This is a genomic window from Streptomyces sp. DF42, assembly GCF_058267695.1.
In genome coordinates this window covers 6376619-6837991 of the sequence record NZ_CM177859.1, presented here as the reverse complement: position 1 = coordinate 6837991, position 461373 = coordinate 6376619, and the positions used below count along the sequence as shown (strand labels likewise).

Genomic DNA, 461373 nt, shown 5'->3' with positions numbered 1-461373 from the left:
GTACGCGAAGGTCGTCTCGTCGGGGGCGATCATGCCCGCGCGGGCGCCGGCCTCGATCGACATGTTGCAGATGGTCATCCGGGCCTCCATCGAGAGCTTCTCGATGGCGGAGCCGCGGTATTCCAGGATGTAGCCCTGGCCGCCGCCCGTACCGATCTTGGCGATGATCGCCAGGATCAGGTCCTTGGCCGTGACGCCCTCGGGCAGCTCGCCGTCGACCGTGATCGCCATGGTCTTGGGGCGGGCCAGCGGCAGCGTCTGGGTGGCCAGCACGTGCTCGACCTGCGAGGTGCCGATGCCGAACGCCAGCGCGCCGAAGGCGCCGTGCGTGGAGGTGTGGGAGTCACCGCACACGACCGTCGTACCGGGCTGGGTCAGACCCAGCTGCGGGCCCACGACGTGCACGACGCCCTGCTCGACATCGCCGAGCGAGTGCAGGCGCACACCGAACTCGGCGGCGTTCTTGCGCAGCGTCTCCAGCTGGACCCGGGAGACCGGGTCCGCGATCGGCTTGTCGATGTCGAGGGTCGGGGTGTTGTGGTCCTCGGTCGCGATGGTGAGGTCGAGACGGCGCACCGGGCGACCGCTCTTGCGCAGACCGTCGAAGGCCTGCGGGCTGGTCACCTCGTGCAGGAGGTGCAGATCGATGAAGAGGAGGTCGGGCTCGCCCTCGGCGCGCCGGACGACGTGGTCGTCCCAGACCTTCTCCGCGAGTGTCCTACCCATCGCTTTCCCTCCGGCCGGCAAACGTCCACCGGCCCAACTAGAGATCTTGAGGAGACGGCACCCGGCCCCTGTTCACGGGCATCCGTCATCCGGCCCGTTCGGTCTGCGGGCCGCCGTGCATACAAGGGTTGCGCGTCTCACGGAAAAAGGAACTTGCGTTTCACAGAGTGAGACGTGAGTATCGTTTCATGGACAACAGCAGCGGCGTGGGCGTTCTGGACAAGGCAGCCCTTGTCCTCAGCGCCCTGGAGTCCGGGCCGGCCACCCTCGCGGGACTGGTGGCGGCCACCGGACTGGCACGACCCACGGCCCACAGACTGGCCGTGGCCCTGGAGCACCACCGTATGGTGGCACGTGACATGCAGGGCCGTTTCATCCTCGGCCCCCGGCTGGCGGAGCTGGCCGCGGCGGCGGGCGAGGACCGCCTCCTCGCGACCGCGGGCCCGGTGCTGACCCACCTCCGGGACATCACGGGCGAGAGCGCGCAGCTCTACCGCCGCCAGGGCGACATGCGCATCTGCGTCGCCGCGGCGGAGCGCCTGTCCGGCCTTCGGGACACCGTCCCGGTCGGTTCGACGCTCACGATGAAGGCCGGTTCCTCGGCGCAGATCCTGATGGCCTGGGAAGAGCCGGAGCGCCTGCACCGGGGCCTGCAGGGCGCCCGCTTCACCGCCACCGCACTCTCGGGCGTACGACGCCGCGGCTGGGCCCAGTCCATCGGCGAGCGGGAGCCGGGTGTCGCCTCCGTCTCCGCGCCCGTCCGGGGCCCCTCCAACCGCGTGGTGGCCGCCGTCTCGGTCTCCGGCCCCATCGAGCGCCTGACGCGCCACCCGGGCCGCATGCACGCCCAGGCTGTCATCGACGCCGCCGCGCGCCTCTCCGAGGCCCTGCGCCGCACCGGCTGACCGGCGCCAAAACCCTTCGGGCACATCCGAGGAGGGCCCGCCCCAACGCCGCGGCAGACCCTCCCCGATCCCCCGATCCCCCCTGGTCAGCCAGCCTTCCGGCCCGCCCCCGCCGACCGGTGCGCGAACCGGTCCCGGGCATACCGCCCGCGCTTCTCCACCGGCACCTGCCCGTGCGCGCCCGCGAGACCGACGGCCGGCATGTCGAAGTAGATCGACTCGTACGACCCCTCGGGCACCACGTACGCCTCGTGCCACAGCCCCACGTGCCCGCGCACCTTCCCCGCCCGCTCCTTGCGGTTGACGATTCCCCACGCGCGGTGGTGGAACATGTCCGGTGAGGCGGCGTACGCGTAGAGCTTCTCCTTGCTCTCCCAGTACTGGACGACGTAGTACGTCCGCGGCGAGGCCGTCAGCACGACGCGCCCCAGCAGCCCCCGGTCAGCGTCCCGCGCAAGCTCCCCAAGCATGCGGAACATCGACAGCATGACCGGCAGCCACTGGTGCACCGCCCAGAAGTGGTTGACCCGCATCCCGATGAGCAGGACCACCACATCGCCTTCGGCATCCGCGGTCGTACGGCCAGGCACCGGTTTCGCGAACATGGCGACCCCTCCCCCGTATGGGATAGCGGCACTATCCTCCTGCGGTGCTTGGATAGTGGCACTTCCCAAGGAGAGGCGCAAGAGATGCGGCTGGCCGAGCTCAGCGAGCGCAGTGGGGTGTCCACCGCGACGATCAAGTACTACCTGCGTGAAGGGCTGTTGGCGCCCGGCCGGCAGATCAACGCGAGGACCGCCGAGTACGACGGGGAGCACCTGCGCCGGCTTCGACTGGTGCGGGCGATGATCCAGGTGGGCGGGGTACCGGTGGCGAAGGTGCGCGAGGTGCTCGGGCACGTGGACGACGACTCCCTGGGCCGGGCGATCCGCCTCGGCGCGGCCCTGTGGGCCCTGCCGCAGGTGCCGGAGCCGGACGAGGACGACGAGTACGTCCGGTCCGCACACGAGGAGGTCAGCACCCTCCTGGACCGGCTCGGCTGGGTGAACGCCAAGCGGCTCACGACCATCTCCCCCGCATACCGCTCACTGGTGGTGGCGGTGGCCGCCTTCCGCAGACTCGGCTACGAATGGGGCGCCGAACTCCTCATGTCGTACGGGACGTTGATGCACGAGACCGCGAAACTCGACCTGGACTTCGTGGAGACACATCCGTCCGAGGCGGAGAAGGTGGAGACGGCCGTACTCGGTGCCGTGCTGACGGAGCCGATGCTGCAGGCACTGCGGCGGCTGGCCCAGGAGGAGGAGACGACGCGGCGGTACGGCTTCGGGTAGCCGCCGCCGGACACGAAGAAGGCCCCCCGCCGAAGCGAAGGGCCTTCCTGTTGTACCCCCGACCGGATTCGAACCGGCGCTACCGCCTTGAGAGGGCGGCGTGCTAGGCCGCTACACAACGGGGGCGAGGATCTAACGTTTCCGCAGATCCGAGCTGGTCTACCTGGACTCGAACCAAGAATGACGGTACCAGAAACCGTAGTGTTGCCAATTACACCATAGACCAATATGGTTTTGAGCTTTGCGTACCCCCGACCGGATTCGAACCGGCGCTACCGCCTTGAGAGGGCGGCGTGCTAGGCCGCTACACAACGGGGGCCCTAGCGATCCCGAGTTGATCGAGATCAGTACCCCCGACCGGATTCGAACCGGCGCTACTGCCTTGAGAGGGCAGCGTGCTAGGCCGCTACACAACGGGGGCTTCGCGGAGTTGATCTCCGCCTTTGCAGATGAGCTCTGCGAGCTGGCCTACCTGGACTCGAACCAAGACTAACTGAACCAGAATCAGTCGTGCTGCCAATTACACCATAGGCCACTGGAACGCAAGCCCCTGTGGGGATCTTGTTCTAGTTTGCTCCTCCGGTCTCCGGCCTTTCGGCCCGCTCTCCGGCGGCGCAGGAAGAACATTACCTGAAGGTGGACGGGGCTCCAAAACGGGTATCGGCGCCGAGGATCGCGGGGAGTTCGGCGAGGGAGGCGATCCGGTGCGGGCCCGTGCGGGCGCCACCGGCGGTATGCCTGCCCCCGCCGGTGTGCGCGCCGTCGCGGTCGATCCAGACCGACAGCAGCCCGGCGTCGGCGGCACCGCGCCCGTCGATCTCCGGGTGGTCGCCGACGTACGCCACATGGTGCGGGGCGAGTTCCAGGGCCTCGCAGACGGCCAGGAAGGCGCCGGCCTCGGGCTTGGAGACGCCGAGTTCGGCGGCGCACAGGACGACCTCGAAGCGGTGGTGCACGCCGAGCGAGCGCAGCTTGTGGTCCTGGACGTGGATGCTGGAGTTGGACAGGACGGCGTGGCGGTGGCTGACCGCGAGGGCGTCCAGAGCGGGCAGGACGTCCGGGAAGAGGGCCCAGGCGGACTCGTAGTGCGTCCGGTAGCGCGCGAACCACGCGTCGGCCTCGTCGTCGCCCAGCTGCTCGCCGAGGAACACCCGTACACGGTCGCGGCGCTGGCCGTCGAAGGTCACCTCGCCCGCCGAGAACCGTGCCCACTGCCGGTCGGTGATCGCCCGCCACCGCGCGAGGGCCTGCTCGACGGTGTCGTAACCGTCGAGCAGGCCCTCGGCGGCGAGATGGCCCCGCATGCCCACGCGGTCCGCGGTCGTGTAGTCGAACAGGGTGTCGTCGACGTCCCAAACGACAGCTGCGATCGCCATGACACCGACAGTACCCCCGGACCGGCTGGGGGTTCGGGGGTCATCCCCCGATGAACGCAGCGTCGAACAGGGTGTCGTCGACGTCCCAGACCACGGCGCGAGTGCTCATGATCCGACCGTAGGTGTCAGGCCGTGAGCTTCGCCAGTGCCCCGTCGATGCGGGACAGGGTCTTCTCCCTGCCCAGGATCTCCAGGGACTCGAAGAGGGGCAGGCCGACCGTGCGGCCGGTGACGGCGACACGGACCGGGGCCTGGGCCTTGCCGAGCTTGAGGCCGTGGGCCTCGCCGGCGGCCAGGACGGCCTCCTTCAGCGACTCGGCGGAGGTCCAGTCGGCCGACTCGAGCTTCTCGCGGGCCGTACGGAGCAGGGCGTCCGAGCCCTCCTTCATCGCCTTCTGCCAGCTCGCCTCGTCCTCGACCGGCTCCGGCAGGAACAGGAAGTCGACGTTGTCCGTGATCTCCGACAGGACCTTCAGACGGGTCTGGGCGTGCGGGGCGACCGCCTGCCACTTGGCCTCGTCGAAGTCCTGCGGCGCCCACGGGGCGAACGGCGCCCGCAGCCACGGTGCGCAGCGCTCGGTGAAGTCCTTCACATCCAGCAGACGGATGTGGTCGGCGTTGATCGCCTCGCACTTCTTGAGGTCGAAGCGGGCCGGGTTGGGGTTGACGTCCGCGATGTCGAAGGCCGCCACCATCTCGTCGATCGCGAAGATGTCCTGGTCCGCCGAGAGCGACCAGCCAAGCAGCGAGAGGTAGTTGAGCAGGCCCTCAGGGAGGAAGCCGCGCTCGCGGTAGAGGTTCAGCGACGACTGCGGGTCGCGCTTGGAGAGCTTCTTGTTGCCCTCACCCATCACGTACGGCAGGTGGCCGAAGTGAGGGGTGCCCTTGGCGATTCCCAGCTCGGTCAGCGCCTTGTACAGCGCGATCTGGCGCGGGGTGGAGGAGAGCAGGTCCTCGCCGCGCAGGACGTGGGTGATCTCCATCAGTGCGTCGTCGACCGGGTTGACGAGGGTGTACAGCGGGGCGCCGTTCGCGCGGACGATGCCGTAGTCCGGCACGTTCTCCGGGGTGAACGTCAGCTCGCCGCGGACCAGGTCCGTGAAGGTGATCGTCTCGTCGGGCATGCGGAAGCGGACGATCGGGGTACGGCCCTGGGCCTTGTACTCCTCGACCTGCCCGGCGCTCAGGTCACGGCAGTGGCCGTCGTAGCCGGACGGCTTGCCGGCGGCGCGGGCGGCCTCGCGGCGGGTGTCCAGCTCCTCCTGGGAGCAGTAGCAGTGGTACGCGTGACCCGCGTCCAGGAGCTTGCCCGCGATGTCCTTGTACAGATCCATGCGCTGCGACTGGCGGTACGGCGCGTGCGGGCCGCCCACCTCGGGGCCCTCGTCCCAGTCGAAGCCCAGCCAGCGCATCGCGTCGAGCAGTTGGTTGTACGACTCCTCGGAGTCGCGGGCCGCGTCGGTGTCCTCGATGCGGAAGACGAGCGTGCCCTGGTGGTGCCGGGCGAACGCCCAGTTGAACAGGGCGGTGCGCACCAGGCCCACATGGGGGTTACCGGTGGGCGACGGACAGAAACGGACGCGAACTGGGGAGCCGGGTGCGCTAGCCACGCTTGACAACCTTGTTGGTGAGAGTGCCGATGCCTTCGATGGTGACGGCGACCTCGTCGCCGACGGTGAGCGGTCCGACGCCTGCCGGGGTGCCCGTGAGGATCACGTCGCCGGGGAGCAGCGTCATGGCCTCGGAGATGTTGACGATCAGATCCTCGATCGAGTGGATCATCTCGCTGGTGCGGCCGAGCTGGCGTTGCTCGCCGTTGACCGTGAGCTGGATGGTCAGGTCGCTCGCGGCAGCGATGTCGAGGCCTGTCTCCACCCACGGGCCCAGCGGGCAGGAGGTGTCGAAGCCCTTGGCCCGCGCCCACTGCTTCTCGCGCTTCTGGACGTCGCGAGCGGTGATGTCGTTGGCGCAGGTGTAGCCGAGGACGACGTCCTTGACGCGCTCGCGTGGGACCTCGCGGCACATACGGCCGATGACCACGGCCAGCTCGGCCTCGTGGTGCAGGTCCTCGGTGAAGGACGGGTACTGGATCTCGTCGCCCGGGCCGATCACCGAGGTGGAGGGCTTGAAGAAGGCGAACGGGGCGTCGGGCACCTCGTGGCCCAGCTCGCGCGCGTGCTCCGCGTAGTTGCGGCCGAAGGCCACGACCTTGTTGGGGAGCACCGGCGGCAGCAGCCGGACCTTGCTCAGCGGAACCTTCGTACCGGAGAGCTCGAAGTCCGCGAACGGGATGCCCTTGATGATGTCGAGGACGAGCTCGTCCGGCTTGTCGCCCTCGACCGCGCCGAAGGCGACGTTCCCGTCGATGGAGAATCTGGCGATGCGCACGGGATCCTGCGCCCCTCACTGAGAACCGGCGTACTGACGCCCCAGGTTAACCGGTCGGGCCGTGTGCCGTTCGGCTGGCCCGGCGCACCGCGCAGCGCCTTTCCGGCCGGAAAGCCACTGTCTTTCGGCCATGGAATCCGCCGCGCCCTGCGCGGGGCTCCCCCAGAGCCATCCCTCAGAGGTATCCCAGAGGCGTTTGGAATCATGAAGCGTTCGGCGATCCCCGCCCTGTCCCTCGCCCTCCCCCTCTGCCTTGCGCTGCTGACGGGCTGCGCCTCCCACGATTCCTCGGGACGGGGCCCGGTCACCACCTACGGGGCACCGGAGCCGTCCACCGGCGGCACGACGCCCGGCAGGGCCGACTACACCTGCCGGTTGCCGATCGCGGCGTACAGCTACAGCGACGCCGAATACGAGGTCATCGAAAGCGCCCAGCAGGTGATGGCGCGGGACTGCATGACGAACTTCGGACTTCCCTACCGGCCGCCCGGGAAACCGGCACCGGCAGCCACCTCCGACCGGCGGTACGGACTGTCGAGCATGGACGACGCGAACCGCTACGGATACCGGCTTCCACCGCAGCCGCCCGAGCCGGAGCCGAAACTCACCGCGGACCAGAAGAAAGTCCTCTACGGATCGCGAAGCAGGGAATCTCAGGAGAGAAGAACGGCGATTTGGAGCACCGGGGAAAGGCGGTGCCGGACACGGGCTGCCTGGGCTCGTCCATCAAGAAGTTCGCCGAGCCCTACGCGTACCCGGCGGGAGTGACCGCGGCCAGCAATATCTCCACCGACAGCTACAAGGATTCCCTGCGGGACCCCGAAATGAAGTCCCTCTTCACCCGCTGGTCCGCCTGCATGAAGGAGAAGGGGTACGACTACGCCTCTCCGATGGACCCCTTCCGCACGCCCGCGTTCACTCAGGGGGAAGTGACTCAGAAGGAGAGGAGGACGGCGGCTGCCGATGTGACGTGCAAGCGGAGTACGAATCTCCTGGAGTCCTGGCTGGATACCGAGACGCGGATCCAGAAGGGAATGATCCGGAAGAACACCAAGGTGCTGCAGCGGCTGAAGGAGCTGCACCGGGAAAAGGTGGCCGCGGCCAGGAAGTTGACAGGCGGGGCGTGACCGTCCGGCCGCGCTACTCGGCTGCGGAGGCCACCGGCATACCCGCCGGCACGTCCATCAGAATGGTGCGTCGCGGGTTGGCCGTCTGGGCCGGGAGGTCGACGGAGTGCTCCGGCTGCTGCGGGGCCTGCAGCGCGTCGGCGTCCTCGAGGTGAGCCAGCGTCGTGCGCCGCGGGTTGGCTATGTTGCGGAACATCATCGTCGTCTTCACTGTTGTACGTGACCTTGTCGTCTAGGGGCGCCCGGCCAGGCCGAAGGGTCTCCTGTGCGAGCGCGGTTGTCAAAACGTTACGTCTTGTAAAGCGCCAGACTAAACATGCAATTCCCGTCCGGAGACGGGGAGGCCCCTTGATCGGCGTGTGAGTTTGCTCACGGAGTGGCGGGCAAACCGGTCAATTCAGGCCCACAACCCGCCCCAACGAAACGGACATTGACCCCCTGAACCCATCATTCCGCTCCTGATCATGGCGACTGGGACACCGTCCGATCCCGTGCAACTCGCGGGCATACGTCCGTTATGCGGGCGATCCCCGTCTACGGCTGGTGACCTGACACTCACGTGCTGTCACGTAGGTCACGGCATGACCCGCGAGCCTTGTTGGAGATCCTGCTCTGTGCTGGAATGCCACGGACCGCCGCGGGATCGAGCCGGCGCACAGGGGGCGCAACGAGCGCCGCGTGACGGCGAGAAGGGGGAGCCAGCTCCGGTCACTCACGACCAACAGGGGGGCGCGTTCAGGGCGCTCTCCAATACGCCGACACCGTGTCCTTCCGTTCACGCGGAGGGGCGCCTGGTCCAGAGGTTGCGACGCTAGTGCAGGGACGTTTCAAGAGGGATGGCAGTGCTTCGGCGGAGCCGGAGCCGCACGGCGGGACTGGCCCCAATGCCGGCAGTTCCTCGCCCCAGCACGCCCAGAACCAGGGCCTGGCGTCCGGCGACGGCGGTGAGCGCTCCGGGCGCCCCGGTGCGTCCGGACCTTCCGGGTCCTCCGGCACCACTCCCCCGCCGGTCAAGCCGCCGAAGGGCTCGGGCGGCCCCGGATCGCGCGTCGCGCTGCGCAACTGGCGAATCTCCACGCGCCTGGTGTCGCTGCTCGCGCTCCCCGTGGTGGCGGCGACCTCGCTGGGCGCCCTGCGCATCAGCGACAACATGGACGACATCCAGCAGCTCGACAACATGAAGCTGCTGACGGACATGACCAAGCAGGCCACCGAGCTGGCCGCCGCGCTCCAGGAGGAGCGCGACCAGTCCGCCGGCCCGCTGGCGCACGGCTCGAACGGCAGCGCCTACACGGTCAAGGGCTACCGCGACAAGACGGACCGGGCCGAGCAGAACTTCAAGGACGCCGCCGAACAGATCGACGTCTCCGGCGAGGACAACCACCTCCAGGGTGTCCGCGAGAGCCTCGTCAGCGTCGTCAGCGACCTGGGCTCGCTGCAGAAGGTCCGGGCCGGGGCCTACGAGACCAAGCTCAACTCGTCCCAGACCGTCGAGTCCTACCATCGCCTCATCACGCACCTGCTGGACCTCTCGCAGGACATGGCCGAGGCCACCAGCAACCCCGAGATGATCCAGCGCACACGTTCGCTGGCCGCGTTCTCCTCCGCCAAGGAGTACGCGTCCGTGCAGCGCGCGGTCCTCGCGGCGGCGCTTCCCGCGAACAACACGAACGTCGGCAAGCTCTCGGAGAACGACCGGCTGTACGCCGAGTCGGCGCTGCAGAGCCAGGGCTCCGAACTGCGCACCTTCAAGAGCATCTACGGCACGGACTCGGCGGTCGCCCTCCTCAAGCCCATCGAGGAGAACAACGCGACGATCACGGCCACCGACAAGTACGCCGGCCGTGCCCTCGCCTCCACGGACGGCCTGTCCGACCTGCCGAAGCGGTCGTACCAGGACTGGGTGGACGACAGCTCGACCAAGATCGAGCAGATGAAGAAGATCGAGCACACGCTGCTCGAGGACATGGAGCAGAAGGCCCGCGAGCTGCGCTCCGCCTCCGAGCGCGAGGCGATCATCTCCGGTGCGCTGATCCTGCTCGTCCTCGGTGTCTCGCTCGTCGGCGCCTTCGTGGTGGCCCGGTCCATGATCCGCTCGCTGCGCCGGCTGCAGGAGACCGCCACCAAGGTCGCCCAGGACCGGCTGCCCGAGCTGGTCAAGCAGCTGTCCGAGTCGGACCCGCAGGACGTCGACACCTCCGTCGAGTCGGTCGGTGTGCACTCCAAGGACGAGATCGGCCAGGTGGCCGCGGCCTTCGACGACGTGCACCGCGAGGCGGTCCGCCTCGCCGCCGAGCAGGCCCTGCTGCGGGGCAACGTCAACGCGATGTTCACCAACCTCTCGCGCCGCTCCCAGGGTCTTATCCAGCGCCAGCTGTCGCTGATCTCCGAACTGGAGTCCCGCGAGGCCGACCCGGACCAGCTGTCCTCGCTGTTCAAGCTCGACCACCTCGCGACCCGCATGCGCCGTAACGGTGAGAACCTCCTCGTCCTCGCGGGTGAGGAGCCCGGCCGCCGCTGGACCCGACCGGTCCCGCTGGTCGACGTGCTCCGCGCCGCCGCGTCCGAGGTGGAGCAGTACGAGCGCATCGAGCTGTCCTCCGTGCCGACCACCGAAGTGGCCGGCCGGGTCGTCAACGACCTCGTGCACCTGCTCGCCGAGCTGCTGGAGAACGCCACCTCGTTCTCCTCGCCGCAGACCAAGGTCAAGGTCACCGGTCACGCGCTGCCCGACGGCCGCGTCCTGATCGAGATCCACGACACCGGCATCGGCCTCTCCCCCGAGGACCTCGGCGCGATCAACGAGCGGCTCGCCTCGCCGCCCACCGTGGACGTCTCCGTCTCCCGCCGCATGGGTCTGTTCGTGGTCGGTCGTCTGTCGCAGCGCCACGGCATCCGCATCCAGCTGCGCCCCTCCGACTCCGGTGGTACGACCGCGCTGGTCATGCTGCCCGTCGATGTCGCCCAGGGCGGCAGGAAGCCGCAGCCCAAGTCGGGTCAGGGCGCCGCAGTGAGCGGCGGTCCGGCCGCCGCGCAGGCCGCCGCCGGTGCGGCCGCGGCACGACGCCAGGCCGGTGCCGGCGCCCCCGGTGGCCCCCTCGGCGCGGGTGCGCCGGGCGGTGGCGCTCCGGGCGGTGCGCTCGGTGCCGGTGCCCCCTCCGGTGGCGGTCTGCTGGGTGCCGCTCCGGGTCCGCGTGCCGCGCTGCCGGGTGCCGGTGGCAACGGCGGCGGCCGTCCGGGAGCGCCGGGCGGGCAGCGTGGACCACAGTCCCCGGCAGCCCCTCAGCAGGGCCGGCCGTCTCCCGCGGGTGCGGGCGCCGGCTTCGGTCAGGCGCCGGGCGCGCCGCAGGGCCTGCAGGCCGCGGGCACGGGCCAGGACAGCTTCGGCGGCGCTCGTGGCGCCGTACCGCCGCAGTCCCCGGCTCCGGGCAACGCCGGCAACGAGCAGGGCGGGCGTGGTGGCGGCCGGCGTGGCCGTCAGCCGCAGCTGCCGGGCCGCGGTGGTCCGCGGGCCGAGCTGCCGGGCGGCAACCCGCAGCCCCGTACGCCGAGTTGGAGCGACGAGAACGCGCAGCCGCCGGTGCCGCGCGCCTCGCTCGACACCCCGCGCGGTCACGACGAGACCTCCCGGATGCCGCGTATCGACGACCGTCAGGGTCCCGGCTCGACGTCGGAGATGCCGGCGATCCCGCGGACCGACGGCCGTCAGGGTCCCGGCTCCCCGACCGAGTTCTCCCAGGGCCCCGCCTCGGACTTCCCCCGCCCCGACTTCGGTGTTCCGGCGCCGGGCAACCCGCAGCACACGGGCCAGTACGGCCGTCCCGGCGCGGACTCGCCGCAGAACACCGGCCAGTACGCCCAGCAGGACTTCGGTACGCCGCAGTCGGGCACGAACGGTTCGCAGAACACGGGCCAGTTCGTCCGCTCGGACGTGTTCGGCACTCCGGACGGGCAGAACGGCCAGGGCAGCCCGAACGGCCAGAACAACCCGAGCAACCCGGCCAACACAGGCCAGTTCGCGAGCCCCCAGGCATACGGGTACGACGGCAGCTCCACGGGCCAGTTCCCCGCGCCGGGCTACGACAGCGGCTCCACCGGCCAGCACTCGCTGCCGGGTCGCGCGAACCCCGGTGGCACCGGGCAGTTCGAGCGGCCGCAGGCAGGCGGCAACCAGGGCGGCTTCGGTGCCCCGCGGCCGCCGGCCCCGTCGCGTCCGCAGCAGCGGCCCGCCCGCCAGGAGCCCGAGGCGCTGCCTCCGGCGAGCGGCCCGGGCGACGGTCGTACACCGCTGTACGACACGCTGGAGACCAACTGGTTCCACGGCAGCGAGCAGAGCGACGGCTCCGGGCAGCAGGGCAACGGCTCCGCGGCGCAGCAGCCGTCGGCTCCGGCCTCCGCCCCCGCACCGGAGCACTCCACCTCCGCACAGCGTCCCGTCACCTCTTCCTGGCGCGCCTCACCGAACGACGACCTCGTCCGGCAGGCGGAACGCGTCAGGCAGCCGGCGGCGGGCGGCGTCACCACCTCCGGCCTGCCGCGCCGGGTGCCGCGGGCGAACCTCGTCCCGGGCACGGCTCAGCAGCAACAGCACCAATCCGGTCCGGCTGTCTCGCGTTCGCCTGACGACGTACGCGGCCGGCTGACCAATCTTCGTCGGGGCATCGCGCAGGGTCGCCAGGCCGGTACCGGCCAGACCGGCAGCTTCCCGAGCCCCACTCACCAGCAGGAGCGTTAGTTGAGCCAGATGAGCCAGGCGGCACAGAACCTCAACTGGTTGATCACCAACTTCGTGGACAACACCCCCGGGGTGTCCCACACCGTCGTCGTGTCGGCGGACGGTCTCCTTCTGGCGATGTCGGAAGGCTTCCCCCGTGACCGTGCCGATCAACTGGCGGCCGTCGCGTCCGGTCTCACCTCGTTGACGGCCGGGGCCTCCCGGATCTTCGAGGGGGGCAGCGTGGCGCAGACGGTCGTCGAGATGGAACGCGGTTTTCTCTTCCTGATGTCCGTCTCGGACGGCTCGTCCCTCGCCGTACTCGCGCACCCCGAGTGCGACATCGGCCTGGTGGGCTACGAGATGGCGCTGCTGGTCGACCGGGCGGGCGCGGTACTCACACCCGACCTCCGCGCCGAACTGCAAGGCAGTCTGCTCCACTGACTCTTACAGCACCACCCGTCTCACCACATCACCGTCCGGCCGCCGCAATCCCCCCATCGGCCTTTCTGACGGCACGAATGACCGACATGCTGTCCCGCCCGGAGGATTCATGACCCCGCCCACCGCCTCTCATGATCCGTACGCGGAGCCGTACGAGGATGAGGGCGACCAGCCGCTGGTACGTCCTTACGCGATGACCGGCGGCCGGACGCGGCCGCGCTATCAGCTCGCCATCGAGGCGCTGATCAGCACGACGGCCGACCCGGCAGCGCTCATGGGGCTGCTCCCGGAGCACCAGCGCATCTGCCACCTGTGCCGTGAGGTGAAGTCGGTCGCCGAGGTGTCGGCGCTCCTGGCCATGCCACTGGGCGTAGCCCGGATTCTTGTCGCGGACCTGGCCGAGGCCGGGCTCGTCGCCATCCACCAGCCTGGTGGCGACGAGACGACCGGTGCGCCGGACGTGACCCTGCTCGAAAGGGTGCTCAGTGGACTTCGCAAGCTCTGACGGAGGGCGGGCGACCACCTCCGCGAAGATCGTGGTGGCGGGTGGCTTCGGCGTGGGCAAGACCACGTTCGTCGGCGCCGTCTCGGAGATCAACCCGCTGCGCACCGAGGCCGTCATGACGTCTGCTTCGGCGGGCATCGACGACCTCACGCACACCGGTGGCAAGACGACCACCACGGTCGCCATGGACTTCGGACGCATCACCCTGGACCAGGACCTGATCCTGTACCTCTTCGGTACGCCCGGCCAGGACCGCTTCTGGTTCATGTGGGACGACCTGGTCCGGGGCGCGATCGGCGCGATCGTGCTCGTGGACACCCGGCGCCTGGCCGACTGCTTCCCCGCGGTCGACTACTTCGAGAACTCGGGTCTCCCGTTCGTCGTCGCGCTCAACGGCTTCGAGGGGCACCAGCCGTACGCTCCCGAGGAGGTGCGCGAGGCCCTGCAGATAGGCCCCGACACCCCGATCATCACGACCGACGCCCGTCACCGGGCCGATGCCAAGAGTGCGCTGATCACGCTGGTCGAACACGCTCTCATGGCGCGGCTGCGGTAGATCGTCTTCAAGTCGGCAATGCCGTACGGCAGTTGTCGTAGGAGCACCGGAGTCGGCTGTGGCCTTTGACACGGTCGGCCCCGGTGTTCATAACGTTTTGACAGTGGAATCGCGTGGTACGGCCACGGGTGGTTGCCAATCGGTGCCGCTGCGCACACAAAAGCCCCGTCATTTGACGGGGCTCGTTCTTTATGACCGTTTTATCTGGGGCTTACATCACACGGAATCCTCGCTTTCCACTGTTTGGAAGAGCGCAGGCCGTCGTGCTGGAATGCGTGAACTGCCCAATAGTCAAAGACGTACTCAGTAGTACTGCGTACTCAGTGGCGTACTGGGCTCTGAGACACTGCGGCACAACGTTGGTGCCCGCCGCCGAGAGGTTGTTGGTCGAGTGAGGCGAAGCAAGAACGGTCCCGAGCCGTCGGCCCGGGGCAACTTCACCCCGCCGCCGCGCGGTGCGGCGCCCGCCCCTGTGCCCGGTTCGGAGCCGACGGCCGTCCCCGCTCCGAGCGGCGGCCGATTCTCCCCCCGCAACTGGCGGGTGCCGACCCGGCTGAACGCGATCCTGCTCATACCCGTGACGGTCGGCCTGGTCATGGGCGGCTTCCAGGTGAAGAGCTCGATCGACACCTGGCAGGAGGCGCAGGACGCCGAGAGCACCGCGCGTCTGGTGCGGGCCTCCCTGACCTACGCCAACGCGGTCAACAACGAGCGTGACATCACCGCCGCACCGCTGCTCAAGGGCAAGAGCGAGACCGCCGAGGACAAGAAGACGGTCGCCGCGGCCCGCAAGGCGACCGACGACGCAGCAGACGCCTTCGACGAGGCGGCGCAGAACATGCCGAAGAAGGCCGGCCTGCTGCGCCGCCTCAAGCTTTTCCGGCAGGCCGAGCCGCAGCTGGCCACGCTGCGTACCATCGCCTACTCCTCCAAGGTCTCCGGAGTGCAGACCGAAGAGGGCTACGTCGCCGTCGCCCACCCCCTGATGGAGTTCGCCAACGAGCTCGGTCTGGGCACCGGCAACATCACCAGCTACGGCCGTACCGTCTACGCGATCTCGCTGACCCAGGCCGCTCTGTCCCTGGAGCGGTCGATCGGCATGCACGTGCTGGTCAGCCCCGGCCCCAAGAAGGACGACCTCGCCAAGCAGCGCGTCGCCCTGTCGTCCTACGCCTACCTCGAGGGCATAGCCATCGAGGAGTACAAGGCCGGCGGTACCGAGGCGGACGCGAAGAAGCTCGTCGACCTGGAGGCCAAGGCGAAGGCCGAGGGCACGGCCCAGGCCAAGCAGGCCGCCGCGAAGGCCGCGGCCGCCAACCAGGTCTACGTGCCGCCGCCGTCCGACCCGACGGAGATGGTCACGGCGCTCTCGGCGCTGCAGACCACCGACCCGAGCGCCCGTGCCCTGCTCGCGCAGAAGGGCACCACCGCCGAGAACTGGTGGGGGGTCACCACCCTCCGGGCCGACGTCTACCGCCAGATCCAGGCGGACATGGCCGACAAGGCCGTGAACGAGGCCTCGAACATCGCCGACAACGCCAAGCGCGACGCCCTGATCACGGGTGCCGCAGTCGTCGTCGCCCTGCTCCTGGCGTTCATCCTGGCCGGTGCCGTCGCCCGCCAGATGTCCCGCTCGATGCGCCAGCTGCGCAACGCCGCCTTCGGTATCGCCGAGCAGCGCCTGCCGATGCTGGTCGACCAGCTCTCGCGCACCGACCCCGGCCGGGTCGACACCCGGGTCGCCCCGATCCCGATCAACACCAAGGACGAGATCGGCGAGGTCGCCCGCGCCTTCGACCAGGTCCACCGCGAGGCCGTACGACTCGCCTCCGAGCAGGCCCTGCTCCGTGGCAACATCAACGCGATCTTCACCAACCTGTCCCGGCGCAACCAGTCGCTGATCGAGGGCCAGCTGACCCTGATCACCGACCTGGAGAACAACGAGGCCGACCCGGACCAGCTGGAGAACCTTTTCCGCCTGGACCACCTCGCGACCCGTATGCGCCGCAACGGCGAGAACCTCCTGGTCCTCGCCGGCGAGGAGCCCGGCCGCCGCTGGGACCAGCCGGTCCCGCTGGTCGACGTCCTGCGCGCCGCCTCCTCCGAGGTGGAGCAGTACGAGCGCGTCGAGCTGTCGGGCGTCCCGGAGGCCGAGATCCACGGCCGCGCGGTCACCGACCTCGTGCACCTGCTCGCCGAGCTCCTGGAGAACGCGACGACGTTCTCCTCCCCGCAGACCAAGGTCCGCGTCACCGCGACCCGTCTGCCCGACGGCCGCATCATGATCGAGATCCACGACAAGGGCATCGGCCTCACCGCCGAGGACTTCGCGGACATCAACCACAAGCTGGCCAACCCGCCGACCGTGGACGCCGCGATCTCCCAGCGCATGGGCCTGTTCGTGGTCGGCCGGCTGTCCGACCGGCACGGCATCCGCGTCCAGCTGCGCCCCTCGGGCGAGCAGGCCGGTACGACCTCGCTGGTCATGCTGCCCGACGCGATCACCCACGGCGGTGGCGGCGGCGAGCAGCAGCCGCGCGACGAGTTCACGGTCTCGCAGATCATCCCGGAGCAGGGCTACCAGGGCGAGGACTTCAACAACGGCCTGCCGATGCGCACGGCCGCGGAGCTCGGCTTCGACGACAGCCGCTACACCGAGGTCCCGGACGACATCCGGGAGCTGGACCCCGTCGGCCGCTCGCTGATGCGCGAGGAGCGCCGCGCGGCCCTGGAGGCCCAGTCGCACGGTGACCAGCCGGGCCAGGAGTCCGCCGAGTCGTCCTACGCCGACCCCTACGGCAGGCAGTCGTCCTACGACAACGGTCCCGCCGGATTCCAGGAGCAGCAGCCGGGCGGCTACGACCAGCGCCCCGCCTACGAGGAGCCGCAGCAGACTCCGTACGAGGAGCCGCAGCGCCCCGCGTATGACGAGCCGGCTCCCCGCCCGTCGTACGAAGAGCCGTACTTCGCGCAGAACGGCGGCCTGCCGCAGAACGACACGTTCTCGTCCAACGGCGGCTACCCCGAGCCGTCGTATGCGGAGCCGGTCCGCGAGGAGCCCGCCGCCGCCCCCGCCCCCGCCCCGGAGCCCTTCGCGGCCTTCGAGGAGCGGCGCTACCAGGACGACTGGCCGCAGCAGGACGGCTACCGGAACGGATACTCGTCCGAGTACGCTCCGGAAACGGAATCCGCGCAGGCCGCTGACGTGAGTGAGCACGACCGCGTAGGCTTCGACCAGCCGGGACCGGCCCCTTCCGCCGGCCACTCACTGACCGACGCCGGACTTCCCCGCCGCGGAGCCTTCGGGGCCGCTGCGAACGGTTCGAACGGCGCCCGGCAGGTGAACCAGGAAGCGCCGGCCCCCACACCGGAGAGCAACGGCACTGGTACCGGCACCGGCGACTGGCGTTCCACGAACGACGACCGCTGGCAGCAGGCCTCGCAGCTCAGGAAGCCCAAGGCGGGCGGGGTCACCGCCTCCGGCCTGCCGCGGCGGGTGCCCAAGGCCAACCTGGTCGAGGGAGCCGCCGAGACCACCCCCCAGGGCGGCCCCCAGGTCTCCCGCGCCCCGGAGGACGTCCGGGGCAGGCTGAGCAACCTGCGTCGGGGCGTCCAGCGCGGACGCAACGCCGGCGCAGGCAGTGAAACGAACGGCCAGGCCACCAGGAATCACCACAGTGGTCCTGACAGCACCTACAACCAGGAGCGTTAGTGTGAGCCCGATGAGCCAGGCGGCACAGAACCTGAACTGGTTGATCACCAACTTCGTGGACAACACCCCGGGGGTGTCCCACACCGTGGTGGTCTCCGCCGACGGACTCCTTCTGGCGATGTCCGAAGGGTTCCCGCGCGACCGCGCCGACCAGCTGGCGGCCGTCGCGTCGGGTCTGACCTCACTGACCGCCGGTGCCTCGCGCATCTTCGAGGGCGGCAGCGTGAACCAGACGGTTGTGGAGATGGAGCGGGGATTCCTCTTCATCATGTCCGTATCCGACGGTTCCTCGCTCGCGGTCCTGGCGCACCCGGAGGCGGACATCGGCCTCATTGGGTACGAGATGGCTCTTCTGGTGGACCGTGCCGGTTCGGTCCTGACGCCGGATCTCCGTGCGGAGCTCCAGGGCAGCCTGCTCAACTGACAGACAGACGGTGCGTTTTGGCGTCCCGGGGCCGTAAGGTTTCGGGACGCGGCTCCACAGTGATTGGGTGCCCCGGCACGGTCGGAGGAGGAGAAAGTGGCAACACCCCCAGGCGGTTCGTCCTCGGGCAACTGGTCGTACGGCCCTGCCCAGGGCCAGGGCGACGGTTCCCAGAACCCGAACCGTTACAACTTCCCCTCCACCCCGAGCCACCGGCGTCAGCAGCCGTACGCGCCCCAGGGTCCGCAGGGCCCCGGGCCGTCGCCGTACGACCAGCCGCCGGCGCCGCGCATCCAGCCCGTGCAGCCGCATCGACGTGCCCCTGAGCCGGCGCCCGCAGGGTCGTCGAGCAACCCCCTGGTGCGCCCGTACGCCATGACGGGCGGCCGCACCAGGCCCCGCTACCAGCTCGCCATCGAGGCGCTGGTGCACACCACCGCGCAGCCGCACCAGATGCAGGGCCAGCTGCCCGAGCATCAGCGCATCTGCAACCTCTGCCGGGAGATCAAGTCGGTTGCCGAGATCTCGGCACTCCTGACGATCCCTCTCGGCGTGGCCAGGATCCTCGTCGCCGACTTGGCGGAAGCGGGACTGGTCGCGATCCATCAGCCCGGCGGCGACGAGAACGCCGGCGGCCAGCCAGACGTGACACTGCTCGAAAGGGTGCTCAGTGGACTTCGCAAGCTCTAGCGGCGGTCCTTCCCGCTCCACCACCTCAGCGAAGATCGTGGTGGCGGGTGGCTTCGGCGTGGGCAAGACCACGTTCGTAGGGGCCGTCTCGGAGATCAACCCGCTGCGTACCGAGGCCGTCATGACGTCCGCCAGCGCGGGCATCGACGACCTCACGCACACCGGAGACAAGACGACCACCACGGTCGCCATGGACTTCGGACGCATCACCCTGGACCAGGACCTGATCCTGTACCTCTTCGGTACGCCCGGCCAGGACCGCTTCTGGTTCATGTGGGACGACCTGGTCCGCGGCGCGATCGGCGCGATCGTGCTCGTGGACACCCGGCGTCTCGCGGACTGCTTCCCCGCGGTCGACTACTTCGAGAACTCGGGTCTCCCGTTCGTGATCGCCCTCAACGGCTTCGACGGCAGCCAGCCGTACAACCCGGACGAGGTGCGGGAGGCCCTGCAGATCGGGCCCGACACGCCGATCATCACGACCGACGCGCGGCATCGTGCCGACGCCAAGTCCGCGTTGATCACTCTCGTGGAGCACGCGTTGATGGCCCGCCTTCGGTAACAGGTGGTTTCTTGCGGCTACTGGGCTGCCACGGATGGCTGTACGCCGTCTGCGGCAGCCCAGTGGCTTGTCGGCCTCCCACTCGCCCGCAGCCAGCCGCCGCGATACAGGGACCCGCCGAGCCCGCAGGCGCTCTCACGACGACGGCCCCGCCCTCCCCGCAAGGGGGAGAACGGGGCCGTTCAAGCGGCGCAGGCGTCAGTGCCAGCTGTGCGGGGCGCGGAAGCCGCCCTCGCGCTCCAGGCGGCGCCAGCCGGCTTTTGCGCGGCCTCGGTGGGTCTGGACGTCCGACGGGGCGGCCGCGGCGCGAGCCAGGAGGATGGCCGTGATGGCGGCGACTTCCTCGGGCTCGGCGTGGCCCTTCTCGACGCGAATGTCAGGGGTGCTCATAGGTCTCAGTCTCCGTGAGAGAGGTTTCCGCGAGGGTGTCGCGGAGGGTCCGCTGGGTTACTGCGGGGGGTTGCCGTGCTTGCGCGACGGCAGGTCGGCGTGCTTGGTCTGCAGCATCGCCAGGGAGCGGATGAGGATCTCGCGGGTCTCGGTCGGGTCGATGACGTCGTCGACCAGGCCGCGCTCGGCCGCGTAGTACGGATGCATGAGCTCGGACTTGTACTCCTTGACCATGCGGGCCCGCATGGCCTCGGGGTCCTCGGCGTCGGCGATCTGCCGGCGGAAGATGACGTTGGCGGCACCTTCGGCGCCCATCACGGCGATCTCGTTCGTCGGCCAGGCATACGTCAGGTCCGCACCGATGGACTGGCTGTCCATGACGATGTACGCACCTCCGTACGCCTTGCGCAGGATCAGCGAGATCCGCGGCACGGTCGCGTTGCAGTAGGCGTAGAGGAGCTTCGCGCCGTGGCGGATGATGCCGCCGTGCTCCTGGTCGACCCCGGGGAGGAAGCCTGGGACATCCAGGAAAGTGACGATCGGGATATTAAAAGCGTCACACATCTGGACAAAGCGCGCAGCTTTTTCGCTGGCCTCGATGTCCAGGACACCCGCGAGCGACTGCGGCTGGTTGGCGACGATGCCCACGACCTGGCCGTCCAGGCGGCCCAGCGCGCAGATGATGTTGCGGGCCCAGCGCTCGTGGACCTCGAGGTACTCGCCGTCGTCGACGATCTCCTCGATCACCTTCGTCATGTCGTACGGCCGGTTGCCGTCCGCCGGGACCAGGTCCAGGAGCACCTCGCTGCGGCGGTCCGCCGCGTCCGTGGACTCCACCCGCGGCGGGTTCTCACGGTTGTTCTGCGGCAGCAGCGAGAGCAGGTAGCGGACCTCGGCGATGCAGGTCTCTTCGTCGTCGTAGGCGAAGTGGCAGACGCCGGAGGTCTCCGCGTGGACGTCGGCGCCGCCGAGGCCGTTCTGCGTGATCTCCTCGCCGGTGACCGCCTTCACCACGTCCGGCCCGGTGATGAACATCTGCGAGGTCTCGCGGACCATGAAGACGAAGTCCGTCAGCGCGGGGCTGTAGGCCGCGCCGCCGGCGCACGGGCCGAGCATCACGCTGATCTGCGGGATGACCCCGGAGGCCTTGGTGTTGCGCTGGAAGATGCCGCCGTAGCCGGCGAGCGCGGACACGCCCTCCTGGATGCGGGCGCCGGCGCCGTCGTTCAGCGAGACCAGAGGCGCACCGGCCGCGATGGCCATGTCCATGATCTTGTGGATCTTCGTGGCGTGGGCCTCGCCCAGCGCGCCGCCGAAGATGCGGAAGTCATGGGCGTAGACGAAGACCGTACGGCCCTCCACCGTGCCCCAGCCGGTGATCACACCGTCCGTGTACGGCTTCTTGGACTCCAGGCCGAACCCGACCGCCCGGTGCCGGCGCAGCTGCTCGACCTCCTGGAAGGAACCCGCGTCCAGGAGCAGCTCGATGCGCTCCCGGCCGGTCAGCTTGCCCTTGGCGTGCTGCGCCTCGGTCGCCTTCTCGCTCGGCCCGGCCAGCGCCTGCGCACGGATCTCGTGCAGCTCGGCCACCCGGCCGCGCGCGTCCGTCGGCTCAGTCGACTCACCCGGCGCCTCATCCAAAACGGTCATGTAGTGACCTTACGAAGCCCAGCAAGGAATGCGAGCCGTCGACTCCGTACAGTCTCCGGCCCGTTTTCCTGGTGCCCCTGAACAGAACCTCGACGGCATGCAGGCGTTCCGACTGCTCAGGGGGCGTCCGGCTTGTAGGGGTCGCACAAAGCGGTCAGCTGAGAGTCAGCTCACATCGGTGAGTCGAACATGACACACCTGGGGTAACCCGGACGGTGAGGCGGCGGCCCGTGGAGAGGACTTCGACCGTGTCGTCCACACGGCTCACCCCGCGCACGGGACGGTCCCAGGTGATCTCGATCGGTTCGCCCGTTCGGGGAGGTTCGCTCACGCAGAGGGTAGCGGTACGGCCGTGGCGGCGTAGCAGAACGCTCGCGGGCGCCGAGGTGGTCAGCGGGCCCGCCGTTCCCGGCTGCCAGAAGTTGGCGGCCGTGAGACCCCGGGAGGGGACCAGGACGGCCTGGCAGGCGCTGTCGTTGGCGAGCAGCGACAGCCAGTGGCGGTCGGCGGCGCGCGAGGCGACGGCCCGGCGGGAGGCGCCGGGCATGAGGACGTGGACGTATGCGGCGTCCGTCGGGTCCGTGCCGTGGTCGAGCCAGAGGGTCTGCCAGCGCCGGGTGGCCCGCTCCGTCGTACTGGAGGTGTTGATGTCGGACCAGGCGCCGGTGCGGTCCTCGCGCAGGGCGTGCGGGTCGCCGTCGGGCAGGAGCCAGCCGCCGTGGCCCTCCAGGTGGGCCCAGCCCCGGCCCCGTACGAACTCCTGGGTACCGCCCTCCCCCAGGTTGCGGTTGTCGACGACCGTCTCGACGGGGACCCCGTCGGTGCAGGTGATCCCGGCGCCCAGGCAGATCACCGCGTCCGCGACGCAGAACCACGACTTGCGGGCCCGGAGCGTCGAGCCGAGGCCCTTGAGGTGCTGGCCGACGGCCGCGCACTCGCCGTCCGTCGTGCCGCCGACCCAGCGCACGTCCGGCTTCGGCGCGCCCCACTCGCCGCCCGCGTTGTCGGGGAGGCGGAGGGTGGAGACGGTGGTGCCGGGCAGGCGGTACCAGTCGACGGTGGGCCAGAACCAGTCCGTGTACTGAGCGCCTCGCTCACCGGCCCACCAGGAGACCATTCCGGCGCCGGTGTGCCACCCGCGCGGGTTCTCGCCGTTGCCGCACTCGTAGTACGTGATGCGGTCGCTGCACATCGCGATGTGTGCGGTGAAGCCGGAGCCGCGGTGGACGGCACGGTCCATGGCCGGGAAGAGCCGGTGCCCGGCGGGTTCCGGGGCTGCCGCGACCGGCGATCCGGCGATGGCGTGCAGCCGGGCCAGGTCGGCGACACCGAACTGAGGAGCCGTCAGAACCGGTGTCACCGTGTCCCGTTCGATCCAGCCCTTGACGGCCGCGTACCAGCGCTCGCGCTCCGCCGCACTCGCGCCGCCGGCCAGCAGGGCGATGGCCGCGATGATGCCCTGCCCGTGGAAGTGGTCGCTGCGCATGACGTGGAGGTCGTCGCTGCTGAGGTAACCCCGGCTGATGGCACGGCCGTTGACGCCGTCCATCACCAACCCGTCGTGGACCAGGGGCGCGTAGGCGTGCTCGACGCTGTCCAGGACGATCTGGCGGTTGGGGTCTCTCACCTCCCAGGCCGACCCCGCGAGGAGCGTGAAGAGGCGGCCGAGACCGTCGAGCATCACCTGTCCGTACGTCCCCGAGTACGCGACCTGGGTGTGCTGGACGAACGAGCCGTCCGCGTACAGGCCGTCCCCCTTCGTGACGTAGGGGAAGACCGGCGAGAGCGCGTCGCGGGCGAGGGCGATCCTGTCGTCCGCGCGCCCCAGGATGCCGCGCAGAACCACCGAACGGCACAGGTCGACGCGGTTGGCGCCGGTGGAGGTGCCGGAGTAGTCGGTCAGCATCGAGTCGGGGATGAAGTGGTCCACGGCGGCGCAGGCCGCGGCGGTCTGCGCCTCGCCGAGGTGGCCGTGGAGCGCGGCCACGATGTCCATGAGGAGGCGGGGGCTGCCGATCTGCCATTCCCACCAGTTGCCGTAGCGGGTGGTGGAGGGGTTGTAGATCGTGGCGGAGAGGTGGTCGAGGCCGCGCAGGACGTCCGCGAGGAGCGCCGGGTCGCCGGTGGAGCCGGTGCCCTGCAGGGCGTGGGCCTGGGTCATCGTCCACAGGCGGCTGTAGCTCTGGGTGATGCCGGCCGGTGGGTCGTAGGGGTAGCCGGGCCAGAGGGACGTGGGGGCCGGGGCCATGGTGTCCCGGGCGGTGCGGGCCAGTGCGCCGGTTTCGGCGAGGCGGGAGGCGTAGGGCTCCGCCGCGGGGTCGTAGTCGGTGCCGAGGGCGATGTCGAGCCAGCGACGGCGCAGGGCCTCGTAGGGGTCGGGGCCGGCGGCCCGGGCGGGGGGCGCGGCCGCGGCCAGGAGTGACGCCGCGAGCAGGACCGCGCGACGGGTGGGTCTCATGGAGCCCCTGCGGTGTGGGTTCATGCCCTGGGCGTCTACCACCTCAGGGGCAGCACGCCAACACTCCACGGATGGTGTTGATGCCTGAGCGGAATAGGTCTACGGTCGTCCGTGTTGAGTAGTTCAACATTCAACATCACTCCTGAGGAGCATGTCATGGGCAACCCCGACCTGACCGCGCTGACCGGCGACTACACGATCGACGCGGCGCACTCCACGATCGGCTTCACCGTCCGGCACGCCATGGTCACCAACGTCAAGGGCAAGTTCCTCGACTTCAGTGGATCACTGCACCTGGACGGGAGCACCCCGTCCGCGTCCACGGCGTCCCTCGACATCAAGATGGAGAGCATCGACACCGGGTCCGCGGACCGCGACGGCCACCTCAAGAGCGCGGACTTCTTCAAGACGGAGGAGTTCCCGACGATGACCTTCCGCTCCACCTCGGCCGAGTCCCTCGGTGGCGACGACTACCGCATCACCGGTGACCTGGAGATCCTCGGCACCACCAAGCCGATCACGATCGACCTCGAGTTCAACGGCGCCGCGAAGGACCCCTTCGGCAACGAGCGCGTCGGCTTCGAGGGCAAGGCGGAGATCCTGCGTTCCGAGTGGGGTCTGACGTGGAACGCGGCGCTGGAGACGGGCGGCGTCCTGGTCTCCGACAAGATCAAGCTCAACTTCGACATCTCGGCGATCAAGAACGCGTGACCGAGCGCGAGCGCGCCCGCCCCCCGGCACAGGGAGGGCGGGCGCTCCGTGTGCCGGACGGGGCAGCCGTCAGCCCTCAGCCGCCGGCCCGTCGGACCGAGGCCGAACCCCCCGACCCGAGCCGCGCCACCTCCGCCGCCAACCGGGCCGCCCGGCCTCTCTCCGTGCGCGTCCTGAGCAGCCCGAGGATCACCTGGTACCGGTCGGATCGCCCGAGGGCGTCGAAGGCCGCCCTCGCCTCGGGAGTGCGCTCCAGCGCCGCCGCCAGGTCCTCGGGCACCTCGGCCTCCGTCTGGGGCGCGTACGCGGCCGACCAGCGTCCGTCCGCCTGCGCGGCGGCCACCTCCGCGAGGCCCGCGGGGCGCATCCGGCCGGCCGCGGTCAGTTCCGCCACGCGGCGGACGTTGACCATCGACCAGAGGCTGCCCGGCCGCCGCGGGGTGATCTTCTGCAGGTAGTGCGCGGCGTCAAGTGCCTTGCGCTGACCCGTGATCCAGCCGTGGCAGAGGGCGACGTCATTGACCTCGTCACAGGTGACGGAGACCAGACCCGAGCCCTTCTTGGCGATCTTCACCCACAGGCCGGCGTGCGGGGCGGGGTGGGCGGTGAGCCAGGCGTCCAGGTCGTCGGCGGCGGCGAAGGACCGCGGGTCTTGGGTCATGAGCGGACCGTAGTCCGCGAGTAGGTCGGTTTCTGTCCTCGTTCGGCTCCGGGCTGTTCACCTCTCCCGAACGCCCGCTGCTCGTCCGCCGGTTCATGTGCGGGCCGGTCACGATCAACTCGCGCAGGCCTGCCGTGTGGCGCGGCGGATGCTGTCGAGCCGGCCGGATTCACGCCATCATGTGGCCGTACGCCGACGTGGCACCGGCAGCAGCCACCACGCCGACGCCACCGCCAGCGCCGCGCCGAGCGCGATGCCCTCCAGCCGGGTCGGCAGCAGGTGCTGGGCGTCCTGGCCGAAGTAGCCAAGGAGGAGCGAGAGGGCGCAGGTCATGCCGGCGGCCCAGTAGGCGTAGTTGAGGGGGCGCAGCCACAGGGCCACCGCGAGGACGGCGAACATCAGCGCCACGGCGGTATGCCCGCTGATGCCGGCCGCCGCCACGCCCACCGCCAGCAGCGTGCCCGCACAGGCTCCCGCCAGGCGCTCGACTCCCTTGCGCAGTACGTCCGTTCGGCCGCGGTTGCCGCTCGCGGCGACGTACGCGGTGAGGACCGCCCACGGCCAGTGGTCGTCGAACAGCAGATGACCGAGGGTGAAGGCGGCGGCGACGCCGGCCGCCATCTGCAGGGCCATGCGGGTGCTGGGGCGGGGGTGGAGGCGGGAGCGGCACAGCGGTTGCTCGGGGGCCGGCTCCGCCCGCCAGGGCCCGTAACGGTTCCCCGCCCCCTGCACCAGCCAGACCGAGCAGCACGCCAGCGCCCCGATGAGCGCCGCCCAGAACCAGGTCACCAGCCCGCTCTGCGCCTCGGGCGGCAGGGCGGGTCCGGGGACGACGAGAAGGGCGATCAGCGGGAGGGTCATCAGCGTGCCGGCCTTGGCGGCGGCGGGACCGTAGCGGCGGATCCAGATGGCCAGCGCCAGCCCGGCCGTGAAGACGGCGGCACCGATCGCGTAGTGCGAGGCGATCAGCCGGCCCAGGAAGATCGAGGCGCCGGCCGTCACGGGCAGCACCCCCAGCGAGGTGAGCCGCCGCCGGGTGTCGGCGGTGCGCTGGAAGGAGGCGAGGGTGAGGGCGAGGGCGACCGCGAGGACGAGCACATCGGTGTGCAGTCCTTGGGTGCTCTCCAGCGCCAGGGCGGCGGCCCAGCAGAGCAGCACGGCGGTCATCGTCAGCGCCGCTTCGTACGCATTGCGTATTAGTTTGGCGGTCACGCGACGAGAATACGAGTAATTGCGCGTGCAGGACAGGTGTGGATAGTAAGCGGGGCTTAGGATATGCGTCATGGATCACCTTCCCGAGGCCGCACGCATCCGTCGCGGTGTCGTCCGTCTCAACCGCCGTCTGCGCCAGGAGCGCGGCGCCGGGAACCTCAGTCCCAACCAGCTGTCGGTGCTCGGTCATCTGCACCGGAACGGGCCGTCCACACCCGGTGAGGTGGCGGCGGCCGAGCGGCAGCGACCGCAGTCGCTGACCCGGGTCTTCGCCGAGCTGGCGGACGAGGGGCTGATCGCGCGCGAACCGAGCACGCTCGACCGGCGTCGGACCGTGCTGTCGCTCACCGAGGAGGGACGCCGGGAGCTGGTGGGGGACATGGCCGACCGCGACGTCTGGCTGGCCGGCGCGCTGGCCTCACTGAGCCCGACGGAGCGAGGTGTCCTGGAGCTGGCGGGACCGCTGCTGGAGCGGCTCGCCGACCTGCGGGAACCGTGAACCCACCGTTCCCAGTGGATCAGAAGCCCCCGCCGAAGTCCCCGCCGCCCCCGAAGTCCCCTCCCCCGCCGTCGCCGAAGCCGCCGCTGAAGTCGCCGGGGTCGAAGTCCGCGCCGGACATGTCGCCGCCGTCGTAACCGCCGCCGAAGTCGCCGTATCCGGAGCCGTAGTCGGCCGCGTAGGACGGGGTGGCCATCATGCTGCCGAGGAGGGTGCCGACGAGGAGGCCGGGGAGGAGGCCGCCGCCGAAGTAGCCGCCCGCCCAGGGGCCGTAGGCGGGACCCGCGTCCCAGTACGGGCGGCGGCCCTGGTCGGTGTCGACCTCACGGACGACGGGGTCGCGGCCGTCGGCGAGACGGGTGGCGTCGGCCGCGCAGACGGGAACCTCGCGGGGGGCGCCGGCCGGGGGCGTCCAGGTGGCGTCGGCGACGGAGGGGCCGTGGCGCGGGTCGAAGAAGCAGGGCGGCCGACGCTCGGGCAGCGGGCGGCCCTCACGCCGGGCGGCGAGCTGGGCGAGGGAGAAGCGGCCGTCCTCCAGGGCCTGGGTGACCGCGCGGACGTCCTCGGGCTTCGCGGCGGCACCCATGAGGGACTTCGCCTGCTCGTAGGCGTCCAGCGCGCGTTCGTAGTCGGCGCGCATGGCGTCGTCGGCGCCCGCTTCCGCCGGGTGGAAGTCGAGGCGGTCCAGTTCCTCGCCGAAGGCGGTGATGTCCTCGTCGACCACCACCCTCAGCCGCTCCAGAGCGGCCCGCTGCTCCTCGGCCCTGCGCCGCCGGCTGCGTCGTACGAGTGTGAAGGCGCCCGCTCCGCCGGCCACCAGCACCGCGCCGGCGGTGATCAGCGCGGTGGCCGACACCCCGCCGCCGGAGGAGGACCCCCAGCTCGACGGGGCCGAACCGCCCATGTTGGTGAGCGCGCTGTTCGTGAAGTCGGTCAGCTGGGTCCCGGCGTCCTTCTCGCCCTGGACCCCCGTGACGAGGTTCTGCACGGCGGTGCGCGGCAGGACGGAGGAGTCGGCGCGGGCGTCGAAGCGGTCGCCGAGGCGGATCGCGTAGAGGCCGGTGACGCCGGTGGCGGTGCGGAGGTTCCGGAAGAGGTTCGCCGTCGGGTAACCGGCGGGGAGGACCGCCACGAACAGTGGCTTGTCGGCGCCCTTGATCTGCTTGGCCAGGGCGTGGGCGTCGGCGGACGACAGCTGGGCCCCCGCCGCCGGGTCCACGTAGACCGGGCTCTTGCGCAGGGCCTGGGCGATCGTGGAGACGCTCGTGGCGGCGGAGGCCTGCGGGGCGCCCGCCGACAGTACGGTCAGGGCGGCGAGCAGCAGGGCCAGGAGCAGCCCCGGGAGACTTCGGGTCCGTACGACGGCCTTCATGGTTCGAAGCTACCCGAAGCCTCCCAAAACTGGTCATCCTCGCAGGTGGCGGATATCCCTCAGGAGGCCCGCCAGGCCTCCGCCAGCTTCTGCACGGCCGCTGTGTAGTGCCGCGTGAGGGTGAGGTGGTCCGCGTCGGCGAAGGGCTTCGCGACCGCCGCGGTGATCCTCCCGCCCGCCTTCTGCTGGACGATCAGCCGGGCTTTCGTCACGAGCGCGCGCCCCGCGTCGTCGGCCCCGGCCTTCTCGGCGACCCCGGCGGCTACCGCGAGCGCCTTCAGCGTCGCCGCACCGCCCGCCGGCACCGTGGTCAGCGTGGTCAGGCCCCAGCCGTACGGGAACTGCGGATCGTACGCCGAGTCACCGACGTTGATCGGCAGCTGGGCCTCGGACCTCGGCCAGGTGACCGGGAGTTGGCCGGTGAAGGCGCGTTTGCCGTAGAGCACGTCGGCCACTCCGTCGCCCTCGGTGCCCGGCAGCCAGGACGCGACCAGGCCGTCGATCTCGCCGAGCCGGTCGCCGATCAGCTGGGGGCGCCCGGAGACGATCAGCACCGCGCACCTCATGGCCGCGCACACCTTGTCGACGGCGGCCTTGTCGGCGGCGGTCAGCTCCAGGTCGTTGCCGTTGCCGACGTCGCCGACGCCCTCGGCGTACGGGGTCTCGCCGACGACGACCACGCCGACGTCGTAGCCGGCCATGGGCGCCGAAGCGTCCTTGGAGTAGGTGACGTCACCGTCCTTCCGCATCCCGTCGAGAACGGTGGTGCCCCGGGTGTGGGTGCCGGACTCGCCCTGCCAGGTGACGGTCCAGCCACCGGTCTGGTTGCCGAGGTCGTCGGCGTTGGACCCTGCGACGTACACCTTCTGCGACTTCTTCAGGGGCAGGACCCCGTTGGCGTTCTTCAGCAGGACCTGTGACTCGGCGGCCGCCTGCCGGGCGACGGCCCGGTGTGCCGCGGAACCGATCCGCGAGGCGTTGCCCGTGTCCGCGTACGGGTGCTCGAACAGCCCCAGCCGGAACTTCTGCGTGAGGATGCGCGATACGGCGTCGTCGATCCGCTTCTCGCTGACGCGGCCCGCCTTCACCTCGGCGGTCAGGGTCGAGCCGAAGTCCTTGTAGCCGTACGGCACCATCATCATGTCGACGCCCGCATCGACCGCCGTGTCGACGCGGGACGCGTAGTCGCCGGGGAGCTGGTCGATGGCGTTCCAGTCACTGATGACGAAGCCGTCGAAGCCCATCCGGCCCTTGAGCACGCCGTTGATCATGTCGGCGCGGGCGTGCATCCTCACCGGGCCCTGCCCGTCGCCGAGGACGTCGAGCGAGGAGTACGACGGCATGACGGTGCCGATGCCGCGGTCCACGGCCGTCCGGTAGGGCGCGAGGTGGACGGCCTCCAGTTGCTGCCGGGTGACCTTGGTGACGCCCTGGTCGATGGTGTAGGTGCCGGTGGTGGAGGAGCCGTACTCGGTGCCGCCGTCGCCGACGAAGTGCTTGGCGGTGGCGAGGACCTTGTCGTCGTCCTTCAGGTCCTTGCCGTTCGCGGCGCCCTGGAGGCCCTGGATGACCGTCTCCATGGACTGGACGAGGGCCGGGTCCTCGCCGAAGGACTCGTAGGAACGACCCCAGCGTTCGTCGCGGGTGACACAGAGGCAGGGGGCGAAGTCCCAGGGGACGCCGGTGGCGCGGACCTCGGACGCGGTCACCGCGCCTGCCTTCTCGGCGAGTCGGGGATCCCTGGCGGCCCCGATGCCGATGTTGTGCGGCATGATCGTCGCGCCGACCAGGTTGTTGTGGCCGTGGACGGCGTCGACGCCGTAGATCAGCGGGATCTGGAACCGGGTTGCCTGCGCCCGGAGCTGGAAGCCGTCGATCATCCTGGCCCAGGCCGCCGGGGTGTTGGGCGTGGGCGTGGAGCCACCGCCGGAGAGCAGCGAGCCGAGGGCGTACGTCGCGACATCGCCCCCGTCCGCGACGGCCCCGCGCTCGGCCTGGGTCATCTGGCCGGCCTTCTCCGCGAGGCTCATACGGGACAGCAGGTCGGCGACGCGCTTGCGCACGGGCAACTTGCGGTCCAGGTACGGCAGTCCGTGCGCGTCGATGACGACCTGCGGGGTCTCGGCCGGGGCCTTGGCGCCGGTGACGGAGAGCTTGAGGGGGATGGTCTCGGCGTTCTCGGCCGACCTGTCCTGGAGGGTGGGGACCTTGACGGTCTGCGTGGCGCCGGACGCGGTGCCCGCCGGGAAGGTGAGGGTGCCGGAGACCGGGGTGTAGTCCTTTCCGGGCTCGGCGGTGCCGGTCGCGGCCGTCTCGTAGGCGACGGTCACCGGGTCGCCCAGGGGCGCGGAGCCGGTGGTGGCGACGGTGACCTCGACGGTGGCCGTTTCGCCCTCCCTGACCGGGTGGACGGCGGAGCCGGTGGTGACGGAGGCGCGCAGCGATTGGTCGGCCCTGCCGTACAACTCGACGTCGTCCATGGCGAGTTGACCCTTGGCACCGGCCGGGAGGGTGACGGCGTACCCCCACATCTGTGTCAGCCCGAGGACGTGGTCGATGCCGCCGACGGGCTGGTAGTCGGTGCGGTACACGAAGTCGGTGAAGGGGATCTCGACCTGTTTCCAGCCGGTCCAGTCGTCGGTGAAGGAGGTCGTCCAGAGTTCGGAGGCCTCGCCGTTCGCGCCGCCGTCCTTGATCTCGAAGGCGATCTTCCCGCCGTTGCCCTGACCGTCCCACCACAGGCGGATGCCCTTGTGGGCGGACCAGTCGTGGGCGGGTTCGTTCGCGGCGAAGTCGTGGGTGAAGCCGCCGTAGCCGCTGATGTCGTAGGTGCCGGTGAGGACCTTCGCGCCCTCGGGGGCGTCGGCGCGGGCGGTCAGCCCGAGGGCGGGCGGGTCGTCGCTGTCGCCGCCCCAGGTGAAGATGCCCTCGGCGGGCTGGGAGGCGAAGGGGACCTCTCCCTCGAAGCGGTCGACCGGGACGGGGGCGGGGTCGTCGGCCGCCCGGGCCACGGCGAAGGGCAGTAACGCGGTGAGCAGGGCGGTGGAGACGAGCAGGGCGGTTCTTCGCATGACCTTCCCTCACCTCTCGTGTTTCGCAAATGACTTAGTTCACCTCGTGAGTTAACTGGTGGCCCGTGAGCCCGTCAAGATGCCCGCCGCCCCGGGCCCCGCACACACCCGCGGGGCACCGCTTGAGCGCGGCGCCCCGGGTCCGAGCGGCATACGTCGGCGGTTACTCCGCGGGCTCGACGCCCGCCCGCAGCAGACCGTACGTGTACGCGTCCTCCAGCGCTTGCCATGACGCCGCGATGACGTTCTCCGCGACGCCCACCGTGGACCACTCGCCCGCGCCGTCGGAGGTGGAGATCAGGACGCGGGTGGTGGACTGGGTGCCGTGGACGCCCTCAAGGATGCGGACCTTGTAGTCGACGAGGTCGAGCTGGGCGAGCTGGGGGTAGATCTTCTCGAGTGCCACGCGCAGGGTGCGGTCGAGGGCGTTGACCGGGCCGTTGCCCTCGGCCGTGGCGACGATGCGCTCACCCTTGGCGAAGAGCTTGACCGTGGCCTCGTTGGCGTGGATGCCGTCGGGGCGGTCCTCGACGATGGCGCGCCAGGACTCGACCTCGAAGTACTTCAGGGGCTTGCCCTCGACCTCGCCGCGCAGCAGCAGCTCGAAGCTCGCGTCCGCCGCCTCGTATGTGTAGCCCTTGAGCTCGCGCTCCTTGACCCGGTCGACGACCCGGCCGACCAGCTCGCGGTCGTCGCCCAGGTCGACGCCGAGTTCCTTGCCCTTGAGCTCGATGGAGGCGCGGCCCGCCATGTCGGAGACCAGCATCCGCATGGTGTTGCCGACCAGTTCGGGGTCGATGTGCTGGTACAGGTCCGGGTCGACCTTGATCGCGGAGGCGTGCAGGCCGGCCTTGTGCGCGAAGGCGGAGACGCCGACGTACGGCTGGTGGGTGGAGGGCGTGAGGTTCACGACCTCGGCGATGGCGTGCGAGATACGGGTCATCTCGCGCAGCGCGCCCTCGGGCAGGACCTTCTTGCCGTACTTGAGCTCCAGGGCCGCGACGACCGGGAAGAGGTTGGCGTTGCCGACGCGCTCGCCGTAGCCGTTCGCCGTGCACTGGACGTGGGTCGCGCCCGCGTCCACCGCGGCGAGCGTGTTGGCGACCGCGCAGCCCGTGTCGTCCTGGGCGTGGATGCCGAGCCGGGCGCCGGTGTCGGCGAGGACCGTCGCGACGACGGCCTGGATCTGCGCGGGGAGCATGCCCCCGTTGGTGTCGCAGAGGATCACGACGGAGGCGCCGGCCTCCGCGGCGGCCCGCACGACGGCCTTCGCGTACTCCGGGTTGGCGCGGTAGCCGTCGAAGAAGTGCTCGCAGTCGACGAAGACGCGCCGGCCCTGCTCGCGCAGGTGGGAGACGGTGTCGCGGACCATCTCCAGGTTCTCGTCCAGGGTGGTGCGCAGGGCGAGTTCGACATGCCGGTCATGGGACTTGGCGACCAGCGTGATGACCTCGGCGCCCGAGTCCAGGAGCGCCTTGACCTGCGGGTCCTCGCTCGCCTTGGCGTTCGCGCGGCGGGTCGAGCCGAAGGCGACGAGCTGGGCGTGCTTGAAGTCGATCTCCTGCTGGGCGCGGGCGAAGAACTCGGTGTCCCGCGGGTTGGCGCCGGGCCAGCCGCCCTCGATGAAGCCCACGCCGAAGTCGTCCAGGTGCCGTGCGATGGCCAACTTGTCCGCGACGGTGAGGTTGATGCCCTCGCGCTGCGCGCCGTCGCGCAGGGTGGTGTCGAAGACGTGGAACGAATCGTCGAGCTCGCTGGTTTCGGTCATGGTGTCAAGGCTCCTGTGTTGGATCCCAGTGGATGTGGCTGTACCGGAATGACCGGCTCCACCGTCCCCCAATGGTCCCTCGCGCTTTACTCCCGGCTGAAGGTGGGCCAGAAAAGCGAAAAACCCCTCGCGGGTGCGAGAGGTCTGCGCGCGGGTCGAGGACGACGGTGTCCGCCCGTACCTGGTCGTACGTGGCGGTCACTGCGGACCGGCGCGCCTGTTGCCAATAATCATGGCGAACGAGAGCACGGAGGAAGTCTGGCACAGACCGCCCCCGCGCTCACCGTCCGTCTCACGATGCGAGCACTGTGCTGTTCATCGCAGGTGGCGTACGAATCCGTCGGTCACGCCGTTGGTGTCACCGGGGACCAGCTGGGCGGAGCCGGAGCCGAGGCCGAGCAGCCGGTCACCGCCGAACGAGGTGACATACACATCGCCGTCGGTGACCGGGTCGCCGCTGGTCGACTCGCTGGCCAGGGTGGAGGTGCCGGTGCGCAGGTCCCGGACGTAGACGTTGTCCGGGCCCTGCGGTGTCCGGAACGAGTAGGCGACGTACCTGCCGCTGCGGCTGAGCACGGATCCGTAGAAGACGCCGGCTCCGCCGGGACCGGCGTGCTCGACGGCGCGGGTGGTGTCCGTGCGCAGGTCGCGCACGTAGATATCGGTGTCGGCGGCGCCGCCCGGCACCAGGTCGTCACCGGTGTAGGTGAAGGAGACGAGGCGCCCGTCCGCGGAGAGCGAGGGGTCCAGGCCGTAGCGCTCGCCGGGCCTGCCCTCGGGGGTGACGTTGGCCGCTTCCTCGGTGCCGGTGCGGCGGTCGTGCACCATCAGCGGGCCGGGCGCACCGCGCGGGCCGTTCTGCACGTACGCGACATGGCGGCCCGTCGCGTCCATGTCCAGGAAGTACGAGCCGAGGTCGGGGTGATCGCCGTTGGTGATGCGCTCGACCTCGCCGGTGCGGCGGTCGGTGACGTACACGGCGGGCAGAATGATGCCCGGCCGGCTGGTCTCCATGCGGCTCGGCCGGGCGTTGAAGGCGACGTACCGCCCGTCGTCGGAGATCGCGGCGTCGCCGTGGGCGTAGGAGGACCCGCCGTCCGGTGTCGTGCTGACCCGCTGGGTGCGGCCGGTGACGCGGTCGTGCACATAGACGTCCTGGGCCCAGTACTCCTTCGGCGCGGGCCAGTCGGTGAGGTTGTCCGCGGTCGAGACGAGCACCACGTACCGCCCGTTCGCACTGATGGCCACGGGCGAGGTCCCGCGGTCGGCCTGCACGCCGTCGGATGTGACGCTGACCCGCTCCACCCGCCCGGTGCGCAGGTCGCGGACGAAACCGTCCTGCACGCCGTTGGTGTCACCCGGCACGAGGTTCGGTGCGTAGGAGGCGAAGGCGGCATAGCGGCCGTCGGCGCTGAGATACGGTCCGCCGGCGTGGTCGGTGCCCTGCTCGCCGGTGCCCGCCACCGTGACCCGTTCGGTGCGCGGCTCCGGTGCCGGCGCGGCCGCCGCGGGCAGGGCGGCGACGCCACCGAGCGCGACGGCGAGGACGGCGGCCGTCAGGGCGGCGCGCGGCTTGTTCCTGTACATGGCTGTTCCCCCGTGGTGATCGCTGGTGATCGCTGCTTGTCACTGCACTGTCCGCAGGAAGACGTCCGACACCCCGTTGGTGTCCCCCTCCACCAGATCGGGTGATGCCGACTCGAACGCGACGACCGTGCCGTCGGCGTTGACACAGGGGTGCCCGGCCGGGAGGTCGTTGCGGCCGCCCCAGCGGTCGACGCTGATCAACTGCCGCTTTCCGGTGGCGAGTTCGAACAGGTATACGGCACCGCCCGAGGTGTACGCGACATGCGTACCGTCCGGGCTGATCGACTCGATGTGGCCCAGCTCGTTGAAACCGGGCGGGTTCTCGGGCCACAGCCGCTCCGAGCGGCCGGTGGCGCGGTCGTACAGGTACGGGGCCAGGAACCGGGTGCCCGCGGAGTAGCCGATACGGCTCCCGTCGGCGCTCGGTGTCGGCGAGCCGTAGATGTAGCCACTGCCGAGGTCGATCCTGGCGACCCCGCCGTCAGCCAGGTCCTTCACGAGCAGGCACGGGGTGACGTGCGCGCAGCCGAAGCTCGGCGCGGCGGACGTGAACGCGACGTGGCGGCCGTCGGCGCTGATCGCGGCGTCGTCCGACGGTCCGTCCGCCTGGGTGCCGTCGGCGGCCGTGCTGACGCGCCCGGTACCCGAGGCCGCGCCCACGTGCCCGGTATCCGACTGCCCGGGGCCGGCCTTGCCGCGGCCGTGGACGTCCAGGCGAGGGCGACGGCAACTGCCGTGCCCAGCACGGCTCTTGATGCGCGGGACATCAGCATGCCCTGCACGCAGTCGTTCCGGTGCGGGCGAGCGGCAGGGCCGCGCCCGACGGTCGTAAGGCGGCTCTGGACATGTATCCCCCTGTGATCCCGAGGCCCCCGATGGCGCACTTCCCCCGGCCCCGTGCCGAGGGCTCCCTTCGAGACAAACGCACCAGCGACCACAGGGTCAATCGGCCTTATTGCGTACAACGCGGGCGCGAGGTCACGCGTCCGCGAGGAGTCCCTCCTCCACGAACTCCCGTACGTGGCCGAGAACTTGCACCCGGTCCCAGCCCCGCAGCCCGACGGCCACGTGCAGGGAGAAGCCGTCCAGCAGGGCACGCAGACGGGTCGCGCACCGGTCGGGGTCGACGCGGCGGAACTCCCCCCGCGACACCCCCTCGGCGATCAGGGCCACCAGGTCCCGGTGCCAGGCGCCCTCGATCGCGGCCTGGCGGTCGCGGGCGTCGTCGTCGGCGTTCTGCGAGCGGTTCCAGACCTCCAGCCAGAGCGTCCAGTGCGGGTCCCGGTGACCGTCGGGGACATAGAGGTCGATGTACGCGTCGAGTCGCTCGCGGGCCGTGCCCGGGCGGCCCAGCAGCCATCCGCGCTCGGCGCCCAGCCGGCCCTCGCTCCACTCCAGGGTCTGCAGCAGCAGTTCGTCCTTGGAGTGGAAGTAGTAGAGCAGGTGGCCGCTGCTCATGCCGACCTCGCGGCCGAGCGCCGCCATGGTGAGCTTCTCCAGACCGCGCTCGGCGATCATCTCCATGGCCGCGGAGAGCACGTCCTCGCGGGGCGGGGCGGGGGTGCGGCGGCGGGAGGGCGTCGGGCTCATGCCGCGGCCACCCGTACCGCGTCGGGCAGGAAGTGCGTCTCGTACGGGCCCGTGCAGTCGGCGAACCGCGTCGCAGCCACCGCGCCGCAGCCCGCGCACACCTCGTTGGGCCCCTCGCGCCCGGGCACACCGCAGCACCCGATCTCCTCCAGGGCGGGGTGGGCGGACAGCCGGCCGCGCGTGTCCTCGGGGTGGACCACCAGGGTGTCGCGCGGCCCGGCGGACATCAGGCACCCCTGCCCGTCGGGGTCCCCCATGCAGATGTCACCCGGGTGGGCGGCGCCGCACCATTCGGGATCGGGATGCGGCACGTACGGCGCCCCGCACGGCTCCGGGTCCACCGCGTACGCGCCTCGCGGCACGGTCGACGGGGCGCGTCGGGACCCGTCGGGGCTCTTCCGCCCGTCGTACTCCGGGCGGGGCGGTACCTCGGGCAGGAGGCGCAACGGCTCGGTCAGCCGTGTTCCGCAGGTGGCGCACATCAGCACATTCACCCGTACGTTCTACCTGACCGTCACCCTCGGCTGCCGCTGGGCCGTTCAGGCCGACAGCGGAGTCCCGGGGGCGGCAGCCCCCAGCAGGCCCGCACAACCGCCGGGCACAGATCAGCCCCCTCCGGCCCCGGCGGGAACTCGCCGGCCCCGAACGCCGGCTTCAGGGCCGTGAACCACGTCGCGCCCTCGTCGTACGCCGCGAAGAACGGGTGGTCCGACGAGGTCAGGGTGCGGGCCCGGCTCAGGTGGAGGACGAAGAGCTTCTCGCCGGCCACCTCGGCGACGCCGTCCACGCGGACCTTGCCGGGCATCGCCGACATCACCGGGCCGCGTACGGTACGCGCGGGGCCGGAGACACGGGCGTGGGCGTCGCGGTGGGCGAGCACCGGGAGGCTCTGGGGACGGCGCGGGATGCGTAGCGTACGGAGCCACCAACCCGGCCTCGTCATCGGCGTCCGCCCGCTCACCCGTGCTCCCTCCCCCGGCCGAATCCGCGCACCGCAGAGCACGCTCCCCCCGCGGAATCAGTGGATACCCGCGAGGGGAGGCGCTACGCGTCGAACGAACTACCGGCCGCGGTAGGGAGGTTGGGCTCATCCGAGGGGGTGCATCCAGCCGTGCTCGTCCTGCGCCGTGCCCCGCTGGATGTCCAGCAGTGCCTCGCGCAGCCTGACGGTGACCTCGCCCGGCTCGCCGCCGGACTGCTGCCACTCGGTGTTCTCGCGCTTGACCGTGCCGACGGGAGTGATGACCGCCGCCGTGCCGCAGGCGAAGACCTCGGTGAGGGTGCCGTTCTCGGCGTCGCGCTGCCACTGCTCGATGGAGACGCGGCCCTCCTCGGAGGCGTAGCCGAGGTCGCGGGCGACGGTGAGGAGGCTGTCGCGGGTGACGCCTTCCAGGATGGAGCCGGTCAGGCTCGGCGTGATGATCACCGGCTTCTCATTGGACGCAGCGCCGTACACGAAGTACAGGTTCATGCCGCCGAGCTCCTCGACCCACTTGTGCTCGACCGCGTCGAGGTAGCAGACCTGGTCGCAGCCCTTGGCGGCGGCCTCGGCCTGGGCGAGGAGGGAGGCGGCGTAGTTGCCGCCGGTCTTGGCGTCGCCCATGCCGCCGGGGACGGCGCGGACGCGGTCCTCGGAGAGCCAGATGGAGACCGGCTTGACCCCACCGGGGAAGTAGGCGCCGGCAGGGGACGCGATGACGAGGAAGAGGTACTCGTTGGCGGGCTTCACGCCCAGGCCGACCTCGGTCGCGATCATGAAGGGGCGGAGGTAGAGGGACTCCTCGCCGCCGTGCGCCGGGACCCAGGCCCTGTCCTGCTGGACCAGGACGTCGCAGGCCTCGATGAACGTCTCGACCGGCAGCTCGGGCATGCCCAGGCGGTGCGCGGAGCGCTGGAAGCGCTCGGCGTTCTTCTCCGGGCGGAAGCTGGCGACGGTGCCGTCGGGCTGACGGTAGGCCTTGAGACCCTCGAAGATCTCCTGCGCGTAGTGCAGGACCATCGTGGCGGGGTCGAGGGAGATCGGGGCGTACGGGACGAGCTGGCCGTCGTGCCAGCCGCGGCCCTCGGTCCACTTGATCGTCACCATGTGGTCGGTGAAGTGGCGGCCGAACCCGGGGTTCGCCAGGATCGCCTCGCGCTCCGCGTCGGAGAGTGGCGAGGCCGAGGGCTTGAGCTCGATCGTGGGCGTCGTCATGAGTGGTTGTCCTTCACCGGTTGTGTAGTGACGGGCCGCGCTCACGCCTCGCTACTGTCAGTGGCCAGTGCTGGGACGTCCGAGCTTTCCCTCATTCCGCGGCTCCGCGTTCGATTATCGCAAGCCGGGGTCCGTTGGGGGTACCACCCACGTCCTTGAGGCTGTGGGGGAGAAATGGCGTGAATGCGGCCCTGGGGATGATGGTGGCACCCGGCGGGGACATAGCGAAAGCCGCCGGGTGCGGTGTGACCCGGCGGCTTCGAAAGGTTCGAGGGGCGCGGCGGGTCAGCCGGCTACTCGTACGGCCAGCGCGTCGCCGATCTCGGCGGTGCTGCGGGCCGGCTTGCCGGTGCGCTCCGCGAGGTCGGCGGAGACCGCCTCGTCGATGCGGGCGGCCTCGGCCTCGTAGCCGAGGTGGCGCAGGAGCAGGGCGACGGACAGGACGGTGGCGGAGGGGTCGGCCTTGCCCTGACCGGCGATGTCGGGGGCCGAGCCGTGCACGGGCTCGAACATCGACGGGAACTCGCCGGACGGGTTGATGTTCCCGCTCGCGGCGACGCCGATGCCGCCGGAGACGGCCGCGGCGAGGTCGGTGATGATGTCGCCGAAGAGGTTGTCGGTGACGATCACGTCGAACCGCTCGGGCTGCGTGACCAGGTAGATGGTCGCCGCGTCCACGTGCATGTACTCGGTGGTGACCTCCGGGAACTCCGCGGCCACCTTGTTGAAGATGTTGGTCCACAGGTGACCCGCGAAGGTCAGCACGTTGTTCTTGTGGATCAGGGCGAGCTTCTTGCGCGGGCGGGCCTGGGCACGGGCGAAGGCGTCACGGACCACGCGCTCCACTCCGAAGGCCGTGTTCACCGAGACCTCGGTGGCGACCTCGTGCTCGGTGCCCTTGCGGATGGTGCCGCCGTTGCCCGTGTACGGGCCCTCGGTGCCCTCGCGGACCACGACGAAGTCGATGCTCGGCTCACCGGCGAGCGGGGTGGCCACGCCGGGGAGCAGCTTCGACGGACGCAGGTTGACGTGGTGGTCGAAGGCGAAACGGAGCTTGAGCAGGAAGCCGCGCTCCAGGACGCCGGACGGAACCGACGGGTCGCCGATCGCGCCGAGCAGAATGGCGTCGTGCTTCTTCAGGGCGTCGAGGTCGGCCTCGGTGAGGGTCTCACCGGTGGCGTGGTAGCGCTGGGCGCCGAAGTCGTACTCCTTGGTCTCCAGCTTCACATCCTGCGGGAGGACGGCGGAGAGGACCTTGAGACCCTCGGCCACGACCTCCTGGCCGATGCCGTCACCGGGAATCACTGCGAGATTGAGGGTGCGAGAGCTTGCCGACATGCGCAGCACCCTACTCCGCGTCCCATGGGATGACACGAGGTGTCCGCGATTCGGACACTCCGGCGGGTGGCGAAGTCAATAAGTTGCCACCCGTTCACCCCTGTGTATGGCGGGCGTTGGGATTCGCTGGGAACTTCCCTTCCATGGACCTCCCCGACTTCGGAATCCCCCCGCAGCTCGCACGCCGGATGAGCATGGCCGAGCAGCACGAGTACCTGCGCACGAAGCTGCCCCGGCGCCGCACGCTGGTGACGGCGGGCGCGATGGCGGCGGGCGGGCTGCTGACGGGGTGCGGCGGCGGCTCGGGATCGTCGAGCAGGACGACCCCCTCCCCCGCGGCCTCGGAGGTCCACGGTTCGGTTCTCTCCCCCTTCGGGCGCCATCTCTCCTTCGGCGCCGACCCGAAGACGCAGATGCGCGTCTCCTGGCAGGTGCCGCTCGCGGTGCGGAAGCCGTACGTCCGGATCGGCACGAAGCCCGACGAGCTGAGCCGGAAGATCGAGGCCGAGGTCCGTGACCTGCACACGCCGGGTGTGACGGGTGTGCGCTCGGCGCTGGAGCAGTACTACCTGCACGCGGCCCTGGACGGGCTGCACCCCGGCACGACGTACTACTACGGCGTCGGCCACGAGGGCTTCGACCCGGCGGCCCCGGCCCACCGCTCGACCATCAGCTCCTTCCGCACGGCCCCCGCGACCCCGCGCTCCTTCGTGTTCACGGCCTTCGGCGACCAGGGCGTCAGCCAGGCCGCGGCCGCCAACGACCATGTGATCCTGCGCCAGAATCCCGCCTTCCACCTGCACGCGGGCGACATCTGCTACGCCGACACCAACGGCCAGGGCAAGAAGTCGGACGGCTACGACCCGGCGTTCTGGGACCTGTTCCTCAAGCAGAACGAGCCGGTGGCGAGGTCGGTGCCGTGGATGGTGACGACCGGCAACCACGACATGGAGGCCTGGTACTCGCCGGAGGGCTACGGCGGCCAGCTGGCCCGCTGGTCCCTCCCGGACAGCGGCTTCGACGCACGGGCGGCGCCGGGCGTGTACGCGTTCACGTACGGCAACGTCGGCTTCGTGGCGCTGGACGCGAACGACGTGTCGTACGAGATCCCCGCCAACTTCGGCTACTCGGGCGGGCAGCAGACGAAGTGGCTGGACCGGAAGCTGGCCCAGCTGCGAGCGGCGAAGGACGTCGACTTCGTCGTCGTCTTCTTCCACCACTGCGCCTACTCGACCTCCGCGCACGCCTCCGACGGCGGGGTGCGCGCCGAGTGGCTGCCGCTGTTCGCCAAGCACCAGGTGGACCTGGTGATCAACGGCCACAACCATGTCTACGAGCGGACCGACGCCGTCAAGGACGGCGGGGTCGGCAGGCCCGTACCCATCGGCGCGTCGACCGATCCGACGCGCGACGGAACCGTGTACGTCACGGCGGGCGGCGGCGGCCGTGACCTGTACGGCTTCCCGGCGGGCGTGAAGGAGAGCTACGAGGGACACGTCACGCACCACGACTCCGTCGCCACCTTCCAGTGGACGAAGGCGAAGGCCTCCGAGACGGAGACCGTGGAGTGGTCGCGGGTGCGCTACCGGGGTTTCTCGCTGCTCTCGGTGGAGGCGCACAGCGGCCCCCGGCCGGCGCTCAAAGTGTCGGCGCTGACGGACGACGGCAGGCGCATCGACCACTTCGAGGTGCGGCGCGGAGCGTGAGCTCGCGCCGCACCTCGGGCGGGTGCGGCTCCCGGCCCATGGGTTCCCGGTCTGTGGGTGGTTCCCGGCTCAGTGGCCGGTCGAACCGCCGTTGTCCCTGCGGTCCAGGGCGCGCTGGAGGGCGGCTGCGGCGTTCTTTCGGTCGGACTCGCTCGTGCGGGAAATGTGACGGACTCGGCGGCGGGCGGTCGTCTCGGCCATGGGAAATCGACTCCTTCGACATCCTGGAGTGCGGAAAGGGGTTACGAGACGCCGGATGGGGCGGGAGAGCGGTGCCGCAGGGGTTGCCTGCACGGGGCCCGGCTCACGACCGCCATTCGCTTGGTCGAGCGAGACGTTCGGCTCCTACAAAAGTAAGGGAGCGACCCGAGTCTGTCTCCACAATTACTCGGACTTCCTACTATCTGAGACGGCGAATGGATCACACCGCTCTGACCTGGGGTGACTTCCTCGGCCGGCAGCTTCCCGTCCGGCGCTGACCAGGCGCACGACCGCGTTCGCAGGGGGTGTCGATGGTCCCGGTGAGGCTGTCGTGGCCGCTCCGCGACCGCCGCAGGTCAGCCTCGCGGCCTGCGGGGTCGCTGGGTGAGGAGCGGAAAGCCGAACGTCCCGACGAACTCGAACCCCGCCCCCTCCAGAACCTCCCGGTCGGGCACCAGCCTTCGCACCTGTCCGGCGTCCGCGGGGATACGGTCGTGCCCGCCCACCCGGTCCATCCGGCGTGCGACCACGTGGTCCGCGGCGTTCACAGTGCCTCCCCCACCGCGTCGCGGAAGCCCTCGGGGTCCTCGGCCCACGGCAGGTGGCCGGCCCGGGGAAGCACCACTCGCCGCACCCGCGGCAGCGCCCGCTCCAGCGAGTCCACCGCCGAGCGCGGGCGGATGTCCCGGGCGCCGTCGACGATCAGGACGGGCACGTCGAGGGCCGCGCAGGCCGCGTACAACTCGGGTGTGCCCCACGTGCGTTCGGTCTCGTCGTTGAGGGCCCTGTTGCATGCGTGGTTGATCCCGAACCAGGGGTCGGCCAGGCGTCCGGCCGGCTCCAGCGCCCCCTCCCGGTCCTCGAACTCGACCGACCACTGAAGCACCGCCCGCTCGCGCTCCGCGTCCTCCGAGCGTTGCGTACGGTCCGTCAACTCCCGCCAGCGGGCGAGTCGTTCGGGGTGATCGCCGAGCCGGGCGAGGAAATTCCTCCGGTAGGCGTCGTGCCAGTCGGTGGTGGGGCCTATGCCGGTACCGGCCACATACACCAGCGCCCGCACCCGCTCCGGATGCGCCAACGCGTAGCTCAACGCCAGTTGCGCGCCCCAGGAGTGACCGAGCAGCGCCATCCGCTCCAGCCCGAAGTGGCGTCGTACGGCGTCCAGATCGGCCACGAAACGGTCGGTCGTCCACGGTCCGGCGCACCGCTGCGACCGCCCCGACCCGCGCTGGTCCCAGCGGACGACCGGGGTCACGCCGGCCAGCAGCCCGGCCACGTCCCCGAACATGTCCCACAGCCCCGGCCCGCCGTGGCACAGCACCAACGGCTCGCCCTGCCCCGACCGCACGGCCCACAGCCGTACGCCGTCGTCGGCCGTGACGGTCGCCATGTCGTCCATGTCGTCCATGAGGCCAGTGTGATGCGTGCGGACAGGCCGACGGGCCGGGAAACCGAAGATCGGCTTCCCGGCCCGTCACCGCAGGAGCAGGACGACCGGACGTCAGCCCATGTGCGGGTACGTGTAGTCGGTCGGCGGGACCAGCGTCTCCTTGATGGCGCGGGTCAGGGTCCAGCGCTGCAGGTTCTGCGGGGCGCCGGCCTTGTCGTTGGTGCCGGAGGCGCGGCCGCCGCCGAAGGGCTGCTGGCCGACGACGGCGCCGGTGGACTTGTCGTTGATGTAGAAGTTGCCGGCCGCGTAGCGCAGCTTCTCCATCGTGTACGCGGCGGCGGCACGGTCGCCCGAGACCACCGAGCCCGTCAGCGCGTAGTCGGACACCGACTCCATCTGGGTCAGCATCTCCTCGTACTTGTCGTCCTCGTAGACGTGCACGGCGAGGAAGGGGCCGAAGTACTCCGTGCGGAAGACCTCGTTGGCCGGGTCGCTGCACTCGACGACGGTCGGGCGGACGAAGTAGCCGACCGAGTCGTCGTAGGAGCCGCCCGCGACGATCGTGCAGGACGGGTCCTGCTCGGCCCGGTCGATCGCGGCCTTGTTCTTGGCGAAGGAGCGGTCGTCGATGACGGCGCCCATGAAGTTGGCGAGGTCGGTCACGTCGCCCATGGTCAGGTGGTCGACCTCGGCGGCGAACTCCTCCTTGAAGCCGGAGTTCCAGATGGACGCCGGGATGTAGGCGCGGGAGGTCGCGCTGCACTTCTGGCCCTGGTACTCGAAGGCACCGCGGGTCAGGGCGGTCTTGAGGACCGCGCGGTCGGCGCTCGGGTGGGCGACCAGGAAGTCCTTGCCGCCGGTCTCGCCGACCATCCGCGGGTAGGTGCGGTACTTCTCGATGTTGTTGCCGACCGTCTTCCACAGGTACTGGAAGGTCTTGGTCGAGCCGGTGAAGTGGATGCCGGCGAGGTCCCTGTGCTCCAGGGCCACCTTGGAGACCTCGATGCCGTCGCCGGTGACGAGGTTGATGACGCCCTTGGGCAGACCCGCCTCCTCCAGCAGCTGCATCAGCAGGACGGCCGCGTGGGTCTGGGTCGGGGACGGCTTCCAGACCACGACGTTGCCCATGAGCGCGGGGGCGGTGGGCAGATTGCCGGCGATCGCGCTGAAGTTGAACGGCGTGATCGCGTAGACGAAGCCCTCCAGCGGGCGGTGGTCCAGACGGTTCCAGACGCCCGTGGAGTTGGCCGGGGGCTGCTCGGCCAGGATCTCGCGGGCGTAGGCGACGTTGAAGCGCCAGAAGTCGATCAGCTCGCAGGGACAGTCGATCTCGGCCTGCTGGGCGGTCTTCGACTGGCCGAGCATGGTGGAGGCGGCGAGGGTCTCGCGCCACGGGCCGGACAGCAGCTCGGCCGCGCGCAGGATGATCGCGGCGCGGTCGTCGAAGGCCATCGCACGCCAGGCGGGCGCGGCGGCGAGGGCCGCGTCGACGGCGTCCTGGGCGTCCTGCTGGGTCGCGTTGGCGTACGTGCCCAGACGGGCCTTGTGGTGGTGCGGCTGCACGACGTCGAAGCGCTCGCCGCCGCCCATCCGCTTCTCGCCGCCGATCGTCATCGGCAGGTCGACCGGGTTCTCGGCCAGCTCCTTCAGCCTGGCCTCGAGCCGGGCGCGCTCGGGCGAGCCGGGGGCATAGCCGTGCACCGGCTCGTTGACGGGGGTGGGGACCTGGGTCACAGCGTCCATCGGTTACCTCTTCCGAGTGATTCCCGGGCTCCAGCCCGAGGGAGCTGAAGCGCTTGCGTATGGTGAGCAGCGGTCAGGGCTTGACCGTCGCGGACTCGCTGTAGCGAGCCCGCGAGACGCCCCCTCGGGGGCGGAGTCACGGGATCCGTAACTCCTTTCCACGGATCTGGGTCCGGCTCAGCCGGCCGCGGGGCGGCGGCTGTTGGTCTCCGAATCGCCTTGGGGACCAACAGTCGCGGCTCATCCGGCGCATCACCCCTTGCTGATCATCGAGCGGACGAAAAATCGCAGGTTGGCGGGCTTCTCCGCCAGGCGCCGCATGAAGTAGCCGTACCAGTCGGTGCCGTAGGCGGTGTAGACGCGCATGCGGTGACCCTCGGCGGCCAGCCGCAGGTGCTCGTCGCTCCTGATCCCGTACAGCATCTGGAACTCGTACTCGTCGAGCTTGCGCCCGGCCTTGCGGGCGAGTTCCTGCGCGATGGAGATGAGACGCGGGTCGTGGGACCCGATCATCGGATACCCCTCGCCCTCCATCAGAGTCCTCATGACCCGGACGTACGCCTTGTCGATCTCGTGCTTCTGCTGGTAGGCGACCTCGGCGGGCTCCTTGTACGCGCCCTTCACGAGCCGTACCCGGCTGCCGCTCGCGGCGAGGCGGCGGGCGTCGGACTCGGTGCGGAACAGATACGCCTGGATGACGCAGCCGGTCTGCGGGAAGTCCTTCCGCAGCTCCTCGTGGATGGCGAACATCGAGTCGAGGGTGGTGTGGTCCTCGGCGTCGAGCGTGACCGTCGTACCGATGGCGGCTGCGGCCTCGACGACGGGCCGGACGTTGGCGAGGGCCAGCTCGTGGCCACCGTCCAGCGCCTGGCCGAACATGGACAGCTTGACGGACATCTCGACCCGCTCGCCCAGGCCGAGGTCGCGCAGCCGCCCGGTCAGCGCCAGATACGCGTCACGGGCCACGGCCGCCTGCTCGGGGGTGGTGATGTCCTCACCGACGACGTCCATCGTCAGCTCCAGACCCCGGCCGGTGAGGTCCTCGATGATCGGCACGACGGTGTCCGCGGTCTCACCGGGGATGAAGCGGTCGACGACCTGCTTGGTCACCGGGGCCGCCGAGATCAGACGTCGCATCCGGTCGCTGCGCGACGCGGCAAGAATCATGGGACCCAGCACGGGGCACCTCCACAGACCAGCAGATAGAACCACCGTGAAACTTAGGGATCCCTTCGATCGTCGACCATCGACAGCTGTCACGCATCCGTGCCGCAGATCTCAGACAGATGTATGAAGGGACGTGGAAATGCGAGAGAATGCCCGAGTGACGGGCGATGCTGCATCTTCCCACCGCGCAGGTGACTACCAGGAGCTGGTCGACGAGATCTCGGAGTTCCTGGGCGCCCCCGCGACCCTGGAGAACCGGGACTTCGAGCTGATCGCCTTCGGTGCGTACGACAGTGAGGGCGACCTCGACGCCTCGGCCCTGGACCCGGTCCGCACCCGCTCGATCCTGACGCGGCGCTCGACGTCCACCGTCCGCTCCTGGTTCGAGGGTTTCGGCATCACCCGGGCGACGGGCCCGGTCCGCATCCCGCCGACGCCCGAGGCGGGCGTGTACCGGGGACGCGTCTGCCTGCCCGTTCGCCATCGGGGGGTCGTCCTGGGCTATGTCTGGCTGCTGGACTTCGACCCCGGCCCCACCGAACGGCAGTTGACCGCGGCCATGGACGTGACGGTCCGCATCGGCGCCCTGCTCGCGGACGAGGCGCAGCACGGCGCCGACCTCACCCGGGAGCTGCGGGCGGTGCTCACCGCCGAACGCGGCTGGCCGCAGGACATGGCGGTGGCGGAGCTGCGCACGGCGCTCGGGTCGCGGGCGGACGGCCCGCACACGGTGGTCTGCGTGACCCCCTGGCCGTCGGCCGACCCCGACGACGCACCTTCGGTCCGTACGGTGCCGGGTGCGACGGCGTGGTGCACGGTGCCGTGGGGCGGTGGGGGTACCTCCCACGCCCTTGAGGCAGGGGGGGAGTCCCAGTCGCTCGCCCTGCTGGTGCGGCTGCGCTCGGCGGACGTGCTGGCACCGGCGACCTCGGCGGCGGGGCGGCTGCTGGAGCGGGCGCGGCAACTGGAGGGCGGCGCCGCCGCGGCGTCCGGGATCGCCGCCGCGCGCGCCGGTCTCGGGGAACTCGCTGCGGCCTGGCGGGAGGCCTCCGCGGCGGCGCGGGCCGCGCTGGCGGAGCCCCGGCTCGGTCCCGTCGCCGAGTGGGCGCGCATCGGCCCGTTCCGCCTGCTGACCTCGCTGCCGCCGGAGGTGGCCCACGATCCGGTGGTCGGCGCCCTCCTCTCCCCCGCCCACCACGAACTGGCCCGCACCGCCGAGATCTACCTCGACTGCGCGGGCCAGGCCGGCCGCACCGCGGCCGAGCTGGGCATCCACCGCCAGACCCTCTACTACCGCCTCTCCCGGGTGGAACAGCTGACGGGCCTCGACCTGGACGACGGCGAGGACCGGCTGCTGCTGCACATGGCGTTGAAGGGGGCGCGGTTGTAGAGGCTGTCCGCGATCCGGCACTGAACGCGGCGGGTCGCGCCCCGACCGCTACGCGCCGGGCGGTGAGCAGTCGATGTCGGTGGCCGCCGTGGCCGTCGAAGGCGCCTGGTCGGGCGCGGGGGCGGCGCCCTCGTCGAGCCCACGGGCGGCGTGGACCCGCAGCAGTCCGTCGATGCCGCGCAGCAGGGTCGCTCCGGCCAGGACGGGGTCACCGAGGTAGCCGGCGCTCATCGCGCCGTCGCGGAGCATGACGAAGTGCCGCCCGGCGTACTCGGCGGACGCGTCCGTGATCTCGGCGAACAGTCCGGTGATCGTCTGCAGGAACCACTCGCGGTGCTGCACGACGGCCCGGTGGACCGGGTGGTCGGGAGCGGGGAATTCCGCTGCCGCGTTGAGGAAGGCGCATCCGCGGTAGCCGGGCGAGCGGATCTGCTCGACCAGGGACGCACCGATGCCCCGCAGGACGCCGTCGGTCGGCGCGTCCGCGGCCATCAGGGAGCCGATCCGGGTGCGGACCACCTGGTCGACGCTTCCGATGTAGGCGACCGCCAGGTCTTCCTTGCTACGGAAGTGGCGGTAGAAGGTGGCGTTGGTGACCTTCGCCTCGGCGACCAGTCGGTCGACGCCCACCGTATGGATGCCCTCGGCGTAGAAGAGCTGCCCGGCGGTCCTCAGGAGCCGCTCTCGGGCCTCGGAAACTCTCCTGCCGGTACCGGCTTCCGTCTGCGTCATATCGCCCACCGTAACAGATAGAACGATCTCTCTATTGCCAATGTAGAACGTTCCCTCTTGTTCAATGGGCATCGAGTGTGCCAAGCTGCGGACAAGAAAGCAGAGAGATCGTTCTCTCTACTTCGAGGCCGAACCCGTCCCGCACCCGGCCCGAACCCGTCCCGTAGCCCTCCCCCGTACTCACTGGAGAACCCCATGGCATCCGTCGCCTCCGCCGAGCACGTCGGCGCCACACCCGCCCTGCGCCGGCTGTACGTCATCCGCTTCGCCTTCGCCGCCGCGTGGGCGGCGCTCCTGCTGGTGTCCGGTTCCGACCTCACCACCGGGGCCAAGCTGCTGCTGTTCCTCTATCCCGCCTTCGACGTGGCCGCGGCGGTCGTCGACGTCAGGTCGGCGCGCGCCGCCGGGCCGGTCAAGGGCCTGTACGCGAACATGGCCGTCAGCACGCTCGCCGCCCTCGGCGTCGCGGTCGCCAGTACCTCGGGTGTCGCCGACGTGCTGCGCGTCTGGGGCGCGTGGGCGGTCGTCTCCGGCCTGGTCCAGCTCCTCGTAGGCCTCGCCCGCCGACCGATGGGCGGCCAGTGGGCCATGATCGTCAGCGGCGGCATCTCGGTACTGGCCGGAGCGTCCTTCATCCGAAGCGCCTCACAGGACGACCCCTCGCTGAGCGCCCTCGCCGGCTACGCGGCGCTCGGAGGGATCTTCTTCCTCGTCTCGGCGATCCGCCTGTCCCGCTCGCCCTCCAGGGGCTGAACCGTGTCCACCGAGGTCGCGGAGACCGGACGCGGCGCGTGAGTCGGGCGTGCCCGACAGGGTCCGGCCCGGCGACAGGCCGGTGCGGCGGATGGCGTTCGGCGCCATGAGGCCGGCCGGGCCAGGGATCCGGAGGCCGCCGAAGGGCTGGGACCACTCGATCCGGCCGGCCCGGCGGACGGTGGGGCTCGGCGTCGATCGCATTGACACGGCCGGCACCCATGGCTTCGGCGTCGCCGAGGGCATCTCCACCGACCCGGTCCGGCTGCTCGCGCTGGTCGCGAGCGGCTGCGCCTCCCCCGGGGGAGGCGGCCCGGGCCATGACCGGCCGCTACGGCACCGGCGTCCCCTGCCCCGCGATCCGCACCCTCCTCGACAACGGCGCCGCCGACCGCGTCACCTGCCGGAGACCACCCGCCGTGCTCTCGCCTCAGCCGTCGCGGCAGGCCGGACCTGCACCGCCGTCACGGACGGCCAGGTCACCCCCCTCGCCCACGGCGCCGCGGCGGAGCCTCAGTCACGACCGCCGAGGACGTCCGCGACGGCCGCCACGCCCTCCGCGATCGCCCGCTCCGTCGCATCACCGAATCCCATGATGAGCTGGGCCGGGGACGTGGCCCCCGACGCCCGGCACGCGCTCATGCCGTACAGGCCCACCCCACGGTCGCGGGCCTCGGCCACGACGGCCCTTTCCTCGACGCCGGACGGCAGATGCGCCACCGCGTGGAATCCCGCCGCCAGGCCCGACAGCCGTACGGACGGCGCGTGCCGGGCCAGGGACTCCACCAGGGCGGTGCGACGGGCCTCGTACGTCGTGCGCATGCGGCGCAGATGGCGGTCGTAGCGGCCGGACTCGATCAGGCGGGCGAGGGCGAGCTGGTCGAGGGAGGGCGAGCCGCGGTCGGCGATGCGTTTGAGGTCGGTGAGCGACTCGGTGAGCGCCTGCGGGCACAGCAGCCAGCCCAGGCGCAGGGTGGGCGCGAGGGACTTGCTGACCGTGCCGACGGAGATCACGCGGTCGGCGGCGAGGCCCTGGAGTGCCCCGACGGGTTCACGGTCGTAGCGGAACTCGGCGTCGTAGTCGTCCTCGATGACGTACGCGTCCCGGCGCTCGGCCCACTCGATCAGCGCGTGGCGACGGGCGGCCGCCCGTACGACACCGGTCGGCCACTGGTGGGCCGGTGTGACGATCACGGCCCGGGCGCCGGTGGCGTCCAACGCCCGTACGTCGACGCCGTCCTCGTCGACCGGTACCGGGACGGCCGTCAGCCCCGCCGCCTCGGCGGCCGCCGTCGCGGTGGCCGGCCCGCCCGGATCCTCGTAGGCCACGACCCGCGCTCCCGCACGGGCGAGGGCACGCAGGGCGAGGCCCACGGTCCTCGGCGAACTGATCACTCCCCGGCTCGTCGCGCGTCACGGATACCGGGCGACCCTGATGGCCGGGCTGTTCCTGCTCGGCGCCCCTGCGATGGTGCTGACGGTCTCCGGGAGCATGGCGTGGATGGTGGCGGTGTGCCTGGTGCGCGGCCTGGGCTTCGCGCTCACGATCGTCGCGGGCGGCGCCCTGACCGCGTCGCTGATCCCGGCCGAGCGGCGGGGCGAGGGCCTGGCGGTGGTGGGAGTGGTCTCCGCGGTTCCGTCGCTGATCGCGCTGCCTCTGGGGCTGTGGCTGGTCGGGCGGGTGGGGTACGGGCCCGTCGCCGTGGCCGCGGGCGTGGCGGCGCTGGCCGCGATCCTCTCGGTGCTCGGACTGCCTGACCGTCAGGCGCGGTCGGAGGAGTCGGTGGGCGTGCTCCGCGGACTGCGCACGGGCGCCCTGCTGCGGCCCGTCGTCGTGTTCGCAGCCACCGCGACGGCCGCGGGCATCCTCGTCACCTTCCTGCCTCTGGCCGTGCCTTCGGCGTCGGCGGGAGTGGTCACCGTGGCCCTGTTCGTGCAGACGGCCGCCGCGACCGTGTCCCGCTGGGTGGCCGGGCGGTACGGCGACCGGCACGGCAGCGCCCGGCTCGTCCTCCCCGGCCTGCTGCTGTCCGCGGCGGGCGTGCCGGTCATCGCCGCGACCGGGAGCGCGCTCGCCGTCGTGGCGGGAACCGCCCTGTTCGGGGCCGGTTTCGGCATCGCCCAGAACGCCACCCTGACGCTGATGTACGCACGGGTCTCCGCCTCCTCCTACGGCACGGTCAGCGCCCTGTGGAACCTCGCCTACGACGGCGGAATGGGCGTCGGCGCCGCAGGATTCGGCGTCCTCGCGGGGCTGACCGGCTACCCCTGGGCCTTCGCGGTGACGGCGGTACTGATGCTGGGCGCCCTGGCACCGGCCCTGCGCGACCTCCGCCACCCGGGTCACTGAAACGACTGAAACCACTGCCATCACGCTGCGGTCGCCCGCGTAGCCGAACGAACTCCCCCACAAGATGCCGGACGGGCGTATCAGCCCGTCTCCCCCTCCGCGAGCTCGACGCCCGCGAGCACCCGCCGCAGCCCCTCGGTGAGCTGTTCGGCGCCGGTCGCCGAGTCCGGGTCGAAGAGCCACTGGACCATGAGGCCGTTGAGGAGGGTCTGGTAGAAACGGCCCTCGGTGTCGACCGTCTCCTTGTCGAGCTGGTCCTCGGGGATGCCGTTGAACATGGGCACGATCCCCGACCGGCCCTGCTCCTGCGCCTCGGCGAGCAGCTTGCGCACGTCCTGCAGGCGGTCGCCGTTGACGATGATCTCCAGGCTCAGCATCCAGACCGAACGGGACTCGGGCAGCGAGCGGATGATGTTCGCCCACACCTCCTGGAAGCGCTCCAGTGACCTGGCGGGCGTCGTCACGTCGCCGGCACCCCAGCCGGGGTCGAATGTCTCACCGAGGCCCTCGATCAACGAGACGTACGCCTTCACCAGCAGCGCGTCCTTCGACCCGTAGTGGTAGCCGATCGACGCCAGGTTCGTCCCCGACTCCCTGACGATGTCGCGCGCGGTCGTGCGCACGAACCCCTTCCCCAGCAGGCAGCGCTTGGCGCCTTCGAGCAGATCCTCACGATGTCCCATGGCCGCAACCCTACCCCCGATCCATACAACCGTCCTAGACGAATGACTTATACATTCGTTCTAGACAAGCGTTTAAGACGCCCGTACAGTTCCTGGCATGACGAACTCGACGTGCACCACCACCGCGGCCGGCTCTCTCGCCGGCCGCCGCGAATGGACCGCACTGGGCGTGCTGATGCTCCCGCTGCTGCTGGTCTCGATGGACGTCTCGGTCCTCTACTTCGCCATCCCCGCGATCAGCGCGGACCTGGAGCCGAGCGGCACCCAGCAGCTGTGGATCTTCGACATCTACGCCTTCGTCCTGGCCGGCCTGCTGATGACGATGGGTTCCCTGGGCGACCGCATAGGCCGCCGCAAGCTCCTCCTGATCGGCGCCGCGGCGTTCGGCACCGCCTCCCTGATCGCGGCCTACGCGAACAGCGCCGAGACCCTCATCGCGGCCCGCGCGGTGCTCGGCATCGGCGGCGCGACCCTGATGCCGTCGACGATGGCGCTGATCCGCACGATGTTCACCGACCCGGGGCAGCGCGCGAAGGCGATCGGCATGTGGTCCGGCGTGATGACGGCCGGCATCGCCCTCGGCTCCGTGATGAGCGGTGTCCTGGTCCAGTACTTCTGGTGGGGCTCGGTCTTCCTGGTCAACCTGCCCGCCATGGCACTGCTGCTGGTCCTCGGCCCGGTCCTGCTGCCGGAGTCGCGCGACCCCGCCCCCGGCCGCTTCGACTGGCTGAGCGTCCCGCTGTCGATGGCCGCTGTACTCCCCGTCATCTACGGCCTGAAGGAGATCACGTCCGAGGGCTGGCACGCCCAGTACGTCGTCTCGATCACCGTCGGCCTGCTCTTCGCGGCGCTCTTCGTCCACCGCCAGCGCACCGCGGCCTCACCGATGATCGACCCGGCCCTGTTCCGCAACCGCGGCTTCGCCCCCTCGGTCGCCCTGAACCTCGTCGCCTCGTTCGGAATGCTGGGCTCGGCGTTCTTCACCACGCAGTACCTGCAGTCGGTGCTCGACAAGAGCGCGATGGAGGCGGCCCTGTGGGCGCTGCTCCCCTCGGTGCCGATCGGCATGGCGGCCCCGCTGGCGACCGCCCTGGTCCAGAAGGGCGTCAACCGCGCCTACGTGGTCACCGCCGGCTTCGCCATCGGCGCCTGCGGCTACGCGCTGCTGGCCCTCGCCGACACGGACTCACTGTGGCTGGTACTGACGGCGTGCGGCGTCCTCGCCTCCGGCATCGTCATGGTCATCTCGCAGATCATGGACCTCGCGATGAGCAGCGCCCCGCTGGAGCGGGCGGGCTCGGCATCCGCCCTGATGGAGACCGGCGCGGAGTTCGGCGGTGCGCTGGGGATGGCCGTGCTCGGCTCCATCGGTACGGCGGTCTACCGCCACGACATCCCGGCCTCGGCCCCGGCCGCGGCCCACGAGACCCTGGGCGGCGCGCTGGCGGTCGCCTCTCAGCTCCCCGGGCGCACGGGAGACGCCCTGGCGACGGCGGCCCGCGAGGCGTTCACGAGCGGGATGCAGGGGGCGGCGATCGCGGGAACAGTGCTCCTGATCGGCGCGGCGGCGCTGGCGGCGAGGGCGCTGAAGGGGATCCGCGTCGACGCCGGGTAACGCGGACATACGAACGCCGGCCGGGCTGGATTTCTCAGCCCGGCCGGCGCTTCAGCAACAAGCCCGCTCAGCCGTCTCAGCCCGTCCGGCGTCAGAGGACGAGCCCGTTCAGGGCGAACGGGGGTCCGGGGGCAGAGCCCCCAGAGTCAACGGCAACCTCAGACCAGGTTCACCGAGCGGGCGAACGTCGCCCCGATCTCCTCGGCGACCTCGCTCAGCACGCCGGAGGCCACCGTGTCGTCGACGGTCAGCACGGCCAGCGCCTCCCCGCCCGCCGCCGCACGAGCGACCTGCATACCGGCGATGTTGATCCCGGCCTCGCCGAAGATCCGGCCCACCGTGCCGACGACACCGGGACGGTCCTCGTACCGCAGCACCACCATGTGGTCGGCGAGCGCGAGGTCGACGTCGTACTCGCCGACGGCCACGATCTTCTGCAGGTGCTTCGGGCCGGCCAGCGTGCCGGAGACCGACACCTCCTCGCCGTCCGTGAGCGTGCCGCGCACGGTGACGACGTTGCGGTGGTCGGCGGACTCCGAGCTGGTCGTCAGCCGCACCTCGACGCCGCGTTCCTGGGCGAACAGCGGGGCGTTCACGTACGAGACCGTCTCGTCGACGACGTCCTCGAAGACACCCTTGAGGGCGCTGAGCTCCAGCACCTTCACATCGTGCTGGGTGATCTCGCCGTACACCTCGACGTCGAGGCGGACCGCGACCTCGCCCGCGAGCGCGGTGAAGATGCGGCCGAGGCGCTCCGCGAGGGGCAGGCCCGGCTTGACGTCCTCGGCGATGACCCCGCCCTGGACGTTCACCGCGTCGGGCACGAGCTCACCCGCGAGGGCGAGCCGCACCGAGCGGGCGACGGCGATACCGGCCTTCTCCTGCGCCTCGTCGGTGGAGGCACCGAGGTGCGGGGTGGCGACGACCTGGTCGAACTCGAACAGCGGGGAGTCCGTGCAGGGCTCCTTCGCGTACACGTCGAGACCGGCGCCCGCGACGCGCCCCTCCTTCAGCGCCGAGTACAGCGCCTCCTCGTCGACGATCCCGCCGCGCGCGGCGTTGACGATCCGCACGCTCGGCTTGACCTTGCGCAGCGCCTCGTCGCCGATGAGGCCGACGGTCTCGGGCGTCTTGGGCAGGTGGACGGTGATGAAGTCGGAGACCTCGAGCAGCTCGTCCAGCGACAGCACCTTGACGCCCATCTGCGCGGCCCGCGCGGGCTGGATGTAGGGGTCGTAGGCGACGACCTTCATCCCGAAGCCGGACATGCGCTGGGCGACCAGCGCGCCGATGCGGCCGAGACCCACGACACCCAGGGTCTTCTCGGCGAGCTCCACACCCGTGTACTTGCTGCGCTTCCACTCGCCGTTCTTCAGCGCGGCGTTGGCCTGCGGGATGTGTCGGGCGGTGGCGACGAGGAGACCGCACGCCAGCTCGGCGGCGGTCACGATGTTCGAGGTGGGGGCGTTGACGACCATCACGCCGGCCTTGGTGGCGGCGGAGACGTCGACGTTGTCCAGGCCGACGCCGGCTCGTGCGACGACCTTCAGCTTCTTCGCGGCGGCGACTGCCTCGGCGTCGACCTTGGTCGCGGACCGGATCAGGATCGCGTCGACGTCGGCGATGGCCGGGAGCAGTTCGGCTCGGTCCGCTCCGTTGCAGTGCCGGATCTCGAAGTCCGGGCCGAGTGCGTCCACGGTCGCGGGCGACAGTTCTTCAGCGATGAGTACGACGGGTTTCGAGCTCACGTGAGTCCTCACAAGTCCAATGCGGACGGCCGTCCCGACGGCCGCAGGCGGTGGAGGGTACGGGCCGCGTGGAAGACGCACGACGCTGTGGGCCTGACGCGTTTGTTGTGCGCCAGTGTAGTGGCGCGGGGGAGGCCGTCCTGCGCCTCCGCGGAAGGATCACCCGGACGTGAGACTCCATTGTGTACGGGTCCGGGGCAAAGCCCCGTGGCGGCGCCCCCGGCAGAGGGCGCCGCCACGGGACACGGAGGTCACGCCTCCTCGTCCACCCACGACATGAGCTTGCGCAGCTGCTTGCCGGTGGTCTCCAGCAGGTGCTCGGAGTCGGCCGTCTTGTACTCGTTGTACTTCTTCAGACCGCCGTGGTACTCGGCCATCCACTCACGGGCGAAGGTGCCGTCCTGGATCTCGGCGAGGACCTTCTTCATCTCGGCCTTGGTGGCGTCCGTGATGATGCGCGGGCCGGTGACGTAGTCGCCCCACTCCGCGGTCTCGGAGATCGACCAGCGCATCTTCTCCAGGCCGCCCTCGTACATGAGGTCGACGATCAGCTTCAGCTCGTGCAGGCACTCGAAGTACGCGATCTCCGGCTGGTAGCCGGCCTCGGTCAGCGTCTCGAAGCCCGCCTTGACCAGCGCGGCGGTACCACCGCAGAGAACGGCCTGCTCACCGAACAGGTCGGTCTCGGTCTCCTCGGTGAAGGTCGTCTTGATGACGCCGGCACGGGTGCCGCCGATGCCCTTGGCGTACGACAGCGCGAGCGCGAAGCCGTTGCCGGTCGCGTCCTGCTCGACCGCCACGATGCAGGGAACGCCGCGGCCCTCCTCGTACTGGCGGCGGACCAGGTGGCCCGGGCCCTTGGGGGCGACCATGCAGACGTCGACGTTCGCCGGGGGCTTGATGAAGTCGAAGCGGATGTTCAGGCCGTGCCCGAAGAACAGCGCGTCGCCGTCCTTGAGGTTGTCCTTGATGGACTCCTCGTAGACCTGGGCCTGGATCGGGTCCGGCACCAGGATCATGATGACGTCGGCCTCGGCGGCGGCCTCCGACGGCGTGACCACGCGCAGCCCCTGCTCCTCGGCCTTGGCCTTGGACTTGGAGCCCTCGTGCAGACCGACACGGACGTCGACACCCGAGTCACGGAGCGACAGCGCGTGGGCGTGGCCCTGGCTGCCGTAACCGATGACCGCGACCTTGCGGCCCTGGATGATGGACAGGTCGGCGTCGGCGTCGTAGAACAGCTCGGCCACTTTGGGTTCTCTCCTTGTGTGCAGGTGTTGCGTCCCACCGTATGACGGCGGGCGGAAGGGAAGTTTCGGGGTCTCGGTATACGGGCGGCCGAGTCACCCGGCCGCCCGATTCCGCCGTTATGCCGACCGGTCGAGCGCGCGCAGCGAGCGGTCCGTGATCGAGCGGGCGCCGCGGCCGATCGCGATCGTGCCGGACTGCACCAGTTCCTTGATGCCGTACGGCTCGAGCATCTTGAGCATGGCCGACAGCTTCTCACTGCTGCCGGTGGCCTCGATCGTGACGGCCTCCGGGGAGACGTCGACGGTCTTGGCGCGGAACAGCTGGACGATCTCGACGATCTGGGAGCGCGTCTCGTTGTCGGCGCGCACCTTCACCAGAACGAGTTCGCGCTGAACGGCCTGCCCCGGCTCCAGCTCGACGATCTTCAGCACGTTGACCAGCTTGTTGAGCTGCTTGGTCACCTGCTCCAGCGGCAGTTCCTCCACGCCCACGACGATGGTGATGCGGGAGATGTCGGGGTGCTCGGTGACGCCGACCGCGAGCGAGTCGATGTTGAAGCCTCGGCGGGAGAACAGGGCAGCGATCCGGGCCAGGATGCCCGGGGTGTTCTCCACCAGGACGGAGAGCGTGTGCTTGGACATTTCTCTTTCGTCTCTCTCGCTCAGTCGTCTTCGTTGTCGCCGAAGTCGGGGCGGACGTCCCGGGCGAACATGACCTCGTCGTTCGAGGTGCCTGCGGCGACCATCGGCCACACCATGGCGTCCTCGTGGACGACGAAGTCGACGACGACCGGGCGGTCGTTGATGGAGTTCGCCTCTTCGATGACCTTGTCGAGGTCCTCCGGGGACTCGCAGCGGATCGCGTAGCAGCCCATGGCCTCCGACAGCTTCACGAAGTCGGGGACGCGGGTGCCGCGGGCGTCGGGGTTGACGTCGTTGGGGCCGCTGTGGAGCACGGTGTTGGAGTACCGCTGGTTGTAGAAGAGGGTCTGCCACTGGCGGACCATCCCGAGGGCGCCGTTGTTGATGACGGCGACCTTGATCGGGATGTTGTTCAGGGCGCAGGTGGTGAGTTCCTGGTTGGTCATCTGGAAGCAGCCGTCGCCGTCGATCGCCCAGACCGTCTGGTCGGGCGCGCCGGCCTTGGCGCCCATCGCGGCCGGGACCGCGTAGCCCATCGTTCCGGCGCCGCCGGAGTTCAGCCAGGTCGCGGGCTTCTCGTACTGGACGAAGTGCGCGGCCCACATCTGGTGCTGGCCGACGCCCGCCGCGAAGATCGTGCCCTCCGGGGCGAGTTGGCCGATGCGCTCGATGACATGCTGCGGGGACAGCGAGCCGTCCTCGGGCTGGTCGTAGCCGAGCGGGTAGGTGTCGCGCCAGCGGCTCAGGTCCTTCCACCAGGCGGCGTACTTCGACCTGGCGGCCTCGCCCTGCTGGCCCTCGCTGTGCTCCTTCTGCACGGCCTGGACCAGGTCGGCGATGACCTCGCGCGCGTCACCGACGATCGGCACGTCCGCGGCACGGTTCTTGCCGATCTCGGCCGGGTCGATGTCGGCGTGGACGATCTTGGCGTACGGGGCGAAGCTGTCCAGCTTGCCGGTGACGCGGTCGTCGAAGCGGGCTCCGAGGGCGACGATCAGGTCGGCCTTCTGCAGCGCGGTGACGGCGGTGACCGCACCGTGCATGCCCGGCATTCCCACGTGCAGCGGGTGGCTGTCGGGGAATGCGCCGAGCGCCATCAGGGTGGTGGTGACGGGCGCTCCGGTGAGCTCGGCGAGGACCTTGAGCTCGGCGGTGGCGTGTGCCTTGATGACACCGCCGCCGACGTAGAGGACGGGCCGCTTGGCGGCGGTGATCAGCTTGGCGGCCTCGCGGATCTGCTTGGCGTGCGGCTTGGTCACCGGGCGGTAGCCGGGCAGGTCCATGACCGGCGGCCAGGAGAAGGTCGTCTGCGCCTGCAGCGCGTCCTTCGCGATGTCGACCAGGACCGGGCCGGGGCGGCCGGTGGAGGCGATGTGGAAGGCCTGCGCGATCACGCGCGGGATGTCCTCGGCCTTGGTGACCAGGAAGTTGTGCTTGGTGATCGGCATGGTGATGCCGACGATGTCCGCCTCCTGGAAGGCGTCCGTGCCGATCGCCTTGGAGGCGACCTGGCCGGTGATCGCCACGAGCGGCACCGAGTCCATGTGCGCGTCCGCGATCGGGGTGACCAGGTTGGTGGCGCCGGGGCCGGAGGTCGCCATGCAGACGCCGACCTTGCCGGTGGCCTGCGCGTAGCCCGTGGCCGCGTGGCCGGCACCCTGTTCGTGGCGGACCAGGACGTGGCGCACCCGGGTGGAGTCCATCATCGGGTCGTACGCGGGAAGGATCGCACCGCCGGGAATGCCGAATACGGTGTCGGCCCCGACCTCCTCGAGAGAGCGGATGAGGGACTTCGCACCCGTGACGTGCTCGGGTGCGGACTGCTGTCCTCCGGATCGGGGCCGCGGCTGCGGATGGGCCCCGGTGGCCTGCTCGGTCATCGTCAGTCTCTTCTCGATGCTGAGGGTTTTTGCGAGGTTTCTGCGGTGTTCAAGCGCTGCACGACTGGTGCCTGTGCAACAAAAAACCCCTCGTGCCATAAGGCAAGCGAGGGGAGCGCGCCGGGTGCGGTCGCTGGGAGTTCCGGTTCCGTCCGGACATCACCAGCTCAGCCGACGCGCTTTCCAAGTACGAGAATTCGGGTGCGCATGGCACAGACCTTCCCCCCGGCACGCACCATGTGTCAAGTAGGTGGGACGGGAGTCTCATTATGTGAGCGCAGACCACTTCCGCCTCCCAGAACGGCCGGCACACTCCCTGTGTACACCCCCGCGCCGCCGCCCGCGAACGCCGGCTCGATCGGCCCGTGCGGCACCGGATAATGGCCGGAAGCGAGCGCCCGGCGCAGCCGGTACTCGTCCAGCGGACCGGAGAACGCCATGCCCTGCCCGTGGGTGCAGCCCATCGCGCGCAGCGCGACCACCTGCTCGGGCAGGTCCACACCGTCGGCCACGGACTGCAGCCCGAGGTCTCCGGCGATCCGGAGGAGCCCACTGGTGATCTTGTGCAGCCGTGCGGACTCTACGACGCCCTCGACCAGGCTGCGGTCGAGTTTCAGCACGTCGACGGGGAGTCTGCGCAGTGCCGTGATCGCCGCGAAGCCGCTGCCGAAACCGTCCAGGGCGATCCGGACGCCGAGCCGGCGCAGTGCGCCCAGTCTCCGCTCCAGCTCGTCCAGGGAGACCCGGGGGTCGGTGTCGGACAGCTCGATCACCAGCGATCCGGACGGCAGACCGTGACGGGTCAGCAGGGCCTCGATCGAGCCGAGCGGCATCGACCGGTCCAGCAGCCGGCGGGCGCCGACCCGGACGGCCACGGGCACGGCGAGCCCCGTAGCGGTGCGCTCGGCGGCCTGCTCCACTGCCTCCTCCAGCATCCAGCGGCCCAGCTCGGCGGTCCGGTCACTGTCCTCCGTGACGCGCAGGAACTCGGCCGGGGTGAACAGCACGCCCTGTGAGGACCGCCAGCGCGCCTGCGCCTCGACCGAGGTGATCCGGCCGTCCTCGAGGCAGACGACGGGCTGGTGCAGCAGCGAGAACTCGCCGTCGTGCAGCGCGGCACGCAGGCGCGTGGCGAGCTCCGCCTTCCGTACGACGTCCTGCTGCATCTGGGGGGCGTACAGCTCGACGCGGCCCTTGCCGCGTGCCTTGGCGCGGTACATGGCGAGGTCGGCGTTGCGCAGCAACTCGCCTGCACCGAGGCCGGGTTCGGCGAAGGCGACACCGATGGACGCGGCCACCCGAACATCGTTGCCGTCGATGAGATACGGCTGCGAGAGCGTAAGCCTGAGGCGGTCGGCGAGCTCCATGATGTGACGTTCGCGCGCGGAGCTGTCACGGGTGCCGTCCCCCACGATCAATGCCGCGAACTCGTCGCCGCCGAGCCGGGAGGCGGTGTCCCCGTGCCGGACCGCTTCCTGGAGTCTGCGCGCGGCCTGGACGAGCAGTTCGTCCCCGGCCTGGTGCCCGATCGTGTCGTTGACGGCCTTGAAACCGTCGAGGTCGATGAAGAGGACCGCCGTCTGGCACAGGGCAGCGCCCCGGTCCGTGGAGCGGCGCCCCGACAGGGCCTGCTGGACGCGCCTGGTGAACAGGGCGCGGTTGGGCAGGTCGGTGAGCGGGTCGTGCTCTGCGTTGTGCTGCAACTGTGCCTGGAGGCGCACCCTTTCGGTCACGTCCCGGCTGTTGAAGATGAGGCCGCCTTGGTGGCGGTTGACGGTCGACTCGACGTTCAGCCAGCCGCCGTCGCCGGACCGGAAGCGGCACTCGATGCGCGTAGTGGATTCCTCCAGCGGGCTGGCGGCGAGGAAGCGGCGCGCCTCGTGCACCACGCAGCCCAGGTCCTCCGGGTGGATGAGATTGGCCAGTTCTGTTCCCACCAGGTCCTCCGCGGGGCGTCCGTAGACCCCGGCCGCGGCCGGGGAGACGTACCGGAGGATGCCGTTGGGTGCGGCGATCATGATGACGTCGCTGGAGCCCAGGACCAGGGAGCGGAAGTGGTTCTCCTTCTGCGCCAGTTCCTGGGTGAGGGTGATGTTGTCGAGCAGCATGATGCCCTGGCGCACCACGAGGGCGAGCACGACCGTGCCGCCGGTCAGGAGCACCACGCGGTCGACGCTGCGGCCGTTGAGGACGTTGTAGAGGATCCCCAGCGTGCAGACGGCGGCGGCGAGGTAGGGCGTGAGGGCGGCCAGGGAGCCGGCGATGGGCCGGGCGGCCGGATACCGGCTGTGATCACCTCCCTGTGGGGCTGGATGGTGCTGGTGGGCGCCGCCCCGCTGGCCCGGCAGGTGTTCGTGCACCACGCGCGTATACCCGTCGGGCTCGCGGCCGTCGACGTCCGCCTGTCCGCTCGGGCGCGCGGCCCAGGGCGCGTACGCGAGGAGCAGGGAGCCGGCGAACCAGCCCGCGTCGAGCAACTGGCCCGAGTGGTAGTTGTTGTGGAGCAGCGGTGAGGTGAACAGGGCGTCACACATCACGGTGAGTGCCAGCCCGCCGATGGCGGTGTTGACCGCGGTGCGGTTCACCGCCGAGCGCCTGAAGTGCAGCGCGAGCACCATGCTGACCAGGACGATGTCCATCAGCGGGTACGCGAGCGACAGCGCGGTGTGCGCGACGCTCGGCCCGTCGAACTTGGCCGCCTGGGCGAGCGCGAGGCTCCACGACAGCGTGAGCAGCGAGCCGCCGATCAGCCAGGCGTCCAGCGCGAGGCAGACCCAGCCGGCCTTGGTGACCGGCCTTTTGGCGAGCACCAGGAGCCCCACGATCGCGGGCGGCGCGAAGCACAGGAAGAACAGGTCGGCGTAGCTGGGAGTGGGCACAGGCTCCCCCAGCACGACCTCGTACCACCCCCAGACCGCGTTGCCGAGGGCGGCCATCACCGAGGAGAGGGCGAACAGCAGCCAGGCGGGCCGGAAGCGGATACGGCGACTGCGGGCGTACAGGAAGAGCGACACGGCGGCGGTGGCCGCGGCGGCGCTGAGCCCGAAATCACCCATGATCAGCGCGACACGGTCGCAACCCCAGTCGAGCGCGGAACCGACGGCGTATCCCGCGCAGACCAGGGCCAGGACGAGTTGGCGGACCAGGCAGGGCCGACCGCCGGAGACTGGCGGACGGGGCCGCAGCGCCCCGGACGAGGGCTGCGGCCGCAGCGCTCCGTCGAGGGTGGTCGTGGGAGGCGGGGGCGAGCTCACCGGGCCCTCCAGGTCCGCGTCGCTCCCGGGTCCCGGTGCGCTGGGTGCGCATGCCTGCGGCGGCTGCTGTGACTTCGGTGGTGATGGCCGTGACGGCAGCCATGATTGCCGTGGTGACCGCGTCTGCACGCGGCCGTACGCCAGAGTCGCCGTCGGCGGCTCCGTCGCGTCGGATCGCTCGTCCATAGGCCGTGCATCGTCCGTCGCCCCCCTCACAGTCTGAAATGTCCATCCCCCACGCCGTAGGTACGCGGCGCGGCCCCTGCTCGGACGATACACCAGTCTCGTCACTCAGGGACATAGTTCCTCTACGCTCCGTGACGACCAGCGGGAATGCGAGCACGGACCGCATCCGCAAGGTTGCGGAGGGTACCGGAAACGGATTACGCGCCTGTTGCGCCCTGCGCGCGGGTCACGTGCGGGACGCACGAGTCGTCGGGGTCACGCGCCGGTTGCGCCTGTCGTAAGGATCACGTTGCGCAGCGGCTCCCGGTTCACGAATCGGGTCAACTGGTCGACGAGCAGCCGCTTGGCGCGGGGCAGGAACGCGGATGTGGGCCCACCGACGTGGGGGCTGATGAGAACGCCGGGCGCGCGCCACAGGGGGTGTTCACGCGGCAGCGGTTCGGGGTCGGTGACGTCGAGGGCGGCCGTGATACGGCCGGTCTCCACTTCCGCGAGCAGGGCCTTGGTGTCGACCACGGGGCCGCGGGAGACGTTCACGAGGAGCGCGCCGTCCCTCATGCGCGCGAGGAAGTCGGCGCCGGCCAGGCCGCGCGTGGACTCGTTGAGGGGCGTGACGAGGACGACGACGTCCGCCTCGGGGAGCAGGGCGGGCAGGTCGGTGAGCGGATGCACCGGACCGCGCGCCGTGGTGCGCGCAGAGCGCGCGACGCGCGCCACCCGCGCGACCTCGAAGGGAACGAGCCGGTCCTCGATCGCGGATCCGATCGATCCGTATCCCACGATGAGGACGTTCCGGTCGGCCAGCGCGGGCCGGAACCCGCCGAGCCACTCCCCGCGGCCCTGTGCGCGCACGAAGTCGGGGACGCCGCGCAGCGAGGAGAGGATCAGGGTGAGCGCGAGCTCTGCGGTGCTCGCCTCGTGCACCCCGCGCGCGTTGCACACCTGCACGCCGGGACGCAGGTGCTTCAGGCCCGGCACGAGGTTGTCGATGCCGGCCGACAGCGTCTGCACGACCTGCACACCGCTCAACTCGGGCAGGGGGCGTACGGCCACCTCACTGGGCTTCATGTAGGGAACGACGTAGTAGACGCAGTCGGCCGGGTCGGCGGGGAACTCGTCGGCGCCGTCCCAGAAGCGGTAGTTGGGGCCCTCGGGAAGCGCCTCGATGGTGTCCGGCGGGAGGGGAAGCCACACGTCAGGGGTCATGTCAGGAGGCTATGTCAGGCCCGTAGAAGTGCAGAGGTTAGGTTGGGGGGCCTGGAGAGGGGGGCACGAACAGGTGGAGCGCAGGACGATCGGCGCGGGGGCACTCGAGGTGGGGGCCGTCGGCCTTGGGTGCATGCCGATGAGCTGGGCGTACAGCGGGTCGCGGCAGCGGGGCGACGAGTCGGTCAGGGCCGTGCGGCGCGCGCTGGACGCGGGCTCGACGCTCCTGGACACGGCCGACATGTACGGCCCCTTCACCAATGAGCTGCTGGTGGGGCGGGTGTTGAAGGAGCGGCGCGAGGACGCCTTCGTGTCGACGAAGGTGGGGCTGCTCGTCGGTGAGCAGCACATCGTGGCCAATGGCCGCCCCGGATATGTGAAGCGCGCCTGCGACGCGTCCCTGCGGCGCCTGCAGACGGACGTCATCGACCTCTACCAGCTGCATCGCGAGGACCCCGAGGTGCCCGTCGAGGAGACGTGGGGTGCGATGGCGGAGCTCGTCCGGGCGGGCAAGGTAAGGGCGTTGGGACTGTGCGCGGTCGGTGCGCGGGGCGGCCGCAGGTCCGGCGGGCGGCTACACGACGCGACGATCAGGCAGCTGCAGCGGGTGCAGCAGGTGTTCCCGGTGAGCGCGGTGGAGGCCGAGTTGTCGGTGTGGTCGCCGGAGGCGCTGGAGTCGCTCCTGCCGTGGTGCGAGGCGCGTGGCGTCGGCTTCCTGGCCGCGATGCCGCTCGGCAACGGCTTCCTGACCGGCACGCTCACACCCGGTGAGGGATTCGAACCGGACGACGTCCGCGCCCGCCACCCCCGTTTCACCGCGGAGATGATGGCCGCGAACCAGCCGATCGTGGCGGGCCTGCGCCGCGTCGCAGCCCGCCACGGCGACGAGGTCACGCCCGCCCAGGTGGCCCTGGCCTGGGTGCTCACGCAGGGGCGGCACGTGATCCCGGTCCCGGGCACCAAACAGGAACGCTGGGCGACCGAGAACACGGCATCCACGGCACTGAGCCTGACACCCCAGGACCTCACCGAGGTCGCGGAGCTTCCGGCCGCACGAGGCTCCTGGGACTGACAGCGGCAGCCACATCCCCGGAGCCGCCGGGAGTGCGGAGATCCTGACCGAGCCGGAATCCTGGCCCGCGGGCATCCTGGGAAGTGAAGACAGCGGTCGCGAGACCGGAAACGGACGGGGTGGCCGCGGCGCCGGAGAATCCGGATCGGTTGATCGGGAACCTGCGGGGCGCGAGCGGTGTAAGACAAGTAGAACCTGCCGCTGGACCGCCGCCCGAAGGGACCAAGATCGTGCTACGACGAGCTGTGCCGGCCGTGCTGGCCGCGACCGCGCTCCTGCTGACGGCCGGCTGCTCCTCCGGCGGAGGAGGGGGTGGAGCGTCCGCCGGGGCCGGTGACGGCAAGTCGCCGGGGAGTACGACAGCGAACTCGTCCCCGTCGGAACACTCAGCCGAGCAGGCCCCGCCCGCCAAGGGCTCGGTCGAGGTGCTGCGGACGGTCGCCACGGGTCTGAACACGCCCTGGGGCCTCGCCCCGCTGCCCGACGGAGGCCTGCTGGTCGCATCCCGCGACAAGGGGACGATCACGAAGGTCGACGAGAAGACGGGCAGGAAGACCGAACTCGGCACCGTGTCCGGCGTCTCCCCGGCCGGCGAGGGCGGCCTGCTCGGTATCGCCCTCTCCCCGGACTACGCCTCGGACCACATGGTCTACGCGTACTTCACCTCGGCCTCGGACAACCGCATCGTCCGCATGCTGTACGACGTCAAGAAGCCCCCCGGCGAACAGCTGGGCGCGCCCGACACGATCTTCAAGGGCATACCCAAGGGCTACATCCACAACGGCGGCCGCATCGCCTTCGGCCCGGACAGGATGCTGTACGCGGGCACCGGCGAGAGCGGTGACCGTGGCCTGGCCCAGGACAAGAAGTCCCTGGGCGGCAAGATCCTGCGTCTGACCCCGGAGGGCGAACCGGCTCCCGGCAACCCGTTCCCGGACTCCCCCGTCTACACCTACGGCCACCGCAATGTGCAGGGCCTCGCCTGGGATTCCAAACAGCGCCTGTTCGCCTCGGAGTTCGGCCAGGACACCTGGGACGAGCTGAACGCGATCAAGCCGGGTGACGACTACGGCTGGCCGGACGCGGAGGGCCGGTCGTCCGACTCCAAGTTCCACAACCCCATAGCCCAGTGGCACACGGACGACGCCTCCCCCAGCGGCATCGCCTACGCCGAGGGTTCCCTCTGGATGGCGGGACTGAAGGGTCAGCGTCTGTGGCGGATACCCCTGAAGGGCACAAAGGCCTCGGCCGACCCGCAGGCCTTCCTCATCGGCACGTACGGCCGACTGCGCACGGTGATGTCGGCGGGCGGCGACAAGCTGTGGCTGACGACCAGCAACACGGACGGCCGGGGGAACCCGAAGAGCGGGGACGACCGGATTCTGGAACTGCAGGTGAAGTAGGCGGCTGCCGCTCCTTGGCGCACGGCGACTACTCGGTGGGCTTCGGCTCGTCCGGCTCGTCCGGCTCCTCCGGCTCCTCCGGCTCCTCAGAGTCGTTCGATTCCTTCGAGTCCTCCGGCGTCTGTGATGTCTCAGTGTTCGGCCGTCGTACGACGACCTTGCCGGACGAGAGATCTATCGGGCCGCGCCCGGGGTCCGCGTCCCCCACGTCCTCCCGGGTCAGCTCCAGCCGCTTCTCCTCGTCCTGGGTGTGCTTGCGGCCCGGGGCGAACAGTTCTTCGAAGGCGTTGAACACGGTGTCCCCTCTCTCATCCGGCGACCAACCGGTCTCCGTCCTCCGTCGCGAACAGCTCCAGCCGGTGGGCCACTGCGGCGGCCTCTCCTCTTCCTGAGACGCCGAGCTTGGCCAGAATGTTCGAGACGTGGACGCTGGCCGTCTTCGGGGAAATGAAGAGTTCCTCGGCTATCCGGCGGTTGGTGCGGCCGGCGGCCACCAGGCGCAGGACGTCGCGTTCCCGGCTGGTGAGGCCGAGGGCCTCGGCGGGGTCCGCGGGTCGCCGGGCCGGGACGCGGCCCAGGCCCAGGCGGGCGCGCTGCGCGAGCAGCGCCACAGCGTCGGCGAGCGGGCGGGCACCGAGATGGTCGGCGACGGCGTGGGCCAGTCGGAGCAGCTCGGCGGCACGGTCGCGCTCGTCCTCGCCGCCGGCCGCGAGAAGGGCCTCGGCCAGGCGATGGCGGACACGGGCGAGGTCGTAGGGGCGATCCAGGCGTTCGAAGGCGGTGACCACCTCCGACCAGATGTCGGTGCTGTCGTGGCCCTCGGCCCGGGCGAGTTCGGCGCGCACCCACCGCTCGTGGCCGAGCCAGACGGGGGCGTCGGTGGTGGTCTTCCTGGCGGCCTGGCGGAGCCGTTCGACAACCTCGGCGCGGCCCGCCGCCGCGACAGGCAGGGTACGGGCGTCTGCCTCGGCGGTTGCGGCGGCGAGGAGCAGGGGCCAGCCGTAGCGCTGGGTGCCGGGCGGGATGTCGGGGACCAGGACGCGGTCGAGTTCGGCCCGGGCGTCGAGGAGACGGCCCTCGCCGGCGGCCACGCCGATCTCGATGCGGGACAGGAGGAAGGTGTGCTGAGGCATGGGGTCGTGCGTGCCCAAGTAGGCGCGGGCGGAGGCCAGTTGGCGGGCCGCCTCGGGCAGGTCGCCGCGGCCTAGGGCGACGTGTGCCAGACACACGGCGCCGCCGCCCTGGGGCTTGGCGCTGAGCCCCACGCGCAGGGCGCCCGCAGCGGCGTCGGCGGCCTCGTCCCAGCGGCCCAGGGAGTACAGCGCCTCCGAGAGGTTGGCCCACACCCAGGCCTCGGAGTCCAGCTGGCCGTACTTGCGGGTGTAGGCGAGGCCTTCCTCCAGGAGGGGCACGGCTTCCCGGGTGCGGCCGACCGCGTCGAGTTCGGAGGGCAGATTGACGTAGGCCCGCCCGGCGACGTACGAGACGCCTTCGGCGAGAGCGCGGTCCCTGACCTCGTACATCTCCGCGAGGCCCTGCTCGGCGGAGCCCGCGTCGACCATGAGGCCGCCGAGGGTGAGGCGGGCGTTGAGTTCGATCTCGCGGGCGCCGACCATGCGCGCGTACTCGACAGCGCGCTCGGCGGCCAAGAGGGCGTCGGGGCCGGGTTCGTGGAGCATCGACCAGTTGGCGGCGGTGGCCAGCACCTCGGCGTGCACCTCGGAGGGCGGCAGGCCGCGCATGAGCTGCTGGGCGGTGCCGAGTTCATGCCGGCCGTCGCCGCGGGCCAGGGCCTGCACCAGCCGGGAGCGCTGGACCCAGAACCAGGCGGCGCGCTTGGGGTCTCCCCGGCTCGAACGCAGTTGAGAGCCAGGGTGAGGGTCGCCCTCGTCCTCCAGCAGATGCAGTGCGCGCTTGGTGATCTTCAGGGCGCGTTCCCGTTGCCCGGAGAGCCGGCCGGCGACCGCGGCCTCGGCCATGAGGTCGAGGTAGCGCAGGGGGGTGGTGGCGGGGTCGCAGCCGCAGGGAGGGTAGGCCTCGGTGTAGTCGATGGGGCGCAGCTGGTCCCGTATCTCCTCGGGGGCGGTGTCCCACAGCTCCATCGCCCGCTCCAGGAGCCGCAGTTGTTCGCTGTAGGCATGGCGGCAGCGGGCCACGACGGAGGCGTCCAGGACGGCGGGGAGGGCCTCGTCGACGTGGTGGGCGTGGTACCAGTAGCTGGCCAGGCGCATCACGCGCTCGTCGGCGGGGACGAGCGTGGGGTCGGCCTCCAGGGCCTCGGCGTAGCGGCGGTTGAGGCGGGAGCGCTCGCCGGGCAGCAGATCGTCGCTGACGGCCTCGCGGACCAGGGAGTGGCGGAAGCGGTAGCCGTCGCCGGCGGACGTGGCCAGCAGGATGTTGGCGTTCACCGCGGCCCGCAGCGCGTCGATGAGGTCGTCCTCGGTGAGCCGGGCGACGGCTGCGAGCAGCCGGTACTCCACGGTGGAGCCGCCTTCGGCAACGATCCTGGCGACCCGCTGGGCGCTCTCCGGGAGGCCTTCGACGCGGACCAGGAGCAGGTCGCGGAGGGAGTCGGTGAGGCCGGCGCGGCAGCCCTCGTGGGCGCAGACGGCGAGTTCCTCGACGAAGAAGGCGTTGCCGTCGGAGCGTTCGAAGATCTCGTCGACCTGAGTCGGGTCGGGTTCGGCGGCGAGGATACCGGCGATCTGGCGGCCGACTTCTTCCCGGTTGAAGCGGCTCAGCTCGATGCGGCGGACGGTGCGCAGCCGGTCGAGTTCGGCGAGCAGGGGGCGCAGCGGGTGGCGGCGGTGGATGTCGTCGGCGCGGTAGGTGGCGAGGACGACGAGGCGGCCGGTGCGCAGGGTGCGGAAGAGATAGGCGAGGAGGTGGCGGGTGGAGGCGTCGGCCCAGTGGAGGTCCTCCAGGGCGACGACGACGGTGCGGTCGGCGGCGACAAGCTCCAGGAGGCGGGCGGTGAGTTCGAAGAGGCGGGCCATGCCCTCCTCGTCGTGGCGGCCTCCGCTGGACTCGCCCAACTCGGGCAGCAGGCGGGTCAGTTCCTCCTCCTGCCCGGCGGCCGCGGCGGCGAGCTGGTCGGGCAGTTCGCGGCGCAGGGCGCGCAGTGCCGTGGAGAACGGGGCGAACGGCAGTCCGTCGGCGCCGATCTCCACGCAGCCGCCGAGTGCGACGACGGCGCCCTCCCGGCAGGCGGCGGTGGCGAACTCCTCGACCAGCCGGGTCTTGCCGACCCCGGCCTCGCCGCCGATCAGCAACGCCTGCGGCTCGCCCGCGGCGGCGCGGGCGAGCGCATCGTTCAGCGTGTCCAGTTCTTGGGTGCGACCGACGAACACCGGACTGACGGACCTGGTCTCCACGAGCCCGAGCATCGCACGAGGGTCTGATGACGCGGCACCGGTTTTCAGTGAGCCTTCGTTCTGCCCGTTGCTCCGCGTGGCTGGTGCCGCCCCCTGAGGGCGGCCGCCCACGGACCCCCGCCGAGGACGGCCGTCCCCCGTGCGGCCGTCCTCCCGGAGCCCCGCGCTCACGCCGCGCGGGCGGACCGGAGCCGGCGAAGGCCGCGGCTATGGCTCTCGTCCTCGTCGGCGCGCCGTGCGGCTTCGCGGTGGGCGGCGCGGCGTACTCGCACGGCCTCGTGGGCCAGGCGCTCCCGCTCGGCCCGACGGATCAGTTCGGCGGAGCGGAGCTGCGAGATCTCGTACTCGTACATGTCGTGTCCCTTGTGAGAGGCGGTGCGTCGGCTTCGCTTTCTGCGATGCCCCAACCTTCGTCTCCAAGGGGGGTGCGCCACATCGGGAGAGTTCCGCATCTTCGGCGGCACCCGGGGCCTTAGACGTGCCTGAGGGGCCTCAGGCGCATCCGTAAGGTGCTTGCGGATGCCCTAAGACCCCTCAGGACCTGCGGTGATTCAGCCTGCGGAGGGCAGCCCGAGCAGGATGTCGGTGTACTTGAGGACGGCCAGGAGCAGGCCGATGACGCCGAGGGCGACACCGCCCCAGGCGACCGACTTGATCCAGGCCGGCTGCGGCCTGCCGGGGGCACCGAACGCGGGCCGCGCGAGCACCACGACGCCGACGACCAGCGCGAGCAGCGCGAAGACGCCGCCCCACAGCGCGGTTGCCTGCCACGCGTCGCCGTAGCCCTCCTTGAGGAGCTTGGCGACGCCGGAGGCCGACGAGGTCTGTGCGTGCATCTGCCCGATGAGCGACTGGCGCGCGGACGCCACGGTCCCGACCCAGCTACCGGTCAGCGAGACAAAGCCGAGCGCGGCGGAAACGACAGCTCCCGCGCCCTGGCCGACGCCGGCCGGGGCCGTCGCTTCGTCCTCGACCACGTCCTCGGCGGCCTCGACATCGGCGTCGCCCGCCTCGGTCGCGGCCTCGGTCTCGGTCACCTCGTCGGCCTTGGTGACGTCCACCTTCTCCTCGTCGGTCGTGGTCTCGGCGCCCGTTTCGGCTCCGGTCTCGTCAACTGTCTTGGTTCCCATGTCCGGCACCGTACGGATCCTGTCTGAGAGACTTCTTAATGATCGTTGTGCGCGGCACGCGCGCGTGCTTCACGCCATTCCGGGGCGAGGATCGACCACACCTCCAGGTCGTGCCGTACGCCACGATAGGGGTGCGCCTCCCGGCGCACTCCATCGCGGGTCATGCCCAGACGGCGGGCGACGTTCAGGCTGGGCTCGTTGCCCGAGGCGGCGACCCATTCCACGCGATGGATGCCGCGCTGCTCGACCGCGAAGTCGATCAGCACCCCCATCGCGCGCGTGACAAGGCCGCGTCCGGTGCCGGCGGGCTCCAGCCAGCAGCCGACCTCGCAGTTGCCGGTGTCCGCCTCGAAATTGAGGAAGAGCACGCCGCCCACGAGCTTTCCGTCCAGCCAGATGCCGTGCAGGGACGCGGTGTCGGCGGCGCGCATGTCGGCGTAGCGCTGGAGCGCCGCGCGCGCGGAGGGCACGTCGACGGCCTTGGAGCCGAACGGGACGAACCGCCCGATGAACTCCCGCCCGCGCTCCAGGTGCGCCAGGAACTCCTCGGCGTGCCAGGGCTCCAGCGGCCGGAGTTCGGCATCGTCACCCAGAGATATCGCGTACATCCTCTTCCCGCCCCTTCGCCAGTACGTCCGCCACCTCGGCGTCCGTCGCGGCGGCCAGCCTTTCATGGGCGGCGCGGCACTCCGGCGGTTCGATGCTGATGCGGGGCAGGCGCTGGTCGAGCCAGCGGGGCAGCCACCAGTTGGCGCCGCCGAGCAGGTGCATGAGGGCGGGCACCAGCAGGGTCCGCAGCACGAAGGCGTCGAGGGCGACGGCCGAGGCGAGCGCGATGCCGAACATGGCGATCACACGCTCGCCGCTGAGGACGAAGGCGAGGAAGACCGAGATCATGATGACCGCCGCGGAGTTGATCACCCGGCTGGTCTCGGCGAGCCCGACGCGGACGGCGCGCCGGTTGTCGCCGGTCTCCAGCCACTCCTCGTACATCCGGCTGACCAGGAAGACCTGGTAGTCCATGGAGAGTCCGAAGAGGACGGACACCATGATCACGGGCAGGAAGGGCTCGATCGGGCCCGCGCGGCCGAGGCCCAGCAGCTCGCTGCCCCAGCCCCACTGGAAGATCACGACGACGACGCCGAAGGCGGCGGCGACCGCGGCGACGTTCATCGCGGCGGCCTTCGCGGGGATGCCGATCGAGCGGAAGGCGAGCAGCAGCAGGAGGCAGCCGAGGCCGATGACGACGCCCACGAACAGCGGCAGCTTGCCGACGATGACGTCGGCGAAGTCGTCGTAGCTGGCCGTCACGCCGCCGACATGCAGGTCGAGCGAGGTGCCGGTCTCGGCGCGCGGCAGCACCTCGGTGCGCAGCCGGTCCACGAGGTCGCTGGTCTTCTGCGACTGGGGTGCGGAACTCGGGACGATCGTGAAGTACGCGCTGTTGCCGCCGGTGTTGTACGTCACCGGTGTCACCGAGGCGACACCCTCGGTGGTGCGGATGGTGGCGTCGAGGTTGTCGAGGGCGAGCTTGTCCTCGGCGCCGTTGACGTGCGTCGCCACTGTCAGCGGACCGTTGACGCCGGGCCCGAAGCCGTCTCCGAGGAGGTCGTAGGCCTGGCGTGTGGTGGACGACCCGGGGTCGTTGCCCTGGTCGGAGGTGCCCAGGTGGAGGGAGAACGTGGGCAGCGCGAGGACGGCCATGACGGCCAGCGCGACGATGCCGAGGACCTTGGGGTGGCGCTCCACGAACGCCGACCAGCGGGCGGCGAGCCCGGTCGGCAGCTCCGGCTGGGGCCCGTGCTCCTCCAGATGGCGCCGCTCGCGTCGGCTCAGGGCGCGCGGGCCGATGAAGCAGAGCAGGGCGGGCAGCAGGGTGACGGAGGCCGCGACCGTCAGGACGACGGTCAGGGAGGCGGCGATCGCGACGCCGTTGAGGAAGCTCAGCCTGAGGATCAGCATTCCCAGCAGGGCTATGCAAACGGTGGCACCTGCGAAGACCACCGCGCGTCCCGTGGTCGCCACGGCACTCGTGACCGCCTCGGTGACGGACAGCCCGCGTTTCAGTCCGCGCCGGTGTCTGGTCACGATGAACAGCGCGTAGTCGATGCCCACGCCGAGCCCGATCAGCATGCCGAGCATGGGCGCGAAGTCGGCGACGGTCATGGCGTGCCCGAGCAGCACGATCGCGGCGTACGCGGTGCCGACGCTCACCAGCGCGGTCGCGATGGGCAGCACCGACGCGGCGAGCGAGCCGAAGGCGAGGAAGAGCACGACGGCGGCGACGGCGACGCCGACGATCTCGGCGACGTGCCCGCCCGACGACTCGGTGAGCGCGATGGCGCTGCCGCCGAGCTCCACCTGGAGCCCGTCGGCCTCGGCGTCCTTGGCGGTGTGCACGACAGCCTCGGCCTCGGACTTCTTGATGTCCTCGGCCCGGTCGTCGAAGGTGACGGTGGCGTACGCGGTGTGCTCGTCGAAGCTGATCCGGCCGGTTCCCTGGCCGTCGTAGGGGCTGCTCACCGAGGCCACCCCGGGCAGGTCCGCGATCTTGTCCAGGGACTCGGTCATCGTCTGCTCGACGTCGGCGGCCCGGACGGAGCCGGACGTGGTGTGCCAGACGACGGTGTCGCTGTCGCCGCCGAACCCCGGGAATCCCTCCTGAAGCAGCTGCATGGCCCGGCCCGACTCGGTGCCCGGGGCCTCGTAGTCGTTCGAGTACGCCGAACCTGTGACGGCGGCGGCGGCGCTCACCCCGCCGAAGGCGAGGAGCCACAGGAGGACCGTGACAAGGCGGTGCCGAACACACCAACGTGCAAGGGCTGCCACGAACGTGCTCCCAGGGGACGATTTGTTGATCTTTGGCCGGGAACATTCCGTTCACACCATGAACAACCCGCAAAGAACGCATGAGCAATGCGAGGACCACTCTTGCAGGCAGAAGTGATCCTTCATGCCATTCGTGGCTTTATTCACAGGAATGGGAGGCAGATCACAAGACAGTAACGGTGACTCTGTCACCTCAGTCGAACTGGTCTCCCAGAGCCATCACCATCGCCCCGACGATCAGCAGCCACAGCGCCCGCCGGGTGCGCCCGCGCGACCCGAGGAACGCGGCCAGCGCGCAGACCGCGGCGCCGAGGGCATAGGCGGCCGGTACCAGCGTCGGCGCGGTCCCGTGGGCGCGAAGCACCGCGGCGGCCAGCCCGGCGAGAGCCAGCAGCACCCCGGTCCCGGCCGCCGCCCAGCGGGCCCGCCGCGCGTCCTCGCCCGGATCCCCGACATCGCCATCGTCACCGGCGTCGTCCACGTCCTGGATCTCGGCCGGGTCGGAATCACCGCGTCCGCTCATGGCGGGCGAGCGTAGCGCGTACCGCTGGGAAACCAGGTGCGGGGCGTCCACGAAAGCTGCTAGCTTCCGCCCGTCGACCGTCCCCGGCTCCTCGCCGACGACCGAAGCGGGTGCATTGTTTGAAGGTCCGACCGAGCTCCTACGCATCGCCTTCCACTACGAAGACCTCAAGGAGCCCGTTCACCGATGTCCGACACCAGGACCACGAACGACGACCTGACTGACCGCATCACCCACCCCCGCTACCCCCGAAGCAGCCGCTACGACGCCCGCTGGTGCGTCGAGAACCAGATGGGTCCGCACGCGCTGTGGCTGCTGGAGTGGCTGGCCCCCGCGCTCGGCCTGGAGCACCTGCGCCCCGGCGCCCGCGTCCTCGACCTGGGCTGCGGCCGCGCCATGACGTCCGTCTTCCTCGCCAAGGAGTACGACGTCCAGGTCACCGCGGCCGACCTGTGGGTGAAGCCCGACGACAACGCCGTACGCATCGCCGAGGCGGGCGTGGGCCACAAAGTGCTGCCCCTGTACGCCGAGGCGCACGACCTGCCCTTCGGCGAGGGCACCTTCGACGCGATCGTGTCCATCGACGCGTACCACTACTTCGGCACCAACGATCTCTATCTGCCCACGCTGACCCGGCTGTTGAAGCCGGGCGGGCGGATCGGGATCGTCGTACCGGCCCTGCGGGAGGAACCGGAGGGCGACGAGCCTCCGGAGCACCTGAAGGAGTACTGGGAGAAGGACCCGGGTTTCTGGGCGTTCCACACCCCGGCGTGGTGGCGCCGCCTGTGGACCCGCAGCAGGGCTGTGGAGGTCGAGACGGCCGAATGGCTCGAGGACGGCTGGTGCGACTGGCTGCGGTGGAGCGAGGTGTGCGCCGAGGAGAGCTCCAGCGAGGTCATGGCGGACATGGCGCGCTGGTCGGTGGACCTCATGCACGCCGACGTCGAGCATGTGCTCGGCTTCACGCGGATCGTGGGACGCCGTCTGTGAGTTGACATGACTCGGGGGCTGCGCCGGTACGCCGGTGCAGCCCCCGAGTCGCGTGCTCAGCCCTCGCTGACGCCCAGCTTCTGAAGGATCAGCTCCTTGACGCGGGCCGCGTCGGCCTGACCGCGGGTCGCCTTCATGACCGCGCCGACCAGGGCGCCGGCCGCGGCCACCTTGCCGCCGCGGATCTTGTCGGCGATGCCCGGGTTGCCTGCGATGGCCTCGTCGACGGCGGTGCCCAGGGCGCCCTCGTCGGAGACGACCTTCAGGCCGCGCTTCTCGACGACCTCGTCCGGGGCGCCTTCGCCCGCGAGAACGCCTTCGATGACCTGGCGGGCCAGCTTGTCGTTCAGCTCACCGGAGTTGACCAGTGCGGTGACCCGGGCGACCTGCTCCGGCGTGATCGCCAGCTCGTCGAGCGGGAGGCCCGACTCGTTGGCGCTGCGGGCCAGTTCGCCCATCCACCACTTGCGGGCGGAGGCGGCGTCGGCACCGGCGTCGATCGTGGCGACGATCGGGTCCAGCGCACCGGCGTTGAGGATCGCCTGCATGTCGAGGGCCGTGATGCCCCATTCGGCGACGAGCCGGTTGCGGCGGGCCAGCGGCATCTCGGGCAGCCCCGCCCGGATCTCCTCGACCCACTCGCGCGAGGGGGCCACCGGCACCAGGTCGGGCTCGGGGAAGTACCGGTAGTCCTCGGCCTCCTCCTTCACCCGGCCCGAGGTCGTCGACCCCGTGTCCTCGTGGAAGTGGCGGGTCTCCTGAATGATCGTGCCGCCGCTGTTCAGCACGGCCGCGTGCCGCTGGATCTCGAAACGGGCCGCACGCTCCACGGAGCGAAGGGAGTTGACGTTCTTGGTCTCACTCCGCGTGCCGAACTTCTCCCGGCCGTGCGGGCGCAGCGACAGGTTCACGTCGCAGCGCATCTGCCCCATCTCCATGCGGGCTTCCGACACACCGAGCGCCTTGATGACCTCGCGCAGCTCACGCACGTACGCCCGGGCGACCTCGGGGGCGCGCTCGCCCGCACCCTCGATCGGCTTGGTGACGATCTCGATGAGCGGGATGCCGGCGCGGTTGTAGTCCAGCAGTGAGTGCGAGGCGCCATGGATACGGCCGGTGGCGCCGCCCACGTGGGTCGACTTGCCGGTGTCCTCCTCCATGTGGGCGCGCTCGATCTCCACGCGGAAGGTCTCGCCGTCCTCCAGCTGTACGTCGAGGTAGCCGTTGAAGGCGATCGGCTCGTCGTACTGGGAGGTCTGGAAGTTCTTCGGCATGTCCGGATAGAAGTAGTTCTTCCGGGCGAAGCGGCACCACTCGGCGATCTCGCAGTTCAGCGCGAGACCGATCCTGATCGCCGACTCGATGCCGATCGCGTTGACGACCGGGAGCGCGCCGGGCAGGCCGAGGCAGGTGGGGCAGGTCTGCGTGTTGGCGTCCTGGCCGAGTTCGGTCGAACAGCCGCAGAACATCTTGGTCTTGGTGCCGAGTTCGACATGGACCTCAAGGCCCATGACGGGGTCGTACGACGCCAGCGCGTCCTCGTACGACTCCAGGTCGGTCGTGGTGGTCACGGTGAAACTTCCCTCTCAGCCCAGCAGGACGTCGTCGTCGCCCAGCCGCTTCAGCTCGCGGTACAGGACGGCGAGGCCCGTGACGATTCCGACGGCGGCCACCGTCGCGTCGAGCAGTCGCAGCGTGTCCTGTTCGGAACGTGCCTTCCTGATCCGCTTGGCGACACCGAACGCGCCGAAGGCGGTGGTGGCGATGGACACGTACATACCGGACTTGGACTTCTTGAAGTCCTGAGCCTTGGTGAGTGTCTTGGTCACAGCGACGGAGCCTCCTCCAGGAGCGGGTGGCCCCACCTTTCCACGAAGGCGGCCTCGACGGCGGCGCCGACCTTGTACAGACGGTCGTCCTTCAGCGCCGGGGCGATGATCTGCAGGCCGACCGGGAGGTTGTCCTCCGGGGCGAGGCCGCAGGGCAGCGACATGGCCGCGTTGCCCGCGAGGTTCGTGGGGATGGTGCAGAGGTCGGCCAGGTACATCGCCATCGGGTCGTCGGCGCGCTCGCCGATCGCGAAGGCGGTGGTCGGGGTCGTCGGCGAGACGATCACATCGACGCCGGTGCCCTGCTCGAAGGCCTTCTCGAAGTCGCGCGTGATGAGCGTGCGGACCTTCTGTGCGGAGCCGTAGTAGGCGTCGTAGTAGCCGCTCGACAGGGCGTACGTGCCGAGCATGATGCGGCGCTTGACCTCGGGCCCGAAGCCCGCCTCACGGGTGAGGGAGGTGACCTCCTCGGCCGAGTGGCTGCCGTCGTCGCCGGTCCGCAGGCCGTAGCGCAGGCCGTCGAAGCGGGCGAGGTTGGACGAGCACTCGGAGGGGGCGATCAGGTAGTACGCCGACAGCGCAAGGTCGAAGGACGGGCAGTCCAGCTCGACGATCTCGGCGCCCAGCTCCTTGAGCAGGGCCACGGCCTCGTCGAACCGCTGGATGACGCCGGCCTGGTAGCCCTCGCCGCGGAACTGCTTGACGACGCCGATGCGCATGCCCTCGACGCTGCCGTTGCGGGCGGCCTCGACGACGGGCGGGACGGGTGCGTCGATGGAGGTCGAGTCGAGCGGGTCGTGCCCGGCGATGACCTCGTGGAGCAGCGCCGCGTCCAGGACCGTACGGGCGCACGGGCCGCCCTGGTCGAGGGAGCTGGAGAAGGCGACCATGCCGAAGCGCGAGACGGCGCCGTACGTCGGCTTCACGCCCACCGTGCCGGTGACGGCGGCCGGCTGGCGGATGGAACCGCCGGTGTCGGTGCCGATGGCGAGGGGGGCCTGGAAGGAGGCGAGCGCCGCGGAGGAGCCGCCGCCGGAACCGCCGGGGATCTTGGTGAGGTCCCAGGGGTTGCCGGTCGGGCCGTAGGCGCTGTTCTCGGTGGAGGACCCCATGGCGAACTCGTCCATGTTGGTCTTGCCGAGGATGACGACGTCGGCGGCCTTCAGCCGCTTGGTGAGCGTCGCGTCGTACGGCGGGATCCAGCCCTCGAGGATCTTCGAACCGACGGTTGTCGGGATGCCCTCGGTGGTGAAGATGTCCTTGAGCGCGAGCGGGACGCCGGCGAGAGGGCCGAGCGTCTCGCCCCTCTCCCGCTTCTCGTCGACGGCGCGGGCCTGGGCCAGAGCGCCCTCCCGGTCGACGTGCAGGAAGGCGTGCACCTTCTCGTCGACGGCCTCGATCCGGGCCAGGTGGGCCTCGGTGACCTGGACGGCCGTGAGTTCGCGGGAGGCGATCCTCGCGGCGGTCTCGGCGGCCGTGAGCTTGATGATGGTGACGTTGTCCGTCATGGCGGTTAGTCCTCCCCCAGGATCTGCGGCACCTTGAAACGCTGCTGCTCCTGGGCCGGGGCGCCGGAGAGCGCCTGCTCGGGGGTGAGCGACGGACGGACCTCGTCCGGCCGCATGACGTTCGTCAGCGGGAGCGGGTGCGAGGTCGGCGGTACGTCTTGGTCGGCGACCTCGCTGACGCGGGCGACCGCGCCGATGATGTCGTCCAGCTGGCCCGCGAAGTGTTCGAGCTCTTCGGGTTTCAGCTCCAGACGCGCCAGCCGGGCGAGGTGGGCGACCTCCTCGCGCGTGATGCCAGGCATGCAGCGTTCCTCTGGGGTGAGTGTGTGTGGTTTGGGGCCAATCCTATGGGGCGAGGGCCGGTCGCCGTTAAACGGTTTGCCGGCCGCGCGCTCGTCACCCGCGCCGCCCCTCCCAGGCATGGCTCTTCATGAAGTGGTTGTCGTACAGCTCCTGCACCTCCAGCAGGCTCTCCGGGGTGACTTCGCCGAGGGCGATCCGCTGGAGGTGGCGGAAGTACTCGAAGCGTTCGATGCCCGGGGTGAGGACGATGAGCAGGTCGGCGTCGGCGCCCGGTACGGCGGAGAAGGCGTGCGGTCTGCCGGGCGGGACGACCACGAGGTCGCCCGGGCCCGCGGTGACGACGTCCTCGCCGGACAGGATCTCGGCGGCGCCGTCGAGCAGGAAGAACATCTCGGCGGAGTTGTCGTGCCAGTGCGGTTTCGCGCCGTCGGCGCCGTCCGTGAGGGTGACGCGCTGGGTGGACAGCGCACCGCCGGTCCGGCTGCTGTCGGCCAGCAGGCGGATGGTGGTGGGCGCGCGGCCGACGACTTCGGCCTCCGCCTCGCGGACGATCACGGACTCGTCGAACTTCGGAACGAACAGCGACATCTTCGAACCCCCGGTGCCGGTGTTGACGTACTCAGACGAGGAACAGCAGGACGGCACTGATCAGTACAACGACCGCCGTGGCGAAGTGGATCCCGAACGCCACGGCTTTCGTGCCGCCGTTGCGCAGGACTATCAGTGTGTCGCCGAGCGGCACGACTGCCACGCAGAGCATCATCCAGGCCTCGGCGTGCGCCCCGGCGAAGGCCAGCAGCGCGAGGCCGACCAGGCCGAGGGTGCCGTCCCTGAGGCCCTTGATCGTGAGGTAGGCGCCGGCGTCGCCCGCGGGGTCGGCGGGCGCGCCGTATCCGGCGGCGGCGGCGGCCGGCTGGAACAGGAACCGGTAGCCGAGGAACAGGCAGAACAGGTTGAGCACGACGGCCAGGGTGTAGGCGGTGACGGTCACGACTCTTCTCCCTATCTGTTTCGCTAGCGGCGCTAGCAATGAGAGCGAAGCTACCAGAACGTCGACAGGTTGGCTAGCGCTGCTAGAATTTCTGGCATGTCGATCCAGACGCGCCGGGAGCGCGAACGAGCGGACCGCGAGCGGCTGATCGTCACGGCCGCGCGGGAACTGGCGGAGGCCGAGGGCTGGGACGCGGTGACGACCCGCCGGCTGGCGGCGGAGATCGAGTACAGCCAGCCGGTTCTCTACAGCCACTTCAAGGGCAAGGACGCGATCATGGCCGCGGTCGCGGTGCAAGGCTGCGTGGAGCTGGCGGAGGAACTGCGCACGGCGCGCACGGCGGCCAAGGGCACGCGCGAGGCGCTGGCGGCGGTGGGTGAGGCGTACGCGGCCTTCGGACGACGGCGGCCCGCGCTCTACGACGCGGTGTTCACGCACGCCGTGGACCTGCCGTTCGCCACGGACGAGGCTCCGGAGCCCTTGAAGCAGGCCTTCGGAGAGCTGGCCCAGGCGGTCGAGCCGATCGCGGCCGAGGGCGAGGACGTGGGTCTCCTGACGGAGACGTACTGGGCGGGACTGCACGGCCTGGTCACCCTGATGCGCAGCGGCCGCCTGCCCGAGAGAGCACACGAGGACCGACTGGCCCTGCTGATCGGGCATTTCACGGCGGGGGTCGGGTGAGCGCCTGAACCGGGGTGGAAGGGTGAGCGGGTGGGCGGACTACTCGTCGGTCGCCGCGGCCGGCAGCGCTGCCCGGGGCCGCTGCCACCCCCGTGATCCGCGCGCCAGCAGCCACGCCGTCGTCTCCTCGGGCGGCATCGCCGCGGCCACCAGCCATCCCTGTACGGCGTCGCAGCCCATGTCGCGCAGGCGCTCCCAGGTCTCGTCGTCCTCGACTCCCTCGGCGACGACGAGCAGGCCGAGGGAATGGGCGAGGTCGACCGTGCAGCGGACGATCTCTGCGTCCTCCGTGTCGACGGCCAGCCGGGCGACGAAGGAACGGTCGATCTTCAGCTCGCTCACCGGGAGCCGCCGCAGATGCACCAGGGACGAGTAGCCCGTGCCGAAGTCGTCCAGCGACATCTTCACGCCGTGCCCGGTCAGGCCGGCCAGCGTGTCCGCGGCCCGCTGCGGGTCCTCCAGCAGGACGTGTTCCGTTATCTCCAGTTGGAGCGCTCCCGCCGGGACACCGTGCCGGGCCAGCCGCGCGGCGACGGAGCCCGCGAAACCGGGGGTGTGGACGTCACGCGGGGAGACGTTGACCGCGACGGGCACGAACAGCCCCTGCGCCCGCCACCGGGCCACCTGGCCGAGCGCCGTCTCCAGCACGTACTCCGTGAGATGGGGCATCAGCCCCGACGACTCGGCGATCGCTATGAACTCGTCCGGCGGCACCTTCCCGCGCTCGGGATGCACCCAGCGGACGAGGGCCTCCAGGCCGGCCACCTGTCCGTCGAAGCGGACCTTGGGCTGGTAGTGCAACTGCACCTCGTGCGCGTCCAGCGCCCGGCGCAGATCGCCCAGCAGGCCCAGCCGGTCCGGGGTGTTGGAGTCCCGCTTGGACTCGTACACCTCCACGCCCGTGCGGTCCCGCTTCGCCTGGTACATCGCCACGTCCGCGCGCCGCAGCAGCCCCTCGGCGTCCAGCGCGTGGTCCGGGAAGACGGCGACGCCCGCGCTGGCCTCCAGCACGAGGGTGAGCCCGTCGAGGTCGAGCGGGGAGCTGAGTTCGGCCACCAGCCCGCGGGCCACCCGGGTCGCGGACGTCGTGGAGTCGGCGACCGGCAGTAAAACGGCGAACTCGTCACCCCCGAGCCGTGCGGCCTCCGCTCCGCGCGGCAGCGCGACGCGCAGCCGGTCGGCTATCTGCAACAGCAGCCGGTCACCGGCGAGATGCCCCAGCGTGTCGTTGACCGAGCGGAAGCGGTCGAGGTCGATGAGCATCAGGGCGGACCGGGCACCGATCCGCTCGGCGTCGTCCAGCGCGGTCCAGATGCGCTCCAGCAGCCACTGCCGGTTGGGCAGCCCGGTCAGCGGATCGCGCAGCTGCTCCTCGGCGCGGGCGCGGGCGATCCACAGGGTGGAGTCGAGGGCGATCAGCGGGATGGAGAACAGCGGCAGCAGCACCGGCTGGGCGACGGCGACCACGCAGACCAGCGGGGCGATGCCGAGCAGCGCGACCGCGACCAGACCGTGTCTGACCAGGGCGGTACGGGTGACGGTGGGCACACCGCCGCGCGGCGCGTGCAGATACCAGAGCAGGATGCGGGTGACCAGGAGGTACGCGGAGGCGACCAGCACCGCCTCGGGGGCGGTGTAGAGGGTCCAGGTATCGGGGTTCCAGGGCGTCTCCACTGACGGCACGCGCCCGAAGGCGCCCAGCACCAGGGCCCCGGCGCCGATGCCGAGGATGTCCACCGAGCCGTGCAGCACGCCCTGGCGCCAGCGGTTGCGGCGGGCCACGCCGACCAGCACGACGACGGTGAGGCTGACCATTCCGGCGGGCACCCAGCCGTACAGCATCAGGACGGCGAGGGTGAGGGCCGCGCCGGAGCCGGTGCCGCCCCACCAGCGGGAGCGGCCGAGCATCACCAGGTGGCCGACGATGATGCCGGTCAGCACGGCCAGCGACCAGCCGACGGCGCCGGCCGGAAAGAGCGCGTGGGTCCCGGTGAACGCCCGGTAGAAACCGGCGCCGAGGACGAAGGCCGCCGACCCGACGACCGCCGGCGGCAGCGCGGGCCGGGACAGGTGCCGGTCGTGTTCGGCGCCCGGCAGAGCTGAGGACGCGTCGGCTGTGAGGTGCGGGGCGCGCCCGTCGGTCACGGTGTACTGTCCGGTGGCGCGCCCCTCCGCGCCCGGACGCTCCGACGGCCGCCCGGCCCCCCGGCTCGCCCGCCATGCGCCGGTGACCCGGCGCAGCCATGAGTCAGGGGCGGCGCTCTCGGTCGGTTCCATTCCCGTCCCTCTCACAGCCGGCGGTGCCCACGCCACGCGGCCCGATGCCCGACAACCCTCAACGGCACCGCGTTGGAAAACCCTTCCCCTTGCTCATCAAGAGCAAGGGGATGCCCCGACCGCAGCTGGGCACGGCAGGTGCACACCTCAACAGTAGGCCGCAGAAGGCTTCTACGGGCAGCGGTCGTGGACGGTTGCCCGAATGCACCTCAGCCACCCTTATGCATCTGGTATGCGCCGATCGGGTGGCCTTCAACCGCTACTCCTCCGTGGGGAGTGCCACTTCGGCCGCCGCGTCCGGTCCCTGTTCCAGCAGGACGGTGAAGCCCTCCTCGTTCAGAACAGGCACCTTGAGCTGCATCGCCTTGTCAAATTTCGAACCTGGATTGTCACCTGCGACCACGAAAGATGTCTTTTTCGAAACGGAACCGGTCACTTTCGCTCCGCGACTCTGCAGGGCCTCCTTGGCGCCGTCGCGGGTGAAGTGCTCAAGGGTGCCGGTGACCACGACGGTCAGTCCTTCGAGCGGCCGCGGCCCCTCGTCCTCGCCCGAACCCTCCTCCTCCATGCGGACGCCGGCGGTCCGCCACTTGCGGAGGATCTCCTGGTGCCACTCCTCGGCGAACCATTCCTTGAGGGAGGCGGCGATGATCCCGCCCACGCCGTCCGTGCTCGACAGCTCCTCCTCGGTGGCCTGCTCGATGCGCTCGATCGAACGGAACTCGCGGGCGAGCGCCTCGGCGGCGACCGGGCCGACGTGACGGATCGACAGACCGGTGAGGACGCGGGCGAGCGGGCGCTCCTTGGCCGCGGCGATGTTCTCCAGCATGGCAACCGCGTTCTTCTTCGGCTCGCCCTGCTGGTTCGCGAAGACCGTGGCGATCTTCTCCTCGCCGGTCTTCGGGTCGCGCTTGGGCAGCCCGCTGTCCTGGTCGAGGACGTACGCCCTGATGGGCAGCAACTGCTCGATGGTGAGGTCGAAGAGGTCGCCCTCGTCGTGCAGCGGCGGGTCGGCCGGCTCCAGCGGCTTGGTCAGGGCGGCCGCGGCGACGTATCCGAAGTGCTCGATGTCCAGTGCCTTGCGGCCCGCGAGGTAGAACAGGCGCTCGCGCAACTGGGCCGGGCAGGCGCGGGCGTTCGGGCAGCGCAGGTCGACGTCGGCCTCCTTCATCGGCCTGAGCGCCGTACCGCACTCGGGGCATTCGGCCGGCATCACGAACGCGCGCTCGCTGCCGTCGCGCAGGTCGACGACCGGACCGAGGATCTCCGGGATGACCTCACCGGCCTTGCGCAGCACCACCGTGTCGCCGATGAGGACGCCCTTCGCCTTGACGACGTCCTGGTTGTGCAGGGTGGCGAACTCGACCTCCGAACCGGCCACCGTGACCGGCTCGACCTGGGCGTACGGGGTGACCCGGCCCGTGCGGCCCACGCCGACGCGGATGTTGATGAGCTTGGTGTTGACCTCTTCGGGCGCGTACTTGTACGCGATCGCCCAGCGCGGTGCGCGGGAGGTGGAACCGAGGCGTCCCTGGAGGGGGATCTCGTCGAGCTTGACGACGACCCCGTCGATCTCGTGCTCCACGGAGTGGCGGTTCTCGCCGTAGTAGGTGATGAACTCCCGTACGCCGTCGAGGCCGTCGACCACCTTGTTGTGCCGGGAGGTGGGCAGGCCCCAGGACTTCAGCAGGTCGTAGCCCTGGGACAGGCGGGTGAGCCCCTCGAAGCCCTCCAGGACGCCGATGCCGTGGACGACCATGTGCAGCGGGCGGGTGGCGGTGACGCGGGGGTCCTTCTGGCGCAGTGAACCGGCCGCCGCGTTGCGCGGGTTGGCGAAGGGCTTGTCTCCGGCCTCCACCAGCCGGGCGTTCAGCTCCTCGAACTTCTCCATCGGGAAGTAGACCTCGCCGCGGATCTCGACGAGGTCGGGAACCCTGTCACCCTTCAGCCGGTCCGGAATCTCCGCGATCGTCCGGACATTGGGCGTGATGTCCTCACCGGTGCGGCCGTCGCCGCGGGTCGCCGCGCGCGTGAGGCGGCCGTGCTCATAGGTGAGGTTGACGGCGAGGCCGTCGACCTTGAGCTCGCACAGCAGGTGGTAGCCGGGTCCGCCGACGTCCCTGGCGACGCGCTCGCCCCAGGCGGCCAGCTCCTCGTCGCTGAAGGCGTTGTCGAGGGAGAGCATCCGGGAGCGGTGCTCGACGGAGGTGAACTCCGTCTCGTAGGCCCCCGCGACCTTCTGGGTCGGTGAGTCCGGCGTGCGCAGCTCCGGGTACTCCTCCTCCAGCGCCTCCAGGGAGCGCAGGAGTGTGTCGAAGTCCGCGTCGCTGACGACCGGGGCGTCGTTCACGTAGTACCGGAAGCGGTGCTCCTCGATCTGCTCAGCGAGCTTGGCGTGCTTCTCCCGTGCCTCGGCGGGCACCGTCGTCTCCGCTTGGTTGTCGCCGGCCACCGTTGTGTCCTCCCGTTACTCTGGGTTGTCCGCGAGGGATCTCGCCGCCCGGACGCAGTGGGCGAGTGCCCTGCGTGCGTAATCCGGGGAGGCCCCCGCGAGCCCGCACGACGGCGTGATCGTGACCGCCTCCGCGAGAAGCCCCGGTTGCAGCCCCAGCCTGCGCCACAGCGTCCTGACACCCATGACGCTACCGGCAGGGTCTGACAACGGGCCGTCCGTCCCCGGCACCACACCGGCGAAGAGCCGGGTCCCCCCTTCCACCGCCTCGCCGATCGTGTCGTCGTCACGCTCGGTGAGAAGCGAGAAGTCGAAGGAGATCGCCGTCGCGCCCGCCCGGCGCAGCAGGGCGAACGGGACATCCGGTGCGCAGGAGTGGACCACGGCCGGGCCGTCCCCGTGAACCCCGATGACGTCGCGGAGCGTGGCCTCGACGAGCTGGCGGTCGACAGCGCGGTGGGTGCGGTAGCCGCTGGCGGTCTTCACATGGCCGCGGAGTACGGAGGTGAGGGAGGGTTCGTCGAGCTGGAGGACGAGTCGAGCACCCGGGACGCGTCGCCGCATCTCCTCCAGGTGCAGGCGCAGGCCCTCGGCGAGGGAGCCGGCGAGGTCGCGGCAGGCGCCGGTGTCGGACAGTGCCGACTCGCCGTTCCTCAGCTCCAGTGCGGCGGCCAGCGTCCAGGGCCCCACGGCCTGCACCTTCAGCGGACCCTCGTACCCCTGCGTGAACTCCTCCAGCGCGTCGAGGTCCTCGCCGAGCCAGGACCTGGCGCGCTTGGTGTCCCGCCCCGGCCGGTCCCCGATCCGCCAGCCGCTGGGCTCCACGCGCGCGTACAGCTCGACGAGCAGGCCGGCGGTCCGTCCGATCATGTCGGCGCCGGGGCCACGGGCGGGCAGTTCGGGCAGGAACGGGAAGTCCTCGAAGCTGCCGGTGACCGTCTTGGCGGCCTCGCGGGCGTCGCCCCCGGGCATGGAGCCCACACCGGTGGCGGCACCGAAACTGAACCCGGTCACCGTCCCGGCCTCACCGTCAGGTCGTTGACCTCGGCGTCCCTCGGCAGGTCGAGGGACATCACGATCGTCGTCGCCACCGACTCGGGGTCGATCCACTCCGAGGCGTCGTACTCCTTGCCCTCCTGCTGGTGGACCTTGGCCTGCATGGGGCTCGCCGTGCGGCCCGGGTAGACCGAGGTGACGCGGACGCCGCTGTCGTGCTCCTCGCCCCGCAGGGAGTCCGCGAGCGCCTTCAGGCCGTGCTTCGACGCCGCGTACGCCGACCAGTCGGCGCTCGCCCGCAGGCCCGCTCCCGAGTTCACGAACACCACATGCCCGCGCGCCGCCCGCAGTTGGGGCAGGAGGTGACGGGTCAGCTCGGCCGGCGCGATGAGGTTGACGTTGAGCTGGTGACGCCAGGACTTGGGGGTCAGTTCGCCCACCGGGCCCAGGTCGACCACCCCAGCGATGTGCAGCAACGAGTCCACGCGGTCGGGCAGGGACTGGTGGGAGAAGGCCCAGCTCAGCCTGTCCGGGTCGGCCAGATCGCCCACCAGCGTCCTCGCCCCGGGGAACTCGGCGGCCAGCTCCTTCGCGCGGCCCGCGTCGCGCGCGTGCAGCACGAGTTCGTCCCCGCGCGCGTGGAGGCGGCGGGCGACGGCCGCGCCGATGCCGGAGCCCGCTCCGGTGATCACATGTGTAGCCATGTCCGCCATGCTCGCATCACGCCGGGGTCAGGCGACGCCCTGGCTCTCCTCCAGGTAGGCCAGCGCGCCCACCGGCTCCTCCGCGAAGAACACCAGGTCGGTGAGCGGGCGGGGCAGGAACCCCTCGTCGTCCATGCGCCGGAACTGCTCCTTGAGGCCGTCGTAGAAGCCCGCGGTGTTGAGCAGGACGACCGGCTTGTCGGTGTGCCCGTGCTTCTTCAGTTCGAGGATCTCGGTGGCCTCGTCGAGTGTTCCCGTGCCGCCCACCATGATCACCACGGCCTCGGCCTTCTCCAGGAGAAGCCTTTTGCGCTCGGCGAGGTCACGAGCGATCACCATCTCGTCCGCGCCCTGCCGCGCCTTGGCCGCCAGGAAGTCCACGGAGACCCCGCACAGCCGCCCTCCCGCCTCCTGCACGCCGTCGGCGACCACTTTCATCAGACCGACGTCCGAACCGCCCCAGACGAGCGTGTGCCCGCCCTTGCCCAGCAGTTTCGCGAAGTCACGCGCGGGGCGTGTGTACCGGTCGTCGAGGTCGGCGGCGGAGAGAAACACGCAGATTCGCATGAGGTCACCGTACGCGGGAAGAACCGGGCGACCGCGAGCGCTTTGCGGGTATGGCCGAAGGACACACGATCACCATCGAGCAAGACGACCAGCACGTGCGCGTGGTGCACGGCGACCAGGTTCTGGCGGAGAGCGACCGGGCTCTCCTCCTGCGCGAGACGGGCTGTCCGGTGCGGTACTACATCCCGGCCGAGGACGTCCGCCTCGACCTGCTGACGCCCTCCGACACGCACACGTACTGCCCGTTCAAGGGCACCGCCTCCTACTGGTCGACGCCCGACGCGGCGGACCTCGTCTGGGGCTACCCCGATCCCAAGCCCGACGTCGCCGGGATCAAGGACCACTTCTGCTTCTACGAAGTGGAAGTGTCGTGAGCGATTGAGCGCGATTAATCCTCTGTGGTGGGGCAGTCTCCACAGGCATGGACAAGAAGACCACTTCACGCGACGGCACGTCCGTCGCGTATGAACGGACCGGACAGGGCCCGGCGGTCATCCTGGTGAGCGGAGCGATGTCGACGGGCGCCACGGTGGCGCCCCTCGCCGGGCCGCTCTCGGACCGCTTCAGCGTCATCGCCTACGACCGCCGCGGCCGCGGTGGCAGCGGCGACACGGCGCCCTACTCGGTGGCCCGCGAGGTCGAGGACCTGGCCGCGCTCATCGACGTGGCGGGAGGTGAGGCGTCGCTCTACGGCATCTCGTCGGGCGGCGCGCTCGTCCTGGAGGCGGCGGCGAGCGGGCTGCCGGTCCGTCAGGTCGCGGTGTACGAGGTGCCGTTCGTCGTCTACGAAGGTGGCGCGGAGCAACTCGCCGAGTACACCGAGCACCTCACCGAGGCACTCGGGGACGGTCGGCGCGGGGACGCGGTCGAGCTGTTCCTCCGGCTGACGGGCCTGGCCGAGGAGATGATCCAGGGCGCCCGCCGGTCCCCCATGTGGGCGGGCATGGAGGCCATCGCGCCGAGTCTCGCGTACGACAACGCCGTGATGGGCGACGGTCTGGTGCCGCGGGCGCGGCTGGCCTCGATCGGTGTGCCCGTCCTGTCGGCCGCCGGCTCCGTGAGCCCCGCCTGGATGCGCGAGGCCGCCCGGGCCGTGGCGGAAACGGCACCCCGGGGGACGTACCGGACCCTGGAGGGCCAGACCCACATGGTCGATCCGAACGTACTCGCGCCCGTGCTGGCGGAGTTCTTCTCGTCGGCGCCCTAGCCGACGGCCGCCGTCGCGCGCGTGGTCGAGGCGATCGTCGCCGAACCCACCACGCGCGTGCCGTCGTACAGCACGATCGCCTGTCCGGGGGCGACGCCGCGGACCGGCTCCGTGAACGACACCTCCAGGGTGGCGTCGACCAGTTCGGCGGTGACCTCGGTCTCGCCGCCGTGGGCGCGCAGCTGGGCCGTGTAGGTGCCGGAGCCGGACGGGGCGGTGCCGCACCAGCGGGGCTTGATCGCGGTCAGCCCGGTCACGTCCAGGGCGGCGGCCGGGCCGACCGTCACCGTGTTGTTCACCGGCGAGATGTCGAGGACGTAGCGGGGCTTGCCGTCGGGTGCCGGGGTGCCGATGCGCAGGCCCTTGCGCTGGCCGATGGTGAAGCCGTACGCGCCCTCGTGCGTGCCCAGCTTGGCACCGGACTCGTCGACGATGTCGCCCTCGTGCGTGCCCAGCCGGTTAGCGAGGAAGCCCTGGGTGTCGCCGTCGGCGATGAAGCAGATGTCGTGCGAGTCGGGCTTCTTGGCGACCGCGAGACCGCGGCGCTCGGCCTCCGCGCGGATCTCGCCCTTGGTGGTCACCGTGTCGCCCAGCGGGAAGAGCGCGTGCGCCAGCTGCTTCTCGTCCAGGACGCCGAGGACGTACGACTGGTCCTTGGCCATGTCGGAGGCACGGTGCAGTTCGCGCGTGCCGTCCGGGTTCACGACGACCTGGGCGTAGTGGCCGGTGCAGACGGCGTCGAAGCCGAGGGCCAGGGCCTTGTCGAGCAGCGCGGCGAACTTGATCTTCTCGTTGCAGCGCAGGCAGGGGTTCGGGGTGCGCCCGGCCTCGTACTCGGCGACGAAGTCCTCGACCACGTCCTCGCGGAAGCGGTCGGCGAGGTCCCAGACGTAGAACGGGATGCCGATGACGTCCGCGGCGCGGCGGGCGTCACGCGAGTCCTCGATGGTGCAACAGCCACGCGCGCCCGTGCGGAACGACTGCGGGTTCGCGGACAGCGCCAGGTGGACACCGGTCACGTCGTGGCCGGCTTCCGCCGCCCGGGCGGCGGCGACGGCGGAATCCACTCCGCCGGACATGGCGGCGAGTACGCGAAGAGGGCGGAAGGGCTGCGGGGTGTCAGTCATAGCCCTTCAAGAGTACGGGGGCACGGGAACCGAAGCCCACGAGTATCCGTTGGTGATCACATGGGGGCGAAGAAGAGCGACTCGGACCGGCGCATCGGGCGCCGTGCGCTGCTGCTGGGCGGGGCGGCGGCCGCCGTCGGCACCGCCGTGCTGGCGCGCGAGGAGCTGTCGCACCTGTGGTGGCGGCTGCCGGGGGTGGAGAAGCCGCGGGTGCCGGGTGCGGTCGACTTCCGGGACGCCCGCTGGGTGGCGGCCTCCTCGGCGAACTACCGGCGGGCCGACCGGCCCGACGACTACTCGATAGACCGGGTGGTCATCCATGTCACCCAGGGCAGCTTCGCGAGCGCGGTCAAGGTCTTCCAGGATCCGGGCCACCGGGCCGCGGCCCACTACATCGTCCGCGGGGACGGGCACATCACGCAGATGATCCGTGAGCTGGACGTGGCGTTCCACACGGGCAACCGGGAGTACAACGAACGCAGTGTCGGCATCGAGCACGAGGGCTTCGTGGAGCGCGCGTCGTCGTTCACGGACGCGATGTACACGGCTTCCGCGCGGCTGACGGCCGGGATATGCGGGCGCTACGGCATACCCGTGGACCGGGAGCACATCATCGGGCATGTGGAGGTGCCGGGCACGGACCACACCGACCCGGGGCCGCACTGGAACTGGGACCGGTACATGAAGCTCGTCCACGGGGCTTCATCGACGAAGTCGTAAACCGCGCCTCAGGTCAGCCCCGCGGCGCGGGCACGCTCGACCGCGGGGCCGATCGCCTTCGCCAGGGCCTCGATGTCCGCCTCCGTGGAGGTGTGGCCGAGGGAGAAGCGCAGGGTGCCGCGCGCCAGGTCGGGGTCGGTGCCGGTGGCCAGCAGCACGTGGCTGGGCTGAGCGACGCCCGCGGTGCAGGCGGAGCCGGTGGAGCACTCGATGCCCTGGGCGTCCAGGAGCAGCAGCAGGGAGTCGCCCTCGCAGCCGGGGAACGTGAAGTGGGCGTTGGCCGGGAGGCGGTCCACCGGGTCGCCGCCGAGGATCGCGTCGGGGACGGCCGTACGGACCGCCTCGACCAGGCCGTCGCGCAGGGCGCCGATCTCCCGCTCGAACCACTCGCGCTGCTCCGCGGCCAGCCGGCCGGCCACCGCGAAGGAGGCGACGGCGGGGACGTCGAGGGTGCCGGAGCGGACATGACGCTCCTGGCCGCCGCCGTGCAGGACGGGTACGGGGGTGTGCTCGCGGCCGAGGAGCAGCGCTCCGATGCCGTACGGGCCGCCGATCTTGTGGCCCGAGACCGTCATCGCGGCGAGGCCGGAGGCGGCGAAGTCGACGGGGACCTGGCCGAAGGCCTGGACGGCGTCGGCATGCAGCGGGACGCCGAACTCCCCTGCCACGTCGGCGAGTTCGCGCACCGGCGTGATGGTGCCGATCTCGTTGTTCGCCCACATCACGGTCGCGAGGGCCACGTCGTCGGGGTTGCGGGCGACAGCCTCGCGCAACGCTTCGGGGTGGACGCGTCCGTACGCGTCGACCGGAAGGTACTCGACGGTGGCGCCCTCGTGTTCGCCGAGCCAGTGGACGGCGTCGAGGACGGCGTGGTGCTCGACGGGGCTGGCGAGAACGCGGGTGCGGGCCGGGTCGGCGTCACGGCGGGACCAGTACAGGCCCTTCACCGCGAGGTTGTCGGCCTCGGTGCCGCCGGAGGTGAGAACGACCTCGCTGGGGCGGGCGCCGAGCGCTTCGGCGAGGGTCTCGCGGGCCTCCTCGACGGTGCGGCGGGCCTGCCGGCCGGAGGCGTGGAGGGAGGATGCATTGCCCGTGGCGCTCAGCTGGGCGGTCATCGCCTCGACTGCCTCGGGGAGCATCGGGGTGGTCGCGGCGTGGTCGAGGTAAGCCATGGTGGGGCCGATTCTACGGGGCCGCCGCCACCGGCAGTGCGCCGAGGCCGGGCGGCTCGGCGGCCGAACCCCGTCGTCCTCGGGGAGGCCGGCCGTCGTTCATGGCGTGCGCCCCGGGCTCACAGGTTCCAGGAGACCGTGTTGGCCATCTGCATGGAGATCACCAGGACCACCAGGTCGGCCACGCCCAGCCCCATGCCCAGGAACGCGCGGCCGCGACGGGTGGTGCCGCGCCACAGGGCGACGGAGGCCAGGATGATCGCGACGGGGCCGAGGAAGACGTTCAGCACGAGGAGGCCGAGGAGGCCGAGGATGAAGGACGCGACGGCCATGCCGTCGGCGTCGCGGGCGGGAGTGCGGGTGGTGCCGGTGCGGCTCGTGGCCGGGGCGGTGAGTTGCATCGTGGTCAGCTCCAGGGTGTCGGGTCGGGCGGTCGGTGGCGGTGCGCGGTGGGTCAGTTGGCCGAGGTGCGGCGGCCGTGGCGCTCACGGGCGGCGAAGATGCCGAGCCAGACGGCGATGCCGACGGCGACGAGGGCGGTGACGGTCAGCGGCGCGTGGGCCACGGTGCCCAGGACTACGCCGAGCAGCATGAGTGCGGCGACGAGGAACAGCATGGGATTCGATCCCCCTCCGGCGTCCGGCAGGACGCCTCTCGTGACATTTCGGTGAACGCTTGTAGTAACACTTGTTCACTGACTTAGGAGTCTAGCGCGTCTGAGGACTTTTCAATTCCGGAGAACAGTTGTTAACTGGATGACATGAGTCACACCCTCGGTATCCGGCAGGTCCAGAAGCAGAAGACCCGACAGGCGCTCCTGGACGCCGCGTTGGGCCTGCTGGAGGAGCAGAGCCTGAGCAGTCTGGGCCTGCGCGAGGTCACCCGCGCCGTCGGCGTCGCCCCGACCGCCTTCTACCGCCATTTCCGCTCCACGGCGGACCTGGGCGTGGCCCTGGTCGAGGAGGCGCTGGGCAGCCTGCACCCCATGATCCGGACGACGGTGACCACGGCCGACTCCAGCGAGGAACGCATCGTGCGCGCCGTCGAGTTGATCGCCGGCCATGTGGACGCGTACCCCGCTCACGTCCGTTTCATCGCGCGTGAGCGGCACGGAGGGGTCCAGCCGGTGCGGGAGGCCATCCGGGATCAACTGGCCCGGTTCGCCGAGGAGGTGAGGGCCGAGCTGGCCAAGGACGCCGAGTCCGCGGGCTGGGACGACGACGACCTGCTCATGCTGGCTCATCTGTACGTGGACCAGATGCTGATCACGGCGTCCCTGTTCCTGGAGGCACTGGAGGGTCCGGAGGAGGAACGCTCGCGGGTCGCACAGGTCGCGACCCGGCAGATGCGGCTGATCAGCATCGGGCGGCACCACTGGACCGGCTGAGCCCGACACCCGTGCGACCGGACGACCCGGCAACACGCAGGGGCGGCACCCCCGTTCACGGGAGTGCCGCCGCTGTCGTACGAACTCAGAGGTCAGTTCTTGGCCGCCTGCGCGGCCGGAGCGCCGCCGGGTTCGGCACCGCCCCCGCGGGGACCACCCTGACCGGCGCCGCAGCCGCCGCCCTGGCCGGCTCCGCCGGTGCCGCCCCCGCCGCCGCCCGCCGCGGCACCCGCGCCGGGCGCACCGCCGGGCGCACCGCTGGGCGCACCGCTGGGCGCACCGCCGGGCATGCCCGAGGGAGCGCCGGACGGCCTGGCGGTCGCGTTACCGGTGGAGGCGCCCGAAGGGGCACCCGAGGGGGCGCCGCTCGGGCGTCCCGAGGGTTTGCCGGTCGGTGCCTGGCAGGCCTGCTGCCGCCCGGAGTTGCCGCTGTTCGAGGACGACGAGTCGCCCGAGCCGCAGGCCGCCAGGACCAGGGGCGAGAGCGCCAGGAGGGCGGCTGCGGCGACGAGACGCACACGCTTCATGAGAGACAACTCCACGGAAGGTGAGGAAACCTTGAGGCGGGCACTCGACCAACGGCGCCTGGGGCTTCCTTGGGGCCGCCCTGTCCCCGGCCTGTGAACCGGGTCAAGCGAATCTCAAGGCACCGCGCCGACCTGCGACTTCACACAGGCCTGTCGTCCTCTCGCTGGTACAACTCCGTGACACGAGCGGCCGCCGCGGCCAGTTCCTCGCGCACCTCGGGCGGCGAGAGGACCTCGACCCGGTCGGAGAACGCGAGCAGTTGGCGGGCCTCGCGGGCGAAGCCGTACGACAGCCGCGTGGTCACCCACTCGCTCGCGCCGTCGTCGTCGGGGAGTCCGGCGAGCTGCGAGGCGTTCAGGCGCAGGAACATGTCGAGGCGGTCGCGCCGGACGCGGACGGTGACGTCGAGCCCGCCGGGGCGCTCCTCCACCTGGCGGCGCAACACCTCCCAGACGTCGGCGAGTTCGACGCCGGTCCGCCGCTTCACCCGGTCGTCCAGGACGGCGGCGGACCGCACCCGGTCGGCGCGGAAGAGCTGCGGTTTCGTGCGGCGGTCGGCGATGAGGTACCAGACGCCCGCCTTCGACACGAGGCCGTACGGATCGACGGTGTACGTCCGCGCCTCCTGCTGCCCGCTGTGCCGGTAGCGCAGCCGCAGCCGGCGGTCGGTGAAGACGGCGTCCTGGAGGGTGTCCAGGTCGGCGGCGGGCTGCGGGCCGCCCTTCCAGCGCGTGGCGTCGACGAGGATGCGGCGGGAGGTCACCTCGGCGGCGGGGCGGTACGGCGCCGGCAGCGCGGCCATCACCTTGCGCAGCGCCGAGCCGAGAGCCGTGTCCAGGCCGAGCGCGGCGTGCGCGCCCTGTGCGGCCAGGATGAACAGGGCCCGGGACTCGTCGGCGGTCAGTCCCGTGACATCCGTACGGAACCCGGCGAGCAGCTCGATGCCGCCGTGCCGCCCGCGTTCGGCGTAGACCGGGACGCCGGCGGCCGACAGAGCCTCGACGTCGCGGTAGATGGTGCGCACGGACACCTCCAGCCGCCCGGCGAGTTCGTGCGCGGGGACGCGTCCGCGGGTCTGCAGGAGCAGCAGGATCGAGAGCAGGCGGTCGGACTTCACGGCACCAGAGTCCCGCCGGTCGAAGCTCGCCGCAAATGTTGACGGAAACTGTCAGGTTATGTGGCGACTCTCTCCTCACAGCCCACGACAGAGAGGCCCCTCGTGAACGCCATCGACCCCCGCCCCGTGTACGCCCGCGCCACCGAGCAGGCGGCGGCGCTCATCGCGACCGTACGCCCCGAGCACCTGACCGGCCGGACCCCCTGCACCGAGTTCGACGTCCGCACGCTGCTCAGCCATGTGGTCGGCGGCACCCTGCGCATCGCGGTCGTCGGCGAGGGCGGCGACGGCCTCGCCGTGCACCCCTTCGCCGACGGCGTGGCGGACGACGGCTGGGCGGCGGCGTACGACGAGGTCCGCACGCGGGTGCTCAAGGCCTGGTCGGGCGAGGACCGCCTGGCGGCCCCGGTCCGCGTGCCCTGGGGCGAGGTCCCGGGCCGCGCGGCTCTGTCGGGCTACGTGATGGAACTGGTCACGCACACCTGGGACCTCTCCGAGTCCCTCGGCCACCCGCTCGAACTCGACCCGGAACTGGCCGACTTCGCCCTCACCACGGCCCGCCGCGTGCTGCCCGCCCCGGACCGCGACGAACGCACCCCGTTCGCCCCGGTCCGGCCGGCTCCCGAAGGGGCGGATGTCTATGGGCAGTTGGCGGCCTGGCTGGGGCGGGAACGGCTCACCCGAGTCTGACCCGTGCCAGCTGGCGGGACTGCGCGACCAGGCGGTCGTCGCTGTCCCAGACCTCCGCGTCCTCCTCCAGGAAGCCGCCGGCGAGGTTGCGGGTGGTGATCGAGACGCGCAGGGGGCCCGGGGCCGGGCGGCAGCGGACGTGGACCGTGAGCTCCACCGTGGGCACCCAGCCCTTCAGGCCGATCTCGAAGGCGGTGGGCGGAAGCGCGTCCACCGCCAGGAGGAGCGAGAGGGGGTCGGCGTCGCGGCCGTCGGCGAGGCCGAACCAGGCACGCATCTCGCCCTTGCCCGACGGCGCTCCGAGCGCCCAGCCCAGTGTCGACGGGTCGATCTTGATCATCAGGCGGTCGGCGATCGCCGAGCTGCCGGACACCGGCGCCGGCCCGTCCTGGGGACCGAAGCACTGGTCCGGCGGCGGGATCGCGGGCGGCTGCGCCGTCGTACGGACGTCGTCGGGCAGGGAGTCCAGGTCGCCGTAGGAGGCGAGGACGCGGATGCGTTCCACCTCGTGGCCCTGCTCGTCGTACTGGAAGAGCGAGGCCTGGCCGGTGGACAGGGTGCGGCCGGTGCGGACGACGTCGGTGCGGACGACCGCCGGGCCCGGCTGGGACGCGGTGAGGTAGTGCGCCGAGATCGTGAAGGGGTCGGAGTGCGGCAGGGCGTCCGCGAGCGCACGGCCCAGGACGGCCAGCAGATAGCCGCCGTTCACGGCGTTGATGATGGTCCAGCCGACGGACAGGTCGATGTCGTACACACCGGGGGCGCGCGGGGTGAGCGCGGTGTCCCGGTCGAACTCGCTGTCGCCGATGGCGGCCCGGACGGCCGGTGCGGAAGCTGCTTCTGGCATGCCTGAACAGTACAATGGGAAATTACTAAGCGGTAGCTTTCACGGTTGCGGCCGTGTGCCACATGACCGTCCCGCCCGCCCTCCCGGGTGAGGTTCCGGCAATTTCTTGGTAAGTGTCCGCACTCGTCCTCAACCCGGGCGCACCCGTCCCCCTCTATGGGGACATGAGCCTCACCAGGACTCCGTTCCTCTACACGCTGATCGTGCTCTTCGCGATCGCACTGATACTGCCGCTCGTCCTGTGGTCACGGATCCAGGGGCCGAAAGCCCTGCGTGCGGCGGGCCGGATGCTGATGCTGCTGTTCGCCCAGGGGACGGCGGTCGCGTTGGTCTTCGTGCTCGTCAACAACGCCAACAGCCTGTACGACAACTGGGCCGACCTGCTCGGCACGGGCAACCATGTGCAGCAGGCGGCCAATCTGGGTGCCGACGGTACCGGCGGAATAGCTCTCAAGCGCCTGCCCAGGGTCAAGCAGGACTTCGCGCCGGCGACCGGGCCGGGAATGAACGGCGTGCGCGAGACCCAGCTCAAGGGCCGCGTCTCCGGCGTGAACGCCGAGGTCTACGTCTGGCTGCCGCCCCAGTACGACCAGCCCGCCTACCGTCACCACACGTTCCCCGTGGTCGAGCTGCTGCCGGGCTACCCGGGCTCGGCGAAGGCGTGGTTCGGTTCGATGAAGGCGACCCGGCAGCTGGCGCCGCTGATGCGGAGCGGTCAGGTCGCGCCGTTCATCCTGGTCGCCCCGCGCACCAACCTGCTGGCCGGGGTCGACACGGGCTGCGCGAACATCCCGGGCCAGGTCAACGCGGACAGCTGGCTGAGCATAGACGTACCGAAGATGGTCATGGACAACTTCCGCGCGCAACCCGCCCCCAGGGGCTGGGCGGTCGCCGGGTACTCGGCCGGGGCGCACTGCGCGGTCAAGCTGGCGGTGGCGCACCCGAACCGCTACATGGCCGCGATCAGCATGTCCGGCTACAACGACCCGATCGGCGAACGCAACTCGCTCGCCGCGCAGAACCCGACGGTCAGGGCCGAGAACAACCCCTACCTGCTGATGAAGAAGTCCCCCACCCCGCCCCGTATCGCGCTGTACGTCTCCGGACAGCCGCACGACGGCTACGAGGCCGGTGTCGCCCTCGAACAGAGCGCGAAGGCGCCGACGACCGTGCACGTCATCTTCATCCCGAAGAGCGTGGGCGGGCACAACATGGCGCTGTGGCGGCCGCAGGTGGTCCCGTCGTTCCGATGGCTCTCCGTGGAGATGGGCCAGCATCACGCCCGGGCCCACAGCCCTACTCCTCGCGTACCGTCGAGCGCCGATTCCACGCACGCGGCGCTCGCCAGTGGTACTTCATCGCGAGCAGGCGCAGGACGAAGGCGGTGAGGGCGGCGAGTCCGCCCGTGAGCGGGGTGAGGGCGTCGTAGCGGATGCACAGGACGGCCATGGTGGCGCCGACGATCGCCGGGACCGCGTACAGGTCACGGTCCCAACGCAGTAGCGAGGGCACCTCGTTGGCGAGCACGTCGCGCAGGACACCGCCGCCGACGGCGGTGGCGAGGCCGAGGGTCGCCGACTGGGTGAGGCCGAGCCCGAATTCGTACGCCTTCGTCGTCCCGGCGACGCAGAACAGGCCGAGGCCGGCCGCGTCGAAGACGTTCACCCCGACCTGGATGCGCTCCACGTGCGGGTGGAGGAAGAAGACCAGCAGGGCGGCGAACAGCGGGGTGACGAAGTAGCCGAAGTCCGTGAAGGCGGCAGGCGGTACGGCGCCGATGATCAAGTCACGGAACAGCCCTCCGCCCAGCGCGGTGACCTCGGCGAGCACGGCTATGCCGAAGACGTCGAAGTTCTTGCGGACGGCCAGCAGCGCGCCGGAGATGGCGAACACGAAGATGCCGACGAGGTCGAGCGTGTGCTGGACGGAGGGGCTGAACAGTTGCTGAAGCACCCCACATTCTTACTCGGGGGTCACTACAGGGCCGGCCTGCCCTTCGTGAAGAGCCACTTCTGGAACAGGTCGTCGAGCTTCTGCCCGGAGACCTTCTCGGCGAGCTTGATGAACTCGGCTGTGTTGGCGTTGCCGTAGCGGTGGAGCTTGGTCCAGGTCGGCAGCAGCTTGAAGAACGCCTTGTCCCCGATGCGCTCGCGCAGCGCCTGCAGGGTCATCGCGCCGCGCTGGTAGACCGCGGACGCGAACATGGTGTCGCGCTGCGGGTCGGCGACGACGGTCTGCCAGAAGGCGTTGTCGGCCGGGCGGGAGTTGTAGCCGGCCAGGAACGAGTCGTGGGCGCTGCGGGCGCCCTGGTGCTCGGCCCAGAGCCACTGCGCGTAGGTGGCGAAGCCCTCGTTGAGCCAGATGTCCTTCCAGTGCTCGACCGAGACCGAGTCGCCGAACCACTGGTGGGCCAGCTCGTGCACGATCGTCGTCTCGTTGCGCACGGCCGAGTAGGCGGGCTTGCTCTGCACCTCCAGCGAGAACCCGGCCTGCGGCATGTCGTCGACGATCGCGCCGGTCTCCTCGAAGGGGTACGGCCCGAAGACCTGCGACCAGTAGTCGGTCGCCGCGGCGGTCACGGCGTACACGTCGACGCTGTTGCTGTTCGCGAGGACGGGGTCGATGGCGACGTAGATCGGGATACCGGAGGGCGTCCTGCCGGTCTTCACGTCGAACTTCCCGATGGTGGCGGTCGCGAGGTAGGTCGCCATGGGCCGGCTCTCGCGCCAGTGGGCGTACGTCGAACCGCCCCTGTCGTACGTCGAGACCAGCCGTCCGTTGGAGACACCGGTCAGGCCCTTGGGGGCCTTGATGCGTATGTCGTACGTGGCCTTGTCGGAGGGGTGGTCGCTGGCGGGGAACCAGGTGGAGGCGGCATTGGGTTCGCAGGCGACGAAGACGCCGTCGGCGGTCTTCATCCATCCGTAGTCGGAGCCGAAGACGATGGGGCCGTTGAGGGGTTCGGGGACGCCGCCGTAGGTGACGGTGACCGTGAAGTCGTGGCCCTTGTGGAGGGAGCCGCGCGGGGTGATGTGCAGTTCGTCGCCGTCACGGGTGAACTGGGCGCGTCTGCCGTTCACTTCGACTCTGGTGACCTCGAGCTTCTGCAGGTCGAGGTCGAAGGAGGAGAGGTTCTGGGTCGCGCGCGCGGTGAGGGTCGTACGGCCGTCGAGGCGGTCGGTGTCCGGGTTGTACGCCACGTCGAGGGCGTAGTGCCGGGCGTCGAAGCCGCCGTTGCCCAGGTTCGGGAAGTAGGTGTCACCGATTCCGGGGGCGCCCGGGGCGGGGGCCGCGGAGGCGGCGATGGCGAAGAAGGAAGCCGCCGCGGTCGCGACGGCTCCTAAGCGTGTCGAACGGGAGAGTTTCACGAGTCGTCCTATCCGAGCGTGCGCCGATAAGTCGGACACGGACGACTCTGAACTCTCCCGTTCGGTCATGTGCATGACTTTGCCAACTTGTCATGCGCTACTTGTCGGTTGACTCCTGGCTCTCGGCCTCCGAGGTCACGGCGGACTCGGTGGAGTCGGCGTCGGTGGCCTCGGTGGCCTTCGCAGCAGCGGTGGTCTCGGTCGCGTTCGGGGCATCGGTGGTCTCCGCGACCTTCGCCGCCACGGCAGCCGACGTCTCCGCCGACTCCGCGAGCACCTCCTCGGCGACCAGCTCGGCCGCCTCCTTGGCCATGGTCAGCAGCACCGTCTCCTGCGGGGCCTGGTCCGCGAAGTTCTCCGGGTGGTGGCAGGCGACCTGCTGGCCGGGCTTGAGCTCCACGAGCTTCGGCTCGGTCGTCTTGCAGATCTCCGTCGCCTTCCAGCACCGGGTGTGGAAGCGGCAGCCGCTCGGCGGGGAGATCGGCGAGGGCACGTCCCCCTTGAGCAGGATGCGCTCGCTCTTGGCGTTCCTGCGCCGCGGGTCCGGGATCGGCACCGCCGACATCAGCGCCTTGGTGTACGGGTGCATCGGCGCCCGGTACAGCGACTCGCGGTCGGCCAGCTCCACGATCTTGCCGAGGTACATCACCGCGATCCGGTCCGAGACGTGCCGGACGACGGAGAGGTCGTGCGCGATGATCACGTACGTCAGGCCCAGCTCCTGCTGGAGGTCGTCGAGCAGGTTGACGACCTGGGCCTGGATCGACACGTCCAGCGCGGAGACCGGCTCGTCCGCCACGACCAGCTTCGGGTTGAGGGCGAGCGCGCGGGCGATGCCGATGCGCTGGCGCTGACCGCCGGAGAACTCGTGCGGATAGCGGTTGTAGTGCTCGGGGTTGAGGCCGACCACCGACAGCAGCCGCTGGACCTCCTTCTTGATGCCGCCCTGGGGCTCGACACCCTGCAGCTTGAAGGGGGCGCCCACGATCGTGCCGATGGTGTGGCGCGGGTTCAGCGAGGAGTACGGGTCCTGGAAGATCATCTGTACGTCGCGGCGCAGCGGACGCATGCCGCTCACCCCGAGGTGCGTGATGTCCTTGCCCTGGAACTCGACCTTGCCGCCGGTCGGTTCCAGCAGCCGGGTGATCAGCCGGCCCATCGTCGACTTGCCGCAGCCCGACTCGCCCACGACGCCCAGCGTCTCGCCGGACCTGACCTCGAAGTCGATGCCGTCGACCGCGTGCACGGCGCCGACCTGCCGCTGGAGCAGGCCCTTCTTGATCGGGAAGTGTTTCTGGAGCCCGGTCACCTTCAGCAGGGTCTCGCCGGGGGCGGCCCCGTCCCTGGTGTCCACGCTGCCTTCGCTCTGCGCAGGGATGCCCACTGCCGCGTCCTTAGGGTTCTCGCTCACAGCTTCGGCGCAATCTCTTCGATCCAGACACGCTCCCGCTGCTCCTGCGTCATGTGGCAGGCGGCCCAGTGGTGACTGCCGACCTCGGTCAGCTCGGGGCGGACCGTGCGGGTGACGTTGTCCTTCGGGATGTCGGCGTACGGGCAGCGCGGGTTGAAGGCACAGCCGGACGGGATGTTGATCAGCGAGGGCGGGGACCCCTTGACCGGGATGAGGCGCTCCTGCTGCTCGCGGTCGAGGCGCGGCATCGAGCCGAGCAGACCCCAGGTGTAGGGGTGGCGGGGCTCGTAGAACACCTTGTCCGCGGGACCGCGCTCGACGCAGCGGCCGCCGTACATCACCAGGATGTCGTCGGCCAGCTCGGCGACGACGCCCAGGTCGTGGGTGATGATGATGACCGCGGAGCCGAACTCCTTCTGCAGATCCCGGATCAGGTCGAGGATCTGCGCCTGGACCGTCACGTCCAGGGCGGTGGTCGGCTCGTCCGCGATGAGCAGTTCGGGGTTGTTGACCAGCGACATCGCGATCATCGCGCGCTGGCGCATACCGCCGGAGAACTCGTGCGGATAGCTGTCCACCCGCTTGTCCGGCTGCGGGATGCCCACCCGGTCGAGCATCTCGACCGCGCGCCGCTTGGCGGTCTTCTTGTCGACGTTGTGGTGGATGCGGTACGCCTCCACGATCTGCTGGCCGATCGTGTAGTACGGGTGCAGCGCCGACAGCGGGTCCTGGAAGATCATCGCCATCTGACGGCCGCGCAGCTTGCGTACGTCGTCCGGGTCGGCGGACAGCAGCTCGGTGCCGTCCAGCCAGATCTCCCCGGAGATCTGCGCCTTGCGCTTGCCGTACTGGCCGGCGGTGTGCAGGCCCATGATGCCGAGCGAGGTCACCGACTTGCCGGATCCCGACTCGCCCACGATGCCGAGGGTCTTGCCCTTCTCCAGCTTGAAGGAGAGCCCGTCGACGGACTTGACCAGCCCGTCGTCGGTCGGGAAGTGCACCTTCAGGTCGCGCACTTCCAGGAAGGAGGTCGGGGCCGGCGAGGCCGAGGTGGGTTCGCCCACGGCTGCTCCGGTCTTGCTGAGTTCGGTCATGCGAGCCTCACTCGGGGGTCGATCACGGCGTACAGGACGTCCACCACGAGGTTGGCGATGAGCACGGCGAGGGAGGTGATCAGGGTGACGCCCAGAATGATGGGCAGGTCCTGGTTCTTGATGCCGTTCAGGACCGCCTGGCCGAGGCCGGGCAGGCTGAACGTGGTCTCGGTGAGGATCGCGCCGCCGATGAGGGCACCGAGGTCCATGCCGAGCATGGTCAGGATGGGCGTCATCGTGGAGCGCATGGCGTGCTTGCCGATGACGACCGGTTCACGCAGGCCCTTCGCGCGAGCGGTTCTGATGTAGTCCTCGCCGAGGATCTCCAGCATGTTGGCGCGGGTGATCCGGGCGTACATCGCCGCGTAGAGGAAGGCGAGGGTGATCCAGGGCAGGAGCATGCTCTCGAACCAGCGGCCGGGGTCCTGGCTGAAGGGCACGTACTGCGCGTCGATCCAGCCCAGCCCGATGTCGAAGATCGCAACGCTGAGCAGACCGGTGAAGTAGATGGGCAGCGAGACACCGCTGAGGGCGATGACCATCGCGCTGCGGTCCCAGAGGCTGCCCCGCTTGAGCGCGGCGAGCACACCGGCGGCGACACCGAAGACCAGCCACAGCACGGCGGCACCGAGCGCCAGACCCAGGGTCACCGGGAAGCGGTCGGTGAGCACCGGCCAGACGGCCTGCTCGCTGCGGAAGGAGTAGCCGAAGCACGGCGCGGAGCAGTGGGTGATGTCGCCGCCGGCCGCGTACGTGCGGCCCACGAAGATGCCCTTGAAGAAGTGCCAGACCTGGATGAAGATCGGGTCGCTCAGACCCAGCTTCGTCCGCACGGCTTCGACCGCCGCAGGGTCGGCCTGCTTGCCCACGAAGCTCGTGGCGATGTCCACGCCCGCCCACTTGGGGACGAGGAAGAAGATGCTGAAGACCACCAGGATGATGACCACGAGCATCACTGCGGCGGCGAACAGCCGCCTGAGGAGGTAAGCGAGCACAGCTTACGGCCCGCTGCGGACCGCGGGCCCCCGGAGATTGTCCGGTGGCCCGCGGTCACGCCGCGCCGGCCTTCACCTGCCTTTCGTGCCGTACGGCGGGTGTGCCGGGTTTACTTCGTGGACTTCAGGCCGAGGTTGACGAAGTCGTAGTAACCGCTGTACGCGTTCGTCGTGTACACGTTGGCCAGGTTCGAGCCGCGGAAGTTGAGCAGCCGCTCGAAGGTGAAGGGCAGGTAGTACGCGCCGTCGCTGACCTTGTGGTTGATCTGCGTGGCGATCTCGGTCTTCTTCGCCTCGTCCGTCGCCTTCGTGGCGTTGTACTGGTCGAACAGACCGTCGATGGTCTTGTCCTTGATCATGGCGAAGTTGTTGTTGCCGCTCTGGAGGATGTACTTGCTGCTCCACAGCGGGATGCCGTAGCCCTGGACCGACGGGAAGTCCGGACCCCAGCCCATGATGATGATGCCGAGCTTCTTCTTCTCGACGTTCGCCGGGGCGCCGATGATGCCGGCACTCTGCGAACCGTCGTACTGGTAGATGTCGGCCTGGATGCCGACCTTCTTCAGCGCCGCCTGCAGGGACGTGGCCGTGGCCACCTCCTGCTGCTTGTTGTTGCGGACCGCGATGGTGGTCTTGAAGCCGTTCGGCTGACCGCAGGCCTTCAGCGCCTGCTTGGCCAGGGCGTCGTTGCCGTTCTTGTTCTCACCGGCGATCTTGTACGGGTCGTACTTCTGGCCCTCGGCACCCGGGACCGACGGCGGGAGCATGTTGGTGCCGATGAGGCCACCGGCGACGGGGCCGCCACGCGCGGTCTGCAGGGAGACGTGGTCGGCGGCGTAGATGACGGCCTTGCGGCACTCGACGTTGTCGAACGGCTTGACCGTCTGCGGGAAGACCGCGTAGCGGATGAAGCCGGACACCGGGTTGTCCAGGTTGGCCTTGTGCTGCTTCAGGGCGATGGTGCGGCCCTGCGGGCCAAGACCCGTCTGGCTGGCGTCGATGTCGTAGTCGCCGTTGATCAGACGCTGGTCGGAGTCGCTCTGGTTGGACGAGATGGTGAGCGAGATCTTGTCCGGGTAGGCCTTGCGGACCGGGTCCGAGGAGGCCTTCCAGCTGGTGTTGCGGACCAGCACGAGCGACTTGCCCGGGCTGTACGACTGGAACTTGTACGGGCCGGAGGAGAACGGCTTGAGACCGTACTTGGACTTGGTGTCCTTGTCCTGGCGGACCGGCGAGGCCGAGGTCATGGCCAGCACCTGCTTGAAGTCGGAGTTCGCCGACGGCAGGTGGAAGACGATCGTCTTGGCGTCGGGCGTGTCGATCGCCTTCAGGCCGAGCTTGTCCTTGGACGTGTCCTTGTACGGACCCTTGTAGGTCTTGTTGGGGTCGAGCATCTGCTGCAGGTAGACCGGACCGCCGGACAGGACGTCCTGGGCCCAGGAGCGCTCGATGCCGTACTTGATGTCCTGGGACGTGATCGCCTTGCCGTCCTCCCACGTGATTCCGTCACGCAGGTGGAAGGTGTAGGTCTTGCCGTCGGTCGAGACCTGGCCTTCGTCCGTGGCGAGGTCCGGCGTGACCTCGGCGCCCTTGGCGCCCGGCTCGGTCTTGTAGGTGAGCAGCTGACGGCTGTAGTAGCGCGAGAAGTCCCACATGAAGCCGTAGTAACCGCGTGTGGTGTCCCACGAGTCGGCGTCCTGGGTGGTGACGAACTTCAGCTCGCCGCCCTTCTTGACCTGCGACGCCTGGGCGACCTTGTTGTTCGCCGCGTCGAAGCCGGCCGCTCCGTTCTTCGAACCGCCGTCGTCGTTGCCGCCGCCGCACGCCGCCATGGTCAGCATGCCGGCGACCGCGGCGGCAGCGGCCAAAGCCTGCTTACGCCGCCCTGAGGTGCGTTGGGTAGTCACGATCTCGGATCCTCCGGATTTGATGAGAGACCCCGTGGAGGTGCTCACGGGACGCTTGGGGTACGGCAGTTCAGCGCGAACCCTTCGGGTCGAGCGCGTCCCGCACGCCGTCGCCGAAGAGGTTGAAGGCCAGAACGGTGATGAAGATCGCCACGCCGGGCACCACCATGAACATGGGGTCCGAGTCGTAGTAGTCGATCGCGGTCGAGAGCATCTGCCCCCACGAGGACGTGGGCGGCTTGACGCCGACGCCCAGGAAGCTGAGTGCCGCCTCGGTCAGGATGTTGGTGGGGATCATCATCGTCGTGTACACGATGATGGGGGCGACGAGGTTGGGCAGCAGTTCCTTGAACAGGATGTAGAAGCGCCCGCCGCCCAGCGATCGGGCGGCCTCGACGTACTCGCGCTCACGCAGCGAGAGCGTCTGGCCGCGAACCACGCGTCCGATGTAGGGCCAGCCGAAGAATCCGATGACCAGGATCATCACGAACACGCGCACGCTGGATCCGGTCAGACCGAGCATCTCGTTCGGCATGACGGAGACCAGGGCGATGATGAAGAGCAGCTGCGGGAAGGCGAGCAGACCGTCCATGACGCGGCTGATGACCGAGTCGACCCAGCCGCCGAAGAAACCGGCCAGGACGCCCAGGACCGTGCCGAGCACGACGGCGACGATCGCGGACAGGAAGCCGACCAGCAGCGAGATCCGGGCGCCGTAGAGGACACGGGCGAAGATGTCGCGGCCGTTGACCGGCTCGACCCCCAGCAGGTGATCGGCGCTGATGCCGCCCAGGGACCCCTTGGGCGTACCGAAGAGCGGGTCGATCAGGCTCTCGTGGTAGGCGTCGGGGTCCTGTCCGATCAGGTCCGTGAGCAGTGGAGCGAGCAGGGAGATCACGATGAGGGCGAGCACGACGATGCCGCCCGCGAGGGCGAGCTTGTCCCGCTTGAGGCGCTCCCAGGCGATCCGGCCCAGGGAACGCCCCTGAACTGCCTTTTCACCGGCAGTGGCGACCGCCGCTTCTTCGGCCGCGCTCGGGGCCGCTTCCGCGGTCGGCTCGTGCAATGGTGCCGTCATCTGGCAGGGACCCCTCTCAACCGGCGGTAGCCGGCCCACACTTGCCGCTGTAGCGGCGTGATCAGTCCGTAATACACGGGGGCGAACCCCCCTGGAGCGGGAGTCTTCAACGCTTTGGCGATCTGTTGCCAGACTTGGCGGGGAAAGGATGCGTAAACGTGATGCAGGCTGGTGTGTTCCGTTATCCGGACAGCGGGTAACGGCCGCCGGACGGGAGGCATTGCGGACATTCAGGACATAGAAGGATCTTCTGGCGCTATCTACGCGCGCAGATCAGTCCTGACGCGGTACGGACCAAGCCTGCCGTCTCAGTATCCGCCGTGCACCGGCGGGTAGCCGTACCCGGACACCGGAGCCTGGGCCGGGGCCTGCACCGGGGCCGCCGCGTGGGCCTCGCGGTCGTAGAAGGGGCGGGCGCTCGCGCGCATCCACAGGGCGACCGGGTCGTACTCGTCGGACATCGCCACCGTCGACACCGGCAGTCCGTCCGGGACGGCGCCGATGGACTGCTGCATCATCGCCCGCACCGAGTCCACCGCGGGCGGGCTCGTGTCGTACACGTCCAGGCCGATGGCGAGATACGGCGCCCCCAGCGCCGGCTGCACCCAGGCCCGGCGCAGCGAGCGGACGGACGGGGTGCGGTGGGCGTTCTGCGCGAGCAGGGCATAGAACTGCGGGATCTCGATCGCGGGATCCGACAGGCGCAGCGGGCCGGCGGCCTGGCGCTCCAGGCCGGTGGCGATACGGCGGAGGTCGAGCCAGGGGATGCCCACCCCACCGCCCGGGGCGTGCGGGTTGAGCCAGAGGCCGAAGTGGTCGGGGTACAGGGTCCGGGCCACGTCCAGGCCGTCGACCACCTCGTACGACCTGTTCCAGCCGCTGGCCGAGAGCTCCTGGGCGGAGGTGACGCACGGGGCATAGCCGTAGCCCTCGACCTCCATGTTTCCGTACTGGGCGTCCGGGGAGCCCGCCTGGCCGTGCCACAGGAGCATCCAGATCTGGCCGGCGCCGGGGGCGGCCAGTGCGCGGAGGAGTGCCTCGTAGGCGTCGTAGCGCCCCGGCGTCACCTGGCGCAGCATGTGCTCGACCGTCCCGGTCGTGGTGCCGCTGGCGCTCACGTGTACCGCCCCTTCTGGAAGTTGCCCCACTCCTGCCAACAGCTTAAGCGCCCGGGAGCTCCGGACTCGTTGCGCCTTCGACCCTGGCCGCACTCACAGGTGATCGCCCGTATAGAACGGGCGCACCTGTTCCCGCATCCAGTTCGCAACGGGGTCGTCCGTCACGTCCAGGAGGACCAGGTTGACCGGCCACGGAGTGGCGACCACGGTCGCCGCCCGCTCCAGGGCGGCCAGCGGAAGCGCCCGCAGGTCGCCCTCCCGCTGCGAGAGTTCGACGCCCACGAACATCACCGGGTCGGCCGTCTCGACGACGGCGAGGCAGCGGCGGGCCGTGACGACCACGCCCGTCTGCGCGAACTCGGCACAGGCCGCGGCCAGGAAGTCGACCGGGTCGTCCTGCCAGTCCGGTTCGAAGAGCTTGACGCGGGCTCCGGAGGCCGGGCCGTCCAGCGGGGTGCGGCCCGCCCGGCACAGCTCGGCGACCGCGGCCGGCGGGAGGGGGACGCCGACCACGCCGTCGGGGTTGATCGCGAGGCCCACCTGCGGGGGCAGCCCGCGGGCGAACTCGACGGCCGGGGCGATCGTGTACGACATGTGGGAGCCGACGACCTGGCGGAACTGCTCCTCTGAGCTGAAGACCGGGACATAGGCCTGGCCCTCGATCTCCAGCGTCGGCAGGTCGAGGGGGCCGCTGTGCGGGCCGCCGCCGCCGGGCAGCGGGACCCAGACGAAGCTGCGTCCGAGCACCTCGATGATCCGGCCGCCCGCCGAGGGCATGCCGAGGGAGGCCGACAGCACCTCCTCCAGTTCGTTGCCTGGCCATCCGCCGTGCGGATGGGGGTGCGCCTGTACGGGAAAGTCCGCGGGGAGATCCGCTGGAGGGAAGTCCATCTGTGTCCGACCGCCTGCTGAGAACCACTGCCTGCTGATGACCACTGCTGTGACCGGAAAGGCTAGCGGGTGGGACGGACAAAGGGGTCAGCCCGTGAAGCCGATCCTGCGCAGTACGTCCGCCGCGTCCCGGTCCAGCAGCACCGCCGAGCCGACGCCCTCGGGCAGATCGCCCCGCTCCACCGCGCGGATCAGCCGGCCCGCCGCCGTGCGGTGACGCAGGAACGCGTAGCGGGAGACGCCGCGGCCGCGGTCGCGCTGCCCCCGAAGCGCCGCGCCGGGCGTGACGTCGAGCAGCACCAGATGCAGGAGGCCGCCGCGGCGCCGGGCCTCGCGGGCCAGCCAGCCGCGCACCCAGGCCTGCGTGCCGCAGTCGTGCACGACGACGCCCTCGCCGCCGCGCAGGGCGCGGTGCAGTCCGGCGTAGTGGGCGAGCCGGACGAGGGGGCGGTAGACCGCGTACGGCAGGAAGCGGGAGGCGCGGGCGTCCCAGCGGTCGCGGGCGTCCTGGGAGTCGATACGGACGCCGCGCACCGCGCGCTCCATCAGCGTGGACTTGCCGCTGCCGGGCAGGCCGGTGATCACGACGAGGTCGCGGGGGCCGAAGAGCAGGGCGTGCGGGCTGCGCCCCGAGCGGTCGCGCAGATCGCGGACCACGGGTTCCGGCCGGATGCCGCACGCCTCCCGGGCCGGGGCCGCGGGCTGCTCGGGCAGCGCGACGGCCGTGCTCGTGGCGTACGCCGTGGTCCTGTCCACCGTGATCGTCCTCCCCTGGGGCCGGGTACGGAGTCCCCTGCCCTTCGAGTGTAAAGAGAAGGTAATGCGCGGTGTCTCGTGTTTTCGTGATCGCCTTGCCACAAGCCAGTTACAAAGGGAGGAGCAGATCCGGCCTGCCACCCGCGGACCCGGCGTGCGATGATGTGCGCGCCAACTGCATACCGGCCGTTTGAATCCGCGCGGGAGAGTCCCCAGCACCAAGTCGCTGGGGCGCCGAAGGAGCAAGTCCCTCCCTTGAATCTCTCAGGCCCCGTTACCGCGCGGGCGAGGCACATCTGAAAAGCGGGCCGCCGTTTCCCGGTGGCCCCACCCACGGTGCAAGCCATGCCGCGAGCGGTCATGGCGAACCTCTCAGGTTCCGATGACAGATGGGGAGGAATGCCCTCGCCTGTCCCGCTATGCCCTGGGAGACGACCGTCCGATGAGCAGTACCCACATCCGTCGTACCGCGCTCGACGCCCTGCATCGTTCCCTCGGTGCGACGATGACCGACTTCGCCGGCTGGGACATGCCCCTGCGCTACGGCTCCGAGCGCGACGAGCATCTCGCCGTACGCACGAAGGCCGGACTCTTCGACCTCTCCCACATGGGTGAGATCGCCGTGACCGGCCCGCAGGCCGCCCAGCTCCTGAACTTCGCCCTGGTCGGCAACATCGCCTCCGTCGGCGTCGGCCGCGCCCGCTACACCATGATCTGCCGGGCCGACGGCGGCATCCTCGACGACCTGATCGTCTACCGGCTCGGCGAGAGTGAATACCTGGTCGTCGCCAACGCCTCCAACGCCCAGGTGGTGCTGGACGCGCTCGTCGAGCGGGCCGCCGGCTTCGACGCCGAGGTGCGCGACGACCGTGACGCGTACGCGCTCATCGCCGTGCAGGGCCCCGAGGCCGCGGGCATCCTCTCGTCCCTCACCGACGCCGACCTCGACGCCCTGAAGTACTACGCCGGCCTGCCCGGCACCGTCGCCGGCGTCCCGGCCCTCGTCGCGCGCACCGGCTACACCGGCGAGGACGGCTTCGAGCTGTTCGTCGCCCCCGGTGACGCGGAGAAGCTGTGGCAGGCGCTCACGGAGGCCGGAGCGCCCGTCGGCCTTGTCCCCTGCGGGCTGTCCTGCCGGGACACCCTGCGCCTGGAGGCGGGCATGCCGCTGTACGGGCACGAGCTGTCCACCTCGCTCACGCCCTTCGACGCCGGGCTCGGACGGGTGGTGAAGTTCGAGAAGGAGGGCGACTTCGTGGGCCGCGAGGCCCTGCGGGAGGCCGCCGCACGCGCCGAGTCGAACCCGCCGCGCGTCCTGGTCGGCCTGGTCGCCGAGGGCCGCCGGGTCCCGCGCGCCGGGTACCCGGTCGTGGCCGGCGGTGAAGTGATCGGCGAGGTCACCTCCGGTGCGCCCTCCCCCACGCTGGGCCGGCCGATCGCGATGGCGTACGTCGACGCGGCGCACGCGGCCCCTGGCGCGCCCGGGGTGGGCGTGGACATCCGGGGCAGTCACGAACCGTACGAGGTCGTGGCGCTGCCGTTCTACAAGCGCCAGAAGTAGAAACTGGGCGGTGGGCGGCCCGTCCACGGACGTGACCCCGCGCACATCCTCCCTGCTCACACGCGTATCCAGCAGTCACCCATTCATCAGCACTCCCTCGCGTACAGGAGAATTCAGGCCATGAGCAACCCCCAGCAACTGCGCTACAGCAAGGAGCACGAGTGGCTGTCGGTCGCCGAGGACGGCGTCTCGACGGTCGGCATCACGGAGTTCGCGGCCAACGCGCTCGGCGATGTCGTCTACGCCCAGCTTCCCGAGGTGGGCTCCGCCGTGACCGCGGGCGAGACCTGCGGCGAACTGGAGTCGACCAAGTCGGTCAGCGACCTGTACTCCCCCGTCACCGGTGAGATCACCGAGATCAACGAGGACGTGGTGAACGACCCGTCCCTGGTGAACTCGGCCCCGTTCGAAGGCGGTTGGCTCTTCAAGGTCCGCGTCACGGACGAGCCGGGCGACCTGCTCTCCGCCGACGAGTACACCGCCCAGAACGCCGGCTGAGGAGCCGTAGACGCATGTCCGTACTGAACACTTCCCTGCACGAGCTCGACCCGGAGATCGCCGCCGCGGTCGACGCCGAGCTGCACCGGCAGCAGTCCACCCTCGAGATGATCGCGTCCGAGAACTTCGCGCCGGCCGCCGTCATGGAGGCCCAGGGCTCGGTCCTCACCAACAAGTACGCGGAGGGCTACCCCGGCCGCCGCTACTACGGCGGCTGCGAGCACGTCGACGTCGCCGAGCAGATCGCCATCGACCGGGTCAAGGAGCTGTTCGGCGCCGAGTACGCCAACGTCCAGCCCCACTCCGGTGCCTCCGCCAACCAGGCTGCCCTGTTCGCGCTGGCCCAGCCCGGCGACACCATCCTCGGCCTGGACCTGGCGCACGGCGGGCATCTGACCCACGGGATGCGGCTGAACTTCTCCGGCAAGCAGTTCAACGTCGTCGCCTACCACGTCGACGACGCCGGTCTCGTCGACATGGCGGAGCTGGAGCGGCTGGCCAAGGAGCACCGGCCGAAGGTGATCATCGCCGGGTGGTCGGCGTACCCGCGGCAGCTGGACTTCGCGGAGTTCCGCCGGATCGCCGACGAGGTCGAGGCGTACCTGTGGGTCGACATGGCGCACTTCGCGGGCCTGGTGGCCGCGGGCCTGCACCCGAACCCCGTCGAGCACGCGGACGTGGTCACCTCCACCACCCACAAGACGCTGGGCGGTCCGCGCGGCGGGATCATCCTCGCGAAGAAGGAGTTCGCGAAGAAGCTGAACTCCTCCGTCTTCCCGGGCTTCCAGGGCGGTCCCCTGGAGCACGTGATCGCGGCGAAGGCCGTCTCCTTCAAGGTCGCTGCGGGCGAGGAGTTCAAGGAGCGCCAGCGGCGTACGGTGGAGGGTGCGCGCATCCTCGCCGAGCGTCTGACGGCCGACGACGCCCGGGAGGCCGGGGTCAACGTGCTCTCCGGCGGCACCGACGTCCACCTCATCCTCGTCGACCTGCGCGAGTCCGAACTGGACGGGCAGCAGGCCGAGGACCGTCTCCACGAGGTCGGCATCACGGTCAACCGCAACGCCGTCCCGAACGACCCGCGCCCGCCGATGGTGACGTCGGGGCTGCGGGTGGGCACGCCCGCCCTCGCCACCCGCGGCTTCACGGCCGAGGACTTCGCCGAGGTCGCGGACGTGATCGCCGAGACGCTCAAGGCGGCTTCTCCCTTCGGTGAGGCCGACGTGGAATCGCTGAAGGCTCGGGTCAAGGCCCTTGCCGACAAGCACCCGCTGTACCCCGGCCTGACCAAGTAGTTCCCGGCGGGGGTGCCTCCAGGGGCACCCCCGCCACCCCAGAGTGAGGAGTCCCCGTGGCCATCTCGGTCTTCGACCTGTTCTCGATCGGCATCGGCCCGTCCAGCTCCCACACGGTCGGCCCGATGCGCGCGGCCCGCATCTTCGCCCGCCGGCTGCGCAACGAGCGGGTGCTGGACTCCGTCGCGTCGGTACGGGCGGAGCTGTACGGCTCGCTCGGCGCGACCGGCTACGGCCACGGAACGCCCAAGGCGGTACTGCTCGGCCTGGAGGGCGCCTCGCCGCGGACGGTGGACGTGGAGGGTGCCGACGACCGGGTGGAGCAGATCAAACAGGCGGGCCGGATCCGGCTGCTGGGCGAGCACGAGATCCCGTTCTCCTTCGACGACGACCTGAAGCTGCACCGCCGCAAGGCCCTCAAGTACCACGCGAACGGCATGACGCTGTGGGCACACGACGCGGCCGGTACGGAGCTGCTGTCGAAGACGTACTACTCGGTGGGCGGCGGCTTCGTCGTCGACGAGGACGCGGTCGGCGCGGACCGCATCAAGCTGGACGACACCGTCCTGAAGTACCCCTTCCGCACCGGCGACGAACTGCTGCGCCTGACCAAGGAGACGGGTCTGTCGATCTCCGCCCTGATGCTGGAGAACGAGCGGGCCTGGCGCACCGAGGGGGAGATCCGCACCGGGCTGCTGGAGATCTGGCGGGTCATGCAGGCGTGCGTGGCGCGCGGCATGTCCCGCGAGGGCATCCTCCCCGGCGGTCTGAATGTACGCCGCCGGGCCGCCGTGTCCGCCCGCCAACTCCGCGCCGAGGGCGACGCGTTGGCGCACGCGATGGAGTGGATCACGCTCTACGCGATGGCGGTGAACGAGGAGAACGCCGCGGGCGGGCGCGTGGTCACCGCACCGACCAACGGCGCCGCGGGCATCATCCCGGCCGTCCTGCACTACTACATCAACTTCGTCCCGGGCGCCGACGAGGACGGAGTGGTCCGCTTCATGCTCGCGGCCGGCGCGATCGGCATGCTCTTCAAGGAGAACGCGTCCATCTCCGGCGCCGAGGTCGGCTGCCAGGGCGAGGTCGGCTCCGCCTGCTCGATGGCGGCGGGCGCGCTCGCGGAGGTACTCGGCGGATCTCCCGAACAGGTCGAGAACGCGGCCGAGATCGGCATGGAGCACAACCTCGGCCTGACCTGCGACCCGGTCGGCGGACTGGTCCAGATCCCGTGCATCGAACGCAACGGCATGGCCGCGGTGAAGGCGGTCACGGCCGCCCGGATGGCGATGCGCGGCGACGGCTCCCACAAGGTGTCCCTGGACAAGGTCATCAAGACGATGAAGGACACGGGCGCGGACATGAGCGTCAAGTACAAGGAGACGGCTCGGGGCGGGCTCGCGGTGAACATCATCGAGTGCTGACGTCGGCGGGCCCGCCCCGCCGGCGTTGCCGTCGTACCTGCCAAGCGCCTCGGTGGCCGCCAGGAGTCGACGTTTCCACCACGTTTCCACATCCGGAACGGATCACCCGTGCCAAGGTGGGGATACATCAACCCCTGTCCCCCCACCGGCCATTCAGGGAGTCCCTCCATGCTGCGCGGCATCGACGTAAGCGCATTCCAGTCCTCCTCGTACGACACGGACGGGCTCTCCTTCGTCTTCATCAAGGCGACGGAAGGCCGTTCGTACGTCAACCCGAGGCTCACCGCCCAGACGAAGCGGGGCCGTGACGCCGGTCTCGTCGTCGGCTTCTACCACTTCCTGTGGCCGGGCAACCTGCAGGCCCAGGCGGAGTACTTCGTCAGACACGCCCCCGAGAAGGCGGGCGACATCCTCGCCGTCGACTGGGAGCGCAACAGCGCCGGCACGCACGCGAGCAACGCGGAGAAGGACCTGTTCATCCGCAAGGTGAAGGAACTGCGGCCGAACAACCAGGTGATCCTCTATGCGAACCAGGACTTCTGGCTGAACATCGACACCACCTCGTACGCCGGCGACGGCCTCTGGATCGCCGACTACGTCACGGCGGGCAAGCCCCGTATCAAGGCCAAATGGCGCTTCCACCAGTACACCAGCGAGCCGCACGACAGGAACGTCGCGGAGTTCGCCGACAAAGCCGCCTTGAAGGAGTGGGCCGACAACGCCTGACGGCTACCCTCGGCCGAGGGGGTTGCCAACTGCTGGCAGCGGAGGGTTGTTGAGTGTGCGTAACCATGAGGGAGTGGTGGCGTTATCAGCATATGAACCTGACGGAGTGGGCGCGGGCGCAGGGGGTGAACCCGCATACGGCGTATCGCTGGTTTCGTGAGGGCGCCTTGCCGGTGCCCGCGTGCCGGGTGGGGCCGCGCACGATCCTGGTGAACATCGAAGCGAACGCCTCACCCTCGGTGACCGGTGGTGTAGGTCTGTATGCCCGCGTTTCCTCGCACGATCGGAAGCCGGACCTGGAGCGGCAGACCGCTCGCCTGTCGGCATGGGCGGCGGAGGCGGGACAGAAGGTTGTGCGGATCGAGTCCGAGATCGCCTCGGGTATGAACGGCTGCCGCGCGAAGGTGAAGCGGCTGCTGGCCGATCCGGCGGTGACCACGGTCGTGGTCGAGCACAAGGACCGCCTCGGGCGGATGAACGTGGAGCTGATCGAGGCCGCCCTGTCCGCGACCGGCCGCCGACTGGTCGTCCTCGATGACGGCGAAGTCGAAGACGACGAAGACGACCTGGTCCGGGACATGGTGGAGGTGCTGACGTCGTTCTGCGCCCGCCTGTACGGCCGTCGGTCGGCGAAGAACCGGGCGAGGAAGGCTCTCGAAGCGGCGGCCGGCGATGAGTGAGCCGAAGAAGAAGAAGCTCCGCACCATCGACGCACCGTTCGTCGCGCCCGGGCCGTCCGGGGTGGCGATACGCGACCGCCTCAAGCACCTCACCGACGTGGACGACAAGGTGTTGCGGCTGGTCGGTGAACACCTCGGACGCCTCGCCTCGCTGGACCTCAAGAACCGCTGCGCCGACGGCCTGGACCACGACAGCGACACGTGGGCCGCCCGCAAGCAGGGCCTGACGGCCGACTCCTCGTCCCGGTGGGCCGGTTCGATCACGAAGGCCACTCACGATCAGTGGGCGCTGTCCCGCCGCTGTCAGCTCGCCCACGTCCAAGGGCTTGAGGCCGGTGTGCGGACGCTGATGCACCGACTGGCGCAGCCGATCGGGGAGAAAGGCACCAAGCGGGCACCCGGCGGATACCGCAGTCGGGGCGAGTGGTTCCACAAGTCCCGCCGTCTGGCGACCCTGGAACACCGCCTCGATGTCGCCCGCGTGGAGCGTGAGGCCGGTGTCGTGCACGTCGTGCGCGGCGGCCGACGCCTGATCAACAACCGTCACCACCTCGAAGCCGCCCAGCTCGCCGCCGAGCAGTGGCGTGAGCGGTGGGAAGCCGAACGCTGGTTCCTCGCTGCTGACGGCGAGTCCGGCAAGCGGTACGGGAACGAGACGATCCGCGTCACCCCCGATGGCGAGGTCTCCATCAAGCTGCCCGCACCACTGGCCCATCTGGCCAACGGCAAGTTCGGCCGGTACGTCCTCTCCTGCAGGGTCCAGTTCCAGCACCGGGGCGCGCAGTGGCGCGACCGCGTCGAAGCCAACCGTGCTGTCGCCTACCGCATCCACCTCGATGTGGAGCGCGGGCGCTGGTACATCACCGCCTCGTGGACGAAGCCCGTGGTGAAGACGGTCCCGTTGGAGACAGCCCGCGCCCAGGGCATGGTCGGCGTCGATACGAACGCTGACCACTTCGCCGCCTACCGGCTCGACCGCAACGGCAACCCGGTCGGCGACCCGAAGCGGTTCTTCTACGACCTGTCCGGCACCGCCGACCACCGCGACGCGCAGATCCGGCACGCCATCAGCCGGCTGCTGCACTGGGCCAACCGGTGCGGCGTCAAGGCGATCGGTATCGAGAACCTGGACTTCACCGCCGAGAAGACCCGCGAGAAGCACGGCCGCAAGAAGCGGTTCCGGCAGCTCATCTCCGGCATCCCGACAGGCAAGCTCAAGGCCCGTCTGGTGTCCATGGCCGCCGAGCACGGCCTGTCGATCGTCGCGGTCGACCCGGCGTACACGTCGATGTGGGGCGACCAGCATTGGCGTAAGCCCCTGGCCGGCAAGACTCGCAAGATGTCCCGGCACGACGCCGCGAGCGTCGCGATCGGGCGACGCGCCCTCGGGCACCCGATCCGGCGACGGACGGCACCGCCCCCGCAGCACCAGAGCGATGCTGTGGGGCATCGGACCGCCCAGGCCGGACCAGGCGCACGAGGGCATGAGGGAACCCGCCCACCCGTCACGGAGCGTGCACACGATGCACGCAGCCGGACGGGGACACAGCGAACGCGGGAGACCAGCGCATCCAACACCGTTCGGGATCCGCGCAGTTCCAGGAGCTGGCAGCAAATGTCACTCCTGGACACTGTTTAGGAACGGTGGGGCCCGTGGAGGAGTTCACTGCTGCCCGGCTGCAGCGGGACGGTCTCGTCAAGGTGTTGGCGGAGCTGTACCCCGGGGTCGCCGAGACGCGGTTGCTGGTGGAGCCGCTCGGTGGCGATCTGGCGCGGGTGCCTGATCAGGCTGTTCCGCTCGTCCGCTGGTACGCCCTCTGCCGGCTGACGGAGCACGGCGCGTTCCCCTTCACCCTGGAGGGGCTGTTGAGGGCTGTACTCGCCGAGTATCCGGGCGCACGCGCGCTCAGGGAGCTTCTCGACGGCCGGCTTTCCGGGCTGCCCGATCCGGCCCGGGTGCTGTTCCTGATGTCGGGGCCCCGTACCGAGCAACGGCTGGCGCTGGGCGCGGAGTTCGACGGTGTTCAGGACGCGGTCCGGGTGCCGGGATCCCGGCGTATCGACCTGCGGGTGCGGGCGGCGGCGCGCAATGACGACGTGGTGTCGGCGCTGGACGACGGTCGCCCGGACGTCCTGCACTTCGCCGGGCACGGCTCGGCCGACGGTTACCTGCTGATGGAGGCGCCCGACGGTGCGACGGCACCGGTGCGCACGGACTGGCTCGCGCAGGCGCTGACCGCGATCGGCGGCGTGCACTGCCTGGTCCTGGCCGGCTGTCATCTCGGCGGAGATCTACGGGACTTCGCGTCCTGCGCCGACTTCTCCATCGGCTCTCGGCACCCCCTGCTGGACGAGGACGCGGCCTCGTTCAGCCGCGGCTTCTACGAGGGCCTGCGGCGCGGCCGCGATGTGCCGGAGGCCTTCGCGCTCGGGGCGGCGCAGGTCACCATGACGGCCGGGGACGCACGAGGGCTCGTGCTGGCGCGGCGGGCGGCCGTATAAGTCCCGGCCTGCGGCGCAGGAGTCGTCGTACGGTGGGGGCAGGACGGAAGAGGGGAGCTCCTCACGATGGGTGGGGCGGTCAGTGCGGTCAGCAGCAACGGCGTGTACTCGTTCACCAAGCCGAACCGGCAGAGCATCACTTTGCTCGCGGGGCTCGGGGTGGAGGGGGACGTGCACGCCGGTACGACGGTGAAGCACCGGTCCCGGGTGGCGAGAGACCCCTCGCAGCCGAATCTTCGGCAGGTGCACCTCATACACGAGGAGCTGTTCGAGGAGGTGCGGGAGGCCGGGTTCGAGGTACGGGCCGGGCAGCTCGGGGAGAACGTCACCACGCGCGGGATCGATCTCCTCGCCCTGCCCGTCGGAACGCTGCTGCGGCTGGGGCCGGAGGCCGTCGTCGAGGTCACCGGGCTGCGCAACCCCTGTCTGCAGATCGACACGTTCCAGCACGGGCTGCTGAAGCGGGTCGTCGGGCGGGACGGTGACGGCACACTCCGGGTCAAGGCCGGGATCATGAGCGTCGTCGTCAGCGGTGGGCCGGTGCGGCCCGGGGATCCGGTGAAGGTCGAGCTGCCGGACGGACCGCACCGGCCACTGGAGATCGTCTGAGCCACGCGGTCACGCGGTCACGCGGTCACGCGGTCACGCGGTCACGCGGTCACGCGGTCACGCGACTGGATGACCGTGTGGCTGTGTGGTTCACGGCCGTTGCGGCCCTTACGCGCGAAAGTCCGCCGGGCGCTCCTGCGGCGCCTCCGCGAGGGCCTTGGTGACCCCGTCGACACCCTCGCGCAGCCCGTACACCGGTGTGCCGGGCTGCTGGCGCCAGGAGTCGTCGAGGCCGCCCGCGTCGACGGTGTCGAAGCCGAGATCGTCGATCAGGGCCCGTACGGTTCGCTTCGCCACCTCGTCGTCGCCCGCGACCGGGAGCGCCATGCGGTCGGGGTCGCCGGCCGGGCGCGGGCGTTCCAGGATGTCCTGGGCGTAGGTGCCGTTGAACGCCTTGATCACGGTGTGGCCGATACGGTCCGCCGTCCAGGCGCTCTCCGTGAGGCCCTCGTCCTCGATCGCCGCGATCCTGCCGTCGCGCTGCTGCGGGTAGTAGTTGCCGGTGTCGATCACTACGACGTTGTCCGCGGCGCCGTCGAGGACGCCCTTCGGCAGGTTCGGGATCGCCTTGACGGGGATCGTGATCACCACGACCTCCGCACCGCGCGCCGCCTCCTCCACCCGTACCGCCCTCGCGCCGGTCTCCTCGGACAGCGCGGTGAGCGTCTCGGGCCCGCGGGAGTTGGCGACGGAGACGTCGTGGCCGAGGGCGGTGAGCCGCCTGGTGAGGTTGCCGCCGATGTTGCCCGCGCCGATGATGCCGATCTTCATGACAGGCCTTTCCAAGGTCGATGCACACGCATGCGTCTGGGCGGCGTCAACCCCGGGGGCTCCCGGACTATTCCGCGGGCCGCTGCGAACGGGTGACCGCGCTGGGATCCGTACGACGAGCTCGCTCAGATCCGTACGACGATCTTGCCCGTGTGCCGGTCGGGCTCCATCACGCGATGGGCGTCCCGGATGCGGCCGAGGCCGTGGAGACGCGCCGGCCGGCGGGCTCGACATGCCGCCGGCGGAGGTCCGGCCGGGGCCGGACGGGCGGTGGCCCGAACCACCGCCCGCGTCAAGGGAGTCGGCGCCGGACACGGTCATGCTGTGCGGTGCCTGCCCGATGGACCACAGCCGCGCCCACACCTCACCTGGTGGCGCATGACGACCCCGGGCCGCCTGCTGCGCGAGGAGGACCTGCCCCTGCGCCAGGTGGCCCAACGCGCCAGCCACGCCTAGGAGTTCGCCTTCGCCACAGCCTTCAAGCGGGAGTACGGGTGGCACCGGGCCGGCACCGGGCGCGCGCCCCCCAGCCGGGGTCGCCCGGCATGACGAAGGGGGTGCCCGTCCGGCTCGCGGACGGGCACCCCCCTGTGCGTGCTACTTGTTCAGGTACGCCCAGAACTCGTCGAACGACAGCACCTTGTCGCCGTTCAGGTCACGCGTCTTGATGATCGCCTCGGCGACCGTCTCGGTGACGTTCCAGTCCCCTCCCTGGGCAAGGGCGGTCTTGAACTCGGCGGCGGTGATGAAGCCGTCACCGTCAGTGTCGATCCGCTGGAAATCCTTGCGCGCCTCTTCGATGTCCGCCACCGATCCGCCCCTTTTCTCCGTACCTGCGTGTCTTGCTGTCTTGCCGTCTTGCTGACGCAGGTCAGATTAGCTGGCCGCGCGAGCCTCCAGTGCGGCGACCACCCAGGCGAACTCCTCCTCGTGCGCCGAGAGCGTCGTTCCCTTGAGGACGGCCATCAGCTCCCGGTAGCGGGCCAGGCGCAGGTTGTGGGTCGCCTTCATGCGTTCCAGTACGGCGGCCCGGTCGGCCTTGCCGAGGAGGTCCGCCAGCACCCCGTCGGCCTGCGGGGACTCGGGGGCGATGCCCTGCGCGCGGGCCTTACCCACCAGCTCGACCAGCCGTTTGAAGAACCACATGGACGCGCCACGCCGGGTGCCCTCGCCCCGGTCGGCGGCGTTGAACTCGGCCGCCTGCCGCATCTGCGCCCGGAACTGCGGGTCCTGGACCATCTCGGCCAGTTCCACCCAGGCGTCCACCTGCTCGGGCGTCGGTTCCTCCGGCAGGTCGAGGGCGCTCGTGCGCATCCGCTCCCGGATCTCCGGGTCCGCCAGGTCCAGCCCGTGGAACATCTCGTCCACGAACTCCTGCAGGATCCGCCCGCGCTCGGCTGCCGACAGCCGCGCCAGTCTGTTCATCAGGGTCATCTCCTCTGCGGTCGAGCCGCGTCGTGCCACGGTCGACAGCACCGCACGGGTCACCCGCAGCGAGCCGATCTGCGCGTCCAGCGCCACCACATGGGCCGCCGCGACCTGGGCGACCGTCCGCTCCCCGTCCAGCACCCTGCGCACGTCGTCCAGGCCGAGACCCAGCTCGCGCAGCGTGCGGATCAGTTCCAGACGGGCGGCGGACCCGGCGTCGTAGAGCCGGTAGCCGCCCGTGGAGCGGGCCACCGGGGTCAGGACACCCTCGTCGGACCAGTAGCGGATGGTCCGTACGGTCAGCCCGGTGGCCCGGGCCAGCTCGCCGATGGTGAAAAGGCCGGTGCCGTCGTCGATCATGTCTGGGAGTCTGGGCCTTCCAGTGGGTGGAGACTCAAGGAGCGCGGCGATGGAGACTCTGCGGGACATTCTCGACGCGGCCGCCCGCGGTGTCTTCCCGCCGGCGGACGGTCGCACGACGGTGGTCCCGCAGGCCTGCGACCGGGACGCGGGTGTCCTCGCCTTCACCGCGCACGCCGTCGTGTTCACTGACGAGGATCCGCAGTGGATCCACGAGACGCTGCGAGCCGTGGCCTGCGACCCGCTCGCGGCGCCCATGCATCCGCGGTTCCTGACGTCGTTCATGGAGCGGACGGGACGCGGGGCCGAAACCGTCGACGCCATGCTGGTCGGCTCCCCGCTGCCGGGTGAACCGCCGCTCGTGCTGCGGGAGATCGAGGACGCCGGCCATTCCCGCGCCGTCTACGCGCGCCGGCGGCGGGACGAGGTGCGCGCGTGGACGGCCGAGGGCGGTGTGCTCGTGACGGGGCGCGGGATCGGCGGGCGGCTGGAGGTGTCGGTGGAGGTGGATGAGCACGTACGGCACCGGGGGCTGGGCCGGCGGCTCGTGACCGCCGCCCGGCACCTCGTCACCGAGCCGCTGTGGGCGCAGGTCGCACCGGGGAACGCCCGCAGCATGCGGACGTTCCAGGCGGCGGGCTACCGTCCGGTGGGCTCGGAGGCGCTGCTCCTCGCCGGCCGGGACGGACGGCGCTGACGTGTCGCGTGCGCCTCAGCGGAAGATGCCCGTGTGGCCGAGCGAGTAGCGACCGGGCTGCGGGAACACCGCGAGGCCGTGGGGGCCGCTGCCGACCTTGATGCGGGCCAGCTGGGTGCCGGTGCGGGTGTCGATGGCGTACACCTCGGAGTTGTAGCGTCCCGACAGCCACAGGACCTTGCCGTCCGCCGAGACGCCGCCCATGTCGGGGCTGCCGCCGCCGGGCAGGTGCCACTTCTCGGTGAGCCTGTTCTTCGCGAAGTCGAAGAGGGAGATGGTGCCTTCGCCCCGGTTGGAGATGTACATGACGCGCGAGTCACGGCTGACGTAGAGGCCGTGGGCGCCCTTGCCGGTGGGCAGGAGGGTGGGCTTGGTGAACTTGTCGCCGTCCAGGATCCACACGCCGTCGGCCGCCATGTCGGCGATGTAGTACTTCCTGCCGTCGGGCGAGATCTTGACGTCCTGCGGCATCGCCCCGTGGAACGGCAGCTTCTCCTGGCCGATCACCTTCATCTTCTCCGTGTCGACCTTCAGCAGTTCGCCGCTGAACTCGCAGGACACGATGAAGTAGCGGCCGTCCGGGGAGAAGTCGGCGTGGTTGACGCCGTAGCAGCTGACCGGGACGGTCTTCTCGCGCTTCATGGTGTGCGCGTCGCGGAAGACGAGTTCGCGGTCGAGGGAGGCCATGACGATCGCGTACTTGCCGTTGGGCGTGAAGTAGAGGTTGTACGGGTCGTGCACGTCGACGGTCTTGCCGGCCTTGCCCGTTCTGGGGTCGATGGGGGTGAGGGTGTTCCCCTTGTCGTTGTTGACCCACAGCGTCTTCAGGTCCCAGGAGGGGACGACGTGCTGGGGCTGGGCGCCGACCGGGATCGTGTCGATGACCCGGTACGTCTTCGGGTCGATGACCGAGACGGTGTCGGAGTTGGTGTTGGGGACGTAGACCCGTGACGGGAAGTCCTTCACCACCGGGGAGAGTCGGCCCGGGCGGTCGGCCGCGTACACGTCGTTCGGGTCGAGGACCGGCGGCATGCCGGGCAGGCGCTGCACGGCCGTCTTCTTCCTCACCGGTGCGAGGGCCGCCCTGCTGCTGAGGGCCTCGTCCTGGTGGTGCTGGGTGCCGCTGCAGGCGGCGAGGGGGGCGAGCGCGGCGAGGGCGGCGGTCGCGATCAGGGCGCGGGTGAGCCGGGTGGGGGTCATCAGCTGAACAGCTCCGTGGTGGTCACGGCGGCCAGGCCGCGGTGGGCGAGTTCTTCCAGTACGACGGGGAGGGCGGCGACCGTGTCCGGGTAGCCGAAGTGCAGGCTCACCACGGACCCGGCCCGGACCTCACCGAGGACCGTGCGTACGACGGCGTCGGCACCGGGCCTGGTGTAGTCGAGGGAGTCGACGTCGTACGAGAGGACGTGCGGATAGCCGGCGCTGCGGGCCAGACGTACGACCAGCGGGGACGCGAGGGGGGCGCGGGAGGGGCGGAACCAGGTGCCGATGGATCCGGTGAGCCGTCGGAGCCGGTCGGCGCAGGCGGTGATCTCGGTACGGGCGTCGGCCTCGGACATGGTGTTGACGGCCAGGTGGCGCTGGGTGTGGTTGCCGAGGTCGTGGCCGCCGTCGAGGATGCGGCGGGCGACGTCCGGGTGCTCGTCGAGCCAGGTGCCGACGGCCAGGACGGTGAGGCGGGCGTCGTGCTTCTCCGCCGCGGTGAGCAGGGAGTGGGCGACAGCGGGGTCGCCCTGACCGTGGAAGGTGAGGGCCACCCGGGGGTGGGTGCGGGGGCCGTGGGTGAGCTGGGCGGGTTGGCCGGGGTAGCCGCGCGGGGTGGGTGCGGCCGGTGCGGTGGTGGGATCGGTGGACGGGTGCGCCGAGGTGGTGGAGTGGGCGACGGCGCCGCTCGTGGCGCACCCTGCGGTGAGGGCGCCCGCGGCGAGGAGGCCGGCGCCCGTGCGGAGCGCCGTCCGGCGATCGGTCGAGGTCACCGCACCATTTAAGGGGTGATAGGTGGGAAAACCGCCGATTGACCCGATCGGGGGACATTCTTCGGGTCGCGGTCAACCGCTAGCGGTCGGTCACCCGCATCTCGAACCAGGTGGTCTTGCCGCGCGGCAGGAGGTCGACTCCCCAGCGGTCGGAGAGCTTGTCGACGAGGAACAGGCCCCGCCCGCTGATGTCCGTCTCCTGGACCGGCATCAGGCAGGGCAGCCCCCGGGACGGATCGCGGACCTCGATACGGATCCAGCCCCTGCGGCGGCGCATACGGAGACCGAAGACACGGGCACCGGTGTGGCGGACCGCGTTGCCGACGAGTTCGGAGACGAGCAGGACGGCGTCCTCCGTCATCTTGGGCGTGAGGCCCCAATGCCGCAGGACCACGACCTGGGTGAGACGGCGGGCGGTGGCGGCGGACTCCGGGCGGGACGGCAGCGGGACTTCCGCCTCGGTCGGATTCCCGAACAACTCGAGCGCCTCGAGCGCCTGTTCGTCCTCGACCGCGGGCGACCAGCGCGCCGCGGTCGCACGGCCCTGTCCCCGCGGCTGTTCGATGCCCTCCAGCCCCGCCATGCCCCCATCATGGCCGCCACGAGCGCGGTCCGGGGCCGTTCCGGAGGAATACGCCCCCCGGAATGCGTCGTTCCGAATCGGCCGATCGACATATGCCAACGGCAGTTCGGAGGCGTCAACAGGGTGACTGACCTGCGGTGAAGGCTCTGCGGGGGGCAATCGACGGTCTCCCTCGACAAGGCAGACTTAATGTTGCGTTAAGGCTCCCATAAACCGCCCCATCGAGGGAACGGGATCAGACGTCGCGTCAATTGCAAGGGGTACAGGGTAACTTGGCACTTCAGTACCTCAGAGGAACTTGGCCTTGCCCGGGCCCTCCTCCACGAAGCTCCGCATCCCGCGCTCGCGGTCCTCCGTGGCGAACAGGCCCGCGAACCAGTTCCGTTCGACCGCGAGGCCCGTCTCGATGTCCGTCTCCAGACCCGTGTCGATCGACTCCTTCGCGGCCCTCAGGGCGATCGCCGGTCCCTGCGCCAGCTTCGCCGCCCAAGCGTGCGCGGCGGTGTAGACGTCCTCGGCCGGCACCACCCGGTCCACCAGACCCAGGGTCAGCGCCTCGTCCGCCCTGACCATGCGGCCCGTGAAGATCAGGTCCTTCGCCTTCGACGGGCCGACCAGACGGGACAGCCGCTGGGTGCCGCCCGCGCCCGGGATCAGACCCAGCAGGATCTCCGGCTGGCCCAGCTTGGCGTCCTCGGCCGCGATCCGGTAGTCGGCGCACAGCGCCAACTCGCAGCCGCCGCCGAGGGCGTAGCCGGTGATCGCCGCGACCACCGGCTTGGGGATGCGGGCCACCGCCGTGAACGAGTCCTGCAGGGCGCGGGCCCGCAGGATCATCGCCGCGTGGTCCATGTTCTGCATCTCCTTGATGTCCGCGCCCGCCGCGAACACCTTCTCCCCGCCGTACACGATCACGGCCCGTACGTCGTCACGACGGGTCGCCTCCTCGGCGAGTTCCTTCAGCCGGTCCTGTGTCGCGACATCCAGCGCGTTCATCGGCGGACGGTCGAGACGGATGGTGCCGACACCTTCGGCGACTTCGAGATTCACGGTCATGCAGGCAGGTTAACGGGGACTAACGGTGATGGGCCGGGTGCGGTCGCTCACACTCCGGCCGGGGGTCCGGGGGTTGCCCCCACGCAAGCACAGCACGGGGACCAACGGCGATGGACCGGGTACGGTCGCCCACACTCCGGCCGGGGGTCCGGGGGTTGCCCCCACGCAAGCACAGCACGGGGACCAACGGTGATGGACCGGGTACGGTCGCCCACACTCCGGCCGGGGGTCCGGGGGTTGCCCCCACGCAGGCACAGCACGGGGACCAACGACAACGGGCCCGGTGCTGTCGGTCACAGCACCGGGCCCGCTCGACGTCGGGCGTCTACGACTTCCACTTCTCCCACGACATGTTCCAGCCGTTGAGGCCGTTGTCGGGGTCGACCGTGCGGTCGTTGGAGTGCTTCACGACGACGACGTCGCCGATGATCGAGTGGTCGAAGAACCAGCCGCCCGGCAGCCCCCGGTCGTAGCCGCCGCGGGTGTCCCGCAGGCCTATGCAGCCGTGGCTGGCGTTGTAGTTGCCGAAGGCGCCGCCGCCCCAGTAGTTGCCGTGGATGAAGGTGCCGGAGTTGGTCAGGCGCATGGCGTCCGGGACGTCCTTGATGTCGTACTCGCCGCCGTAGCCGACCGTTTCGCCGTTCATACGGGTCACCCGGAGCCGCTCGCTGATGACCATCTGGCCGTTCCAGGTGTCGTAGCCGGGCTTGCCGGTGGTGACGGGCAGGGTCTTGACCACCTTGCCGTCGTGCATGACCTTCATCGTGTGCTTCTTGGCGTCGACCACGGAGACCTGGTTGCGGCCGATGGTGAACTCCATCGTCTTGGTCTGCTTGCCGTAGACGCCCTGCCGGCCCTCGACGCCGTCGAGGTTCAGCTTCACCGTGACCTTGGTGCCGGACTTCCAGTAGTTCTCCGGACGGAAGTCGAGGCGGTCGTTGCCGAACCAGTGGCCCTCGACGTCGACGGCCGGCTCGGTCTTGATGGTGATGGCCTTCTCGACGTCCTCCGGGTGCGTGATGCCCCGGGTGAAGCGGACGGAGAACGGCATTCCGACGCCGACCGTGGTGCCGTCCTCGGGCGTGAAGTTGCCGACGAAGGTGTTCTGCGGGGTGAGGGTGGTGAAGCGGGAGTCCTCCGCCGCCTCACGCCCCTCGGCGTCCTTCGCGACCGCGTGCACCGTGTACGTGGTGGACGCCGCCAGATGCGTGGACGGCGCCCAGCCGGTGCCGCCGCCGGTGATCTCCCCGGCGACCTCCGCACCCTTGGAGTCCTTGACCGCGACCGCGGTCAGCTTGCCCTTGGCGGCGCTGACCTTGAGGGCTCCGGTGGTGTCGACGGACTTCGCGCCGTTCTTCGGGGCGATCGTGACGACGGCCTCCGACTGCTTGCTCTGCGCCGCGTCCGAACCCTTGCCCTTGCCGTCGCCCGAACCGGATCCGGAACCCGAACCGCCCCCGCCGCACGCGGTGACGGCGAGCACCAGCACCCCGAGTATCAGTGCCAGCAGTCCCCGGCCCCCACGGCGCTGCGCCTGGGTCGTTCGCGCGTCAACCGACGCCCCCGATATCGGCCGCACGTTCACGTTGTTCTCCCCTCGCCGGGCCTGGTCAGGCCCGCACCCCGGCGCGCGTCCCACGCACGCATTGGCGCATATTAACCAGAAGGTTTCGGGGATCGTGTCAGGTGAATGTCACTGTTCAGTCGCAACATCGATCACGCGCCTGGCTCAATCCCCGCCTCCCCTCCGGTTACTTGACCGCGCCGCCCGCCTTCCACTCCTTCCAACCCATGTTCCACCCTCCGAGGCCATTGTCGGGAGCGACCTTTTTGTCATTGCTGTGCGCGACCTGGACCACGTCCCCGACGAGGCTGCGGTCGAAGAACCAGCCGGCCGGGGTGTCGGAGCTGCCGCCCTTGACGTCCATGAGTCCCACGCATCCGTGGCTGACGTTGACGTGCCCGGGGGCGTCCGGAGCCCAGTAGTTGCCGTGCAGGAAGGTGCCCGAATCGGTCAGGCGGAGCGCGTGCGGGACGTCCGGGATGTCGTACTCGCCCTTGCCGTTCTCCTTCTTGAAGCCGACGGTGGCGCCGTTCATCCGGGTCAGCTCGAGCATCTCCATCACCACCATCTTCCCGTTGTAGGTGGTGTGCTTGGGTGCCCCGGCCGTGATCGGCACGGTGGCGAGGAGCGCGCCGTCGCGCCGTACCTGCATGGTGTGGGCGGCCGCGTCGACCAGGGAGACCTGGCTGCGGCCGACCGTGAAGGAGAAGGTCTTGTACTGCAGCCCGTAGACGCCGTGCGCCCCCTCGACGTCGCGGAGCCGGAGGGAGACGGTGACCTGGGTGCCGGGCTTCCAGTACTGCTCGGGACGGAAGTCGAGCCGGTCCTTGCCGAACCAGTGCGGGCGGACCTCGACCGCCGGTTTCGCCGTGACGCGGATGGCGCGCTCGACCGCGGCACGGTGCTCGATCTCCCGGTTGAACTCCAGGGAGACGATCATTCCGGTGCCGACCGTGGAGCGGTTCTCCGGGGTGACGTATCCGATGAAACGCTCGTCGGGGACGTACGTGGTGAACGTCGTGTGCCGGGCGGACCTCCGTCCGTGGCCGTCCAGGGCGACCACGTCGACCGTGTACTTGGCCGAGAGGGCCAGCCTGGGCTCGTCGGGTTCCCAGCGCAGGCCGTCCTCGGAGATGCGGCCGCGTACCTCGGACTCCTGTGCGTCCTGGGACTTCACCACCTTCACCTTCTCCAGGCGCCCGCTGGGCACCCGTACCCGCAGCGTCCGGTCGGGCCTGACGCCCTTGCTCTCGTCGTCCGGGGAGATCCGGATGACGTCCTCGGATGCCGGGGCCTTGCCGAGTGCCTCGCCGATGTCGCTCCTGTCCGTGGCGTCGGAAGTGCAGCCGACGGCTCCGGCCAGGAGCCCTGCCCATGTCAGTACGGCGGCCAGCGCGGCCCCCGCGCGCCGTGCGCGCCCTTGTGCATGCCTCACGGCCTGCCCAACGACGCGGTACGCCCCGCGGTACGCCCTGGGGAAACGTGAGTGCGGAGCGCTATGACGGAGGAGCCCGGCGGAACCGGGCGTCGCCGGACGGGAGGAGGCTTCGGCCGACCTGCCCGGCGTCCGGGATCGTTCGGCCACGTGCTGGGCAGAACAGTGGGGAGGACGACGCGACGGGGAGCCTCGGCCGGGACGCCATGCGCTCCTTCAAGGTCGTTGCATGAGCCGTGGGAGGCTGACAGGTGTCCAGCGCAGCCGAGCAGGAGGCGGTCGCCGAGGAGCGCGCCGACGAGGGCGAACGCCCGGCCGCCGTGGTCAACGGCGCGCCCCGCAAGGTGCCGGGCGTGCCCGTGCGGCCGGGTGCGCCGACGCCGCTCGGAGCCAGGTTCCGGGTCGGCCCGGACGGCGTGGCGGGCACCAACTTCGCGTTGTGGGCGGGCGGGGCGGAGTCGGTGGAGCTGTGCCTGTTCGACCAGGACGGCAAGGAGACGCGGGGGCGGCTCACCGAGCTGACGCATGAGATCTGGCACGGCTTCGTGCCGGGTGTGATGCCGGGGCAGCGCTACGGCTACCGGGTGCACGGCCGCTGGGATCCGTGGACCGGCGGCCGCTGGAACCCGGCGAAGCTGCTCCTCGACCCGTACGCACGCGCGGTGGACGGCGACTTCGGCCTGCCGCCCGAGGTGTACGGGCATGTGCGGGACTGGCCGCAGCAGCAGGTCGCGGACACCGTGCGCGACGACCGGGACTCGGCGCCGTACGTCCCCAAGGGCGTCGTCGTCCACGATGACGACGACTGGGCGGACGACCGCCGGCCGAAGACACCGTGGGCGGACTCGGTCATCTACGAGCTGCACGTGCGCGGCTTCACCCAGCTGCATCCGGGGATCCCGGAGGAACTCCGGGGCACCTACGCGGGACTGGCGCACCCGGCGGCGATCGAGCACCTCGTCAAGCTGGGCGTCACGGCCGTGGAGCTGCTGCCGGTCCACCAGTTCGCGCACGAGGACCATCTGCTGCGCCGGGGCCTGAAGAACTACTGGGGCTACAACTCCATCGGCTACTTCGCCCCGCACGCCACGTACGCCGCGTCCGGTACGACGGGCCAGCAGGTCGGCGAGTTCAAGCGCATGGTGCGCGCGCTGCACGCGGCCGGCATCGAGGTCATCCTCGACGTGGTCTACAACCACACGGCGGAGGCGGGCGAGTTGGGCCCGACGCTCTCGTTGAAGGGCATCGACAACCGGGGGTACTACCGGCTGCAGTCGGACGCCCGGCGCTACGCCGACTACACGGGCTGCGGCAACACCCTGCACGTGGTCCAGCCGCACGTTTTGCGCCTCATCACCGACTCGCTGCGCTACTGGGTGACGGAGATGGGCGTGGACGGCTTCCGTTTCGACCTGGCCGCCGCCCTCGCCCGCTCCATGCACGACGTGGACATGCTGTCGCCGTTCCTCGCGGTCATCGCGCAGGACCCGGTGCTGCGCCGGGTGAAGCTGATCGCCGAGCCCTGGGACGTGGGCTCCGGCGGCTATCAGGTGGGGTCCTTCCCACCCCTGTGGACGGAGTGGAACGACCGCTACCGCAATGCCGTACGGGACTTCTGGCGGGGCGCGCTGCCGGACGTACGGGATCTCGGGTACCGGCTGTCGGGGTCGAGCGACCTGTACGCGTGGGGAGGCCGCAGGCCCTACGCGTCCGTCAACTTCATCACCGCGCACGACGGTTTCACCCTGCGCGACCTGGTGTCGTACGAACGCAAGCACAACGAGGCGAACGGCGAGGGCAACCGGGACGGCACGGACGACAACCGGTCGTGGAACTGCGGAGCCGAGGGCGAGACGGCCGACGAGCGCGTACGGGGCCTGCGGCGGCGGCAGCTCAGGAACCTGCTGACCACGCTCCTGCTGTCGACGGGCGTACCGATGCTGGTCGCGGGCGACGAACTGGGGCGCACCCAGCGTGGGAGCAACAACGCGTACTGCCAGGACAACGAGATCAGCTGGCTGGACTGGGGGCTGCTTCAGGAGCCCGGCTGGAAAGCCCTGTTCGACCTCACGGCCCGGCTCATCGAGCTGCGGCACCGGCACCCCGTGCTGCGTCGCCGGGCCTTCTTCTCGGGGCGGGCGCACTCCGCCGACGGTCTGCGCGACCTGGCCTGGTTCACCGCGCGCGGCACGGAGATGACGGAACGGGACTGGTACGCGCCCGCCGCCACGCTCGGCATGTATCTGTCCGGGCGGGACATACCGGGCCGCGACGAGCACGGCGACCCGATCCTCGACGACAGCTTCCTCGCCGTCCTGCACGCCGGGGACCGCCCGGTCAGCTTCGTGCTGCCGGGGCCGCCCTGGGCGGAGCGCTACGAGGTGGTCGTCGACACGTCGAGGGAGACGCAGTCCGAGGAGCCGGGGGTGGAGCACCGGGCGGGGGCGGTGATCACGGTGCCGGCCCGGGCCGTGCTGCTGCTGCGCGTGGCGGGGTGAGGGAGGCGGGGTGAGGGAGTCTCACCCCCGTGGCCCCTGCCCGGCTAGCCGAGGATTCCCCGCTCGTACGCCGTCGCGACCGCCGCCGCGCGGTCGTTGACGCCCAACTTGCCGTACAGATGGGTGAGATGGGTCTTCACGGTCGCCTCGCTGATGAACAGCTCGCGGGCGATCTCACGGTTGGAGGTGCCCTTGGCGACCAGGGCCAGCACCTCGCGTTCGCGTGCGGAGAGGGGCTCGTTGCCGGGCGGTCGGGGGGTGCGGACCGCGGAGACCAGGCGGGAGGCGACGGCCGGGGAGAGGACGGTGCGGCCCTCGGCGGCGGCGCGGACGGCCGTGAACAGCTCGTCGCGGGGCGCGTCCTTGAGGAGGTAGCCCGTCGCGCCCGCCTCGATCGCGGGCAGCGTGTCCGTGTCGGTGTCGTACGTGGTGAGGACGAGGACCTTGGCGCGGGCGCCGCGGCGGGTCAGCTCCGCGATCGCGTCGACTCCGCCGCCGCCCGGCATGCGCAGGTCCATGAGGATCACGTCGGGGTCGAGGGCGGCGGCCCGTTCGAGCGCCTCGATGCCGCCCGAGGCCTCGCCGAGGACCGTGAATCCGGGGGCCGACTCGAACATGCCGCGCAGGCCGTCGCGTACGACGGGGTGGTCGTCGACGATCAGCAGGGAGATCAGGGCGTCTCCGGTCACGTCAGCTGTCATGGCGGACCAACGGTACGCGAGCCGACAGGGCCGTGCCGTGCCCGGGTTCGGACTCCACGGTCAGTGAGCCCGCGATGCGTTCGGCGCGGGCCCGCATGCCGTCGAGGCCGAAGCCGCCCGCGTGGGTGCGGGCGGGCAGCGCGAGGGGATCGAAGCCGGTGCCGTCGTCGCGGATGTCGAGGATCACCTCGTCGCCCAGGAAGGAGAGGGTGACGCCCAGGCGGGTGGCGCGGGCGTGCCGGGCCGCGTTGGACAGGGCCTCCTGGACGATGCGCAGGAGGGTGGCCGAGACCTCCTCGTGGAGCTGTTCGGAGGTGCCGGTGACCGTGAACTCGGCGCGTACGCCGGTTCGTTCGCCCCATTCGGCGACCGTCTTCTTCAGCGCTTCGGGCAGTCCGTCGTTCTCCAGCGCCACCGGGGCCAGGTTGTGCACGGAGCGGCGGGCCTCGCCGAGGCTGTGGCGGGCCAGGTCGGAGGCGCGTCCCAGGTGGGTGCGGGCGAGGTCGAGGTCGGGGGCGTTCGCGACGACCTGGAGCTGGGCGATGATGCCGGTCAGGCCCTGGGCGATGGTGTCGTGGATCTCGGCGGCCAGGCGGCGGCGCTCGTCGGCGACCCCCGCCTCCCGTGCCTGGACGAGGAGTTGGGCGTGCAGGGCGGCGTTCTCGTCGAGGGCCTGCTGCAAGGCCGTGTTGGTGCGTTCGAGTTCGGTGATGGTCTCGGTGCGCTCGCGGGCCCGCTGCTGCTCCTGGTCGGTGAGATGGGCGACCACCATCTGCAGGCCGGAGTTGGCGACCAGGAGCGCGGGAAAGAGGATCCACTGGACCGTGCTCCCGAGGGGCAGCCCGCCGGCCTGCGCGCCGGCCACGGTGACCGCGCTCGCGAACAGTCCCAGCCGCTGCCACCTGGTGCCCGGGATCGTCTCGTCGGCGTCCATGTAGCCGGCGGCGGCGTAGAACGCGAAGAACGGGCTGAGCCAGGTGAGGGCGAAGGCGATGGCCCAGCGGACGGCGTAGTACACGGTCCCGGGCCGGGACGGGTTCCGGCAGCGGTCGGGCCTGCGGGGGCGGGTGCTGTGCCACCACAGCTGGAGTGCGACCGCGGCGCCGACCAGGGCCAGGGCGGCGTACCACTTGGCCGGGCCGGCGTGCGGGTCGGCGGCGGCGACCGCGAGGACGACGCTGATGCCGAGCAGCCCGTACGGCCCCCAGGTGTGCAGTTGCTCCCAGCGCCGCTCGATCTGCGTGTCCACCGCGGTCATGTCCCCAGTCTGCACGGCGGGTCGCCTACTCCCAGCGGAACCAGCGACTGGCCGCACCCGTCAGCAGCAGGATCCACACGACCAGCACGCCCAGGTGGGTCCAGCCCGGCCAGTGCCCCGCCGCCGCCTGGTCGAGGGCCTGCGCGGCCGCCCCGAAGGGTGTGTATCCGACGATCCGGGCCATCACGTCCGGCATGGCCTGCGTCGGCAGCCACACGCCCGCGCAGAACATCGACGGGAAGAACACCGCGGATCCGATCGCACCGGCGATCTTCGTCGTGCGGGACAGCGCCGACACCACCGATCCGAGAGCGAGGGCGACCAGGACGGCCAACAACAGGGCGAGGACGTATCCGAAGGGCTGCTTGGGCAGGCGCACGTCGAAACCGATCCGCCCGACCGCGAGGGCGAGCAGGGCCGACGCGAGGGCGGCCCCGCCGTACACCAGCATCTGTGCGGACAGCAGGGCCGACGGGCGCACCGGCGTGGTGGCCATCCGGCGCAGGATGCCGCGCTCGCGGTAGCCGGTGAGGGTCTGCGGCATCGCCTGCAGGCCGCCGACGATCATGCCGAGCAGCACGGCCACCGGGACGTAGACGTCGATGGTGCGCAGGCCGCCGAGGTCGGCGTTGTGCGTCTTGAAGGAGGGGATGGAGCCGAGGATCACCAGCAGCAGGGTCGGGAACAGCAGGATCCAGAAGAGGGCGCCCGGTTCCCGGCGGAAGAGGCGGGCCTCGGTCTTCAGGACGGCGGTGCTCATACCGCTGCCTCCTTCGTCAGGTCGAGGAACGCGTCGTCGAGCGTGGCGTCCACGACGCGCAGCTGATGGGCCGTGATGCGGTGGCGGGCGAGGAGGGTGATGACGGCGTTGACGGTCTCGTCCGTGCCGGCGAGCGTGATACGGCCGTCCTTGTGCTCGATGGACGCGAGCGCGGGGAGCGCGTTCAGGTCACGGTCGTCCAGTGGCGCGGAGGGGGTGAAGCTGATGACGGTGGCGCCGGCGGAGCGCCGGATGAGACCGGCCGGGGTGTCCAGGGCGGCCACCCGGCCCTTGTCGATCACCGCGATCCGGTCGCACAGCCGCTGGGCCTCCTCCATGAAGTGGGTGACCAGCAGAACCGTCACACCGCCTGCCCGAACGTCCTCGATGAGCTCCCAGGTGTCCCGGCGGGCCCGCGGGTCCAGGCCGGTGGTCAGCTCGTCCAGTACGACGACCTGCGGGTTGCCGATCAGCGCGAGCGCGATGAACAGGCGCTGCTTCTGGCCGCCGGACAGCCTGCCGAACCGGCTGGTCAGCTTGGACGTCAGTCCGAGGCGCTCGGCGAGCGGCGCCCAGTCGAGCGGACTCGGGTAGAAGGAGGCGTACAGCTCCAGTGCCTCACGGACGGTCAGCTTGGGCTGCAGTTCGCTCTGCTGGAGCTGGGCGCCCAGGACACCGGCCACGCGCGCGTGGTCGGCGACGGGGTCGAGGCCGGTGACGCGGACGCGGCCCGCGTCGGGGACGCGCAGTCCCTCGACGCACTCGACGGTGGTGGTCTTGCCGGCACCGTTGGGGCCGAGGATCCCGAAGATCTCACCCTCCTCGACGGCGAAGGAGACACCGTCGACGACGGGCCGGCCGCCATAGGACTTGCGCAGATCGGTGACTTCGATGACAGGCATGGCATCAGCGTCGCGGGAAGCGGGTGCCCGCCACATCGGCCGTCGCGCTCGAAGGCGCATCAACCGATCGGTTGATGCCGGCGTACGACCCCTCGAACGCGCAGGTCGTAGGTCCGATGGCCGACCTGCTTCCGGCCAAAACTCGGTGGGCGTTGTCAGTGCCGGTCCGTAGGCTCACTGCTGATGGCGACGACACGTGCAACCACCGAGGAACCCGGGAAGACCACCGACCGATCCGCCGTGCGCACGCTGCTGCGCCTGTGGCCGTACGTGCGCCCCGTGCGGGCGCGGCTGTTGTCCGCCGCGTCCGTCGCCGTCGTCGCCTCCTGCACGGGGCTCGTGATCCCGCTCGTACTGAAGTGGATGGTCGACGGGCCGGTCGCCGACCGCGATCCGGCGGGCGTGTGGCTCGGGGCGCTGTACCTGCTGCTGCTCGGGCTCGCGGAGGCACTGCTGTTCGGGCTGCGAAGGTGGCTGGTGGCGCGGCCGCTGTCGAGCGTCGAGGCGGGGATGCGGTCCGACCTATACGGGCATCTGCAGCGGCTGCCGGTCGCCTTCCACGACCGGTGGTCCTCGGGACAGCTGCTGTCGCGCGGCACCACGGATCTGATGCTGCTGCGCCAGTTCCTCGCCTTTCCCCTGACGTTCCTTCTGGTCAACGGCGTGACGATCCTGGTCGGCGTGGTGATCATGCTGCTGCAGGACTGGACGCTCGGGCTGGTCATCCTGGGGCCGGCCGTCCCCGTGATGGTCACGTGCCTGGTCTTCAAGAAGCGGTACGCCGAGGTGGCGCGGATCTCCCAGGACCAGGTCGGCGATCTGACGACGGTCGTCGAGGAGAGCGTGCTCGGCATCCGGATCATCAAGGGGTTCGGGCGGCACCGCAGCCAGGCGCGTGCGTTCCGGGCGCTGTCGCGGACCCTGCGGGGGACGGAGCTGCGCAAGGCGGGGCTGCTCGCCACGATCTGGGCTGTCATCGTCACGCTGCCGGAGGTCGCGATCGGGGCGGCGCTGGTGCTCGGCACGGTGCAGGTGGCCGACGGGAACCTGTCCGCGGGGACGCTGGTGGCGTTCCTGTCGACGGCCCTCGCCCTGCGCTGGCCGTTGGACTCCATCGGCTTCCTGCTCGCGATGAGCCAGGAGGCGGCGACGGCCACGGAGCGGTACTTCGAGGTGATGGACGAACCGCCGGAGACGGAAACGGGCGCGGGGCCGGGTCATCTCGCGGCCGGGCCTCAGGCCGCGACCGGCCCCCACCGGCCGGAAGCCGGCAGGGACGGCCTCCGTTTCCTCGGCGTGCGGTTCCGTTATCCCGACGCCCCCGACGCCTCCCCGCCCGTGCTCGACGGCATCGACCTCCATGTCCGCCCCGGCGAGTCCCTGGCCCTGGTGGGCGCCACCGGCAGCGGCAAGACGACCCTGACCGCCCTCGTCCCGCGTCTGCACGAGGTGACGTCCGGGCGGATCACGCTGGACGGCGAGGACATCGCCGCCCTGTCCCGCGAGGAGCTGCGCTCCATGGTCGCGGTCGCCTTCGAGGAGCCGACCCTCTTCTCGGCGAGCGTCGGGGACAACGTCCTCATGGGGGCCGAAGCCGACGCGGGCGCCGCCGAGTTGGACCGGGCGCTGTCCGTCGCACAGGCCGGCTTCGCGCACGCGCTGCCCCAGGGGACGGACACCCGGGTCGGCGAGCAGGGACTCAGTCTCTCCGGCGGGCAGCGGCAGCGGCTGGCGCTCGCGCGAGCGGTCGTGGGCAGACCGAGGTTCCTCGTCCTGGACGACCCCCTGTCCGCCCTCGACGTGCACACCGAGGCCGCCGTGGAGGCCGCCCTGCGGGACGTACTCGCCGACACCACCGCCCTCATCGTGGCGCACCGTCCGTCGACGGTCCTGCTCGCCGACCGGGTCGCCCTGCTCTCCGGCGGCCGGATCACCGCCGTGGGCACGCATCACGAACTGCTGCGCACGAACGCCGAGTACGCCCATCTGATGTCCGGGACCCCAGAAGCGGAGGACGACCGATGACGGCCACCACCACGTCTGTCCCCACGGCGGACGACGAGCCGGACCTCCCCCGCCCCAAGGACACGGCCGACCCCTTCGACCGGGATGTGCTGCCCGCTCCCCCGGGCGCCACCGCCGCCCTGCTGCGCTCCCTGCTCACCCCGATGAAGCTCCGCGTCGCCTTCACCAGCCTCCTCCTGCTGCTCCAGCAGGCGGCCGTGCAGGCGGGCCCGCTGCTGGTGGCGTACGCGATCGACACCGCGGTCCCGGCCTTCCGGGACCGGCGCCACGGCCCGCTGATCGCGGTGGCCGTGGTCTATCTGCTGTGCGCGCTGCTCTCCGGCGCGCTGCAGTACGCGTTCGTCATCGCCTCCGCCCGCGTCAACCAGGACGTGCTGCTCGATCTGCGCGGCCGTATCTTCCGCCACGCGCAGGCACTCAGCCTCGACTTCCACGAGCGCTACACCTCGGGCCGGCTCATCTCCCGGTCCACGGCCGACGTCGAGTCCCTGCGCGAACTGCTCAGCGAGGGCCTTCAGGAACTCGTCACGGTCATCCTCTCCTTCGTCTACATCTCGGCGATGCTGCTCTGGCTGGATCTCGCCCTCGGGGCGGTCGCGGTGGCGTCCTTCGTGCCGCTGTACCTCCTCGTACGGGTCTACCAGCGGCGCGCGGTCCGGGTGTACCGCCTGCGTTCCACCGCCATCGCCGCCGTGATCGTCAAGTTCGTCGAGACGATGAACGGCATCCGCCCGGTGCGCGCCTTCCGCCGCGAGGCCGCCAACGACGCCGACTTCCGGGTGCTGAACCGGCGGCACGAGCGGGTCAACGGCGACGCGTTGCTGGAGATGGCCCGCTATGTCATCGGCTCCCGGCTGGTCGCCAACACGGCCGTCGCGGGCATCGTGCTGTGGGGTGCCTACCGGGTGGCGGGCGGCTCGCTGGAGCTGGGCGTCCTGGCCGCCGCCGTGCTCTACCTCCGCCGTCTGTACGACCCCATCGACCGGCTCGGCATGTTCCTGAACTCGTACCAGTCGGCGGCGGCCTCCCTGGAGAAGATCGCCGGGCTGCTGGCGCAGACACCGACCGTGCCGGAGCCGTCGAGTCCCGTGGAACTGCCCGCACTCCAGAGCGAGCACCCCGGCCGGGGGGTCGTCTTCGACGAGGTCGCCTTCGGCTACCGCACCGGCGGCGAGGTCCTGCCCCGCTTCGGCCTCACCGTCCCGGCCGGGCAGACGGTCGCGGTCGTCGGCTCGACCGGCGCCGGCAAGTCGACCCTGGCCAAACTGCTCGCCCGCTTCTACGACCCCTCCGAGGGCCGGGTCCTCCTGGACGGCGTGGACCTGCGCGAGCTGTCGGTGCCCGAACTGCGGCGCGGGGTGGTGATGGTGACGCAGGAGGCGTTCCTGTTCTCCGGCACGGTCGCCGACAACATCGCCATCGGCCGCCCGGACGCGACTCGCGAGCAGATCGAGCGCGCCGCGAAGGCGATCGGCGCGCACGACTTCATCGAGGCGCTGCCCGACGGGTACGACACGGACGTACGCAAGCGGGGCGGCCGTATCTCGGCCGGCCAGCGCCAACTCGTGGCCTTCGCACGGGCGTTGCTCGCCGACCCGGCCGTTCTCATCCTCGACGAGGCGACCAGCTCGCTCGACGTCCCGGGCGAGCGGGCCGTGCAGCGGGCGATGTCGACGGTGCTGCACGGGCGCACGGCGGTCGTCATCGCGCACCGGCTGTCGACCGTCGAGATCGCGGACCGGGTCCTGGTCATGGAGCACGGGAAGATCGTGGAGGACGGCAGCCCGGCCGAACTCGTCGCGGGCACGGGGCGGTTCGCCGATCTGCACAGGGCGTGGCGGGACAGCCTGGCGTAGACGTCGGCTGGGGGCAGGCAGGGATCGAGGGATGGATGATCGACGCGTACGAGGACCCCGGTACGCCGGACTGTCGCGGCGGCGGGCGCTATCTGTGGTGGCTGGTCCGTTGCCAGCCCGGCAGGTCGCTCGCCGGGGCGGTGCTGGGCAGTGTGTGGATGGTGCTGCTGGCGGCGACGCCGTATCTGCTGTCCCGGGCGATCGACGACGGCCTGGAGCCCGGTGACTATCCGGCGCTGGCGGGCTGGACCGCCGTGCTCTTCGCGGTCGGGGCGTTCAACGCCTGGCTGAGCATCATGCGGCACCGGACGATGACCCGGGTGCGGATGGACGCCAACTTCCGCACGGTCAAGGTCGTCGTGGGACAGGCGGTCCGGCTGGGCGCCGCGCTGCCGCGCCGGGTCGGGGCCGGGGAGGTCGTCACCATCGGGGTGGGCGATGTGCAGACGATCAGCCAGTCGCTGACGGTCGTCGGGCCCGGGGTCGGCGCGATCGTCGCGTATCTGGCGGTCGCCGGGCTGCTGGTGGCCGTCTCGCCGCTCATCGCCGCCGTCGTGCTCCTCGGGATTCCGCTGATCGTCGTCCTCGTCGGGCCTCTCCTCGCACGGCTGCAGGGCACGGAGACCGAGTACCGGGAGCGGCAGGGCGTGCTCACCGCCCGCATCGCCGACCTCGCCGGCGGCCTGCGGGTCCTCAACGGCCTCGGCGGCAAGGGACTGTTCGCCGACGCCTTCCACCGCGACTCGCAGCGGCTGCGCCGACAGGGCTACCGGGTCGGGGCGGTGACCAGCTGGGTCCAGGCGCTCGGCGTCGGACTGCCGACCCTGTTCCTCGCGGTGGTCACCTGGCTGGCGGCCCGGCTCGCCGCCCAAGGGGCCATCAGCATCGGCGAGTTGGTGTCGGTGTACGGCTATGTGGCCGTGCTGGTGGGGCCGGTGGCGTTCTGGGTCGAGTGCGGCTACCAGATCAGCCGCGGGCTGGTGTCGGCACGAAGGGTCGTACGGTTCCTGCGGCTGGAGCCGCTGGCCGACATCGGCACCCGGGACGCGCCCGCAGAGCCGGCGGTGCTGCACGACCCGGAGTCCGGGGTGCGGGTGCGGCCGGGACGCCTGACCGCGCTGGCCTGCGGCCACCCGGCCGACGCGGCGGCGGTCGTCGACCGGCTCGGGCGGTACGTGGCGTCGAAGGCGACCTGGGGCGACATACCCCTCGACGAGATCGCGCTGCCGCAGATCCGCGAGCGCATCCTGGTGGCCGACCACGAGGCAGACCTGTTCGCGGGCACCCTGCGCGAAGCGGTGGGCGGTTCTGTCGCGCCCCCACGTGGCGCGGCCGGCCACAACAAACCCGCGGACGCCGAACCACGAACCGACGCACCCTCGAAGGCGCCCCTGTCCGAGGCTCTGTACGCAGCCGTCGCCGACGACATCGTCCAGGGTCTGCCGGACGGCCTCGACTCACCGGTCGACGCGCAGGCCCGCAACCTCTCCGGCGGCCAACGGCAACGGATACGGCTGGTCCGCGCCCTGCTGGCCGACCCCGAGGTACTGCTCGCCGTCGAACCGACGTCGGCCCTGGACGCCCACACGGAGGCACGCGTCGCCCAGCGGCTGCGCACGGCGCGACAGGGCCGTACGACGGTCGTCACCACCACGTCACCGCTCGTGCTGGACCGGGCGGACACCGTGTACTTCCTGCGGGAGGGCAAGGCCACGGCCGTGGGAAGCCATCGCGAACTGCTGGAGAGCGAACCGGCCTACCGTGCCCTGGTGGCACGGGACGCCGAAGAGACCGCGGCCGAGGAGGCGGTCCGATGACGGCGGCCTCCTCGGGTCGGCTCCCCGTCGCCGAACCCGCCGACGTGCGGCGGGCGATGCTGCGGCTGCTGCGGGCCGACGCGCGGGCCTTCGCTGCCGTACTCGTGCTGAACGGGATGGCTGCGGGGGCCGGGCTGGCCGGGCCCTGGCTGGTGGGGCGGATCATCGACGAGGTGCGGGGCGGGGGCGGCGTCGGGGCCGTCGACCACCTGGCGTTGTGGATCCTGGTGTGTTCGCTCGCGCAGTTGCTGCTGGCCCGGTGGGCCCGGTACGTGGGGCACCGGTTCGGGGAGCGGACGCTCGCGCGTGTGCGTGAGGAGTTCGTCGAGCGGGCGCTGGCCCTGCCGGCGGGGGTCCTGGAGCGGGCCGGCACCGGTGATCTGACGGCGCGCGGCACGGCCGACGTCGCCCTCGTCGGCACCACCCTGCGCGACGTCGGACCCGACCTGCTCATCAACACCGTGCAGGCGCTGTTCCTGCTCGGCGCCGTCTTCGCCCTGAACCCGCTGCTCGGCGCATGCGGTCTGCTCGGGCTGACCGGCGTCTGGGGCGCGCTGCGCTGGTATCTGAAGCGGGCCCGCGACGGCTATCTCGCCGAGGGCGCCGCCACCTCGGACGTCGCGGAGATCCTCGCGGCGACCGCGTCCGGCGCGCGGACCGTCGAGGCGCTGCGGCTTGAGCGGCGCCGCGTCACGGCGAGCCGGGACGCGCTGGAGACGTCGCGGCGGACCCGGCTGTACACGCTGTTCCTGCGGACCGTGTTCTTTCCGGTGGTGGAGGTCTCCTACCTCGTCCCGGTGTCCGCCGTCCTCCTGGTCGGCGGAGTCCTGCTCGACCACGGCACGGTGAGCCTGGGTGCGGTGGTGGCGGCGGCCCTCTATCTGCAGCGGCTGAACGGCCCGCTCGACGAGATCCTGATGCGGATCGAGCAACTGCAGAACAGCGGCGCCTCCTTCGCCCGCGTCGAGGGCCTCGCCCGGGCCCCGCGGACCGTGCCGGCCGGCTCCCCCACCCCTGCCGACGACCGCATCGACATCACCGGTGTGCGCTACGCCTACGACCGCGGCGGCGAGGTCCTGCGCGGCGTCGACCTGACCGTACGGCCGGGCGAGCGGCTGGCGGTCGTCGGCCCCTCCGGCGCCGGAAAGACCACGCTCAGCCGGCTTCTCGCCGGCGTCGACGCCCCCGGCGAGGGCACGGTGACCGTCGGCGGGGTGCCCGTCGTCGAGCTCGGCCCCGACCAACTGCGCCGTCAGGTCGTCCTGGTCACCCAGGAGCACCACGTGTTCCTCGGCACGGTCCGCGACAACCTGCTGATCGCCGAACCGGCCGCCACGGACGAGCAGTTGTGGGCCGCCCTGAGCGCGGTCGGCGCCGAGGACTGGATCCGGGAGCTGCCGGACGGCCTCGACACACCGCTCGGCGAAGGGGGTTGCCCCACGGACGGCTCCCAGGCCCAGCAACTCGCCCTCGCCCGCGTCGTCCTGGCCGACCCGCACACGCTGATCCTCGACGAGGCGACGGCGTTGCTGGACCCGGCGACGGCCCGCCACACCGAGCGCGCCCTGGCCGCCGTACTGGAAGGCCGCACGGTCATCGCCATCGCCCACCGTCTGCACACCGCCCACGACGCGGACCGGGTGGCCGTGATGGAGGGCGGCCGTCTGACCGAACTCGGCACGCACGAGGAGCTGGTGGCCGCCGACGGCGCGTACGCGGCGCTGTGGCGGACGTGGCACGGGGACCCCGCGTGACCGTCTGACCCCTACTCCGCATATCGGACGGGAACATCCGGACAACGAACCAATTCCGGCCAACTTCCTGACGCGCCCCTGACAGAAAGCGCCATCCGGTGCCAGGCTTCCCACGGCCGCTTCACAGCAACCCCACAGATACACCGCTGTGTCGTCACAAGGCCACCTGCACCTGGTTCCGCAGCTCTGCCAGTTCTGCCCGGACGGTCGACCCAGCGTCCGGATCTCCCCCCTGGCCGCGCGACCCGCGGCCGCGCAGAAGGAGTCAGTGTTGAGAAGCAATTCCTCTCGCAGACGCACCTCCCACATAGTCGCCGTCGCCGGCGTCACCGCCCTGCTCGCCGCGGCCGTCCAGTCGGGCGCCGCGTCCGCCGCCCCGGCCCAGGCGGGCAAGGCCCACGCCGCCGTCAAGCTCAGCCCCTCCCAGCGCGCCGAGCTGATTCGCGACGCCGACACGGCCCGCGCGCAGACCGCCAAGGACATCGGCCTCGCCGCCAAGGAGAAGCTCGTCGCCCGTGACGTCGTCAAGGACGCGGACGGCAGCCTCCACACCCGGTACGAGCGCACCTACGACGGTCTCCCGGTCCTCGGCGGCGACCTGATCGTCGACACCGCCAAGTCGGGCGCCACCCAGCGCGTCATCAAGGCGACGAACGCCGCCATCAAGGTCTCCGACGTCACCCCGGACATCACCAGGGCGGCCGCCGAGCAGCAGGCCGTCAAGCGTGCGAAGGCCCTCGGCTCGACCAAGGCCGGCGCCGACGTGGCCCCGCGCAAGGTGATCTGGGCGGCGAGCGGCAAGCCGGTCCTGGCGTACGAGACGGTCGTCGGCGGCCTCCAGGACGACGGCACCCCGAACCAGCTGCACGTCATCACCGACGCGACCACCGGCAAGAAGCTCTACGAGTACCAGGGCATCGAGAACGCGACCGGCACCGGCAACACCCAGTACAGCGGCACGGTCCCGCTGACGACGACCCAGTCGGGCTCGAACTACACACTGACCGACGGCGACCGCGGCGGACACAAGACGTACAACCTGAACCACGGCACCTCGGGCACCGGCACGCTGTTCTCGCAGACCAGCAACACCTGGGGCAACGGCACCACGTCGAACGCCGCCACCGCGGGCGCCGACGCGCACTACGGCGCCGCGGAGACCTGGGACTTCTACAAGAACACCTTCGGCCGCAGCGGCATCAAGAACAACGGCGTCGGCGCCTACTCCCGCGTCCACTACGGCAACTCGTACGTGAACGCGTTCTGGGACGACGGCTGCTTCTGCATGACGTACGGCGACGGCTCCGGCAACGCCGACCCGCTGACCGCCCTCGACGTGGCCGGCCACGAGATGAGCCACGGCGTCACCTCGAACACGGCAGGGCTCAACTACAGCGGCGAGTCCGGCGGCCTCAACGAGGCGACCTCCGACATCTTCGGCACCGGCGTGGAGTTCTACGCGGCCAACTCGTCCGACGTGGGCGACTACCTCATCGGCGAGAAGATCGACATCAACGGCGACGGCACCCCGCTGCGCTACATGGACAAGCCCAGCAAGGACGGCGGCTCCAAGGACTCCTGGTACTCGGGCGTCGGCAACCTCGACGTGCACTACTCCTCGGGTGTCGCCAACCACTTCTTCTACCTGCTGAGCGAGGGCAGCGGCGCCAAGGTCATCAACGGCGTCAGCTACAACTCGCCGACCTCGGACGGGCTTCCGGTCACCGGCATCGGCCGGGACAAGGCGCTGCAGATCTGGTACCGGGCGCTGACCACGAAGTTCACGTCCACCACCAACTACGCCTCCGCCCGCACGGGCACGCTCGCGGCGGCGGGTGAGCTGTACGGCACCACGTCCACCGAGTACAAGGCCGTGCAGGACGCCTGGGCGGGCGTCGCGGTCGGCTCGCGCTCCGGTGGTGGCGGCGGCGGTGGCGGCACCTCGTTCGAGAACACGACCGACGTATCGATTCCGGACAACGGGGCGGCCGTGACGTCGTCCGTCACCGTGTCCGGCCGGACGGGCAACGCCCCCTCGAACCTTCAGGTTTCGGTCGACATCGTCCACACCTGGCGCGGCGACCTGGTGATCGACCTGGTGGCCCCCGACGGCTCGACGTACCGCCTGAAGAACTTCAGCTCCTCCGACTCGGCGGACAACGTCCAGACCACCTACACGGTCGACGCCTCCTCCGAAGTCGCCAACGGAACCTGGAAGTTGAAGGTCCAGGACCAGGCGGCGCAGGACACGGGCTACATCAACAGCTGGAAGCTCACCTTCCCGTAGACCGGCTCTGAGGCCCTCGATTCAGGACGCCGCCCCGGTGGTTCGACTCCCCGGGGCGGCGTCCTCTTTTTGCCACGCCCTTACCGCCCACCGGTTTGGCCTTCGCCGCCGTCAACTCCGTTTACATTCCCGCAATGTTCACCCGAGAGTCAATTTTCAGCCAACATCACAGGGGGGTCCTGACATGTACGCGCCCCTGGTGTCACTCTTCCTCACAACCGCCGCACAACTTCACTGCACCTCCGGCCAGGCGCCCCACGCCGTGCCGGACTCCCCCACCACAAGGAGCTTGTGTGACCCCCCTCTACGCGCGTCACAAGCGCTCGACTCTGGCCATAGCCACCGCAGTCGCGGCCGGAGCCCTGCTCACCACCGGTCTGACCACCGGTTCGGCCGCCGCCCAGACCCCGGCGGACACCCCGGCCAAGGCCACGCTCGCCGCAGCGCCCACCGCGCTGTCGAACGCGGCCCGCACCTCGCTGATCCAGAAGGCACAGGCCGACGTCGCCGAGACCGCCCAGCAGATAGGCCTCGGCGCCAAGGAGAAGCTCGTCGTCAAGGACGTCGTCAAGGACGCCGACGGCACCGTCCACACCCGCTACGAGCGCACCTACGCGGGCCTGCCGGTCCTCGGCGGCGACCTCGTGGTGCACACCGCCAAGTCCGGCAGGACCGAGGGCGTCACCAGAGCGACCAAGGCCTCCGTCAAGGTCGCCTCGCTCAAGCCGCAGATCAGCGCGGCCAAGGCCGAGAAGCAGGCCGTGAGCGCCGCCAAGACGCTCGGCTCCGCCAAGACCGCGGCCGACGGCGCCCGCAAGGTCGTCTGGGCCGGTTCCGGCAAGGCCGTCCTCGCCTACGAGACCGTCGTCGGCGGCCTCCAGGACGACGGCACCCCGAACAAGCTGCACGTCATCACCGACGCGGCCACCGGCAAGAAGCTCTTCGAGTACCAGGGCGTCGAGAACGCGACCGGCACCGGCAAGACGCTGTACTCGGGCACGGTCAGCCTCACCACGAGCGGGTCGGGCTCGTCGTACTCGCTGACCGACGCCACGCGCGGCGGCCACAAGACGTACAACCTGAAGCACGGCACGAGCTCGGGCACCGGCACCCTGTTCACCGACGCGGACAACGTCTGGGGCACCGGCACCGCCTCCAGCTCCAGCACGGACCAGACCGCCGCCGCGGACGCCGCCTACGGCGCGCAGGAGACCTGGGACTTCTACAAGTCCACCTTCGGCCGCAGCGGCATCAAGAACGACGGCGTCGGCGCCTACTCCCGCGTCCACTACGGCAGCTCGTACGTCAACGCGTTCTGGGACGACAGCTGCTTCTGCATGACGTACGGCGACGGCGAGGGCAACACGGACCCGCTGACCTCGCTGGACGTGGCCGGCCACGAGATGAGCCACGGCGTCACCGCGAACACCGCAGGTCTTGAGTACAGCGGTGAGTCCGGCGGCCTCAACGAGGCCACCTCGGACATCTTCGGCACCGGCGTCGAGTTCTTCGCCAACAACTCGGCCGACAAGGGCGACTACCTCATCGGCGAGAAGATCGACATCAACGGCGACGGCACCCCGCTGCGCTACATGGACAAGCCCAGCAAGGACGGCGGCTCCGCCGACTCCTGGTCCTCGTCCGTCGGCAACAAGGACGTCCACTACTCGTCCGGTGTCGCGAACCACTTCTTCTACCTGCTGTCCGAGGGCAGCGGCGCGAAGACGATCAACGGCGTGAGCTACAACTCGCCGACGTCCAACGGCTCCACGGTCACCGGCATCGGCCGCGACAAGGCGCTGCAGATCTGGTACAAGGCGCTGACCACGTACTTCACGTCGACGACGAACTACAAGTCGGCCCGTGCGGGCACGCTGTCGGCGGCCTCCGCCCTGTACGGCTCCAGCAGCACGGAGTACAAGACGGTGGCCGCGGCCTGGGCCGCTGTCAACGTGAGCTGACCCGAGGGGGGTCGGCGGGCGGCACCCGGGACGAAGGCTGTCCCGGGTGCCGCCCTACTCTTGTGTCCCATGCGCCTGGAGGACTTCACCTACGACGACGTCGGCGGCACCCGCCGCGGCGGTTTCTGCCCACCGGGTTTCCACCCGATGCGAGTACGCACGCGCATAGGCGAGGGGGAGAAGGCCTTCCAGAGAGCCTCCGAGGCGGTCCTGACCTGGGAGATGCACCGCGAACTCGGTGTGGGCGTCGAGGCGAGCGCGGACCGGGCGACCGAGGGCGTCGACGTCACCATCACCCTCGCCGGGATGATCAAGGCTCCGTGCCGCATCGTCTACACGGTCGAGGAGCCCCGCCGCACGGGCTGGGCGTACGGCACGCTGGCCGGCCACCCGGAGTGCGGCGAGGAGTCGTTCGTCGTGGACCGTACCGGTGACGGCACGGTCTGGCTGACCGTGCATGCGTTCAGCCGCGCGGCGAAGTGGTACGCCCGGGCGGGCGGACCTGCGACGCGCGGCCTTCAGCATGCCTACGCACGAAAGTGCGGGGCCACCTTGAGGCGTATGTGCGCCCCCTACTCGGACGCCTGAGACCGCCTCACCTCATCAGCACCCCGGCGCCCTCCCCCGTCTCCTCCGAAGGCACCGCCACCAGCCCCAGCTCCGCGCCGGACGCCAGCAGTCGGTGTGCGGGCAGGATGCGGACCGTGTAGCCGTAGGGCCCGGTGCGGTCCAGGGAGAGCGGGCCCTCGTACACCCATCGGCCCTCGTTGTCGGGGCCGCCCGCCGGTTTCAGCGGGACGGTCGCCGCGTCCGCGATGCGGTCCTCCGGGTCGACGCGCCCTGAGACGGCCTGGACCTCCACGTCGTCCGGCCCCAGTTCGGCGAGGCCCACCCGCACCCGCAGGGCGAGCGTCGTACCGAGTTCCGCGGTGGCGGTGGCGGCGGACGTCTCCACGTGGTCGACGGTGACCCCGTGCCAGGCCGCCCGCACCCGTGCCTTCCAGGCGGCGAGTTCGCGCGCGGAGTCGGGGTCCAACGAGCGATGGGCATGGGCGGCCGGCGCGTAGAGACGCTCGACGTACTCGCGGACCATGCGGCCGGCCAGCACCTTCGGGCCGAGCAGGGTGAGGGTCTGGCGCACCATCTCGATCCACCGGTCGGGCAGTCCCTGCTGCCCGCGTTCGTAGAAACGCGGGGCGACGCGCTGTTCCAGCAGGTCGTAGAGGGCCTCGGCCTCTATGTCGTCGCGGCGCTCGGGATCGGTTCCCGTGCCGTCCGCCGTGGGGATCGCCCAGCCGAAGTCGGGCTGGAACCACTCGTCCCACCAGCCGTCCAGGACGGAGAGGTTGAGGCAGCCGTTGAGGGCGGCCTTCATGCCGGAGGTGCCGCAGGCCTCCAACGGGCGCAGGGGGTTGTTGAGCCAGATGTCGCAGCCCGGGTAGAGCTTCTGCGCCATAGCCATGCCGTAGTCGGGCAGGAAGACGATGCGGTGGCGCACGCGTGGGTCGTCGGCGAACCGCACCAGTTCCTGCACCAGCCGCTTCCCGCCGTCGTCCGCCGGGTGCGCCTTGCCCGCGACGACGATCTGGACGGGGTGTTCGGGGTGCAGCAGGAGGTTCATCAGCCGGTCGCGGTCGCGCAGCATCAGGGTCAGGCGTTTGTACGAGGGGACGCGCCGTGCGAAGCCGATGGTGAGGACGTCCGGGTCGAGGACTCCGTCGATCCAGCCCAGCTCGGCCGTCCCGGCCCCGCGCCCGCGCCAGGACGCCCGCAGCCGCCGGCGCACCTCGTCCACCAGCTGCTCGCGCAGGACCCGCCTCAGCTCCCAGATGTCCTGGTCGGGGATCTCCCCGACCGCGTCCCAGCGGTCCGAGCCGCCGACGGTCAGCGCGTCCTCGGTGCGCTGGGCGCCGATCTGCCGGGCGCCGAGCCGGAGGACCTCGGGCGCGACCCAGGTGGGCGCGTGCACCCCGTTGGTCACGGAGGTGATCGGCACCTCGTCGGGGTCGAATCCCGGCCACAGGCCCGAGAACATCTCGCGGCTGACGTGGCCGTGCAGCAGGGAGACGCCGTTGGCGCGCTGCCCGAGGCGCAGGCCCATCACGGCCATGTTGAAGAGGTTCGGTTCGCCGCCGGGATAGGTCTCCATGCCCAGCCGCAGGATGCGCTCGACGTCGATGCGCGGGAGTTCGGCGTCGGAGCCGAAGTGGTGGGCGACCAGCTCGCGGTCGAAGCGGTCGATGCCGGCCGGGACGGGGGTGTGGGTGGTGAAGACGGTCCCGGCGCGGACCGCCTCCAGAGCGGAGTCGAAGTCCAGCCCGTCGTCGCAGAGCTCGGCGATGCGCTCCAGGCCCAGGAAGCCGGCGTGGCCCTCGTTGGTGTGGAAGACCTCGGGCGCGGGATGGCCGGTCAGCCGGCAGTACGTCCGCACCGCCCGGACCCCGCCGATCCCGAGCAGCATCTCCTGCAGCAGCCGGTGGTCGCTGCCGCCGCCGTAGAGCCGGTCGGTGACCCCGCGTTCGCCGAGGTCGTTCTCCTCGACGTCCGAGTCGAGCATCAGGAGCGGGACACGGCCGACCTGGGCGAGCCAGATGCGGGCGTGCAGCTGCTTGCCGCCGGGCAGGGCGAGGGAGACCTGAGCGGGCGCGCCGTCCGGTTCCTCCAGGAGGGTGACGGGCAGCTCGTTGGGGTCGAGGACCGGATAGTGCTCCTGCTGCCAGCCGTCCCGGGACAGGGACTGGCGGAAGTAGCCGTGCCGGTACAGGAGGCCTACGCCGATCAGGGGCACGCCGAGATCACTGGCCGCCTTCAGATGGTCGCCGGCGAGGATACCGAGGCCGCCCGAGTACTGCGGCAGGGCGGCCGTGATGCCGAACTCGGGCGAGAAGTAGGCGATGGCGGCGGGCAGTTCGCCGGTATGGGTCTGGTACCAGCGGTCGCCGGTCACATAGTCGCCCAGGTCGTCCGTGACCGCCGCCAGACGGCGCAGGAATCGGTGGTCCTCGGCCAGCTCCGCGAGCCGCGCGGGCGACACGCTCCCCAGGAGCCGTACGGGATCGCCGTCCGAGGCGGCCCAGCGCTCGGGGTCGACGGACTGGAACAGGTCGCGGGTCTCCGCATGCCAGGACCAGCGCAGGTTTCGGGCCAGGTCACTGAGCGGCCGGAGGGGTTCGGGGAGAACGGGTCGGACGGTGAATCGACGGATCGCCTTCACTTTCCACCTCGACGCGTGTCGCTGTGCGGACGCACAACGCTGTGCGCCTCGTCGTCACCCTCGACGGTATAGGTGCGGAGGGCTCCGCAACCACGGCACGTCCAAGAGCAGCACACACTTGTACACAGTCCGGAAAACAGCGCAACCTTCACGGGTCCGCCATGGCCGACATGGCCGATTCCACCCCTGTAGGCCCTCTTGTGGGTCTTCTGCGCCGCACGAGAGGCTGCATGTGGCGTACCGGCCGAGGCCCGGGTGCACCCGGGGACCGGAGGCTGCCGTACGCCGAGTCGAGGAGGGGAACTCGGACGATGGCACGGACGCGAACACGGCGTCTGCGCTGGGCGGGGGGCCTGACCGCGGTGACCTGTACCGCGGCACTTTCGGCCATCACCCTGCCCGCGCACGCCGCACCGGAGGGGCGGATACTCGGCGCCGGAGAGCCCGGCTCCGTCAGCGGAAGTTACCTGGTGACACTTGAGGGGGGAACGAAGGCTCCGTCGGCGGCCGGAAAAGGCGTCGCCGAGAAGTACGGCGCGAAAATAAGCCACACCTACGGCACGGTCGTCAACGGCTACGCGATCAGGGCGAACGAGAGACAGGCCAGGCGGCTCGCGGCCGACTCCCGGGTCGCGTCGGTCGTCCAGGACACGCGTGTGGCGCTCGACCACACCCAGAAGAACCCGCCGTCCTGGGGCCTGGACCGGATCGACCGGCCGAGCCTGCCGCTGGACAGGAGCTACACCTGGCCCGAGTCCGCGGGCCGCGGGGTGACGGCGTACGTGATCGACACCGGCATCCGCATCACACACAAGGACTTCGGCGGCCGGGCGAGCTACGGCTGGGACTTCGTCGCGAACGACAGGACCGCCTCCGACGGCAACGGCCACGGCACCCACGTCGCCGGCACCATCGCCGGCACGACGTACGGCGTCGCCAAGCAGGCCGCGGTGGTCGCCGTACGGGTCCTCGACAACGACGGCTCCGGCACGACGGCGCAGGTCATCGCGGGTATCGACTGGGTGACCAGGCATGCGAGGAAGCCCGCGGTCGCCAACCTCAGCCTGGGCGGCTACCACAACGCCCAGTTGGACGCCGCCGTACGCAACTCGATCGCGTCGGGCGTCACCTACGCCGTCGCCGCGGGCAACGACGGTCTGCCGGCCGCGCTCTACTCGCCGGCGGACGTGAAGGAGGCCATCACGGTCGGCGCGACCGACAGGAACGACGCGCGGGCGAGCTTCTCCAACTTCGGCCCGGCCGTCGATCTGTTCGCCCCGGGCGTGTCGATCACCTCGGCGTCCTACGCGAGCAACACCGGCAGGGCGACCTTCTCCGGTACCTCGATGGCTTCGCCGCATGCGGCGGGGGCGGCCGCGCTGTATCTGGCCGACCATCCGAAGGCAACGCCGGCCCAGGTTTCCAAAGCCCTGGTCAAACTTGCGGCGTCCGGGAAGGTCTCCGGACGGGGTCTCGGCTCGCCCGACGAGCTTCTGCAGGTGCCGCCCTCGTAGGCGCAAGGCCCGGGCTCGTCATGGAGGAGTCCCGCCACCGGCCCCGTTCGTTCACGAACGGGGCCGGTCTTGTGTGTAGACATACGCGTGAGTAGTTAACAAAGTGCCGGATTGCCCACCCGAATAGGGTGGGAAGGCTCCCTCGGGACACCCCTCAGGTACTCCACCGGAACTCCACGCAGGACCCACCTCCCCACAGCCATCCGCCCACCCACGTTGACGCGGACAGGAGCGGTCATGCCCGCCACGCACCACTCGTCAGCACCCCCGAACCGGGGGCCCGAAGCACGTCCCGTGCGCCCCGCCGACGCCGCACCGCCCGCCCCGGAGCCACCCTCCGCGGGCGACGGGGCCGGCATCGGGCGCATACCCGTCCTCGATGTCGGCCCGGTCGTCCAGCACGGTCGCCGGCCGGCCAAGGCCGTGACCGGCGAGTCGTTCGAGATCTCGGCCACCGTGTTCCGGGAGGGGCACGACGCGGTCGCCGCCAACGTCGTGCTGAAGGACCCGGAAGGCCGCCCAGGCCCCTGGACCCCCATGCGGGAGCTGGCCCCGGGCACCGACCGCTGGGGCGCCACCGTCACCGCGGACGCCCCCGGCCACTGGACGTACACCGTGGAGGGCTGGGGCGACCCGGTCACCACCTGGCGGCACCACGCGCAGATCAAGATCCCGGCGGGGATGGACACGGATCTGGTGCTGGAGGAGGGTGCGCAGCTGTACGAGCGTGCGGCCTCCGGGGTTCCCCAGGGCGGCGGCAGCCGTGAGGTGCTCCTCGCCGCCGTCGGCTCCCTGCGGGACGAGAGCCTTCCTGCCGCCTCGCGTCTGGCGGCGGCGTTGACGCCGGAGGTGGACGCGGTGCTGGCCCGGCATCCGCTGCGCGAGTTCGTCACCGCCTCGCAGACCCTGCCGCTGCTGGTGGAGCGCGAGCGCGCCCTGTACGGCGCCTGGTACGAGTTCTTCCCCCGCTCCGAGGGCACCCCCCAGACGCCGCACGGCACCTTCCGCACCGCCGCCCGCCGCCTGCCCGCCATCGCCGCCATGGGCTTCGACGTGCTCTACCTGCCCCCGATCCACCCCATCGGCACCACCTTCCGCAAGGGCCGCAACAACACCCTCTCCGCCGGCCCCGACGACGTCGGCGTGCCCTGGGCCATCGGCTCCCCCGAGGGCGGCCACGACGCCGTCCACCCCCAGCTGGGCACCCTCGACGACTTCGCCTGGTTCGTGCGCCAGGCCGCCGGCCACGGCCTGGAGATCGCCCTCGACTTCGCCCTGCAGTGCTCCCCGGACCACCCCTGGGTGGCCAAGCACCCCGAGTGGTTCCACCACCGCCCCGACGGCACCATCGCCTACGCCGAGAACCCGCCCAAGAAATACCAGGACATCTACCCGATCGCCTTCGACGCCGACCTGGACGGCCTGATCACCGAAACCCTGCGGGTCCTGCGACTGTGGATGGACCTCGGCGTGCGGATCTTCCGGGTGGACAACCCGCACACCAAACCGGTCGTCTTCTGGCAGCGGGTGATCGCCCAGATCAACGCCACCGACCCGGACGTCATCTTCCTGGCCGAGGCGTTCACCCGCCCCGCCATGATGCGCACCCTGGCCCAGAGCGGCTTCCAGCAGTCCTACACCTACTACACCTGGCGCACCGGCAAACAGGAACTGACCGACTACCTGACCGAGCTGTCCGGCGAGACGGCCGCCTACATGCGGCCCAACTTCTTCGTCAACACCCCCGACATCCTGCACGAGTTCCTGCAGCACGGCGGCCGGCCCGCCTTCGAACTGCGCGCGGTACTGGCCGCCACCCTCTCCCCCACCTGGGGCATCTACTCCGGCTACGAACTGTGCGAGAACACCCCGCTGCGCGAGGGCAGCGAGGAATACCTCGACTCGGAGAAATACCAGCTCAAACCCCGCGACTGGGAGACAGCCGAACGCGAGGGCCGCACCATCACCCCCCTCATCACCAAACTCAACACCCTCCGACGCTCGAACCCGGCTCTGCGGCAGCTGCGCGACCTCCACTTCCACCACGCGGACCAGGAGGCGGTGATCGCGTACTCGAAGCGGAGCGGCTCGAACACGGTTGTGATGGTCGCCAACCTCGACCCGCACCACACCCAGGAGGCCACGGTCTCGTTGGACATGCCGCAACTCGGCCTGGAATGGCACGAGTCGGTGCCGGTGCGCGACGAGCTCACCGGCGAGACCTATCACTGGGGCAGGGCCAATTATGTGCGCCTGCAGCCTGGCGGGGCACACGTGCTAACGGTCGGCCGGGGGGCCGGGGGTCGCGCGGCGGAAGCCGCTGATGTCCCGCCCCCGGGTGAGCACAGCACCGTCCTGCGACCGTCCACCCCGCAGATCGGAGGGTCACCCACAACATGATCGTCAACGAGCCCGTACCGGACACCTTCGAGGACACCCCCGCCAGGGACCGGGACCCGGATTGGTTCAAGCGTGCGGTCTTCTACGAGGTCCTCGTCCGCTCCTTCCAGGACAGCAACGGCGACGGCGTCGGCGACCTCAAGGGCATCACCGCCAAACTCGACTACCTGCAGTGGCTGGGCGTCGACTGTCTGTGGCTGCCCCCGTTCTTCAAGTCGCCCCTCAGGGACGGCGGTTACGACGTCTCGGACTACACGGCCGTCCTCCCGGAGTTCGGCGACCTCGCCGACTTCGTGGAGTTCGTCGACGCCGCCCACCAGCGCGGCATGCGCGTCATCATCGACTTCGTCATGAACCACACCAGCGACCAGCACCCGTGGTTCCAGGAGTCGAGGAAGGACCCCGACGGGCCCTACGGCGACTACTACGTGTGGGCCGACGACGACAAGCAGTTCCCGGACGCGCGGATCATCTTCGTCGACACCGAGGCCTCCAACTGGACCTTCGACCCGGTCCGCAAGCAGTACTACTGGCACCGCTTCTTCTCCCACCAGCCGGACCTCAACTACGAGAACCCGGCCGTCCAGGACGAGATGATCTCCGCCCTGCGCTTCTGGCTGGACCTGGGCATCGACGGCTTCCGCCTGGACGCCGTGCCGTACCTCTACCAGGAGGAGGGCACGAACTGCGAGAACCTGCCCGCCACCCACGAATTCCTGAAGCGGGTGCGGAAGGAGATCGACGCCTCCTACCCGGACACGGTGGTACTGGCGGAGGCGAACCAGTGGCCTGAGGATGTCGTCGACTACTTCGGCGACTACGAGAGCGGCGGGGACGAATGCCACATGGCGTTCCACTTCCCGGTCATGCCGCGCATCTTCATGGCCGTACGGCGGGAATCCCGCTACCCCGTCTCGGAAATCCTTGCCAAGACCCCGGCGATTCCCTCGGGCTGCCAGTGGGGCATCTTCCTGCGCAACCACGACGAGCTGACCCTCGAAATGGTCACCGACGAGGAACGCGACTACATGTGGGCCGAATACGCGAAAGACCCGCGTATGCGCGCCAACATCGGGATCAGGCGGCGGCTCGCCACCCTGCTCGACAACGACCGCAACCAGATCGAGCTGTTCACCGCCCTGCTGCTGTCCCTGCCCGGCTCGCCGATCCTCTACTACGGCGACGAGATCGGCATGGGCGACAACATCTGGCTCGGCGACCGCGACGCCGTACGCACCCCCATGCAGTGGACACCGGACCGCAACGCAGGTTTTTCCTCCTGTGACCCCGGGCGCCTGTTCCTGCCGACCATCATGGACCCCGTCTACGGCTACCAGGTCACCAACGTCGAGGCGTCGATGTCGTCGCCCTCGTCGCTGCTGCACTGGACCCGCCGGATGATCGAGATCCGCAAGCAGAACCCGGCCTTCGGCCTCGGGTCGTACACGGAACTCCCGTCGTCGAATCCGGCGGTGATCGCGTTCCTGCGCGAGTACGAGGACGATCTCGTGCTGTGCGTGCACAACTTCTCGCGGTTCGCGCAGCCGACGGAGCTGGACCTGAGCGCCTTCAACGGACGGCATCCGGTCGAGCTGTTCGGTGGGGTGCGCTTCCCGGCCGTCGGTGAGCTGCCGTACCTGCTGACCCTGGCGGGCCACGGCTTCTACTGGTTCCGGCTGCGCAGGGACCCCACGTAGGACCTCGCAGAACCCGGGGTGGGGCGGTTTCCCCCGCCCCACCCGGGGCACGCATCAAGAACACCCCGCCCACCCGGGGAAAGGAATGTGACACCATGGCGGAAACTGTCACACTTTCCGGTACGACAAGTCCTGGCCTGCTCGCGTCCCTGGATCCACTGCTGCGCGAGTGGCTGCCACGGCAGCGCTGGTTCGCGGGCAAGGGGCGCCCGGTCACCGGGTTCTCGCTGGTCGCGGCCACCGAGCTACTGCCGGCCGACGCCCGGCTGGGCCTCTACCATCTGCTGGTGCGCGCCCATCAGCCGCTCACGCTCGGCACCGAGACCCACCCCGGCGACTGCTACCAGCTGTTGATAGGCGCGCGCGAGGCGCTGCCGCCCCGGCTTGCGCCCGCGCTCATCGGACACGTGGAAGAGGGCCCGCTCGCCGGCCGCACGGTGTACGACGCCCTGTACGACCCCCGGCCCGCCGAGATGCTCCTGGAGGCGCTGCGCTCCCAGGCCCGCATCGGCGGGCTGCGCTTCGAGCGGGAGCCCGGCCAGGAGATCCGCGCCGGACTGGTGCCGCGAGTAGTGACCGCCGAGCAGTCGAACTCGTCGGTCGTCTACGGAGATACGTTCATCCTGAAGCTGCTGCGCCGGATCGTGCCCGGCGTCAACCCCGACCTGGAACTGCCGCTGGCGCTGGCCCGCGAGGGCTGCCCCCGGGTGCCCGCGCCGACCGCGTGGCTCACCGCGGAGCCGGCCGGGGAGACCTGTGTGCTCGGCGTGCTCCAGCCGTTCCTGCAGGGCGCCTCGGACGGCTGGGAGCTGGCGCTGCGCGAGCTGGCCAAGGGCGAGGACTTCAGCGCCGAGGCGCGGGCGCTGGGGCGCGCCACGGCAGAGGTGCACACCGCGCTCGCCCGCGCGCTGCCGACCGTGACAGTGGGCCACACCCAGGTGCAGCTGCTGGCCGACGGCATGATCGAGCGCCTCGACGTGGCCGCTCAGGCGGTGCCCGCGCTGCGGCCGTACGCGCCCGCGCTGCACTCCGCGTTCACGGCACTGGCCGACCTGGCCGCGGAGGGCCGTACCTGGACCGCGCAGCGCATCCACGGCGACCTGCACCTCGGGCAGTGTCTGCGCGCGCCTGCCGGGCAGTGGTGGCTGATCGACTTCGAGGGTGAGCCGTCCAGGCCACTTGCCGAGCGACGGATGCCACAGCCGCCGGTGCGGGACATCGCGGGGATGCTCAGGTCCTTCGACTACGCGGCCCACTCGGCGGGATCGCACGCAGAGGGCTGGGCCGATGCGTGCCGGGCCGCTTACTGTTCCGGGTACGCGGAGGTCAGCGGCCGCGATCCGCGCACCGACCCGGTTCTGATGCGCGCCTACGAGACCGACAAGGCGATCTACGAGGTTGTCTACGAGGCCCGCCACCGCCCCGACTGGCTCCCCGTCCCGATGGCGGCGATAGAGCGCTACGCCGTGCCTGACCTGACCTGACCTGACCTTTGCAGAGGAGGCGCCGCCCGTGACCCCCCGCCCCACGCCCAGCGGTTCGGATCCGAAGAAGAAGGCCGAGGAGAAGGCCGCCAAAGCCGCGAAGAGTGTGAAGAAGGCGGTGAAGAAGGCCGCGGAGAAGACGGCCGCGCCCGCGAAGGCCGCGAAGAAGACGCCGGCCGAGAAGCCCGCGGTCAAGAAGGCGACCGCGAAGAAGACCGCGGTGAAGAAGACGGCGGTGAAGAAGACCGCCGCTGAGAGGACCAGTGCCGAGAAGGCCGTCGCCAAGAAGGCGGTGGCGACCAAGGCCGCCGCGAAGAAGACGACCGTCGCGAAGAAGGCGCCCGCGAAGTCAGCGGCCAGGAAACCCGTCACCAAGGCCACGGTGAAGGCACCCGTACCCGTTCCGGAGCGGCTCGCGTCCCGCACGGCGCCCGTAGGGGCCGTCGGCGACGCGCCGGTCTCCCCCGCCGTCGGCGCCGGTGACCGTGAGCGGCTGCTCGCCGGTACGCACCACGATCCGCACACGGTGCTGGGCGCCCACCAGGTGCCCGGCGGGGTCGCCTTCCGGGTCTTCAGGCCGTACGCGCTGTCCGTGGCCGTCGTCGCCGGGGACCTGCGGGCGGAGCTGCACGAGGACGGGGACGGGTTCTTCTCCGGCCTGCTGCCGCTGTCCGAGGTCCCCGGGTACAGGATCCTGGTGGCGTACGAGGGGACGGTCCAGGACACCGAGGACGCGTACGGCTTCCTGCCCACGCTGGGCGACCTCGATCTGCACCTGATCGGCGAGGGCCGGCACGAGGAACTGTGGACGGTGCTCGGCGCGCACCCGATGACGCACCAGGGCGTGACCGGCACCCGCTTCTCGGTGTGGGCGCCGAACGCACGCGGCGTCCATGTGGCCGGCACCTTCAACTTCTGGGACGGCGCCGGTCATCCCATGCGCTCGCTCGGCTCCTCCGGTGTCTGGGAGCTGTTCGTGCCCGGGATCGGCGAGGGCGAGCTGTACAAGTTCGAGATCACCCGGCCCGACGGTTCGAAGACCCTGCGCGCCGACCCGCTGGCCCGGCGCACGGAGACCCCGCCCAACACGTCGTCCGTGATCACCGCCTCCCACCACGAGTGGCACGACGAGCAGTGGCTGGAGCGGCGTGCGGCCCTGCCCGCGCACGAGGCGCCGTTCTCCGTCTACGAGGTCCATCTGCCGTCCTGGCGCCCGGGTCTGACGTACCGTCAACTGGCCGACCAGCTGCCCGCGTACGTCAAGGACCTGGGCTTCACGCACGTCGAGCTGATGCCCATCGCGGAACACCCCTTCGGCGGCTCGTGGGGCTACCAGGTCACCGGCTTCTACGCCCCCACGGCCCGGCTCGGCAGCCCCGACGACTTCAGGTACCTGGTCGACGCGCTGCACCGGGCGGGCATCGGCGTCCTGATGGACTGGGTGCCGGCGCACTTCCCGCGCGACGACTGGGCGCTGGCGGAGTTCGACGGCCGCCCCCTGTACGAGCACGAGGACCCGCTGCGCTCCGCGCACCCCGACTGGGGCACGCTGGAGTTCGACTACGGCCGCCGCGAGGTGCGCAACTTCCTTGTCGCGAACGCCGTGTACTGGTGCAGGGAGTTCCACATCGACGGCCTGCGGGTCGACGCGGTCGCCTCCATGCTCTATCTCGACTACTCGCGCGAGCCCGGCCAGTGGGTGCCGAACGAGCACGGCGGCCGGGAGAACCTGGACGCGGTGGCGTTCCTGCAGGAGATGAACGCGACGGTGTACCGGCAGGTGCCGGGCGTCGTGACGATCGCGGAGGAGTCGACGGCCTGGGACGGTGTCACCCGGGCCACGCACCACCGGGGCCCGGGCGGCTTCGGGGGCCTCGGCTTCGGCCTGAAGTGGAACATGGGCTGGATGCACGACTCCCTCGACTACATGAGCCATGAGCCGGTGCACCGCAAGTACCACCACAACGAGATGACGTTCTCGATGGTGTACGCCTACAGCGAGAACTACGTCCTGCCCATCTCCCACGACGAGGTGGTCCACGGCAAGCGCTCCCTGGTCTCGAAGATGCCGGGAGACTGGTGGCAGCAGCGCGCCAACCTGCGCGCCTACCTGGCCTTCATGTGGGCCCACCCCGGCAAGCAGCTCCTCTTCATGGGGCAGGAGTTCGCGCAGGGCGCGGAGTGGTCGGAGGCCCACGGCCCGGACTGGTGGCTCCTCGACCCGGCCTACGGCGCCGAGGCCGACCACCGCGGGGTGCGCGACCTGGTCCGCGACCTCAACGTCGTCTACCGCCACACGCCGGCGCTGTGGCAGCGGGACATCGACCCGGCCGGCTTCCAGTGGATCGTCGGCGACGCGGCCGACGACAACGTCTTCGCGTTCCTGCGCCACGCCACCGACGGCACCCCGCTGCTGGCGGTCTCCAATCTCGCCCCCGTCGTCCGCCCGGACTACCGTCTCGGTGTCCCCGACGACGTCCCGGCCTGGCACGAGACCCTCAACACCGACCTCGCCAAGTACGGCGGCAGCGACGTCACCAACCCGGACGTCATCAAGCCCGAACCCCAGGGCTGGCACGGCCGCCCGGCCAGCGTCAGGCTGACGCTGCCGCCGCTGTCGACCGTGTGGCTGCGCCCGGCCTAGCCTCCTCGGACGCCGGAGGCGCCGGCAACCGGGCCCCTCCGGCGTCCGAGGAGCGGGGGCGCGGGGGCCGGCCCCCGGTTCGGGACGCGAGGGGGCGGCGGGGGCGAACCCTGCCAGTTCACGCGAAGGCAGCCGCCAGCGCCGCAGGCAACGCCCGACTGTGCAGCACCCCCAACCGCTGAGTGGCCCGGGTCAGCGCCACGTACAGATCGCTCGTCCCGTACAGCCCCGGCTCCACCACCAGCACCGAGTCGAACTCCAGCCCCTTCGACTGACGCGGATCAAGAAGAACGACCGCACGCGTCAGATCCGGCTCCGCCCCCACCGTCACCCCGTCCAGCCGCGCCGCCAGCCGCCGGTGCAGATGCCGCGGCGCGATGACCGCGAGCCGCCCCTCCGCAGGCGTCAGCTCCTCCACCGCCTTGGCCACCGAGCCGGCCAGATCGTCGGTCGCACGCGCCCATGGCCGGACGCCGGTGGACCGCACCGAACTCGGCGGCTCGAAGTCCGGCTGCTCGGCCCGCACCACCGCCGCCGCGACCTCCATGATCTCGGCAGGGGTGCGGTAGTTGACGCCGAGCCGCGTGTGCTCGAAGCGGTCCTCGACGTACGGCTGGAGGATCCCCGCCCAGGAGCCGACACCCGCGGCCTCCGCGGTCTGCGCGGGATCGCCGACCAGGGTCATCGAGCGGGTCGGGCTGCGCCGCATGAGCAGCCGCCATGCCATCGGCGACAGCTCCTGCGCCTCGTCGACGATGATGTGCCCGAACGCCCAGGTCCGGTCGGCCGCCGCGCGCTCGGCGGCGCTGCGGTGGTCGTCCTCCTCCTGGCGCTCGGCGAACCGCTCGGCGTCGATGATGTCGTGCGCGGACAGCACCTCCGAGTCCTCCTGGTCGATGTCCTCGAACTCGTAGGTGCGCGAGGCGTACGAGACGTCGAGCACGCCCTGTGCATAGGCGACCTGCGTCTCCCGCTCGCGCTCCACCCGCGCCCGCCGTACCCGGTCGTCCACACCGAGCAGTTCGGCGGCCTCGTCCAGCAGCGGTACGTCCGCCACCGTCCAGGCCCGTGTCACCGGGCGGCGGATGGCGGCCGCGTCCTCGTCGGGGAGATAGCCGACGGGATCGGCGAGGAAGTCCGCGACCAGCCGCTGCGGGGTCAGCCGCGGCCACAGCTGGTCGATGGCCGCCCACACCTCGGGGTTCTCGGCGAGCTCGTCACGGATCTGCGTGATGTCGCTCGGGTCCAGCAGGTTCGTACCGTCGAAGGGGTCCGTGCCGATGCGTTCGGAGACCATGTCGGTGAGCGTGTTGAGGATGTGGCCCTCGAAGTGCTCGCGGGCCACGTTGTGCGGCAGGTCCGCGGCACGGGTGCGCTCGCGGGCCATCTTCACCAGGCCGTCGTCGAGCATCAGGATCTCGCGGTCGTGCTCGATCGCGATCACCGGGTCGGGCAGCGCCTGCCAGTCGCGTACGGCCTCGGCGAGCGCGTCCGCCATGTCGGCACGGCCCTTCACCGCGGCCGCCGCACGGGTGTCGGTCGCCCTCGCCTTCACGCCGGGGAACAGCTCACCGACGGTCGCGAGCAGCACGCCCGTCTCGCCGAGCGAGGGCAGCACCTCCGCGATGTAGCCGAGGAACGCGGGGTTGGGGCCGACGATGAGAACGGCCCGCTTGGCGAGCAGCTCCCGGTGTTCGTACAGCAGATACGCGGCCCGGTGCAGTGCGACGGCCGTCTTGCCCGTGCCGGGGCCGCCCTCGACCACGAGCACTCCGCGGTGCGGTGCCCGGATGATCTCGTCCTGCTCGGCCTGGATGGTCTGCACGATGTCGCTCATGCGGCCGGTGCGCGCCGAGTTGAGCGCGGCCAGCAGCACGGCGTCGCCGGTCGGGTCCTCGTGACCGGTCCTCTCCTGGTCCCCCAGGTCGAGGATCTCGTCGTGCAGGGAGGTGACCGTACGGTCGCTGGTGGTGAGGTGCCGGCGCCGGCGCAGCCCCATCGGGGTGTGCCCGGTGGCCAGGTAGAAAGGGCGGGCGACGTCGGCACGCCAGTCGATCAGGATCGGCGTGCGCTCTTCGTCGTCCGCGCGCAGCCCGATACGGCCGATGTGGTGGGTCGTGCCCGAGGTGAGGTCGATACGGCCGAAGCAGAGCGAGCCGTCCACCGCGTTCAGTGCCGCGAGCAGTCCCGAACGCTCGGCGACCAGGATGTCCCGCTCCAGCCGGGCCTGCATGGGCGTGTTGCCCTGGGCCAGCGCGTCCGTGACGCCGGCCTCGGTGTCCCCACGCAGGGCGTCCACGCGCGCGTACAGCCCGTCGATGAATTCCTGCTCACCACGAATTTCATCGCTGTTTGACAATTCCACTCCCGCGCATATAGACTGTGCTCACTGAAATTCTTCGTGACTCAATTGCCGCGAAGTCGCGAATCATTGAATATACGCAAAGAAATCCCCCGAGCGCAATTGCTCGGGGGATTTCTTTGTATTGCGTCAGGTCACAGTACGTCCGCCAGCTCCTCCAGCAGCCGCCGCCCGGGCCTGGCGCCCACCATCGACTTCACCGGCCGGCCACCGCGGAAGACCATGAAGGTCGGCATCGACAGGACCCTGTACGCGTTCGTGGTCTCCGGGTTGGTGTCCACATCGAGCTGGACCACCTTCAACCGCTCCCCCTCCTCCGCGGCGAGGGCGCTGAGCACCGGTCCCATCTGCCGGCACGGCGGACACCAGTCGGCGGTGAACTCCACGAGGACCGGCAGATCACTGTGCATCACCTCCGTCTCGAAGTCCGCGTCCGTCACCGCGGCCACACCAGCTGCTCCGATCACAGTTCCCGTCCTCCCAGTTCGCACAACGGTGACTCTCCTTCGGCCGTGGCCAGCCGCACGCCGATCTTCGCCCGCACCGCCTGCAACTCCCCGATCAGTGCGTCGAGTTCGTCCAGCTTGCGCCGGTAGACCGCGAGCGAAGCGGGGCAGGAGTCGCCCTCCGGGTGCCCGGCACGCAGACACTCCACGAACGGCCGCGTCTCCTCCAGGTCGAACCCGAAGTCCTGGAGCGTCCTGACCTGCAGGAGCAGCTTCAGGTCGCTCTCGTCATAGGTCCGGTAGCCGTTGTCGCCCCGCCGCGCGGGCAGCAGCCCGCGCGACTCGTAGTAGCGCAGCGTCCGCGTCGTGGTCCCGGCCCGTGCGGCCAGCTCGCCGATTCGCATGCCTACGAACGTAATCCCTGACGCCGACGTCAAGGCAACAGCGCTCGACGGCAGACGTCCAGGGTCGGCGTCAGGGTCTCTCGGTGTCAGGGTCTCGGTGTCAGGGTCGGCGTGAGCGTCATCGGGGCGCACGGCCGGGACGCGGGCCCGGCAGCCACTCGCCGCACCGCCCCGAAGCCCGGGTACGCCCAGTACGAGGGCTCCCGTGCGGCACTCCCCCAGCCTCCGGCCGGGGGACCCCCAAAGCACGCCGCGCGGCCGCCCTTCGGGCGACGGCGCCGCTTCCGCCACCGGCCCTAGGCGCCCTGGGCGGCGGGCATTCCGGCCGACTCCTCGACCTCCAGGAGGGACGCGCTCTGCCGTTCCTCGTCGAAGGCCCGGCGGCCGCCCCGTAGCCCGAACAGCCGCTTGGCGAGGGCGATGTAGAGGACGGCGAGGATGTTGAGGACCAGGGTGCCGATCTTCAACCAGCTGATGTGCTCGGTGAGTTCGTAGATCTCCAGCGGGAGGAAGGCGGCGGTGGCGACCACCGTGAGGTACTCCGCCCAGCGTTTGGCGTACCAGAGGCCCACCGCCTCGACGAGCTCGATCAGGGCGTAGGCGAGGAGCAGTACGGCCACCAGCAGCAGCGTGGAGTGCTTGTAGCCGAAGGTCTTCTGGATGCTGCCGACGACCGGTGAGTGGTCGAGGTCGTAGTGGAAGTGCCTGAAGACGGGCCGGAAGACGTTCAGGTACTCGTCGAAGAGGCTGCGTACCGAGTCCTGGCTGTTGCTGAACTTCCACACCGCCGCCGCGACCAGCACGATGAACACGCCGCGCACGGCCCGCTCGATCGCCAGGAAGCGCAGGATGAACAGGTCGCGCAGCACCTTCCCGCGCGGCACGAGGGGCGCCTCGCTCGCCGGTCCCGACCCGTGCGGCTCGCCCAGCGCGAAGTCGCCGCAGCGCAGACAGCGCCAGACGCCCCCGAGAGCGGTCTCGGCGTGCAGCCGTTCCCGCAGCCGGAGGTCGTCCGGGGCATAGGTGACATGCCCCTTTCGGGCACATGTGCGCCGGTCCCAGTCGATCTTCATCCCCCGTGCCTCCACCCAGCTTGCCGCGCCTGACGATCGGCGCGGCACGCTAGTGGACGCAGGTAAGAGGTCGGTGAGGATCAACGCGCCGAGCGGCCGGGTCCACGGGGAAGGGACCCGGCCGCTCGGCGTTCTCGACCGGGCGACCGATCGACGGGGGGAGTTTCGGCCGCCCGGGGGGCTGAAGGGCTCAGGCCTTGGCGAGTTCCTTCTCGCCGCCCTGCTCGGGCACCTCGGCGAGCGGCCGCTCCTCCTCGTCCAGGAGGGTCGTCTCGTCGAAGGGCAGCTCACCCGCGAGGACCCGGTTGACGCGGTCCTTGTCGATCTCCTTGGTCCAGGTGCCGATCAGGACCGTGGCCACGGAGTTGCCCGCGAAGTTCGTCAGGGCGCGGGCCTCGCTCATGAAGCGGTCGATGCCGACGATCAGGCCGACGCCGTCCACCAGGGCCGGCTTGTGCGACTGCAGACCGCCGGCCAGGGTCGCGAGGCCGGCGCCGCTGACGCCCGCCGCGCCCTTGGAGGCCAGCAGCAGGAAGAGCAGCAGCGGGATCTGCTCGCCGATCGCCATCGGCGTACCCATGGCGTCGGCGATGAACAGCGAGGCCATGGTCATGTAGATCATGGTGCCGTCGAGATTGAAGGAGTAGCCGGTCGGAACGGTGATGCCGACCACCGACTTGCTGACACCGAGGTGCTCCATCTTCGCGATGAGGCGCGGCAGCGCGGACTCGGAGGAGGAGGTCGACAGGATCAGCAGGAACTCACGGCCCAGGTACTGGAAGAGCCTGAAGATGTTGAGCCCGGAGACGATCCGCAGCAGGGCGCCGAGCACGATGAAGACGAAGAGGAAGCAGGTGACGTAGAAGCCGAGCATCAGGATGGCCAACTGCTTCAGCGCGCCCAGACCCGCAGAGCCGGTCACGGCGGCGATGGCACCGAAGGCGCCGATGGGGGCGGCCCACATCACCATGCCGAGGATGCGGAAGACGAGCTTCTGGAGGTGCTCCACACCGCGCAGGATCGGCTGCCCGGCCGAGCCCATGGCCTGCAGGGCGAACCCGGTGAGCAGGGCGACCAGCAGGGTCTGCAGCACCTGCTGCTGGGTGAAGGCCGAGATGAAGGTCGTCGGGATGATCGACAGCACGAAGTCGACCGGCGGCAGCGCCTCACTGTCCACCTGGTCGTGCCCGGTGGCCTTGATCGCGTTGGTGATGTGCAGCCCGTCGCCCGGGTGCAGGATGTTGCCGACGACCAGGCCGATGGTCAGCGCGACCAGGGACATCACCACGAAGTAGCCGAGTGCGATACCGCCGACGGCGCCGACCTTGGCGGCCTTGCGCACAGAACCGATGCCGATCACGATCGTGCAGAAGATGATCGGCGAGATCATCATCTTGATCAGGTTCACAAAGCCCGTGCCGAGCGGCTTGAGCTCGACGCCCACGCTCGGCCAGATCAGACCCACGGCGATACCGAGGGCCACCGCTGCGATGACGGCTATGTAGAGATAGTGGGTGCGGTCCCGCTTCCCAGCGGGTGCGGCAGGTGCCGTATCGGGGGTGCTGGCGGCCACGGCTGCCCTCCTTGACGTCTTCGTCGGCATCACCGGCGTGCGGCTCACGTCCGGGGGATGGGAATGGGGGTGTGGATCTCTGCGCCGGGAGTGGTGGCTGGAACCTGATGTCCTGCTTCCACTCACTCCCTCACTGCGGTGACTATGTCGTGCCCTGTGAGGGCGGTCACCCTTGCGTTCATTTAGTACATCGCGGGGTGAACAACTGGGCCTCACACACTGAGTTTTTGAGCATGACCGAGCACGTGAAGCGGGCGTTCAAGTACCGCTTCTACCCGAGCGGCGCCCAGGCAGCCGAGCTGACCCGTACGTTCGGTTGTGTACGAACGGTCTACAACCTGGCCCTGCAGGCTCGCACCGCCGCCTGGTTCACGGAGCGGCGCCGTATCAACTACATCCAGACATCAGCGCTGCTGACCGAATGGAAGAAGACCGAGGAGTACGCCTACCTGGCCGATGTCTCGTCCGTTCCGCTGCAACAGGCGCTGCGGCACCTGCAGGGCGCTTTCGTCAACTTCTTCGAGAAGCGCTCCGCCTATCCGCGCTTCAAGTCCCGCAAGAAGTCCCGCAACAGCGCGGAATACACCCGCTCGGCATTCACCTACGGCGACGGTCGTCTCACCCTGGCGAAGATGCCGGAGCCGCTGGACATCGTGTGGTCCAGGCCTCTGCCCGAGGGACAGACCCCGTCGACGGTGACGGTGTCGCGGGACAGTGCGGGACGCTGGTTCGTATCGCTGCTGTGCGAGGACGCTTCGGTGAAGGCGCACCCGCGCGCTGGCACGGCAGTGGGCATCGACGCAGGCATCACCGCGCTGATGACCCTGTCGACCGGCGAAAAGATCATCAATCCGAAGTTCGAGAAGAAGGACCGAACACGGCTCGCCCGTGCTCAACGAGAGCTGTCCCGCAAGAAAAAGGGTTCCAGGAATCGCGACCGGGCCCGCATCCGGGTCGCCCGCATCCATGCCCGCGTCGCCGACCGGCGCCGGGACTTCCTGCACAAGCTGTCCACACGTCTCGTTCGTGAGAACCAAACGATCGTGATCGAGGACCTTGCAGTCCGGAACATGCTGAAGAACCGCGCGCTTGCTCGTGCGATCTCCGACGCGTCATGGGCCGAACTGCGCTCCATGCTGGAGTACAAGGCCCAGTGGTACAGCCGCGAACCGATCGCCGTCGACCGCTGGTACCCGTCGAGCAGGACCTGCTCGGCCTGCGGCCACCTGGTCGCGAAACTGCCGCTGAGCATCCGGGAATGGACCTGCGCCGCATGCGGGGCGATCCACGACCGGGACGAGAACGCGGCGAAGAATGTTCTGGCCGCCGGGCTGGCGGTGTCGGCCTGTGGAGCCGGCGTAAGACCTCAACGGAGAACCTCCGGGCGGGCCGCCGGCACTGAAGCAGGAAAGCTTCGAAGGAGCGTCGGACAGCGGCGCAGAGTCGGAGACTCCCCCTCCCAGAGCGGGGAGAGGTCAATTAGTTCACGCTTAAACAACAAAACGAGCGTGGCCGATCCCGGCACGTAGGTGGCGGGCAGACGGACGGGCACCAGCGGGGTGGGCAGCGAACAGGGGCGAGGCAAACTGGTTCCATGCGCATCCCCCCCGTCCCGAGACCCCGCAGCCTGGCAGGCCAGCTCTTCGCCATGCAGGCTGTGCTGATAGCGGTGCTCGTGGCCGGATATGCACTGTTCAGCTACTACAGCGACCGGGAGCAGGCCGAGGACGCGGCCGCCCGCCAGGCCATGGCGGTGTCCCGCTCGATCGCGGACGCCCCGTCCGTGGTCGCGGCGATCAAGACCCCGGACCCCACCGCCCAGCTCCAGCCGTACGCGCTGAAGGTGATGCGCGACGCGGACGTCGACTTCGTGACGATCATGAACCCCAAGGGCATCCGCTGGACCCACCCGAACCAGGACGAGATCGGTAAGCACTTCGTCGGCACCATCGGGCCGGCGCTGCACGGCAGGTCCTTCACCGAGACCTACACCGGCACGCTCGGGGCGTCGGTCCGGGCGGTCACACCCGTCCACGACGGCACGCGGATCGTCGGCCTCGTCAGCGCCGGCATCAAGGTGCAGGCGATCAGCAAGCAGGCGCAGAGCCAGGTGTCGGCGCTGCTCGGGGTGGCGGCCGGCGCCCTCGCGCTGGGCGCGATCGGTACCTACGTGGTCAACGCCCGCCTGCGCCGTCACACCCACGGCATGAACGCGGCCGAGCTCAGCCACATGCACGACTACCACGAGGCCGCACTGCACGCCGTGCGCGAGGGGCTGCTCATGCTGGACGGACAGTACCGGGTGGCGCTGGCCAACGACGGGGCGCAGGAGCTGCTGGGTGTGCCGTCCCAGGAGGACGTGGTGGGCAGGTCGGTCGCGGAGCTGGGTCTGCCCGCCCCTCTGACGGGTGCCCTGCTGGCCTCGGAGCCGCGGGTGGACGAGGTGCATCTCACGGCGGACCGGGTGCTGGTGGTGAACACCTCGCCGGTGTCCGGCGGGGAGCGGCGCGGGACGGTGGTGACTCTGCGCGATGTCACCGAACTCCAGTCGCTGATGGGCGAGTTGGACTCCGAGCGGGGCTTCACCCAGGCCCTGCGCTCGCAGGCGCACGAGGCGGCGAACCGGCTGCACACGGTGGTGTCCCTGATCGAGCTCGGCCGGGCCGCGGAGGCCGTGGACTTCGCGACGGCCGAGCTGGAGCTCGCCCAGGCGCTGACCGACCAGGTGGTGGCGGCGGTGAGCGAACCGGTGCTGGCGGCGCTGCTGCTCGGCAAGACGGCGCAGGCCAACGAGCGGGGCGTGGAGCTGGTGGTGTCGGAGGACAGCCGCCTCGACGACGGCCTGCTCCCGCCGACTCTTCCGGCCCGCGACCTGGTGACGATCCTCGGCAACCTGATCGACAACGCGGTGGACGCGGCCCAGGGCAGCGTCGGCGCCCGGGTCACGGTGACGGCGTACGCGGAGGACTCCGAGCTGGTGATGCGGGTCGCGGACAGCGGCGCGGGCGTGGATCCCGCCCATGCGGAGCTGGTGTTCCAACGGGGGTTCTCGACGAAGCCGGCCGGCCCCGGCGGGCGCGGTCTGGGCCTCGCCCTGGTACGACAGGCGGTGGCCCGGCAGGAGGGCACGCTGACGGTGGCGGAGGGGCAGGAGGGCGGCGCGGTCTTCGAGGCCCGGCTGCCCCTGAGTGCCGCCGCCCCGGCCGGCACGATCACGCGCACCACGGTGAGAGGTGACGTATGACGACCGAGCAGCCCGTCCAGCCCATCCGCGTCCTGGTCGTGGAGGACGATCCGGTGGCCGCGGACGCGCATGTCATGTACGTCGGCCGGGTGCCGGGGTTCGTGGCCGTGGGCAAGGCGCACACGGGGGCGGAGGCGCGGCGTCTGCTGGACCGTACGCCGGTGGATCTGCTGTTGCTGGATCTGCATCTGCCGGATGTGCACGGGTTGCAGTTCGCGCGGTCGCTGAGGGCGGCCGGGCATCACGCGGACGTGATCGCGGTGACGTCGGCGCGGGATCTGACCGTGGTGCGGGAGGGGGTGTCGCTGGGGGTGGTGCAGTACGTGCTGAAGCCGTTCACCTTCGCGACGCTGCGGGACCGGCTGGTGCGGTACGCGGAGTTCCACGCGGCGGTGGGTGAGGCGAGCGGACAGGACGAGGTGGACCGGGCGCTGGCCTCGCTTCGGGCGCCGTCGCCCGCGGCGCTGCCCAAGGGACTGAGCTCGCCGACGCTGGAGCGGGTGACCGTGGCGCTGCGGGACTGCGGAGCGGGACTGACGGCCGCGGCGCTGGCGGAGGCGGTGGGAATCTCCAGGATCACGGCCCGGCGGTATCTGGAGCATCTGGTGGACGCGGGGCGCGCGGCCCGCAATCCGCAGTACGGGACCGTGGGGCGCCCGGAGCTGCAGTATCGGTGGGTTCGTGGCGAACGGGGCGACCGGGGTGACGAGCGAGGACGTTAGATCGCGGCACGCTCATTGACCGGCTCGACGCCCGTGATCCTGCTGTACGTGCTGATCGCCCGGCGGCTGGGGGGTGGTTTCGCGCTGGGCGGGGCGGTCAAGGGTTGAGCACTCCCGGGCGGAACGGCTCCACGCCCACCACCCGGCGCACCCGCACCGGCTCGATCAGCAGCATCACCCGCCGCTCCCCGGGCAGCAGCCAGGGATACCGGTCCTCGCCGATGTACTTCTTCGTCAGCCGGTCCATCGACCGCTCCGCCTCCTCCCCCTCCACGAACCGCACGACCCGGCCCCGGATCTCCACTCGGTCGTAGGGATTGCCGGGGTCGTGGTGGGACAGCGAAACGCCTGGATTGAGCCGCAGGTTCTGCTCCTTCACCCGTCCCATCGCCGTGTTGACCATGACGTACTCACCTTCGAGGTCCGCCCACATGGGCGAGACCTGCGGCGCACCGTCGGCGCCGACCGTCGCGAGGTGCCAGAAGTTCGGCGCCAGCAGACGCTCGCGAATATGCCCCTCCACCTTGCCGTTCACCTCGTACACGAAGATCACGCCCTCTCCGCCGCCCGCCCGGGCGGCCCGCGTCCATCCTCGCGATCATCCCGGCCCGCTCGACAGACGATCTCCGGCCGGCCGCTTGGCACCGCCCCAGCCGTACGTTCCTACAATCCGCGATCCTGGCCGAACTGACCGTAGTCAGCGCGTCACGGTGCGCCTAGCTTGTGGCCCGTGCGCCAACGCCCTACCCGCCCGCATCAGCCCGCCCAGCCACCGCCGCCCTTCAACGCCCTGTCCGCCCGCCGCCTGCGTACCGCCCTCGACATGGGACCCGAACATGTCGCCTACGGCCTGCGCGTCTCCTACGGGCTCCCCCACATCACCCCGGACCTCGTCGTCGCCTGGGAGCGCGGGCAGCTCAGTCCCTCCGACTCCGAACTCGCCGCCCTCGCGGGCGTGTTGTGGTGCTCCCCCGGTGAACTCATCGGAAAGCCGCGCACCCTGCGCGAACACCGCATCGCCCGTGGTCTGGCCCCCGAGGACATCGCCCGCAGCGCCGGCCTCGAACTCCTCGCCTATCTCCACATGGAGGAGCACAACAACTGGCGGGGCAACGACCGTCAGTCGGCCGCGCTCGCCGAGCTGCTCCGGCTCTCACTCCCCGACTTCATCACCGTCACCGGGCGCGAGGAGAAGCTCACCGAACTGCTGCGCAGTGCCGCGAGTACGCGCTGGCAGGCCTACGTCCGCCCGGTCGGCAAAGTGGTGCCCCTGGACCGGCGGCTGCTGGTGGACTCCCTCCAACAGCTGCACCAGGACTACCAGGGGCAGATGGTCGCCTCGCTGAGCTGGGGCGACGGAACCGCCGCCAACGAGTCGAGCGACCTGGGGCGGGACTTCCTGGACCGGATCGTCGACCACTTCTGGGCCGCGGTCCAGGACAACACCGAGTGAGGCGTCCCTGCCGGGGCACGACCCCGGCAGGCACTAGAAGACCGACTCCGCCTCGTCCATCCGGTCCTTGGGCACCGTCTTCAGCTCGGTCACCGCCTGCGCGAGGGGCACCATCACGATGTCGGTGCCCTTGAGCGCGGTCATCCTGCCGAACTCGCCCCGGTGCGCCGCCTCCACCGCGTGCCAGCCGAAGCGGGTGGCGAGGACACGGTCGTACGCCGTCGGGACACCACCGCGCTGGACATGGCCGAGAATGACCGGCTTGGCCTCCTTGCCGAGCCGGCGCTCCAGCTCGTAGGCCAGTGCCGTGCCGATGCCCTGGAAGCGCTCGTGACCGAACTGGTCGATCTCGCCGTGGCCGTAGTCCATGCTGCCCTCGGCGGGGTGGGCGCCCTCCGCCACGCACACGACGGCGAACTTCTTGCCGCGGGCGAAGCGCTCCTCGACCATCTTGACGAGGTCGGCCGGGTCGAAGGGCCGCTCGGGCAGGCAGATGCCGTGGGCGCCGGCGGCCATGCCGGACTCCAGGGCGATCCAGCCCGCGTGCCGGCCCATGACCTCGACGACCATCACGCGCTGATGGGACTCGGCGGTGGTCTTGAGACGGTCCATCGCCTCCGTGGCGACACCGACCGCGGTGTCGAAGCCGAAGGTGCGGTCCGTGGAGGAGATGTCGTTGTCGATCGTCTTCGGGACGCCGACCACCGGCAGGCCGGCGTCGGACAGCATGCGTGCCGCCGTCAGTGTGCCCTCGCCGCCGATGGGGATCAGCGCGTCGATGCCGAACGCCTCGACCATGTCCTCGGCCCGCTCGCAGGCCTCGCGCAGCCGGTCGCGCTCCAGGCGGGAGGAGCCGAGGATGGTGCCGCCGCGGGCCAGGATGCCGCTGACCGCGTTCAGGTCGAGACTGCGGTAGCGGCTGGTGAGCAGACCGGCGTAGCCGTCCTCGAAGCCGATGACCTCGTCGCCGTAGTGGTCGACCGCTCGGTGCACGACCGACCGGATCACTGCGTTCAGACCAGGGCAGTCGCCGCCGGCGGTGAGAACTCCGATGCGCATCGTGCTGTGTCTCCTGCTCGGTGTCGGTACCGGTGAGCCGATCCGATTGTTTCACGGCCCGAAGGACGATGTCCCCATCGTCCCCTCCGCCCCCTCTGGCCTGAATCACCCTGCCGGGCCATCGGTCCGGCACTCGATCCTGGCGGGCGCCTTAACCACCGGCGAGGGTATTGTCAAGAGGGTTCTGCTCACCTCGGTGGGCGATTTTTGTACCGGCGACACCCCAGCGACAGACGAAGCAGCGACAGACGAAACGGAGAGCACGCGTGACGCGCAGCGTGTACGTGACGGGTATCGACCGCGGTGACGGCCGGCAGGTCGTCGAGCTGGGGGTCATGGAGCTCCTGACCCGGCAGGTCGACCGGGTCGGAGTGTTCCGGCCGCTCGTCCACCACAGCCCTGACCGCCTGTTCGAGCTGCTGCGCGCCCGCTACCGGCTCTCCCAGGACCCGGCCACGGTCTACGGCATGGACTACCACGAGGCGTCCGCCCTCCAGGCGGAGCAGGGCACGGACGAGCTGGTGTCGACCCTCGTCGACCGCTTCCACCTGGTCGCGCGCGACTACCAGGTGGTGCTGGTCCTCGGCACCGACTTCGCCGACACCCAGCTCCCCGACGAACTGTCCCTCAACGCCCGCCTCGCCAACGAGTTCGGCGCGTCCGTGATCCCGGTGGTGGGCGGCCGTGGGCAGCTCGCGGAGTCGGTGCTCGCCGAGACCCGCAACGCCTACCGGGCGTACGAGGGGCTGGGCTGCGACGTGCTGGCGATGGTGACCAACCGGGTGGCCCGGGAGGACCGGGACGAGATTGCGCGCAGGCTCGACTCCCGTCTGCCCGTGCCCTGTTACGTCGTGCCCGACGAGCCCGCGCTCTCCGCCCCCACGGTGGCCCAGATCTCCCAGGCGCTCGACGCCAGGGTGCTCCTGGGCGACGACGCGGGTCTCGCCCGGGACGCGCTCGACTTCGTGTTCGGCGGTGCGATGCTGCCGAACTTCCTCGCCGCTCTCACCCCCGGATGCCTGGTCGTCACCCCCGGCGACCGTGCCGACCTGGTCGTCGGCGCGCTGGCCGCGCACAGCGCCGGCACCCCGCCGATAGCCGGCGTGCTGCTGACCCTGAACGAGGTGCCCAGCGACGGGATCCTCACCCTCGCCGCCCGACTCGCCCCGGGCACCCCGGTGCTGTCGGTGGCCACCACCAGCTTCCCTACCGCGGCCGAACTCTTCTCCCTGGAAGGGAAGTTGAACGCGGCCACCCCGAGGAAGGCGGAGACCGCGCTCGGGCTCTTCGAGCGGTACGTCGACACCGGCGACCTCACCCTGCGCGTCTCGGCCCCGAGCAGCGATCGCCTCACCCCGATGATGTTCGAGCACAAGCTGCTCGAACAGGCCCGCTCCGACCGGCGCCGCGTCGTCCTCCCCGAGGGCACCGAACCCCGCGTCCTGCACGCCGCCGAGGTTCTGCTGCGTCGTGGCGTCTGCGATCTCACCCTCCTCGGGCCGGTCGACCAGATCCGCAAGAAGGCCGCCGACCTCGGCATCGACCTGGGCGGCTGCCAGTTGATCGACCCCGCGACCAGCGAGCTGCGCGACTCCTTCGCCGAGAAGTACGCCGTTCTGCGCGCCCACAAGGGCGTCACCGTCGAGCTGGCGTACGACGTCGTCTCGGACGTGAACTACTTCGGCACGCTGATGGTCCAGGAGGGGCTGGCCGACGGCATGGTGTCGGGGTCCGTGCACTCCACGGCCGCGACGATCCGGCCCGCCTTCGAGATCATCAGGACGAGGCCGGACGCCGGCATCGTCTCGTCCGTCTTCTTCATGTGCCTGACCGACAAGGTCCTCGTGTACGGCGACTGCGCCGTGAACCCCGACCCGAACGCACAGCAGTTGGCGGACATCGCCATCCAGTCTGCCGCCACCGCCGAGCAGTTCGGCGTGGAGCCGCGGATCGCGATGCTGTCGTACTCGACGGGCACGTCCGGCTCGGGTGCCGACGTCGACAAGGTGCGCGAGGCCACCGAGCTGGTGCGGGACAGGCGCCCCGACCTGAAGATCGAGGGGCCGATCCAGTACGACGCCGCCGTGGAGCCGTCCGTCGCCGAGACCAAGCTGCCGGGCTCCGAAGTCGCGGGCCAGGCAAGCGTGTTGATCTTCCCCGACCTGAACACCGGCAACAACACCTACAAGGCCGTGCAGCGTTCGGCCGGGGCGATCGCGGTCGGTCCGGTGCTGCAGGGTCTGCGCAAGCCCGTCAACGACCTGTCCCGGGGCGCCCTGGTCTCGGACATCGTCAACACCGTCGCCATCACGGCGATACAGGCCCAGAACTCGAACGAGAAGGCGACCGCACAGTGAGCCCCTCCCGCGTCCTCGTCCTCAACTCCGGCTCCTCGTCGGTGAAGTACCAGCTGCTCGACATGCAGGGCGGCCGCCGGCTGGCCGCGGGCCTCGTCGAGCGGATCGGTGAGGAGACCTCGCGCATCAGGCACACGCCTCTCGCGAGCGGCGGCGGGACCCGCGAGTTCAGCGGCCGGGTCGCCGACCACGAGGCCGCCCTGAAGACCGTGTCGGAGGAGCTGGCCAGGGACGGTCTCGGGCTCGACTCACCCGAGCTCGCCGCGATCGGGCACCGCGTCGTGCACGGCGGGAAGTCCTTCACCGAGCCGACCGTGATCGACGAGACCGTGCTCGCCGAGATCGAGCGGCTGATCCCGGTGGCACCCCTGCACAACCCGGCCAACCTCACCGGCATCCGTACGGCCCGGGCCCTGCGCCCCGACCTGCCCCAGGTCGCCGTCTTCGACACCGCCTTCCACACCACGATGCCGGAGTCGGCCGCGCGCTACGCGATCGACGTGCGCACCGCCGACGAGCACCGCATCCGGCGCTACGGCTTCCACGGGACCTCGCACGCGTATGTGTCCCGGGCGACGGCGAAGCTGCTCGGCAAGGACCCGTCCGAGGCGAACGTGATCGTGCTGCACCTGGGCAACGGAGCCTCGGCCTCGGCGGTCGCGAAGGGCCGGTGCGTGGACACCTCGATGGGGCTGACGCCTTTGGAGGGGCTCGTGATGGGTACGCGCTCCGGAGACCTGGATCCGGCCGTCATCTTCCATTTGGCGCGAGTTGGCGGAATGTCCATCGACGAAATCGACACTCTTCTCAACAAGAAGAGCGGGCTGGTCGGCCTGTGCGGCGACAACGACATGCGGGAGATACGGCGCCGGGTCGACGAGGGCGACGGAGAGGCGAAGCTCGCCTTCGACATCTACATTCACCGTCTGAAGAAGTACATCGGCGCCTATTACGCCGTACTCGGCACCGTGGACGCGATCGCGTTCACCGCCGGGGTCGGCGAGAACGCGGCGCCGGTGCGGGAGGCGGCCGTCGCGGGCCTGGAGACCCTGGGCCTGGCGGTGGACGGCGCGCTGAACGCCGTACGCGGTGACGAACCGCGGCTGATCTCGCCCGAGGACGCACGGGTGAAGGTCGCCGTGGTGCCCACCGACGAAGAACTGGAAATCGCCACACAGACCTACGCACTGGTCGGACGGCATTGATATGCGGGGCCGCCGCCGGCGACTGAGCGGTAACGCAGCTGAGCACCGACCCGCCCATTTGTATCTTCCGCCAGACGGAATATTCCGCGGCGAAACAAACCGATAGGATCGCCCCATGCGCCGTTCGAAAATCGTCTGTACTCTCGGCCCCGCGGTCGACTCCCACGAAATGCTGGTCTCGATGATCGAGGCCGGAATGAACGTGGCCAGGTTCAACTTCAGCCACGGCACCCACGCCGAGCACCAGGGGCGGTACGACCGCGTCCGGGCCGCCTCCAAGGAGACCGGCCGGGCCATCGGTGTCCTCGCCGACCTGCAGGGACCGAAGATCCGGCTGGAGACCTTCGCCGAGGGTCCGGTGGAGCTGGAGCGGGGTGACGAGTTCGTCATCACGATCGAGGACGTCCCGGGCGACAAGTCCATCTGCGGCACGACGTACAAGGGCCTGCCCGGTGACGTGGACCGCGGCGACCAGATCCTGATCAACGACGGCAACGTCGAGCTGAAGGTCCTGGACGTCGAGGGCGCGCGGGTGAAGACGATCGTCATCGAGGGCGGTGTCGTCTCCGACCACAAGGGCATCAACCTGCCCGGTACGGCCGTCAACGTGCCGGCGCTGTCCGAGAAGGACGTCGAGGACCTCCGCTTCGCGCTGCGCATGGGCTGCGACATGGTCGCGCTGTCCTTCGTCCGCGACGCCAAGGACGTGGACGACGTCCACCGGGTGATGGACGAGGAGGGGCGCCGCGTCCCGGTCATCGCCAAGGTGGAGAAGCCGCAGGCGGTGGACAACATGGAAGCCGTCGTGATGGCGTTCGACGCCGTCATGGTCGCGCGCGGTGACCTGGCCGTCGAGTACCCGCTCGAGAAGGTCCCGATGGTGCAGAAGCGGCTCATCGAGCTGTGCCGCCGCAACGCCAAGCCGGTGATCGTGGCGACCCAGATGATGGAGTCGATGATCACCAACTCCCGTCCCACGCGCGCCGAGGCGTCCGACGTCGCCAACGCGATCCTGGACGGCGCGGACGCGGTCATGCTGTCGGCGGAGTCCTCCGTCGGCGCGTACCCGGTCGAGACCGTGAAGACGATGTCGAAGATCGTCGTCGCGGCCGAGCAGGAGCTGATGAGCAAGGGCCTGCAGCCGCTGGTGCCGGGCAAGAAGCCGCGTACGCAGGGTGGTTCGGTCGCGCGTGCCGCGTGCGAGATCGCCGACTTCCTCGGCGGCCGCGGCCTGGTGGCCTTCACCCAGTCCGGCGACACCGCCCGCCGTCTGTCGCGCTACCGCGCCCAGCAGCCGATCATCGCCTTCACCACCGACGAGAACACCCGCAACCAGCTGACCCTCAGCTGGGGTGTGGAGTCGCACGTCGTGCCGTTCGTGAACACCACGGACGAGATGGTCGACATGGTCGACCAGGAGATCGCCAAGATCAACCGCTTCAACCCGGGCGAGATCGTCATCATCACCGCCGGCTCGCCCCCCGGCGTCCCCGGCACCACCAACATGCTCCGCGTCCACCACATCGCCGGCGGCAGCAACTGACGTACCCGGCAAGGGCCTTGACGGCTCCTGTACGGCGTTGAGGGCGCCCCCTGCGACAGGGGGCGCCCTCGGTGTTCCGCGCGCTTCTCAGCCCGGGTTCGCGCTGCTGGGGCCGGCCAGACCTCCGGTGAAGGTGAGGAGGGCCCGAAGGACGGCGTGGTCGTACTGAACCTGTTCGTACTGAACCTGTTCGTGCCGAGCCCGTTCGTGCCGAGCCTGTTCGTGCCGAGCCTGTTCGTGCTGGTCCTGGCCCCCCGGGGGCTGCTCCTCCGTCGGGGGTGCGGGCCGGCCGTCGGTGCGGTCCGGCCGGGCTGCCGGGAGTTCAGTCACGGCGGCCCACGCTCACCGCGACCGGCTCACTGGTCGCCGCCGCCGGGGACGACGACGCCAGGTTCACGTCGACGACCTGTCCGGCGTACGCCAGCCCCGCGCCGAAGCCGAACAGCAGCACATTGCCCCGTACCTCGGCCCCCGGACGGCTGGTCATGCGGGACAGGGCGATCGGGATCGTCGCGGCCATGGTGTTGCCGGTGTCCACGACATCGGTGGCGACGGGGACACCGTCCAGCTTCAGGTGCCGGGCGAGTGCGTCGACGATGCGCAGATTGGCCTGGTGGGGGACGAAGGCGGCCAGGTCGCCCGGCTTGACGCCGGCGCTGTCGCAGGCCTCCCGGGCCGTGGAGCCCAGCCCGGTGGCCCAGCGGTAGACCGCCCGGCCTTCCTGGCGCAGCACCCGGTCGACGGGGTCGATGGCGATGAGGTCCGCGCGCTCTCCCACACTGCCCCACCGCACCGGCCCGATGGCCCGGCGCTCGTGCGGCAGCACCACGGCCGCGCCGGCACCGTCCGCGAAGAGGATCGCGGTGTCCCGGTCCGTCCAGTCCAGCCAGGCGCTGGCCTTGTCGGCGCCGATCACCAGCGCGCCGCGACTGCTGCCCGCCCGGATCAGCGCGTCGGCGACCGCCAGCGCGTGGCAGAACCCGGCGCAGGCGTTGTTGAGGTCGAACGCCGCCGGCTGCGCCAACCCGAGCCGGGCGGCGACCCGGGCCGCGGTGGTGGGCATGGTGGACTCCGCGCTGGACGTCGCCACGATCACCGTGTCGATCTCCTGCGCCGGGTCGGCGTGGCGGGGGTCCGCGGACAGTTTGGTGAGCGCGTGACGTGCCGCACTCGTCGCCATGTCGGCGACCGTCTCGTCGGGGTCCGCCAGCCGGCGTTCCCGGATCCCGGTGCGGGCCACGATCCACTCCGCGTCCACCGTGAGCCGCTCGGCGGCGGCCTCGGTGGACAGCACGGTGGCCGGGAGATAGTGCCCCAGAGCCGCGATCCGCGCCCCGGGGACAGGACTGAGTGCCATGGCGGGGTCTCCTCGCGTCACTGGCCGGCGACGTACGCCGCGACGTCGTCGATCGTGGGGTACTCGTAGACCATCGTGGGAGGTATCTTCAGGCCGCTGAAGTCCTCCAGCTCCGCGGTGAGTTCGACCGCCTGGACGGAGGACAGTCCCAGCTCGCTGAAGACGGCCTGCGGGGAGACGGTCTCGGGAGCGACCTTGAGATGCTCGGCGACCCGGCCGACCAGCCAGCTCCGCACCTGCCGCCGGGTCAGGGTCTTCGTGCTCACTGTGCGTACTCTCCTCGCAGGTAGGCGGCCCGGCAGGCACCACGCTGCACCTTGCCGCTGGATGTCCTGGGCACCGCGTTGGGACCGACCACCACCACGTCGTCGAGGGTGATGCCGTGCGCGGCGGCTACCGCGGTGCGCACCACGCGCGCGATCTCGGCGCGCTTGGCGGCTGCGGCCTCGTCGGTCCCGGCCGCGCCCTGCCCGGCGCCGGCGACCAGCACCGCGCGTTCGGCTCCGCCGTCCTCGACCGCGAACGCCGCGGAGCAGCCGGTGCGCAGCGCGGAGTGGGCCTGCTCCGCGGTGAATTCGAGGTCCTGGGGGTAGTGGTTGCGGCCGCCGACGATGATCAGGTCCTTGCAGCGCCCGGTGACGTACAGCTCGCCGTCGTGCAGGAAGCCCAGGTCGCCGGAGCGCAGGTAGGGGCCGCCGCCGGCGCCGACCGGCTTGGCTGCGAAGACCTCCTCGCTGGTCTCGGGCCTGCCCCAGTAGCCGGTGGGCAGGTCCGGCCCGCCGATCCAGATCTCGCCCACCCGGCCGGGCCCGACCGGTTCGGCGGTGTCCGGGTCGACGATGACCACTTCCCGGTCCATGCGGGTGATCCCGCTGCTGACCAGCGTCGTCCCGACGTCGGCCGGCAGTACCCGCCCGGCGCCCAGTGCCTCGTCGTCCACGGTGAGCCGGACGGGCTCGGCCGCCACCCGGGCACCGGTGACCAGCAGGGTCGCCTCCGCGAGTCCGTAGCACGGGTAGGCGGCGGTGGAGTCGAAGCCGTGGGCGGCGAAGCGTTCGGCGAAGGCGCGCAGGGTACGGTCCCGCACCGGTTCGGCGCCCGTGTAGGCGACCTTCCAGCTGCTCAGGTCCAGGCCCTCGCAGTCCTCCTCGCGAATGCGGGCGACACACATGTCGTACGCGAAGTTGGGTGCGCCGCTGGTGGTGGCCCGGTACTGGGAGATCGCCCGCAGCCAGCGCACGGGCCGCCTGATGAACGTCAGCGGCGACATCAGGATCGAGTGGCCGCCCATCCACAGCGGCTGCACCACGTGGCCGATCAGTCCCATGTCGTGGAAGAGCGGCAGCCAGCCCACGCCGGTGAGTCCCTCGTCGTGTCCGAAGGACTCCCGGATCATCTCCTCGTTGTGGGCGAGCGCCCGGTGGGTGACCGTCACGCCCTTGGGCATCGCCGTGGAGCCGGAGGTGTACTGCAGGAAGGCGATGTCGTCCGGCCCGGGGCGGTGGTCGTCCGGGGCGTCGGCGGCCTCGGCGTCGGACAGCTCCGCCACGGTGGTCCACCACAGATCCGCCAGGTCCGGCATCACCGAGCGCACCGTGTCCAGCATCTCCGGCGGTACGGCCACGATCACCGCGGCAGGCCGGCAGTCGTCGACGATGGACTTCAGGGTCTCCATCCGCTGCCGGTTCTGCAGCGGCAGCGGCGGGTACGCCGGTACGGCGATGACGCCGGCCTGGAGACAGCCGAAGAACGCGGGGACGAAGTCCAGGCCCTCGGGCAGCAGCAGCAGTGCCCGCTCCCCGCGCGACAGCCTGGCCCGCAGGCCGGCGGCGATGCTGCGGGCCGTCGCGTCCAGCTCGCCGTAGGACAGCGTCCGCTGCACCTCGCCGTCGTCGTCGAGGAAGGTGAACGCCGGTGCGGTGGGCCGGAGTTCGGCGTAGTGCAGGAACCGGTCCAGGGTCGTCTCCGCCGCCGGATCGGGGGGCGTCGCGGAGGTCGTGGGAAGGGTGGTCGCTGTCGTCATCACTTGTCCCCCGTGGTCGGTGTCACCAGAACGTCCATCCGCGCGATGCCGTACGACCCCTGCCGGGTGCGGTACTGGGCCGGTGCCTCGGGGTCGAGGGAGAACCGGTCGAGGTGGTCGTAGTAGGCGTGGAAGGCGCGGTCGGCCAGCAGCCGGGACAGGGCGGCGCCCGGGCAGAAGTGCGGGCCCGCGCCGAAGGCCATGTGGTCGCCCCTGTTGGGGCGGTCCAGGTCGAAGGTGTCGGGGTCGGGGAAGTGACGCGGGTCCCGGTTGGCCGCGCCGAGCAGTACGTGCACCAGCGCGCCCTCGGGAATGACGGACCCGTGCAGTTCGACGTCCTCCTTGGCGCGGCGCAGCAGCCACTGGGTGGGGCTGTTCAGCCGCAGATACTCCTCGGCGAAGTCGCCGGAGCGCTCGGGCGCGGCCAGCATCCGCTTGGCCAGCTCCGGGTCGCTCAGCAGCATGTGGAAGCCGCCGCCCAGCAGGTTCATGGTGGTCTCGTGTCCTGCGGCGACGAACGACCAGGCCATGGTGACCAGTTCGTCCCGGGTCAGGTCGCCCGCCTCGTGCTGGACGACCAGCTCGCCCAGGATGTCCTCCTGGTTGGGCTTGCCCTTGCGCTCGGCGGCCAGATCGCCCATGTAGTTCCCGAACTCCATCAGGTCCTCGAAGAACCCGGGTGCCTCGTCGGGATCCATGCCCGCGGCCACCGCGAAACTGTCCATCACCGCCTGCGACCAGCGGCGCAGGTCTTTCTTGCGGTCGAGCGGGATGCCGAGCATGCCGCCGACCACACGCAGGGGCAGCATGGTGGTGAACGCCTCGACGAACTCCACCCGGTCGTGCGAGAGCACCTCGGTCATCAGGTCGTCCACGAGGGTCTGCACCCAGTCGCCGAGCGTGCGGACCAGACGGGCGTTGAACGCGCGGTTGGCCATGTGACGCAGCCGGGTGTGCTCCGGGGCGTCGCGGTTGACCAGCATCGGCAGGTTCATGTAGTCGTCCCGCCGGATCTGGGACGAGAACAGCCTCTTGTCCTTCAGGGCGAGCGCGACGTCGTCGTAGCGGCTCAGCACATAGAAGTCCGAGCCGTCCGCGGCGCCGCCGCGCACATGGTGGACGGGGGCCTCGTCGCGCAGCCTGGCGTACAGCGGCCAGGGGTTGAGCCGGTATTCGGTGCTGGTGAGATCGATGGCCAGGGTCGTCATCGGTGAACTCCTGTCAGAGGGTGCTCTGGTGCGTCCGGCTCAGGCGTGCTGCGGTGCGTCCGGCCGCGCCGGCGCGTCGATGAAGCCGGTGGCGACGAAGCGCCGCAGATAGGTGTGGACGAGGTCGGCGTCCAGGGACGGGCAGACCAGTCCGGCCGGGTCGAGAGCCGAGCGGGTCTCGGCCGAGTCGGACAGCGGCAGCCGTACGTCGTCGACGGTGTCGTTGAGGAAGGGCGCGAGGCCGAGCAGGGCCATGGTTCCCGAGCTGCGGTTGGTCACCCGCTCCTTCCACTCGTCGAACGGCAGCCGCCGCATCGGGTATCCGAACTCCTCGACGTGGTCGAAGAGGTGGGACCAGCTCAGCGACCCGTGGTTGACCAGGTGGAAGGTGCGGCCGCTCAGTTCGGGACGGCCGGCCACTTCCACCACGGCGGCGGCCACGTAGTCGATCGGCGCGGGCTGTACGGGCATCCGCACGTCCTGCGGCGCGATGCCCGCCTCGATGCAGCCCTTGAGCATCATGTTCAGATGGTCGAGGCGGTTGAAGGAGCCCGTACGGCTGTGCCCGCCGGTGTTGATGCGGTGGATGGTGACCGGTACGCCGCGTTCGTGGGCGGTGCGGACCATCTGCTCGGCCACCCACTTGGTCTGCGCGTAGCCGACCGCGAGTGCTCCGCTGCTGTGCAGGTCGTCGCTCTCGTGGACCCGGTCGGCGGTGTAGTCGATGGAGGAGAAGACACCGACGGTGGAGATGAAGTGCACGGGCCGCGCCGCGCCCGCCGTGGCCAGCCGCAGCACCTCCCGGGTACCGGCGACATTGGCGTCCTCGAGGCCGCTGTAGGGGTACGTCCACTTCACCATGCCGCCGCAGTGGATGATCGAGCCCACCCGGGCGTGCAGTGCGGCGAACGCGCCGTCGCCCAGCCCGAGCAACGGCTCGCCGAGGTCGCCGACGAGCGGCACGATGCGCTCCCGGTACGGTTCCGGGTCGACGCCGTAGGCCTCCAGATTGGCCACGATCCGCCGCAGCGCATGCGCCTCGTCGTCGGCGCGGACCAGGCACAGGACGTCGCCGGTGCGACGGTCGAGCAGTTCGGCGAGCAGGAAGGCGCCGACGAATCCGGTGGCGCCGGTGAGCAGGGTGGCCTCGGGGGCGGTGCCCGCGGGCTCCGGCGGGAGGGCGGGGGCGATCGACTCCTCCAGCCGCGCCCGTTCGGCCATCTCCTCGACGGTCATGGTCCTGCGGCGGCGCGGGCGGGGCTTCGGCGCGGCAGGGGGTGCCGGCTCCGCCGCCCCGGCGACGGCTGAGGCTTCCGCGGCATGCGCCGTGTCAGCCGTGTCCGCCGTGTCCGCCGTGTCAGCTGTGTCCGCGGGTTCGGCCAACTCCTCGGCGGCCCAGGCGGCCAGGCTGCGCAGCCCGCTGCCGTCGAAGATCATCTCCATCGGGATCGTGATGCCCAGGTCCCGGTCCACCATGGTCTGCAGCTCGGCCATCATCAGCGAGTCGGCCAGGTCGGTCACCGGGGTGTCCGGGTGCACCTCCTCGGGCTCGGCGGCCAGGATGCCGGCCAGCACCCGTACGAAGTGATCGAGCAGGAGACGCTGCCGCCGGAGCGGGTCCGCCCCGAGGAGCACCTCGCGGGCCGGCGCCGGTGTCGCGTCCGGCGCCCCGGATCCGCCCTCGCCGGTGGCCCGTTCGGCGATCAGCCGGCTCAGTATCTGCGGGCCGACCGGGCGGAACGAAACGCCCAGCAGGTCGGCGACGGGGGTGCCGTCCGTCGTGGTGAGCGCGATGTCACCGATGACCGAACCGTCCGCGGTGTCCCGCACCGTGGCGGCGCACTCCAGCGCGGCGCCCTCCACCGGCCGGTGCACGACCATCTTCCGGTAGCCGGTGCCCAGCCGTACGGGCCGTTCGTCCCAGCCCTCGGTGCCGGAGTGCGCGGCCACCGCGACCAGTTGCACGCACGCGTCGAGCAGGAGCAGTTCCGGCCGGATCCCCGCCGTGATGCCCTCGGCGTCCGGACCGGGCCGGACCAGGGTGCCCACCGCCGCTCCGGGGCCCCGCGAGGCGCTCTGGACCAGGCGGAAGCTGGGGCCGAGCCGGAAGGAGGGGTGCCAGGCCTGCCGGTAGAAGGTGTCCGCGTCGAGGCTCTCGGCGCAGCGTGCCCGTACGGCGTGGAGGTCGACCGCCGAGGCCTGGGTGCCGGTGCCGGGCTCCTCGGAGGAGGCGGGCTCCTCCTCGACAACGACGACGGTCAGATGCTGCTGCCAGCCGCCCTTGGGGTCCTCGCTGAACACCCGGGCCCGGGCCCGGCCGGACTCGGGCTCAGAGATGACGACCTGGACGGTCGCCGCGTCGTCGTCGCCCAGCACCAGCGGCCGGGACAGTTCCAGACCCTCGATGCGCACCGGGCCGTCGAAGGTCTCCGCCGCGCAGCGCAGCAGCAGTTCGAGGTAGACCACGCCGGGTACGACGAGCCGGTCGTGCACCCGGTGTTCCGCGAGGAACGGCAGGACCGACAGCGACAGCCGGGTCTCGCCGATCGTGTCCCCGGTGGCCGCCCTGAGGACGCGGGGGCGCAGCGCCCCACCCGCGTCACCGGCGGCGGGCTGCGCGGCCGTGTCGTGGGCGGCGGTGTCGTGGGCGGCGGGCCGCATCCAGTACGTGCGGCGCTGGAAGGGGTACGTGGGCAGCTTGGGTACCCGAGGGGGCCGCGGGCCGTTGACCTGGGCCCAGTTCGCGTCGGCACCCTCGCTCCACACGCGGGCCAGCGCCCGCAGCAGGCACTCGTGCGCGTCGGCGGTGGTGTCCGCGGGGGGCGCGGAGGCGACGCGGGTCAGTCCGCCCTCCGAGACCAGTTCAGCGAGCATCGGCCGCCGGTCCGGCGAGCCCAGTTCGACCAGGACCCGGGTCCGGATGCCCAGCGTGGACCACAGCACGTCCTCGAACGGGACGGGTTCGGCGGCCTGGCGCAGCCAGTAGTCGACGGTGACGGCCTCGGCGCCGGCCGGTTTGCCGGTGGAGTCCGACACGAAGTCGACCTCCGGCAGCCGCAGTTCGATGTCGGCGAGCGCTTTCGCCAGCGTCTCCCGGTCGTCGGCCGCGGCGACGAGGCGCGCGCCGTCGGCGACGGTGAAGACTCCGGCGAGCGCGGCGGCCGCGTAGGCGCCCGCGCCATGGCCGGAGACGACGTCGGGTGCCACGCCGACGGACTTCCACCAGGCTCCCAGGGCCACCGCTGCCGCGTATGCCGCGAGCGCACCGCCGTCCTGGGGCTCCGCGTCGGAGGCGATCAGTGCCGACGGTGTCAGGCCGACGGCCTCGCATACCTCGTCGATCGTCTCCGTCACCACGTCGATCCGCCCGTACAGGCCGGACGGCAGCCCGGTGGCCTCCCCACCGGGCGCCAGGAAGGCGATCCTGGGCGCGCCGGTCTCGTCGCGCCGGCCCGACACCACACCGGCGGGCAGCGATCCGCCCTCGGCGATACGCCCGAGCCCGTCGGCGAGTTCGGTCAGCGAACCGGCTACGACGGCGGCCCGGTGCGGCAGGTCCGCCCGGCCCACGCCGGCCGCCCAGGCCACCCCGCGCAGTGCGACCGGGGCCGCGGAGTCCCGTACGAACGTGGCGAGTTGTTGTGCGGAGGCGCGCAGGGCGTCGTCGTTGCGCCCGGACACCTTCACCACCACCGGCCCCTGATCCGCCACATCGACAGTCGTCTCGACGGGCGTCCGGGCAGGCGCGGGCGGGGACTCCACGATCACATGCGCATTGGTCCCGCCGAACCCGAACGACGACACCCCCGCCACCCGCCGCTCCTCGTTCCACGGCGTCAGCTCCGTCGCCACCCGCACCGGCAACTCGTCCCACGCCAGCAACGGATTAGGAGTCGACAAGTTCAGATGCGGCGGAATCACCCCACGACCGACCGCCAGAACCGTCTTGATCAGACCCGCGATACCGGCCGCCGCCTCCAGATGCCCGATATTCGTCTTCACCGACCCCAACACCACCGGCCGGTCCACCGCACGACCCTCACCCAGCACCCCGGCCAGCGCCCGCACCTCGATCGGATCACCCAACGGCGTCCCCGTCCCGTGCGCCTCCACATAACCCACATCACCCGGAGCAACCCCACCGACCGCCAACGCCCGCCGGATCACCTCCTGTTGGGCCGGTCCACGGGGCACGGTGAGGCCCGAACTCTTCCCGTCCTGGTTGACGGCGGAGCCCTTGATCACCGCAAGGACGTCCTGCCCCTCCGCGACCGCGTCCGCAAGCGGCCGCAGCACCACCACACCGCAACCCTCACCCCGCACATAACCATCCGCCGAAGCATCGAAGGTCTTGCACAACCCCTCGGGCGACAACATCCGCGCCTTCGACAACGCCACCGTCGTCCCCGGCGACAACAGCAGGTTCACCCCACCGACCAGCGCCCGCTCACACTCCCCCGCCCGCAACGCCTGACACGCCAGATGCAACGCCACCAACGACGACGAACACGCCGTATCCACCACCAGACTCGGACCCTCAAGCCCCAGCACATACGACACCCGGTTCGCCGCGAAATTCAGCGCACCCCCCGTCGCCGTATAACCATCCAGCCCCGACACATCCCCACCCGAAGCCGTCAACCGCTCATAATCACTCCCACCCATCCCCACGAACACACCCGTACGACTGCCCCGCAAGGAATCCGGCGCCACCCCCGCATGCTCCAGCGCCTCCCACACCACCTCCAGCACCAGACGATGCTGCGGATCCACCCGCACCGCCTCCCGCGGCGGAATCCCGAACAACCCCGCATCAAACTCCCGCACCCCATCCACAAACCCGCCATGCCGCGCATACGTCCGCCCCGGCACCTCCGGATCAGCGTCGAAGAACGCCTCCACATCCCACCGGTCCCCCGGCACCAACCCCACCCCCGACCCGCCACCCGTCAACAGATCCCAAAAACCCTCAACACCCCCACCAGAACCCGGAAAACGGCACCCCACCCCCACCACGGCAATCGGCTCGGTGAGGGCCTTCTTGGCTTCGGCGGCCTCGGCGCGCGCGGTCTTCAGCTCGACCAGGGCGCGGCGCAGCAGGTCGGAACGGTCGTGAGTGGTGCTGCCGTTGGTGGCCGTTGTCATGAAATTCCCCCAGTGCCGGGCATGATGGTGGTGTTCGTGGACGTGGACCCGCTCATGGGGCGCTAGCGCTCCAGTTCCTCGCCGAGGAGGCGCAGCAGTTCGTCCTCGGAGAGGTCGTCGAACTCCTCTGCGGGCTCGTCCTCGGACGGGGCGGGCTCGGTTGTGCGCGGGGTTTCGGGCGGCAGCACCTCGGTGAGCAGGTACTCGGCCAGTGCGGCGATGGTCGGGTGCTCGAAGGTGGCGGTGGCGGGCAGGCGTACGCCGAGTACCGCGTCCACCCGGGTCTTCAGCTCGACGCTGGTGATCGAGTCCATGCCCACCTCGAAGAAGCCCGCGTCGCGTTCCAGGAGGGTGCCGCCGAGCACGACGGCGGTCTCCTCGCGCAGCCGGTCCTCCAGGAGCCGCCGGCGCACCGCGCCGGGTGCCTCGCGCAGTCGGTCCAGGAGGTCCTGGTCCACGGTGTCCGTCGCCGTGGTGGCGGTGCCCAGGAGTTCCAGCAGCGGGCGGCGGCGCTTGGCCTCCAGGACCGGACGGAAGATGTCCCAGTTCACCGGCGCGACGGTCATCTGGTGGTGTCCGGCGCCCAGCAGCCGGTCGAGCGCGGTGAAACCGACCCGGTCGGGCAGCACGTACAGGCCCATCGACTCGAAGTAGCCGACGTGTTCGGGCGAGACCATGTCGCTGCCGGCCCACCAGCCCCAGTTGACGGCGAGTGCGGGCAGACCGCGTCCGGCGCGGTCGTGGGCCATCACGTCCTGGAAGTAGTTGGCCGCCGCGTAGTGCCCGGCGAGCGCCGAGCCCCACACCGAGGAGGCGGAGGAGAACATCACGAAGAAGTCCAGTTCCGCCCGGTCCGCGAGCGCGTCCAGGACCAGGGTGCCCTCGACCTTGGGCCGCAGCACGGTGCGCAGCTGTTCCCCGCTCATGTCCTGTACGGCGCAGGGGTCGAACAGACCGGCCGCGTGGACCACTCCGCGCAGCGCGGGCCACTCGGTGCCGCACGCGTCGAAGACGGCGGCCATGCCCTCGGCGTCGGCCACGTCGACGGCGGGGGTGTGCACGGCGACGCCCGCGTCCCGCAGTTCCGCGACGGCGCGTACGGCCGGGTCGTCGGGGTCGTCGGACAGTGGCCGGCGGCCGGTCAGGACCAGGTGGCGGGCTCCGTGGTCGGCGAGCCAGCGGGCGATCCGCAGGCCGAGTGCGCCACGGCCGCCGGTGACGAGATAGGCGGCGTCGGCGTCGATGCGCACGGTGGTCGTCGGGTCGAGTGCGTCGGCCGCGCGCAGCCGGGCGACCTTGCGTGCGCCGGACCGGTAGGCGACCTGGTCCTCGCCGTCGGCGCGCAGCACCTCGGCGACGACGGCAGCGGCGTCGGCGTCGAGGTCGGCCGCCGCCGGGTCCAGGTCGAGCGAGCCGCCCCACACCTCGGGGTGTTCCAGCGCCACCACCCGGCCCAGGCCCCACACGGGGGCGTGCGACGGAGTCACGCCGGTGTCGTCGACGGCGGCGCCGCCGCGGGTGACCAGCCACAGCCGGGGGGCGGGGTGTCCGTCGGTGACGCCGAGGCTGCGGGCCGCCCACAGCAGGGGGCCGCAGGAGACGGCGAGCGCGGCGTCCAGTTCCGCGCCCGGGGTGCGCGCGTCGGGGGCGGCGTCCAGCGTGCCGAGGTGCAGCAGGCCGCGGACCGGCAGGTCCACGGGCAGGGGCCCCTCGGCCTCCTCGGGGGTGAGCAGCCGGCAGTCGGCGCCGGTGGCCTCCAGCAGTGCGGCGACCCGGGCGGCGACGCCCTGCCGGTCGGCGACGAGCAGCCAGGTGCCCTCGCCCGCCTCTTCGGGACCCTGCGGGGACTCGGCGGTACGCCACTCCAACTCGTAGCTGTTCTCGGTCAGTTGGGTGTCGACGTCGTCGGTGCGCCGGGGGGTTCCGGGCACGGTGGACACCGGCTTGGCGGGCAGCCAGTGCCGCTGTCGCTGCCAGGGGTAGGCCGGCAGGGAGACGCGTGGGGCGTTCGGCGGCTGGATCGCCTCGTGTGCGAGGTCGTGGCCGAGGACGTGCAGTCCGCCGGCCGCGTCGAGCAGGGTGGTGCGGCTGTCGGCGCCGGTCCGCATCGAGCCCAGCACGGTGAGGTGCTCGGCGCGGTCCGCCAGGGTCTGGGTGACGGCGGACCGGAGCACGCTGTGCGGTCCGATCTCCACCACCGCCGTGTGGGCCTCGTCGCCCGCGGCGGCCCGTACGGCGTCGGCGAAGCGCACCGGGCTGACCATGTTGGCGCACCAGTAGCCGGTGTCGAACGCGCCGGGTTCGGCGGGTCCGCCGGTGACGGTGGACAGGACGGGCAGGCCGGCGGGCGCGGGAGCCGGCAGGTGGGCCAGCGCCTGTTCCAGGTCGCCCTGGACCGGCAGCATGTAGGGGCTGTGGAAGGCGTACTCCTTCTGGACCGTCGCCCACTGGGCGCGGCGTTCACGGACGCGCTTCTCCACTTCGGCCAGTGCGGCCGGGTCGCCGGCGAGCACCGTGCTGACCGGGGAGTTGACGGCGGCGACGGTGACCTGGTCGCCGTAGGGCGCGATCAGGTCGGCGACCTGGTCGGCGGCCATTCCCACGGCGGCCATCGCGCCCTGCCCCCGGGTGGCCCCCATGATTTCGCCCCGGCGGACCACGATCTCCAGTGCGGTGTCCAGGTCGATCGCCCCGGCGGCGTACGCCGCGCCGACCTCGCCCACGCTGTGTCCGAGCACCGCGTCCGGGGTGATCCCCCAGCTGCGCCACACCTCGGTCAGCGCGGCCTGCACGGCGAGCACCGCGGGCTGTGCGATCACCGTGTCGGCCAGCCGGGAGCCGGCGCGGTCGGCCACGAGTTCGTCGACGAGCGACCAGCCGGCGAGCCGTTGGACGACGCCGTCGCAGTGGTGCAGCACCCGGGCGGCGGTGGGGTCGGCCAGCAGGCCGCGTCCCATGCCGGGCCACTGGCAGCCCTGCCCGCTGTAGACGAAGAGCAGCCGGCGCTGTTCTGCGGGGACGACCGCGCCGTGCCGGATGCCGGTGGGCCGTGCCGCGTTCGCGGCGGCGGTCAGCGTCTTCGCCGCCTCGCTCGCCGAGCGGGCGACGACGGCGGTGCGCCGCGTCAGGTGGTCGCGGTCGAGCGCTGCGGTGCGGGTGATGCCCGCCCAGCCGGGCCGCTCGGCCAAGGCTCCGTCGGACCCGTCGTCATCAGTCGCTGTTGCTGCGAGGAAGCGGCCGTACGCCTCGTCGGTGGCGGTCAGGGCGTCCGGGGTGCGGGCGGACAGCAGCAGGAGTCCGGCGGAGGGCTCTTCGGCGGGCGCGGCCTGCGGGGTGTCGGCGCCCAAGGAGTCCCGGCGGCCGTCCGGCGGGGCCTCACCCAGGATCAGATGGGCGTTGGTGCCGCTGAAGCCGAAGGAGCTGAGGCCGGCGGTGCGGGTGCCGTCGGGCTGCTTCCACTCGGTGAGCTTCGCGGGGACCTCCACCGGCAGCCGGTCCCACGGGAGGTGCGGGTTGGGGGTGTCGAAGTGCAGATGCGGCGGGATCTTGCCGTGGTGCAGGGACAGCGCCACCTTGATGAGGCCGGAGATCCCCGCGGCGGCTTCCAGGTGCCCGATGTTGGTCTTCACCGAGCCGACCGTCAGCGGGGCCGCCGTCTGAGGGTCCGGGCGCAGCACCTCCACCAGGGCGCCGATCTCCATCGGGTCGCCGAGCGGGGTGCCGGTGCCGTGGGCCTCCACGTAGCCGACCTCGGCCGGGTCGGTCCCGCCGCTGCGCAGCGCTTCCCGGATGACGGCCTGCTGGGCCTGTCCGTTGGGGACGGTGAGGCCGGCGCTGCGGCCGTCCTGGTTGACCGCGGAGCCGTGCAGCACGGCCCACACCCGGTCCCCGTCGGCGACCGCCTCGGACAGCCGCTTGAGGACGACGACCCCGCAGCCCTCGCCGCGGCCGTACCCGTCGGCCGAGGCGTCGAAGGTCTTGCAGCGGCCGTCCGGGGACAGCGCGCCGAGCTTGGCCAGGCTGACGGTGGTGCCGGGGGCCAGCATCAGGTTGACCCCGGCCACGATCGCCAGGTCCGCCTCGCCGGAGCGCAGGCTGCGGGCCGCGAGGTGGGCGGCGACCAGTGAGGAGGAGCACGCGGTGTCCACGGCCATGCTGGGGCCCTGGGCGCCGAGGAGGTACGAGAGCCGTCCGGCGGCCACGCTGAAGGTGTTGCCGGTCGCCTGGTACGGGTCGATGCCGTGGGTGCCGTCGGCGGACAGCAGCTGCATGTAGTCGCTGGTGTTGATGCCGACGTAGACCGCGGTCCGGGAGCCGGCGAGCCGCGCGGTGGTGCAGCCGGCGTCGGCGAGCGCCTCGGAGGCCACTTCGAGCAGCAGCCGCTGCTGCGGATCCATGCTGCGGGCTTCCCTGGGCGCGATGCCGAAGGCCTCGGCGTCGAACTGGTCCACGGGTACGTCGAGGAAGCCGCCGCGGTAGGTGTAGGCCTTGCCGGGCGCGGCCGGGTCCGGGTCGTAGAAGGCGTCCCGGTCCCACCGGTCCTCGGGCACGGAGGAGGTGGCGTCGCCGCCTCGGGCCAGCAGCCCCCAGTAGGCGTCGAGGTCGTTGGCCCCGCCCGGGAAGCGGCAGCCCATGCCGATGATGGCGAGGGGTTCCGTGGTGGTCCCCGCTCCACCGGCTCGTTCGGCGGACCGGTCGGGTGCGGCGGGGGCCGCCACGTCCAGGTCCGCGAGGTACGCGGCGAGACGGCGGATGGTGGGGTGGTCGAAGACGGCCGTGGTGGGGATCTGGCGCCCCAGTGCGCGCTCGATCCCGACGCGCAGTTCCACCACCATCGTGGAGGTGAGCCCGAGATCGAACAGTCCGGTGTCCGCGTCGAGTGCGCCTGCGTCGTCGAGTTCCATCACGGCGGCCAGTTCGCGCCTGAGGTGAGCGACGAGCGCGGCGACGCGTTCGTCACGGCTGTCCGAGGAGGCGGCCAGGGGCGCGGGCCGGGCGGCCGGCGCCGGCTGCGGTGTGGTCCTGGGCGGCGCGGCGGCCGGTGCGGCAGCGGTGCCGCCGGGCACGGGCGGGCTGCTCGGCTCCCAGTACGTCTGACGCTGGAACGGGTAGGTGGGCAGCTGGGGCAGGCGGGCCGGGCGGGGGCCGTTGGCCCGGGCCCAGTCCACGGGTACGCCGTCCGCCCAGACCCGGGCCAGGGACTCCAGCAGCCGTCGGTGCGAGTCCCCGTCCGAGGCCACGGAGGGCAGGCAGGTCACCACGGCGGAACCCGCGGCGGAGACGATGTGCGGCAGCAGCCCGCCGGTGCCCAGCTCCACCACGATCCGCGTGTCGTCCGCCAGCAGGGCACGCCCGGCGTCCGCGAACCGCACCGCCTGCCGCGCATGCCGCAGCCAGTAGTCGACGGTGGCCGGTTCCGGCCCGGCGAGTTCACCGGTCAGGTCCGATACGAAGTCCAGGGCGGGTTCGTGCAGCCGTACCCCGTCGAAAGCCTCCGCGAAGGGTGCCAGTGCGGGGTCCATCTGGGCGGAGTGGAAGGCGTGCGACACCCGCAGGGGCACGGCGCGTATCCCGCGTTCACGGATCCGGGCCACGACATCCGCCACCGCTTCCCGCGGCCCGGAGACCACGGTTTCCCGTGGGCTGTTGTAGGCAGCGATCTCCACCGTTCCCGACTCGATGGCCGGGATCCCGGCGAGTTCCCCGGGGCCGCAGAACAGCGCGGCCATCGTGCCGGTGCGGGGAAGTTCCGCCATCAGCCGGGCGCGCGCGGCGACGAGCCGGGCGCCGTCGGCGACGCTGAAGACCCCCGCGAGCGCGGCGGCCGCGTAGGCGCCGACGCTGTGCCCCGTCACGACGTCCGGTGCCACGCCGACGGACTTCCACCACGACCCCAGGGCAATCCCGGTCGTGTAAAGGGCCAGCTGGGCGACATCGGTCTCCGCCAGCGCGGCCGCCGCCTCGGCGCCGGGGTCCAGGAGGACCGACAGCGGCGGTGCGGACAACCCGCCCACCACCGAGGCGACCTCGTCGACGGCCTCGGTCACCGCGTCCACCCGGCCGTGGAGTCCGGCGAGCACTCCGGCCAGCCGGGCTCCCTGGCCCGGCACCACGAACCCGACCCGGGGCGCGCCGGCGGCGGGCCGTCCGCGCACCGTTCCGTCGGCGACCTGGTCGAGCCGTTCGGCGAGTTCGGTGGCCGAGGCGGCCACGACGGCGGCCCGCTGCGGCAGGTCCGCCCGGCCCACGCCGGCCGCCCAGGCGACGTCACGCGGCTGTACGCCCTCGCCCGACTCACGGATGACTGCGGCCAGTTGTTGTGCGGAGGCGCGCAGGGCGTCGTCGTTGCGCCCGGACACCTTCACCACCACCGGCCCCTGATCCGCCACATCGACAGTCGTCTCGACGGGCGTCCGGGCAGGCGCGGGCGGGGACTCCACGATCACATGCGCATTGGTCCCGCCGAACCCGAACGACGACACCCCCGCCACCCGCCGCTCCTCGTTCCACGGCGTCAGCTCCGTCGCCACCCGCACCGGCAACTCGTCCCACGCCAGCAACGGATTAGGAATCGACAAGTTCAGATGCGGCGGAATCACCCCACGACCGACCGCCAGAACCGTCTTGATCAGACCCGCGATACCGGCCGCCGCCTCCAGATGCCCGATATTCGTCTTCACCGACCCCAACACCACCGGCCGGTCCACCGCACGACCCTCACCCAGCACCCCGGCCAGCGCCCGCACCTCGATCGGATCACCCAACGGCGTCCCCGTCCCGTGCGCCTCCACATAACCCACATCACCCGGAGCAACCCCACCGACCGCCAACGCCCGCCGGATCACCTCCTGTTGAGCGGAACCGCGGGGTGCCGTCAGGCCGTTGCTGCGCCCGTCCTGGTTGACGGCGGAGCCCTTGATCACCGCAAGGACGTCCTGCCCCTCCGCGACCGCGTCCGCGAGCGGCCGCAGCACCACCACACCGCAACCCTCACCCCGCACATAACCATCCGCCGAAGCATCGAAGGTCTTGCACAACCCCTCGGGCGACAACATCCGCGCCTTCGACAACGCCACCGTCGTCCCCGGCGACAACAGCAGGTTCACCCCACCGACCAGCGCCCGCTCACACTCCCCCGCCCGCAACGCCTGACACGCCAGATGCAACGCCACCAACGACGACGAACACGCCGTATCCACCACCAGACTCGGACCCTCAAGCCCCAGCACATACGACACCCGGTTCGCCGCGAAATTCAGCGCACCCCCCGTCGCCGTATAACCATCCAGCCCCGACACATCCCCACCCGAAGCCGTCAACCGCTCATAATCACTCCCACCCATCCCCACAAACACACCCGTACGACTGCCCCGCAAAGAATCCGGCGCCACCCCCGCATGCTCCAACGCCTCCCACACCACCTCCAGCACCAGACGATGCTGCGGATCCACCCGCACCGCCTCCCGCGGCGGAATCCCGAACAACCCCGCATCAAACTCCCGCACCCCATCCACAAACCCGCCATGCCGCGCATACGTCCGCCCCGGCACCTCCGGATCAGCGTCGAAGAACGCCTCCACATCCCACCGGTCCCCCGGCACCAACCCCACCCCCGACCCGCCACCCGTCAACAGATCCCAAAAACCCTCAACACCCCCACCAGAACCCGGAAAACGGCACCCCACCCCCACCACGGCAATCGGCTCGGTGAATTCGTCATGCGCAGGCACGGTTCCCCCGGAAAGGTCAGGTCAGGATGCGGAATCGGCAACGGCGCACCATTCGCCGACGTCGGTGTCGGCCCGTGCGCTGCGGGCCCCGGCTCGGACGGCCGGGGAAGTGCCACCGCGGCGATGCGGCAGCTCAGATACACAAGAGGCTTCGTCACCCGCGGCGTCCGTGACAACCCTTATCCGGCTTACAGGGGTTCGCGGACGCCCGTCTGACCTGCGGATGCCCGCCACCGGGCGGCACCCCTAGGCACCCCTGAACCCTCTGAGGCACCTGAGGCACCTGAGGCCCCTGAGCGCTCTGAGCACCCCTGCAGTACCCCCTGTAGTACCCCTGAGGGGAGCGATCGCGTAGGGGAGGGCGCTCGTGAACGGTGCGACCCGTTCACGAGCGCCCTCGGTCATACCTTGCGCAGTCGGGCAGGGGGCGTGGCATGCAGGGGCTCAGGGTGTGCCCCGGTCTGCTCGACGGGCAGGTCCTGGCGCCCCTTGACGTTCAACTTGCGGTAGATCCTGGTCAGATGCTGTTCGACGGTGCTGACGGTGATGAACAGCTCACCGGCGATCTCCCGGTTGCTTCGGCCCCGGGCGGCGAGGTCGCACACCCGTCGTTCGGCCTCCGTGAGGTGCTTCAGCAGATCGGCGGAGGTGTCCTCGGCGGGCTCCGGATCGGCCGGCAGGGCGTCGGAGGCGGTCACCGCCGTCAGCTGCACGGGCAGGGCCGCCCGGCCCCCGATGACCGCGTGCAGGCCGGGCCGGACCGCCCGGCGGGCGGGTTCGCTCCCGCCGAGCAGGCGCTGGGTGTCCTCCAGATCGGTGAGGGCCTTCGCCAGCTCGACCCGGTCACCGTTGTACCGCAGCTGGTTCACCGCCTGGACGAGGAGTTCGGGCCGCTGCTCGGGCGCCCGGGTGGCGGCCAGGACACGCAGCGCCATTCCTCTCACCCGGGAGTGTCCGCCGGACGTCAGAGCCGACAGCTGCTCCTCCGCCAGGCGGCCGGCCGCGTCCGGTTCGCCGAGCTCCAGCAGCGCCTGTGCCGCCCCGCAGCGCCACGGCACCGTCGTGCAACGGCTCATGCCCCACTTCGCCATCAGCTCGCCGCAGGCGTGGAAGTCGGCGAGTGCCGCCTGGTACTGGTGCGTGGCCAGATGGTGACAGCCCTTGGCGTGCAGATACAGCAGCCCGGGGGTGCTCTCGAACAGCATCTCCGGCACCGGCCGGCTGAGCAGCTCGGCGGCCTCGCCATGCCGTCGCGTCTCGGTGAACGCGCGCAGCAGCAAGGCGTAGACGGTGCCGAGCCCGACGCCCCACGCCTGCGGCGGCATCCGGCGCAGCGCCCGCCGCGCATAGTGTTCGACGCCGACCAGATCGCCCTCGTACAGGGCGGCTTGGGAGCGCAGGGCGGCCATCAGGCCCTCCCAGTGGGCGGCGCCCCGGTCGGTGGCCTCGGTCAGCAGCCGGTCGGCCCACTTGCGCGCGGAGCGGGGCCGCTCGCAGCCGAGGAGGGTGGCCACGGCCATGGCGAGCGGCTCGACGGTGCGGTGGGTGAGCCGGGTGGCGCCGAGCACCTGCTCGGCGCCGCGCACCGCGTCGGCTCTGGGGCCCTGTGTCTGTACGGTGCGCAGCTGCATGAAGACCTTCATGCGGGTGGCGGTGGTGAACGCGGCGCTGGCCAGCTGCAGATCGCTGGTCCGGTCCCGCAGGTCCGGTATGCGCTCGGCGAGTTGCGGGAAGACCGTGGTGAGCATCGTGCCGCAGGCGCGCAGTTCCATGGCAGGCCCGGGGGTCGCGTCGTCCATGAGTCGCGCGAGGTGGCCGTAGAGCCGCTGGTTCTGCCCGGCCCGGCCGTGCCACCAGACGATCCCGGGGAGTTCGAGGGCCAGGCGTGGTGAGAGATGGCCGTGTCTGATCGCGGCGGACAGGTAGGGGTACAGCCGGGGTGCCGCTGCGGGGCTGAGCAGCAGTTCGGCGCGGGCCAGCGCGGCGACCGCCTCCGCCTGGAGCCGCAGGTCGCCGATACCGGCCCGCAGGGCGAGGAGCGCGCATGCCCGGGCCTGCTCGCCGTCGTCCTCGTCGAGCAGTTCGCCGGCGCCGTCGACGAGAGCCTGTGCCGTCCAGGTCTCGGCGACGCAGTCCGCGTGCAGGAGTTGCCGGGCGACATTCGCCGCGGCGGCGCCCGAGTCGAGGAGCAGCCGCGCCGCCCGCCGGTGCCACGTCGTCCTGTCCTCCTGTGCCATCTCGCCCAGAATCACGCGGACCGCCGCGGGGTGGCGCAGTCGGCAGCCGCTCACCAGGCCGACGACGTCGAGTTCGGCCACGGCCCGGGCGACGGCCTCCAGCGGCAGGTCGAGCAGCCGCCTCAGCAGCGCGTGGGTGGCCGCCCCGTCCAGCAGTGCGATCCCGCGGGCGACCGCCAGGGTCGTCGGGCCCGCGGAGTGCAGACAGCCCAGCAGCGCGTGGCCGAAGGCGGGGCCGCCGGGCGGGACGTCGGCGGCCGCACTCTGTCCGGACGCGCGCAGGTCCTGGAGCAGCGCCTGGACCAGGAGCGGGCTGCCTCCGGTGAGCGCGTGCAGGTCGGCGGCCGGCGGGGCCGCGGTCCTCGCCCCGGTGTCGGCGTCGACCATCTCCCGCACCCCTCGCGGGGACAGCGGGCGGAGCCGGATGAAGCTGACGTGCGGTCGCCCGAGCAGTTCGCTGTGCAGTGCCGAGTACGCCTCGGCCGGTTGCGGACGTTCGGAGAGAACCACGAGCACCCTGTCGGAGGGCACTCGGCGCACCACCCGCACGAGGTGAACCACTGATTCGGGGTCCGCGTTGTGGATACCGTCCACGGTGATGACGACCGGCTTCTGCTCGGCCATGTCCCGAATAAGTCTCGAAAAGCCGGAACCGGCCAGATCGGTGCGGTTCTCCAGCAGGTTCCTGGCCCGCCGGGCGTCCTGCGCGCCGAGTGCGGGGCTTTCGAGAAGCTCGGTCAGCATGCCGTACGGGACGTCGCGGTCGGGCGGGACGCAGCTTGCGCCGAGGGCGATCACGTCGTCGGCGAGTTCCGCTTCTAACTCCCGTAAGAGCGCGGTCTTCCCCGCACCCGCGGCGGCACTTATGAGGGCGACCCTGCCGTGACCCTCTCTGCTTTCCGCCAGCAGCTCGCGTATTTGCCGGATCTCTCCGTCCCGTTCACATAAGTTCATGCTCTCTATTTCCCCCCATTAGGTAATTCAAGTTTGCGGAAAAACCGCCACCGCGCGGAGCTTCCGCAGGTAGAGGGGCCACTCTGCCCCCAGAGCCCAGCCCATCGGGGGGCCGCGCTGGCCCCCATTGCCCGGTACACCGATCAGCCTAGGAACGTGCACCCAGCAAACACCCTTAACCCCTGACAGACTCCCGCAACTCCTTCCCTGTCCCCTCACATTTCACTCCGAGCATAGACGGTCGACCCCTATTACCTATGGTTACAACCCCTGTTACCCGCAGCCGAAGTCAGGGGTTGCCCCGGCGCGGGCCCAGCCGGAATCGTGAAGCGCCGAAGTCAAGCGCCGAAGAGCCTGCGAAGAGAAGAGCCCACGCCACCCATGACCCAGCCTGCGCCCACCCGACGACAGATCCTCAAGCGCGGTGCGGGAGCAGCCGGAACTGCGGCGCTGTCCGTGCCCCTGCTCAGCACCGAGGCGAAGGCCTCCGAGTCCGTGGACGCCGTCGTCATCGGCAGCGGCTACGCCGGGTCGGTGGCGGCCCTGCGGCTCTCCCAGGCCGGAATCAACTCCGTCGTCCTGGAGCGGGGAAGACGCTGGACCATCACCCCCTCCGGTGACACCTTCGCACCGCAGGCCCGCCCGGACGGACGGGCCTCCTGGCTGTCCACCACCTCGCCTCTCAGCCGGGAACCGGTCAGCCTGTTCACCGGCGTACTGGAGGCCTACGCGGGCGGCGGGGTGACATGTCTGGCGGGTGCCGGTGTCGGCGGCGGCTCGCTGGTCAACTACGCCGTCATGGAGGCTCCTTCGGAGCAGCTGTTCCGCGCCAGTTTCGGCACCCGGCTCGACTACGCCGAGATGGCCGGTACCTGGTATCCCCGGGCGCGCGGGCTGATCGGCGTCGCTCCCATCCCCGACGACGTGCTCGCCTCGCCCTACTACGCCAACGCGCGTGACTTCCTGAGTGCCGCCGAGCGCGCGGGGCTGGGGACCCGGCGCGTCGACATGGCGATCGACTGGCAGACCGTGCGCGCCGAGATAGCCGGTACGGCGGTCCGCTCGGCGATCGTCGGCGACGCCATGCTCGGCATCAACAGCGGTGCCAAGCGCAGCGTGGACCGCACCGTCCTGGCCGCCGCGGAGGCCACCGGACGCACCGAGGTGCTGCCGCTGCACCAGGTGCTGGACATCCGGGCCGACGGCGACCGCTATGTCATCGAATGCCGGCAGATCGACGAGCAGGGCCACGAGCTGGCGCGCCCGCGGTTCACCGCCCGCCATGTCTTCCTGGCCGCCGGGTCGCTGGGCACCACCCGCCTGCTGGTGCGGGCGAAGGCACGCGGTCATCTGCCGCACCTCAACGACCAGGTGGGGCGCAACTGGGGCAGCGGCGGCGACCACATCGTCGCCCGGGCCGGTCTGCCGCTCACCGGCAAGGCCCAGGGCGGGCCCGCCCACATCCTCGCGACCGACTGGGACAACCCGAAGGCTCCGGTGAGCCTGCTGAGCTTCCCGCTGGGCTACCCGGCGCTCGGACCGCTCACGGACACCGCCCTCGCGATGTCCGTGGCGCCCCCGATCGGCCGGTTCACCTACCGGTTGCTGAGCGACAGCGCGGAGCTGTACTGGCCCGCCGCGGACCCCCGGATCCTGCGCGTCACCGCTGCCGTGCAGGGCACCGCGCAGCGGCTCAACGCCGCCACAGGGCTCGGGCTCGACATCGTGACCCCCCTGCTGACCTCTCACTCCACCGGGGGCGTCGTCCTGGGAGAGGCCACCGACTCGGCGGGCCAACTCATCGGCCACGACAACCTGTTCGCGGTGGACAGCTCCCTGCTGCCCGGCTCCACCGGCGCCATGCCGCCGGCGCTGACCACCACCGCCCTGGCCGACCGCTCGGTGTCCCGGGCCCTGGAGAACATCATCACGGCGGGCTGAGCCACCACCGGTTCGCGTGGCTGAGCCACCTGCACCACCGGTGCGCGACGGAGCCGTTCGACACAAGCCGGACGCAAGACCGGTCGGCGCAAGGCCGGTTGCCCCACCATCACCGAGGAGCTGGACTTGTCGGCCACACCCAACGGACTGCCCCACGCGCGCGTGTGGACGCTCACGATCGTGTCCACCGCGGCGTTCATGCTCATGCTCGACCTGACGGTGGTGAACGTCGCCCTGCCGCACATGCGCACCGCGCTCCGGGCGGACTTCTCCGACCTTCAGTGGGTGCTGGACGCCTACGCGCTCACCCTGGCCGTCTTCCTGCTCACCGGCGGCTCGCTCGCCGACCGGCTCGGACGCAAACGGGTCTTCCAGACCGGCTTCGTCGTCTTCACCCTCGCCTCACTGGCCTGCGGCCTGGCCCCGGACGTGACGGCGCTGAACATCGCCCGCGCGGCCCAGGGCCTGGGCGCAGCCCTGCTCTTCGCCGTCGGGCCCGCGCTGATCGGTCACGAGTACCGGGGCAAGGACCGCGGCCTCGCCTTCGGCGTCTTCGGTGCGGTCTCCGGCCTGGCCATCGCCTTCGGCCCGCTGATCGGCGGGGCGCTCACCGACCTGCTGAGCTGGCGGTGGATCTTCCTGGTGAACGTCCCCATCGGCGTGGCGGTGGTACTCGTCGGCGCCTGGCGGCTCAAGGAGTCCCGCGATCCCCAGCCGCACGGAGTCGACTGGGCGGGCCTGGCCGTCTTCAGCGCCGCACTGACCCTGGTGGTCCTCGGCTTCATGCGCGGCCAGGCCGAGGGCTGGACCAGCCCGCTGATCCTCGGCATGTTCACGGCCGGGATCGTCCTGCTGGCGGTCTTCGTCCCGCTGGAGCGGCGCAGGGGCGCCGCGGCGATGCTGGACCTGTCGCTGTTCCGGATACCCACGTTCAACGGGATCTCCCTCACCGCCTTCATCGCCAACGCGACGGTGCTGTCCGCCATCTTCCTCCAGGGCTCCTACATGGAGAACGTGCTCGGCCACTCCCCCTGGGAGACCGGTGTGCGCTTCCTCCCACTGACACTGACGCTGTTCGCCGCGGCGGCGGCGACCGGCCCGCTCACCGTGTCGCTCCCGCCGCGGCTGCTCGTCGGGACCGCGCTCGCGTGCATCGCCGTAGGCCTCTTCCTGATGGGCCGGGTGACGGTCGGCGACTCGTGGACCGCGCTGCTGCCCAGCATGATCGTCAGCGGTGTCGGGCTCGGTATGTTCAACCCGCCGCGTGCGTCGCTCTGCATCGGGGTGACCGAACCGGCCAAGGCGGGCATGGCATCGGGCATCGGCGAGACCTTCCAGCAGGTGGGGGTCGCCGTGGGCATCGCGGGGTTCGGAGCCCTGTTCCAGAACCGGGTCGTCGACGCGTTCACCCATTCGGACGCCGGGCGGCAGCTCGGCCCGCACGCCGCGGAGGCCGGCCGGGCCGCGGCTGCCGGTGGGGGCCGGGAACTGACCGCCACCCTTCCGCCCGCCCTGGCCGACCAGGTCACCGCCGCCGCGCGCGCCGCGTTCGTGCACGGCCTGAACGACGTGCTGTTCGCGTGCGGGGTGCTCGCCTCGGTCGGCGCGGTGATCGGCTTCGTCTTCATCCGCTCCACCGACCTCCACGCCAGCGCCCTGCGGGACACCTCGCTGCCCGACGCTCCACGGACCATGGCGGCCTCGGGCGACAGGCCGGCATGACAGAGTGATTCACAGACCTACGTCCTCGCCCCAACTCCCGTCACAACAAGAGGAATTCAACGTGACCACGTCCATCATCGTCACCGGCGCCTCCGCCGGGCTGGGGGAGATCACCGCCGGGGAGCTCGCCGCCTTGGGTCACCATGTGATCCTCGCCTGCCGCAGCGTCGAGCGCGGCGAAGCCGCGGCCGAGCGCATCCGGGCCCGTACGCCCGGCGCCGCTCTGGAGGTGCTCGAACTCGACCTCGCCTCACTGGACTCGGTCCGCACGGCCGCCGCGAAGCTGCTGGCGGACACCGGCCGGCCACCGCTGCACGCGCTGGTGTGCAACGCCGGTATCCAGGTCGTCAACGGAGTGCAGCAGTCGGCCGACGGACACGAACTCACCTTCGCCACCAACCACTTGGGCCACTTCCTGCTCATCCGGCTGCTCGCCGACCACATCGTGGCACCGGGCCGGATCGTGCTGGTGTCCAGCGAGGTGCACCAGGGCCCGCGCAAGTCGATGGGCTTCCCCGCGCCGCACTGGCAGCACCCCAAGGCGCTCGCCGACCCGGCGCAGACCGAGCTGGGCGGCTCCCCCAAGGCGGGCCGCGTCCGTTACGCCACCTCCAAGCTCGCCAACCTCTATCTGACGTACGAACTGGCCCCCCGGGTCGCCGCACTCGGCATCACCGTCAACGCCTTCGACCCGGGTCTGATGCCGGAGACCGGACTCGACCGGGACTGGCCGCAGTGGACACAGCGGATCTACCACGCGATGGCCCCGGTGCTGGTCCGTGTCCTGCCCGGTACCCGCTCCGTGGCCGGCTCCGGCAGTGACCTGGCCTGGCTGACCACGTCCCCCGACGTCGCCGATGTCACCGGGACCTACTTCTCGGGGCGCCGGCGGCGCGAGAGTTCCCCGCAGTCGCACGACGCGGCCCGCGCGGCCGAACTGTGGGACGTCTCGGAGGAACTCGTTGCCGAACACTGAGCCCACCCGGGACGGGACCACCGACTGGATCAAGTGCTTCCACCCCTCCCCCGCCGCGGCCGTCCGGCTGGTCTGCTTTCCGCACGCGGGGGGATCGGCCGGGACGTATCTGAAGCTCTCCGCACGGTTACGGCACGAGGTCGAGGTCCTGGCCGTGCAGTACCCGGGGCGGCAGGACCGCTCGGCCGAGCCGCCCCCGCACGACCTGCACGCCCTCGCGGACCGGGCGAGCGAAGCCGTCGTCGCCCGCGGCACCGGGCCCTGCGTCCTGTTCGGGCACAGCATGGGGGCCGTCGTCGCCTACGAGGTCGCCGCCCGCCTGGAAGCCCGCGGCGCGGGCCCGCTCGGCGTGGTCGTCTCCGGCAGCCCCGCCCCCTCCGCGCCCCGGGACCGGACGATCCACCACCTCGGTGACGCCGCGCTCCTGGCCGAGATCAGGCGCCTGTCGGGCACCGACCCGCGGGTCCTGGCCCACGAGGACCTGATGAGGCTGGCGCTTCCCGCGCTGCGCGGGGACTACACGGCGCTCGAAACCTACGTCCACCCGCGGGGACAGCGGCTCGGCTGCCCCGTCAGGGTCGTGGTCGGCGACCAGGACCCCCTGGTGACACCGAAGGCGGCCGAATCCTGGGCGGAGCACACCGACAGCACCTGCGACGTGCGAGTGATGCCCGGCGGGCACTTCTATCTCCAGGAGCAGCAGGACGAACTGGCGGCCCTCACCCTGACCTGGATCGGCACCCTGCGCACGACGCCGACCCGCTGAGCCGCGGCCGCAAACGGGTGTGTACGCACTGAGGGCGCCCCTCCGAAGAGGGGCGCCCTCAGCTCTGTGCGCGGCTCCCGAACGGGTCTGTGGTGGCGCTCAGCCGGCTCCGTCGGTCGTGTACACATGCATCCCGGGGATGTGCAGCGTCCCGCCGAACTGACCGGCCTGGACGACCTTCACGTGAGTGAAGTAGATCAGCGGGATGTTGAGCGGCGGCGGGCTGTCCGGGCTGAACGTGATCGGGATCAGCCCGAACAGGTTGCCCGAGATGGACTCCGTGTACATCGTGACGGCGCCGTCGCGGAAGGTGGACGTCGTACCCGAACCGGCCTGCACGTGGTACGTCTTGCCGGCGTTCTTGTCCTTGACCGTCTGGTGCAGGTCACCGATGTCGACACCGCCGGAGACGACGTACTTCAGCACCTTCTTGGTGGTGCCGTTCGCCGTCTTCACCTTGACGATGCCCTGGTAGTCGGCCTTCTGCAGCAGCAGCGAGCTGGCGTCCAGGTACCAGGGGTCGTCCGGCAGCGTCACCTTGTTGTCGACGCCGCCCACGTCGTCCGTGGCGGTCGGGCAGTTCGCCGCGTCGGCACCGGAGCTCGGCGAGGGACTCGCGGAGGAGGTGGCCTCGCCGGCTGCCTTCTCCACCGTCTTGGTGGCGCTTTCGGCCGCCTTGGACGCCTTGTCGGTCGTGTCCTTCACGGTGTCGCCCACCGTGTCGGTGACCTTCTTGGTCGTGTCCGTGACGCTGTTGTCCGAGGACGTCGACGAGTCCTTGCTCGTGCTCGCCGAGGGGGACGACGCGGACGGCGTCGGGCTCGCGCTCGACGTGGAGCTGCCGCTACCCCCTGTGAAGAGGCCGCCGATCGCGTCGCCGAGGTCGTTCAGCAGACCGCCACCGCTGCTCGCGGACGCCGAGGGGCTCGGCGTGGCGGTGTCGCCGCCCGCCGTGTCCTTGCTCGAACTCTGCGAGGCGGACGGCGTGGGCGTCGCCTTGTCGTCGGAACCTGAATCCGACGAACCCGCCTTGCCCGAGTCGGAGGCGTCCTTCGAGGAGGTGGACGACGGCGAAGGCGTCGCCTTCTCGTCCGACGGGCTCGAACTCTCCGAGGCGGACGGCGACGGCGAGGCCGACGCGTCGTCGCCCAGAGCGGCCACACAGTCCTTGTACTCGTCCGCGGTCAGGCTCTTCGCCGTCGGAGCACCCGAACCGCCGCTGTCCGCGAGGGCGAGCGAGGACGTGAACCCCATTCCCATGAGGACCGCCGTCGGCATCGCCACGGTGGCTATCGCCTTGCCGGCCGGCATGTGGAACCTGGTGAACAGCGGCTTCTTGGGTGCCGCGTGACGCGGCCCGGTTCTCACACGGGACTCGTCCACATCCGTCCCGTGGGTCACCTCGTCAGCCGGCACTGTGCCTCCCGTTCGCCCCGTTCGCCGGGCTCGTTCCTGACAGATTGTTGGACTCACCCAGCACGGGCTTGAGGATGGTGGTGTCCGGGTCCAGTGCCTCGGGGGCGGGGCCCGCTGCCGGTGTGCCCTCTCGCGCGGCCTCGGCCGGCGGCTCGCCCGGCGCCCAGGACACGGCCATCGCCCCGCCGACCAGCGAGAGCAGGAAGCCCAGCAGGAAACCGCCGAGGTTCGAGACGGGGATGGAGACCAGTCCCAGCAGGATCGCCGCGATACCCGCGAAGGTCCGGACGTGCTTCTGGAACCAGAGACTGAAGCCCAGAACCACCAGCAGCACACCGATGATCAGGGACCCGGCGCCCGCGGTGGTGGCCATCGCCAGAGTCAGATGCCCGACCTGCAGGTGGGCGTACGGGAAGTAGGCGATGGGGAGTCCGGCGAGCATGACGAACAGACCGGCCCAGAACGGCCGCGTGCCCCGCCAGGCGCGGAACTGCACCCTCCGGCGACTGAACTGGCCGGCGGGTACGGCAGGAGTCTCGGCGCTCATGGAATACAGCTCCCTGTACGGCTTTGCTGTGGTGATGGTGCTGTGGTGGTGAGTTGCAGTAGGTGTGAAGAGAGTGGTGGAAGGTCGACGGGCGGGGGCGCCATTGGCTCCCCCGCCCGTCAGCGAGTGCTTAGTAGCACTCCTTGACACCCGTCGAGACGGACATCTTCAGCCCACTGAGCTTGAAGGTTCCGGCAGTGGTGGCCCACGCCGTCTGCTTCACGCTGCTCAGCGAGGCCGAGTCCGCCTGCTGTGCGAATCCGTACGGGTTCGCGGTGTCACCGCTGTGGATGCCGGGACCCTTGCTGGCGTCCTTGGCGGCCACACCGATGTCGATGTTCTTGAACGTCGCGTCGGCGCTCAGGTCATCGAGGTCGATGTACAGGTTGTCGGCCTCGACCGGCTGGCTGCCGCCACCGGCCTTCAGGATCAGGCTGACACTGCCGATCACCGGGATGTCCGGGGTCACGACGGACTGGCACAGGTTCTTGATGGTCGCGGACTTGAACGCCGAGACCGCGACCGGGTGCGCCGTCTTCTTGCCGTCGAGGGTGTACCCCGAGTCAATGGCTCCGTACTGCGAGAAGCCGGTGCCTTCCAGCTGGTCGGCCGTCACCTTGAACTGCTGGCCGGACACGCTGAACGACGCGGCGAGAGCGCCCTGCGCGAGGGCGACACCTATCGCGGCCGTAGCGGCGACGCTGGGCACCATGACCACAGCGAACCGCTTCCATCTGGTCCCGCCACGCACCTGGGACTCCATATTTCCTCCTTCTCGGACGTACATCTCCTGGCCCTGGCTGCCCCCAGTTGGCGGCTCAGCCGGGCAGGGATGGGAGAAGTGCTACGTCCTCGGGAAGGAGAGCGCCCGTACTCGGAGGCGCTGAAACCGCGCACCGATCACCGGCGATCACCCCCGAGCGACAACCACTGGTCGCGCCTGACACACATCACGCACAACCTTGCCGGACAGGCTTCGCCGAGTGGGCGAAGACCCCCCTGTCCAAGAGCCGGCGCCAGCGGCGCCGCCTCTGCTCGGTGGGGACCCAGGAAGCCCCGCGACCCAACCGGCTGCCGGGGTACGGGAATGGACCGAGCGTCGCCGATCGTGGTGCATTCTCGCCGCCCGCACAAGGGGCTTCGTTACTGGGTAGTAACGGCCGGATAACCGAACAACGACCCATAGGTCTCGGGCGGCGACGGAGGGTGCAGTCAAGGCCAGAGACAAAACCGTTGATCATTGGACAGAAACCGACAGACCAACGCCCGAAACTTACTTGCAGTAACAGCGGCCGCGTTTACCAAGATTTGGTAAAGCGCGGCCGCATTGGCGTTCCGTCGGCAAATCTTTCACTCGGGCACCACATGGCCCGGCGTTTAACGACAGGTCAGAACCTGCCTGCCGTCCCGCTCAGAACAGGGCCCGCGCGAGCGCCCGACGCGCCCCCGCCACTCGCGGATCATCCGCCCCAACGACCTCGAAGAGCTCCAGCAGCCTCAGACGTACCGTGTCCCGGTCGTCACCCGCCGTGCGCCCCACGGTCTCGATGAGCCGCCCGAAGGCGTCCTCCACATGACCGCCCACCAGATCCAGGTCCGCGGCGACGATCTGCGCCTGCACATCGGCCGGCTTCTCGGCGGCGTCCTTGCGCACCTGCTGCGGGTCGAGCCCCTGCACGCGCTGGAGCAACTCGGCCTGGGCGAGACCCAGTTTGGCCTCCGGGTTGCCCGGGTCGTCACTGAGCACGTTCCGGTAGGCCTGGACGGCACCGCCGAAGTCCCCTGAATCCAGGGCGCGTACGGCCGCTTCGAGCAGCGCGTCGTACGGGCCGGCCGGCATCGCCTCGGCCTCCGCCTGGCCGCCGCCCGGCTCGGTGTCCGGGTCGACCGCCAGTCCGGTCAGACCGAATCGCTCCTCGGCGACCTGTACCAACTGGTCGAGGGTCTGCCGGATCTGTTGTTCGCCGGCGGCCCCCTGGAAGAGCGGCAGCGCCTGCCCGGCGACGACGGCGAACACCGCCGGGATCCCCTGGATTCCGAACTGCTGCATCAGCATCTGGTTGGCGTCGACGTCGACCTTGGCAAGGAGGAAGCGCCCGGCGTACTCGACGGCGAGCCGCTCAAGGACGGGACTCAACTGTTTGCAGGGCTCGCACCACTCGGCCCAGAAGTCGATGACGACGGGCACCTCGGTGGACCGCTGCAGGACGTCGCGCTCGAATCCGGCCTCGTCGACGTCGATCACCAGATCGGCCGGAGAGACGGCTCCCGGGCCGCCGCCCTGCCGGGCGGCTTCGGCGCGCGCCTGCTCCGCCTTCGTCTTGGCCTCCTGGGCCGCCTTCACCGCGGCGAGGTCGACGACTCCGCTCATGGACATGTTCCGTGGCTGCATGCGCCTATCCTCCCCCGTCCGCGCGCGGTGTGTGAAAAGCCATGTGAAAGCCGGTCGAACTGCGCTGTGTTCGGCGCCGGGTCCCCACCCCGCGCCACGCCAGTGGTTTCGCTACGAGTCGTAGCGTAATGGCACCGCGTGCCGCCCGGACACCACCCCCCGGTGATCTCCCTCACGGCCTCACAGGAAACGTCGGTTTATGGTCAGGGGATGCAGAGCCGCCCTCCCGCCCCACGCGCCTCAGGACGCCCGCGCAGCGCCGAGGCCGACGCCGCGATCCTCGCGGCCACCCGGGAGGCGCTGGTGGAGCTGGGCTGGTCGAAGCTCACCCTGGGAGACGTGGCGACGCGCGCCGGGGTTGCGAAGACGACCCTCTACCGCCGCTGGGCGGGCAAGAACGAGCTGGTGGTCGACGCGGTGGCCGAGCTCTTCGACGAACTCGTACTCCCCGACCGCGGCACCCTGGCGGCCGACATCGAGGGCGTCGTCCTGCAGTTCGCCGCGATCCTGGCCCGCCCGGAGGCCAAGAGCGGCCTGATGGCGGTGGTCGCGGAGTCCGTCCGCGACGAGGCGTTGCGGGAGCGGATCCGCGACTCGATCGTGAACCGGCAGAAACGGCTGGTTCTGGAGGGCCGGGCGCGCGCCCAGATCCGTGGCGAGCTGCCCCCGGAGACGGATCCGGGCGAGGCGGACCGCACGGTCGACCTGATCTTCGACGTGGTGGCCGGTGCGGTGGTCCACCGCACCCTGGTGAGCGCGGAGCCGGCGGACGAGGAGTGGGTGCGCCGGTTCACCCAGGTCCTGCTCACCGGGCTCACGTCGATCGGCCCGTCCGGCGACTGAGGACGAGGCCGTGGGCCGACGGGGGCCAGGGGGCGGAGCTCCCTGGTACCTGGTGTGCCGGCGCATCACACTAGAACCCCGCAGGCTCCGTATACACCCCCCACTCCTCCCGCAGCACCCCGCAGATCTCACCGAGGGTCGCCTCCGCGCGTACGGCGTCGAGCATCGGCTCGATCATGTTCGCGCCGGACCGGGCCGCGGCGAGCATCCCGTCCAGCGCCGTGCGCACCGCGGCCCCGTCACGCGCCGCCCGCCGGCCGGAGAGCACCCGCACCTGCTCCCGCTCGACCTCGTGGCTGACCCGAAGGATCTCCAGGTTCCCTGTGACGGATCCGCGGTGGACGTTCACGCCCACGACCCTCTTCTCGCCCTTCTCCAGGGCCTGTTGGTACCGGAAGGCCGACTCGGCGATCTCGCCGGTGAACCAGCCGTCCTCGATCCCGCGCAGGATTCCGGAGGTGATCGGGCCGATCGGGTGCCTGCCGTCCGGATGCGCCCGCAGCCCTCGCTCCCCGATCCGCTCGAAGATCTTCTCCGCGTCCGCCTCGATCCGGTCCGTCAGCTGCTCGACGAACCACGAACCCCCCAGCGGATCGGCCACGTTGGCGACCCCGGTCTCCTCCATGAGCACCTGCTGGGTCCTCAGGGCGATCTCCGCGGCCTGCTCGCTCGGCAGCGCGAGGGTCTCGTCCAGGGCGTTGGTGTGCAGCGAGTTGGTCCCGCCGAGCACCGCCGCGAGCGCCTCCACGGCCGTACGTACGACGTTGTTGTACGGCTGCTGTGCGGTCAGGGACACACCGGCGGTCTGCGTGTGGAAGCGCAGCCACTGCGCCTTCTCGGACCGGGCTCCGTAGACGTCCCGCATCCAGCGCGCCCAAATGCGGCGTGCCGCACGGAACTTGGCGATCTCCTCGAAGAAGTCCACGTGCGCGTCGAAGAAGAAGGACAGTCCGGGCGCGAAGACTTCCACGTCCAGCCCGCGGCTGAGCCCCAGCTCCACGTACCCGAACCCGTCGGCCAGCGTGTAGGCCAGCTCCTGCGCGGCCGTCGCCCCGGCCTCGCGGATGTGGTAGCCGGAGACCGACAGCGGTTTGTAGGCGGGGATCCGGGCGGCGCAGTACTCCATCAGGTCACCGATGAGGCGCAGATGCGGCTCGGGCCGGAAGAGCCACTCCTTCTGGGCGATGTACTCCTTGAAGATGTCGGTCTGGAGCGTGCCGTTGAGCACCCGGGGGTCGACACCCTGCCGCTCAGCGGCCACGAGGTACATGCAGAAGACGGGGACGGCCGGCCCGCTGATGGTCATGGAGGTGGTGACGTCATCCAGCGGGATGTCACGGAACAGCACCTCCATGTCGGCGGCCGAGTCGATCGCGACTCCGCAGTGCCCGACCTCGCCCCGGGAGTGCGGCTCGTCGGAGTCCCGCCCCATGAGGGTCGGCATGTCGAAGGCCACGGACAGTCCCCCGCCGCCGTTGGCGAGGATCGTCCGGTAGCGCTCGTTGGTCTGCTCGGCGTTCCCGAACCCGGCGAACTGCCGGATGGTCCACGTCCGCCCCCGGTACCCGGTCGGATACAGCCCGCGCGTGAAGGGGTACTCCCCCGGCCACCCGATCCGCTCGAAGCCCTCGTACGCGTCCCCGGGCCGGGGCCCGTACACGGGCTCCACGGGATCCCCGGAGAGCGTGGTGCGCGTCCCGTTCCCCGGGCCCGCGGGCTTCGCCCCCGAACCCCCGGTGCCTTCACGCTTGCGCGAGGCGTCGTACCGGGCCTGCCAGCGGCGGCGGCCCTCCTCGATGGCGTCAGCGTTCATACCATCGAAGTTACTTGGACGTCCTAGTACATGTCGACGGAAGACCGCCGCACGCGTGTCCGTGCGGCGGTGGGGTTACGCCTCGGCGACCGCGGGAGACGGGTCGGCGGCCTTGGCCTCCAGCTCGTGGCTGATCTTCCGCTCGACGAAGAAGGCGGCCGTCGGGATCGTGCCCGCGAGCAGCACCCACAGCTGCTTGCCCACCGGCCACTTCGCCTTGGAGCCCAGGTCGAAGGCGAAGATCAGGTAGACCACGTAGAGCCAGCCGTGTGCGATGGCGACGACGCGGGTGAAGTCCGCGGCGCCGTCGACGTCCAGGCCGTACTTGGCGATCATGCTCAGGCACAGCAGGACCAGCAGCACACCGGTGACGTAGGCCATGACGCGGTAGCGGGTCAGCACGCTCTTCTTCATGGCGTCGAGCGTAACCGCCCGTTCCGGGAGATCTTGGGCGGGGTCAGTCCTCGTCGAAGTCGCTCGCCGCCACCCGCAGCGGCCGCAGCATCGCGAAGATCTCCCCGCACTCCTCGGCGTCGTAGGCACCGAGGCCGAAGTCCATCGCCATCAGGTCGCGGGTGGCCGCCTCGACGACCTCGCGGCCCTTGTCGGTGATGGAGGCGAGGGTGCCCCGCCCGTCGTTGGGGTTGGGGCGCTTGGCCACCAGGCCCGACTTCACCAGGCGGTCCACGGTGTTGGTCACCGACGTCGGATGCACCATGAGGCGCTCGCCGATCTTGGACATCGTCAGCTCGCCCTCCCTGGAGAAGGTGAGCAGCACCAGCGCCTCGTACCGCGCGAACGTGAGTCCGTACGGCTTCACCACCGCGTCGACCTCGGCGAGCAGGATCTGGTGCGCACGCATGATCGAGGTGATGGCCGCCATCGACGGCACGTTTCCCCAGCGCTGCTTCCAGAGTTCGTCGGCGCGGGCGATCGGATCGAAGGGAAGACTGAGCGGCTTCGGCACGGCATCGACCTTACCGGCCGGTCACATGCTGGTCAGCCCCGTCTCGCCTTTCGGTCCGCCGAGCGGCCGGGGCGGGCGACGGGCAGCGGGCCGGACCCAGCGCCCCGGCCCACAGCCCATAGCTCGTGGCTCGTGGCTCTTGGCTCTTGGCTCTTGGCTCTTGGCTCTTGGCTCTTGGCCGACTACTCGGCCAGATACCGCTCCACCGTCTCCACCTTGACGGTGAGACCGTCCGTCACTCCTGGGCGGATGTCGGCCTTGAGGACGAGGGACACGCGCGGTGCCCGTGCCTCGACCGCGGCGACGGCGCGCCTGACGACGTCCATGACCTCGTCCCACTCGCCCTCGATGCTCGTGAACATCGCGTCGGTGCGGTGGGGCAGACCCGACTCGCGGACCACGCGGACGGCGTCGGCGACGTACTCCCCCACCTCTTCGCCGACCCCCAGAGGCGTCACGGAGAAGGCGACGATCATGCGTTGACGATCCCTTCCTGGCGGGCGCGCGAGGCGATGACCTCATCCTCGGCGGCGCGCTTGAGCTTGCGCTCGGCGAAGAAGCCGCCGGTGGGCAGCACGGAGAGGACGAAGTAGAAGGCTGCGGTCTTCAGCGGCCACTTGGTGCGGTTCCAGGCGTCGGCCCAGAAGATCACGTACAGGATGAACAGGACGCCGTGGACCATGCCCATCACCGGCACCCCGTTGAAATCCGTGGTCCGCTTCAGCACGGAGCAGACCAGCAGCAGGAGGAAGGACACGGCCTCGGGGGCCGAGACGAGTCGGAGCCGGCGCAGGGCGGTGGCGGTCTTGAGGTCCACGGGTCACCTTCGGTGGGAGACGGTCGCTCTTTGTGAATGTAAGCACAAGCGTTCGTCCATTCTGACAAACCGTCCCTCTCAGGGTGCGGTCAGGGTCCCTCTCCACCTTTGAGCCCTGTTCGGAGCAGCCGCCCGCGGTTACCTTCACAGCGTGGCGATGTTCCGACTTCAAGGAAGCAAGGTGCTCGCCGTCGACATGACCGGGGATGCCGTGAAGGCGAAGAACGGCTCGATGGTCGCGTACGACGGGCAGATGGCCTTCAAGAAGCTCAGCGGCGGCGGTGAGGGCATCCGGGGAATGGTGACCCGGCGGATCACCGGCGAGCAGATGACCGTGATGGAGGTGAAGGGGCACGGGACGTGCTGGTTCGCGGACCGCGCCTCCGAGATCAACCTCGTAGGCCTCCAGGGGGACAAGCTGTACGTGGAGTCGAGCAATCTGCTCGCGACCGACGCCGGTCTCAGGACCGGCACGACCTTCACCGGAATGCGCGGCGCCGCACAGGGCAACGGACTGTTCACGACGACCGTCGAGGGCCACGGCCAGGCGGCGATCATGTCGGACGGTCCGGCGGTGGTGCTGCGGGTGAGCGCGCAGTACCCGCTGACCGTCGACCCCGGCGCCTACATCGCGCACCAGGGCAACCTGCGGCAGTCCTTCCAGTCCGGTGTGACCTTCCGCACGCTTCTCGGGGAGGGCGGCGGCGAGGCCTTCCAGATCCGCTTCGAGGGGGACGGGCTGGTGTACGTACAGCCGAGCGAGCGGAACACGATCGCGGGGGATGTGTGACATGACCCTGCGCGAGATCAACTCCAAGATGGTCGAGGCGACGGTCCTGCCCGGTCAGCGGCTGTTCAGCCAGCGTGGGGCCATGCTCGCCTACAAGGGCGAGGTCTCCTTCACCCCGAACATCCAGGGCGGCCAGGGCGGGGTGATGTCGATGATCGGCCGCCGGGTCGCGGGCGAGGCCACGCCGCTGATGAGCGTGGAGGGCAGCGGCACGGTTCTGTTCGGGCACGGCGGCCACCACGTCCAGGTCATCAACCTCACCGGCGACACGCTGTACGTGGAGGCGGACCGCCTGCTCGCCTTCGAGGGCACGCTCCAGCAGGGCACGATGTTCATGGGCTCGCAGGGCGGCGTCATGGGCATGGTGCGCGGCCAGGTCACCGGCCAGGGGCTGTTCACGACCACCCTCAAGGGCCACGGCTCCGTCGCCGTGATGGCCCACGGCGGCGTCTTCGAGCTCCCGATCACCCCCCAGCGGCCCGTCCACGTCGACCCGCAGGCGTACGTCGCCCACCACGGCGACGTCCGCAACAAGCTGTCCACGGCGCTGGGCTGGCGCGACATGGTGGGCCGCGGCTCCGGCGAGGCCTTCCAACTGGAGCTCAGCGGCAGCGGCGCGGTGTACGTCCAGGCCTCGGAGGAGAAGCTTTGAGCATGTACGGGGCTCCGGGCGGCGGCCCGACGGTCTTCGACCCGATGACCCTGCCGGTCGACGACAACGTGAACAAGTACACCTTCTGCGTCGAGCTCAAGGGGAGTCAGTGGTTCCTGCAGAAGGGGAAGATGATCGCCTACTACGGCTCGATGGAGTTCAACGGCATCGGGCACGGCCGACTCGACCGACTTGTCCGTACGTCCTTTCATTCGCCACTGCACGCGAGCGACTGGGTCGTGGCGGAGGGCTCGGGCAAGATGCTCCTCGCCGACCGGGCCTTCGACGTGAATTCGTACGACCTGGAAGACGGCAACCTGACCATTCGCTCGGGCAACTTGCTCGCTTTTCAGCCAAGTCTCGCTCTCAAGCAATCAATCGTGCCGGGTTTTCTGACCCTGATCGGAACCGGAAAGTTCGTGGCTGCATCCAACGGTCCGGTGGTGTTCATCGAACCACCCATCCGGGTGGACCCACAGGCGCTCGTCGGCTGGGCCGACTGCCCCTCGCCGTGCCACCACTACGACCACGGCTACCTGACGGGCGTCATGGGCGGTCTACGTGCGATGACGGGCCTCGGCGGGGCCTCCGGGGAGGAGCACCAGTTCGAGTTCATCGGGGCCGGCACGGTGCTGCTCCAGTCCTCGGAGACCCTGATGGCCGAGCAGGCCACCGGAGCGGTTCCCCAGCAGGCCGGCGTGCCTGGTGGCGGCGCACACACAGGCCCTTCACAGCAAGCCGGCGCACCGCGCCTTCCCGGACAGCTGGGGGACCTCCAGCGTCGCTTCGGGCTGTGAGCGGTAGTCTGCGGAGTGTGACGTCGAACGTGTGCACGTCACTGTCACGCCACCTTCACTAGTTCACCTTTCAACATTTTAGGTAGACTTGATTCATGGAGACCGAGACGGCCACTCGCTGGCTGACCGATGCGGAGCAGTGCGCCTGGCGCACCCACCTGGAGGTCAACAGGCTGTTGACGTACCAGCTCGAGAGGGACCTGCAGCCGTTCGGCCTGACGATGAACGACTACGAGATCCTGGTGAACCTCTCCGAGTCGGAGGACGTACGGATGCGCATGAGCGATCTCGCATCCGCCACCCTCCAGTCCAAGAGCCGCCTCTCCCACCAGATCACCCGGATGGAGAACGCGAACCTGGTCCGCCGTGAGAACTGCGAGTCCGACCGCCGCGGGCTCTACGCCGTCCTCACCGAGCACGGCATGGAAACGATGCAGAAGGTCGCGCCGCACCATGTGGGGTCCGTGCGCCGGCACTTCATCGATCTGCTGTCCCCCGAGGCCATGGCGGAACTCGACAAGGCCCTGAAGCCCATCGCGCAACACCTCCGCGGGCAGCGGGGGCGCCGGCCCTAGAGTCCGCCCGGCAGGACACACCGGGCCGTGCGGCCACTGGGACTCCCGGGGGCCGCACGGCCCGCTTTCCGCCCGCCGCGCGACGCCGACCGGCAGGCGGCGCCGCCGACCCGCCCGCCCGCCGCACGTCAGCCGGTCGCACCAGTGCCGGCCGCCGGACCTGTAGTGGTCGACGATCAGCCGTGGCACGGCGTGCCTCCGCGAGCCCGGACGCGACGGTGGTCGGCGCCGCCGCGCCACGCCCGGCCGAGATCCGTCTCATCCTGCCGGCGGACTCACCGCACACCGCCAGACAGCCTCATGCACGACCCGACGGCGCCGCCTCGGACAACACGAGAGAGCCGGCGCACGTCAGGCCACCGTGGCCCGGTCCGGACCCGCGACCGTCACCCTCGCCAGCGCCGCCGGCAGCACGACGCGGCCGACCGCCGGTGTCGCCCTGCCGGCGGACTCACCGCACACCGCCAGACAGCCTCATGCACGACCCGACGGCGCCGCCTCGGACAACACGAGAGAGCCGACGGACACATCAGACCACCGTGACCCGAACCGGACCCGCGACCGTCACCGTCGCCAGCGCCGCCAGCAGTACGACGCCGCCGGTCGCCGCGAAACACCAGCCCGTCGGCAAGGCTCCTGCCAGCGCGCCGGCGGCTGAGGTTCCGGCCGTGCCGCCCGCGTTGACGGCCGTGTTGACCCAGGCGCCGGCGCGGACGTGGGTGTCCGGTGCGGCGGACTCGTCGGCGATCAGGTAGGCCGTGGTGATCGCCGGGGACACGAAGAAACCGGCCACGGTGGCGGCCAGGGCGAGCGTGACGAGGTCCGGGACCAGTGCGGCGCCCAGGAGCGCGAGCCCCAGCCCTGCGGTCAGCAGGGGCAGCCGCCTTTCTGCCGGGGCCCGCCAGGTCACCGCCCCGTTGAGCAGTCCGCCGACGGCGCTTCCCGCGGACAGGGCGGCCAGTACCCAGGCCACGCTGTCACCGCCGTACCCGTGCCGTCCGGTGAACGCGACGACCAGCAGATCGACCGCGCCGAGCGCGAGCCCGACGCCCGCGGCGGCGGTCACGGGCCGTCGGAGCCCGAGCAGCACCGGCCGCCCGTCGGACCGGTGCCGCGCCGACCCGTCCTGTGACCGCATGTCCCGTGCCACCGGCGACGACACGAACCCGACGGTCCCGACCACGATCAGCAACGTGCCGAAGACGATCCCGGCCGTCGGCGGGGCGAAGCCCACGAGGACGCCGACCAGCAACGGCCCCGAGACGAAGAGCAGTTCCTCGGCGACGCCGTCGAGGCTGTAGGCGCGCTGCAACAGATCACGGTCCGGGGCGAGTCGGCCCCAGACCGCGCGCATGGTCGGGCCCAGCGGCGGAGTGCAGGCGCCCGCCGCGGCGGTCACCGCCCCCAGAGTCAGCGGCGAGGCGTCCCCAGGACGCCCCAGGAGCACCGTCAGCAGCCCGAGCAGGGCGGCGTAGGCGACGACCATCGGGACGAGCGCGCGGCGCGGGCCGTGCCGGTCGGTCAGGGCCGCCCTCGCGGGCGACAGAAAGACGCTGGTGCCGCCGAAGAGGGCCATGACGGTGCCCGCCACCGCGTAGGACCCGGTGGCCCGGGTCACGGCGAGCATCACGGACAGCGGGACCACGCCGTACGACAGTCTGCCGAGCAGGGCGGCGGCGAAGGTGCGGCGGGCATGCGGGATACGAAGGACGGCGGCGTACGACGGCCGTCCGACCGGTATGGAAGACACGGGAGTTCCTCGACTCGAGGCGGAAAGGGGACGCCTGATCGCCGCGCGGACCGTGCGGTCGGTCACCGCTCGCCATGCGCGGGCTCGGGCGCGCCCTATGCCAGGAGGAGGTACATGTGCATCAACGTAGCAGCGGGAGTGGGGAGTTGGCGACGGGCCGCGGAAAGGCCGCCTCAGCCCTCCGTCAGCCCCGCCACCAACTCGTCCGCAGCGCCGTACGGATCCAGCTCCCCGCCCACGATCCGCTCCGCCAGCACACTCAGCCGGCGATCGCCGTGCAGGTCGCTGATGCGGGCGCGCAGGGCCGTCACCGCGATGGTCTCCACCTCGCGTGACGCACGGGCGAGGCGGCGTTGCGCCAGCACTCCCCGCTCCTCCATCCACGCGCGGTGCTTCTCCAGGGCCTCGACGACCTCGTCGACGCCCTCGGCGCGCGCGGCGACCGTCTTGACGATCGGTGGGCGCCAGTCGCCGGGGCCGCGGGACTCGCCCAGGCCCAGCATGTGGTTCAGCTCGCGGGCGGTGGCGTCCGCGCCGTCCCGGTCCGCCTTGTTGACGACGTAGACGTCGCCGATCTCGAGGATGCCGGCCTTCGCCGCCTGGATGCCGTCGCCCATGCCCGGGGCCAGCAGCACCACACTCGTGTCCGCCTGGGAGGCGATCTCCACCTCCGACTGGCCCACGCCCACCGTCTCGACCAGGATCACGTCGCAGCCCGCCGCGTCCAGCACGCGGATCGCCTGCGGGGCGGCCCAGGCGAGGCCGCCCAGGTGACCGCGGGTCGCCATGGAACGGATGTAGACGCCGGGGTCCGAGGCGTGATCCGACATGCGGACACGGTCACCGAGGAGGGCGCCGCCCGAGAAGGGCGACGACGGGTCGACGGCCAGGACGCCGACCCGTCTGCCCTGATTTCGGTACGCCGTCACGAGCGCGGAGGTCGACGTGGACTTGCCGACGCCCGGGGAACCGGTCAGACCGACCACGTACGCGTTCCCCGTGAGCGGAGCGAGCGCCTCCATGACCTCCCTGAGCTGCGGGGACGCCCCCTCGACCAGCGAGATCAGCCGGGCCACGGCCCGCGGCCGGCCTTCCCTGGCCTGGGCCACCAGGGTGGAGACGTCCTGCATCACAGCTCCGTTCAGAGAATTGCCCGGCGACGGGTTCAGGCCTTGGGTACCCGCACGATCAGCGCGTCACCCTGACCGCCGCCGCCGCACAGCGCGGCCGCGCCCACGCCGCCGCCCCGGCGCTTGAGCTCCAGTGCCAGGTGCAGGACGAGCCGGGCGCCGGACATGCCGATCGGGTGGCCCAGGGCGATCGCGCCGCCGTTGACATTCACCTTTTCCGTGGAAATCCCGAGGTCCTTCATTGACTGCACGGCCACGGCCGCGAAGGCCTCGTTGATCTCGACGAGGTCCAGGTCCTCGACCTCCAGGCCCTCCTTCTTCAGGGCGTGCGCAATCGCGTTGGACGGCTGGGACTGCAGGGAGTTGTCCGGACCCGCCACATTGCCGTGCGCGCCGATCTCCGCGATCCAGTCCAGGCCCAGCTCCAGCGCCTTGGCCTTGCTCATCACGACCACGGCCGCCGCACCGTCCGAGATCTGCGAGGCGGAACCGGCGGTGATCGTGCCGTCCCGGGTGAACGCCGGGCGCAGCTTGCCCAGGGACTCCGCGGTGGTGTCGCCGCGGATGCCCTCGTCCTTGCTGAAGAGGACCGGCTCGCCCTTGCGCTGCGGGATCTCCACCGGGGTGATCTCGGCCTCGAAGATGCCGTTCTTCTGGGCGGCGGCCGCGCGCTGGTGGGACAGGGCGGCGATCTCGTCCTGCTCGGGGCGCCGGATGCCGAGGCGTGTGTTGTGCTTCTCCGTCGACTCGCCCATGGCGATGTTCTCGAAGGCGTCGGTCAGGCCGTCGTACGCCATGGCGTCGAGCATCTCGATCGCCCCGTACTTGAAGCCCTCACGGGACTTCGGCAGCAGGTGGGGGGCGTTGGTCATGGACTCCTGGCCGCCCGCGACGATCACGTCGAACTCGCCGGCGCGGATCAGCTGGTCGGCGAGGGCGATGGCGTCGAGGCCGGACAGACACACCTTGTTGACGGTGAGTGCCGGGACGCTCATCGGGATGCCGGCCTTGACCGCGGCCTGGCGTGCCGGGATCTGGCCGGCGCCGGCCTGCAGCACCTGACCCATGATCACGTACTGGACCTGGTCGCCACCGATGCCCGCACGGTCGAGGGCGGCCTTGATCGCGAAACCGCCGAGGTCGGCTCCGGAGAAGGACTTGAGAGAGCCGAGCAACCGCCCCATCGGGGTGCGAGCACCCGCGACGATCACGGAGGTCGTGCTGTTCGTTCCAGACATGAGGTGCGATCCCCTTCCAGCTGCACAGCTGAAGAAGTGAACGAGGGTTTACTTCGAATGTACTGAGTGGCACTCCGTGCCGTCACCCGGCCGTCGGTGTGATCGCGCGCACGTTGCGTAACTACTGGGGGAGCGCTGCACTAACACCATGCTGACGCGAATCGACCACATCGGGATCGCCTGCTTCGACCTCGACACAACTGTCGAGTTCTACCGGGCCACGTACGGCTTCGAGGTGTTCCACTCCGAGGTCAACGAGGAGCAGGGCGTGCGCGAGGCCATGCTCAAGATCAACGACACGTCCGACGGCGGCGCCTCCTACCTGCAGCTTCTGGAGCCGACGCGTCCGGACTCGACCGTCGCCAAGTGGCTCGACAAGAACGGCGAGGGCGTCCACCACATCGCCTTCGGCACGGCGGACGTCGACAGCGAGGCCGCGGACATCCGCGACAAGGGCGTACGCGTTCTGTACGAAGAGCCGCGACGCGGTTCCATGGGGTCACGGATCACGTTCCTGCACCCCAAGGATTGCCACGGAGTTCTGACAGAACTGGTCACTTCGGCGCCTGTTGAGTCACCTGAGCACTGACCCCCGTACATATGGGCCGGTAGGGTTGGGGGTGGTCGCCGCTTCTTGGGGGGTGACCCGGTCCTGGCGTCAGAGGTGGCGCCTGCCGTGCGACGCCTGGCACGCACGCTCGCCGCGCTGCCGAAAGGCCCTGGTGGCTCCCCGCCACGAGGACCTTCCGGCGCCTTGCGATCGCACGCGCCGGATGTCGCGCGGCCCGCCCTCCGGGCGGACGACGCCACCTCTGCGCCGGGACCGCCGGGGACCGGGTTTCGGGGGGCGGGCGTCGGGGCAGCAGCCCGTGCTCCGCCGTTGATCTGACACCATTCCCCGGGGGCCCCGTTCGGCGGATGGACGGAGCTCGTATGGCCAGACTTGCGACCAGGGGACGGATGGGACCGCGCAGTGCGGGGCTACGAACGCCAGGAGCGAGAGCCGGCGGCTGACGTCGACCACCTCTCTCGGTTCGAGGCCGAGATGGAGCGGCTGAAGACCGAGCGGGAAAAGGCGATCCAGCACGCCGAGGACCTCGGCTACCAGGTCGAGGTGCTGCGCGCCAAGCTGCACGAGGCGCGCCGCACCATCATGTCCCGGCCCTCCTACGACGCCGGTGGCGGCGACATCGGCTACCAGGCCGAGCAGTTGCTGCGCAACGCGCAGGTCCAGGCCGACCAGCTGCGCCAGGACGCCGAGCGCGAGCTGAGCCAGGCGCGGGCACAGACCCAGCGCATCCTCCAGGAACACGCGGAGAACGCGGCCCGGCTGCAGGCGGAGCTGCACCAGGAGGCGGTCACCCGGCGCCAGCAGCTCGACCAGGAGCTGTCGGAGCGCCGGCAGACCGTCGAGTCGCACGTCAACGAGAACGTGGCATGGGCGGAGCAACTACGCGCCCGCTCGGAGTCCCAGGCCCGCCGGCTCCTGGACGAGTCCCGCGCCGAGGCCGAGCAGGCCATGGCCGCCGCGCGCGCCGAGGCCGAGCGGGTCGCGACCGAGGCCCGGCAGCGCCTTGAGGCCGACGCCGAAGCGGCCCGCGCGGAGGCCGAGCAGCTGCTGCTCAGGGCCCGTACGGACGCCGAGCGGCTGCTGAACGCCGCGTCCACACAGGCCCAGGAGGCCACCGACCACGCGGAGCAGCTGCGCACCTCCACCGTCTCGGAGTCGGACTCCGCCCGCCGCCAGGCGCAGGAGCTGAGCCGGACCGCCGAGCAGCGCATGACGGAGGCCGAGGAGGCGCTGCGCAAGGCGCAGGCCGAGGCCGACAAGCTCGTCACCGAGGCCACGGCGGCAGCCGAGAAGGCCCTCACGAGCGCCGAGTCGGCGAACGAACAGCGCACGCGTACGGCGAAGGAACAGGTCGCCCGGCTGGTCGAGGAGGCCACCAAGGAGGCGGAGGCCACCAGGTCGGACGCCGAGCAGGCCGTCGCGGACGCCCGCGCGGAGGCCGAGCGGATCGTCGCGGAGGCCGCCGAGAAGGCCCGCACGCTCACTGCCGAGGAGAGCGCGACCCAGCTGTCGAAGGCGGCCAAGACCGCCGAGGACGTCCTCAACAAGGCGCAGGAGGACGCGCAGAACACCACCAAGGCGGCCGCCGAGGAGGCCGAGCGGATCCGCCGCGAGGCGGAGACCGAGGCCGACCGGCTGCGCGCCGAGGCGCACGACATCGCCGAACAGCTCAAGGGCTCGGCGAAGGACGACACCAAGGAGTACCGCGCCAAGACGGTCGAGCTTCAGGAGGAGGCGCGCCGGCTGCGCGGCGAGGCCGAGCAGCTGCGTGCCGACGCGGTCGCCGAGGGCGAGAAGATCCGCGCGGAGGCCCGCAAGGAGGCCGTCCAGCAGATCGAGGAGGCGGCCAAGACCGCCGAGGAGCTGCTGGCGAAGGCCAAGCAGGACGCGGACGAGCTGCGCCAGAAGGCCACCACGGACAGCGAGAAGGTCCGCACGGAGGCCATCGAGCGGGCGACCACGCTGCGCCGGCAGGCCGAGGAGACGCTGCAGCGCACCCGGCAGGAGGCCGAGCGGCACCGCGAGGAGGTCGTCGAGCAGGCCGAGGGCATCAAGGCCGACGCCGAGCAGGCCGCGCGCGAGCTGCACGAGGAGACCGAGCGGGCCATAGAGGCACGCCGCGCGGAGGCCGCCGAGGAGCTGACGCGGCTGCACGCGGAGACCGCGGACCGGCTCGCCGCCGCCGAGCGGGCGCTGACCGAGGCCCGCGAGGAGGCGTCGCGCATCCGCCGCGAGGCCGCCGAGGAGGCCGACCGGCTGCGCGCCGAGGCCGCCGAACGGATCCGCACCCTGCAGCAGCAGGCCGAGGCGGAGGCCGACCGGCTGCGCGACGAGGCCGCGTCGGACGCGTCCGCCTCGCGTGCCGAGAGCGAGGCCGTCGCCGTACGCCTGCGGTCGGAGGCCGCGGCCGAGGCCGAGCGGCTGAAGTCGGAGGCCCTGGACACCGCCGACCGGGTCCGGGCGGAGGCGCAGGCCGCCGCCGAGCGGCTCGGCACGGAGGCCTCGGAGACGCTGGCCGCCGCGCAGGAGGAGGCCGGCCGGCGCCGTCGCGAGGCCGAGGAGACCCTCGGCGCCGCGCGCGCCGAGGCCGACCAGGAGCGCGAGCGGGCCCGCGAGCAGAGCGAGGAGCTGCTGGCATCGGCGCGCAACCGCGTCGAGGAGGCACAGGCCGAGGCGGTCCGGCTGGTCGAGGAGGCCGACCGGCGCGCGAACGAGATGGTGTCGGCCGCCGAGCAACACGCCCAGCAGGTACGGGACTCCGTGGCCGGGCTGCACGAGCAGGCCCAGGAGGAGATCACCGGGCTGCGCAGCGCCGCCGAGCACGCGGCGGACCACACCCGGCGCGAGGCGCAGGAGGAATCGGACCGGGTCCGTGCCGACGCCTACTCCGAGCGGGAGCGGGCGTCCGAGGACGCGGGCCGGATCCGGCGCCAGGCGAGGGAGGAGACGGACGCCGCCAAGTCGCTCGCGGAGCGCACGGTTTCGGAGGCGATCGCGGAGTCCGAGCGGCTGCGCTCGGAGGCCGCCGAATACGCACAGCGGGTGCGTACGGAGGCGTCCGACGCGATCGCCGAGTCCGACCAGGCGGCGGCGCGCACCCGGGCGGACGCCCGCGAAGACGCCAACCGCATCCGGTCGGACGCCGCCACCCAGGCGGACACCCTCATCACCGAGGCACGCAGCGAGGCGGAGCGGCTCACGACGGAGACGGTCGCGGACACCGACCGGCTGCGTTCCGACACGGTTGCCGAGGCCGAGCGGGTGCGGGCCGAGGCGGTCACCAAGGCCGAGAAGCTCATCGCGGACGCCGCCGGGGACGCGGAGCGGCTGCGGGCCGAGGCCGCCGAGACGGTCGGCTCCGCGCAGCAGCACGCCGAGCGGGTGCGCGGCGAGTCCGAGCGCGTCAAGGCCGGGGCGGCTGCGGAGGCCGAGCGGCTGGTCAACGCGGCGCGCGAGGAAGCCGACCGGACCCTCGACGAGGCCCGCAGGGACGCCAACAAACGGCGCTCGGACGTGGCCGAGCAGGTCGACACGCTCATCACGGAGACCACGGCCGAGGCCGACAAGCTGCTCACCGAGGCACAGCAGCAGGCCCACAAGACCACCGCCGACGCCGAGGCGCAGGCCGACTCCATGGTGGGCGCGGCCCGCACGGAGGCGGACCGCCTGGTGTCGGCGGCCACGATCGAGGGCAACTCGCGGGTGGAGAAGGCCCGTACGGACGCCGACGAGCTGCTCGTCGGCGCCCGCCGGGACGCCACGCAGATCCGGGAGCGCGCGGAGGAGCTGCGCGACCGGATCACCGGCGAGATCGAGGCGCTGCACGAGCGGGCCCGGCGCGAGTCCGCCGAGACGATGAAGTCCACGGGCGACCGCTGCGACGCGCTCATCAAGGCCGCCGAGGAGCAGCTGGCCAAGGCACAGGCGAAGGCCAAGGAGCTGGTCTCGGAGGCGAACTCCGAGGCGGGCAAGGTCCGTATCGCCGCCGTGAAGAAGGCCGAGGGGCTCCTGAAGGAGGCCGAGCTGAAGAAGGCGGCGCTCGTGCGGGAGGCCGAGGAGCTCAAGGCCGAGGCGATCCGCGAGGCCCGGCGCACCGTCGAGGAAGGCAAGCGGGAGCTGGAGATCCTGGTGCGCCGGCGCGAGGACATCAATGCCGAGATCTCCCGTGTCCAGGACGTCCTGGAGGCGTTGGAGTCTTTCGAGACCCCAACGGCGGGCAAGGACGGCGGCGTCAAGGCGGGCGTCACGGTCGGCGCCCCTCGTTCGGGTAAGCCGTCGGACAGCTGATCGACAGGTCCGCAACCGACGCTGTCTGGGGCCTTTGACCAAGTTTTTGGCAAGCCGTCCCGCGGTCAGCCACCCAAAAGGGGTGTCATTCTCCAGATCAAACACGTATCCGCTCGATGACACACCGCTTCGGCCCCTAGGATTCCCCTATCACCTCACCGGTCTCATTTGACAGGAACCCCATGAGCGACACTTCCCCCTACGGCTTCGAGCTTGTGCGGCGTGGGTACGACCGCGCTCAGGTGGACGAACGCATCTCGAAGCTCGTCTCCGACCGTGACAGCGCTCTGGCCCGTATCACCGCCCTGGAAAAGCGCATCGAGGAACTCCACCTCGAAACGCAGAACGCCCAGGCCCAGGTGACCGACGCGGAGCCCTCGTACGCCGGCCTCGGCGCGCGTGTCGAGAAGATTCTCCGCCTCGCCGAGGAGGAGGCCAAGGATCTGCGCGAGGAGGCCCGTCGCGCGGCCGAACAGCACCGCGAGCTCGCGGAGTCGGCGGCCCAGCAGGTCCGCAACGACGCAGAATCGTTCGCTGCGGAGCGCAAGTCCAAGGCCGAGGACGAGGGCGTCCGCATCGTCGAGAAGGCCAAGAGCGACGCCTCTCAGCTGCGTTCCGAGGCACAGAAGGACGCGCAGTCCAAGCGCGAGGAGGCCGACGCCCTCTTCGAGGAGACCCGCGCCAAGGCCGCGCAGGCCGCCGCCGACTTCGAGACGAACCTCGCCAAGCGCCGCGAGCAGTCCGAGCGCGACCTCGCGTCGCGTCAGCAGAAGGCGGAGAAGCGTCTCGCGGAGATCGAGCACCGCGCGGAGCAGCTGCGCCTCGAGGCGGAGAAGCTGCGCACGGACGCCGAGCGCCGCGCCCGCCAGACGGTGGAGACGGCTCAGCGCCAGGCCGAGGACATCGTGGCCGACGCCAACGCCAAGGCCGACCGGATCCGTTCGGAATCCGAGCGCGAGCTGGCCGCCCTCACCAACCGCCGCGACAGCATCAACGCCCAGCTGACGAACGTCCGCGAGATGCTCGCGACGCTCACGGGCGCCGCGGTGGCCGCCGCCGGTTCGCCGGCCGAGGACGAGCCGATCTCCCGTGGAGTTCCGGCGCAGCAGTCCCGGTAACCAGCAGCACGATCAGAGGCCCGCACCGTCTCCCCCGAAGGTGCGGGCCTCTGGCCTGCCCGGCCTCCCTTCGGCGCCCCGTGGCGGACGTCCTGGCGGATGTCCCGCGGCCGCTCCGCCGTCGTCCGCGGGACGGCAGGCCCGTCCTGCGCGGGATCCGGCGTCCGGGACCCGGCGAGCGACGGATCCGCCCCGGCGGCGGGCTGAGGCCGCGAGGCGGGATGTTCCTGCTGCCCCTCTCCTGCCGGCAGGTGCGGCACGAGGGCGTGATCGCGGCCGTGCCCCTGCTCGTCCCGCAGGACGTCGGCGCGCACCTGACACCGACGCCAGGCCCGCTCACCGACCGCCTAGCCCCCGCCCCTGCCCGGTCGCGAGGGCGGGCCTGTTGTCGACCGCCCCGGCTTCCGCCCGGTTGCCTGCCCGGGTGGCAGGGGCCCAACCGGCGTCTTAGCGTGGCCGCATGATCGAGCTCGAGGGCCTGACCAAGCGCTACGGCGAGAAGCTGGCGGTCAACAACCTCACGTTCACCGTCAGACCCGGCCTGGTGACCGGTTTCCTCGGGCCGAACGGGGCCGGCAAGTCGACGACGATGCGCATGATGCTCGGGCTCGACCGGCCCACCGCAGGGGACGTCCGTATCGACGGAAAGCACTACGACCGTCTCAGGGAACCCCTGAAGTACATCGGCGCCCTGCTGGACGCCAAGGCCATGCACGGCGGCCGCAGCGCCTTCAACCATCTGCTGTGCCTGGCCCAGAGCAACGGCATCCCGAAGCGGCGGGTGGCCGAGGTCCTGGACACCGTGGGCCTCACGGCGGTGGCGAAGAGGAAGGCCAAGGGGTTCTCGCTCGGCATGGGACAACGACTCGGGATCGCCGGGGCGCTGCTGGGCGACCCGCGGATCCTGATGTTCGACGAGCCGGTCAACGGCCTCGACCCCGAGGGCATCCACTGGATCCGCAACCTGATGAAATCGCTCGCGGCGCAGGGCCGTACGGTCTTCGTCTCCTCCCACCTCATGAGCGAGATGGCGCTGACCGCCGAGCACCTCGTGGTCATCGGACAGGGGCGGCTGCTCGCCGATACGTCCATGGCCGACTTCATCGAGCGGAACTCACGGTCGTACATCCGCATCCGCTCCCCGCAGCGCGAGCGGCTGCTCGACGTGCTGCACGAGGCCGGGGTCACCGTCATCGAGTCCGGCAGCGGCGTGCTGGAGGTGGACGGCGGCAAGGCCGAGCAGATCGGCGAGCTGGCCGCGGAGCACCAGCTCGTGCTGCACGAGCTGAGCCCCCAGCAGGCCTCCCTGGAGGAGGCGTTCATGCAGCTGACCGCGGAGTCGGTGGAGTACCACGCACACGCCGACACACCCCACGAGGCGCCGGCGCCCCCTGAGCGGCCGCGCTGGGGCGAGGACTGGAAGAGGAGCTGAGCATGGCGGCGATCCAGGTCGTACGGTCCGAGTGGACCAAGATCCGGTCGGTGGCGTCCACGGTGTGGACGCTCTCCCTCTCCGTGGTCGTCACCGTCGCGCTCGGCATGCTCATCTCGGCGCTGTCCGGGCACGAGTTCGACAACATGAGCCGGCAGGACCGGCTCTCCTTCGACCCGACGTTCATCAGTTTCGCCGGCATGAGCCTCGGTCAGCTCGCCATGATCGTGTTCGGCGTGCTGGTCGTCTCGAACGAGTACAGCACCGGCATGATCCGCACCTCACTGGCCGCAGTCCCCCAGCGCGGCGCGTTCCTGTTCAGCAAGATCGCCGTGGCGACCGGCCTCGCCCTCGCCGTCGGCATGGTCACCAGCTTCGTCGCCTTCTTCCTCGGGCAGGCGATGCTCGGCTCGCACCGGGCCGCCATCGGCGATCCGCACGTCCTGCGCGCCGTGATCGGCGGCGGTGTCTACATGACCCTCATCGCGGTGTTCTCGATGGGCGTCGCCGCGATGCTGCGCTCACCGATGCTGTCGCTGGGCATCCTGATGCCGTTCTTCTTCCTGATCTCCAACATCCTGGGCAACGTCGACGCGACGAAGAAGATCGGCCGGTTCCTGCCCGACCAGGCCGGCAGCAAGATCATGCAGGTGGTCACGCCGATCGACGACGACACTCCCTACGGCCCCTGGGGCGGACTCGGGATCATGGTGCTGTGGGCCCTCGCCGCACTGTTCGGCGGATACGTGTTGCTGAAGAGGCGGGACGCGTGAGCGAAGACGTAAGCGGGGGCTGGTCTTTTACTTCCTCTTGAGCGGAACCGTCAGCGCCTCGATATCCTCCTAACCCTTACGGGGGCGTGTGCCCTGCTGTCCTGATCCTTTCGATGGGTGCGGAGCATGATCGAGGCTGTCGGCCTGACCAAGCGCTACGGCGACAAGACCGCCGTGTACAACCTCTCCTTCCAGGTGCGGCCCGGCGCCGTCACCGGCTTCCTGGGACCCAACGGTTCCGGCAAGTCGACGACGATGCGCATGATCCTCGGCCTGGACAACCCCACCGCGGGGCAGGTGACGATCGGCGGATACCCGTACCCCAGGCTGCCCAACGCTCCCCGCCAGGTGGGTGCCCTGCTCGACGCCAAGGCCGTGCACGGCGGGCGGTCGGCCCGCAACCACCTGCTGTGCCTGGCCCAGCTGTCCGGGATCCCGGCGCGCCGGGTCGACGAGGTACTGGGCGTGGTCGGCCTCCAGGATGTGGCCAGGAGGCGCTCCAAGGGCTTCTCCCTCGGCATGGGGCAGCGCCTGGGCATCGCCGCCGCGCTCCTCGGCGACCCGCAGGTGCTGCTGTTCGACGAGCCGGTCAACGGCCTCGACCCCGAGGGCATCCTCTGGGTGCGCAACCTCATGAAGGCGCTCGCGGCGGAGGGGCGTACGGTCTTCGTCTCCTCCCACCTGATGAGTGAGATGGCTCTCACCGCCGACCAGCTGATCGTGATCGGCCGCGGTCAGCTGCTGGCCGACATGAGCGTCAAGGACTTCATCTCGGCGAACTCGGCCGACTTCGCGCGCGTGCGCACGCCGGACACCGAGCCGCAGCTGCGCGAGAAGCTGACGTCCGCGCTGACCGAGGCGGGCGGGCACGTGCTGCCCGAGCAGGACGGCGCCCTGCGCATCACGGGACTGCCGCTCCCCCGCATCAGCGACATCGCGCACGACAGCGACGTACGACTGTGGGAGCTGTCGCCGCACCAGGCCTCGCTGGAGGAGGCGTACATGCGGATGACGCAGGGAGCCGTCGACTACCGCTCGACGATCGACCAGAAGGCCGGGCTGATGCAGCCCCTGCCGCCCGGTGCGCAGCCGCCGATGCCGGTGCCGGGGCAGGGCCAGCCCGACTGGTACGCCCCGCCGCCGCCCCAGCAGAGCGGCCAGGCCTTCGCGATGCCACAGGGCGGCCCGGGCCCGCAGGGTGCGGCGCCCGCCGGCCCGTACGGCTCCGGGCAGCCCTCTGCGGCCCCCTACGGAGCCCCCGGCGCGCCTGCGGCGGGCCCGGCCAACCCGTACGCCCAGTCGGCGCCCCAGGCGCCCCAGGCCCCCGCGGCCGCCCCCGCCGACCTGACCAAGCCCGAGGACGCCCGATGAGCACGCCCCAGCCCCCGATGCCGCAGACCGCCGCACCCAACTGGCAGGCGGGCGCGCCCGGTTCGTCGTATCCCACCTACACCTCGCCGATCCCCGTCGTGCGCACGCACCTCGGGCACGTGATCGCCTCGGAGTGGACGAAGATCAGGTCGGTGCGCTCCACGATGTGGACGCTCGGCGTGTTCGTGCTGCTCGTCGTCGGCATCGGAATGCTGGTGGCCACGCTGGTCTCCGCCAACGCGGACGAGACCGATCTGTCCGGCGACAACCCGCTGTCCTTCGGTGTCTTCGGGCTGCTGCTGGGCAGCATGTGCATCATCACGCTCGGCGTGCTGACCACGGCGTCGGAGTACGGCACCGGCATGATCCGGACCACGATGACCGCGTGCCCCTCCCGGGGCCGGGTGCTGGCGGCGAAGGCGATCGTGTTCTTCTCGGTGGCGTTCACCGTGACGTTCGTGTCGGTGCTCCTCGTCGCCCTCGCGGACGTGGGCATGCTGGACGGCGCCAAGGAGCCGTCCGGCGGTGAGTGGCTGAAGGGCACGCTCGGCATCTCGCTCTACATCGCGCTGCTCGGCCTGCTCTCGCTCGTCGTCGGCTCGATCATCAGGCACTCGGCGGGCGCCATCACCCTCATGATCGGCCTCGTGCTGGCGCCGCTGGTGATCGCGCTGTTCATGTTCTCGTCGGCGCTGGAGGACCTGCGCCAGGCGCTGTTCGACTACTCGATCCCGAACCAGCTCGGCGCCTTCTACACCACGTCGCTCAGCAACTCGGGCCCGACCGGCTGGGACCCGCTGTGGATCGCCCTGGGAGTGACGGCCGCCGCGTTCGCCGGCGCGGTCGTGCTGCTGCAGAAGCGCGACGTCTAGCCTCTGGCCCCGTTCAGAACCTCGGCGCGTTACGGGACCGCTGCACCCGCGTGGTGCGGCGGTCCTTCGCGTTCCAGCACGCCTTGTGCCAGTGGCGGCGGTCGTCGACGCCCGAGTGCTCCGGCCAGGCCACGACATGCGGGACGCCGGAGGGGATCATCTGCTCGCAGCCGGGGCAGCGGTAGGTCTTGCCCTGCGCGCTGGCGCCCGCGACGTGCCGCACGCTCCACTCCTCGCCCTGCCAGCTCTCCGTCGACTGCCAGCCGCCGTAGCGGCCGGGGCGGTCGTCCTCGGCGCTCCGGCCGGACGAGTCCGACGGGTCGGCTCCCTTGGGTCGGTTGCGACGCGGGGACACGGGACACCTCACGGGGCTATACAGGAAGCACGGGTCCTGTCCAGCCTACGGGGCGCGGACGGGGGTACGCGTAGAGGACAGGTCGGCGCCGGCCCCGCCGCGAGGGCCGATTCTGCAGACAATCCGCAAATCCCTTTGCCAGGCCGTGTCCTCGGCACGTGTCAGACGGTTATGCGGGTGGGGGAGCTCCGCGTCGGGGCCAAGGAAGCAGGAAAAGCGATGCACGTGGGAAGTTTCGTGTTGGCGGCCCAGTTCCCGGGGCAGGGCCAGGGGGAGGCGCTGCACCGCGCGGTCCGCTCGGCCGAGATCGCCGAAGAAGCCGGTCTGGATTCGGTCTGGCTGGCCGAGCACCACTTCGTGCCCTACGGGACCTGCCCGTCGGCGATCACCCTGGCGGCGTTACTGCTCGGCCGCACCCGCCGGATCCGGGTGGGCACGGCGGTGACCGTGCTCCCCACCTCCCACCCGGTGTCGGTCGGCGAGCAGGCCGCGCTGCTGCACATCACCTCCGGCGGGCGCTTCTCGCTGGGCGTGGGGCGGGGCGGGCCGTGGGTCGATCTGGAGGTGTTCGGGTCAGGCATCGAGGCGTACGAGAAGGGGTTCCCGGAATCACTCGATCTGCTGGTTCGCTGGCTGCGCGAGCCGTCGGTCGCGGCGGCCGGGGATCGCTTCGCCTTCCGTGAAGTCCCCGTCGTACCAAGGCCGTCGGAGTCCCTGACGGACACGGCGGGCCCCGAGGTCGTCGTCGCGTGCACCTCGCCGTCGAGCGTACGGACGGCCGCCGAGCGCGGGCTGCCGATGCTCCTCGGGATGCATGTGGGCGACGAGGAGAAGGCCGAGATGGTCGCCCTGTGGCGGCAGTTGGCGCGCGCCGCCGGGCATCCGGCGGACGAGGTCCTCGGCGCGGCCCATGTCTCGGCCGGCGTCTGCCAGATCGCGGACCGGCGTACGGACGCGGTGGAGGCACTGACGAAGGCGATGCCGGGCTGGCTGAAGCAGGGACTCGAAGCACATGTCACGGTCGACGGCCGGAGCCGGCAGATGCGCGACCCGCTCGCCTACACCGAACTGCTCTGCGGGCTGCACCCGGTGGGCACCCCGCGCCTGTGCGCCGACCGGCTCGCGGCGACCAGCGAGCGGACCGGCATCTCCCGCTTCGCGCTGCTCGTCGAGGGCTCGGGGGACCTGGCGGCCACCGAGGAGAATGTACGGCGGCTGGGTGCCGAGGTGCTCCCGCACCTCGGTTGACGGGCCTGCACTGCAAGGAGCTTGCCGCCCCAGTACTGACACACCTCCCGCGTACGGAGCGGCAAGCAAGCGGCCTGCTTCTCAGCAGTCCCGGAACTCCGGGGACTGGTTGAGCAGCTGACTGCGGACCGAGGTGAAGCGGGCCAGCGTCTCGTCGACCGAGGCGTCCAGCGGGAACACCGCCACGCGGTGGCAGTTCTGGAAGGCCAGCCGCACACCGAAGTGCCTTTGCAGCGCTCCGCGTATGGCGTCGCTCGCGAGCGCACGCAGCAGTTGTCCGCGTGCCTGCTCGTCCGGCGGGGGCGTCTGGTTGTCGGCGAAGTTGCCGCCGTCGACCTTCAGCTGGGCCACCAGGGAGCTGATCATCTCCCATGCGTAGGGCAGGGAGGTCCGGACGCAGTCGACGAATTGGGCTTCGTCGACCTCGCCTCGCTCGGCCTTTTCGAGTAGGGCCGGTGAGACGTCGAGCGACATGGGTTCTCCTCTCGCACCCCCGTGGTCGACAGGGGTTGCCGGACAGATAGGGGGGTTCGCGATACCGAACACGCTCAGTACCCGACTCGCGACCTCCCGTTTACTACGGTAAGCAACGGACGGTGACCGCACCACAAAAATGCGTACATGGAGAGCACTCATTGGGCGCACAATCAGCCACAAATGAACAAGGGTTGTCTCGGGTCTTCCGGGACAACAGGGGCGCTCTGCCGACGCGAATCGCGTCGACCCGCACCCGTCGAGTAGCGTTGCCGACCATGCGTCTCGTCATTGCCCGATGCTCCGTCGACTACGCGGGCCGGCTCACCGCCCATCTCCCCTCGGCGCCCCGCCTGATCCTGGTGAAGGCGGACGGCAGCGTGTCGATCCACGCGGACGACCGCGCCTACAAGCCCCTGAACTGGATGTCGCCGCCCTGCACCCTGAAGGAGGGTTCCGGCGACGAGGACGGCGTCTGGACCGTCATCAACAAGGCGGGCGAGAAGCTGATCATCACGATGGAGGAAGTCCTCCACGACTCCTCGCACGAACTGGGTGTGGATCCCGGCCTGATCAAGGACGGCGTGGAAGCACACCTGCAGGAGCTGCTCGCCGACCGCATCGAGACCCTCGGCGACGGTTACACGCTCATCCGCCGCGAGTACATGACGGCCATCGGCCCGGTCGACATCCTGTGCCGGGACGCCGAGGGACGGACCGTCGCGGTCGAGATCAAGCGGCGCGGCGAGATCGACGGCGTGGAGCAGCTCACCCGCTACCTGGAGCTACTGAACCGCGATCCCCATCTCGCCCCGGTCCGCGGCGTCTTCGCGGCCCAGGAGATCAAGCCCCAGGCCCGCGTCCTCGCCACGGACCGCGGCATCGGATGCACGGTGCTGGACTACAACGCCATGAGGGGCATCGAGGACGACAAGCTCCGGCTGTTCTGAAAGACAGCAGGCAAAAAGGCGGTTCTACGACGGTGAGGGCCGGGTCCGTGAGACGGACCCGGCCCTCGTCATCTGCGCGGAACCTCAGATCACGGCGCCGGAACTGGGCGTTCCCGCACTGCTGCTCGTCGGCGCGCTCGCGGAACTGCTCGTCTGGGCCGGGGCGCCGGAGGACGCCGGGGCACTGGACGCCGGTCCGCTGGCCGAGTCGGAGGTGGACGGGCTCGTCGTAGGCGGGTCGGACGGAGACGGCGATGTCGTCGGTGTCGTCGGCGGCGGAGACGACGGCGTGGTCGGAGGCGTCGTCGGCGGCTTGGTCGGCGTCCCCGAGGTGGACGGCTTCGTCGTCGGCGACTTGGACGGCGAGTGCGACGGACCGCCTCCCGAACCCTTCGTGCCGCTCGGGTCGTCGGAGGGCCGCCGGGTGTCGGGCGGCGGTGTCGGGTCGTCGGAGGTGCCGTACGTGCCGTCGGGGCCCGGGTCCGTCGGGCGGCTCGTCGCGGTGCCGGTGTCGCCGGTGCCGCTCTTCGGCTTGTCGGCGCCCAGGCTGCCGTCCTCGGCGCCCTGGCTGGCTGACGGGTTGACGCCGACCTTGTCGGACGGGTTGTTGGCGTCGTTGTTCGAGGTCGCGCCGAGCGTCACAACCGTGCCGAGCACGGCGGCGAGCAGCGCGCCCGCACCGGCCGCGACGAGGTTGCGCCGGGCCAGGCCCCGGATGCCGGCCCGGTAGGGCTTGGGCGTCGGGCCGGACATGCCCCGGTGGACGACCAGGGTCGAGGCGTCACCGGGCGGCGGCCCGCCCGGCAGCGCGGCCGGGATTCCCCGGGGCGGCGACTGCGACTCCTCGTAGCGCGCGTCCGGGACCTCCTCGCCCGCTGTCGAGCCGAGCCCCGGCGTCGTGCCGGAGCGGTCGGCGACCAGGGCGAGGGCGCGGCGGCCCGCCACGGTGCCGCGCTTGTCGGCGAGTGCCCCGCGCAGGCCGATGGAGGTCTCCAGCTCGGCGCGGGCCCGGTCGAGCTGTCCGCCGCAGATCGCGAGGATGCCCAACTCGTGGTGGAAGTAGGCCTGTTCGGACACCTCGCCGGCGAGCCGGGAGGCCTCGGCGCCGAGCCGCAGTGTCCGCTCCCAGGCGTTCCAGTGCAGACCCGCGGCGAAGGCCGGCGCCGCCGTGCGGGCCAGCTGCACGGTGACGCTCTCCTCGCCCTCGGCCGGCGCCGTCGTGCCCGGCACCAGGACGTCGAGGGCGGCGAGCAGGGCGTCGGCCTCGGCGCACACGCGCTCCGGGGTGACCGACGGGTGCCCGGCCCACCAGGCGTAGTGCTGGGCGGCGGACAGGGCCCGTGCGTCGACGTCGTCGACGTATCCGGCGGCCACGAGCTGGGTGAGGACCCCGGCCGCGAGCCGGTAGCGGGAGCCGACGGGGGAGACCAGACCGCAGGAGGCCAGTTCGCCGAGGGCGGCGTCGGCGTGGGTGTCGCCGACCAGCGCGGGCAGATGGGCCTGGTGCGGCACCTCACCGCCGAGCGCGACGGCGAACCGCAGGGTGGCACGCGCCGAGTCGCTGAGCCGCGAGGCCAGCAGCGGGGCGGGGGCCGCGGCCTCGCCGAGTGACGGCAGGGGTACGTCTGCGTCGTCCTCGCCGTCGAGGGACGTCTCGAACAGTGTGCCGGAGGGGGCGTCGGCGGGAACCGCGTCCTGGAAGACGCCGAACTCGTCGACGGCGTCGGCCCGGGAGCGCTGCTCGTCGCGCTGGCGCAGCAGGGCACCGGCCTGGACGAAGCGCAGGGGCAGGCCCTCGGACTCGAACCAGAGGTCACCGGTCCAGTTGGCCTCCTCCTCGGTGAGGACACGGCCGACGGCTCGCTCGATGAGCTCCACGCCGCCCGCGCGGTCGAGACCGCCGAGGAAGACCTCCTCTAGGGCCGAGTCGGCGGAGGGCGCGGGCACCTCGGGCGTCGTGCCGATCACGAAGGCGCACTCGGGCGTCGCGTCGAGCAGCTCGTCCAGTCCGGCGCCGCCGAACTCGACGTCGTCCAGGACGACGACCGCGCCGATGTCACGGACCAGCGCGAGCAGTTCGTCCTGTTCCGGACGGTGCAGGGGTGCGTGGTAGACGGCGTAGAAGAGGTCGTGGAGCAGGTCGATCGCCGTGCGGTGGAAGCCGCTCAGGCGGACGACGCCGTCGGGGGCGAGGTCCGCGCAGTCCTCGGCGACGAGGTCGAGGAGGCTGGTGCGGCCGGAGCCGGCGGGGCCGGTGAGGCGCACGGAGCGGCCGCGGGCGAGGAGCCGCACCAGGCGCTCGCGCTCCTCCTGGCGCGCCAGGAGCGACAGCGACCGCTGGGCCGGGCCCGGCGGAACGGGCGGCCTGGCGGTGCGGTCCACCTCGGCCCGCTCGGCCGTCGTGTACTTCTCGGGCCGCCCCGGGCGCTCGCCCGGCGGGCAGGCCTCTATCTCGCTGCCGTCGACGGGGTTGACGGTGAGCAGGTAGTCGCCCGTGACGAGTTGCACCGTGCGTGCGAGTGCGGGCGTGTGCTGTCCGAAGTCCGGCGTGAGGGGGTCCCTGGGCGGGCGCTGGCGCGACGAGCTGCCGCCCCCGCTGTCGAATGCACCCGAGCGGGAGGTGCCCCCATCGTCGTGGCCGTACTCCTCGGGTCCCCGGCTGTTCGGGTCCATAGGTTTCAAGCCCCCCAAAAGCGTCGTGTGTGCCTTGAGCCCCTCCCGGCCTTGCTGCACACCGCGCTGTCGCTTCTGGTCCGGGCCCGCTTGCAGGGTTGTCAGGCAGCGGGCGACCGAACCTTAAACCTTCGCTCAGTATCTACGACAGCCCCGGGTACCGCGCCGTGCGTGACGTCACAGTCTCGTGAGGATCGCACGCGACGACCGCTGCGCGGACCTGCGCCGGGACTCCCCCGCCTCCCGGTTAACATCTGTTCGAAGGGGTCACACGCGAGGCAGCGACTCCACGCCGATGCCGCCCTCGATCGCCAGGATCCGGTGCAGCCGGGTGGCCACCAGCAGGCGCTGCATCTGTGGCGGCACCTCGCGCAGCACCAGACGCCGGCCGCAGCGGCCGGCCCGCCGGTGGACACCCATGATCACCCCGAGCCCGGTGGCGTCCCAGGAGTCCAGTCCGGACAGGTCGAGCACCAGGTCGCCGACTCCGTCGTCGACGGCCGAGTGCAGGACCGTACGGGCGTCCGCCGCGCTGCGGACGTCGAGGCGGCCCCCGACGACCAGCTCGACGTGGTCGCCCCTGATGTACATATGCGCTCCCCGAGAGTGCGGTGGCGTACTCCGTGACGGTGGCTGTGCAAGGTCTGACTGCTTCAGCGGCGACGAGGTTGCCGTCTGTGAGCGAACCGATACCGAATTCACCCCCGCGGGTGATACTCGCGGGGTCTGTGCGATGTCAGTGGCTGTACGTACTGGTGTTTCAGTACGTGTAGAAGCCCTGCCCGCTCTTGCGTCCGATGTCACCGGCATCAACCATCCGGCGCATCAGCTCGGGCGGCGCGAACTTCTCGTCCTGCGACTCGGTGTAGATGTTGCCGGTGGCGTGCAGCAGGATGTCGACGCCGGTCAGGTCCGCCGTGGCCAGCGGACCCATCGCGTGACCGAATCCGAGCTTGCAGGCGAGGTCGATGTCCTCGGCGCTCGCCACGCCCGACTCGTAGAGCTTGGTCGCCTCGACGACGAGCGCCGAGATGAGACGGGTCGTCACGAAGCCGGCGACGTCGCGGTTGACGACGATGCAGGTCTTGCCGACCGACTCGGCGAACTCCCGCGCGGTGGCGAGGGTTTCGTCGCTCGTCTTGTAGCCGCGGACGAGCTCGACGAGCTGCATCATCGGCACCGGCGAGAAGAAGTGGACGCCGACGACCCGCTCGGGGTGCGCGGTGGCCGCCGCGATCTTGGTGATCGGGATCGCGGAGGTGTTGGAGGCGAGCACGGTGTCCGGGCGCACGATCTTGTCGAGCGCGCGGAAGATCTCGTGCTTGACCTCCAGCTTCTCGAAGACGGCCTCCACGACCACGTCCGCGTCGGCTGCGGCGTCGAGGTCGGTGGTCGCGGTGATGCGGCCGAGGGCGGCGTCGGCGTCGTGCGCCTCCAGCTTCCCCTTGCTGACGAACTTGTCGTACGAGGCCTTGATGCCGTCGGTGCCACGCGTGAGCGCTTCGTCGGTGACATCCCGCAGAACGACGTCCCAACCCGCCTGGGCAGAGACCTGGGCGATACCGGAACCCATCAAGCCGGCGCCGATGACGGCAAGCTTCCGTGCCACTGTTGCGACTCCCCTGTGAAACGCCTTACACCCTTTTCAGGTTGCCTCTTCGGCGGACCTTAGCGCTCGTGCGGTGCTGTGTGACCGGTAAGTAATGCGCGTCACGTCTCATCTGACGGACATCACACCGGCGCGGGTCATTCCGTGCCTCGGACGGCCTAGTTGGGCGCCTTCACGCCCCACAACACCCCGATGCCGTCGAGGAGGAGGGGTACCTCTCGTGACACTTTGCGCGGATTGCGCCCGGCCGAGCTGACCCACGATCAGGGTGCCGCATCCCATCGTCGGCGGCGTCGCCGCTCACCTCGCGCAGGGTCCGTTCGAGATTGGCCGGAACCTCCTGCCGAGCTGCCCGCCCACCCGGTGTGCCCCGGGTCCCACGGCGCGGGCCGTGACAGTGGGCACACGCGGGTGGCGGACGGCCGGAGCGTAACTACGCTGGCCACATGGTCAATCTGACGCGCATCTACACCAGGACCGGCGACCGGGGCACCACCGCCCTCGGCGACATGAGCCGGGTCGCCAAGACCGATCTGCGGATCTCCGCGTACGCCGACGCCAACGAGGCGAACGCGGTGATCGGCACGGCGATCGCGCTGGGCGGCCTGGACGAGGAGGTCGTCGAGGTCCTCACCCGCGTCCAGAACGACCTGTTCGACGTGGGTGCGGACCTGTCGACGCCGGTGGTGGAGAAGCCCGAGTTCCCGCCGCTGCGGGTCGAGCAGTTCTACGTCGACAAGCTGGAGGCGGACTGCGACCGCTTCAACGAGCGGCTGGAGAAGCTGCGGTCCTTCATCCTGCCGGGCGGCACCCCGGGCGCGGCCCTGCTCCACCAGGCCTGCACGGTCGTACGCCGGGCCGAGCGCTCCACGTGGGCGGCGCTGGAGGTCCACGGCGAGCTGATGAACCCGCTGACCGCGACCTACCTCAACCGGCTCTCCGACCTGCTGTTCATCCTGGCCCGTACCGCCAACAAGGACACCGGCGACGTCCTGTGGGTGCCGGGCGGGGAGCGCTGAGCCGCAGCGCTCCCGCCCCCTACCCTCGCCCCTCCCTCGCTCATCGTCCGGTCGGTGTACGGTCCTCCTCCGGGCGGGCGGCAGCGGCCTTCGGCTGCTTCTTCGGCCAGATCAGATACGTGAGCGCGATCAGCCCGTGGATGCCGAGGGCCCGCAGCGACACCCACTGGAAGGTGCGCAGCGTCGAGGTGTCGCCGTCGCCGACGTACCGGATCGCGGCCTGCAGTAGTGCGCAGGCGACGGCGGCCGCGAGGAGAGTGCGCAGCCACAGGGCGCCCTCGTGACGGGCGCGCGCCATGCCGTAGCGCGGCGGCCGGGGCAGACGCGGGGCGCCTGCCAGGCGATGGGCCGCGTGACCGTCCAGCCAGCGGATCGTGTAGTGGCCGTACGCCACGGTGTAGCCGATGTAGAGCGCGGCGAGGCCGTGTTCCCAGCCGGGTTCGGCGCCGTTTCTGAGGTCCACCGCCGTCACCACGAACAGGACGACCTCCAGCACCGGCTCGCACAACAGCAGCGCCACGCCGGTGCGCCGCCACTTCAGCAGATAGCGGACGGCCAGCCCGGCCGCCAGCAGCACCCAGAACCCGACCTCGCACGCGACGATCAGCCCGACGACCACGACCCGCTCCCTCCCTCGTCCTTCCAGGCTCCCGGCCGGGCGGGGCCTTTCCGTCGTCGCCGGTGACGAGGTCGCGGTACATCGAAGGATGCAGTTCCGGACCCTCCCCGGGGATCAGGTGCGTGGCGGGCGGTGCGTGTTGGATGGAGCCATGGCCCTGCGACTCCCCCGCCCGCACCGTTTCGACGTGTACGTCGCCGTCGGCGGGCTGCTCGGTGGCCTGCTGCTGGTGGGCATAGGCCTCGGTACCCGGACGTCCCGCGATCCGATCACGCTCTTCGACGGTCCCTGGCCGGTCCTGCCGCCGCTCGTCGTGATGGCCTGCTGCGAGCTGGTGCGCCGGACCGCCCCGCGCACGGCCCTGCTGGCCGGGACGGCCGCGATCTGCGCCGACCTCGTGACCCGGGGGAACCTGGCCACGATCCTGATGTTCACCGACCTCGTGTACGCCGCCGTCCTGTACGGCCCGCCCGCCTCGGCCCGCCGCATCCCCTGGATCACCGGGCTGCTCACGGTGGCCGGGACGCTGGTGCCGTTCGCGGTGTGGCGCGTACCGCAGGCGCTGCTGATCGGCGTGGTGATCGGCATCGTCTCGTTCGCGCCCGCGGCCACCGGCTGGATCGTCCGCGACCACCGCGACGCGGCCGACGCCGCCCGGCTGCGCGCCGAACAGACCGCGCTGCTCGCCGAGATGGACCGCACCCAGGCGGTCCTGGCCGAACGGGCGCGGATGGCCCGGGAACTGCACGACATGGTCGCCAACCATCTCTCCGCGATCGCCATCCACTCCACGGCCGCGCTGTCGATCGACAGACCGGGGACCTCGAAGGACGCCCTGTCGGTGATCCGGGAGAACAGCGTGGCCGGGCTCGCCGAGATGCGGCGGCTCATCGGCCTGCTGCGGGACGGCGGTGACAGCGAGCCGGCCGCCGTGCCCACACTGGACGGGATCGGCGCTCTCGTCGACGGCGCCCGCGCCAACGGCCTCGACGTGCACCTCGACACCGACCACGGCCAGGTCCCGGCCCCCGTCGAACTCGCCGCCTACCGCATCGTCCAGGAGTCCCTGACCAACGCCCTCAAACACGCCTTCCCGGGCCCGGTCGCCGTGGCCCTCGTCCAGTGCGACGGCGTGCTCGATGTCCGCGTGACCAGCGCTTACGGTCACCGGGACGGCCCGCGGGCCCCCGGTTCGGGCGCCGGGCTTGTCGGCATGAGGGAGCGGGTCGCGCTGCTGGGCGGCACGTTCGAGGCCGGTCCGCAGAGCGCACTGTGGGCCGTGCACGCCACCCTTCCCGTGACCGAAGGAGACCCCGAATGATTCGCGTGCTGGTCGCCGAGGACCAGTCCGCCGTCCGTGCCGGGCTCGTCCTGATCCTGGGCAGCGCGCCCGACATCGAGGTGGTGGGCGAGGCTGCGGACGGCGAGCAGGCGGTGTCCCTGGCCAGGGAGTTGAGCCCAGACCTGGTCCTGATGGACGTTCAGATGCCGCGCCTGGACGGGGTGTCGGCGACCCGGCAGGTGGTGGCCGAGGAGCTGGCCGACGTCCTCGTCCTCACCACCTTCGACCTCGACGAGTACGTCTTCGGGGCACTGCGCGCGGGCGCCGCCGGATTCCTGCTCAAGAACACCGAAGCGAAGGACCTGTTGGAGGCGGTGCGGACCGTCGCGCGCGGCGAGGGTCTGATCGCTCCGGCCGTCACCCGCCGGCTGATCGCCGAGTTCGCCGCCAAGCCCGTACGCGAACCGACCGCGGACCCGGCCGTCCTCGACGGCCTCACCCGTCGCGAACGCGAGGTGCTGTCCCGCCTCGGCGAGGGCCTGTCCAACGCCGAGATCGCCGCCCGTCTCGACATGGCGGAGGCGACGGTGAAGACGCACGTCAGCCGTCTCCTCGGGAAGCTGGAGCTGCGCAGCCGGGTCCAAGCGGCGGTACTGGCGCAGGAATTGGGGATCTGAGCGCGCCCGAAGGGTAGTGGTCCAGACCTCTTGACCGATGGTCCAGACCTTTCTATTCTCGCGGCACCGTGGGCGTGAAGGCTCAGTCGCGCCCCCACCGCTTCTTGAAAAGAGGAGGCGCAGCATGCGCTTCAGACACAGAGCTACGGCAGGGCTGGCGACCCTGCTGCTCCCACTGGCCGGTCTGGTCGGCCTCGGGAGCCCCGCCCAGGCCGCGGCAGACTCTTCCGGCGCCACGGCGACCTACGCCAAGACCCAGGACTGGGGCACCGGCTTCGAAGGCAGATGGACGGTGAAGAACACCGGTACCACCGCAGTCAGTTCCTGGACGATCGAGTGGGACTTCCCCTCCGGTACGTCCGTCACCTCGGCCTGGGACGCCGACGTCACGTCCTCCGGCACCCACTGGACCGCCAGGAACAAGTCCTACAACGGCTCGATCGCCCCCGGCGCCTCCGTCTCCTTCGGCTTCAACGGCGCGGGCACCGGCTCCCCCGCCAACTGCAAGCTGAACGGCGACAGTTGTGACGGCACGACGGTCCCGGGCGACGCGGCACCCTCCGCACCGGGCACCCCCACCGCCTCCGGCATCACCGACACGTCCGTGAGGCTCGGCTGGTCGGCCGCCACCGACGACAAGGGCATCAAGAACTACGACGTCCTGCGCGACGGCGCCAAGGTCGCCACGGTGACGACGACCTCGTACACCGACACCGGCCTGAGCGCCGGCAGCGACTACTCCTACACCGTCCGGGCCCGTGACAGCGCCGACCAGACCGGCCCGGCGAGCGGCGCGGTCGCCGTGCACACCACGGGCGGCACCACCGACCCGCCCCCGGCCGGCGGCAAGGTCAAGCTCGGCTACTTCACCGAGTGGGGCATCTACGGCCGGGGCTACAACGTCAAGAACCTGGTGACGTCCGGCTCCGCATCGAAGATCACGCACATCAACTACGCCTTCGGCAACGTCACCGGCGGCAAGTGCGCGATCGGCGACTCCTACGCCGACTACGACAAGGCCTTCACCGCCGACCAGTCCGTCAGCGGCGTCGCGGACACCTGGGACCAGCCGCTGCGCGGCAACTTCAACCAGTTGCGCGAGCTCAAGGCCAAGTACCCGAACATCAAGGTGCTGTGGTCCTTCGGCGGCTGGACCTGGTCCGGCGGCTTCGGCGAGGCGGCCAAGAACCCGGCGGCCTTCGCGCAGTCCTGCTACGACCTGGTCGAGGACCCGCGCTGGGCCGACGTCTTCGACGGCATCGACATCGACTGGGAGTACCCGAACGCCTGCGGCCTGAGCTGCGACACCAGCGGGGCCGCGGCCTACAAGAACCTGATGCAGGCCCTGCGCGCCAAGTTCGGCGCGAACAACCTGGTCACCGCCGCCACCACGGCCGACGGCACCTCCGGCGGCAAGATCGACGCCGCCGACTACGCGGGCGCCGCCCAGTACGTCGACTGGTACAACGTGATGACGTACGACTTCTTCGGCGCCTTCGACGCGGACGGCCCGACCGCCCCGCACTCGCCGCTCACCTCCTACGCAGGCATCCCGACCCCCGGCTTCACCACGGCCGACGCGATCGCCAAGTACAAGGCGAAGGGCGTCCCCGCGAGCAAGCTGCTCATCGGCATCGGCTTCTACGGCCGCGGCTGGACGGGCGTGACCCAGGACGCCCCGGGCGGCACCGCCACGGGTCCGGCAGCGGGGACGTACGAGCAGGGCATCGAGGACTACAAGGTCCTCAAGACGTCCTGCCCGGCCACCGGGACCATCGCCGGCACGGCCTACGCGCACTGCGGCAGCAACTGGTGGTCGTACGACACCCCGTCGACGATCACCGGAAAGATGAGCTGGGCCAAGTCCCAGGGCCTCGGCGGCGCGTTCTTCTGGGAGTTCAGCGGCGACACCGGCAACGGCGAGCTGGTGAGCGCCATCAACAGCGGGCTGCGGTAGGCCCGTCAGTCACCATTGACGCTCCCCCGGACTTCGTCCGGGGGACCCCCGCCCAACGAGTGGATGAGGCTACGCCACATTCACTCGTTGTCCGGGCGGGGCTGCCTCCAGCCAGGCGAGGAACCCGGTCAGCGCGTCGTCGCTCATGGCGAGTTCGAGGCGCGTGCCCCGGTGCAGACAGGTCAGGATGACCGCGTCGGAGAGGAGGGCCAGCTCCTCCTCACCTTCCGGGAGACGGCGGCCGGCGACCTCGATGGCGGCGCGTTCCAGGACACGGCGTGGGCGGTAGGCGTAGGAGAAGACGCGGTACCACTCGATGCGGTCGCCGTTGTAGCGGGCGACACCGTAGCTCCAGCCTTTTCCGTTCGTGTCGGATTTCTCCGGGACGTCCCAGCGCAGCGAACAGTCGAAGGTGCCCCCGGAGCGCTGGATCAGTCTGCGGCGCAGGCCGAAGACGAACAGCGCCAGCACCACAAGGGCGACAACGACTCCGCACACAGTCAGAGCGAGGACCATCGACACCGACCTCCTCGTCTCCTAGGTACCGAAATAGGTAACGGAACGGAAAAAACACCTATATCTGCCTCAGCCGCGGCCGGCTCCGGATTGCTCCGGTGCCGGCCGCGGCTGAGTGACGTCATGCAGCTCTGCGCGGGTTCAGCTCGTCGTCGCCGCACGCAGTCGTACGTCCGCGCGACGCTCGGCGGCGGCGTCGCCCTCCGCCTTCGCGCGCTCGAGCTCGCGCTCCACGCGCTGGACGTCGATCTCGTCGGACAGCTCGGCGATCTCGGCCAGCAGCGACAGCTTGTCGTCCGCGAACGAGATGAAACCGCCGTGCACCGCGGCGATGACGGTTCCGCCATCACTCGTACGGATGGTCACCGGGCCCGACTCCAGCACACCTAGCAGCGGCTGGTGACCGGGCATGACGCCGATGTCGCCGGACGTGGTGCGCGCGACGACCAGAGTGGCCTCGCCGGACCAGACCTCTCGGTCGGCCGCGACCAGCGCGACGTGCAGCTCAGCAGCCAAGGTGGCTCCTCGGGTCACCACCCGGCTGTTCGGCCGGGTGTTGGTTACAAGTCTAGTGGGCGTGGAAGAGGGGGCGGGACGAGCCCCGCCCCCTCAGACGAACTCAGCGGTCCGAGTTCAGGAGACGCCCAGCTCCTTGGCGTTGGCCTTGAGGTCCTCAATGCCACCGCACAGGAAGAACGCCTGCTCCGGGAAGTGGTCGTACTCGCCGTCGCAGATCGCGTTGAACGCGGTGATCGACTCGTCCAGCGGAACGTCCGACCCGTCGACGCCGGTGAACTGCTTGGCGACGTGGGTGTTCTGGGACAGGAAGCGCTCCACGCGACGGGCACGGTGGACGGTGAGCTTGTCCTCCTCGCCCAGCTCGTCGATACCGAGGATCGCGATGATGTCCTGCAGGTCCTTGTACTTCTGGAGGACCGTCTTGACGCGCATCGCGGTGTTGTAGTGGTCCGCCGCGATGTAGCGGGGGTCCAGGATCCGGGACGTGGAGTCCAGCGGGTCCACGGCCGGGTAGATGCCCTTCTCGGAGATCGGACGGGACAGAACCGTCGTCGCATCGAGGTGGGCGAAGGTGGTGGCCGGGGCCGGGTCGGTCAGGTCGTCCGCGGGGACGTAGATCGCCTGCATCGAGGTGATCGAGTGACCACGGGTCGAGGTGATGCGCTCCTGGAGGAGACCCATCTCGTCGGCCAGGTTCGGCTGGTAACCCACCGCGGAGGGCATACGGCCGAGCAGGGTCGAGACCTCGGAACCGGCCTGCGTGAAGCGGAAGATGTTGTCGATGAAGAACAGCACGTCCTGCTTCTGCACATCGCGGAAGTACTCCGCCATGGTCAGACCCGCGAGGGCCACGCGCAGACGGGTGCCCGGGGGCTCGTCCATCTGACCGAAGACCAGGGCGGTCTTGTCGATGACGCCCGAGTCCGCCATCTCCTCGATGAGGTCGTTGCCCTCACGAGTGCGCTCGCCGACACCGGCGAACACGGAGACACCGTCGTGGTTGTTGGCGACGCGGTAGATCATCTCCTGGATGAGCACCGTCTTGCCGACGCCGGCACCGCCGAACAGGCCGATCTTTCCACCCTTGACGTACGGGGTGAGGAGGTCGATGACCTTGACGCCGGTCTCGAACATCTCGGTCTTCGACTCGAGCTCGTCGAAGCGCGGGGCCTTGCGGTGGATGGACCAGCGCTCGCCCTCGTACTGCTCGTCGACGTTCAGCACCTCACCGAGGGTGTTGAACACCTTGCCCTTGGTGAAGTCGCCGACCGGGACGGTGATGCCCGTGCCGGTGTCGGTGACGGTGGCCTGGCGGACCAGACCGTCGGTGGGCTGCATGGAGATGGTGCGGACCAGGCCGTCACCCAGGTGCTGGGCGACCTCCAGGGTCAGCGTCTTCTTCTCGCCCTCGTTCGCCGGGTCGGCGACCTCTACGTGCAGGGCGTTGTAGATGTCCGGCATCGCGTCGACGGGGAACTCCACGTCGACGACCGGGCCGATGACCCGGGCGACGCGGCCCGTGGCAACGGCCGTCTCAACTGTCGTCGTCATTACCTGTCACTCCCCGCGGTCGCGTCGGCCAGGGCTGCGGAGCCACCGACGATCTCGCTGATTTCCTGGGTGATTTCGGCCTGGCGGGCCGCGTTGGCAAGTCGGGAGAGCGTGGTGATGAGCTCTCCCGCGTTGTCGGTGGCCGACTTCATCGCACGGCGCGTGGCGGCGTGCTTGGAGGCGGCCGACTGAAGCAGCGCGTTGTAGATACGGCTCTCGACGTAGCGCGGCAGCAGGGCGTCGAGGACGTCCTCGGCCGACGGCTCGAAGTCGTACAGCGGAAGGATCTCGCCCTTGGGGGCTGCCTCCTTCGCCACCTCTTCGAGGCTGAGCGGCAGCAGACGGTCGTCGAGCGCCGTCTGCGTCATCATCGACACGAACTCGGTGAAGACGATGTGGAGTTCATCCACACCACCCTCGGCCGTCTCGGTCTCGATGGCCTCGATCAGCGGACCCGCGACCTTCTTGGCGTCCGCGTACGTGGGCTCGTCGGTGAAGCCCGACCACGACTCCACGACCTTGCGCTCGCGGAAGTTGTAGTGGGCCAGACCGCGGCGGCCGACGATGTACGTGTCGACCTCCTTGCCCTCCGCCTCAAGGCGCGCCGTCAGCTGCTCGGCGACCTTGATGGCGTTGGAGTTGAAGGCGCCGGCCAGTCCGCGGTCGCTCGTGAGGAGCAGCACGGCGGACCGGGTGACCGTCTCGGCCTGCGTGGTCAGCGCGTGCTTCGTGTTCGAACCGGTTCCGACCGCCGTGACCGCGCGGGTGAGCTCGGTCGCGTACGGCGTGGAGGCCGCCACCTTGCGCTGCGCCTTGACGACGCGCGAGGCGGCGATCATCTCCATCGCCTTGGTGATCTTCTTGGTCGCGGTGACGGATCGGATGCGACGCTTGTAGACCCGGAGCTGGGCTCCCATGAGTCAGGTCCCTTCCTTACGTCACTTGGCCGCGGCCGGGGCGTCCTCGCCGAGAAGCTTGCCGTCCGAGGTCTCGAACTGCTTCTTGAACTCGGCGATCGCGTCGGCAACAGCGGTGAGGGTGTCGTCCGACATCTTGCCGCCCTCCTTGATGGAGGTCATGAGGCCCTGCTCCTTGCGGTGCAGGTACTCCAGCAGCTCCTTCTCGAAGCGGCGGATGTCGGCGACCGGGACGTCGTCCATCTTGCCGGTGGTACCGGCCCACACGGAGACGACCTGGTTCTCGGTCGGCATCGGCTGGTACTGCGCCTGCTTCAGCAGCTCGACCAGGCGCTGACCGCGCTCCAGCTGCGACTTCGACGCGGCGTCCAGGTCGGAACCGAAGGCGGCGAACGCCTCCAGCTCACGGTACTGGGCGAGGTCGAGGCGGAGGCGGCCGGAGACCTGCTTCATCGCCTTGTGCTGCGCGGAACCACCGACTCGGGAGACGGAGATACCGACGTTCAGCGCGGGGCGCTGACCGGCGTTGAAGAGGTCCGACTCCAGGAAGCACTGGCCGTCGGTGATGGAGATGACGTTGGTCGGGATGAACGCGGAGACGTCGTTGGCCTTCGTCTCGACGATCGGCAGACCCGTCATCGAACCGGCACCCAGCTCGTCCGAGAGCTTCGCGCAGCGCTCCAGCAGACGGGAGTGCAGGTAGAAGACGTCACCCGGGTAGGCCTCACGGCCCGGCGGGCGGCGCAGCAGCAGGGACACGGCGCGGTAGGCGTCGGCCTGCTTCGAGAGGTCGTCGAAGATGATGAGGACGTGCTTGCCCTCGTACATCCACTGCTGGCCGATGGCCGAACCGGTGTACGGCGCCAGGTACTTGAAGCCGGCCGGGTCGGACGCCGGGGCGGCGACGATGGTCGTGTACTCCAGCGCGCCGGCCTCTTCGAGGGCACCACGCACGGAGGCGATGGTCGAGCCCTTCTGGCCGATGGCGACGTAGACGCAGCGGACCTGCTTCTTCGGGTCGCCCGAGCGCCAGTTGTCACGCTGGTTGATGATCGTGTCGACGGCCAGGGCGGTCTTGCCGGTCTGACGGTCACCGATGATCAGCTGACGCTGGCCACGGCCGATCGGGGTCATCGCGTCGACGGCCTTGTAGCCGGTCTCCATCGGCTCGTGCACCGACTTACGGGCCATGACGCCCGGAGCCTGCAGCTCAAGGGCGCGGCGGCCGGTGGTCTCGATCTCGCCGAGGCCGTCGATCGGGTTGCCGAGCGGGTCGACCACGCGGCCGAGGTAGCCCTCGCCGACTGCCACGGAGAGCACCTCACCGGTGCGCTGCACCGGCTGACCCTCCTCGATGCCGCTGAACTCACCGAGGACGATGGCACCGATCTCGCGCTCTTCGAGGTTGAGCGCAAGACCGAGGGTGCCGTCCTCGAACTTCAGCAGTTCGTTGGCCATGGCCGAGGGCAGGCCCTCGACCTTCGCGATGCCGTCGCCGGCAAGGGTGACCGTACCGACCTCCTCGCGCGAGGCCGCGTCCGGCTTGTACGACTGGACGAAGTTCTCCAGCGCGTCCCGGATCTCCTCCGGCCGGATCGTGAGCTCCGCCATCTGGGTTCCCTGCTCTCCTTGTTGGGCCCGAAGTTTCAACTTGGGGGTCTGGGGGCGACCCCCAGGAATCCTCTGCACGGCCCAACCGGGCCGTAGGTACGTACTGCGGTACTGCTGTGCTGCTGTTCTGCTTGTGAGGTTGCTGCTAGCCCGCCAGTCGGCGGCCGGCGTCCTCGATGCGGTCCGCGATCGAGCCGTTGATGACCTCGTCGCCGACCTGCACCCGGATCCCGCCGAGGACCTCGGGGTCCACGTCGATGTTGAGGTGCATCTTGTGGCCGTAGAGCTTCGCGAGAGCGGCGCCCAGGCGCTGCTTCTGCGAGTCACTCAGCGGCACCGCCGAGGTGACGACGGCGACCAGACGCTCCCGGCGCTCGGCGGCGAGCTTGGACAGGGACTCCAGTCCCGACTCCAGGCTACGTCCCCGCGGAGCGGTGACAAGGCGCGTCACAAGACGCTCGGTCGTCGCGGCGGCCCGCCCGCCGAGCAGCCGGTGCAGCAGCTCGACCTTGGCGGTGGTGGTGGCCTTGCGGTCGGTCAGCGCGGCGCGCAGCTCGGTGTTCGAGGAGACGATCCGGCCGAACCGGAACAGCTCGTCCTCGACGTCGTCGAGCGAGCCCGCCTGCTGGGCCGCGGTGAGCTCGGCGGTGTTCGCCAGCTCCTCCAGCGAGTCCACCAGGTCACGCGACTGCGACCAGCGCGAGCGCACCATGCCGGACACCAGGTCGACGGTCGCCCCGCCGACCTGAGAGCCGAGCAGACGCTGGGCCAGCTCGGCCTTGGCCTCACCGGCCTGCGCCGGGTCGGTCAGGACCCGACGCAGCGACACCTCGCGGTCGAGCAGCGCGGTGACGGCGGCCAGCTCGTCGGCGAGCTGCGTCGCGTCGACGGACGTCGCGTCCGTCAGCGCGTCGAGACGCTCGCGTGCGGCTGCCAGGGCCTCGCGGCTCGCTCCGTTCATCGGGTGGCCTCGGCCTTCTCCTCAAGGTCCTCGAGGAAGCGGTCGATGACACGGCTCTGCCGGGCGTGGTCCTCGAGGGACTCGCCGACGAGCTTGCCGGCCAGCTCGGTCGCGAGGTGACCGACGTCCTGCCGCAGCGCGGACGCGGCGGCCTTGCGGTCTGCCTCGATCTGCGCGTGACCGGCGGCGACGATCTCCTCGCGCTGCCGCTGGCCTTCGGCTCGCATCTCGGTGATGAGCGCGGCACCCTGCTCCTGCGCCTCCTGGCGCAGACGCGCGGCCTCGTGCCGAGCCTCGGCGAGCTGGGCCTTGTACTGCTCAAGGACGCTCTGGGCCTCGACCTGAGCCGCCTCGGCCTTCTCGATGCCACCTTCGATCGCCTCGCGGCGCTCTTCCAGAACCCGGTTGATGCTCGGGAGCAGCTTCTTGGTGAGGAAGAAGAAGACGATGGCGAAAGTGACGAGGCCGATGACCAGCTCGGGGCCCGGCGGGATGAGGGGATTCTGCTCCTCCTCCGCCGCCAGCTGCACCAGCTGTTGTGTCAGCTGCATGTCATCAGTGCCTTTCCCTTAAAGGTTGTGTCGCTCGCCAGCGGCTTACTTGTAGCCGAACACGAACGGCATGACGATGCCGATGAGGGCGAGCGCCTCACAGAAGGCGAAGCCCAGGATCTGGTTGGCGCGGATCAGACCGGCCGCCTCGGGCTGGCGGGCGAGGGCCTGGGTGCCGTTGCCGAAGATGATGCCGATGCCGATGCCGGGGCCGATGGCGGCGAGGCCGTAGCCGACGGAGGCGACGGAGCCGGTGACGGCGGCGAGGGTCTCAGTGGCAGCCATGCTGATTTTCCTTCTCTTTCAAGGACCGGTGGGGGTTGGCCACCGGACGTCTGGTGAGGGGGCGGTACGGACGAAGGCTCAGTGGTGCTCGGCGAGAGCGCCCTGAACGTAGGAGCAGGCCAGGAGGACGAAGACGTACGCCTGGACGGCCTGGACGAAGAGCTCGAACAGGATCATGACCATGGCCATGGCGAACGACACCGCACCGGCCGCGACAAGCCAGCTGTTCATCAGGTACCAGCTGGCGACCGTGAACATCACGAGCAGCAGGTGACCGGCGAACATGTTGGCGAACAGTCGTACGGCGTGCGTGAACGGCCGGACCAGGACGTTCGAGAAGAACTCGATGATCACGACGAGCGGAAGCACCGCTCCGAGCGACTTGTCGTAACCGGTGAGGTTCTTGAACCCGCCCACGAAGCCGTGCTTGCGGAAGGTCAGGATCATCCACGTCACGTAGACGATCCCGGCCATGGCGGCGGGGTAGGCGATGATCGACGTCACCGGGAACTGGGCGACCGGGACGATCGACCACAGGTTCATGATCCAGATGAAGAAGAACAGCGAGACCATGAGCGGGACGTACTTCTCGCCCTCGCGCTTGCCCAGCGTCTCGTAGACGATGCCGCGGCGCACGAAGTCGTAGCCGGCCTCGCCGACCATCTGGAGCTTGCCCGGGATCACCTTGGCCTTGCCGAACGCCGCCCAGAAGAAGCCGATCACCACGACAGTGGTCACCAGGGCGAGAAGCATCGGCTTGTCGAACTCGATGCCACCGGCCGTGAACATCGGCTTGAAGATGAAGGAGTTGAGGCCCGGCGACGGAAATCCGCAGCCGTTGTCAGCGAAGACGCGGCAACTCCAGTCAAAGGCGAGCGTGGTCTGGTCAGCACTCACCGCGGGCTCCTTCGGCGTGACGCATGGGTACGGCAACCTCGTTGTGTCGGCGCGGCATGCTGCCGCGGGTCGGCACCGGACTGGTGTTACGGATGTGAGGGCGGCTGGGGGGCTTCGAGCCTCGCAATTGAGCAGGCGTCAGCTCGGATACCCGCGCCCGCAATGCCGCAGTTGGCACCGGACGATAGCAGGAGATCTTGCATGCCCTTTTCTTGCCCCTGACTCTCACGACGTGTGCCCCGTCTTCTCACTCTTCTCGGAGTCCGGATCGACATAGAAGATCTTGGACTTCATGTGCGCGCGAGCCTGTGCGGCCATCCACACGACGGTCGCGACGACGAGCGAGATCGCGAACGCCCTGGCACTGAAGAGAGATGTGCCCTTGAAGAGGGCCACGAAGATCATGAGCAGCAGCAGCTGGGCGACGTAGAGCATCATCGCCATGCCCTGGAACAACTGCGGGAGCGTTTTTGCCACCCACTGCAGGACGTACAGACCGATTCCCATGAAGACGATCGCGAGTACCGTGCCGACAGCCGCACCGAGCGCACCCTTGCCACCCGCGACCCCAGCGCTGACGGCGACGGCAATCGCGCCGACAGCCGCTGTGGGCACAGCGGTCTGCAAGAGGTTCCGGGCGTCATTGGACGGCATGGCGGCAACTCCGCTTTCACAGGGGGCGGGGGGGTGTCGTCATGGACGAGCGTAGTCCCGGATCGAGAGGGGAACTCACGGCCAATGAACCGTCGCACTGCGGTCCTTCGGCTCTGTCCGGGGGTTCTCGTGAACCGTATCACAAACTATTTGATGCGGTCTTTACCTAGTTGGTGTGCTCGCTGTCACACATGAGAGTGGCAGTGCGCGTCTGTGCAAAAACCAGGTGCCTTTGTCTGGTATTGGGGAGCTTTACTCCCCCACGAGTTGGCAATGCTCTAGTCAGATTCTTACCTTGCCGAGGTCAGCGCGGCGTTCCGGCCTTGCGTCGGTCCAGGAAGCGCGATCGGGTGCTCAGGGCGGTCGCGCCGTTCACTCCCGTCACACCGGCGGCCACCGGAGGGCGCTGCTCCTCCTCGACCGTGGCCGACTGCGCCGGGGTCGACGCGGACTCGGCGACGGCCCTGCGGCGGCGGTAGCGCGGCGGCACGACGTGCTCGGCCCAGCGCGGGGCACGCGGCGTGAAGCGCGGCAGCAGGAGCAGCAGCAGACCGATCGAGCTGAGGAACACGACGCCCAGGACGATCCACATGGACGCCGAGTTGACCGAGTAGCCGAGCGCACCGAACGCGATCAGCGCCGACCAGAAGTACATGATCAGCACGGCCCGGCTGTGCGAGTGCCCGATCTCCAGGAGCCGGTGGTGCAGGTGCCCGCGGTCCGCGGCGAACGGCGACTGCCCCTTCCAGGTGCGGCGGACGATCGCCAGCACGAGGTCGGCGGTCGGCACCGCGATGATCGTCAGCGGCAGCAGCAGCGGAATGTAGACGGGCACCGTCTGGTGCACGGCCGCCTTCTCGGAACCGGTGAACAGCTTCAGCGCGTCCGGGTCGACCTGTCCCGTGATGGAGATCGCGCCCGCCGCCAGCACCAGGCCGATCAGCATCGAGCCGGAGTCGCCCATGAAGATCCGCGCCGGGTGCATGTTGTGCGGCAGGAAGCCGATGCACATGCCCATCAGGATCGCCGAGAAGAGCGTGGCCGGGGCGGCGGCCTCGATGCCGTACGAGTACCAGATCCGGTAGGCGTACAGGAAGAACGCGCAGGCCGCGATGCACACCATGCCGGAGGCGAGGCCGTCGAGGCCGTCGACGAAGTTCACCGCGTTGATGGTGATGACGACGAGTGCCACCGTCAGCAGGGTGCCCTGCCACTGCGTCAGCGCGACGTTGCCGACGGTCGGGATGGGCAGCCACAGGATCGTCAGCCCCTGCATGACCATGACGCCGGCGGCGATCATCTGGCCGCCCAGCTTGATCAGGGCGTCGATCTCGAACTTGTCGTCCAGGACGCCGATGAGCCAGATCAGCGCCGCTCCGGAGAGCAGCGCCCGCGGCTCGTTCGACTTCTCGAAGACCTCGCTGAGGTTGGTGAGGTGGTCGGCGACCAGCAGTCCGGCGCACAGGCCGAAGAACATGGCGATCCCGCCGAGGCGCGGAGTGGGCTCCCGGTGCACGTCACGGGCCCTGATCTGCGGCATGGCTCCGGCCACGATCGCGAACTTCCGTACCGGCCCTGTCAGCAGGTACGTCACCGCGGCCGTGATGCAGAGCGTCAGCAGATATTCACGCACAGGCTTCCCCACAGGTCTCGCTGGCCATCTCAGCCCCACACCCTAGCGACGGACGCATACGAGTGGGGACTTCCGGGTAGCGACGATGGTTGCACGCGTGCCTGTGCACGCAGGCCGCATCCAGGTGTACGCAGGTGCGTCTACCCCCGCTCAGCCGGTGTACGGCAGAAATCTACCGGTGAGCTCACGCACCTCGTCACGCGCCTTCTGGCTCTCGGTCCCGCCCCGCAACACTTCCGCGAGCAGCACGGCGATCCGGTCCATCTCCTCCTTGCCCATGCCCTGCGTGGTCACCGCGGCCGTGCCCAGCCGCAGGCCGCGGGCGTCGCCGTGCGGCAGTGCACAGCAGTCGAGCACCATGCCGGCCGCGGCGAGCCGGCCGCGCGCGGTGCGGCCGTCGACGCCGAGGGGGGCCGGGTCGGCGGTGATCAGGTGCGTGTCCGTGCCGCCGGTGGTCACGACCAGCCCCTGAGCCGCCAGCCCCGCCGCGAGCACCCGCGCGTTGGCGACCACCTGATGGGCGTACGCGGTGAAGGCCGGTGTCGCCGCCTCGCCGAACGCGACGGCCTTGGCGGCGATGGTGTGCATCTGCGCGCCGCCCTGGGTGAAGGGGAAGACGGCCCGGTCGACCCGTTCCGCCAGCTCGGCGCCGCACAGGATCATCCCGCCGCGCGGCCCGCGCAGCACCTTGTGCGTGGTCGCGCAGACCACGTCGGCGTACGGCACCGGGCTGGGCGCCGCGCCCCCCGCGACGAGTCCGATGGGATGGGCGGCGTCGGCGATGAGATACGCCCCGGCCTCGTCGGCGACCTCGCGGAAGAGGGCGTAGTCGATGTGCCGGGGATAGGCGATCGACCCGCACACGATCGCCTTGGGGCGGTGGGTACGGGCGAGCGAGCGCACCTGCTCGTAGTCGATGAGACCGGTCTCCGCGTCGACGCCGTAGCCGACGAAGTCGAACCAGCGGCCGGAGAAGTTGGCGGGCGAACCGTGCGTGAGGTGACCGCCGTAGGGGAGGCCGAGCGCGAGGACGGTGTCGCCGGGCCGCAGGAGCGCCGCGTAGGCGGCCAGTACGGCGGAGGACCCGGAGTGCGACTGCACGTTGGCGTGCTCGGCGCCGAACAGGGCCTTCGCGCGGTCCACGGCGAGGCGCTCGGCCACGTCGACGATCTCGCAGCCTCCGTGGTGCCGGGCACCGGGGTAGCCCTCGGCGTACTTGTTGGCCAGGGGTGAGCCGAGCGCGGACAGCACGGCGGGCGAGGAGAAGTTCTCGGCGGCGATGAGCTGCAGCGTCGTCGACTGCCGGTCGAGCTCACCGAGCAGGATCTCGGCCAGCTCCGGGTCCTGCCGGCGCAGGACATCGGCCTCGAGGGTATGGGTGACCGGCATGATGGGCTCCGGGGCGTCGACGGTGACGTACGACCAATGTAGGCCCGGGACCCGTGAGGTGCTCGGTTGTTACGCCCTTGCGGGTACACCGGTGAGCGCGGTGACGACCGGTTCCACCGCCTGGTGTATCTCGTCCCCGACGGACCGGAAGAAGGGCAGCGGGGCACCGTAGGGGTCGTACACCTCGTCCGCTTCCGCCGTCGGCGCCAGGAGCCACCCGCGTAGAGCCGCCGCCGCGCGGACCAGGGCCCGCGCGCGCGCGACCACACCCTCCTCCAGCGGGGGCAGGGTGGCCGGGTCGATCGCCCGCACCAGGCGGGTGAACTCCTTCAGGGTGAAGGTGCGCAGGCCCGCCGAGTGGCCCATGGAGATGACCTGGGCCCGGTGGTCGCGGGTAGCCGTCAGGACGAGGTCGGCCATGATGACGTGCTCGTCGAGCAGCTCCCGGCCCGTGAAGCCGGAGGCGTCCGCGCCGAAGTCGGCGAGGACCGCCTCGGCGTTCGCCTCCATGGGTGCGCCCTCGTGACCCCAGGTGCCCGCGCTCTCCACGATCAGCGCACCGCCCAGCACGCCGAGCCGCTGCGTCACGTAATGGCGGGTCAGCCGCTCGGTGATGGGCGAGCGGCACACGTTGCCGGTGCTGACGTGGAGGATGCGGAAACAGTCGCGTGGAAGCCCGACGAACGTCGTCGTGATCTCCGTGGCACGTTCCCCGTTGCCTATGCCACGCCCCGCGTCAGGGGCCGTCAATTCGCCACCTCGAGGTCGGGTACGACCTTCCGCAGCTCGTCCGCCGACAGCGCACCCGCACGCAGCAGCACCGGCACCGGGCCGGTGACGTCGACGATGGAGGACGGGACGTTGGCGGGCGTCGGGCCGCCGTCGAGGTAGACGGAGACGGAGTCGCCGAGCATCTCCTGCGCGGCGTCGCAGTCCTCCGGCGCCGGGTGGCCGGTGAGGTTGGCGGAGGAGACGGCCATGGGGCCGACCTCGGTCAGCAGCTCGATGGCGACCGGGTGCAGCGGCATGCGCACGGCGACGGTGCCACGGGTGTCGCCCAGGTCCCACTGCAGGGACGGCTGGTGCTTGGCGACGAGCGTGAGCGCGCCCGGCCAGAAGGCGTCGACGAGTTCCCAGGCCAGCTCGGAGAAGTCCGTGACCAGGCCGTGGAGCGTGTTCGGGGAGCCGATCAGCACGGGGGTGGGCATGTTGCGGCCCCGGCCCTTGGCCTCCAGCAGATCGACGACGGCCTCCGAGGAGAACGCGTCGGCGCCGATGCCGTACACGGTGTCGGTCGGGAGGACGACCAGCTCGCCACGACGGACGGCGGACGCGGCCTCGCGCAGACCCGTCGTACGGTCCGTCGCGTCGTTGGTGTCGTATCGCCGTGCCATGTCTAGCGGGCCTCCTCGTACACGTACTTCCGGGAAAGAGTCTGGGGGGTGCTCACGGCATCGCCTTGCGGGCCGTCGCGAACCGGGGGCGCCTGTTCAGGTCGGGGTGGTCGGCGGCGTCGGCCCAGCCCCGCTCCTCGGTGAAGATCCACGGCACCTGGCCGCCCTGGGTGTCGGCGTGCTCGATGACGACGACGCCGCCGGGGCGCAGGAGCCGGTGTGCGGTCCGCTCGAGCCCGCGGATGAGATCGAGGCCGTCCTCCCCTGAGAACAGGGCGAGTTCGGGATCGTAGTCCCGCGCCTCGGGAGCGACGTACTCCCACTCGGTCAGGGGGATGTAGGGCGGGTTGGAGATGACCAGGTCGACATGGCCGTCGAGGTCGCGGAAGGCGTCCAGCGCGTTGCCCTGCCGCAGGTCGACCCTGGACCCCTCCACGTTCTTGCGGGTCCACTGGAGGGCTTCCTCGGACAGCTCCACGGCGTGCACGCGGGAGCGCGGAACCTCCTGGGCGAGCGCGAGCGCGATGGCGCCGGAGCCGGTGCACAGGTCGACGATGCGGGGCTCCACGACGTCCATGGCGCGCACGGCGTCTATGGCCCAGCCGACCACGGACTCGGTCTCGGGGCGCGGCACGAACACGCCCGGCCCGACCTGGAGTTCCAGGTAGCGGAAGTAGGCCCGCCCGGTGATGTGCTGCAGCGGCTCGCGCTGCTCGCGCCGGGCGATGACCTCCCAGTAGCGGGCGTCGAAGTCCGAGTCCTTCACGGAGTGCAGCTCGCCCCGCTTCACGCCGTGCACGAACGCGGCGAGCTCCTCCGCGTCGTTGCGCGGCGAGGGCACGCCGGCGTCGGCCAGCCGCTGGGTGGCCTGTGCCACCTCTGCGAGCAGCAGGTTCACGCAAGTCCTCCGTGTCGTACTCGGTCGTGCGTACGTGCGCCTTACGCGGCTGCCAGCTTGGCCGCCGAGTCCGCGTCGACGCAGGCCTGGATCACCGCGTCGAGGTCGCCGTCCAGGACCTGGTCCAGGTTGTAGGCCTTGAAGCCGACGCGGTGGTCCGAGAGGCGATTCTCCGGGAAGTTGTACGTACGGATCTTCTCGGAGCGGTCGACGGTGCGGACCTGGCTGCGGCGGGCGTCGGCGGCCTCCCGCTCCGCCTCCTCCTGCGCCGCTGCGAGCAGCCTGGAGCGCAGGATACGCAGTGCCTGCTCCTTGTTCTGCAGCTGGCTCTTCTCGTTCTGGCAGGAGGCGACGACTCCGGTGGGAATGTGCGTGATGCGCACGGCGGAGTCGGTGGTGTTGACCGACTGGCCGCCGGGGCCCGAGGAGCGGTAGACGTCGATGCGCAGGTCGTTCGGGTTGACCTCGACGTCGACCTCCTCGGCCTCGGGCGTCACGAGGACACCGGCTGCGGAGGTGTGGATACGGCCCTGGGACTCGGTCGCCGGCACACGCTGCACGCGGTGCACGCCGCCCTCGTACTTCAGGCGGGCCCAGACGCCCTGTCCGGGCTCGGTGGCACCGTTCCCGCCCTTGGTCTTCACGGCGACCTGGACGTCCTTGTAGCCGCCCAGCTCGGACTCGGTCGAGTCGATGATCTCGGTCTTCCAGCCGATGCGCTCGGCGTAGCGGAGATACATGCGCAGCAGGTCGCCCGCGAAGAGCGCGGACTCGTCACCGCCGGCACCGGCCTTGATCTCCAGAATGACGTCCTTGTCGTCACTGGGGTCACGCGGGACCAGCAGCAGGCGCAGCTTCTCGGTGAGCTGCTCGCGCTGCTTCTCCAGTTCCTTGGCCTCGGCGGCGAAGTCCGGGTCGTCGGCGACGAATTCCTTCGCCGTCTCGATGTCGTCGCCGGTCTGCTTCCAGGAGCGGTACGTGGCGACGATCGGGGTGAGCTCGGCGTAACGCTTGTTGAGCTTGCGCGCGTTGGCCTGGTCGGCGTGGACCGACGGGTCGGCGAGCTTCGTCTCCAGGTCGGCGTGCTCACCGACGAGTTCCTCGACGGCCTCGAACATCTTGGGCTCCTGAAATGCGGAAAGAGGGGGAAGGCGGGCGACCAAAAACGCCGGTCCCGGCGCGCCTGTTTCAGGGCGCGGCCGTGGACCGGCGGATTGGAGCTCGCTACTTCTTGGAGCCGGCTGCAGCCTTGCCGAAGCGGGCCTCGAAGCGGGCCACACGGCCACCGGTGTCGAGGATCTTCTGCTTGCCCGTGTAGAACGGGTGGCACTCGGAGCAGACCTCGGCACGGACGGTGCCGCTGGAGATCGTGCTACGGGTGGTGAACGACGCGCCACAGGTGCAGCTGACCTGCGTCTCGACGTACTCGGGGTGGATGTCGCGCTTCAAGGTGTCTCCTAGTTTCGGGAGGGCGCCGGGTCGCAGCCGCGGGATGCGGAGGCGTGAACCGGAGCCGACGTACCAGTCTGCCAGGACTGGGGCCATCCCCCAAAACCGGGGGTTCGCGTGATCTATTCCCGACCGGAGCTGACGACGCCCTTGGCTTCGCCCGTGGCATTGCCCTCGGTGGCCGCCTTCGGGATCGGCCGGTCGTTCTTGAGGGCCGTCCACACCTGCTGGGCCTTCGACTTCTCGACGATCACGCGGTTCGGGTTCGCCGGGTCGTACCGGACCGGCATCGTGACCATGTGCATGTTCGAGGAGCCGATGCCCTTGAGTCCGTTCGCGAAGGACATCAGGGAGTTGACCGAGCCCAGCCTGGAGTCGGCCGTCACGGCCTTGGTGGCGGTGTCGGCGAGGTCGTAGAGCCGCTTCGGGTTGGAGAAGACGCCGATGTGCTTGACCTGGTCGACGAGTGCCTTGATGAAGGCCTGCTGGAGCTGGATGCGGCCGAGGTCGGAGCCGTCGCCGACGCCGTGCCGGGTGCGGACCAGGCCCAGGGCCTGCTCACCGTCGAGCTTGTGGCTGCCGGCCCTGAGGTTCAGATGGCTCTCGGAGTCCTTGATGTCCTTGGTCGTGGTGACCTGGACGCCGCCGAGCTCGTCGACGAGCTTCTCGAAGCCGCTGAAGTCGACCTCGAGATAGTGGTCCATGCGGATGTCCGTAATGGACTCCACGGTCTTCACCGCGCAGGTCGCTCCGCCGGTGGAGTACGCGGAGTTGAACATCACGCCGGTCGCGGCGTCATGGGTGACGCCCTTGCCGTCGGTGCACTCGGGGCGGTCGATGATGGTGTCACGGGGGATGGAGACCACGGAGGCCCGCTTGTGGCCCTTGTACACGTGCACGATCATCGCGGTGTCGGCGCGGGCGCTGCCGTCGTCCGCGCCGCCGCCGAGCTTCTTGTTCTTGCCGGAGCGGGAGTCCGAGCCGAGGACGAGGATGTTCTCCGAGCCGTTGTCCACCTTCGTCGGCCGTGAGGTGCCGAGCGCCGAGTCGATGTCGACGCTCTTGATGTTGCCGTTGAGCTTGAAGTACACGTATCCGGCCCCGGTGCCGCCGAGCACGACGATGCCCGCAGTGGTCCAGGCCGCGATCAGGAGACCTTTACGGCGCTTGCTGCGAGGCTTGCGGCGACGGCCCTTGGCGCTGTTGCGCGAGCCGTTGTTGCCGGGTTCTCCCGGTATGCCGGGTCCCGGCGTGCTCTCGGCGGACATGTGCTCCTCGTTCTCGTTACGGTCGGTTACCCCCTGCTTTCAGGGACAGGCCAGTCGGTACGGGATCCACGTCGTGCGCGTCGTACCGAACCATCGTCGCTCCGTACGGTCAGACGGAGGAACTCGAGACAGGGTTGCACAACGCACTGTGCCCAACCCGTGGAACGTTGGGCACAGAGCGTCACGAAAGTGCGCGGAGGTAACTCGCTCACCTGCTGTTTCAGCCGAAGAGGTCGTACTGCTGGAAACCGGTACCGACCGACACCCTTGTGGCAAAGATCTCTGTCGTGGCCTTACCGGTACCCTTGTACAGATAGAGGGTCCCTGAGGGCGTACGGGCCAGGAAGTCCGCCCGGCCGTCCCCGGTGACGTCGCCGACCGCGTCGAAGGCGTTGTAGCCGGTCCAGGCGCTGCGCACCTTGACGCGGGCCGAGAAGGCGCCCGTGCCGGACTTGCCGGTGCCCTTGTACAGGTACAGGTCCCCGTCGCTGCCCTTGCGGGCGAGCAGGTCGGTCTTGCCGTCGCCGGTGAAGTCGCCCTTGCCGCGCAGGGAGTTGTACTGGTTCCAGCCGGTGCCGACCTTCACCCGGGAGGCGAACGTGCCGTTGCCCTTGCCGGGGTAGATCCACAGGGCGCCGCCGGAGTCGACCGACAGCAGGTCCGGAAGATAGTCGCCGGTGATGTCGCCCGGCGCGACGATGCGGGTGCGGGTCCTCCAGTCGGTGAAGATCTTCGTCTTGGCCCATGAGCCGCCGGACGGCACGTAGTGCAGCCAGTAGACGTCGCCGCCGGCACTCTGGCGCACCACCATGTCCTGGTAGCCGTCCCGGTTCAGGTCGGACTGCAGGACGAGGTTGACGCCGTCGTACGACCCCAGGGAGATCCGTGCCGCCAGCGACGTGCCCTTGGAGTCCTTCTCGAACGCTTCCTTGGTGGAGGAGCTGCGCACGAACAGGTCGGCCTTGCCGTCCGTGTGACTGAGGTTGGCGTCGTCGACGTTCGCGTAGGCGGCGCCGACGTAGGTGCTGACCTTCGAGAAGACGCTGTAGTAGCCCTTCTCCACACAGTTCGCGACGCCCCACGACACGACGCCGACGATGCGGTTGTTCACGACCAGGGGTCCGCCGGAGTCCCCGTTGCAGGCCGCCTTGCTGCCGGTGTCGCTGCCGCTCTGCGAGCCGGCGCAGATCATGTGGCCCTTGACGTACCCGGTGCCGTAGACGCCGGAGCAGGTGCTGTCGGCGTGGATGGTCAGCGTGGTCGACTTCAGCGTCTCGGAGATGTCCTGGCTGGTGGAGCCGGTGCGCCCCCAGCCGTAGAGCCTGGCGCTGGTGCCGCCGGCGTACGAGGCGGTGTCGCCGGACGTCGTCATGCGCAGCGGCGTCGCCGTGACCGGGGAGGCCAGGGTGAGGACGGCGATGTCGTTGTTGATGGTCGTCGCGCTGTACGACGGGTGGTTCCACTGCCTGAGCGGCAGCGAGACGGTGCCGCCGTGCAGGTCGGTGCTGCCGGAGCTGTCGGTGGTCGGCAGCTGCGAGGTGCCCGTCAGGACGGCGCCGTAGGCCTTCCAGTCGTAGCTCTTGCCGTTCTCGTCCTTGACGCAGTGCGCGGCGGTGAGGATCTTCGTCGGCGAGACGACGGTGCCGCCGCAGAAGAAGCCGAGGTCGTCGCTCTCGTCGGCGGTGCCCCGGTCGTCGTAGTACCAGAGCTGCGCCATCCAGGGCGCCGAGGTGATGGCGGTGTCGGTGCCGCCGATGACGTACGGGCTCACGGAGGAGCCGGTCGTGCTCGCGCTGAGGGACGACTTCGGCGTCGCCTGCCCCGCGGTGCCGTCGGTGACGAGCGCGCCGGCGATGCGCTTCTTCAGCACGGTGGTCGAGACGGTGCCGGTGGCGGGCTTGACGGTCGGTGTCGGTACGGAGGACGCGGCGTTCGCCGACGAGGTCAGCAGCGCGGCGGCAACGGCCGCCACGACACCGGCGGCGGCGACGGGCAGGACAAGACGTATCCGGCGTCTGTGACGACCACTTCCGGACAGGGCTGTGGACAAGACTGTTCCCCCGGGGGCACAAGTGATGGGAGGGGCGCGCGAGTGCACCCCTCCCTATCAGCGCCAAAAGCCTGCCCTCCGTCACGCAAGTGGCGGAGGGCAGGCATTCAAGGGGCGCGGGGAACTGCGCGATCAGCCACGACGAACCCGCAGCCGACAAACAACAGCTACCTCAACGGCGACTAGTCACCGTTACCGGGCATCGGCGTCGTCTTCTGGATCTGGAGCAGGAACTCGGCGTTCGACTTCGTCTGCTTCATCTTGTCCAGCAGCAGCTCGATCGCCTGCTGCTGGTCGAGCGCGTGCAGCACGCGGCGCAGCTTCCAGGTGATGGCGAGCTCGTCGCTGCCGAGCAGGATCTCTTCCTTACGGGTACCGGACGCGTCGACGTCCACCGCCGGGAAGATGCGCTTGTCGGCGAGCTTCCGGTCGAGCTTGAGCTCGGCGTTGCCCGTGCCCTTGAACTCCTCGAAGATCACCTCGTCCATGCGGGACCCGGTGTCGACAAGGGCCGTCGCCAGGATGGTGAGCGAGCCACCGTCCTCGATGTTGCGCGCGGCACCGAAGAAGCGCTTCGGCGGGTACAGGGCGGTCGAGTCGACACCACCGGACAGGATGCGGCCGGAAGCGGGCGCGGCCAGGTTGTAGGCACGGCCCAGACGCGTGATCGAGTCGAGCAGCACGACGACGTCGTGGCCCAGCTCCACCAGGCGCTTGGCACGCTCGATGGCGAGCTCGGCGACCGTCGTGTGGTCCTCGGCCGGGCGGTCGAAGGTCGAGGAGATGACCTCGCCCTTGACCGACCGCTGCATGTCGGTGACCTCTTCCGGACGCTCGTCGACCAGGACGACCATCAGGTGGCACTCGGGGTTGTTGTGCGTGATCGCGTTGGCGATCGCCTGCATGATCATGGTCTTGCCGGTCTTCGGCGGGGCCACGATCAGACCGCGCTGGCCCTTACCGATCGGCGCGACGAGGTCGATGATGCGGGTGGTGAGGACGCCCGGGTCCGTCTCCAGACGGAGGCGGTCCTGCGGGTACAGCGGCGTCAGCTTGTTGAACTCCGGGCGGCCGCGCCCGGATTCGGCCGCCATGCCGTTCGCCGAGTCGAGGCGGACCAGCGCGTTGAACTTCTCGCGGCGCTCGCCGTCCTTGGGCTGGCGCACGGCACCGGTGACGTGGTCGCCCTTGCGCAGGCCGTTCTTGCGGACCTGGGCGAGGGAGACGTACACGTCGTTGGGACCCGGCAGGTAGCCCGACGTACGGATGAAGGCGTAGTTGTCGAGGATGTCCAGGATGCCCGCGACGGGGATCAGGACGTCGTCGTCGGCGAGCTGCGGCTCGGCGCCGCCGATCTCGTCACGGCCACGACGGCCACGACGGTCCCGGTAACGGCCCCGACGGCCGCGGCGGCCGCCATCGAAGTCGTCGTCGTCCTGCGGGCCGTTGTCGCGCTGCTGACGGTCCTGACGGTCCTGGCGCGCGCCGCCCTGCTGCTGCCGGTCCCCGCGGTCCTGACGGTCCTGGCGCTGCTGGCCACCGCCCTGGCCGCCCTGCTGCTCGTCGCCCTTGTTGCCGCGGCGGTCGCGGTCACCACGACCCCCGCGGTCGCGGTCCCGGCGGTCACGGCGGCCCTGGCGGCCGTCGCCGTCACCGGCGTCGCCCTGCGGCTGGCCCTGGGCCGGGTTCTCGGCCTTGGGCTCGCTCTTCGCCTCGGCGGCGATGGTCTCGGTGCTCGACGCCGGGGCGCCGGCCTCGGAGGTGGCGCGACGACGACGGCGCTCTGCGGGCGCGTCGTCTCCCGCACGCTCGGCCTCGCTCGCGCGAGAGGGGCCTCCGGCCGGCTGGCCGGGGATCTCGATCTGCTGCTGGGCCACGGCCTTCTCGGCCGGGGCGGCGGCCTTCTTCGCGGCGGCGGGCGCTGCGTCGTCGCCCGTACGAGCCTTGGAGGTGGCGCGGCGCTTGGGCTTGGTCTCGGCGGCGTCCTCGGCCTTGGGGGCCGCGGCACCGCCTCCCGCCTGCGCCTCCTTGATGACCTCGATCAGCTGGCTCTTGCGCATGCGCGCGGTGCCCCTGATGCCGAGGCCGGATGCGACCTGCTGCAGCTCTGCCAGCACCATGCCGTCGAGGCCGGTACCGCGGCGCCGCCGGGAGCCTGCACCGGTGGCAGGCGCGGAGGCGTCCGTGGCGGGCGCGGCAGCGGTCTCCTCGACACGTGCGCCCATCAGATCGGTGGTGTCGCTCACGAAGGGTCCTTCCCTGGAGCGGACGTCGGCCTGTCTGGCTCGGCGACCGGTTGTGCTTCCGGCTGCGGTCCTTGCTGTGTGGACCGTGCCGGGGCGGTGGTCCGCCAAAGGTGGCGGAGGCAATTTCTGGGACGGCGCTTCCCAAAGCCGTGACCGCGGCACCGAGTGTCGGTGTCACGTGGCCTGGTCGCACCTGTTCCGGAGCGTGCCCGGCAAGTCGCTCAGTGCCCGCGTACGAGGTACTGCCCGCGTACGTCGTACGGAACACAGTGCGGCTTGGGAGGCTCCCGGAAGAATGTCTGTCCCGGACGGGGACACGAAGCACCTCGCCATGGTGGGGTCGGGTGCAGACTTGAGATTAACACTACCGGATCCAACAAACATTCCCCCTCTCGAAATCCGGCAACCGCCGGTTTTTACATGTCACTGGAGGCTGCGAGCGGCAGCACACTCGCTCCCTGGGCGTCGAGTTCGAGCCGGTTGGCGGCCCACCCCTCGCCTGCCAGATGGGCGACCTTGTCGGCGCTGTCGGCGTCGGCCAACGCCAGCACGGTGGGTCCCGCTCCGGAGATGACCGCGGGGACTCCGTCGGCCCGCAGCCGCTCCACCAGCGCGGCGCTCTCCGGCATCGCGGGCGCGCGGTACTCCTGGTGGAGACGGTCCTCGGTGGCGGGCAGCAGCAGCTCGGGACGCCTGGTCAGGGCCTCGACGAGCAGGGCCGCACGGCCCGCGTTGGTGGCGGCGTCGACGTGCGGCACGGTGCGCGGGAGCAGGCCGCGCGCGATCTCGGTCAGGACCGGCTTTCCGGGCACGAAAACCACCGGAACGATGGAATCGGCGGCGTCCATCCTGATCGCACGTGCGGCGCCCGCCTCCATCCAGGAGAGGGTGAAACCACCGAGCAGACAGGCCGCCACGTTGTCGGGGTGGCCCTCGATCTCGGTCGCGAGCTCCAGCAGGGCCGTGTCGTCGAGCTTCGACTCCCCGCCTATGGTCACGGCGCGCGCGGCGACGATGCCGGCGCAGATGGCGGCCGAGGAGGAGCCCAGGCCGCGGCCGTGCGGAATGCGGTTGGCGCACACGATCTCCAGGCCGCGCGGCTGCCCGCCGAGCAGGTCGAAGGCGGTGCGCAGGGACCGTACGAGGAGGTGCTTCTCGTCACGGGGCAGCGTCTCGCTGCCCTCACCCGCGATGTCGATGAGCAGCCCGGTGTCGGCCACCCGGACCACGACGTCGTCGTAGAGTCCCAGCGACAGGCCGAAGGCGTCGAAGCCCGGGCCGAGGTTGGCGCTGGTGGCGGGGACGCGCACCCTTACGGCGGCGGCGCGGAAGGCGGGACCGGCCATCTCTCGATGACTCTCCTTGAGCTGCGTGATGGTCGAGGACATTCGATACGACGTCGGGTACGTACCAAGACCCTCAGGCCGCAATGACGGCGCGGCACCGTCCACATGCTCCATGTGCGGAGGCATATGCGGCGGGCGGGTTCAGTACAGCCTATCGAAGGATGCTTCCGTGGCGACATAGGGCGCACAGGAGGCGCACGATGCGCGCCGTAAGCCCCCTGTGCACCCCTTATAGGGAGTTCCCGGTCAGGCCAGACCGAGGCGCTCGGCCGCCGTCACCGCGTCGACCGGGACGGTGACCGGCTGCGGGGCGCCGGCGACGGCCCAGTCGGGGTCCTTCAGGCCGTTGCCGGTGACCGTGCACACGATCCGCTGGCCCGGGTCGACCTTGCCCTGCTCCGCGGCCTTCAGCAGTCCGGCGACGGACGCGGCGGACGCCGGCTCGACGAAAACGCCCTCCTGCGCGGCCAACAGCCGGTAGGCGCGCAGGATCTCACGGTCCGTCACCTCGTCGATGAAGCCGCCGGACTCGTCCCGCGCGGCCAGTGCGAACTGCCAGGAGGCGGGGTTGCCGATGCGGATCGCGGTGGCGATGGTCGACGGGTCCTTGACGATCTCGCCGCGCACGATCGGGGCACTGCCGGAGGCCTGGAAGCCCCACATGCGGGGGGTGTGCGTGGCGATGCCGTCGGCGGCGTACTCCTTGTAGCCCTTCCAGTACGCGGTGATGTTGCCCGCGTTGCCGACCGGGAGGACGTGGATGTCGGGCGCGTCGCCGAGCATGTCGACGATCTCGAAGGAGGCCGTCTTCTGGCCTTCGATGCGCACGGGATTGACCGAATTCACCAGCGCCACGGGGTAGTTGTCGCTCAGCGCGCGGGCGAGGGTGAGGCAGTCGTCGAAGTTGCCGTCGACCTGGAGGATCTTGGCACCGTGCACGAGGGCCTGGCCCATCTTGCCGAGCGCGATCTTGCCCTGGGGGACGAGAACGGCCGACACCATGCCGGCGCGGACGGCGTAGGCGGCGGCGCTGGCCGACGTGTTGCCGGTGGAGGCGCAGATCACGGCCTTCGCGCCCTCCTCCTTGGCCCGGGTGATGGCCATGGTCATGCCGCGGTCCTTGAAGGACCCGGTGGGGTTCGCGCCTTCCACCTTCAGGTGGACCTCGCAGCCCGTGCGCTCGGAGAGCACCTGCGCGGGCACGAGGGGCGTGCCGCCCTCGCGGAGCGTCACGACCTGCGTGGTGTCGGAGACGGGCAGCCGGTCCCGGTACTCCTCGATGATTCCGCGCCACTGGTGGGTCATTGCTGGTTACTCTCCTTCAACCCGCATGATGCTGGCGACACCCCGCACGGTGTCGAGCTTGCGCAGCGCCTCGACGGTCCCGCTCAGAGCGGCGTCGGACGCGCGATGGGTGACGACGACCAGGGAGGCCTCGCCGTTGTTGCCCTGCTGCCGAACCGTATCGATCGACACACCGTGCTCCGCGAACACGGTGGCGACCTGGGCGAGAACACCCGGTTTGTCCGCGACGTCGAGGCTGATGTGATAGCGGGTGACGACGTCACCCATGCCCGACACGGGCAGCGCGGCATACGCCGACTCGCCGGGCCCCGTTGCCCCGCTGAGTCGGTTGCGGCAGACGGCGACCAGGTCGCCGAGCACGGCGGACGCGGTGGGCGCACCGCCGGCACCGGGCCCGTAGAACATGAGCTGCCCACTCGCGTCGGACTCGACGAACACGGCGTTGTACGCGCCGCGCACGGAGGCGAGGGGGTGGCTCAGCGGAATCATGGCGGGGTGCACGCGCGCGGTGACCGATCCGCCGTCCTGGGCCCGCTCGCAGATGGCGAGCAGCTTGATGGTGCAGCCCATGTTCTTGGCGGAGGCGAAGTCCGAGGCGGTGACCTCCGTCATCCCCTCGCGGTAGACGTCGTCGAGGCGCACCCGCGAGTGGAAGGCGATGCCGGCGAGGATGGCGGCCTTCGCGGCGGCGTCGAAGCCCTCGACGTCGGCGGTGGGGTCCGCCTCGGCGTACCCGAGGGCCGTGGCCTCGTCGAGCGCCTCCTGGTACCCGGCTCCCGTGCTGTCCATCTTGTCGAGGATGAAGTTGGTCGTGCCGTTCACGATGCCGAGCACGCGGTTGACCTTGTCGCCGGCGAGGGACTCGCGCAGCGGGCGGATCAGCGGGATGGCACCGGCGACGGCGGCCTCGTAATAGAGGTCCTTGCCGTGCTCCTCGGCGGCGGCGTGCAGCGCGGCGCCGTCCTGGGCGAGCAGCGCCTTGTTGGCGGAGACGACGGAGGCGCCGTGCGCGAAGGCGGTGGTGATGAGGGAGCGGGCGGGCTCGATCCCCCCGATGACCTCGACCACCACATCGATGTCGCCGCGTTTGACGAGTGCGGTGGCGTCGGTGGTGACGAGGGAGGGGTCGATGCCCTCACGGACCTTGGAGGGCCTCCGTACGGCCACACCCGCGAGTTCCACGGGTGCACCGATCCTGGCGGCGAGGTCGTCGGCGTGCGTCGTCATGATGCGCGCCACCTCTGAGCCGACAACCCCACAGCCCAGCAGCGCCACCTTCAGCGGACGCGTACGCATCATCCGACCTCGTTTCCTCATACCGTCTACGGTTCGACCAGTCTCACTCACCGGACGGGAGTTTCTATCCCATGTCCGGATCGTGAGACATCGATTTCATTTGTACGGAGGTGAAAGACAGGAGATCTTCCACCCACTCTCCCGGCCGCTCCCCCGGCCGCTCTTCTGCCGCTCTTCCTGGGGCTGACTCACCCGACGTCGAGACGCAGGAGGTCCTCCTCCGTCTCGCGGCGGACGATGACACGGGCCTCGCCGTCGTTCACGGCGACGACGGGCGGCCTGAGCACGTGGTTGTAGTTGCTGGCCATGGACCGGCAGTACGCGCCCGTGGCCGGCACCGCGATGAGGTCACCCGGTGCCAGGTCGGAGGGCAGGAACGCGTCCTTCACCACGATGTCGCCGCTCTCGCAGTGCTTGCCGACGACGCGGGCGAGCATCGGCTCGGCGTCGGTGGTGCGCGAGACGAGGGCGACGCTGTACTCGGCGTCGTACAGCGCGGTCCGGATGTTGTCCGACATGCCACCGTCGACGGAGACGTACGTGCGCAGCCCGTCGAGGGGCTTGATGGTGCCCACCTCGTACAGCGTGAAGGCGGTCGGCCCGACGATGGCCCGCCCGGGCTCGACGGAGATACGAGGAGTGCGCAGCTTGGCGCCCTCGCACTCCCGCGTGACGATCTCGGTCAGCGCCTTGGCGATCTCGTGCGGCTCACGGGGGTCGTCGTCGCTCGTGTACGCGATCCCGAGCCCGCCCCCGAGGTCGATCTCCGGCAGCTCGACACCGTGCTCGTCACGGATGTCCTTCAGCAGCCCGACCACCCGGTGCGCGGCGACCTCGAACCCGGACATGTCGAAGATCTGCGACCCGATGTGGCTGTGGATCCCGATGAGTTCGAGCCCGTCGAGCTGGAGCGCGCGGCGGACCGCTTCCGCCGCCTGCCCGCCGGCCAGCGGAATGCCGAACTTCTGGTCCTCGTGGGCGGTGGCGATGAACTCGTGCGTATGCGCCTCCACACCGACGGTGATTCGGATCTGCACGCGCTGCCGCCTGCCGAGTTCCTTCGCGATGTGCGCGACCCGGACGATCTCCTGGAAGGAATCGAGCACGATCCGCCCGACACCGGCCTCCACGGCCCGCCGGATCTCTTCCACCGACTTGTTGTTGCCGTGGAAGGCGATGCGGTCGGCGGGCATGCCGGCCGAGAGGGCGGTGGCCAGCTCGCCCCCGGAGCACACGTCCAGATTCAGCCCTTCCTCGTGCAGCCAGCGCACGACGGCACGCGAAAGGAACGCCTTGCCGGCGTAGAAGACGTCGGCGTCGGCCCCGAAGGCACTGCGCCAGGCCCGAGCCCGCGCCCGGAAGTCGGCCTCGTCGAGGACATAGGCGGGCGTGCCGAACTCCTCGGCGATCCGCTTGACGTCGATACCGCCGACGGTGACGACACCGTCCGTGTCCCGGCTGACGGTCTGGGCCCACACCTTGGGATCGAGGTCGTTGAGATCGGTGGGCGGGGCGGAGTAATGACCCTCGGGGAGGACGTCGGCGTGACGGGGCCCGGCGGGGTGTGCGGAACGGCTCATCTTCAGTCGTCTTTCAGAGGTGTTGGGGTGCGTCGATGCCGAGCAGGGACAGGCCACCGGCCAGCACCGCCCCGGCGGCTTCGGCAAGCGCGAGCCGGGCACGGTGGGCGGCCGAGGGTTTCTCGTCGCCGCGCGGAAGCACGGTGGGCAGGACAGCGAGGACGGCATCGGCGACGGTGACGAGATGCCGGGCCAGACTGTCGGGCGTGCGGTGTGCTGCCGCACGGGCGAGGACACGGGGGTGGTCGGCGAGGACGGCGAGAAGCCGCCTGATGTCGCCCTGCGGGTCTGCTGCTGCTTCGGCTTCGGCTTGTAGGGGTGCTTCTGCTTGTGCGGGTGCTTCCGCTTGTGCGAGTGCTTCTGCTTCTACGTGTCCGGGCTCGGGGGTGAAGCCCAGGTCGGCGGCGTTACGGCTGAGGGCCCGGGTACGGGCGTGGGCGTAACGGACGCGGAAGAGCGGGTTGCTCTCGCGCTGGACCAGGTGATCGGCGGTGATACGGGGCCGGTCGTGGGCGGCGGGGTGAAGGAGCGCCCAGCGGGCGGCATCGGGGCCGAGGACGGCGGGGTCGTCGGGCGCCGGGACGGGCCGCAGGTTCACGGGTTCGCCGTGGGCGACCTCGACGCGGCCGCCCTGGGATCCGACGATGCGCACGAGGGCGTCGGCGATGACTTCGGCTCGGACGTCGTACGGGATACGCACGTCGATGACCTGCCCGGCGAGTGCGTCGCCGTGACCGTATGCCGCGCCCGCACGGAGGATCTCGCGGGTGAGAGCGGCAGCGGCGGAACCCGCTGCCCCTTGCAGGCTGATGTTGATGAACCCCGGCCCGGTGACAACGACACCGGCGACACCGTCCGTCCGGACGAGGTGCCGTTGCAGGATCTCCGCGACGCGCAGAGGCGGCAGCCCGGCCGGCCGCGCGAGCTGGAGGGCGATGTTGGTGGCGTAGTCGCCACAGCCCCCAGGCCCTGGCGGCGCGACAACGGCCCGTCTCGGTACGGCCACGCCCAGCTCCCCCTCGTCGACAGCACGACGCACCGCGCACAGCACGGTACGGGAGAGCTCGACGGGGGTCACGGGACAAGCGTATGGGAGGAGGGGGGTGGGTATGCGACCCGGTTTGGGCGAAGGTCCGGGATATGGACGGGGCGCACCCCGCCGACGACGGAGGCGCACTCAACCGGCAGGGAGGACGGCAGACACGGCACGGCAGCGCACGACACGGCACAGCAGGGCATGGCACAGCAGGGCACGGCAGGCCTGTCAGCCGCCGGCACGCCCGGCCCGCTCAGCCTCCCCCGCGCCGAGAACAGTCCCGAGCTCGGGCTCACCACCCGCACCCCGGCCCCGCCCACTCCTCCCGCGCTCGACCAACTCCCGTACGAGGCACACGAGTTCGGCAGGTTCGAAGGGCTTGGCGAGGAACGCGTCGACGCCGACGTCCAGCCCGGTCTCGACCTCGTACGAGGTGCAGGCGCTGACGACGGCAAGGGGAAGGTCGCGGGTGCGTGGATCGGTCCGAAGCCGGGCCGCGGTCCGGAGCCCGTCCAAGCGGGGCATGACGACATCGAGAGTGATGACATCGGGCCGCACCTGATGAACGACATCCAGACACTCGGCACCGTCAGCCGCGGTCACCACCTCGAAACCCTCCAGCTCGAGATTGACCCTGATCAGCTGCCGGATGACCTTGTTGTCGTCCACAACAAGCACCCGACCCGACGCGCCTGGCACAACTCGAGAGTAGGTCGGGACCGGCCACCGCGTCCGGGTTTTCCCCACTTCCGCCCTGGGCGGGGGGGCGGGTTCCGCCCTGGGCGAGGGGCGGCTTGGGGTGGGGCGGCGGGCTTGCGGTGGAGGTGGCGGGCTTGGGGTGGGGCGGCGGGGGGTGGGAGTGGTTACAGGGGTCTCTGGGCGGACGTGGGTGGGAGCGGCAGCTAGGGGGACGGGCGAGCGACAGAGGGAGCCACGGAAGGGCGACGCGCGGGCAGACGGTGTGAGCAATGGCAGCGCGACGGGCGGACAGCGGTGGGAGCATTTGCAGGGGGCGATTGGCGGACAACAGCAAGGGGCGGCGGGCGATGCAGCGAGGGGTGACGCCCTGATCGACGTCGGAAAACCCGTTCATGAACACCCTGGATCAGCTGGTAGGGTTCTACCCGTCGCCACGCACACAGCGCAGCAGACACGCCCCCGTAGCTCAGGGGATAGAGCAACGGCCTCCGGAGCCGTGTGCGCAGGTTCGAATCCTGCCGGGGGCACCTTGCAAGAGGTGCCCAAAGACCCCGCCATCAGCGCTTTCGCTGAGAACGGGGTCTTCGCGTATGTGCAGCCGTGTGCCGCTCGGAGCGGGCGTATGTCGGGCGCTGTGGACTATGCGTGGACTGGCCGCGGGGCACGAATGCGCAGGTGAGGCCCAGGAAACGCCGAGGCCCCCGGACCGTAGTCCAGGGGCCATCATGCCGCAGGTGCGCGAGTCGGAGGTGTCTCGGGATCAGCTCCCGTCGCCGTGCTCGTCCTCCTGGCCGTCGTCCTCCCCGAGGAGTTCGGCGATCCGACGGTTGGCGACGTCTTGCCGACCGTCGAGGCACTTCGCGTAACGGCTCAGAAGCACCTCAACGCTGTTGCCCGCACGCTCTGCAACCTCGGTGGGGTCCACGCCAGCGTTGAGCCGTTCCGGCACGAGGGCGGAGGTGGCGCGGCAGACGGCCGCAGCTTCGTCGAGGGTGAGGTGAGGCGAGCGGGCGCGGGACCAGCCGCCCGAGGAGTCACCGACGATCGCGACGCCGGGCCGTTCAGCCGGGATGGCGGTAGCAGCGAGCGCCGCTTCAGGGGAGATGTCGGCCAGCGCCATGTTCGCCGACGACTCGTCGTTGACCCGGTGGCAGATACGCCCCGTCAGCTGTGCGCGCAGCATCGTCGCGCCCTTGCCGAGTTCGGAGCCGAAGCGCTGCCCGCACACTTCGAGATAGATGCCGGCCGCGCGACCGAGCTGGGCGATGCGGATGAGTTTGGTGACCATGGCGTCGCGTCGCTTCTCGTCGTCCCGACTCGCGGCGAGGAAGAGTTCGGCGACTTCGTCGACCACGACCACGACCGGCACCGGCCGTACCGCGTCCGGCAGCCCCCACACGTCCGAGGTGAGCACGGCATCCGAGCCCGCAGCGGACGAGAGACCGATGAGACGGAACCGCGCTTCCATCTCTTCCAGCAGGACGTCGAGGAGTTCGTTCGCCCGGTCCGGGTTGTCGGCAAGCGCCGACAACCGGGGCGCGAACGGCGCGAGTTCCACGCCCCACTTGCAGTCGATCCCGACGAGGACGACCCGTTGCCGGGCCAGGCCGCACACCAGGTTGCGCAAGTACACGGACTTGCCGGACTGCGTCGCACCGAGGATGAGTTCATGCAGCACGGCACGGAAGTCCCGTACGTGCCAGCGCCCGTCATCACGAAGCGCCATCGGAAGGGTGAGCGGTCCGCGCTGCTTCCATCGCCGTGCGGGCTGCACGTCGGAGAGGACGTCCCAGCCGATCAGCCGCAGTTCGAGCCAGCCCGGCTTGGTCGGGCGGATGTGCACGGCGTGCGCGGCCCAGGCGTGGCGCAGCCGGTCGGCCGAGGCCAAGAAGTCCTCGGGAGCCTGCCCGGTCGCCATGCGCAGCCGCATCACCAGCCCGGACCCGGTCGGCAGCGGAAACGACCGGCGAGGCGGTACGGGTGCCGCCTCCCGTCCGATCACCCGGGCCGTGGCCCGACGGACGGCCGAGGCCGGGACCGTCAGACCGCAGGCGTCCATCGTCGCCCGGTACGTGGTGAGCACGCGCAGCGCGACGAACGGGTAGCCGACGAGCCACCAGAACGCGACCGGCAGACGACGGCGCAGGACCAGCAGCGCGGCCAGGGTCAGCAGGCACAGTGTCAGCGTCCAGACGATGTTGTCGGTCATGGCGGTCAGCCCTGCGCCGGAGCCGGGGCGTTGACCATGACGGCGTCGGCCCGGTAGGCGATGCCGTGACGCATGCGCCCGCCGAACTCGCTCTCCCACGGCCGGGCCACGAGGCCGGGCATGATGACCGGGGCCCCCATCACCAGGCCCTCACCGATGCCCTTTTCGGGAACGGTGACCTTGATCATGTCCGAACCGCCCGCCGCGATGAACACCAGCTCCAGCACCATCAGCCGCTCGTTCGTCACCGGGTCCAGCGCGATCTCACCGGTCTGACGGTCCTTCACCTTGACCTCGGGCAGCTTCGTGACCAGCAGCGTCGCGGCCGAAGTCTCTACGGGGATGACACGCATTTCTTGAACCTCACTTGTCGGCGACGCCTTGCCCAGCGCCGCACCGATCTGGATACCCCCCTAGACAGTGCAGGGAGTGACCCGCCCTAACCGTCTAGGGGGGTTGACGACGACAATAGACTGACGGACCGTCAACTGTCTAGGGGGGTATACGTACGAGTCTCAGTGTGCGCTGATGCGTCAAGGCAGCGCTTCGATCGCGGGCTAACTGGGAGTCAAGTCCGCTATTGGGGCCAATGACCTGCGTGGATGCGCCGAGATGTACTCGGCTTTCACCACTATGAGTAGATGAAGCCGCCAGGTGGTGACCAGGAACCTCGCACGCTCGACGACGTCCAAGCCAAGGTCGGCAAGCGCCTTGACGATGTCGCCAAGATCCTTGCCGGTGCTCTGGTCACAGTGGCCGGCGTCATGACTGCACTGGGCTTGACGAGCGATGTCGTGTTCGTCGCGCTCAACAACGAGTCATGGCCCATCTACGTGGCCGCGCTCAGCGCCATTGTCGCCATCGTTTGCAGCATCGTCGCCCTGCTCATCCATCCGACGCGGCGGGGCAACATTTGGGAGACCGTCGTCCTGGGGCTCGGAGTCATCTTCTACATGGTGGCCTTGAGCGTGGCTGTCGTCGGCGCGGCCCAGGCGGCGGGTGGTAGCGGGCGTCCAACGCTTACTGACGTCACGCTCGCGGGCCAGGGATCCGATCAGAAGCTGAGCTTCGGCGTCCACGCAGACGGGGTTGATCAGTGGGCGAGTGTCAACGTGTACGTCACTGCCGTAGACGCAAACCAGAACGATCTACCCGAAACGAATGACCTCTTCAGCGTCAGCCTCAGGCCCAACGACAAGGGCGAGATCGACCACCAGATGAGCATGCCGCTCCCGGCTGTGCGCAATGCGTGGGGAATCGAGATCATCGCTTCGAACGCCGAAGGGAACGACACGTGTGAGGGACGATCCACTCACGGCCCCTCATGCGCGGTACTCCAACTCTCCTGACTATGCGATGACAGACGCAAGGTTCGAGCGTGTCAGCTCCAAAGGGTGGTCACGTCAGCAGCCAGTGCAGGGCGGTTGCGTCATCCCGCACCTTGCCTCGTGGCCATCGCAGCCCCTCGGGGTCGCCAGCTTCAGCCTCCCGTACACGGCGGAGCAGCTCACCGGGCCCGGACAAGGCGAGCACAGTCAACGTCTCTTCCCAAGGGGTGAGTTGGAAGCGGTCGACGAGTCGCGTTGCGCCGTCACTCAGCAGCGTCACGGACGTGAGCGACTCCAGCGGGGCCGCCCCGGTGAGCGCGTGTTCGGCCGCGCGTGGTTCCGGCCCGGCGATCCAGAAGCCGCCGGGCTGGTTGCGGAACTCCGTCAGGGCGTTCCGGTACTCGGCCAGGGCGGCGGCGTGCTCCGGTGAGCCGGTGGGCAACGCGTCGACCGGCCCGCGCAGTCGCTTGCCGACGTCGTCCAGGCGGCGGTCGGTGACGACGGTCGTAGCGCCGTCCTGGTCGGCGAGGAGAAGGGACGAGTCCCCGAGTACGAGGTACTCCAGAGCTCCCGCGCCAGCCCGGACTGCGACGACCGTGCTCGTCGGACTGGCCCGATAGGCCAGGTCGCAACCGTCCTCGTGCAGAGAGCGGACGGCGTGGATCGCATCGGCGAGGCATTCGGCGAGCGGCCGGGCGGGGTACGCCGTGATGGTGCTCAGCAGCAGCCCGCCCAGCGTCGCGGAGAACCAGGCGACGCTATGAGTACACCCGGTCTCCGCCCCGGCGACGCCAGCGCCGTCGAGGAGAACGGCAGCTCCGGGAGCGGCGGCGGCGAAGTCTTCGTTCTCCCGGCCCGGCTCAGCGGGCAGTGAGGCGAGGGTGACCCTCACGCCGACGTCTCCTCGTCGTGCCGGTAGAGGGGCGTGAGGAGCTCGACGGACTGCGGTTCGCTGGTGTCGGGGTCGTACTCGACGCCGACGAGGGTGGAGAAGCGATGGTCGCCCACCTGGCCCCACAGCGCGTTGAGGTCGGAGGCGAGCAGCTGCACGACGCCAAGGGAGCCCTGCGTGTGGATGCCGGCGATGGCCAGGAGCAAGCCGTTGCCGTCGGGGCGCGGCAGCCTGCCGACGTATCCGACGTCGTAGGAGCGGGCGGGATCACTGTCCTGTCCCGACCGGTAGACGACTCCGGTTCGCCGGTCGACGACCGTCCAGGGACCGTCTCCCGCCTGCTCCCAGTGCAGCACGGGATCCTGAGCGTAGGTGTCCCACATCTGCTGGGACATACGCGGGCCGCAGACGACGACCAGGCCGTCACGGTCGAGGTCGAGGTTCCCGCTCACCGGCACGTGCTCCGAGGTGACGTCGAGGCCGTACGACCGCGCGAGGTCTTCCAGCCGCTTGCCGGAACTGACGTCGTCAACGGCGACGACCGTGCGACCGCGCTCGTCGTCCCACCGCAGCGGAGTCGCGACGGTGACCGCACCCCGCCCGAGGAAGGCCCCTTCGGGAGCCGGTCCGGTATGGCGGATCTGATGGATCCGCCCGCGGCTCAGGCCGGCCTTCTCGGCGATCTGCGCGTACGAAAGCCCCTGCGCATGGAGGTCCTGAACGACGCGCCGCCGGAGCCGGGCGAGTTCGGTCACCTCTTGCTGCGCACCGGCCAACCGAGTCGTGACCTCCCGCAGGAGCAGATACGGATCATCGATCGCAGCGATCCGCTGCAACTCGTCCGACATGACCACACCTCCTAGAAGTACCCAGGAGTCTAGGGCCCTAGACGGTATGGGCGGGAGACGCCGCCCGGAACGAACGCCGATCGCGTAGAACCTGGCCCTGCGCCGAGGCACACCCCGGGGGCTCACCCTCCACTGTCCACGAGACGACCACGCGCGACCACCGAGCGGGACGTCATCGCACGCTCACCCGCGCCAGGTCGGCCCAGACGCAACGACTGCCGGCGGGCCGGTCCTTTACGCCCCAGTCCTTGGCGCAGGCCGCGATCAGCATCAGCCCGCGGCCGCCCTCCTCCACCGCCCTGCGCACACTGCGGACCTGGGGCTCGTCGTCGCCGCCCTGGTCGATCACCTCGATACGCACCAGGTCATCGCCGAAACCGACGACCACGAGGAACCACCCGCCGTACCAGCCGCTCCGCGAGTGACGTACGGCATTGGCCGCCAGCTCACCGACGACCAGGACTGCGTCGTCGACGAAGTCCGACCCCTCGTCCTCCAGCAGGCTGCGGACGAAGTGCCGGGCCTCCGCCACCTGCCAGGCCAGACCGGGAAACATGCGGCACCAACTTTTGAGCATGGAAACACTCCTCCTCGTCTAGGGGGCTAGACGGCACAGCGAGCAGAGTATTCCCATGCATGACCAATGAGCCAGGCATCTTGAGGAATTATTCCTCTAACGAGTGGTGGAGTCCTCCAACTCCCGAAACTCCTTCATCACCCGGACCAGGAGCTCCCGCGCCTCGACCCCGAAGACCGCAGCCTCTTCGAACCGGGCAAAGGTCTCCTCGTACGCGGCGACCTCGGCGGGGTCGTCGAAGACCCGCTCACCCCGGAAGCTCTCGACGACGACCGCCCGCCGGTCACACAAGGTGAACCCGTGCCGAGGCATGACCGGCACCCGCCGCCGCCACGGAATCACCCCGATGCGTGCAGTGCTGAGACTGTCGACCGCCAACAGCCGGTCGAACTGGGCAAGCATCAGCCCAGGGTTCCCCGGCCAGGTCCTCAGCACAGCTTCCGTCAGCACGAACACCGATTCCCGCCCCGGCTCGTACAAGACGCTCTGCCGCTCCACACGGGCAGCGACAGCCCGACCGATCGCCTCAGGGGTCGAGTTGGGCGCGCTCTCGAACACGTGCCGGGCATACTCCGCGCTCTGGAGCATGGCCGGCAGGACGACGCATTGAAACGAGCGCACCAACCGAGCCGACCGGACCGCTTCGTTGAGCATCGCCCCGGCGGGAGCCTCATCCTCGGATGCTTCGACGGTGTCCGGCGCAGCTTCCACAGCGGCCAGGAGGTCACGCACCTCGCCAGTGGTCGACTCATCGAGGCCGAGAGCGAGCGACAACCGACCCAAGACTTCGCCGCTGGGGACCATCCGCCCGTTCTCCACCTTGGACACGGTCGGTTGTCCCACACCGGCACGCTGTGCCAGCGCAGCACCAGTCAGACCAGCCTCTGTACGAAGCCCCCGAAGCCGCGCCCCAAGCGTCTTCATGCGCTCCCGCCGTTCACTCCCCATACGCAGGGTTCTACACCACGAGGCAGCCAGCACCAGGCGCGTGAGCCTAGATGATCAAGGTCAGTACAACCATGATTCAAACTTTCTCTACTGGTTCAAGGCGGCTCGCTCCGCTCCCCGCGCGCGGCCCGACCCCCGGCCGGGCCTGCGCTCCTGTCTCCGCCCCGCTCCAGCCCGGCCGGCGCCCGTACCGCGGCACAGCGATCAGCCACCTGATGCCAGAGAAGGGGTACACCGTGGCTGGGGCGGTCGGCTCCACGGCTTTACGGAGCCACTTTGGCGCGAGCCTCGAAGATCATGGCCCCAACGTCGTGCTTTACCGGGCAGGTCCACTACCTGCCCGACGCGCCGGAAGCTTACGGGGCCGTGATCACTCGCGCCAAAGCAGCGCCACCCCAAAGCCGCTCCGCCGACCTTGGATTTGCGTCAGCAGTTCTGTTCCAGCGTCGTGACGATATGTTCAATGGTGGCAATGGCGTCGAGCGCATCATCCGATGTGATTGGCGTGCTGGTGCCGCCCGACAATGGATCGAGGTCACATTGGTGCACTATTCGATTTCGTCGACTTACGACCACACCCAAGGCGGTCTTCTGTGAGTGTGCATCACTCGAAAAAGCTGTCGACCAGATCTTTGGAATTCCCACCATTGAGAGAGCTGATGCGATGTCATCTGGACGCTGATATGTTTCGAGCCCGAGGCGCTCTGCCACGTAGGTGCGAGCGGCCAACTCTATGGCGACATCTCCAGGTGGGCCCGCGGACATGATCTGCCCAATGGCCCCGAAGCTCAAACCGACTTTTGATGATGCGGCCACCTTGAGTCGCCCCATCAAGATGTCTACTGCACGGTCGAGAACCACGCCATGAATATATGAATCTAGAGCAGCCACGGCATGCACCAGAGCCGATCTGAAATGGTCTTCACCGCCGATCAGACCATTCGTGATCGATGACAGCGACTGTCCGATTCCCACTAGATCACGCGCACGCTTTATTTCTCTCTCGAATTCAGGGAAGCGGCGAGTTGCCATCACACTTCCTGATCCGTCAGTGACTCCACGCGACTGGCCAGACTATCGAAGGTGTCGCGGAACTTTTGAATGTTGACGGCCGTCAGCTCCCATACGCTACCGCCACGCCCTACATCCTGTTGCGTAAGCTCGAAGACTGGCTTTCGGCTTTGCTGCGAGTTGGCAATCAGGGTGTTGAAATCCGGAATCGATGCAAGCCTGTAGGGTGGTTCTTCCCCTACGCCACTGTACAGCGAGTCATCAAACATTAGGTCGCCGGACCGTAGGGCGGGGACCAATGTGTCCTTGATGGCACCGTCCAAGGCGTCGAAGTACTCCTGGAAGGCGATTGTGGGAGCCCCGTTCTTGAGTCGGTACCGCTGCACGATCGTACCCAAGAATTTTAGCTTCGGGCGAGGAAATACATAGTCAGCTTTTGCTAGTGCATCCAACTCAGCGGCGCGCTCCGCCCAACGAATCCATTTCGGCAATACACGAGCCAGGGAATCCATAGCCATGACAGAGAAGACGTCCGGACTCGCCGGCACGATGAAGTAGTCGGAAATGGATACGAGGTTTTGATTAATCGACCCAAGTCCGGGACTCAAATCGAGAATTACATAATCCGCCTTGTATTTTTCCGCCGTTAGCTGGAATAGATGAGAGAAGCTACCTGGAAGATTCTTAAGCGCTTGGATTGATTCAGAGAGCTGCTGGGCAACACCGAGTGAGACTTCGTCTTCAGCCAGACCAACGTGGCCAGGGATCAGAAACAATCCATCCCGTCCGGTAACTGGTACGCACTCCACCGGAACGAGGGGGCGGGGACGAGATTGAAAAGCCGGATCTAGGGCGTCGCGAAGGTTCTGGTTGGGATGGTCTGAATAGAACTTGTCTAGGGCGTCAACTTGAGTGAGATCCAAAACCATACCCGTGAGATTGCACTGCGGATCTGCGTCGACCATAATCACGGTCTTTCCGCGCTGAGCAAGCATCCAGGAAAGGTTAAAGCATGTGGTCGTCTTGCTTACGCCACCCTTGTTGTTGAACATGGCGATAATTTTTGCCACGGATTCCCCCGAAAATTGCGACTCACGCAATGAGTCTTGTCCCGGCTCGTCCGGTTATCGTAGCCCCTGTACGCCTCCGCAGTGCAGTGAAGTCGGAAGTCCGTCTGATGGCTTCGCGCCTGCGGCAGCCGTTGACAACCTGGGCACGCCACAGGCCTGCGCATGAGCGCTGCCCTGGTGTGGCTCACGATTCGACGGCGGTGGAGTGCGAGGGGCTGCACGAGACGTAACAGGCGCTGGGTGCCTCCACGAAGCTCGTCTGTCTGATCTTCACGGCTGCCCCTGAGAACCGCATCCGCGCCGCCTGGGCTTGATCCGCTCTGACGAACATCGCCGAGCAGCGTGGCCGAGGCCCGTTGGTGGGTACCGTGGCACACGCGCGCCTATCCGGTCGACGCACCCACCGTCGCGGCTGACTGTCGTCGGCTGAGCCCCAGACACCCCGAAACTCGTGGACGTCTCCCAGTGCGTGCGTGCCATTCGCGTGCCAGGTCGTGCGGGGAACCACGGGGAATGACGGGGAGCAGGTCGCCGACCAGTCAGGTGCCGTAGCTGCTCCATCCCAGGTCAGCCTAGCGATCGCTTCTGGAAGACCCAAGCTTCCCAAGCTGAGGGCCTCGGCACCGTGGCCGCGGACCGGCCGTCGTGCCCCACTCCGGTCAACGACACCATCAGAGTGGCTAAGGCCGGTCGGGTGCAGCGAGGCACGCGCGCCTGGTCGGTCGGCGTGCCCGCCATCTTGGCTGACTTGCGTCGGTTGAGGCACAAACGACCTCCGAGACGAGGTGCTGCCCTTGCTGATGGAGGGCAGCCCGTGACCTTGACTCAGTCATTGAAGCTCCAGCCCAAAATCGCTCCGCCGGTCGCTCGTGTGGCGCTGCACAGCGCTGGGAATCATCCCTCTCAAACGAGCCATGGACAAGCAGCTTGCTGGCAGATTCCGGCAGAACAAAAGGAGCAAGGGACAAGACATGGAATTCTGGCGAAACAGACACTTCTCATGGGCTATTACTGTTGTCGCAATCGCCACCGTTGCGCTGACCCCAGCAATCCTCAAAGGCCTCTCATTTCTCGGAGCAGACTGGCAATCGCTCAGCAATGTCGGGCAGGCCTACGGATTCCTCTCCGTAATTTTCTCGGGCGCAGCACTAATTGGGGTTGCAGTATCTCTCGCCTATCAAGCCCACCAGACCAACATATCCAACGAGGAAGAACGGCGGGCCGCGCACCGCGAGCTGGCGCTTATGTCGCTCAACGATCCTGAGCTTCTCGTTTGCTGGCAACCATCACAGAGCCCACTCCCTTTGTCTCTGGCAAGGCAACTCCACTTCACGCATTTGATCGTTACGCAATACTACTCCGATTACTTGCTCAAGCGTGTGAATGACGATGCAACGCGCGTCCAGCTTGAGTTGCACTTCCGGGGTGAGCGAGCGCGAGATCATTGGGTCGATCGTTCTGTGGGCTGGCGCGAGTTTGCAGAGGCGACGGGAGATGCGCGGCAGATTCGCTTTGTCGACCTAATGGACGAAGCATACGAAAATGCTGCGGCTGCCGGACCTTCGATAGCGGCCTCATCTTATTTCACCCCTGATCCCTGATGACAATCCCGCATGGAGATCGCAGCTTGCGGCTGATGAGACCGGAAGATCTGGACGAGGGCACCGCGGGAAGACGCTGTCAGGGTCACTGACCTGGTGGGAGCCGTTAGGGAAGGCTTCCTCATCACCCGCAACCCGACCCAGTACGCGAGAACGGCAACCGCGAGGCTGACGAGCGAAGCGGCTGTATGCGGATACTCCCGGGTCAGATGCGTCGCCGTTTCAAGAGCTGGCCCGCGACTGAAGAAGAAGCCGGTTGTGGCCGCCAGGGTGGCTCCGGCCTTGTCCTTGGTCCACCGCGCCTTTGGCCCGGAGTTGCTTGTCACCAGACGGTTGTATCGGGGACGTGGGCGGTGCACAAGATCGGGGCGACCCAGGAGAGACCACCCTTCCGCTCCGTGGTTGCGCGGTACAGCAGCGAGGTACAGCAGCCCCAGCAACCGGCAGCACTCCACACCGGCTCTTACGGGCCCCCGGGCAACCTGTATGACCTCCCCTGACCGATCTCTGTAGAGCTACGGATCAGATGCTGTTCTGTCTCAAGCCCCACCAGACCGCAGCATCGGTGAGTGTCTAACTGCGTGACAACGCCAGCGGACAACGGCGGACGAGCGCGAACACCTGCGGACAATCAGCGCAGGCTGGAGGCACAGCAGCCCAAGGATGAGCGTGCGCCCAAGTTGCTTCGGGACGAAGAAGTCATCACCCAACGTCTCATCACCACGCTTCCGCCGGCACGGCTTGCTCTGGTCGAAGGCATCGCAGCGTGGCTGAGGCCGGTGGGGGCACAACGAGGCATACGCGTGCGTGGTCGGTCGGCGCGCCCCTCGTCGTGGCTGACTGTCGTCGGCTGAGGTTCAGACAGGTCTCATCGAAAGGCCCATACGTCGAGCGTGGCCCTGCATACGAGACTGCCAGCCCGCGGTAGCTCCCCGCGACAAACGAGCAACGATCAGCACTGATTCGATAACACATAGCGACGGCAGCCAGTTTTGAGTTGATAGCGACGCTCTCAACTACCCCTGACGTGCTGTTTGCGCTTGGCTGCAACTCGTGCTTCTAGCACTGCGAGAGAAGCGACCGCAAAAGTGATCAATGGAGTGGTGACGTAGGTCAACGGTAGACAGTTGCTTTCGGCGCGAGCTGGGGTCATCCTTGCGACCCGCCCCACTCCCCAGCCACGCCATCCAGGACAGGCCAGGGTGGGCGCTTCGTTCAGTCACAAAGCCTCTCGACTGCTTGAAATGCAACGCAGCACGCCGCACCCTAAGACCCCACTGAGAAGACTGGAGCGGTACATAGGGAGCAGCGCCGCATGACCGAAGGGTCGGGCATGGAGAAGAATAAGAAGAGGAAGAAGAAAGAAAAGCTGTCGAAAGAAATCCAAAGGCATCGGTTCGATCTCCAGTGGGGGCGCTTGCGCCTCACGATTGACGACATTCCCCCGTGGGTACTTGCCGTTGTGACCACGGCAACCTGCACGGGCGGTACGTGGTTTATCCATCGCTGACGCATTACAAGCACCTGCCCCGGAAGCGCTAGCGGAGTGCTCGACAAGGTCCCAGTGCATCCGTGCGGATGGTCGCACTATTGATCAGGCCATCGCGCTCTCCCTCGACTTGGCCATTACGCAATTTGGCCCACACTGCCGCACCAGACATGACAACCCGCGGAGCGAAGCTGGCCGCTAAAGCGTGGCGCAGCCGCGCCACACGTCGGATAGCCGGGTCACCCAGATTCCCGCATTGGCGGCGAGCCACGTGAACGACCGGTAGATACTCCACTTGCCCAGGTAGCCACGGGGCTTGGCCGGCACAGGCGGCCCGCCAAGTTGATCGAAGTTCTTAATGTAGTCGTCGGTCATAGGTGGACTACCCGTGGACTCATCGCGTCAGATCGGCCACTGCAGGGGTATGACCTGCTGCGTTGGCTGGGTACCAAGCGGCCTCCGGAGCCGTGTGCGCAGGTTCGAATCCTGCCGGGGGCACCCTGTATGAGGTGCCCAAAGACCCCGTCACCAGCGGAAACGCTGAGGCCGGGGTCTTCGCGTATGTGCAGGCGTATGCGGCCCGAAGCTGCTCTATGTCGAGGTCTGTGGACGAGGCGTGGACGGGATCTTGGAGCATCGCCGCAGGTGAGCCCGCAAAACGATGCGGCCCGGACCCGGGACAGGCGTGGGACCGCATCGCAAGGCTGCACCGACTCCCCTAATCGGCAGTGACCCCCCATAGGCGATCTGCGCGGGCCTACCGTCGCGGTAGAGCACTGTGCAATTCCCCCGGGCGCGGCCTGGGAAGTCCAGTTGCTCGGAGTCGAGCGCGGCGTCCCACTCCTCGTAGGTGGGCCGGCCGTGAGGAGCCCACGCTCGCACCTCGTCATCGGTCAGCGGCCGCATGAACGGACCGTCATCGCTGTCCGCGGCCTCGATCATGAGAGGGAAGTCCAACACGGAGCCCGTGCCGCCGGTGAAGATGTACTCCTGCCACGCTGGGTCATGCCACAGTTCCTCGACGGACCGCCCCTCGAAGCCGTGATTGTCCCGTGCCAGCTCGTCTTCCTGCTCCTGCCGGAACGCGGCCGCCAAGTCACGCCGATACGGGCCCGTATGAGTCCATGCATTACCGCCCATCCGCGTCCCCTCTCAATTCGAACTGGATGTTCAAGAGCGGAGCGTAAGAGACGGCACTGACAAGCGCCTTGACGACGGTCGCAAGCTGGAGACCACCTACTGTAAGACGCACGCCGCGGGCCTGGAGGACATCGACCAGACTTTGACGGCGCACCTGTTTCAGGTCGTCCATCTGCTGGCGCGGGCACTGCGGCGCTCCGAGCTGCCGTGTGAGGGAGTGAACGTGTTTCTCGCCGATGGCGAGGTGGCCGATCAGACGGTCTTCCATCTTCACGTGCACGTTTTCCCCCGTACCGCGGACGACCGGTTCCGGTTGGAGGTCAGGCGGCTGGATCGGTCCCGAACAGACCTGGATGACGACGCCGCACGGGTCAGAGATGGCCTTGCGCGCAGCGGATACCGCTACGGACATCCGTGAGGTGTGGTGGGCCGAAGGCCAGATCCTGTACGGCCGAGCTCCGTTCGAGTTCAACCGGCCCCGCATCCTCACCAGCCATGAGATTCATGGGTCAGGGCTGGATGTTCTTCAGGTCCTCCAGAGGCTTGGGTGCGTCTGCCGGGTGTAGGCGCTGGACCAGGGCTGGTCGCTCGCGAAGATCTGGCCTGTCGGCTCCTTACCATTGGCCGTACACTGCCAATTCATAGCAAGCGGGCTGTATTGACGGGGGGAGCCCACCATGTCTGGGGATTTCTACGGGCAGAACAGATTCGTACCGCCCATGCCGTCGAGTCCTCCGCCCGCGCCGCCGGACGCAGGCCGGGCCGTCGCCGTCGCCCTGCTCAACCTCAGCGGTCTGGGCCTGGGTTACGCGCTGATGCGCCGCTGGGTCCTGGCCGCCGTGTGCTGGGCGGCGACCGTCGTCCTGCTGCTGATGGCGCTGCCTGCGGACGCCGACGGCGTGCCCGGGCTCGCGCTCGGCCTGTACGTCGTGTTCCTGGTGCTGACCGCCGTCCACGGCGCCGTCGTCGCACTGCGCACGCGCCTGGCCTGGCCGGGACGGTCGCCGATCGCGATCCTGCTGGGCGTGGCGCTGCTCGCCGTACCGGTGGGCGGGTCCGTGCTGTACGACAACGCCCGCCAGGAGGCCATCGAGCAGGCCCTCCTCGACCGGCTCCAGAAGGCCGACGACCTGGTGACGGCGGCTGGCCGGGACTCGTTCGGCAGCGGCAAGTCCGACTACAGGTCGGCGCTCGAGACCTACCGGAACCTCGCGGTCCACCACTCGGGCTCCCGCGCGGCGGCCGAGGTCCCCGACCGGATGAGGACCTACTACGCGACGGTGGGCGCGGCCTACGGTCACAAGAACTACTGCGACGCCGTCGCACCGCTCGAGTACCTGCGCACGGTGCCCGACACCATGCCCAAGGACGCCATCGGCTCTCTGCGCACATGGCCCGACGACCGGCTCGCCACCTCGCTGTACGAGTGCGGTTCGCAGCGGATGTCCGGTGGCGACTCGGACTGGGTCACGCAGTACGGCAACCTGCTGGACACCTTTCCCGACTCCGAGCCGGCCGCGAAGGTCGCCCCCGCGGTGAGTTCGGCCGTCGACGCCGCCGCCAAGGAGGTACACGGCGACGACCCGTGCGCCGCCGTCTCCCAGCTGCGCGAGCTGAAGACCCAGATCGGCGACCTGTCCGGCAGCGCGGGCGAGCAGTCGAGCGACCTCGACAAGGACGCCGACCGGGCGGGCGCGAAGGCCAACGCCGGTGACTACGACTGCGGCGTCCACCAGTACAAGCACGGCGACTTCGATGAGGCCCAGCAGACCCTCACCGACTTCGCCTCCGCTCACAAGCACGACAAGAACCGGGCCCGCGCCCAGAAGATCGCCATAGCCGCCGAGATCGCCCAGACCACCCCGGCCGCCGGCAAGAAGCTGCCCACCACCGCCTCCGGCGGCGACATCTCGGTGACGGTGAAGAACGACAGCCCCGACGACATCACCGTCCTCTACACCGGCCCCGTCACCGGCAGTTTCACCCTCAAGGCCTGCGGCAGTTGCAAGGCCTACTCCTTCACCGACACCATCACCCCCGGCTTCAAGCCCTGCTCCAGCGGCAAGAGCTACCCCCAGCGCACCATCAGCCTGCCAGCGGGCACCACCTACTTCGTCCACAAGCCCAAGAACCGCACCACCTCGTCGCCCGCCGAGGACACCGCCAAGATCAGCTCCGGCTACATCTACACCGAGTGCTCCTACATCACGCAGAGCCTCGGCAGTGGTCACTGACGGGCCGTTCCCGGCCGGTGGCGCCGAGCGTCACCGGCCGGGGCGAACCGCCGGGTGTGCCATGAGCATGTGGTGCCCTCCTTCATCACGGGCCACGGTGCGATCACGTGCAGATCCGCGAAAATCCAGGGATCGGGGCGCCATGCGTCCGGTGTCCGAGGCCGGCCGTCGAGGTGGTGCTCGCCGGCCGGCCACCGCACCGGCGCTCAGTCCTTGGTCTGCTCCAGTGTGGACTTGGTGTCCGACTTCAGCCAGTCACGGACCTCGCTGAGATCCGGCGGGCTCGTGTCACTGTCGTACGTCGTGCGGTACTCGGTGAACCCCATGGTGTACGTCATCCAGCCGTCCCGGACGGCGAGAGTGGCATAGATGGATCCGCTGGTTGTGCCGCTGGTGGTGTCGTTGCTGACGAGATACGCCTCGTCACCGATGCCCTTGACGATCTCCACGTCGTAACCCGAGTGGCTCTTGCGGTAGTTCTTCCACAGAGCGGTGAACTCCGCCGCCGGATCGGTCTTCTTGTGCAGGTCCATCTGCATGGTGAGATAGGCGTCCCCGTAGCTGGACGGGGTCTTCTTCAGGCTCAGGCTGCAGTAACTCTCGTCCAGCGCGTCGGACTTGAGGGAGTTGCGGAGCGGCGAGGAGTCGTCATCCGGGTACTCGTCCTTGAACGACGAGTAGTCCGCGCCGGTGCACAGGTTCGAGGGGGTGCTGTAGCCGCGCAGGTCGGCGCTGTCGCCCCGGCCGAGGAGGAACACGCCGCCCGCCCATGCGGCGGAGGCGACCACCGCGCCGACGACCGCCCACAGCACGGCCCGCCCGGCGCCGCCACCGCCCCCCGGGGCCGCTGGGACGGGCACGGGGCCGTAGTAGGGCTGCGCGGCATACGGGTTGCCCGGCTGGGGCTGGGGCTGGGCAGGCTGGCCGACCAGGGTGGGCTGGGCGTAGAAGTTCGGCTGGGCCGGTGTGGGCGCGGGAGCCGGCGGCGGGTCGGATCCCGGCGCACCCGGAGCCGCGGGCTGCGGATTCGGGGACTGCGGCTTGGGGTGCGGATACGCGCTCGGGGTCTCCGGCGTCTCCGGGATGCCTGGCTGATCAGATGGCTGCGAAGCCTCGGGTGGCGTGGACATGATGTGAAGATAGTCGGCGATAGGCGTCAAGTCCCATGATATCCAGGATCGTTATGGCCTGGGGACGGCTCTGGTACGGCGCAGAGGGAACCGAACGAAGGAACCGCGTCACTGACTTCCTCGGGTTGTTGTCGGCTGCTGGGTGAGGGGCAGTCTGGTGCCGGCCAGACAGCCGTCGATGAGGTCGGGGTGGAGCTGGATATGGCGTAAGCCTCGGCGGAGGGTGCGTTCGAGGTGCTCGTCGTCGGTGAAAGCGGTGTTGGCCAGTGGCCCGCGCCGTAACAACGACCAAACACCCTCTACCGGATTCAAGTCCGGCGCATAGGTGGGCAGTTGGATGATGGTGAGCCAGTCGTGTGCGGCCGCGGACTCACGCATCCCGGCTGCCCGGTGGGTGTTGAGATTGTCCCAGATCAGCACGATCGGTGCCTGGAGTTGGATGTGAGCACGGACAACCAGGTCGCGGTAGTCGCTCCAGGCGAAGGTGTCGCGTCCCTTGCCCTTGTGCTTGCGGTGGCGGCGCGGAGGGTAGATCAGCCGTGAGGTCTCGCCCGGCTTGTAACAACACATCGCGGCGATCGACCAGCGGCGCCAGGAGCGGCCCCGCACTCGCACCACCGGCGTGTGTCCACGCCGACCCCAGGTACGAGCGCGTGGCGGCGTCATCGAGAACCCGGCCTCGTCCTCGAAGACGATGTACGCGCCCAGCGCCGCCGCAGGAAGGCCCATAAGAGAGAAAACGCGCTGGATCTTCACCTGCAACTCGACTACCGCAAGAAGGTTTCACAGCAGTTCCCAACCCCTCAGCATCGCATCGTCCACGCTAAGAGCGGGATGTACATGGCTGCCACGCGCGTGAGCGATCCGTCCGCCATCGTGGATAACGTCCTCTATTGGGGAACTGCCAACTCAATCGAAGAAGCACGTTATGTCGTGGCAATTCTGAACAGTGACCCCTTCATGGCGCGTGTTCGCCCTCTCCAGTCACGCGGAGAACACAACCCTCGCCACTTCGATAAGTACATTTGGCAAATTCCTGTTCCGCTGTACGATCCAAACAACGTAGATCATCAGGAGCTCGCCCGGCTTTGCGCGGAGGCCGAGAACCTAGTAGCGGCCCTGGACGTCCCACAGGACAAAGAGTTCGAAGACCAGAGAAGGTTCGTGCGAGAAGCGCTTGCGACGACTGAAGTTGGTAGAGACATTAACGCCGTCACGGCCACTATCTTTGAAGCCGCGAGTCGCTGAGGGCAGCACACCGTTCTTGATCAGCGGCTCAGGATGCGGCCCTAGGTGCCGGTCTCAGCTCATGGCCGTCGCCCCGCCAGCTCGACTCGGTCATAGGGACTCCGCCGACCTCGTAAAAGTCGCCTAGTCCATCAGTGCGCCGACGATGCGCCTGTTGGTTGCCGTGCCCTGCTCGTACGTTGGCCGAGTGGAATGGTTGACCTTGATCAGTACGTTGAGCGGCGGCGTGCTCGGTGTGGGCTCGACACTGGTCGTTGAAGCTGTTCGTGCCAAGCGGGAGCGAGGACACCGCCATGCAGAGCTGCAACGCACGGCATGCGTCCGGTACCTCACTGCGCTCACCGAGACCGAGGCCGCGCTCCAGGCGCTCGCGCTAAGTCATTCGACACCCATCGCGAACGCCGACGTGGTCGAGGCCTTTCGCTCACGCCATTTGGTGCCGGCACGATACGAGCTGTTCCTGGTAGCACCACCAAGCGTGTACACCGCTGCGCACGAGGCGTACGACCGGCTGAGAGCTATGCGAGTAGCCATCGCCACGACCAACGTCGTCGTGAGCGACGACTCCGCAGACTGGCACGCCATCCATGTCCCGTACGATGACGCGTTCCGCCGACTTCGTGTCACCATGCGTGAATCGCTGAGCCTCGGGTTCAGGCTCTGACGTGGCTAATCAGCGGCGCGTGGACTGAACGCCTTAGTGCTCAAGGTCTTGACGAGGGCCCCGCAGTTGCGCACCGGAGTAGGGCAGCTTCTCGACTACCACGACAGGCTTCGAGAGCGAGCCGCTGAGGTTCGAGCCGTCCTCTGGGTGGAGTACGAGCCCAGCGAAGCGCGATGGATCGAGCTGTGCCAACGAGTGGGCATCACATTGGCCTGGCCCGGCAAGGAGGATGATGTCCTCACGTAGCCGCACACGCCGCTGGTGCCGGGGAGCTGGCTGGAGCCCGGCGCGCGAGCCCGACGCACGCCAAGCGGCCGCGGTTGTCACTCTTTGTGTGTGGCCCGTACACCTTCGAGGACTTTCACCAGTTGGCTCACCTCATAGTGTTCAAGCGGGATCCGGGGATCACGTTCTGCGAGTCGCGCGACGAGATAGATCACTGCGCCGAGACCATCGCCGTCAGAGGCTCGATAGAGGAGGAGCGCCGCATCCTTGTCTCGGGGAATCTGTCGCGGGAAGTGAGCGATGCCGCGGTCGGAGAGCTTTTGCTCGATCCGTGACACGACACCAGACTTCGCCGAACGAGCGCCAACCATTTCACGCAGCAGGAACACTGTCGTCGACATGTATCCCGGCCCCTCGTACATGATCTTGGCCAAGGCGTCGAACAGTGCCTCTTGCTGCTCCGGGTCGGTCACGGTCATGCAGTTCCCCTTCGAGATCAGAGAGTATGGACTGCTGTTCGGCGTTCCATCCAGCCGTGCGCTAGTCAGAGCTCCAGGAGCAAGTGAAGAGCATCCCGACCAGCCACCGCAGTCGAATGCGTGTCGAAGTCCCAAGTCGACAAGGATCAGTTCTGCCTACGCAGCAGCTCAGGCAGCATGTAACAACCCAATCGCCAGGCGCCTTCTAAACGCTGAGCCAGCACTTGGCTCAATGTCGAACGTGACCGGACCCAGGGGTGCAGTACAGGGAGGTACCGCAACCGACGCGACCGGTCCCAGCCGTCAGCGGCTTGAGGCAACCGTTTGACCAGCCCAGCAGACCTCAGCAACCGTCCCGCCCGTACTTCGCATCACGGGGCCATTTGGCCATGCTCGGCCTCAACCGAGACGGGACCGGCCCCGGAGAATGTCCGTACGGTCAACCTCGGCGAAGGGCGTCACAGGCTTCTACAAACGGTGGCCATGGGCCTAGTGATCGCCTTATGTCGGCTTCAGGGAGCAGTGGCCCGGATCAGGAAGAGGCGGGCGGATCGGCGCAGCAGACGTTCGAGGTCGGCGACCAGGGCGCGAAGGTCGTGGGTCGTGGAGCCGTCGAGAAGGCAAAGGAGTTCGGTTTCCGCGACATCGCCATGGACCTCGGTGTTGCGACGCCGGTAGGCATTTCGGATCAGTTGCTCGATGTGCCGGTCCTCAGTGTCCAGTTCCGGGTCGCCTGTCAGGAGCATCTTTGCGCCGGCGACGAGGTGGTCCTGCTTGTTCCGTGTCTGGGGGAGCCCGGAGTGGTGGATAAACAAGGACTCGGCGGTTATGCACAGGTCGGTCAGGCGGTCCTCGGGCAGGACGCGGCTGCCGGCCGTGACCAGGCGGCGCAGGGCGTTTTGCAGAAACCGCATCCCCAGAATGCGAGGCTCGCTCAAGAGCGCGTATACCTCGTGCAGTTCCTCCACCTTGGCCCGGTCAACGAGGAGGGTGGGGCGCTCCTCGGCCGGATGCTGGACCTCGGTGAGGATGGCGGAGGCGTAGCGGTGAGCGTCGAAGTCCTCCTGGTTCTGCAGACACATTGGACGGCCATAGGTGACCGAGCCGCCGCACACGACGCGCAGGGTGGTGAGCATCCGTCGGGCGGCGTCGTCGAACGGCGAGCGCATCGCGGCATCCGGGTGCTGGTCGCTACCACTGTGCACGGGGAAGTCGCGTTCTAGGACAAGGGCGTTTTGGTGAAACCGCGAGAGGATGAAGGAATTCGTACTACTGAACTGGCCGATGGGGACGCCCATCACCCGCACGGCCTCGGACAGCTCTACATCGCTCATCGGCCGTATGGTCAGCCCGTCCGGAAGAGAGGCGCACGCCAGAGACGGAGAGATGTCGAACCCAAGAAGAGGCACGTACTCGACCAGGCGCACGGTCTCGGTAAGGAGCCCAGCCTCCACAGCAGCATAAGCGGCCTCGAAGGTGTCGCGATCGAAGCGATAGGCACGGATCGCCTCCACCACGGGAGTCAGCAAGTACTGGACTACGACGGCGTCGAGTTGGCGGTGAACGAGGGTGGAGGGGAACCCGACCAAGGTATCCAGCCGAGTGCGGAGCACGTCGTGGTCCTCAACGACCGCGCGCAGGGCCTGGTACTCGGGGAGGCTGCGCCACCAGTCACTGGAGGAGAACTCGATCGGGTGCTGCCACAGTTCATGCTCGTGGCCCAGAAAGACCTCCTGTTGGGAGCGCTTCCAGGAGTGATAGTCCCGCTGAAGGACAAAGCGCGGTTCGACTCCCCTTTCCGCCAGCGCGGCAAGTACAGCGGTAACGAGGTTAGCGGCGGCACTGTGCAGGGGCTCGTAAGCAGCGGGCATCGGAAGCCTCTCAGGCAGGAACATGCTGGGGAACAGGGCCCGCCGTCAGGCGAACAGGCAAGCATGCCAGAGCCAGTCGGCACCGCGCCGGCCTTTTCTCAGTAAGTCGTCAGGTCCCGTGGACTATCTGTGGACGGCCCCCAGCGGACCGAGCATCTGCGGGTTCCTGACCAGCGGCGTTGTCTGGGAAGCAAGCGCTCTCCGGAGCCGTTGCAGGGTCCGGCAAAAGTCGTGGCAGCTCCGAACGTAGGACAAGCACTATGAGCGCATGACAGATGAGTACGATCTGGACGGGCTCCCCGACGGCGTAGTGCACATGGGACTTTTTCTTGAGGCTGCATCTAACTGGCCCGAGAGCGCCTGGTACGGGCGCTCCATGGCCCTTCTGCACTTTGGCACGTTCCGCGTTGACCGCTTCCCGGTCGAGGAGACCTTTGGGAACGAGCTCGCTGCCGCTGCGGCACTGGCTCGTAGCTATGCCCAGCTAAGGGCCGCTTGGGTCGTCGCAAGCCACGGCTTTCTTGCGGAGATGCGCAACTTGGTACGTTCCGTATATGAATCTGCTGGCCTGGCAAGGGTGTTGGCCAAGGATCCCAAGATCGCTGATCAATGGCTGCGCGACGGCAAGTGGTTTCCTGACACGCGTGTACGCCAGTGGCTCAGCGACGTGCGAGGAGACTCCGTTGAGGAGGTCGACAAGTACAGGAACTTCTATACAGAGGCTTCGGCTTGGGCACACCCGACGGCTCAGTCCTGCATGGGGCAGTTCACGGTAGAGGAGGATCATTACGTCCTGAACTCAGCCATCACGTTTGAGCAAGAGGCCTGTCAGCAAGCCGTCGGCCTGCTGGCGCCCACTGCGCTGCTCGCGTGCTTCGCCTTCCGTAACGCGGTAGTCGACGAGCGGGCCATCGATCCGGCTTGGCGCAAGGATCTGTATGACCTCGCCCGCGAGATGTCCGGCGAGCCGATGCCCCACCTCGAGAGGGACTGGGACGCTGAACATGCTCACTACGACGCCGTCATGGCGAACCTACGCGATCGGCGTTACCTGAAGGGCCAGTTGCGTACCCACCCCAGGGCATACAACAACCTCAAGCCTCAAGAGTCGGACTAGATCCCGGGCGGCACCCGGTGAGTGTCTAATTGCGTGACAACGCCCACGAACAGCCGCGGACGAGCGCGAACGCCTGCGGACAATGAGCGCAGGTCGAAGGCTCACCAGCCCAAGGCAGCACCCCCACCCAAGTTGCTTCGGGACGAAGAGGTCGTGGGTTCAAATCCCGCCACCCCGAAGGAGAAGCACCGGCTCAGGGCAGTGGGGCAGCTGGTCTACGAAGTGGGCTGACTCTCCAGCAGTGTTTCCACTGTCAGAGTTCCTGCCAGCGTGCCCGTCAGCCATTCCGCGAGGTTCATTCCCTGCGGCCAACACTCGCCCTCGTGGTTACACCACATGGCACCCGCAGGATCGCGGAAGTCGACCAGCGACCAGCTAGTGCAGCCCCAATCGTAGACCAGCACCAGGCCGGCCGGGATGCGGCCGGACGGATCCGGCCCGTCCTGGTACAGCTCGGCGATGTCCGCGAAGTTGCCCTGTGCGGCCCCACCGCTCACGCCCAGGATTCCTTCGTTCGGGCCGAATCCCCCGTTGGCGACCTCGACGTACAAGCGCCGTAGGAGAGGAGGCAACGGGAACCCGATGGCCTGTTCCGCGGCGGCGACAGCCTCCGGTGTTGCCGTCGGTGGCAACGTCTTCGCCCGCGCTACGATCCGCAACGCCTCGACAACCTCGTCATCAGTCACGAGGCTCAGACTCTCAGCCGCAGTGGTCGGACGTGCCACATGTGTGCCAGATCCTGCGGAGAATCACGGGGAACAGCGGGGAACAAGTCGGCGACCGCCTGCGCACCGTTCAAGGTCCGCCGCAGGTCAGCGGAGCAAGCGCCACCAAAGGCCCCAAGCTTCCCAAGCTAAGGTCCTGCGGACCGTAAGTTCGAAGCCTCAACCTGCAGCCACGGACGAACACCGCCCCGACGAGCAATCGCAAAGGTGCCCTGCCCCGCCCTTCGAGGAGGGAGCTGGGGCAGGCCGCGGTGAAGTAGCTACTCCTCACCCATGTGCTTCAGCTCGTCCCTCAGCTCGTCCAGCGTCCGGCCGTCAGGCAGGTGCCAGAGAGTCCAGCCATTGATGAAGTTCCCGGTGACTGCCCCGGCGGCTTTGGACGGCGACGGAAACGGCGAGGAGTGACCATCAACGATCAACTGCCCGTCGGCGGTGACCACTGCACGGCCCTTCCGGTTCACACGAGGTTGATGAAACGTCAGAACGGTACCGGGCTCCAGCAGGCCCGCCTTTATGATGCCGGCCAGCGGCCCGCGGGGAACGACAGGAACGGGAGCAGCCGCACTGTCACCACCTCCCAGCGTGAGAGTGACATGGACTGTGTCATCCGCTCCAGCTTTGCCCAGGTGGGCAAAGATGTCGGACTCGAAGTGAATGCTGAGCGTGGGCATACGTCCTCCTCGGACGGAACGGCTCCCCCCAGGAGCTTCCCCTTAAGTTCTCTCATGGTTTCAGCACTTAAGGAGAAGTTCAAGGGGGCGGCGGGACAGCGTCCTAGGCCCCGCGCCGTAGAGGGGCGTGAGACATCACGTGAGTAGCTGCAGGCTTCGGGAACCAGGTGACTGACCTTCGCACCGTCTCAGTTTCCGTCTCGTTCAGCCCCGTTCGCGGTCGTTCACAGAAGGCCGCACGTCGGCCTCGCCTCACAGGCCGACCGCCCATGAACGCAGGTGAACGCCCATGCACACATCCCAACGCCCCACCACCACAGTTGGAAAGCGTGTTGGCCCCTCGGCTGGGAGAGCCTCAGCGACTTGTCGCCGGACCCCAGCGTTCCGCCCTACCCCGCGCCAGTCGATCCACGGCGCCCTCGCGACCTCGGCAGGATCGATCTCCGGGCCGGCTCGGCGGAGGAACTCGGCGGCGTTGGCTACGTTGTGGGCCAGGCCGAGGATCTCGCCGTACACGCGCACACGCCGGCCAGACGGTGTTGGGCGCAACGTCTACGAGACCCGCGCGGCGAGCGTCGTACGGATCACAGTGCGGATTCGCCGCGGCATACGGGAAGGGACGGCTTTGGCTTTCTCAGCCATTAGGGACACTTTCCGGCACGTTGGCCGCTACCCTCTTGGTCGCGCTTCAACGGATCGTGCATGTCAACTCGCCTGGGCGGGACAGTTGTTTGCAGGAAGAGGCACTTTGACCCAGCCCGTGCCACCATACTCAAGCGAGGCGACCCGGCTGTTGTGCGTGGGCGTCTATGCCGACGACGCCTACCGCGATGCGGTACTCGACGAGCTGTATGCGCACGACCAACGAGTGATCGCCCCCTCGCTCGGCTTCGACGCCGCGCGGGTCCTGGCCCATGCCCTGCGCGCGTGGCGTATCGGTCTGGCGTGGGCCGCACTGGTGCTGGCCGTGTGGCTGGTCGGGTTCTTCCTCACTGACCTGCTGGTCCTGGCGCTGCTCCCGGGGTGTGCCCTGCTCGCCGCCCGCAGCCGCAGGGGTCGGGGCTCGGTGCTGCGCTGGACCGGCAGAGTCACGTTCGGCGCCGGGCTCTGGCTCGTTCTGTACGTGGCGTTCTTCGGCCCTGCGCAGGCCTCCTACAGCCCGAACGGGTACGGCGACGAATCGCCCGTCCTGCCCTGGGATGCCATGCACGGCTGGATCGCTGTGGGCTGCCTGGTGGTGACGGCCTACTGTGTCGCGCTGCGGCAGTGGCACCTCGACCGGGTGCTGCGCCGGGACCTCGCTCCGGAATCGTTCGCCGACCTGGCGCGCGATCCGGCGGAACACGTTGTCTCCCCCCGTCTGCAGTGGATCCGCGAGCGCATAGGGCGGGAGCAGCACTCGCCTCTGATCCTGTACGACATGGCTGACCCGTTCCGGGGGATGGGCACTCTCCGGGAGGCGTGGACGCTCACGGTGGAGTTGCGGCCCGCTTCGGGCGCCCGCTCGGCGGCGCAGCTCGATCCCGAAGAACCGGTCGGCAATGCCTGGCTGCTCGATCACATCAAATCCCAGCTGGCGGCCCTGCGCTATCCGGCTGCGCAAGGTTCGTCCAAGGCTGCGGGATTGCGTCTCGACCGGCTGCGTCAGGTGGAGATCGACGAGTGCGTGTTCCTTCCGCTGGAGGGGCTGAGCAGCCGGGATCAGGTACCGCATAGCCCCGGCGCCTTCGAGGAGCATCGGCGCGCGGCCGTGGAGGAGAGCGGCGAGGCGCGCCGCCACTTCCTGCGGGTTCGGGTCGGCGCTTGGCGGGAGGAGGTCGTCACGACCGTGTTCGTCCGGGCGCACACGCAGGGTGGGATGGTCACGCTGGAGGTCGTTTCCTGTGTGCTCAACCCGGTTCGGTCCGAATTCCGCGAGGCAGACCGGGCCGCTCGTCTCCCCGGGCATGCCGTCCTGGCGGGTAGGACCGGCCGGGCGCTTACGAGGACACCGGCCATAGCCGGTTCCGCCCTGGTCGACGTCGGGCGGACGGTCGCCTGGTTCCTGCGGGTGGCTGTGAACGGAGGAGGAAGGCGGCCGATCCAGGGACCTGCCGTCTCCGTCCGGGAACTCGGGACCGAGCGCCAGGCCTCGATGTTCCAGGAGTTGGACGCCAGCCGGTACATCGGGACCATCCGGGAGCGCGTTGTGAACGCGGTGCGGATCGCGCTCCTCGAACGTGATTGGGACACCTCCGAACTCGATGCGCGGGCCTTGCTGCTGCGCGGTGACGGCGTCCTCGTCGAGCGGTCCTCCGTGCCCGTACGCGATGTTGCCGTGGGACACGGTGACCTTCCGCCGAGGAGTCGGGCATGAGTGGGAGTGCGGCGCCATGGGACGCCGAGCTGCAGGGATGGCGCGTCAGCCGCGGTCCCGGCGGGCAGCCGGCACCGCCCCGGCGGTTCCGTCGGGGCCGGAAGAACCTGTCGTTGTGGCGGCGTGCGCGTGGCTTTGGAACGGTCGGCGGGGACGCGGCCGTGCCCTGGGACACGCTGCGTCAGAGATGGGCGCACGACGAAGGCAGCGGGGCACGGGCGGAATCGGCATATGCCGCGTCCGGCTACCGATTGGGTGCTCTGCTGCGGCGCACGGCGGTCCCGCTGTGCGCGCTAACCGTGTCGGCTCTCTTGGCCGTGCTCGGCCACTGGTGGGCGGGGTGTGTGGTCCTGGTGTGGGCCGCGCTGGTCGTCAGGGGGGTACGCGCGGTGCGGCGCGCAGCGGCCGATGAGCGAGCGGCCGACATGGAAAGTGCTGCGTTGCCGACGATACGTCCGACGAATCCACGACCTGTGTCTCCCGTTCGGGCCTTCGTCCAGGGAATCGCACAGGTCCTGGCGTTTCCCGCCCTCTTTGCTCCCGGCAGTGCACTGAGTGAGTCTGGGTCCAGGGGCCAGACCGGCCCTGACGGGTCCGCGCCTGAGCCCTCGCAGGAGCGCAGTCGACGCTACGTCGTAGAGGCGCTGCTGCGTGCCCATGCGGAGCTCGGCTTGCGGCTACCGGGGGAGCCCGCTGCTCGGGACGGAGCCGGGAATACGGGGGGCGCGCCATGACGAGTACGAGCCCCGATCCGTCGACCCCGCAGGCCAGTGAGGGCGGCGCAGAAGTGCGGCCACCCGCCGCTGCGTCCTGGGAACTGCCTTCTGCCTCGGACATTGAGAAGTACGAGGCGATGCTCGGCGGCGGCGCCGCGGAACGTGCCCTCTCACTCGTTGAGAAGCGGTTCGCCCTGGAGGTCGAGGATCAGTACGAGCGTCGGCTCGACGCCGAGCACCGGCGACGTCTCGACATGATCAACGTCCGTTTCCGCATCGCCGGCGTGGTGGTCGGCGCCAGCGGATTCGCTGGATGCCTGTGGATCGCCAAGGACTTCGTGGATCGCGGCGCCACGTCACAAGCAGCAGGCCTGCTCGGCGGTATGGCCGCGGCACTCAGTGCGATCTTTCTGGGAACCCGGTCTCGGACACCGCGCTGACCTTTGGCGCCCGTTCGGTCCTCCCGTTGTGGCCTGCTGCTGAGTCACGCGCGACTCCCTGTTCCGTACCGAAGACAGGTAGCGCCACAAGCGCTCCAGACCGAGCGGGGAACAATGGGGCACCACGGTGAATTGAGCCAGGCCCCGACATCCCGATTCGACTGTTCGCCCAGGTCAGTGCCCCAACCAGCCCCAAATGCCCGCAGCTTCGCAAGCTGATGTCAGTTGTCCTACCGTTCGTCCGGGCTGCGGCGCTGGGGCGCCGGTCCCGGCCGAGCGGCAGGACAACCAACCGCCGAGGCACAGTTCAAGCCGCAGGCGCATCCCGAGGAGGGAGCAGAGGCATGCTTGCCGTCGTGTCTCCTGACTCTGCGTTCAGACCGGCCGCAATCAGACTCGCCAGTAGCTCAGCCGCCTCAGGACGAACAGCCCCGAGCTGCACCAACCCGTCACCGAAGACATTGACGTCGGCAACCAGGCCGGGGAAGTCCGAGTCCAGCCCGAGCAACACAAGCTGATCAGCCAGAGCGCCGGCGCTTCGTCGTGCACGGTTCCAGCCGCGCACGTAGGGGACGCCCGGCGACAGGTTCTCCGCTCGTTTGGCCACTACTCCGCGCCGGTCGGTCATGATGTCAGGCCCTTCCCTGGTGTTCTTCGGCGACGGTCGGTTCGTCACCGTTGTCGTTGCGGTCTCGGCCGTAGCCGCTCGCGAGTGCCAGGCGCAGGAGTTCTGCGACGCGCTCGGCCGTGGCGGGGGACACCCGGCCCAGCTCGACGAGGCCGTGTCCGAAGGCGTTCAAGTCGGCGCGCAGGTACGGGAAGTTCTTCTCCAGGCCGGCGCGAACGAGGACGTCTCTCAGTGCAGTGGTCGCGTTTCGGGCCGCGTACCAGCCGTCGCTGTCGAGGGGCGACCAGGCGGCAGTGTCGCGCCCGTCGGTCGACTCATTCGGCATCCGTGCTCGACTCCTCGGGAAGCACGGCGACCGCCGCGTACGGCGTCGGGTACTGCTCGTCGAAGCGGTCGATCCTTGCCAGGAGTTCCGCGGAAGCGACCAGCGCAGTGGCCAGGGCGACGGGTCGCAGCGGATTGGCTTCCGGTCGACGCGTAGGCGCGCGGAGCCACTGATAGCGGTCATCGGCCAGCGGGATGGGGCCCGGCACGACGACGGCACAGTCCTTGCTCAGGTACCGGTACGGCGGCGGCGAGGACGTTTCGCGTTCGAGGTACTGCGTGAAGGTCTCGCGGCTCTGCGAGGAGAGGAAGAATCCGACTCGCTGTGCCTTGCGGTCGACGACCGTCGGTCCGAACGGCATCGCACTTCGCAGGAGGCGATCGAACATCTCCATCCCGAGGCGCTGTTCCACGCTCAGCACGTCGAAGTAGCGGCCGGTCGGCAGCAGGCAGGGCATGCGGGGATCGTCCGCCCACACCTGCCGGCACTCAACGGGGTTGTCGGCTGCCGCCGACAGCCATTCCATGCCGCTCCTGGTCATCCTCTGCACGCCATCTCACCTCGATCGGAACTGGGTTGCGGCCGCAATGCGGCCCTGTGTCCAGGCTCGGGGGCACCACCCTGGCCAGGGCAGATGACGAGAGGTGACGGGGGATGACGGGTCAGGCGTGGACGCGTCATCCCCCGTCACCGATCAACAACCCTCGATCTACGGTTACTTGCAGCGCGCGGCAAAGAACTGCGCGTACATTCGATCGTGAAGCCAAAGAGTCGTGCGCCCCAGATGTCGCACCCGTGCTCAGGCGGGGAGGGAACGGTCACGTCTTCGCTGGAGCCGATCAGCGTTCGCTTACGGCAAGCCCGTACCGGCCGAGGCTGGAGTCAGCCGAGATTGGTCCGCGAGTTGCGTCAGGTTGCACTCCGCCGCGGTCACCAACTACCTGCGGATGCCAGCGTGAAGCGTCGTATCGCCAGTTGGGAGAACGGCCACAGCGCGCCAGACGACTTCTACGGTCCGTTGCTGTGCGAGGTGTACGACCTCAGTGCCGCTGAACTGGGGCTGAACCACGAGGGCGAGCGGGACACCGGGCTCCTGGATGCCAGCTATCCGGCGAGTCCCGAAGGCGCGATCGATACGGTTGGTCAGCTGTGGCGCGCTGATCTCAACCGGTACGAGCCCCTGCTGCAGGCCGAGCCCTCCGAGCCCGCGTGGAACGAAGCCTCGCTTCGCTGGTTGGTCGCACCCGAACCGGCCGTTCCTCGGCAGTGTCGAGACGGGGTACGCGTCGGTTTCGGAGATGTCGCCGCCGTCAAGACCACGGCGGACATGTTCGCCGAGTTAGACGACCGGTTCGGAGGCGACCACGCTCGGCACGCAGCCGTGCAGTACCTCAGCACCGAAGTGACGCCGCTCCTACGCGGGCAGTACACCGAGCAAGTGGGGCGAGCCCTGTTTTCCACCGTGGCAGAGACGACCCTTCTGGCAGGTTGGATGTCTTACGACGCATGCCGCCACGGCCTGGCACAGCGGTACTTCCTCCAGGCCCTCCGGTTGGCCCAGGACGCAAACGACCGTCGGCTCGCCGGAAGCATCCTGTCCGCCATGAGCCATCAGGCGACGTTCCTCGGTCGCTACACGCAGGCCGCGACGCTCGCCCGCGCGGCGCTCATGGGCATCTCCCCCGTGGCCACGCCGACACTGCGCGCGCAGTTCCACGCCATGGAGGCCCGCGCACTTGCCCGCACCGGCGACGTGCGAGCATGCGAAGCCGCTCTGACTGCAGCCACGAGGGCGCTGGAGAGCCGGAACAGCGACGACGAGCCCGAATGGATCAGCTACTTCGACGAAGCTGAACTCGCTGCCGAGGCCGCCCACTGCTTCCGCGACGTCAACAGCGCCCGAAAGGCCGTCGCCCACGCGGATGCCATGAGCGGCAGCCACGTACGGAGCGACTTCTTCGCGACCATGGTCCTGGCAGACGCCCACCTACGAGCAGGCGACGTCGAGGAGGCCTGCCGTGTCGCCCTCGATGCGCTCGACCTGGGTGAGCAGCTCAAGTCGGCTCGCTGCATCAGCTACCTTGCCGAGTTCCGGCAGAACCTTGCAGGTGTCGGCAGCAACAGGGACGTCCAGATCTTCACCGATCAGGTCAGAGACCACAGATTGTGGCTCGCCACTGGCGGTCAGGCGGATTCCTGACGCGCAAACGTCTCGGTCAGAACGGGCCCCATTCGTCTCGGCCCTCACCAGTACGAAGGGACCCCACTCGCCGAGCGAACTCGGCGGCAGCCCGGTTGCTGCTCGTAACCTGGTGACCAAGCCAAGCCACCATCATCAGTTCGCGCAGGTCTGCGAGGGTCTCATACCCGGGCCAGTTCATCAGGTCGAAGCCGTACCGGTGCACGAACTCTGCGTACTCCGCCTTGCTGTGCCACGCATACCGCTCGTAGAACATGGCTGTCTGGACTAGGTCCCACTCGCGTGGTGCCAGTGCGAAGCCGTCCAAGTCGATGAGCACTGCGTGTCCGTCCCGGTGACGGAGGATGTTCCCGATACTGGCATCGCCGTGGATCATGCCGAAGGGAAGGACGAAGTCCAGCCGGTCGTAGTCCTTACCGAGGCTCGATGCTCGCTCCTCCAGGAACGTTCGATCCTCCGCCGAGATGCCGTCCAGCCCTTCGAGGGACGCCGCCACTTTGGCCAATGGGTCAAAGTACGGCAGGTGCAGAGACTCGGGTTCTTCAAGCCAGTGCAAGCGGCGGAGGAGATCCGCGAGCTCCCCGACCGACCCGTACTCCTCGTTCTCCTGGACGCTCTCCCAGAACGTCACCACCAGGCCGCCGACGACGAGCGGTTGGGTGACCGACGCCGGCACGCGCATGGCCGGGAAGTCCTGCGTCTCAAGCCACCGGGCCACGCTCACGGCCCGCTCCATCTCGGCGAGCATCGTTCGATCACGCGCGATGCGGACAATGACCGGTAAGGACGCCAGGCGGTAGACCGCGTTCGAACCCAGCCTCAGCAACTCGGCCCCGCGGGAGTCGAGTTCGACCGTCGCGCATGCTTCCCGAAGAACAGGGTCCAGGCCTTCCGCCGTGAACTCCGCGCCGCCGTCCGGTCCCTCGCTGCTGCCCGAGATCATGCTTCGACGATACGGGCCGCACTGACAGGCCAACAGGCCCCCCACGTAATAGGGGCGTAATGATCTTCGTCAGCAGGGACCGCGACCGCTCCTCCCCCGCAGGTCAGCGCCCCAAAAGCGTAACGGTCTCCCCTGGCCTCCGGAGCCGTGTGCGCAGGTTCGAATCCTGCCGGGGGCACCCCTTATCAGGTGCCCAAAGACCCCGTCATCAGCGGCTTCGCTGAGAACGGGGTCTTCGCGTATCTGCGGTCATATGCAGGCGGATGCCGCCGGAAGCAGCGGTTTGCCAGTGATCACGTTGTCATGGCGTGTTGATCTTGAGGGATCTCGCGCCAGGTCAGCAGCTGTGCCGCAGCCCTCTGACAGTCACGGCGTGGACCGAGGGCGCACCGGTCATGCAACTCGGATCACGCGTTGTCGCCGGGGTGGAGGACCGCCTCCGCAATCTCGCGCACGCGGTCGTACGTCATACCGGTCCGCTGATCGACTGCCAGGGGATGATCGGTGGGTTCCAGCTCGATGAAGGGACGCTGCCCGATGGGACGGGTGTGAGCGTTCGTCTTCAGGTTGAGTGAGCTGGGCGAATACAGACTCAACTCAGTGGTCAGCCAGCCGAAGTACGGTTTCTCAGCTTCACGCCCGAGTGTGTTCCACATAACCAGGGCTCGGGCGAAGCTGTCCCGGCTCAGGGACACCCAGACGCCCCAGGAGAAGGAGTCTTCCCTGCCGACCACCGGTATCTCGATCAGGCCTTTGATGATGCGTGTCGAAGCCACCGAACGTCCGAACTCTCCGCCCGGAAACGGCCAGGTCAGGCCCGCCCATCCGGTGGTCCGCTCAAGCGCCTTCTAAGCGCCTGGCCGCAACGCCGACGTCGGTGGGTGTGAGTGTCTAACTGCGTGACAACGCCGATGTAACAGGCGAACAAGCACGGACGCCTGCGGACCGTCGGTGCAGGTGAGCAACACACCAGCCCAAGGCCGAGCGTCCGCCCAAGTTGCTTCGGGACGAAGAGGTCCTGTGTGACGGGTATCCGAGGCAAACGGACCCGTGTCACCCGGCGCTTCAGTAGCCTGAAGGAGTGATCACTGAGCCGTCGGAGTCATCGGCACAACTCGGACTACTCGACCTAACGGTCGACCTCTCCGTCCCGCAGGTGTACTCCGGTACGGACTTCACCGTCTACTTACACGTCAAGAACCCCTTCGCGGTGCCCGTCTGGATCGATGCGGTGGAGCTGAGCCTGCCGACCCAGCTGTTTTGGCGCGTACCCGAGCCACCAGAGGACGGGGACCCTGACGCCCTGCCCACGGCGGAGGCGGATGCCCTGCGGGAGGCCATCCAGGGGAGGGTAGCCCGCCGAAACGCACTGCTTCAGGACCGGAAAGGCCTCGATCCCACCGACCATGACGCACGGCAGCGTATCGACGAGGAAATCTGGGAGCTACGGGACGAGAACGAGCGTGACTTGCAGCGGCTGCGTGGCGGTACCGGGCAACTTCACCTGGACGCCTCCGGCGAGTCGATCGTCAATCTCCGCGGTAGTGCCCAACAAATGCACATCACGGCTCGTGGTGAATCAACCGTCAACGTCTATGACCCGCTCGCGAAGGATCGCGAACGGGTCCCGCTGGTGGGCTCACTGCCCCCCGGTGCGGCACTAGAACCCGGCTGCACTGACGTCTGGACCATCCGTCTCGGCACCGGCCGCAGCCCGTTCTTCATCCCGGCCAGCTACCGTCTGCAACTCACCGTCATCTATGGGCTAACACCGGCTCCCGGCAAAATGGGCCTAGACGCGTTGCCGAATGGGCAGGGCAACGAACCCGCCCGCCGACGGATCTTCTCCAACACCACCTCTCTCACAGTGCCCCTCAAGGCTGCTCTGTGGAACGTCATGGCCGGTGGCGCCTTCGGCGGTGCGGTGGGAAGCGCCGGCCGGTCGCTCCAGGACGCCGGCAGCCTGAGCCCCCTGTTCCACCACCATCTCGGAACGGCCATTGGTTCACTCGTACTCGCTGTCATCCTCAGCACCGCCGCGATCGTCTTCGCAGCACGGAAGTCCGAGGCGCAGTCCTTCATCACCGTGGAGGACTTCTGGGGCGGGGTCCTGATCGGCTTCCTGATCGGCTACTCAGGAACAGCTGCGTTCACAGAGCTCACCGGTGTCAGCAGCTAGGACCTCGATCATCTGCGCATGCCACCGCCCCATCACCACAGTTGGAAAGTGTGTTGGTCAACCGCTGGACCCCTGTCAACGGTGCCTCAGCCGCCCGTGTCGGACCGGCAAGCCGTCAAGCGTCGGTCCGCTCGCGCAGACTCGCCCGCCGCACGTCGACGCACAGGCCGTCGGCGTCGGCAACACGGCAATGGTCGTCACCGACCGCAAGCACCACCACCCGCGTCCCCGCCGGTAGCTGACCGTCGGGGACACGACCACGCTGGGGACCGTCGAAGTGGAAGGGCTCATCGACCACCAACTCGTGGGTGAAGCGGTCGGGCGCGGGCCGGACAATGTTGCTTTCAGGGACCAACGCCTCGTTGCCGAGGACAAACACCTCAGGACGAAGGAACACTCCCGGCTCTGGCCGCGCGTCCCGCTCGTCTCCGGGACGATGGTCCCTGTCCATCACGGCACCGGCGTCTCGGCGCCCGGGACCTGCAGACTCTCGGGAGGCAGAGCGACCGGAATGACTGGCAGCATCATGCCGACATCGATCGGTGCGGCGTGAGCCACGAGCGCACCCCGCGCGGCCAGTGCGTGCAGGTCCGGCAACTGGTACGGCTCAGCGGCCTCAAGGTCCACCTCGTAGCCTAGGTCGCCGAGGCTCGCCACCGTCATGCGGCTCATGGGGTTGCCCGGGCCTGCAATGAACGGGGACATCAACTCGTTGCCGAAGACGGTCTCCCGCCAGTGCGAATCCGCCGTTCCGGGACCGCCGAGGTTCTGGACCGGTACCGGCTGCAGTGTGCCCTCGCCGCGCAGCGCACGGTACTCGTCCATGGCGGCGCGCCCGAGGAAGGTCGGATTCGAGGTGCCAGCGTCTGCAAGCAGGCCCTTGTCGTTCCAGACGCTGCCAATGCCCAGCACATGGCCCATCTCGTGTGTGATGACGTCGTTCAGCGTGCCATCCTGCTCCATCTGATCCAGGTCGGCCGTGTCGAACGACATGATGCCCTTGGCGGGGAGAAAGGCTGCGTTGCCGGCCGACGGGGGCCGGACGTGGGTGGGGCCCGCCTGTCCCAGGATCCCGCCTGGGCCGTCGATCGGGCGCCCCTGAGCAAGGATCAGGAGATCGTCGATGACCTCGCCGTCGATCACCACAGAAGGCAGGTCGCCCACGATGACGCGCACCCAGCGGTCGGCGGCTGCAGTGAATGCCTTCTCCTGGCTACTGCTCAGTCCGCCGAGGAAGCGGACCACGATCTTGAACGGCGATGTTGTGGCGGCGAGCGCTTCGGCTCGACGACTGTCGGCCACTGCCACGTGGATGTGATTGTTGTTCGTGGCCACAACTAACCCTCCGATTCAGGAGATGATGGGTTCTATTTACCCTAAGCGGGTGAAAGTCCAGGCGCTCGTCGCTCTCTTGGGTCGCACATCTGACGCAATCCAGGTCCAGGGGCGCTGCATCGCGGCGGCGCAACGGGCCAGCCTTAACCGTCCGCGTCTACCCCTTGTGGGGAACGATGCGTTGGCCTGCGACGTCGACTCTGTGCTTCCCGGTCGCCAGCTCACGTACGAGTTCTTCGTTTACTTCCGCCTCTAGCACAGATTCCCCCTTGCCACTCAGTACCGTGACCTGTGCGTCGGGTGCGGGACGTGCTACTGACACAATGCGGCCGACCTCGTCGTGCACGATCGTGACTTTCACTGTTGACATGATTGCCCTCCGCCTTCCGGACATGCACGTTTACAGAGAACCGACTTGCGCGAGAACGTGCACGTCACACGAGTTAAATGGCGCATTGTTTCGTATGTAGAATTTGTAAGCTTTCGTGCCGTCTACATGCTGGAACGACTCGCCTTGCGTGAGCGTCGCGTGCCCCACTGGATTGGGTACACCATCACCCGGGAAGACGATGATGCTGTACACGACTGATTGGTTGGAATTCCAGCCGTGATTGAACCATTCGAAGGAGCCGTTGGCAGCTACGGTGGCCCACCCTATGTCGACTACTGACATTTTCCCCAACCTCTCCTAGAGATCTGTCGGTTGACCCTCAAAAGCGTCCAAGGTCTTGCACCTTCCGGAAGCGTCTGCCCGGCATCACGCATCTTGGGGTCCATTGCACACTCGCGTGGGCGGCCGTGATACACCCACCCTCGGAGGGCGTCCACAATGCCTTCCTCAATGGTTACTCCGGAGGCGAGGTTGCGCCACTTGGGGGACTTCCGACTTGATTGAAATCTGGAATAGCTCCCCTTCTTTCGACCTTGATCCCCGCAATCATGTAGCACCGCCCCTGACAGATCAGTCCCCGAACGAACAGCCACTGGTGATAGCAGCGGGCGATCTGGATCTTTGAGCACACCACGTGACAAGTAAAGTACCCGTGGGACTTGGTCCTTGAGGGCACGGAGAGCCTTTTTGTGGATTGACCCGCACCGTGGGCGGTCCTGTGCCGGTTCCGGGGTCAAGCCGTGCGCTTGCGGGATGCCGTCTTCTTGGCCGGTGTTTTCTTTGCGGTGGTCTTCTTTGCCGTCGTCTTCTTTGTGCCCTGTGTCGACTTTGCTGTCGATTTCTTCGTCGACGTCGATGCGGTGGTTTTCTTGGCGGCCGTCTTCCTCGCCGTCGATGTCGACTTCTTGCCCGTGGTCTGTTTTGGGGTCGTGCGGGCCGACTTGCGGGCGGGGAGGCGTTTGACCTCTGCTTTCTCCTCCGTGGCCGGCGTCTCCTCGCCGCGCGACTCCTTGGCCGCCTTCACGCTCTTCTCCAGGGCCGCCATGAGGTCCAGGACCTTGCCGCCCCTGGCCGGTTCCGGTGACTCCGGTGGTGCCTCGCCGGCCGCTTTCGCGGCGACGACCTCCTCCAGGGCCTCGCGGTACTCGTCGTGCAGTTCGTCGAGGTCGATCTCGCCCAGGGTGTCCATCAGGGCGTCTGCCAGGTCGAGTTCCTTGTCGTTGACGTTGACGTTCGTGTCGGGGGCGACGCCCTCGGGGGCGCGGACCTCGTCGGGCCACAGCAGTCCGTGCATGGCGATGGCGTCGTCCACCACCCGCAGCATGCCCAGCCGCTCCCGCCCCCTCAGCGCGTACTTCGCGATCGCCACCTTGTTGCTGCGCTTCAGGGCCTCGCGGAGAAGCGTGTACGGCTTGGCGGCCGGGGCGCCTCCTGCTGCCAAGTAGTACGCGGCGTCCATCTGGAGCGGGTCGATGCGGTCCGCCGGCACGAAGGCCACGATCTCGATCGTCTTCGCCGTGGGAAGCGGCAGGTGGGACAGGTCCTCGTCCGTGATCGGGATGATCGTGCCGTCCGCGTCCTCGTAGCCCTTGCCGATCTCCGCGCCGCTCACCTCCTTCTCCTCCAGTTCGCAGACCTTCCGGTAGCGGATGCGGCCGCCGTCCTCAAGGTGGATCTGACGGAAGGAGATCGAGTGGCTCTCGGTGGCGTTCACCAGCTTGATCGGGATGCTGACCAGGCCGAACGAGATGGCGCCGTTCCATATGGATCGCACGTGCAGCACCCTTCCGGTTTGGTTTGCACCGTTTCGTTAAGCTTCGTGGAGTTTGCGTGAGATTCTCATCGTATGACGCCGATCACAGAGGTGGAGGGGAGACGGCTCGCGCTCAGCAACCTGGAGAAGGTGCTGTATGCCGGGAGCGGGTTCACCAAGGCTGAGGTGCTGCATTACTACGCCACCACCGCCGACGTCCTGCTGCCCCACCTGCGGGATCGGCCCGTGTCGTTTCTGCGGTATCCCGACGGGCACGACGGGCAGGTCTTCTTCACCAAGAACGTGCCTCCTGGTACGCCCGACTGGGTCACCACCGCGGAGGTGCCGCGGGTGGAGGGGCCGGCGCGCATGGTGCTCGTACAGGATCTGGCGAGTCTGATGTGGGCGGCCAATCTCGTCACCGAGTTCCACACGCCCCAGTGGGTCGTCGGGGACCCCGGGGCCGCCGACCGCATCGTCCTCGATCTCGACCCCGGTTCGCCCGCGACCGTCGTGGACTGCTGCGAGGTCGCGCTGTGGCTGCGGGAGCGGCTCGCGCAGGACGGGATCGACGCCTGCGCCAAGACCTCCGGGTCCAAGGGCCTGCATCTGCTCGCCGCCGTGCGGCCGACCCCGTCCGACCAGGTCAGCGAGTACGCCAAGGGGCTGGCCGTGGAGGCCGAGCGGGCCATGCCGCGGCTCGTCCTGCATCGGATGACGCGGAGTCTGCGGCCCGGGAAGGTGTTCGTCGACTGGAGTCAGAACGCCGCCCGGAAGACGACCGCCACTCCCTACACGCTACGGGCCCGTAGCGAGCCCACCGTGTCCGCACCGGTGACCTGGAGCGAGGTCGAGGAGTGCGGGTCGCCCACCCAACTGACCTTTCTGGCAACCGACATCGCGCCCCGCGTGCAGGACTACGGCGACCTGCTGGCACCGCTGCTCGATCCGGACGGCGCGGGATCGCTGCCCTGAGCCGTACCGGCGGACGGAGTGGCGGGTGGCGGGCCGGCGGGGCGCCCTCTCAAGGAACAGCCGGTCCCCTGTCGGGCCGCCTCACACCCGTGTCCACGTCTGCCGGTCCCGTGCCATCGCGTGCAGGGCCTCCACGTCCGCCGGCTTGAGGACGCCGCCGAGGCGGGCCAGGTTCCCGAGCTCCGTGTCCTTCAGGACGCGGACCTCTCGGAGCGGGGCCGGGATGGAGACGTCCGCGGGCTCCGCGAGGGCCAGGACCGGGTGGACCTCGGCCGTCAGGGCGTACGAGGCCCGGTCGGCGTCGGCGCGGACGCGGCGCAGGAGGGACTGGGGTTCGCGGCGGCCCAGGGTGACCATGGGGTCCACGACCGTCACCCGCTGCTTGCGGGCGTAGAAGCTGTGGACGGCGAAGAGGCCACCGGGGCCGATCGCCAGGTGGTGGACTCGGTCGCCGCCGGGCAGCGGGATGGAGTGCAGGACGTGCCAGCCCGCGCCTTCGAGGCGGTCCAGGGCGTCGCCGATCGCCTGTTCGGCGGCCAGGGAGCGGCGGCGCGGGTCCGGACGCAGACGGTGGTTCGGCCCGGGATCCCGGTCGAGGGCGATGAGCAGCGCCTCGCCGGGGCGGTTGGGCGCCAGGTCGTCGTCCGGGTGAAGGGAGAGCCTGGCCAGCTCGGCCGGGGTCGGGACCGGCGGCGGGCCGACCGCGACCGGGCCGGTGAGGAAGGGGCCCAGGGCCTGCAGCACCGGTTCCCTCTCGTCCTCGCTGAGCAGGTTGACCCGGGCGGCCTCACGGTCGTACCAGGCGATGTTCCGCCCGTCCGGGTGGCAGACGTAGAGCCGTTCCTGGCCGTGCCGCCAGGACGGTATGACACGCAGTCCGGTCATGCACCATCACCCCTTGACCATGGGAACAGGCGGGGTGCTCCTCGGGCAAGAACCCGGCTACCTTGAGAGGAGTTGGGAGGGGCACTTGGGGAGGCCTTGTTGCGTACCCGCAGGAAGCAACCCGACGTACCGGCTCCGGGCAGTCCATGGAGCGAGATAGTGCCCGGACTGTGGATGGGCGGGCACGAGTTCAGGGGTCACACCGGGCAGCTGGAGTTCGCTGTCGTGCGGGGCGAGTTCGATCTCGTGCAGACCCTGCTGAGACTGCCGGGTCATGGGCCCGACCCTGGCGTCGAGCACCATGTGTGGGCGATACCGGACGGGCCGCTGGACGGCACACAGCTCGCGGGCGTGATGCGCCTGGCACAGGCGGCGAGCGAGGCGCTGGACGAGGGCCGCAAGGTCCTCGTCCGCTGTTACCACGGGTACAACCGCTCGGGGCTGGTCGTCGCGCACGCCCTGGTCCGCCGGGGGTACTCCGCCGAGCAGGCGATCCGGCTGATCCGCTCCCACCGCTCGCCGTGGGCGCTGCACAACGATCTGTTCGTCGACTATCTGCGTGCCGGGCTGCCGACGGCCCGACTGCTGGAGGACCTGGCGGAGTAGGCGTGCGGGCGCGTAGCCCGGCAGGCGCACGGGCGAGCGGACGAACGAGCGAGCCTCCAGCAGGCGCACAGGCGAGCACCCCGGCCAGCACCTGCCGTGCAGCCAAGGTCCCAGGCAGCCGAGCAGCCGTGCACCCGTGTGGCCGAGTGGCCGAGTGGCCGGTTAATCGTTTCGCCGGACGAATAGGGTGTAGCAGGTCACCGATCGTTCTCAGCCACAGGAGTACAGTGCTCCGCACTCGCGCCGCACGCACAGCGCTCGTCACTGCCCTGCTCGCCCTGTCGGCGGCGGGCTGCGGTGACACGGGCGGGCTGCGGGGTGCGGGGGCGACCTCGACAGCGACCAGCCCGGCCAAGCTGTGGCCGAGCCTGACTCCCGCCTCCAGTCCCGCCTGGAACTACGACAACGGCGAGGTCGAGGCCGTGAAGGGCGTCACGGCCCCCGGCGACGACATCCGCAAGGTGGATCCGGTGACCGTGGTGAAGGCGGAGATCGCCCAGCACCCGGACGACTACGACGGCTCGAAAGCGCCGTACCGCGAGACGGCCCGCCGGATGGCCTACTGCGGCAAGAATCCGGTGAACGCCAAATGCCCCCTGCTCAAGGCCTACTACCGGGACATCACCGGTGACGGGCACCCCGATCTGACCCTGGGTTTCCGGCTGCTGCCCGGCAATCAGACGGCTGTGCGCATCTACACCGTCGAGAGCGGCCGGGTCATCCAGGTCATGTCCAACAACGACGCCGTGAGCGGTGTCGAGCTGGCCGGACGCTCCGTGATCATCCACGCGCCCTCCGACCTCGCCGACTACGAGTACCGCTTCCAGTGGACCTGGGACCCGGACCAGCGGGTCATGCTGCTCACCCACGACGAGATGCTGCACCTCGGCAGGCGCGAGCGGCTGTCGACCCCCTCCGCTTCCCCGTCCCTCTCCCCCTCGGCCTCCCCGTCCGCCTCCCCCTCGGCGACCCCATGACGAGGCTCGCGCTCCCCCAGTGGGCCGGGACGCTCGCCGCGAAGGCCGCGCTCTTCATCACGGTGATGTGCTGTGCGCTCGCCGCGATGCTCGGCGTGCTCGTGCACGTGTCGGTGACCAACCAGACCGTCGGCCAGGCCCGCAAACTCGCGCTGTCCCGGCTGGCGGACGCCACGAAGGCGTACGCGGCCGGGGAAACGCTGCGGCTGGGCGCAGGTGTCGATCCCCCGGGGCTGCCGACGGCACTGCGGGCGCTGGCGGTGGACGGGGATCGCGGCACGATGGTCTCCGATCACCATGGGCATCCCACGATGTGGGCAGCGGGTCCCGCGGACCGGAACCGGGCGCTGGCCGTCGAGGTCGACTACGCGCAGCAGTCCCGCACGATCGCCGGGCTCGACCGCTCGATCCTGTGGTCGTCGGGGCTTGCGATCGGGGTGACGCTGCTGATGGGCGCCTTCGCGGTGACCCGCGTGACGCGGCGGCTGCACGCCACGGCGCTTGTGGCCCGCCGGATCAGCGGTGGCGACCTGGACGCGCGCGTCGACGATCCCCGGACGAACGATCCGACGCATCCCCAGGACGAGGTGGCCGCGGTGGCCGCCGCGCTGGACTCCATGGCGGCCTCGCTGCAGGGCAAGCTGCTGAGCGAGCAGCGGTTCACGGCGGACGTGGCGCACGAGCTGCGCACCCCGCTGACCGGGCTGCACGCGGCGGCCGAGCTGCTGCCGCCCGGGCGGCCGACGGAGCTGGTGCGCGACCGGGTGGCCGCGTTGCGCACGCTCACCGAGGACCTGCTGGAGATCTCCCGGCTCGACACCGGGCGGGAGCGGCTGGAGCTCGACACGGAGGAACTGGGCGCGCTGGCGGCGCGGGTGGTGCGGGCGTCCGGCACCGACACCTCGGTCGTCGTCCTGCGGGACACCCTGGTGGAGACCGACCGGCGGCGGCTGGAGCGGGTGCTGGGCAATCTCGTCGCGAACGCGCACAAGCACGGGCGGACGCCGGTGTCGCTGACCGTGGACGGGCCGGTCGTGACCGTGCGGGACCACGGGTCCGGGTACCCGGACTATCTCGTGGAGCACGGGCCGCAGCGCTTCCGCACCGAGGGCGGCGTCAAGGGGAACGGGCTCGGGCTGACCATCGCCGTCGGGCAGGCGGAGACGCTCGGGGCGCGGCTGACGTTCACGAACGCGGTGGACGGCGGGGCCGCGGCCACGCTGACGCTCCGCTAGCCAGGGCCGCGTCGGTCGAGGTCTGACCGTCAAGGAGCGGCGTCGTGGGGGTCCCCCGCCCGAGCCGGGCGAGCCGGTTCGAGGGCGGAGGCGCGTGCCGGGCGTCGCGACGGGGAGAACCTTGGCTGACGCGGCACTGGGAGCCGGAGCCCGGCGCGGGACGCGAACGGCGGGGTGCGAGGCACAGGGCGCGAGGCGCGGACGCTCCTATGGACCAGCGTGGCGGGCGGGGCCGTTTGACTGCTCCTAATGTGGCGATTAGTCAGCCTCGCCCCATTTTCGTGGAGGTACTCCCATGTCCCTGCGATCCACCCTCACCCGCCTCGCCATAACCACCGCCACCGGCGCTCTCATCACCTCCGTGGCCGTCGCTCCCGCCCTCGCGGACGACGACTGGGGCGGTGGTGACGGCGGAGACCCCGGCTCCAGCCAGGGAGGCCAAGGCAACCAGGACAGCCAGGGCGGCCAGGGCAACTCGGGCCAGCAGGGCGACTGGAACCAGGGGGACGACCACCACGACGACCAACGGCTCTCCCGGGGCGTCGTGACCGCGAGCGAGCTGCTGCTGCGCAGCGCGCCGAACCGCGGCAGCCAGGTGATCCGCGTGGCCCACCGGGGCGAGCGCGTCTCGATCTTCTGCAGGACCAACGGCCAGAGCGTGGACGGCAACCGCCAGTGGTACCTCCTCACGGACGGCACCTGGGCCTGGGGCTCGGCCCGCTACATCGACACCATCGGAACCCCGCCACGCTGGTGCTGAGACCAAAGATCACAGGACACATGATTTGGGTAGGTTTCCGGACATGACCAAGGCTGGAACCACCGGAACCACCGGAACCACCGGAACCGCCGGAACCACCGTGGTACAGGCGGACGTCCCCGCTCGCGCGGTACGCCCGCCGCGGCGCCGTGGCGTCGAACTCGTCCTCATCGTCATCGCCGTACTGCTGTCCGTGTACGGCTACTGCGCGGTCGGCCTCGCAAGGAACGGCACCGTCCCGCCCGGCGCCGCAGGTTACGGCGCCGGGCTCGGCGTGCTCGCGCTCCTCGCCCACCTCGCGGTGCGGCTGCGCGCCCCCTACGCGGACCCACTGCCGCTGCCCATCGGCGTCCTGCTCAACGGCCTCGGTCTGGTCCTGATCTACCGGCTCGACCTGGAGACGCCGCACGACCACGCGGCCCCCACCCAACTCGTGTGGTCCACGCTGGGGGTGACCCTGTTCACCGTGGTCGTGCTGATGCTCCGCGACTACCGGGTGCTGCAGCGCTACGCCTATGTCTGCGTCGTCGGCGCGCTCGTCCTGCTGCTGCTCCCGATCCTCTTCCCGGCCGTGAACGGTGCGCGCATCTGGATCCACGTCGCCGGATTCTCCATCCAGCCGGGCGAGTTCGCGAAGGTGCTGCTGGCGGTCTTCTTCGCCGCGTATCTGGCGGCCAACCGCAACGCGCTGGCGTACACCGGACGTCAGGTGTGGCGGTTCAGGCGGGTCCAGCTTCCCACCGGGCGGGCGTTGGGCCCGATCCTCGCCATCTGGCTGCTGAGCGTGGGCGTTCTGGTGCTGGAGCGCGATCTCGGCACCTCGCTGCTGTTCTTCGGGCTGTTCGTCGTCCTGCTGTACGTCGCCACCGGCCGCACCGGCTGGATCGCCGTCGGCCTGCTGCTGGCCGCCCTGGGCGCCGTGGCCGTCGGCTGGCTGGAGCCGCACGTGCACAGCCGCGTCCAGGACTGGCTGCACCCCTTCGCGTCGATCGACGCCGGCCAGGGCCCGGGCCAGGTCGCCCAGTCCCTGTTCGCCTTCGCGGCGGGCGGCTTGCTCGGGACGGGCCTGGGCGTGGGCCACGCGATCCTCATCGGCTTCGCGGCGAAGTCCGACTTCATCCTCGCCACCGCCGGGGAGGAGTTGGGCCTGGCGGGCCTGTCCGCGATCTTCCTCCTCTACGGGCTGCTCGTGGAGCGCGGCTACCGGGCCGGCCTCGCCCTGCGCGACCCCTTCGGCCGGCTGCTGGCGGTCGGGCTGGCCTCGATCGTGGCGCTCCAGGTGTTCGTGATCGCGGGTGGGGTGACCGGGCTGATCCCGCTGACGGGCATGGCGATGCCGTTCCTCGCGCAGGGCGGGTCGTCGGTGGTGACCAACTGGGCGATCGTGGCGCTGCTGATCCGGGTGAGTCATGCGGCACGAAGCCAGAGCGACGCACGGAGCCCGTACGACGGGGAGGTGGCGGCGTGATGACGAAGCACATCCGGCACGCCGGCTTCTTCTGCGTCCTTCTGCTCGCCGCGCTCCTCGCCAACGCCGCCCGCGTCCAGATCTTCAAGGCCGGGTCCTACGACGGCAACATCGCCAACCGCCGTACCGCCATCGCCCGTTACCACCAGCCGCGCGGCGACATCCTGGTCGGCGGCGAGAGCGTCACCGGCTCCCGGGACTCCCACGAGCAGCTCCGCTACGAACGGACGTACACGGACGGCCCGTTGTACGCGCCCGTGACCGGCTTCGCCTCTCAGGTGTACGGCACGACGCTCCTGGAGCACAGCGGGGACGCCGTGCTGTCCGGCACCGACCCGATGCTCTCGCCGTTCCCCCTGGTGAACGACCTCACACGGGCCCAGGGCCGGGGCGGCAACGTCGTCACGACCCTCAACGCGGCGGCGCAGCGGGCGGCGTACGAAGGGCTGGACGGGCGCAAGGGCGCGGTGGCGGCGATCGAGCCGTCGACGGGGCGGGTGCTGGCGCTGGTGTCGAGTCCTTCGTACGACCCCGCCGTGCTGTCGGGGAACGCCGCGGCGACGGCGCGGTCCTGGTACCGGCTGAACTCCGATCCGGACAAGCCGATGCTCAACCGGGCGGTCCGGCAGACGTACCCGCCGGGTTCGACGTTCAAGGTGGTCACGGCGGCGGCCGCGCTGGACGCGGGTGTCGTCACGGACCTCGACAGGGCGACCGACTCGCCGGACCCGTACCGGCTGCCGGGCACCACGACCTCGCTGATGAACGAGGGCGAAGGCTGCGAGGACGCCCCGCTGCGGGACGCCTTCGAGTGGTCCTGCAACACCGTGTTCGCGAAGCTGGGCGTCGACGTGGGCGTGGCGGACATGGCGCGGACGGCGCAGGCCTTCGGCTTCAACAACGCGGGTCTGCGGATCCCCTTCTCCGTGGCGCCGAGCACCTTCGACGCCAAGGTCGACAGGGCGCAGCTGGCACTGTCGTCGATCGGGCAGTACAACACGCGGGCCACTCCGCTGCAGATGGCGATGGTCGCGGCGGCCGTGGCCGACGGCGGGCAGGTGCGGACGCCGTATCTGGTGGAGCGGACGACGACTCGCAACGGTGCCATCGTGGCCACGGCGGGCTCGCGCCCCACCCGCGAGGCGATGCGCCCGGAGACCGCCGACCGGATGAAGGAGCTGATGGAGGGCGTCGTCCGGGAGGGCACCGGTACGAACGCCGCGATCCCCGGCGCGATCGTCGGCGGCAAGACCGGTACCGCCCAGCACGGCATCGGCAACGCCGGTGTGCCGTACGCCTGGTTCGTGTCGTGGGCGCAGGACGACCGCGACCTGCAGCCGAAGGTCGCGGTCGCCGTGGTGGTGGAGGACGGCTCGGCGGACCGCGGGGAGATCACCGGGGGCGGGGTGGCGGCTCCGATCGCCCGGGCGGTGATGGAGTCGGTGCTCAACTCCAAGGAATGAGACGGGGGTTATGGACCCAGGGCGCCCGACCTAACGTTCGGTACATGACTTCTGCCCTCGCGTACGAACTCGCCCAGGTGAACATCGGCCGCCTCAAGGCCCCGCTGGACTCGGAGCAGTTGAAGGACTTCGTCGACAACCTCGACCCCGTGAACGCCGACGCGGACGCAGCCGACGGTTTCGTGTGGCGGCTGCAGGACGAGAACGGCGACGCGACGGACCTGGCCGTCTTCGGAGACGAGTGGCTGATCATCAACATGTCGGTCTGGCGCGACGCCGACGCGCTGACGGCGTACATGTACCAGGGCCGCCACCGCGAGATGCTCGCCCGCCGCAGGGAGTGGTTCGAGCGGGTTCAGGAGGCGATGGTGGCCCTGTGGTGGGTCCCGGCAGGACACCGCCCCACGGTCGCCGAGGCGGAGTCCCGCGTGCTGCATCTGCGCGCCAACGGCCCGACGCCGTACGCCTTCACCCTGCGGGCGTCGTTCCCCGCGCAGGGGGCGCAGCCGGTGCCGCTGGAGGTGCCGGACGGTCTGGGGTGCTCGGTCTAGCGCCGGTGGCGAAAGTGGCGTCGTCACCCGAAGGGCGGCCGCGTGCCCGCCGCCGCAGCGGCTGGTGTCACCGTCGGTGCGTGCTCTGGGGGTCACCCGGCCGGAGGTTGGGAGCGCCGTCCGGGAGCCCTCGCACCGGGCGTACTCGGGCTTCCGGCGGTGCGGCGAGCGGGGCGCCTCCCCCGCCCTTGAGGCGGCGGGGGAGCGTGCCGGGCGTCGCGCGGCGGACGCCCCTTTCGCAACAAGCGCCGGCGGCGGCCGTCAGTGGATCGCCTTCACCGTCTCCGAGCGGACCTGGAGGGTCGTCTTCGCGGCGGCATCCAGGTCGACGTCGGACGGGGACTGGGTGACCGTCTTCGCGGTCACCTCGGCGACCACCGCCGCCGTGTTGCCGTCCGCCCAGGCGCAGACCGGGTAGGTCAGCGTCGTACCGAGCTGCTTCTGGGTGACCACTTCGCAGGTGACCGTGATGCCGGAGCCACCGGGCCGGAAGTCCTTCGGCGGCACGGCCACCTTCATGCCGTCGGTCTCGGCGACGCCCTTCAGCATGCTGTCGCGGCCCTTGTCGACGTGCTGGAACCGCCCGTACATGCCCGAGATCACGAGTTCGCCCTTGGCGTCGCCGCCGCTCAGGCTGTACTGCCCGACCTTGGCGTCGGTGACCTTGGCGTCCCAGGCGCCGTCCATCTCCTCCTCGATCTTCTGGCCTTGGGTGTCGGAGAGGTCCTGGGTGAGTTCGTAGCGCCCGTCGAGCAGCGTCCTGGGCAGCGTCAGGGCGAAGTCGGCGTCGGGAAAGCCGCTTTCGACCTTCGACCCGAGCAGCGCGAGCCCCACCAGAACCGCCACGATCACTCCGACGACCCCGCCCACGATGCCGAGGACCAGCCCGACCCGCCGCTTCTTCGGCGGCGGACCCCAGCCGTAGGGCTGCTGCGGGAAGGGCTGTTGGGGGTACGGCTGCCCGTACGGCGGGACCGGAGCCTGGCCGTACGGCTGCGCGGGCGGCTGCCCGTACGGGCCGGGCGCGTGAGGGCCTTGAGGTGGCGGCTGCTGGCCGTAGGGATTCTGCGGCGGCCCGTAGGGACCCTGGGGCGGCGGAGGCGTGGACACGTCAGCACGCTACTGCATGCGGGTGACCGTCATCCCTCGGCCGCGCCCGCCTCGATCGCCCCCGTCACCTCGGCCACCCGCTCCTGCTCCTCCACCGCGAACCGTTCCGCGTCCAGCTGCTCCGCGATCTCCTCGTCCTGGGCCATCAGCAGGTCCAGGTTCGAGTCGCCCATCTCGAACACGCCCATGTCCACGTACGCCTGCTGCAGCCGCTTGCCCCACAGCCCGATGTCCTTGACGCAGGGAACGATGCGGGAGAACAGCAACTGTCGGAACAGCGCCAGGAATTCGGACTGCTCGCTGTACTCCTCGGCTTCCGCGGTCGGGATGCCGAAGTTCTCCAGCACCTCCACGCCCCGCAGCCGGTCGCGCATCAGGTAGCAGCCCTCGATGACGAACTCCTCGCGTTCGCGCAGTTCCGCGTCGCTGAGCTGCTTGTAGTAGTCGCGCAGCGCCATGCGCCCGAAGGCCACGTGCCGGGCCTCGTCCTGCATGACGTAGGCCAGGATCTGCTTGGGGAGGGGCTTGTCGGTGGTGTCCCTGATCATGCCGAAGGCGGCCAGCGCCAGTCCCTCGATCAGGACCTGCATGCCGAGGTAGGGCATGTCCCAGCGCGAGTCCCGGAGCGTGTCGCCCAGCAGGGACTGGAGGTTGTCGTTGATCGGGTACAGCATCCCGACCTTCTCGTGCAGGAAGCGGCCGTAGATCTCCGCGTGCCGCGCCTCGTCCATCGTCTGGGTCGCCGAGTAGAACTTCGCGTCGAGATCGGGGACCGATTCGACGATCCTCGCCGCGCAGATCATCGCGCCCTGCTCGCCGTGCAGGAACTGGCTGAACTGCCAGGAGGCGTAGTGCCTGCGCAGTTCGCCCTTGTCCTTGTCGGTGAGCTTGGCCCAGTGCTTGGTGCCGTACAGGGACATCGACTCGTCCGGGGTGCCGAGCGGATCGTACGGATCCACCTCCAGATCCCAGTCGATCCGCCGCTGCCCGTCCCACTGCTTGTCCTTGCCCTTCTGGTACAGGGCGAGCAGGCGGTCACGGCCGTCGTCGTAATCCCAGGCGAAACGCGCCGCGCCGGTCGCCGGCACCTGCCAGTGGGGCTCTCCCGCGTCCATGGCGTACAGGTCGTAAGTCGGCATGTCTCGCAGGCTCACACGTGGTAGACGCGGGGTCAACAAGTCGCGCGCAAGGGATTGACGAGCTTGCTGACAAGCAGTCTCATAACCCGTGGAGGATGTGACCCCGGGTAACAAGGTGGGAGAACGATGACGACCCTGACGGAAGCCGACGCGCTGGACGGTCTGCGCGATGCGCTCGGCCTGCTCAAGGACCGCGAGCAGGTGGCCGAGCGGCTTCTCGCCTCCTCCGCCAAGCACTCCTTCGACCCGGACAAGGAGCTGGACTGGGACGCGCCCTTCGAGGAGGGCAAGTGGTTCTGGCCGCCGGAGCTGGTCTCGCTGTACGAGACGCCGATGTGGAAGCGGATGAGCGAGGAGCAGCGGATCCTGCTCTCCCAGCACGAGGCGGCGGCGCTCGCCTCGCTGGGCATCTGGTTCGAGCTCATCCTCATGCAGCTGCTGGTCCGGCACATCTACGACAAGGCGGCCACGAGCGCGCACGTGCGGTACGCGCTCACCGAGATCGAGGACGAATGCCGGCACTCGAAGATGTTCGCCCGGCTGATCGAGCGGGGGGACGCGCCCTGGTACCCGGTGGCCCGCGGGCACCAGAACCTGGGCCGGCTGTTCAAGACGATCTCGACCACCCCGGGCTCCTTCACGGCCACCCTGCTCGGCGAGGAGGTCCTCGACTGGATGCAGCGACTGACGTTCCCGGACGAGCGGGTGCAGCCCCTGATCCGTGGCGTCACACGCATCCACGTGGTCGAGGAGGCACGGCATGTCCGGTACGCCCGTGAGGAGCTGCGGCGGCAGATGGTGACGGCGCCGAGGTGGTCGCAGGAGTTCACCCGGGTCACCTCCGGCGAGTTCGCGCGGGTGTTCTCGGTCGCCTTCGTCAATCCCGAGGTCTACACGAACGTCGGGCTGGACCAGCGGGAGGCGATGGCGCAGGTGAGGGCCAGTGGCCATCGGCGGGAGGTCATGCAGAGCGGAGCGAAGAAGCTGACCGACTTCCTGGATGACATCGGCGTACTCCGGGGAGTCGGGCGGCGGTTGTGGAGGTCGTCGGGGCTGCTGGCCTGATGCGGGGTGGGGGCGGCCGGTGCGGGTCGATGGGCACCGGGTACGGGCCGATGAGGCCGGCGCCGGCAGCTGGGCACCGGGTACGGGCCGGTCGCGCCCACGCGACCAGCCACGACGCACGCGCGGCCGCCCGACTACGCTGCACCCATGACGCCTGCCGCGCCCGCCTACCGCCGTCTGAGCGTCGAGGAGCGCCGCAGTCAGCTCCTCGAAGCCGCCCTCGGTCTCTTCGCGCACCGCGCCCCCGAGGAGGTCTCCCTCGACGACGTGGCGGAGGCGGCCGGGGTGTCACGGCCGCTGGTGTACCGGTACTTCCCCGGCGGCAAGCAGCAGCTGTACGAGGCCGCGCTCAGGTCCGCCGCCGACGAGCTGCAGCAGTGCTTCGACGAGGCCCGCGAAGGCCCCCTCCTCGGCCGCCTGTCCCGCGCCCTCGACCGCTATCTCGCCTTCGTCGACCAGCACGACGCCGGCTTCAGCGCGCTGCTGCAGGGCGGCAGCGTGGTCGAGACGTCCCGGACGACCGCCATCGTGGACGGCGTACGCCGGGCCGCCGCGGAGCACATCCTGAGCCATCTGGAGGTCACGGAGCCCGGGCTGCTGCTGCGCATGACCGTACGGATGTGGATCACCGCGGTCGAGGCGGCCTCCCTGATCTGGCTCGACGAGGACAAGCAGCCGCCGGTCGACGAGCTGCGGGACTGGCTGGTCGAGCAGTTCACGGCCGTCCTCTCGGTGACCGCCGGCCGGGACCCGCAGACCGCCGCGCTGGTGCGGGCGCTGGCGGAGGATGTCTGACACTGGTGCCGTGAAGAGCGAACACACCCCCTTCGAGGGCGGCCCGATGGACGGCCGTGTGCTGCCGGTCCTCGTGGGCCCCACCGGGCACCCGCCCAAGACGTACCGCATCCCGCTCCCGGACGCCGCCGGGGGCCCGCCCACCGTGCTCGTCTACCGGCGCGTCCCACGCGGCCACAGCAAGCGGCTCGGACTGCCGCAGGGGTGGAAGTACGAGTACGACCCCTCGGGCACGATCGACAGGCTGAAGTGGCCGTGGTCCAAGCCGGACACCGGTCCGGACGCCACGCCGGGCGGCAAGCCGGACGACACCGACGGGTGACGTGATTGAGCCGAACCGCGCACACCCGGTGCGATTACGTGCCACGGACGTCAAGAGCTGACTGTACGGAGCGGAGAGACCGCCCCGCACGGGAGGTGATGACGTGTCAGGAAGGCTTCTGCGTCTGGTGTGTACGGCGGCGATGGCCGCCGGCGCCGTCCTCGCACCGCTGCCCGCCGCAGCCGTGCCCGAGCCCGGCCCCGGCAGCGAACGCACCGTCGCCCAGCAGCTGACGGACCTTCAGCGGCTGTACCGCGAGGCCGAGCGGTCCACCGAGACCTACGACGCCACCGCGGAGAAGCTGAGGAAGCAGCGCGCCGAGGTGGCCCGTCTGGACCGCGCCCTGGCCCGGACCCGCCTCTCGCTGCAGGACAGCCGGGGCGCCGCGGGCCGTCTGGCCCGGCAGCAGTACCAGGGCAGCACCGACCTCTCCTCGTACGTACGCCTGCTGCTGGCCCGCAACCCGCAGCAGGCGCTCGACCAGGGCCATGTGATCGGCCAGTTGGCGCGGGAGCGGGCCGAGACGGTCGGCCGACTGACCGGCACCGAGAAGAAGGCCGACGTCCTGGCCCGCAAGGCGCGCAAGGCCCTGGACGACCAGCTCTCCCTCGCCGAACGGCAGAAGAAGGACCGGGACGACGTACAGAGGCGGTTGAAGGCCGTCGAGGAACTCCTCGTCTCCCTCACTCCCGAACAGCTGGCCGCGCTCGCCGAGTTGGAGAAGAGCGGGGTCGACAAGGCGCAGCAGCGGCTGGTGACGTCCGGCGCGCTGAGCGACGGGCACGCGGCGTCGCAGGAGGGCGACCGGGCGCTGCGGTACGCCGTGCGGCAGCTGGGCAAGCCGTACCGGTGGGGTGCCGAGGGACCGACGTCGTACGACTGCTCGGGGCTGACGTCCAAGGCCTGGGACCACGCGGGCAAGCCGATCCCGCGGACCAGCCAGGAGCAGTGGGCGCAGCTGCCGCACGTCCCGCTCGACCAGCTGCGCCCCGGTGACCTGGTGGTCTACTTCCCCGAGGCCACTCATGTCGCGATGTACGTGGGCCAGGGCATGGTGATCCAGGCCCCGCGCACCGGCGAGAAGGTGAAGGTCTCGCCGATCGCGGCCTATCCGGTCCTGGGAGCCGTCCGGCCGGACGGTGATCAGCGGGGCGACGGCCGACCGGACGAGGGCCGGCCGGGCGGCGATCAGGCTCCGGCGACCGAGGCGAGGTAGGCCTCCGTCTTGGCCGGCTCGTAGAAGAAGTTCTCGAAGTCGGCCGGGTCGTTGAAGCCGTTGGCGAAGCGGTCGGCGACCGGCTGGAGCCGGCCCGCGGCGCCGATGAGGTTGAGGATGTGCTCCGGCGGCGGGGCCAGCATGGCGTTGGTCCACTTGGTGACGTGCTGGGCGGTGTCCCAGTAGCGGTCGAACGTCGCCTGCATCCAGGCCTCGTCGAACTCCTTCTCGCCCTGCTCGACGATCGAGGACAGGTAGGAAGCCGCGCACTTGGCGGCCGAGTTGGAGCCCTGGCCGGTGATCGGGTCGTTGGCGACGACGACGTCCGCGACACCGAGGACCAGGCCGCCGCCGGGCAGCCGGCCGACGGGGTTGCGCACGGTGGGGGCGTAGCGGCCGGCCAACACGCCGCCCGCGTCGGTCAGTTCGACCTTGGTGGCCCGCGCGTACTCCCAGGGCGTGAACCGCTCCATGAGTTCCAGGGTCAGGGAGAGGTGCTCCGCCGGGTCCTTGACACCGTTGAAGGCGTCGAGCGGGCCGCCGGGTATGCCCTCCCAGAAGAGGATGTCGGCGCGGCCGGAGGTGGTGAGCGTCGGCATGACGAACAGCTCGCCCACGCCCGGGACCAGGTTGCAGCGGACCGCGTCGGACTCCGGGTGCTCCGGGCGGGGGCCGAGCCCGTGGACGTAGGCCACCGCGAGGGCGCGCTGAGGCTCGCCGTACGGCGAACGGGACGCGTCCCGGCCGAACATGGACACCAGCTCGCCCTTGCCCGCCGACACCATCACCAGGTCGTACGTACGGGAGAAGTAGTCGAGGTCGGAGACCGCCGCGCCGTGGATGACCAGCTGGCCGCCGCGCTGCGCGAACGTCTCCATCCAGCCGGCCATCTTCACCCGCTGGTCGACCGACTGCGCATACCCGTCGAGCCTGCCCATCCAGTCGATCGCACGCTGTGTCGGGCCCGGGTCGTGCGAGCCGGGGGCCGCGACCGAGACGCCGAGTCCTTCGATCTTCGGGGCCTGGGACTCCCAGAAGTTCAGCTGGAGATCGCGCTCTTGCTGCAGTGCCGTGTGGAACATGCACTGCGTCGACATGACCCGGCCGGAACGGATCTCGTCCGCCGTCCGGTTCGACATCAGGGTGACCTCGTACCCCTGCGACTGAAGGCCGAGGGCGAGCTGGAGACCGGACTGACCGGCTCCTACGACGAGTATCTTCCGCATGCGGGTGACTGCTCCTAAGGGGGCGACTACTCGGGGGTCTCGTCGAGCGCGTGGCCGACGAGGGACAGGAGGGTCTCGATCACCGAGATCCTCCGCCGCGCATCCATGATCATTACGGGTATGCGCGCGGGGATCGTCAACGCCTCCCGCACGTCCGCCGGTTCGAACAGCTCGGTGCCGTCGAAGTGGTTGACGGCGACGACGTACGGCAGTCCGCAGCTCTCGAAGTAGTCCAGTGCCGGGAAGGAGTCCTTCAGGCGCCGGGTGTCGGCCATGACGACGGCGCCTATCGCGCCGCGCACCAGGTCGTCCCACATGAACCAGAACCGCTGCTGGCCCGGCGTGCCGAACATGTAGAGCACCAGGTCGTCGTCGAGCGTGAGGCGGCCGAAGTCCATGGCCACGGTGGTGGTCAGCTTGCCGGGCGTGTCGGTGAGGTCGTCGGTGCCCTCGCTCGCCTCGGTCATCAGCGCCTCGGTCTGCAGGGGCGTGATCTCCGAGACGGCGCCGACCAGAGTGGTCTTCCCGACGCCGAACCCGCCCGCCACGACTATCTTCGTGGCGATGGGCGCGCGGGTGCGATCCGTCTGCCAGGGCTGTACGGGCCCCTCTTCGTCGAGGAGCGGAAGGACGCCGCGAGCGGCGTCAGAGACGACGGAGTCCACTCAGCACCCTTTCCAGCAGAGCGCGGTCCGGACGGCCGGTGCCGTGACCGGTACCTGTTCCGTACACGCGGATTCTTCCCTGGTCCGCGAGGTCGCTGAGCAGCACGCGGACCACGCCGAGCGGCATCTTCAGCAGCGCGGCGATCTCGGCCACCGTGCGCATACGGCGGCACAGTTCGACGATGGCGAGCATCTCCGGCATGACGCGGGTGCCGAGAGAACCTCCCCCGTAGCTCAACACATGGGAAGTCCGCCCGGTCAGCTCCTTGCGCTCCTCCGGCGCCTCCAGCGCCGCCACGAACGTCTCCACGAGGAGGACGTGGCCGAAACGGGTACGGCCGCCGGTGAGCGAGTAGGGGCGCACGCGGGCCGGCTTGCTGCCGCCACGGCGCACGGGCAGCTTCTTGGGCGTACTGCTCATCGGGTGCTCCCCGTGGACTGCGATTCCAGGGATTTCCGTAGCTCGCTGCGGAGTTCGGGGGTCAGCACGTGGCCGGCGCGGCCGACGAACAGGGCCATGTGGTACGCGACCACGCTCATGTCGCAGTCCGCGGAGCCGTGCACACCGAGCAGCGAGCCGTCGCTGATCGACATCACGAACAGGCTGCCCTCGTCCATCGCGACCATCGTGTGCTTCACGTTGCCTGAGCCCATCAGCTTGGCCGCACCGATGGTGAGGCTGCCGATGCCGGAGACGATCGCGGCGAGGTCGGCCGAGGAGCCCCGGGGCCCGGTGGGCCTGGTTCCGCGGGCCTCGCGGGCTGCGGCGTTTCGGCCCGGGTCGGAGGAGAGCAGGAGCAGGCCGTCGGAGGAGACCACCGCTACTGACTGGATGCCCGGCACCTCCTCGACCAGGTTCGTCAGCAGCCAGTGCAGGTTGCGGGCTTCACTGCTCAGTCCGAAGGTACTGGGCGCGGTCAACTGCTTGCCTCCTCGACAGTGCCCCCCGTGGCTTCTTCGGATACGGCTTGTTCGGTGGCCGGTACCCGGGTCGGTGCCTGAGCCGGTACCTGGGTCTCGGCCGTCCGTTCGGCGATCTCCGTCTCTACGTCGCGGTAGCCGGCCTGGGCGCCCTGGCGGAAGCCGCCGAGTCTCCTGCGGAGGGCTTCCGCGTCCACGGAGCGTCGGCGTGGCGGCGCGGACCGGGTGGGGGCGGTGATCTTGGGGGTGCGCTTGGGGAGACCCTTGGCGGTGACGGGCTCCTCGTCCGGGGTGCGGGTGTGTTCCGCCTCGGCGTCGCCTTCGTCGGCTGCGTACCCGCCGACGCCACCCGTGCCGCCCTCGCCGTCGGGTGCGGGCGGCTCCTGCGGGGCGAACTCGGCTTCGGCGGCCGTGCGTTGAGCCGGAAGCGGGATCGTCCCGGCCGCCGGCTGCGGGTGGGCCTCGGCCGTCTCACGCGCGGGCCGGTCATGGCTCTCCGGCGTCTCGGCCACCGGCTCGTCCTGAGCCTCGGGCACGAATGACGGGATCAGAAGTTCCATCGTGATCTCGGCCGCCGGCACGTCGGGCACATGGGACTCCGACTGCGGTTCGGCGTCCATTGCGCCGAGTTCCGGCCGCGGCTCGGCGTCCACCGGTGCGCCGAGTTCCGGCTGCGACTCGGATTCCGCCGGTACGTCGGAGGTCGACTGCGCCTCGACATCCGCCGGTACATAGGACCCTGACTGAGCCTCGGCATCCGCCGGCGCACCGAGTTCCGACTGCGACTCGACGTCCGCCGGTGCAGCGAGTTCCGACTGCGACTCGAATCCCGCCGGTGCGTCGAAGCCCGGCAGCGGGCCTGCGGCCGGTGCAACGGCGAAGCCAGGCTGCGGCTCGACGCCCGCCGGCGCACCGAACTCCGGCTGCGACTCGAATCCCGCGGGTACGTCGGAGGTCGACTGCGCCTCGACATCCGCCGGTACATAGGACCCTGGCTGAGCCTCGGCATCCGCCGGCGCACCGAGTTCCGACTGCGACTCGACGTCCGCCGGTGCAGCGAGTTCCGACTGCGACTCGAATCCCGCCGGTGCGTCGGAGCCCGGCAGCGGGCCTGCGGCCGGTGCAACGGCGAAGCCAGGCTGCGACTCGACGCCCGGCGCTCCGTCGAGCCCCGGCTGCTGACCTGCGGCCGACGGCACATCCGCACCCGGCTGCGGGCCTGCCGTTGGTGGTACGGCGAAGGCCGGCTGCGGACCTGCGCCCGCCGGTGTCTCGAGCCCCGGCTGCGGACCTGCGGTCGGCGGGTTGTCGTCGGAGGTCGGCTGTGGCTCGGTGGCCGTGGGCTCCGGCGCCGTCGGGGCGGCCGGTGCCGGTACGGGCTCCGGCCCCGGCTCCGCCCGCTCGCGTATCGCGTTCTCCGCCAGCGCGACCAGGGGGTCGGTGGAGGTCGAGCGGCCGTAGAGGATATTGGAGTTGGCCTCGGCGTCGGCGCCCGGGAGGGAGAAGGCGGGGGTGGCGCCCGTGGTGGGCGCGGTGGCCGACGGGACGGCGGACGGCTGGGCCGAGGCGAGCAGGCCCCCCGGCACGACCACGACCGCCGCGACGCCGCCCTGCTTCTGCTCGCGCAGCTGGACGCGGACGCCGTGGCGGTGGGCCAGGCGCGCGACGACGTAGAGGCCGAGGCCGAGGCCCTCGTCGCCCTGGTGGTTGTAGGGGGACTCCGGGTCGAACTCGGCGAGGCGGGCGTTCAGGCGCGCCATCTGCTCGCCGGTCATGCCGATGCCCTCGTCCTGCACGGAGAGCATGACCTCGCCGTTCTCCAGCAGCCAACCGGAGATCTCGACGGGCAGGTCGGGCGGGGAGAACGTGGTGGCGTTCTCCATCAGTTCGGCCAGCAGGTGCGAGAGGTCGTCCGCGGCGAAGCCCGCGACGTGCGCGTGCGGCGGCAGCACGGCTATGCGGACACGCTCGTACCGCTCGATCTCGCTGACCGCGGCACGCACGACGTCGACGAGAGGCACGGGATGCGCGCTCTGCTGGACGTGCTCGGTGCCGGCGAGGACGAGGAGGTTCTCGCTGTGCCGGCGCATCACCGTGGCGAAATGGTCGAGCTTGAAGAGGGTGGCGAGGCGGTCCGGGTCGTGTTCCCGCTCCTCCAGGCCCTCGATGACGGCGAGTTGACGCTCGACCAGGCCGAGGGTGCGCAGCGCCAGGCTCACGAACCTGCCGCCGATGCTCTCGCGCAGACGCTCCAACTGGGCTGCGGAGTCGGCGAGATCGGTGCGCAGCTCTTCGCGGGCGTCGGCCATCTTCTGCCGCTGGCCGACCAGGTGCTTGCGGTCGGCCTCCAGGGTGGCGATGCGCCCGTGCAGGGCGGCGGCGTGCGCGTGCAGGGCGTTGACGGAGCGGACGACCTGGGCGAACTCGTCGTTGCGGCCGGTGAAGGTGACCGGTTCCTGGGCGGCCGGGTCCTCCGCCTCGGCGAGCCGGGCCGAGCCGCGGCGCAGGACGGAGAGCGGGCGCGTGAGGCTGCGGGCCATCGCCGTGGCGACACCGACCGCGAGCAGCATGAGGGCGCCGAGGACGGCGATGCGGAGCTCCAGCGTGCTGACGTCGTCGTCGCGCAGCTGGGCGAGGTCCTTGGTGCGGCGGTCGTAGAGGGCGGACTCCGCGCCGCGCATGGCGTCGATGCGGGCGGAGAGCGCGGCGTCGACCTTCGTGGCGCTGGTGCCGAGTTCGGACGGGGAGAGCGTCGGCTGGTCGGTGAGGGCGGCGAGGTACTGCTCGGCGGAGTTGACCTCGGCACCGGTGACCGTCGAGTCGTACGACGTCCGGGCGGCCTTGGGCGCGGTGTCGTGGAAGTCGGCGAGGGCCGCGTCGGAGCGCAGCCGGGCCTGCTGGGCGGCGGCGGTCAGCGCGCCCCGCTGTTTGGTGTCGGCGGCCGAGGAGGTGGTGGTCGTGGTCGGCAGGCCGGTGGTGGGGCTGATGACCGACTGCTGGGACGTCGGCACGCTGAGCGCCGCGAGGAGCAGCCCGCGGGCGGCGGCGGACTGCTGTACGGCGGAGTCCAGCTCGGCGAGGGCGTACGCGCCCGAACCGGCCCGGGGCGGCATCTGCTGAGCCAGCTGCTCGGCGAGGCCGTGCAGTTCGGTGATGGCGGCGGAGTACGCGTCGTGCGCCTGGAGGGCGCTGCTCTTGCCGGTGAGCGCGGAGCGGCGCAGGGCGGCGATGCCGTCGAGGTCGCCGCGCAGGGAGGCGGACGTGTCGGTGTTCTCCCGCAGGTCCTCGACCTGCCGGTCGACACGGGCGCTCGCCTGCTCGGTGGGCGCCTTGGACTTGGGCCGGCCGGCGGCGATGTAGGACGTCACCTCGTCGCGCTCGTCGGCGAGCGAGTGGGCGAGATTGAGGGCGTCCTGGGTCTGCTCGGCGAGCGTCACCAGGTTCTGCGAGTCCTGGAGTTGCCCGGAGGCGGCGAGGACGGAGGGGGCACCGGCGCCGGCGATGGCGGCGGCCACGACGGCCACGGCGACGACGAGCCGGTTGCGTACGTGGGTGGGCCGGCCCTTGCCGTTGGTGGTGCCGGTGCTGCCGGGCGTGCGCTCCGCGCCCGCTGCGGGGTCCGTCTGCTTGCCTGTGCGACGAGGCCGCGTCTTCTGCACCGGTGCTCGCATTCCTGACTCGTGATACTCATGGGCCCGGGTGACGCTCCGTCAACTGACGCCGACCGTGCGTACCGCCGGTACGGTCCCCGACCCTCCCAGTGCCGGTGGGCAGTGGCCGAGCATCACCTGACCCGCCACCCGAAGGAGTGAACATCGGAGGGGAGTTGGCGAGCAAGTTCCTCGGAGGGGTGCAGCGGCCTCGCGCGGCAGGCCGGTTGGACGTCTGCGCCCGGCGGTGGCACTATTCGCCGACACGCCTTCCCGGAACAACGGATTCCACCCCAAACCAGGCGCCTGACCTGCGCGAGTGCGTGGATTGGGTAACCAGTGGCACCTTTTGGCGAACCCTGTGAAGAGGTCGTGCAGACTGGCTGAATGCGTACGGAACTTGTCTCGGAGCCCGGCGATTCCACCCGCCCCAACGAGGACTTCGCCGCGGTGGCCCTGCCCGCTTCCGGCCAGGGCGGCGCCCTCGTCGTCCTGGACGGAGTGACGCCTCCGCGCGACGAGACGGGCTGTCTGCATTCGGTCCCCTGGTACGTCGCCCGCCTCGGCGGCGCCCTGACCGAACTGACTGTTTCCCTCCCGGATGTTCCGCTGCCCCAGGTGCTTTCCCGGGCCATCGCCCGCACGGCCGAGGCACATGCAGACACCTGTGACCTTTCTCACCCACGCACCCCGCAGGCAACGGTCGTTGTGGCGCGCTGGGGCCTTGAGACCGTCGAGTACCTGGTCCTGTCCGACTCGGCCCTGCTCCTGGAGTCGTCGGAGGGCTCGGTGACGGCCGTACGGGACGACCGCCTGTCCCGGCTGCCGCGCTCGGCCCTGGCGACGGACGCACTGGTGGACTCCACCGTCCGGAACAAGGAGGGCGGCTTCTTCACGGCGGCCGCGGATCCGTCGGTGGCGGAACGGGCCGTGACGGGGGCGCTCCCCCGCGGCGAGGTACGTGCGCTGGTCGCGCTGACCGACGGGGCGACACGATGGGTGGAGAAGTTCCGCGAGGGCGACTGGGCGGACTGCTTCCGGCTCGTACGGAAGGAGGGAGCGGGGGCGCTGGTCGAGCGGGTGCGGACGCTCGAAACCGCGGACACGGAACGGGTGTTCCTGCGGCGGAGCAAGACGCACGACGACGCGACGGTGGTCCACGTGGAGCTGTGACGCTCCCCGCGACGGGCGCAGGCCCTCCGTCCCCCCGCCCCTACCTCTCCATTCCCCGGTTCAACTGCCCGAGCAGCCGTGCCAGTTCGGCCACCTCGCGCCGCTCCCAGTGGGACAGCTTGCTGACGTACCGCGCCCGTCGGGCGTCCCGGACCTTGCTCACCCGCTGGTGCCCCTCGTCCGTGAGGTGGACGAGCCAGGCGCGGCCGTCGGCGGGGTCGGGTTCGCGGGCGACCAGCCCGAGGTCCTCCAGGGCGCGCAGCTGGCGGGACATGGTCGCCTTGCCGACGCCGATGTAGGCCGCGAGTTCCGTCGCACGCTGCCGGCCGCACTCGTCCAGCCGGATGAGCAGCCCGTACGCCGCCGGCTCCAGGTCGGGGTGGACCTCGCGGGCCATCTCGCCCTGGTTGGCGCGGGCGCGCCGGAACAGGACCGTGAGTTCGCGCTCCAGCGACAGGTACTCATGGTCCGCGCCACTCGGTGACGCATGCGCCGGGAGGCGGCGCTCGTCCCCGTTATCGCCTTCGTGCACGTCAGCCCCTGCCTCGGTTTCCCGATCCTGAAAGTTTCCGCCAGACCCCGTCGTTGCCGCAGCTCTCCAAGTATTTCGCAGGGCTGGACCAACGGCGGCATCCGGCCCCTCTTCCCTCCCCCTCTTCTACGTGCGTAGCTTCTGAACCAGGCAATGTCTGGCATGCCCACGCCAGCAGCACATCGGCACCTCAGCGCTTCCCCACCGAGGGCCGACCGTCGGCGACCACGACACATTCAACGGGGCGTTGGACCGGGTCGTCGCCCTCGCCAACGGCTGATCCCCCCGTATATGCATGGCGAAGGCCCGGGCCACCCTCACGGGGCCCGGGCCTTCCCTCATCCCGCGGCGTCCGTCACGCCGCCACGGGAACCTTCGGCGTCGCGTCGCTCGTGGCGGGCGCGAGTGCCAGTTCCAGGACCTGGCGGACGTCCGTGACGGTGTGGACGTCGAGCTTGTCCAGCACCTCCGCGGGGACGTCGTCCAGGTCGGCCTCGTTGCGCTTGGGGATGATGACGGTGGTGACGCCCGCGCGGTGCGCCGCGAGCAGCTTCTGCTTCACGCCGCCGATCGGGAGGACCCGGCCGGTCAGTGAGACCTCTCCCGTCATCGCCACGTCCGTGCGGACCAGGCGGCCGGACAGGAGGGAGGCCAGCGCCGTCGTCATCGTGACGCCCGCGCTCGGGCCGTCCTTCGGGACCGCGCCCGCCGGGAAGTGGATGTGGGCACCCCGGTCCTTCAGGTCGGCCACCGGCAGTTCGAGTCCGGCGCCGTGGCTGCGCAGGAAGCTCAGCGCGATCTGCGCCGACTCCTTCATCACGTCACCGAGCTGACCGGTGAGGGTCAGGCCCGCCGCGCCCGTCTCCGGGTCGGCCAGGGACGCCTCCACGAACAGGACGTCTCCGCCCGCGCCGGTGACCGCCAGGCCGGTGGCGACACCGGGCACCGCGGTACGGCGCTCCGCCGGGTCCTGGGCGGACTCCGGGACATGATGGGGGCGTCCGATCAGGGCACGCAGGTCACCGTCCGTGATGGTGAACGGCAGCTCGCGCGCGCCCAGCTCGTGCTCGGCCGCGACCTTGCGCAGCAGCCTGGCGATGGACCGCTCCAGGGTGCGGACGCCCGCCTCGCGTGTGTACTCGCCGGCGAGCTTGCGCAGGGCGCTCTCGTCGAGAGTCACCTCGTCCGTGTCCAGGCCCGCCCGCTCCAGCTGGCGCGGGAGCAGGTGGTCGCGGGCGATGACGACCTTCTCGTCCTCGGTGTACCCGTCGAGGCGGACCAGCTCCATACGGTCGAGCAGGGCCTCCGGGATGGCCTCCAGGACGTTCGCCGTCGCGAGGAAGACGACGTCGCTGAGGTCGAGTTCGACCTCCAGGTAGTGGTCGCGGAAGGTGTGGTTCTGCGCCGGGTCCAGGACCTCCAGCAGTGCCGCCGCGGGGTCGCCGCGGAAGTCCGAGCCGACCTTGTCGATCTCGTCGAGCAGGACGACCGGGTTCATCGAACCGGCTTCCTTGATGGCGCGGACGACCCGGCCGGGCAGGGCACCTACGTAGGTACGGCGGTGGCCGCGGATCTCGGCCTCGTCGCGCACACCGCCGAGGGCGACGCGGACGAACTTGCGGCCCATCGCGTGTGCCACCGACTCGCCGAGCGACGTCTTGCCGACGCCGGGCGGGCCGACGAGGGCCAGGACGGCACCGCCGCGCCGGCCGCCGATGACGCCGAGGCCGCGGTCGCTGCGGCGCTTGCGCACCGCCAGGTACTCGGTGATCCGCTCCTTCACGTCCTCCAGGCCCGCGTGCTCGGCGTCGAGGATCGCCTTGGCGCCCTGGATGTCGTACGCGTCCTCGGTCCGCGTGTTCCACGGGAGTTCGAGGACGGTGTCCAGCCAGGTGCGGATCCAGGAGCCCTCGGGGGACTGGTCGCTGGACCGCTCCAGCTTGTCGACCTCCTTCAGCGCCGCTTCCCGCACGTGCTCCGGGAGGTCGGCGGCCTCCACACGGGCGCGGTAGTCGTCGGACTCCTCGCCGTCCTGTTCGCCGTTCAGCTCGCGCAGTTCCTTGCGGACGGCTTCCAGCTGGCGCCGGAGCAGGAACTCCCGCTGCTGCTTGTCGACGCCTTCCTGGACGTCCTTGGCGATGGTCTCGGCGACGTCCTGCTCGGCGAGGTGGTCGCGCAGCTGCTGGGTGGCGAGCTTGAGACGGGCGATCGGGTCGGCGGTCTCCAGCAGTTCGATCTTCTGGTCGGTGGTCAGGAAGGGCGAGTATCCGGAGTTGTCGGCGAGCTGGGACACGTCGTCGATGGCCTGGACGCGGTCCACGACCTGCCAGGCGGCGCGCTTGCGCAGCCAGGCGGTGGCGAGGGCCTTGTACTCCTTGACCAGTTCGGTGACGTGGCCGGGCAGCGGCTCGGGCACGCTCTCGTCGATCCTCGTCCCCTCGACCCACAGCGCCGCGCCCGGGCCGGTGGTGCCGGCGCCGATCTTCACACGGCCGCGGCCGCGGATCAGGGCGCCCGGGTCACCGTCGGCCAGCCGGCCGACCTGCTCGACGGTGCCGAGCACGCCGGTGCCCGGGTATGCGCCGTCGACGCGTGGCACCAGCAGGACCTTCGGCTTGCCCGGTTCGGACCGGGCGGCGGCCTGGGCGGCCTCCACCGCGGCGCGTACATCGGGGTCGTTCAGGTCCAGCGGCACCACCATGCCGGGCAGCACGACCTCGTCGTCGAGTGGCAGCACGGGCAGGGTGAGCGGTGTGGACGTCGAAGCCATGATCTACCCTCCGGCAGTCAAGTTGAGTTATGCCGACTCAATGCACGGGACCCCATGAATGTTCCCGAGGCCGTGTTCGCCGTGAGCGATCACCTCTGTCGATGGAGCGTGAGCTGCGCATATCTTCGGTTCAGTAATAGTCGAAGGCAGAGTGCAGTCATTACAGGGGTGGTGTCGTGGACGAGGTCGTACGGGCATGGGTGCACGGGTGGGTCGTCTCGCGCCGGGCCGCTCCCCCGATGGAGGAACCGTGGGGCTGGACGGTCGACGTGGGGCTGGTGGACCAGGTCTCGCGCCATGTCTTCGGCGCGACGAACGACGACGTCGACGAGGACACCGTGCGGAAGGTGGCCGGTGCGGTGACCGGGGCCGGTGTCTGGCTGAAGGTGTTCCGGGATCCGTCGGCGGCGCGGGATTGGGTGGGCGCGGGCTGGTGGGTGGATCCGGAGCCGGGGCATCTGATGACGATCGCGCTGACGGAAGCCGAGGAGACGGAGGTTCCTTACGGCCACCGGTTGCGGTGCTGGACGCGGGGCGGTGTCACCACGGTGCTGGTCGCGGCGCCGGACGGGTCGCTCGCGGCCCGAGGGCAGATCGCGACGAACGGCGCGACGGCGGTCGCCGACCGGATGGAGACCGCGCCGGCACATCGGCGACGGGGGCTCGCGAGCGTGGTCATGCGGACCTTGCAGCGCGCGGCGGCCGAGCAGGGCGCCGAGACGGGTGTGCTGGCGGGGACTCCGGCGGGGCGGGCGCTGTACGAGGCGCTGGGCTGGCGCACCGTGGCCCCGCTGACGAGCGCGAAGTTCGTGGGCCCGGCGGGCCGGCCCTGAACGGGGCATGTCTGCCGCGAAGGGCCCGACGCCACGAACTCGCAACGCCGTTCACAGGGACGGCATTGCGAGTTCGCGAGCTCGTTCACAGGTCGCGACTCCCGGGAACCCCAGGACTCCCACGAACCCCGGGACTACCAGGGCCGCTAACGGGCCGCGCCGGGTCCCGCCCGATGCCAGCGCCTGATCACCGGCCAGATCGCGATGCCGATCGCCAGCGCGATCAGGTGCCCCCAGTTGGTCATCGGGTCCGTGAACTCGATCAGGTCCTCGACCAGCATTCCGCCGAACAGCGCCAGCAACGGCCAGCGCAGCCACGGTGTGAGCAGTCCGGCCAGGGCGCCGACGCCCGCCGCCACGCCGAAGCTGATGCCGTAGTCCAGGCGGTGCAGGGAGCTGTCGGGGAGATGGCCCACCAGGACCGCGAGACCCACCGTGCCCTCGGTCGCGAGGGTCGCCAGGACGTGCCCGAGCAGGAAGACGACAGCCGCCCGCGCCCCGCCCATCCGCCGCTCCAGCGCGGTCATGACGAGCAGGAACGCGAACATGTACGGCGAGGCGATCCCGCCCGCCACCCACAGCGCGCTGGCGAGCAGCACCAGGACGGGCGTTTGCACGAGGTGCGCCACGTCGGTGCTGGAGGCCTGGTAGAGGGTGTAGACGAAAGAGGGGGAGGCGTACGCGGTGATCAGCGAGGTGAGGACCAGGACGGCCGCGTAGGCGAAGGTGAACGGGGTGCCGGTGGGCGTCGGCAGGAGGCGCCAGGGATGGACTGCGGGGGCCGTGCGGACGGGCACCGGCAGGCTGGGCGCCGCGATGCTCACCGGGCCGCGCTGGCGTGGCATGCCGTCCAGGAGCCCGGACACGCCAGGCGGGGGCGCGACCGAGAGCTCGTTCTCGGCCGTCGCTGTGGTTTCCACGGTGAGGCGCTCCTTCTGTTGCGCTCCACCCTCGACAACCACAGGGCTCCCTGTCTGTGACCGACGCCACGCGAGAGGCGATTCACAGCAACCTCTCAGGCTTCTTACGCGTCCGGGGGGCAGTCCCGTGCCACCGGACGCGATGCCGGCGCGCGCCGCCCGGGTCACCGGTCCCGGTCGCCGGTGCGAAGGCGGACGCGTCGCTGATGGCGTCGTGGCGGAGGTCCGCGCGCATCGGTTCACGGCAGCACCTCGTGCCGCCCCGCTCGTCCTCCCACCGTCTCCCGCCGTTCCTCGCACTCCTTCACCGTCCCGGAAGGGGTGACTGCGGCGGCGTACGGCGGCGAGCTCGTCCCTGCCGGAGGCCTGCAGCCGCCGGCCACCCCACGGCTCGCCCGCACTCCTCTTTCCCACCGCGCTCGCGGCGCGAGGCCCGCGGCGCGCCCTGCAGCTCATGCAGGATGGGGCCATGACCGCCAGCTGCGACACTCCTTTGGTCCTGGACCGGCGCGAGGGCCCGTACGGCGAGGTCGTGCTGCGCCGGCACGGCGCGTTGCTGCAGATCATCGCCAACGGCTGCTTCCTGATGGACACCTCCGACGGCCGCTCGGAGCGGCTGCTCGTGGACGTCGCACGCGACGCCCTGGGCCGGCGCACGGAAGCGGACGTACTGATCGGAGGCCTGGGCGTGGGGTTCTCCCTCGCGCACGCGGCGGCCGACCCGTACTGGAACGCGATCACGGTCGTGGAGCGCGAGCGCGCCATCATCGACTGGCATCGCGACGGTCCCCTCGCCACCCTCTCGGCGCGGGCCGTCGCCGACCCGCGCACGGAGATCGTCGAGGCGGACCTGATCACTTACGTCAATGAGACATCCGACACATACGACGCCCTCTGCCTGGACATCGACAACGGCCCCGGCTGGACGGTCACCGAGGGCAACGACGATCTCTACTCGCCGGGCGGACTGACAAGCTGCACAAGGGTGTTGAAGCCGGACGGGGTGCTGGCGGTCTGGTCCGCCCAGCCCTCTCCGGAATTCGAAGAAACCTTGTGGAATGCCGGGTTCCAACAGGTGCGTACCGAAGAGATCCCGGTTGCCCGGGGCGTTCCCGACGTCGTGCACATCGCCGTCCGACCTGGATAGCCGCGGCACGGTGACTCCCCGTACCCTGCTTGCCTGGCGCAGATCATTCAAGCGTCAATCGCAAGCATGCGCAGGCACGCGCATGCCTGCGCCAGTAAATGCGGATCACCCCACGGATTCCGAAAAGCAACTCAGGGGCGGGCGATGGAGCAGACCCACACATCCCACAACGGCACGACGGCGACCCCTGGCGCACAGCGCAGGGTCCTGGTGGTCGAGGACGACGCGACCATCGTCGACGCCATCGCGGCCCGCCTGCGCGCCGAGGGCTTCCTCGTGCAGACCGCGGGTGACGGCCCGGCCGCCGTCGACACCGCCGAGGCCTGGCAGCCCGACCTGCTGATCCTCGACATCATGCTGCCCGGCTTCGACGGCCTGGAGGTCTGCCGCCGCGTGCAGGCCCAGCGCCCGGTGCCGGTGATGATGCTCACCGCGCGTGACGACGAGACCGACATGCTGGTCGGGCTCGGCGTCGGCGCCGACGACTACATGACCAAGCCGTTCTCCATGCGGGAGCTGGCCGCCCGCGTGCACGTGCTGCTGCGCCGGGTGGAGCGTGCCGCGCTGGCCGCCGCGACGCCCAGAAGCGGCATCCTCCGGCTCGGCGAGCTGGAGATCGACCACGCCCAGCGACGGGTGCGCGTGCACTCGGAGGACGTGCATCTCACCCCCACCGAGTTCGACCTGCTGGTCTGCCTGGCGAACACCCCGCGCGCGGTGCTCTCCCGTGAGCAGCTGCTGGCCGAGGTGTGGGACTGGGCCGACGCGTCGGGCACCCGGACCGTCGACAGCCACATCAAGGCGCTGCGCCGGAAGATCGGCGCCGAGCGGATCCGCACGGTGCACGGCGTGGGCTACGCACTGGAGACCCCGACGCCATGAGTGGCGGGCCGCCCGCACGGAGAAGCCCCGGGGAGGAGCCCTGGGGCGGCGTCCGCCCGTTCTCGATCAAGACCAAGCTGGGCGCACTCGTCGTCATCGCCGTCCTCATCACCACCGGGCTGATGATGATCGCGATGCGCACGGCGACGGAGCTGCGCTTCATCACGGTCTTCTCGATGGTCGCCACCCTGCTGATCACGCAGTTCGTGGCCCATTCGCTCACCGCACCCCTGGACGACATGAACGCCGTCGCCAGCGCCATCTCGCACGGCGACTACACCCGCAGGGTGCGCGAGAACCGCCGCGACGAGCTGGGCGACCTCGCGCAGACGATCAACCGCATGGCCGACGACCTGGAGGCCCAGGAACGGCAGCGCAAGGAGCTGGTCGCGAACGTCTCGCACGAGCTGCGCACCCCCATCGCGGGCTTGCGGGCGGTGCTGGAGAACATCGTCGACGGCGTCACGACCGCCGACCCCGAGACCATGCGCACGGCCCTGAAGCAGACGGAGCGACTCGGCCGGCTGGTGGAGACGCTGCTGGACCTGTCCCGGCTGGACAACGGCGTCGTACCGCTGCGCCAGCGGCGTTTCGAGGTCTGGCCGTATCTGTCGGGCGTGCTGAAGGAGGCCAACATGGCCGTGCCCGCGCGCGCGGGCATCGCTTCGGGCTCCGGCAGCCACACCCGTACGGACGTCCATCTGCACCTCGACGTGTCCCCGCCGGAGCTGACCGCGCACGCGGACCCCGAGCGCATCCACCAGGTGGTGGCGAACCTCATCGACAACGCGGTCAAGCACAGTCCGCCGCACGGGCGCGTGACGGTGAAGGCGCGGCGCGGGCTGCAGTCGGAGTCGCTGGAGCTGGAGGTGCTGGACGAGGGCCCCGGCATCCCGCGCTCGGAGTGGCACCGGGTCTTCGAGCGCTTCAACCGGGGCGGCGCGGGCGCGTCCAACGGGCAGGGCGGCGACGGCGGTACGGGCCTCGGGCTCGCGATCGCCCGCTGGGCGGTCGACCTGCACGGAGGCGGGATCGGAGTGGCCGAATCCGAGCGTGGCTGCCGGATCCTCGTCACCCTCCCGGGAGAGACATCCGTTCCAAGTTGACGTAAAGTCCGAACCGGAGCCTCAAGATCCACCGACGTCCGCGCTGCCGGACACGTGTGATCAGGCCGATGCCCGTACGCCTCGCGTACAGGGCCCGCGTCAGCTTTTCCCAGCGCCTCTGATCTGTAGCGAAACCGCGTTTGTTTCCCGCCATTTCCAGGCCCGAAACACACTTTCCAGTGTGACTTACACGACGATGAACCGTCCCGGCCTGACCTTCGGGGTCTCGGGGGCGTAGCCTTTATTTCCGCTGTCCATCACCTTGTGAAGCGGAAGAGGGCGGTTGCCGCCGTGTCGCCACAGTCCCCCAGTAACTCGAGCATCTCGACCGACGCAGACCAAGCGGGCAAGAACCCCGCTGCGGCGTTCGGCCCCAACGAGTGGCTCGTCGACGAGATCTATCAGCAGTACCTCCAGGACCCGAACTCGGTAGACCGAGCCTGGTGGGACTTCTTCGCCGACTACAAGCCGGGCGCCGCTGTCGCCTCGGCTCCGGCGGGTACTGCGGCGGCGGGGGCCACCACCCCGGCACCCGCTGCCCCCGCCCCGGCTGCGCAGGCTCCGGCCGCCCCCGCGGTTCCCGCACCGGCACCGGCCCCGGCCGCCGCGAAGCCCGCGGCCGCCGCTCCGGCGCCCGCTCCCGCGAAGCCGGCCGCCGCGGCCCCTGCTCCGGCTCCGGCGAAGCCCGCCACGGCCAAGCCTGCTGCGGTCAAGGCCGCGGCCGGGTCCCCCGACGGCCCGGAGCTGGTCACGCTGCGCGGCCCCGCCGCCGCGGTCGCGAAGAACATGAACGCCTCCCTGGAACTGCCCACGGCCACGTCCGTGCGCGCGGTCCCGGTGAAGCTGCTGTTCGACAACCGCATCGTCATCAACAACCACCTCAAGCGCGCCCGGGGCGGGAAGATCTCCTTCACGCACCTGATCGGCTACGCGATGGTGCAGGCCATCAAGGCCATGCCGTCGATGAACTGGCACTACGCGGAGAAGGACGGGAAGCCCACCCTCGTCAAGCCGCAGCACGTCACCTTCGGCCTGGCCATCGACCTGGTGAAGCCCAACGGCGACCGCCAGCTCGTCGTCGCCGGCATCAAGAAGGCCGAGACGCTGAACTTCTTCGAGTTCTGGCAGGCCTACGAGGACATCGTCCGCCGCGCCCGCGACGGCAAGCTGACGATGGACGACTTCACCGGTGTCACGGTCTCCCTGACCAACCCGGGCGGCCTCGGCACCGTGCACTCGGTCCCGCGTCTGATGCCCGGTCAGTCGGTCATCATGGGCGTCGGCTCCATGGACTACCCGGCGGAGTTCCAGGGCACCTCCCAGGACACCCTGAACAAGCTCGGCATCGCGAAGGTCATGACGCTCACGTCGACCTACGACCACCGGGTCATCCAGGGCGCCGCCTCCGGCGAGTTCCTGCGCGTCGTGGCGAACTACCTCCTCGGCGAGAACGGCTTCTACGACGAGATCTTCGAGGCCCTGCGCATCCCCTACGAGCCGGTCCGCTGGCTCAAGGACATCGACGCCTCGCACGACGACGACGTCACCAAGGCCGCGCGCGTCTTCGAGCTGATCCACTCCTACCGGGTCCGCGGCCACGTCATGGCCGACACCGACCCGCTGGAGTACCGCCAGCGCAAGCACCCCGACCTGGACATCACCGAGCACGGCCTCACCCTGTGGGACCTGGAGCGCGAGTTCGCCGTCGGCGGCTTCTCGGGCAAGTCCCTGATGAAGCTGCGCGACATCCTGGGCGTGCTGCGTGACTCGTACTGCCGCACCACCGGCATCGAGTTCATGCACATCCAGGACCCCAAGCAGCGCAAGTGGATCCAGGACCGCATCGAGCGCCCGCACTCCAAGCCGGAGCGCGAGGAGCAGCTGCGCATCCTGCGCCGGCTGAACGCGGCGGAGGCCTTCGAGACCTTCCTGCAGACGAAGTACGTCGGCCAGAAGCGCTTCTCCCTGGAGGGCGGCGAGTCCGTCATCCCGCTGCTGGACGCGGTCCTCGACAGCGCGGCGGAGTCCCGGCTGGACGAGGTCGTCATCGGCATGGCCCACCGCGGCCGCCTGAACGTGCTCGCGAACATCGTCGGCAAGTCGTACGCGCAGATCTTCCGCGAGTTCGAGGGCAACCTCGACCCGAAGTCGATGCACGGCTCCGGCGACGTGAAGTACCACCTGGGCGCCCAGGGCACCTTCACCGGCCTGGACGGCGAGCAGATCAAGGTCACGCTGGCCGCCAACCCGTCCCACCTGGAGACGGTCGACCCGGTCATCGAGGGCATCGTCCGCGCCCGGCAGGACATCATCAACAAGGGCGGCACGGACTTCACGGTCCTGCCGGTCGCCCTGCACGGTGACGCGGCCTTCGCGGGCCAGGGCGTGGTGGCCGAGACCCTGAACATGTCGCAGCTGCGCGGCTACCGCACGGGCGGCACGGTGCACATCGTCATCAACAACCAGGTCGGCTTCACGGCGGCGCCGGAGTCCTCGCGTTCGTCGATGTACGCCACCGACGTGGCCCGCATGATCGAGGCCCCGATCTTCCACGTGAACGGCGACGACCCGGAGGCCGTGGTCCGCGTCGCGCGGCTGGCCTTCGAGTTCCGTCAGGCGTTCAACAAGGACGTGGTGATCGACCTCATCTGCTACCGCCGCCGCGGTCACAACGAGTCGGACAACCCGGCCTTCACCCAGCCGCTGATGTACGACCTGATCGACAAGAAGCGCTCGGTGCGCAAGCTGTACACCGAGTCGCTGATCGGTCGCGGCGACATCACCCTGGAAGAGGCCGAGCAGGCCCTGCAGGACTACCAGGGCCAGCTGGAGAAGGTCTTCACGGAGGTCCGCGAGGCCATCGCCCAGCCGGGTGTCGCCCCGGTGTCGGACCCGCAGGCCGAGTTCCCGGTCCCGGTGACCACCGCGATCTCCTCGGAGGTCGTGAAGCGGATCGCCGAGTCCCAGGTCAACATCCCCGACACCTTCCACGTCCACCCGCGTCTGCTGCCGCAGCTGCAGCGCCGGGCGACGATGGTCGAGGACGGCACGATCGACTGGGGCATGGGCGAGACCCTGGCCATCGGCTCCCTGCTCCTGGAGGGCACCCCGGTGCGCCTCTCGGGCCAGGACTCCCGCCGCGGCACCTTCGGCCAGCGCCACGCGGTCCTCATCGACCGCGAGACGGGCGAGGACTTCACCCCGCTCCAGTACCTCGCCGAGGACCAGGCGCGCTACAACGTCTACGACTCCCTGCTCTCCGAGTACGCGGTCATGGGCTTCGAGTACGGCTACTCGCTGGCCCGCCCCGACGCGCTCGTGATGTGGGAGGCGCAGTTCGGCGACTTCGTCAACGGCGCGCAGACGGTGGTCGACGAGTACATCTCGGCGGCGGAGCAGAAGTGGGGTCAGACGTCCGGCGTCACGCTCCTGCTCCCCCACGGCTACGAGGGCCAGGGCCCGGACCACTCCTCGGCCCGCGTCGAGCGCTTCCTGCAGCTCTGCGCCCAGAACAACATGACGGTCGCGATGCCGACCCTGCCGTCGAACTACTTCCACCTCCTGCGGTGGCAGGTGCACAACCCGCACCACAAGCCGCTGGTGGTCTTCACCCCGAAGTCGATGCTGCGCCTGAAGGCCGCCGCGTCGAAGACGGAGGAGTTCACGTCGGGTCAGTTCCGTCCCGTCATCGGCGACTCGACGGTCGACCCGGCCGCGGTCCGCAAGGTCGTCTTCGTGTCGGGCAAGCTGTACTACGACCTGGAGGCCGAGCGCACCAAGCGCGGCGCCACGGACATCGCGATCGTCCGCGTCGAGCGGCTCTACCCGCTGCCGGGCGCCGAACTGCAGGCGGAGATCGCCAAGTACCCGAACGTCGAGAAGTACCTGTGGGCCCAGGAGGAGCCGGCGAACCAGGGTCCCTGGCCGTTCATCGCCCTCAACCTGATCGACCACCTGGACCTGGCGGTCGGCGCGGACATTCCGCACGGCGAGCGGCTGCGGCGCATCTCGCGCCCGCACGGCTCCTCGCCGGCGGTCGGTTCCGCGAAGCGGCACCAGGCCGAGCAGGAGCAGCTGGTGCGTGAGGTGTTCGAGGCGTAGTCGCTGGTCGCGGCGGTAAGTACGGTGGGCCCGGCCCCGGGTTTTTTGTGACTGGGGGCCGGGCCCACCGGCGTCTGCGCGCGTGGGCGTGTGTCAACGGTCGTCGGGTGGGTCGCAGAAGACGGCGAGATGGCGGGCCCAGGCGTTGTCGCGGCTCCGCCGGGAGGTACTGGCGGCCCATAAGCGCCGGCGCTCCGTGCCCCTCCCCCTCCGCCGACGCGCCAACTCTCCGTTGGCCGACGCCTGTTGCGGCCCGTTGATCTCCGTACCCCCTGCTGCCGCCGCACGCACGCGCGGGGGCGGGTGCCGGGGAGTACAGCAGACGTTCGGGGCACACATAACCTGGAGGGGTACCACCCCGGACAGGTCCCCCAGGAGAGCACCCGTGTACTTCACCGACCGTGGCATCGAAGAGCTGGAGAAGCGGCGCGGCGAGGAGGAGGTCACCTTCGAGTGGCTCGCCGAACAGCTGCGGACGTTCGTCGATCTGAATCCGGACTTCGAGGTACCGGTGGAGCGGCTGGCCACCTGGCTTGCTCGACTGGACGACGAGGACGACGAGTAGGCGGTCCACGCTTCTGGAGCGCCCCTCGGCACGTCGCCTGACCCTCAGTCGCGCGGCCGCATCAGCTCGTACGCCACCCCCACCGCCCCGTTCGCCAGCAGCAGCGCGCCCGCCAGGGTCCATCCCCCGCTGCGCCGTCGCAGGCCCCACACGGTGAGCGGGAGGCCCGCTGCCGCCTGCGCCAGGAACAGGGCACGCGCCCTCGGGGTGCCTGCCCAGGGCATCCACGGGCCCAGCCGGCTGCGGTCGACCGCGTCGAGTTGCGTGCGCACCACCTCGTGCCGGCCCGGCCACTCGATCCGCTGGGCGTCCGGCCGGCCGGACGCGATCTCGTGGAGGCCGTCGGCGGGTTCGCCGGGGGCGAGGCCGGTGGGCAGGGACAACCCCGCGCGCGTGAGGACGGCGAGCAGAGCGCGCAGACGCGCGCGGGCGTCCGCTCCGGGGTCCGGTTTCGTCAGTGCTTCGAGGGGCTGCAGATCCCGTACGGGGTCCAGGCCCAGGCGGGCGGCGAAGGTGTGCATCGCCTCGTCCTCGCCGGCCGGCGTGCCGTTCGCGAGCCAGATGTAGCCGACCGGTCGGCGGAAGCCGGACGCGAGCGTGTATCCGGCGCGGTCGGCATCCCACCACAGGGAGAGCACGGGCCAGGGGGCACCGACGGCGAGGGCGGTGGCCCAGCCGGTCAGGACGCGGTCGACGGGTTCATCGCCGTGCAGCCACGGCGAGCCCTCGGGCACGAGCACGCTCCAGCCCGAGCCCGCGCCGGTGAGCAGCATGTGCTCGCGCAGCAGGTGGGCGGCCGGTGCGACGGACCCTGGTTCCGCCCGGCAGAGCAGCAGGGCGCCGGGGCCGGTAGCGGCCGGACCGGCGGGACCGCTGCGAGGGACTTCCCTCGACATGGTCACAAACTAGGTCGATTACGGCCATCGGTCATTTTCGGGGAAGCGCGGGAAGCGCAGATCACCAGAACGGGTGTCTCGACGCGCCTTGACTTTCGACGGCCGCGATATATCGTGAATTGCAGGAGACGCGATATGGCGCGTTGCGACGGGGAGGTCTGCACCATGTCCGAGTGGTCCGTCACGGAACCCAGGAAACTGACGTTCGACGAGCCCGTACAGGAGCTCCACGTACGCATCGTCAACGGAACGGTGAACGTGGTGGGGACCGACGAAGGTTCCTCCCGTCTCGAGGTCACCCAGATCGAGGGACCACCGCTGGCGGTGACCCAGCGGGGCGGCACCCTGACGGTGGCCTACGAGGACCTTCCCTGGAAGGGCTTCCTCAAGTGGCTCGACCGCAAGGGCTGGCGGCGCAGTGCTGTCGTCTCCCTCGCCGTCCCGGCCGACACGCGCGTCGAGGTGGGTGTCGTCGGCGCCGCGGCCGTGGTGTCCGGGCTCGACGGACGCGCGGAGGTCAAGGGCGTCACCGGTGACACCACCCTGGTGAGGCTGACCGGCCCGGTCCGCGCGGACACCGTCTCGGGGAACGTGGAGGCGCAGGCCCTCAGCGGTGACCTCCGGTTCAACTCCGTCTCCGGCGACCTGACCGTGGTCGAGGCGGGGTCGTCCGTCAAGGCGGACTCGGTGAGCGGCTCGATGATCGTCGACCTCGACCCGGCCGGCCGGCCGACCGACATCAGCCTGACCAGCGTCTCGGGCGAGATCGCCATCCGGCTCCCCCACCCGGCGGACGCGCAGGTGGAGGCGAACACCGCGAGCGGCTCCGTCTCCAACGCCTTCGAGGACCTCCGGGTCAGCGGCCAGTGGGGCGCCAAGCGGATCACCGGCCGGCTCGGCGCGGGAAGCGGCAGCCTGAAGGCGACGACCGTCTCGGGCTCGATCGCCCTGCTGCGCAGGCCTCCGGCCGAGGACGAGCCCTGGGACGTGGAACCCGAGGACACCGGCCCCGAGGACATCGCCCTTGAGGACATCCGCACCGAGGACATCCGACCGCCGGCCGGGGAGACGGCCGCTCAGGCCGGGCCGGCAGACACCCCTGCGGCCGAACCCCACGCCGGCTCGGGGGACAATTCCGTTTCCGGCGGGGGCGACGGTGCGAGTGACGCCCCGGCCGACGGCACGACCGACAAGAAGGTGCTCTGACATGCCCCCCGTCTTCGCCCACGGCCGCCTCCGCCTCTACCTGCTGAAGCTGCTGGACGAGGCCCCGCGCCACGGCTACGAGGTGATCCGCCTCCTGGAGGAGCGCTTCCAGGGGCTGTACGCACCGTCAGCGGGCACCGTCTACCCCCGTCTGGCCAAGCTGGAGGCCGAGGGCCTGGTCACCCACACCAGCGAGGGCGGCCGCAAGGTCTACGCCATCACGGACGCGGGCCGCGCCGAACTGGCCGACCGCAGCGGCGAGTTGGCCGACCTGGAGCTGGAGATCCGCGAGTCGGTCGCGGAGCTCGCCGCCGAGATCCGGGCCGATGTGCGCGGCGCGGCGGGCGATCTGCGGCGCGAGATGCGGGCCGCTGCCAGCGAGGCGCGCCGCGGCGGTGGCACCAAGGGCGGCGGTGAGCAGGACGCCCCCTTGGGGGACTTCGCCGACTACGCCGACAAGGAGGCGTGGCGTACCGCCAAGGAGGAGATGCGCCGGGTCAAGCAGGAGTGGAAGGAGCAGGCCCGGCGCGCCAAGGACGAGAGCCGAAGGGCCCGCGACGAGGCACAGCGGGCCAGGCGCCAGGCCAAGGAGGCGCAGGAGCGCGCCCGGGCCCAGGCACAGGAGGAGCTTCAGCGCATCGGCCGACGGGTGCAGGAGCAGGTGCAGGACCACTTCGCACGGGGCGACTGGCCGACGGGGGTGCGCGAGGGCCTTACCGAACTGGCCAAGGAGTTCGGGGACTTCGGAAAGGACTTCGGCAAGGAGTTCGGGAAGGACTTCGGGTTCGGCCGGGGCACCGCCGCCGGCGCCTCGGCACCGCAGCCCGAGTACTCGCACACCAAGGAGGACTTCCCCGCCGAGTACGAACCGTCCTGGGCGCACGAGGATGCCACCGGCGACCCGACCCGCGACCTGGACCGCCTGCTCGACCGCTTCCGCGACGACATCCGCGACGCGGCCCGGGACCACGGCGTCACGGACGATCAGCTCAGCGACGCCCGTCGCCACCTGTCGACGGCGGCGGCACACATCGGCGCCATACTGCGCGGGCCGAGGGTCTGAGCCACGGCATCGGAGGCCGCTTCCGGTGGTGCGCCCGGCGAAGCCTCAGGCACACCGTCATGGGAAGCGGCCTCCGATGCCGTCCAGCGAGAGGACGGCGCAACCGACGCCCGCGTCACCGAGGTTGACGCGGAAGGCCGACGCGCGGGAGTCCGGTCGGACCAGCAGCCGCCACCCCTCGCCGGACCCCTCCTCACCCGTGTGCAGATACGCGAGACGACCGCACTCCAAGGCGAACCCGGTGTGCGCGCCCGCCCGCGCTCAGCCCGCCTTCGCCTCTCCGCTGCCGTACAGCACCCGGGTCAGCGACTCGTGCGTGACGCCATGGTCGGCGAGGAGTTCGGTCGGCAGGCCGGGACGGACGGTCAGGGCCAGGAGGATGTGCTCGTCTCCGATGTGCCGGTCGCCGTGGGCGACGGCGATGCGCAGCGACTTCTCAAGTGTCTGCTTGGCGGCGCGGCTGAACGGACGGCGCCCGGACCACGAGCCCTTGTCCCTGCGGTCGCCGGACATGGCCCCGACGCCGTGCACCTCCTCGACCCGGGCGACGATCTCCGACACGTCGATTCCCAGCCCGGCCAGGGCGTCGGTCTCGGCCTGGGACAGCCCGGCGCGCCGTCGGGCCTCGGTCACCGCCTCCCGTACCGACTCCTTGCGTTCACCGGCCACCCCGAGCGAGGCGAGCGCGAACGAGGCGCGGCTGCCTTCGCGGTCGAGGAGCGCGAGCAGCATGTGCTCGGCGTCGACGACAGGCGCCCCCGCCCCTTCCGCGTGCGCAACCGCCGCGTGCACCACCGCGCGGGCGTTCTTCGTGAATCGCTCGAACATCAATGCCTCCCGTACTTCTTGTGCACGGCCTGCCTGCTCACACCGAGTTCCGCGGCGATCTCCTGCCACGACCAGCCCTGATTGCGCGCACTGCGCACCTGCACCGCCTCCAACTGCTCCAGCAGCCTGCGCAGTGCGGCGACGGCGCGCAGTCCGACCCGTGGATCGCGGTCGCCCGCGCGCTCGGCGAGATCCGTTGCTTCGGTCATGATGTCAACTTACATTGACACTCCCACCGGCGTCAACCATGGTTGACATACGCGGACGGCCGACCTGGAGAACAGCCGGGTCGGCCGTTGATGACAGAAGGTGCGGACGCGGCCCTCAGCCGTTGGTGAGCACGATCTTCCCGAACTGCTCACCGGACGCCATCCGTTCGAAGCCCTCGCGGGCCCGGTCCATCGGCAGCACCTCGTCGATGACGGGGCGCACTCCGGTGGCGGCGCAGAAGGAGAGCAGGTCCTCCAGTTCGTCCTTGGTGCCCATCGTGGAGCCGACGACCTTGAGCTCCAGGAAGAAGATGCGGGTCAGTTCGGCATGCGAGGGCCGGTCACCGCTCGTCGCACCCGAGATGACGAGCGTGCCGCCGGGCTTCAGCGACTTCACGGAATGCGACCAGGTCGCCGCGCCGACGGTCTCGACGACGGCGTCCACCCGCTGCGGCAGCCTGGCCCCCGACTCGAGCGCCTCGACGGCACCCAGTTCCACGGCGCGCTTTCGCTTGGCCTCGTCGCGGCTGGTGGCGAAGACCCGCAGCCCCGCGGCCTTCCCGAGCACGATCGCCGCGGTGGCGACACCGCCGCCGGCGCCCTGGACGAGGACCGAGTCGCCGGGCCGTACACCCGCGTTGGTGAAGAGCATGCGGTACGCCGTCAGCCAGGCCGTCGGCAGACAGGCGGCCTCCTCGAAGGAGAGCTCCTTGGGCTTGGGCAGGATGTTCCAGGTCGGCACCGCGACCTGCTCGGCGAAGGTGCCCTGGTAGTGCTCGGTGAGGATGGAACGGGGTTCCTTGGGCCCGACACCGTGACCGCTCTGTCCGATCACGGAGTGCAGGACGACCTCGTTGCCGTCCTCGTCGACACCGGCGGCGTCGCAGCCGAGGATCATCGGCAGTTTGCCCTCGGGCAGACCCACGCCCTTGAGGGACCAGAGGTCGTGGTGGTTGAGGGAGGCGGCCCTGACGTTGACGACACTCCAGCCGGACCGGGCCTGGGGAGCCGGACGGTCCCCCAGTTCAAGGCCGTTGAGCGGCTGGTCGCGGTCGATTCGGGCGGCGTAGACGGCGAACATGAAGTTGACCATAGGCGGCGCCCTGCCTCGACGGAACCGGGGGGCGCTGTGACACACACCCTCTTGTCACAGGGGTGGCGCTTCGGCATCCGGGCCCAACCCCGGCCCCGAGCCCGGCGCATCGCAACCCGACCGGCGGCGCACCCCCACAGGCGCCGCCCACCCCTCATCCACCCGAACGGGCGGGCGAGTGGGCAAAGAATTGGCCCCGCCCGAACGGACGGGGCCATTCAGCCGACGCGGAGAGTCAGCGCCGTGCAACGCCCTCGGCGCGGGCGGCCGCCGCGACAGCCGCCGTGACCGCCGGAGCGACCCGCTCGTCGAAGGGCGACGGAATGACGTAGTCCGCGGCGAGGTCGTCGCCGACGACCCCCGCCAGCGCCTCGGCCGCCGCGATCTTCATGCCCTCCGTGATTCGGGAGGCCCGCACCTGCAGCGCACCGGCGAAGATGCCCGGGAACGCCAGCACGTTGTTGATCTGGTTCGGGAAGTCCGAGCGCCCGGTCGCCACGACCGCCGCGTACTTGTGCGCGACGTCGGGGTGCACCTCGGGGTTCGGGTTGGCCATGGCGAACACGAACGCGCCCTCGGCCATCGAGGCGACGGCCTCCTCCGCGACCGTACCGCCGGAGACGCCGATGAAGACGTCCGCACCCACCAGGGCCGCTTCCAGCGCCCCGGTGATGCCGGCCTTGTTGGTGAAGGAGGCCAGCTCACGCTTGACCGGCGTGAGGTCCTCCCGGTCGGCCGAGACGACGCCCTTGCGGTCCGCGACGGCGACATCGCCGATGCCGGCCTCGACCAGCATCTTGGCGATGGCCACACCGGCCGCGCCGGCGCCGGAGATGACGGCCCGCAGATCGGCGAGCCCCTTCCCGGTGAGCCGCGCGGCGTTGCGCAGGGCCGCCAGCGTCACGACCGCCGTGCCGTGCTGGTCGTCGTGGAAGACCGGGATGTCGACCCGCTCCTGGAGCTTGCGCTCGATCTCGAAGCACCGCGGTGCCGAGATGTCCTCCAGGTTGACGCCGCCGAAGGACGGGGCGAGCCGCACCACGGTCTCGACGATCTCGTCGACACCCGTGCAGGCGAGCGCGATCGGCACGGCGTCCACGCCGCCGAACTGCTTGAACAGAATCGCCTTGCCTTCCATCACCGGAAGGGAGGCCTCGGGGCCGATGTCCCCGAGCCCGAGCACGGCCGTGCCGTCGGTGACCACGGCCACGACGGACGACTTCCACGTGTAGTCGTGGACGAGTGCCGGCTGCTCGGCGATCGCGGTGCACACCCGCGCGACGCCCGGTGTGTATGCGAGGGACAGGTCGTCCTTGTCACGGACCGGCACGGTGGCCTGCACAGCCATCTTGCCGCCGCGGTGCAGCGCGAACGCGGGATCGAAGGCATCGAGGGGCTCCGCCCCGCCGTCCTGATCCGTCTTGCTGTCGCTGCGAGGATTGACGATCTCCGCTGCCACTTTGTTTTACCCCTTAAGTCTTCATTGGTTGAGGGTGGCCACTCCTGGTGAGGGGTGGGCGGGCACCGCGTCCGACCCGGTTTCGGTGATGCGTACGGGCCGCACGCGACGGGCGCGCCGCACACGCGCCCTGAGCCCCGGATGAGGGGTGTAAAGAACCTTCTTACCGGACGCACCGGGCCGAGACGAACCCAATAAGTCCAAGGTCACACCGCGGAACCGGAAGGTCACGCCCCGGTGGCGAGGATCGTCACGAAATATGGGGACACATCCTCGACGAACCCTTGACCAGCGGTCGAGCAGTGATCAACGCCTCGGAGCCCCCATCCCGTATCACGGAACGAGCCGAAGATCTTCCGGCCGGAATGGAGGATTCCTGCAGATGGTCCGGCCATGTTGTACCAACCTGGTGCGGTTCGGGGGTCACCCGTTATCCGATTTTGACATGGCGGGTCGTCTGAACGGCTTAGTCCGAATGGCAAGATGCCGTAAACACACGAGGTCGCGACACCCGAAGGTGTGTGTTCTCGTCGACTCATCGGCAACTCCACTCATCCGCCGGAGGAACCCAAAATGACCGCAAGCTCCACCCGTCGTACGACCGCCGCACACACCCGTCTGGCTGCGGTCGGTGCGATCGCGGTCGCAGGCGCGCTGATCCTCACCGGCTGCGGTGACCAGACCAAGAACAAGGACCAGGGCAGCAGCAGCAGCAGCGCGGGGGCGAGTTCCGCACCGCTGGCCAACAAGCTGCCGGCCTCGATCCGCGACAAGGGCGTCATCAAGGTCGGTTCGGACATCGCGTACGCGCCGGTCGAGTTCAAGGACAGCTCCGGCAAGACGGTCGGCATCGACCCCGACCTGGCGGCCGCGATGGGCAAGCAGCTCGGCGTGACGTTCGACTTCGAGAACGGCACCTTCGACACCCTGATCACGGGTCTGCGCTCCAAGCGGTACGACCTCGCCATGTCCGCGATGACCGACACCAAGGACCGCCAGGAGGGCATCGACTCCGGGACCGGCAAGAAGGTCGGCGAGGGCGTCGATTTCGTCGACTACTTCAACGCCGGTGTCTCGGTCTACACCAAGAAGGGCAACGACCAGGGCATCAAGAGCTGGTCCGACCTGTGCGGCAAGAAGATCGCGGTGCAGCGCGGCACGGTCTCCGAGGACCTGGCCAAGGCCGAGGCCAAGAAGTGCCCGGCGAGCAAGAAGCTCGCCATCGAGTCCTTTGACAACGACCAGCAGGCCCAGACCCGCGTCCGCTCGGGCGGTGCCCAGGCCGGCTCCTCCGACTTCCCCGTCGCCGCGTACGCGGTGAAGACCTCCGGCGGCGGCAAGGACTTCCAGATCGTCGGCGAGCAGGTCGAGGCCGCCCCGTACGGCATCGCCGTCGCCAAGGGCAACACCCAGCTGCGGGACGCCCTGCAGGCCGCCCTCGATGCCGTCATCAAGAACGGCGAGTACGACAAGATCATCCAGAAGTGGGGCGTCGCCGACGGCGCCGTCAAGGCAGCCGTCGTCAACGGCGGCAAGTGACCGCGGCCCGCGGCCACTGAGAGGCAACATCCGTGACTGCTGACATCGACAAGACGGCGGGTCCCGAGGACACTCCCCCGGCCGGACCGGAGGCCATCAAGGCCATCCCGGTCCGGCACTACGGGCGGTACGTCTCCGCCGTCATCGCGATCGGGATCCTGGTCGCGATCATCTACGCGTTCGCTCAGGGCAAGATCAACTGGGGTGCCGTTCCGGACTACTTCTTCGACGACCGCATCCTCAAGGGCGTCGGCCAGACGATGCTCCTGACGGTGGTGTCGATGGTGATCGGCATCGCCGGCGGCATCGTGCTCGCCGTCATGCGGCTGTCGAAGAACCCGGTGACCTCGTCCATCGCCTGGTTCTACATCTGGTTCTTCCGCGGCACGCCGGTCCTGGTCCAGTTGTTCGTCTGGTTCAACCTGGGCCTGGTCTTCGAGTACATCAACCTCGGTCCGATCTACAAGAACTACTGGTCGGACTTCATGACGCCGTTCCTGACGGCGCTGCTCGGCCTCGGCCTCAACGAGGCCGCATACATGGCGGAGATCTGCCGCGCCGGTCTGCTCTCGGTCGACGAGGGCCAGACGGAGGCCTCGCACGCCCTCGGCATGAGCCACGGCAAGACCTTGCGGCGCATCGTCATCCCGCAGGCCATGCGCGTGATCGTGCCGCCCACGGGCAACGAGGTCATCAACATGCTGAAGACCACGTCGCTGGTCTCGGCAGTGCAGTACTACGAACTCCTGCGCTACGCCCAGGACATCGGCCAGACCTCCGGCGCCCCGGTGGAGATGCTGTTCCTGGCCGCGGCCTGGTACCTGATCCTCACATCAGTGCTGAGCGTCGGGCAGTACTACGTCGAGCGGTACTACGCGCGCGGTTCGAGCCGTGCGCTGCCGCCGACGCCTATGCAGAAGATCAGGGCGAACATTCTGTCCCTCGGCCGTCCGTCGGGAGGCAAAGCATGAGCGAGAAGCACAGCAATACCGATTCGGTGTCGAGGGACACGAGCATCCCGATGGTCAAGGCCGAAGGCGTCCACAAGTCCTTCGGTCCCGTCGAGGTCCTCCAAGGCATCGACCTGGAGGTGAAGTCCGGCGAGGTCTTCTGCCTCATCGGCCCCTCCGGCTCCGGCAAGTCGACCTTCCTCCGCTGCATCAACCACCTGGAGAAGATCAACGCCGGTCGTCTGTACGTCGACGGGGAGCTGGTCGGCTATCGCCAACGGGGCGACAAGCTGTACGAGCTGAAGGACAACGAGGTCTCGCTCAAGCGCCGGGACATCGGCATGGTCTTCCAGCGCTTCAACCTGTTCCCGCACATGACGGCGCTGGAGAACGTCATCGAGGCGCCGGTACAGGTCAAGGGCATCAACAGGGCCCAGGCCAGGGAGCGCGCCCAGCAGTTGCTGGAGCGGGTGGGCCTCGCCGACAAGGCCGGCAGCTATCCCTCGCAGCTCTCCGGCGGTCAGCAGCAGCGCGTGGCCATCGCCCGGGCACTCGCCATGGATCCGAAGTTGATGCTCTTCGACGAGCCGACCTCGGCCCTGGACCCGGAGCTGGTCGGCGACGTCCTCGACGTCATGCGCGACCTGGCCGAGTCCGGCATGACGATGATCGTCGTCACTCACGAGATGGGCTTCGCACGCGAGGTCGGCGACAGCCTCGTCTTCATGGACGGCGGCGTGGTGGTCGAATCCGGCCACCCGCGCGACGTCCTGACGAACCCGCAGCACGAGCGGACGCAGTCGTTCCTGTCCAAGGTGCTCTGAGAGGGCTGCGCGAAACGGCCGATGCCGCCCACCCTGGCCGGGGTGGGCGGCATCGGCCGTTTCGGGTCACTACATGTTGAGCCAGGGACTGCGCGGCGACAGGTTGCCTTCGGTCTGGATCCCGTACAGGAACACGAACGTCGTGAACTGCCCCGAGCCGTGGAAGTCCTTGCCGTCGTAGCGCTTCTTGACCACCTTCCCCTTCGGGCAGGGGTAGACCTTCTTGGAGACGATCTTCTCGCCCGTGGTGACCGCCGTAATGCCGATCTTGCAGTTCGGGTGCTTCTTCCCCATGGAGAAGATCGCGTACGGGTGCCCGACGTGGTTGGCCTTCTTGCTGATGCAGGACTTCCAGATCACGACTTTGCTGTTGTCGGGAAAGGTGTCCATATCCGAGTACTGGTAGCACCCGCCCTTGCCGGACTCCGCATAGGCCGCAGGCGCCGCCGTCAGCCCGCCGATCGCCATGGCCGCACACGTTCCTGCGGTGAGAACCGATCTCATGAAGCGCATGGAAGGGGTCTTCCTCCTGTCATCGAGGGCAGCCCGGAGGCTGCCTGATCACGATGGAAGACGATCATCACAGTCATCCCCGTTGCGCATCGCACCGTGATACGGAACACCTAATTCCGCGCCGGCAACCACGCGCCCGACGGCGAACACCGCACAGGACACCTCCCGAAACCCTTCTCGCGCAGTACCCGCGTATGCCAGCCCTCGAGGCCGTTGCCCACGAGGTCGCCGAAGCGCCGCCGGCCGAGGTCAGGATTGCTGGGCGGCGACGAGACCCGGCGCAGCAAGGCTCGCTGAAAGCAGAACCTCGAAACGGGCAAGTGGCAGCTGACGCGGGACCGGTGGCACACCGGGTTCGTCGACGCGCTCGGTATCGGTGGCCCGCTCGGCCAGGTCTGGGCGGCACCGTCGCCGACGTGCCGGCCTGGCTGTCCACCAGACTCCTGACCTGGCGCAACAGCATCCGGCACGTGGTCATCGACCTGTCGGCCACCGACCGGGCCGCGATCCGCACCGGACTGCCGAACTCCGTCGTCGTGGTCGACCACTTCCACATCGTGCAGCTCGCGAACAAGCTGCTCTCCCTGGTCCGGCTCCGCACCACCGCCGAGATCCGGGGTCGGCGCGGACGCACAACCAAATTGAACGGGAGGTAATAGCCTTAGGATTTGGTACCCCTTACGTGAGCGAGTGCTCCCGAGGTCAAAGGATCCTCATGGAACTGGCCTATTACTCCGACTACGCCGTGCGACTCGTCAACACGGAGGAGCCGGCGCGGGGCAACGACTCCCTGACCTCGGTCGGGGCCGTCCGCGAGCTGTTCGGCGCCAACGCGTCGGCGGCCCGGCGCGCCACCGACGCCGACGTCACCCGCTTCCGCTCGGTCCGGGCCCGGCTGCGGGCGGTCTTCGAGGCAGCGGACAAGGGGGACGAGACGCTCGCGGTGGACCTGCTCAACTCGCTGCTGCTGGAGTTCCCGGTGAGTCCGCAGATCTCGGGCCACGACCACCGGGACGACGACGGCCGCCCGCTGTGGCACATGCACCTGGCGGACCACCCCTCGAACGCCACCGCGGGCTTCGCGGCCATCGCCGCGATGGGGCTGGCGTTCCATCTGACGGAGTACGGCGTCGACCGTCTGGGCCTGTGCGAGGCGACACCGTGCCGCAACGCCTACCTCGACACGTCGACGAACCGCTCCCGGCGCTACTGCTCCGACCGCTGCGCGACCCGCGCCAACGTGGCCGCCTACCGCGCCCGCAAGCGCCTGGAGGCCGACCGGTCCGCAAAGACGGGCCTCGCGGCCGACAGCGCCCAGCGCGCGAGTGCGAACGGTGAGCGCTGATCCGCCCTGAGCGGCCGGTACCGAAACCGCACCCGGCCCAGTACCAGCTCCTCCGGTACGGTCCCGTAGTCCGTGCTGTCGCCGCCCGCGTAGGAGTTGTCGCCGAGCACCCACCAGCCGCCCTCGCGGCGCTCCGTCGCACGCTTGACGACCAGCAGGTCCTGCTGGAACGGATGCCTCAGGACGACCACGTCACCGGGCCTGACCCGGGCCCCGTACTGCACCACGAGAAGGTCCCCGTGGTGGAGCGTGGGCACCATGGACGGGCCGTTGACCTCGGCCGTCCCGAAGGGCAGCAGCGCCCGCCCACGCTCGATCTCCTGCGACAGCTCCGGCATACCCGGCACCTCCCCGGTACGTTCTCCACCAGTCTCAGTCTGACCCCGGACTTTTGTCCTAAGCCCATGGGGGCACTCGCGAAAACGCCTCTCCCAGGGAGTAATGTCGCACCTGAGAAGACGATCACGAGGAAGGAACGCTCCATGCTTTCCCGCCTGTTTGCCCCCAAGGTCAAGGTCAGCGCACACTGCGACCTGCCCTGCGGTGTGTACGACCCGGCCCAGGCCCGCATCGAGGCGGAGTCGGTGAAGGCCGTCCAGGAAAAGATGGCCGGCAACGACGACCCGCACTTCCAGGCGCGCGCCACCGTCATCAAGGAGCAGCGCGCCGAGCTCGCGAAGCACCACGTCTCGGTGCTCTGGAGCGACTACTTCAAGCCCCCGCACTTCGAGAAGTACCCGGAGCTGCACCAGCTGGTCAACGACGCCCTGAAGGCCCTCTCGGCCGCCAAGGGTTCCACCGACCCGGCCACGGGTCAGAAGGCCCTGGACTACATCGCCCAGATCGACAAGATCTTCTGGGAGACCAAAAAGGCCTGACGAACGCCCCGTTCGCAAGGACCGGCGATCGGTGCACCATCGCGGGTCCACGGGCACACTGAAGGGGTCCGACCGGGAAACCGGCCGGACCCCTTCTGGTTTCCTGACGGCCTCGGCCTTCCTGACGGCTTCGGCCTTCCTGACGGCTTCGCCTTTCCTGGCGGTCGGCGTTCCTAACGGCCGTCGTCGTCGTCCTCCCCGGCCTCCAGGAGGCCCGGCGCCGCACCCACGATCCGTGGGTCGGGGCTGCCGACGACCTCCTCGTCCTTGTCGGAGTAGTCGAAGCGGGCCAGCACGCTGCGCATGGCCTCGACGCGGGCCCGCTTCTTGTCGTTGCTCTTCACCACCGTCCAGGGCGCGTGCTCGGTGTCCGTCTCACGGAACATGGCGACCTTGGCGGCGGTGTAGTCGTCCCAGCGGTCCAGCGAGGCCAGGTCCATCGGGCTGAGCTTCCACTGACGTACGGGGTCGACCTGGCGGATCGTGAAGCGGGTGCGCTGCTCGCCCTGCGAGACGGAGAACCAGAACTTCAGCAGGTCGACGCCGTCGTCCGCGAGCATCCGCTCGAACAGCGGTGCCTGGCGCATGAAGCGCCGGTACTCGTCGTCCGAGCAGAAGCCCATGACCCGCTCGACGCCCGCCCGGTTGTACCAGGACCGGTCGAACAGCACGATCTCGCCCGCGGTCGGAAGGTGTTCGACGTAGCGCTGGAAGTACCACTGGCCGCTCTCGCGCTCCGTCGGTTTCTCCAGCGCCACCACCCGTGCGCCGCGCGGGTTGAGGTGCTCCGTGAAGCGCTTGATGGTGCCGCCCTTGCCGGCCGCGTCACGCCCCTCGAAGACGATGACGAGCCGGCGCCCGGTCTCCTTTATCCAGCTCTGCAGCTTCAGCAGTTCGATCTGCTGGAGCCGCTTGTGCCAGTCGTACTCCTTGCGCTCCATACGCTGCCCGTACGGGTAGTTCTCCCGCCAGGTGTCGATCTGGCTTCCGTCCGGGCGGATGAGTACGGGGTCGTCGGGGTCGGTGTAGTCGACCGTCAGGTCGGCCGACTCGGACAGCAGGGGTGGCATGGTCATCCTTGCTCCGGGTGTCAGTGGAACTGCGGCACGATGAGGTAGATCCCGTACGCCACCACGGCGGCGCAGGCGAGGAAGCACAGGCCGGCCTGGGCGAGACCGAGGGACGAGACCCCCGCGCCGGTCGCGCCGCCATCCTCCCGCGCCCCTTCGAATCGGGCGAGGCCGAGGACGCCGAGGGCGAAGACGACGACCACGGCGACGGTGACGCCGATGCTCACCCCGGTGACCTGGCCGAGTGCGCTCCAGTCGATGTTCATGATGCGAACTCCCCGTGTCTCAGGCGGCCGCGCCGACGGTGGCCGGCGGCTCGGTGCGGATGGCCACCTCGTGGTGGTCGTTGACGTTGTCGGCGTGCACCGGGTTGCGGCGCGAGACGACGACGATGCCCGCGGCCACGGCGGCACCGACCAGGGCGACGACGACGGTGCCGAGGTTGCCGCCGTGCTTGACCACGCTCGCGGAGACGCCTCCGACCAGCGCGGCGGCGGGCAGCGTGATCAGCCAGGCGGCGACCATGCGGCCGGCGACGCCCCAGCGCACCTCCGCCAGGCGCCGGCCGAGGCCCGCGCCGAGGATGGAGCCCGAGGCGACCTGCGTGGTGGACAGGGCGAAGCCGAGGTGGGCGGAGGTGAGGATGACGGTCGTGGAGGCCGTCTCGGCGGCGAAGCCCTGCGGGGACTGGATCTCGGTCAGGCCCTTGCCCATCGTGCGGATGATCCGCCAGCCGCCGATGTAGGTGCCGAGGCCGATGGCGAGACCGGCCGAACCGATCACCCAGACCGGCGGGCCGGCGTCGTGGCCGAGCGCGCCCGCCGAGATCAGGGTCAGCGTGATGATGCCCATGGTCTTCTGCGCGTCATTGGTGCCGTGGGCGAGGGAGACCAGCGAGGCGGAGGCGATCTGGCCGAGCCGGAAGCCCTTGGTGACCGAGTCCTTGCGGCCGCGGGCGGTGAGCTTGTACGCGAGGTAGGTGGCGATCAGGGCCGCGACGCCGGCCACGATGGGCGAGGCCACGGCGGGGATCAGTACCTTGTCGACCACCTTGTCGAAGTGCACGCCGTTGGAGCCCGCGCCGACCCACACGGCGCCGATGAGCCCGCCGAACAAGGCGTGCGAGGAACTGGACGGCAGCCCGACCAGCCAGGTCAGCAGGTTCCACAGGATCGCCCCGACCAGCCCCGCGAAGATCATCCCCGGACTGACGAGGGTGTCGTCCACGATGCCGCCGGAGATCGTCTTGGCGACCTCGGTGGACAGGAACGCACCGCCGATGTTGAGAACTCCGCTGATGAGCACCGCTGTCTTGGGTTTGAGGGCGCCGGTGGCGATGGAGGTGGCCATCGCGTTTGCGGTGTCGTGAAATCCGTTGGTGAAGTCGAAAGCCAGTGCCGTGACGATGACGACCGCCACGAGGAACGTGATGTGGTCCATTGCCTTAGGGGAACAAGCGCTTTCATACAGCAGACGAACATGAGGTAAAGCAGGCTCCAGGACCAAGCGCCCGGACGGTGTGGATCGTGCGATGCTGACGTGGTGAACCGTGAGGATCTGGTACGGCTGCGCAAGGCACGCGACCGCATGGACCGCGAGTACGCCGAACCCCTCGACGTCCCCGCCCTCGCCCGCACCGCGCTCATGTCGCCGGGCCACTTCCAGCGCAGCTTCCGGCAGGCCTACGGCGAGACACCGTACGGCTACCTCATGACCCGCCGGGTCGAACGGGCCAAGGCCCTCCTGCGTCGCGGCGACATGACCGTGACGGAGGTGTGCATGGCGGTGGGCTGCACCTCCCTCGGCTCCTTCAGCGCCCGCTTCACCGAGCTGGTCGGCGAGACGCCGAGTTCCTACCGGGCTCGCTCGCACGAGGAGAGCGCGGTGATCCCGCCCTGCGTGGCGCGGGCGTACACGCGCCCGACACGGGCGTAGCGCCGCCAATGACCTTAGGTTGGACGCATGGACCTGAAACTGAACAACTGTTTCATCGCCGTCGACGACCACGACAAGGCGATCGCCTTCTACTGCGACGTCCTGGGCCTGGAGATCCGCAACGACGTCAAGTACGAGGGGATGCGCTGGGTGACCGTCGGGTCGCCGCTGCAGCCGGACGTGTCGATCGTGCTCGAACCGCCCGCGGCGAACCCCGACCTTTCCCCCGCCGACCGGGAGGCGATGGAGCAGCTGCTGGCCAAGGGCATGCTGCGCGGCGTCAACTTCACCACCGAGGACTGCGACGCCGTCTTCGCCCGCGTCCGGGAATCGGGCGCCGAGGTGATCCAGGAGCCGACGGACATGCCGTACGGGGTCCGGGACTGCGCGTTCCGGGATCCGGCAGGGAACATGCTGCGGTTCATGGAACGGGCGGGATGAGCCGTCAGGCCCTGTGGACCTGCGCCTTCACAGACCGCCACACCGACGAGTAACGGCCGACCACCGCCCATCCGACCTGGCCTGCGCCGACATCGAGGCGACCCGCACCGCCCACGAACGACTCGGCGCGACACCGGCCGCCCGCGGGCCCCACTGGACGGTGATGCACGACCCGACGGTCGGCACCTACTGCCTGACCGGCCGCGCCCCGGAGACCGGCGCGCTGCCGGCACGAACGGGCGAAAACCCCGCGGCGCCTGCGCCCTGAACCCCCATCGGATCAGCACACGACACCATGCGGCCGACTCGGCCCAAACGAGATCGACCGCTGCGGGACCCGGCGATCACGGCGAGCCCGCGTGCCGAACGGCCCCCGGGCCGGCCCGGTTTCACAGGCCGACTCTCAAGGAGTCGCCCACGCGTCCACGCACGCGAAGGCCGTGGCTCCCTCGTCGTTCGGGCAGGCGGTGGCCTTCAGTAGCGGGGCGGCCGGTTCGGCGGGGGATTCCTGCTCCCAAACAGCCGGCGGCCGCGGTTGCATGGAGTCCTGCAGCCACAGGGTGAGCCCTCCCCCGACGGCCGCGGCGATCGCCCACACCAGCACGGCCCAGCGCCACATTCGGCGGCGCCTTCCCCCCAACTGACCGGTCATGGGCTCAGGTTACGACCTCAGCCGTGCCGCCCGCCCCTGGAGATAGCGCTGTTCGGGCAGGCTCAGGGTCGCCGCTGCCGCGGACTCGTAGGCGCAGCGGGCCTGTTCGTAGGCGCCCGCGCGCTCCAGGAGGTGGCCGCGGACCGCGTCGAGGCGATGCCCCAACTGCGGCTCCAGCAGGTCGAGTTCGGCGAGCCCGGCCTCCGGACCGTCCACCATGGCGACCGCCACGGTGCGGTTGAGGCGTTCGACGGGGCCCGGGACCAGGCGGACCAGCACCTCGTACAGACCGAGGATCTCCTGCCAGTCGGTCGCCTCCGCGGACGGCGACTCGTCGTGTACGGCGGCGATGGCGGCGCGCACCTGGTAGGGGCCCGCGCCGCCCCGCGACAGCGCCCGGGTGACCAGCGCGACGCCCTCCTCGATCGCGGCCTTGTCCCAGCGCGCGCGGTCCTGTTCGTCGAGGGGCACGAGTTCACCGTGCGGGCCGGTGCGTGCCGCGCGGCGGGCGTCGGTGAGCAGCATCAGGGCCAGCAGGCCGGCCACTTCTCCGTCGTCGGGCAGCAGCCGGTGGACGGTACGGCTGAGCCGGATCGCCTCGCCGGCCAGTTCGCGCCGCTGCAGCACCGCTCCCGACGTCGCCGTATAGCCCTCGTTGAAGATCAGGTAGAGCGTGTGCAGAACGGCGGGCAGACGGTTCTGCCAGCTGTCCGGCCGCCCGAAGCGCACCCCCCGAACCTTCTGCTTGGCCCGGCTGATGCGCTGCGCCATCGTCGTCTCGGGGACCAGATACGCGCGGGCGATCTCCGCCGTCGTCAGACCGCCGACCGCACGCAGGGTGAGCGCGATCTGGGCGGGCGGGGTGAGGTCCGGGTGGCAGCACAGGAAGAGCAGCGTGAGCGTGTCGTCCTCGCGGGGCGCCCGGTCCACTCCCGGCGGCGGGGCGGTGAACGCGTCGCGCGGGGTCAGCGCCGCCACCCTCTCCTCCCTGGCCCGTCGCGCCTCCTCCGACCGCAGCGCGTCGGTCAGCCGCCGCGAGGCCACCTTGATCAGCCAGCCGCGCGGGTTGTCCGGCACTCCCGCCGAGGGCCACTGGTCCGCCGCCGCCAGCAGCGCCTCCTGCACGGCGTCCTCGGCGGTGTCGAAGTGCCCGTACCGGCGCACCAGCGCGCCGAGGACCTGCGGCGCATTCCGGCGCAGCAGGTCCTCGACCTCGGCGGCTGGGCCCATACGGCTGTGCTCAGACGTCCGCGGAGCCGCTGTCGATGGGCCGGATCACCACGGGGTAGTTGGTCGCCCCGGCGGGCGCGGGGCACTGGATGATGCGCTCGGCGATCTCCGTGACGCGTTCCAGGTTCGCGCAGTCCAGGACCCAGTAGCCGGCCAGCAGCTCCTTGGTCTCGCCGTACGGGCCGTCGGTGATCACGCTCTTGCCGTCGTCACCCAGGCCGACCAGCCGGGTCTTCGCCGGCTCGGTCAGGCCCTGCGCGTCGATCAGCTCGCCGCTCTCGGCGAGGTCGTTGTTGACGGCGCCCATGAAGGCGTACATGGCCTGGACATCCTCCTGGCTCCAGGCCGGGGAGTGCGCGTTGGCCTTGCCGCTCATGCCCTCGTAGTCCGCCTGCGTGCACTGCACCATGACCAGGTACTTCATGACTCTGCTCCTTCGGCTCGCGCCGCCCGTGGCGGGCGGCTCTCACAGGGGACGTCGGAGCCGGGCCGGGCATCTCGACACGGGTCTCAGGATTTTTTCGCCGCCGCCTCTCCGGGCTCCTCGCCGGACTCGGCGCCCCGGGGGACGTATGCCTCGCACCTGGGGTTGCGACAGGGGCCCGACACCCATACCGGCACCCACGCGCCCAGTGTCTTGTGGCGCTTGACCACCGTCTCCACGGGCTGTCCGCACTCCGGACAGACGCGTTCTGAGCTGTCCATGCCCTCAGCGTAGGCCGGTCAGCGCCGCCGCGCGTACGTACGGACGAGTACTCCGTTGCCGAACGTGCGCACCGACTCCAGGGTGAAGTCGGTGACCGCGAATCCGCTGCCGAACATCGGCATGCCCGAGCCGTACACCTGCGGATACGTCTTGATGATCAACTCGTCGATCTCGTCGGCCAGTTCACCGGCGAGCTGCGAGCCGCCGCACAGGTAGACACCGAGCGCGCCGTCCTCGGCCTTCAGCGCGCGGACCCTGCCGACCAGGTCCTCCGCGATGATCTCGACATGTGGGTCGGGGGATTCCTTGAGGGTGCGGGACGCGACGTACTGGCGCAGGTGGGCGTAAGGGCTGGTGATCCCCTCCCGCAGCGCGATGTCGTAGCTGGCGCGGCCCTGGATGATCGTGTCGAACCGCTTGTTCGGCAGGTCGTCGATGCCGAGCGGCCGTCGGCCGTGAGTCGGCAGGGTCTCGGGAAACTCCCCCGTGAGGAACCCGAAGAACTCCTCGTCGACGAACGCGAGCATGGACGACGCGTCACCGCCCGGGTCGCCGATGAAGCCGTCGATGGAGCAGGCGATGAAGTACGTGAGCTTGCGCAAGCCGAACTCTTTCCGTAGGCAGCATGATCGGTTCAACCACTTCAGAGATAGTGCTTCGCCTGTGGTGGCCACAAGGAAATTTCCACGCACGCTGTGCCCACGGGCACCTCCGGCGAGCTGGTCCGGGCGCCGAAGGACCGCGCCCTGGTCACCGCGCTGATGCATGACCTGATGGCCCGGGCGACCGGCGACCGCACCGGCCATCTGGCGCTCCTGGAGATGCGCCTCGAAGCCACCCGGCACCCCGAACTGCGCGCCTCCTGCACGGAGTCGGTGCGCGCCGGCCCGGAGCAAGGCATGGAGTTCCACCGGGAGGCGGAGCTGCCCGGTGGACAGGCGCCGGAGGAACTCGTGGAGCGGATCGAGGCGACTGTCGTACCGGAGGGCTGGACGGTCGTACCGGAGGGCCAGGTCAGCCGGGGGTCAGCCGCAGGGTCAACCGCGGGGTTCGCGCCACATCGGCCACATCCGCGGGCCGTCCGGAAGCTCCAGAGGGCGGCCGGCGAGTGCGAAGCCAAGACGCTCGTACAGTGCGCGGCTGCGAGCGCTGCTGGCCTCCAGATAGGCGGGCAGGTCCTCGCGGTCGCAGCGGTCGAGGACGTGCTGGACGAGCGCGCTCCCCATCCCCTCGCCCTGGCGCTCCGGTGCCACGCCGATCATCCACAGGTACTCGTGGGCGCGGCCGACGGGGTGGATCCGGGCCGTCAGCCGGCCGATCAGTTCGACGCGTTCGTTCCCGGGGTCGACGGCGGCCCGCAGCTGGGCGGGCCCGTCGTCGTCGGCGTCGTGCGCTTCGGCGGGCACGGACAGCCACAACGCGCACGCGCTGCCGTCCTCGGTGACATCGATCCGGCCGTCGTCGAGCACGATCCCGGTGAACGCGGCCATCAACCGGTGGTGAGTGGTACGGCGGTACTCGTCCCCGGGAAAGACCCAGCCACTGACCGGATCGTCCTGGAAGGCCTGGTCCAGCAGCCGCACGACCAGCTCCCGGTCGCCCTCGCCCGCCGCCCGGATCGCCACGCCCATATGCCGTCTCCTCGCCTCAACCGACCTCGGCCGTACGGCTGTTGAGCCTATACGGGGCTGTGAGCCGAGCGAGTTGAGGGAGTGGCGACCGGGCCTCCGCAATAAGACGGGCCCCGCACACCGTGGGGATGTGCGGGACCCGCCGGGCCGGAGCCTCGGCGGCCGTGCGGGGTCAGGAGCCGCGCGGCCGCCCCGGTGGGCCCCGGGGTCTGGAAGGGCAGAGGTCAGGTGCTGCGCCGTGTCACGAACTCCAGGAGGGCGAGCAGGCCGCCCGCCTCCGCCGGGTCGGTGACCGCACGGGACAGCTCGTGCATGGCGCGGGCCATGCGGTCGGCGGCCTGGACCTGCGCCCAGTCGCGCCCACCGGCCTGCTCGACAGCGAGAGCCGTCCGCGCGATGTCGCCCTCACCCCCCTTGTCGTACGGCGCTTCGTACAGCGCGGCCAGTTCGGCGGCCGCCGGGGTGCCCGACGTGAGCGCGGCGACCACCGGCAGGGACTTCTTGCGGGCCGCCAGATCCGCGCCGACCGGTTTCCCGGTATGCAGCGGATCGCCCCATATGCCGATGACGTCGTCGATGAGCTGGAAGGCGAGCCCGGCCTCCCGGCCGAACGCGTCCAGCGCCTCGACGTCCTCGGCGGACGCCTCCGCGTACAGCGCGCCCAGGGCGCAGGCGCAGCCGAGCAGCGCGCCCGTCTTGGCCTCGGCCATGGTGAGCACCTCGTCGAGGGTGACCTCGCCGGGGCCGCGCCGCTCCATCGCCGTGTCCGCGTGCTGGCCGGCGCACAGTTCGACGACACACGCCGCGAGCCGGGCGGCGGCCGGCCCGGACGCCGGGTGCGGGTCCTCGGCGAGCAGCCCGAGGGCCAGCGCCTGCATGGCGTCCCCGGCGAGGATCGCGTCCGCGTCACCGAACACGGTCCATGCGGTGGGCCGGTGCCTGCGGGTGGTGTCCCGGTCCATCACGTCGTCGTGCAGCAGCGTGAAGTTGTGCACCAGCTCCACCGCCGCGGCCGCCCGGACGGCTGCCTCCCGGGCCCTCGCACCGCCGAGCGCGGCGGCCGCGGTGAGAACGAGCGCGGGACGGATCGCCTTGCCCGCGTTGCCTGCCGCCGGGGTGCCGTCCGCGTGCTCCCAGCCGAAGTGGTAGAGCGCGATCCGGCGCATGGAGCCGGGCAACGAGTCGATGGCGGCGCGCAGTTCGGGGTCGACGGATGCCCGGGTGCGCTCCAGGATCACCGCCGCCTCGTGCCCGTCGAGCGGCTGCGCGTCCGGGGTGCGCTGCTTCGCCTCCGTCATGAACTCGGCCATGGGATCTCCCTCGGTCAGTCCGCGGACGGCGGCGCCTCCGCTGCGGCTGGGCGCATACGACCGGGATGTACCCGCCGAGGTGTGCGGGGACACGGCTCCCAGGTGCAGAAACGTCACCTCCACCGGCCGATCTCGACGTTCTCCAGGACACCGAGCGCGTCCGGGACGAGGACCGCGGCCGAGTAGTAGGCCGTGACCAGGTACTTGATGATCGCCTGTTCGTTGATGCCCATGAACCGCACGGACAGGCTCGGCTCGATCTCGTCCGGGATGCCGGCCTGCTGGAGTCCGATGACGCCCTGCTCGGCCTCGCCGGTACGCATCGCGATGATCGAGGTCGTGCGGGCCTCGGAGACCGGGATTTTGTTGCACGGGTAGATCGGCACACCGCGCCAGGTCGGGATGCGGTTGCCGCCCACCTCGATCGTCTCGGGGACGAGCCCCCGCTTGTTGAGCTCGCGGCCGATCGCGGAGATCGCGCGCGGGTGGGCGAGCAGCAGCTTCGTGCCGCGCCGCCGGCTGAGCAGCTCGTCCAGGTCGTCGGGGCTGGGCACACCGTCGTGCGGCTGGAGCCGCTGGTCGTACTCGCAGTTGTTCAAGAGGCCGAACTCGCGGTTGTTGACCAGCTCGTGCTCCTGGCGCTCCTTCAACGCCTCGACCGTCAGCCTCAGTTGCTGCTCGGTCTGGTTCATCGGCTGGTTGTAGAGGTCGGCCACACGCGAGTGGATGCGCAGCACGGTCTGGGCGATGCTCAGTTCGTACTCGCGGGGCTTGGCGTCGTAGTCCACGAAGGTGTGCGGGATGTCGGGCTCGCCGCTGTGGCCTGCGGCGAGGTCGACCTCCTTCTCACCGTACTTGTTGGTGCGCTGCTCGGGGATCGTGCGCAGTTGCCGCAGGTGCGCCCGCAGGGAGTCGGCGCGCTCCGCGACCTGGTCGACGTCCTGGCGGGAGAGGATCAGCACCGTGCACGCGGTGGCCGCGCGGGCCGTGTACTCCCAGATCGCTTCCGGGTCGAGCAGCGCCGCGTCGCCCAGGTAGGCGCCGTCGGCGAGCACACCGAGGACCGCGTCGTCGCCGTACGGGCCCGTGCCGACCTTTTCCACCCTGCCGTGCGCCAGCAGATAGACCTCGTCGGCCTGGCTGCCGAACGAGGCGATCACGGAACCCGGAGCGAACTCCTGCTGCCGGCAGCGCTGGGCGAGCTCCGAGAGCACCTCGTCGTCCTCGTAGTCACGCAGCGCGGGCAGTTCACCCAGCTCCGCGGGGATGACCTCGACCCGGTCGCCGGTCTTCACGAATGTGATGCGGCCGTCCCCCACGGCATAGCTCAGTCGCCGGTTGACCCGGTACGTACCACCCTGGACATTCACCCACGGCAGCGTGCGCAGCAGCCAGCGCGAGCTGATCTCCTGCATCTGGGGCGCGGACTTGGTCGTGGTGGCCAGGTTCCGTGCGGCTGCCGTGCCGAGGCTCTGCTGCGGCTTGCCCTGCTCCGAACGGACCTCTTCGCCTACCGACATATGAGAATTGCCCTCCCGCTCATACAGCCGACGCCGATCTGCGCCGCTGCGTCGATCTCCGCGGACCAGCCTTTCATCACGGAACGTGTCTGTGCTATTACCCGAAAGAGCGGGGTTGGATCTTCGGCGGGCTGGGCACGCAGGCGGCTCCGCCCGACGCCGACGTTCGCGAGCTGGCCGGATCCGAACCCTCGCAGCGAACACAATGTGTAATCGGATGCTCACTTTCGGTACAACACCCCTCACGGAGGGTCGCATCGGGCGGCCGTCGGCACGGAAGGAAGGAGACGGTCATGGCCTCACCCATGTCCGCGGGCGGTTTCCTGAGCGGCCTCAGAGCGGAAGGCCTCACGGTCGTGGAGGTCGGGGACTGGATGCATCACAACCGCAACCACAAGGGCCCCTGGGGCCCGGTCCACGGCGTGATGATCCACCACACGGTGACGAGCGGCAGCGAGCACACCGTGGAACTCTGCCGGGACGGCTACGCCGAACTTCCCGGACCGCTGTGCCACGGCGTGATCACCAAGGACGGCAGAGTCCACCTGGTCGGCTACGGCCGCGCCAACCACGCCGGCCTCGGCGACGACGACGTGCTGCGCGCGGTGATCGCCGAGAAGACGCTCCCGCCGGACAACGAGGCGAACACCGACGGCAACCGCCACTTCTACGGCTTCGAGTGCGAGAACCTCGGCGACGGCAAGGATCCCTGGCCCGCCGCCCAGCTGGAGGCCATCGAGAAGGCCGCGGCAGCCGTGTGCCGGCACCACGGGTGGACGGAACGGTCGGTGATCGGCCACCTGGAGTGGCAGCCCGGGAAGGTCGATCCGCGAGGGTTCACGATGACCTGGCTGCGCGAGCGGATCCGGGAGCGCCTCAAGTGAGTCACCAGGTCACAATGGTTCCGTGACCGGCCTCGACACCCTGCACCCGCGCATCCCCTCCCCCCTGCAGGAACTGTCCGACGACCGTTTCACCCGCCGCGGCCTCCGGCTCCTCCTCAAGCGCGACGACCTGATCCACCCGGAGCTGATCGGCAACAAGTGGCGCAAACTCGCGCCGAACCTCGCGGCCGCGACCGGCCGTACCGTCGTCACCTTCGGCGGGGCCTACTCCAACCATCTGCGCGCCACAGCCGCCGCGGGCCGTCTCCTCGGGCTGTCCACGGTCGGCGTGGTCCGCGGGCAGGAACTGGCCGACCGTCCCCTCAACCCCTCCCTGGCCCGGTGCGCGGCCGACGGTATGCGACTGCACTTCGTCGACAGGTCGACGTACCGCCGCAAGGCAGAACCGGCCACTCTCGCGCGCGTACTGCGCACGGCCGGCGCCGCGGACGCGTACGTCGTCCCGGAGGGCGGAAGCAACGCCGAAGCCGTACGCGGCTGCCGGGCCCTGGGCGAGGAACTGCGCGGGCGGGCGGATGTCGTCGCCCTCGCCTGCGGCACCGGAGGCACGCTGGCCGGGCTGGCCGCCGGACTGGCCCCCGATCAGCGCGCGCTCGGCATACCCGTGCTCAGGGGAGGCTTCCTGGCCGCCGACACCGAGGCTCTCCAGGAACGCGCGTTCGGCGGCCGGCGCGGCGCATGGACGCTCGACGACCGCTTCCACTTCGGCGGTTACGCCCGCACCACCGCCGAACTCGACACCTTCGCCGAGGACTTCGAGCAGCGCCACGACGTGCCGGTCGAGCGTCTCTATGTCGCCAAGTTGCTGTATGGACTTGTCTTCCTGGCCCGGGAAGGCACTTTCGCGCGTGGGACGACGGTGGCCGCCGTGGTCACCGGACGGCCCTTCCCGTAGACCCGCAGTCCCGCGCGGCGCAGGGCTACGCGGTCTCCCGGTAGGCCGCCGCCTCCTCCAGGTCCAGCCTGCGCAGCAGTGTCCGCAGCATCTCGTCGTCGATGTAGCGGCCGTCCCGCAGCCGCACGAACATCGCACGCTCGGCGCCGATCATCTCCCGCGACAGCCGGCGGTAGGTGTCGTCGACGGATTCGCCGGTGATCGGATTGACCTGCCCGAGGCGCTCCCAGACGGCGTTGCGCCGGCGCTCCAGGACCTGGCGGAGACGCTCGGCGAGGGGCGGCGGGAGGGCGTTGCGCTCGTCGGTGAGGAGCACGTCCAGGCGCTCCTCGGCGATCCGGGAGGCCTGCGCCTGGGCGTTGGCCTCCGCGAGGGTCTCGGCCTGCGCGTCCCGGGCGGGGAAGTTCACCAGGCGGATCAGCGGGGCCAGGGTGAGGCCCTGCACCACCAGGGTGCCGATGACCGTCGTGAAGGTCAGGAAGAGGATCAGGTTGCGCTGCGGGAACGGGCCCCCGCCGTGCACGGTGAGCGGGATCGAGAAGGCGATCGCCAGTGAGACGACGCCCCGCATGGCGGCCCAGGACGTGACGATCGGCCCTCTCCAGGTGGGGTTGTCCTCGCGTTCCCTGATCCGCGCGGACAGCATGCGGGGGAGGAACGTCCCCGGGTACACCCAGAGGAAGCGGGCCGCGACGACCACCAGGAACAGGGCGACCGCGTACCAGGCGGCGTCCACACCCCGGTACTCCCCCAGGCCCCTGAGCACGATCGGCAGTTGCAGCCCGATGAGCGCGAACACCGCCGACTCCAGGACGAACGCGACCACCTTCCACACCGCCTCCTCCTGGAGCCGGGTGGCGAAGTCGACCTCCCACGCGCGGTGTCCGAGGTGGAGGGCGACGACGACGACCGCGAGGACTCCGGAGGCGTGCACCTGCTCGGCGACGGCGTAGGCGACGAACGGGATCAGCAGGGACATGGTGTTCTGCAGCAGCGCCTCCTTCACGTGCGTGCGCAGCCAGTGGATCGGCAGCATCAGCACCAGCCCGACGACGACACCGCCGACCGCGGCCAGCAGGAACTCGCCGATCCCGCCGATCCAGGAGGCACCCGCGCCGACGGCGGCCGCGACGGCCACCCGGTAGGCGGTGATCGCGGTCGCGTCGTTCAGCAGGGACTCGCCCTGCAGGATCGTGGTGATCCGGGAGGGCAGCCCCACCCGGCGGGCGACCGCCGCCGCCGCGACCGCGTCCGTGGGCGCCACCACCGCGCCCAGCACGAGCGCCGCGGGCAACGGCAGCCCCGGCACGATCAGATAGGCGACCCAGCCCACGACGAAGGTCGCGAAGAGCACGTATCCCACCGACAGCAGGGCCACCGGCCGCATCGTCGCCCGCAGGTCGAGGTACGAGCTCTCGACGGCCTCCTTGTGCAGCAGCGGGGGCAGCACCAGCGGCAGCACGATGTCCGGATCGAGGGTGTAGTCCGGCACTCCGGGGACGTAGGAGACCGCGAGCCCCACCGCGACGAGCAGCAGCGGCGCCGGCACCGGGGTACGCCGGCCGGCCGCGGCGACCGCGGTGCTGCCCGCCACCAGCAACAGCAGTGGCATCACGTCCATCGTCCTCGCCCGCCCTCGTTTTCCGCGCGGTCATCCGCACACCCGTCGTAATCTGGCAATCATGAAACAGTGCACGCACGCCGACGCGCTGCCAGAACCGCAACCCGGTCCGCTCAGCGAGACGTGCCCGGAGTGTCTGCGGGACGGCACACACCCGGTCCAGCTGCGGCTGTGCCTCACCTGCGGCCATGTCGGCTGCTGCGATTCCTCGCCGAACCGGCACGCGACGGAGCACCACAAGGACTCCGGCCATCCGATCATGCGCACATTCGAGCCCGGTGAGGATTGGCGTTGGTGCTTCGTGGACCACGTTCTCGTGTGACCCTGGAAGACCGGAGGACGACCCACGATCCGGACGGTTCGACCGTCTGACGTCTGGGTACGTCAACCCGGCGCGCGTTCTTCCCATTTGGAGCCGCAGACCCCTAGACACGGAGCGTGTCCACAGTTTTACTGTGAGTAACGACAAGGGTCGGGGTCCCGGGAACAGGAAACTTGAGAGCGCGATAGCGTCACCGCTGAACCACACATCGCGTTATCCCGGGGGGCGACCCTCGGCCCTGATCAGCTTGTACCACCTTGGAGGTGAGGGTGTCCCAGATCGCAGGCGAGCCCGCGACCCAGGACTTCGTGGAAGTCCGGCTGCCGGCTGCGGGTGCCTACCTGTCGGTGCTGCGTACGGCTACGGCCGGCCTCGCGGCCCGTTTGGACTTCACCCTGGACGAGATCGAGGACCTTCGCATCGCGGTGGACGAGGCCTGCGCGATCCTGCTGCAGCAGGCCGTGCCCGGCTCCGTGCTCAGCTGCGTCTTCCGGCTCGTCGACGACTCCCTCGAGGTCACCGTCTCGGCCCCGACCACGGACGGGCACGCCCCCGCGCGTGACACCTTCGCCTGGACCGTCCTGTCCGCACTCGCGGGCAAGGTCTCCTCGGCCGTGGACGAGGACAAAACCGTTTCGATCAGCCTCTACAAACAGCGCGGCGCGGGACCCGGGCCGGCGTGAGGACAGGGGACGGGCCGGTGCGTGACGAAGAGCGCGGCACACGAGAGCTGCCGGCCGAGGGCACAGGCGGGTCCGGACGCACGGGGGACGCCGTCAGCGGCTCCGACGGCATCGACGGCATCCCCGAGCAGGCCCGGCCGCATCCGGAGGACGACTCCGCGGAGCTCGTTCCCCTGGACGACGGGCAGCCGGATCGGGAAGGTGCCGTCCAGAGCACGCCTCTGGACGGGCGGAACGGGGTCACCCCGGTCCGAGCGGAGGCGAGGGCTCGGAGAAGGGCGACGGGCGGGACGATGAGCGAGCACGAGCGAAACGCCGAGGGCGACGGGCAGGGCGCACAGAGCGTGCAGCACGCCGCGCAGCACGACCCGCACGACCGCAGCGGGGCGCGCGCCATGTTCATCGAACTGCGCGAGATGCAGGACGGCAGCGCGGAGTACGCGGAGCTGCGCAACAGGCTGGTCCGTATGCACCTGCCGCTTGTCGAGCATCTCGCGCGCCGCTTCCGCAATCGCGGCGAGCCGCTGGACGACCTCACCCAGGTCGCCACCATCGGCCTGATCAAGTCGGTCGACCGGTTCGACCCGGAACGCGGCGTCGAGTTCTCGACGTACGCGACCCCGACGGTCGTCGGCGAGATCAAGCGGCACTTCCGCGACAAGGGCTGGGCGGTGCGCGTGCCGCGACGCCTGCAGGAGCTGCGCCTCGCGCTGACGACGGCGACGGCGGAGCTCTCGCAACAGCACGGCCGCTCCCCCACGGTCCACGAGCTCGCCGAGAAGCTGGCGATCTCGGAGGAGGAGGTCCTGGAGGGCCTGGAGTCCGCCAACGCGTACTCCACGCTGTCCCTGGACGTCCCCGACACGGACGACGAGTCGCCTGCCGTGGCGGACACACTGGGCGCCGAGGACGAGGCTCTGGAGGGCGTCGAGTACCGCGAGTCCCTCAAGCCGCTGCTGGAGGACCTGGCACCCAGGGAGAAGCGGATCCTGCTGCTGCGCTTCTTCGGCAACATGACCCAGTCGCAGATCGCGCAGGAGGTCGGCATCTCGCAGATGCACGTCTCGCGCCTGCTGGCGCGCACGCTGGCACAGCTGCGCGAGAAGCTGCTGGTGGAGGAGTAGGACTCCGCTCCACGACTGCTGCCGCGCGCCGTACGACTACCGCTCGCCGTCCTGTGCGCGGCCCGGGCCCCGGATTCCCAGGGCCCGGGTCGTGGCCGGATTGATCAGCAGGACCAGCGCGGCGAGGGCGACGACCGCGAGGGCGATACCCGCCGGGATGGCCACACTGTCGGCCTGCAGCAGGTTGTAGGCCACCGGCAGCGCCATGATCTGGGTGATGACGGCGGGGCCGCGACTCCAGCTGCGCCGGCCGAGCAGTCCGCGGGCGGCCAGCAGCGGCAGCAGGGCGAGGACGACGAGCGTGATGCCGCCGGTGACCGCGGACCGGCTGTCGTCCGGGGCACCCGTCAGACCCTCCACGAGCATCCAGACGCCCCCGCCGACCAGAGCCAGCCCCTCCAGCGCGGCGAGCGCCGCGGCATACGTCAGCCGGCGCGGGCGCGGGCCGGTGTCTTCCTGGGCGGCGGGGGTCTGCTCACTGGTCACACCAGAAGGGTAGCTCCGGGGACGCGGGCCTCCGTGGCGAGGTTGAGACGGGCACCCGTGGCAAGGCTCACCCCCTCCCCTCTTACCTGATCCCTACCTCGGCCTGTGCCCGGTACTTCCCACTAGGTACGCTGCAACTCATGCGTGCACTTCTCGTGGTCAACCCGGCGGCAACCACCACAAGCGCACGTACGCGCGATGTGCTGATCCACGCGCTCGCGAGCGAGATGAAGCTGGAGGCGGTCACCACCGAGTACCGCGGCCACGCGCGCGACCTGGGCCGGCAGGCGGCGGAGAGCGACGACATCGACCTGGTCGTGGCCCTCGGCGGCGACGGCACGGTCAACGAGGTGGTCAACGGACTGCTGCACGCCGGCCCGGACCCCGAGCGCCTCCCGCGCCTCGCCGTGGTCCCCGGCGGCTCCACCAACGTCTTCGCCCGTGCCCTGGGCCTCCCCAACGACGTCGTGGAGGCGACCGGCGCACTGCTGGACGCCCTGCGCGAAGGCAGCGAACGCACGGTCGGCATGGGAATCGCCGAGGGCACGCCGGGTACCGACGACGAGGCGGTACCGGCCCGCTGGTTCACCTTCTGCGCGGGACTCGGCTTCGACGCGGGCGTGGTCGGGCGGGTCGAACAGCAGCGCGAGCAGGGCCGTAGATCCACGCATGCCCTGTATCTGCGCCAGGTCGTACGCCAGTTCTTGCATGAGCCCAATCGGCGGCACGGCTCCATCACGCTGGAGCGGCCCGGTCAGGAACCGATGACCGATCTGGTGCTGTCCATAATCTGCAACACCTCGCCGTGGACCTATTTGGGCAATCGCCCGGTGTACGCGTCGCCTAAGGCCTCGTTCGACACCGGGCTCGACCTGCTCGGTCTCAGCCGTATGTCCACGGTCTCGGTTGCCCGGTATGCCACCCAGTTGCTCACTTCGTCCCCCGAGCGCGGACCCCATGGCAAGCACGCCGTGTCCCTGCACGACCTGGACCGGTTCACCTTGCATTCGAAGGTGCCCCTACCCCTTCAGATGGACGGCGACCACCTGGGGCTGCGTACGAGCGTGACGTTCACAGGCGTACGCCGTGCACTGCGTGTGATTGTGTGAGCAGAAAGGGCTGAAGTCCTTTCACTCGAACGTTTAGGCCAGGATCCACCCCATGGAAGTACGGCTGTGACCTAGTCGACACCGAGGAATCAAAAAAAACTTTCCGGAAGGGGTTGTATCCGCCGCTGAGGTTTGCGAGTCTCTACGTGGCGGTCGGGACAGCCCGCAACACCGGCGTCCACTGATCACCGGAACCCCTCTTCAAACCACAGGACCACAACAGGGAAACCTGTTGGACGGCCCTTCACTTGTTGAGGGATTCGTGAAAGCGTTCACATTCACAAGCAACTTGCATGTAATACCAAGGAGAGGTAGCAGCCATGGACTGGCGTCACAACGCCGTTTGCCGCGAGGAAGACCCCGAGCTCTTCTTCCCCATCGGCAACACCGGTCCTGCGCTGCTGCAGATCGAGGAAGCCAAGGCCGTCTGCCGTCGCTGTCCCGTTATGGATCAGTGTCTGCAGTGGGCGCTCGAGTCCGGCCAGGACTCCGGCGTCTGGGGTGGTCTCAGCGAGGACGAGCGTCGCGCGATGAAGCGCCGTGCCGCCCGCAACCGGGCCCGTCAGGCCTCCGCCTGACACACCCGCCCCGCAACAGCCTGAGCTTGGCGGCGCGTACAGCGAGTACGCATCTCCCGCCCCCGAGCCGCAGCGCGCAGTACCCCCCGATGCGCAGCACAAGCTGGCAACGAGCATTTCAGCCCCGGACCTTGAGGTCCGGGGCTTCTTGCTGTGTACCGGCCCGGCGCCCTACTTGTGGGTCTGCACCGGAACGTCCAGGATCACCCGCGTCCCTCGCTCCGGCGCCGGCACCATGTCGAACGTCCCGCCCAACTCCCCTTCCACCAGGGTCCGTACGATCTGCAGACCCAGGTTGCCGGAGGTGTGCGGGTCGAAGCCCTCGGGGAGGCCGAGGCCGTCGTCCTGGACGGTGACCAGGAGGCGGGCCTCCTTCGTCGTGCCGCCGCGGACGGCCGACACCTCGACCGTGCCGGTTTCGCCTTCACGGAATCCGTGTTCGAGGGCGTTCTGGAGGATCTCCGTCAGGACCATGGACAGCGGGGTGGCCACCTCGGCGTCCAGGATTCCGAAGCGGCCGCTGCGCCGGCCGGTGACCTTGCCCGGCGAGATCTCGGCGACCATCGACAGGACGCGGTCGGCGATCTCGTCGAACTCCACGCGCTCGTCCAGGTTCTGGGACAGCGTCTCGTGCACGATCGCAATCGATCCGACCCGGCGGACCGCCTCTTCGAGGGCCTCCCTGCCGCGGTCGGACTCGATGCGCCGGGCCTGCAGGCGCAACAGGGCGGCGACCGTCTGGAGGTTGTTCTTCACCCGGTGGTGGATCTCCCGGATGGTCGCATCCTTGGTGATCAACTCGCGCTCACGGCGGCGCAGTTCGGTGACGTCCCGGAGCAGGACCAGTGAACCGATGCGCGTGCCCTTGGGTTTGAGCGGGATCGCCCGGAACTGGATGACCCCGTCGTGGGCCTCGATCTCGAACTCGCGCGGCGCCCATCCGCTGGCGACCTTGGCGAGCGCCTCGTCCACCGGCCCACGGGTCGGGGCGAGTTCGGCGGTGGTCCTGCCGAGGTGCTGGCCGACGAGGTCGGAGGCGAGTCCCATGCGGTGGTAGGCGGACAAGGCGTTCGGGGAGGCGTACTGGACGAGGCCGTCCGCGTCGAGCCGGATCAGGCCGTCGCCGACGCGCGGTGCGGCGTCCATGTCCATCTGCTGGTTCGCGAACGGGAAGGAGCCGGCCGCGATCATCTGCGCGAGGTCCGAGGCGCTTTGGAGGTACGTCAGTTCCAGACGGCTCGGGGTGCGCACGGTCAGCAGGTTGGTGTTGCGCGCGATCACGCCGAGGACGCGCCCCTCCCGTCGTACGGGGATCGACTCGACCCGTACGGGGACCTCCTCGCGCCACTCGGGGTCGCCCTCACGCACGATGCGGCCCTCGTCGAGCGCCGCGTCCAGCATGGGGCGGCGGCCGCGTGGGACGAGGTGGCCGACCATGTCGTCCTGGTAGGAGGTGGGGCCGGTGTTGGGGCGCATCTGGGCGACCGAGACGTACCGGGTGCCGTCGCGGGTGGGGACCCACAGGACGAGGTCCGCGAAGGAGAGGTCGGACAGCAGCTGCCACTCCGAGACCAGCAGATGGAGCCACTCGAGGTCGGAGTCGTCGAGGGCGGTGTGCTGGCGGACCAGTTCGTTCATGGAGGGCACGTGTGTGAGCGTACCTGGGGGTATGTGCAGGTCCTAAAAAACAGGCGGCCTGCGGGCTCGTCGACGGGGATGCGTACAAGCCCTCAAAACACCCGCGGGCCGCGGCGCCTGGGAGGGACCCTCAGCCCTCCCGGCACCGCAGCCCGGAGCAACATCGGCCGCGGGGTGTGCGGTCCCGGATGGCCGAAGGATGAGGAGCCGGGGCAGTCAGGGCAGAGAGCTCCGGTTCCTCCGTCCGTCCTCCTGTGCGGGGAGGACGGAAGCTCGCTTGCTTCGCATGCTTACAACACACGCTCCTAACGCATTTTGGACTAGACCACTCGGTGTGTCCATGCGTTTGAGCCTGTTTGTTGTTGTCAGTTCCGGGGCCGGAGCGACTACTCGGACGCCCTGACATCCCTCACGCAGCCTAACCCGTGTCGGTTCATGTGCGGGGCCAGATGGTCATGGCAATTTCCGCGAGCGCCTCGAGTTCCTCCCGGCCCGCTCCGTCCCGCGCCTGCTGGGACATGCCCTGGAGGACCGCTCCTGTGTGCCGGGCGAGCGCGGCGGCGTCGGTGCCGGCCGGCAGCTCCCCCGCCGCGACGGCGTCCTTGATACGACTCTCGAACGCGGCGATGTTGGCGTTGCGCCGGTCGCGCAGGGATACCTCGACCTCGGGGGTCGTGCAGTTCGTCGCCGCGTGGATGACCAGGCAGCCGTGCGGGCGGCCGGGGGCCGTGTACTCGGCGGCGGCCTCCCGCAGCATCCGCTCCACGGCCGCCCGGGCGGTGGGTTCCTCGGCGAGGGCCCGGTCGCCGAAGGAGCCGTAGCGCGTGCCGTACGAGGTCACGACCTCCTCGAACAGGGCCCGTTTGTCACCGAACGCCGCGTACAGACTCGGCGCCCCGATGCCCATGACCCGGGTGAGGTCGGAGACGGAGGTCGCCTCGTACCCGTGCTCCCAGAAGGCCATGACCGCCTTCTCCAACGCGGTTTCACGGTCGAAGGAACGGGGTCGCCCGCGCGGCTTCGACGTGACGCCGGCCTTCGTGCTGGTCTCCTCGCCGCCCACCATGGAGTGAATTGTAGAGCGGGCGCTAGAGAAATATCGGCGGGCCGCTGTACGGTCTTTTCTGTAGCGACCGCTAGGGAATTGCGAAGGGGGCGTCGGCATGGGCGTGCTTGCGGGCAGGACGGCACTCGTCACGGGAGCGAGCAGGGGGAGCGGGCGCGGGATCGCCGAGCGGCTGGGGCGCGAGGGGGCCCGCGTCGCCGTGCACCCCCCGGGGCGGACCGTCCGCCGGGGCCCGGCTCAGTGCGTCTCCGTCACCTTCGCCAGTGCGCGGGGGGCGTCCGGGTCCTGGCCGCGGGCGATGGTGATCTCGTGGGCCAGCAGCTGCAGCGGGATGATCTCCAGGACCGGCTGGACCTCCTCGGCCACGCCCTCGGTGGGCAGGACGAAGCCGGCCGAGGCCTGCTCGACCTGGCTCCTGGGTCCGACGACGAACAGGTCGGCGCCGCGGCCGCGCAGCCGGTCCAGGACGGGCTGGAGGGCTTCGCCGCCCCTGCCGGCGGTGACGACCGCGATGACCGGGGAGACGTTGTCGACCATGGCGAGCGGGCCGTGCAGCAGATCGGCGCCGGAGTAGGAGAGGGCGGGGATGTAGCTGGTCTCCATGAGCTTGAGGGCGGCTTCCTTGGCCGTGGGATAGCCGTAGCCGCGGGAGGTGATGACCATGCGTTCGGCGAACCGGTAGCGGGCGGCCAGAGCGCGGACCTCGTCCTGCCGGGCGAGCAGCTGCTCGGCGAGGTCCGGCAGCACCCTTGCGGGGGCGCCGTCGCCGCCGCGCAGGCCCTCGACGAACAGGTAGAGGGCGAGGAGGGAGGCCGTATAGGTCTTGGTCGCGGGAAGGGCCTTCTCCGGTCCGGCCATGATGTCGACGTGGTACTCGGAGACGCCGGCCAGCGGTGAGTCGGGGTTGTTGGTGACCGCGAGGGTGATCGCGCCGGCCTCGCGGGCGGCACGGGTCGAGGCCACCAGGTCCGGGGAGCCGCCGGACTGGCTGACGGTGACGACGAGGACATCGGTGAGGTCGGGGCGGGCGCCGTAGGCCGTGGTGGTGGACATCGAGGTGAGGCCGCAGGGCAGGCCGAGACGGATCTCCAGGAGGTACTTGGCGTAGAGGGCGGCGTTGTCGGAGGTGCCGCGGGCGGTCAGCAGGACGAAGCGGGGTTTGCGGGCGGCGATGTCCTGGGCCACCTGCCGGATGACGGGGGCGCCCTGCCCGAGGATGCGGCGCAGCACTGCGGGCTGCTCGGCCATCTCACGGGCCATGATCCGGCCCGGGACGTCATGCCGAGGGTCGGGGGGCGAGGCGGCTGCCGGGTCGGCTGTCGTGGCGGATGCCGGTGTCGAGGCGGGTGCCGGGTCGGGTGTCGAGGCGGTCATGGTGGGTTCCTCCCGGTGTCGCTCGTCGCCGTGCTCGGCGCTGCACACCGGCAGCACCGCACCCATTCCACTCCCCTGTGCCCAACGGCGCCCGTCCTCCACGTGGAATGGCGATGTCCCCGCTTCCGCCCTGGGGCACAGAGGTCGATTCTGCTAGATTGGTCTAAACCACATAGCCTTCAGAACGGCAGGCCCAGCGTGGAAGTTGTCATCGTTCCGGACGCCAAGTCGGGCGGCGAGCTCATCGCCGAGGCCATGGCCCAGCTCCTGCGGCGCAGGCCCGAGGCGCTGCTCGGTGTGGCCACCGGCTCGACCCCGCTGCCCATCTACGAGGCGCTCGCGGCCAAGGTTCGGTCGGGTGCCGTGGATGCCTCGCGGGCGCGGATCGCGCAGCTCGACGAGTACGTGGGGCTGCCGGCCGAGCATCCGGAGTCGTACCGTTCCGTGCTCAGGCGCGAGGTGCTGGAGCAGCTCGGGATCGGGATGGACGCGTTCATGGGGCCCGACGGGACGGCCGAGGACGTGCTGGGGGCGTGCGAGGCGTACGACGCCGCGCTGGCCGAGGCCGGCGGGGTGGATCTGCAGTTGCTCGGGATCGGGACCGACGGGCACATCGGGTTCAACGAGCCGTGCTCGTCGCTCGCCTCGCGCACCCGGATCAAGACGCTGACCGAGCAGACCCGGATCGACAACGCGCGTTTCTTCGAGGGCGACATCGAGCAGGTGCCGCACCACGTGATCACGCAGGGCATCGGGACGATCCTGGAGGCGCGGCACCTGGTGCTCCTCGCGACGGGAGAGGGCAAGGCGGACGCGGTCGCCGCGACGGTCGAGGGGCCGGTGGCCGCGGTGTGCCCGGCGTCGGCGCTGCAGTTGCATCCGCATGCGACGGTCGTTGTCGACGAGGGTGCCGCGTCCAAGTTGAAGCTGGCCGACTATTTCCGGCACACGTATGTCAACAAGCCTGATTGGCAGGGGATTTAAGGGGATTCTGAGGCGGTCCCGTCGGCCGGACCCGGCTGTTCGCGGACTGCGGGCGCTCGTGACCCGGTCGCGCAGTTTCCGCGCCCCTGACGGCATACAGGCGCCGGTTCCCTCCAAAGGGAACCGGCGCCTGTCTCGTCGTACGGGCTCTACGCGCCCGCGATGACCTCCGCCGCCGCGCGGCCGCAGACCCGGGCCGCGCCGTGGGTGGCGATGTGGAGGGCGCCGCGGGCAGGCGCCTGCGGGAGGCCCATCTCGACCACGATCGTGTCGGGGCGGGCCGCGAGCAGGGCGTCGAGGGCCGTGGCCATCCAGGGGTGGCGGTGTTCGTCGCGGACGACGGCCACGATGCGGCGGAGGCCGGCCGCGTCCAGGGCCGTGCGTCCCGCGTGCTCGCCGACGAAGCTGCCCGTCTCGGTGCCGGGGAGAAGGCGGAGGAGTTCCGCTGCGACGCCCCAGGGTGTCTCGTCGCCGACCGCGAAGTTGGCGACGGGTGTGAGGGCGGCGACGTAGGGCGGTTCGGTGAGCGGGGTGAAGCGCTCGGCGCCGGTCACCTTCAGGGCGCGGCGGGCCGCGCGCAGGCCGACCTCCGGGTCGGCGGTGCGTTCCGCGTCGGCCTCTGCCGCGGCGGCGGTCCAGCGGGCCAGCGCCCGGACCCGTTCCGCCGCGTCCGCCAGGCGTTCCTCGGGGAGTTCGCCGGTGTGCACCGCAGAGACGAGGGCGTCGCGCAGACGTCGTACGGTCTCGTCGTCGGCGAGGCCGCCGCCCACGCAGATCGCGTCGGCGCCGGCGGCCAGGGCGAGGACGCTGCCCCGCTCGATACCGTACGTACCGGCGATGGCCTGCATCTCCATGCCGTCGGTGACGATCAGTCCGTCGTAGCCGAGTTCGCCGCGCAGGAGATCGGTGAGGACGGTGCGCGAGAGCGTGGCCGGGCGGTCCGGGTCCAGGGCGGGGACCAGGATGTGGGCGCTCATGGTGGCGCGGGTGCCGGCGGCGATGGCGGCGCGGAAGGGCGCCAGTTCGCGGGAGTTCAGTACCGCCGTGTCCGCGTCGATGCGGGGCAGCGCGTGGTGGGAGTCGACGGCCGTGTCCCCGTGGCCCGGGAAGTGCTTGGTGCAGGCGGCGACCCCGGCGGACTGCAGGCCGGTGACGTAGGCGGCGGTGTGCCGGGCGACCAGGCCGGTGTCGGCGCCGAAGGAGCGCACGCCGATCACGGGGTTGTCCGGATTGGAGTTCACGTCGGCCGACGGGGCCCAGTTGAGGTTCACCCCGCAGGCGGCCAGGCGGCGGCCCAGCTCGGTGGCCACCTCCCGGGTCAGTTCCACGTCGTCGACCGCGCCCAGCGCGAGGTTGCCGGGGAAGCTGGAACCCGTCCGCACCTCCAGGCGGGTCACGTCCCCGCCCTCCTCGTCGATGGCGACGAGGACGTCGTCGCGTTCGGCACGCAACTGGGCGGTCAGGGCGGCCAGTTGATCGGGTGAGGCGATGTTGCGGCCGAACAGTCCGACCGAGGCGAGGCCCTCCCCGAGGCGGCGCAGCAGCCAGTCGGGGGCGGTGGTGCCGTTGAAGCCCGGTTGCAGGACCGACAGGGCGTCGCGGGTCAGGGTGTCTGTGCCGCTGGCGAATGTCGTCATCGGGGGGCGTTATCCCTTCACTGCGCCCGCGGTCAGGCCCGCGGCCATCTTGCGCTGGACGAGGAGGAACAGCACGACGATCGGCACGGCCATCATCGTGGCTCCCGCCATCATCGGTGCGTATTCGGTGCCGTGCTTGGTGGTGAAGTTGCCGAGCCAGACCGTCGCGGTCTGGTTCTTCTGGCTGAGCAGCATCAGGGCGTAGAGGTACTCGTTCCAGGCCTGGATGAAGCCGTAGACCGAGGTGGCGACCATGCCCGGGGCCAGGAGCGGGAAGACGACCCGGATGAAGGCGCCCGTGCGGGAACAGCCGTCCACCATCGCCGCCTCCTCCAGCTCCTTCGGGATGTTGACGATGAAGCCGCGCAGCGTCCACACCGTGAAGGGGAGGATGAAGGTCAGGTAGGTGATGATCAGGCCGGAGAGCTTGTCGTACTGCTCCAGGTCGTTGAGGAGCAGGAAGATCGGGATGATCATGGCGACCAGCGGGACCATCTGGACCGCGAGGATGCCGACGATGACGACCTTGCGGCCGCGGAAGGCGAACCGGGAGATGGCGAGCGCGGCCAGCATGCCGACGACGATGCCGATCGCCACCACGGTGAGGGAGACGATCAGGCTGCGGCCGACCGGGCCCCAGAAGTCCGCGATGGCCAGCGCCCGGCGGAAGTTGTCGAGCGTGAAGCCGGTCGGCAGCAGGCTCGGGTCGGGGTCGATGGTGTCCTTGGCCGGCTTGATGGCCGTGTTGAGCATCCAGTAGACGGGGAAGCCGGCGGTGAGGAAGACGAGGAGACCGAGGAGGTTCCAGCCGAGCTTGGACCTGCGGGGCCGCGGCGTGCTCCCCCGCCCGCGCCCTGCCCCGCTCCCCGTGGTGGCGACGGCGTCCATGATGGTCATTCGACCTCTCCGATCTTCAGCATCTGGCGCATGTACACGGCGACCACACCGAGCATCAGCACCACGGTGATCAGGGCGATCGCCGAGCCCTGCGCGTAGTCGTTGACGACGAAGGCACGGTCGTACGAGTAGGTGGTCAGGAGCTGGAACTCCTGCTCGGGGTGGCCGTTGCGCATCACGAAGACCTGCGGGAAGACGCCCATGTCCCAGATGACCGACAGGGTCGTGAGCATCACGATGATCGGCTTGAGGATGGGCAGGGTGACGTGGCGGAAGACGCCCCAGGAGCCGGCGCCGTCCAGCCGGGCCGCTTCTTCCAGTTCGGCGGGGACCTGGGTGAGGCCGGCGCTGAGGGTGATGACGACGAAGGGGACGGCTCCCCAGACCACCAGCAGCATGATCACGGCCAGGCCCTGCGAGCCGCTCGCGAACCAGTTGTGGCCGATCAGGTCGACCCCGGGCAGCTTGCTGAGCAGCGCGTTGAGGATGCCGTAGTCGGCGTCGAACAGCCACTTGAAGACCGTGGTGGCGACGATGATGGGCATGCCCCAGCTGGCCACCAGCACGATGTTGACGAGTGTCTTCACCCAGCCGGAGACCCGCTGCAGGAGCAGGGCGATCAGCATGCCCAGCACCATGGTGAAGATGACCGAGCCGGCCGCGAAGACGATCGTGCGCACCACGACCTGCCAGAACTCGCCGTCGCCCAGCACGCCGCTGAAGTTGTCGAACCCGACCCAGTCGGCCGGCTGGAAGCCCCACAGCTGGGACTGCCCGAACTTCTGCAAGGAGAGGGTGACCAGGCGGACCAGCGGATAGCCGAGGACCAGCGCCAGGATCAGCAGGCAGGGGGCGAGCAGCAGCCACGGCGTGGCCGAGCCGCCGGCCGAAGTCCGGGCTCTGCGTGGGTTCTTGGCGACCGGCGCCGGTGGCGGCGCCTGCCGCGGCGGCGGCACCTTGGCGGGGGTGGTCGTGTCTGCGGCACTCATGGCGCGCTCCTCAGCGGTCCCTCAGGTCGTACGAAAGCGAAGCCCGCACGTGCGTACGGGAAGCAGGGCCCTGTCGGTGCAACAGAGCCCTGCTCTGAAGGTCACTTGGTGTTGATGACCTTGTCGATCGCGGCGTCCGCTTCCTTCGCGGCTGCCTCGACCGACTTCTTGCCGGTGCCGATGTTCTGCAGCATGGTCTGCAGGACCTGGGCCTTCTCGACCTGGCCCCAGCCCGGGGCCATCGGGACGAACCAGTTGGACTCGGCCGCGGTGGCCGGGACCGCCGTCGCGGGGTCGTTCTTCAGGGTCGCGAGGTCGGTCTTGTTGTTGGGCAGGTTGCCCTTGGCGATCAGGCCCTTCTGGCCGGAGGAGCCGGTGAAGGCGTTGATCCACTCGGCGGCGACGGCCTGCGCCTTGGACTTCACCGGGATGGCGAGGTCGGAGCCGCCCAGGAAGACGGGCATGTTCTTGCCGGACGGACCCGGCATCACGAAGTTCTCGAGGTTGTTCTTGAGCTTGCCGGTCTTGTCGTTCTTCGGGTCGGCGGAGGTCGCCCCCTCCCACGCGGCGCCGAAGATCATGCCGGACTTGCCCTGGCCGTAGACGATGTAACGGTCGGACTCGTCCTTGGTCTTGTCACCGTGCATGTACTTGTCGACGACGTTCTTGAACTCGGTGAGGCCCTTGACGGACTCCGGCGAGGAGAGAGTCGCCTTCCACTGGCCGCCCGACTCCTCGGCGATGGAGCCGCCGGCGTCGTAGACGAAGGACATGGCCGCGTACCAGTCGCGGGTGGGCTGGTACCAGGCGGAGAACTTGTCGCCCTTCTTCTTCTGCACCTTGTCGAGGGCGGCGGTGAGTTCGGCGTACGTCTTCGGCGGGGTCTTGACGCCGGCCGAGGCGAACACGTCCTTGCGCCAGTTGGCGACGCGGCCACCCGCGTAGTACGGGACGCCGTATGTCTTGCCGCCGTACGTGACCGAGGCCTTGAGGCCGTCGAGCCAGGCGGAGGAGTTGGTGAACTTCGAGGCGTCGACGGGGGCGAACGCGCCCTTGACCATGTAGCCGAGCATCTCGGTGTTGCCCATCTCGACCACGTCCGGCGCCTTGTCGGTGGCGAGGACGGCGTCGAGCTTGGTGTTCTTGTCCGGCCAGCCGTAGTACTCATGGTTGATCTTGATGCCCGGATGCGCCTTCATGACCGAGGCGTCGGCGGCCTTCACCAGGTCCGGCCAGTTGTTCTGGGCGTCGACGGTGAGCCAGACGGTCAGTTCCTTGGCGTCCGCGCCGCTGTTGGAAGAGCCGTTGTCGTCATTGCCGCCGCACGCGGCGATGGAGACCATCATTCCCGCGATACCGATCGCGACTGTCAGCTTGCGCTTCACGCCACCCTCCTCAGGGATGCCACACCCCCCCGCCCATGGGCCGGGATCTGGACCAATGGTGTAGACCAGTACCGGGAGCTTGGACCAGACCAAAACGCCTGTCAAGGGTTCGGGAAAAGGCTCTGACCAGCTGTTATGCGACCTACATATGCAGGAACCTTTAAGTAAGAAGCCAGCGAAAACAGTGAGGCCGGAGTACTCTCTCCCGCTAGACCACTTGGCCTCGTGGACTAGACCAAAAGAGGTGGGCGACGGTATACAGAAGGGATCACGAAGTGAGCCGCATCCGGAGCCGGGAAGGCAGAGCATGACCACCGACGTCAGCAGTGCGGAGAACGAGGGCGGGGCGAGTGTCCGTACCGCGCGCGTGCCCAAGTACTACCGCCTGAAGAAGCACCTGCTCGACATGACGGAGACGCAGTCGCCCGGCACGCCGGTACCGCCCGAGCGCACGCTGGCCGCCGAGTTCGACACCTCCCGCACGACGGTGCGCCAGGCCCTCCAGGAGCTGGTGGTCGAGGGGCGCCTGGAGCGGATCCAGGGCAAGGGCACGTTCGTGGCCAAGCCGAAGGTCTCGCAGGCGCTCCAACTCACCTCGTACACCGAGGACATGCGCGCCCAGGGACTCGAACCCACCTCACAGCTGCTGGACATCGGCTACATCACCGCCGACGACCGCCTCGCCGAGCTGCTCGACATCACGGCCGGCGGCCGGGTGCTGCGGATCGAACGCCTCCGGATGGCCAACGCCGAACCGATGGCCATCGAGACCACGCACCTGAGCGCCAAGCGCTTCCCGGCCCTGCGCAGGTCACTGGCCAAGTACACGTCCCTCTACACCGCGCTCGCCGAGGTCTACGACGTCCATCTCGCCGAGGCCGAGGAGACCATCGAGACCTCGCTGGCCACCCCGCGCGAGGCGGGCCTGCTCGGCACCGACGTGGGCCTGCCGATGCTGATGCTCTCCCGGCACTCACTGGACCGGGGGAGCCAGCCGGTGGAGTGGGTGCGGTCGGTGTACCGGGGGGACCGCTACAAGTTCGTGGCGCGGCTGAAGAGGCCTGTCGACTGAGAACCTGACGGGGTGCGGGGAGCGACGACCAGCCGTCTGCACGCCGCTGTTGACACCGATGTCGGGCCTTCACCGAATCGACATACCGATATGCGGACGAGGTCTTCCGTTCCTGTGACACGGTGACCTAGATTGCCTGCGCATTCCACAGGTGATCACAGGTGATCGTGAGGGGACGGAGCCGCAGTATGTCCGAAGTGCCCGAAGTGAGACCACCGTTGGTGACACCGGTCCGTGTGGTCATCGCCCTCTGCCTGATCGCACCGTTCGTGGCGATGCTGTGGGTCGGCTCCTACGCCAAGACGGACCCTGCGTTCATCGGGATCCCGTTCTTCTACTGGTACCAGATGCTGTGGGTGGTCCTCTCCACGGCGCTGACCATGACCGCGTACAAGCTGTGGCAGCGTGACCAGCGCGCCCGCGCCTCACAGAAGGGCGGTGCGCCGGAATGAACGACGGCGTGAACGGCGTCGCACTCGGCGTCTTCATCTTCTTCTTCCTGGCCGTGACGGCCATGGGCTTCCTGGCCGCCCGCTGGCGCAAGGCCGAGAACGAGCAGAGCCTGGACGAATGGGGCCTGGGCGGACGGTCGTTCGGCACCTGGGTCACCTGGTTCCTGCTCGGCGGCGACCTGTACACCGCCTACACCTTCGTGGCGGTCCCGGCGGCGATCTACGCGGCGGGCGCGGCCGGCTTCTTCGCGGTGCCGTACACCATCCTCGTGTATCCGCTGATCTTCACGTTCCTGCCCCGCCTGTGGTCGGTCTCGCACCGGCACGGATACGTGACGACCTCGGACTTCGTGCGCGGCCGCTTCGGCTCGAAGGGGCTGTCGCTGGCGGTCGCCGTCACCGGCATCCTGGCCACCATGCCGTACATCGCGCTCCAACTGGTCGGCATCCAGGCCGTCCTTGACGTGATGGGAGTGGGTGGCGGCGAGAACACCAACTGGTTCGTGAAGGACCTGCCGCTGCTGATCGCGTTCGGCGTGCTGGCGGCCTACACGTACTCCTCGGGCCTGCGGGCCCCCGCGCTGATCGCGTTCGTGAAGGACGGGCTGATCTACCTCGTCATCGCGGTGGCGATCATCTACATCCCGATCAAGCTGGGCGGCTTCGACGACATCTTCGCGAAGGCGGGTCACGCGCTCGCGCAGACCAACCCGGCGACGGGCAAGCCGCGCGGTGCGCTGGCGCCGGCCGAGCCGGGTCAATGGACGTACGCCACACTGGCGTTGGGCTCAGCGCTCGCGCTGTTCATGTACCCGCACTCGATCACGGCGACGCTGTCCTCGAAGAGCCGCAACGTGATCCGCCGCAACACCACGATCCTGCCGCTGTACTCCCTGATGCTGGGCCTCCTGGCCCTGCTGGGTTTCATGGCGATCGCGGCGGGGGTCAAGGTCACCAACGGACAGCTGGCGATCCCGCAGCTGTTCGAGAACATGTTCCCCGACTGGTTCGCGGGCGTGGCCTTCGCGGCGATCGGCATCGGTGCCCTCGTCCCGGCGGCCATCATGTCGATCGCGGCCGCGAACCTCTTCACCCGCAACATCTACAAGGACTTCATCAGGCCGGACGCGACGCCGGCCCAGGAGACCAAGGTCTCCAAGCTGGTCTCGCTGCTGGTGAAGGTGGGCGCGCTCGTCTTCGTCCTCACCATGGACAAGACGGTCGCGATCAACTTCCAGCTCCTGGGCGGCATCTGGATCCTGCAGACCTTCCCGGCCCTGGTCGGCGGTCTGTTCACCCGCTGGTTCCACCGCTGGGCGCTGCTCGCGGGCTGGGCGGTCGGCATGCTCTACGGCACCCTCGCCGCGTACGGCGTCGCCTCGCCGACGCAGAAGCACTTCGGCGGCTCGGCCAAGGAGATCCCCGGCATCGGGGAGATCGGCTACATCGGCCTGACGGCGTTCGTCCTGAACGTGGTGGTGACGGTGGTCCTGACCTTCGTCCTCAAGGCCGTGAAGGCCCCGGAGGGCATCGACGAGACCAGGCCGGAGGACTACACGGCGGACGCGGGCGACGCGGGCGTCCAGGTGGAGCTGCCGCCGGCGACCGCGGGGACGTCCCACTAGCCGGTGCCCCGGCGCTTGCTCAGTCCCGCGTGCGGCCTGCCATCGCCTCCCAGAAGCGGTCCAGTTCACGGACCCGCATGCTGACCCAGCGAGGTGTCTTCCTGCGCAGGATCCTGGGCAGGCAACGCCGCACACGTCCGGGCAACAGCGCCTGCTGCTGCCGGCAGAACGGCTCGCGGATCTCGCCCCGGGGCACACAGCCCCGGGGCGGGTACGGGCAGAGCTGGAATGTGCACTCGGGCAGACAGGAGGTGCCCGGCGCGGGCGGGACCGAGTTGCCGGCCCGCAGGTCGGGGCGCAGCGGCTCCCGGTTCGTACGGATGCACGGCGGCAGTGGCGTGCCGGGCTGCTCCAGGCGGGCCAGACGCTCCTCGACCTCGTCCGGGTGCCCGTCCCGTTCGATGAGGTTCAGCATGACCAGGACGTCCGCGACCAGGTGCTGGGCCCGCGCGTCGAGGGTGCTCCAGCCGACCGACGGCGGGATCCAGAGGCTGTGCCTGCGGTATCCCCCGGGGTGGCCGGTGCAGGAGCCGATGGTGTCGGTGACGCCCTTCTCGTCGATCCAGAGATAGCGCTCGGGCCGCCCGGTCTCCAGGGCGAGGGCCACCAGGTCGGCCACCTCGGCGACGAACGGATGCAGGGGCCGCCGGGCCGGGCCCCCGTTCCCCTCCGGCCGGCCGGGCGCCCGGTTCACGGTGCCCGTCATCGACAGCCACCGCTGCACGGTCTGTACGGCCGTCATCCCGCCGATCGCCTCGGAGCGCTCGTGGGCCCCGTGGCCGTCGCCGTCCGGCCCCGCCGCGGTGACGTCGTGGTGCGCATGGTGATGGTGGTGGTTCCCGATCCGGTCCGGGAGCTCCCACAGGCACAGCGCCTGGAGCAGGCTCAGCTGCGCGTACCAGCACCGGGACTGCTGCAGTACCTTCTCCGCCTGCCGGATGAGATCGGCGCGGCCGGTCGGGTAGGCGTGCGGGTGGCGTTTGCGCCGGTTGGCCGCGTACTTGAAGCCCTGGGCCAGCGCTGCCTCCAGGGCCAGCGGCAGGTCGGGGGCGCCGCCCGTGAAGTTCGGGTCGAGGTGGCGCAGCCACTTCGTGAGTCGCTCGCGCGCCTCGTCACGGTGCCCGTCGTCGACGGAGCCCAGAAGCATGGGGATCATCCAGGCGCGCATCACGAACTCCCGGAACAGGGCGACCCGTTGCTGCCGGTACTGCCGGTTGAGGTCCTGCCGTTCGCGCTGCAGCCGGTCGATGCGCTCGGACGAGGTGGTCCGTCCGGGCGGACGATCGGTCCTCGCACCGGCCATCTTCCTGGTCCACGTGTCGAACTGCTGCCTCTTGCGGGCTTTCAACTCGCTGACCCTGTCGTTGTACTCCTTCACGGGATCGCTGTTCAGACCGATCCGTTCGCGGATCACTGCGAATGCCGCGTTTCCGCCGCTGCCGACCTCCTGGGCCACGGCCAGGCGGATGGAGGAGGAAGGCTCCTCGATGCCCATCCGGAAGAGCTGGTAGTACAGCGGCGTGGCGTCGATCTTGCCGGAGACCGTCCGCAGCGCCGCCCCGAGTTGCTTCAGCAGTCTCCGTTTCGCGTCCTCCAGAGTGCGCTGGTCCCCCTTGATACCGGCCCAACGGCTGCGCACCGCCCCGACGATGTCGCGGCCCACGATCTCGGCGGTCTCCTGCCCGGCGGTGAGCACCAGCCTGTGGGGGTCCCCGCGTGCCTTGAGGAGGTAACGCCGCTTGGTCCAGGCGTACCACCAGAACAGGAAGAGCGCGGCGGCGATCGAGGCGGTCAGGACGGGGCCGACGAAACGGAGGAGGGCGTCGAACCGTTCCTAAACAGTGTCCAGGAGTGACATTTGCTGCCAGCTCCTGGAACTGCGCGCATCCCGAACGGTGTTGGATGCGCTGGTCTCCCGCGTTCGCTGTGTCCCCGTCCGGCTGCGTGCATCGTGTGCACGCTCCGTGACGGGTGGGCGGGTTCCCTCATGCCCTCGTGCGCCTGGTCCGGCCTGGGCGGTCCGATGCCCCACAGCATCGCTCTGGTGCTGCGGGGGCGGTGCCGTCCGTCGCCGGATCGGGTGCCCGAGGGCGCGTCGCCCGATCGCGACGCTCGCGGCGTCGTGCCGGGACATCTTGCGAGTCTTGCCGGCCAGGGGCTTACGCCAATGCTGGTCGCCCCACATCGACGTGTACGCCGGGTCGACCGCGACGATCGACAGGCCGTGCTCGGCGGCCATGGACACCAGACGGGCCTTGAGCTTGCCTGTCGGGATGCCGGAGATGAGCTGCCGGAACCGCTTCTTGCGGCCGTGCTTCTCGCGGGTCTTCTCGGCGGTGAAGTCCAGGTTCTCGAGTTGTCCTTCCGCCACTGCTCGAAGCCGGTCGAGTGGTGCTCGATGAGGATGTACAGGCCCTCCATGCACCAGGCGAGCACCGTGAGCGCGGCGAGCAGCCAGACGGCCCTGGTGAGGTTCGTGTACGAGAGCCACCGGCGCCACTTCCTGGGGCGGGGGGTGCCCCGGGTCGCCTCCAGACGGATCGTCAGGGAGTGCCAGTGGCCGAGAAGGGCCCGCCTCGCCCGGTCCGCCGCCCGTCTCAGATCCAGCGTCGCCATCGGTGCGTCGCGCGGTCGCTCACTGCCGGGCGGGTGCCGGACGACCTTCGTCATCGTGCGTACTCCCTCCGAGAGTTCTCAGGACGGAGGACCACGCGGGCGCCGACATCTACCTCCATGGAATCACTCCCAGGAGACCCCGCAACTCAGCCGCCGTGACGGGAAGCCGATGCGGGGCCACGACCGCACGCCGATCACCTACGAGTTGACGCCCTGACACGCTCCGAAGTCGCCGCGACACAACATATGGGGCTGCTCATCCCACCCGACACAAGATGTATGCTCATGCTCGCTGTCGTCGCAGGGGAATCCGGTGCGAATCCGGAACTGTCCCGCAACGGTGTACTCATGCGTGTTCGCACATGTATGGGCGTCAGTCCGAGGACCTGCCGACAGTGCGCCCGGCCGAACCGTCCGGGTGCTCAGACGTCCGGGCCTCGTGGAATGGGCCGGTGGACGCGACGCCGTGCGCGCTCGTGCTTCCCCCTGCCTCCGCAAGGCCCCGTGCCGAGCGAGGGAGAGCCCCACGTGACCATCGCGCCAGCCGAACCGGCTTCAGCGACACCGTCCGCGACACCGGCGACACCGGACGGCCCGGGAACCGCGCTGCTGCGGACCCTGACCGAGCTGACCGCCGGCCTCCCCGGAGCCGACCCCGGCCGGGTCGCCGTCGCCGCGCTGCGCGGCCGCTCGGCGCAGGCGGACGAGACGGAGCTGCGCGAGCTGGCCACGGAGGCGGCCGCCGGGCTCATCTCGGAGGACCCCGTGTACTCGCGGCTGGCCGCGCGTCTGCTCACCATCAGCATCGCCGCCGAGGCCGCCTCGCAGGGCGTCACCTCCTTCACCGAGTCGGTCGCCGTGGGCCACCGGGAAGGGCTCGTCGCCGACCGCACCGCGGAGTTCGTCCGCCTCCACGCCGCGCGCCTCGACGCGCTCGTCGACCCCGAGGCGGACGACCGCTTCGGCTACTTCGGCCTGCGCACCCTCCACAGCCGCTACCTGCTCCGGCACCCGATCACCCGCCGGGTGATCGAGACGCCCCAGCACTTCATGCTGCGGGTCGCCGCCGGTCTCGCCGACGACACCGCGCCCGCTTCGGAAACGGGCGCCCGCCCGGTGGACGAAGTCGCCGCGCTCTACGGCCTGATGAGCCGCCTCGACTACCTTCCCTCCTCCCCCACCCTCTTCAACTCCGGCACCCGGCACCCCCAGATGTCGTCCTGCTACCTCCTCGACTCCCCGCTCGACGAGCTGGACTCCATCTACGACCGCTACCACCAGGTCGCCCGCCTCTCCAAGCACGCCGGCGGAATCGGCCTCGCCTACTCCCGTGTCCGCAGCCGCGGTTCACTGATCCGCGGCACCAACGGGCACTCCAACGGCATCGTCCCGTTCCTGAAGACCCTCGACGCCTCGGTCGCCGCCGTGAACCAGGGCGGCCGGCGCAAGGGCGCGGCCGCCGTCTACCTGGAGACCTGGCACTCCGACATCGAGGAGTTCCTGGAGCTGCGCGACAACACCGGCGAGGACGCCCGCCGTACGCACAACCTGAACCTCGCGCACTGGATCCCCGACGAGTTCATGCGCCGGGTGAACGCCGACGAGCCGTGGAGCCTGTTCTCCCCCGCCGACGTGCCCGAGCTGGTCGACCTGTGGGGTGCGGAGTTCGACGCCGCGTACCGCAGGGCGGAGGCGGCGGGGCTCGCCCGCAGGACCATCCCGGCCCGGGAACTCTACGGCCGCATGATGCGCACCCTGGCCCAGACCGGCAACGGCTGGATGACCTTCAAGGACGCCTCCAACCGCACCGCCAACCAGACGGCCGAGCCGGGCCACGTCGTCCACTCCTCCAACCTCTGCACGGAGATCCTGGAGGTCACCGACGACGGCGAGACGGCGGTGTGCAACCTGGGTTCGGTGAACCTGGCGGCGTTCGTGGCCGGCCAGGACATCGACTGGGAACGGCTCGACGAGACCGTCCGCACGGCCGTCACCTTCCTCGACCGCGTGGTCGACATCAACTTCTACCCCACCGAGCAGGCCGGCCGGTCGAACGCGCGCTGGCGCCCCGTCGGCCTCGGCGCCATGGGCCTGCAGGACGTCTTCTTCAAGCTGCGCCTGCCCTTCGACTCGCCCGAGGCCCGCCGGCTCTCCACCCGCATCGCCGAGCGCATCATGCTCGCCGCGTACGAGGCCTCCGCCGACCTCGCCGAGCGCAACGGCCCGCTGCCGGCCTGGGAGAAGACCCGTACGGCCAGGGGAGTTCTGCACCCCGACCACTACGACACGCAGCACGCCTGGCCCAAGCGCTGGGCCGCCCTGCGCGAGCGCATCGCGAAGGTCGGCCTGCGCAACTCCCTCCTCCTCGCGATCGCCCCCACCGCCACCATCGCCTCGATCGCGGGCGTGTACGAGTGCATCGAGCCGCAGGTGTCGAACCTCTTCAAGCGCGAGACACTGTCCGGCGAGTTCCTGCAGGTGAACTCGTACCTGGTGAACGACCTGAAGGAACTCGGCGTCTGGGACGCCCGCACCCGCGAGGCCCTGCGCGAGGCCAACGGCTCGGTACAGGACTTCGCCTGGATCCCGGACGAGGTGCGGGCGCTGTACCGCACGGCGTGGGAGCTCCCGCAGCGCGGCCTGATCGACATGGCCGCGGCCCGCACCCCGTACCTGGACCAGTCCCAGTCCCTGAACCTGTTCCTGGAGACGCCGACCATCGGCAAGCTCTCCTCGATGTACGCGTACGCCTGGAAGCAGGGCCTGAAGACGACGTACTACCTGCGCTCCCGCCCGGCGACGAGGATCGCCCGCGCGGCCCGAGCCACCCTCCCCGTACAGCAGTCGGCCGAACCCGATGCGGTCGCCTGCTCCCTTGAGAACCCCGAGTCCTGCGAGGCCTGCCAGTGACCAGCCCCACCCGTAACACCCAGCTCCTCGACCCGGGCTTCGAGCTGACCCTGCGCCCCATGCGCTACCCGGACTTCTACGAGCGCTACCGGGACGCCATCAAGAACACCTGGACGGTGGAGGAGGTCGACCTCCACTCGGACGTGGCCGACCTCGCGAAGCTCACGCCCGCCGAGCAGCACCTGATCGGCCGCCTGGTGGCGTTCTTCGCGACGGGCGACTCGATCGTCGCGAACAACCTCGTGCTGACCCTCTACAAGCACATCAACTCCCCGGAGGCGCGCCTGTACCTGTCGCGCCAGCTCTTCGAGGAGGCCGTCCACGTCCAGTTCTACCTGACGCTTCTGGACACCTACCTCCCCGACCCGGAAGACCGCACGGCGGCCTTCGCGGCGGTGGAGAACATCCCCTCCATCCGCGAGAAGGCCGGCTTCTGCTTCAAGTGGATGGACTCGGTCGACAAACTGGACCGCCTGGAGTCCAGGTCCGACCGCCGCCGCTTCCTTCTCAACCTGATCTGCTTCGCGGCCTGCATCGAGGGCCTGTTCTTCTACGGCGCCTTCGCCTACGTGTACTGGTTCCGCAGCCGGGGCCTGCTGCACGGGCTGGCGACCGGCACCAACTGGGTGTTCCGGGACGAGACGATGCACATGAGCTTCGCCTTCGACGTAGTCGACACGGTACGCAAGGAGGAGCCGGACCTCTTCGACGACCAGCTCCAGCAGCAGGTGACGGACATGCTGCGCGAGGCCGTCGAGGCGGAACTCCAGTTCGCCCGCGACCTGTGCGGCGACGGCCTCCCGGGCATGAACACCGACTCGATGCGCCAGTACCTGGAATGCGTCGCCGACCAGCGCCTCACCCGCCTCGGCTTCGCCCCGGTCTACGGCTCCGAAAACCCCTTCTCCTTCATGGAGTTGCAGGGGGTCCAGGAACTGACCAACTTCTTCGAGCGCCGCGCGTCGGCCTACCAGGTGGCGGTGGAGGGCACGGTCGATCTGGACGAGGACTTCTGACGGCGTCCGACTGTGGTAAATCGAGAGGATGATCAGCCGTCTCCCTCTCGACCGGCAACTCGAGTCCCTGCGCACGGTGCTCTCCCGGAACGACGTACTGACCAAGGTCCTGGCGCGGACCGCGTCGCTCGATCTGCCCGGGTGGTACCTGACCGCGGGGTGCCTGTTCCAGACCGTCTGGAACGTCGTCACGGGCAGGCCGCCGGGCAGCGGCATCAAGGACTACGACGTCTTCTACTTCGACGACGGCGACCTGTCCTGGGAGGCCGAGGACGCGGTGGTCAGGGCCGGCCGGGAGGTCTTCGCGGACCTTCCGGCCGAGGTCGAGATCCGGAACGAGGCCCGGGTGCACCTCTGGTACGAGGACAGGTTCGGGGTGCCCTGTCCGCCGTACCCGAGCACCGAGGCGGCGATCGACAGTTTCGCCGCGACGACCTGTTGCCTGGGTGTGCGGCTGGAGGCCGGGCGGTGGCGGGTGTACGCGCCGCACGGACTCTCCGACGTCTTCAACCTCGTCCTGCGGCCGAACCCCGTGCTCGCCCCCCGCTCCGTGTACGAGGCCAAGTCGGTGCGCTGGCATGAGCAGTGGCCGGAACTGACCGTGCTGCCGTGGCCGGGTGACGGCTCGTCCATGGAGCGTCCATAGGCCCTCCATCAGCCGTCCATGGTGTTCCTATGGAGCGGCAAAGTTCTGCTGACGCATCTGTTCCGCTCTCGTCGCGCCCGGCTACTTTCTGGCCGTTCTGTCATGTCCCGCACACCTCGGTTGCGGGACCTTCAAAGTGTCATGCCCATGACGGCACCGCGCACCGCCGCCGCTACGCGCGTCACAGGCCTGCCACCAGCGTCGAGAACCCCACTCCAACGACGGAGGCAGTACCCCTATGCGTCAGACACGTACCGGTAGCCCCAGACGGAGCCTGCGAAGACTCCTGACCGCCGCCATACCAGCGCTCGCCCTCGGCCTCGCCGGACTCGTCGCGGCCCCCGCGCACGCGGTGCCCGTGGCCGCGCACCCCTCCCACTCCACCCACACCACCCAGAACGCCAGGGCCCTCACCTCCCCCGACCGGCAGACGTTCCACTCGACCGGCAGGGCGGGCCAGAAGGTGCCCACGCAGCACCTGTGCGCCACCGCGGCCCCCGGCCACGCGTCCTGCTTCGCCCAGCGCCGTACCGACATCAAGCAGCGGCTGGCCTCCGCCCTCGCCGCCGCCGCGCCCTCCGGCCTCAGCCCGGCCAACCTGCACAGCGCCTACAACCTCCCCTCAACGGGCGGCTCGGGCCTGACGGTTGCCGTGGTCGACGCCTACAACGACCCCAATGCGGCCTCCGACCTGGCCACTTACCGCTCGACGTACGGCCTGTCCGCCTGCACCAAGGCCAACGGCTGCTTCAAGCAGGTCAGTCAGACCGGCTCGACCACCTCGCTGCCCTCGAACGACAGCGGCTGGGCCGGTGAGGAGGCGCTCGACATCGACATGGTCAGCGCCGTCTGCCCCAACTGCAACATCATCCTCGTCGAGGCCGACTCCGCCAACGACTCCGACCTCGGCGCCGCCGAGAACGAGGCCGTGGCGCTCGGCGCCAGGTTCGTCTCCAACAGCTGGGGCGGGGCCGAGTCCTCCTCGCAGACGGGTGAGGACACCTCGTACTTCAAGCACCCGGGCGTCGCGATCACGGTGAGCTCGGGCGACGAGGCCTACGGCGCCGAGTACCCGGCGACCTCGCAGTACGTGACCGCCGTCGGCGGCACCGCCCTGTCCACCTCCTCCGGCTCGCGCGGCTGGACCGAGTCCGTGTGGAAGACCAGCAGCACCGAGGGGACCGGTTCCGGCTGCTCGGCGTACGACACCAAGCCGAGCTGGCAGACCGACACCGGCTGCGGCAAGCGGATGGAGTCGGACGTCTCGGCCGTCGCCGACCCGGCCACCGGTGTGGCCGTGTACGACACCTTCGGCGGCTCCGGCTGGGCCGTCTACGGCGGCACCAGCGCCTCCGCGCCGATCATCGCCGGTGTGTACGCCCTCGCCGGCACCCCGGCTTCCGCCGACTACCCGGCGAAGTACCCCTACAGCCACACCGGCAACCTGTACGACGTCACCAGCGGCAACAACGGCTCCTGCTCCCCCTCGTACTTCTGCACCGCGACCACCGGCTACGACGGCCCGACCGGCTGGGGCACCCCCAACGGCACCACCGCCTTCACCGCCGGCAGCACCTCCAGCAACACGGTGACCGTCACCAACCCGGGCAGCCAGTCCACCGCGACCGGCGGCTCGGCCGGCCTGCAGATCAGCGCGAGCGACAGCGCGGGCGCGACCCTCACCTACAGTGCCTCCGGTCTGCCGACCGGGCTGTCCATCAACAGCTCGACCGGCGTGATCTCCGGCACGGCGTCCACCGCGGGCACCTACCAGGTCACCGTCACCGCCTCCGACAGCACGGGCGCCTCCGGCTCGACGTCCTTCACCTGGACGGTCAGCACCTCCGGCGGCGGCACCTGCACTTCCGCGCAGCTGCTCGGCAACCCGGGCTTCGAGTCGGGCAACACCACCTGGACCGCCTCCAGCGGTGTCATCACCAGTGCCGGCGGTGAGTCGGCGCACACCGGCTCCTCCTACGCGTGGCTGGACGGCTACGGCTCCACCCACACCGACACGCTGTCCCAGCCGGTGACGATCCCGACCGGCTGCAAGGCCACCTTCACCTTCTACCTGCACGTCGACACCGCCGAGACCTCCAGCAGCACGGCCTACGACAAGCTGACGGTCACCGCGGGCTCGACCACCCTGGCCACCTACTCCAACCTCAACAAGACCTCCGGGTACGCCCAGAAGTCGATCGACCTGTCCTCGTACGCCGGCTCGACCGTCACCCTGAAGTTCAGCGGCGCCGAGGACTCCTCGCTCCAGACCAGCTTCGTCGTCGACGACACGGCCGTGACGACCGGCTGATCCCGCTCGACCTCGCACGACCCGCACGGCCCCGGGCCCCGGCCGCCGCCTTCGCGGCCGGGGCCCGGCTTGGATCCAGGAGAGCGGGTGACACGTCAGAGGGGAGAGGAGGCCCCCCATGCGTCGAACGATCCGCCACACGACCCTCGCCCTCACGGCACTCACCCTTGTCCTCGCCGGCTGCGGCAGCCAGAGCGACAGCGGCAAGAGCGGCGACAGCACCAACGTGTCGCCCTCCCCCACCCCCGCGGGAACCCGGCCGCCGAGCCCGACGACGAGCCCCACGGGCTGCACGCAGGCCTCGATGCTCGACGCCGAGGACAGCGGGCGGAACGTGTGCCTGGCAGTGGGCGACACCGTGCGCGTCACCCTGGACGGAACCCCCGGGCGACCCTGGAAGCCCCTGTCCGCCGACGGCTCCGGGCTCGAACCCACCAACAGCGGGATCGTCCTGCAGCGCGGCGACGCGAGCGCCGCCTTCAAGGCGGTGTCGACGGGAAAGACCCGGCTCACGTCCACGCGGCCGCTGTGCGCCACCCGGACGGGCCGGGTCTCCTGCCTGGGTATTCAGGAGTGGTGGATCACCGTGGTGGTGAGGTAGCGCTGCCTCGGTGTGAGGCGCTCCGTGGGCCCGGGGCCCGCGGCCTCCCGGCGGGCGCGGTCGGCCTCGCGGATCTGGCGGTCGATACGACGGTCGTGCGCGATGCCGATCACTGACGGGAGGACCATGACGACGAGGATGGCGAGAACGGTCAGCATTCCGATCAGTCCTTCGATGTGTGCCGTATCCATAGACACCACTGTCGACCCGTTCACTCCTTACCAACAGTGGCAGGACTGCCGTAGGACCTCGAAATACTGCCAATGCCGAGGCACACTGGAGACATGCTGCAGAATGTTGCCGCCGTCGTGCTGGACGGCGTGAATCCCTTCGAACTGGCCGTCGTGTGCGAGGTGTTCGGCACCGACCGCAGTGACGACGGACTGCCCGTGTACGACTTCGCGGTCGCCTCGGCCGAGGGGCGGGTGCTGAGCACGCGCGCGGGCTTCTCCATGCAGGTCGAGCACGGCCTGGACCGGCTGGAGGAGGCCGACCTCATCGCGGTACCGGCCGGCGCCCGCTACGGGACCCGGGAGTTTCCGCCCGAGCTGCTTGAGGCGCTGCGGCGCGGGGCCGAGCGCGGGGCCCGGGTGCTCAGCGTCTGCTCGGGTGTCTTCGTGCTCGCCGCGGCCGGACTGCTGGACGGCCGGCGCTGCGCCGTGCACTGGCACGACGCGGACCAGCTGGCGCTGGCGTACCCGCGACTGACCGTCGAGCCCGACGTCCTGTACGTCGACGAGGACCCGGTGATCACCTCCGCGGGCACCGCCGCCGGCATCGACGCCTGTCTGCACATCGTGCGCAAGGAGCAGGGCCCGGACGTCGCCAACAAGATCGCCCGGCGCATGGTGGTGCCGCCGCACCGGGACGGCGGGCAGGCACAGTACATCGAGCGCCCGCTGCCCCGCTCGCACGGCGACACGGTCGCCGAGGTGCTGGTGTGGATGGAGCGGCACCTCGACGAGGAGGTCACCGTCGAGCAGCTGGCCGAGCGCGCGCACATGTCGCCGCGCACCTTCGCCCGCCGCTTCCAGCAGGAGACGGGAACCACTCCCTACCGCTGGATCCTGCGCCAACGCGTGCTGCAGGCCCAGCGGTTGCTGGAGGCGACGGACGAGACGGTGGACTCGATCGCCGGCCGGACGGGGTTCGGCAACGCGGCCGCGCTGCGTCACCAGTTCGTCCAGGCGATCGGGACCACCCCGAATGCCTACCGCCGCACGTTCAGGGGACCGGAAGCGGCCTGACGGTCACCTCGGTACCGGCTTCAGCAGCAGCTTCTGCGGGCGCAGCGTGATGCCCACGCGGGTGCGGTCGTCGGACCCGGCCACCTGCTCGAAGCGGTACTTGCTCGCCACCGCCGCCGTGATCAGGGACAGCTGGGCCATCGAGAAGTGGTCGCTGGGGCATTTGCGATTACCCGTGCTGAACGGACTCATGGCGTGTTTCGGCACGTCCTTGACCCGGTCGGGAAGCCAGCGGTCGGGGTCGAACTCGAGGTTGCCCGTGTACGACTTGGGATCGCGCTGGATCGCGTACGGGCTGTAGACGATGTCGGCCCCGGCCGGAATGCGATAGCCACCGAGTTCCGTGTCGGTCACCGCCCGCCGGGTCAATATCCATACGGCCGGCCGCAAACGCATGGCCTCGACGACGACATTGTTGGTGTGCCTGAGCTTGCGGACGTCGTCGAATGCGACCGGTCGGCCGCCGGTGACCGATTCGACTTCGTCGTGCACCTTGTCGGCGTGTTCCGGGTGTTCTGCGAGGACCTGCAGCAGCCACATGATCGTGGACGCGACGGTTTCGCTTCCGGGGGTGACTATCGCGACGACCTGGTCGTGGATCTCCTGTTCCCCGATGGGGTCGCCATTCTCGTCCTTCGCCTCCAGCAATGCCGTCAGCAAATCGTCCGGCTTTTGACTAGATGCGCGGCGCTCGGCGACGATCTCGTCGACGAGGAGATGCAAATCGGCCAGAGCCCGGTTGAATTTGCGGTTGGGCGGCAGCGGCAGCTTGTACAGCGGCCCGAGCGGGACCACCATCCGCCGGTACATGCCGCGGAAGACGGTGGCGAGCGCGACGCACAGCCGCTCGGCCCGCTCGTCCATGTAGTCGCCGCGCAGCAGACAGCGGGCCGCGACGCGCACGGCGACACGGAAGGACTCGGAGGTGCAGTCGATCGTCTCGCCGGACTGCCAGCGCTCGGTCAGCGCGTGCGCCTCCTCCTCCATGATCGGGCCGTAGGCGGGGATCGCGTCGAGCCGGAACGCGGGCTGGATGGTGCGCCGTTGACGCCGGTGGCGGGGGCCGTTGGCGGTCGCGACGCCCTCTTTGCCGAGCAGCCCCTCCAGGGACTCCCACAGCGGGCCGTCGATCTTGAAGTCGGGGTTGAGCGCCAGGGCCCCGGTCAGCTCCGGGGTGGTGGGCGCGTACACCGTCTTGGGACCGAGCTTGAGCCGTACGACGTCGCCGTGCTCGCGCAGCCCGGACATGAAGGCGAGCGGGTCGCGCACCAGCTTCAGGCCGTGGCCGAGGACCGGGACCGCGCCGCCGGCAAGGGGGGGCTCACGCAGCTTGGATTCCGCATATATCTGCGGTTCGGGCTTCACAGACTCGACGGTCATTTCTCACCTACCGCTTCGTTGTTGACGTACGGGGGCGTGGACCGGTCGTCCCAGCTGTCGACCATGTAGCGGCCGGACTCGTGGTGGAACCAGTAGACGGTCGAGAACCAGTTCCGCATATTGCGGACGCAGGCACTCACGGCGGCACTGATTTCTTTTCCGCGCACGGTGCCGTCGGCGAGGCCGTCGGCGAACCGTAAGGCGCCTCGTTCGGCGACGAGGAATTCGGAGATGCATTTCTCGATGCGCCGCCTCATTTCGGCGACGGCTTCTTCCAGAGTCAGCCCCTGGTGTTTTATGAGACTGATTCCGAGGTTGTGCACCTCGTCGCCCGCGATTTCCTTCGGAAGCGAGCAGAGGTCGTTGTACCACGCGGCGAATTCCTGGCTCAGGAGCGCCGCACGCCGATATGCCGGGTGCTTACGCACGAAGTCCGGGAGTTCACAGCCCGCACTCGGTTCCAGCAGATCGGTCCAGATCCAGTGCGCGAAGGTGAGGCGGCGCAGTTCGAGGTATTCCTCGACGGTGGGGATGATCCCTTCGGTGCGGTTGCGGAACTCGCGGTCGTACGCCTCGATCACTGCGTGGAAGTGCCGGGCGAAGCGGGCGTTCCAGGACTCCGGCAGGAACGCGTACAGACGCACCATACTGTCCGCGAACGCCCCGACCAGGGGGTCCTCGTGGTGCAGGTGGTGCTCGGGAGAGTCGAGGGCCTTGTGCAGGCTGAACCTGAGCCGTCGCCAGGCGGCCGGCCGGCCGAACACGATGTCGCGGTCGTGGCGGTCGTCCCAGACGAAGAACCACGCGCTGTAGTCCGCTATCGCCTGGAGGACCTCGTCCGGGGCGCCGAGGTAGTACCCCGCCATGAGGTCGGTGTAGCAAAGTCGATCGGCATATTCCTCCACCTTGTCCGCCGGCATGAGCCGTTTCTCCAGCAGCCAGGTGCGTGTCTTGTCCTGCAATCGAGGCCAATACGGATGCAGTTGTCGGGGAAACGCTGCCTCGATCACTGGAAGTGAGAGTGACGGTGGGACCGCGATCGCAGTCGCTGTGGTGCTGTGTGAGAAAACAGGCACGAACAAACCCCTCTCAGCCGCCAGTTGCACACGCCCCTCCCGCGATGCCGGGCGTGCGCCGTTGCGTATCCCCGCACATCCCATTCAGCACTACAACTGACCGTTCTGGGAACGGATTTGCCCCACTCACTACCCCAGGGTGCCGAGAATATCCCCTTGTGTGACTGAATATGGATCGCTACCGGCACACACCCGATCGAACGTGCGACGGACACACGAACGGCGCCTGGTCAGCGAGGTGAACGTGAACAGGCGCCGTGCGCATGGGAGTGGTGATCGGTGATGAGGGTGGTGAGACCTCAGCCGTTGGCGACCACGGGGTAGCGGGGCTCGTTCTCGGCCATCTGCCGCAGCGCGTCCTTGCGCTCGCGCTTGGACAGGCGGTCGATGTACAGGTAGCCGTACAGGTGGTCGGTCTCGTGCTGCAAACACCGGGCGAAGTAGCCGGTGCCGCGAACCCTGACCGGGTTGCCCTTCTCGTCCTGCCCGGTCACCTCGGCGTAGTCCGGACGGGCGAGCGGCGCGTACGCGGTGGGCACCGACAGACAGCCCTCGTTGCTGTCGTCCAGACGGCGCTTCTCGGCGGGCAGGTCGACCAGCTCGGGGTTGCAGACGACGCCCACGTGCCGCGCGCCCTCGTCGTCACCGCAGTCGTAGACGAAGACCTTCAGGTCGACGCCGATCTGGTTGGCGGCCAGGCCCACGCCCTCGGCGGTGCGCTGGCTGGCGAACATGTCCGCGACCAGCTGCTGCAGCTCCTCCCCGAAGTCGGTGACGTCCCTGCACTCCTTGTGCAGCACCGGGTTCCCGACGACCGTGATCGGCCGCGAGGTCCCGGCCTCCCGCCAGGCCTGCTCCCGCTCCTCGGCCTCCTCGGTGTCGATGACGAAGCCCTCGTCGTCCACGGGGAGCACGCCCGCGTGCTGCTGATCGGTGTCCTGCTGCGCCATGACCGACGTATGCCTTCCTGCAACCATGAGAATTCTGCGACTACAGCCTAAAGGGACTTTTGAAGGGAGGTCTGTTCAGCAGACTTCTTCGAGGTCCCGCCAGTCCCTGGAGTCCGGGCTGTCGGCGACCCACCCGTCGAGCAACCCCCGCACCAACGAGGCCGGGGCGGCGACGCCGCACTCCCGCTCGGGTACCCACAGCTGCCCGTCGGTCCGATGCCCGAGCGGCCCGGGGTGTCCCGGCTCACTCTGGTCGTGCGGATCCAGGTGCTCTCCGTCACCCTCGTCGGACGGCATCTGCGACTCGGAGCACATACGACACAGCAGCCGCACGGAGGACGACCAGTCCTCGGCGGCGAAGCCCGCGTCCGCGGCCAGCTGCTCCAGCGCGTCCCGGTCGGCCTCGGTGGCCGCCTCCAGCAGCACCACCCAGGTCGGCACGGGCGACGGTGCCCACAGCTCGATCTCGTCGAAGACGGGGTAGGAGTGCCCGGCCGCCGTGGTCCGCTCGCCGTGCGGCACCCCGTCGTGCAGCACGACCTCGCCCCAGCGCCGCCCGGAGGACGGCAGCGGGATCGACAGCACCTCGATACGGGCGGGGTCCAGCCGCCGCCCCCACACCACCTCGGCCTCCCCTTCCGGGGACAGCCGCACGGCGGCGCTGCCGAGATCCATACCGAGGGGCTCCCCGGACGCGGTGGCCATGCCCGGTACCCGCAGCCCGTACGCCTGCCAGGCCCGCCGGGCGAGCGGCCAGTCCTGCAGGGCGGTGGCCGCGATGCCGACGTTCCACCAGTCGGGCGCCCCGCTCTCCCGGTCGAGCAGTGCGACCGCCCTCAGGCCCGCCGCCCGGGCCTGCTCCCAGTCGTGCCGGAACTTGTGCAGCAGAGCGAGGTTGAACCAGGACTCGGACAGCCAGGGCTCCAGATCGGCGGCACGTGTCAGCAACGCGCCCGCGTCCTCGTACCGGCCGTCCCCGATCAGTGTGAAGGCCCGATCGGTGGCCTGCCGCCAGGAGGCGGAGGGCCGGTGCCGTCCCTTGCCGAAGATCCTCACGATTCCCTGCCAGTTCCGTGGAGTGGGCTGGCTAGTGCTGCCCCCGGACACACCCTCTCATTCGCATCCAACCACGTACGGCTGGAAGGGCGCTCATTACCCATGGGTTACCCAGCCGCGGGCAGGGTCAGACAGCCCGCCCGTCACCCGCCACCGCCCCCGGCCGAAGCTCCCCCGGAGCCGAACACCTGGGCGGCACCCCCGCCGCGCCACCCCCCGCTCTGGGCAAGGACCCGGGCCAGCGATTCCACCACCTCGGGCGCGTACTCCTCCGCGGTGGCCAGCCGCAGCTCCTCCAGGGCCGTCAGGGGGCCGCCGGGCCCGGCGTCGCGTGCCTTCTCCTCGTAGGCGTTGACGGCCCGCACGATCCGCGCGGCGACCGGCTGCTCCCGGTAGGGGTCGGCCTGCCGCTCGACGACCACGGCGACCGCCGCGTCCACCCCGGTCTGGCGTACGACGGCGCCGCCCAGCAGGGCGATCCGGCGCTGTTCGGGCGCGGGCAGCACGGCGGTGGCCCCGGCCGGCACCGGGTCGAGCAGGCTCAGCTGGCCGATGTCGTGCATCAGGGCCGCGTACTCCAGAACGGTCAGCGCGGGCCGGGTGAGCCCCAGGTCCCGCCCGACGGCGCGGCTGAGGGTCGCCACCCGCAGGGCGTGCCCGGCGGGGGTGTACCCGGCGATCTCGGTGGCCCGGGCGAGGGAGGTGATGGTCTGCCGGTAGGTGGTCCGCACGGCGGCGTACCGGCGCAGGGACAGCTGGGTCAGCAGCAGCGGGAGCGAGAACACGGGCAGCGCCCACAGCCCGACGACGGCGACCGCGAGCGCCATCACCGCGCCCGTGGCGCACACGGCCGAGCCGATGCCGAGCAGGGCGTGCAGCTCGTCCCGCAGGAGCGGACCGAAGGGCCAGCGGGTCCGGGAGTGCGCGAGCGCGGCGGCGAGCACGGCGTCGCACAACGCGGTGAGACCGAGGATCGCGAGCAGCAGCAGCGCGTACGCGGGACCGCTCCACCGGCCGAACGTCCCCCGGTTGTACAGGGGTTGGAAGCAGGCGGCGGCGAACGGGACGGTGAGCACGCGCCGCGCGAGATGGTCGAGCACGGGCCCCTGTCCGCGCGCGATGTGCGGCACGCTGCCGATCAGGGCGGCGCCGAGGACGACGGCGACGACCTGGGCGGCACCGTGGTGGGTGGGCTGCCCGGCGTCCCCTCCGAGCAGGGCGTACGCGAGGGCTCCGGCGGCCCCGAGCGGCGCGGCCTCCCTGACCCGGGCGCCGGTCCACCGGTGGAGCTCGCCGACGGTGACGAGCAGGCCGAAGGCGAGCGCGGCGGGGCGCTCCTGGAGGCCGCTCGCGCGGGTGACGGCGAGACAGCCGACGGCGAGGAGGGCGGCGCAGCCGTGGATGAGGGCCGTCAGGGGTGGTGGGGCACTCATCGGTGGGTTCTCGGGCGGACGGGGACGGGCGTGGCCGGTGCGGGCGGGCGTGGCTGCTCCTGCGCGGTGACCGCGGGATGCCAGCCGTTCCTGCACAGCGCCCGCATCAGTGCCGTGACCATCCGTGGGTCGAACTGCGATCCCGCACACCGCTCCAGCTCCTGCAGAGCGGTCGGCACGGGCCGCGACCGCCGGTAGGAGCGTGTGGACGTCATCGCGTCGAAGGCGTCTGCCACGGCCACCACCCGTGCCGATTCGGGGATCTGAGCCCCCCTCAGGCCGTACGGGTAGCCGCTGCCGTCCAGCCGCTCGTGATGGTGGAGTACGGCGGCCCGGGCCTCGCCGAGGAAGCCGATGCCGCGCACCATCTCGTGCCCGTACTCGGGATGCAGTTCGATCACCCGCCGTTCCTCGGGCGTGAGCGGGCCGTCCTTGCGCAACAGCCGTGTGGGGACGCCGAGTTTGCCCACGTCGTGCAGGATCCCCGCGAACCTCAGCACCTCGACGCGCTCGTCGTCCATGCCGAGTTCACGGGCGATCATCATCGAGGCCTGGCCGACCCGTTCGCTGTGGCCGCGCGTGTACTCGTCCTTGATGTCGACGGCCTGGACCAGCGCGCGGATCGTCGCCTGATGGGCGGCGCGCTCGCGGTGGTACTGCGCGAAGACCCACCAGGACACGCACATCGGCAGCAGGACGAGCAGGGCGGCGACGGGCCCGTACGGGCTGCGCCACAGGACGGCCATCATCAGCCCGGCGAGCCCGTGCACGGCGACGGGCGCGAGGGATCGTACGAGCAGGCCCCGCCAGGCGCGTCGCACCGGCAGCCGGTCGGCCAGTGCGCGGATCCCGCCGTCCAGGGCGGTCAGCGCCAGACAGAACGCGAGCACCGCGGCACCGGCGGGCACCAGCGCGTACGGGAAGTCGCAGGCGACGACGGCGTCCCTGCCGCCCAGCGCCCAGTGCACCCGGCTCGCGGCCCACACGCCGAGGACCAGCTGGGCCGCCCGCCAGGCCCGCCGCAGGCGGCGCGGCCGCCGGTCGACACGGGAGAGCAGCGCACCCGGCAGCGGGACCAGCGCGGCGGCGGGCGGCGGCAGCAGGAAGGCGGCCGCGAGCAGGACGGGGTAGAACGTTCCGGCAAAGCGCCATCGCGCGGCGGCCTGCTCGCAGGCGGCGTACAGCACGGCGAGCAGGGCGATCGCCCACCAGGGCGCACGCGTGCCGGGCAGTGGGAGTACACAGAACAGGGCGCCGAGGGCCGCGCAGGCGACATACGCGCGTGCCCGTACCGGAACCGCCTCCATCGCGCCCTCCCCCGGCCGGCCAGCTCTGGCAGATGAGCCTAGGGCTGCATCGGGGGAGTTCGCGGGCTGATGAACCGCGGATTAGCACGTACGAGTGACGGCAGCCCGCTCCGGACGGGGTCCGATGGGGTCAGGACTCCTGCGGGGTCGCGGTGACGTCGTGGTCGGGGACGGCCTGTCCGGAGCGGATCAGGTCGAGCCGCCCCATGACCTTGGCGCGCAGGTCGCTCGGCACGTCGTCATGCCCGCAGCACCGCTTGACCAGCTTCTTCACGGCCTGCTCCAGGCCGTACTTCTCCAGGCACGGTGAGCACTCCGTGAAGTGCTGCTTGAACTTGTCGCGGTCGACGTCCGGCATCTCGCTGTCGAGGAACTCGTAGAGATGGTCGAGGACCTCACTGCAGTCCGTCTCGTGCGGCTCTCCGCAGCTCATGAGCCCGAGCCTTTCGCTTCGTTCGACTCTCCCGCGCCGGCCGGGACCAGTCCGCGCTCACGGGCGTAGTCCTCGAGCATGCCGCGCAGTTGACGGCGGCCCCGGTGCAGCCGGGACATCACCGTACCGATGGGTGTCCCCATGATGTCCGCGATCTCCTTGTACGCAAAGCCCTCGACGTCGGCGAGGTAGACGGCGATGCGGAACTCCTCGGGGATCGCCTGGAGGGCCGCCTTCACGTCCGAGTCCGGCAGGTGGTCGAGCGCCTGCGACTCCGCGGAGCGCAGACCCGTCGACATGTGCGACTCGGCACGGGCGAGCTGCCAGTCCTCGATCTCCTCGGCCGCCGAGCGCTGGGGTTCACGCTGCTTCTTGCGGTACGAGTTGATGAACGTGTTCGTGAGGATCCGGTACAGCCACGCCTTGAGGTTGGTGCCTTCACGGAACTGGTGGAAGGACGCGTACGCCTTCGCGTACGTCTCCTGCACCAGGTCCTCCGCGTCGGCGGGGTTGCGCGTCATGCGCAGCGCGGCCGAGTACATCTGGTCGAGGAATTCGAGCGCGTCCCGCTCGAAGCGCGCACTGCGCTCCGAGGCCGACTCCGCGCTGACGCCCTGGCCCTCGGGCAGCTCCGCCTGGCCGTTGTCGGTCCCTGCGTCGATCCCAGTGACCGGACCCACCTCCTCAAGATTGCGGGCAGCACCGAAACCGGTACCACCAGAATCGGAGGATAGACGACGACCCGTCCCCGCCGCCCCTCGAATAGGGGTGGTCTTGGCCGCAGACAGCACCGTCCAGTCCAGGTCAGTGCGGCTGCTGCGGCTCGGACATACGGTCGAACCCATGCGGCGGACTTCCTCTCCCACGACGTCGGTGCTGGTTGTTCAGCACTTCTGTCCGCCTCAACGCCAGGGCCGGTCCGCAACATTCCCGGTCCTTTACCCCAGTGATCCGGCCCACTTCACGACCGCGTCCGTGATGATCGCCACGGCCTCGTCCTGGCCGATCTCCGCCCGCTTGGGCACGGCGAACCCGTGATCGCCGTACGGCACCTCGACCAGTTCGTACACACCGTGGGGGAACTCGTCAGGCTTCCCGAACGGGTCGTTGCCTCCCTGCACGACGAGGGTGGGCACCCCGGCCCCGAGGAGTTCCCCGGCCCGGGACTTCTCCGGCCGTCCCGGCGGGTGGAGCGGAAAGCTGAGGGCGAGCACGGCACGGGCGCCGAGTTCGGTCGCGGTCCGGCAGGCGACCCGGGCGCCCGCACTGCGCCCGCCCGAGATCACCGGCAGCCCGGGCCCAGCCAGCGCCGGCCAGATCCCGCGCCACCCCACGTCAAGCGTGCGGGGCGCGGGCGCCACCTTCTTGCCGGCCACCCGCCAGGGCTGCTCCACGAGGGCGACACTCACACCGTGGCCCGGCAGGACCTGGGCCAGCGCGCGCAGGTCCCGCGCCTCGATGCCGCCGCCCGCACCGTGGCTCACGGCCAGCACGAGCCGCTCGTTCGTCGCCCGGTGCCAGGTGATGCGGGCGTCGCCCGCATCCGTAGCAATGATCTCGGTCGTCACGTCAGAAGAGTGTGCCCTCTTCGGGCCCCTCCAGCTCCTTCAGCAGCTCCGGTCCGTTGTTGCGGACGTTGCTGACGGCCGTGGACACGGGGTAGGCGCGCATGAGGCCGGCGGGCGGCGCCTCCAGCAGGGTGCGCAGGTCGTCGAGTTCGGTGCGGGAGGGGTCCAGCCAGGTGTCCCAGCGGTCCGGGGTGAGCATCAGCGGCATCCGGGGGTGGATGTCGGCGAGCGCGTGCGGGCCCTCGGCCGGGGCCACCGCGAGCGGGGTCGTCTCCGCCTCCGTGGTGATGACGGAACAGGTCACCCACCAGGCCTGCGGGTGGTCGTCCGGGAGGGTCTTGTCCCGCCAGAACTCGTACAGCCCGGCCATCGCGAAGACCGAACCGTCGGCGGGCAGCACGAAGTACGGCTGCTTGCGCGGCCGTTTCTTCTTCCCCTCGACCTCCAGGTCCCGCTCCTGCGTGCCGGTTACCCACTCGTAGTAGCCGTCGGCGGGAATGATGCAGCGCCTCGACATGAACGCCCGCTTGTAGGACGGCTTCTCGTGCACGGTCTCCGCGCGGGCGTTGATCATCCGGGCGCCGCCCTCGGGGGTCTTCGACCAGGACGGAACGAGGCCCCACTTGAGCTTCCTCAGCTGGCGAACCGGTCGCGGGTCCTCCACGTCCTTAACAGGGCGGTCGAGGACGGCGTACACCTCCTTGGTGGGGGCCACGTTGTAGTCGGGGGCCAGGGTCTCCTCCGGCTCCCACTTCTCGATCTCAAAGATTCCTGCGAGATCCTCGGGCCTACGACTCGCTGCATACCGTCCGCACATACGTGCCACACTGCCAGGCCCGCCCGTCGCCCTGCCACCACGTCGCACCGACGGCGCGCTGCGCGCCAGCCCCTTCCACCGACCAACGGGAGCCACCGCCGCCCATGGACAGCACCGCATCCTCGCTCGCCTCCCTCTGGGACCGGGTCTTCGGCACCCAGCCCGACCCCGACCTGTGGGTGGTGCTCGCGACCCTCGTCGCCGCGGTCGCCGTGACCGTCCCGCACGGCGTCTGGCGCCTGGCGCGCAACGCGATCACCATCGCCCACGAGGGCGGCCACGGCCTGATCGCTCTGCTCACCGGCCGGCAGCTCACGGGCATACGTCTGCACTCCGACACCAGCGGCCTCACCGTCAGCCGCGGCAAGCCGCACGGCCTGGGCATGATCCTCACGGCGGCGGCCGGCTACACCGCTCCCCCGCTGCTCGGCCTCGGCGGCGCCGCGCTGCTGGCTGCCGGCCACATCACGCTGCTGCTGTGGCTGGCGACGGCCCTGCTGGTGGCGATGCTGGTGATGATCCGCAACGCGTACGGCGCCCTGACCGTCGTCGTCACCGGTGGCACGTTCCTGCTGGTGTCCTGGCTGGCCGGCCCGCAGGTCCAGGCGGCGTTCGCGTACACGGTGGTCTGGTTCCTGCTGGTGGGCGGCGTACGCCCGGCCTTCGAACTCCAGGCGAAGAGGTCACGGGGCGCCGCGGGCGACTCGGACGCGGACCAGTTGTCGCGACTGACCCACGTACCGGCCGGGCTGTGGCTCTTTCTTTTCCACGCGGTGTCGCTGTGTTCACTGATAGGCGGCGGCAGGTGGCTGCTGGAGGTGTGAGCGCGGCCCGAAGGGGCGCAGGTCACAGGGGGGCGGGGCGGCGCCGGTGAGCGGCTCGGCCGCGGGGCACGACCGGCCTCACGCCGCCGCACTCGACCGACCGCCTGCTTATAAAGTGGGGCCATGGCCCCGAACCCCGCACCCACCGCCCTCTGGCCCGCCCCCCACGCGAGCGGGGCCGTCGACGCGACGGTCCACGTGCCGGGGTCCAAGTCAGTCACCAACCGCGCCCTCGTGCTCGCCGCCCTCGCCTCCGAACCCGGCTGGCTGCGCCGCCCCCTGCGTTCCCGGGACACACTGCTGATGGCGGGCGCCCTGCGCGCGATGGGCGTCGGCATCGAGGAGGGCGTGGGCCCGGACGGCACGGGCGAGACCTGGCGGGTGCTGCCCACGGGCCTGCACGGCCCGGCCACGGTCGACGTGGGCAACGCCGGCACGGTGATGCGCTTCCTGCCGCCGGTCGCCGCGCTCGCCGACGGCCCCATCCGCTTCGACGGAGACCCGAGGTCGTACGAGCGACCCCTGACCGCCGTGATCGACGCGCTGCGCGTGCTCGGCGCCCGGATCGACGACGACGGCCGGGGCGCGCTGCCGCTGACGGTCCACGGGGGCGGGGCGCTGGACGGCGGCCCGGTGGAGATCGACGCGTCCTCGTCGTCCCAGTTCGTGTCGGCCCTGCTCCTGTCCGGCCCGCGCTTCAACCAGGGCGTGGAGGTCCGCCACATCGGCTCCTCCCTGCCCTCCCTCCCGCACATCCGCATGACCGTCGACATGCTGCGCGCGGTCGGCGCCCAGGTGGACACGCCGGAGTCGGGCGGCGAGCCGAACGTGTGGCGGGTGACGCCTGGCGCGCTGCTCGGCCGGGACCTCACCATCGAGCCGGACCTGTCCAACGCGCAGCCGTTCCTGGCGGCGGCCCTGGTGACGGGCGGCAAGGTCGTCGTACCCGACTGGCCGGCCCGCACCACGCAGCCCGGCGACAAGCTGCGGGAGATCTTCACCGATATGGGCGGTTCCTGCGAACTGACCGAGTACGGTCTTGAGTTCACCGGTTCGGGTGCGATCCGCGGCATCGACGTGGACCTGGGCGACGTCGGCGAGCTGACCCCGGGCGTCGCGGCGGTCGCGGCCCTCGCGGACTCCCCCTCCACCCTGCGGGGCGTGGCCCATCTGCGACTGCACGAGACGGACCGCCTGGCCGCGCTCACCAAGGAGATCAACGAACTCGGCGGTGACGTCACCGAGACCGCCGACGGCCTGCACATCCGCCCGCGCCGCCTGCACGGCGGGATCTTCCACACGTACGAGGACCATCGCATGGCGACGGCCGGCGCGATCATCGGCCTCGCGGTGGAGGGCGTGCAGATCGAGGACGTGGCGACGACGGCGAAGACCCTGCCGGACTTCCCCGATATGTGGACCGGGATGCTCGGGGCGTAGGGACTCACGCCATGCGCCGCTACGGCAAGCACACCGACGAGGACGACATCCGCTCCCGCCCGAACCGCAAGGGCAACCGGCCGCGTACGCACATCCGCCCCAAGCACGAGGACGCGGCCGAGGGCATGGTCCTCACCGTCGACCGGGGCCGGCTGACCATCCTGGTCGACGACCGGATCGTCATGGCGATGAAGGCCCGCGAACTGGGCCGCAAGGCGGCGATCGTGGGTGACCGGGTGGCCCTGGTCGGTGACCTGTCCGGCAAGAAGGACACCCTCGCGCGCATCGTCCGCATCGAGGAACGCGCGTCGGTGCTGCGCCGCACCGCGGACGACGACGACCCGTACGAGCGTGTCGTCGTCGCCAACGCCGACCAGCTCGCGATCGTCACGGCCCTCGCCGACCCGGAGCCCCGCCCGCGCCTCATCGACCGCTGCCTGGTCGCGGCGTTCGACGGCGGCCTGACCCCGCTCCTGGTCATGACCAAGTCGGACCTCGCCCCGCCCGACAAACTCCTTGAGCTGTACGGCGACCTCGACATCCCGTATGTCGTCACCAGCCGCGAGGAACTGCAGAGCGGGAACGCGGCGGGCCGGGTGCGTGAGCAACTGGACGGAAAAATCACCGCGTTCGTCGGTCACTCGGGCGTCGGCAAGACGACGCTGGTGAACGCGCTGGTCCCCGAGGACCGCCGCCGCCTCACGGGCCATGTCAACGCGGTGACGGGCCGCGGCCGCCACACCACGACCTCGGCGCTGGCCCTTCCCCTGTCCGGCGACAACGGCTGGGTGGTCGACACCCCGGGCATCCGTTCCTTCGGCCTCGCCCACATCGACCCGTCCCGCGTCATCCACGCCTTCCCTGACCTGGAGCCGGGCACCGAGGGCTGCCCGCGCGCGTGCAGCCACGACGAGCCGGACTGCGCGCTGGACGAGTGGGTGGCCGAGGGCCACGCGGACCCGGCCCGGCTCTACTCGCTGCGCCGGCTGCTGGCGACGAGGGAGCGCAAGGAAGGCGACTGACCTCCGCGTTGTTTGTGGGGGCACGAGTCCGGCAAGTGCATAATCGCACCGAGCCGGACATACGGGAGGACACCACATGGCGTGGCTGCTGGTCGTCGTGGCCGGAATACTCGAGACCGGCTTCGCCGTGTGCCTCAAGCTCTCGCACGGTTTCACCCGGCTGTGGCCGACGATCGCGTTCTGCGTCTTCGCCCTCGGCAGTTTCGGCCTGCTCACCCTCTCCCTGAAAAAGCTGGACGTGGGCCCCGCCTACGCCGTGTGGACGGGCATCGGCGCGGCCGGCACCGCCATCTACGGCATGATCTTCCTGGGCGACCTGGTGTCGACCCTGAAGCTCGTCTCGATCAGCTTCGTCATCGTCGGCGTGATCGGCCTGCAGCTGTCGGGCTCGGCACACTGACCCGTCAGGCGGTCAACTGGCGCTGCAGCACGGCCCGCACGAGATCCGCCACCCCGCCCTCGCCCGGCGGAGCCGCCACGCAGGACAGCGCGAGGCGGACGACCAGCTCGCAGGACCTGGCGAGTTCCGCCGTGTCCGGCTTGGCCGGGCCGGGTCCCGCGAGCACGACCACGGCCCGGTCGCGCACCATCGCCACGAAGTCGCCCGGCGACGGCAGCGGCCCGTCCGCCCGCCGCTGCGCGGGCACCGCCGAGGAGGACGGCACCGCGGACAGCGTCGGCGAGGGGAGCCGCTCGCTCCAGCAGCCGGTCAGCATGGCCCGCACGAGCGCGTTGTCGCGGGCCGTGGACGCGGTCCACTCGGCGGTCGCGGCCAGCCGCTCGCGGGCGTCACTGTGGGTGGCGAGCGCCCGTTCGACCCCGGCGAGGTAGGTGTCCGCCTCCCTTCTCACGAGTGCCCGGGCGAGACCCTCCTTGCTGCCGAACTCGTTGTAGAGGGTCTGCCGGGACACTCCGGCCACCGCCGCGACGTCCACCATCCGCACGGTGGACCACGGCCGACGGGCCAGCGCCGTGTACGCGGCGTCCAGTAGGGATTCCCGCGCTGCAGGCATCATCGCCTCCCTGGGCCGAGCGGCTCTGCGCCCAGATTTGACGCGCCCGGCGGCACTGTCAAGGGTTCGCGGGCGCACGCGGGGGCGCCCTTCGGCCGCCGCGTGCCCGCAATGTGCCGCCAAACCGTGAGCAAGGCCCGGTAGCCCCATCCCGACCACGGCAGATAGCGTTCGTTCCATGCCGGACTACCACGACGACCTCCGCTTCGCTCACGTCCTCGCGGACGCCGCCGACGCGGCAACGATGTCCCGCTTCAAGGCCCTCGACCTCAAGGTCGAGACGAAGCCGGACATGACCCCGGTGAGCGATGCGGACAAGGCGGCGGAAGAGCTCATCCGCGGCCAGCTCCAGCGCGGCCGCCCGCGCGACGCGGTCCTCGGTGAGGAGTACGGCCTGGAGGGCACCGGTCCCCGCCGCTGGGTGGTCGACCCGATCGACGGCACCAAGAACTACGTACGCGGCGTCCCGGTGTGGGCCACGCTGATCTCCCTGATGGAGGCGGGCGAGACCGGCTTCCAGCCCGTCGTCGGCGTCGTGTCCGCCCCGGCGCTGGGCCGCCGCTGGTGGGCCGCGAAGGGCCACGGCGCCTTCACCGGCCGCAGCCTCTCCTCCGCCTCCCGCCTGCAGGTCTCCGGGGTGGCGAAGCTGTCGGACGCGTCGTTCGCGTACTCCTCCCTGACCGGCTGGGAGGACCAGGGCCGACTGGGCGGGTTCCTGGACCTGACCCGCGAGGTGTGGCGCACGCGCGCGTACGGGGACTTCTGGCCCTACATGCTGGTCGCCGAGGGCGCGGTCGACATCTGCGCCGAACCGGAACTCTCCCTGTGGGACATGGCCGCCAACGCGATCGTCGTCACCGAGGCCGGCGGCACCTTCACCGGCCTCGACGGCCGCCCAGGCCCGCACAGCGGCAACGCGGCCGCGTCGAACGGCCTGCTGCACGACGAGTTCCTGGGGTATCTCAACGAGCGCTACTGACGGCGCTTGGGGCCTGACCTGCGCGTTTCTACCTGCGTCAGACCCCCTGGGCCGTCGTGGGGCCGTCATCGGTCTTCGGGCCGTCCTCGAACGCGCGGTTCACCGCCTCCCTCGTCCGCTTCTCGCTGCTCGGCATCAGGTGCGTGTACGTCCGCAGCGTGAAGCCGGGGTCATGGTGTCCGAGGTACTCCGACAGCGCCTTGATGTTCTCCCCCGCGTCCAGCAGAACGGACGCGTAGAAGTGCCTCAGCGCGTGCATCCCGTTCTCCCGACCGCGCGGGATACCCGCCGTGTCGAGGGCTGGACGCCACGCGAGGCGGTTGAAGACGACGCGGTTCAACGCGCGCCTTTCGATGTTGGAGAACAACAGGGAGGCGGTGACCGGAGAGCCGTCGACCGACCGCCACGGCAGAGTCACAGCCGCCGGCGGGCGCTGCTCGATGTGATCCTCCAGCGACCGCGCGACGCTCTCCGGCAATGGGACTGTGCGCGTCTTGCCGCCCTTGGGCAACGCGAACACCTGCTTTCCGGCGATGAGCTTGACCTGCCGGACGATATGCACGACTCCTTCGACGCGGTCCACGTCGTCAACGGCCAGGCCGAGCACTTCGCCCTGCCGCATGCCGCATCCGCCCGCCAAATCCACCATGGCCCAGTACCGCTCCGGCAGTGCGGAGCGCACCGACAGCACGCGCTCAGGCCGCCACGGCACGATCCGACGAGGTTCCGGCTTGGGCGCCTTCACCGACGACGAACGGCAGGGGTTGTGCGGGATCAGGCGGTCGTCGGCGGCCGCCGACAGCATCGCGCTGAGGTTCGCAAAGATCACCTGCTGATAGGAAGGGGCTACTCCCCCGTCCTGGAGCTTGCACAGCCACTCGCGGATGTGGATCGGCCTCAGCGAGTCGAGCGAGCGACTACCCAGGTGCGGCACGAGATGCAGGCGGATGCGCTGCTCGGTGCTCACGAAGGTACCGGGATCCATGGTGAGTGAAGCCAACCACCGCTCAGCGTGCTGCTGCACGGGTGATGGCTCCGAGAGCGTCGAACAGGCTGCTGATCAACCGACCAACCTGGCGGACCGTCATGAACCGGATGCCCGGCGACTACGCCGAGGCCCTGCCTGTAGGGGTGGTTCAGCGGCACGCTCACGGACTTCGGCTCATCGCCGGTGCGCCGAAGCACGAACCGGGACCGATTCGTGCTTCCGCCGGTGGTAGCGGTCATCCCGACCGTCCAGGCAAAGCCCTCGCACGTCTGGCGACAGACCCTGCAACGCGCAATGGGAGATCAGGGGCAAACACCTGGAGAGTAGACCCCCAACGCGGCAATAAAACCTATCCCCATACCTACCACCATAAACGCGATCTGAAATTTCCCTTTTACCAGTAAATATAAACCCAAGAAAGCCATTCCGACAGCGAGGAGGAATTGAACGACCGCTATCACGGGATTTCCGCTTAGGCAATCCATTTCTTTTCGATCCTTCCTTGCGTGGCTATTCGCGTTTCCGCAATGCGAACCGCACGGTTTATGATCTATTTCCAATTGATAGATGAATAAACATGCAGGGCTCGAAGTCGTATCTTCAATAGTCGAAAACGGTTAGGGCGAGTACTGCGACTGTCGGCTTTATGTTCGTTCGCCTTGAGGCTGACCGCGCCTCCCGGTAGGTGACTGGGCATTCAGGGCGTCCTACCTGTCAGGATCGGTCAAGCCTCGACAGATAGTCCAATATGTGAACTTTATCCTCGTTTGCGTACTTGACAGGTTGGACAGAATCAAGCGAAGGCGGTCCTGGGGCCAAGTTGCACAAGCGGCAGGAGCCGCTGCCGGCAAGGGGGACGGATGCATCCAAGAATTAAGACACCGATGGCGCTATTGCTGAGTAGGAAAAGTTTTCCTACAATCCTCGGGTTCTTTATTGCCGCCTCGATAGCGATCTCGGCCATTCTTGCTCTAGGCCTGGCTGTATGCGGATCCGATGGAACTTCGTACTCGACTGCGTTCCGGCTAGCACTTTCCTCGATTTGGAACCCCGGGGAGTTGTTGTCTCAGAACGGCGAGTCTGTAGGTTACTATGTTTTTGCCGGAGCTTCTACGCTAGCCGGGGTAGTGATCCCCGTTCTACTGCTGGGTTCGTTCGTCTTCAAGCTCTTCAATCGCGACCCATTGCAATGGCGGAGTAAGATTTCACTGATTAATTTCCCTGGAGAGGGAGCGGTCATGGTGTTGCGTTTTTACAACGGAACGCAGATGACTCTGGTCAATTTATCAATCGACGTAATCGCCAGATACGAGACGATCTCTTCACCTAAATCGCTCATTAACAGGTCACTGGAGTGTCTATCTGGGGGTAAACGAGTCAAACGCGGGTTCTGGGCGTACAGCACTCCAGGTGTCCCGTTCACGGTTCGAGTACCGCTCTCCGAGGATTTGAGCGCCGCTCAGACATATGCAGGGAGTGTCATAGACCTTCAGGGAAAGGTTTTGGATAAATCCCTCGTGGATATCATCGCACTGGCCAGGGGAACGGTCGTCGAAACTGGAATGGAATTTGCGAGTATCCAGCGATACAGCACCCGGCAATGTCTTTCCATCGGCCATCCAGACGAAATTGAAGTTGACGAATCTGTGGATCCAAAGCGCTGGAAAGGGTGGCAAAACTTTGAGGAGAGTTCTGATGTGTACATGTTTGCCTACGGATCGCTAGTGAGCGAAAAGTCCATCGCTCGCACGGTTGGACACGAGTATCACCAATTTGACGGGCCGATTGCTGCGCGCCTGTACGGATGGCGGAGAACCTGGAACGTTGCTTCGGATACTGCACAGCTCTCCAGTAGGATTTATCGAATGCCCGACGGCTCAGTATTCAACGGTTGGGTTCGCTCGCTCGGGATCAAAAGGGGTGAGTCGGCAGATTTCTGCAACGGAGCAGTCTTCCGTGTTTCGGCGAAAGACCTGTCCCTTCTGTGCAAAAGAGAGGCGAGTTACACCGAAGTGGACGTCAGCGACGCGGTCACGTGGGCCGGGAAGCCAGCCGACGCCAAGGTGGTGACATACGTGCCTCGCGAGAAGCTCGTTCCCGAGCCGCGGAACCCAGGAGACATGCGCCCTTCTGTAATTCGCAGGGGCTATATAGATTTGATTGAAGATGCTTTTAGCGCATTAGGGTCAGAATCGCTCGAAGAATATAGAGCAACTACGGATGATCCGGACGGGATTTGCATCCAGGAAATGGATATCGAGGTTGTCGACTGAGTTTTGCAGAGTATCCGCCGCAGCGACCGGCGCTCCCCCATCCGGAAAGCGGGCCATAACGGCTACACCCGCGAAAATTCCAGGTGCATTGGATTCGACGCTGGAGAAGGACCGTGAGGCGATGCCCTGCGCGGCCGCAGTCGGCGCGATCGGCGCTGGGAGGATGGACGCGCGGTCGGACTCGGCACTCCTCGGTTTCCTCCAGGCAGGTCTGCTGTGACGGCAGGGCCTCGGCGTAGTCGCCGGGCATCCGGTTCATGACCGTCCGCCAGGTTGGTCGGTCAGGGAGAACGGAACAGGCACGGCTTCCAAGATCATGGAGTTCTCGACGCCCCGTGACCTGCCTGGAAGACCGTGATCATGGAGTTCTCGACGCCCCGTGACCTGCCTGGAAGACCGTGATCATGGAGTTCTCGACGCCCCGTGACCTGCCTGGAAGACCGTGCCTGCCGAAGCATCATCGCTGATCCCGCCTGCCCTTGACCAACTCCGCGAGCATCCACAGGTCGCGCCGGAAGAAGTGCCCGGACTGCTGGACCGCCTTGCCCAGGTGCCCGATCCGCGTGATCCCCGTGGAGTGCGCCACGCTCTGGTCGGCGTCCTTGCCCTGGTCGCCTGCGCGGTGCTGGCGGGGGCAACGTCGCTGCTGGCGGTCGGCGAATGGATCACTGAGCGTTTTCAGCGCTGCCTCTCCAGGGTGAGGACGGCCTTGGCGATGACGGTCATGCGGTTGGGGCTGATGCGGGATCTGCGGAAGATCTGCCAGGACTTCAGTCGTGCTATGCCGCGTTCGACGGGGGCTCGTGCTTGGGCGAGGGCGCGGTTGAGGGTGCGTTTGGGTGGGGGTGAGCTCACCGCCGGGCGGGCGTTTGAGGCCGGTGGTGACCCAGGGGCCGACGCCGGTGTAGGCGCGGTCGGCGAGGATTGGGACGCCTTGGCGTTCGCAGATCCGGATGATGCGCTGGGTGCGGGCGGCGGTCAGGTCGTGGGTGCGGCCCGGCAGGCGGGCGAGATCCACAGCACTTTCCCGGCGGGATCGGTGACGACCTGGATGTTCACGCCGTGGCGGCGGTGCTTGGCGGAGTGGTCGCCCCGGCTGTCGCCGACCCGGTCGCACTCGGCGAGCGGGCCGTCGAGGAGGACGAAGTCTGGTTCGTGCTCGCGCAGCGTCTTCAGCAGGCCGGGTGCGCGGTCGGCGAGCAGGCCGGTGACAGCGGTGACGTATGCGTGGGCGGTGCCGACGGATATGCCGAAGCCGGCCGCGAGGCGGGCAAGGGTGTCGTGGCTGCGCAGGTACACGAGTGCGACGAGCGCACGCCGGTGCGGCGGGAGCTTGCACCGAAGGTCACCCTCGCGGGTGACGATGAGCATCGTGACCCACTCGACCAGAGCGTGAGGCAGGTCGAGTGCGGCAGGGTGCGGAACCAACAGGGCTCCTGTGCTGCTGAGTTGAGACGTCGAACACCTCTCTCAACGGCACGGGAGCCCTGTCCGTTTCGCACACCCACCGCATGACCCGGGCGTCACTCGATCGGTGGCCACGCTGAAAACGCTCACCGACGCTCCGCCCCACGTGCTGGGACACGTCGGCGTGCGGCTCGACCCCCTGTTCCCCAAACGGTCCCTGCCTGCGGAAACGACGGTCCGGCGGCTGCTGGCCCGGATCGACGCCGACGCATTGGACCTGGCGGTCGGCCGCTGGCTCGCCGACCGCCGCAACCGAACCCAGGGCCGGCCGCGCGGCCTGGCGGTCGACGGCAAAAGCCTTCGCGGAGCGGCCAGGGCCAACGGCCGCAAGATCCACCTGCTCGCAGCCCTGGACCACACCACCGGCCTGGTCCTGGCCCAGCTGGACGTCGGCGAGAAGACGAACGAGATCACCTGCTTCCAGCCGTTGCTGGGGTTGCAGACCTGGCCGGGGTGGTCGTCACCAGCGACTCCATGCACACCCAACGCGAGCACGCCGACTACCTTCTCGGCCGCGAAGCCCACTACATCGTGATCGTCAAGGGCAACCAGAAGAAGCTCCGCAAGCAGCTCAGATCCCTTCCGTGGACAGAGATCCCGCTGCAGGGCCGCGTGAAGGGCATCGGCCACGGACGCCCGGAGATCCGACGGATCAAGGCGGTCACGGTCAACAGCCTGCTCTTCCCCGGAGCCCGGCAAGCCGTCCAGATCAAGCGCCGCCGCACCGACCGCAAGACCGGCAAGACCACCGTCAAGACCGTTTACGCCGTCACCAGCCTCACCGCTGAGCAAGCCAAACCCGGTCAGCTGGCGACCCTGATCCGTGATCACTGGCAGATCGAAGCCCTGCACCACGTCAGAGACACCACGTTCGCCGAAGACGCCTCACAGCTGCGAACCGGCAACGCGCCCCGAGCGATGGCCACCTGGCGCAACCTCGCCATCGGCGCCCCGCGGCTGGCCGGCGCGACCAACATCGCCGCAGCTCTGCGACGCAACGCCCGCTACGCGGACCGCCCGCTCACCCTGCTCGGCCTCAAGTGATCACGAAACGGACGCCCGCCGACTACGCCGAAGCCCTGGCTCCGCCGACCTTCACTGGTCGACTTGATTCGGTCGCTGTGTCGATGCACAGGTGGGCAGGACCTCACGTGCATCCCGCAATTTTTTCTTCCTTACGCGACGTCCATTGGGCGATGTTCTTTGCCACCTCCCGGACATCTGGTGGAGCAGTGTCTAGGGGTATGAGCCCTGCCGGGTACGGACGAGACCAGTAACCGGAATCCAACCGGAACACGAAGAATCCCTTATTGATGCTATTCATCAAGGGCTGCCATCCGTCGTGAATGGTGAATTTAATCCGCTCGCAGTGAGATACGTTGCCAACTTCAATGTATTGCTCGACTTGCGAGCTTGGGCTACGGGTCTGGCGGAGTTGGAGCATTCCATTGGCCAAACCTCCATCGGAGCGGTTTTCGATGGTCACCAGATGCGGGGTTGTGGGATCATCAACGGACCATGAGATCCTTGCCGCAGTGGCCAAGCCGGCGAGGGTGGCAATCTTTACCTGAGCTTCCTCCAGTTTTTTGGAGTTTTCTGTTTGCTGATTCTGCAGCTTTTCTTGTTTGACTGCTGCGGCTTCTTGATTTTTCTGTGCGTTATCCTGGTCGACTCTATTAGAGATGCCCAGTCCGAGTGTTGCCAGAATTCCGGCTGCGCCTATTCCAGCCATCACCCAGTCTTTCGTTTCCATAGCCTCTCCCTGGAATCGCATGCCCCAGCAATGATCGTCTCGTTCCATTCTTACTAAATCAGCAGGCGTGACGCCGCCACCGCATTTGTTGCGCCGAATGGGTGTATCTGGCTGCACGAAGCGTTTGAGGATCTGGGAGCTTCCACCAGGTTGGGCTGTGGGAGGCACCCACCTCGAACCTGACCGCACCTTCACATGGCCTTACAAGGAACAGCTCGCGGTCACTCGCGTGCACCTGGAGTGACGGGCGATGGCGCCGCTACCTGGGCACGGTCGGCCGATGGCTGCTGACTGAGTCCTGGGCCGTCCCTGGGCCGTCCGAAGCCAACCAACGCCGACAGTCGACACCCACAGGTGACCACTCCCACGGGTCACGTCCGCGGGAGTGGTGTATCGACGGCCACTCGGTGATCTCGTTTTGACGCTATGCGGTGAGTTCGGTGGGCAGGGCTGTCTCGCCGGTTTCTGACTCGATCGGGTGGAGGCGGGCCTTGGCCAGCAAGTCGAGTCCCATGTAGCGGCGGGCCTCGGTCCATTCGTCGTTCTGCTCGGCCAGCACCGCGCCGACCAGCCTGATGACGGCGGTGCGGTCGGGGAAGATACCGACCACGTCGGTGCGGCGACGGATCTCCTTGTTCAGCCGCTCCTGCGGATTGTTCGACCAGATCTGCCGCCAGACCTCGCGCGGGAACGCGGTGAAGGCCAGCAGCTCGTGCTGAGCGGTGTCCAAGTGGGCTGCGGCCTTGGGGAACTTGGTTTCCAAAGCGTCCAGCACGTGCCGCATCTGGGCCATCACGGCGTCGGTGTCGGGCTGTTCGAAGACCGTCCGCAGCAGCGTGGCCACCCACGGCTGGGCAGACTTCGGAACCTGACTCAGCAAATTTCGGGCGTAATGCGTGCGGCATCGCTGCCAGGAGGCTCCGGGCAGAACCGCGCCGATCGCGTTCACCAGGCCGGTGTGAGCGTCGGAGATGACGAGCTGGACGCCGGACAGGCCGCGGGCGACGAGCGAGCGCAGGAAGGCGAGCCAGCCGGCGCCGTGCTCGGCGGTCGCGACGTCGAGGCCGAGGATCTCGCGGTGGCCGTCGGCATTCACGCCGACCGCGATCAGCACGTGGACGTTGATGATGCGGCCGCCCTCACGGACCTTCTGGGTCAGGGCATCCACCCAGACGAATGCGTAAGGGCCTTGGTCCAGGGGCCGGTTGCGGAACGCGGCGACCTGCTCGTCCAGGTGCTTGGCCATCGCGCTCACCTGGGACTCCGACAGCTGGGTGACGCCCAGGGACTCGGCGAGCTTCTCGACCCGGCGCGTACTGACACCGAGCAGGTAGGCGGTGGCGACCACCGAGATGAGGGCCTGTTCGGCCCGGCGGCGCCGTTCGAGGAGCCAGTGCGGGAAGTAACTGCCCTGCCTCAGCTTGGGGGTGGACAGCTCGACGGTGCCGGCGCGGGTGTCCCACTCGCGCGGGCGATATCCGTTGCGGTGGTTGACGCGTTCGTCGTTGACCTGCCCGTATTCGGCGTTGCAGAGAGTATCCGCCTCCGCGGACATGAGTGCGTCGGCGAACGTCTTGACCAACGCGCGCAGTAGATCGGGACTCGCCGCGGCGAGGTTGTCTTCCGCGAGGGCGTGCAGGGGCAGACTGTCTGGTGCGGTCATCGTGCTGATCTCCTTCGAGGCTTCGACACCTCGGAAGATCAGCCGGTGGCCGTTCATCTATGCGGGCACCATCCCGATGCCGGAGCAAACCCCGGATCAGGTCGAACCCGTACACCACTTCCCTGGACGCAACCCTCCCACCCGCTCTGGCCTGGGCTCCCCGAGTTGATCTGCCACACTGGAAGGGTTTTGCCTGCACCCGGAGAACTGGTGGACGCACGCTGATCCCGCGCACCGGAGCAGCAGCAGATGAGTGTCTAACTGCGTGACAACGCCGACAGACAATGGCGGACAAGCGCGGACGCATGCAGGCCATCGGAGCAGGCGAGAGACTCAGCGGCCCAAGGTGAGACGCTCACCCAAGTTGCTCCGGGATAAAGAGGTCAGCCACGCTTGGAGGGGTAAACGAAGTTGATCGGATCGTATCGCTCTCCCCTCCTGGGGATTTAACTTCAATCACCGAGATTTGTTGGGCTCATGCGTCGAGGGCCGTTCGGATCGAAGTAGCCGTTCGCCGCCACTGCAGGCCCTGTATTGATCGCGGCTTGATACCTCTCCTCCACGATCTCGGCAAACTCTGCAGCTCTTTTTCGCCGACCGCCTATCGTGGTGTGGATCCACCTGTTACGTCCGTGACTCCAATGCAACCTGCCGATATCGCTCGAATGCCATCGGCATATCTGGCGGCTCCCAACATGCAGCTAGAGCCGGGTCTTCCATAGCCAGATAGATCATTTCTCGATGTGTAGCTCTATCACGTTCGTCCCTAATGATCCTTGTCTGTTGCGCTTGATACACAAGCGAGATCGCAACACCGGCTAGGGCGATGCCGGACAGCAGTACGGATGCCGCGCTGTAGGCCTGACCGATGTCACTGAGCAGCATGAACGGTGTAGCGAGGATTACTGCCAGCGAAGCTGCCGATATCGCAACGACAGCTACCAGGCGACAGGAAAATCTCAAGCCGAGACCCATGACCCCTCCGCTGACTCGAGTCTGCAACCCATGCTGGCCACGCGGAGGGTCAGGAACAAGAGCGCCGACCTTCGCTCGACTACACCGGGGCACTCTTGTATGGACATGACCTCTGCGCTGGGGGTGCAGGAGGCGCACGAATGCCGATCGGTTGGCCACCAATGCTGACTTGCGTCGGCTGAGACTCGTCAGTACTCCGAAGCCTCTCCGGGCCAGGATCGGCGCCCCATGGCGCTCGCAATGCGAAAATTCGCAGGACAGCGGCAGTTGGAGTTCGTGCGGCGGAACGCTCTCAACCCGTCGTGGCGCCGTCACCGTCGGGGGCGCTCGCCCCTAGCAGCCCCCTGAATCGCCTGGCGCGCCTCACTCGACCGGCCGGAGAGGCCGATCTTCGGCACCCACACTGGGGCCGTCCACGGGCCGTCCGAGGATGGCCGACGATGACCAACAACGACCATACGAGCGCTACTGAGAAGCACGAGGTGAGCCCGCACGCCCTGAACTGGCTGCACGCGCCCTCTTGTTGACCCGCGCTTTACCTGCGACCCTGAGAGCCCCCCACTTGTGAACTTGTGAATTCCTGAACTAACGGACCTCGATCCGTCGGCCACCGGGAATTCCCTAGGAGGTGGCTCCAGTCCATGCTCGTCCGCGACGCCATGAGCACGGTGGTCCTCACCATCGGCCCCGCCCACACCCTCCGTCAGGCAGCCGCCCTGATGTCCGCCCGCCGCGTCGGCGCGGCCGTGGTCCTCGACCCCGACGCCGGCGGCATCGGCATCCTCACCGAACGCGACATCCTGAACTCCGTCGGCCTCGGCCAGAGCCCCGACACGGAGCGCGCCCACGACCACACCACCAACGACGTCGTCTTCGCCGCCCCGTCCTGGACGCTGGAGGAGGCGGCCCGCGCCATGGCCCACGGCGGATTCCGCCACCTCATCGTCCTCGACCGCGGCGAGCCCGCAGGCATCGTCTCGGTCCGCGACATCATCCGCTGCTGGGCACCCGCACAACAGCACGTGCCCGCCTGAGCACGCAGGGGCCGGGAACCCGGAAACCGGGAGATCGGAAGACCGGGAGACCGGTTCTCCGGGAGACCGGGTCCTCGGCTTTGGATTTAATCCAAGTTGAGATTAGATCCAAATTCACACCTGTTCGGAAAATGGTCCGCCTGCTGTTAAGCTGGGCTTCATGAGCGACCTTCTTCAACGGCTGCGCGGACGCGGATGGCGGATGACCGCGCAGCGGCGCGTCGTGGCCGAGGTTCTCGACGGCGAGCACGTCCACCTGACGGCCGACGAGGTCCACTCCCGGGCGGTCGCCAAGCTGCCCGAGATCTCCCGGGCGACCGTCTACAACACCTTGGGCGAGCTGGTCTCCCTCGGCGAGGTGCTCGAGGTCTCCACGGACAAGCGCGCCAAGCGGTACGACCCGAACGCACACCGGCCGCACCATCACCTGGTCTGCGCCCAGTGCGGCGCGATCCGCGACGTCCACCCGAGCGGCAACCCGCTCGCCGACCTCCCCGACACGGAGCGCTTCGGTTTCACCGTCTCGGACGTCGAGGTGACGTACCGCGGCATCTGCCCGAACTGCGCGGCGGCCTAGCGGCCTGCACCAGAGCCCCGGCATTTCCTTGAGGATGCCGGGGCTTTGTGCTGCACACAGGCTTCCTCTGCGGCCGGCCACTTCCCGTGAACGCGGAAACACCGAGGGCCGGAATCCATTTCTGGATTCCGGCCCTCGGTCTTCAGTAGCGGGGACAGGATTTGAACCTGCGACCTCTGGGTTATGAGCCCAGCGAGCTACCGAGCTGCTCCACCCCGCGGCGATGAATCCAACATTACGTCAGCGGAGACGACAAACGCAAATCGCTTACGGCAGCCCCCTGCGTCACGCCGACAACTCCTCCCGCAGCGCGTCCCGCAGCCGGGCCGCCCGCTCGGACACCGCCGCCGGCCCCAGCCTCACCGCCCGGTCCGCCCAACGCTGCCCCTCCGCGAGTTCGCCCTGACGCGCGTAGACCAGGGCCAGCCGGAGCGCGGCCCGTCCGTGGCCCGCGTCGGCGGCCCGGGTCCACCACACCGCCGCCTCGGGCTCGCTGCCCTCCCTGGCCAGCAGCAGGCCCAGGTTGAAGGCGCCGTTGCGGGAGCCGGCCTCAGCGGCCGCGCGGTACCACCGGGCCGCCTCCACCACGTCGCCGCGGGCCGCGGCCATCATGCCGACCCGCACCTGCGCCCGCCGGTGCCCCTGGGACGCCGCGCGCTCGTACCACTCCTCGCACTCGGTCTTCTCGTGCGCGGGCTCCCCCAGCTCGTGTGCGGGCGCGGGCGGCCGCCGGGCGTCCAGCACGGTCGCCAGCCGGTACGCGGCCTCCGCGCTGCCCCCGCCCGCCGCGCACCGCAGATGCCGCTCGGCCGCCTGCTCGTCGCCGTCCCGCAGCCGGGCCATGCCGACCTGCAGCGCCGCCTCGGTGTGCCCGGCGGCCGCGGCACGCTCGTACCATCGCAGCGCGACGCCCGCGTCCTCCTCGGTGCCGCGCCCGGCGTGCAGGATGCCCAGGTTGAACGCGGCGTCCACACTCCCTGCCTCGGCGGCCTTGGAGAACCACGGCTCGGCGCCCGCCGTGTCGCCCCCCTGCAGCAGCAGGATCGCCAGCGCGTTCGCCGCCTCGCGGTGGCCGGCGTAGGCGGCGCGGCGGTACCACTGCTCGGCCTGTGCGGTGCGTCCCTGCTCGGCGCAGAGCAGCCCGAGGTTGTACGCGCCGTTGTCGTCCCCGGCGTCCATGGCCGCCCGGTACCAGCGCTCGGCGGTCTGGGTCTGCCCGCGCTCGGCGTGCAGCGCGCCCAGCGCGTTTGCGGCGTTGCCGTCGCCGTCCTGCGCGGCCCTGAGCCACCACACGGCGGCGCTCTCGGTGTCCCCGGCGTCCCGCAGCAGGAAGCCGAGCGCGCAGGCGGCCCGCGCCTCGCCGTCCTTCGCGGACGTCAGATACCAGCGCCCGGCCTCCTTGAGCTCACCGCGCTTCTCGAGGATCGCCCCGAGGTGCAGCGCGGCGCGGCGGTGCCCGCGCGCGGCGGCCTGCCGGTAGAACTGCTCGGCCTCGGCCAGCAGGGCGACACCGTTGTCAGACCCACTCTCGCCCTCGCCCACGGCCTTGCGATCAAGCGCGCGCGCCAGCCGGTACGACGCCTCCCGGTGCCCGCGCTCCGCCGCGGCCCGCATCCAGTCCCCGGCGCCGGCGTCCCCGCGGTGCTCCAGCAGATCGGCGAGCGCGTAGGCGCCCAGGGCGTGTCCCTGTTCGGCGGACTGGCGCAGCCAGTACTCGGCGGCGGGCTCGTCCCCGCGTTCGCGGTGGTGCCGGCCCAGGGCGTGCGCAGCCGCCGCGGAGCCGGCGACGGCGGCGATCCGCCACCAGCTGGCGGCCTCGTCGGCGTATCCGCGCTGGTGAAGAAGAACCCCGAGATTGTTCGCGGCGGCGCGGTCACCCGCGGCGGTGGCGGCACGCAGATGGGGCTCGGCTCCGTCGAGATCACCGCGGCGCAGCAGCATGGCCCCGAGGACGCTCATCGCCTCGACATCGCCGGCCTCGGCCGCGAGCCGCTGACGAACTTCCTCGACGGCCTCCTCAGCCACCTCCCCCACTTCGGCGGGTTCGGAAGGCTGCACAAATCGCCCTGTCTCGAACAGAGTTGCCTTGTCCCCCATAACGTCCATCGTCGCACCACCTGCAACCTGGGTACACCTGGTATACCGCAGCCAGTGAGGTCAATTCAGCGTTTTGTCGACATGCCCACAGAGAGACAAGTCAAACACAGTTCCCTCAACTCCCCGTGGTGGCGCGACCATCCCCCGGATCGGCACATCCGTTCGCACATCACGAAGGCCCGGATCCTGATGGATCCGGGCCTTCGACTTCCGTAGCGGGGACAGGATTTGAACCTGCGACCTCTGGGTTATGAGCCCAGCGAGCTACCGAGCTGCTCCACCCCGCGTCGTTGTGTGCCAACCGTACCACGACGCGGGGGTTCCTTGATCAGCCGCTGCCGGAGGAGCTGCTCGGGCTCGGACTACCGCTCGGACGGGGGCTGCCGCTCGGGCTCGGGCTGCTGCTCCTGTTTCCACCGGTTCCGCCGGTCTTGTCGGCCTTGGCCTGCGCGTCCTCGGCCCGCTTGAGCGCGTCCTCGAGGTCCTTCTGCGCCTCGCCGTACGCCTGCCAGTCGTTCTTCTTGAGGGCTTCCTGGCCGGCGTCGAAGGCCTTCTGGGCGTCGTTCAGCGCCGCTTGGACCGTCGGGTTGCTGGACGTCGGTGGCTCGGTCGTCCCCTGGTCCGGCGGTGGCGTGGTCGAACTCTCGGCTCCGAAGACCTTGTTGAGGGCCTCGTCGAGGGTGTTCTCGAAGGCGGTCTTGTCGCCGTAGCTGACCAACACCTTCCGCAGCAGCGGGTACTTGAGTCCACCACCGCGTACGTAGACCGGCTCCACGTACAGCAGTCCTCCGTCGAGTGGCACGGTCAGCAGGTTGCCGTACTCGATGTCGGAGTCGCCGCCCTTCAGCAGCTTGATCGACTCGGCGATGTCCTGTTCGGAGTTGAACTGGCTCTGCACCTGTTTGGGTCCGTCGACCGTCGTACTGGTCGGCAGTTTCAGGATTCTGATCTTGCCGTAGTCGCCGGTGCCCGCCTCGGCGTCGACCGTCATGAACGCACTGAGGTTGTCCCGGCCGTTGGGCGTGAACGTCGTCGTCAGTGAGAACGCCTGCGCCGACTGGTCGGGCATCTTCATGCTCAGGTAGTACGGAGGTACCGCGTTGCCCGACTTGTTGGTCGGGTCGTCGGGGACCTGCCACACCTCGCTGCCGCTGAGGAAGGTCTGCGCGTTGGTGACGTGGTAGCGGGTCAGCAGCTCGCGCTGGACCTTGAACAGGTCCTGCGGGTAGCGCAGATGGTCCATCAGGGACTGCGAGATGGCGGCCCTGGGCTTGACCGTGCCCGGGAACGCCTTCATCCAGGTCTTCAGGACCGGGTCCTTGGTGTCCCACTGGTAGAGCTTGACCTGACCGGTGTACGCGTCGACTGTCGCCTTCACCGAGTTGCGGATGTAGTTGACCTGGTTCTGCTGGGCCACCACCGCACGCGAGTTGTTGGTCGCGGTGAGCGAGTCGGCCGTCGTGTCCCCCAGGGTCGTACGGGAGGCGTACGGATAGCCGTTGGTCGTCGTGTACGCGTCCACGATCCACTGGATGCGGTGGTTGACCACCGCCGGGTACGCGTCGCCGTCGATGGTCAGCCAGGGAGCCACGGCTTCGACGCGCTCCTTGGGAGTGCGGTTGTACAGGATGCGCGAACCCTCGCCGATCGCACCGGAGTAGAGGATCTGCGGCTCGTTGAACGCCACCGCGTACGCGGCCCGGTTGATCGGGTTGGCGAGGTTGACGCCGCTCTCGCCCTGGTAGCTGGTGGTCTTCTCACCGCTGTCGTCGGAGTAGTCGATCTCCTTCTGGGGACCGCCGACGATCGAGTAGGTGGTGGTCTTCTCGCCGTAGTAGACCTGCTGTTCGTACCTTCCGAGGTTTCCCTTGGAGGGCAGGTCGGACTCGGTGAAGACGGGCTGGCCGTTGGGGTCGGCCGCGGTGCCCTTGGCGGCGACCACGCCGTAGCCGTGGGTGTAGCGGAAGTGGTCGTTGATCCAGTTGTTCTTCGGGATGCCGTTCAGGTTCAGCTCGCGCAGACCGATGACCGTGTCTTGATCCCCGGCGTTCTTGCCGTCCTTGCTGTACCGGTCGACGTCCAGGTTGGTCGGGAACGCGTAGTAGTTCCTGATCTGCTGCAGCTGCTGGAACGTGGGCGAGACGATGTTCGGGTCGAGGATGCGGATGCTCGCCGTGGAACCGACGTCGTTGCGCAGCTTGCTGTTGTCCTTGCCGGTGCCCGTCCCCGAGTAGTCGCTGACCTTGGTGTCGTCGATGCCGTAGGCCTCGCGCGTCGCCTTGAGGTTCTTCTGGACGTACGGCGCTTCCTTGGCCTGCTCGTTGGGCTGGACCTGGAACTTCTGGACGATCGCCGGGTAGAGCCCGCCGATCAGGATCGCCGAGAGCACCATCAGGCCGAAGCCGATCACGGGCAGCTGCCAGGTGCGCCGCCACAGGGTGGCGAAGAACAGCAGCGCGCAGATGACGGCGATGCAGAACAGGATCGTCTTCGCGGGGAGGTAGGCGTTCGCGTCGACGTACCTGAGGCCGGTCCAGTCGTCCGTCGCCTTGAAGTCGCTGGACTTCACCGCGAGGCCGTACCGGTCGAGCCAGTACGCGATCGCCTTCAGGGCGACGAAGACGCCGAGCAGCACCGACAGATGGCCCGTCGCGGCGGCCGTGGCACGCGCGCCCGGGGAGGTGACCCTGAGGCCGCCGTACAGGTAGTGCGTGAGCGCGGCGGCGATCAGGGACAGGATCGCGGCGGCGAAGCCGAAGCCGAGCAGGAAGCGGTACCAGGGCAGGTCGAAGGCGTAGAAGGAGACGTCGAGGTGGAACTGGGGGTCCTGCTGGTGGAAGGGCACGCCGTTGACCCACATCAGCCAGGTGCGCCACTGGCTGGACGCCGAGGCGCCGGCGATCAGACCCACCAGGGCGGTGATGCCGAGCAGCAGCCAGGTCTTGTAGGGAGCGATGCCCATCCGGTAGCGGTCGAGGCTCTGCTGCTCCATCGACATGGCGCTCAGCGGCGGTCGCAGCCGGTGCGCCAGCCAGATGTTGAAGCCGACCGCGAGGGCCATCAGCAGGCCGAAGACGAAGAACAGTCCGATCTTCGTCCACAGCGTGGTGGTGAAGACGGACGAGTACTTCACAGAGCGGTACCAGAGCCAGTCCGTCCAGAAGCCCGCGAACATGGTGAACGCCATGCCGAGTACGGCAAGGACGCCCAGCGTCATGAGCAGGGTCCGGACTCGCCGGGACGGGCGGCCCACTCTGATCCGTGGCCCCGTCGGGCCTCCGCCGCGGTCCGGCATCTGGAAAGCCAAGGTGCGCACCTCGAAGTCGCTGTCGGTTCGTCAGGCCCGCGTGTTCGTGGACCTTCCGTGGCCCCCCGTGATCGTGGGCCCACACCTATGCAACTTACTCACCGTTTACTCGGTTCCCGATTCCGGCTGTGAACGAGGCAGGATTGTGACCATGTCCAACACTCCCATGGCAGCGAGCCCGCTCACCCGGGCCGTACTCGAGATCGACGAGTACGCCTCCGGCCTCGGCTGGGACCAGCCCGCCCGCCTCTTCGCCCTCGTAGACACCGCTCGCCTGCGGTCCCAGGAACCAGCCCTCGCGGCCCAGCTCGGCCTGGAGAACGAGCCCGAGACCAGTGGTCTCACCCCGATCGAGCAGGACGAGATCCCGGCCGGCAAGCCGCTGGACGAGTTCCTCGCCACGATCGCCTGGCCCGACGCGGTGGCCGGCTGCGCGCTGACGGTGGAGCGGCTGATGCTGCCGCCGTCCGCCGAGGCCCAGGTCCCGGAGGGCCTGGACGAGGCCTCGCTGTCGAAGTGGGTGGCGGACCACCCGGGCCGTCAGGAGGTCCGTATGACGGTCGCGGTCCTGCGCGACGGCGCCCGCGACTCGGCTCTGCGGCTGCGGGACAAGGACGCCCCGACGGAGGTCCTCACGGGCGCCGGCCTGGTGCCGGGCCTGGCGGAGGCGCTGTCGGCGACGTTCGAGGAGTAGGCGGGCGGGCCCGCGCAGGCCGCGCGGGCTACTTCGTCGTGCACTTCGGCAGGTCGGACGTCTTGTCGGTGCGGATGTCCTTGAGCGCGCCGAGGGCGTCGCCGATGGTGTTCACCTTGACCAGGGTGAGCCCGTCGGGGGTGTCCTTGGCGGCGGCCGCGCAGTTGTCGGCCGGCGTCAGGAAGTACTGGGCGCCCTTGCTGCGCGCGCCCACCGTCTTCATCTCGATGCCGCCGATCGGGCCGACCTTGCCGTCGTCGTCGATCGTCCCGGTGCCTGCCACGAACCTGCCGCCGGTCAGGTTGCCCGGTGTGAGCTTGTCGTAGAGGCCGAGCGAGAACATCAGTCCGGCGCTCGGTCCGCCGACGTCGGCGAGCTTGATGTCGATGGCGAACGGGAACGTGTGGTCCGTCCCGGCGGAGATGCCGACGATGGCGCGCTTCTCGCCGCGGTCGTCGGAGGTGGCGGTCTTGATCGTGATGTTCCGGGTCCTGGTCGCCGTCGTGTTCTTCTTCTCGGCGGCGGCCTGGTCCTTGGCGGGCACGATCGTGAAGACGACGTTCTGGCCGGACTTGTGCTTGGTCACGAGCTTGGCGACGTCGGTCGGCTGCTTCACGGCCGTGCCGTCGACGGCCTTGATCACGTCACCGGCGTGCAGTCTGCCCTGGGCCGGGGAGCCCTTGACCACCGTCGAGACGATCACGAAGCTCTTCACCGGGATGTCGAGTTCCTTCAGGGCGGCGACCTTGGCGCTCTCCTGGGACTGGCTGAACTCCTCGGCGTTCTCCTGGGTCGACTGCTCCTCGGTCTTGCCGTCCGGGTAGAGCGTGTCGTGCGGGACGACCTTGCCGTCGTGGGCGAGCCAGCCGTAGACGGCCTCGACGAGGTTCATCCGGTAGTCGGCGCTGGTGACCCGCACGGTCGTCATGTTCAGGTGGCCGCTGGTCGCGTAGGTCTTGCGTCCGGAGATCTGCAGCACCGGCTCGCCGTCGTGGTCCCCGAGCGTGTTCACCGTCGGTCCCGGGGACATCTCCGAGTACGGCACGGGGATGAATACTCCCGCGCACAGGAGCGCGATCAGCATCAGGGTGGAGGCGAGCATCGTCGCGGTGCGGCGTGGCATGCCAAGACAGTACGGGACGGTCCTGTCAGCGCACCGTCAGCCCCGCCTCTGTCTTGTCATGTACCGGAGTCGGACTTCTCCATGGCCTCACAGAACCGGGCGTACCCGGTGAGCTCGGGTCCGTCGCTGCGCATCTTCCGGGTCCGGTTGGCCCAACTGCCCCACAGGCCGGCGCCTATCGCCGCGACGAGCGGAATCAACAACCACAGGAGTGCCCCCATGCCGACCTCCCGACCCCGGTGAGCGACCGCAACAACTGACTGGTCAGCAGATTAACCATCTGCACTGACAACGCTCATGGCAGGGGTGCGGTTACGCAACTCCAGTACGGCACAAGGGTTCAGCCCCTCACCGACGGCGCTACGCGCCGACCCATTCGTCGGTGCCGTCCGAGAACGTCTGGTGCTTCCAGATCGGCACTTCGTGCTTGAGGTCGTCGATCAGCTTCCGGCAGGCCTCGAAGGCCTCGCCGCGGTGCGGGCACGACACGGCGACGACGACGGCGAGGTCACCGACCTGGAGGTCACCGACGCGGTGTACGGCGGCCAGGGCCCGCACCGGATGGTCGGCGACGACCTTCTCGGCGATCCGCCGCATCTCGGCCTCGGCACTGGGGTGGCACGAATAGCCGAGCTGGTCGACGTCGGCGCCTGAGTCGTGGTTGCGCACGGTCCCCACGAAGAGCGCGGTCCCTCCGGCGGCGTCGTCGCCGACGGCCCTGAAGACCTCGTCCAGGGAGAGCGCGGTCTCTCGGATGGCGATCAGCTTGACGGGGTCCTGTGCGGCCTGCTCGCCGGGGTGGTCGTTGGTGGGTGCCATGCCTCCATCGTGCCGCACGCCACTGACGGCACGGAATAGACGTTTCGCCCGGCACGCGCGCGTGGGTGCTTGGAGTCTCCTACAGGGCTCGCCGCGGGCCGCCGTCCAGGGCTCGCCCGCAGGCCCCGTGCAGGGCTCGGCGTCAGATCCGGCGCCGGGCCTTGCGTGCCCGCCGCACCACGGCAGCGGCACCGAGCAGGGCCACCGTCGCACCTGCGGCCCCGGCGGCCGTCGCGTCCTTGCGGCCCAGTCGCCGCCCGGCGACCGTGTGCCTGCCGGAGACCTCCTCCAGGAGTTCCGCGAGCACTTCCTCGTTGGTCCACTGCGGCCGCCACCCGGCGTCGTGCAGCCGGCTTCCGCTCACCACCCACGGGTACATCGTGTACGCCAGGTCTCCGGCCGGGGACGGTGTCAGCCCGATCCGGTGCAGCCGGGCCGCCGCACCGAGGGCCACCGCCGACGGCAGTTCCATCCGCCGGATCCCGCTGAGCTCCTCGACCTCCTCCTGCTCCAGCCATCCGTCGCAGCCCACCGCGAGTTCGCCGTCGACCTTCTCCAGGACGGCGTACTCCAGTGCGCTGCACAGATCTTCGACATGGCAGAACTGCCAGGCGGGCCGTGACCCGGCGACGACAAGCAGCCGGGGCGACTCGAAGTACCTGGTCAGTGCGGTGTCCGTGCCTCCGATCAGCACGGCGGGCCGTACGACGGTGACGTTGAGTCCCGGGTGGGCCCGCGGGGCGCGCCGGGCGAGCCGCTCGATCTCCAGCAGGTCCCCGACTCCGGTGGCCTCGGCCGTGGCCCGCAGCTCGGCGTCCTCGGACAGCGGCAGTTCGTTGTCGGGCAGCGCCCCGTACACCATCGCGGAGGTGCACAGCACGACCCGGTGGATCCCGGCCGCGGCGGCAGCCGTCAGCACGGTCTGCGTCCCTCGTACGTTGTAGGCCGTTCGGGCGGCGGCGTCGGTCTCCAGGTCGAGATCGAGCGCCAGGTGCACCACGACGTCCGCGCCCCGCAGTTTGTCCGCGATGGCCGGATCCCGTACGTCCAGGATGTGCCACTGTGCCGCCGCGCACTCGCCGCGCCGTTCGTCGATGGCGACGACCTGCTTGATCTCGTCCGAGGCGGCGAGCCGCTCGGTGAGCAGGGCGCCGATGCCGGACGCGGCGCCGGTGACCGCGACGACGGGTCCGCGGGTGGCGGAATGGGTTGACTCGTTTCGCGCTGCGCGAACCTGCGGATCTGGGGAACTCACCGGGCGTCTCCAGCGGTTGTCTTCTGTAAGAACGCGAGTGACGCGTCCGTACCAGGTGGCATCCATCCTGCCGCAGGCCAGGAGTCGGCGAAGCACCGAGGCCCGAACCGCCCGCGGTGTCTACGCTGGGTGGTGTTATCGGGCAGTCGTGCCGTCGGACACAACCGGCGGCCTTACCAGCCGAGGAATCCCGTGAGTGACACCCCATTCGGATTCGGCCTTCCGCCGGAGGAGCCGGAAGACGGCGACGAGGGCAAGAAGAAGGACCAGGAGAGCGGTGGTGGTCAGGGACCGGCCAACCCGTTCGGTTTCGGCGGGCTGCCCGGAGCCGGAGGCTTTGGCGCCCCCGGTGCGGACAATCCGCTCGCAGCCATGTTCGGTTCGCTGAACCCCAACGACCTGGGCGCCGCCTTCCAGCAGCTGGGCCAGATGCTCTCGTACGAGGGCGGCCCGGTGAACTGGGACATGGCCAAGCAGATCGCGCGCCAGACGGTCTCCCAGGGCACCCCTGACGGCACCAAGGACACGAGTGTCGGCCCCGCCGACCGGACCGCGGTCGAGGAGGCGGTGCGCCTGGCCGACCTGTGGCTGGACGACGCGACGTCGCTGCCGTCCGGCGCCGGCACCGCCGTGGCGTGGTCCCGCGCGGAGTGGGTCGAGGCGACCCTGCCCGCGTGGCAGGAGCTGGTCGACCCGGTCGCCGAGCGGGTCGGCGCGGCGATGGGCGATGTCCTGCCGGAGGAGATGCAGGCCATGGCCGGCCCGCTGATCGGCATGATGCGCTCCATGGGCGGCGCGATGTTCGGCACCCAGATCGGGCAGGCCGTCGGTGTACTCGCGGGCGAGGTCGTCGGTTCGACCGACATCGGCCTGCCGCTGGGCCCGGCCGGCAAGGCCGCGCTGCTGCCGGTGAACGTCGAGGCGTTCGGCAAGGACCTGGGCGTGCCGAAGGAGGAGGTGCGGCTGTATCTCGCCCTGCGCGAGGCCGCCCACCAGCGCCTGTTCGCGCACGTGCCGTGGCTGCGCTCTCACCTGTTCGGCGCAGTCGACGGCTACGCGCGCGGGATCAAGGTCGACACGGCCAAGCTGGAGGACGTGGTCGGCCAGTTCGACCCGCAGAACCCGGAGCAGCTGCAGGACGCCCTGCAGCAGGGCATGTTCCAGCCGGAGGACACCCCGGAGCAGAAGGCGGCCCTGGCCCGTCTGGAGACCGCTCTGGCGCTCGTCGAGGGCTGGGTGGACGCGGTGGTGCACGCGGCCGCGAAGCCGCGCCTGTCGTCAGCGGACGCGCTGCGTGAGACCCTGCGCCGCCGTCGCGCGACGGGGGGTCCGGCGGAGCAGACGTTCGCCACGCTGATCGGTCTGGAGCTGCGTCCGCGAAGGCTGCGGGACGCGTCCCGTCTGTGGGCGTCGCTGACGGACGCGCGCGGGGTCGACGGCCGGGACGCCCTGTGGGCCCACCCGGACATGCTGCCGACGGCGTCCGACCTGGACGATCCGGACGGCTTCGTGCACCGCGAGCAGCTGGATTTCTCCGAGCTCGACAAGATGCTGGGTGAGGCGGCGGGCGGTTCCACGGGGAAGCCGGACCTGACGAAGGGCACCTCCGAGGACGACTCCAGGACCGACAAGGGCGACGGCAAGGGCGACGACACCGAGTGAGCCTGTACGACGACGCGGTCCTCGTCCTGAAGGGGTACGGGGAGCAGGAAGAGCTGCGCGAGGCGTATCTCGACCACTTGGCGGCCCACCCGGACGGCATGTGGAAGGCCTGCCACGCGGGACATGTCACGGCGAGCGCCCTGGTGATCGATCCGGAGCGCGGCCGGGTCCTGCTGACCCTGCACAGGAAGCTGCGGATGTGGCTTCAGATGGGCGGCCACTGCGAGCCGGGGGACGCCACTCTGGAGGCGGCGGCACTGCGCGAGGCGACGGAGGAGTCGGGGATCGCGGGGCTGACGCTGCTCGCGGGCGGTCCGGTGCGGCTGGACAGGCACCCGATTCCGGCGCCCTGCCACTGGCACTTCGACGTGCAGTACGCGGTCGTGGCACCGTCCGGGGCGGTCCAGGAGATCAGCGACGAGTCCCTCGACCTGCGCTGGTTCGCCTACGACGCGGTGGCGGACGTCGCGGACGAGTCGGTCGTACGGCTGCTGGAAGCCACCCGCGCGCGGCTGTGACCCTCGACAACGCGTAAGGGGCACCCGCTAGTGCGGGCGCCCCTTACGTTGGCTTTCTGGACGCTCAGCTCCAGACGTTGCCCTGGTTCTGTGCCCGCGCCCCGTGCTGCCCCATGCCGTACTGGGCGGCGAGGCCCTGCCCGACCTGGGCGTTCTGCGGCGGGAGCAGCTCGCTCGGCTGGACGAGCGCGAAGCCGCTGCCCATGAAGCTGAGTTCCCAGCCCTCACCGGTGTTGCCGCGGCGCCGCCACACCCCAGAGGAGTGCGTCTGGGCCTGCATCTGGACGCGCAGCCCGGTCGACCAGGCGACGATCGCGTCGGCGTCGCAGTTGACGTACTTGTCGGGCGTCACCTGCATCATCAGCGGCGCGCCGGACGTCATCAGGGCGACCTTGCCGCGGCCGGTGATGTTGAGCTGGTACTTCCCGGACCCGGAGATGCCGTACTGGCTGTCGACGGCGATGACCTCGTGGTGCAGCGAGGAGTCCATCGCGAGGACATAGCTGCTGTCGACCGTCAGCCCGTCCTGCTCGACCTCCACCACGTGGACGTGCTGGGCGAGGTTGGCGAGGTAGACCGTGCCCTGCCCGTGGCAGCGCATCAGGTTGAGGCCCTCGCCCGTTGCCGCACGCGCGTACGCCTGCTGGGTGTTCTGGTACTCGGCGTCGAACTCGACGAGGCCCTGGTAGGCGACCATGGTGCCCTTGCGGGCCAGGATGTCGTCGTGGCCCTCCAGGGTGACGCGCAGCATCTGCTTGTTCTGCAGGCTGTAGCGCTCCTGGGACTGCGAGTCGTTGAAGGCGAAAAGCGGACTCTGCATGGCGTTTCTGGCTCCCCCTCAGCCCCGGAACCGGAGACGGTCGGTGCTGTCCTCGCTGGGCTGGACGACGACGATGCCCTGACCGGAGAAGGCCATCTGGAAGGCCTCGCCGCTGCCGCGGCCGATCAGCGACTGCGCTTTGAAGCTGCGCTTGCCCTTCACCTTGAGGTTCGGGGACCAGGCGACGAGCGCGTCCGGGTCGACGTAGGTCTCGTCCTCGCCGCCGCCGCAGTCGACGACGATGGGCTTGCCCCGGGAGGTCAGCGCGACCCAGCCCTGCCCGGAGATCTTGGTGTTCCACAGGCCCTGTCCGGCGAACTTCGCGAGGCCCTTGACTCGCTCGACACCCCAGGTGAGGGACGCGTCGAAGGCGAGCAGGTTGGTGGCGTTGACGGAGATGCCGTCGCCGTTGAGGTTGATGACGACGACGTTGGCGCCGTAGTCGGCGAGGTAGAGCAGTCCGTCGCCGGAGCACTTCATCAGGGGCGCGCCCTCGCCGGTGATCCAGTCGCGGGCGATCTGGCGCACGGCCGGCGGGTTGGGCTCGTACTGGATGAAGCCTTCGTAGGCGACCATCGACCCCACGCGCGCGAGGAGGTCGTTTCCGGTCTGCATGGCGACCTTCAGCATCTGGTTGCCGTGGTTCTCCATGCGGGTGGTGATGGGTGCGGGGGCGTAGCCCGCGAGTGGCTGGTTCATGACGGGCTCCCTCAGACCTCGTAGGGCTGGACGACGACGAAGTTGCCGGGGGCGGCCCGGAACTGCAGGTTCACGCTCTCCCCGGTGTCGCCCGGGTAGGCGTTGCGGCGCATCCGCACCTGGCTGGAGACGATCACCTGGGCGGCGGCCGACCAGGCCACGACGGCGTTGCAGTCGGCGAAGGTCGTCGGCGTGACCGGCAGGACCACGGGCGTGCCGTGCGTCTTGACGACGATCGTGCCGGTGCCCTGGAACTGCATGGTGAACAGGGCGCCTCCGGGGATGCCGTGTCCCTCGATGCGGCGGACCTCGTACTGGAGGCTCTCGTCGAAGGCGAGGACGTTCTCCGCGGAGACGCAGATCGCGTCGCCCTGGAGCTCGACGGGGTGCAGGTGGGTGGAGTTCTCGGCGAGGAACACCTGGCCCTGGCCGCTGCAGCGCATCAGCTGCATCTCCTGGCCGGTGGCGTTGCCGACGATCCGGCCCGCGAAGCCCGCGCCCTTGTAGCTGAAGTCGACCTTGCCCTGGTAGAGCACCATGCTGCCCTGGCGGGCGAGCACGGGCTGGCCGCCGATGCCGAGGTCGACGCGGACGAGCTTCTTGTTCTGCTGCGTCCAGCGCTGCCCGGTGGGCGTCTCCTTGAACTGCTGGAGCGCGGCGGCGACACCGGCACCGCTCTGGGGTGCGCCCTGCGGAACCCCGTAGGCCTGCTGCCCCGGAGCCTGCCCGAAGGGAGCCTGCTGGCCGTAGCCAGGGGGCGGGGTGGGCTGCCCGTAACCGGGAGGCGGGGTGGGCTGGCCGTAACCCGGAGGCGGGGTCGGGGCCTGGGGCGCGTGCGGCGCCTGGGGCTGGCCGTAGCCGGGCGGCGGCGGGGCGGTCTGACCGGGGGGCTGGCCGTACGGCTGCTGCTGGGGCGGCTGACCGTACGGTGCGGGCACCGGACCGGGGGGCGGCACCGGGGCACCGCCGGGCGGGGCCATGGGCGCGATGAGAGTGGGCGCGGCGTGCACATTCGGCACGGGCGTGGGGGGCGGAGTCGCTCCCGGGGGCGGCGCGAAGCCCTGCGGGGCGGGCGCGGGGGCCGGGACAGGCGCCGCCGGGGCGCCGAACGCGGGCGGTGCGAAGCTGGGTGCGGCGCCGGTCTGCGGCTGCTGAGGGGCAGGCGCCGCCGGGGCCTCCTCCTCGAGGACCTCGCCGCCGAAGTTCTTCAGCAACGCGTCCAGGCCGCCGTCGAAGCCCTGTCCGACGGCCGCGAACCGCCACACGTCCTTCAGGTAGAAGTCGCCCAGCATCACGGCCCGTTCGGTGGAGAACTCCGAGCCGTTGAAGGAGTACCGGGCCACCTCCTCGCCGCCCGCGACGATGCGGATGTGCCCGGGGGCGATCTGTGACATCTGTCCGGCGCCGTCGAGTGTCGCCGTGAACGACAGCTTCTGGATCTGCGCGGGGACCTTGTCGAGCGTGATCCGGAAGGACTCCGAATCGCCGGCCTGCGCGCCCAGGAGCTGAATGGACTCCTCGGGCGACTTCGGCTGGTTGAAGAAGACGAAGTAGCGGTCGTCCGAGAGCCGTTCGTCGGCGTCGAGACCGAAGCAGCTGATGTCGAAGGTCAGTCCGGGACCGCTGATCTGCACGCCTACGTACAGATCGGTGCCCGCGGTGAGGTCACTGATCCTGGCCTTGTGGCCGCGTTGGAATTCCCTGGCCATGCGTAACGACCGTCCCCCATCCCGAATGCGATTGCGTCGCGCCAGGCTAACGGCAAACTCGGACACCGGATGAAGTCGGTACAGACCCGGTACACAACCATCGCGCCCAGGTGGCCGTCACTCCCCGCGAGCACCCGGCAGATGCGGCAGCCGATCGGCGGCGACCACCCCTTCGAGATAGCCCCGGGCCCGCTCGGTCCGCGGATACGCCTCCAACAGCCGCCAGAAACGGGGACCGTGTCCGGGCACGAGCAAATGTGCCAGCTCATGGAGCAGAACGTAGTCGACGACGTACTCGGGCATCCCCTGCAGCCGGTGCGACAGCCGGATGCTGCCTTCCGACGGGGTGCACGAACCCCAGCGCGTGTTCTGGTTGGTGACCCAGCGCACCGAGGCGGGCCGGGCGCGGCCGTCGAAGTACTGGGCCGAAAGCCGCTCCGCGCGCCCGGCCAGCTCGTCGTCGCCGAGGACCCGCTTGCTCTCCTGCGCGGCCAGCTTGTCGAGCATGACGGTCACCCAGCGCTGCTCCTCCGCCTCGGACATCCGAGCGGGGATGAGTACCACGGTGCGATCGCCCTCGCGGTACGCGGAGACCGTCCGGCGTCGACGGGAACTCCTGCGGACCTCGATCGCGCTCGCCACCGAGCCGCTCGGCGGCTGGCTCGTCGTTCTGCGCTGTGGCGTTCCGGCGCTCTGCAGTGGGTCGGCGGGCACGCCCCGACGTTACCCGTTGCACACGGGTGAAGTCCCGACTCCGGGACGGTTCCGCGCCGATCGCCCACCGCGCGCTCGATTTGTACGACGAATCCTCGCAGCTTGTGGACAACTTTCCGCACCCGTCGCCCGGTTTGGGCATGCTGGTTCTCGCCGGGGCAGCCACGACCCACCGTCGACGCGGTCACCGACCGACTTCCACCGGCGAACGGGGATGTTCAACGAAGGCATACGGGGGCCTGCCATGAATCAGATCGTTCCGCTTGTTCCAGTCGCTCCAGTCGCTCCAGCTGTTCCAGTGATGAAGCCCGCGCTCAGGCGCGGCTGGCGCGACCTCAACACCGTGCAGTTCGGGATGACACCGGCGCACGCCCTGACACTCGGTCCGATGGACACGGCGACGGGCAGCTTCCTCGACCTGCTCAACGGAACCCGGGGGCTGCCCCTCCTGCGCGAGGAGGGCCGCCGCTTGGACCTCCCCGACGGCCATGTCGACCGACTGGTGGAGCGGCTGGCGCGGGCCGGCCTCCTGGACGACGCGAAGGGCGGCGGACCGGCCTCCGACACGCTGCGCGGCAAGAAGGACGTCATCGCCCGACTGCGGCCCGACCTCGCCTCACTGTCCCTGATCACCTCCGAACCGGGCGACGCGATCAGGCAGCTGGCGGCGCGCCGCTCACTGCGCGTACAGGTACGGGGCGCGGGCCGGGTGGGCGCGGTGCTGGCCTCGCTGCTGGCCGGCGCGGGAATCGGGGAGGTCGATGTGCGGGACGTCGGCCGGGTCGAGGCCGGGGACGTGGCGCCGGGCGGACTGCCCGCCGAGTCCATCGGCCAGCGCCGCGACGAGGCCGCCCGACAGGCCGTACGCCGCTCCGCTCCCGACCGCCCACCGCGCCGCAGTCGCACGGCCCCGCTCCAGGACGGCGAGCCCGGCTTCTCACTGGTGATCCTCGCCCCTCGCGACGACGTCGCCGTGCACGCGCCTCCGCCGTCCACCGCGGAACCCCTCATCGCCTCGGGCACACCGCATCTGTACGCAGGCGTCGTGGAGGCGACCGGCATCGTCGGCCCCCTCGTCCTCCCAGGTGAGACGGGTTGCGCGGGCTGCCTCCACGAGGGTCGCACCGACCGGGATCCGGCCTGGCCCCGGCTGGTCGCGCAGTGGCGCTCCGGCGCGCCACGCCAGGCGCGGCCCTGCGATCTGACGCTGGCCACAACCGTCGCCGGACTGGCGGCCGCGCACGCGCTCGCGTTCCTGGACGGCCGCCTCCCTAGCAGCGTCGGCGCGCGCTGGGAGGTCTCCCTGCCCGGTCTGACCTGGCATGCTCGACCGGTGTGGGCACATCCCGCATGCTCGTGCGGCGCCGCGGAGAAAGGTAAGGGAGAACACACCTCCGAGGACGAGGAGTCACACGAGACAATGGCAGGGCATCGGTCGCCGGAGCAGTTGTGCCGTAAGGCAGACGCGGCGCGGCCGGCAGGGACTTGGAGGGCGCATGTCTGATCTTCCGCGCAAGGCGGTCACCCGGACCGCCAAGCTCGCCGCGCTTCCGCTCGGCTTTGCCGGGCGGGCGACGTGGGGACTCGGCAAGCGGATCGTCGGCGAGTCCGCGGAGATCGTCGGCCGCGAGCTGCAACAGCGCACGGCGGATCAACTGTTCAAGGTGCTCGGCGAGCTCAAGGGCGGCGCGATGAAGTTCGGCCAGGCCCTGTCCGTCTTCGAGTCGGCGCTGCCCGAAGAGGTCGCCGGCCCCTACCGTGCGGCGCTGACGAAGCTGCAGGAGGCAGCGCCGCCGATGCCGACCAGCACCGTGCACCGGGTGCTCGGCGACCGGCTGGGTGGGGACTGGCGCGACCTGTTCCTCGAGTTCGAGGACAAGCCCTCCGCGGCTGCCTCGATCGGGCAGGTGCACCGTGGGGTGTGGCACGACGGCCGCGAGGTGGCAGTCAAGGTGCAGTACCCGGGAGCGGGCGAGGCCCTCCTGTCCGACCTGACCCAATTGAGCCGATTCGCCCGATTGTTGGGGCCGCTCATCCCCGGCATGGACATCAAGCCTCTGATCGCGGAGCTCAAGGACCGCGTCTCGGAGGAGCTGGACTACGGCCTGGAGGCCCAGGCCCAGCAGGCCCACGCCGAAGAGTTCGCGGACGACCCGGACGTCCTGGTGCCCGGCGTGGTCCACCAGTGCGACCAGGTACTGATCACCGAGTGGATCGACGGGATTCCGCTCTCGGAGATCATCGCGGACGGCACCCAGGAACAGCGCGACCGCGCCGGCCAGCTCCTGGCCCGCTTCCTCTTCTCCGGCCCGGCCCGCACCGGCCTGCTCCACGCCGACCCACACCCGGGCAACTTCCGCCTGCTGCCCGGCGACCCGGACGGCGCAGACGAATGGCGCCTGGGCGTCCTGGACTTCGGCACCGTCGACCGACTCCCGGGCGGCCTGCCGACCCCCATCGGCGACTCCCTGCGCATGACCCTCGACGACGAGGCCGAGTCCGTCTACGACCTCCTCTGCGCGGAGGGCTTCGTCAAAGACTCAATAGAGCTGGACCCGAGCGCCGTCCTCGACTACCTCCTGCCGATCATCGAACCCGCCAGGGTCGACGAGTTCACCTTCACTCGCGGCTGGATGCGCAGCCAGGCGGCCCGCATCGCCGACCCCCGCTCCCCCGCCTACCAGCTGGGCAAACAGCTGAACCTGCCACCGGCCTACCTCCTGATACACCGCGTGACACTGAGCACCATCGGCGTGCTGTGCCAGCTGGGGGCGACGGTACGGCTGCGCGAGGAGCTGGAGGAGTGGCTTCCGGGATTCGTCCTGGAGGAAGCCGTCGAGGAGGAGCCGGCAGTGGAGGCGTGATCCGGGCTGCCGTGGTGTGTGTCTGAGGGGCGGGGTGGGGGTGGGGGCGGGGGGGAGAGGCCCCCAGGGAGGACTGGCGAGTGGTCTTACCACCAGGCCGAGTCCAACCGCCCCTCGATAGCCCTGAGGTTCTCCCTGGAGCAGGTGTCGCAGATGTACTGGCGGACGCCGTTCTCCACCGAGCAGGTCCAGGTGGGCGGCGGGCTCTGTGCCTGGGCGCCGCAGCGGGCGCACATCAGGGCTTGGGGCTCCGCCGGGGAGCCTGCGTCGTCGCTGCCTCCGGAAAGACTCGTCACCCGGTGACGATAACGCCGTGGTCGGCGGATCGCCGGGTGAACGCACCGCGGGGGCCGGTCCGTTCGGACGGACCGGCCCCCGCGGGGAGCTACTGCCTCCCTGGGCAGGGAGGCCACCGCTTCAGGTGTGGGTGCCTACTGCATGACCGCGATGGCAAGCGCACGACGGGCGCGCATGGAGGCGCGCTCGGCCCGGCGCTGCATCCGGCGGGCAGCCACCAGGCTCACGGCCCGGCGTTCCTGCTCCGCCTCATGCAGTCGCTCGCGCATATGCGCACGAGCCAGGGCTTCTGGGATGAGTTGCATCTCTCGGGTCCTGTTCTGGCGCGAGTCGGTCGCGCCGGTGGTGGTGAAATCTTCGATCGCGGAGCCGGTGGGCTCGCTGGTGGACGGCTTCATCGGGGCCTGCTTCTTGGGGTCGTTCGTGAGGGGGCGGTCGATCGTTCCTGTGGTGTTCATGCCGTGACCGGGTTCTTGCGCGGGCGGCCACGCGGCCGCTTCCGGGCGACGACGACACCCTGGACGAACAGCTCGCCACCCCAGACGCCCCAGGGCTCACGCCGCTCTTTGGCGCCGGCGAGGCAGGCCTCCATCAGCGGGCAGGTGCGGCAGAGGGACTTGGCGTACTCGACGTCGGCCGGCGACTCGGCGAAGAAGACCTCCGGGTCGTAGGAACGGCAGGGGACGGGTACGCCGAGGTTCTCGATGGCGTCGTCGAGCGCGGTGAGCGCGGTGAGCGGGATCAAGGTGGAGTCCTCCGTGAGGCCGGGCGGGGGGATCGTTTCGGAAGGCGGTACGGACGGGGCGTGCGCTTCGAGTTGCACGGTTCGTCTTCCTCGTCTGGTCGTTCCGGTCCTGTTGGACCGGGTGGCGGCTGGTACCGGGTTCTTTTCTTGTCCCGAGGCCCCTTCGCTCCGTCATCCCCGTTGGAGGACAAACAGAAGGGCCGCGGATCCCGGGTGGGGTTCCGCGGCCCTGAAGGCGCCGGCCTGATCGACGATCAGGCTGGATCACTCCAGGGTTCTGGCCCACGGAAGGCCCACATCAGGTGGTGCTGCGTCTGCTTCCGGCTACCGGCACCGGCCGCCGTAAAGGCATAGGCCGTCGCCTGTGCCACTACTGCTTCCAGTGCCTTGATCGGTCGCTCATTGCGCTCACGGGTGGGAAGACCCGCGAGAGACACGGGGGACGCCGGACGGGCGGCAGGGATGCCGGACAGACCGGTGCCCGGGTTGGAGGCGCCGAGCATGCATGTGGAGACGACCGAGCGATCGGTCAGTTTGGCGGTGCTGATGGAGCTGTTGCTGATGCTGATCACTTCAATCGCCTCCTCTCGGCGTCTCGGGGGACTGGGGTGAGCCAGTCCGACGGATATGCAAGTAGAACACGGAATCGGGGCCTCCGAGAAGGCCTCCGTCCCCGTGGACAAGAACCTATGGGGATTGCTGGGGCATGCGCAAACTATTTTTTCGACGAGTTTGAATCAGTCGCCTTTGTCGTCTTCTCCGAGCTGCTGGCCTGCGCAGAGGGCCAGGACATCGGCTCCGTAGCGGTTGAGCTTGCGTACGCCGACTCCGGGGATCCGCGCCAGTTCGCCGTCGTCGTCGGGGACGGCCTCGGCGATCGCCATGAGGGTCTTGTCGGTGAAGACGCAGAAGGCGGGCTGTCCGCTGCGCTGCGCCTGGTCCGCGCGCCATTCGCGCAGCCGCTCGTAGAGACCCTCGTCCATGTCGGAGGGGCAGTCCTCGCAGCGCATCAGTTTCATCTCGCCTGCGTCGGTGAGCGTGCGTCCGCATACCCGGCAGCGGGCGGGGGTGCGCTGTGTGCGCCGCGGTACGGCGTGCGGTGTGCTGGTAAAGCCTCGCTCGACCCCACCAGGACCGCCTGTCGCGGTGCGGTCGGCGGTGGCGGTGGAGCCCGGGCGCAGGCCGTGGAGGAATCGGCTGGGGCGGCGGTTGGGGCGGCCGCCGGGTGAGCGGGTCAGTGACCAGGAGACGTGGAGGTGCTCGCGGGCGCGGGTGACGCCGACGTAGAGGAGGCGGCGTTCTTCCTCGATTTGTTCGTCGGTCTTCGCGTAGGTGATCGGCATCATGCCTTCGGCCACGCCGACGAGGAAGACGACGTCCCACTCGAGGCCTTTGGCCGAGTGCAGGGAGGCCAGGGTGACGCCTTGGACGGTGGGGGCGTGTTGCGCGTTCGCCCGCTCGTCCAGTTCTGCGACGAGGTCACCGAGGGTGGCTTGGGGTTTGGCTGCGGTGAAGTCGTGCGCGAGGTTCACGAGGGCGGCGAGGGATTCCCATCGTTCACGTACCGCGCCGGAGCCTGCTGGGGGCTGGGGTGTCCAGCCTTCCCCGGAGAGTACGGCGCGCACTTGGGAGGGCAGGTCCACGGCGTCGTCGAGGAGGGAGTCGTTGCCTCCGAAGCGGGCTGCGCCGCGCAGGGCCACGCCGGCTTTGCGTACTTCGGGGCGGTCGAAGAAGCGCTCGGCGCCGCGTAGCTGGTAGGGGATTGCGGCGTCGGCGAGGGCTTGTTCGTAGGTCTCGGACTGGGAGTTGGTGCGGAAGAGGATGGCGATCTCGCTGGCCGGGATGCCTGTGGCCATGAGTTCGCTGATGCGGCGGGCGGCGCCTTCGGCTTCTGCGGGCTCGTCGGTGTACTCGGTGTAGCCGGGTTCGGGGCCGGCGGGGCGTTGGGAGATCAGCTCCAGGCGGTGGTCGGCGGCGCGGCCGCGGGCCTGGGCGAGGAGGCCGTTGGCGAGGTGGACGACTTGGGGTGTGGAGCGGTAGTCGCGGACGAGTTTGACGACGGTGGCTCCGGGGTGGCGGGTGCGGAAGTCGAGTAGGTGGTCGGGGGTTGCTCCGGTGAAGGAGTAGATGGTCTGGCTGGCGTCGCCGACGACGCAGAGGTTGTCGCGCTCGCCGAGCCACAGTTCCAGGAGGCGCTGTTGGAGGGGGCTGACGTCCTGGTATTCGTCGACGACGAAGTGCTGGTACTGGGCGCGGACCTGCTCGGCGATGTCGTGCCGGTCCTGGAGGATGGCGATGGTCAGCAGGAGGACGTCTTCGAAGTCGATGACGGAGCGGTCCCGTTTGAGGTCCTCGTAGACGGAGTAGAGCTGGGCGATCTCGGCGGGGTCGCGGGGGGCGGCGCGGCCGGCTTTGGCTGCTGCGGGTGCGTAGTCGGTGGGGACGGTCTGGGTGACTTTGGCCCACTCGATCTCGGCGGTGGTGTCGCGCAGTTCGCCGCGGTCGAGGCGGATGCGGCAGGCGGCGGCGGCGTCGGCGACGAGCTGGATCTTGCGGTCGACGATGCGGGGCATGGAGCCGCCGACTGCTTTCGGCCAGAAGTACTGCAGTTGGCGGAGGGCGGCGGAGTGGAAGGTGCGGGCTTGGACCCCGGCGGCGCCGAGCTGGCGGAGTCGGCCGCGCATCTCGCCGGCGGCGCGGTTGGTGAAGGTGACGGCCAGCACGGTGGAGGGCTGGAGGATGCCAGCGTGCACTCCGTACGCGATGCGGTGGGTGATGGCCCGGGTTTTGCCGGTGCCTGCGCCTGCCAGTACGCATACGGGTCCGCGCAGGGCTGTGGCTACTTCGCGCTGCTCGGGGTCGAGCCCTTCGAGCACGGCGTCGGCGCCGCTCGGCGGAGCCGAGTACTGGGAGCTGCCGGTGCCGTGCGGGAAGAGCGTGGAGTGCGTTGCTGGTGTCACATGGCCATGCTGCCAGGTCGTCGGAGACGGGAGCGGTGGTTGTCCACAGGCAGGCACTGTTAGTCGTACTAATGCGGCAGGCGTCACGTCGGGTGGTCCGCGGCGGGTGGGAATGGTGGCCGTTTCAAGTACGTTCCTTCTCTGCGAGCAAGGATTGCCGAGCAGCTGAGGAGCGCGAGAGACATGCCGGGCACTGTGACGATGTACAGCACCACGTGGTGTGGCTACTGCCGTCGGCTGAAGAGCCAGATGGACCGCGAGGGCATCACGTACGACGAGATCAACATCGAGCAGGACCCGGAGTCCGCGGCGTTCGTGGAGAAGGCGAATGGCGGAAACCAGACGGTTCCGACGGTGCTGTTCCCGGACGGTTCGACGCTGACGAACCCGTCGCTGGCGCAGGTGAAGCAGAAGATCGGCGTGTAACCGCTGCGCTGTGTTGTGCGGAGGGCGGTCCCTGAGGTGTCTCAGGGACCGCCCTCTTTGGTGTGTCCTACATCACCGTGTAGCGCGACAGCAGTCGGCGCCGGAAGCTGTGGGCGGGCCTCAGACGAAGCTTCTCGTCGGCAGGGGCTTGCCGTACCACATCTCGATCAGGCGGGCGGCGATGGAGATGCCGTAGGGAGGCAGTACGTCGCCGGATTCGAAGGCGGCGCCCAGTTCGTCGCGGGAGAACCAGCGGGCTTCGTGGATCTCGTCGCCGTCGACGTTGATCTCGGTCGAGGTCGCGTGGGCCATGAAGCCGAGCATGAGGCTGGAGGGGAAGGGCCAGGGCTGGCTGGCGACGTATTCGACCGCGCCGACGGTGATGCCGGCTTCTTCGAAGACCTCGCGGCGCACCGACTGCTCGATGGATTCGCCGGGTTCGACGAAGCCGGCAAGGGTCGAGAAGCGGCCCTCGGGCCAGTGGACCTGGCGGCCGAGCAGGATTCGGTCCTCGTCGTCGGTGACGGCCATGATCACGGCGGGGTCGGTGCGCGGGTAGTGCTCGGCGCCGCAGGCGGAGCAGCGGCGGATGTGGCCGGCCGCGGCGATGACGGTGCGCTCGCCGCAGCGGGAGCAGAAGCGGTGGGTGCGCTGCCAGTTCTCCAGGCCTACCGCGTGCACCATCAGGCCTGCGTCGCGGGGTGACAGCAGGAGTCCGGCCTCGCGCAGGCCGGCGGCGCGCGCGGACTGGTCGATGCGGCCGGGCAGTGCGTCCTTCTGGAGGGCGAAGTAGCTGGCGCCGTCGTCGTCGGTGCCGAGGAAGTAGCGGTGTGCTTCGGTGAGGGGGGCTTCGAAGGAGGGGGTCATGACGAGTTCGGTGCGGCCGTCGGCCGTCTCGTCGATGAGGACCTGGCCGCCGGAGACCACGAAGCAGCGGGTCGTGGGGTGGCTCCATGCCGCCGCGAGCCAGGCCTCGTCGAGGCGGTGGTGGGCGGCGCGGTCGATGCCGCTGGGGGCGGTGAGCGAGATGGGGCGGTCGGCGGTGTGGTCGGTCCAGGTGGTCACGGGTGCTTCCAACTCCCCCAGTGGAACGGGTTGTTTCGGCGGGCGGTTCGGCGGGACGTAGGGCGGGAGGCGGCGGCCGGATCCGGTGGTGGCGGGCGGTGCGGGGCGGTTCGTCCAGTGTGCCCCGCGGGCGCTGCCCGTCCGGTGGGTGCGTGCTCAGGGCGCATGGCGCCAGGTTTCGGCGAGGTCGCTCCACAGATGTGCGCTGGTTTCGACGCCTTTGAGGAGCAGGTCGAGTTCGACCTTCTCGTTCGGAGCGTGCCAGCCGTCGGACGGGACGGAGATGCCGAGGAAGAGCACGGGTGCGCCGAGGACTTCCTGGAGGTCGGCGGCCGGTCCGGAGCCGCCCTCGCGTGTGTGGCGGATCGGCTGGTCGAAGGCGCGGCCCATCGCGCGGACCACCGACTGCAGGGCGGGGTGGTCGAGCGGTGTCAGGCATGGGCGGGTGGCCGCGCCGAAGGTGATCTCGCATCGGATCCCGGCGGGCAGCTGCTCGGCGGCCCAGGTGCGGACGGCCTTCTCGATGTGGTCGGGGTCCTGGCCCGCGACCAGGCGGAAGGAGAGCTTCAGCATGGCTGAGGACGGGATGATCGTCTTGCTGCCGGGGCCCTGGTAGCCGCCGCCGATGCCGTTGACCTCGGCCGTGGGGCGGGCCCAGATGCGTTCGAGGGTGGTGTGTCCGGCCTCGCCGTGGGTGGCGTGGGACTTCGCGATGCGCAGCCACTGCTGCTCGTCGAAGGGCAGTTCGGCGAAGAGTTCGCGTTCGCGGTCGGTGAGTTCGACGATGTCGTCGTAGAAGCCGGGGATCGCCACGCGTGCGTGCTCGTCGTGGAGGGCGGCGACCAGCCGGGCTGCGACGGTGGCCGGGTTGGGGACGGCGCCGCCGAAGGAGCCGGAGTGGATGTCCTGGTCGGGGCCGTGGAGGCGGATCTCGCATTCGGCGAGGCCGCGCATGCCGGTGCATACGGTGGGGGTGTCCTCGGACCACATGCCGGTGTCCGAGACGATCACGGCGTCGGCGGCGAGCCTGTCCGCGTGCTCTTCGACGAGGGCGCGGAAGTGCGGCGAGCCGGATTCCTCCTCGCCCTCGATGAGCAGCTTGAGGTGGACCGCGGGGGCGGTGCGGCCGGTGGTGGCGAGGTGGGCGCGGACGCCGAGTGTGTGGAAGAACACCTGGCCCTTGTCGTCGGCGGCCCCGCGCGCGTGGAGACGGCCTTCGCGGACGACGGGCTCGAAGGGATCGGTGTTCCAGCCGTCCTCGCGGGCGGCGGGCTGGACGTCGTGATGGCCGTAGACGAGCACGGTGGGCGCTTCGGGGTCGGCGGCGGGCCATTCGGCGAAGACCGCGGGGGCGCCCGGTGTCTCCCAGACCTGCGCGGTCGGGAAGCCGGTCTCCTGGAGTTTGGCGGCGAGCCAGTCGGCGCTGCGGCGTACGTCGGGCGCGTGGTCGGGCTGGGCCGACACGGACGGGATGCGCAGCCATTCCGCGAGGTCGTCGAGGAAGACGGCGCGGTGCTGCTCGATGTACGAACGCACGGCGCTGACGGCACTGTCAACGGGCTGGCTCATGGTCACGAGCCTATCGGCCCGCACCGACATCCTCGGTGGGCGGTTCCTCACAGTTTGCTTGCGCGGCCGGCTCTGCCAGCAGCAGCCGCTCCAGTGCGGCCCGGTCGGGCAGGCCCTGCGGTCGTACAACCTCACCAGTGCGTACGTAGAGGAACACGGCGTTGACGGACTCCAGGGGAACGCCCTGTTGCTCGGCCCAGGCGAGCCGGTACAGGGCGAGCTGGAGGGGGTCGGCGGTGCGGGTGCGGCTGGTCTTCCAGTCGACGATCTCGTACGTCGTCGCGTCGCCGTCGTGCTCCTTGTAGACGGCGTCGATGCGCCCCCGGACCACTCGGCCGGCGATGGCGAGCTGGAAGGGGGTTTCGACGCGGTGGGGTGTGCGGTGGGCGTACGCGGTGCGTTCGAAGGCGTCCTTGAGGGCTTCGAGGTCGCGTTCGTCGGCGATCTCGGCCTCGGTGCCGGGCAGTTCGTCCGGCTCCAGGACGGGCAGGGTGAGTTCTTCGAAGCGTGCCTCGACCCAGGCGTGGAAGCGGGTGCCCTGTCGCGCGGCGGGTTGCGGGGGGCGTGGCATGGGGCGCGCGAGTTCCTGTGCGAAGCCGTCGGGGTCGGCGGCCAGGCGCAGCACCTGGGATGCGGTGAGCGAGGCGGGGAGGGGGACGTCGGTGACGGCTTCCCGGGCGCGCAGGAGTTCGCCGGTGAGGGCGTCGAGGTCGCGGTCCCAGGAGGCGAGGGTGCGGGCTTCCTCGGGGGTGAGGCGGGGGTGGGCGGGGGTGGGGTGGGTGTGCGCGGGGGCGGATTCGCGGGCTGTGCGCTCCGGGTGGGTGCGTGCGCTGTCGGGTGTGCTGTGGTGCTCGGTGCTTTCCGGGGCCGTGGCCTGGTGCGGGACGGTCGGGCGGGCGGTGGGCCAGGTGTCCCAGTCGGCGGCGTCCTCGTCCGTGAAGGGGTCCTCCTCGTCGTGGGGCGCGTCCTCGTCGTCCGGTGGTGGCCAGTCCGGGTCGTCGTGGCTGTCCGGGTCGTGCGTGACCGCGGGGTGGCCGCCGTCGTGGAAGGCCAGGGCCTCCAGGTGGTTCAGGACCGTTTCGGCGGCCGCGCGGCGTCGGGTGAGGGCCGCGTCGTCCAGGGGCAGGGGCCAGACCTGGTCGGCGGTTGCGGCGTGCAGGGCCGGGTTCTCCTCGTCGTCGGCGGGTTCGTCCGCCCATGCCTCGATCTCGCCGTGTCCGGCCGTGCAGTGGTCGTACAGGTCCTGCAGGAAGTCGGACGGCCCGCGGCGCTTCTTCTGGGTGGGGCCCCACCAGTGTCCCGAGCCGAGGAGCAGGGAGCGGGGGCGGGTGAAGGTGACGTAGCCGAGGCGGAGTTCCTCGGTGTGCTGGTGCTCCTTCATGGCCTCCTGAAAGGCCTTCAGGCCGCGGGAGTCCCACGTGTCCACGTCGGGCAGGGTGTCGGCGTCGCCGCGCAGTCCGTGCGGCAGCACCTTGCCCTGGGCGGTCCACTTCTCGCGCCCCTGGGTGCTGGGAAAGGTGCCGGTGACCAGGCCGGGCACGGCCACGACGTCCCATTCCAGGCCCTTGGACTTGTGGGCGGTGAGGACCTTGACGGTGTTCTCGCCGCCGGGCAGGGCGTTGTCGAGGCCCTTCTCGTACTGGGCGGCCGTGCGCAGGAAGGCCAGGAAGGCGAGCAGGCCGGCCTCGCGGTCGCCGGCGGCGAAGGAGGCGGCGATGTCCAGGAAGTTGGAGAGGGTCTCGCGGCGGCGGGCGGCCAGGGCGTGCGGGGACGCCGACAGTTCCACCTCTAGGCCGGTGACGGCGAGGACGCGGTGCAGGACGTCCATGAGCGGGTCGGCCAGCGAGCGTCGCAGGTCGCGCAGTTCGGCGGCCAGGCGCGCGAACCGGACGCGTGCGTCCGGGGAGAAGGGCAGTGCGTCGTCCTCCCGTCCGGCGTCGAGCGGCATCTCCAGGAAGGTTTCGAGGGCGTCCGCCAGCGAGGTCACCTCGGAGGGGTCGACTCCCTCGACGGCCTCGGCGAGCCGGCGGTCGCGGTCGTCGTCGCCGTCCACGCGTGCATGGGCCACGAGAAGCCGGGCGCGCCGTCCCAGGAGGGCGAGGTCGCGGGGGCCGATGCGCCAGCGCGGGCCGGTCAGCAGGCGGACCAGTGAGGCGTTGGCGCCGGGGTCCTGGAGGACCTCGCAGACGGCGACCAGGTCGGCGATCTCGGGGAGGTGCAGCAGTCCGGACAGGCCGACCACCTCGACGGGCACGTCCCGGGCGACGAGTGCGCCCTGGATCTCGGCGAAGTCGGTCGCCGTACGGCACAGGACGGCGATCTCGCCGGGTGCCTTCCCGGTGTTCACGAGGTGGGCGACGGAGTCGGCGAGCCACTCGATCTCGTCGGCGTGGGTGGTCAGCAGCGCACAGCGCACGGTGCCGTCGTGTTCGGCGCCGGGGGCGGGGCGGAGGGCCTCCACGCCCGCGTGCATGGCGCGCAGGGGCTCTGCGAGGCCGTTGGCGAGGTCGAGGAGCCTGCCGCCGCTGCGGCGGTTCTCGCTGAGCGCCTGGCGGGCGGCGGGGTGGCCGTCGGGGTGCGCGAAGTGCTGCGGGAAGTCGTCCAGGTTGGCGACGGAGGCGCCGCGCCAGCCGTAGATGGCCTGGCAGGGGTCGCCGACGGCGGTGACGGGGTGGCCGGTGCCGTCGCCGAACAGGCCGGCCAGGAGGATGCGCTGGGCCACCGAGGTGTCCTGGTATTCGTCGAGGAGGACCACGCGGAACTCGTCGCGCAGGATGCGGCCGACTTCCGGGATCTGCGCGAGCCGCGCGGACAGGGCGATCTGGTCGCCGAAGTCGAGCAGATCGCGTTCGCGCTTGGCGGCGCGGTAGCGGGTCACGAGGCCGGCGAGGTCACGGCGCGCGGCAGCGGCCTTGGGCACCTGCCGCAACGCGTCATTGCCGAGCTTGGCGCCCTCCAGGGTGCGCAGCAGCTCGGCGTCGTACGCGCGCACGTCCTCGGGCCGTACGAGGTGTTCGGAGAGTTCGGCGTCGAGGGTGAGCAGGTCGCTGACCAGGTCCGCGAAGGAGCGGGTGAGCGCCGGGTAGGGGCCCGGTGCCTCGCGCAGCACGCGTGCGGCGAGCTGGTAGCGGGTGGCGTCGGCGAGGAGGCGGGCGGTCGGTTCGAGGCCGATGCGCAGGCCGTGGTCGGTCAGGAGGCGGCCCGCGAAGGCGTGGTACGTCGAGATCACGGGCTCGCCGGGCGGGTTGTCCGGGTCGATGACGTCGGGGTCGGTGACCCCGGCCCTGACGAGCGCCTTGCGGACGCGCTCGGCGAGTTCACCGGCGGCCTTGTTGGTGAAGGTGAGGCCGAGGACCTGCTCGGGGGCGACCTGGCCGGTGCCGACGAGCCACACCACGCGTGCCGCCATCACGGTCGTCTTGCCCGACCCGGCTCCGGCCACGATCACCTGCGGGGCGGGCGGCGCGACGATGCAGGCCGTCTGCTCCGGGGTGAACGGAATCCCCAGGAGCTCCTTGAGCTGATCGGGGTCGGTGATACGGGGCGGCACGTCACAGAGGCTAGCGGCGACCACTGACAGTGCCGGACGGATCCACCTCGGGACGGGCAGAGGCGCAGGTCGGCACGGGTGGTGTCGTGGATCACCCACGTCACTCGACGACGTGGCGTCCCTCGGACCGTGCGCTGCAGGACGCCTGGAACGCGCAGTGGGTGCAGTGCTGGCCGGCGCTCGGTGTGAACCGCTCGTCGAGGACCTTCCCGGCGGCGTTGGCCAGCAGCTCGCCGACCCACTCCCCCTCCAGCGGCGCCTGGGCCTGCACCTTGGGCAGGGTCTCACCGCCGTCGCGCCGGGAGGCACCCTGACGCAACTGGACGAGTTCGGCGCCGCCGGGCTCGGGGCGCACCCCGTCGAAGGCGTCGTCCACGGCGCCCTCGCGGACCGCGAGCTGGTAGACGGCGAGCTGCGGGTGGTGTTCCATCTCGCGTGCGGTCGGCGCCTGTTTGCCGGTCTTGAAGTCGACGACGTAGGCGCGGCCCTCGCCGTCGGTCTCGACGCGGTCCATGGAGCCGCGGATGCGGACCTCGTAGTCGCCCGCTGCGAGGGTGACGTCGAAGCCGTGCTCGCTGGCCACGGGTGCGCGGCCCGAGCGGGCTCCACTGGTGTCGACGTGCCACTTCAGGAAGCGTTCGAGCGCCACGCGCGCGTTGTCCTTCTCCTGCGCGGACTTCCAGGGCGCGTCGAAGGCGAGCGCGTTCCAGACGGAGTCGAGGCGCTCCATGAGGACGGCGAGGTCGGCGGGGGTGTGGCCGGAGGCGACCTCGTCGGCGAGGACGTGCACCACGTTGCCGAAGCCCTGGGCGGCGGTCGCGGGGGCGTCCGCCTTGACCTCGCGGCCCAGGAACCACTGCAGGGCGCAGGTGTTGGCGAGCTGGTCGAGGGCGCTGCCCGAGAGCACGACGGGCTCGTCGCGGTTGCGCAGCGGCACCTTGCTCTCGGTCGGCTCGTACATGCCCCACCAACGGTAGGGATGGGCCGAGGGGACCAGCGGGCGGCCGTCCTCGTCGGCGAGCGCGGCGAGCCGCGCCAACCGGTGGGCGGCTGCTTCCCTGAGGGTGTCCGAGACGCGCGGGTCGACGGTCGTGGCACGCAGTTCGGCCACGAGCGCGGCGACGGACAGCGGGCGGCGCGGGCGGCCCGTGACGTCCCTGGGCTCGACGCCGAGTTCGGTGAGGAAGCGGGAGGGCTGGTCGCCGTCGTCCGCGGGGGCCTTCACCGCGGTGACGACGAGCCGTTCACGCGCGCGCGTGGCCGCCACGTAGAACAGGCGCCGCTCCTCCGTCAGCAGCGCACCCGGAGTGAGCGGTTCGGCGAGTCCGTCGCGGCCGATGCGGTCGGCCTCCAGCAGCGAGCCGCGGCGGCGCAGGTCCGGCCACAGGCCTTCCTGGACGCCCGCGACGACGACCAGCCGCCACTCCAGGCCCTTGGAGCGGTGCGCGGTCATCAGGCGCACGGCGTCGGGGCGTACCGCACGCCGCGTGAGGGTGTCGGCGGCGATGTCCTCGGCCTCGATCTCCTCCAGGAAGTTGAGGGCGCCCCGGCCTCCGGTGCGCTCCTCCGCGCGCGCGGCGGTCGCGAACAGCGCGCACACGGCGTCCAGATCACGGTCGGCGTTGCGTCCTGCAGCGCCACCGCGCCGCGCGGACCGCTCCAGGCGGGCCGGCCAGGGTGTGCCCTCCCACAGGTCCCACAGGGCCTCCTCGGCCGTGCCGCCGCCCGCGAGGCGCTCACGGGCCTTGCGCAGCAGCGCGCCGAGACGCTGTGCGCCACGCGCGTACGTGGGGTCGTGCGCGACCAGGCGCTCCGGTTCGGCCAGCGCCCTTGTGAGCAGCTCGTCCGAGGGCGGCGGCAGGGCGTTGCCCGCGGCCCGCTCCTCGTCGCGCAGGGCACGACCGAGGCGGCGCAGATCGGCGGCGTCCATGCCGGCGAGGGGGGAGGCGAGCAGCGTCAGGGCGGTTTCGGTGTCGAGCCAGCACGGGTCCGGCGCATCGGCCGGCTCGGCCTCGCCGTCCTGGGGGGCAGCGAGTTGTTCCCTGCCGTCTTGCGGCGCCGTCAGCTCGTCCCCGCGATCGTCTGGTGCAGCGAGTTCCTTCCCGCCGTCTTGCGGCGCCGTCAGCTCGTCCCCGCCATCTTCCGGTGCAGCCCCCTGGTCACCATCGCCGTCCGATGCCGCCGGCTCTCCCCCACCGTCTTCCGGTGCTTTCAGCCCGTCCTCGCCGTTCTCCGCCGCTACGTCCGCGTCCTCGCCCGAGCCGTAGCCCTCACCGTCGCCGTCGCCGTCTCGTAGGTCCCCCTCCGCTCCCCCCGAGGCCGCTTCCACCGCCGCCGCCGCGGCCACCGCCTTCAGTGCCGTGAGCAGTGGCGCCACCGCTGGTTCGTGGCGCAGGGGCAGGTCGTCGCCGTCGATGTCCAGGGGGACGCCGGCGGCCGTGAGGGCGCGGCGGACCGTCGGAACCGTGCGGGATCCGGCGCGCACCAGGACGGCCATCTCACGCCACGGAACGCCGTCCTCCAGGTGGGCCCGGCGCAGGATGTCGGCGATGTTGTCCAGCTCCGTACCGGGCGTCGGGTACGTGTAGACCTCGACGCGGCCTCCGTCACGGACGGGGGCGAGGTCGCGGTGCGCCCGTACCTTCTCCGCCGGCAGGCGGGTGAGCGGCATGCGCTGGGTGAGCAGCCGGGTCGCGCCGAGCAGCGCGGCGCCGGAGCGGCGGGATGTGCGCAGGACCTCGACGGGTGCCGGGCGGCCGTCCGCGCGCGGAAAGGCCGCCGGGAACTCCAGGATGCCGTTCACATCGGCGCCCCGGAACGCGTAGATCGACTGGTCCGGGTCGCCGAAGGAGACCAGGGTGCGGCCGTCGCCGGCGAGCGCTTGCAGCAGCCGTACCTGTGCGGCGTCCGTGTCCTGGTACTCGTCCACGAAGACGGCGTCGTACTGCGCGGCGAGCCGCGCGGCGGTGTCGGGGCGGTGCGCGAGGAGGACCGCACGGTGGACCAGTTCCGCGTAGTCGAGCACGCCCTGCATGTCGAGCACGTCGAGGTATTCGGCGAGGAAGGCGGCCGCGGCGCGCCAGTCGGGGCGGCCGATGCGGCGGGCGAACGCGTCCAGGGCGCCGGGCCCCAGGCCCAGCTCACGGCTGCGGGCGAGGACGGCGCGGACCTCGTCGGCGAAGCCGCGGGTGGTGAGGCAGGCGCGCAGCTCGTCGGGCCAGCGCACGTGTGCGAGGCCGAGCCGCTCCAGGCCGCCCTGTCCCGCGAGCAGTTCGCGGACCGTGACGTCCTGCTCGGGGCCCGAGAGCAGGCGCAGCGGCTCGACGAACAGTTCGCTGTCCTGGTGGGCGCGGACCAGGGCGTAGCAGAACGAGTGGAAGGTGGTCGCCCGGGGGGAGCGTGCCGCCCCGATGCGCAGCGCCATGCGGTCGCGCAGTTCGACGGCCGCCTTGCGGCTGAACGTCAGCACCAGGATGCGCTCGGGGTCCCCGCCGCGGGCGATCCTGGCCGCCACGGACTCGACGAGGGTGGTGGTCTTGCCGGTTCCCGGGCCTGCGAGGACGAGCAGCGGGCCGCTGCTGTGGTCAACCACGGAGCGCTGTGCCGCGTCCAGACGAGGGGGAGCCGCTGTGGCCGGCGGGGTACGCACCAGTCGGTAATGGCCACGGTTCCCCTGCCGCACCTGGGGGTGCGGCAGGCGCCTGGTGGAGGAAGAGGAGCTCACGTGGTTCGCCGGTCCTGGTGGTTGTGCTGGTCGTCGGACCACCGTGCGTGGAGGACGGTGATCGGGAGGTGAGGGGGACGCGTGCAGCCGACGCTACGCCGACGACCGGTGCGGAAGCAGGGCTTCCTCTTCTTCCCGTACGACACTCGCGACCCGCGCGTCCCTCGCCCCACGAACGTACGGCATGCCACGCACGTGCCCCTGTTCCCTCGTACGGATCACGGGCCACCCGCAGACCCTTCGCATGGCGGAAGCTGTCAGGTGTGACCGTCCGCGCGTTCGCCGCCGTCCCACCGCGCCCGCTTCATGTCGAGGCGCGGCAGGTGGCCCTCGGTGGCTCTGCTCGCCTCCTTCAGGGGTGTGCCCTCGACACGGTAGTGGTCGAGGGCGCGCAGTTCGTGGCCCGGGAGGAGGGCGCCGTCCGCGCGCACGACGCGCCACCAGGGAGCGGCTCCCCCGTAGAGCGCCATCACACGGCCGACCTGGCGGGGACCGCCCTCCGCCAGCCACTCGGCAACGTCCCCGTATGTCATGACACGCCCGGGCGGGATCAGTTCGGCGACGTCCAGGACGCGCTCGGCGTACTCCGGGAGGGCGTCCAGGGGCTCCGGGCGGTCGTCGTGCGGAAGGCTCTCCTCGCTCATCCGACTTATCCTGCCCCACGCCACCGACAGCGTGGCGGGCGCGCGACTGTGCGTGCGGCTGTACCTGTCCCTCGCCCCCGGGCGGCGCTTCCGGCAGACTGTGCGCCCCCGCATGTGCACCCTGACACCCCCGCGTGTCGGTGGGGCATGCCACCATCATGCGGGCGGTGACCGGTGATACGAGATCAAGAAGAGACGATGAACCAGCAGGGTGCGCACCCAGAGGACGCGGAGAGCACCTCTGCCGCTTCGTCGCGCCCTCACACCGTTTCCGGCAACGCCTCCGACGCCGATTCCGGTGCCGGCACGGGCGGTAAGGACACTCCTTCCGACGTGGACAGCGGCGAGGACGAGTTCTGCGACGAGGCGCACGTCGACGAGGTCGAGGGCGACGAACCGCTGCTCCCCGCGCGCGTGCACCGTCCGTCCGACCTGATGCGCCTTCTGGTGGGCGTGCTCGCCGTCGTCGTACTGCTGGCGATCGCCGCGTTCGCCCACGGCACCACCTCGGGCCTCGAACAGGACATCAACAAGGGCACCGGGCAGGCGCCCGATCTGCTCATCAAGATCGCGGGTCTGGCGTCCAGCATCGCGATCCTCCTGGTACCGGTCGCGTTCGCGATCGAGCGGCTGATCAAGCGCGACGGGCTGCGCATCGCCGACGGTGTGCTCGCCGCGGTCCTCGCGCACGGAGTGACTCTGGCCACAGACCTGTGGGTCGCCAAGGCCGCGCCCGACTCCATCCAGGAGGCCCTCACCCAGCCCTCCCCCGGCGACATCCACGCCCTGACCGACCCGGTCCACGGCTATCTCGCGCCGGTCATCGCGTACATGACGGCCGTCGGCATGTCCCGGCGGCCACGCTGGCGCGCGGTGCTGTGGATCGTGCTGCTCCTCGACGCCTTCTCGATGCTCGTCACGGGCTACACGACACCGTTCTCGATCATCCTGACGGTGCTGATGGGCTGGACCGTGGCCTACGGGACCCTGTACGCGGTCGGCTCGCCCAATGTCCGCCCCACCGGGCGGACCCTGATGGCGGGCCTCCGGCACGTCGGCTTCCGTCCGGTGAGCGCGGCCCGCGAGGAGGTGTCGGACAACCCGGAGACGGGCGATCGCGGCCGGCGCTACTTCGTCACCTTGGAGGACGGACCGCCGCTGGACGTGACGGTGGTCGACCGGGAGCAGCAGGCGCAGGGGTTCTTCTACCGCGCGTGGCGCAATCTGACGCTGCGCGGCTTCGCCACGCGCAGCAGCCTCCAGTCGCTGCGGCAGGCGCTGGAGCAGGAGGCGCTGCTCGCCTACGCGGCCATCGCGGCCGGCGCCAACGCGCCCAAGCTGATCGCGACGTCGGAGCTCGGCCCCGACGCCGTGATACTCGTCTACGAGCACACGGGCGGGCGCACGCTCGACACCCTGGCGGACGACGAGATCACCGACGAGCTGCTGCACGACACCTGGCACCAGGTCCGGGCGCTGCAGTCCCGGCGCATCGCGCACCGCAGGCTGGTGGGCGAGGCGATTCTGGTGGATCGTTCCGGCACGGTGATCCTGACCGATCTGCGCGTCGGCGAGATCGCGGCCGGCGACCTGCTGCTGCGCATGGACATCTCACAGCTCCTGGTGACGCTCGGACTGCGGGTGGGCGCGGAGCGCGCGGTGGCGTCGGCGGTGGGCGTGCTCGGCCCGGACGACGTGGCGGACTGTCTGCCGATGCTGCAGCCCATCGCCCTCAGCCGCACCTCCCGCGCGACCCTGCGCAAGCTGGCCCGGGAGCGGGCCCAGCGCGAGCGCGAGGCAGTCCTGGAGGCGTCCCGGCAGGCCAAGCAGGCCCGGCTGGAGGAGGCCTCGGACGACGCCGGGCCCGTCGTACTGGAAAAGCCCGACAAGAAGGCCGTACGCGCCGAGCAGCGGGCCGAGAAGCGGGCCATCGACGAAGCCCTGGACGAGGCTCGCGAGGAGGATCTGCTCACGCAGATCCGTCATCAGGTGCTGTTGATCAGGCCGCAGGCGCCGGTGGAGCCCGCCCGCCTGGAGCGGGTGCGGCCGCGCACGCTGATCAGTTTCATCGCCGGCGCCATCGGTGCCTACTTCCTGCTGACCCAGCTCACCCACATCGAACTCGGCCCCCTGGTCGCGAACGCGCAGTGGGGCTGGGTCCTGGCGGCCGTGGCGTTCTCGGCGGCCAGCTACTTCGCGGCGGCGATGGCACTGCTGGGGTTCGTGCCCGAGCGGGTGCCGTTCCTGCGGGCCGTGGCGGCTCAGGTAGCCGGGTCGTTCGTCAAGATCGTCGCTCCGGCCGCGGTGGGCGGCGTCGCTCTCAACACCCGCTTCCTGCAACGCTCGGGGGTGCGTCCGGGGCTCGCGGTGGCGAGTGTGGGCGCCTCGCAGCTGTTCGGGCTCGGCTGCCACATTCTGATGCTGCTGTCCTTCGGCTACCTCACCGGCACCGAGAAGACGCCCTCGCTGTCGCCGTCCCGGACGGTCATCGCGGGTCTGCTGACGGTGGCGGTGCTCGTCCTCGTGGTCACCTCGGTGCCCTTCCTGCGGAAATTCGTCTCCACGCGCGTGCGGTCGCTTTTCGCCGGTGTCGTGCCGCGCATGCTGGACGTGCTGCAGCGACCGCAGAAACTCGTCACCGGCATCGGCGGCATGCTGCTGCTGACCGCCTGCTTCGTGATGTGCCTGGACGCCTCGATCCGTGCCTTCGGCAGCCAGGGCACCTCCCTCAGCATCGCCAGCGTCGCCGTCGTCTTCCTCGCCGGCAACGCGCTCGGGTCCGCCGCCCCGACCCCGGGCGGTGTGGGCGCGGTCGAGGCGACCCTGACGGTCGGTCTGATCGCCGTGGGCCTGCCCAAGGAGGTGGCGGCCCCGGCCGTCCTGCTGTTCCGTCTGCTGACGCTGTGGCTGCCGGTGCTGCCGGGCTGGCTGGCCTTCAACCAGCTCTCACGCAAGGGCGCGCTGTAGTACGAAGGCCGTAGACGGGTGTACTTCTCAGTACCCCTTACGGCTCGCGCCCCGAGCGCCCGCACGCGCGTGCCCGCAGGATGGAAGCATGCCGAATCCCCGCCTGCGCGCCGCCGCACTGACCGCCACCGTGGTGCTGCTGTCCTCCGTGCTGCTGGCGGGCTGCAGCGACGGCTCCACGGACTCGCAGGACACGGATCTGTCGGCCCAGAAGCTGGACTGGAAGGACTGCCCGGCCCCGTCCGCGGCGGAGGGCGGCGGCGACGCCCCGTCGCCTCTGCCGAACGGCGGCCAGTGGCAGTGCGCCACGATGAAGGCGCCCCTCGACTGGGCCGAACCCAAGGGCGACACGATCGGCATCGCGCTGATCCGGGCGAAGGCGAGCGGCGAGAGGAGCAGGCGTATCGGCTCGCTCGTCTTCAACTTCGGCGGACCCGGCGGCTCGGGCGTGTCCACGCTGCCCTCCTTCGGCCAGGACTACGCGAAGCTGCGCACCCGCTACGACCTGGTCAGCTTCGACCCGCGCGGAGTCGGCCGCAGCGCTCCCGTGAAGTGCGAGAGCGACCAGCAGCTCGACGCGTACTTCCAGCAGGACGCGACCCCCGACGACGCCGCCGAGCGCGCCGAGTTCCTGGACAACACCAAGGAGTTCAACGCTGCCTGCGAGAAGAACTCCAAGAAGGTCCTGCCGCATGTGCGCACCACCGACGCGGCCCGGGACATGGACCTGATGCGGCAGGTCCTCGGTGACGACAAGCTGCACTACTTCGGCATCTCCTACGGCACCGAACTCGGTGGCGTCTACGCCCACTTGTTCCCAGGGCACGTGGGCCGTGCCGTCTTCGACGCGGTCGTCGACCCGACGCAGAACTCCGAACAGGGCTCGCTCGGACAGGCCAAGGGCTTCCAGCTGGCGCTCGACAACTTCGCCGAGGACTGCACGTCGAAGACCACGGACTGCCCCATCGGCGACACCGCGCAGGACGTGAAGGACCGCATCGCCACACTACTGAAGGACCTCGACAGCAAGCCGATCCCCGGCATCTTCCCCCGCCGGCTGACCCAGACCGCCGCGACCAACGGCATCGCGCAGGCGCTGTACTCGAAGGACTTCTGGCAGTACCTCACCCAGGGCCTGGAACAGGCGTACGACGGCGACGGCAAGGTCCTCATGGCCCTGTCCGACTCGCTGAACGGGCGCAACGAGAACGGCGAGTACAGCAACATCACCCCAGCCAACATCGCGATCAATTGCGCCGACGACAAGCCCCGCTACAGCACCGGCTATGTGCAGCAGAAGCTGCCCGAGTTCCGGTCCGCCTCGCCCCTGTTCGGTGACTTCTTGGCCTGGGGCATGGCCGGCTGCACCGACTGGGCCGTGTCGGGCGCCGCCGACCATCCCGACGTGAGCGCGCCGGGGGCCGCGCCGATCCTCGTCGTCGGCAACACCGGCGACCCGGCCACACCGTACGAGGGCGCGAAGAAGATGGTGGACGCGCTGGGCAAGGGTGTCGGCGTCGAGCTGACGTACAAGGGCCAGGGGCATGGCTCATACGACAGCAAGAACAAGTGCGTGCAGGCTGCGGTGAACGGCTATCTCCTGGACGGGAAGGTGCCACCGGCCGGAATCGTCTGCTCCTGAAGCGCACGGCGGATTCCGGATAAACACGCAGGTCAGAAGGTTATCCACAGGCTCGGGCGGATGTGGCTTGATCCGCCTACCATGGCCTGACCGCCGTCTGCTGCTCGATGCGGACGGCCTGTGAGGGGGGAAGACACATGGCGCGATGGGTGCGGTTCACCGCGCTGGGGGCCGCCGCGGCGCTCCTGGTGGGCGGTTGCAGCAGCGGTTCGCCGTCCGACGACAGCAAGGGCGGTGGTGACAGGACGAGCACGGCCGCCTCACCGTCGTCCGGCTCCCCCGCGGGTACGACCGCCGCGCTGCCCTCCTCACTGACCGGGCAGAAGCTCGCGTGGAAGCGCTGCGAGGGCACCGCCGGCTCCCCGGCGCCGGGAAACGACTGGCAGTGCGCGACGCTGAAGGCCCCGCTGGACTGGTCCAGGCCGGAGGGCGACACGATCGGCCTCGCACTCATCCGGGCCAAGGCCCGCGGAGGAAAGCGCATCGGCTCGCTCCTGTTCAACTTCGGCGGCCCCGGCGGCTCGGGCGTGTCCATGATGCCCTCGTACGCCTCCACGGTGTCCGTGCTCCGCGAGCGGTACGACCTGGTGAGCTGGGACCCGCGCGGGGTCGCCGCCAGTGAGGGCGTGCGCTGCCGCAGCGACAGGAACATCCAGGCCGCCGAGGACGTGGACGCCACCCCGGACACCCCCGCCGAGGAGAAGGCGTACTTCCAGGACGCCGTCGACTTCGGGAAAGGCTGCGCGAAGGCCGCCGGAAAGCTGATGGCGCACGTGTCGACGACAG

At 69.9% G+C, this 461373-nt stretch carries 398 protein-coding genes, 8 tRNA genes, 11 pseudogenes and 3 riboswitches (2 of these 420 only partly in view); of the genes and pseudogenes, 164 read left to right on the top strand and 253 right to left on the bottom strand.

All coding sequences use genetic code 11. The features are described 5' to 3' along the window. On the bottom strand, positions 1-726 hold the 5' portion of the coding sequence (gene leuC / locus ACYUED_RS31485) for a 3-isopropylmalate dehydratase large subunit (RefSeq protein ID WP_491287543.1). Its footprint begins 705 nt before the window's first position; only the first 726 of its 1431 coding nucleotides appear in the window; its start codon is at positions 724-726; the stop codon falls past the left edge of the window. Positions 727-914: 188 nt separating this feature from the next. Between leuC and ndgR the strand changes: the two genes are divergently transcribed. Continuing rightward, a complete protein-coding gene (ndgR, locus tag ACYUED_RS31480) occupies positions 915-1631 on the top strand; it encodes an IclR family transcriptional regulator NdgR (protein WP_007384919.1) in 717 nt (238 codons plus the stop codon). A gap of 86 nt (positions 1632-1717) precedes the next feature. Here the strand turns inward: ndgR and ACYUED_RS31475 are convergent, their stop codons facing one another. Next, a complete protein-coding gene (locus ACYUED_RS31475; protein WP_491287536.1) occupies positions 1718-2236 on the bottom strand; it encodes a DUF4188 domain-containing protein in 519 nt (172 codons plus the stop codon). A gap of 84 nt (positions 2237-2320) precedes the next feature. Between ACYUED_RS31475 and ACYUED_RS31470 the strand changes: the two genes are divergently transcribed. Further along, positions 2321-2965: a MerR family transcriptional regulator gene (locus tag ACYUED_RS31470; protein WP_491287534.1), complete on the top strand. Its 645-nt coding sequence runs from the start codon at positions 2321-2323 to the stop codon at positions 2963-2965. A 53-nt stretch (positions 2966-3018) separates the two neighbouring features. Here ACYUED_RS31470 and ACYUED_RS31465 read toward each other — a convergent pair. The 8 genes from ACYUED_RS31465 to ACYUED_RS31430 form a co-directional block, all read right to left on the bottom strand. Then, positions 3019-3091 (bottom strand) — tRNA-Glu (locus ACYUED_RS31465). 28 nt (positions 3092-3119) lie between these two features. After that, positions 3120-3191, bottom strand: a tRNA-Gln gene (locus ACYUED_RS31460). A gap of 20 nt (positions 3192-3211) precedes the next feature. Beyond that, a tRNA-Glu gene (locus ACYUED_RS31455) sits at positions 3212-3284 on the bottom strand. A gap of 29 nt (positions 3285-3313) precedes the next feature. Then, positions 3314-3386, bottom strand: a tRNA-Glu gene (locus tag ACYUED_RS31450). Between the two features lie 42 nt (positions 3387-3428). Further along, a tRNA-Gln gene (locus ACYUED_RS31445) sits at positions 3429-3500 on the bottom strand. A gap of 91 nt (positions 3501-3591) precedes the next feature. Further along, entirely contained in the window at positions 3592-4341 is a 750-nt protein-coding gene (locus ACYUED_RS31440; RefSeq protein ID WP_491287532.1) for an HAD family hydrolase, read from the bottom strand. Positions 4342-4466: 125 nt separating this feature from the next. Continuing rightward, entirely contained in the window at positions 4467-5951 is a 1485-nt protein-coding gene (gltX, locus tag ACYUED_RS31435; protein ID WP_491287530.1) for a glutamate--tRNA ligase, read from the bottom strand. Next, complete coding sequence (locus tag ACYUED_RS31430) at positions 5944-6729, bottom strand: fumarylacetoacetate hydrolase family protein (RefSeq protein ID WP_266590206.1); 786 nt, start codon at positions 6727-6729, stop codon at positions 5944-5946. The genes gltX and ACYUED_RS31430 overlap by 8 nt, the downstream gene beginning before the upstream one ends. A gap of 695 nt (positions 6730-7424) precedes the next feature. Between ACYUED_RS31430 and ACYUED_RS31425 the strand changes: the two genes are divergently transcribed. Then, positions 7425-7856, top strand: a complete 432-nt coding sequence (locus tag ACYUED_RS31425) for a hypothetical protein (RefSeq protein WP_491287526.1) — start codon at positions 7425-7427, stop codon at positions 7854-7856. Positions 7857-7869: 13 nt separating this feature from the next. Here ACYUED_RS31425 and ACYUED_RS31420 read toward each other — a convergent pair whose 3' ends face one another. Then, the gene (locus ACYUED_RS31420; protein WP_491287524.1) at positions 7870-8067 is read right to left on the bottom strand and encodes a hypothetical protein; all 198 of its coding nucleotides are present in this window, start codon (positions 8065-8067) and stop codon (positions 7870-7872) included. A gap of 603 nt (positions 8068-8670) precedes the next feature. Here ACYUED_RS31420 and ACYUED_RS31415 point away from each other — a divergent pair. The 8 genes from ACYUED_RS31415 to ACYUED_RS31380 all read left to right on the top strand — a co-directional run bounded on the left by ACYUED_RS31415 (position 8671) and on the right by ACYUED_RS31380 (position 19463). Then, positions 8671-12591 (top strand): sensor histidine kinase, encoded by a 3921-nt coding sequence (locus tag ACYUED_RS31415; RefSeq protein WP_491287522.1) that lies wholly within the window; start codon positions 8671-8673, stop codon positions 12589-12591. Positions 12592-12600: 9 nt separating this feature from the next. Continuing rightward, the gene (locus ACYUED_RS31410; RefSeq protein WP_003993189.1) at positions 12601-13014 is read left to right on the top strand and encodes a roadblock/LC7 domain-containing protein; all 414 of its coding nucleotides are present in this window, start codon (positions 12601-12603) and stop codon (positions 13012-13014) included. A 109-nt stretch (positions 13015-13123) separates the two neighbouring features. Continuing rightward, entirely contained in the window at positions 13124-13519 is a 396-nt protein-coding gene (locus ACYUED_RS31405; protein WP_016432454.1) for a DUF742 domain-containing protein, read from the top strand. Then, positions 13500-14075, top strand: a complete 576-nt coding sequence (locus ACYUED_RS31400; protein WP_266522034.1) for a GTP-binding protein — start codon at positions 13500-13502, stop codon at positions 14073-14075. Before ACYUED_RS31405 ends, ACYUED_RS31400 begins: the two co-directional genes overlap by 20 nt. A 391-nt stretch (positions 14076-14466) precedes the next feature. Next, entirely contained in the window at positions 14467-17787 is a 3321-nt protein-coding gene (locus tag ACYUED_RS31395) for a sensor histidine kinase (protein WP_491287518.1), read from the top strand. A 10-nt stretch (positions 17788-17797) separates the two neighbouring features. Beyond that, complete coding sequence (locus ACYUED_RS31390; RefSeq protein ID WP_037781109.1) at positions 17798-18211, top strand: roadblock/LC7 domain-containing protein; 414 nt, start codon at positions 17798-17800, stop codon at positions 18209-18211. A gap of 96 nt (positions 18212-18307) precedes the next feature. Next, positions 18308-18901: a DUF742 domain-containing protein gene (locus ACYUED_RS31385; protein ID WP_491287515.1), complete on the top strand. Its 594-nt coding sequence runs from the start codon at positions 18308-18310 to the stop codon at positions 18899-18901. Continuing rightward, the gene (locus ACYUED_RS31380; protein WP_006375305.1) at positions 18882-19463 is read left to right on the top strand and encodes a GTP-binding protein; all 582 of its coding nucleotides are present in this window, start codon (positions 18882-18884) and stop codon (positions 19461-19463) included. Before ACYUED_RS31385 ends, ACYUED_RS31380 begins: the two co-directional genes overlap by 20 nt. A gap of 198 nt (positions 19464-19661) precedes the next feature. Here the strand turns inward: ACYUED_RS31380 and ACYUED_RS31375 are convergent, their stop codons facing one another. From ACYUED_RS31375 to ACYUED_RS31365, 3 genes are all read right to left on the bottom strand, one after another. Then, positions 19662-19853: an acyl-CoA carboxylase subunit epsilon gene (locus ACYUED_RS31375; RefSeq protein WP_491287511.1), complete on the bottom strand. Its 192-nt coding sequence runs from the start codon at positions 19851-19853 to the stop codon at positions 19662-19664. A gap of 57 nt (positions 19854-19910) precedes the next feature. After that, positions 19911-21503: an acyl-CoA carboxylase subunit beta gene (locus ACYUED_RS31370; RefSeq protein ID WP_491287509.1), complete on the bottom strand. Its 1593-nt coding sequence runs from the start codon at positions 21501-21503 to the stop codon at positions 19911-19913. 154 nt (positions 21504-21657) lie between these two features. After that, complete coding sequence (locus ACYUED_RS31365; protein ID WP_491287506.1) at positions 21658-23961, bottom strand: polysaccharide lyase 8 family protein; 2304 nt, start codon at positions 23959-23961, stop codon at positions 21658-21660. 156 nt (positions 23962-24117) lie between these two features. Between ACYUED_RS31365 and ACYUED_RS31360 the strand changes: the two genes are divergently transcribed. Further along, positions 24118-24672, top strand: a complete 555-nt coding sequence (locus ACYUED_RS31360; RefSeq protein ID WP_491287504.1) for a YceI family protein — start codon at positions 24118-24120, stop codon at positions 24670-24672. A gap of 76 nt (positions 24673-24748) precedes the next feature. On the opposite strand, the gene ACYUED_RS31355 is transcribed toward ACYUED_RS31360, so the two are convergent. Both ACYUED_RS31355 and ACYUED_RS31350 read right to left on the bottom strand, forming a co-directional pair. Beyond that, a complete protein-coding gene (locus ACYUED_RS31355; protein WP_491287502.1) occupies positions 24749-25333 on the bottom strand; it encodes a YdeI/OmpD-associated family protein in 585 nt (194 codons plus the stop codon). Positions 25334-25510: 177 nt separating this feature from the next. Next, positions 25511-26545, bottom strand: a complete 1035-nt coding sequence (locus ACYUED_RS31350) for an FUSC family protein (RefSeq protein WP_491287500.1) — start codon at positions 26543-26545, stop codon at positions 25511-25513. Positions 26546-26615: 70 nt separating this feature from the next. Here ACYUED_RS31350 and ACYUED_RS31345 point away from each other — a divergent pair, with 70 nt between their 5' ends. Further along, on the top strand, positions 26616-27044 hold the full coding sequence (locus ACYUED_RS31345) for a MarR family winged helix-turn-helix transcriptional regulator (protein WP_491287498.1): 429 nt from the start codon (positions 26616-26618) through the stop codon (positions 27042-27044). Between the two features lie 19 nt (positions 27045-27063). Here the strand turns inward: ACYUED_RS31345 and ACYUED_RS31340 are convergent, their stop codons facing one another. The 10 genes from ACYUED_RS31340 to ACYUED_RS31295 all read right to left on the bottom strand — a co-directional run bounded on the left by ACYUED_RS31340 (position 27064) and on the right by ACYUED_RS31295 (position 39964). Beyond that, positions 27064-28416, bottom strand: a complete 1353-nt coding sequence (locus tag ACYUED_RS31340; RefSeq protein WP_491287496.1) for a hypothetical protein — start codon at positions 28414-28416, stop codon at positions 27064-27066. Between the two features lie 59 nt (positions 28417-28475). Further along, positions 28476-31487: a glycoside hydrolase family 3 protein gene (locus ACYUED_RS31335; protein ID WP_491287493.1), complete on the bottom strand. Its 3012-nt coding sequence runs from the start codon at positions 31485-31487 to the stop codon at positions 28476-28478. Positions 31488-31650: 163 nt separating this feature from the next. After that, positions 31651-33255: a citramalate synthase gene (gene cimA, locus ACYUED_RS31330; RefSeq protein ID WP_491287491.1), complete on the bottom strand. Its 1605-nt coding sequence runs from the start codon at positions 33253-33255 to the stop codon at positions 31651-31653. 315 nt (positions 33256-33570) lie between these two features. Continuing rightward, on the bottom strand, positions 33571-34842 hold the full coding sequence (locus ACYUED_RS31325; protein WP_491287489.1) for a TolB family protein: 1272 nt from the start codon (positions 34840-34842) through the stop codon (positions 33571-33573). 39 nt (positions 34843-34881) lie between these two features. Further along, a complete protein-coding gene (locus ACYUED_RS31320; RefSeq protein WP_491287488.1) occupies positions 34882-35502 on the bottom strand; it encodes a TolB family protein in 621 nt (206 codons plus the stop codon). A gap of 318 nt (positions 35503-35820) precedes the next feature. Continuing rightward, entirely contained in the window at positions 35821-36432 is a 612-nt protein-coding gene (locus tag ACYUED_RS31315; RefSeq protein ID WP_491287486.1) for a TetR/AcrR family transcriptional regulator, read from the bottom strand. Further along, complete coding sequence (locus ACYUED_RS31310) at positions 36429-36926, bottom strand: hypothetical protein (RefSeq protein ID WP_491287484.1); 498 nt, start codon at positions 36924-36926, stop codon at positions 36429-36431. The genes ACYUED_RS31315 and ACYUED_RS31310 overlap by 4 nt, the downstream gene beginning before the upstream one ends. A 20-nt stretch (positions 36927-36946) precedes the next feature. Then, positions 36947-37375, bottom strand: a complete 429-nt coding sequence (locus tag ACYUED_RS31305) for a hypothetical protein (protein WP_491287482.1) — start codon at positions 37373-37375, stop codon at positions 36947-36949. A 144-nt stretch (positions 37376-37519) separates the two neighbouring features. Continuing rightward, entirely contained in the window at positions 37520-38626 is a 1107-nt protein-coding gene (locus tag ACYUED_RS31300; protein WP_491287480.1) for a branched-chain amino acid aminotransferase, read from the bottom strand. A 285-nt stretch (positions 38627-38911) separates the two neighbouring features. Further along, on the bottom strand, positions 38912-39964 hold the full coding sequence (locus ACYUED_RS31295) for a 3-isopropylmalate dehydrogenase (protein ID WP_491287479.1): 1053 nt from the start codon (positions 39962-39964) through the stop codon (positions 38912-38914). Positions 39965-40107: 143 nt separating this feature from the next. Here ACYUED_RS31295 and ACYUED_RS31290 point away from each other — a divergent pair, with 143 nt between their 5' ends. Next, positions 40108-41670, top strand: a complete 1563-nt coding sequence (locus tag ACYUED_RS31290) for a purple acid phosphatase family protein (protein ID WP_491287476.1) — start codon at positions 40108-40110, stop codon at positions 41668-41670. 69 nt (positions 41671-41739) lie between these two features. Here the strand turns inward: ACYUED_RS31290 and ACYUED_RS31285 are convergent, their stop codons facing one another. From ACYUED_RS31285 to ACYUED_RS31265, 5 genes are all read right to left on the bottom strand, one after another. Further along, on the bottom strand, positions 41740-41871 hold the full coding sequence (locus ACYUED_RS31285) for a hypothetical protein (protein WP_107056436.1): 132 nt from the start codon (positions 41869-41871) through the stop codon (positions 41740-41742). Positions 41872-42227: 356 nt separating this feature from the next. Continuing rightward, positions 42228-42419, bottom strand: a complete 192-nt coding sequence (locus tag ACYUED_RS31280; RefSeq protein WP_491287472.1) for a hypothetical protein — start codon at positions 42417-42419, stop codon at positions 42228-42230. After that, positions 42416-43279 carry an alpha/beta fold hydrolase gene (locus ACYUED_RS31275; protein WP_491287470.1) on the bottom strand — a complete coding sequence of 288 codons (864 nt, stop codon included), beginning with the start codon at positions 43277-43279 and terminating at the stop codon, positions 42416-42418. Before ACYUED_RS31275 ends, ACYUED_RS31280 begins: the two co-directional genes overlap by 4 nt. 93 nt (positions 43280-43372) lie before the next feature. Continuing rightward, positions 43373-45004, bottom strand: a complete 1632-nt coding sequence (gene pruA / locus ACYUED_RS31270) for an L-glutamate gamma-semialdehyde dehydrogenase (RefSeq protein WP_491287468.1) — start codon at positions 45002-45004, stop codon at positions 43373-43375. Between the two features lie 252 nt (positions 45005-45256). After that, complete coding sequence (locus tag ACYUED_RS31265) at positions 45257-46183, bottom strand: proline dehydrogenase family protein (protein ID WP_491287465.1); 927 nt, start codon at positions 46181-46183, stop codon at positions 45257-45259. 127 nt (positions 46184-46310) lie between these two features. On the opposite strand from ACYUED_RS31265, the gene ACYUED_RS31260 reads away from it, so the two are divergent. After that, complete coding sequence (locus tag ACYUED_RS31260) at positions 46311-47561, top strand: PucR family transcriptional regulator (protein ID WP_491287463.1); 1251 nt, start codon at positions 46311-46313, stop codon at positions 47559-47561. A gap of 48 nt (positions 47562-47609) precedes the next feature. Here the strand turns inward: ACYUED_RS31260 and ACYUED_RS31255 are convergent, their stop codons facing one another. Next, positions 47610-48293 carry a TetR/AcrR family transcriptional regulator gene (locus ACYUED_RS31255; RefSeq protein ID WP_491287460.1) on the bottom strand — a complete coding sequence of 228 codons (684 nt, stop codon included), beginning with the start codon at positions 48291-48293 and terminating at the stop codon, positions 47610-47612. A 195-nt stretch (positions 48294-48488) separates the two neighbouring features. On the opposite strand from ACYUED_RS31255, the gene ACYUED_RS31250 reads away from it, so the two are divergent. Then, on the top strand, positions 48489-49046 hold the full coding sequence (locus ACYUED_RS31250) for a hypothetical protein (protein WP_491287458.1): 558 nt from the start codon (positions 48489-48491) through the stop codon (positions 49044-49046). Positions 49047-49559: 513 nt separating this feature from the next. Here the strand turns inward: ACYUED_RS31250 and ACYUED_RS31245 are convergent. Continuing rightward, positions 49560-50441, bottom strand: coding sequence for an aminotransferase-like domain-containing protein (locus tag ACYUED_RS31245; protein ID WP_491287455.1), 882 nt, complete (start codon positions 50439-50441; stop codon positions 49560-49562). A 40-nt stretch (positions 50442-50481) separates the two neighbouring features. On the opposite strand from ACYUED_RS31245, the gene ACYUED_RS31240 reads away from it, so the two are divergent. Next, a complete protein-coding gene (locus tag ACYUED_RS31240; RefSeq protein WP_491287453.1) occupies positions 50482-51396 on the top strand; it encodes an MFS transporter in 915 nt (304 codons plus the stop codon). Positions 51397-51476: 80 nt separating this feature from the next. Here the strand turns inward: ACYUED_RS31240 and ACYUED_RS31235 are convergent, their stop codons facing one another. Continuing rightward, complete coding sequence (locus ACYUED_RS31235; protein ID WP_491287451.1) at positions 51477-52079, bottom strand: TetR/AcrR family transcriptional regulator; 603 nt, start codon at positions 52077-52079, stop codon at positions 51477-51479. A gap of 97 nt (positions 52080-52176) precedes the next feature. On the opposite strand from ACYUED_RS31235, the gene ACYUED_RS31230 reads away from it, so the two are divergent. Continuing rightward, the gene (locus ACYUED_RS31230; RefSeq protein WP_491287448.1) at positions 52177-53694 is read left to right on the top strand and encodes an MFS transporter; all 1518 of its coding nucleotides are present in this window, start codon (positions 52177-52179) and stop codon (positions 53692-53694) included. A 158-nt stretch (positions 53695-53852) separates the two neighbouring features. On the opposite strand, the gene serA is transcribed toward ACYUED_RS31230, so the two are convergent. From serA to ACYUED_RS31200, 6 genes are all read right to left on the bottom strand, one after another. Beyond that, a complete protein-coding gene (serA, locus tag ACYUED_RS31225) occupies positions 53853-55442 on the bottom strand; it encodes a phosphoglycerate dehydrogenase (RefSeq protein WP_491287446.1) in 1590 nt (529 codons plus the stop codon). Positions 55443-55693: 251 nt separating this feature from the next. Then, positions 55694-56692: a ketol-acid reductoisomerase gene (gene ilvC, locus ACYUED_RS31220; protein WP_266521948.1), complete on the bottom strand. Its 999-nt coding sequence runs from the start codon at positions 56690-56692 to the stop codon at positions 55694-55696. Positions 56693-56809: 117 nt separating this feature from the next. Continuing rightward, complete coding sequence (gene ilvN / locus ACYUED_RS31215) at positions 56810-57334, bottom strand: acetolactate synthase small subunit (protein ID WP_266521946.1); 525 nt, start codon at positions 57332-57334, stop codon at positions 56810-56812. Between the two features lie 20 nt (positions 57335-57354). After that, positions 57355-59220 carry an acetolactate synthase large subunit gene (locus ACYUED_RS31210; RefSeq protein ID WP_491294518.1) on the bottom strand — a complete coding sequence of 622 codons (1866 nt, stop codon included), beginning with the start codon at positions 59218-59220 and terminating at the stop codon, positions 57355-57357. Positions 59221-59456: 236 nt separating this feature from the next. Then, the gene (locus ACYUED_RS31205; RefSeq protein ID WP_491287442.1) at positions 59457-62468 is read right to left on the bottom strand and encodes an EAL domain-containing protein; all 3012 of its coding nucleotides are present in this window, start codon (positions 62466-62468) and stop codon (positions 59457-59459) included. A 441-nt stretch (positions 62469-62909) separates the two neighbouring features. Beyond that, positions 62910-63860, bottom strand: a complete 951-nt coding sequence (locus tag ACYUED_RS31200) for a 2-hydroxyacid dehydrogenase (protein WP_491287440.1) — start codon at positions 63858-63860, stop codon at positions 62910-62912. Positions 63861-63933: 73 nt separating this feature from the next. Between ACYUED_RS31200 and ACYUED_RS31195 the strand changes: the two genes are divergently transcribed. Both ACYUED_RS31195 and ACYUED_RS31190 read left to right on the top strand, forming a co-directional pair. Beyond that, on the top strand, positions 63934-64932 hold the full coding sequence (locus ACYUED_RS31195; RefSeq protein ID WP_491287438.1) for an aldo/keto reductase: 999 nt from the start codon (positions 63934-63936) through the stop codon (positions 64930-64932). A gap of 245 nt (positions 64933-65177) precedes the next feature. Next, positions 65178-66335 carry a PQQ-dependent sugar dehydrogenase gene (locus ACYUED_RS31190; protein WP_491294517.1) on the top strand — a complete coding sequence of 386 codons (1158 nt, stop codon included), beginning with the start codon at positions 65178-65180 and terminating at the stop codon, positions 66333-66335. Between the two features lie 28 nt (positions 66336-66363). Here ACYUED_RS31190 and ACYUED_RS31185 read toward each other — a convergent pair whose 3' ends face one another. The 7 genes from ACYUED_RS31185 to ACYUED_RS31155 all read right to left on the bottom strand — a co-directional run bounded on the left by ACYUED_RS31185 (position 66364) and on the right by ACYUED_RS31155 (position 74191). Then, positions 66364-66630 (bottom strand): DUF6191 domain-containing protein, encoded by a 267-nt coding sequence (locus tag ACYUED_RS31185; RefSeq protein WP_491287436.1) that lies wholly within the window; start codon positions 66628-66630, stop codon positions 66364-66366. Positions 66631-66643: 13 nt separating this feature from the next. After that, positions 66644-69721 carry a helix-turn-helix transcriptional regulator gene (locus ACYUED_RS31180; RefSeq protein WP_491287434.1) on the bottom strand — a complete coding sequence of 1026 codons (3078 nt, stop codon included), beginning with the start codon at positions 69719-69721 and terminating at the stop codon, positions 66644-66646. A gap of 155 nt (positions 69722-69876) precedes the next feature. Then, on the bottom strand, positions 69877-70062 hold the full coding sequence (locus tag ACYUED_RS31175) for a hypothetical protein (protein ID WP_491287432.1): 186 nt from the start codon (positions 70060-70062) through the stop codon (positions 69877-69879). 198 nt (positions 70063-70260) lie between these two features. Continuing rightward, positions 70261-70839, bottom strand: a complete 579-nt coding sequence (locus ACYUED_RS31170) for a hypothetical protein (protein WP_491287430.1) — start codon at positions 70837-70839, stop codon at positions 70261-70263. Between the two features lie 35 nt (positions 70840-70874). Next, positions 70875-71447: a GNAT family N-acetyltransferase gene (locus ACYUED_RS31165; protein ID WP_491287428.1), complete on the bottom strand. Its 573-nt coding sequence runs from the start codon at positions 71445-71447 to the stop codon at positions 70875-70877. Then, the gene (locus ACYUED_RS31160) at positions 71425-73668 is read right to left on the bottom strand and encodes an MMPL family transporter (protein ID WP_491287426.1); all 2244 of its coding nucleotides are present in this window, start codon (positions 73666-73668) and stop codon (positions 71425-71427) included. The genes ACYUED_RS31165 and ACYUED_RS31160 overlap by 23 nt, the downstream gene beginning before the upstream one ends. A 193-nt stretch (positions 73669-73861) precedes the next feature. Further along, positions 73862-74191: a hypothetical protein gene (locus ACYUED_RS31155; protein WP_491287423.1), complete on the bottom strand. Its 330-nt coding sequence runs from the start codon at positions 74189-74191 to the stop codon at positions 73862-73864. A gap of 186 nt (positions 74192-74377) precedes the next feature. Between ACYUED_RS31155 and ACYUED_RS31150 the strand changes: the two genes are divergently transcribed. Further along, the gene (locus tag ACYUED_RS31150; RefSeq protein ID WP_491287421.1) at positions 74378-75181 is read left to right on the top strand and encodes an SAM-dependent methyltransferase; all 804 of its coding nucleotides are present in this window, start codon (positions 74378-74380) and stop codon (positions 75179-75181) included. A gap of 56 nt (positions 75182-75237) precedes the next feature. On the opposite strand, the gene gatB is transcribed toward ACYUED_RS31150, so the two are convergent. From gatB to ACYUED_RS31120, 6 genes are all read right to left on the bottom strand, one after another. Further along, positions 75238-76752, bottom strand: a complete 1515-nt coding sequence (gatB, locus tag ACYUED_RS31145) for an Asp-tRNA(Asn)/Glu-tRNA(Gln) amidotransferase subunit GatB (RefSeq protein WP_491287419.1) — start codon at positions 76750-76752, stop codon at positions 75238-75240. A 15-nt stretch (positions 76753-76767) separates the two neighbouring features. Next, complete coding sequence (locus ACYUED_RS31140) at positions 76768-76959, bottom strand: hypothetical protein (protein WP_491294516.1); 192 nt, start codon at positions 76957-76959, stop codon at positions 76768-76770. A 47-nt stretch (positions 76960-77006) separates the two neighbouring features. Beyond that, positions 77007-78518 (bottom strand): Asp-tRNA(Asn)/Glu-tRNA(Gln) amidotransferase subunit GatA, encoded by a 1512-nt coding sequence (gene gatA / locus ACYUED_RS31135; protein ID WP_491287417.1) that lies wholly within the window; start codon positions 78516-78518, stop codon positions 77007-77009. 5 nt (positions 78519-78523) lie between these two features. Continuing rightward, positions 78524-78820, bottom strand: a complete 297-nt coding sequence (gatC, locus tag ACYUED_RS31130) for an Asp-tRNA(Asn)/Glu-tRNA(Gln) amidotransferase subunit GatC (protein ID WP_030231941.1) — start codon at positions 78818-78820, stop codon at positions 78524-78526. Between the two features lie 94 nt (positions 78821-78914). Beyond that, complete coding sequence (locus ACYUED_RS31125) at positions 78915-79409, bottom strand: cupin domain-containing protein (RefSeq protein ID WP_491287413.1); 495 nt, start codon at positions 79407-79409, stop codon at positions 78915-78917. 31 nt (positions 79410-79440) lie between these two features. Further along, positions 79441-79812 (bottom strand): DUF4267 domain-containing protein, encoded by a 372-nt coding sequence (locus ACYUED_RS31120; protein ID WP_491287411.1) that lies wholly within the window; start codon positions 79810-79812, stop codon positions 79441-79443. A 96-nt stretch (positions 79813-79908) separates the two neighbouring features. On the opposite strand from ACYUED_RS31120, the gene ACYUED_RS31115 reads away from it, so the two are divergent. Then, complete coding sequence (locus ACYUED_RS31115) at positions 79909-80493, top strand: TetR/AcrR family transcriptional regulator (RefSeq protein ID WP_491287409.1); 585 nt, start codon at positions 79909-79911, stop codon at positions 80491-80493. Between the two features lie 39 nt (positions 80494-80532). On the opposite strand, the gene ACYUED_RS31110 is transcribed toward ACYUED_RS31115, so the two are convergent. The 5 genes from ACYUED_RS31110 to ACYUED_RS31090 all read right to left on the bottom strand — a co-directional run bounded on the left by ACYUED_RS31110 (position 80533) and on the right by ACYUED_RS31090 (position 87489). Beyond that, entirely contained in the window at positions 80533-82770 is a 2238-nt protein-coding gene (locus tag ACYUED_RS31110) for a putative bifunctional diguanylate cyclase/phosphodiesterase (RefSeq protein ID WP_491287407.1), read from the bottom strand. Between the two features lie 259 nt (positions 82771-83029). Then, complete coding sequence (ligA, locus tag ACYUED_RS31105) at positions 83030-85222, bottom strand: NAD-dependent DNA ligase LigA (protein ID WP_491287405.1); 2193 nt, start codon at positions 85220-85222, stop codon at positions 83030-83032. 15 nt (positions 85223-85237) lie between these two features. Next, a complete protein-coding gene (locus ACYUED_RS31100) occupies positions 85238-86236 on the bottom strand; it encodes a methionine synthase (RefSeq protein ID WP_491287403.1) in 999 nt (332 codons plus the stop codon). Further along, complete coding sequence (locus tag ACYUED_RS31095; protein ID WP_491287400.1) at positions 86233-86931, bottom strand: SDR family oxidoreductase; 699 nt, start codon at positions 86929-86931, stop codon at positions 86233-86235. Before ACYUED_RS31095 ends, ACYUED_RS31100 begins: the two co-directional genes overlap by 4 nt. Positions 86932-86949: 18 nt before the next feature. Then, entirely contained in the window at positions 86950-87489 is a 540-nt protein-coding gene (locus ACYUED_RS31090) for an LOG family protein (protein WP_491287398.1), read from the bottom strand. A gap of 50 nt (positions 87490-87539) precedes the next feature. Between ACYUED_RS31090 and ACYUED_RS31085 the strand changes: the two genes are divergently transcribed. After that, positions 87540-87863, top strand: a complete 324-nt coding sequence (locus tag ACYUED_RS31085) for a DUF427 domain-containing protein (RefSeq protein ID WP_266684992.1) — start codon at positions 87540-87542, stop codon at positions 87861-87863. Between the two features lie 47 nt (positions 87864-87910). Continuing rightward, positions 87911-88696: an alpha/beta fold hydrolase gene (locus ACYUED_RS31080; RefSeq protein WP_491287396.1), complete on the top strand. Its 786-nt coding sequence runs from the start codon at positions 87911-87913 to the stop codon at positions 88694-88696. On the opposite strand, the gene mnmA is transcribed toward ACYUED_RS31080, so the two are convergent. After that, positions 88693-89823 (bottom strand): tRNA 2-thiouridine(34) synthase MnmA, encoded by a 1131-nt coding sequence (mnmA, locus tag ACYUED_RS31075; RefSeq protein ID WP_266843858.1) that lies wholly within the window; start codon positions 89821-89823, stop codon positions 88693-88695. The genes ACYUED_RS31080 and mnmA overlap by 4 nt on opposite strands. A 60-nt stretch (positions 89824-89883) precedes the next feature. On the opposite strand from mnmA, the gene ACYUED_RS31070 reads away from it, so the two are divergent. After that, positions 89884-90543 carry an N-acetylmuramoyl-L-alanine amidase gene (locus tag ACYUED_RS31070; protein ID WP_491287393.1) on the top strand — a complete coding sequence of 220 codons (660 nt, stop codon included), beginning with the start codon at positions 89884-89886 and terminating at the stop codon, positions 90541-90543. Positions 90544-90551: 8 nt separating this feature from the next. On the opposite strand, the gene ACYUED_RS31065 is transcribed toward ACYUED_RS31070, so the two are convergent. The 3 genes from ACYUED_RS31065 to ACYUED_RS31055 form a co-directional block, all read right to left on the bottom strand. Further along, complete coding sequence (locus ACYUED_RS31065; protein WP_491287391.1) at positions 90552-91715, bottom strand: cysteine desulfurase family protein; 1164 nt, start codon at positions 91713-91715, stop codon at positions 90552-90554. Positions 91716-91834: 119 nt separating this feature from the next. Then, positions 91835-92116 carry a DUF4190 domain-containing protein gene (locus ACYUED_RS31060; RefSeq protein WP_491287389.1) on the bottom strand — a complete coding sequence of 94 codons (282 nt, stop codon included), beginning with the start codon at positions 92114-92116 and terminating at the stop codon, positions 91835-91837. A 53-nt stretch (positions 92117-92169) separates the two neighbouring features. Next, positions 92170-92331 (bottom strand): hypothetical protein, encoded by a 162-nt coding sequence (locus ACYUED_RS31055; RefSeq protein WP_491287387.1) that lies wholly within the window; start codon positions 92329-92331, stop codon positions 92170-92172. 144 nt (positions 92332-92475) lie between these two features. Here ACYUED_RS31055 and ACYUED_RS31050 point away from each other — a divergent pair, with 144 nt between their 5' ends. Continuing rightward, positions 92476-93102: a TetR family transcriptional regulator gene (locus ACYUED_RS31050; protein ID WP_491287386.1), complete on the top strand. Its 627-nt coding sequence runs from the start codon at positions 92476-92478 to the stop codon at positions 93100-93102. Between the two features lie 92 nt (positions 93103-93194). On the opposite strand, the gene ACYUED_RS31045 is transcribed toward ACYUED_RS31050, so the two are convergent. Beyond that, positions 93195-93629, bottom strand: a complete 435-nt coding sequence (locus ACYUED_RS31045; protein ID WP_491287385.1) for a hypothetical protein — start codon at positions 93627-93629, stop codon at positions 93195-93197. 140 nt (positions 93630-93769) lie between these two features. Then, positions 93770-94747 (bottom strand): helix-turn-helix transcriptional regulator, encoded by a 978-nt coding sequence (locus tag ACYUED_RS31040; protein WP_491287383.1) that lies wholly within the window; start codon positions 94745-94747, stop codon positions 93770-93772. A gap of 102 nt (positions 94748-94849) precedes the next feature. On the opposite strand from ACYUED_RS31040, the gene ACYUED_RS31035 reads away from it, so the two are divergent. Continuing rightward, positions 94850-95437: a TIGR03086 family metal-binding protein gene (locus ACYUED_RS31035; RefSeq protein ID WP_491287382.1), complete on the top strand. Its 588-nt coding sequence runs from the start codon at positions 94850-94852 to the stop codon at positions 95435-95437. Here ACYUED_RS31035 and ACYUED_RS31030 read toward each other — a convergent pair. Continuing rightward, complete coding sequence (locus ACYUED_RS31030; RefSeq protein ID WP_491287380.1) at positions 95424-96284, bottom strand: thioesterase family protein; 861 nt, start codon at positions 96282-96284, stop codon at positions 95424-95426. The two genes, ACYUED_RS31035 and ACYUED_RS31030, sit on opposite strands and share 14 nt — an antisense overlap. 164 nt (positions 96285-96448) lie before the next feature. Between ACYUED_RS31030 and ACYUED_RS31025 the strand changes: the two genes are divergently transcribed. Continuing rightward, positions 96449-97672 (top strand): alpha/beta hydrolase, encoded by a 1224-nt coding sequence (locus tag ACYUED_RS31025; RefSeq protein ID WP_491294515.1) that lies wholly within the window; start codon positions 96449-96451, stop codon positions 97670-97672. On the opposite strand, the gene ACYUED_RS31020 is transcribed toward ACYUED_RS31025, so the two are convergent. The 10 genes from ACYUED_RS31020 to ACYUED_RS30975 form a co-directional block, all read right to left on the bottom strand. After that, positions 97581-98237, bottom strand: a complete 657-nt coding sequence (locus tag ACYUED_RS31020) for a trimeric intracellular cation channel family protein (RefSeq protein WP_491287378.1) — start codon at positions 98235-98237, stop codon at positions 97581-97583. The genes ACYUED_RS31025 and ACYUED_RS31020 overlap by 92 nt on opposite strands. Before the next feature lie 23 nt (positions 98238-98260). Next, complete coding sequence (locus ACYUED_RS31015; RefSeq protein WP_491287376.1) at positions 98261-99652, bottom strand: M1 family metallopeptidase; 1392 nt, start codon at positions 99650-99652, stop codon at positions 98261-98263. A 97-nt stretch (positions 99653-99749) separates the two neighbouring features. Further along, a complete protein-coding gene (locus ACYUED_RS31010) occupies positions 99750-101063 on the bottom strand; it encodes an ABC transporter ATP-binding protein (RefSeq protein WP_491287373.1) in 1314 nt (437 codons plus the stop codon). Next, positions 101060-102157 (bottom strand): ABC transporter ATP-binding protein, encoded by a 1098-nt coding sequence (locus ACYUED_RS31005; RefSeq protein WP_491287370.1) that lies wholly within the window; start codon positions 102155-102157, stop codon positions 101060-101062. The genes ACYUED_RS31010 and ACYUED_RS31005 overlap by 4 nt, the downstream gene beginning before the upstream one ends. Next, on the bottom strand, positions 102154-103152 hold the full coding sequence (locus tag ACYUED_RS31000) for an ABC transporter permease (protein ID WP_491287368.1): 999 nt from the start codon (positions 103150-103152) through the stop codon (positions 102154-102156). Before ACYUED_RS31000 ends, ACYUED_RS31005 begins: the two co-directional genes overlap by 4 nt. 110 nt (positions 103153-103262) lie before the next feature. After that, positions 103263-105059: an ABC transporter substrate-binding protein gene (locus ACYUED_RS30995; protein WP_491287366.1), complete on the bottom strand. Its 1797-nt coding sequence runs from the start codon at positions 105057-105059 to the stop codon at positions 103263-103265. 70 nt (positions 105060-105129) lie between these two features. Beyond that, entirely contained in the window at positions 105130-106137 is a 1008-nt protein-coding gene (locus ACYUED_RS30990; RefSeq protein WP_491287364.1) for an ABC transporter permease, read from the bottom strand. Positions 106138-106445: 308 nt separating this feature from the next. Continuing rightward, complete coding sequence (locus ACYUED_RS30985) at positions 106446-107255, bottom strand: enhanced serine sensitivity protein SseB C-terminal domain-containing protein (RefSeq protein ID WP_491287362.1); 810 nt, start codon at positions 107253-107255, stop codon at positions 106446-106448. A gap of 93 nt (positions 107256-107348) precedes the next feature. Next, positions 107349-108146 (bottom strand): enhanced serine sensitivity protein SseB, encoded by a 798-nt coding sequence (locus ACYUED_RS30980; protein ID WP_491287360.1) that lies wholly within the window; start codon positions 108144-108146, stop codon positions 107349-107351. Between the two features lie 87 nt (positions 108147-108233). Continuing rightward, the gene (locus tag ACYUED_RS30975; RefSeq protein WP_491294514.1) at positions 108234-108908 is read right to left on the bottom strand and encodes an AAA family ATPase; all 675 of its coding nucleotides are present in this window, start codon (positions 108906-108908) and stop codon (positions 108234-108236) included. A 185-nt stretch (positions 108909-109093) separates the two neighbouring features. Beyond that, positions 109094-109192: riboswitch (glycine riboswitch) on the top strand. After that, a riboswitch (glycine riboswitch) is annotated at positions 109193-109301 on the top strand. It abuts the riboswitch before it with no gap. A gap of 43 nt (positions 109302-109344) precedes the next feature. Here ACYUED_RS30975 and gcvT point away from each other — a divergent pair. From gcvT to ACYUED_RS30930, 9 genes are all read left to right on the top strand, one after another. After that, positions 109345-110463 (top strand): glycine cleavage system aminomethyltransferase GcvT, encoded by a 1119-nt coding sequence (gene gcvT, locus ACYUED_RS30970; protein WP_491287358.1) that lies wholly within the window; start codon positions 109345-109347, stop codon positions 110461-110463. Positions 110464-110583: 120 nt separating this feature from the next. After that, entirely contained in the window at positions 110584-110961 is a 378-nt protein-coding gene (gene gcvH / locus ACYUED_RS30965; protein WP_491287356.1) for a glycine cleavage system protein GcvH, read from the top strand. A 14-nt stretch (positions 110962-110975) separates the two neighbouring features. Beyond that, the gene (gene glyA / locus ACYUED_RS30960) at positions 110976-112253 is read left to right on the top strand and encodes a serine hydroxymethyltransferase (protein ID WP_491287354.1); all 1278 of its coding nucleotides are present in this window, start codon (positions 110976-110978) and stop codon (positions 112251-112253) included. 56 nt (positions 112254-112309) lie between these two features. Then, positions 112310-113677, top strand: a complete 1368-nt coding sequence (locus tag ACYUED_RS30955) for an L-serine ammonia-lyase (protein WP_491287352.1) — start codon at positions 112310-112312, stop codon at positions 113675-113677. Positions 113678-113845: 168 nt separating this feature from the next. Further along, entirely contained in the window at positions 113846-114403 is a 558-nt protein-coding gene (locus tag ACYUED_RS30950) for a GH25 family lysozyme (protein WP_491287350.1), read from the top strand. A 92-nt stretch (positions 114404-114495) separates the two neighbouring features. After that, entirely contained in the window at positions 114496-115083 is a 588-nt protein-coding gene (locus tag ACYUED_RS30945; protein ID WP_491287348.1) for an IS607 family transposase, read from the top strand. Beyond that, a complete protein-coding gene (locus ACYUED_RS30940; RefSeq protein WP_491287346.1) occupies positions 115076-116722 on the top strand; it encodes a nuclease/transposase family protein in 1647 nt (548 codons plus the stop codon). The genes ACYUED_RS30945 and ACYUED_RS30940 overlap by 8 nt, the downstream gene beginning before the upstream one ends. 14 nt (positions 116723-116736) lie before the next feature. Continuing rightward, positions 116737-117585 (top strand): CHAT domain-containing protein, encoded by an 849-nt coding sequence (locus ACYUED_RS30935; protein WP_491287344.1) that lies wholly within the window; start codon positions 116737-116739, stop codon positions 117583-117585. A 66-nt stretch (positions 117586-117651) separates the two neighbouring features. Continuing rightward, positions 117652-118194, top strand: a complete 543-nt coding sequence (locus tag ACYUED_RS30930) for an MOSC domain-containing protein (RefSeq protein WP_491287342.1) — start codon at positions 117652-117654, stop codon at positions 118192-118194. A 108-nt stretch (positions 118195-118302) separates the two neighbouring features. Here ACYUED_RS30930 and ACYUED_RS30925 read toward each other — a convergent pair whose 3' ends face one another. Continuing rightward, the gene (locus ACYUED_RS30925) at positions 118303-119199 is read right to left on the bottom strand and encodes an NADPH-dependent F420 reductase (RefSeq protein ID WP_491294513.1); all 897 of its coding nucleotides are present in this window, start codon (positions 119197-119199) and stop codon (positions 118303-118305) included. Positions 119200-119322: 123 nt separating this feature from the next. On the opposite strand from ACYUED_RS30925, the pseudogene ACYUED_RS30920 reads away from it, so the two are divergent. Next, positions 119323-119486 (top strand): annotated as a pseudogene (locus ACYUED_RS30920) (AraC family transcriptional regulator); the annotation flags it as partial. Between the two features lie 76 nt (positions 119487-119562). Here ACYUED_RS30920 and ACYUED_RS30915 read toward each other — a convergent pair. Next, positions 119563-119775, bottom strand: coding sequence for an EF-hand domain-containing protein (locus ACYUED_RS30915; RefSeq protein WP_266590073.1), 213 nt, complete (start codon positions 119773-119775; stop codon positions 119563-119565). A gap of 66 nt (positions 119776-119841) precedes the next feature. Next, positions 119842-120753, bottom strand: coding sequence for a MerR family transcriptional regulator (locus tag ACYUED_RS30910; RefSeq protein ID WP_491287339.1), 912 nt, complete (start codon positions 120751-120753; stop codon positions 119842-119844). Between the two features lie 49 nt (positions 120754-120802). Between ACYUED_RS30910 and ACYUED_RS30905 the strand changes: the two genes are divergently transcribed. Continuing rightward, positions 120803-121450 carry a GNAT family N-acetyltransferase gene (locus tag ACYUED_RS30905; protein ID WP_491287337.1) on the top strand — a complete coding sequence of 216 codons (648 nt, stop codon included), beginning with the start codon at positions 120803-120805 and terminating at the stop codon, positions 121448-121450. Between the two features lie 15 nt (positions 121451-121465). Here ACYUED_RS30905 and ACYUED_RS30900 read toward each other — a convergent pair whose 3' ends face one another. The 6 genes from ACYUED_RS30900 to ACYUED_RS30875 all read right to left on the bottom strand — a co-directional run bounded on the left by ACYUED_RS30900 (position 121466) and on the right by ACYUED_RS30875 (position 128064). Then, positions 121466-122650, bottom strand: a complete 1185-nt coding sequence (locus tag ACYUED_RS30900) for a YVTN family beta-propeller repeat protein (protein WP_491287335.1) — start codon at positions 122648-122650, stop codon at positions 121466-121468. Next, positions 122650-123426, bottom strand: a complete 777-nt coding sequence (locus ACYUED_RS30895; protein ID WP_491287333.1) for a polysaccharide deacetylase family protein — start codon at positions 123424-123426, stop codon at positions 122650-122652. The genes ACYUED_RS30900 and ACYUED_RS30895 overlap by 1 nt, the downstream gene beginning before the upstream one ends. A gap of 79 nt (positions 123427-123505) precedes the next feature. After that, positions 123506-124114, bottom strand: coding sequence for an ATP-binding protein (locus ACYUED_RS30890; RefSeq protein ID WP_491294511.1), 609 nt, complete (start codon positions 124112-124114; stop codon positions 123506-123508). Between the two features lie 183 nt (positions 124115-124297). After that, a complete protein-coding gene (locus ACYUED_RS30885; RefSeq protein ID WP_491287331.1) occupies positions 124298-125065 on the bottom strand; it encodes an enoyl-CoA hydratase/isomerase family protein in 768 nt (255 codons plus the stop codon). Positions 125066-125390: 325 nt separating this feature from the next. After that, entirely contained in the window at positions 125391-126650 is a 1260-nt protein-coding gene (locus tag ACYUED_RS30880; protein ID WP_491287329.1) for a L,D-transpeptidase, read from the bottom strand. A 166-nt stretch (positions 126651-126816) separates the two neighbouring features. Next, positions 126817-128064 carry a L,D-transpeptidase gene (locus tag ACYUED_RS30875; RefSeq protein ID WP_491287327.1) on the bottom strand — a complete coding sequence of 416 codons (1248 nt, stop codon included), beginning with the start codon at positions 128062-128064 and terminating at the stop codon, positions 126817-126819. 251 nt (positions 128065-128315) lie between these two features. Here ACYUED_RS30875 and glgX point away from each other — a divergent pair, with 251 nt between their 5' ends. Then, positions 128316-130562 carry a glycogen debranching protein GlgX gene (gene glgX, locus ACYUED_RS30870; RefSeq protein ID WP_491287325.1) on the top strand — a complete coding sequence of 749 codons (2247 nt, stop codon included), beginning with the start codon at positions 128316-128318 and terminating at the stop codon, positions 130560-130562. Between the two features lie 44 nt (positions 130563-130606). On the opposite strand, the gene ACYUED_RS30865 is transcribed toward glgX, so the two are convergent. Genes ACYUED_RS30865 through ACYUED_RS30850 form a run of 4 tightly spaced genes read right to left on the bottom strand, consistent with a single transcriptional unit; the run spans position 130607 to position 134183 of the window. Further along, positions 130607-131263, bottom strand: coding sequence for a response regulator (locus ACYUED_RS30865; protein WP_491287323.1), 657 nt, complete (start codon positions 131261-131263; stop codon positions 130607-130609). Next, complete coding sequence (locus ACYUED_RS30860) at positions 131253-132521, bottom strand: sensor histidine kinase (protein ID WP_491287321.1); 1269 nt, start codon at positions 132519-132521, stop codon at positions 131253-131255. The genes ACYUED_RS30865 and ACYUED_RS30860 overlap by 11 nt, the downstream gene beginning before the upstream one ends. 25 nt (positions 132522-132546) lie before the next feature. Beyond that, positions 132547-133281 (bottom strand): ABC transporter permease, encoded by a 735-nt coding sequence (locus ACYUED_RS30855; protein ID WP_491287317.1) that lies wholly within the window; start codon positions 133279-133281, stop codon positions 132547-132549. Further along, entirely contained in the window at positions 133278-134183 is a 906-nt protein-coding gene (locus ACYUED_RS30850; protein WP_491287313.1) for an ABC transporter ATP-binding protein, read from the bottom strand. The genes ACYUED_RS30855 and ACYUED_RS30850 overlap by 4 nt, the downstream gene beginning before the upstream one ends. A 183-nt stretch (positions 134184-134366) precedes the next feature. Here ACYUED_RS30850 and ACYUED_RS30845 point away from each other — a divergent pair, with 183 nt between their 5' ends. The 7 genes from ACYUED_RS30845 (at position 134367) to ACYUED_RS30815 (ending at position 146471) form a co-directional block, all read left to right on the top strand. Next, positions 134367-136208: an ABC transporter ATP-binding protein gene (locus ACYUED_RS30845; RefSeq protein ID WP_491287311.1), complete on the top strand. Its 1842-nt coding sequence runs from the start codon at positions 134367-134369 to the stop codon at positions 136206-136208. After that, entirely contained in the window at positions 136205-138064 is a 1860-nt protein-coding gene (locus ACYUED_RS30840) for an ABC transporter ATP-binding protein (protein WP_491287309.1), read from the top strand. Before ACYUED_RS30845 ends, ACYUED_RS30840 begins: the two co-directional genes overlap by 4 nt. A gap of 35 nt (positions 138065-138099) precedes the next feature. Continuing rightward, entirely contained in the window at positions 138100-139881 is a 1782-nt protein-coding gene (locus tag ACYUED_RS30835; protein WP_491287305.1) for an ABC transporter ATP-binding protein, read from the top strand. Further along, entirely contained in the window at positions 139878-141635 is a 1758-nt protein-coding gene (locus ACYUED_RS30830; protein WP_491287303.1) for an ABC transporter ATP-binding protein, read from the top strand. The genes ACYUED_RS30835 and ACYUED_RS30830 overlap by 4 nt, the downstream gene beginning before the upstream one ends. A 271-nt stretch (positions 141636-141906) precedes the next feature. Further along, entirely contained in the window at positions 141907-143922 is a 2016-nt protein-coding gene (locus tag ACYUED_RS30825) for a M4 family metallopeptidase (protein WP_491287301.1), read from the top strand. 293 nt (positions 143923-144215) lie between these two features. After that, positions 144216-145883, top strand: a complete 1668-nt coding sequence (locus tag ACYUED_RS30820; RefSeq protein WP_491287299.1) for a M4 family metallopeptidase — start codon at positions 144216-144218, stop codon at positions 145881-145883. 69 nt (positions 145884-145952) lie between these two features. After that, positions 145953-146471 (top strand): DUF1990 domain-containing protein, encoded by a 519-nt coding sequence (locus tag ACYUED_RS30815; RefSeq protein ID WP_491287297.1) that lies wholly within the window; start codon positions 145953-145955, stop codon positions 146469-146471. 7 nt (positions 146472-146478) lie between these two features. On the opposite strand, the gene ACYUED_RS30810 is transcribed toward ACYUED_RS30815, so the two are convergent. Then, entirely contained in the window at positions 146479-149097 is a 2619-nt protein-coding gene (locus tag ACYUED_RS30810) for a glycosyltransferase family 1 protein (RefSeq protein WP_491287293.1), read from the bottom strand. A 311-nt stretch (positions 149098-149408) separates the two neighbouring features. Here ACYUED_RS30810 and ACYUED_RS30805 point away from each other — a divergent pair, with 311 nt between their 5' ends. The 5 genes from ACYUED_RS30805 to glgB all read left to right on the top strand — a co-directional run bounded on the left by ACYUED_RS30805 (position 149409) and on the right by glgB (position 158836). Further along, complete coding sequence (locus tag ACYUED_RS30805; RefSeq protein ID WP_491287290.1) at positions 149409-150611, top strand: S8 family peptidase; 1203 nt, start codon at positions 149409-149411, stop codon at positions 150609-150611. 237 nt (positions 150612-150848) lie between these two features. Further along, a complete protein-coding gene (locus ACYUED_RS30800) occupies positions 150849-153011 on the top strand; it encodes an alpha-1,4-glucan--maltose-1-phosphate maltosyltransferase (RefSeq protein WP_491287288.1) in 2163 nt (720 codons plus the stop codon). Then, positions 153008-154708 (top strand): maltose alpha-D-glucosyltransferase, encoded by a 1701-nt coding sequence (gene treS / locus ACYUED_RS30795; RefSeq protein WP_491287286.1) that lies wholly within the window; start codon positions 153008-153010, stop codon positions 154706-154708. Before ACYUED_RS30800 ends, treS begins: the two co-directional genes overlap by 4 nt. Before the next feature lie 95 nt (positions 154709-154803). Next, a complete protein-coding gene (locus ACYUED_RS30790) occupies positions 154804-156192 on the top strand; it encodes a maltokinase N-terminal cap-like domain-containing protein (RefSeq protein WP_491287284.1) in 1389 nt (462 codons plus the stop codon). 28 nt (positions 156193-156220) lie between these two features. Beyond that, on the top strand, positions 156221-158836 hold the full coding sequence (gene glgB, locus ACYUED_RS30785; RefSeq protein WP_491287282.1) for a 1,4-alpha-glucan branching enzyme: 2616 nt from the start codon (positions 156221-156223) through the stop codon (positions 158834-158836). A 118-nt stretch (positions 158837-158954) separates the two neighbouring features. Here the strand turns inward: glgB and ACYUED_RS30780 are convergent, their stop codons facing one another. The 5 genes from ACYUED_RS30780 to ACYUED_RS30760 form a co-directional block, all read right to left on the bottom strand. Continuing rightward, entirely contained in the window at positions 158955-161177 is a 2223-nt protein-coding gene (locus ACYUED_RS30780) for a HelD family protein (protein ID WP_491294510.1), read from the bottom strand. 155 nt (positions 161178-161332) lie between these two features. Beyond that, the gene (locus ACYUED_RS30775) at positions 161333-161665 is read right to left on the bottom strand and encodes a thioredoxin family protein (RefSeq protein ID WP_491287279.1); all 333 of its coding nucleotides are present in this window, start codon (positions 161663-161665) and stop codon (positions 161333-161335) included. After that, positions 161662-162048 carry a MerR family transcriptional regulator gene (locus ACYUED_RS30770; RefSeq protein ID WP_491287277.1) on the bottom strand — a complete coding sequence of 129 codons (387 nt, stop codon included), beginning with the start codon at positions 162046-162048 and terminating at the stop codon, positions 161662-161664. Before ACYUED_RS30770 ends, ACYUED_RS30775 begins: the two co-directional genes overlap by 4 nt. Before the next feature lie 296 nt (positions 162049-162344). After that, positions 162345-163121 (bottom strand): DUF2127 domain-containing protein, encoded by a 777-nt coding sequence (locus ACYUED_RS30765; RefSeq protein WP_491287275.1) that lies wholly within the window; start codon positions 163119-163121, stop codon positions 162345-162347. A 190-nt stretch (positions 163122-163311) separates the two neighbouring features. Further along, positions 163312-164724: a cation:dicarboxylate symporter family transporter gene (locus tag ACYUED_RS30760; RefSeq protein WP_491294509.1), complete on the bottom strand. Its 1413-nt coding sequence runs from the start codon at positions 164722-164724 to the stop codon at positions 163312-163314. A 203-nt stretch (positions 164725-164927) separates the two neighbouring features. On the opposite strand from ACYUED_RS30760, the gene ACYUED_RS30755 reads away from it, so the two are divergent. From ACYUED_RS30755 to ACYUED_RS30740, 4 genes and pseudogenes are all read left to right on the top strand, one after another. Next, the gene (locus ACYUED_RS30755) at positions 164928-166223 is read left to right on the top strand and encodes an RNA-guided endonuclease InsQ/TnpB family protein (protein WP_491287272.1); all 1296 of its coding nucleotides are present in this window, start codon (positions 164928-164930) and stop codon (positions 166221-166223) included. A 65-nt stretch (positions 166224-166288) separates the two neighbouring features. Beyond that, complete coding sequence (locus ACYUED_RS30750; RefSeq protein WP_491287270.1) at positions 166289-167938, top strand: sensor histidine kinase; 1650 nt, start codon at positions 166289-166291, stop codon at positions 167936-167938. Continuing rightward, the gene (locus ACYUED_RS30745; RefSeq protein ID WP_491287268.1) at positions 167935-168660 is read left to right on the top strand and encodes a response regulator; all 726 of its coding nucleotides are present in this window, start codon (positions 167935-167937) and stop codon (positions 168658-168660) included. The genes ACYUED_RS30750 and ACYUED_RS30745 overlap by 4 nt, the downstream gene beginning before the upstream one ends. Continuing rightward, positions 168661-168768 (top strand): annotated as a pseudogene (locus ACYUED_RS30740) (carbohydrate ABC transporter permease); the annotation flags it as partial. It lies immediately after the preceding gene. On the opposite strand, the gene ACYUED_RS30735 reads toward ACYUED_RS30740, so the two are convergent. Further along, positions 168758-169213, bottom strand: a complete 456-nt coding sequence (locus ACYUED_RS30735) for a PPOX class F420-dependent oxidoreductase (RefSeq protein ID WP_491287266.1) — start codon at positions 169211-169213, stop codon at positions 168758-168760. The pseudogene ACYUED_RS30740 and the gene ACYUED_RS30735 sit on opposite strands and share 11 nt — an antisense overlap. A 168-nt stretch (positions 169214-169381) precedes the next feature. On the opposite strand from ACYUED_RS30735, the gene ACYUED_RS30730 reads away from it, so the two are divergent. Beyond that, complete coding sequence (locus ACYUED_RS30730) at positions 169382-170113, top strand: helix-turn-helix domain-containing protein (protein WP_491287264.1); 732 nt, start codon at positions 169382-169384, stop codon at positions 170111-170113. A gap of 33 nt (positions 170114-170146) precedes the next feature. Here ACYUED_RS30730 and ACYUED_RS30725 read toward each other — a convergent pair whose 3' ends face one another. After that, positions 170147-171172: an ATP-dependent 6-phosphofructokinase gene (locus ACYUED_RS30725; RefSeq protein WP_266521726.1), complete on the bottom strand. Its 1026-nt coding sequence runs from the start codon at positions 171170-171172 to the stop codon at positions 170147-170149. Between the two features lie 266 nt (positions 171173-171438). Here ACYUED_RS30725 and pta point away from each other — a divergent pair, with 266 nt between their 5' ends. The 3 genes from pta (at position 171439) to pyk (ending at position 176277) form a co-directional block, all read left to right on the top strand. Beyond that, on the top strand, positions 171439-173529 hold the full coding sequence (pta, locus tag ACYUED_RS30720) for a phosphate acetyltransferase (protein ID WP_491287262.1): 2091 nt from the start codon (positions 171439-171441) through the stop codon (positions 173527-173529). Continuing rightward, entirely contained in the window at positions 173526-174734 is a 1209-nt protein-coding gene (locus tag ACYUED_RS30715; protein WP_491287260.1) for an acetate kinase, read from the top strand. Before pta ends, ACYUED_RS30715 begins: the two co-directional genes overlap by 4 nt. 115 nt (positions 174735-174849) lie before the next feature. Further along, positions 174850-176277, top strand: a complete 1428-nt coding sequence (gene pyk, locus ACYUED_RS30710) for a pyruvate kinase (RefSeq protein WP_491287258.1) — start codon at positions 174850-174852, stop codon at positions 176275-176277. Positions 176278-176364: 87 nt separating this feature from the next. Here the strand turns inward: pyk and ACYUED_RS30705 are convergent, their stop codons facing one another. The 9 genes and pseudogenes from ACYUED_RS30705 to ACYUED_RS30665 all read right to left on the bottom strand — a co-directional run bounded on the left by ACYUED_RS30705 (position 176365) and on the right by ACYUED_RS30665 (position 196931). After that, complete coding sequence (locus ACYUED_RS30705; RefSeq protein ID WP_491287256.1) at positions 176365-176607, bottom strand: hypothetical protein; 243 nt, start codon at positions 176605-176607, stop codon at positions 176365-176367. Next, on the bottom strand, positions 176600-177634 hold the full coding sequence (locus ACYUED_RS30700) for a beta-ketoacyl-ACP synthase 3 (protein WP_491287254.1): 1035 nt from the start codon (positions 177632-177634) through the stop codon (positions 176600-176602). The genes ACYUED_RS30705 and ACYUED_RS30700 overlap by 8 nt, the downstream gene beginning before the upstream one ends. A 17-nt stretch (positions 177635-177651) precedes the next feature. After that, complete coding sequence (locus ACYUED_RS30695; protein ID WP_266521714.1) at positions 177652-177900, bottom strand: acyl carrier protein; 249 nt, start codon at positions 177898-177900, stop codon at positions 177652-177654. Next, the gene (locus ACYUED_RS30690; protein ID WP_491287252.1) at positions 177897-179657 is read right to left on the bottom strand and encodes a fatty acyl-AMP ligase; all 1761 of its coding nucleotides are present in this window, start codon (positions 179655-179657) and stop codon (positions 177897-177899) included. The genes ACYUED_RS30695 and ACYUED_RS30690 overlap by 4 nt, the downstream gene beginning before the upstream one ends. Beyond that, positions 179657-180865: a cytochrome P450 gene (locus ACYUED_RS30685; RefSeq protein WP_491287250.1), complete on the bottom strand. Its 1209-nt coding sequence runs from the start codon at positions 180863-180865 to the stop codon at positions 179657-179659. The genes ACYUED_RS30690 and ACYUED_RS30685 overlap by 1 nt, the downstream gene beginning before the upstream one ends. A 39-nt stretch (positions 180866-180904) precedes the next feature. Beyond that, positions 180905-186010: a thioester reductase domain-containing protein gene (locus ACYUED_RS30680; RefSeq protein ID WP_491287248.1), complete on the bottom strand. Its 5106-nt coding sequence runs from the start codon at positions 186008-186010 to the stop codon at positions 180905-180907. 62 nt (positions 186011-186072) lie between these two features. Next, a complete protein-coding gene (locus tag ACYUED_RS30675) occupies positions 186073-192990 on the bottom strand; it encodes a type I polyketide synthase (protein WP_491294508.1) in 6918 nt (2305 codons plus the stop codon). A gap of 30 nt (positions 192991-193020) precedes the next feature. After that, positions 193021-193695, bottom strand: a pseudogene (locus ACYUED_RS30670) (beta-ketoacyl [acyl carrier protein] synthase domain-containing protein); the annotation flags it as partial. A gap of 446 nt (positions 193696-194141) precedes the next feature. Beyond that, positions 194142-196931, bottom strand: a complete 2790-nt coding sequence (locus ACYUED_RS30665; protein WP_491287247.1) for an AAA family ATPase — start codon at positions 196929-196931, stop codon at positions 194142-194144. 381 nt (positions 196932-197312) lie between these two features. Between ACYUED_RS30665 and ACYUED_RS30660 the strand changes: the two genes are divergently transcribed. The 4 genes from ACYUED_RS30660 (at position 197313) to ACYUED_RS30645 (ending at position 202336) form a co-directional block, all read left to right on the top strand. Beyond that, positions 197313-198872: a GMC family oxidoreductase N-terminal domain-containing protein gene (locus tag ACYUED_RS30660; RefSeq protein ID WP_491287245.1), complete on the top strand. Its 1560-nt coding sequence runs from the start codon at positions 197313-197315 to the stop codon at positions 198870-198872. 126 nt (positions 198873-198998) lie between these two features. Then, positions 198999-200594, top strand: coding sequence for an MFS transporter (locus ACYUED_RS30655; protein WP_491287243.1), 1596 nt, complete (start codon positions 198999-199001; stop codon positions 200592-200594). A 61-nt stretch (positions 200595-200655) separates the two neighbouring features. Beyond that, positions 200656-201570, top strand: coding sequence for an SDR family NAD(P)-dependent oxidoreductase (locus tag ACYUED_RS30650; protein WP_491287241.1), 915 nt, complete (start codon positions 200656-200658; stop codon positions 201568-201570). Further along, entirely contained in the window at positions 201557-202336 is a 780-nt protein-coding gene (locus ACYUED_RS30645) for a thioesterase II family protein (RefSeq protein WP_491287239.1), read from the top strand. The genes ACYUED_RS30650 and ACYUED_RS30645 overlap by 14 nt, the downstream gene beginning before the upstream one ends. A gap of 99 nt (positions 202337-202435) precedes the next feature. Here ACYUED_RS30645 and ACYUED_RS30640 read toward each other — a convergent pair whose 3' ends face one another. The 4 genes from ACYUED_RS30640 to ACYUED_RS30625 form a co-directional block, all read right to left on the bottom strand. Further along, positions 202436-203752 carry a hypothetical protein gene (locus ACYUED_RS30640; protein ID WP_491287237.1) on the bottom strand — a complete coding sequence of 439 codons (1317 nt, stop codon included), beginning with the start codon at positions 203750-203752 and terminating at the stop codon, positions 202436-202438. After that, the gene (locus ACYUED_RS30635; protein ID WP_491287235.1) at positions 203742-204299 is read right to left on the bottom strand and encodes a DUF6114 domain-containing protein; all 558 of its coding nucleotides are present in this window, start codon (positions 204297-204299) and stop codon (positions 203742-203744) included. The genes ACYUED_RS30640 and ACYUED_RS30635 overlap by 11 nt, the downstream gene beginning before the upstream one ends. 130 nt (positions 204300-204429) lie before the next feature. Further along, positions 204430-205062: a DUF6230 family protein gene (locus ACYUED_RS30630; protein ID WP_266521686.1), complete on the bottom strand. Its 633-nt coding sequence runs from the start codon at positions 205060-205062 to the stop codon at positions 204430-204432. A 648-nt stretch (positions 205063-205710) separates the two neighbouring features. Further along, entirely contained in the window at positions 205711-206691 is a 981-nt protein-coding gene (locus ACYUED_RS30625; protein WP_491287233.1) for a tetratricopeptide repeat protein, read from the bottom strand. A 210-nt stretch (positions 206692-206901) separates the two neighbouring features. Here ACYUED_RS30625 and ACYUED_RS30620 point away from each other — a divergent pair, with 210 nt between their 5' ends. Then, a complete protein-coding gene (locus ACYUED_RS30620; protein WP_491287231.1) occupies positions 206902-207534 on the top strand; it encodes a TetR/AcrR family transcriptional regulator in 633 nt (210 codons plus the stop codon). A gap of 70 nt (positions 207535-207604) precedes the next feature. Here ACYUED_RS30620 and icmA read toward each other — a convergent pair whose 3' ends face one another. From icmA to ACYUED_RS30595, 5 genes are all read right to left on the bottom strand, one after another. Next, a complete protein-coding gene (gene icmA / locus ACYUED_RS30615) occupies positions 207605-209347 on the bottom strand; it encodes a coenzyme B12-dependent isobutyryl-CoA mutase large subunit (protein ID WP_491287229.1) in 1743 nt (580 codons plus the stop codon). A 75-nt stretch (positions 209348-209422) separates the two neighbouring features. After that, positions 209423-209761 carry a DUF3817 domain-containing protein gene (locus tag ACYUED_RS30610; RefSeq protein ID WP_491287227.1) on the bottom strand — a complete coding sequence of 113 codons (339 nt, stop codon included), beginning with the start codon at positions 209759-209761 and terminating at the stop codon, positions 209423-209425. Between the two features lie 43 nt (positions 209762-209804). Continuing rightward, entirely contained in the window at positions 209805-210314 is a 510-nt protein-coding gene (locus ACYUED_RS30605) for a MarR family winged helix-turn-helix transcriptional regulator (RefSeq protein WP_491287223.1), read from the bottom strand. Between the two features lie 182 nt (positions 210315-210496). Continuing rightward, entirely contained in the window at positions 210497-210790 is a 294-nt protein-coding gene (locus ACYUED_RS30600; protein WP_491287220.1) for an MTH1187 family thiamine-binding protein, read from the bottom strand. Further along, on the bottom strand, positions 210787-211131 hold the full coding sequence (locus ACYUED_RS30595; protein WP_491287218.1) for a DUF3817 domain-containing protein: 345 nt from the start codon (positions 211129-211131) through the stop codon (positions 210787-210789). Before ACYUED_RS30595 ends, ACYUED_RS30600 begins: the two co-directional genes overlap by 4 nt. A gap of 157 nt (positions 211132-211288) precedes the next feature. Here ACYUED_RS30595 and ACYUED_RS30590 point away from each other — a divergent pair, with 157 nt between their 5' ends. The 4 genes from ACYUED_RS30590 (at position 211289) to ACYUED_RS30575 (ending at position 213945) form a co-directional block, all read left to right on the top strand. Then, complete coding sequence (locus ACYUED_RS30590; RefSeq protein ID WP_491294507.1) at positions 211289-211921, top strand: AIM24 family protein; 633 nt, start codon at positions 211289-211291, stop codon at positions 211919-211921. A 1-nt stretch (position 211922) separates the two neighbouring features. Then, positions 211923-212573, top strand: a complete 651-nt coding sequence (locus tag ACYUED_RS30585) for an AIM24 family protein (RefSeq protein ID WP_491294505.1) — start codon at positions 211923-211925, stop codon at positions 212571-212573. A 2-nt stretch (positions 212574-212575) separates the two neighbouring features. After that, positions 212576-213370, top strand: coding sequence for an AIM24 family protein (locus ACYUED_RS30580; RefSeq protein ID WP_491287215.1), 795 nt, complete (start codon positions 212576-212578; stop codon positions 213368-213370). Between the two features lie 95 nt (positions 213371-213465). After that, a complete protein-coding gene (locus ACYUED_RS30575) occupies positions 213466-213945 on the top strand; it encodes a MarR family winged helix-turn-helix transcriptional regulator (protein ID WP_491287214.1) in 480 nt (159 codons plus the stop codon). A gap of 529 nt (positions 213946-214474) precedes the next feature. Here ACYUED_RS30575 and ACYUED_RS30570 read toward each other — a convergent pair. The 3 genes from ACYUED_RS30570 to ACYUED_RS30560 all read right to left on the bottom strand — a co-directional run bounded on the left by ACYUED_RS30570 (position 214475) and on the right by ACYUED_RS30560 (position 218063). Next, positions 214475-215695, bottom strand: coding sequence for an MFS transporter (locus ACYUED_RS30570; RefSeq protein ID WP_491287212.1), 1221 nt, complete (start codon positions 215693-215695; stop codon positions 214475-214477). 173 nt (positions 215696-215868) lie between these two features. Continuing rightward, positions 215869-216825, bottom strand: a complete 957-nt coding sequence (meaB, locus tag ACYUED_RS30565; protein ID WP_491287210.1) for a methylmalonyl Co-A mutase-associated GTPase MeaB — start codon at positions 216823-216825, stop codon at positions 215869-215871. Between the two features lie 35 nt (positions 216826-216860). After that, complete coding sequence (locus ACYUED_RS30560; RefSeq protein ID WP_491287208.1) at positions 216861-218063, bottom strand: acetyl-CoA C-acetyltransferase; 1203 nt, start codon at positions 218061-218063, stop codon at positions 216861-216863. 148 nt (positions 218064-218211) lie between these two features. Here ACYUED_RS30560 and mce point away from each other — a divergent pair, with 148 nt between their 5' ends. From mce to ACYUED_RS30525, 7 genes are all read left to right on the top strand, one after another. Next, positions 218212-218652 carry a methylmalonyl-CoA epimerase gene (gene mce, locus ACYUED_RS30555; protein WP_491287205.1) on the top strand — a complete coding sequence of 147 codons (441 nt, stop codon included), beginning with the start codon at positions 218212-218214 and terminating at the stop codon, positions 218650-218652. 384 nt (positions 218653-219036) lie between these two features. Next, a complete protein-coding gene (scy, locus tag ACYUED_RS30550; RefSeq protein WP_491287203.1) occupies positions 219037-222921 on the top strand; it encodes a polarized growth protein Scy in 3885 nt (1294 codons plus the stop codon). Positions 222922-223103: 182 nt separating this feature from the next. Continuing rightward, positions 223104-224039, top strand: a complete 936-nt coding sequence (locus tag ACYUED_RS30545) for a coiled-coil domain-containing protein (RefSeq protein ID WP_266521657.1) — start codon at positions 223104-223106, stop codon at positions 224037-224039. Between the two features lie 460 nt (positions 224040-224499). Next, the gene (locus ACYUED_RS30540; RefSeq protein ID WP_491287201.1) at positions 224500-225471 is read left to right on the top strand and encodes an ABC transporter ATP-binding protein; all 972 of its coding nucleotides are present in this window, start codon (positions 224500-224502) and stop codon (positions 225469-225471) included. A gap of 2 nt (positions 225472-225473) precedes the next feature. Further along, a complete protein-coding gene (locus ACYUED_RS30535) occupies positions 225474-226244 on the top strand; it encodes an ABC transporter permease (RefSeq protein ID WP_491287197.1) in 771 nt (256 codons plus the stop codon). 126 nt (positions 226245-226370) lie between these two features. Continuing rightward, positions 226371-227615 carry an ABC transporter ATP-binding protein gene (locus tag ACYUED_RS30530; protein WP_491287195.1) on the top strand — a complete coding sequence of 415 codons (1245 nt, stop codon included), beginning with the start codon at positions 226371-226373 and terminating at the stop codon, positions 227613-227615. Continuing rightward, positions 227612-228487 (top strand): ABC transporter permease, encoded by an 876-nt coding sequence (locus ACYUED_RS30525; RefSeq protein WP_491287193.1) that lies wholly within the window; start codon positions 227612-227614, stop codon positions 228485-228487. Before ACYUED_RS30530 ends, ACYUED_RS30525 begins: the two co-directional genes overlap by 4 nt. 13 nt (positions 228488-228500) lie before the next feature. Here ACYUED_RS30525 and ACYUED_RS30520 read toward each other — a convergent pair whose 3' ends face one another. After that, on the bottom strand, positions 228501-228842 hold the full coding sequence (locus tag ACYUED_RS30520) for an Rv1322 family protein (protein WP_266521647.1): 342 nt from the start codon (positions 228840-228842) through the stop codon (positions 228501-228503). Positions 228843-229061: 219 nt separating this feature from the next. Between ACYUED_RS30520 and ACYUED_RS30515 the strand changes: the two genes are divergently transcribed. Then, the gene (locus tag ACYUED_RS30515) at positions 229062-230090 is read left to right on the top strand and encodes an LLM class flavin-dependent oxidoreductase (protein WP_491287190.1); all 1029 of its coding nucleotides are present in this window, start codon (positions 229062-229064) and stop codon (positions 230088-230090) included. 81 nt (positions 230091-230171) lie between these two features. Here ACYUED_RS30515 and ACYUED_RS30510 read toward each other — a convergent pair whose 3' ends face one another. Further along, positions 230172-230564 (bottom strand): SCO5389 family protein, encoded by a 393-nt coding sequence (locus ACYUED_RS30510; protein ID WP_491287188.1) that lies wholly within the window; start codon positions 230562-230564, stop codon positions 230172-230174. 278 nt (positions 230565-230842) lie between these two features. On the opposite strand from ACYUED_RS30510, the gene nucS reads away from it, so the two are divergent. Further along, on the top strand, positions 230843-231514 hold the full coding sequence (nucS, locus tag ACYUED_RS30505; RefSeq protein ID WP_266521641.1) for an endonuclease NucS: 672 nt from the start codon (positions 230843-230845) through the stop codon (positions 231512-231514). Positions 231515-231598: 84 nt separating this feature from the next. Here nucS and ACYUED_RS30500 read toward each other — a convergent pair whose 3' ends face one another. The 3 genes from ACYUED_RS30500 to ACYUED_RS30490 form a co-directional block, all read right to left on the bottom strand. Next, positions 231599-234187, bottom strand: a complete 2589-nt coding sequence (locus ACYUED_RS30500) for an ATP-binding protein (protein ID WP_491287186.1) — start codon at positions 234185-234187, stop codon at positions 231599-231601. A gap of 267 nt (positions 234188-234454) precedes the next feature. Continuing rightward, positions 234455-234778: an STAS domain-containing protein gene (locus tag ACYUED_RS30495; RefSeq protein WP_491287184.1), complete on the bottom strand. Its 324-nt coding sequence runs from the start codon at positions 234776-234778 to the stop codon at positions 234455-234457. Between the two features lie 169 nt (positions 234779-234947). Further along, on the bottom strand, positions 234948-235796 hold the full coding sequence (locus ACYUED_RS30490) for a 3-hydroxyacyl-CoA dehydrogenase family protein (RefSeq protein ID WP_266521635.1): 849 nt from the start codon (positions 235794-235796) through the stop codon (positions 234948-234950). Between the two features lie 446 nt (positions 235797-236242). Between ACYUED_RS30490 and ACYUED_RS30485 the strand changes: the two genes are divergently transcribed. Then, positions 236243-236815 (top strand): cob(I)yrinic acid a,c-diamide adenosyltransferase, encoded by a 573-nt coding sequence (locus ACYUED_RS30485; RefSeq protein WP_491287181.1) that lies wholly within the window; start codon positions 236243-236245, stop codon positions 236813-236815. 40 nt (positions 236816-236855) lie between these two features. On the opposite strand, the gene ACYUED_RS30480 is transcribed toward ACYUED_RS30485, so the two are convergent. Beyond that, positions 236856-237434: a hypothetical protein gene (locus ACYUED_RS30480; RefSeq protein ID WP_491287180.1), complete on the bottom strand. Its 579-nt coding sequence runs from the start codon at positions 237432-237434 to the stop codon at positions 236856-236858. A 151-nt stretch (positions 237435-237585) separates the two neighbouring features. Between ACYUED_RS30480 and ACYUED_RS30475 the strand changes: the two genes are divergently transcribed. The 3 genes from ACYUED_RS30475 to ACYUED_RS30465 all read left to right on the top strand — a co-directional run bounded on the left by ACYUED_RS30475 (position 237586) and on the right by ACYUED_RS30465 (position 241350). Beyond that, the gene (locus ACYUED_RS30475) at positions 237586-238755 is read left to right on the top strand and encodes a sensor histidine kinase (protein WP_491287178.1); all 1170 of its coding nucleotides are present in this window, start codon (positions 237586-237588) and stop codon (positions 238753-238755) included. Further along, complete coding sequence (locus ACYUED_RS30470) at positions 238752-239393, top strand: response regulator (protein ID WP_491287176.1); 642 nt, start codon at positions 238752-238754, stop codon at positions 239391-239393. Before ACYUED_RS30475 ends, ACYUED_RS30470 begins: the two co-directional genes overlap by 4 nt. Positions 239394-239517: 124 nt before the next feature. Continuing rightward, a complete protein-coding gene (locus ACYUED_RS30465) occupies positions 239518-241350 on the top strand; it encodes a glycosyl hydrolase family 18 protein (protein WP_491287174.1) in 1833 nt (610 codons plus the stop codon). Positions 241351-241419: 69 nt separating this feature from the next. On the opposite strand, the gene ACYUED_RS30460 is transcribed toward ACYUED_RS30465, so the two are convergent. From ACYUED_RS30460 to ACYUED_RS30335, 26 genes are all read right to left on the bottom strand, one after another. Next, entirely contained in the window at positions 241420-241866 is a 447-nt protein-coding gene (locus tag ACYUED_RS30460; protein WP_266521618.1) for a DUF2550 domain-containing protein, read from the bottom strand. A 141-nt stretch (positions 241867-242007) separates the two neighbouring features. Next, positions 242008-242382 (bottom strand): F0F1 ATP synthase subunit epsilon, encoded by a 375-nt coding sequence (locus tag ACYUED_RS30455; RefSeq protein WP_266684855.1) that lies wholly within the window; start codon positions 242380-242382, stop codon positions 242008-242010. Positions 242383-242499: 117 nt separating this feature from the next. After that, positions 242500-243936: a F0F1 ATP synthase subunit beta gene (gene atpD, locus ACYUED_RS30450; protein WP_266521614.1), complete on the bottom strand. Its 1437-nt coding sequence runs from the start codon at positions 243934-243936 to the stop codon at positions 242500-242502. Beyond that, positions 243936-244853 carry a F0F1 ATP synthase subunit gamma gene (locus tag ACYUED_RS30445; protein WP_266521612.1) on the bottom strand — a complete coding sequence of 306 codons (918 nt, stop codon included), beginning with the start codon at positions 244851-244853 and terminating at the stop codon, positions 243936-243938. The genes atpD and ACYUED_RS30445 overlap by 1 nt, the downstream gene beginning before the upstream one ends. Before the next feature lie 21 nt (positions 244854-244874). Beyond that, on the bottom strand, positions 244875-246464 hold the full coding sequence (atpA, locus tag ACYUED_RS30440; RefSeq protein ID WP_491287169.1) for a F0F1 ATP synthase subunit alpha: 1590 nt from the start codon (positions 246462-246464) through the stop codon (positions 244875-244877). Positions 246465-246609: 145 nt separating this feature from the next. Then, positions 246610-247425 (bottom strand): F0F1 ATP synthase subunit delta, encoded by an 816-nt coding sequence (locus ACYUED_RS30435; RefSeq protein WP_491287167.1) that lies wholly within the window; start codon positions 247423-247425, stop codon positions 246610-246612. Beyond that, positions 247422-247970, bottom strand: a complete 549-nt coding sequence (locus ACYUED_RS30430; RefSeq protein WP_491294504.1) for a F0F1 ATP synthase subunit B — start codon at positions 247968-247970, stop codon at positions 247422-247424. Before ACYUED_RS30430 ends, ACYUED_RS30435 begins: the two co-directional genes overlap by 4 nt. A 51-nt stretch (positions 247971-248021) precedes the next feature. Further along, positions 248022-248261, bottom strand: coding sequence for an ATP synthase F0 subunit C (atpE, locus tag ACYUED_RS30425; RefSeq protein WP_266521606.1), 240 nt, complete (start codon positions 248259-248261; stop codon positions 248022-248024). A gap of 78 nt (positions 248262-248339) precedes the next feature. Beyond that, the gene (atpB, locus tag ACYUED_RS30420) at positions 248340-249158 is read right to left on the bottom strand and encodes a F0F1 ATP synthase subunit A (RefSeq protein WP_266521605.1); all 819 of its coding nucleotides are present in this window, start codon (positions 249156-249158) and stop codon (positions 248340-248342) included. 225 nt (positions 249159-249383) lie between these two features. Next, complete coding sequence (locus ACYUED_RS30415) at positions 249384-249812, bottom strand: Cg1360 family ATP-synthase-associated protein (RefSeq protein ID WP_491287164.1); 429 nt, start codon at positions 249810-249812, stop codon at positions 249384-249386. Positions 249813-250116: 304 nt separating this feature from the next. After that, on the bottom strand, positions 250117-251445 hold the full coding sequence (locus tag ACYUED_RS30410; protein WP_491287163.1) for an MraY family glycosyltransferase: 1329 nt from the start codon (positions 251443-251445) through the stop codon (positions 250117-250119). A gap of 150 nt (positions 251446-251595) precedes the next feature. Next, a complete protein-coding gene (gene glyA / locus ACYUED_RS30405; protein ID WP_491287161.1) occupies positions 251596-252834 on the bottom strand; it encodes a serine hydroxymethyltransferase in 1239 nt (412 codons plus the stop codon). Positions 252835-252903: 69 nt separating this feature from the next. Beyond that, on the bottom strand, positions 252904-253584 hold the full coding sequence (locus tag ACYUED_RS30400; RefSeq protein ID WP_491287159.1) for an arsenate reductase/protein-tyrosine-phosphatase family protein: 681 nt from the start codon (positions 253582-253584) through the stop codon (positions 252904-252906). Continuing rightward, positions 253581-254228, bottom strand: coding sequence for an L-threonylcarbamoyladenylate synthase (locus ACYUED_RS30395; protein ID WP_266684846.1), 648 nt, complete (start codon positions 254226-254228; stop codon positions 253581-253583). Before ACYUED_RS30395 ends, ACYUED_RS30400 begins: the two co-directional genes overlap by 4 nt. A 52-nt stretch (positions 254229-254280) precedes the next feature. Further along, positions 254281-255126, bottom strand: a complete 846-nt coding sequence (gene prmC / locus ACYUED_RS30390) for a peptide chain release factor N(5)-glutamine methyltransferase (RefSeq protein WP_491287157.1) — start codon at positions 255124-255126, stop codon at positions 254281-254283. Between the two features lie 41 nt (positions 255127-255167). Beyond that, complete coding sequence (gene prfA, locus ACYUED_RS30385) at positions 255168-256244, bottom strand: peptide chain release factor 1 (protein ID WP_266521596.1); 1077 nt, start codon at positions 256242-256244, stop codon at positions 255168-255170. 106 nt (positions 256245-256350) lie between these two features. Next, a complete protein-coding gene (rpmE, locus tag ACYUED_RS30380; protein ID WP_055625166.1) occupies positions 256351-256575 on the bottom strand; it encodes a 50S ribosomal protein L31 in 225 nt (74 codons plus the stop codon). A 122-nt stretch (positions 256576-256697) separates the two neighbouring features. After that, positions 256698-257843, bottom strand: coding sequence for an LCP family protein (locus tag ACYUED_RS30375; protein ID WP_491287155.1), 1146 nt, complete (start codon positions 257841-257843; stop codon positions 256698-256700). A 220-nt stretch (positions 257844-258063) separates the two neighbouring features. Then, positions 258064-259893: a trypsin-like serine protease gene (locus ACYUED_RS30370; RefSeq protein WP_491287152.1), complete on the bottom strand. Its 1830-nt coding sequence runs from the start codon at positions 259891-259893 to the stop codon at positions 258064-258066. Positions 259894-260075: 182 nt separating this feature from the next. Further along, positions 260076-262139 carry a transcription termination factor Rho gene (gene rho / locus ACYUED_RS30365; protein ID WP_491287149.1) on the bottom strand — a complete coding sequence of 688 codons (2064 nt, stop codon included), beginning with the start codon at positions 262137-262139 and terminating at the stop codon, positions 260076-260078. A gap of 416 nt (positions 262140-262555) precedes the next feature. After that, positions 262556-263485, bottom strand: coding sequence for a homoserine kinase (gene thrB / locus ACYUED_RS30360; RefSeq protein WP_491287147.1), 930 nt, complete (start codon positions 263483-263485; stop codon positions 262556-262558). A 246-nt stretch (positions 263486-263731) separates the two neighbouring features. Continuing rightward, entirely contained in the window at positions 263732-264790 is a 1059-nt protein-coding gene (gene thrC / locus ACYUED_RS30355) for a threonine synthase (protein WP_491287145.1), read from the bottom strand. A 6-nt stretch (positions 264791-264796) separates the two neighbouring features. Then, positions 264797-266089 (bottom strand): homoserine dehydrogenase, encoded by a 1293-nt coding sequence (locus ACYUED_RS30350; RefSeq protein ID WP_491287143.1) that lies wholly within the window; start codon positions 266087-266089, stop codon positions 264797-264799. A gap of 185 nt (positions 266090-266274) precedes the next feature. Then, on the bottom strand, positions 266275-267666 hold the full coding sequence (gene lysA, locus ACYUED_RS30345; protein WP_491287142.1) for a diaminopimelate decarboxylase: 1392 nt from the start codon (positions 267664-267666) through the stop codon (positions 266275-266277). A 13-nt stretch (positions 267667-267679) separates the two neighbouring features. Next, positions 267680-268744 carry an ArgS-related anticodon-binding protein NrtL gene (gene nrtL / locus ACYUED_RS30340; protein ID WP_491287140.1) on the bottom strand — a complete coding sequence of 355 codons (1065 nt, stop codon included), beginning with the start codon at positions 268742-268744 and terminating at the stop codon, positions 267680-267682. A 186-nt stretch (positions 268745-268930) separates the two neighbouring features. Next, positions 268931-269380, bottom strand: a complete 450-nt coding sequence (locus tag ACYUED_RS30335) for a response regulator (RefSeq protein ID WP_491294501.1) — start codon at positions 269378-269380, stop codon at positions 268931-268933. 476 nt (positions 269381-269856) lie between these two features. Here ACYUED_RS30335 and ACYUED_RS30330 point away from each other — a divergent pair. Further along, positions 269857-269928: transfer RNA gene (locus ACYUED_RS30330), tRNA-Arg, on the top strand. 233 nt (positions 269929-270161) lie between these two features. Here the strand turns inward: ACYUED_RS30330 and ACYUED_RS30325 are convergent. Continuing rightward, on the bottom strand, positions 270162-271610 hold the full coding sequence (locus ACYUED_RS30325; protein WP_491287138.1) for an FtsK/SpoIIIE domain-containing protein: 1449 nt from the start codon (positions 271608-271610) through the stop codon (positions 270162-270164). A gap of 5 nt (positions 271611-271615) precedes the next feature. Next, positions 271616-271963, bottom strand: a complete 348-nt coding sequence (locus tag ACYUED_RS30320; protein ID WP_491287136.1) for an SCO3933 family regulatory protein — start codon at positions 271961-271963, stop codon at positions 271616-271618. A gap of 288 nt (positions 271964-272251) precedes the next feature. Between ACYUED_RS30320 and ACYUED_RS30315 the strand changes: the two genes are divergently transcribed. Then, on the top strand, positions 272252-272959 hold the full coding sequence (locus ACYUED_RS30315; RefSeq protein WP_491287134.1) for a hypothetical protein: 708 nt from the start codon (positions 272252-272254) through the stop codon (positions 272957-272959). A 49-nt stretch (positions 272960-273008) separates the two neighbouring features. On the opposite strand, the gene ACYUED_RS30310 is transcribed toward ACYUED_RS30315, so the two are convergent. The 6 genes from ACYUED_RS30310 to ACYUED_RS30285 form a co-directional block, all read right to left on the bottom strand. Next, positions 273009-273830 carry an integrase gene (locus ACYUED_RS30310; protein ID WP_491287131.1) on the bottom strand — a complete coding sequence of 274 codons (822 nt, stop codon included), beginning with the start codon at positions 273828-273830 and terminating at the stop codon, positions 273009-273011. Then, positions 273827-274678, bottom strand: coding sequence for a sigma factor-like helix-turn-helix DNA-binding protein (locus ACYUED_RS30305; protein ID WP_491287129.1), 852 nt, complete (start codon positions 274676-274678; stop codon positions 273827-273829). The genes ACYUED_RS30310 and ACYUED_RS30305 overlap by 4 nt, the downstream gene beginning before the upstream one ends. Before the next feature lie 172 nt (positions 274679-274850). Next, positions 274851-275255: an ATP-binding protein gene (locus tag ACYUED_RS30300; protein WP_491287127.1), complete on the bottom strand. Its 405-nt coding sequence runs from the start codon at positions 275253-275255 to the stop codon at positions 274851-274853. A 96-nt stretch (positions 275256-275351) separates the two neighbouring features. After that, positions 275352-276203 carry a helix-turn-helix domain-containing protein gene (locus tag ACYUED_RS30295; RefSeq protein ID WP_491287124.1) on the bottom strand — a complete coding sequence of 284 codons (852 nt, stop codon included), beginning with the start codon at positions 276201-276203 and terminating at the stop codon, positions 275352-275354. A 426-nt stretch (positions 276204-276629) separates the two neighbouring features. Continuing rightward, on the bottom strand, positions 276630-277235 hold the full coding sequence (locus ACYUED_RS30290; protein ID WP_491287121.1) for a hypothetical protein: 606 nt from the start codon (positions 277233-277235) through the stop codon (positions 276630-276632). Continuing rightward, on the bottom strand, positions 277235-278284 hold the full coding sequence (locus tag ACYUED_RS30285) for a ParA family protein (protein WP_491287119.1): 1050 nt from the start codon (positions 278282-278284) through the stop codon (positions 277235-277237). The genes ACYUED_RS30290 and ACYUED_RS30285 overlap by 1 nt, the downstream gene beginning before the upstream one ends. A 914-nt stretch (positions 278285-279198) precedes the next feature. Between ACYUED_RS30285 and ACYUED_RS30280 the strand changes: the two genes are divergently transcribed. Both ACYUED_RS30280 and ACYUED_RS30275 read left to right on the top strand, forming a co-directional pair. Next, a complete protein-coding gene (locus tag ACYUED_RS30280; protein ID WP_491287117.1) occupies positions 279199-279885 on the top strand; it encodes a DUF6082 family protein in 687 nt (228 codons plus the stop codon). 1315 nt (positions 279886-281200) lie between these two features. Continuing rightward, positions 281201-281395, top strand: a complete 195-nt coding sequence (locus tag ACYUED_RS30275; protein ID WP_491287115.1) for a hypothetical protein — start codon at positions 281201-281203, stop codon at positions 281393-281395. A 177-nt stretch (positions 281396-281572) separates the two neighbouring features. Here the strand turns inward: ACYUED_RS30275 and ACYUED_RS30270 are convergent, their stop codons facing one another. Next, positions 281573-281749: a hypothetical protein gene (locus tag ACYUED_RS30270; protein ID WP_491287112.1), complete on the bottom strand. Its 177-nt coding sequence runs from the start codon at positions 281747-281749 to the stop codon at positions 281573-281575. A gap of 907 nt (positions 281750-282656) precedes the next feature. Between ACYUED_RS30270 and ACYUED_RS30265 the strand changes: the two genes are divergently transcribed. Next, positions 282657-282932 carry an HIT family protein gene (locus ACYUED_RS30265; protein ID WP_491287108.1) on the top strand — a complete coding sequence of 92 codons (276 nt, stop codon included), beginning with the start codon at positions 282657-282659 and terminating at the stop codon, positions 282930-282932. Positions 282933-283191: 259 nt separating this feature from the next. Beyond that, the gene (locus tag ACYUED_RS30260) at positions 283192-284748 is read left to right on the top strand and encodes a hypothetical protein (RefSeq protein ID WP_491287106.1); all 1557 of its coding nucleotides are present in this window, start codon (positions 283192-283194) and stop codon (positions 284746-284748) included. A gap of 206 nt (positions 284749-284954) precedes the next feature. Here ACYUED_RS30260 and ACYUED_RS30255 read toward each other — a convergent pair whose 3' ends face one another. Both ACYUED_RS30255 and ACYUED_RS30250 read right to left on the bottom strand, forming a co-directional pair. Next, positions 284955-285878: a hypothetical protein gene (locus tag ACYUED_RS30255; RefSeq protein WP_491287104.1), complete on the bottom strand. Its 924-nt coding sequence runs from the start codon at positions 285876-285878 to the stop codon at positions 284955-284957. 108 nt (positions 285879-285986) lie between these two features. Next, positions 285987-286604: pseudogene (locus tag ACYUED_RS30250) on the bottom strand (IS630 family transposase); the annotation flags it as partial. Here ACYUED_RS30250 and ACYUED_RS30245 point away from each other — a divergent pair. Then, a complete protein-coding gene (locus tag ACYUED_RS30245) occupies positions 286503-287126 on the top strand; it encodes a hypothetical protein (RefSeq protein WP_491294842.1) in 624 nt (207 codons plus the stop codon). The pseudogene ACYUED_RS30250 and the gene ACYUED_RS30245 overlap by 102 nt on opposite strands. Before the next feature lie 187 nt (positions 287127-287313). After that, complete coding sequence (locus tag ACYUED_RS30240; RefSeq protein ID WP_491287102.1) at positions 287314-287790, top strand: hypothetical protein; 477 nt, start codon at positions 287314-287316, stop codon at positions 287788-287790. 323 nt (positions 287791-288113) lie between these two features. Here ACYUED_RS30240 and ACYUED_RS30235 read toward each other — a convergent pair whose 3' ends face one another. Further along, the gene (locus tag ACYUED_RS30235) at positions 288114-288494 is read right to left on the bottom strand and encodes a hypothetical protein (RefSeq protein ID WP_491287099.1); all 381 of its coding nucleotides are present in this window, start codon (positions 288492-288494) and stop codon (positions 288114-288116) included. 512 nt (positions 288495-289006) lie between these two features. Then, positions 289007-290365 carry a hypothetical protein gene (locus tag ACYUED_RS30230; RefSeq protein ID WP_491287097.1) on the bottom strand — a complete coding sequence of 453 codons (1359 nt, stop codon included), beginning with the start codon at positions 290363-290365 and terminating at the stop codon, positions 289007-289009. Positions 290366-290633: 268 nt separating this feature from the next. Between ACYUED_RS30230 and ACYUED_RS30225 the strand changes: the two genes are divergently transcribed. Next, complete coding sequence (locus ACYUED_RS30225) at positions 290634-291482, top strand: hypothetical protein (protein ID WP_491287092.1); 849 nt, start codon at positions 290634-290636, stop codon at positions 291480-291482. A gap of 215 nt (positions 291483-291697) precedes the next feature. Here ACYUED_RS30225 and ACYUED_RS30220 read toward each other — a convergent pair whose 3' ends face one another. From ACYUED_RS30220 to ACYUED_RS30210, 3 genes and pseudogenes are all read right to left on the bottom strand, one after another. Further along, positions 291698-292168 (bottom strand): SMI1/KNR4 family protein, encoded by a 471-nt coding sequence (locus ACYUED_RS30220; protein WP_491287090.1) that lies wholly within the window; start codon positions 292166-292168, stop codon positions 291698-291700. A gap of 299 nt (positions 292169-292467) precedes the next feature. After that, on the bottom strand, positions 292468-292878 hold the full coding sequence (locus ACYUED_RS30215) for a DUF4357 domain-containing protein (protein ID WP_491287088.1): 411 nt from the start codon (positions 292876-292878) through the stop codon (positions 292468-292470). A gap of 355 nt (positions 292879-293233) precedes the next feature. After that, a pseudogene (locus ACYUED_RS30210) lies at positions 293234-293427 on the bottom strand (hypothetical protein). Between the two features lie 199 nt (positions 293428-293626). Between ACYUED_RS30210 and ACYUED_RS30205 the strand changes: the two are divergent. Beyond that, positions 293627-295234, top strand: coding sequence for an AbeC-like domain-containing protein (locus ACYUED_RS30205; RefSeq protein ID WP_491287086.1), 1608 nt, complete (start codon positions 293627-293629; stop codon positions 295232-295234). Positions 295235-295964: 730 nt separating this feature from the next. Beyond that, complete coding sequence (locus tag ACYUED_RS30200) at positions 295965-296390, top strand: hypothetical protein (protein ID WP_491287084.1); 426 nt, start codon at positions 295965-295967, stop codon at positions 296388-296390. A 632-nt stretch (positions 296391-297022) separates the two neighbouring features. Here ACYUED_RS30200 and ACYUED_RS30195 read toward each other — a convergent pair. Both ACYUED_RS30195 and ACYUED_RS30190 read right to left on the bottom strand, forming a co-directional pair. Continuing rightward, positions 297023-297343: a hypothetical protein gene (locus tag ACYUED_RS30195; protein ID WP_491287082.1), complete on the bottom strand. Its 321-nt coding sequence runs from the start codon at positions 297341-297343 to the stop codon at positions 297023-297025. Beyond that, a complete protein-coding gene (locus ACYUED_RS30190; RefSeq protein ID WP_491287080.1) occupies positions 297333-297893 on the bottom strand; it encodes a bifunctional DNA primase/polymerase in 561 nt (186 codons plus the stop codon). Before ACYUED_RS30190 ends, ACYUED_RS30195 begins: the two co-directional genes overlap by 11 nt. A gap of 234 nt (positions 297894-298127) precedes the next feature. Between ACYUED_RS30190 and ACYUED_RS30185 the strand changes: the two genes are divergently transcribed. After that, positions 298128-299543 (top strand): NsdA family TPR-like regulatory protein, encoded by a 1416-nt coding sequence (locus tag ACYUED_RS30185; protein ID WP_491294500.1) that lies wholly within the window; start codon positions 298128-298130, stop codon positions 299541-299543. A 16-nt stretch (positions 299544-299559) separates the two neighbouring features. Here the strand turns inward: ACYUED_RS30185 and ACYUED_RS30180 are convergent, their stop codons facing one another. Both ACYUED_RS30180 and ACYUED_RS30175 read right to left on the bottom strand, forming a co-directional pair. After that, positions 299560-300486, bottom strand: coding sequence for a phosphotransferase family protein (locus ACYUED_RS30180; RefSeq protein WP_491287078.1), 927 nt, complete (start codon positions 300484-300486; stop codon positions 299560-299562). Between the two features lie 407 nt (positions 300487-300893). Beyond that, positions 300894-301262: a DUF2199 domain-containing protein gene (locus ACYUED_RS30175; RefSeq protein WP_491287074.1), complete on the bottom strand. Its 369-nt coding sequence runs from the start codon at positions 301260-301262 to the stop codon at positions 300894-300896. 305 nt (positions 301263-301567) lie between these two features. On the opposite strand from ACYUED_RS30175, the gene ACYUED_RS30170 reads away from it, so the two are divergent. Next, positions 301568-302665: a hypothetical protein gene (locus tag ACYUED_RS30170; RefSeq protein ID WP_491287072.1), complete on the top strand. Its 1098-nt coding sequence runs from the start codon at positions 301568-301570 to the stop codon at positions 302663-302665. Between the two features lie 115 nt (positions 302666-302780). On the opposite strand, the gene ACYUED_RS30165 is transcribed toward ACYUED_RS30170, so the two are convergent. The 3 genes from ACYUED_RS30165 to ku all read right to left on the bottom strand — a co-directional run bounded on the left by ACYUED_RS30165 (position 302781) and on the right by ku (position 306165). Then, positions 302781-303119, bottom strand: coding sequence for a hypothetical protein (locus tag ACYUED_RS30165; protein WP_491287069.1), 339 nt, complete (start codon positions 303117-303119; stop codon positions 302781-302783). Then, positions 303116-304000, bottom strand: a complete 885-nt coding sequence (locus ACYUED_RS30160) for a leishmanolysin-related zinc metalloendopeptidase (RefSeq protein WP_491287067.1) — start codon at positions 303998-304000, stop codon at positions 303116-303118. Before ACYUED_RS30160 ends, ACYUED_RS30165 begins: the two co-directional genes overlap by 4 nt. Before the next feature lie 1124 nt (positions 304001-305124). Continuing rightward, positions 305125-306165 carry a non-homologous end joining protein Ku gene (gene ku, locus ACYUED_RS30155; protein ID WP_491287065.1) on the bottom strand — a complete coding sequence of 347 codons (1041 nt, stop codon included), beginning with the start codon at positions 306163-306165 and terminating at the stop codon, positions 305125-305127. A 72-nt stretch (positions 306166-306237) separates the two neighbouring features. Here ku and ligD point away from each other — a divergent pair, with 72 nt between their 5' ends. Then, a complete protein-coding gene (gene ligD, locus ACYUED_RS30150; protein WP_491287061.1) occupies positions 306238-307119 on the top strand; it encodes a non-homologous end-joining DNA ligase in 882 nt (293 codons plus the stop codon). An 81-nt stretch (positions 307120-307200) separates the two neighbouring features. Here ligD and ACYUED_RS30145 read toward each other — a convergent pair whose 3' ends face one another. Next, positions 307201-308004, bottom strand: coding sequence for a nuclease-related domain-containing protein (locus ACYUED_RS30145; protein WP_491287059.1), 804 nt, complete (start codon positions 308002-308004; stop codon positions 307201-307203). A gap of 99 nt (positions 308005-308103) precedes the next feature. On the opposite strand from ACYUED_RS30145, the gene ACYUED_RS30140 reads away from it, so the two are divergent. From ACYUED_RS30140 to ACYUED_RS30110, 7 genes are all read left to right on the top strand, one after another. Further along, positions 308104-308610 carry a protein-tyrosine phosphatase family protein gene (locus ACYUED_RS30140; protein WP_491287056.1) on the top strand — a complete coding sequence of 169 codons (507 nt, stop codon included), beginning with the start codon at positions 308104-308106 and terminating at the stop codon, positions 308608-308610. Positions 308611-308837: 227 nt separating this feature from the next. Beyond that, positions 308838-309587 carry a hypothetical protein gene (locus ACYUED_RS30135; RefSeq protein ID WP_491287054.1) on the top strand — a complete coding sequence of 250 codons (750 nt, stop codon included), beginning with the start codon at positions 308838-308840 and terminating at the stop codon, positions 309585-309587. Continuing rightward, positions 309584-310822, top strand: a complete 1239-nt coding sequence (locus ACYUED_RS30130; protein ID WP_491287052.1) for an ATP-binding protein — start codon at positions 309584-309586, stop codon at positions 310820-310822. The genes ACYUED_RS30135 and ACYUED_RS30130 overlap by 4 nt, the downstream gene beginning before the upstream one ends. A gap of 295 nt (positions 310823-311117) precedes the next feature. Beyond that, the gene (locus ACYUED_RS30125; protein ID WP_491287050.1) at positions 311118-311582 is read left to right on the top strand and encodes an SH3 domain-containing protein; all 465 of its coding nucleotides are present in this window, start codon (positions 311118-311120) and stop codon (positions 311580-311582) included. A gap of 43 nt (positions 311583-311625) precedes the next feature. Then, positions 311626-313050: an FtsW/RodA/SpoVE family cell cycle protein gene (locus ACYUED_RS30120; RefSeq protein ID WP_491287048.1), complete on the top strand. Its 1425-nt coding sequence runs from the start codon at positions 311626-311628 to the stop codon at positions 313048-313050. Continuing rightward, a complete protein-coding gene (locus ACYUED_RS30115) occupies positions 313050-314513 on the top strand; it encodes a peptidoglycan D,D-transpeptidase FtsI family protein (RefSeq protein WP_491287046.1) in 1464 nt (487 codons plus the stop codon). The genes ACYUED_RS30120 and ACYUED_RS30115 overlap by 1 nt, the downstream gene beginning before the upstream one ends. A 44-nt stretch (positions 314514-314557) precedes the next feature. Further along, positions 314558-315064, top strand: a complete 507-nt coding sequence (locus ACYUED_RS30110; protein ID WP_491287044.1) for a DUF3291 domain-containing protein — start codon at positions 314558-314560, stop codon at positions 315062-315064. Positions 315065-315325: 261 nt separating this feature from the next. Here the strand turns inward: ACYUED_RS30110 and ACYUED_RS30105 are convergent, their stop codons facing one another. Both ACYUED_RS30105 and ACYUED_RS30100 read right to left on the bottom strand, forming a co-directional pair. Then, positions 315326-316174: a hypothetical protein gene (locus ACYUED_RS30105; RefSeq protein WP_491287040.1), complete on the bottom strand. Its 849-nt coding sequence runs from the start codon at positions 316172-316174 to the stop codon at positions 315326-315328. A 29-nt stretch (positions 316175-316203) separates the two neighbouring features. Continuing rightward, a complete protein-coding gene (locus tag ACYUED_RS30100; protein ID WP_491287036.1) occupies positions 316204-317313 on the bottom strand; it encodes a ferritin-like domain-containing protein in 1110 nt (369 codons plus the stop codon). A 126-nt stretch (positions 317314-317439) separates the two neighbouring features. Here ACYUED_RS30100 and ACYUED_RS30095 point away from each other — a divergent pair, with 126 nt between their 5' ends. The 4 genes from ACYUED_RS30095 (at position 317440) to ACYUED_RS30080 (ending at position 320711) form a co-directional block, all read left to right on the top strand. Further along, positions 317440-318378 carry an AurF N-oxygenase family protein gene (locus ACYUED_RS30095; RefSeq protein ID WP_491287034.1) on the top strand — a complete coding sequence of 313 codons (939 nt, stop codon included), beginning with the start codon at positions 317440-317442 and terminating at the stop codon, positions 318376-318378. A 147-nt stretch (positions 318379-318525) separates the two neighbouring features. Continuing rightward, positions 318526-319173 (top strand): TetR/AcrR family transcriptional regulator, encoded by a 648-nt coding sequence (locus ACYUED_RS30090; RefSeq protein WP_491287032.1) that lies wholly within the window; start codon positions 318526-318528, stop codon positions 319171-319173. A gap of 10 nt (positions 319174-319183) precedes the next feature. Beyond that, positions 319184-319495, top strand: a complete 312-nt coding sequence (locus tag ACYUED_RS30085) for a DUF8847 domain-containing protein (protein ID WP_491287029.1) — start codon at positions 319184-319186, stop codon at positions 319493-319495. A 103-nt stretch (positions 319496-319598) separates the two neighbouring features. Continuing rightward, positions 319599-320711 carry a C40 family peptidase gene (locus tag ACYUED_RS30080; RefSeq protein ID WP_491287025.1) on the top strand — a complete coding sequence of 371 codons (1113 nt, stop codon included), beginning with the start codon at positions 319599-319601 and terminating at the stop codon, positions 320709-320711. Here ACYUED_RS30080 and ACYUED_RS30075 read toward each other — a convergent pair. From ACYUED_RS30075 to ACYUED_RS30055, 5 genes are read right to left on the bottom strand one after another with little or no spacing between them, the layout of a single operon-like run. Then, positions 320684-321937 (bottom strand): styrene monooxygenase/indole monooxygenase family protein, encoded by a 1254-nt coding sequence (locus tag ACYUED_RS30075; RefSeq protein ID WP_491287022.1) that lies wholly within the window; start codon positions 321935-321937, stop codon positions 320684-320686. The genes ACYUED_RS30080 and ACYUED_RS30075 overlap by 28 nt on opposite strands. 26 nt (positions 321938-321963) lie before the next feature. Further along, positions 321964-322602, bottom strand: a complete 639-nt coding sequence (locus tag ACYUED_RS30070) for a GTP-binding protein (protein WP_491287020.1) — start codon at positions 322600-322602, stop codon at positions 321964-321966. Further along, positions 322583-323023: a DUF742 domain-containing protein gene (locus ACYUED_RS30065; protein ID WP_491287018.1), complete on the bottom strand. Its 441-nt coding sequence runs from the start codon at positions 323021-323023 to the stop codon at positions 322583-322585. Before ACYUED_RS30065 ends, ACYUED_RS30070 begins: the two co-directional genes overlap by 20 nt. Continuing rightward, positions 323020-323523, bottom strand: a complete 504-nt coding sequence (locus ACYUED_RS30060; RefSeq protein WP_491287015.1) for a roadblock/LC7 domain-containing protein — start codon at positions 323521-323523, stop codon at positions 323020-323022. Before ACYUED_RS30060 ends, ACYUED_RS30065 begins: the two co-directional genes overlap by 4 nt. Next, entirely contained in the window at positions 323520-327182 is a 3663-nt protein-coding gene (locus tag ACYUED_RS30055) for a sensor histidine kinase (protein WP_491287013.1), read from the bottom strand. Before ACYUED_RS30055 ends, ACYUED_RS30060 begins: the two co-directional genes overlap by 4 nt. A 378-nt stretch (positions 327183-327560) precedes the next feature. Here ACYUED_RS30055 and ACYUED_RS30050 point away from each other — a divergent pair, with 378 nt between their 5' ends. Beyond that, the gene (locus tag ACYUED_RS30050; protein ID WP_491287011.1) at positions 327561-328346 is read left to right on the top strand and encodes a hypothetical protein; all 786 of its coding nucleotides are present in this window, start codon (positions 327561-327563) and stop codon (positions 328344-328346) included. 40 nt (positions 328347-328386) lie between these two features. Here the strand turns inward: ACYUED_RS30050 and ACYUED_RS30045 are convergent, their stop codons facing one another. Both ACYUED_RS30045 and lon read right to left on the bottom strand, forming a co-directional pair. Further along, positions 328387-328878, bottom strand: coding sequence for a MarR family winged helix-turn-helix transcriptional regulator (locus ACYUED_RS30045; protein WP_491287009.1), 492 nt, complete (start codon positions 328876-328878; stop codon positions 328387-328389). Between the two features lie 355 nt (positions 328879-329233). Next, positions 329234-331648, bottom strand: coding sequence for an endopeptidase La (gene lon, locus ACYUED_RS30040; RefSeq protein WP_491287007.1), 2415 nt, complete (start codon positions 331646-331648; stop codon positions 329234-329236). 176 nt (positions 331649-331824) lie between these two features. Between lon and ACYUED_RS30035 the strand changes: the two genes are divergently transcribed. Continuing rightward, positions 331825-332481 (top strand): GNAT family N-acetyltransferase, encoded by a 657-nt coding sequence (locus ACYUED_RS30035; protein WP_491287005.1) that lies wholly within the window; start codon positions 331825-331827, stop codon positions 332479-332481. A 146-nt stretch (positions 332482-332627) separates the two neighbouring features. Here ACYUED_RS30035 and ACYUED_RS30030 read toward each other — a convergent pair whose 3' ends face one another. Next, positions 332628-333401 (bottom strand): rhomboid-like protein, encoded by a 774-nt coding sequence (locus tag ACYUED_RS30030; RefSeq protein ID WP_491287003.1) that lies wholly within the window; start codon positions 333399-333401, stop codon positions 332628-332630. A 469-nt stretch (positions 333402-333870) separates the two neighbouring features. Between ACYUED_RS30030 and ACYUED_RS30025 the strand changes: the two genes are divergently transcribed. The 5 genes from ACYUED_RS30025 to ACYUED_RS30005 all read left to right on the top strand — a co-directional run bounded on the left by ACYUED_RS30025 (position 333871) and on the right by ACYUED_RS30005 (position 341202). Then, on the top strand, positions 333871-334548 hold the full coding sequence (locus ACYUED_RS30025; RefSeq protein ID WP_491287001.1) for a spermine/spermidine synthase domain-containing protein: 678 nt from the start codon (positions 333871-333873) through the stop codon (positions 334546-334548). Between the two features lie 144 nt (positions 334549-334692). Then, the gene (locus ACYUED_RS30020; protein WP_266521446.1) at positions 334693-335430 is read left to right on the top strand and encodes a response regulator transcription factor; all 738 of its coding nucleotides are present in this window, start codon (positions 334693-334695) and stop codon (positions 335428-335430) included. Continuing rightward, the gene (locus ACYUED_RS30015; RefSeq protein WP_491286999.1) at positions 335427-336536 is read left to right on the top strand and encodes a HAMP domain-containing sensor histidine kinase; all 1110 of its coding nucleotides are present in this window, start codon (positions 335427-335429) and stop codon (positions 336534-336536) included. Before ACYUED_RS30020 ends, ACYUED_RS30015 begins: the two co-directional genes overlap by 4 nt. Before the next feature lie 291 nt (positions 336537-336827). Next, a complete protein-coding gene (locus tag ACYUED_RS30010; RefSeq protein WP_491286997.1) occupies positions 336828-340637 on the top strand; it encodes a multifunctional oxoglutarate decarboxylase/oxoglutarate dehydrogenase thiamine pyrophosphate-binding subunit/dihydrolipoyllysine-residue succinyltransferase subunit in 3810 nt (1269 codons plus the stop codon). 385 nt (positions 340638-341022) lie between these two features. Then, positions 341023-341202: a DUF6104 family protein gene (locus ACYUED_RS30005; RefSeq protein ID WP_003992906.1), complete on the top strand. Its 180-nt coding sequence runs from the start codon at positions 341023-341025 to the stop codon at positions 341200-341202. 44 nt (positions 341203-341246) lie between these two features. On the opposite strand, the gene ACYUED_RS30000 is transcribed toward ACYUED_RS30005, so the two are convergent. Beyond that, positions 341247-342098 carry a hypothetical protein gene (locus ACYUED_RS30000; RefSeq protein WP_491286988.1) on the bottom strand — a complete coding sequence of 284 codons (852 nt, stop codon included), beginning with the start codon at positions 342096-342098 and terminating at the stop codon, positions 341247-341249. 165 nt (positions 342099-342263) lie between these two features. On the opposite strand from ACYUED_RS30000, the gene ACYUED_RS29995 reads away from it, so the two are divergent. Beyond that, positions 342264-343304: a DUF4097 family beta strand repeat-containing protein gene (locus ACYUED_RS29995; protein ID WP_491286983.1), complete on the top strand. Its 1041-nt coding sequence runs from the start codon at positions 342264-342266 to the stop codon at positions 343302-343304. A 1-nt stretch (position 343305) separates the two neighbouring features. After that, positions 343306-344367, top strand: a complete 1062-nt coding sequence (locus tag ACYUED_RS29990; protein ID WP_491286978.1) for a PadR family transcriptional regulator — start codon at positions 343306-343308, stop codon at positions 344365-344367. A 57-nt stretch (positions 344368-344424) separates the two neighbouring features. Here ACYUED_RS29990 and ACYUED_RS29985 read toward each other — a convergent pair whose 3' ends face one another. The 5 genes from ACYUED_RS29985 to ACYUED_RS29965 all read right to left on the bottom strand — a co-directional run bounded on the left by ACYUED_RS29985 (position 344425) and on the right by ACYUED_RS29965 (position 347956). Continuing rightward, positions 344425-344598, bottom strand: coding sequence for a hypothetical protein (locus ACYUED_RS29985; protein WP_491286976.1), 174 nt, complete (start codon positions 344596-344598; stop codon positions 344425-344427). Positions 344599-344628: 30 nt separating this feature from the next. Further along, the gene (locus tag ACYUED_RS29980) at positions 344629-345195 is read right to left on the bottom strand and encodes a Clp protease N-terminal domain-containing protein (protein WP_491286974.1); all 567 of its coding nucleotides are present in this window, start codon (positions 345193-345195) and stop codon (positions 344629-344631) included. Beyond that, positions 345195-345404 (bottom strand): helix-turn-helix domain-containing protein, encoded by a 210-nt coding sequence (locus ACYUED_RS29975; protein ID WP_016437953.1) that lies wholly within the window; start codon positions 345402-345404, stop codon positions 345195-345197. The genes ACYUED_RS29980 and ACYUED_RS29975 overlap by 1 nt, the downstream gene beginning before the upstream one ends. 115 nt (positions 345405-345519) lie before the next feature. Beyond that, the gene (locus tag ACYUED_RS29970) at positions 345520-346485 is read right to left on the bottom strand and encodes a zinc-binding dehydrogenase (RefSeq protein WP_491286972.1); all 966 of its coding nucleotides are present in this window, start codon (positions 346483-346485) and stop codon (positions 345520-345522) included. A 247-nt stretch (positions 346486-346732) separates the two neighbouring features. Beyond that, the gene (locus ACYUED_RS29965; protein WP_491286970.1) at positions 346733-347956 is read right to left on the bottom strand and encodes an NAD(P)-dependent malic enzyme; all 1224 of its coding nucleotides are present in this window, start codon (positions 347954-347956) and stop codon (positions 346733-346735) included. A 573-nt stretch (positions 347957-348529) separates the two neighbouring features. Between ACYUED_RS29965 and ACYUED_RS29960 the strand changes: the two genes are divergently transcribed. From ACYUED_RS29960 to ACYUED_RS29950, 3 genes are read left to right on the top strand one after another with little or no spacing between them, the layout of a single operon-like run. Continuing rightward, positions 348530-349495: an ABC transporter substrate-binding protein gene (locus ACYUED_RS29960; protein ID WP_491286968.1), complete on the top strand. Its 966-nt coding sequence runs from the start codon at positions 348530-348532 to the stop codon at positions 349493-349495. A gap of 32 nt (positions 349496-349527) precedes the next feature. Beyond that, positions 349528-350466 (top strand): amino acid ABC transporter permease, encoded by a 939-nt coding sequence (locus ACYUED_RS29955; protein ID WP_491286965.1) that lies wholly within the window; start codon positions 349528-349530, stop codon positions 350464-350466. Between the two features lie 50 nt (positions 350467-350516). Beyond that, the gene (locus ACYUED_RS29950) at positions 350517-351269 is read left to right on the top strand and encodes an amino acid ABC transporter ATP-binding protein (protein ID WP_491294498.1); all 753 of its coding nucleotides are present in this window, start codon (positions 350517-350519) and stop codon (positions 351267-351269) included. A gap of 69 nt (positions 351270-351338) precedes the next feature. Here ACYUED_RS29950 and ACYUED_RS29945 read toward each other — a convergent pair whose 3' ends face one another. Next, positions 351339-351773, bottom strand: a complete 435-nt coding sequence (locus ACYUED_RS29945; protein ID WP_491286963.1) for a hypothetical protein — start codon at positions 351771-351773, stop codon at positions 351339-351341. A 425-nt stretch (positions 351774-352198) separates the two neighbouring features. On the opposite strand from ACYUED_RS29945, the gene ACYUED_RS29940 reads away from it, so the two are divergent. Together ACYUED_RS29940 and ACYUED_RS29935 are read left to right on the top strand one after the other, a co-directional pair. Continuing rightward, entirely contained in the window at positions 352199-352438 is a 240-nt protein-coding gene (locus ACYUED_RS29940) for a transposase (RefSeq protein WP_491286961.1), read from the top strand. A 59-nt stretch (positions 352439-352497) separates the two neighbouring features. After that, the gene (locus tag ACYUED_RS29935; RefSeq protein WP_491286959.1) at positions 352498-353127 is read left to right on the top strand and encodes a CGNR zinc finger domain-containing protein; all 630 of its coding nucleotides are present in this window, start codon (positions 352498-352500) and stop codon (positions 353125-353127) included. Here the strand turns inward: ACYUED_RS29935 and sodX are convergent. Then, a complete protein-coding gene (gene sodX, locus ACYUED_RS29930) occupies positions 353031-353465 on the bottom strand; it encodes a nickel-type superoxide dismutase maturation protease (RefSeq protein WP_491286957.1) in 435 nt (144 codons plus the stop codon). The two genes, ACYUED_RS29935 and sodX, sit on opposite strands and share 97 nt — an antisense overlap. A gap of 144 nt (positions 353466-353609) precedes the next feature. Here sodX and sodN point away from each other — a divergent pair, with 144 nt between their 5' ends. Then, a complete protein-coding gene (gene sodN / locus ACYUED_RS29925; protein ID WP_030928916.1) occupies positions 353610-354005 on the top strand; it encodes a superoxide dismutase, Ni in 396 nt (131 codons plus the stop codon). Positions 354006-354178: 173 nt separating this feature from the next. Here the strand turns inward: sodN and ppk2 are convergent, their stop codons facing one another. The 3 genes from ppk2 to ACYUED_RS29910 are packed head-to-tail and all read right to left on the bottom strand — an operon-like array spanning position 354179 to position 356515. Further along, entirely contained in the window at positions 354179-355081 is a 903-nt protein-coding gene (gene ppk2, locus ACYUED_RS29920) for a polyphosphate kinase 2 (RefSeq protein ID WP_491286953.1), read from the bottom strand. A gap of 14 nt (positions 355082-355095) precedes the next feature. Continuing rightward, on the bottom strand, positions 355096-355341 hold the full coding sequence (locus ACYUED_RS29915) for a hypothetical protein (protein WP_491286951.1): 246 nt from the start codon (positions 355339-355341) through the stop codon (positions 355096-355098). Between the two features lie 19 nt (positions 355342-355360). Then, positions 355361-356515: an inorganic phosphate transporter gene (locus tag ACYUED_RS29910; RefSeq protein ID WP_491286949.1), complete on the bottom strand. Its 1155-nt coding sequence runs from the start codon at positions 356513-356515 to the stop codon at positions 355361-355363. Positions 356516-356617: 102 nt separating this feature from the next. Here ACYUED_RS29910 and ACYUED_RS29905 point away from each other — a divergent pair, with 102 nt between their 5' ends. From ACYUED_RS29905 to ACYUED_RS29895, 3 genes are read left to right on the top strand one after another with little or no spacing between them, the layout of a single operon-like run. Beyond that, positions 356618-357010, top strand: a complete 393-nt coding sequence (locus ACYUED_RS29905; RefSeq protein WP_491286947.1) for a helix-turn-helix transcriptional regulator — start codon at positions 356618-356620, stop codon at positions 357008-357010. A gap of 27 nt (positions 357011-357037) precedes the next feature. Next, positions 357038-357451 carry a VOC family protein gene (locus ACYUED_RS29900; RefSeq protein ID WP_491286945.1) on the top strand — a complete coding sequence of 138 codons (414 nt, stop codon included), beginning with the start codon at positions 357038-357040 and terminating at the stop codon, positions 357449-357451. A 13-nt stretch (positions 357452-357464) separates the two neighbouring features. Beyond that, the gene (locus ACYUED_RS29895; RefSeq protein ID WP_491286943.1) at positions 357465-357719 is read left to right on the top strand and encodes a VOC family protein; all 255 of its coding nucleotides are present in this window, start codon (positions 357465-357467) and stop codon (positions 357717-357719) included. Positions 357720-357854: 135 nt separating this feature from the next. Here the strand turns inward: ACYUED_RS29895 and ACYUED_RS29890 are convergent, their stop codons facing one another. The 5 genes from ACYUED_RS29890 to ACYUED_RS29870 form a co-directional block, all read right to left on the bottom strand. Then, a complete protein-coding gene (locus ACYUED_RS29890; protein ID WP_491286941.1) occupies positions 357855-358103 on the bottom strand; it encodes a hypothetical protein in 249 nt (82 codons plus the stop codon). 9 nt (positions 358104-358112) lie between these two features. Beyond that, the gene (locus ACYUED_RS29885) at positions 358113-359333 is read right to left on the bottom strand and encodes an RNA polymerase sigma factor (protein WP_491286938.1); all 1221 of its coding nucleotides are present in this window, start codon (positions 359331-359333) and stop codon (positions 358113-358115) included. A 10-nt stretch (positions 359334-359343) separates the two neighbouring features. Beyond that, the gene (locus tag ACYUED_RS29880; protein ID WP_491286936.1) at positions 359344-359757 is read right to left on the bottom strand and encodes a YciI family protein; all 414 of its coding nucleotides are present in this window, start codon (positions 359755-359757) and stop codon (positions 359344-359346) included. Between the two features lie 86 nt (positions 359758-359843). After that, positions 359844-360038, bottom strand: coding sequence for a hypothetical protein (locus ACYUED_RS29875; RefSeq protein ID WP_491286934.1), 195 nt, complete (start codon positions 360036-360038; stop codon positions 359844-359846). An 18-nt stretch (positions 360039-360056) separates the two neighbouring features. Then, a complete protein-coding gene (locus tag ACYUED_RS29870) occupies positions 360057-360641 on the bottom strand; it encodes a dihydrofolate reductase family protein (RefSeq protein WP_491286933.1) in 585 nt (194 codons plus the stop codon). Between the two features lie 114 nt (positions 360642-360755). Here ACYUED_RS29870 and ACYUED_RS29865 point away from each other — a divergent pair. After that, positions 360756-361025, top strand: a pseudogene (locus ACYUED_RS29865) (TetR/AcrR family transcriptional regulator); the annotation flags it as partial. A gap of 51 nt (positions 361026-361076) precedes the next feature. Here the strand turns inward: ACYUED_RS29865 and ACYUED_RS29860 are convergent. From ACYUED_RS29860 to ACYUED_RS29850, 3 genes are all read right to left on the bottom strand, one after another. Then, positions 361077-361670, bottom strand: coding sequence for a GNAT family N-acetyltransferase (locus tag ACYUED_RS29860; RefSeq protein ID WP_491286932.1), 594 nt, complete (start codon positions 361668-361670; stop codon positions 361077-361079). 224 nt (positions 361671-361894) lie between these two features. Continuing rightward, positions 361895-362980 (bottom strand): family 2 encapsulin nanocompartment cargo protein polyprenyl transferase, encoded by a 1086-nt coding sequence (locus ACYUED_RS29855; protein ID WP_491286930.1) that lies wholly within the window; start codon positions 362978-362980, stop codon positions 361895-361897. Between the two features lie 113 nt (positions 362981-363093). After that, positions 363094-364500 carry a family 2B encapsulin nanocompartment shell protein gene (locus ACYUED_RS29850; RefSeq protein ID WP_491286928.1) on the bottom strand — a complete coding sequence of 469 codons (1407 nt, stop codon included), beginning with the start codon at positions 364498-364500 and terminating at the stop codon, positions 363094-363096. A gap of 293 nt (positions 364501-364793) precedes the next feature. Here ACYUED_RS29850 and ACYUED_RS29845 point away from each other — a divergent pair, with 293 nt between their 5' ends. Further along, positions 364794-365384, top strand: coding sequence for an N-acetylmuramoyl-L-alanine amidase (locus ACYUED_RS29845; RefSeq protein WP_491286925.1), 591 nt, complete (start codon positions 364794-364796; stop codon positions 365382-365384). Between the two features lie 22 nt (positions 365385-365406). Then, entirely contained in the window at positions 365407-366300 is an 894-nt protein-coding gene (locus ACYUED_RS29840; RefSeq protein ID WP_491286923.1) for a 1-aminocyclopropane-1-carboxylate deaminase/D-cysteine desulfhydrase, read from the top strand. Between the two features lie 25 nt (positions 366301-366325). Here the strand turns inward: ACYUED_RS29840 and ACYUED_RS29835 are convergent, their stop codons facing one another. After that, positions 366326-367921, bottom strand: a complete 1596-nt coding sequence (locus tag ACYUED_RS29835) for a Na+/H+ antiporter (protein ID WP_491286921.1) — start codon at positions 367919-367921, stop codon at positions 366326-366328. 61 nt (positions 367922-367982) lie between these two features. On the opposite strand from ACYUED_RS29835, the gene ACYUED_RS29830 reads away from it, so the two are divergent. From ACYUED_RS29830 to ACYUED_RS29820, 3 genes are all read left to right on the top strand, one after another. Further along, positions 367983-368243, top strand: a complete 261-nt coding sequence (locus ACYUED_RS29830) for a UBP-type zinc finger domain-containing protein (protein WP_491286919.1) — start codon at positions 367983-367985, stop codon at positions 368241-368243. A gap of 269 nt (positions 368244-368512) precedes the next feature. Beyond that, the gene (locus ACYUED_RS29825) at positions 368513-368926 is read left to right on the top strand and encodes an ATP-binding protein (RefSeq protein WP_019058277.1); all 414 of its coding nucleotides are present in this window, start codon (positions 368513-368515) and stop codon (positions 368924-368926) included. Between the two features lie 17 nt (positions 368927-368943). Next, on the top strand, positions 368944-370050 hold the full coding sequence (locus tag ACYUED_RS29820) for an RNA polymerase sigma factor SigF (RefSeq protein WP_491286914.1): 1107 nt from the start codon (positions 368944-368946) through the stop codon (positions 370048-370050). A gap of 36 nt (positions 370051-370086) precedes the next feature. On the opposite strand, the gene ACYUED_RS29815 is transcribed toward ACYUED_RS29820, so the two are convergent. Further along, positions 370087-370536 carry a hypothetical protein gene (locus ACYUED_RS29815; protein ID WP_491286912.1) on the bottom strand — a complete coding sequence of 150 codons (450 nt, stop codon included), beginning with the start codon at positions 370534-370536 and terminating at the stop codon, positions 370087-370089. Between the two features lie 140 nt (positions 370537-370676). Between ACYUED_RS29815 and ACYUED_RS29810 the strand changes: the two genes are divergently transcribed. Next, a complete protein-coding gene (locus ACYUED_RS29810) occupies positions 370677-371645 on the top strand; it encodes a diacylglycerol/lipid kinase family protein (protein WP_491286909.1) in 969 nt (322 codons plus the stop codon). A 320-nt stretch (positions 371646-371965) separates the two neighbouring features. Next, on the top strand, positions 371966-372223 hold the full coding sequence (locus ACYUED_RS29805) for a WhiB family transcriptional regulator (protein ID WP_006142322.1): 258 nt from the start codon (positions 371966-371968) through the stop codon (positions 372221-372223). Between the two features lie 171 nt (positions 372224-372394). On the opposite strand, the gene ACYUED_RS29800 is transcribed toward ACYUED_RS29805, so the two are convergent. Then, positions 372395-373861 (bottom strand): sensor histidine kinase, encoded by a 1467-nt coding sequence (locus ACYUED_RS29800; protein WP_491294497.1) that lies wholly within the window; start codon positions 373859-373861, stop codon positions 372395-372397. A gap of 433 nt (positions 373862-374294) precedes the next feature. After that, positions 374295-374927, bottom strand: coding sequence for a TetR/AcrR family transcriptional regulator (locus ACYUED_RS29795; protein WP_491286903.1), 633 nt, complete (start codon positions 374925-374927; stop codon positions 374295-374297). Between the two features lie 97 nt (positions 374928-375024). On the opposite strand from ACYUED_RS29795, the pseudogene ACYUED_RS29790 reads away from it, so the two are divergent. Continuing rightward, positions 375025-375132: pseudogene (locus ACYUED_RS29790) on the top strand (short-chain dehydrogenase); the annotation flags it as partial. Between the two features lie 32 nt (positions 375133-375164). Here the strand turns inward: ACYUED_RS29790 and ACYUED_RS29785 are convergent. Then, the gene (locus ACYUED_RS29785) at positions 375165-376187 is read right to left on the bottom strand and encodes an SIS domain-containing protein (RefSeq protein WP_491294495.1); all 1023 of its coding nucleotides are present in this window, start codon (positions 376185-376187) and stop codon (positions 375165-375167) included. Positions 376188-376499: 312 nt separating this feature from the next. On the opposite strand from ACYUED_RS29785, the gene nagB reads away from it, so the two are divergent. Further along, a complete protein-coding gene (gene nagB, locus ACYUED_RS29780) occupies positions 376500-377285 on the top strand; it encodes a glucosamine-6-phosphate deaminase (RefSeq protein WP_491286900.1) in 786 nt (261 codons plus the stop codon). Positions 377286-377434: 149 nt separating this feature from the next. Here nagB and ACYUED_RS29775 read toward each other — a convergent pair whose 3' ends face one another. The 4 genes from ACYUED_RS29775 to ACYUED_RS29760 form a co-directional block, all read right to left on the bottom strand. After that, a complete protein-coding gene (locus ACYUED_RS29775) occupies positions 377435-378922 on the bottom strand; it encodes a glycoside hydrolase family 3 protein (RefSeq protein WP_491286897.1) in 1488 nt (495 codons plus the stop codon). A 9-nt stretch (positions 378923-378931) separates the two neighbouring features. After that, the gene (locus tag ACYUED_RS29770) at positions 378932-379810 is read right to left on the bottom strand and encodes a carbohydrate ABC transporter permease (protein ID WP_491294494.1); all 879 of its coding nucleotides are present in this window, start codon (positions 379808-379810) and stop codon (positions 378932-378934) included. A gap of 5 nt (positions 379811-379815) precedes the next feature. Beyond that, on the bottom strand, positions 379816-380808 hold the full coding sequence (locus ACYUED_RS29765) for a carbohydrate ABC transporter permease (protein WP_491286894.1): 993 nt from the start codon (positions 380806-380808) through the stop codon (positions 379816-379818). Between the two features lie 101 nt (positions 380809-380909). Further along, complete coding sequence (locus ACYUED_RS29760; protein ID WP_491286892.1) at positions 380910-382193, bottom strand: extracellular solute-binding protein; 1284 nt, start codon at positions 382191-382193, stop codon at positions 380910-380912. A gap of 307 nt (positions 382194-382500) precedes the next feature. Between ACYUED_RS29760 and ACYUED_RS29755 the strand changes: the two genes are divergently transcribed. The 3 genes from ACYUED_RS29755 (at position 382501) to mctP (ending at position 385342) form a co-directional block, all read left to right on the top strand. Next, the gene (locus ACYUED_RS29755) at positions 382501-383265 is read left to right on the top strand and encodes a GntR family transcriptional regulator (RefSeq protein ID WP_491286890.1); all 765 of its coding nucleotides are present in this window, start codon (positions 382501-382503) and stop codon (positions 383263-383265) included. Positions 383266-383453: 188 nt separating this feature from the next. Beyond that, a complete protein-coding gene (locus tag ACYUED_RS29750; protein ID WP_491286889.1) occupies positions 383454-383717 on the top strand; it encodes a DUF3311 domain-containing protein in 264 nt (87 codons plus the stop codon). Next, a complete protein-coding gene (gene mctP, locus ACYUED_RS29745) occupies positions 383714-385342 on the top strand; it encodes a monocarboxylate uptake permease MctP (RefSeq protein ID WP_491286887.1) in 1629 nt (542 codons plus the stop codon). The genes ACYUED_RS29750 and mctP overlap by 4 nt, the downstream gene beginning before the upstream one ends. 19 nt (positions 385343-385361) lie before the next feature. Here the strand turns inward: mctP and ACYUED_RS29740 are convergent, their stop codons facing one another. Together ACYUED_RS29740 and ACYUED_RS29735 are read right to left on the bottom strand one after the other, a co-directional pair. Beyond that, the gene (locus ACYUED_RS29740) at positions 385362-387038 is read right to left on the bottom strand and encodes a hypothetical protein (RefSeq protein WP_491286885.1); all 1677 of its coding nucleotides are present in this window, start codon (positions 387036-387038) and stop codon (positions 385362-385364) included. A 138-nt stretch (positions 387039-387176) separates the two neighbouring features. Beyond that, a pseudogene (locus ACYUED_RS29735) lies at positions 387177-387698 on the bottom strand (transposase family protein); the annotation flags it as partial. A 539-nt stretch (positions 387699-388237) separates the two neighbouring features. After that, positions 388238-388366, top strand: a riboswitch (cobalamin riboswitch). 120 nt (positions 388367-388486) lie between these two features. Here ACYUED_RS29735 and ACYUED_RS29730 point away from each other — a divergent pair. The 5 genes from ACYUED_RS29730 (at position 388487) to ACYUED_RS29710 (ending at position 395442) form a co-directional block, all read left to right on the top strand. After that, positions 388487-390868, top strand: a complete 2382-nt coding sequence (locus ACYUED_RS29730; RefSeq protein WP_491286883.1) for a ribonucleoside-diphosphate reductase subunit alpha — start codon at positions 388487-388489, stop codon at positions 390866-390868. Positions 390869-390927: 59 nt separating this feature from the next. Beyond that, a complete protein-coding gene (locus ACYUED_RS29725) occupies positions 390928-391884 on the top strand; it encodes a ribonucleotide-diphosphate reductase subunit beta (RefSeq protein ID WP_491294492.1) in 957 nt (318 codons plus the stop codon). A 28-nt stretch (positions 391885-391912) separates the two neighbouring features. Then, on the top strand, positions 391913-392530 hold the full coding sequence (locus ACYUED_RS29720) for a nucleotidyltransferase family protein (RefSeq protein ID WP_491286881.1): 618 nt from the start codon (positions 391913-391915) through the stop codon (positions 392528-392530). A 238-nt stretch (positions 392531-392768) separates the two neighbouring features. After that, the gene (locus ACYUED_RS29715) at positions 392769-394841 is read left to right on the top strand and encodes a putative Ig domain-containing protein (protein ID WP_491286879.1); all 2073 of its coding nucleotides are present in this window, start codon (positions 392769-392771) and stop codon (positions 394839-394841) included. Positions 394842-394959: 118 nt separating this feature from the next. Further along, positions 394960-395442, top strand: a complete 483-nt coding sequence (locus ACYUED_RS29710; RefSeq protein ID WP_491286877.1) for a hypothetical protein — start codon at positions 394960-394962, stop codon at positions 395440-395442. Here the strand turns inward: ACYUED_RS29710 and ACYUED_RS29705 are convergent. Beyond that, on the bottom strand, positions 395409-395633 hold the full coding sequence (locus ACYUED_RS29705; protein ID WP_491286875.1) for a hypothetical protein: 225 nt from the start codon (positions 395631-395633) through the stop codon (positions 395409-395411). The genes ACYUED_RS29710 and ACYUED_RS29705 overlap by 34 nt on opposite strands. Positions 395634-395726: 93 nt before the next feature. Between ACYUED_RS29705 and ACYUED_RS29700 the strand changes: the two genes are divergently transcribed. After that, on the top strand, positions 395727-396689 hold the full coding sequence (locus tag ACYUED_RS29700; RefSeq protein ID WP_491286873.1) for a GlxA family transcriptional regulator: 963 nt from the start codon (positions 395727-395729) through the stop codon (positions 396687-396689). Positions 396690-396692: 3 nt separating this feature from the next. Here the strand turns inward: ACYUED_RS29700 and ACYUED_RS29695 are convergent, their stop codons facing one another. The 10 genes from ACYUED_RS29695 to ACYUED_RS29650 all read right to left on the bottom strand — a co-directional run bounded on the left by ACYUED_RS29695 (position 396693) and on the right by ACYUED_RS29650 (position 406709). Further along, on the bottom strand, positions 396693-398069 hold the full coding sequence (locus tag ACYUED_RS29695; RefSeq protein ID WP_491286871.1) for a bifunctional albaflavenone monooxygenase/terpene synthase: 1377 nt from the start codon (positions 398067-398069) through the stop codon (positions 396693-396695). Next, positions 398066-399145, bottom strand: a complete 1080-nt coding sequence (gene cyc1 / locus ACYUED_RS29690) for an epi-isozizaene synthase (RefSeq protein ID WP_491294491.1) — start codon at positions 399143-399145, stop codon at positions 398066-398068. Before cyc1 ends, ACYUED_RS29695 begins: the two co-directional genes overlap by 4 nt. 299 nt (positions 399146-399444) lie before the next feature. Next, the gene (gene def / locus ACYUED_RS29685) at positions 399445-400095 is read right to left on the bottom strand and encodes a peptide deformylase (protein WP_491286869.1); all 651 of its coding nucleotides are present in this window, start codon (positions 400093-400095) and stop codon (positions 399445-399447) included. A 75-nt stretch (positions 400096-400170) separates the two neighbouring features. Then, a complete protein-coding gene (locus ACYUED_RS29680; protein WP_491286868.1) occupies positions 400171-401151 on the bottom strand; it encodes a tetratricopeptide repeat protein in 981 nt (326 codons plus the stop codon). Between the two features lie 143 nt (positions 401152-401294). Beyond that, positions 401295-402584: an HD-GYP domain-containing protein gene (locus ACYUED_RS29675; RefSeq protein WP_491286866.1), complete on the bottom strand. Its 1290-nt coding sequence runs from the start codon at positions 402582-402584 to the stop codon at positions 401295-401297. Beyond that, complete coding sequence (locus ACYUED_RS29670) at positions 402581-403891, bottom strand: HD-GYP domain-containing protein (RefSeq protein ID WP_491286864.1); 1311 nt, start codon at positions 403889-403891, stop codon at positions 402581-402583. The genes ACYUED_RS29675 and ACYUED_RS29670 overlap by 4 nt, the downstream gene beginning before the upstream one ends. Positions 403892-404021: 130 nt before the next feature. Then, positions 404022-404324 carry a mycothiol system anti-sigma-R factor gene (gene rsrA, locus ACYUED_RS29665; RefSeq protein WP_491286862.1) on the bottom strand — a complete coding sequence of 101 codons (303 nt, stop codon included), beginning with the start codon at positions 404322-404324 and terminating at the stop codon, positions 404022-404024. Then, complete coding sequence (gene sigR, locus ACYUED_RS29660; protein ID WP_491286860.1) at positions 404321-405004, bottom strand: RNA polymerase sigma factor SigR; 684 nt, start codon at positions 405002-405004, stop codon at positions 404321-404323. The genes rsrA and sigR overlap by 4 nt, the downstream gene beginning before the upstream one ends. Positions 405005-405262: 258 nt before the next feature. Then, the gene (locus ACYUED_RS29655) at positions 405263-405892 is read right to left on the bottom strand and encodes an alpha/beta hydrolase family protein (protein ID WP_491286858.1); all 630 of its coding nucleotides are present in this window, start codon (positions 405890-405892) and stop codon (positions 405263-405265) included. Between the two features lies 1 nt (position 405893). After that, complete coding sequence (locus ACYUED_RS29650; RefSeq protein ID WP_491286856.1) at positions 405894-406709, bottom strand: SOS response-associated peptidase; 816 nt, start codon at positions 406707-406709, stop codon at positions 405894-405896. A 104-nt stretch (positions 406710-406813) separates the two neighbouring features. Between ACYUED_RS29650 and ACYUED_RS29645 the strand changes: the two genes are divergently transcribed. From ACYUED_RS29645 to ACYUED_RS29630, 4 genes are all read left to right on the top strand, one after another. Continuing rightward, a complete protein-coding gene (locus ACYUED_RS29645) occupies positions 406814-407533 on the top strand; it encodes a M50 family metallopeptidase (RefSeq protein WP_491286854.1) in 720 nt (239 codons plus the stop codon). A gap of 123 nt (positions 407534-407656) precedes the next feature. Then, on the top strand, positions 407657-408973 hold the full coding sequence (gene aroA, locus ACYUED_RS29640; protein WP_491286852.1) for a 3-phosphoshikimate 1-carboxyvinyltransferase: 1317 nt from the start codon (positions 407657-407659) through the stop codon (positions 408971-408973). A gap of 11 nt (positions 408974-408984) precedes the next feature. After that, the gene (gene rsgA, locus ACYUED_RS29635) at positions 408985-409995 is read left to right on the top strand and encodes a ribosome small subunit-dependent GTPase A (RefSeq protein WP_491286850.1); all 1011 of its coding nucleotides are present in this window, start codon (positions 408985-408987) and stop codon (positions 409993-409995) included. Between the two features lie 76 nt (positions 409996-410071). Next, positions 410072-410395, top strand: a complete 324-nt coding sequence (locus tag ACYUED_RS29630; RefSeq protein ID WP_266521263.1) for a DMT family transporter — start codon at positions 410072-410074, stop codon at positions 410393-410395. Positions 410396-410399: 4 nt separating this feature from the next. Here the strand turns inward: ACYUED_RS29630 and ACYUED_RS29625 are convergent, their stop codons facing one another. Further along, the gene (locus tag ACYUED_RS29625; protein ID WP_491294489.1) at positions 410400-411008 is read right to left on the bottom strand and encodes a TetR/AcrR family transcriptional regulator; all 609 of its coding nucleotides are present in this window, start codon (positions 411006-411008) and stop codon (positions 410400-410402) included. Between the two features lie 178 nt (positions 411009-411186). Between ACYUED_RS29625 and hisN the strand changes: the two genes are divergently transcribed. Then, the gene (gene hisN / locus ACYUED_RS29620; RefSeq protein WP_491286848.1) at positions 411187-411987 is read left to right on the top strand and encodes a histidinol-phosphatase; all 801 of its coding nucleotides are present in this window, start codon (positions 411187-411189) and stop codon (positions 411985-411987) included. 37 nt (positions 411988-412024) lie between these two features. Here hisN and ACYUED_RS29615 read toward each other — a convergent pair whose 3' ends face one another. Then, positions 412025-413011 carry a tyrosine-type recombinase/integrase gene (locus ACYUED_RS29615; protein WP_491286846.1) on the bottom strand — a complete coding sequence of 329 codons (987 nt, stop codon included), beginning with the start codon at positions 413009-413011 and terminating at the stop codon, positions 412025-412027. 848 nt (positions 413012-413859) lie between these two features. Here ACYUED_RS29615 and ACYUED_RS29610 point away from each other — a divergent pair. Continuing rightward, on the top strand, positions 413860-415248 hold the full coding sequence (locus ACYUED_RS29610) for a hypothetical protein (protein WP_491286844.1): 1389 nt from the start codon (positions 413860-413862) through the stop codon (positions 415246-415248). 457 nt (positions 415249-415705) lie between these two features. Here ACYUED_RS29610 and ACYUED_RS29605 read toward each other — a convergent pair whose 3' ends face one another. Continuing rightward, on the bottom strand, positions 415706-415834 hold the full coding sequence (locus ACYUED_RS29605; RefSeq protein WP_491294840.1) for a hypothetical protein: 129 nt from the start codon (positions 415832-415834) through the stop codon (positions 415706-415708). Here ACYUED_RS29605 and ACYUED_RS29600 point away from each other — a divergent pair. Beyond that, positions 415799-415882: pseudogene (locus tag ACYUED_RS29600) on the top strand (transposase family protein); the annotation flags it as partial. The gene ACYUED_RS29605 and the pseudogene ACYUED_RS29600 overlap by 36 nt on opposite strands. A gap of 44 nt (positions 415883-415926) precedes the next feature. On the opposite strand, the pseudogene ACYUED_RS29595 reads toward ACYUED_RS29600, so the two are convergent. Continuing rightward, a pseudogene (locus tag ACYUED_RS29595) lies at positions 415927-416676 on the bottom strand (transposase). Positions 416677-416782: 106 nt separating this feature from the next. On the opposite strand from ACYUED_RS29595, the gene ACYUED_RS29590 reads away from it, so the two are divergent. Next, on the top strand, positions 416783-417250 hold the full coding sequence (locus ACYUED_RS29590; protein WP_491286842.1) for a hypothetical protein: 468 nt from the start codon (positions 416783-416785) through the stop codon (positions 417248-417250). Further along, positions 417169-417600: pseudogene (locus tag ACYUED_RS29585) on the top strand (ISAs1 family transposase); the annotation flags it as partial. The gene ACYUED_RS29590 and the pseudogene ACYUED_RS29585, both read left to right, overlap by 82 nt. A 262-nt stretch (positions 417601-417862) precedes the next feature. Here the strand turns inward: ACYUED_RS29585 and ACYUED_RS29580 are convergent. The 3 genes from ACYUED_RS29580 to ACYUED_RS29570 form a co-directional block, all read right to left on the bottom strand. After that, positions 417863-418468 (bottom strand): hypothetical protein, encoded by a 606-nt coding sequence (locus tag ACYUED_RS29580; RefSeq protein WP_491286840.1) that lies wholly within the window; start codon positions 418466-418468, stop codon positions 417863-417865. A 424-nt stretch (positions 418469-418892) separates the two neighbouring features. After that, the gene (locus tag ACYUED_RS29575; RefSeq protein WP_491286838.1) at positions 418893-420131 is read right to left on the bottom strand and encodes an IS256 family transposase; all 1239 of its coding nucleotides are present in this window, start codon (positions 420129-420131) and stop codon (positions 418893-418895) included. Between the two features lie 624 nt (positions 420132-420755). Then, positions 420756-421016: a DUF6082 family protein gene (locus ACYUED_RS29570; protein WP_491294488.1), complete on the bottom strand. Its 261-nt coding sequence runs from the start codon at positions 421014-421016 to the stop codon at positions 420756-420758. Between the two features lie 731 nt (positions 421017-421747). Here ACYUED_RS29570 and ACYUED_RS29565 point away from each other — a divergent pair. Beyond that, the gene (locus ACYUED_RS29565) at positions 421748-422140 is read left to right on the top strand and encodes a CBS domain-containing protein (RefSeq protein ID WP_491286836.1); all 393 of its coding nucleotides are present in this window, start codon (positions 421748-421750) and stop codon (positions 422138-422140) included. Between the two features lie 160 nt (positions 422141-422300). Next, on the top strand, positions 422301-422717 hold the full coding sequence (locus tag ACYUED_RS29560; RefSeq protein WP_266521256.1) for a Fur family transcriptional regulator: 417 nt from the start codon (positions 422301-422303) through the stop codon (positions 422715-422717). Positions 422718-422863: 146 nt separating this feature from the next. Here ACYUED_RS29560 and ACYUED_RS29555 read toward each other — a convergent pair. From ACYUED_RS29555 to ACYUED_RS29540, 4 genes are all read right to left on the bottom strand, one after another. Then, positions 422864-422937 (bottom strand) — tRNA-Met (locus tag ACYUED_RS29555). Between the two features lie 65 nt (positions 422938-423002). Then, positions 423003-424823, bottom strand: coding sequence for a tetratricopeptide repeat protein (locus ACYUED_RS29550; protein WP_491286833.1), 1821 nt, complete (start codon positions 424821-424823; stop codon positions 423003-423005). Between the two features lie 204 nt (positions 424824-425027). Next, positions 425028-425101 (bottom strand) — tRNA-Met (locus ACYUED_RS29545). A gap of 41 nt (positions 425102-425142) precedes the next feature. Beyond that, complete coding sequence (locus ACYUED_RS29540) at positions 425143-428130, bottom strand: UPF0182 family membrane protein (RefSeq protein ID WP_491286831.1); 2988 nt, start codon at positions 428128-428130, stop codon at positions 425143-425145. Between the two features lie 142 nt (positions 428131-428272). Between ACYUED_RS29540 and ACYUED_RS29535 the strand changes: the two genes are divergently transcribed. Beyond that, the gene (locus tag ACYUED_RS29535) at positions 428273-428815 is read left to right on the top strand and encodes a PPA1309 family protein (RefSeq protein WP_491286829.1); all 543 of its coding nucleotides are present in this window, start codon (positions 428273-428275) and stop codon (positions 428813-428815) included. A 28-nt stretch (positions 428816-428843) separates the two neighbouring features. Here the strand turns inward: ACYUED_RS29535 and ACYUED_RS29530 are convergent, their stop codons facing one another. The 4 genes from ACYUED_RS29530 to ACYUED_RS29515 form a co-directional block, all read right to left on the bottom strand. Beyond that, positions 428844-429938, bottom strand: a complete 1095-nt coding sequence (locus tag ACYUED_RS29530; protein WP_491286827.1) for a YlbL family protein — start codon at positions 429936-429938, stop codon at positions 428844-428846. Between the two features lie 56 nt (positions 429939-429994). After that, complete coding sequence (locus tag ACYUED_RS29525; protein WP_491286825.1) at positions 429995-430159, bottom strand: hypothetical protein; 165 nt, start codon at positions 430157-430159, stop codon at positions 429995-429997. A 139-nt stretch (positions 430160-430298) separates the two neighbouring features. After that, on the bottom strand, positions 430299-430757 hold the full coding sequence (locus ACYUED_RS29520) for a molybdenum cofactor biosynthesis protein MoaE (RefSeq protein WP_266521243.1): 459 nt from the start codon (positions 430755-430757) through the stop codon (positions 430299-430301). Between the two features lie 142 nt (positions 430758-430899). Further along, the gene (locus tag ACYUED_RS29515) at positions 430900-432012 is read right to left on the bottom strand and encodes an SDR family oxidoreductase (protein ID WP_266684616.1); all 1113 of its coding nucleotides are present in this window, start codon (positions 432010-432012) and stop codon (positions 430900-430902) included. Positions 432013-432204: 192 nt separating this feature from the next. Here ACYUED_RS29515 and ACYUED_RS29510 point away from each other — a divergent pair, with 192 nt between their 5' ends. Together ACYUED_RS29510 and ACYUED_RS29505 are read left to right on the top strand one after the other, a co-directional pair. Further along, complete coding sequence (locus ACYUED_RS29510; RefSeq protein ID WP_491286822.1) at positions 432205-433674, top strand: zinc-dependent metalloprotease; 1470 nt, start codon at positions 432205-432207, stop codon at positions 433672-433674. Next, entirely contained in the window at positions 433671-434192 is a 522-nt protein-coding gene (locus ACYUED_RS29505) for an NUDIX hydrolase (protein ID WP_491286820.1), read from the top strand. Before ACYUED_RS29510 ends, ACYUED_RS29505 begins: the two co-directional genes overlap by 4 nt. Before the next feature lie 64 nt (positions 434193-434256). Here the strand turns inward: ACYUED_RS29505 and ACYUED_RS29500 are convergent, their stop codons facing one another. From ACYUED_RS29500 to ACYUED_RS29485, 4 genes are all read right to left on the bottom strand, one after another. Continuing rightward, the gene (locus tag ACYUED_RS29500) at positions 434257-435012 is read right to left on the bottom strand and encodes an AIM24 family protein (protein ID WP_266521232.1); all 756 of its coding nucleotides are present in this window, start codon (positions 435010-435012) and stop codon (positions 434257-434259) included. Between the two features lie 18 nt (positions 435013-435030). After that, a complete protein-coding gene (locus tag ACYUED_RS29495; RefSeq protein ID WP_491286819.1) occupies positions 435031-435711 on the bottom strand; it encodes an AIM24 family protein in 681 nt (226 codons plus the stop codon). A gap of 11 nt (positions 435712-435722) precedes the next feature. Continuing rightward, complete coding sequence (locus tag ACYUED_RS29490; protein WP_491286817.1) at positions 435723-437420, bottom strand: TerD family protein; 1698 nt, start codon at positions 437418-437420, stop codon at positions 435723-435725. Positions 437421-437537: 117 nt separating this feature from the next. Then, entirely contained in the window at positions 437538-438134 is a 597-nt protein-coding gene (locus ACYUED_RS29485; RefSeq protein ID WP_491286815.1) for a M48 metallopeptidase family protein, read from the bottom strand. 301 nt (positions 438135-438435) lie between these two features. On the opposite strand from ACYUED_RS29485, the gene ACYUED_RS29480 reads away from it, so the two are divergent. Both ACYUED_RS29480 and ACYUED_RS29475 read left to right on the top strand, forming a co-directional pair. Next, positions 438436-439638 (top strand): TOMM precursor leader peptide-binding protein, encoded by a 1203-nt coding sequence (locus tag ACYUED_RS29480; RefSeq protein WP_491286812.1) that lies wholly within the window; start codon positions 438436-438438, stop codon positions 439636-439638. Further along, positions 439631-440998, top strand: a complete 1368-nt coding sequence (locus ACYUED_RS29475) for an ABC1 kinase family protein (protein WP_491286809.1) — start codon at positions 439631-439633, stop codon at positions 440996-440998. Before ACYUED_RS29480 ends, ACYUED_RS29475 begins: the two co-directional genes overlap by 8 nt. Positions 440999-441084: 86 nt before the next feature. Here ACYUED_RS29475 and ACYUED_RS29470 read toward each other — a convergent pair whose 3' ends face one another. The 5 genes from ACYUED_RS29470 to ACYUED_RS29450 form a co-directional block, all read right to left on the bottom strand. Next, positions 441085-441294, bottom strand: coding sequence for a hypothetical protein (locus ACYUED_RS29470; RefSeq protein ID WP_491286807.1), 210 nt, complete (start codon positions 441292-441294; stop codon positions 441085-441087). Positions 441295-441429: 135 nt separating this feature from the next. Continuing rightward, on the bottom strand, positions 441430-441753 hold the full coding sequence (locus ACYUED_RS29465; RefSeq protein WP_491286805.1) for a putative WhiB-interacting protein: 324 nt from the start codon (positions 441751-441753) through the stop codon (positions 441430-441432). Then, positions 441750-442118: a WhiB family transcriptional regulator gene (locus ACYUED_RS29460; protein WP_020119791.1), complete on the bottom strand. Its 369-nt coding sequence runs from the start codon at positions 442116-442118 to the stop codon at positions 441750-441752. The genes ACYUED_RS29465 and ACYUED_RS29460 overlap by 4 nt, the downstream gene beginning before the upstream one ends. 176 nt (positions 442119-442294) lie before the next feature. Then, positions 442295-442612, bottom strand: a complete 318-nt coding sequence (locus tag ACYUED_RS29455; RefSeq protein WP_491286799.1) for a hypothetical protein — start codon at positions 442610-442612, stop codon at positions 442295-442297. A 165-nt stretch (positions 442613-442777) separates the two neighbouring features. Further along, entirely contained in the window at positions 442778-445000 is a 2223-nt protein-coding gene (locus ACYUED_RS29450; RefSeq protein ID WP_491286796.1) for an ATP-dependent DNA helicase UvrD2, read from the bottom strand. A gap of 183 nt (positions 445001-445183) precedes the next feature. Between ACYUED_RS29450 and ACYUED_RS29445 the strand changes: the two genes are divergently transcribed. Next, on the top strand, positions 445184-445426 hold the full coding sequence (locus tag ACYUED_RS29445; protein WP_058923365.1) for a mycoredoxin: 243 nt from the start codon (positions 445184-445186) through the stop codon (positions 445424-445426). 120 nt (positions 445427-445546) lie between these two features. Here the strand turns inward: ACYUED_RS29445 and nudC are convergent, their stop codons facing one another. The 5 genes from nudC to ACYUED_RS29420 form a co-directional block, all read right to left on the bottom strand. Then, on the bottom strand, positions 445547-446491 hold the full coding sequence (gene nudC, locus ACYUED_RS29440; protein ID WP_266521214.1) for an NAD(+) diphosphatase: 945 nt from the start codon (positions 446489-446491) through the stop codon (positions 445547-445549). A gap of 156 nt (positions 446492-446647) precedes the next feature. Next, positions 446648-448060 carry a dipeptidase gene (locus tag ACYUED_RS29435; protein WP_491286791.1) on the bottom strand — a complete coding sequence of 471 codons (1413 nt, stop codon included), beginning with the start codon at positions 448058-448060 and terminating at the stop codon, positions 446648-446650. A gap of 10 nt (positions 448061-448070) precedes the next feature. Then, complete coding sequence (locus ACYUED_RS29430; RefSeq protein ID WP_491286789.1) at positions 448071-451610, bottom strand: ATP-dependent DNA helicase; 3540 nt, start codon at positions 451608-451610, stop codon at positions 448071-448073. 100 nt (positions 451611-451710) lie between these two features. Next, entirely contained in the window at positions 451711-455334 is a 3624-nt protein-coding gene (locus ACYUED_RS29425) for an ATP-dependent helicase (protein ID WP_491286787.1), read from the bottom strand. Between the two features lie 257 nt (positions 455335-455591). Beyond that, positions 455592-455978 carry an MGMT family protein gene (locus tag ACYUED_RS29420; RefSeq protein WP_491286785.1) on the bottom strand — a complete coding sequence of 129 codons (387 nt, stop codon included), beginning with the start codon at positions 455976-455978 and terminating at the stop codon, positions 455592-455594. A 198-nt stretch (positions 455979-456176) separates the two neighbouring features. Between ACYUED_RS29420 and ACYUED_RS29415 the strand changes: the two genes are divergently transcribed. The 3 genes from ACYUED_RS29415 to ACYUED_RS29405 all read left to right on the top strand — a co-directional run. Then, positions 456177-458945 (top strand): lysylphosphatidylglycerol synthase domain-containing protein, encoded by a 2769-nt coding sequence (locus ACYUED_RS29415; protein ID WP_491286783.1) that lies wholly within the window; start codon positions 456177-456179, stop codon positions 458943-458945. 88 nt (positions 458946-459033) lie between these two features. Then, on the top strand, positions 459034-460587 hold the full coding sequence (locus ACYUED_RS29410; RefSeq protein WP_491286781.1) for an alpha/beta hydrolase: 1554 nt from the start codon (positions 459034-459036) through the stop codon (positions 460585-460587). Positions 460588-460724: 137 nt separating this feature from the next. Beyond that, on the top strand, positions 460725-461373 hold the beginning of the coding sequence (locus tag ACYUED_RS29405; protein ID WP_491286779.1) for an alpha/beta hydrolase. It continues 914 nt past the right edge of the window; 649 of the gene's 1563 nt are visible here — the first part of the coding sequence; it begins with the start codon at positions 460725-460727; its stop codon lies beyond the right edge, outside the window.

Coding starts and splice junctions, on each gene's coding strand:
- ndgR (WP_007384919.1), top strand. CDS start 915: ATGGACAACAGCAGCGGCGTGGGCGTTCTGGACAAGGCAGCCCTTGTC.
- ACYUED_RS31475 (WP_491287536.1), bottom strand. CDS start 2,236: ATGTTCGCGAAACCGGTGCCTGGCCGTACGACCGCGGATGCCGAAGGC.
- ACYUED_RS31470 (WP_491287534.1), top strand. CDS start 2,321: ATGCGGCTGGCCGAGCTCAGCGAGCGCAGTGGGGTGTCCACCGCGACG.
- ACYUED_RS31440 (WP_491287532.1), bottom strand. CDS start 4,341: ATGGCGATCGCAGCTGTCGTTTGGGACGTCGACGACACCCTGTTCGAC.
- ACYUED_RS31410 (WP_003993189.1), top strand. CDS start 12,601: ATGAGCCAGGCGGCACAGAACCTCAACTGGTTGATCACCAACTTCGTG.
- ACYUED_RS31405 (WP_016432454.1), top strand. CDS start 13,124: ATGACCCCGCCCACCGCCTCTCATGATCCGTACGCGGAGCCGTACGAG.
- ACYUED_RS31390 (WP_037781109.1), top strand. CDS start 17,798: ATGAGCCAGGCGGCACAGAACCTGAACTGGTTGATCACCAACTTCGTG.
- ACYUED_RS31375 (WP_491287511.1), bottom strand. CDS start 19,853: ATGAGCACCCCTGACATTCGCGTCGAGAAGGGCCACGCCGAGCCCGAG.
- ACYUED_RS31370 (WP_491287509.1), bottom strand. CDS start 21,503: ATGACCGTTTTGGATGAGGCGCCGGGTGAGTCGACTGAGCCGACGGAC.
- ACYUED_RS31365 (WP_491287506.1), bottom strand. CDS start 23,961: ATGAGACCCACCCGTCGCGCGGTCCTGCTCGCGGCGTCACTCCTGGCC.
- ACYUED_RS31360 (WP_491287504.1), top strand. CDS start 24,118: ATGGGCAACCCCGACCTGACCGCGCTGACCGGCGACTACACGATCGAC.
- ACYUED_RS31355 (WP_491287502.1), bottom strand. CDS start 25,333: ATGACCCAAGACCCGCGGTCCTTCGCCGCCGCCGACGACCTGGACGCC.
- ACYUED_RS31345 (WP_491287498.1), top strand. CDS start 26,616: ATGGATCACCTTCCCGAGGCCGCACGCATCCGTCGCGGTGTCGTCCGT.
- ACYUED_RS31340 (WP_491287496.1), bottom strand. CDS start 28,416: ATGAAGGCCGTCGTACGGACCCGAAGTCTCCCGGGGCTGCTCCTGGCC.
- ACYUED_RS31335 (WP_491287493.1), bottom strand. CDS start 31,487: ATGCGAAGAACCGCCCTGCTCGTCTCCACCGCCCTGCTCACCGCGTTA.
- cimA (WP_491287491.1), bottom strand. CDS start 33,255: ATGACCGAAACCAGCGAGCTCGACGATTCGTTCCACGTCTTCGACACC.
- ACYUED_RS31325 (WP_491287489.1), bottom strand. CDS start 34,842: ATGTACAGGAACAAGCCGCGCGCCGCCCTGACGGCCGCCGTCCTCGCC.
- ACYUED_RS31315 (WP_491287486.1), bottom strand. CDS start 36,432: ATGAGCCCGACGCCCTCCCGCCGCCGCACCCCCGCCCCGCCCCGCGAG.
- ACYUED_RS31305 (WP_491287482.1), bottom strand. CDS start 37,375: ATGACGAGGCCGGGTTGGTGGCTCCGTACGCTACGCATCCCGCGCCGT.
- ACYUED_RS31300 (WP_491287480.1), bottom strand. CDS start 38,626: ATGACGACGCCCACGATCGAGCTCAAGCCCTCGGCCTCGCCACTCTCC.
- ACYUED_RS31295 (WP_491287479.1), bottom strand. CDS start 39,964: ATGTCGGCAAGCTCTCGCACCCTCAATCTCGCAGTGATTCCCGGTGAC.
- ACYUED_RS31290 (WP_491287476.1), top strand. CDS start 40,108: ATGGACCTCCCCGACTTCGGAATCCCCCCGCAGCTCGCACGCCGGATG.
- ACYUED_RS31285 (WP_107056436.1), bottom strand. CDS start 41,871: ATGGCCGAGACGACCGCCCGCCGCCGAGTCCGTCACATTTCCCGCACG.
- ACYUED_RS31275 (WP_491287470.1), bottom strand. CDS start 43,279: ATGGACGACATGGACGACATGGCGACCGTCACGGCCGACGACGGCGTA.
- pruA (WP_491287468.1), bottom strand. CDS start 45,004: ATGGACGCTGTGACCCAGGTCCCCACCCCCGTCAACGAGCCGGTGCAC.
- ACYUED_RS31260 (WP_491287463.1), top strand. CDS start 46,311: ATGCGAGAGAATGCCCGAGTGACGGGCGATGCTGCATCTTCCCACCGC.
- ACYUED_RS31255 (WP_491287460.1), bottom strand. CDS start 48,293: ATGACGCAGACGGAAGCCGGTACCGGCAGGAGAGTTTCCGAGGCCCGA.
- ACYUED_RS31250 (WP_491287458.1), top strand. CDS start 48,489: ATGGCATCCGTCGCCTCCGCCGAGCACGTCGGCGCCACACCCGCCCTG.
- ACYUED_RS31240 (WP_491287453.1), top strand. CDS start 50,482: ATGGCCGGGCTGTTCCTGCTCGGCGCCCCTGCGATGGTGCTGACGGTC.
- ACYUED_RS31235 (WP_491287451.1), bottom strand. CDS start 52,079: ATGGGACATCGTGAGGATCTGCTCGAAGGCGCCAAGCGCTGCCTGCTG.
- ACYUED_RS31230 (WP_491287448.1), top strand. CDS start 52,177: ATGACGAACTCGACGTGCACCACCACCGCGGCCGGCTCTCTCGCCGGC.
- ilvN (WP_266521946.1), bottom strand. CDS start 57,334: ATGTCCAAGCACACGCTCTCCGTCCTGGTGGAGAACACCCCGGGCATC.
- ACYUED_RS31200 (WP_491287440.1), bottom strand. CDS start 63,860: ATGACCCCTGACGTGTGGCTTCCCCTCCCGCCGGACACCATCGAGGCG.
- ACYUED_RS31180 (WP_491287434.1), bottom strand. CDS start 69,721: ATGCTCGGGCTCGTGGAGACCAGGTCCGTCAGTCCGGTGTTCGTCGGT.
- ACYUED_RS31175 (WP_491287432.1), bottom strand. CDS start 70,062: ATGTACGAGTACGAGATCTCGCAGCTCCGCTCCGCCGAACTGATCCGT.
- ACYUED_RS31170 (WP_491287430.1), bottom strand. CDS start 70,839: ATGGGAACCAAGACAGTTGACGAGACCGGAGCCGAAACGGGCGCCGAG.
- ACYUED_RS31165 (WP_491287428.1), bottom strand. CDS start 71,447: ATGTACGCGATATCTCTGGGTGACGATGCCGAACTCCGGCCGCTGGAG.
- ACYUED_RS31155 (WP_491287423.1), bottom strand. CDS start 74,191: ATGAGCGGACGCGGTGATTCCGACCCGGCCGAGATCCAGGACGTGGAC.
- ACYUED_RS31150 (WP_491287421.1), top strand. CDS start 74,378: ATGTCCGACACCAGGACCACGAACGACGACCTGACTGACCGCATCACC.
- ACYUED_RS31140 (WP_491294516.1), bottom strand. CDS start 76,959: ATGTACGTGTCCATCGCCACCACCGCCTTCGGCGCGTTCGGTGTCGCC.
- gatA (WP_491287417.1), bottom strand. CDS start 78,518: ATGACGGACAACGTCACCATCATCAAGCTCACGGCCGCCGAGACCGCC.
- gatC (WP_030231941.1), bottom strand. CDS start 78,820: ATGCCTGGCATCACGCGCGAGGAGGTCGCCCACCTCGCCCGGCTGGCG.
- ACYUED_RS31125 (WP_491287413.1), bottom strand. CDS start 79,409: ATGTCGCTGTTCGTTCCGAAGTTCGACGAGTCCGTGATCGTCCGCGAG.
- ACYUED_RS31115 (WP_491287409.1), top strand. CDS start 79,909: ATGTCGATCCAGACGCGCCGGGAGCGCGAACGAGCGGACCGCGAGCGG.
- ACYUED_RS31110 (WP_491287407.1), bottom strand. CDS start 82,770: ATGGAACCGACCGAGAGCGCCGCCCCTGACTCATGGCTGCGCCGGGTC.
- ACYUED_RS31095 (WP_491287400.1), bottom strand. CDS start 86,931: ATGGCGGACATGGCTACACATGTGATCACCGGAGCGGGCTCCGGCATC.
- ACYUED_RS31090 (WP_491287398.1), bottom strand. CDS start 87,489: ATGCGAATCTGCGTGTTTCTCTCCGCCGCCGACCTCGACGACCGGTAC.
- ACYUED_RS31085 (WP_266684992.1), top strand. CDS start 87,540: ATGGCCGAAGGACACACGATCACCATCGAGCAAGACGACCAGCACGTG.
- ACYUED_RS31080 (WP_491287396.1), top strand. CDS start 87,911: ATGGACAAGAAGACCACTTCACGCGACGGCACGTCCGTCGCGTATGAA.
- mnmA (WP_266843858.1), bottom strand. CDS start 89,823: ATGACTGACACCCCGCAGCCCTTCCGCCCTCTTCGCGTACTCGCCGCC.
- ACYUED_RS31070 (WP_491287393.1), top strand. CDS start 89,884: ATGGGGGCGAAGAAGAGCGACTCGGACCGGCGCATCGGGCGCCGTGCG.
- ACYUED_RS31065 (WP_491287391.1), bottom strand. CDS start 91,715: ATGGCTTACCTCGACCACGCCGCGACCACCCCGATGCTCCCCGAGGCA.
- ACYUED_RS31060 (WP_491287389.1), bottom strand. CDS start 92,116: ATGCAACTCACCGCCCCGGCCACGAGCCGCACCGGCACCACCCGCACT.
- ACYUED_RS31055 (WP_491287387.1), bottom strand. CDS start 92,331: ATGCTGTTCCTCGTCGCCGCACTCATGCTGCTCGGCGTAGTCCTGGGC.
- ACYUED_RS31050 (WP_491287386.1), top strand. CDS start 92,476: ATGAGTCACACCCTCGGTATCCGGCAGGTCCAGAAGCAGAAGACCCGA.
- ACYUED_RS31045 (WP_491287385.1), bottom strand. CDS start 93,629: ATGAAGCGTGTGCGTCTCGTCGCCGCAGCCGCCCTCCTGGCGCTCTCG.
- ACYUED_RS31030 (WP_491287380.1), bottom strand. CDS start 96,284: ATGCCAGAAGCAGCTTCCGCACCGGCCGTCCGGGCCGCCATCGGCGAC.
- ACYUED_RS31025 (WP_491294515.1), top strand. CDS start 96,449: ATGAGCCTCACCAGGACTCCGTTCCTCTACACGCTGATCGTGCTCTTC.
- ACYUED_RS31005 (WP_491287370.1), bottom strand. CDS start 102,157: ATGACCGAACTCAGCAAGACCGGAGCAGCCGTGGGCGAACCCACCTCG.
- ACYUED_RS30990 (WP_491287364.1), bottom strand. CDS start 106,137: ATGACGGCACCATTGCACGAGCCGACCGCGGAAGCGGCCCCGAGCGCG.
- ACYUED_RS30980 (WP_491287360.1), bottom strand. CDS start 108,146: ATGGACTTCCCTCCAGCGGATCTCCCCGCGGACTTTCCCGTACAGGCG.
- gcvT (WP_491287358.1), top strand. CDS start 109,345: ATGAGCAGTACCCACATCCGTCGTACCGCGCTCGACGCCCTGCATCGT.
- gcvH (WP_491287356.1), top strand. CDS start 110,584: ATGAGCAACCCCCAGCAACTGCGCTACAGCAAGGAGCACGAGTGGCTG.
- glyA (WP_491287354.1), top strand. CDS start 110,976: ATGTCCGTACTGAACACTTCCCTGCACGAGCTCGACCCGGAGATCGCC.
- ACYUED_RS30950 (WP_491287350.1), top strand. CDS start 113,846: ATGCTGCGCGGCATCGACGTAAGCGCATTCCAGTCCTCCTCGTACGAC.
- ACYUED_RS30945 (WP_491287348.1), top strand. CDS start 114,496: ATGAACCTGACGGAGTGGGCGCGGGCGCAGGGGGTGAACCCGCATACG.
- ACYUED_RS30940 (WP_491287346.1), top strand. CDS start 115,076: ATGAGTGAGCCGAAGAAGAAGAAGCTCCGCACCATCGACGCACCGTTC.
- ACYUED_RS30930 (WP_491287342.1), top strand. CDS start 117,652: ATGGGTGGGGCGGTCAGTGCGGTCAGCAGCAACGGCGTGTACTCGTTC.
- ACYUED_RS30925 (WP_491294513.1), bottom strand. CDS start 119,199: ATGTCGAGCCCGCCGGCCGGCGCGTCTCCACGGCCTCGGCCGCATCCG.
- ACYUED_RS30910 (WP_491287339.1), bottom strand. CDS start 120,753: ATGATCGACGACGGCACCGGCCTTTTCACCATCGGCGAGCTGGCCCGG.
- ACYUED_RS30905 (WP_491287337.1), top strand. CDS start 120,803: ATGGAGACTCTGCGGGACATTCTCGACGCGGCCGCCCGCGGTGTCTTC.
- ACYUED_RS30900 (WP_491287335.1), bottom strand. CDS start 122,650: ATGACCCCCACCCGGCTCACCCGCGCCCTGATCGCGACCGCCGCCCTC.
- ACYUED_RS30885 (WP_491287331.1), bottom strand. CDS start 125,065: ATGACCGTGAATCTCGAAGTCGCCGAAGGTGTCGGCACCATCCGTCTC.
- ACYUED_RS30865 (WP_491287323.1), bottom strand. CDS start 131,263: ATGACAGCTGACGTGACCGGAGACGCCCTGATCTCCCTGCTGATCGTC.
- ACYUED_RS30860 (WP_491287321.1), bottom strand. CDS start 132,521: ATGACCGCGGTGGACACGCAGATCGAGCGGCGCTGGGAGCAACTGCAC.
- ACYUED_RS30855 (WP_491287317.1), bottom strand. CDS start 133,281: ATGAGCACCGCCGTCCTGAAGACCGAGGCCCGCCTCTTCCGCCGGGAA.
- ACYUED_RS30850 (WP_491287313.1), bottom strand. CDS start 134,183: ATGCCTGTCATCGAAGTCACCGATCTGCGCAAGTCCTATGGCGGCCGG.
- ACYUED_RS30845 (WP_491287311.1), top strand. CDS start 134,367: ATGGCGACGACACGTGCAACCACCGAGGAACCCGGGAAGACCACCGAC.
- ACYUED_RS30840 (WP_491287309.1), top strand. CDS start 136,205: ATGACGGCCACCACCACGTCTGTCCCCACGGCGGACGACGAGCCGGAC.
- ACYUED_RS30835 (WP_491287305.1), top strand. CDS start 138,100: ATGATCGACGCGTACGAGGACCCCGGTACGCCGGACTGTCGCGGCGGC.
- ACYUED_RS30830 (WP_491287303.1), top strand. CDS start 139,878: ATGACGGCGGCCTCCTCGGGTCGGCTCCCCGTCGCCGAACCCGCCGAC.
- ACYUED_RS30815 (WP_491287297.1), top strand. CDS start 145,953: ATGCGCCTGGAGGACTTCACCTACGACGACGTCGGCGGCACCCGCCGC.
- ACYUED_RS30805 (WP_491287290.1), top strand. CDS start 149,409: ATGGCACGGACGCGAACACGGCGTCTGCGCTGGGCGGGGGGCCTGACC.
- ACYUED_RS30800 (WP_491287288.1), top strand. CDS start 150,849: ATGCCCGCCACGCACCACTCGTCAGCACCCCCGAACCGGGGGCCCGAA.
- treS (WP_491287286.1), top strand. CDS start 153,008: ATGATCGTCAACGAGCCCGTACCGGACACCTTCGAGGACACCCCCGCC.
- ACYUED_RS30790 (WP_491287284.1), top strand. CDS start 154,804: ATGGCGGAAACTGTCACACTTTCCGGTACGACAAGTCCTGGCCTGCTC.
- ACYUED_RS30770 (WP_491287277.1), bottom strand. CDS start 162,048: ATGCGAATCGGCGAGCTGGCCGCACGGGCCGGGACCACGACGCGGACG.
- ACYUED_RS30765 (WP_491287275.1), bottom strand. CDS start 163,121: ATGAAGATCGACTGGGACCGGCGCACATGTGCCCGAAAGGGGCATGTC.
- ACYUED_RS30760 (WP_491294509.1), bottom strand. CDS start 164,724: ATGCCGACGAAGACGTCAAGGAGGGCAGCCGTGGCCGCCAGCACCCCC.
- ACYUED_RS30755 (WP_491287272.1), top strand. CDS start 164,928: ATGACCGAGCACGTGAAGCGGGCGTTCAAGTACCGCTTCTACCCGAGC.
- ACYUED_RS30750 (WP_491287270.1), top strand. CDS start 166,289: ATGCGCATCCCCCCCGTCCCGAGACCCCGCAGCCTGGCAGGCCAGCTC.
- ACYUED_RS30745 (WP_491287268.1), top strand. CDS start 167,935: ATGACGACCGAGCAGCCCGTCCAGCCCATCCGCGTCCTGGTCGTGGAG.
- ACYUED_RS30725 (WP_266521726.1), bottom strand. CDS start 171,172: ATGCGCATCGGAGTTCTCACCGCCGGCGGCGACTGCCCTGGTCTGAAC.
- pyk (WP_491287258.1), top strand. CDS start 174,850: ATGCGCCGTTCGAAAATCGTCTGTACTCTCGGCCCCGCGGTCGACTCC.
- ACYUED_RS30700 (WP_491287254.1), bottom strand. CDS start 177,634: ATGGCACTCAGTCCTGTCCCCGGGGCGCGGATCGCGGCTCTGGGGCAC.
- ACYUED_RS30690 (WP_491287252.1), bottom strand. CDS start 179,657: ATGACGACAGCGACCACCCTTCCCACGACCTCCGCGACGCCCCCCGAT.
- ACYUED_RS30685 (WP_491287250.1), bottom strand. CDS start 180,865: ATGACGACCCTGGCCATCGATCTCACCAGCACCGAATACCGGCTCAAC.
- ACYUED_RS30680 (WP_491287248.1), bottom strand. CDS start 186,010: ATGACAACGGCCACCAACGGCAGCACCACTCACGACCGTTCCGACCTG.
- ACYUED_RS30665 (WP_491287247.1), bottom strand. CDS start 196,931: ATGAACTTATGTGAACGGGACGGAGAGATCCGGCAAATACGCGAGCTG.
- ACYUED_RS30660 (WP_491287245.1), top strand. CDS start 197,313: ATGACCCAGCCTGCGCCCACCCGACGACAGATCCTCAAGCGCGGTGCG.
- ACYUED_RS30635 (WP_491287235.1), bottom strand. CDS start 204,299: ATGAGCGCCGAGACTCCTGCCGTACCCGCCGGCCAGTTCAGTCGCCGG.
- ACYUED_RS30630 (WP_266521686.1), bottom strand. CDS start 205,062: ATGGAGTCCCAGGTGCGTGGCGGGACCAGATGGAAGCGGTTCGCTGTG.
- ACYUED_RS30625 (WP_491287233.1), bottom strand. CDS start 206,691: ATGCAGCCACGGAACATGTCCATGAGCGGAGTCGTCGACCTCGCCGCG.
- ACYUED_RS30620 (WP_491287231.1), top strand. CDS start 206,902: ATGCAGAGCCGCCCTCCCGCCCCACGCGCCTCAGGACGCCCGCGCAGC.
- icmA (WP_491287229.1), bottom strand. CDS start 209,347: ATGAACGCTGACGCCATCGAGGAGGGCCGCCGCCGCTGGCAGGCCCGG.
- ACYUED_RS30610 (WP_491287227.1), bottom strand. CDS start 209,761: ATGAAGAAGAGCGTGCTGACCCGCTACCGCGTCATGGCCTACGTCACC.
- ACYUED_RS30600 (WP_491287220.1), bottom strand. CDS start 210,790: ATGATCGTCGCCTTCTCCGTGACGCCTCTGGGGGTCGGCGAAGAGGTG.
- ACYUED_RS30590 (WP_491294507.1), top strand. CDS start 211,289: ATGTTCCGACTTCAAGGAAGCAAGGTGCTCGCCGTCGACATGACCGGG.
- ACYUED_RS30585 (WP_491294505.1), top strand. CDS start 211,923: ATGACCCTGCGCGAGATCAACTCCAAGATGGTCGAGGCGACGGTCCTG.
- ACYUED_RS30580 (WP_491287215.1), top strand. CDS start 212,576: ATGTACGGGGCTCCGGGCGGCGGCCCGACGGTCTTCGACCCGATGACC.
- ACYUED_RS30575 (WP_491287214.1), top strand. CDS start 213,466: ATGGAGACCGAGACGGCCACTCGCTGGCTGACCGATGCGGAGCAGTGC.
- meaB (WP_491287210.1), bottom strand. CDS start 216,825: ATGCAGGACGTCTCCACCCTGGTGGCCCAGGCCAGGGAAGGCCGGCCG.
- ACYUED_RS30560 (WP_491287208.1), bottom strand. CDS start 218,063: ATGTCTGGAACGAACAGCACGACCTCCGTGATCGTCGCGGGTGCTCGC.
- mce (WP_491287205.1), top strand. CDS start 218,212: ATGCTGACGCGAATCGACCACATCGGGATCGCCTGCTTCGACCTCGAC.
- ACYUED_RS30545 (WP_266521657.1), top strand. CDS start 223,104: ATGAGCGACACTTCCCCCTACGGCTTCGAGCTTGTGCGGCGTGGGTAC.
- ACYUED_RS30540 (WP_491287201.1), top strand. CDS start 224,500: ATGATCGAGCTCGAGGGCCTGACCAAGCGCTACGGCGAGAAGCTGGCG.
- ACYUED_RS30535 (WP_491287197.1), top strand. CDS start 225,474: ATGGCGGCGATCCAGGTCGTACGGTCCGAGTGGACCAAGATCCGGTCG.
- ACYUED_RS30530 (WP_491287195.1), top strand. CDS start 226,371: ATGATCGAGGCTGTCGGCCTGACCAAGCGCTACGGCGACAAGACCGCC.
- ACYUED_RS30525 (WP_491287193.1), top strand. CDS start 227,612: ATGAGCACGCCCCAGCCCCCGATGCCGCAGACCGCCGCACCCAACTGG.
- ACYUED_RS30515 (WP_491287190.1), top strand. CDS start 229,062: ATGCACGTGGGAAGTTTCGTGTTGGCGGCCCAGTTCCCGGGGCAGGGC.
- ACYUED_RS30510 (WP_491287188.1), bottom strand. CDS start 230,564: ATGTCGCTCGACGTCTCACCGGCCCTACTCGAAAAGGCCGAGCGAGGC.
- nucS (WP_266521641.1), top strand. CDS start 230,843: ATGCGTCTCGTCATTGCCCGATGCTCCGTCGACTACGCGGGCCGGCTC.
- ACYUED_RS30500 (WP_491287186.1), bottom strand. CDS start 234,187: ATGGACCCGAACAGCCGGGGACCCGAGGAGTACGGCCACGACGATGGG.
- ACYUED_RS30495 (WP_491287184.1), bottom strand. CDS start 234,778: ATGTACATCAGGGGCGACCACGTCGAGCTGGTCGTCGGGGGCCGCCTC.
- ACYUED_RS30485 (WP_491287181.1), top strand. CDS start 236,243: ATGGTCAATCTGACGCGCATCTACACCAGGACCGGCGACCGGGGCACC.
- ACYUED_RS30475 (WP_491287178.1), top strand. CDS start 237,586: ATGGCCCTGCGACTCCCCCGCCCGCACCGTTTCGACGTGTACGTCGCC.
- ACYUED_RS30470 (WP_491287176.1), top strand. CDS start 238,752: ATGATTCGCGTGCTGGTCGCCGAGGACCAGTCCGCCGTCCGTGCCGGG.
- ACYUED_RS30465 (WP_491287174.1), top strand. CDS start 239,518: ATGCGCTTCAGACACAGAGCTACGGCAGGGCTGGCGACCCTGCTGCTC.
- ACYUED_RS30460 (WP_266521618.1), bottom strand. CDS start 241,866: ATGGTCCTCGCTCTGACTGTGTGCGGAGTCGTTGTCGCCCTTGTGGTG.
- atpD (WP_266521614.1), bottom strand. CDS start 243,936: ATGACGACGACAGTTGAGACGGCCGTTGCCACGGGCCGCGTCGCCCGG.
- ACYUED_RS30445 (WP_266521612.1), bottom strand. CDS start 244,853: ATGGGAGCCCAGCTCCGGGTCTACAAGCGTCGCATCCGATCCGTCACC.
- atpA (WP_491287169.1), bottom strand. CDS start 246,464: ATGGCGGAGCTCACGATCCGGCCGGAGGAGATCCGGGACGCGCTGGAG.
- ACYUED_RS30435 (WP_491287167.1), bottom strand. CDS start 247,425: ATGAACGGAGCGAGCCGCGAGGCCCTGGCAGCCGCACGCGAGCGTCTC.
- atpE (WP_266521606.1), bottom strand. CDS start 248,261: ATGGCTGCCACTGAGACCCTCGCCGCCGTCACCGGCTCCGTCGCCTCC.
- ACYUED_RS30415 (WP_491287164.1), bottom strand. CDS start 249,812: ATGCCGTCCAATGACGCCCGGAACCTCTTGCAGACCGCTGTGCCCACA.
- glyA (WP_491287161.1), bottom strand. CDS start 252,834: ATGCCGGTCACCCATACCCTCGAGGCCGATGTCCTGCGCCGGCAGGAC.
- ACYUED_RS30395 (WP_266684846.1), bottom strand. CDS start 254,228: ATGGCACGGCGATACGACACCAACGACGCGACGGACCGTACGACGGGT.
- prfA (WP_266521596.1), bottom strand. CDS start 256,244: ATGTTCGAGGCCGTCGAGGAACTCGTCGGTGAGCACGCCGACCTGGAG.
- ACYUED_RS30375 (WP_491287155.1), bottom strand. CDS start 257,843: ATGTCCGCCGAGAGCACGCCGGGACCCGGCATACCGGGAGAACCCGGC.
- thrB (WP_491287147.1), bottom strand. CDS start 263,485: ATGGCCGGTCCCGCCTTCCGCGCCGCCGCCGTAAGGGTGCGCGTCCCC.
- thrC (WP_491287145.1), bottom strand. CDS start 264,790: ATGACCCACCAGTGGCGCGGAATCATCGAGGAGTACCGGGACCGGCTG.
- ACYUED_RS30350 (WP_491287143.1), bottom strand. CDS start 266,089: ATGATGCGTACGCGTCCGCTGAAGGTGGCGCTGCTGGGCTGTGGGGTT.
- lysA (WP_491287142.1), bottom strand. CDS start 267,666: ATGAGCCGTTCCGCACACCCCGCCGGGCCCCGTCACGCCGACGTCCTC.
- ACYUED_RS30325 (WP_491287138.1), bottom strand. CDS start 271,610: ATGACCGACAACATCGTCTGGACGCTGACACTGTGCCTGCTGACCCTG.
- ACYUED_RS30320 (WP_491287136.1), bottom strand. CDS start 271,963: ATGCGTGTCATCCCCGTAGAGACTTCGGCCGCGACGCTGCTGGTCACG.
- ACYUED_RS30315 (WP_491287134.1), top strand. CDS start 272,252: ATGAAGCCGCCAGGTGGTGACCAGGAACCTCGCACGCTCGACGACGTC.
- ACYUED_RS30305 (WP_491287129.1), bottom strand. CDS start 274,678: ATGTCGGACGAGTTGCAGCGGATCGCTGCGATCGATGATCCGTATCTG.
- ACYUED_RS30300 (WP_491287127.1), bottom strand. CDS start 275,255: ATGCTCAAAAGTTGGTGCCGCATGTTTCCCGGTCTGGCCTGGCAGGTG.
- ACYUED_RS30295 (WP_491287124.1), bottom strand. CDS start 276,203: ATGGGGAGTGAACGGCGGGAGCGCATGAAGACGCTTGGGGCGCGGCTT.
- ACYUED_RS30290 (WP_491287121.1), bottom strand. CDS start 277,235: ATGGCAACTCGCCGCTTCCCTGAATTCGAGAGAGAAATAAAGCGTGCG.
- ACYUED_RS30280 (WP_491287117.1), top strand. CDS start 279,199: ATGGACAAGCAGCTTGCTGGCAGATTCCGGCAGAACAAAAGGAGCAAG.
- ACYUED_RS30275 (WP_491287115.1), top strand. CDS start 281,201: ATGACCGAAGGGTCGGGCATGGAGAAGAATAAGAAGAGGAAGAAGAAA.
- ACYUED_RS30270 (WP_491287112.1), bottom strand. CDS start 281,749: ATGACCGACGACTACATTAAGAACTTCGATCAACTTGGCGGGCCGCCT.
- ACYUED_RS30260 (WP_491287106.1), top strand. CDS start 283,192: ATGTCTGGGGATTTCTACGGGCAGAACAGATTCGTACCGCCCATGCCG.
- ACYUED_RS30255 (WP_491287104.1), bottom strand. CDS start 285,878: ATGTCCACGCCACCCGAGGCTTCGCAGCCATCTGATCAGCCAGGCATC.
- ACYUED_RS30235 (WP_491287099.1), bottom strand. CDS start 288,494: ATGACCGTGACCGACCCGGAGCAGCAAGAGGCACTGTTCGACGCCTTG.
- ACYUED_RS30230 (WP_491287097.1), bottom strand. CDS start 290,365: ATGCCCGCTGCTTACGAGCCCCTGCACAGTGCCGCCGCTAACCTCGTT.
- ACYUED_RS30225 (WP_491287092.1), top strand. CDS start 290,634: ATGACAGATGAGTACGATCTGGACGGGCTCCCCGACGGCGTAGTGCAC.
- ACYUED_RS30215 (WP_491287088.1), bottom strand. CDS start 292,878: ATGCCCACGCTCAGCATTCACTTCGAGTCCGACATCTTTGCCCACCTG.
- ACYUED_RS30200 (WP_491287084.1), top strand. CDS start 295,965: ATGACGAGTACGAGCCCCGATCCGTCGACCCCGCAGGCCAGTGAGGGC.
- ACYUED_RS30195 (WP_491287082.1), bottom strand. CDS start 297,343: ATGCCGAATGAGTCGACCGACGGGCGCGACACTGCCGCCTGGTCGCCC.
- ACYUED_RS30185 (WP_491294500.1), top strand. CDS start 298,128: ATGTCGCACCCGTGCTCAGGCGGGGAGGGAACGGTCACGTCTTCGCTG.
- ACYUED_RS30180 (WP_491287078.1), bottom strand. CDS start 300,486: ATGATCTCGGGCAGCAGCGAGGGACCGGACGGCGGCGCGGAGTTCACG.
- ligD (WP_491287061.1), top strand. CDS start 306,238: ATGACGCCGATCACAGAGGTGGAGGGGAGACGGCTCGCGCTCAGCAAC.
- ACYUED_RS30145 (WP_491287059.1), bottom strand. CDS start 308,004: ATGACCGGACTGCGTGTCATACCGTCCTGGCGGCACGGCCAGGAACGG.
- ACYUED_RS30130 (WP_491287052.1), top strand. CDS start 309,584: ATGACGAGGCTCGCGCTCCCCCAGTGGGCCGGGACGCTCGCCGCGAAG.
- ACYUED_RS30125 (WP_491287050.1), top strand. CDS start 311,118: ATGTCCCTGCGATCCACCCTCACCCGCCTCGCCATAACCACCGCCACC.
- ACYUED_RS30120 (WP_491287048.1), top strand. CDS start 311,626: ATGACCAAGGCTGGAACCACCGGAACCACCGGAACCACCGGAACCGCC.
- ACYUED_RS30115 (WP_491287046.1), top strand. CDS start 313,050: ATGACGAAGCACATCCGGCACGCCGGCTTCTTCTGCGTCCTTCTGCTC.
- ACYUED_RS30110 (WP_491287044.1), top strand. CDS start 314,558: ATGACTTCTGCCCTCGCGTACGAACTCGCCCAGGTGAACATCGGCCGC.
- ACYUED_RS30100 (WP_491287036.1), bottom strand. CDS start 317,313: ATGCCGACTTACGACCTGTACGCCATGGACGCGGGAGAGCCCCACTGG.
- ACYUED_RS30095 (WP_491287034.1), top strand. CDS start 317,440: ATGACGACCCTGACGGAAGCCGACGCGCTGGACGGTCTGCGCGATGCG.
- ACYUED_RS30090 (WP_491287032.1), top strand. CDS start 318,526: ATGACGCCTGCCGCGCCCGCCTACCGCCGTCTGAGCGTCGAGGAGCGC.
- ACYUED_RS30075 (WP_491287022.1), bottom strand. CDS start 321,937: ATGCGGAAGATACTCGTCGTAGGAGCCGGTCAGTCCGGTCTCCAGCTC.
- ACYUED_RS30065 (WP_491287018.1), bottom strand. CDS start 323,023: ATGAGCAGTACGCCCAAGAAGCTGCCCGTGCGCCGTGGCGGCAGCAAG.
- ACYUED_RS30050 (WP_491287011.1), top strand. CDS start 327,561: ATGCGTACGGAACTTGTCTCGGAGCCCGGCGATTCCACCCGCCCCAAC.
- lon (WP_491287007.1), bottom strand. CDS start 331,648: ATGGCTTCGACGTCCACACCGCTCACCCTGCCCGTGCTGCCACTCGAC.
- ACYUED_RS30025 (WP_491287001.1), top strand. CDS start 333,871: ATGACCGCCAGCTGCGACACTCCTTTGGTCCTGGACCGGCGCGAGGGC.
- ACYUED_RS30020 (WP_266521446.1), top strand. CDS start 334,693: ATGGAGCAGACCCACACATCCCACAACGGCACGACGGCGACCCCTGGC.
- ACYUED_RS30015 (WP_491286999.1), top strand. CDS start 335,427: ATGAGTGGCGGGCCGCCCGCACGGAGAAGCCCCGGGGAGGAGCCCTGG.
- ACYUED_RS30000 (WP_491286988.1), bottom strand. CDS start 342,098: ATGTCGAGGGAAGTCCCTCGCAGCGGTCCCGCCGGTCCGGCCGCTACC.
- ACYUED_RS29995 (WP_491286983.1), top strand. CDS start 342,264: ATGTCCGAGTGGTCCGTCACGGAACCCAGGAAACTGACGTTCGACGAG.
- ACYUED_RS29990 (WP_491286978.1), top strand. CDS start 343,306: ATGCCCCCCGTCTTCGCCCACGGCCGCCTCCGCCTCTACCTGCTGAAG.
- ACYUED_RS29980 (WP_491286974.1), bottom strand. CDS start 345,195: ATGTTCGAGCGATTCACGAAGAACGCCCGCGCGGTGGTGCACGCGGCG.
- ACYUED_RS29975 (WP_016437953.1), bottom strand. CDS start 345,404: ATGACCGAAGCAACGGATCTCGCCGAGCGCGCGGGCGACCGCGATCCA.
- ACYUED_RS29970 (WP_491286972.1), bottom strand. CDS start 346,485: ATGTTCGCCGTCTACGCCGCCCGAATCGACCGCGACCAGCCGCTCAAC.
- ACYUED_RS29960 (WP_491286968.1), top strand. CDS start 348,530: ATGACCGCAAGCTCCACCCGTCGTACGACCGCCGCACACACCCGTCTG.
- ACYUED_RS29950 (WP_491294498.1), top strand. CDS start 350,517: ATGGTCAAGGCCGAAGGCGTCCACAAGTCCTTCGGTCCCGTCGAGGTC.
- ACYUED_RS29945 (WP_491286963.1), bottom strand. CDS start 351,773: ATGAGATCGGTTCTCACCGCAGGAACGTGTGCGGCCATGGCGATCGGC.
- ACYUED_RS29935 (WP_491286959.1), top strand. CDS start 352,498: ATGGAACTGGCCTATTACTCCGACTACGCCGTGCGACTCGTCAACACG.
- sodX (WP_491286957.1), bottom strand. CDS start 353,465: ATGCCGGAGCTGTCGCAGGAGATCGAGCGTGGGCGGGCGCTGCTGCCC.
- sodN (WP_030928916.1), top strand. CDS start 353,610: ATGCTTTCCCGCCTGTTTGCCCCCAAGGTCAAGGTCAGCGCACACTGC.
- ppk2 (WP_491286953.1), bottom strand. CDS start 355,081: ATGACCATGCCACCCCTGCTGTCCGAGTCGGCCGACCTGACGGTCGAC.
- ACYUED_RS29915 (WP_491286951.1), bottom strand. CDS start 355,341: ATGAACATCGACTGGAGCGCACTCGGCCAGGTCACCGGGGTGAGCATC.
- ACYUED_RS29910 (WP_491286949.1), bottom strand. CDS start 356,515: ATGGACCACATCACGTTCCTCGTGGCGGTCGTCATCGTCACGGCACTG.
- ACYUED_RS29900 (WP_491286945.1), top strand. CDS start 357,038: ATGGACCTGAAACTGAACAACTGTTTCATCGCCGTCGACGACCACGAC.
- ACYUED_RS29890 (WP_491286941.1), bottom strand. CDS start 358,103: ATGACCGGTCAGTTGGGGGGAAGGCGCCGCCGAATGTGGCGCTGGGCC.
- ACYUED_RS29885 (WP_491286938.1), bottom strand. CDS start 359,333: ATGGGCCCAGCCGCCGAGGTCGAGGACCTGCTGCGCCGGAATGCGCCG.
- ACYUED_RS29880 (WP_491286936.1), bottom strand. CDS start 359,757: ATGAAGTACCTGGTCATGGTGCAGTGCACGCAGGCGGACTACGAGGGC.
- ACYUED_RS29875 (WP_491286934.1), bottom strand. CDS start 360,038: ATGGACAGCTCAGAACGCGTCTGTCCGGAGTGCGGACAGCCCGTGGAG.
- ACYUED_RS29860 (WP_491286932.1), bottom strand. CDS start 361,670: ATGGGCGTGGCGATCCGGGCGGCGGGCGAGGGCGACCGGGAGCTGGTC.
- ACYUED_RS29855 (WP_491286930.1), bottom strand. CDS start 362,980: ATGGCCGAGTTCATGACGGAGGCGAAGCAGCGCACCCCGGACGCGCAG.
- ACYUED_RS29850 (WP_491286928.1), bottom strand. CDS start 364,500: ATGTCGGTAGGCGAAGAGGTCCGTTCGGAGCAGGGCAAGCCGCAGCAG.
- ACYUED_RS29845 (WP_491286925.1), top strand. CDS start 364,794: ATGGCCTCACCCATGTCCGCGGGCGGTTTCCTGAGCGGCCTCAGAGCG.
- ACYUED_RS29835 (WP_491286921.1), bottom strand. CDS start 367,921: ATGGACGTGATGCCACTGCTGTTGCTGGTGGCGGGCAGCACCGCGGTC.
- ACYUED_RS29830 (WP_491286919.1), top strand. CDS start 367,983: ATGAAACAGTGCACGCACGCCGACGCGCTGCCAGAACCGCAACCCGGT.
- ACYUED_RS29810 (WP_491286909.1), top strand. CDS start 370,677: ATGCGTGCACTTCTCGTGGTCAACCCGGCGGCAACCACCACAAGCGCA.
- ACYUED_RS29805 (WP_006142322.1), top strand. CDS start 371,966: ATGGACTGGCGTCACAACGCCGTTTGCCGCGAGGAAGACCCCGAGCTC.
- ACYUED_RS29800 (WP_491294497.1), bottom strand. CDS start 373,861: ATGAACGAACTGGTCCGCCAGCACACCGCCCTCGACGACTCCGACCTC.
- ACYUED_RS29795 (WP_491286903.1), bottom strand. CDS start 374,927: ATGGTGGGCGGCGAGGAGACCAGCACGAAGGCCGGCGTCACGTCGAAG.
- ACYUED_RS29785 (WP_491294495.1), bottom strand. CDS start 376,187: ATGGCCCGTGAGATGGCCGAGCAGCCCGCAGTGCTGCGCCGCATCCTC.
- ACYUED_RS29775 (WP_491286897.1), bottom strand. CDS start 378,922: ATGACGACATTCGCCAGCGGCACAGACACCCTGACCCGCGACGCCCTG.
- ACYUED_RS29770 (WP_491294494.1), bottom strand. CDS start 379,810: ATGGACGCCGTCGCCACCACGGGGAGCGGGGCAGGGCGCGGGCGGGGG.
- ACYUED_RS29765 (WP_491286894.1), bottom strand. CDS start 380,808: ATGAGTGCCGCAGACACGACCACCCCCGCCAAGGTGCCGCCGCCGCGG.
- ACYUED_RS29755 (WP_491286890.1), top strand. CDS start 382,501: ATGACCACCGACGTCAGCAGTGCGGAGAACGAGGGCGGGGCGAGTGTC.
- ACYUED_RS29750 (WP_491286889.1), top strand. CDS start 383,454: ATGTCCGAAGTGCCCGAAGTGAGACCACCGTTGGTGACACCGGTCCGT.
- mctP (WP_491286887.1), top strand. CDS start 383,714: ATGAACGACGGCGTGAACGGCGTCGCACTCGGCGTCTTCATCTTCTTC.
- ACYUED_RS29725 (WP_491294492.1), top strand. CDS start 390,928: ATGCGCTACCCGGACTTCTACGAGCGCTACCGGGACGCCATCAAGAAC.
- ACYUED_RS29720 (WP_491286881.1), top strand. CDS start 391,913: ATGATCAGCCGTCTCCCTCTCGACCGGCAACTCGAGTCCCTGCGCACG.
- ACYUED_RS29715 (WP_491286879.1), top strand. CDS start 392,769: ATGCGTCAGACACGTACCGGTAGCCCCAGACGGAGCCTGCGAAGACTC.
- ACYUED_RS29710 (WP_491286877.1), top strand. CDS start 394,960: ATGCGTCGAACGATCCGCCACACGACCCTCGCCCTCACGGCACTCACC.
- ACYUED_RS29705 (WP_491286875.1), bottom strand. CDS start 395,633: ATGGATACGGCACACATCGAAGGACTGATCGGAATGCTGACCGTTCTC.
- ACYUED_RS29700 (WP_491286873.1), top strand. CDS start 395,727: ATGCTGCAGAATGTTGCCGCCGTCGTGCTGGACGGCGTGAATCCCTTC.
- ACYUED_RS29695 (WP_491286871.1), bottom strand. CDS start 398,069: ATGACCGTCGAGTCTGTGAAGCCCGAACCGCAGATATATGCGGAATCC.
- def (WP_491286869.1), bottom strand. CDS start 400,095: ATGGCGCAGCAGGACACCGATCAGCAGCACGCGGGCGTGCTCCCCGTG.
- ACYUED_RS29675 (WP_491286866.1), bottom strand. CDS start 402,584: ATGAGTGCCCCACCACCCCTGACGGCCCTCATCCACGGCTGCGCCGCC.
- ACYUED_RS29670 (WP_491286864.1), bottom strand. CDS start 403,891: ATGGAGGCGGTTCCGGTACGGGCACGCGCGTATGTCGCCTGCGCGGCC.
- rsrA (WP_491286862.1), bottom strand. CDS start 404,324: ATGAGCTGCGGAGAGCCGCACGAGACGGACTGCAGTGAGGTCCTCGAC.
- ACYUED_RS29650 (WP_491286856.1), bottom strand. CDS start 406,709: ATGTGCGGACGGTATGCAGCGAGTCGTAGGCCCGAGGATCTCGCAGGA.
- ACYUED_RS29645 (WP_491286854.1), top strand. CDS start 406,814: ATGGACAGCACCGCATCCTCGCTCGCCTCCCTCTGGGACCGGGTCTTC.
- aroA (WP_491286852.1), top strand. CDS start 407,657: ATGGCCCCGAACCCCGCACCCACCGCCCTCTGGCCCGCCCCCCACGCG.
- rsgA (WP_491286850.1), top strand. CDS start 408,985: ATGCGCCGCTACGGCAAGCACACCGACGAGGACGACATCCGCTCCCGC.
- ACYUED_RS29630 (WP_266521263.1), top strand. CDS start 410,072: ATGGCGTGGCTGCTGGTCGTCGTGGCCGGAATACTCGAGACCGGCTTC.
- ACYUED_RS29625 (WP_491294489.1), bottom strand. CDS start 411,008: ATGCCTGCAGCGCGGGAATCCCTACTGGACGCCGCGTACACGGCGCTG.
- hisN (WP_491286848.1), top strand. CDS start 411,187: ATGCCGGACTACCACGACGACCTCCGCTTCGCTCACGTCCTCGCGGAC.
- ACYUED_RS29610 (WP_491286844.1), top strand. CDS start 413,860: ATGGCGCTATTGCTGAGTAGGAAAAGTTTTCCTACAATCCTCGGGTTC.
- ACYUED_RS29580 (WP_491286840.1), bottom strand. CDS start 418,468: ATGGAAACGAAAGACTGGGTGATGGCTGGAATAGGCGCAGCCGGAATT.
- ACYUED_RS29575 (WP_491286838.1), bottom strand. CDS start 420,131: ATGACCGCACCAGACAGTCTGCCCCTGCACGCCCTCGCGGAAGACAAC.
- ACYUED_RS29570 (WP_491294488.1), bottom strand. CDS start 421,016: ATGCTGCTCAGTGACATCGGTCAGGCCTACAGCGCGGCATCCGTACTG.
- ACYUED_RS29565 (WP_491286836.1), top strand. CDS start 421,748: ATGCTCGTCCGCGACGCCATGAGCACGGTGGTCCTCACCATCGGCCCC.
- ACYUED_RS29560 (WP_266521256.1), top strand. CDS start 422,301: ATGAGCGACCTTCTTCAACGGCTGCGCGGACGCGGATGGCGGATGACC.
- ACYUED_RS29550 (WP_491286833.1), bottom strand. CDS start 424,823: ATGGACGTTATGGGGGACAAGGCAACTCTGTTCGAGACAGGGCGATTT.
- ACYUED_RS29535 (WP_491286829.1), top strand. CDS start 428,273: ATGTCCAACACTCCCATGGCAGCGAGCCCGCTCACCCGGGCCGTACTC.
- ACYUED_RS29530 (WP_491286827.1), bottom strand. CDS start 429,938: ATGCCACGCCGCACCGCGACGATGCTCGCCTCCACCCTGATGCTGATC.
- ACYUED_RS29525 (WP_491286825.1), bottom strand. CDS start 430,159: ATGGGGGCACTCCTGTGGTTGTTGATTCCGCTCGTCGCGGCGATAGGC.
- ACYUED_RS29520 (WP_266521243.1), bottom strand. CDS start 430,757: ATGGCACCCACCAACGACCACCCCGGCGAGCAGGCCGCACAGGACCCC.
- ACYUED_RS29500 (WP_266521232.1), bottom strand. CDS start 435,012: ATGCAGAGTCCGCTTTTCGCCTTCAACGACTCGCAGTCCCAGGAGCGC.
- ACYUED_RS29495 (WP_491286819.1), bottom strand. CDS start 435,711: ATGAACCAGCCACTCGCGGGCTACGCCCCCGCACCCATCACCACCCGC.
- ACYUED_RS29490 (WP_491286817.1), bottom strand. CDS start 437,420: ATGGCCAGGGAATTCCAACGCGGCCACAAGGCCAGGATCAGTGACCTC.
- ACYUED_RS29480 (WP_491286812.1), top strand. CDS start 438,436: ATGAAGCCCGCGCTCAGGCGCGGCTGGCGCGACCTCAACACCGTGCAG.
- ACYUED_RS29475 (WP_491286809.1), top strand. CDS start 439,631: ATGTCTGATCTTCCGCGCAAGGCGGTCACCCGGACCGCCAAGCTCGCC.
- ACYUED_RS29465 (WP_491286805.1), bottom strand. CDS start 441,753: ATGAACACCACAGGAACGATCGACCGCCCCCTCACGAACGACCCCAAG.
- ACYUED_RS29445 (WP_058923365.1), top strand. CDS start 445,184: ATGCCGGGCACTGTGACGATGTACAGCACCACGTGGTGTGGCTACTGC.
- ACYUED_RS29435 (WP_491286791.1), bottom strand. CDS start 448,060: ATGAGCCAGCCCGTTGACAGTGCCGTCAGCGCCGTGCGTTCGTACATC.
- ACYUED_RS29420 (WP_491286785.1), bottom strand. CDS start 455,978: ATGAGCGAGGAGAGCCTTCCGCACGACGACCGCCCGGAGCCCCTGGAC.
- ACYUED_RS29415 (WP_491286783.1), top strand. CDS start 456,177: ATGAACCAGCAGGGTGCGCACCCAGAGGACGCGGAGAGCACCTCTGCC.
- ACYUED_RS29410 (WP_491286781.1), top strand. CDS start 459,034: ATGCCGAATCCCCGCCTGCGCGCCGCCGCACTGACCGCCACCGTGGTG.